The sequence below is a fragment of the Plantibacter auratus genome (genome assembly GCF_050587365.1).
Taxonomy (GTDB): Bacteria; Actinomycetota; Actinomycetes; order Actinomycetales; family Microbacteriaceae; genus Plantibacter; species Plantibacter auratus.
Window position 1 is genome coordinate 1 of sequence record NZ_JBOBFV010000004.1, and the last position, 396,839, is coordinate 396,839.

Annotated in this window: 382 protein-coding genes, 3 tRNA genes, 1 pseudogene and 1 riboswitch; of the genes and pseudogenes, 189 read left to right on the forward strand and 197 right to left on the reverse strand. The window is 69.7% G+C overall.

Annotated elements, in window-relative coordinates; genetic code table 11:
* The first annotated feature begins 487 nt into the window (after positions 1-487).
* Positions 488-1,858 (forward strand): cryptochrome/photolyase family protein, encoded by a 1,371-nt coding sequence (locus tag ACQ3HE_RS15150; protein ID WP_430893308.1) that lies wholly within the window; start codon positions 488-490, stop codon positions 1,856-1,858.
* A gap of 160 nt (positions 1,859-2,018) precedes the next feature.
* On the opposite strand, the gene ACQ3HE_RS15155 is transcribed toward ACQ3HE_RS15150, so the two are convergent.
* Positions 2,019-2,675, reverse strand: coding sequence for a LuxR C-terminal-related transcriptional regulator (locus ACQ3HE_RS15155; RefSeq protein WP_430893309.1), 657 nt, complete (start codon positions 2,673-2,675; stop codon positions 2,019-2,021).
* On the reverse strand, positions 2,668-3,933 hold the full coding sequence (locus ACQ3HE_RS15160; protein WP_430893310.1) for a sensor histidine kinase: 1,266 nt from the start codon (positions 3,931-3,933) through the stop codon (positions 2,668-2,670). The genes ACQ3HE_RS15155 and ACQ3HE_RS15160 overlap by 8 nt, the downstream gene beginning before the upstream one ends.
* 176 nt (positions 3,934-4,109) lie before the next feature.
* Between ACQ3HE_RS15160 and ACQ3HE_RS15165 the strand changes: the two genes are divergently transcribed.
* The 3 genes from ACQ3HE_RS15165 to ACQ3HE_RS15175 all read left to right on the forward strand — a co-directional run bounded on the left by ACQ3HE_RS15165 (position 4,110) and on the right by ACQ3HE_RS15175 (position 6,414).
* Positions 4,110-5,195 (forward strand): ABC transporter permease, encoded by a 1,086-nt coding sequence (locus ACQ3HE_RS15165; RefSeq protein WP_430893311.1) that lies wholly within the window; start codon positions 4,110-4,112, stop codon positions 5,193-5,195.
* Positions 5,196-5,256: 61 nt separating this feature from the next.
* Positions 5,257-5,961: an ABC transporter ATP-binding protein gene (locus ACQ3HE_RS15170; RefSeq protein ID WP_430893312.1), complete on the forward strand. Its 705-nt coding sequence runs from the start codon at positions 5,257-5,259 to the stop codon at positions 5,959-5,961.
* A gap of 51 nt (positions 5,962-6,012) precedes the next feature.
* Positions 6,013-6,414 carry a hypothetical protein gene (locus ACQ3HE_RS15175; protein ID WP_430893313.1) on the forward strand — a complete coding sequence of 134 codons (402 nt, stop codon included), beginning with the start codon at positions 6,013-6,015 and terminating at the stop codon, positions 6,412-6,414.
* Positions 6,415-6,525: 111 nt separating this feature from the next.
* Here ACQ3HE_RS15175 and ppnP read toward each other — a convergent pair whose 3' ends face one another.
* Together ppnP and ACQ3HE_RS15185 are read right to left on the reverse strand one after the other, a co-directional pair.
* Positions 6,526-6,822, reverse strand: coding sequence for a pyrimidine/purine nucleoside phosphorylase (gene ppnP, locus ACQ3HE_RS15180; protein ID WP_430893314.1), 297 nt, complete (start codon positions 6,820-6,822; stop codon positions 6,526-6,528).
* Between the two features lie 47 nt (positions 6,823-6,869).
* Positions 6,870-7,004, reverse strand: coding sequence for a hypothetical protein (locus ACQ3HE_RS15185; RefSeq protein ID WP_430893315.1), 135 nt, complete (start codon positions 7,002-7,004; stop codon positions 6,870-6,872).
* 47 nt (positions 7,005-7,051) lie between these two features.
* Between ACQ3HE_RS15185 and ACQ3HE_RS15190 the strand changes: the two genes are divergently transcribed.
* Entirely contained in the window at positions 7,052-7,357 is a 306-nt protein-coding gene (locus ACQ3HE_RS15190) for a hypothetical protein (protein WP_430893316.1), read from the forward strand.
* Between the two features lie 215 nt (positions 7,358-7,572).
* Here ACQ3HE_RS15190 and ACQ3HE_RS15195 read toward each other — a convergent pair whose 3' ends face one another.
* The 3 genes from ACQ3HE_RS15195 to thiM all read right to left on the reverse strand — a co-directional run bounded on the left by ACQ3HE_RS15195 (position 7,573) and on the right by thiM (position 10,696).
* Positions 7,573-9,141, reverse strand: a complete 1,569-nt coding sequence (locus tag ACQ3HE_RS15195) for a bifunctional hydroxymethylpyrimidine kinase/phosphomethylpyrimidine kinase (RefSeq protein ID WP_430893317.1) — start codon at positions 9,139-9,141, stop codon at positions 7,573-7,575.
* Positions 9,138-9,848, reverse strand: coding sequence for a thiamine phosphate synthase (gene thiE / locus ACQ3HE_RS15200; RefSeq protein WP_430893318.1), 711 nt, complete (start codon positions 9,846-9,848; stop codon positions 9,138-9,140). The genes ACQ3HE_RS15195 and thiE overlap by 4 nt, the downstream gene beginning before the upstream one ends.
* Positions 9,845-10,696 (reverse strand): hydroxyethylthiazole kinase, encoded by an 852-nt coding sequence (gene thiM, locus ACQ3HE_RS15205; protein WP_430893319.1) that lies wholly within the window; start codon positions 10,694-10,696, stop codon positions 9,845-9,847. Before thiM ends, thiE begins: the two co-directional genes overlap by 4 nt.
* Positions 10,688-10,788: riboswitch (TPP riboswitch) on the reverse strand. (Overlaps the previous gene by 9 nt.)
* 60 nt (positions 10,789-10,848) lie before the next feature.
* Between thiM and ACQ3HE_RS15210 the strand changes: the two genes are divergently transcribed.
* Positions 10,849-11,358, forward strand: coding sequence for a DUF1622 domain-containing protein (locus ACQ3HE_RS15210; protein ID WP_430893320.1), 510 nt, complete (start codon positions 10,849-10,851; stop codon positions 11,356-11,358).
* A gap of 10 nt (positions 11,359-11,368) precedes the next feature.
* Here ACQ3HE_RS15210 and ACQ3HE_RS15215 read toward each other — a convergent pair whose 3' ends face one another.
* The 3 genes from ACQ3HE_RS15215 to ACQ3HE_RS15225 form a co-directional block, all read right to left on the reverse strand.
* Positions 11,369-12,052, reverse strand: coding sequence for an HAD family hydrolase (locus ACQ3HE_RS15215; RefSeq protein ID WP_430893321.1), 684 nt, complete (start codon positions 12,050-12,052; stop codon positions 11,369-11,371).
* An 80-nt stretch (positions 12,053-12,132) separates the two neighbouring features.
* Positions 12,133-13,410 carry a CDP-alcohol phosphatidyltransferase family protein gene (locus ACQ3HE_RS15220; protein ID WP_430893322.1) on the reverse strand — a complete coding sequence of 426 codons (1,278 nt, stop codon included), beginning with the start codon at positions 13,408-13,410 and terminating at the stop codon, positions 12,133-12,135.
* 104 nt (positions 13,411-13,514) lie between these two features.
* Entirely contained in the window at positions 13,515-15,758 is a 2,244-nt protein-coding gene (locus ACQ3HE_RS15225) for a carboxypeptidase regulatory-like domain-containing protein (protein ID WP_430893323.1), read from the reverse strand.
* A 261-nt stretch (positions 15,759-16,019) separates the two neighbouring features.
* Between ACQ3HE_RS15225 and ACQ3HE_RS15230 the strand changes: the two genes are divergently transcribed.
* The 3 genes from ACQ3HE_RS15230 (at position 16,020) to ACQ3HE_RS15240 (ending at position 18,194) form a co-directional block, all read left to right on the forward strand.
* Positions 16,020-16,469, forward strand: coding sequence for a stage II sporulation protein M (locus tag ACQ3HE_RS15230; RefSeq protein ID WP_430893324.1), 450 nt, complete (start codon positions 16,020-16,022; stop codon positions 16,467-16,469).
* A gap of 115 nt (positions 16,470-16,584) precedes the next feature.
* Positions 16,585-17,559 (forward strand): DMT family transporter, encoded by a 975-nt coding sequence (locus tag ACQ3HE_RS15235; protein WP_430893325.1) that lies wholly within the window; start codon positions 16,585-16,587, stop codon positions 17,557-17,559.
* Positions 17,556-18,194 carry a GntR family transcriptional regulator gene (locus ACQ3HE_RS15240; protein ID WP_430893326.1) on the forward strand — a complete coding sequence of 213 codons (639 nt, stop codon included), beginning with the start codon at positions 17,556-17,558 and terminating at the stop codon, positions 18,192-18,194. Before ACQ3HE_RS15235 ends, ACQ3HE_RS15240 begins: the two co-directional genes overlap by 4 nt.
* 227 nt (positions 18,195-18,421) lie before the next feature.
* Here ACQ3HE_RS15240 and ACQ3HE_RS15245 read toward each other — a convergent pair whose 3' ends face one another.
* Positions 18,422-19,969 carry a sensor histidine kinase gene (locus ACQ3HE_RS15245; protein WP_430893327.1) on the reverse strand — a complete coding sequence of 516 codons (1,548 nt, stop codon included), beginning with the start codon at positions 19,967-19,969 and terminating at the stop codon, positions 18,422-18,424.
* An 80-nt stretch (positions 19,970-20,049) separates the two neighbouring features.
* Positions 20,050-20,841, reverse strand: a complete 792-nt coding sequence (locus ACQ3HE_RS15250; RefSeq protein WP_064295688.1) for a response regulator transcription factor — start codon at positions 20,839-20,841, stop codon at positions 20,050-20,052.
* A gap of 111 nt (positions 20,842-20,952) precedes the next feature.
* Between ACQ3HE_RS15250 and ACQ3HE_RS15255 the strand changes: the two genes are divergently transcribed.
* The 5 genes from ACQ3HE_RS15255 to ACQ3HE_RS15275 all read left to right on the forward strand — a co-directional run bounded on the left by ACQ3HE_RS15255 (position 20,953) and on the right by ACQ3HE_RS15275 (position 25,893).
* The gene (locus tag ACQ3HE_RS15255; protein ID WP_430893328.1) at positions 20,953-21,717 is read left to right on the forward strand and encodes a GNAT family N-acetyltransferase; all 765 of its coding nucleotides are present in this window, start codon (positions 20,953-20,955) and stop codon (positions 21,715-21,717) included.
* Positions 21,718-22,003: 286 nt separating this feature from the next.
* The gene (locus ACQ3HE_RS15260) at positions 22,004-23,734 is read left to right on the forward strand and encodes a dihydroxyacetone kinase family protein (RefSeq protein WP_430893329.1); all 1,731 of its coding nucleotides are present in this window, start codon (positions 22,004-22,006) and stop codon (positions 23,732-23,734) included.
* Positions 23,735-23,812: 78 nt separating this feature from the next.
* The gene (locus ACQ3HE_RS15265; protein ID WP_071258616.1) at positions 23,813-24,274 is read left to right on the forward strand and encodes a ribose-5-phosphate isomerase; all 462 of its coding nucleotides are present in this window, start codon (positions 23,813-23,815) and stop codon (positions 24,272-24,274) included.
* Between the two features lie 26 nt (positions 24,275-24,300).
* Positions 24,301-25,077, forward strand: a complete 777-nt coding sequence (locus ACQ3HE_RS15270) for a triose-phosphate isomerase family protein (RefSeq protein ID WP_430893330.1) — start codon at positions 24,301-24,303, stop codon at positions 25,075-25,077.
* A gap of 102 nt (positions 25,078-25,179) precedes the next feature.
* A complete protein-coding gene (locus ACQ3HE_RS15275; protein WP_430893331.1) occupies positions 25,180-25,893 on the forward strand; it encodes a GntR family transcriptional regulator in 714 nt (237 codons plus the stop codon).
* Between the two features lie 239 nt (positions 25,894-26,132).
* On the opposite strand, the gene ACQ3HE_RS15280 is transcribed toward ACQ3HE_RS15275, so the two are convergent.
* The 6 genes from ACQ3HE_RS15280 to ACQ3HE_RS15305 form a co-directional block, all read right to left on the reverse strand.
* A complete protein-coding gene (locus ACQ3HE_RS15280; protein ID WP_430893332.1) occupies positions 26,133-27,506 on the reverse strand; it encodes an MFS transporter in 1,374 nt (457 codons plus the stop codon).
* 211 nt (positions 27,507-27,717) lie between these two features.
* Entirely contained in the window at positions 27,718-28,491 is a 774-nt protein-coding gene (locus tag ACQ3HE_RS15285) for an SDR family NAD(P)-dependent oxidoreductase (protein WP_079706603.1), read from the reverse strand.
* Between the two features lie 75 nt (positions 28,492-28,566).
* The gene (locus ACQ3HE_RS15290; RefSeq protein ID WP_079706602.1) at positions 28,567-29,520 is read right to left on the reverse strand and encodes a 3-hydroxyacyl-CoA dehydrogenase family protein; all 954 of its coding nucleotides are present in this window, start codon (positions 29,518-29,520) and stop codon (positions 28,567-28,569) included.
* 27 nt (positions 29,521-29,547) lie between these two features.
* Entirely contained in the window at positions 29,548-30,501 is a 954-nt protein-coding gene (locus ACQ3HE_RS15295; RefSeq protein ID WP_079706601.1) for a sugar phosphate isomerase/epimerase family protein, read from the reverse strand.
* A 237-nt stretch (positions 30,502-30,738) separates the two neighbouring features.
* Positions 30,739-31,434 (reverse strand): LON peptidase substrate-binding domain-containing protein, encoded by a 696-nt coding sequence (locus ACQ3HE_RS15300; RefSeq protein ID WP_430893333.1) that lies wholly within the window; start codon positions 31,432-31,434, stop codon positions 30,739-30,741.
* A gap of 99 nt (positions 31,435-31,533) precedes the next feature.
* Complete coding sequence (locus tag ACQ3HE_RS15305; RefSeq protein ID WP_079706600.1) at positions 31,534-31,755, reverse strand: hypothetical protein; 222 nt, start codon at positions 31,753-31,755, stop codon at positions 31,534-31,536.
* A gap of 211 nt (positions 31,756-31,966) precedes the next feature.
* Here ACQ3HE_RS15305 and ACQ3HE_RS15310 point away from each other — a divergent pair, with 211 nt between their 5' ends.
* Entirely contained in the window at positions 31,967-32,185 is a 219-nt protein-coding gene (locus ACQ3HE_RS15310; RefSeq protein WP_064295678.1) for a hypothetical protein, read from the forward strand.
* Positions 32,186-32,246: 61 nt separating this feature from the next.
* Here the strand turns inward: ACQ3HE_RS15310 and msrA are convergent, their stop codons facing one another.
* From msrA to ACQ3HE_RS15325, 3 genes are all read right to left on the reverse strand, one after another.
* Positions 32,247-32,795 (reverse strand): peptide-methionine (S)-S-oxide reductase MsrA, encoded by a 549-nt coding sequence (msrA, locus tag ACQ3HE_RS15315; protein WP_079706599.1) that lies wholly within the window; start codon positions 32,793-32,795, stop codon positions 32,247-32,249.
* A gap of 150 nt (positions 32,796-32,945) precedes the next feature.
* Complete coding sequence (locus tag ACQ3HE_RS15320) at positions 32,946-33,593, reverse strand: MOSC domain-containing protein (RefSeq protein ID WP_430893334.1); 648 nt, start codon at positions 33,591-33,593, stop codon at positions 32,946-32,948.
* 96 nt (positions 33,594-33,689) lie between these two features.
* Complete coding sequence (locus tag ACQ3HE_RS15325; RefSeq protein WP_430893335.1) at positions 33,690-34,796, reverse strand: LacI family DNA-binding transcriptional regulator; 1,107 nt, start codon at positions 34,794-34,796, stop codon at positions 33,690-33,692.
* Positions 34,797-34,892: 96 nt separating this feature from the next.
* Between ACQ3HE_RS15325 and ACQ3HE_RS15330 the strand changes: the two genes are divergently transcribed.
* The gene (locus ACQ3HE_RS15330; RefSeq protein WP_430893336.1) at positions 34,893-36,884 is read left to right on the forward strand and encodes an aldo/keto reductase; all 1,992 of its coding nucleotides are present in this window, start codon (positions 34,893-34,895) and stop codon (positions 36,882-36,884) included.
* A gap of 136 nt (positions 36,885-37,020) precedes the next feature.
* On the opposite strand, the gene ACQ3HE_RS15335 is transcribed toward ACQ3HE_RS15330, so the two are convergent.
* The 4 genes from ACQ3HE_RS15335 to ACQ3HE_RS15350 are packed head-to-tail and all read right to left on the reverse strand — an operon-like array spanning position 37,021 to position 41,883.
* A complete protein-coding gene (locus ACQ3HE_RS15335; protein WP_430893337.1) occupies positions 37,021-38,112 on the reverse strand; it encodes an ABC transporter permease in 1,092 nt (363 codons plus the stop codon).
* Entirely contained in the window at positions 38,109-39,137 is a 1,029-nt protein-coding gene (locus ACQ3HE_RS15340) for an ABC transporter permease (RefSeq protein WP_430893338.1), read from the reverse strand. Before ACQ3HE_RS15340 ends, ACQ3HE_RS15335 begins: the two co-directional genes overlap by 4 nt.
* Positions 39,134-40,852: a sugar ABC transporter ATP-binding protein gene (locus ACQ3HE_RS15345; RefSeq protein WP_430893339.1), complete on the reverse strand. Its 1,719-nt coding sequence runs from the start codon at positions 40,850-40,852 to the stop codon at positions 39,134-39,136. Before ACQ3HE_RS15345 ends, ACQ3HE_RS15340 begins: the two co-directional genes overlap by 4 nt.
* Positions 40,849-41,883: a sugar ABC transporter substrate-binding protein gene (locus ACQ3HE_RS15350; protein WP_430893340.1), complete on the reverse strand. Its 1,035-nt coding sequence runs from the start codon at positions 41,881-41,883 to the stop codon at positions 40,849-40,851. Before ACQ3HE_RS15350 ends, ACQ3HE_RS15345 begins: the two co-directional genes overlap by 4 nt.
* A 280-nt stretch (positions 41,884-42,163) precedes the next feature.
* Here ACQ3HE_RS15350 and ACQ3HE_RS15355 point away from each other — a divergent pair, with 280 nt between their 5' ends.
* From ACQ3HE_RS15355 to ACQ3HE_RS15365, 3 genes are all read left to right on the forward strand, one after another.
* Positions 42,164-42,835 (forward strand): FadR/GntR family transcriptional regulator, encoded by a 672-nt coding sequence (locus tag ACQ3HE_RS15355; RefSeq protein WP_064295672.1) that lies wholly within the window; start codon positions 42,164-42,166, stop codon positions 42,833-42,835.
* 95 nt (positions 42,836-42,930) lie between these two features.
* The gene (locus ACQ3HE_RS15360; RefSeq protein WP_430893341.1) at positions 42,931-43,998 is read left to right on the forward strand and encodes a hypothetical protein; all 1,068 of its coding nucleotides are present in this window, start codon (positions 42,931-42,933) and stop codon (positions 43,996-43,998) included.
* Between the two features lie 184 nt (positions 43,999-44,182).
* Positions 44,183-44,635, forward strand: coding sequence for a hypothetical protein (locus ACQ3HE_RS15365; RefSeq protein ID WP_274500310.1), 453 nt, complete (start codon positions 44,183-44,185; stop codon positions 44,633-44,635).
* Positions 44,636-44,714: 79 nt separating this feature from the next.
* Here ACQ3HE_RS15365 and ACQ3HE_RS15370 read toward each other — a convergent pair whose 3' ends face one another.
* Together ACQ3HE_RS15370 and ACQ3HE_RS15375 are read right to left on the reverse strand one after the other, a co-directional pair.
* The gene (locus ACQ3HE_RS15370) at positions 44,715-45,869 is read right to left on the reverse strand and encodes a sensor histidine kinase (RefSeq protein ID WP_430893342.1); all 1,155 of its coding nucleotides are present in this window, start codon (positions 45,867-45,869) and stop codon (positions 44,715-44,717) included.
* Entirely contained in the window at positions 45,866-46,591 is a 726-nt protein-coding gene (locus tag ACQ3HE_RS15375; RefSeq protein ID WP_430893343.1) for a response regulator transcription factor, read from the reverse strand. The genes ACQ3HE_RS15370 and ACQ3HE_RS15375 overlap by 4 nt, the downstream gene beginning before the upstream one ends.
* Before the next feature lie 196 nt (positions 46,592-46,787).
* Here ACQ3HE_RS15375 and ACQ3HE_RS15380 point away from each other — a divergent pair, with 196 nt between their 5' ends.
* Complete coding sequence (locus ACQ3HE_RS15380; RefSeq protein WP_430893344.1) at positions 46,788-47,468, forward strand: M15 family metallopeptidase; 681 nt, start codon at positions 46,788-46,790, stop codon at positions 47,466-47,468.
* A gap of 42 nt (positions 47,469-47,510) precedes the next feature.
* On the opposite strand, the gene ACQ3HE_RS15385 is transcribed toward ACQ3HE_RS15380, so the two are convergent.
* Positions 47,511-48,176, reverse strand: a complete 666-nt coding sequence (locus ACQ3HE_RS15385; RefSeq protein ID WP_342450882.1) for a metalloregulator ArsR/SmtB family transcription factor — start codon at positions 48,174-48,176, stop codon at positions 47,511-47,513.
* Positions 48,177-48,290: 114 nt separating this feature from the next.
* Here ACQ3HE_RS15385 and ACQ3HE_RS15390 point away from each other — a divergent pair, with 114 nt between their 5' ends.
* Genes ACQ3HE_RS15390 through ACQ3HE_RS15405 form a run of 4 tightly spaced genes read left to right on the forward strand, consistent with a single transcriptional unit; the run spans position 48,291 to position 50,828 of the window.
* Positions 48,291-48,551, forward strand: coding sequence for a DUF6458 family protein (locus ACQ3HE_RS15390; RefSeq protein WP_064295666.1), 261 nt, complete (start codon positions 48,291-48,293; stop codon positions 48,549-48,551).
* Between the two features lie 23 nt (positions 48,552-48,574).
* A complete protein-coding gene (locus ACQ3HE_RS15395) occupies positions 48,575-49,810 on the forward strand; it encodes a serine/threonine-protein kinase (protein ID WP_430893345.1) in 1,236 nt (411 codons plus the stop codon).
* On the forward strand, positions 49,807-50,268 hold the full coding sequence (locus ACQ3HE_RS15400; RefSeq protein ID WP_430893346.1) for a hypothetical protein: 462 nt from the start codon (positions 49,807-49,809) through the stop codon (positions 50,266-50,268). The genes ACQ3HE_RS15395 and ACQ3HE_RS15400 overlap by 4 nt, the downstream gene beginning before the upstream one ends.
* Positions 50,265-50,828 carry an SRPBCC family protein gene (locus ACQ3HE_RS15405; RefSeq protein WP_430893347.1) on the forward strand — a complete coding sequence of 188 codons (564 nt, stop codon included), beginning with the start codon at positions 50,265-50,267 and terminating at the stop codon, positions 50,826-50,828. The genes ACQ3HE_RS15400 and ACQ3HE_RS15405 overlap by 4 nt, the downstream gene beginning before the upstream one ends.
* A gap of 17 nt (positions 50,829-50,845) precedes the next feature.
* On the opposite strand, the gene ACQ3HE_RS15410 is transcribed toward ACQ3HE_RS15405, so the two are convergent.
* From ACQ3HE_RS15410 to ACQ3HE_RS15420, 3 genes are all read right to left on the reverse strand, one after another.
* Positions 50,846-51,640: an SDR family NAD(P)-dependent oxidoreductase gene (locus ACQ3HE_RS15410; RefSeq protein WP_430893348.1), complete on the reverse strand. Its 795-nt coding sequence runs from the start codon at positions 51,638-51,640 to the stop codon at positions 50,846-50,848.
* A gap of 156 nt (positions 51,641-51,796) precedes the next feature.
* Complete coding sequence (locus ACQ3HE_RS15415) at positions 51,797-53,461, reverse strand: MDR family MFS transporter (RefSeq protein ID WP_124770019.1); 1,665 nt, start codon at positions 53,459-53,461, stop codon at positions 51,797-51,799.
* Positions 53,462-53,493: 32 nt separating this feature from the next.
* Positions 53,494-54,210, reverse strand: a complete 717-nt coding sequence (locus ACQ3HE_RS15420; protein ID WP_430893349.1) for a TetR/AcrR family transcriptional regulator — start codon at positions 54,208-54,210, stop codon at positions 53,494-53,496.
* Positions 54,211-54,293: 83 nt separating this feature from the next.
* Here ACQ3HE_RS15420 and ACQ3HE_RS15425 point away from each other — a divergent pair, with 83 nt between their 5' ends.
* The 3 genes from ACQ3HE_RS15425 to ACQ3HE_RS15435 all read left to right on the forward strand — a co-directional run bounded on the left by ACQ3HE_RS15425 (position 54,294) and on the right by ACQ3HE_RS15435 (position 56,514).
* The gene (locus ACQ3HE_RS15425) at positions 54,294-54,884 is read left to right on the forward strand and encodes a TetR/AcrR family transcriptional regulator (RefSeq protein ID WP_079706583.1); all 591 of its coding nucleotides are present in this window, start codon (positions 54,294-54,296) and stop codon (positions 54,882-54,884) included.
* A gap of 227 nt (positions 54,885-55,111) precedes the next feature.
* The gene (locus tag ACQ3HE_RS15430; RefSeq protein WP_430893350.1) at positions 55,112-55,678 is read left to right on the forward strand and encodes a hypothetical protein; all 567 of its coding nucleotides are present in this window, start codon (positions 55,112-55,114) and stop codon (positions 55,676-55,678) included.
* A complete protein-coding gene (locus ACQ3HE_RS15435; RefSeq protein ID WP_430893351.1) occupies positions 55,669-56,514 on the forward strand; it encodes a hypothetical protein in 846 nt (281 codons plus the stop codon). The genes ACQ3HE_RS15430 and ACQ3HE_RS15435 overlap by 10 nt, the downstream gene beginning before the upstream one ends.
* A 153-nt stretch (positions 56,515-56,667) precedes the next feature.
* Here ACQ3HE_RS15435 and ACQ3HE_RS15440 read toward each other — a convergent pair whose 3' ends face one another.
* From ACQ3HE_RS15440 to ACQ3HE_RS15470, 7 genes are all read right to left on the reverse strand, one after another.
* The gene (locus tag ACQ3HE_RS15440; RefSeq protein WP_430893352.1) at positions 56,668-58,122 is read right to left on the reverse strand and encodes an alpha-L-fucosidase; all 1,455 of its coding nucleotides are present in this window, start codon (positions 58,120-58,122) and stop codon (positions 56,668-56,670) included.
* Positions 58,119-58,289: a DUF6903 family protein gene (locus ACQ3HE_RS15445; protein ID WP_167620520.1), complete on the reverse strand. Its 171-nt coding sequence runs from the start codon at positions 58,287-58,289 to the stop codon at positions 58,119-58,121. Before ACQ3HE_RS15445 ends, ACQ3HE_RS15440 begins: the two co-directional genes overlap by 4 nt.
* Positions 58,286-59,236, reverse strand: a complete 951-nt coding sequence (locus ACQ3HE_RS15450) for a carbohydrate ABC transporter permease (RefSeq protein WP_430893353.1) — start codon at positions 59,234-59,236, stop codon at positions 58,286-58,288. The genes ACQ3HE_RS15445 and ACQ3HE_RS15450 overlap by 4 nt, the downstream gene beginning before the upstream one ends.
* Positions 59,236-60,144 (reverse strand): carbohydrate ABC transporter permease, encoded by a 909-nt coding sequence (locus tag ACQ3HE_RS15455; protein ID WP_430893354.1) that lies wholly within the window; start codon positions 60,142-60,144, stop codon positions 59,236-59,238. Before ACQ3HE_RS15455 ends, ACQ3HE_RS15450 begins: the two co-directional genes overlap by 1 nt.
* Positions 60,145-60,214: 70 nt before the next feature.
* A complete protein-coding gene (locus tag ACQ3HE_RS15460; RefSeq protein WP_430893355.1) occupies positions 60,215-61,543 on the reverse strand; it encodes a carbohydrate ABC transporter substrate-binding protein in 1,329 nt (442 codons plus the stop codon).
* An 88-nt stretch (positions 61,544-61,631) separates the two neighbouring features.
* Entirely contained in the window at positions 61,632-64,790 is a 3,159-nt protein-coding gene (locus tag ACQ3HE_RS15465; RefSeq protein ID WP_430893356.1) for a discoidin domain-containing protein, read from the reverse strand.
* Entirely contained in the window at positions 64,790-65,878 is a 1,089-nt protein-coding gene (locus tag ACQ3HE_RS15470) for a peptidylprolyl isomerase (protein WP_430893357.1), read from the reverse strand. The genes ACQ3HE_RS15465 and ACQ3HE_RS15470 overlap by 1 nt, the downstream gene beginning before the upstream one ends.
* Positions 65,879-66,075: 197 nt before the next feature.
* On the opposite strand from ACQ3HE_RS15470, the gene ACQ3HE_RS15475 reads away from it, so the two are divergent.
* Positions 66,076-67,929 carry a glycoside hydrolase family 35 protein gene (locus ACQ3HE_RS15475; RefSeq protein WP_430893358.1) on the forward strand — a complete coding sequence of 618 codons (1,854 nt, stop codon included), beginning with the start codon at positions 66,076-66,078 and terminating at the stop codon, positions 67,927-67,929.
* A 15-nt stretch (positions 67,930-67,944) separates the two neighbouring features.
* On the opposite strand, the gene ACQ3HE_RS15480 is transcribed toward ACQ3HE_RS15475, so the two are convergent.
* From ACQ3HE_RS15480 to ACQ3HE_RS15500, 5 genes are all read right to left on the reverse strand, one after another.
* Positions 67,945-69,033: a LacI family DNA-binding transcriptional regulator gene (locus tag ACQ3HE_RS15480; RefSeq protein ID WP_228498501.1), complete on the reverse strand. Its 1,089-nt coding sequence runs from the start codon at positions 69,031-69,033 to the stop codon at positions 67,945-67,947.
* Positions 69,034-69,248: 215 nt separating this feature from the next.
* On the reverse strand, positions 69,249-70,298 hold the full coding sequence (locus ACQ3HE_RS15485) for an aldo/keto reductase (protein ID WP_430893359.1): 1,050 nt from the start codon (positions 70,296-70,298) through the stop codon (positions 69,249-69,251).
* A 58-nt stretch (positions 70,299-70,356) separates the two neighbouring features.
* Entirely contained in the window at positions 70,357-71,352 is a 996-nt protein-coding gene (locus ACQ3HE_RS15490) for a hypothetical protein (RefSeq protein ID WP_430893360.1), read from the reverse strand.
* Positions 71,353-71,432: 80 nt separating this feature from the next.
* Positions 71,433-71,780, reverse strand: a complete 348-nt coding sequence (locus ACQ3HE_RS15495; RefSeq protein ID WP_124767458.1) for a GntR family transcriptional regulator — start codon at positions 71,778-71,780, stop codon at positions 71,433-71,435.
* 211 nt (positions 71,781-71,991) lie between these two features.
* Positions 71,992-72,807, reverse strand: a complete 816-nt coding sequence (locus ACQ3HE_RS15500) for a DeoR/GlpR family DNA-binding transcription regulator (protein WP_430893361.1) — start codon at positions 72,805-72,807, stop codon at positions 71,992-71,994.
* 110 nt (positions 72,808-72,917) lie between these two features.
* Here ACQ3HE_RS15500 and melA point away from each other — a divergent pair, with 110 nt between their 5' ends.
* From melA to ACQ3HE_RS15535, 7 genes are all read left to right on the forward strand, one after another.
* Positions 72,918-74,234 (forward strand): alpha-glucosidase/alpha-galactosidase, encoded by a 1,317-nt coding sequence (gene melA, locus ACQ3HE_RS15505; RefSeq protein ID WP_430893362.1) that lies wholly within the window; start codon positions 72,918-72,920, stop codon positions 74,232-74,234.
* 62 nt (positions 74,235-74,296) lie between these two features.
* Positions 74,297-75,652 carry an ABC transporter substrate-binding protein gene (locus ACQ3HE_RS15510; protein ID WP_194645056.1) on the forward strand — a complete coding sequence of 452 codons (1,356 nt, stop codon included), beginning with the start codon at positions 74,297-74,299 and terminating at the stop codon, positions 75,650-75,652.
* Positions 75,652-76,611: a carbohydrate ABC transporter permease gene (locus ACQ3HE_RS15515; protein WP_430893363.1), complete on the forward strand. Its 960-nt coding sequence runs from the start codon at positions 75,652-75,654 to the stop codon at positions 76,609-76,611. Before ACQ3HE_RS15510 ends, ACQ3HE_RS15515 begins: the two co-directional genes overlap by 1 nt.
* A complete protein-coding gene (locus ACQ3HE_RS15520) occupies positions 76,611-77,507 on the forward strand; it encodes a carbohydrate ABC transporter permease (protein ID WP_159875851.1) in 897 nt (298 codons plus the stop codon). Before ACQ3HE_RS15515 ends, ACQ3HE_RS15520 begins: the two co-directional genes overlap by 1 nt.
* A 116-nt stretch (positions 77,508-77,623) precedes the next feature.
* Complete coding sequence (locus ACQ3HE_RS15525; protein WP_430893364.1) at positions 77,624-78,796, forward strand: SIS domain-containing protein; 1,173 nt, start codon at positions 77,624-77,626, stop codon at positions 78,794-78,796.
* Between the two features lie 2 nt (positions 78,797-78,798).
* On the forward strand, positions 78,799-79,764 hold the full coding sequence (locus tag ACQ3HE_RS15530; RefSeq protein ID WP_430893365.1) for an N-acetylglucosamine kinase: 966 nt from the start codon (positions 78,799-78,801) through the stop codon (positions 79,762-79,764).
* 234 nt (positions 79,765-79,998) lie between these two features.
* Positions 79,999-80,883: a DUF2268 domain-containing putative Zn-dependent protease gene (locus ACQ3HE_RS15535; protein WP_430893366.1), complete on the forward strand. Its 885-nt coding sequence runs from the start codon at positions 79,999-80,001 to the stop codon at positions 80,881-80,883.
* Positions 80,884-80,895: 12 nt separating this feature from the next.
* On the opposite strand, the gene ACQ3HE_RS15540 is transcribed toward ACQ3HE_RS15535, so the two are convergent.
* Together ACQ3HE_RS15540 and ACQ3HE_RS15545 are read right to left on the reverse strand one after the other, a co-directional pair.
* Positions 80,896-81,702, reverse strand: coding sequence for a MerR family transcriptional regulator (locus ACQ3HE_RS15540; RefSeq protein WP_430893367.1), 807 nt, complete (start codon positions 81,700-81,702; stop codon positions 80,896-80,898).
* Between the two features lie 425 nt (positions 81,703-82,127).
* Positions 82,128-85,220, reverse strand: coding sequence for a lamin tail domain-containing protein (locus ACQ3HE_RS15545; RefSeq protein ID WP_430893368.1), 3,093 nt, complete (start codon positions 85,218-85,220; stop codon positions 82,128-82,130).
* 166 nt (positions 85,221-85,386) lie between these two features.
* On the opposite strand from ACQ3HE_RS15545, the gene ACQ3HE_RS15550 reads away from it, so the two are divergent.
* Both ACQ3HE_RS15550 and ACQ3HE_RS15555 read left to right on the forward strand, forming a co-directional pair.
* Positions 85,387-86,223, forward strand: coding sequence for a dienelactone hydrolase family protein (locus tag ACQ3HE_RS15550; RefSeq protein ID WP_430893369.1), 837 nt, complete (start codon positions 85,387-85,389; stop codon positions 86,221-86,223).
* A 38-nt stretch (positions 86,224-86,261) separates the two neighbouring features.
* The gene (locus tag ACQ3HE_RS15555; RefSeq protein ID WP_430893370.1) at positions 86,262-86,639 is read left to right on the forward strand and encodes a bleomycin resistance protein; all 378 of its coding nucleotides are present in this window, start codon (positions 86,262-86,264) and stop codon (positions 86,637-86,639) included.
* A gap of 35 nt (positions 86,640-86,674) precedes the next feature.
* Here the strand turns inward: ACQ3HE_RS15555 and ACQ3HE_RS15560 are convergent, their stop codons facing one another.
* Together ACQ3HE_RS15560 and ACQ3HE_RS15565 are read right to left on the reverse strand one after the other, a co-directional pair.
* Positions 86,675-87,997: a GNAT family N-acetyltransferase gene (locus tag ACQ3HE_RS15560; protein WP_430893371.1), complete on the reverse strand. Its 1,323-nt coding sequence runs from the start codon at positions 87,995-87,997 to the stop codon at positions 86,675-86,677.
* Between the two features lie 59 nt (positions 87,998-88,056).
* Positions 88,057-88,866: a MerR family DNA-binding transcriptional regulator gene (locus ACQ3HE_RS15565; RefSeq protein WP_430893372.1), complete on the reverse strand. Its 810-nt coding sequence runs from the start codon at positions 88,864-88,866 to the stop codon at positions 88,057-88,059.
* A 153-nt stretch (positions 88,867-89,019) separates the two neighbouring features.
* Here ACQ3HE_RS15565 and ACQ3HE_RS15570 point away from each other — a divergent pair, with 153 nt between their 5' ends.
* A complete protein-coding gene (locus ACQ3HE_RS15570; RefSeq protein ID WP_430893373.1) occupies positions 89,020-90,198 on the forward strand; it encodes a Fic family protein in 1,179 nt (392 codons plus the stop codon).
* Positions 90,198-90,743, forward strand: a complete 546-nt coding sequence (locus tag ACQ3HE_RS15575; RefSeq protein WP_430893374.1) for a GNAT family N-acetyltransferase — start codon at positions 90,198-90,200, stop codon at positions 90,741-90,743. The genes ACQ3HE_RS15570 and ACQ3HE_RS15575 overlap by 1 nt, the downstream gene beginning before the upstream one ends.
* A 9-nt stretch (positions 90,744-90,752) precedes the next feature.
* Here the strand turns inward: ACQ3HE_RS15575 and ACQ3HE_RS15580 are convergent, their stop codons facing one another.
* Positions 90,753-91,922 carry a glycine C-acetyltransferase gene (locus tag ACQ3HE_RS15580; protein ID WP_430893375.1) on the reverse strand — a complete coding sequence of 390 codons (1,170 nt, stop codon included), beginning with the start codon at positions 91,920-91,922 and terminating at the stop codon, positions 90,753-90,755.
* 49 nt (positions 91,923-91,971) lie between these two features.
* Positions 91,972-93,084, reverse strand: a complete 1,113-nt coding sequence (gene tdh / locus ACQ3HE_RS15585) for an L-threonine 3-dehydrogenase (protein ID WP_430893571.1) — start codon at positions 93,082-93,084, stop codon at positions 91,972-91,974.
* Between the two features lie 160 nt (positions 93,085-93,244).
* Between tdh and ACQ3HE_RS15590 the strand changes: the two are divergent.
* Together ACQ3HE_RS15590 and ACQ3HE_RS15595 are read left to right on the forward strand one after the other, a co-directional pair.
* A pseudogene (locus tag ACQ3HE_RS15590) lies at positions 93,245-94,090 on the forward strand (LysR family transcriptional regulator); the annotation flags it as partial.
* 24 nt (positions 94,091-94,114) lie between these two features.
* A complete protein-coding gene (locus ACQ3HE_RS15595) occupies positions 94,115-94,591 on the forward strand; it encodes a VOC family protein (protein ID WP_430893572.1) in 477 nt (158 codons plus the stop codon).
* Between the two features lie 87 nt (positions 94,592-94,678).
* Here the strand turns inward: ACQ3HE_RS15595 and ACQ3HE_RS15600 are convergent, their stop codons facing one another.
* Positions 94,679-95,194 carry a hypothetical protein gene (locus ACQ3HE_RS15600; protein WP_430893376.1) on the reverse strand — a complete coding sequence of 172 codons (516 nt, stop codon included), beginning with the start codon at positions 95,192-95,194 and terminating at the stop codon, positions 94,679-94,681.
* Between the two features lie 238 nt (positions 95,195-95,432).
* Here ACQ3HE_RS15600 and ACQ3HE_RS15605 point away from each other — a divergent pair, with 238 nt between their 5' ends.
* Entirely contained in the window at positions 95,433-96,230 is a 798-nt protein-coding gene (locus tag ACQ3HE_RS15605; protein ID WP_430893377.1) for a DUF2510 domain-containing protein, read from the forward strand.
* Between the two features lie 56 nt (positions 96,231-96,286).
* Positions 96,287-98,146: an alpha/beta hydrolase family protein gene (locus ACQ3HE_RS15610; protein ID WP_430893378.1), complete on the forward strand. Its 1,860-nt coding sequence runs from the start codon at positions 96,287-96,289 to the stop codon at positions 98,144-98,146.
* 133 nt (positions 98,147-98,279) lie between these two features.
* Here the strand turns inward: ACQ3HE_RS15610 and proA are convergent, their stop codons facing one another.
* On the reverse strand, positions 98,280-104,762 hold the full coding sequence (gene proA, locus ACQ3HE_RS15615; RefSeq protein ID WP_430893379.1) for an anti-phage protein ProA: 6,483 nt from the start codon (positions 104,760-104,762) through the stop codon (positions 98,280-98,282).
* Positions 104,763-105,233: 471 nt separating this feature from the next.
* On the opposite strand from proA, the gene ACQ3HE_RS15620 reads away from it, so the two are divergent.
* From ACQ3HE_RS15620 to ACQ3HE_RS15630, 3 genes are read left to right on the forward strand one after another with little or no spacing between them, the layout of a single operon-like run.
* The gene (locus tag ACQ3HE_RS15620) at positions 105,234-108,167 is read left to right on the forward strand and encodes an SNF2-related protein (protein WP_430893380.1); all 2,934 of its coding nucleotides are present in this window, start codon (positions 105,234-105,236) and stop codon (positions 108,165-108,167) included.
* Positions 108,168-108,212: 45 nt separating this feature from the next.
* Positions 108,213-110,129 carry a site-specific DNA-methyltransferase gene (locus ACQ3HE_RS15625; protein WP_430893381.1) on the forward strand — a complete coding sequence of 639 codons (1,917 nt, stop codon included), beginning with the start codon at positions 108,213-108,215 and terminating at the stop codon, positions 110,127-110,129.
* Positions 110,129-113,113 carry a restriction endonuclease gene (locus ACQ3HE_RS15630; protein ID WP_430893382.1) on the forward strand — a complete coding sequence of 995 codons (2,985 nt, stop codon included), beginning with the start codon at positions 110,129-110,131 and terminating at the stop codon, positions 113,111-113,113. Before ACQ3HE_RS15625 ends, ACQ3HE_RS15630 begins: the two co-directional genes overlap by 1 nt.
* Positions 113,114-113,346: 233 nt before the next feature.
* On the opposite strand, the gene ACQ3HE_RS15635 is transcribed toward ACQ3HE_RS15630, so the two are convergent.
* Positions 113,347-113,907 (reverse strand): suppressor of fused domain protein, encoded by a 561-nt coding sequence (locus tag ACQ3HE_RS15635; RefSeq protein WP_430893383.1) that lies wholly within the window; start codon positions 113,905-113,907, stop codon positions 113,347-113,349.
* Positions 113,908-113,989: 82 nt separating this feature from the next.
* Positions 113,990-114,484, reverse strand: coding sequence for a MarR family winged helix-turn-helix transcriptional regulator (locus ACQ3HE_RS15640; RefSeq protein WP_430893384.1), 495 nt, complete (start codon positions 114,482-114,484; stop codon positions 113,990-113,992).
* A gap of 164 nt (positions 114,485-114,648) precedes the next feature.
* Between ACQ3HE_RS15640 and ACQ3HE_RS15645 the strand changes: the two genes are divergently transcribed.
* From ACQ3HE_RS15645 to ACQ3HE_RS15665, 5 genes are all read left to right on the forward strand, one after another.
* Entirely contained in the window at positions 114,649-115,455 is an 807-nt protein-coding gene (locus ACQ3HE_RS15645; protein ID WP_430893385.1) for an MBL fold metallo-hydrolase, read from the forward strand.
* A complete protein-coding gene (locus ACQ3HE_RS15650) occupies positions 115,446-115,868 on the forward strand; it encodes a nuclear transport factor 2 family protein (protein ID WP_192019798.1) in 423 nt (140 codons plus the stop codon). The genes ACQ3HE_RS15645 and ACQ3HE_RS15650 overlap by 10 nt, the downstream gene beginning before the upstream one ends.
* A 143-nt stretch (positions 115,869-116,011) precedes the next feature.
* The gene (locus ACQ3HE_RS15655) at positions 116,012-116,719 is read left to right on the forward strand and encodes an MmpS family transport accessory protein (protein WP_430893386.1); all 708 of its coding nucleotides are present in this window, start codon (positions 116,012-116,014) and stop codon (positions 116,717-116,719) included.
* Positions 116,720-117,429: 710 nt separating this feature from the next.
* Positions 117,430-117,930, forward strand: coding sequence for a DUF2510 domain-containing protein (locus ACQ3HE_RS15660; RefSeq protein WP_430893387.1), 501 nt, complete (start codon positions 117,430-117,432; stop codon positions 117,928-117,930).
* Positions 117,931-118,049: 119 nt separating this feature from the next.
* On the forward strand, positions 118,050-118,808 hold the full coding sequence (locus ACQ3HE_RS15665; protein WP_159875912.1) for an MmpS family transport accessory protein: 759 nt from the start codon (positions 118,050-118,052) through the stop codon (positions 118,806-118,808).
* A gap of 97 nt (positions 118,809-118,905) precedes the next feature.
* On the opposite strand, the gene ACQ3HE_RS15670 is transcribed toward ACQ3HE_RS15665, so the two are convergent.
* From ACQ3HE_RS15670 to ACQ3HE_RS15685, 4 genes are all read right to left on the reverse strand, one after another.
* Complete coding sequence (locus ACQ3HE_RS15670; protein WP_430893388.1) at positions 118,906-119,463, reverse strand: OsmC family protein; 558 nt, start codon at positions 119,461-119,463, stop codon at positions 118,906-118,908.
* Positions 119,464-119,583: 120 nt separating this feature from the next.
* Entirely contained in the window at positions 119,584-119,925 is a 342-nt protein-coding gene (locus tag ACQ3HE_RS15675) for a hypothetical protein (protein WP_430893389.1), read from the reverse strand.
* 106 nt (positions 119,926-120,031) lie between these two features.
* Positions 120,032-120,559, reverse strand: coding sequence for a cytochrome C5 (locus ACQ3HE_RS15680; RefSeq protein WP_430893390.1), 528 nt, complete (start codon positions 120,557-120,559; stop codon positions 120,032-120,034).
* Between the two features lie 55 nt (positions 120,560-120,614).
* Complete coding sequence (locus ACQ3HE_RS15685) at positions 120,615-121,439, reverse strand: class I SAM-dependent methyltransferase (RefSeq protein ID WP_430893391.1); 825 nt, start codon at positions 121,437-121,439, stop codon at positions 120,615-120,617.
* Positions 121,440-121,717: 278 nt separating this feature from the next.
* On the opposite strand from ACQ3HE_RS15685, the gene ACQ3HE_RS15690 reads away from it, so the two are divergent.
* The 4 genes from ACQ3HE_RS15690 to ACQ3HE_RS15705 all read left to right on the forward strand — a co-directional run bounded on the left by ACQ3HE_RS15690 (position 121,718) and on the right by ACQ3HE_RS15705 (position 125,280).
* Entirely contained in the window at positions 121,718-122,827 is a 1,110-nt protein-coding gene (locus tag ACQ3HE_RS15690) for a DNA alkylation repair protein (protein WP_430893392.1), read from the forward strand.
* Positions 122,828-123,128: 301 nt separating this feature from the next.
* Complete coding sequence (locus ACQ3HE_RS15695) at positions 123,129-123,944, forward strand: CPBP family intramembrane glutamic endopeptidase (protein WP_430893393.1); 816 nt, start codon at positions 123,129-123,131, stop codon at positions 123,942-123,944.
* Between the two features lie 4 nt (positions 123,945-123,948).
* A complete protein-coding gene (locus ACQ3HE_RS15700) occupies positions 123,949-124,536 on the forward strand; it encodes a TetR/AcrR family transcriptional regulator (protein ID WP_430893394.1) in 588 nt (195 codons plus the stop codon).
* A gap of 96 nt (positions 124,537-124,632) precedes the next feature.
* On the forward strand, positions 124,633-125,280 hold the full coding sequence (locus ACQ3HE_RS15705; RefSeq protein WP_430893395.1) for an NADPH-dependent F420 reductase: 648 nt from the start codon (positions 124,633-124,635) through the stop codon (positions 125,278-125,280).
* 75 nt (positions 125,281-125,355) lie between these two features.
* On the opposite strand, the gene ACQ3HE_RS15710 is transcribed toward ACQ3HE_RS15705, so the two are convergent.
* Together ACQ3HE_RS15710 and ACQ3HE_RS15715 are read right to left on the reverse strand one after the other, a co-directional pair.
* Positions 125,356-125,832 carry a GNAT family N-acetyltransferase gene (locus ACQ3HE_RS15710; RefSeq protein ID WP_430893396.1) on the reverse strand — a complete coding sequence of 159 codons (477 nt, stop codon included), beginning with the start codon at positions 125,830-125,832 and terminating at the stop codon, positions 125,356-125,358.
* 436 nt (positions 125,833-126,268) lie between these two features.
* Positions 126,269-127,225, reverse strand: coding sequence for an alpha/beta fold hydrolase (locus ACQ3HE_RS15715; protein ID WP_430893397.1), 957 nt, complete (start codon positions 127,223-127,225; stop codon positions 126,269-126,271).
* A gap of 84 nt (positions 127,226-127,309) precedes the next feature.
* Here ACQ3HE_RS15715 and ACQ3HE_RS15720 point away from each other — a divergent pair, with 84 nt between their 5' ends.
* Positions 127,310-127,450 (forward strand): hypothetical protein, encoded by a 141-nt coding sequence (locus tag ACQ3HE_RS15720; protein WP_430893398.1) that lies wholly within the window; start codon positions 127,310-127,312, stop codon positions 127,448-127,450.
* Positions 127,451-127,481: 31 nt separating this feature from the next.
* A complete protein-coding gene (locus tag ACQ3HE_RS15725; RefSeq protein ID WP_430893399.1) occupies positions 127,482-127,940 on the forward strand; it encodes a hypothetical protein in 459 nt (152 codons plus the stop codon).
* A 257-nt stretch (positions 127,941-128,197) separates the two neighbouring features.
* On the opposite strand, the gene ACQ3HE_RS15730 is transcribed toward ACQ3HE_RS15725, so the two are convergent.
* Complete coding sequence (locus tag ACQ3HE_RS15730) at positions 128,198-128,494, reverse strand: helix-turn-helix domain-containing protein (protein WP_430893400.1); 297 nt, start codon at positions 128,492-128,494, stop codon at positions 128,198-128,200.
* A gap of 111 nt (positions 128,495-128,605) precedes the next feature.
* On the opposite strand from ACQ3HE_RS15730, the gene map reads away from it, so the two are divergent.
* Positions 128,606-129,382 (forward strand): type I methionyl aminopeptidase, encoded by a 777-nt coding sequence (gene map / locus ACQ3HE_RS15735; protein WP_079706538.1) that lies wholly within the window; start codon positions 128,606-128,608, stop codon positions 129,380-129,382.
* Positions 129,383-129,443: 61 nt separating this feature from the next.
* On the forward strand, positions 129,444-129,944 hold the full coding sequence (locus ACQ3HE_RS15740; RefSeq protein ID WP_430893401.1) for a hypothetical protein: 501 nt from the start codon (positions 129,444-129,446) through the stop codon (positions 129,942-129,944).
* A 3-nt stretch (positions 129,945-129,947) separates the two neighbouring features.
* Here the strand turns inward: ACQ3HE_RS15740 and ACQ3HE_RS15745 are convergent, their stop codons facing one another.
* Positions 129,948-130,700: an SDR family oxidoreductase gene (locus tag ACQ3HE_RS15745; protein ID WP_430893402.1), complete on the reverse strand. Its 753-nt coding sequence runs from the start codon at positions 130,698-130,700 to the stop codon at positions 129,948-129,950.
* Positions 130,701-130,727: 27 nt separating this feature from the next.
* Positions 130,728-131,372 carry a hypothetical protein gene (locus tag ACQ3HE_RS15750; RefSeq protein ID WP_430893403.1) on the reverse strand — a complete coding sequence of 215 codons (645 nt, stop codon included), beginning with the start codon at positions 131,370-131,372 and terminating at the stop codon, positions 130,728-130,730.
* Positions 131,373-131,681: 309 nt separating this feature from the next.
* Here ACQ3HE_RS15750 and ACQ3HE_RS15755 point away from each other — a divergent pair, with 309 nt between their 5' ends.
* Positions 131,682-131,927, forward strand: a complete 246-nt coding sequence (locus ACQ3HE_RS15755) for a hypothetical protein (protein WP_430893404.1) — start codon at positions 131,682-131,684, stop codon at positions 131,925-131,927.
* Between the two features lie 37 nt (positions 131,928-131,964).
* Here the strand turns inward: ACQ3HE_RS15755 and ACQ3HE_RS15760 are convergent, their stop codons facing one another.
* The 4 genes from ACQ3HE_RS15760 to ACQ3HE_RS15775 all read right to left on the reverse strand — a co-directional run bounded on the left by ACQ3HE_RS15760 (position 131,965) and on the right by ACQ3HE_RS15775 (position 135,998).
* A complete protein-coding gene (locus ACQ3HE_RS15760; RefSeq protein WP_430893405.1) occupies positions 131,965-133,227 on the reverse strand; it encodes a GNAT family N-acetyltransferase in 1,263 nt (420 codons plus the stop codon).
* A 264-nt stretch (positions 133,228-133,491) separates the two neighbouring features.
* The gene (locus tag ACQ3HE_RS15765) at positions 133,492-133,842 is read right to left on the reverse strand and encodes a cupin domain-containing protein (protein WP_430893406.1); all 351 of its coding nucleotides are present in this window, start codon (positions 133,840-133,842) and stop codon (positions 133,492-133,494) included.
* Positions 133,843-133,896: 54 nt separating this feature from the next.
* The gene (locus tag ACQ3HE_RS15770; protein WP_056013555.1) at positions 133,897-134,349 is read right to left on the reverse strand and encodes an Lrp/AsnC family transcriptional regulator; all 453 of its coding nucleotides are present in this window, start codon (positions 134,347-134,349) and stop codon (positions 133,897-133,899) included.
* Between the two features lie 191 nt (positions 134,350-134,540).
* Entirely contained in the window at positions 134,541-135,998 is a 1,458-nt protein-coding gene (locus ACQ3HE_RS15775) for an aldehyde dehydrogenase family protein (protein ID WP_430893407.1), read from the reverse strand.
* A 243-nt stretch (positions 135,999-136,241) separates the two neighbouring features.
* On the opposite strand from ACQ3HE_RS15775, the gene ACQ3HE_RS15780 reads away from it, so the two are divergent.
* From ACQ3HE_RS15780 to ACQ3HE_RS15800, 5 genes are all read left to right on the forward strand, one after another.
* Positions 136,242-137,717, forward strand: coding sequence for an APC family permease (locus ACQ3HE_RS15780; RefSeq protein ID WP_137244075.1), 1,476 nt, complete (start codon positions 136,242-136,244; stop codon positions 137,715-137,717).
* 48 nt (positions 137,718-137,765) lie between these two features.
* On the forward strand, positions 137,766-139,199 hold the full coding sequence (locus tag ACQ3HE_RS15785) for an NAD(P)/FAD-dependent oxidoreductase (RefSeq protein ID WP_430893408.1): 1,434 nt from the start codon (positions 137,766-137,768) through the stop codon (positions 139,197-139,199).
* A gap of 163 nt (positions 139,200-139,362) precedes the next feature.
* Positions 139,363-140,742 carry an NAD-dependent succinate-semialdehyde dehydrogenase gene (locus ACQ3HE_RS15790; protein ID WP_274500246.1) on the forward strand — a complete coding sequence of 460 codons (1,380 nt, stop codon included), beginning with the start codon at positions 139,363-139,365 and terminating at the stop codon, positions 140,740-140,742.
* 284 nt (positions 140,743-141,026) lie between these two features.
* Positions 141,027-141,206: a type II toxin-antitoxin system HicA family toxin gene (locus ACQ3HE_RS15795; RefSeq protein ID WP_430893409.1), complete on the forward strand. Its 180-nt coding sequence runs from the start codon at positions 141,027-141,029 to the stop codon at positions 141,204-141,206.
* Between the two features lie 48 nt (positions 141,207-141,254).
* Positions 141,255-141,674, forward strand: a complete 420-nt coding sequence (locus tag ACQ3HE_RS15800; protein WP_079706527.1) for a helix-turn-helix domain-containing protein — start codon at positions 141,255-141,257, stop codon at positions 141,672-141,674.
* Positions 141,675-142,087: 413 nt separating this feature from the next.
* Here the strand turns inward: ACQ3HE_RS15800 and ACQ3HE_RS15805 are convergent, their stop codons facing one another.
* Positions 142,088-143,650 carry a PucR family transcriptional regulator gene (locus ACQ3HE_RS15805; protein WP_430893410.1) on the reverse strand — a complete coding sequence of 521 codons (1,563 nt, stop codon included), beginning with the start codon at positions 143,648-143,650 and terminating at the stop codon, positions 142,088-142,090.
* A 26-nt stretch (positions 143,651-143,676) separates the two neighbouring features.
* On the opposite strand from ACQ3HE_RS15805, the gene ACQ3HE_RS15810 reads away from it, so the two are divergent.
* The 3 genes from ACQ3HE_RS15810 to ACQ3HE_RS15820 all read left to right on the forward strand — a co-directional run bounded on the left by ACQ3HE_RS15810 (position 143,677) and on the right by ACQ3HE_RS15820 (position 147,156).
* A complete protein-coding gene (locus ACQ3HE_RS15810; protein ID WP_430893411.1) occupies positions 143,677-145,035 on the forward strand; it encodes an aspartate aminotransferase family protein in 1,359 nt (452 codons plus the stop codon).
* A 109-nt stretch (positions 145,036-145,144) separates the two neighbouring features.
* Positions 145,145-146,680, forward strand: coding sequence for a CoA-acylating methylmalonate-semialdehyde dehydrogenase (locus ACQ3HE_RS15815; RefSeq protein WP_430893412.1), 1,536 nt, complete (start codon positions 145,145-145,147; stop codon positions 146,678-146,680).
* Between the two features lie 185 nt (positions 146,681-146,865).
* Positions 146,866-147,156 (forward strand): DUF1905 domain-containing protein, encoded by a 291-nt coding sequence (locus ACQ3HE_RS15820; RefSeq protein ID WP_430893413.1) that lies wholly within the window; start codon positions 146,866-146,868, stop codon positions 147,154-147,156.
* 71 nt (positions 147,157-147,227) lie between these two features.
* Here ACQ3HE_RS15820 and ACQ3HE_RS15825 read toward each other — a convergent pair whose 3' ends face one another.
* The 9 genes from ACQ3HE_RS15825 to fdhA form a co-directional block, all read right to left on the reverse strand.
* Complete coding sequence (locus ACQ3HE_RS15825; protein WP_430893414.1) at positions 147,228-147,641, reverse strand: hypothetical protein; 414 nt, start codon at positions 147,639-147,641, stop codon at positions 147,228-147,230.
* A 1-nt stretch (position 147,642) separates the two neighbouring features.
* Positions 147,643-148,986: an Asp23/Gls24 family envelope stress response protein gene (locus ACQ3HE_RS15830; protein WP_430893415.1), complete on the reverse strand. Its 1,344-nt coding sequence runs from the start codon at positions 148,984-148,986 to the stop codon at positions 147,643-147,645.
* An 84-nt stretch (positions 148,987-149,070) separates the two neighbouring features.
* Positions 149,071-149,673, reverse strand: coding sequence for a hypothetical protein (locus ACQ3HE_RS15835; protein WP_430893416.1), 603 nt, complete (start codon positions 149,671-149,673; stop codon positions 149,071-149,073).
* Positions 149,673-150,248: a hypothetical protein gene (locus ACQ3HE_RS15840; RefSeq protein ID WP_430893417.1), complete on the reverse strand. Its 576-nt coding sequence runs from the start codon at positions 150,246-150,248 to the stop codon at positions 149,673-149,675. The genes ACQ3HE_RS15835 and ACQ3HE_RS15840 overlap by 1 nt, the downstream gene beginning before the upstream one ends.
* A complete protein-coding gene (locus ACQ3HE_RS15845; RefSeq protein WP_064296820.1) occupies positions 150,245-150,598 on the reverse strand; it encodes a hypothetical protein in 354 nt (117 codons plus the stop codon). Before ACQ3HE_RS15845 ends, ACQ3HE_RS15840 begins: the two co-directional genes overlap by 4 nt.
* Positions 150,595-150,783 carry a DUF2273 domain-containing protein gene (locus tag ACQ3HE_RS15850; RefSeq protein WP_430893418.1) on the reverse strand — a complete coding sequence of 63 codons (189 nt, stop codon included), beginning with the start codon at positions 150,781-150,783 and terminating at the stop codon, positions 150,595-150,597. The genes ACQ3HE_RS15845 and ACQ3HE_RS15850 overlap by 4 nt, the downstream gene beginning before the upstream one ends.
* Positions 150,780-151,199 (reverse strand): Asp23/Gls24 family envelope stress response protein, encoded by a 420-nt coding sequence (locus tag ACQ3HE_RS15855; RefSeq protein ID WP_085513765.1) that lies wholly within the window; start codon positions 151,197-151,199, stop codon positions 150,780-150,782. The genes ACQ3HE_RS15850 and ACQ3HE_RS15855 overlap by 4 nt, the downstream gene beginning before the upstream one ends.
* 168 nt (positions 151,200-151,367) lie before the next feature.
* Complete coding sequence (locus ACQ3HE_RS15860; RefSeq protein ID WP_430893419.1) at positions 151,368-152,402, reverse strand: helix-turn-helix transcriptional regulator; 1,035 nt, start codon at positions 152,400-152,402, stop codon at positions 151,368-151,370.
* A 322-nt stretch (positions 152,403-152,724) separates the two neighbouring features.
* Entirely contained in the window at positions 152,725-153,945 is a 1,221-nt protein-coding gene (fdhA, locus tag ACQ3HE_RS15865) for a formaldehyde dehydrogenase, glutathione-independent (protein WP_079706515.1), read from the reverse strand.
* Positions 153,946-154,242: 297 nt separating this feature from the next.
* Between fdhA and ACQ3HE_RS15870 the strand changes: the two genes are divergently transcribed.
* The 3 genes from ACQ3HE_RS15870 to ACQ3HE_RS15880 all read left to right on the forward strand — a co-directional run bounded on the left by ACQ3HE_RS15870 (position 154,243) and on the right by ACQ3HE_RS15880 (position 155,593).
* Positions 154,243-154,491, forward strand: coding sequence for a type II toxin-antitoxin system Phd/YefM family antitoxin (locus ACQ3HE_RS15870; protein WP_064296825.1), 249 nt, complete (start codon positions 154,243-154,245; stop codon positions 154,489-154,491).
* The gene (locus ACQ3HE_RS15875; RefSeq protein WP_430893420.1) at positions 154,488-154,748 is read left to right on the forward strand and encodes a type II toxin-antitoxin system RelE family toxin; all 261 of its coding nucleotides are present in this window, start codon (positions 154,488-154,490) and stop codon (positions 154,746-154,748) included. Before ACQ3HE_RS15870 ends, ACQ3HE_RS15875 begins: the two co-directional genes overlap by 4 nt.
* 68 nt (positions 154,749-154,816) lie before the next feature.
* Positions 154,817-155,593 (forward strand): HNH endonuclease family protein, encoded by a 777-nt coding sequence (locus tag ACQ3HE_RS15880; RefSeq protein WP_430893421.1) that lies wholly within the window; start codon positions 154,817-154,819, stop codon positions 155,591-155,593.
* A 136-nt stretch (positions 155,594-155,729) separates the two neighbouring features.
* Here the strand turns inward: ACQ3HE_RS15880 and ACQ3HE_RS15885 are convergent.
* Positions 155,730-155,802 (reverse strand) — tRNA-Arg (locus tag ACQ3HE_RS15885).
* A gap of 396 nt (positions 155,803-156,198) precedes the next feature.
* Between ACQ3HE_RS15885 and ACQ3HE_RS15890 the strand changes: the two genes are divergently transcribed.
* Positions 156,199-157,899: a hypothetical protein gene (locus tag ACQ3HE_RS15890; protein ID WP_430893422.1), complete on the forward strand. Its 1,701-nt coding sequence runs from the start codon at positions 156,199-156,201 to the stop codon at positions 157,897-157,899.
* A 108-nt stretch (positions 157,900-158,007) separates the two neighbouring features.
* On the opposite strand, the gene ACQ3HE_RS15895 is transcribed toward ACQ3HE_RS15890, so the two are convergent.
* The 6 genes from ACQ3HE_RS15895 to ACQ3HE_RS15920 all read right to left on the reverse strand — a co-directional run bounded on the left by ACQ3HE_RS15895 (position 158,008) and on the right by ACQ3HE_RS15920 (position 161,224).
* Entirely contained in the window at positions 158,008-158,547 is a 540-nt protein-coding gene (locus tag ACQ3HE_RS15895) for an AAA family ATPase (protein ID WP_430893423.1), read from the reverse strand.
* A gap of 96 nt (positions 158,548-158,643) precedes the next feature.
* A complete protein-coding gene (locus ACQ3HE_RS15900) occupies positions 158,644-159,162 on the reverse strand; it encodes a hypothetical protein (protein WP_430893424.1) in 519 nt (172 codons plus the stop codon).
* 107 nt (positions 159,163-159,269) lie between these two features.
* Entirely contained in the window at positions 159,270-159,956 is a 687-nt protein-coding gene (locus ACQ3HE_RS15905) for a GNAT family N-acetyltransferase (protein WP_430893425.1), read from the reverse strand.
* A 49-nt stretch (positions 159,957-160,005) separates the two neighbouring features.
* Positions 160,006-160,332 carry a DMT family transporter gene (locus ACQ3HE_RS15910; RefSeq protein WP_071260538.1) on the reverse strand — a complete coding sequence of 109 codons (327 nt, stop codon included), beginning with the start codon at positions 160,330-160,332 and terminating at the stop codon, positions 160,006-160,008.
* Positions 160,329-160,691, reverse strand: coding sequence for a DMT family transporter (locus tag ACQ3HE_RS15915; RefSeq protein ID WP_086475329.1), 363 nt, complete (start codon positions 160,689-160,691; stop codon positions 160,329-160,331). Before ACQ3HE_RS15915 ends, ACQ3HE_RS15910 begins: the two co-directional genes overlap by 4 nt.
* Complete coding sequence (locus tag ACQ3HE_RS15920; protein WP_430893426.1) at positions 160,688-161,224, reverse strand: TetR/AcrR family transcriptional regulator; 537 nt, start codon at positions 161,222-161,224, stop codon at positions 160,688-160,690. Before ACQ3HE_RS15920 ends, ACQ3HE_RS15915 begins: the two co-directional genes overlap by 4 nt.
* 191 nt (positions 161,225-161,415) lie before the next feature.
* Here ACQ3HE_RS15920 and ACQ3HE_RS15925 point away from each other — a divergent pair, with 191 nt between their 5' ends.
* The 3 genes from ACQ3HE_RS15925 (at position 161,416) to ACQ3HE_RS15935 (ending at position 165,590) form a co-directional block, all read left to right on the forward strand.
* A complete protein-coding gene (locus tag ACQ3HE_RS15925) occupies positions 161,416-162,885 on the forward strand; it encodes an NtaA/DmoA family FMN-dependent monooxygenase (protein WP_191941931.1) in 1,470 nt (489 codons plus the stop codon).
* Positions 162,882-164,144 (forward strand): acyl-CoA dehydrogenase family protein, encoded by a 1,263-nt coding sequence (locus tag ACQ3HE_RS15930; protein ID WP_430893427.1) that lies wholly within the window; start codon positions 162,882-162,884, stop codon positions 164,142-164,144. Before ACQ3HE_RS15925 ends, ACQ3HE_RS15930 begins: the two co-directional genes overlap by 4 nt.
* A 207-nt stretch (positions 164,145-164,351) precedes the next feature.
* Positions 164,352-165,590, forward strand: a complete 1,239-nt coding sequence (locus tag ACQ3HE_RS15935; RefSeq protein ID WP_430893428.1) for an acyl-CoA dehydrogenase family protein — start codon at positions 164,352-164,354, stop codon at positions 165,588-165,590.
* A gap of 101 nt (positions 165,591-165,691) precedes the next feature.
* Here ACQ3HE_RS15935 and ACQ3HE_RS15940 read toward each other — a convergent pair whose 3' ends face one another.
* The 4 genes from ACQ3HE_RS15940 to ACQ3HE_RS15955 form a co-directional block, all read right to left on the reverse strand.
* Positions 165,692-167,074, reverse strand: a complete 1,383-nt coding sequence (locus tag ACQ3HE_RS15940; protein ID WP_430893429.1) for an LLM class flavin-dependent oxidoreductase — start codon at positions 167,072-167,074, stop codon at positions 165,692-165,694.
* Between the two features lie 23 nt (positions 167,075-167,097).
* Positions 167,098-168,636, reverse strand: a complete 1,539-nt coding sequence (locus ACQ3HE_RS15945) for a hypothetical protein (RefSeq protein ID WP_430893430.1) — start codon at positions 168,634-168,636, stop codon at positions 167,098-167,100.
* 95 nt (positions 168,637-168,731) lie between these two features.
* Complete coding sequence (locus ACQ3HE_RS15950; RefSeq protein WP_430893431.1) at positions 168,732-169,133, reverse strand: MmcQ/YjbR family DNA-binding protein; 402 nt, start codon at positions 169,131-169,133, stop codon at positions 168,732-168,734.
* A gap of 39 nt (positions 169,134-169,172) precedes the next feature.
* Entirely contained in the window at positions 169,173-169,586 is a 414-nt protein-coding gene (locus tag ACQ3HE_RS15955; RefSeq protein WP_079706497.1) for a winged helix-turn-helix transcriptional regulator, read from the reverse strand.
* Positions 169,587-169,665: 79 nt separating this feature from the next.
* Here ACQ3HE_RS15955 and ACQ3HE_RS15960 point away from each other — a divergent pair, with 79 nt between their 5' ends.
* A complete protein-coding gene (locus ACQ3HE_RS15960) occupies positions 169,666-170,469 on the forward strand; it encodes an NAD(P)H-binding protein (RefSeq protein WP_430893432.1) in 804 nt (267 codons plus the stop codon).
* 58 nt (positions 170,470-170,527) lie between these two features.
* Here the strand turns inward: ACQ3HE_RS15960 and ACQ3HE_RS15965 are convergent, their stop codons facing one another.
* Together ACQ3HE_RS15965 and ACQ3HE_RS15970 are read right to left on the reverse strand one after the other, a co-directional pair.
* Positions 170,528-171,565, reverse strand: coding sequence for a DUF418 domain-containing protein (locus ACQ3HE_RS15965; RefSeq protein ID WP_430893433.1), 1,038 nt, complete (start codon positions 171,563-171,565; stop codon positions 170,528-170,530).
* A 79-nt stretch (positions 171,566-171,644) separates the two neighbouring features.
* On the reverse strand, positions 171,645-171,887 hold the full coding sequence (locus ACQ3HE_RS15970) for a hypothetical protein (RefSeq protein WP_064296841.1): 243 nt from the start codon (positions 171,885-171,887) through the stop codon (positions 171,645-171,647).
* Between the two features lie 38 nt (positions 171,888-171,925).
* Here ACQ3HE_RS15970 and ACQ3HE_RS15975 point away from each other — a divergent pair, with 38 nt between their 5' ends.
* Positions 171,926-172,417 (forward strand): MarR family winged helix-turn-helix transcriptional regulator, encoded by a 492-nt coding sequence (locus ACQ3HE_RS15975; RefSeq protein ID WP_191941939.1) that lies wholly within the window; start codon positions 171,926-171,928, stop codon positions 172,415-172,417.
* 27 nt (positions 172,418-172,444) lie between these two features.
* Here ACQ3HE_RS15975 and ACQ3HE_RS15980 read toward each other — a convergent pair whose 3' ends face one another.
* A complete protein-coding gene (locus ACQ3HE_RS15980) occupies positions 172,445-173,827 on the reverse strand; it encodes an MFS transporter (protein ID WP_430893434.1) in 1,383 nt (460 codons plus the stop codon).
* A 142-nt stretch (positions 173,828-173,969) separates the two neighbouring features.
* Here ACQ3HE_RS15980 and ACQ3HE_RS15985 point away from each other — a divergent pair, with 142 nt between their 5' ends.
* From ACQ3HE_RS15985 to ACQ3HE_RS16015, 7 genes are all read left to right on the forward strand, one after another.
* The gene (locus ACQ3HE_RS15985) at positions 173,970-175,241 is read left to right on the forward strand and encodes a coiled-coil domain-containing protein (protein WP_430893435.1); all 1,272 of its coding nucleotides are present in this window, start codon (positions 173,970-173,972) and stop codon (positions 175,239-175,241) included.
* Positions 175,242-175,363: 122 nt separating this feature from the next.
* Complete coding sequence (locus tag ACQ3HE_RS15990; protein WP_430893436.1) at positions 175,364-175,591, forward strand: hypothetical protein; 228 nt, start codon at positions 175,364-175,366, stop codon at positions 175,589-175,591.
* A gap of 373 nt (positions 175,592-175,964) precedes the next feature.
* Positions 175,965-176,945, forward strand: coding sequence for a MetQ/NlpA family ABC transporter substrate-binding protein (locus ACQ3HE_RS15995; RefSeq protein ID WP_159876028.1), 981 nt, complete (start codon positions 175,965-175,967; stop codon positions 176,943-176,945).
* A gap of 98 nt (positions 176,946-177,043) precedes the next feature.
* A complete protein-coding gene (locus tag ACQ3HE_RS16000; RefSeq protein ID WP_430893437.1) occupies positions 177,044-178,192 on the forward strand; it encodes a methionine ABC transporter ATP-binding protein in 1,149 nt (382 codons plus the stop codon).
* Entirely contained in the window at positions 178,185-178,850 is a 666-nt protein-coding gene (locus tag ACQ3HE_RS16005; protein ID WP_079706489.1) for a methionine ABC transporter permease, read from the forward strand. Before ACQ3HE_RS16000 ends, ACQ3HE_RS16005 begins: the two co-directional genes overlap by 8 nt.
* Positions 178,847-180,028, forward strand: a complete 1,182-nt coding sequence (locus tag ACQ3HE_RS16010) for an acyl-CoA dehydrogenase family protein (protein ID WP_159876032.1) — start codon at positions 178,847-178,849, stop codon at positions 180,026-180,028. The genes ACQ3HE_RS16005 and ACQ3HE_RS16010 overlap by 4 nt, the downstream gene beginning before the upstream one ends.
* Positions 180,025-181,224 carry an acyl-CoA dehydrogenase family protein gene (locus ACQ3HE_RS16015; protein ID WP_430893438.1) on the forward strand — a complete coding sequence of 400 codons (1,200 nt, stop codon included), beginning with the start codon at positions 180,025-180,027 and terminating at the stop codon, positions 181,222-181,224. Before ACQ3HE_RS16010 ends, ACQ3HE_RS16015 begins: the two co-directional genes overlap by 4 nt.
* Before the next feature lie 98 nt (positions 181,225-181,322).
* Here the strand turns inward: ACQ3HE_RS16015 and ACQ3HE_RS16020 are convergent, their stop codons facing one another.
* The 5 genes from ACQ3HE_RS16020 to ACQ3HE_RS16040 form a co-directional block, all read right to left on the reverse strand.
* Complete coding sequence (locus ACQ3HE_RS16020) at positions 181,323-182,252, reverse strand: carbohydrate ABC transporter permease (RefSeq protein ID WP_430893439.1); 930 nt, start codon at positions 182,250-182,252, stop codon at positions 181,323-181,325.
* On the reverse strand, positions 182,245-183,189 hold the full coding sequence (locus tag ACQ3HE_RS16025; RefSeq protein WP_430893440.1) for a carbohydrate ABC transporter permease: 945 nt from the start codon (positions 183,187-183,189) through the stop codon (positions 182,245-182,247). Before ACQ3HE_RS16025 ends, ACQ3HE_RS16020 begins: the two co-directional genes overlap by 8 nt.
* Complete coding sequence (locus ACQ3HE_RS16030; protein ID WP_430893441.1) at positions 183,186-184,520, reverse strand: ABC transporter substrate-binding protein; 1,335 nt, start codon at positions 184,518-184,520, stop codon at positions 183,186-183,188. The genes ACQ3HE_RS16025 and ACQ3HE_RS16030 overlap by 4 nt, the downstream gene beginning before the upstream one ends.
* A 23-nt stretch (positions 184,521-184,543) precedes the next feature.
* Positions 184,544-185,776: a Gfo/Idh/MocA family protein gene (locus tag ACQ3HE_RS16035; protein ID WP_430893442.1), complete on the reverse strand. Its 1,233-nt coding sequence runs from the start codon at positions 185,774-185,776 to the stop codon at positions 184,544-184,546.
* Positions 185,777-186,043: 267 nt separating this feature from the next.
* A complete protein-coding gene (locus ACQ3HE_RS16040) occupies positions 186,044-186,832 on the reverse strand; it encodes a DeoR/GlpR family DNA-binding transcription regulator (RefSeq protein WP_079706484.1) in 789 nt (262 codons plus the stop codon).
* A 176-nt stretch (positions 186,833-187,008) separates the two neighbouring features.
* Here ACQ3HE_RS16040 and ACQ3HE_RS16045 point away from each other — a divergent pair, with 176 nt between their 5' ends.
* The 7 genes from ACQ3HE_RS16045 to ACQ3HE_RS16075 all read left to right on the forward strand — a co-directional run bounded on the left by ACQ3HE_RS16045 (position 187,009) and on the right by ACQ3HE_RS16075 (position 194,121).
* On the forward strand, positions 187,009-187,893 hold the full coding sequence (locus ACQ3HE_RS16045; protein ID WP_430893443.1) for an SIS domain-containing protein: 885 nt from the start codon (positions 187,009-187,011) through the stop codon (positions 187,891-187,893).
* Positions 187,890-188,768 (forward strand): ROK family protein, encoded by an 879-nt coding sequence (locus tag ACQ3HE_RS16050; protein WP_430893444.1) that lies wholly within the window; start codon positions 187,890-187,892, stop codon positions 188,766-188,768. Before ACQ3HE_RS16045 ends, ACQ3HE_RS16050 begins: the two co-directional genes overlap by 4 nt.
* The gene (locus ACQ3HE_RS16055; RefSeq protein WP_430893445.1) at positions 188,765-189,715 is read left to right on the forward strand and encodes a 1-phosphofructokinase family hexose kinase; all 951 of its coding nucleotides are present in this window, start codon (positions 188,765-188,767) and stop codon (positions 189,713-189,715) included. Before ACQ3HE_RS16050 ends, ACQ3HE_RS16055 begins: the two co-directional genes overlap by 4 nt.
* A complete protein-coding gene (locus ACQ3HE_RS16060) occupies positions 189,712-190,551 on the forward strand; it encodes a class II fructose-bisphosphate aldolase (protein ID WP_430893446.1) in 840 nt (279 codons plus the stop codon). The genes ACQ3HE_RS16055 and ACQ3HE_RS16060 overlap by 4 nt, the downstream gene beginning before the upstream one ends.
* A 571-nt stretch (positions 190,552-191,122) precedes the next feature.
* Positions 191,123-191,293, forward strand: a complete 171-nt coding sequence (locus ACQ3HE_RS16065; RefSeq protein WP_430893447.1) for a hypothetical protein — start codon at positions 191,123-191,125, stop codon at positions 191,291-191,293.
* 145 nt (positions 191,294-191,438) lie between these two features.
* On the forward strand, positions 191,439-193,019 hold the full coding sequence (locus ACQ3HE_RS16070; RefSeq protein WP_064296856.1) for a cation:proton antiporter: 1,581 nt from the start codon (positions 191,439-191,441) through the stop codon (positions 193,017-193,019).
* 73 nt (positions 193,020-193,092) lie between these two features.
* A complete protein-coding gene (locus ACQ3HE_RS16075) occupies positions 193,093-194,121 on the forward strand; it encodes a YdcF family protein (protein WP_430893448.1) in 1,029 nt (342 codons plus the stop codon).
* A gap of 95 nt (positions 194,122-194,216) precedes the next feature.
* On the opposite strand, the gene ACQ3HE_RS16080 is transcribed toward ACQ3HE_RS16075, so the two are convergent.
* Positions 194,217-194,591, reverse strand: coding sequence for a hypothetical protein (locus ACQ3HE_RS16080; protein ID WP_430893449.1), 375 nt, complete (start codon positions 194,589-194,591; stop codon positions 194,217-194,219).
* 126 nt (positions 194,592-194,717) lie between these two features.
* Between ACQ3HE_RS16080 and ACQ3HE_RS16085 the strand changes: the two genes are divergently transcribed.
* On the forward strand, positions 194,718-195,608 hold the full coding sequence (locus ACQ3HE_RS16085; protein WP_202939419.1) for an alanyl-tRNA editing protein: 891 nt from the start codon (positions 194,718-194,720) through the stop codon (positions 195,606-195,608).
* Positions 195,609-195,634: 26 nt separating this feature from the next.
* On the opposite strand, the gene ACQ3HE_RS16090 is transcribed toward ACQ3HE_RS16085, so the two are convergent.
* Entirely contained in the window at positions 195,635-196,147 is a 513-nt protein-coding gene (locus ACQ3HE_RS16090; protein WP_430893450.1) for a DUF4190 domain-containing protein, read from the reverse strand.
* 180 nt (positions 196,148-196,327) lie between these two features.
* Between ACQ3HE_RS16090 and ACQ3HE_RS16095 the strand changes: the two genes are divergently transcribed.
* On the forward strand, positions 196,328-198,565 hold the full coding sequence (locus ACQ3HE_RS16095) for a HelD family protein (protein ID WP_430893451.1): 2,238 nt from the start codon (positions 196,328-196,330) through the stop codon (positions 198,563-198,565).
* A 102-nt stretch (positions 198,566-198,667) separates the two neighbouring features.
* Positions 198,668-199,378: an endonuclease/exonuclease/phosphatase family protein gene (locus ACQ3HE_RS16100; protein WP_079706474.1), complete on the forward strand. Its 711-nt coding sequence runs from the start codon at positions 198,668-198,670 to the stop codon at positions 199,376-199,378.
* A 132-nt stretch (positions 199,379-199,510) separates the two neighbouring features.
* Here ACQ3HE_RS16100 and ACQ3HE_RS16105 read toward each other — a convergent pair whose 3' ends face one another.
* The 3 genes from ACQ3HE_RS16105 to ACQ3HE_RS16115 form a co-directional block, all read right to left on the reverse strand.
* Complete coding sequence (locus ACQ3HE_RS16105) at positions 199,511-200,254, reverse strand: RNase H family protein (RefSeq protein ID WP_430893452.1); 744 nt, start codon at positions 200,252-200,254, stop codon at positions 199,511-199,513.
* Between the two features lie 92 nt (positions 200,255-200,346).
* On the reverse strand, positions 200,347-201,315 hold the full coding sequence (locus ACQ3HE_RS16110) for a putative RNA methyltransferase (RefSeq protein ID WP_430893453.1): 969 nt from the start codon (positions 201,313-201,315) through the stop codon (positions 200,347-200,349).
* A gap of 105 nt (positions 201,316-201,420) precedes the next feature.
* Positions 201,421-202,326, reverse strand: a complete 906-nt coding sequence (locus ACQ3HE_RS16115; protein ID WP_430893454.1) for a hypothetical protein — start codon at positions 202,324-202,326, stop codon at positions 201,421-201,423.
* Between the two features lie 102 nt (positions 202,327-202,428).
* On the opposite strand from ACQ3HE_RS16115, the gene ACQ3HE_RS16120 reads away from it, so the two are divergent.
* Positions 202,429-202,677 carry a DUF2795 domain-containing protein gene (locus tag ACQ3HE_RS16120; RefSeq protein WP_430893455.1) on the forward strand — a complete coding sequence of 83 codons (249 nt, stop codon included), beginning with the start codon at positions 202,429-202,431 and terminating at the stop codon, positions 202,675-202,677.
* A 203-nt stretch (positions 202,678-202,880) separates the two neighbouring features.
* Here ACQ3HE_RS16120 and ACQ3HE_RS16125 read toward each other — a convergent pair.
* The 6 genes from ACQ3HE_RS16125 to serS form a co-directional block, all read right to left on the reverse strand.
* Positions 202,881-202,969, reverse strand: a tRNA-Ser gene (locus tag ACQ3HE_RS16125).
* A 174-nt stretch (positions 202,970-203,143) separates the two neighbouring features.
* On the reverse strand, positions 203,144-204,484 hold the full coding sequence (locus ACQ3HE_RS16130; RefSeq protein WP_430893456.1) for an LCP family protein: 1,341 nt from the start codon (positions 204,482-204,484) through the stop codon (positions 203,144-203,146).
* Positions 204,485-204,651: 167 nt separating this feature from the next.
* Positions 204,652-204,736: transfer RNA gene (locus ACQ3HE_RS16135), tRNA-Ser, on the reverse strand.
* A 96-nt stretch (positions 204,737-204,832) separates the two neighbouring features.
* The gene (locus ACQ3HE_RS16140; protein WP_079706469.1) at positions 204,833-206,080 is read right to left on the reverse strand and encodes an LCP family protein; all 1,248 of its coding nucleotides are present in this window, start codon (positions 206,078-206,080) and stop codon (positions 204,833-204,835) included.
* Positions 206,081-206,225: 145 nt separating this feature from the next.
* Positions 206,226-207,050, reverse strand: coding sequence for an HAD family hydrolase (locus ACQ3HE_RS16145; RefSeq protein ID WP_202939425.1), 825 nt, complete (start codon positions 207,048-207,050; stop codon positions 206,226-206,228).
* Positions 207,047-208,312 carry a serine--tRNA ligase gene (gene serS, locus ACQ3HE_RS16150; protein ID WP_426737357.1) on the reverse strand — a complete coding sequence of 422 codons (1,266 nt, stop codon included), beginning with the start codon at positions 208,310-208,312 and terminating at the stop codon, positions 207,047-207,049. The genes ACQ3HE_RS16145 and serS overlap by 4 nt, the downstream gene beginning before the upstream one ends.
* Before the next feature lie 57 nt (positions 208,313-208,369).
* Here serS and ACQ3HE_RS16155 point away from each other — a divergent pair, with 57 nt between their 5' ends.
* The 6 genes from ACQ3HE_RS16155 to ACQ3HE_RS16180 all read left to right on the forward strand — a co-directional run bounded on the left by ACQ3HE_RS16155 (position 208,370) and on the right by ACQ3HE_RS16180 (position 215,774).
* Positions 208,370-209,338 (forward strand): diacylglycerol/lipid kinase family protein, encoded by a 969-nt coding sequence (locus tag ACQ3HE_RS16155; protein ID WP_159876072.1) that lies wholly within the window; start codon positions 208,370-208,372, stop codon positions 209,336-209,338.
* Positions 209,339-209,607: 269 nt separating this feature from the next.
* Positions 209,608-211,278: a urocanate hydratase gene (gene hutU, locus ACQ3HE_RS16160; protein WP_430893457.1), complete on the forward strand. Its 1,671-nt coding sequence runs from the start codon at positions 209,608-209,610 to the stop codon at positions 211,276-211,278.
* Complete coding sequence (locus tag ACQ3HE_RS16165; RefSeq protein ID WP_430893458.1) at positions 211,275-212,492, forward strand: allantoate amidohydrolase; 1,218 nt, start codon at positions 211,275-211,277, stop codon at positions 212,490-212,492. The genes hutU and ACQ3HE_RS16165 overlap by 4 nt, the downstream gene beginning before the upstream one ends.
* Positions 212,489-213,958, forward strand: coding sequence for a formimidoylglutamate deiminase (locus ACQ3HE_RS16170; RefSeq protein ID WP_430893459.1), 1,470 nt, complete (start codon positions 212,489-212,491; stop codon positions 213,956-213,958). Before ACQ3HE_RS16165 ends, ACQ3HE_RS16170 begins: the two co-directional genes overlap by 4 nt.
* The gene (gene hutI / locus ACQ3HE_RS16175; RefSeq protein ID WP_430893460.1) at positions 213,955-215,151 is read left to right on the forward strand and encodes an imidazolonepropionase; all 1,197 of its coding nucleotides are present in this window, start codon (positions 213,955-213,957) and stop codon (positions 215,149-215,151) included. The genes ACQ3HE_RS16170 and hutI overlap by 4 nt, the downstream gene beginning before the upstream one ends.
* Positions 215,148-215,774, forward strand: coding sequence for a HutD/Ves family protein (locus ACQ3HE_RS16180; RefSeq protein WP_430893461.1), 627 nt, complete (start codon positions 215,148-215,150; stop codon positions 215,772-215,774). The genes hutI and ACQ3HE_RS16180 overlap by 4 nt, the downstream gene beginning before the upstream one ends.
* A 301-nt stretch (positions 215,775-216,075) precedes the next feature.
* On the opposite strand, the gene ACQ3HE_RS16185 is transcribed toward ACQ3HE_RS16180, so the two are convergent.
* The 5 genes from ACQ3HE_RS16185 to ACQ3HE_RS16205 form a co-directional block, all read right to left on the reverse strand.
* The gene (locus tag ACQ3HE_RS16185; protein ID WP_430893462.1) at positions 216,076-217,650 is read right to left on the reverse strand and encodes an ABC transporter substrate-binding protein; all 1,575 of its coding nucleotides are present in this window, start codon (positions 217,648-217,650) and stop codon (positions 216,076-216,078) included.
* Complete coding sequence (locus ACQ3HE_RS16190; protein ID WP_430893463.1) at positions 217,647-218,879, reverse strand: FAD-dependent oxidoreductase; 1,233 nt, start codon at positions 218,877-218,879, stop codon at positions 217,647-217,649. The genes ACQ3HE_RS16185 and ACQ3HE_RS16190 overlap by 4 nt, the downstream gene beginning before the upstream one ends.
* Positions 218,876-220,168, reverse strand: coding sequence for an NAD(P)/FAD-dependent oxidoreductase (locus tag ACQ3HE_RS16195; RefSeq protein WP_430893464.1), 1,293 nt, complete (start codon positions 220,166-220,168; stop codon positions 218,876-218,878). Before ACQ3HE_RS16195 ends, ACQ3HE_RS16190 begins: the two co-directional genes overlap by 4 nt.
* A 172-nt stretch (positions 220,169-220,340) precedes the next feature.
* Positions 220,341-221,696 (reverse strand): NADP-specific glutamate dehydrogenase, encoded by a 1,356-nt coding sequence (gdhA, locus tag ACQ3HE_RS16200; protein WP_064296885.1) that lies wholly within the window; start codon positions 221,694-221,696, stop codon positions 220,341-220,343.
* A 188-nt stretch (positions 221,697-221,884) separates the two neighbouring features.
* Entirely contained in the window at positions 221,885-223,174 is a 1,290-nt protein-coding gene (locus tag ACQ3HE_RS16205) for an MFS transporter (protein ID WP_370582655.1), read from the reverse strand.
* A 93-nt stretch (positions 223,175-223,267) separates the two neighbouring features.
* Between ACQ3HE_RS16205 and ACQ3HE_RS16210 the strand changes: the two genes are divergently transcribed.
* Positions 223,268-223,936, forward strand: coding sequence for a GntR family transcriptional regulator (locus ACQ3HE_RS16210; protein ID WP_064296886.1), 669 nt, complete (start codon positions 223,268-223,270; stop codon positions 223,934-223,936).
* Between the two features lie 120 nt (positions 223,937-224,056).
* On the opposite strand, the gene pheA is transcribed toward ACQ3HE_RS16210, so the two are convergent.
* Positions 224,057-225,019: a prephenate dehydratase gene (gene pheA, locus ACQ3HE_RS16215; RefSeq protein WP_159876096.1), complete on the reverse strand. Its 963-nt coding sequence runs from the start codon at positions 225,017-225,019 to the stop codon at positions 224,057-224,059.
* Positions 225,020-225,308: 289 nt separating this feature from the next.
* Between pheA and ACQ3HE_RS16220 the strand changes: the two genes are divergently transcribed.
* The 4 genes from ACQ3HE_RS16220 (at position 225,309) to pgm (ending at position 229,330) form a co-directional block, all read left to right on the forward strand.
* Positions 225,309-226,871 carry an alpha/beta hydrolase gene (locus ACQ3HE_RS16220; protein ID WP_430893465.1) on the forward strand — a complete coding sequence of 521 codons (1,563 nt, stop codon included), beginning with the start codon at positions 225,309-225,311 and terminating at the stop codon, positions 226,869-226,871.
* A 125-nt stretch (positions 226,872-226,996) separates the two neighbouring features.
* On the forward strand, positions 226,997-227,239 hold the full coding sequence (locus ACQ3HE_RS16225; protein WP_124767583.1) for a ribbon-helix-helix protein, CopG family: 243 nt from the start codon (positions 226,997-226,999) through the stop codon (positions 227,237-227,239).
* Between the two features lie 2 nt (positions 227,240-227,241).
* Positions 227,242-227,682, forward strand: coding sequence for a type II toxin-antitoxin system VapC family toxin (locus ACQ3HE_RS16230; RefSeq protein ID WP_430893466.1), 441 nt, complete (start codon positions 227,242-227,244; stop codon positions 227,680-227,682).
* 28 nt (positions 227,683-227,710) lie between these two features.
* Positions 227,711-229,330, forward strand: coding sequence for a phosphoglucomutase (alpha-D-glucose-1,6-bisphosphate-dependent) (gene pgm, locus ACQ3HE_RS16235; RefSeq protein WP_430893467.1), 1,620 nt, complete (start codon positions 227,711-227,713; stop codon positions 229,328-229,330).
* Between the two features lie 156 nt (positions 229,331-229,486).
* On the opposite strand, the gene ACQ3HE_RS16240 is transcribed toward pgm, so the two are convergent.
* The gene (locus ACQ3HE_RS16240; RefSeq protein WP_430893468.1) at positions 229,487-230,338 is read right to left on the reverse strand and encodes a M15 family metallopeptidase; all 852 of its coding nucleotides are present in this window, start codon (positions 230,336-230,338) and stop codon (positions 229,487-229,489) included.
* Between the two features lie 81 nt (positions 230,339-230,419).
* On the opposite strand from ACQ3HE_RS16240, the gene ACQ3HE_RS16245 reads away from it, so the two are divergent.
* The 4 genes from ACQ3HE_RS16245 (at position 230,420) to ACQ3HE_RS16260 (ending at position 236,324) form a co-directional block, all read left to right on the forward strand.
* Positions 230,420-231,514, forward strand: coding sequence for an alpha/beta hydrolase (locus tag ACQ3HE_RS16245; RefSeq protein ID WP_430893469.1), 1,095 nt, complete (start codon positions 230,420-230,422; stop codon positions 231,512-231,514).
* A gap of 109 nt (positions 231,515-231,623) precedes the next feature.
* Positions 231,624-233,420: an MDR family MFS transporter gene (locus tag ACQ3HE_RS16250; protein ID WP_079706445.1), complete on the forward strand. Its 1,797-nt coding sequence runs from the start codon at positions 231,624-231,626 to the stop codon at positions 233,418-233,420.
* A gap of 304 nt (positions 233,421-233,724) precedes the next feature.
* Positions 233,725-235,173: a GH1 family beta-glucosidase gene (locus tag ACQ3HE_RS16255; RefSeq protein ID WP_430893470.1), complete on the forward strand. Its 1,449-nt coding sequence runs from the start codon at positions 233,725-233,727 to the stop codon at positions 235,171-235,173.
* A gap of 137 nt (positions 235,174-235,310) precedes the next feature.
* Positions 235,311-236,324, forward strand: a complete 1,014-nt coding sequence (locus ACQ3HE_RS16260) for a LacI family DNA-binding transcriptional regulator (RefSeq protein ID WP_430893471.1) — start codon at positions 235,311-235,313, stop codon at positions 236,322-236,324.
* 78 nt (positions 236,325-236,402) lie between these two features.
* Here ACQ3HE_RS16260 and ACQ3HE_RS16265 read toward each other — a convergent pair whose 3' ends face one another.
* The gene (locus ACQ3HE_RS16265; protein ID WP_079706442.1) at positions 236,403-237,269 is read right to left on the reverse strand and encodes a DNA-methyltransferase; all 867 of its coding nucleotides are present in this window, start codon (positions 237,267-237,269) and stop codon (positions 236,403-236,405) included.
* A 70-nt stretch (positions 237,270-237,339) separates the two neighbouring features.
* On the opposite strand from ACQ3HE_RS16265, the gene ACQ3HE_RS16270 reads away from it, so the two are divergent.
* The 3 genes from ACQ3HE_RS16270 to ACQ3HE_RS16280 are packed head-to-tail and all read left to right on the forward strand — an operon-like array spanning position 237,340 to position 239,154.
* Positions 237,340-237,633 (forward strand): GNAT family N-acetyltransferase, encoded by a 294-nt coding sequence (locus ACQ3HE_RS16270; protein WP_430893472.1) that lies wholly within the window; start codon positions 237,340-237,342, stop codon positions 237,631-237,633.
* Between the two features lie 60 nt (positions 237,634-237,693).
* Positions 237,694-238,614, forward strand: coding sequence for a polyphosphate kinase 2 (gene ppk2 / locus ACQ3HE_RS16275; protein WP_085513630.1), 921 nt, complete (start codon positions 237,694-237,696; stop codon positions 238,612-238,614).
* A 39-nt stretch (positions 238,615-238,653) separates the two neighbouring features.
* Positions 238,654-239,154 (forward strand): hypothetical protein, encoded by a 501-nt coding sequence (locus ACQ3HE_RS16280; RefSeq protein ID WP_079706439.1) that lies wholly within the window; start codon positions 238,654-238,656, stop codon positions 239,152-239,154.
* Between the two features lie 72 nt (positions 239,155-239,226).
* Here ACQ3HE_RS16280 and ACQ3HE_RS16285 read toward each other — a convergent pair whose 3' ends face one another.
* The 4 genes from ACQ3HE_RS16285 to ACQ3HE_RS16300 all read right to left on the reverse strand — a co-directional run bounded on the left by ACQ3HE_RS16285 (position 239,227) and on the right by ACQ3HE_RS16300 (position 243,466).
* Entirely contained in the window at positions 239,227-239,772 is a 546-nt protein-coding gene (locus tag ACQ3HE_RS16285; RefSeq protein ID WP_079706438.1) for a HEAT repeat domain-containing protein, read from the reverse strand.
* A 91-nt stretch (positions 239,773-239,863) separates the two neighbouring features.
* Entirely contained in the window at positions 239,864-240,913 is a 1,050-nt protein-coding gene (gene lplAB / locus ACQ3HE_RS16290) for a lipoate-protein ligase LplAB (protein WP_079706437.1), read from the reverse strand.
* A gap of 57 nt (positions 240,914-240,970) precedes the next feature.
* Positions 240,971-242,389, reverse strand: a complete 1,419-nt coding sequence (locus ACQ3HE_RS16295) for an NAD(P)/FAD-dependent oxidoreductase (protein WP_430893473.1) — start codon at positions 242,387-242,389, stop codon at positions 240,971-240,973.
* 192 nt (positions 242,390-242,581) lie between these two features.
* Positions 242,582-243,466 carry an alpha/beta hydrolase gene (locus ACQ3HE_RS16300; RefSeq protein WP_191941973.1) on the reverse strand — a complete coding sequence of 295 codons (885 nt, stop codon included), beginning with the start codon at positions 243,464-243,466 and terminating at the stop codon, positions 242,582-242,584.
* 309 nt (positions 243,467-243,775) lie between these two features.
* Between ACQ3HE_RS16300 and ACQ3HE_RS16305 the strand changes: the two genes are divergently transcribed.
* The 3 genes from ACQ3HE_RS16305 to ACQ3HE_RS16315 all read left to right on the forward strand — a co-directional run bounded on the left by ACQ3HE_RS16305 (position 243,776) and on the right by ACQ3HE_RS16315 (position 246,834).
* Positions 243,776-244,834, forward strand: coding sequence for a magnesium and cobalt transport protein CorA (locus ACQ3HE_RS16305; protein ID WP_064295772.1), 1,059 nt, complete (start codon positions 243,776-243,778; stop codon positions 244,832-244,834).
* Positions 244,835-244,948: 114 nt separating this feature from the next.
* A complete protein-coding gene (locus ACQ3HE_RS16310) occupies positions 244,949-245,401 on the forward strand; it encodes a MarR family winged helix-turn-helix transcriptional regulator (protein WP_229939713.1) in 453 nt (150 codons plus the stop codon).
* 5 nt (positions 245,402-245,406) lie between these two features.
* A complete protein-coding gene (locus ACQ3HE_RS16315) occupies positions 245,407-246,834 on the forward strand; it encodes an MFS transporter (RefSeq protein WP_430893474.1) in 1,428 nt (475 codons plus the stop codon).
* A gap of 115 nt (positions 246,835-246,949) precedes the next feature.
* Here ACQ3HE_RS16315 and ACQ3HE_RS16320 read toward each other — a convergent pair whose 3' ends face one another.
* Positions 246,950-247,879: a methyltransferase family protein gene (locus ACQ3HE_RS16320; protein ID WP_430893475.1), complete on the reverse strand. Its 930-nt coding sequence runs from the start codon at positions 247,877-247,879 to the stop codon at positions 246,950-246,952.
* Between the two features lie 28 nt (positions 247,880-247,907).
* Positions 247,908-248,288: a DUF3054 domain-containing protein gene (locus tag ACQ3HE_RS16325; RefSeq protein WP_064295756.1), complete on the reverse strand. Its 381-nt coding sequence runs from the start codon at positions 248,286-248,288 to the stop codon at positions 247,908-247,910.
* A gap of 127 nt (positions 248,289-248,415) precedes the next feature.
* Here ACQ3HE_RS16325 and ACQ3HE_RS16330 point away from each other — a divergent pair, with 127 nt between their 5' ends.
* Positions 248,416-248,709: a DUF4287 domain-containing protein gene (locus ACQ3HE_RS16330; RefSeq protein WP_430893476.1), complete on the forward strand. Its 294-nt coding sequence runs from the start codon at positions 248,416-248,418 to the stop codon at positions 248,707-248,709.
* Positions 248,710-248,908: 199 nt separating this feature from the next.
* Here the strand turns inward: ACQ3HE_RS16330 and ACQ3HE_RS16335 are convergent, their stop codons facing one another.
* From ACQ3HE_RS16335 to ACQ3HE_RS16355, 5 genes are all read right to left on the reverse strand, one after another.
* Entirely contained in the window at positions 248,909-249,721 is an 813-nt protein-coding gene (locus ACQ3HE_RS16335; protein WP_430893477.1) for a CPBP family intramembrane glutamic endopeptidase, read from the reverse strand.
* A 200-nt stretch (positions 249,722-249,921) separates the two neighbouring features.
* Complete coding sequence (locus tag ACQ3HE_RS16340) at positions 249,922-250,767, reverse strand: transglutaminase family protein (RefSeq protein ID WP_079706431.1); 846 nt, start codon at positions 250,765-250,767, stop codon at positions 249,922-249,924.
* Entirely contained in the window at positions 250,764-251,693 is a 930-nt protein-coding gene (locus tag ACQ3HE_RS16345; RefSeq protein ID WP_064295753.1) for an alpha-E domain-containing protein, read from the reverse strand. The genes ACQ3HE_RS16340 and ACQ3HE_RS16345 overlap by 4 nt, the downstream gene beginning before the upstream one ends.
* Positions 251,687-253,399 carry a circularly permuted type 2 ATP-grasp protein gene (locus ACQ3HE_RS16350; protein ID WP_430893478.1) on the reverse strand — a complete coding sequence of 571 codons (1,713 nt, stop codon included), beginning with the start codon at positions 253,397-253,399 and terminating at the stop codon, positions 251,687-251,689. Before ACQ3HE_RS16350 ends, ACQ3HE_RS16345 begins: the two co-directional genes overlap by 7 nt.
* Positions 253,400-253,670: 271 nt before the next feature.
* The gene (locus tag ACQ3HE_RS16355; RefSeq protein ID WP_430893479.1) at positions 253,671-254,612 is read right to left on the reverse strand and encodes an aldo/keto reductase; all 942 of its coding nucleotides are present in this window, start codon (positions 254,610-254,612) and stop codon (positions 253,671-253,673) included.
* Positions 254,613-254,770: 158 nt separating this feature from the next.
* Here ACQ3HE_RS16355 and ACQ3HE_RS16360 point away from each other — a divergent pair, with 158 nt between their 5' ends.
* From ACQ3HE_RS16360 to ACQ3HE_RS16370, 3 genes are all read left to right on the forward strand, one after another.
* Positions 254,771-255,211: a GNAT family N-acetyltransferase gene (locus tag ACQ3HE_RS16360; protein ID WP_430893480.1), complete on the forward strand. Its 441-nt coding sequence runs from the start codon at positions 254,771-254,773 to the stop codon at positions 255,209-255,211.
* 91 nt (positions 255,212-255,302) lie between these two features.
* On the forward strand, positions 255,303-255,734 hold the full coding sequence (locus ACQ3HE_RS16365) for a hypothetical protein (protein ID WP_191941981.1): 432 nt from the start codon (positions 255,303-255,305) through the stop codon (positions 255,732-255,734).
* Positions 255,735-255,763: 29 nt separating this feature from the next.
* A complete protein-coding gene (locus ACQ3HE_RS16370; RefSeq protein ID WP_430893481.1) occupies positions 255,764-256,687 on the forward strand; it encodes an SMP-30/gluconolactonase/LRE family protein in 924 nt (307 codons plus the stop codon).
* Positions 256,688-256,731: 44 nt separating this feature from the next.
* Here the strand turns inward: ACQ3HE_RS16370 and ACQ3HE_RS16375 are convergent, their stop codons facing one another.
* Together ACQ3HE_RS16375 and ACQ3HE_RS16380 are read right to left on the reverse strand one after the other, a co-directional pair.
* Positions 256,732-257,988, reverse strand: coding sequence for an NAD(P)/FAD-dependent oxidoreductase (locus tag ACQ3HE_RS16375; RefSeq protein ID WP_430893482.1), 1,257 nt, complete (start codon positions 257,986-257,988; stop codon positions 256,732-256,734).
* A gap of 14 nt (positions 257,989-258,002) precedes the next feature.
* Complete coding sequence (locus tag ACQ3HE_RS16380; RefSeq protein ID WP_426738796.1) at positions 258,003-258,308, reverse strand: DUF3072 domain-containing protein; 306 nt, start codon at positions 258,306-258,308, stop codon at positions 258,003-258,005.
* Between the two features lie 136 nt (positions 258,309-258,444).
* On the opposite strand from ACQ3HE_RS16380, the gene ACQ3HE_RS16385 reads away from it, so the two are divergent.
* Entirely contained in the window at positions 258,445-259,152 is a 708-nt protein-coding gene (locus ACQ3HE_RS16385; protein ID WP_430893483.1) for an NADPH-dependent F420 reductase, read from the forward strand.
* Here ACQ3HE_RS16385 and ACQ3HE_RS16390 read toward each other — a convergent pair.
* Positions 259,149-259,934: an alpha/beta fold hydrolase gene (locus ACQ3HE_RS16390; RefSeq protein ID WP_430893484.1), complete on the reverse strand. Its 786-nt coding sequence runs from the start codon at positions 259,932-259,934 to the stop codon at positions 259,149-259,151. The two genes, ACQ3HE_RS16385 and ACQ3HE_RS16390, sit on opposite strands and share 4 nt — an antisense overlap.
* Positions 259,935-260,007: 73 nt before the next feature.
* Here ACQ3HE_RS16390 and ACQ3HE_RS16395 point away from each other — a divergent pair, with 73 nt between their 5' ends.
* Both ACQ3HE_RS16395 and ACQ3HE_RS16400 read left to right on the forward strand, forming a co-directional pair.
* Entirely contained in the window at positions 260,008-260,706 is a 699-nt protein-coding gene (locus tag ACQ3HE_RS16395) for a helix-turn-helix transcriptional regulator (protein ID WP_430893485.1), read from the forward strand.
* A 52-nt stretch (positions 260,707-260,758) separates the two neighbouring features.
* Positions 260,759-261,772 carry an LLM class flavin-dependent oxidoreductase gene (locus ACQ3HE_RS16400; RefSeq protein ID WP_430893486.1) on the forward strand — a complete coding sequence of 338 codons (1,014 nt, stop codon included), beginning with the start codon at positions 260,759-260,761 and terminating at the stop codon, positions 261,770-261,772.
* A gap of 110 nt (positions 261,773-261,882) precedes the next feature.
* Here ACQ3HE_RS16400 and ACQ3HE_RS16405 read toward each other — a convergent pair whose 3' ends face one another.
* Positions 261,883-262,248: a DUF952 domain-containing protein gene (locus tag ACQ3HE_RS16405; protein ID WP_430893487.1), complete on the reverse strand. Its 366-nt coding sequence runs from the start codon at positions 262,246-262,248 to the stop codon at positions 261,883-261,885.
* 44 nt (positions 262,249-262,292) lie between these two features.
* On the opposite strand from ACQ3HE_RS16405, the gene ACQ3HE_RS16410 reads away from it, so the two are divergent.
* Positions 262,293-262,853, forward strand: a complete 561-nt coding sequence (locus ACQ3HE_RS16410) for a TetR/AcrR family transcriptional regulator (protein ID WP_430893488.1) — start codon at positions 262,293-262,295, stop codon at positions 262,851-262,853.
* A 75-nt stretch (positions 262,854-262,928) separates the two neighbouring features.
* A complete protein-coding gene (locus tag ACQ3HE_RS16415; RefSeq protein ID WP_430893489.1) occupies positions 262,929-263,465 on the forward strand; it encodes a hypothetical protein in 537 nt (178 codons plus the stop codon).
* 15 nt (positions 263,466-263,480) lie between these two features.
* On the opposite strand, the gene ACQ3HE_RS16420 is transcribed toward ACQ3HE_RS16415, so the two are convergent.
* Positions 263,481-264,827 carry a carboxylesterase family protein gene (locus ACQ3HE_RS16420; protein ID WP_430893490.1) on the reverse strand — a complete coding sequence of 449 codons (1,347 nt, stop codon included), beginning with the start codon at positions 264,825-264,827 and terminating at the stop codon, positions 263,481-263,483.
* 92 nt (positions 264,828-264,919) lie between these two features.
* The gene (locus ACQ3HE_RS16425; RefSeq protein WP_430893491.1) at positions 264,920-265,849 is read right to left on the reverse strand and encodes a C40 family peptidase; all 930 of its coding nucleotides are present in this window, start codon (positions 265,847-265,849) and stop codon (positions 264,920-264,922) included.
* Between the two features lie 262 nt (positions 265,850-266,111).
* On the opposite strand from ACQ3HE_RS16425, the gene ACQ3HE_RS16430 reads away from it, so the two are divergent.
* Together ACQ3HE_RS16430 and ACQ3HE_RS16435 are read left to right on the forward strand one after the other, a co-directional pair.
* Positions 266,112-266,438: a FitA-like ribbon-helix-helix domain-containing protein gene (locus ACQ3HE_RS16430; protein WP_426738810.1), complete on the forward strand. Its 327-nt coding sequence runs from the start codon at positions 266,112-266,114 to the stop codon at positions 266,436-266,438.
* The gene (locus ACQ3HE_RS16435) at positions 266,435-266,866 is read left to right on the forward strand and encodes a type II toxin-antitoxin system VapC family toxin (RefSeq protein ID WP_430893492.1); all 432 of its coding nucleotides are present in this window, start codon (positions 266,435-266,437) and stop codon (positions 266,864-266,866) included. The genes ACQ3HE_RS16430 and ACQ3HE_RS16435 overlap by 4 nt, the downstream gene beginning before the upstream one ends.
* Positions 266,867-266,884: 18 nt before the next feature.
* On the opposite strand, the gene ACQ3HE_RS16440 is transcribed toward ACQ3HE_RS16435, so the two are convergent.
* From ACQ3HE_RS16440 to ACQ3HE_RS16450, 3 genes are all read right to left on the reverse strand, one after another.
* Positions 266,885-267,916: a LacI family DNA-binding transcriptional regulator gene (locus ACQ3HE_RS16440; RefSeq protein WP_430893493.1), complete on the reverse strand. Its 1,032-nt coding sequence runs from the start codon at positions 267,914-267,916 to the stop codon at positions 266,885-266,887.
* A 280-nt stretch (positions 267,917-268,196) separates the two neighbouring features.
* On the reverse strand, positions 268,197-269,630 hold the full coding sequence (locus ACQ3HE_RS16445) for a sensor histidine kinase (protein ID WP_430893494.1): 1,434 nt from the start codon (positions 269,628-269,630) through the stop codon (positions 268,197-268,199).
* Positions 269,631-269,634: 4 nt separating this feature from the next.
* The gene (locus tag ACQ3HE_RS16450) at positions 269,635-270,339 is read right to left on the reverse strand and encodes a response regulator transcription factor (protein ID WP_430893495.1); all 705 of its coding nucleotides are present in this window, start codon (positions 270,337-270,339) and stop codon (positions 269,635-269,637) included.
* Between the two features lie 197 nt (positions 270,340-270,536).
* On the opposite strand from ACQ3HE_RS16450, the gene ACQ3HE_RS16455 reads away from it, so the two are divergent.
* The 4 genes from ACQ3HE_RS16455 to rhaS all read left to right on the forward strand — a co-directional run bounded on the left by ACQ3HE_RS16455 (position 270,537) and on the right by rhaS (position 275,364).
* Positions 270,537-272,090 carry a sugar ABC transporter ATP-binding protein gene (locus tag ACQ3HE_RS16455; RefSeq protein ID WP_430893496.1) on the forward strand — a complete coding sequence of 518 codons (1,554 nt, stop codon included), beginning with the start codon at positions 270,537-270,539 and terminating at the stop codon, positions 272,088-272,090.
* Positions 272,087-273,139 (forward strand): ABC transporter permease, encoded by a 1,053-nt coding sequence (locus ACQ3HE_RS16460; protein WP_079706409.1) that lies wholly within the window; start codon positions 272,087-272,089, stop codon positions 273,137-273,139. Before ACQ3HE_RS16455 ends, ACQ3HE_RS16460 begins: the two co-directional genes overlap by 4 nt.
* Complete coding sequence (locus ACQ3HE_RS16465) at positions 273,132-274,232, forward strand: ABC transporter permease (RefSeq protein WP_430893497.1); 1,101 nt, start codon at positions 273,132-273,134, stop codon at positions 274,230-274,232. The genes ACQ3HE_RS16460 and ACQ3HE_RS16465 overlap by 8 nt, the downstream gene beginning before the upstream one ends.
* Positions 274,233-274,302: 70 nt before the next feature.
* Positions 274,303-275,364, forward strand: a complete 1,062-nt coding sequence (gene rhaS, locus ACQ3HE_RS16470; RefSeq protein ID WP_085514253.1) for a rhamnose ABC transporter substrate-binding protein — start codon at positions 274,303-274,305, stop codon at positions 275,362-275,364.
* Between the two features lie 105 nt (positions 275,365-275,469).
* Here rhaS and ACQ3HE_RS16475 read toward each other — a convergent pair whose 3' ends face one another.
* Positions 275,470-275,916, reverse strand: a complete 447-nt coding sequence (locus ACQ3HE_RS16475; protein WP_430893498.1) for a PLD nuclease N-terminal domain-containing protein — start codon at positions 275,914-275,916, stop codon at positions 275,470-275,472.
* A gap of 48 nt (positions 275,917-275,964) precedes the next feature.
* Here ACQ3HE_RS16475 and ACQ3HE_RS16480 point away from each other — a divergent pair, with 48 nt between their 5' ends.
* From ACQ3HE_RS16480 to ACQ3HE_RS16490, 3 genes are all read left to right on the forward strand, one after another.
* Positions 275,965-276,894, forward strand: a complete 930-nt coding sequence (locus ACQ3HE_RS16480; protein ID WP_430893499.1) for an aldo/keto reductase — start codon at positions 275,965-275,967, stop codon at positions 276,892-276,894.
* A gap of 130 nt (positions 276,895-277,024) precedes the next feature.
* Positions 277,025-278,059, forward strand: coding sequence for a LacI family DNA-binding transcriptional regulator (locus tag ACQ3HE_RS16485; RefSeq protein WP_430893500.1), 1,035 nt, complete (start codon positions 277,025-277,027; stop codon positions 278,057-278,059).
* A 101-nt stretch (positions 278,060-278,160) separates the two neighbouring features.
* A complete protein-coding gene (locus ACQ3HE_RS16490; protein ID WP_430893501.1) occupies positions 278,161-279,603 on the forward strand; it encodes an arabinose isomerase in 1,443 nt (480 codons plus the stop codon).
* Positions 279,604-279,705: 102 nt separating this feature from the next.
* On the opposite strand, the gene ACQ3HE_RS16495 is transcribed toward ACQ3HE_RS16490, so the two are convergent.
* Positions 279,706-280,314: a DNA alkylation repair protein gene (locus tag ACQ3HE_RS16495; RefSeq protein ID WP_430893502.1), complete on the reverse strand. Its 609-nt coding sequence runs from the start codon at positions 280,312-280,314 to the stop codon at positions 279,706-279,708.
* Positions 280,315-280,353: 39 nt separating this feature from the next.
* On the opposite strand from ACQ3HE_RS16495, the gene ACQ3HE_RS16500 reads away from it, so the two are divergent.
* Positions 280,354-281,223, forward strand: coding sequence for an NAD-dependent epimerase/dehydratase family protein (locus tag ACQ3HE_RS16500; RefSeq protein ID WP_430893503.1), 870 nt, complete (start codon positions 280,354-280,356; stop codon positions 281,221-281,223).
* Positions 281,224-281,241: 18 nt separating this feature from the next.
* On the opposite strand, the gene ACQ3HE_RS16505 is transcribed toward ACQ3HE_RS16500, so the two are convergent.
* Both ACQ3HE_RS16505 and ACQ3HE_RS16510 read right to left on the reverse strand, forming a co-directional pair.
* Positions 281,242-282,534 carry an MFS transporter gene (locus ACQ3HE_RS16505; protein WP_430893504.1) on the reverse strand — a complete coding sequence of 431 codons (1,293 nt, stop codon included), beginning with the start codon at positions 282,532-282,534 and terminating at the stop codon, positions 281,242-281,244.
* Between the two features lie 117 nt (positions 282,535-282,651).
* A complete protein-coding gene (locus ACQ3HE_RS16510; protein ID WP_201299327.1) occupies positions 282,652-283,005 on the reverse strand; it encodes a hypothetical protein in 354 nt (117 codons plus the stop codon).
* A 332-nt stretch (positions 283,006-283,337) separates the two neighbouring features.
* On the opposite strand from ACQ3HE_RS16510, the gene ACQ3HE_RS16515 reads away from it, so the two are divergent.
* Together ACQ3HE_RS16515 and rhaI are read left to right on the forward strand one after the other, a co-directional pair.
* Complete coding sequence (locus ACQ3HE_RS16515; RefSeq protein ID WP_201299328.1) at positions 283,338-283,697, forward strand: L-rhamnose mutarotase; 360 nt, start codon at positions 283,338-283,340, stop codon at positions 283,695-283,697.
* Between the two features lie 81 nt (positions 283,698-283,778).
* Positions 283,779-284,945, forward strand: coding sequence for an L-rhamnose isomerase (gene rhaI, locus ACQ3HE_RS16520; RefSeq protein WP_201299329.1), 1,167 nt, complete (start codon positions 283,779-283,781; stop codon positions 284,943-284,945).
* Between the two features lie 330 nt (positions 284,946-285,275).
* Here the strand turns inward: rhaI and ACQ3HE_RS16525 are convergent, their stop codons facing one another.
* Positions 285,276-286,109 carry an alpha/beta fold hydrolase gene (locus tag ACQ3HE_RS16525; protein ID WP_430893505.1) on the reverse strand — a complete coding sequence of 278 codons (834 nt, stop codon included), beginning with the start codon at positions 286,107-286,109 and terminating at the stop codon, positions 285,276-285,278.
* A 148-nt stretch (positions 286,110-286,257) separates the two neighbouring features.
* Here ACQ3HE_RS16525 and ACQ3HE_RS16530 point away from each other — a divergent pair, with 148 nt between their 5' ends.
* On the forward strand, positions 286,258-286,848 hold the full coding sequence (locus tag ACQ3HE_RS16530; RefSeq protein WP_430893573.1) for a TetR/AcrR family transcriptional regulator: 591 nt from the start codon (positions 286,258-286,260) through the stop codon (positions 286,846-286,848).
* 153 nt (positions 286,849-287,001) lie between these two features.
* Positions 287,002-288,327: an MFS transporter gene (locus ACQ3HE_RS16535; protein ID WP_430893506.1), complete on the forward strand. Its 1,326-nt coding sequence runs from the start codon at positions 287,002-287,004 to the stop codon at positions 288,325-288,327.
* 76 nt (positions 288,328-288,403) lie between these two features.
* Here ACQ3HE_RS16535 and ACQ3HE_RS16540 read toward each other — a convergent pair whose 3' ends face one another.
* Positions 288,404-289,195, reverse strand: coding sequence for an SDR family NAD(P)-dependent oxidoreductase (locus tag ACQ3HE_RS16540; RefSeq protein WP_430893507.1), 792 nt, complete (start codon positions 289,193-289,195; stop codon positions 288,404-288,406).
* Positions 289,196-289,406: 211 nt separating this feature from the next.
* On the opposite strand from ACQ3HE_RS16540, the gene ACQ3HE_RS16545 reads away from it, so the two are divergent.
* From ACQ3HE_RS16545 to ACQ3HE_RS16575, 7 genes are all read left to right on the forward strand, one after another.
* On the forward strand, positions 289,407-290,165 hold the full coding sequence (locus tag ACQ3HE_RS16545) for a DeoR/GlpR family DNA-binding transcription regulator (RefSeq protein WP_430893508.1): 759 nt from the start codon (positions 289,407-289,409) through the stop codon (positions 290,163-290,165).
* Positions 290,166-290,343: 178 nt separating this feature from the next.
* Complete coding sequence (locus ACQ3HE_RS16550; protein ID WP_430893509.1) at positions 290,344-292,383, forward strand: bifunctional aldolase/short-chain dehydrogenase; 2,040 nt, start codon at positions 290,344-290,346, stop codon at positions 292,381-292,383.
* The gene (locus ACQ3HE_RS16555; RefSeq protein WP_430893510.1) at positions 292,380-293,843 is read left to right on the forward strand and encodes a rhamnulokinase; all 1,464 of its coding nucleotides are present in this window, start codon (positions 292,380-292,382) and stop codon (positions 293,841-293,843) included. Before ACQ3HE_RS16550 ends, ACQ3HE_RS16555 begins: the two co-directional genes overlap by 4 nt.
* Before the next feature lie 9 nt (positions 293,844-293,852).
* Positions 293,853-294,785, forward strand: coding sequence for a 2-hydroxyacid dehydrogenase (locus ACQ3HE_RS16560; protein ID WP_430893511.1), 933 nt, complete (start codon positions 293,853-293,855; stop codon positions 294,783-294,785).
* 121 nt (positions 294,786-294,906) lie between these two features.
* Complete coding sequence (locus ACQ3HE_RS16565) at positions 294,907-295,734, forward strand: FadR/GntR family transcriptional regulator (RefSeq protein WP_430893512.1); 828 nt, start codon at positions 294,907-294,909, stop codon at positions 295,732-295,734.
* Positions 295,727-297,067 (forward strand): alpha-hydroxy acid oxidase, encoded by a 1,341-nt coding sequence (locus ACQ3HE_RS16570; protein ID WP_192006353.1) that lies wholly within the window; start codon positions 295,727-295,729, stop codon positions 297,065-297,067. The genes ACQ3HE_RS16565 and ACQ3HE_RS16570 overlap by 8 nt, the downstream gene beginning before the upstream one ends.
* A gap of 141 nt (positions 297,068-297,208) precedes the next feature.
* The gene (locus ACQ3HE_RS16575) at positions 297,209-297,877 is read left to right on the forward strand and encodes an NAD(P)-dependent oxidoreductase (RefSeq protein ID WP_430893513.1); all 669 of its coding nucleotides are present in this window, start codon (positions 297,209-297,211) and stop codon (positions 297,875-297,877) included.
* Between the two features lie 31 nt (positions 297,878-297,908).
* Here ACQ3HE_RS16575 and ACQ3HE_RS16580 read toward each other — a convergent pair whose 3' ends face one another.
* The 3 genes from ACQ3HE_RS16580 to ddaH form a co-directional block, all read right to left on the reverse strand.
* Positions 297,909-298,667: a polyprenol monophosphomannose synthase gene (locus ACQ3HE_RS16580; protein ID WP_138945531.1), complete on the reverse strand. Its 759-nt coding sequence runs from the start codon at positions 298,665-298,667 to the stop codon at positions 297,909-297,911.
* Between the two features lie 114 nt (positions 298,668-298,781).
* Entirely contained in the window at positions 298,782-299,015 is a 234-nt protein-coding gene (locus ACQ3HE_RS16585) for a hypothetical protein (RefSeq protein ID WP_079706387.1), read from the reverse strand.
* 144 nt (positions 299,016-299,159) lie between these two features.
* Entirely contained in the window at positions 299,160-300,041 is an 882-nt protein-coding gene (gene ddaH, locus ACQ3HE_RS16590) for a dimethylargininase (protein WP_371416527.1), read from the reverse strand.
* A gap of 162 nt (positions 300,042-300,203) precedes the next feature.
* Between ddaH and ACQ3HE_RS16595 the strand changes: the two genes are divergently transcribed.
* A complete protein-coding gene (locus ACQ3HE_RS16595; protein ID WP_079706386.1) occupies positions 300,204-300,641 on the forward strand; it encodes an Lrp/AsnC family transcriptional regulator in 438 nt (145 codons plus the stop codon).
* 88 nt (positions 300,642-300,729) lie between these two features.
* Positions 300,730-301,080, forward strand: a complete 351-nt coding sequence (locus tag ACQ3HE_RS16600; protein ID WP_079003587.1) for a GntR family transcriptional regulator — start codon at positions 300,730-300,732, stop codon at positions 301,078-301,080.
* A 10-nt stretch (positions 301,081-301,090) separates the two neighbouring features.
* On the opposite strand, the gene ACQ3HE_RS16605 is transcribed toward ACQ3HE_RS16600, so the two are convergent.
* On the reverse strand, positions 301,091-304,852 hold the full coding sequence (locus tag ACQ3HE_RS16605) for a proline dehydrogenase family protein (RefSeq protein ID WP_430893514.1): 3,762 nt from the start codon (positions 304,850-304,852) through the stop codon (positions 301,091-301,093).
* 240 nt (positions 304,853-305,092) lie between these two features.
* On the opposite strand from ACQ3HE_RS16605, the gene ACQ3HE_RS16610 reads away from it, so the two are divergent.
* Positions 305,093-306,880, forward strand: coding sequence for a phytoene desaturase family protein (locus ACQ3HE_RS16610; RefSeq protein WP_430893515.1), 1,788 nt, complete (start codon positions 305,093-305,095; stop codon positions 306,878-306,880).
* A gap of 29 nt (positions 306,881-306,909) precedes the next feature.
* On the opposite strand, the gene ACQ3HE_RS16615 is transcribed toward ACQ3HE_RS16610, so the two are convergent.
* From ACQ3HE_RS16615 to ACQ3HE_RS16650, 8 genes are all read right to left on the reverse strand, one after another.
* Positions 306,910-307,905, reverse strand: a complete 996-nt coding sequence (locus ACQ3HE_RS16615) for a DNA-3-methyladenine glycosylase family protein (protein WP_430893516.1) — start codon at positions 307,903-307,905, stop codon at positions 306,910-306,912.
* Positions 307,906-307,993: 88 nt separating this feature from the next.
* Complete coding sequence (locus ACQ3HE_RS16620; RefSeq protein WP_430893517.1) at positions 307,994-309,943, reverse strand: hypothetical protein; 1,950 nt, start codon at positions 309,941-309,943, stop codon at positions 307,994-307,996.
* 148 nt (positions 309,944-310,091) lie between these two features.
* Entirely contained in the window at positions 310,092-310,643 is a 552-nt protein-coding gene (locus ACQ3HE_RS16625) for an acyl-CoA thioesterase (RefSeq protein WP_430893518.1), read from the reverse strand.
* A gap of 124 nt (positions 310,644-310,767) precedes the next feature.
* Positions 310,768-311,202, reverse strand: coding sequence for a hypothetical protein (locus ACQ3HE_RS16630; RefSeq protein ID WP_430893519.1), 435 nt, complete (start codon positions 311,200-311,202; stop codon positions 310,768-310,770).
* A gap of 84 nt (positions 311,203-311,286) precedes the next feature.
* Positions 311,287-313,113, reverse strand: coding sequence for an Ig-like domain-containing protein (locus ACQ3HE_RS16635; RefSeq protein WP_430893520.1), 1,827 nt, complete (start codon positions 313,111-313,113; stop codon positions 311,287-311,289).
* 68 nt (positions 313,114-313,181) lie between these two features.
* Positions 313,182-314,306: a bifunctional 2-methylcitrate synthase/citrate synthase gene (locus tag ACQ3HE_RS16640; protein WP_430893521.1), complete on the reverse strand. Its 1,125-nt coding sequence runs from the start codon at positions 314,304-314,306 to the stop codon at positions 313,182-313,184.
* 124 nt (positions 314,307-314,430) lie between these two features.
* Entirely contained in the window at positions 314,431-315,330 is a 900-nt protein-coding gene (gene prpB, locus ACQ3HE_RS16645; protein ID WP_064294892.1) for a methylisocitrate lyase, read from the reverse strand.
* A gap of 31 nt (positions 315,331-315,361) precedes the next feature.
* Positions 315,362-316,885 carry an MmgE/PrpD family protein gene (locus ACQ3HE_RS16650; protein WP_430893522.1) on the reverse strand — a complete coding sequence of 508 codons (1,524 nt, stop codon included), beginning with the start codon at positions 316,883-316,885 and terminating at the stop codon, positions 315,362-315,364.
* 270 nt (positions 316,886-317,155) lie between these two features.
* Here ACQ3HE_RS16650 and ACQ3HE_RS16655 point away from each other — a divergent pair, with 270 nt between their 5' ends.
* Positions 317,156-317,617, forward strand: coding sequence for a hypothetical protein (locus ACQ3HE_RS16655; protein WP_430893523.1), 462 nt, complete (start codon positions 317,156-317,158; stop codon positions 317,615-317,617).
* A gap of 85 nt (positions 317,618-317,702) precedes the next feature.
* On the opposite strand, the gene ACQ3HE_RS16660 is transcribed toward ACQ3HE_RS16655, so the two are convergent.
* The 5 genes from ACQ3HE_RS16660 to ACQ3HE_RS16680 all read right to left on the reverse strand — a co-directional run bounded on the left by ACQ3HE_RS16660 (position 317,703) and on the right by ACQ3HE_RS16680 (position 321,843).
* Positions 317,703-318,035: a helix-turn-helix domain-containing protein gene (locus ACQ3HE_RS16660; protein WP_159876209.1), complete on the reverse strand. Its 333-nt coding sequence runs from the start codon at positions 318,033-318,035 to the stop codon at positions 317,703-317,705.
* 118 nt (positions 318,036-318,153) lie between these two features.
* Positions 318,154-318,978, reverse strand: coding sequence for an SDR family oxidoreductase (locus ACQ3HE_RS16665; RefSeq protein WP_064294896.1), 825 nt, complete (start codon positions 318,976-318,978; stop codon positions 318,154-318,156).
* Positions 318,975-319,799, reverse strand: coding sequence for an enoyl-CoA hydratase/isomerase family protein (locus ACQ3HE_RS16670; RefSeq protein ID WP_430893524.1), 825 nt, complete (start codon positions 319,797-319,799; stop codon positions 318,975-318,977). Before ACQ3HE_RS16670 ends, ACQ3HE_RS16665 begins: the two co-directional genes overlap by 4 nt.
* A 49-nt stretch (positions 319,800-319,848) precedes the next feature.
* Complete coding sequence (locus ACQ3HE_RS16675) at positions 319,849-320,628, reverse strand: 3-hydroxyacyl-CoA dehydrogenase (RefSeq protein WP_411557125.1); 780 nt, start codon at positions 320,626-320,628, stop codon at positions 319,849-319,851.
* 33 nt (positions 320,629-320,661) lie between these two features.
* Complete coding sequence (locus ACQ3HE_RS16680; protein WP_430893525.1) at positions 320,662-321,843, reverse strand: thiolase family protein; 1,182 nt, start codon at positions 321,841-321,843, stop codon at positions 320,662-320,664.
* A gap of 150 nt (positions 321,844-321,993) precedes the next feature.
* Between ACQ3HE_RS16680 and ACQ3HE_RS16685 the strand changes: the two genes are divergently transcribed.
* From ACQ3HE_RS16685 to ACQ3HE_RS16710, 6 genes are all read left to right on the forward strand, one after another.
* Entirely contained in the window at positions 321,994-322,977 is a 984-nt protein-coding gene (locus tag ACQ3HE_RS16685) for a tRNA uridine(34) hydroxylase (RefSeq protein ID WP_430893526.1), read from the forward strand.
* A 12-nt stretch (positions 322,978-322,989) separates the two neighbouring features.
* On the forward strand, positions 322,990-323,463 hold the full coding sequence (locus ACQ3HE_RS16690; RefSeq protein WP_430893527.1) for an SRPBCC family protein: 474 nt from the start codon (positions 322,990-322,992) through the stop codon (positions 323,461-323,463).
* 183 nt (positions 323,464-323,646) lie between these two features.
* Complete coding sequence (locus ACQ3HE_RS16695; RefSeq protein ID WP_430893528.1) at positions 323,647-324,600, forward strand: L-lactate dehydrogenase; 954 nt, start codon at positions 323,647-323,649, stop codon at positions 324,598-324,600.
* Positions 324,601-324,814: 214 nt separating this feature from the next.
* Complete coding sequence (locus tag ACQ3HE_RS16700; RefSeq protein ID WP_086475196.1) at positions 324,815-325,720, forward strand: ATP-binding cassette domain-containing protein; 906 nt, start codon at positions 324,815-324,817, stop codon at positions 325,718-325,720.
* Positions 325,717-326,541, forward strand: a complete 825-nt coding sequence (locus tag ACQ3HE_RS16705) for an ABC transporter permease subunit (protein ID WP_079706366.1) — start codon at positions 325,717-325,719, stop codon at positions 326,539-326,541. Before ACQ3HE_RS16700 ends, ACQ3HE_RS16705 begins: the two co-directional genes overlap by 4 nt.
* 102 nt (positions 326,542-326,643) lie before the next feature.
* The gene (locus ACQ3HE_RS16710; protein ID WP_430893529.1) at positions 326,644-327,660 is read left to right on the forward strand and encodes an MDR family oxidoreductase; all 1,017 of its coding nucleotides are present in this window, start codon (positions 326,644-326,646) and stop codon (positions 327,658-327,660) included.
* 451 nt (positions 327,661-328,111) lie between these two features.
* Here ACQ3HE_RS16710 and ACQ3HE_RS16715 read toward each other — a convergent pair whose 3' ends face one another.
* The 9 genes from ACQ3HE_RS16715 to hemQ all read right to left on the reverse strand — a co-directional run bounded on the left by ACQ3HE_RS16715 (position 328,112) and on the right by hemQ (position 335,791).
* Complete coding sequence (locus ACQ3HE_RS16715; RefSeq protein WP_086475193.1) at positions 328,112-328,402, reverse strand: hypothetical protein; 291 nt, start codon at positions 328,400-328,402, stop codon at positions 328,112-328,114.
* Between the two features lie 111 nt (positions 328,403-328,513).
* Positions 328,514-328,924, reverse strand: coding sequence for a DUF4190 domain-containing protein (locus tag ACQ3HE_RS16720; RefSeq protein ID WP_430893530.1), 411 nt, complete (start codon positions 328,922-328,924; stop codon positions 328,514-328,516).
* Between the two features lie 192 nt (positions 328,925-329,116).
* Positions 329,117-329,464 (reverse strand): hypothetical protein, encoded by a 348-nt coding sequence (locus ACQ3HE_RS16725; RefSeq protein ID WP_064294907.1) that lies wholly within the window; start codon positions 329,462-329,464, stop codon positions 329,117-329,119.
* 108 nt (positions 329,465-329,572) lie between these two features.
* The gene (gene hemL / locus ACQ3HE_RS16730; RefSeq protein ID WP_430893531.1) at positions 329,573-330,988 is read right to left on the reverse strand and encodes a glutamate-1-semialdehyde 2,1-aminomutase; all 1,416 of its coding nucleotides are present in this window, start codon (positions 330,986-330,988) and stop codon (positions 329,573-329,575) included.
* The gene (gene hemB / locus ACQ3HE_RS16735; protein WP_194644879.1) at positions 330,985-331,992 is read right to left on the reverse strand and encodes a porphobilinogen synthase; all 1,008 of its coding nucleotides are present in this window, start codon (positions 331,990-331,992) and stop codon (positions 330,985-330,987) included. Before hemB ends, hemL begins: the two co-directional genes overlap by 4 nt.
* 61 nt (positions 331,993-332,053) lie before the next feature.
* Positions 332,054-332,878 carry a uroporphyrinogen-III synthase gene (locus ACQ3HE_RS16740; protein ID WP_137244240.1) on the reverse strand — a complete coding sequence of 275 codons (825 nt, stop codon included), beginning with the start codon at positions 332,876-332,878 and terminating at the stop codon, positions 332,054-332,056.
* A complete protein-coding gene (hemC, locus tag ACQ3HE_RS16745) occupies positions 332,875-333,822 on the reverse strand; it encodes a hydroxymethylbilane synthase (RefSeq protein WP_064294911.1) in 948 nt (315 codons plus the stop codon). The genes ACQ3HE_RS16740 and hemC overlap by 4 nt, the downstream gene beginning before the upstream one ends.
* Positions 333,819-335,069, reverse strand: a complete 1,251-nt coding sequence (locus ACQ3HE_RS16750; RefSeq protein ID WP_430893532.1) for a ferrochelatase — start codon at positions 335,067-335,069, stop codon at positions 333,819-333,821. Before ACQ3HE_RS16750 ends, hemC begins: the two co-directional genes overlap by 4 nt.
* Positions 335,069-335,791, reverse strand: a complete 723-nt coding sequence (gene hemQ, locus ACQ3HE_RS16755; RefSeq protein ID WP_064294913.1) for a hydrogen peroxide-dependent heme synthase — start codon at positions 335,789-335,791, stop codon at positions 335,069-335,071. Before hemQ ends, ACQ3HE_RS16750 begins: the two co-directional genes overlap by 1 nt.
* 91 nt (positions 335,792-335,882) lie before the next feature.
* Here hemQ and ACQ3HE_RS16760 point away from each other — a divergent pair, with 91 nt between their 5' ends.
* The gene (locus ACQ3HE_RS16760; RefSeq protein ID WP_430893533.1) at positions 335,883-336,344 is read left to right on the forward strand and encodes a GNAT family N-acetyltransferase; all 462 of its coding nucleotides are present in this window, start codon (positions 335,883-335,885) and stop codon (positions 336,342-336,344) included.
* 16 nt (positions 336,345-336,360) lie between these two features.
* On the opposite strand, the gene ACQ3HE_RS16765 is transcribed toward ACQ3HE_RS16760, so the two are convergent.
* From ACQ3HE_RS16765 to ACQ3HE_RS16790, 6 genes are all read right to left on the reverse strand, one after another.
* Positions 336,361-336,612, reverse strand: a complete 252-nt coding sequence (locus ACQ3HE_RS16765) for a DUF3618 domain-containing protein (protein WP_079003603.1) — start codon at positions 336,610-336,612, stop codon at positions 336,361-336,363.
* On the reverse strand, positions 336,602-337,024 hold the full coding sequence (locus ACQ3HE_RS16770) for a phage holin family protein (RefSeq protein ID WP_064294953.1): 423 nt from the start codon (positions 337,022-337,024) through the stop codon (positions 336,602-336,604). Before ACQ3HE_RS16770 ends, ACQ3HE_RS16765 begins: the two co-directional genes overlap by 11 nt.
* Positions 337,025-337,041: 17 nt before the next feature.
* Positions 337,042-337,488 (reverse strand): hypothetical protein, encoded by a 447-nt coding sequence (locus ACQ3HE_RS16775; RefSeq protein WP_079706357.1) that lies wholly within the window; start codon positions 337,486-337,488, stop codon positions 337,042-337,044.
* 132 nt (positions 337,489-337,620) lie between these two features.
* On the reverse strand, positions 337,621-339,165 hold the full coding sequence (locus ACQ3HE_RS16780; protein WP_430893534.1) for a protoporphyrinogen/coproporphyrinogen oxidase: 1,545 nt from the start codon (positions 339,163-339,165) through the stop codon (positions 337,621-337,623).
* Entirely contained in the window at positions 339,162-340,289 is a 1,128-nt protein-coding gene (gene hemE / locus ACQ3HE_RS16785; protein WP_430893535.1) for a uroporphyrinogen decarboxylase, read from the reverse strand. The genes ACQ3HE_RS16780 and hemE overlap by 4 nt, the downstream gene beginning before the upstream one ends.
* Before the next feature lie 76 nt (positions 340,290-340,365).
* On the reverse strand, positions 340,366-340,839 hold the full coding sequence (locus ACQ3HE_RS16790; protein ID WP_430893536.1) for a hypothetical protein: 474 nt from the start codon (positions 340,837-340,839) through the stop codon (positions 340,366-340,368).
* A gap of 154 nt (positions 340,840-340,993) precedes the next feature.
* Here ACQ3HE_RS16790 and ACQ3HE_RS16795 point away from each other — a divergent pair, with 154 nt between their 5' ends.
* Entirely contained in the window at positions 340,994-342,454 is a 1,461-nt protein-coding gene (locus tag ACQ3HE_RS16795; RefSeq protein WP_430893537.1) for a glutamyl-tRNA reductase, read from the forward strand.
* A 316-nt stretch (positions 342,455-342,770) separates the two neighbouring features.
* Here the strand turns inward: ACQ3HE_RS16795 and ACQ3HE_RS16800 are convergent, their stop codons facing one another.
* On the reverse strand, positions 342,771-343,370 hold the full coding sequence (locus tag ACQ3HE_RS16800; protein WP_430893538.1) for a DUF4190 domain-containing protein: 600 nt from the start codon (positions 343,368-343,370) through the stop codon (positions 342,771-342,773).
* Between the two features lie 136 nt (positions 343,371-343,506).
* Here ACQ3HE_RS16800 and ACQ3HE_RS16805 point away from each other — a divergent pair, with 136 nt between their 5' ends.
* Positions 343,507-344,325 carry an esterase/lipase family protein gene (locus ACQ3HE_RS16805; RefSeq protein WP_430893539.1) on the forward strand — a complete coding sequence of 273 codons (819 nt, stop codon included), beginning with the start codon at positions 343,507-343,509 and terminating at the stop codon, positions 344,323-344,325.
* Complete coding sequence (locus ACQ3HE_RS16810) at positions 344,322-344,753, forward strand: NUDIX hydrolase (protein ID WP_430893540.1); 432 nt, start codon at positions 344,322-344,324, stop codon at positions 344,751-344,753. Before ACQ3HE_RS16805 ends, ACQ3HE_RS16810 begins: the two co-directional genes overlap by 4 nt.
* Positions 344,754-344,970: 217 nt before the next feature.
* Here ACQ3HE_RS16810 and ACQ3HE_RS16815 read toward each other — a convergent pair whose 3' ends face one another.
* Together ACQ3HE_RS16815 and ACQ3HE_RS16820 are read right to left on the reverse strand one after the other, a co-directional pair.
* Positions 344,971-345,876, reverse strand: coding sequence for a serine hydrolase (locus ACQ3HE_RS16815; protein ID WP_064294922.1), 906 nt, complete (start codon positions 345,874-345,876; stop codon positions 344,971-344,973).
* A gap of 269 nt (positions 345,877-346,145) precedes the next feature.
* Positions 346,146-346,916, reverse strand: coding sequence for an SDR family NAD(P)-dependent oxidoreductase (locus ACQ3HE_RS16820; protein WP_159876237.1), 771 nt, complete (start codon positions 346,914-346,916; stop codon positions 346,146-346,148).
* A 116-nt stretch (positions 346,917-347,032) separates the two neighbouring features.
* On the opposite strand from ACQ3HE_RS16820, the gene ACQ3HE_RS16825 reads away from it, so the two are divergent.
* The 9 genes from ACQ3HE_RS16825 to ACQ3HE_RS16865 all read left to right on the forward strand — a co-directional run bounded on the left by ACQ3HE_RS16825 (position 347,033) and on the right by ACQ3HE_RS16865 (position 356,273).
* Positions 347,033-347,761, forward strand: a complete 729-nt coding sequence (locus ACQ3HE_RS16825; RefSeq protein WP_430893541.1) for an SDR family oxidoreductase — start codon at positions 347,033-347,035, stop codon at positions 347,759-347,761.
* Positions 347,758-348,435 carry a FadR/GntR family transcriptional regulator gene (locus ACQ3HE_RS16830; RefSeq protein ID WP_159876241.1) on the forward strand — a complete coding sequence of 226 codons (678 nt, stop codon included), beginning with the start codon at positions 347,758-347,760 and terminating at the stop codon, positions 348,433-348,435. Before ACQ3HE_RS16825 ends, ACQ3HE_RS16830 begins: the two co-directional genes overlap by 4 nt.
* Positions 348,436-348,675: 240 nt before the next feature.
* Positions 348,676-349,962, forward strand: a complete 1,287-nt coding sequence (locus tag ACQ3HE_RS16835; protein ID WP_064294926.1) for a sugar ABC transporter substrate-binding protein — start codon at positions 348,676-348,678, stop codon at positions 349,960-349,962.
* 6 nt (positions 349,963-349,968) lie between these two features.
* On the forward strand, positions 349,969-350,940 hold the full coding sequence (locus tag ACQ3HE_RS16840; protein WP_370282131.1) for a carbohydrate ABC transporter permease: 972 nt from the start codon (positions 349,969-349,971) through the stop codon (positions 350,938-350,940).
* An 83-nt stretch (positions 350,941-351,023) separates the two neighbouring features.
* Positions 351,024-351,866, forward strand: coding sequence for a carbohydrate ABC transporter permease (locus tag ACQ3HE_RS16845; RefSeq protein ID WP_079706980.1), 843 nt, complete (start codon positions 351,024-351,026; stop codon positions 351,864-351,866).
* Complete coding sequence (locus ACQ3HE_RS16850) at positions 351,863-353,455, forward strand: glycoside hydrolase family 3 protein (protein WP_430893542.1); 1,593 nt, start codon at positions 351,863-351,865, stop codon at positions 353,453-353,455. Before ACQ3HE_RS16845 ends, ACQ3HE_RS16850 begins: the two co-directional genes overlap by 4 nt.
* Complete coding sequence (locus ACQ3HE_RS16855; RefSeq protein WP_430893543.1) at positions 353,452-354,393, forward strand: N-acetylglucosamine kinase; 942 nt, start codon at positions 353,452-353,454, stop codon at positions 354,391-354,393. Before ACQ3HE_RS16850 ends, ACQ3HE_RS16855 begins: the two co-directional genes overlap by 4 nt.
* A complete protein-coding gene (gene murQ, locus ACQ3HE_RS16860; protein WP_430893544.1) occupies positions 354,377-355,414 on the forward strand; it encodes an N-acetylmuramic acid 6-phosphate etherase in 1,038 nt (345 codons plus the stop codon). The genes ACQ3HE_RS16855 and murQ overlap by 17 nt, the downstream gene beginning before the upstream one ends.
* Positions 355,404-356,273: a MurR/RpiR family transcriptional regulator gene (locus ACQ3HE_RS16865; RefSeq protein ID WP_085514317.1), complete on the forward strand. Its 870-nt coding sequence runs from the start codon at positions 355,404-355,406 to the stop codon at positions 356,271-356,273. Before murQ ends, ACQ3HE_RS16865 begins: the two co-directional genes overlap by 11 nt.
* A gap of 9 nt (positions 356,274-356,282) precedes the next feature.
* Here the strand turns inward: ACQ3HE_RS16865 and ACQ3HE_RS16870 are convergent, their stop codons facing one another.
* Both ACQ3HE_RS16870 and ACQ3HE_RS16875 read right to left on the reverse strand, forming a co-directional pair.
* The gene (locus ACQ3HE_RS16870) at positions 356,283-357,005 is read right to left on the reverse strand and encodes an SDR family NAD(P)-dependent oxidoreductase (protein WP_430893545.1); all 723 of its coding nucleotides are present in this window, start codon (positions 357,003-357,005) and stop codon (positions 356,283-356,285) included.
* Complete coding sequence (locus ACQ3HE_RS16875) at positions 357,005-357,937, reverse strand: helix-turn-helix domain-containing protein (RefSeq protein ID WP_191942060.1); 933 nt, start codon at positions 357,935-357,937, stop codon at positions 357,005-357,007. Before ACQ3HE_RS16875 ends, ACQ3HE_RS16870 begins: the two co-directional genes overlap by 1 nt.
* A gap of 128 nt (positions 357,938-358,065) precedes the next feature.
* On the opposite strand from ACQ3HE_RS16875, the gene ACQ3HE_RS16880 reads away from it, so the two are divergent.
* The 6 genes from ACQ3HE_RS16880 to ACQ3HE_RS16905 all read left to right on the forward strand — a co-directional run bounded on the left by ACQ3HE_RS16880 (position 358,066) and on the right by ACQ3HE_RS16905 (position 365,340).
* Positions 358,066-359,091, forward strand: a complete 1,026-nt coding sequence (locus ACQ3HE_RS16880) for a zinc-dependent alcohol dehydrogenase family protein (RefSeq protein WP_430893546.1) — start codon at positions 358,066-358,068, stop codon at positions 359,089-359,091.
* Complete coding sequence (locus ACQ3HE_RS16885) at positions 359,088-360,314, forward strand: MFS transporter (RefSeq protein ID WP_430893547.1); 1,227 nt, start codon at positions 359,088-359,090, stop codon at positions 360,312-360,314. The genes ACQ3HE_RS16880 and ACQ3HE_RS16885 overlap by 4 nt, the downstream gene beginning before the upstream one ends.
* Before the next feature lie 54 nt (positions 360,315-360,368).
* Positions 360,369-361,349 (forward strand): hypothetical protein, encoded by a 981-nt coding sequence (locus ACQ3HE_RS16890; protein WP_159876253.1) that lies wholly within the window; start codon positions 360,369-360,371, stop codon positions 361,347-361,349.
* 39 nt (positions 361,350-361,388) lie between these two features.
* Positions 361,389-361,883 carry an NUDIX domain-containing protein gene (locus ACQ3HE_RS16895; protein ID WP_430893548.1) on the forward strand — a complete coding sequence of 165 codons (495 nt, stop codon included), beginning with the start codon at positions 361,389-361,391 and terminating at the stop codon, positions 361,881-361,883.
* 162 nt (positions 361,884-362,045) lie between these two features.
* Positions 362,046-364,046 carry an ABC1 kinase family protein gene (locus ACQ3HE_RS16900; RefSeq protein ID WP_430893549.1) on the forward strand — a complete coding sequence of 667 codons (2,001 nt, stop codon included), beginning with the start codon at positions 362,046-362,048 and terminating at the stop codon, positions 364,044-364,046.
* 43 nt (positions 364,047-364,089) lie between these two features.
* On the forward strand, positions 364,090-365,340 hold the full coding sequence (locus ACQ3HE_RS16905) for an APC family permease (protein WP_430893550.1): 1,251 nt from the start codon (positions 364,090-364,092) through the stop codon (positions 365,338-365,340).
* A 78-nt stretch (positions 365,341-365,418) separates the two neighbouring features.
* On the opposite strand, the gene ACQ3HE_RS16910 is transcribed toward ACQ3HE_RS16905, so the two are convergent.
* The 3 genes from ACQ3HE_RS16910 to ACQ3HE_RS16920 all read right to left on the reverse strand — a co-directional run bounded on the left by ACQ3HE_RS16910 (position 365,419) and on the right by ACQ3HE_RS16920 (position 367,284).
* Positions 365,419-366,069, reverse strand: a complete 651-nt coding sequence (locus ACQ3HE_RS16910) for a GntR family transcriptional regulator (RefSeq protein WP_124767670.1) — start codon at positions 366,067-366,069, stop codon at positions 365,419-365,421.
* A 142-nt stretch (positions 366,070-366,211) separates the two neighbouring features.
* Positions 366,212-366,814 (reverse strand): hypothetical protein, encoded by a 603-nt coding sequence (locus ACQ3HE_RS16915; protein WP_430893551.1) that lies wholly within the window; start codon positions 366,812-366,814, stop codon positions 366,212-366,214.
* A 134-nt stretch (positions 366,815-366,948) separates the two neighbouring features.
* Complete coding sequence (locus ACQ3HE_RS16920; protein ID WP_430893552.1) at positions 366,949-367,284, reverse strand: nuclear transport factor 2 family protein; 336 nt, start codon at positions 367,282-367,284, stop codon at positions 366,949-366,951.
* A gap of 288 nt (positions 367,285-367,572) precedes the next feature.
* Between ACQ3HE_RS16920 and ACQ3HE_RS16925 the strand changes: the two genes are divergently transcribed.
* Positions 367,573-369,063, forward strand: a complete 1,491-nt coding sequence (locus tag ACQ3HE_RS16925; protein WP_430893553.1) for an HNH endonuclease signature motif containing protein — start codon at positions 367,573-367,575, stop codon at positions 369,061-369,063.
* Between the two features lie 300 nt (positions 369,064-369,363).
* On the opposite strand, the gene ACQ3HE_RS16930 is transcribed toward ACQ3HE_RS16925, so the two are convergent.
* Positions 369,364-370,431, reverse strand: coding sequence for a LacI family DNA-binding transcriptional regulator (locus ACQ3HE_RS16930; RefSeq protein ID WP_430893554.1), 1,068 nt, complete (start codon positions 370,429-370,431; stop codon positions 369,364-369,366).
* A gap of 242 nt (positions 370,432-370,673) precedes the next feature.
* Here ACQ3HE_RS16930 and ACQ3HE_RS16935 point away from each other — a divergent pair, with 242 nt between their 5' ends.
* On the forward strand, positions 370,674-371,093 hold the full coding sequence (locus ACQ3HE_RS16935; protein ID WP_064294781.1) for a hypothetical protein: 420 nt from the start codon (positions 370,674-370,676) through the stop codon (positions 371,091-371,093).
* A 3-nt stretch (positions 371,094-371,096) separates the two neighbouring features.
* Here the strand turns inward: ACQ3HE_RS16935 and ykgO are convergent, their stop codons facing one another.
* Entirely contained in the window at positions 371,097-371,219 is a 123-nt protein-coding gene (ykgO, locus tag ACQ3HE_RS16940; protein WP_079707423.1) for a type B 50S ribosomal protein L36, read from the reverse strand.
* A 93-nt stretch (positions 371,220-371,312) separates the two neighbouring features.
* Between ykgO and ACQ3HE_RS16945 the strand changes: the two genes are divergently transcribed.
* Together ACQ3HE_RS16945 and ACQ3HE_RS16950 are read left to right on the forward strand one after the other, a co-directional pair.
* Positions 371,313-372,398, forward strand: a complete 1,086-nt coding sequence (locus ACQ3HE_RS16945) for a GTP-binding protein (protein WP_430893555.1) — start codon at positions 371,313-371,315, stop codon at positions 372,396-372,398.
* 46 nt (positions 372,399-372,444) lie between these two features.
* Positions 372,445-372,861 carry a hypothetical protein gene (locus ACQ3HE_RS16950; RefSeq protein WP_430893556.1) on the forward strand — a complete coding sequence of 139 codons (417 nt, stop codon included), beginning with the start codon at positions 372,445-372,447 and terminating at the stop codon, positions 372,859-372,861.
* Between the two features lie 51 nt (positions 372,862-372,912).
* Here the strand turns inward: ACQ3HE_RS16950 and ACQ3HE_RS16955 are convergent, their stop codons facing one another.
* Complete coding sequence (locus ACQ3HE_RS16955) at positions 372,913-373,794, reverse strand: LysR family transcriptional regulator (protein WP_079707425.1); 882 nt, start codon at positions 373,792-373,794, stop codon at positions 372,913-372,915.
* Between the two features lie 82 nt (positions 373,795-373,876).
* Between ACQ3HE_RS16955 and ACQ3HE_RS16960 the strand changes: the two genes are divergently transcribed.
* The gene (locus ACQ3HE_RS16960; protein ID WP_430893557.1) at positions 373,877-374,785 is read left to right on the forward strand and encodes an EamA family transporter; all 909 of its coding nucleotides are present in this window, start codon (positions 373,877-373,879) and stop codon (positions 374,783-374,785) included.
* An 8-nt stretch (positions 374,786-374,793) separates the two neighbouring features.
* On the opposite strand, the gene ACQ3HE_RS16965 is transcribed toward ACQ3HE_RS16960, so the two are convergent.
* Entirely contained in the window at positions 374,794-375,459 is a 666-nt protein-coding gene (locus ACQ3HE_RS16965; RefSeq protein ID WP_430893558.1) for an SIMPL domain-containing protein, read from the reverse strand.
* Between the two features lie 41 nt (positions 375,460-375,500).
* Between ACQ3HE_RS16965 and ACQ3HE_RS16970 the strand changes: the two genes are divergently transcribed.
* Positions 375,501-376,073 carry a hypothetical protein gene (locus ACQ3HE_RS16970; RefSeq protein ID WP_430893559.1) on the forward strand — a complete coding sequence of 191 codons (573 nt, stop codon included), beginning with the start codon at positions 375,501-375,503 and terminating at the stop codon, positions 376,071-376,073.
* A 63-nt stretch (positions 376,074-376,136) separates the two neighbouring features.
* Positions 376,137-377,300, forward strand: coding sequence for an FAD-dependent oxidoreductase (locus tag ACQ3HE_RS16975; RefSeq protein ID WP_430893560.1), 1,164 nt, complete (start codon positions 376,137-376,139; stop codon positions 377,298-377,300).
* A gap of 5 nt (positions 377,301-377,305) precedes the next feature.
* Here ACQ3HE_RS16975 and ACQ3HE_RS16980 read toward each other — a convergent pair whose 3' ends face one another.
* Positions 377,306-378,241, reverse strand: coding sequence for an EamA family transporter (locus ACQ3HE_RS16980; protein WP_430893561.1), 936 nt, complete (start codon positions 378,239-378,241; stop codon positions 377,306-377,308).
* A 90-nt stretch (positions 378,242-378,331) separates the two neighbouring features.
* Here ACQ3HE_RS16980 and ACQ3HE_RS16985 point away from each other — a divergent pair, with 90 nt between their 5' ends.
* Positions 378,332-378,895 carry a CGNR zinc finger domain-containing protein gene (locus ACQ3HE_RS16985; RefSeq protein ID WP_430893562.1) on the forward strand — a complete coding sequence of 188 codons (564 nt, stop codon included), beginning with the start codon at positions 378,332-378,334 and terminating at the stop codon, positions 378,893-378,895.
* Positions 378,896-378,921: 26 nt separating this feature from the next.
* Here ACQ3HE_RS16985 and ACQ3HE_RS16990 read toward each other — a convergent pair whose 3' ends face one another.
* Positions 378,922-379,473: a DinB family protein gene (locus tag ACQ3HE_RS16990; RefSeq protein ID WP_430893563.1), complete on the reverse strand. Its 552-nt coding sequence runs from the start codon at positions 379,471-379,473 to the stop codon at positions 378,922-378,924.
* A 107-nt stretch (positions 379,474-379,580) separates the two neighbouring features.
* Entirely contained in the window at positions 379,581-380,879 is a 1,299-nt protein-coding gene (locus tag ACQ3HE_RS16995; protein WP_159876281.1) for a serine hydrolase domain-containing protein, read from the reverse strand.
* Between the two features lie 146 nt (positions 380,880-381,025).
* Here ACQ3HE_RS16995 and ACQ3HE_RS17000 point away from each other — a divergent pair, with 146 nt between their 5' ends.
* The 5 genes from ACQ3HE_RS17000 to ACQ3HE_RS17020 all read left to right on the forward strand — a co-directional run bounded on the left by ACQ3HE_RS17000 (position 381,026) and on the right by ACQ3HE_RS17020 (position 384,035).
* Positions 381,026-381,334 (forward strand): DUF2470 domain-containing protein, encoded by a 309-nt coding sequence (locus tag ACQ3HE_RS17000; RefSeq protein ID WP_430893564.1) that lies wholly within the window; start codon positions 381,026-381,028, stop codon positions 381,332-381,334.
* A gap of 128 nt (positions 381,335-381,462) precedes the next feature.
* Positions 381,463-381,873, forward strand: coding sequence for a DUF4383 domain-containing protein (locus ACQ3HE_RS17005; protein WP_079707434.1), 411 nt, complete (start codon positions 381,463-381,465; stop codon positions 381,871-381,873).
* 1 nt (position 381,874) lies between these two features.
* The gene (locus ACQ3HE_RS17010) at positions 381,875-382,489 is read left to right on the forward strand and encodes a DUF1129 domain-containing protein (protein ID WP_430893565.1); all 615 of its coding nucleotides are present in this window, start codon (positions 381,875-381,877) and stop codon (positions 382,487-382,489) included.
* Between the two features lie 94 nt (positions 382,490-382,583).
* Entirely contained in the window at positions 382,584-383,243 is a 660-nt protein-coding gene (locus tag ACQ3HE_RS17015; protein WP_411557166.1) for a biliverdin-producing heme oxygenase, read from the forward strand.
* Positions 383,244-383,330: 87 nt separating this feature from the next.
* Positions 383,331-384,035 (forward strand): alpha/beta fold hydrolase, encoded by a 705-nt coding sequence (locus ACQ3HE_RS17020; protein WP_430893566.1) that lies wholly within the window; start codon positions 383,331-383,333, stop codon positions 384,033-384,035.
* 52 nt (positions 384,036-384,087) lie between these two features.
* On the opposite strand, the gene ACQ3HE_RS17025 is transcribed toward ACQ3HE_RS17020, so the two are convergent.
* Both ACQ3HE_RS17025 and ACQ3HE_RS17030 read right to left on the reverse strand, forming a co-directional pair.
* Entirely contained in the window at positions 384,088-384,522 is a 435-nt protein-coding gene (locus ACQ3HE_RS17025) for a hypothetical protein (protein WP_086475145.1), read from the reverse strand.
* Between the two features lie 164 nt (positions 384,523-384,686).
* The gene (locus ACQ3HE_RS17030; RefSeq protein WP_079003639.1) at positions 384,687-385,946 is read right to left on the reverse strand and encodes an ATP-dependent DNA helicase; all 1,260 of its coding nucleotides are present in this window, start codon (positions 385,944-385,946) and stop codon (positions 384,687-384,689) included.
* A 66-nt stretch (positions 385,947-386,012) separates the two neighbouring features.
* On the opposite strand from ACQ3HE_RS17030, the gene ACQ3HE_RS17035 reads away from it, so the two are divergent.
* Entirely contained in the window at positions 386,013-387,080 is a 1,068-nt protein-coding gene (locus tag ACQ3HE_RS17035) for a hypothetical protein (RefSeq protein WP_430893567.1), read from the forward strand.
* A gap of 68 nt (positions 387,081-387,148) precedes the next feature.
* On the opposite strand, the gene ACQ3HE_RS17040 is transcribed toward ACQ3HE_RS17035, so the two are convergent.
* The 8 genes from ACQ3HE_RS17040 to rpmB all read right to left on the reverse strand — a co-directional run bounded on the left by ACQ3HE_RS17040 (position 387,149) and on the right by rpmB (position 396,523).
* Complete coding sequence (locus ACQ3HE_RS17040) at positions 387,149-389,143, reverse strand: bifunctional copper resistance protein CopD/cytochrome c oxidase assembly protein (protein ID WP_430893568.1); 1,995 nt, start codon at positions 389,141-389,143, stop codon at positions 387,149-387,151.
* Between the two features lie 108 nt (positions 389,144-389,251).
* Positions 389,252-392,464, reverse strand: coding sequence for an AAA family ATPase (locus tag ACQ3HE_RS17045; RefSeq protein WP_430893569.1), 3,213 nt, complete (start codon positions 392,462-392,464; stop codon positions 389,252-389,254).
* Positions 392,464-393,633 carry an exonuclease SbcCD subunit D gene (locus ACQ3HE_RS17050; protein ID WP_430893570.1) on the reverse strand — a complete coding sequence of 390 codons (1,170 nt, stop codon included), beginning with the start codon at positions 393,631-393,633 and terminating at the stop codon, positions 392,464-392,466. Before ACQ3HE_RS17050 ends, ACQ3HE_RS17045 begins: the two co-directional genes overlap by 1 nt.
* Before the next feature lie 160 nt (positions 393,634-393,793).
* On the reverse strand, positions 393,794-394,075 hold the full coding sequence (locus ACQ3HE_RS17055; RefSeq protein WP_064294762.1) for an HU family DNA-binding protein: 282 nt from the start codon (positions 394,073-394,075) through the stop codon (positions 393,794-393,796).
* A 203-nt stretch (positions 394,076-394,278) separates the two neighbouring features.
* Complete coding sequence (locus ACQ3HE_RS17060) at positions 394,279-395,697, reverse strand: DHA2 family efflux MFS transporter permease subunit (RefSeq protein WP_430893574.1); 1,419 nt, start codon at positions 395,695-395,697, stop codon at positions 394,279-394,281.
* A 114-nt stretch (positions 395,698-395,811) separates the two neighbouring features.
* Positions 395,812-396,117 (reverse strand): 30S ribosomal protein S14, encoded by a 306-nt coding sequence (rpsN, locus tag ACQ3HE_RS17065; protein WP_064294760.1) that lies wholly within the window; start codon positions 396,115-396,117, stop codon positions 395,812-395,814.
* Between the two features lie 2 nt (positions 396,118-396,119).
* On the reverse strand, positions 396,120-396,287 hold the full coding sequence (rpmG, locus tag ACQ3HE_RS17070; protein ID WP_056010525.1) for a 50S ribosomal protein L33: 168 nt from the start codon (positions 396,285-396,287) through the stop codon (positions 396,120-396,122).
* Complete coding sequence (rpmB, locus tag ACQ3HE_RS17075; RefSeq protein WP_056010522.1) at positions 396,287-396,523, reverse strand: 50S ribosomal protein L28; 237 nt, start codon at positions 396,521-396,523, stop codon at positions 396,287-396,289. The genes rpmG and rpmB overlap by 1 nt, the downstream gene beginning before the upstream one ends.
* Between the last annotated feature and the right edge of the window lie 316 nt (positions 396,524-396,839).

Below are 396,839 nucleotides of genomic sequence, written 5' to 3' on the forward strand. Positions count from 1 at the left end.
GGGAGGTGGCACAGTGACCGGAAGATGGCACAGTGACCGAAAGAGGAGACACCGGAGCACGCGGGCACCCATCCACGGTCCCTGAGCCTGTCGAAGGGCGGGGCTTCCCCGTGGGCACTTCGACAAGCTCAGTGACCGAGGATGGCACAGTGACCGGGAGGTGGCACAGTGACCGGAAGATGGCACAGTGACCGAAAGAGGAGACACCGGAGCACGCGGGCACCCATCCACGGTCCCTGAGCCTGTCGAAGGGCGGGGCTTCCCCGCGGGCACTTCGACAAGCTCAGTGACCGGAGAAGGAGACAGCGGAGCACGAGGGCACCCGTCCAGACCGGGAGAACCCGCCCACGGTCCCTGAGCCTGTCGAAGGGCGGCGCCTCCCCGCGGGCACTTCGACGGGCTCAGTGACCGGAAGAGTTCAATGACCGGAACGGGCGGGTCCGGTCAACCCTGCGGAGCGAACAGATCGTCCGCGTAGGCTGACGGGATGGCTGCTGCCCCGACGATCGTATGGTTCCGCGACGACCTCCGCCTGGCCGACAACCCCGCGCTGCACGCCGCGGTCGAGCTCGACGCGCCGATCCTCTGCCTGTTCGTCCTCGACGACAGCGAAGCGCTGCGATCGCTCGGCGGCGCGTCCCGCTGGTGGTTGCACCACAGCCTCGAGGCGCTCGGCGACGACATCCGCGGTCTCGGCGGCACGCTCCTCCTCCGATCCGGGAGCGCCGCGACCATCGTGCCCGAACTCGCCCACTCGGTCGGTGCCGGCGCCGTCCTGTGGAACCGTCGCTACGGCGCGGCCGAGCGGGAGATCGACGCCGGGATCAAGTCGGAGCTGAAGGAGGCCGGGCTCGACGCTCGCAGCTTCGCCGCGAACCTCCTCGCTGAGCCGTGGGAGATCGTCACCGGACAGGGGCAGCCGTATTCGGTGTTCACCCCGTTCTGGAAGGCCTCGCTGCAGCGGCACGCGGCGAACCCGCCGAGACACCCCCTCCCCGCGCCGACCGCACTGACCGCCATGGCCGAACCGCCCTCGGGCGACGAGCTCGGCTCCTGGAACCTGCTCCCGACGAAGCCGGACTGGGCGGCCGGACTCCGGGAGCAGTGGACGCCCGGTGAGGCCGGTGCCGACGCGCGGCTCGCCGAGTTCCTCGACGACGGCGTCACGGGCTACGCGGAGGACCGAGACTTCCCAGCCCAGCCGTCGACCTCCGGGCTCTCCCCGCACCTCCGGTTCGGCGAGATCAGCTCGCCGCAGATCTGGCACGCCGCCCGCGACGGCCGCCGGCACCTCGGCGACGACGGCGCCACCTTCCTCAAAGAACTCGGCTGGCGCGACTTCGCCTACCATTGCCTCTTCGCCTTCCCCGACCTCGCGACGCGCAACTGGCGTCAGGCCTTCGACCGGTTCCCCTGGCCGGACGTCGACCAGGACGCCTTCGACGCCTGGACCGCCGGGAGGACCGGAATCCCGCTCGTCGACGCCGGCATGCGGGAGCTCTGGGCGACGGGCACCATGCACAACCGGATCCGAATGGTGACGGCATCGTTCCTCACCAAGAACCTGCTCATCCACTGGAAGCTCGGCGAGGACTGGTTCTGGGACACGCTCGTCGACGCCGACCCGGCGTCCAACCCCTTCAACTGGCAGTGGGTGGCCGGCAGCGGCTTCGATGCCTCGCCCTACTTCCGGATCTTCAACCCGGAACGGCAGCGCGAACGCTTCGACGCCGACGACGCGTACATCAAGCGGTGGGTGCCCGAGTTCGGCACGCCCGACTACCCCGAGCCGATCGTCGACCTCGGCGAGACGAGACAGGCTGCGCTCGCGGCGTACGAGCAGGTCAAGGGGGCGTAGCTCCGGGCCGTCGTTCTTCGACCCTTCGACAGGCTCAGTGACCGGGACTCGGCTCAGGGACCGCGTGGATCGGACCGTGAGTCAGTCGACCCTTCGACAAGCTCAGGGACCGGGGTGGACGCTCAGGGACCGGGGTGGCGCTCAGGGACCGGGGTGGTGCTCAGCGGGTGCGGAAGAGACCGGCACGCTGGGCCGCGGCGATCGCGGCAGAGCGGTTCGACACGTCGAGCTTCGTGTAGATGTGGGCGAGATGCGACTTCACGGTCGTCTCCCCGACGTGCAGTCGCCCGGCGATCTCCAGGTTGGTGAGCCCCTCGGCCGCCCGCGCGAGCACCTCGATCTCGCGCGCGCTCAGCGCCTGTTGCGGTGCGCTCACCCGAGCGACCAGCCGGGTCGCCACGGCCGGCCCGAGCACCGAATTCCCGCCGGCCGCCGAGCGGATGCCGTCGATCAGGTCCTCCGGGGCGGCGTCCTTCAACAGATACCCCGCGGCTCCGGCTTCGATCGCGCCGAGGATGTCGGCGTCGGAGTCGTAGTTCGTCAGCACGAGGACCGACGGACCGCCCGGCGGCGACGAGATCTCCCTCGTCGCATCGATCCCCGTCGGACCGTCGCCGAAGCTCAGGTCCATGAGAACGAGGTCGGCGCCGGGTGCGGCGGCGACGGCCTCGGCTGCGGTCGACGCGGTCCCGACCACCTCAATGTCGGCGATCGGCGCGAGCACCGCGAGGAGTCCGGCTCGGACGATCGGGTGGTCGTCCGCCACCACGACCCGGATGACCGGCGGCTCCCCGGCGACCGTCGCCTCGTCATGCATGGACGTCCCCCTCCGCTCCTGGTGCTGCGAACCGCACGGTGATGGTCGTGCCGGCGCCCGGCGCGCTGCGCACCTCGACCTCGCCACCCAGTTCGGTGATGCGACGGCGCATGGACATCATGCCGAACGAACCGCCCGCAGTGCGCTCGGCGACGCTCGCCGCATCGAACCCCACCCCGTCGTCGTCGATGTCGAGGATGACCTCCTCGTCGAGGTAGGTGAGGGTGACGTCCGCCCGGCTCGCCCCGGCATGCCGGACGACGTTCGCGAGACTGCTCTGCGCGGCCCTGAGGAGCGCGGTCGTCAACGGCGTGCCGAGGACGAACGCATCGCCGGTGACCGTCGTGGAGACCGGCGTGCCGCTTTCGGCGGTCGTCGTCTCGGCGAGCCGACCGAGCGCGTCCGCGATCGTCGCCCCGACCAACGCCGGCGGGCTCAGCTCGTCGACGAGGCTGCGCGTCTCGGCGAGGGCCGTCGCCGCGGCGTCCCGCGCCAGACCGATGTGCGAACGCAGCTGCTCGGTGCCGGGCTGCTCGACGGCAGAGCGCTCGGCCGCGTGCAGGAGCAGTTGGATGCTCGACAGGGCCTGGGCGACCGTGTCGTGGAGGTCGGCGGCGAGGCGCTCGCGCTCCGCCAGCTTGCCCGCCTGCCGACCGCGCTCGGCGAGTTCCTCGCGTGCTGCGACGAGCTCGGCGATGAGTCGCTCCCGCTCGGCCGCCTCCCGGGCCAGCGCCTCGTAGCCGAGTCCGATCGCGACGGCCACGGCCGCACCGACGAGCGGGCCGACGACTCCCCCGACGCTGAAGCCGGCGTGCAGACCGATCGCCACGACCGCGGCGATGGTGGCGGTCACGACGGCGGGCACCGCGACGGCCCTGGGGAGGAGGTGCAGATAGAGGAAGAACAACGGGAAGACCAGGTAGGCGGCATCCGGGCTGAGGAGCACGAGGACCACCCACTCGACGCTGAGCAGCACCAGCCAGACGAGGACGGACACCCGGCCTCGACGCACGCCGACAGGATCAGCGTCGCGATCGGTGGTGCCGCTGACGGCCACCGCACGGCGGACCCAACCGCCGAGGATCGCGCCAGCGGCGTAGGTGAGCAGCATGACGACCGCGAGGACGATCGCCGCGAGGCCCGCTTGGCCACCGACCGAGACGGATCGCGCGATCACGAGCACGATGAGTGCGGTGACGAGGCCGTGGAGGCCGAGCTGCAGGCCGGTGAACACGGGGCTGAGTGCCGAGTGCTTCATCCGCCCAGCGTACGGCGGGGATCGTCCTCGCGAATCATCAGAAAGGTGGAACGTCGCCTCCACCTGACCGCGCCGGAGGACCGTCCCGTCCGACGATGCCCGGCGTCGGCGACGCGGCGAGGCTGGAATCCTGCCGCACCACGGAGACGCCGTCGGGCGGCGGACAAGGAGTCCCCATGTTCGTCGCCTGGCGCGACATGCGCTTCGCCACCGGTCGCTTCGTGCTGATCGGGGCGGTCGTCGCCCTCATCACCCTGCTCGTCGGATTCCTCAGCGGCCTCACCGCAGGGCTGGCGAACCAGAACATCTCGGCGATCACCGGGCTGGGTGCGTCGAGCATCGTCCTCGCGGCCCCGTCCGACGGCGAGCAGGCGACGTTCGCGGACTCCGCGATCGACGCGGACGCGGCCACCACGTGGGCTGCGGTCCCCGGGGTGGACGGTGTCCAGGAGCTCGGCATCAGCCAGACGCGGATGACCACGGACGATGCGCGCACCTCCGTGGCGCTGTTCGGGATCAGCGGTGACGCCGTCGCGGGTCGCGCTGCCGAGGTGCCGGCCGACGGGACCGCCCGCCTGAGTCGGGCCGCCGCGATGGCCCTCCACGTCTCCCGAGGCGACACCGTCTCGATCGGTGGCAGCGAACTCGAGGTCGGATCGGTCGTCGACGACCAGTGGTACAGCCACACGCCGGTCGTCTGGACGAGCCTGTCGGAGTGGCGGTCGCTACAGGCCGCGCAAGGGTCCCCCGGCGACGGGGTGACCGCGCTCGCCATCACCGGGAACCCGAGCGCCGATGCGGTGGCGGGAGCGGAGCAGGCCACCGGCACGGTGTCGAAGGACGTCCTGTCGTCCCTGCTCGCGATCGGCTCGTTCCGCTCCGAGATCGGATCGCTCCTCCTCATGGTCGCCATGCTGTTCGGGATCTCCGCGCTCGTCATCGGAGCCTTCTTCACGGTGTGGACAATGCAGCGCGCGGGCGACGTGGCGATCCTCAAAGCGCTGGGCGCGACGACCCGTCGGCTGTCGCTCGATGCGCTCGGCCAGGCGCTCGTCCTCCTCGTCCTCGGCGTCGGACTCGGCATCGGTATCACCGCCGCACTCGGTTCCGCGGCTGGCACGGCGCTGCCGTTCGTCCTCAGCCCACTGACGACGCTCGTGCCCGGGGTGATCATGATCGCCCTCGGCCTGATCGGCGCGGCGTTCGCCCTACGGTCGATCCTCTCGGCCGACCCGCTGACCGCGCTCGGCGGCAACCGGTGACCGCGCACGCCCTCCCCGCATCCTTCCTCGCACCCACCCTCGTCACCATCGGAGTCACCGCATGATCTCGCTCACCGACGTCACCCTCACCTTCCCCGACGGCGACCACCGCGTCACCGCCGTCGACCACGCGACCCTCACCGTCCCGGCCGGGACCGTCACTGCGCTCACCGGGCCCTCGGGCTCCGGGAAGTCGAGTGTGCTCGCCGTCGCGGCCGGTCTCATCCGGCCCGACAGCGGCCTCGTGGAGGTGGCCGGGGTCGACGTCACCTCCCTCGACCGCCGTACGGCCACCGACTTCCGCCGCACGAGGCTCGGCATCGTGTTCCAGCAGGCCAACCTGCTGCCGTCGCTCACGGCCCTCGAGCAGCTGTGCGTCCTCGGGACGCTCGGTGGCCGCGCGTCGCGGGCCGACCGGACGCGCATCCGCGAGCGGGCCGCGATGCTGCTCGCCGCCGTCGGGCTCGCCGACCAGGCGGGCAAGCGGCCGCATCAGCTCTCCGGCGGTCAGCGGCAGCGGGTGAACATCGCGCGCGCCCTCATGAACGAGCCCGACGCCCTCGTCGTGGATGAGCCGACCAGTGCGCTCGACCACGAGCGCGGGTCCGCGATCATCGAGCTCATCCTCGAACTCACGGCGACCTCGGGCGCCGCGACGCTGCTGGTCACCCACGATCGGAGCCACCTCGACCGCATGGACCAGGTGCTCGTCATGGAGGACGGTCGGCTCAGCGCCGCCGCCGACGCGCTGGCCCTGCGGTCCTGAGGTCCACCGTCGCCCGGCGGTAGGGTGAGGTCACGTCGAGAGAGGACCGCCATGCGCCGTGCGACCCGTGGGCTGACCGTGATCGCGATCGTCGGCGCCGTGCTCGGCACGAGTGCCTGCACCAGTGGCGCGGACTCGCCCTCCGGTCAGAGCTCCGCGAGCGAGGCCGGCGTGATCGCACCCGTCATCGTGCAGCTCGTCGATCAGGACGGCCGCACCGTGACCGTCGGCCTCGACAACGTGGTGGACCTCGTCGCCGTCGATCCGACCGTGTGGTCCGCGGAGGTCGAGGATCCGTCGATCGCGGAGTACGTGCCGGGTGGATCCCGCGGCGGCGCGTCGTTCAACCCCGGTCTGCAGCCGCTCGAGGTCGGGAGCACGACGGTGACGCTGACGAACAGCTCCGACGATTCGACCGTCGTCCTCACGCTCGAGGTCGTCGACCGGTCCTGAGCCGGGGACGCTCCAACCGGTCCCTGAGCCTGTCGAAGGGCGCTCTCCAACCGGTCCCTGAGCCCGCCGAAGGGCGCACCCACCCCGGTCCCTGAGCCTGTCGAAGGGCGCTCAGATGTTGAGGTAGCGGCAGAGGTACGCCGTGGTGACCTCGACCTCGACCTGGAAGCTGCTGCTCCCCGGAACACTGAACTGCGCGTCGGGCCCGAAGTCCTGCCACGCACTCGTGTTCGGCAGCAGCACGCGGAGCTTGCCGGAGATCACGGACATCTCCTCGGCCTTGCCCGTGGTGAAGGTGTACTCCCCCGGCTCCATCACTCCGACGCTGGCCGACTCCGCACCGGGCTCGTTCGTGGTGAAGCCGATCGACTTCACGTTGCCGTCGAAGTACTCATTGCACGTCAGCATCAGGGGCCTCTCGTCGTGGTCCGGGACCGCGGCGGCGGATCCGGCCTTCATCGTATCGGCTCGGCGAAGAAGGCCTCCTCGTGCGCGGCCGAGGCCAGGAACGCCCGTCGCATCGTCTCCCGGCCGGCCTCGTCCGCACGAGCTGCGTCCGCGGCGAGGATCTCGAAACCAACCAGCGACACGGAGCCCGGGGGAACTAGAGTTTCACATACGAGACGGGAGAACACGAATGCCGAAACCCATCACACTTCTCGACGACCGTGATCGAGAGCTCGCAACGCACCTTCGGGCCGTTCTCATAGTCAGCGACGGCATGACTGAGAGCTGGGATCTGGAAGTCCTCGCTGACGGTCCCGACGTGATACTGGCTGCGGATTCATACTCGTTCCATCCTCCGTCCGAGAAGGGTCAGCTCCAAGCCTTGCTTTCCCACGTACTGTCTTCCGTGGGCCTGCAGACGAGTCCCTCATGGGTGGCGGACGCCTCGGTCAGTCCGACGGACTTCACGCTATCCGTTTCGAAGCTCGAGAAGTGAAGTACTCGACATCAACCGGCACGGAGCTTTCCGCGGTTGCGGGGGCCCCGTACTCACGACTGAAATGATCTGTTCCAGCGGCTCACCACGGACAGCATCACCTGGAAGTGGTAACAGGGGCTGGGGGGGGGCTGTCCCTCGGAAATGACAGCCTGCTGCCCCCGAGTAGAGACGCGAAGTCGGCTGGTCCGGGACCGCGGCGGCGGATCCGGCCTTCATCGTATCGGCTCGGCGAAGAACGCCTCCTCGTGCGCGGCCGAGGCCAGGAACGCCCGTCGCATCGTCTCCCGGCCGGCCTCGTCCGCACGAGCTGCCGCCCCGGCGACGATCTCGATCGCCCGGGCGTTCGCCGTCGCGAATGCGGGGTCGGCGTACGTGTCGAGCCACGCCGCGAACGGATGCTCCGCGTGCGATGCGCCGACGAGCCGCTCGCCGAGATCCTGATAGATCCAGTAGCAGGGCAACACGGCGGCGACCACCCGACCGTAGTCGCCGTCGACGGTCGCCGCGTGCAGGTGGTCGAGGTAGGCCGTGGTCGTCGCCGACGGCTCCACATCCATACCGCCGACGGCATACGTGCTGAGCCAGGTGCGATGCAGCTCCATCTCGGCCTCGATGGAGCCCGCCGCGCCGGTCGCCCAGAACACCTGTTCCTCGGCCGTCGGCGCCAGTGCACTCGCTCGCGCAAGGACCCGCGAATAGGCCCGCAGGTAGATCGCGTCCTGCTGCAGGTACCAGGCGAACCGGGCTGGATCGAGGGTGCCGTCCGCGAGCGTCGTCACGAACGGCAGGTGGTCGATCCGGTCCCGCAGCTCGGCGATGTCCTCCCACCAGCCCGTGAGGATGTCGGCACCGTCCTGGCGGCCCGAGGTCATCCCGGCCGACGCCCAGAGCTCGGCGAAGTGGCTGATCGGGCCGTTGCCCGAGCCGACCGCGAGCGCGTCCGCGTGCCGGAGGCTCGACGTGAGCCAGGACTTCGCCTCGCCCAGTGCCTCGGTCCACGTCCCCGACCGGGCGACGAGGGTGGCCATCGCGCTCGACAGGGAGCATCCGGTTCCGTGAGTGTTCCCTGTGTCGACTCGAAGACCGTCGAACTCGACGAGTGATCGGTCGTCGCCCAGACCACCGGCGACGTCGACGAGCGCATCCGGACACGCGCTCATCCCCGTCAGGTGCCCGCCCTTCACGAGCACGATCACGCCCGCCCGCGCCGAGACCCGTTCCGCCTGGGCGAGTGCGTCGGCCCAGCTCGTCGCCACCGGTTCGTCAGCCAACACGCCGAGCTCCGGCAGGTTCGGGGTCACGAGGTCGACGTGCGGCAGGAGCGCGCGCATGGCCGCCTCAGCGTCGCGGTGGAGGAGGCGGTCGCCGCTTGTCGCCACCATCACCGGGTCGAGGACGACGGGTCCGGTCACCGTCTCCTGCAGCCAGGTCGACACGGTGTCGATGATCGCGACGTCGCCCAGCATCCCGATCTTGACCGCGTCGATCACCACGTCGTCCGCGACCGCGTCCAACTGCTCGCGGAGGAACCCGACGGGCGGGGTGTGCACGGATCGGACGCCCCGGGTGTTCTGCGCGACGAGCGCGGTGACGACCGCCATGCCGTATCCGCCGTTCGCGGCGATGCTCTTGAGGTCGGCCTGGATCCCGGCACCACCGGTCGGGTCGGTCCCAGCGATGCTCAGCACCCGGGGTGTGTCGCGGATCGTGACGGGTCGTCGACCGTGCACCCGGTTCACGCTCGCCGACGTCGGCGTCCTCGTCTGTTCCACGGCGCTCATGCCGAGACCTCGGTCCAGGCCGTGCGGAACGCCCGGGAGGCGGCCGCCGGATCGTCGGCGGCGCAGATGGCGGAGACGACGGCGAGACCAGCAGCGCCCGAGGCGTAGAGCTCGGCCGTGTCCGCCAGCGAGACACCGCCGATCGCGACGCACGGGAGCGTGGTCGCGGCGGCGATCGCGGCGAACCCCTCCACGCCGAGCGGTGCCGGGTGGTCCGGCTTGGTCGTCGTCGGGCGGATGACGCCGACGCCCAGGTAGTCGACGGTCCCGGGAGGCAGCGCTGCGACCGCGTCGAGGTGCGCCGGGGTGTTCGCCGTCAGTCCCACGACGGCGGCCTGCCCCACGATACGACGCACGGCGTCGACCGGGAGATCGCTCTGACCCACGTGGAGGCCGTGGACGACGGCACCGGCGGAACGGGCGGCGAGGAAGACATCGACCCGGTCGTCGACGAGGAGCAGCGCCCGTCCGGCGACGACCTCCGCAGCACGAAGGGTCAGGTCGAACAGCTCTCGCGCCGACGCGGCCTTCTCCCGCAGCTGGACCGCGGTCACCCCGCCGTCGACGGCTCGGCGCACGACGTCGAGGACACCGCGATCCCCGCTGGCCGAAGCATCCGTGACGAGGTAGGTGGCGATGCCGCGGCGCACGAGCTCGGCGTGCGAGCGGGCCGCGAGGACCCGGTCCGCGGTGGTCGAGGCGCTCACGCGATCACCGCCAGGCTGCGGACGGTGTCGGCATCGAGGAGGTGGAGGTGGTCGAGGAAGGCGGGAGCGAAAGAGCCGGGGCCGCGGCTCTCCGCAGCCGCCAGCTGCGCGGCGACCGTGTACGCGGTGGTCGCCGCGACCGTCGTCAGCAGCCGGTCGTCGTCGAGTGAGGCGAAGGCGGCGAGCACCGCGCCGAGGGCACAGCCACCGCCCGTCACGAGGGTGAGCCAGGCATGCCCGTTCGAGCAGCGGACGATGCGCTCACCGTCGGTGATGACGTCCGTCGGGCCGGAGATCGCGACGACGGCACCCGAGGTGCGGGCGATCGCGGTGGCCGCCTCGATCGCACTGTCGACAGAGTCGGTGCTGTCGACCCCGCGACCGCCGGCGCCCAGTCCGGCGAGCGCGATGATCTCGCTGGCGTTGCCGCGCACGATTGTCGGCCGGAGGGCGAGGAGTTCGGCGGCGAGCGCCGTCCGCACCGGCAGGAAGCCGACGGCGACGGGGTCGAGCACCCACGGGGTGCCGGCGTCGTTCGCGGCGGTGGCGGCCTCGACCATGGCCTCGCGCTGCTCAGCCTGCGGCGTCCCGAGGTTGAGGAGCACGCCGGAGGCGATGCGGGCGAACGGCCCGGCCTCGGTCGGGATGTCGGTCATCGCCGGGGCGGCGCCGACGGCGAGCAGGACGTTCGCGGTGAAGTTCGTCACCACGGCGTTCGTGATCGATTGGACGAGCGGCGTGCGCTCGCGCAGGCGGTCGAGGAGGTCCCCGGACGCGCTCGCGAACTCGTCGACGGACGGCTCGTCGGTGGACGGGTGGGCAGACTGCTGCGGTGTGCGAATGCTCATTCGCGACATCCCTTCGCTCGGACTAACGAGATCAGGTTCGACGGGTGTGTTCTCAGCCGATCGTCGTGGGATCGGCACCCCGTGTCACTCGCGACCACCCTAGCGGGTCGGCCCGGCTTCCGGTCCAGCGGGCGGGCGAGGATGATGGAGGGATGGACTTCTTCGAGCTGGTCACCATCGTCTTCGAGGTCGCCGGTGTCGGGGCGATGGTCGTGGGCTTCGTGATCGCCGTGACCCTCTCGGCCCGCCTGTGGTGGAGCACGCGCGACGGCGCACGGGCTTTCCGGATGCTGCGGGAGACGATCGGCTCGGTCATCCTGCTCGGGCTGGAGATCCTCGTGGCCGCCGACCTCGTGAAGACGGTCACGTCGACGCCCTCGCTGACCGACGCACTCGTCCTCGCGATCATCGTCGTCATCCGCACCCTGCTGAGCTTCTCCCTGCAGATCGAGATCGAGGGCACCCTCCCCTGGAAGCGCCTGGCGACGACCGGCCCACAGCTGTTCGACCGTGCCGTCAAGCGCGGTGGCGAACGCACGCGGCGTCGCGCCGAGGAGCAGGACGTGTCGACGTCAGCCGATCCGGAAGCGGCGCCGACGGTCGCGGCGCAGGCCGTCCCTGACGATGAGGACGGCTTCCCCGAGCTCCGCAGTCGCAGCTAGTGCGGCGCGGCTAGCGCGCCGCGGAGGTCGCCCAGGTGTCGCGGATGAGGTCGGGCAGCAAGCGCATGTCGTCGAAGACGTGGGTGCCGTCGCCGATGAGGCGCTCGGCGGGCGTCATGCCGCCGGCGTAGGCGTAGACCGTCATGCCGGCCGCGCGGGCAGCGAGGACGCCGACGACGCTGTCCTCGATGACCGCGCACCGCTCGGGGGCCGTGTCGAAGTCGGCGGCGGCATGAAGGAAGAGGTCGGGTGCGGGCTTGCCGACGGCGACGTCGGTCGCGCTGAAGATGCGCCCATCGAAGCGGTCGTGGATGCCCACCTGCCCGAGGTTGCGGACGACGTCGTGCAGCATCCCGTTCGAGGCGACGCACAGCGGCACCCCGGTCGCAGCGATGCCGTCGAGGGCGTCGACGACCCCGTCGACCGCCTCGAGCTCGCGTTCGCAGATGCCGCGGAACATGTCGCTCCAGCGCTGGATCCAGTCGGCCTCGAGCGGCTTCCCGAGGCGCTGCTCGACGAGCATCGCGTAGGTCTCGAGCGAGGCGCCGACGAAGAGCTCCCGCACCTCGGCCTCGGTGTAGTCGCCGCCGACCTCGTTGAGCAGCTGGAGGTTCACCCGGACGGAGATGCGTTCCGTGTCGACGAGCGTGCCGTCGCAGTCGAAGATGACGAGGTCCGGATAGTCGACTGGCATGCTCCGAGCCTAAACGACACCGCCTGCGCTGACGCCGTGCGCCATCCGGTGGTGGGCTCCGACGACGGCCGGCGCGGCGGTCAGCGGGCCGCGCGGACGCCCTGTCGCTGCCAGGTGACGACCATGCGTCGCGCATACTGGGTCGCCGCGACGAAGTGCCCGAGGAGTCCGAGGAGGATCGCCACGAAGCCGACCCCGCCGAAGACCCGGTAGGGCGCCGACGCCGGATCCCCGCCGCCGAGCGCGAGGCCGGTGAGCAGCGCGAAGAAGCCGACGAAGAGGAACACCGTCCGGATCTTGCCGGCGATACTCACCGGCACCTCGGGCGTCCCTCGGAACGCGACGACGGCAACGAACGCGAGCAGGAGGTCGGGGACGATCATGACCACGAACACCTGCAATGGGATGATCTGCGCGATGGCGAACGACGCGGCGACCACGACCACGGTCAGCCGGTCTGCGACCCCGTCGAGCCAGGTGCCGAGCGCGGAGACCGTGCCCATGCGGCGCGCGATCTGCCCGTCGGCGACGTCGCTCAGGAACACCACCGCACCGACGACGAGCGCAGCCCAGTAGGAGCCGGTGATCACGAGGGCGGCGAAGACCGGGAGCAGGACGATGCGTCCTGCCGTGATCGCGTTCGGCAGGTTCTTCCAGTCGTCGTCGGAGAACAGCTGCGTGCGGAGGCGCGCGAGCGGCGTCTTCTCGTGCAGGGTCACCGGGATCATCGCCTCGTCGCCGGGGATCGCGGCACCACGGCGGAATCGGGCGATCGCGACCACCGTGACCACCACGACGAGCGCGAACAGCAGCACCCAGCCGGTGGCACCGAGGTACTGGCGAACCGTGTCGAGTGTGGCGCGGACGAGGGAGCCGACCCCGACGTAGACGGCGGACCAGAGGAGGGAGCCCAGCAGCGATGCCGCGAGGAACGACCGGTAGGGCACGCGGGCGACCCCGGCGGCGGTCGGTGTCAGGCACCGGAGCACGGGGACGAGCCTCGTGAGGAAGACGGCCTGGGCCCCGCGTCGCTCGAGCGCCTCGACCGCGCGGTCCCAGCCGTCGACGCCGAGACGCCGGACGATGGCCGAGTCACGGAGGCGACCACCGGAACGACGACCGACGAGGTAGCCGAGCTGGTCCCCGAGCGACCCGCCGAGGGCGACCGCGAGGAACAGCACGAGGGCACCGGGGGCGGAGTCGAGCATGGCCGCGAGGAGGAGCACCACCGGTTCACCGGGGACGACGAGGCCGAGCAACAGGCCGGACTCGGCGGTCGAGAACAGGAGCCCGAGGAGCCAGATCAGCGGATCGGGCAGCGCCGTCGCGGCGTCGTTCACCCACCCGATGATGTCCACGGATCCCCGTTCAGCAGTGCGATCCGCACTCCTGGGTGGGGCGCGGCTCGCCCAAGTCTACGGACGAGCCGCGCCCTCCCATCCCCGAGGGGTCGTTCAAACGGTCATTCGCCGGACAGCTCGTCCCGATTCGCGCGTCGACGACGCAGGACGGCCGCGGTGACGACACCTGCGGCACCGAGCACGAAGAGCGCTCCGGCAGCGACGATCCACGGCATCGCGTCCGCACCGGTCGACGGCAGACGACCCGAGTTGCTCGGAACCGCGGGGTCGCTCGGGTCCGCCGACGGCACGGGGACGACGGCGTCGGGAACGAGGACGAAGGCCGGTACCGAGACCACGGAACCGTCTGCGGCGACGACCGCGGTGGCCGTCGTGGCACCCTCGGCGGTGTAGCCCGCCGGGACCGCCACTGACACGTCGTAGGAGCCGGGCGCGAGGCCGTCGAGGTCGTAGGTGCCGTCGGCGTCCGTCGTGACGTCGACCGGGCCGGCCAGAGTCTCGACGGTCACGGTCACGTCCGCGATCGGAGCACCGGCGTCCGTCTCGACCGTTCCGGTGAGCCCACCGAGGACGGCGTCGGCGACGAGCACGAAGGTGGGCACCGTCTGGACCGCACCGTCCGTGCCGACGACGACGGTGGCGGTCGTGGCGCCACCCGCGGGCACCGAATACCCGGCCGGGACGGTCAGCGTGACCTCGTAGCTGCCCGGCGCCAGGTCGGCGAGCCCGTAGGAGCCCTCGGCCGTCGTGATCAGGGCGACCGGGCCGCCCGGCGTCGTCACCGTGACCGTCGCTGCGGGCACCGGGGCGTCAGTGTTCGTCCTGACGTCGCCGATGACGGTCCCGAGGCGGGCGAGTTCGAAGTCGACCGCGTCGAGATCGGTGCCGGCGAGCTCCTCCTCCCGGGTGGCCGCTCCGGAGACGACGTATCCCTCCGGGGCGACGATCGAGACCTCGTAGGAGCCAGCGGGCAGGAGTGGGAAGCGGTAGGAACCGTCGGCGGCCGTGACGGTGCTCTCGACCCCGTTCGGACCGTCGACGCTCACGGTGACGCCGGCCACACCGACGCCGCCGGACGTGATCACCCCACCGAGACTGGGGTTCGCGACGAGCACGAAGTCCTGCTCGGTGATGGGTGTCTCGCTCCCGGCCGGCACGGTGAACGATGCCGGTGCGGTCTGCACCGCGTAGCCCGCGGGCGGCGTGATGACGACCGTGTGGTCGCCGACCGGCACGGTGTCGAAGAGGTAGTTCCCGTCGGTGTCGGTGGTGACGCTGCCCGCGCCGTCGATCGTGACCGTGGCTCCGACGATCGGCACACCGTCCGTGTCGAGCGCGGTGCCGGACACCGCGACGGGCACGATGTCCCGGACGGTGAAGTCCGCGACGGCATCGCCGGTCGTGAGGTCGGCACCGACTCGTGAGGCGGTCACCGCGATCTTCCCGGTCGGCGGGACGAGCTGCACGGTGTAGCCGTCGGTCGCGAAGTAGCCGGCGAACGTGTAGGCGCCGCCTCCGGCGGTCGTGGTCGACGCCACCACCCGACCGTCGCGGTCGATGAGGCGGACGCCGACGCCGTCCAGCGGGCCCGTGGTCTGGTCGGTCACCGTGCCGGTCACGTCACGTGCGAGCGACGCGAACCAGGCCTGGTACACGGGAGAACCCAGGCGCTGCTGGAAGGAGAAGGTGAGGCTGGAGATCGGGGCGGAGGGCTCGAACCACCCCGCTGCACCGACGGTGTCCTGGGCGGCGTCGTTGCCGCGCAGCACCTGCGTCGCCGGGTCCCAGGTGGGTACGTCCGTCGCGGAACCGGTGCAGGACGGCTTGCCGACCAGACCGGGAGCGCAGTAGTTGAAGCCACCGTTGAACCCGAGCTCGTCGGGGGTGAGCGCCGTGCCGTCGGGGCCGATCGCCGTAACGGTGACCTGGTCGGCGTCGATGTCGCCGAGGACGAACGTCCAACCGGACGGAGGCGTGGGTGTCGCGAAGGAGTAGGTGGTTGTCGAGGGCGACGCCGCGTTGTTCGCCTTGGGCTTGAGGTTCAGGTACGGCCGATCACGGCTGCTCCCGTACTTGGCGCCGACCGGGGTCGACGCCGCCAGCCAGGTCGTTGCACCGGAGACGACACCCACGCCGCCGAGCGAGTCGCTCGTGAGCGCGGCGGTCAGGGCCGGCTGCCCGGCCAGGGTCATCGTGCCCTGGTACGACCCCGATGCACCGGAGAGCTCGGACCACGTCGCCCAGCTCGAGGTGGTCGCGGCGGAGGCCGCCGGGACGGCTGCGGTGAGGGCGAGCGCGGAGGCTCCGAGCAGGGCGAGCACAGCGGCTCCGATGCGGCGGGTCATGGGCGTCAGGATAAACACACATCGGTCGCCCGCGGAAGCCCGGTGTCCCTTTTCCGAGGCTCAGCCGAAACGGTGGTATCGACGGCGGCGGCACCGCAGACCCATGGACCGGACGCGCAGGATCATCCCGCGGGAGGACGGGGGATCGGGCGCGCGGGCGACGCGCCCCGGCGGCGATCCGAGGAGGCTGGAACCATCAACCGATCAGCTCCGCACCTCGCGGAGGAAGCTCCGCCACCGCGGAGGAAGGAACCCCACCTCATGTCCGCCTCAGCCACCACCGAGTCCACCACGATCTCGCCCGCCGAGGACGTGACCCTGGCAGACGCCCCGACCGAAGCGTTCGGCCCCGAGCCCCTCACCCAGGCCACGCGCGCGCAGGAGGTCGCCCCGACACAGCCGACGACCCCCGTGCCCCTCGCACCCGTATCTGCCCCGACGGCCGCCGACCGCGAGAGCTCGACCCAGACGCTGTCGATCATCGCGTTCGCCCTGTCGATCGCCGCGGTCGTCGCGCCGTCGTTCGTGCTCCTGCCGATCGCCTCGCTCGTGCTCGGCATCATCGCGCTCGCCCGCAAGCCGAAGTCGAAGGGCTTCGCCCTCGCCGCCGTCATCATCTCCGGCACCATGCTGGCGCTCGCCCTGATCGTCGCCGCCGGTGCAGCCCTGCTGCTCGGGGTGTCGGTGATCAGCAGCGGCTACGCCGGCTGACTCGGTCTCCCACCCGACGCCCGTCCGCTCCTCGAGCGGACGGGCGTCGTGGCGTGTCCCCCGGACATCTCGGCCAGCCGTTGATTGTTACACAATCCTGCGGCAAGCTGTCCCCATGACTCGTTCGCCGACGGAGACCCCGTCGACCGCCGACAACACCGCCGCCGGGCGCCTGCCCGTCGCCGCCGCGATCCTCGCCGCCGTGTGCTTCGGGACGACCGGGACCGCTCACGCGCTCCTGCCGATCGAGGTGGGCTCGGTCGCGTTCGGCGCCGCTCGCATCGTCTTCGGTGGAGCGCTCCTCGGCCTCGTGTGGGCGGCCTTCGCCCGTCGCTCGGGGTCAACGCGGCCGCCACGGACCCGCGCGGCGGAACTCGGGAGGGCCGCCTTGGTCGTCGCCGTCGTCCTCGGCACGATCGGCGTCACCGCGTACCAGCCGTTCTTCTTCCTTGGCGTGGAACGCAACGGTGTCGCGATCGGGACCCTCACGGCGCTCGGCTCCGCACCCGCGATCACCGGCCTCCTCGAATGGGCGATCCACCGCCGACGCCCGAGCTACCGCTGGTTCCTGGCCACGATCGTCGCCGCAGCCGGTGTCGCCGTCCTGTCCGGGGTGACGGGCGGCGGGACCGGGACCGTCTCGGTGGACGGGCTGCTCGCGTCCGTCGGCGCCGGAGCGTCTTACGCCCTGTACACGCTCTGCAGCAAGGCACTCATCGAGCACGGGTGGACGCCGCTCGGCACCATGGCGGCGCTTTTCGGCGGAGCGGCGCTCGTCTCGGTGCCGATCCTCCTCACCACCGAGACCGCCTGGATCCTCACCGCACCCGGCGCCCTCGCGGTCGCGTGGCTCGCGCTCGTGAACACGGTGGCGGGGTACCTGCTGTTCGGCTACGCACTCGGCGGGCTGCCCGCGTCCCGGGTCGCGACGCTCACGCTCTTCGAACCGCTGACGGCGACGCTCCTCGGCATCCTGCTCCTCGGCGAGTCCTTCGGGCCGTCGACCGTCCTCGGCGGCGCGCTGCTCGTGATCGGACTCGCGATCCTCGTCGTGCCGACGCGCACCGACCGTCGCGAGGTCGCCCGATGACCGCGGTCGACGCCGTCGCGGACGCGCTGCGGGACGACATCCTCGACGGACGGCTCGGCGCGGACGAGCCGTTGCGGGAGACCGCCCTCACCGCCCGGTTCGGCGTCAACCGGCACACCGTCCGAGCGGCGCTCCAGGCGCTCGCGGCGGAGCGCCTGGTCACGTTCGAGGCCTACCGCGGTGCCCGGGTGCGGTCGTTCAGCGATGCCGACGTGCTCGCCCTCATGGAGTATCGGACAGCGATCGAGGCCGAGGCGGTCCGGCTGCTGCGAACACGTCCGGACCCGTCGTCGCGCCCACCGGCCTCGATCATGGCGGCGAACGACAGCCTCCGACGCATCTGCATCGAACGACCCTGCGATCACCGTGCCATCGAGGTCGCGCACGCCGAGCTGCACCACGCGATCGTCGCCGCGGCCCGGAGCCCCCGACTGAGCGAGGCGCACGCTGGACTGCTCGCCGAGCTCGGCCTGTTCATGGTGCAGCTCCGGAGCGTCCTCCCACCCGAGGAACTCATCGACCAGCACGATCGCCTCGTCCACGCGCTCAGCGGCGACCAGGGCGAGGCGGAGCTCCGAGCGCACCTCGCGCACTCGGCGGAGCAGCTCATCGCGCTCCGCCGGTCGGCCCCCTGAGCTCGGCCCCTGAGCCTGACGAAGGGCACCTCGACAGGTCCCTGGGTCGCCCCGTCGGCTCCGGTCCCTGAGCCACCCCGTCCGGTCCCTGAGCCTGTCGAAGGGCACCTCGACAAGCTCGGTGACCGGGTGGCGCTCGGTGACCGGGTGGCGCTCGGTGACCGGGCGGCACGCGGTGACCCGGTGCGGCTCGGTCACCGGGTGCGGCTCGACGACAGGACGGGCCGTCAGCCTCGCGACGAGGTGACCGCCTCCGGTCGCGTCCCGGTGGCGTCGGCCGCCGGCCGGACCGCGGGGTGCTCCTCGGACGGGCCCGACCACGGCAGCGTCACGGTGAACGTGGTGCCGGCGGACGACGAGGCGACCTCGATCGAGCCTTCGTGGCCCTCGGCGATGGACAGCGCGATCGCCAGCCCGAGACCCGTGCTGCCGGCGGCACGCGAGCGCGACGAGTCGGCCCGGGCGAAGCGGTCGAAGAGCTCGGGAAGGAAGGCCTCGTCGATGCCGGGTCCGTCGTCGGCGATCGTCAGCGCGGCGCGCTGCGGCTCGCCGGGACTCTTCGGTGCGCTGATGCGGGTGACCACGGAGGTGCCGGCAGGGGTGTGCACGGCGGCGTTCGACAGCAGGTTCACGACGAGCTGGTGGAGGCGCTCGCGGTCGCCGCGCACGATGATCGCGCGCTCCGGCACGTCGACCGACCAGTGGTGCGCCGGTGCCGAGACGGCCGCGTCGCTCACGGCGGCGGCGACGAGGTCGCTCAGGTCGACGTCGTCGAGGTGCAGGTCCTGGCCCTCGTCGAGACGCGCCAACAGGAGCAACTCACTGACGAGCGAACTCATCCGGGTCGCCTCCGACTCGATGCGGGCGAGCGCGTGCTCCGTCATGGGCGGGAGGTTCTCGCTGTCCTGACGGGTGAGCTCGGCGTAGCCCTGGATCGCGGCGAGCGGCGTCCGGAGTTCGTGGCTCGCATCGGTGACGAACCGACGCATGCGCTTGTCGGTCGCGGCACGGACGGCGAGTGCGCGGTCGACGTGGTCGATGAGGCCGTTGAGCGCCTCGCCGACCTTGCCGATCTCCGTCCGGGGATCGGTGTCGGCCTGATCGACCCGCACGTCGATCCCGGTGTCGCCACGCTCGAGTTGCAGCGTGGACACCTCCTCGGCGGCGGCGGCCACGCGCGACAACGGTCGGAGCCCGAGGCGAACGACGATGATCGCCCCGACGATGGTGACCGCGAGCGCGAGCACGGCGAGGATCGCGATGACGATCGCCTCCTGCTGGACGGCTGCCCGCGGGGTGGCGAGCGAGACGCCGGCCACGAGGGTCTCGCCGTCGCCGTGGTCGAGGAACTCGAGTCGGTATCCGCCGAGCGACCCCAGCTCGATGTTCTGTCGCTCGGAGCTGTCGGCCGCGACGGCCTCCTCGATGAGCGCCTTCGTCCGCACGTCGAGCGCTGTCGCGTTGGACTGGGTGAAGCGCGCGGAGTCGACGACCCCACCGTCCGCGACGAGCGCGATGAGCGTGCCGGGACCATGGCCGACGTAGTCCACGAACGGCTTGACGTAGCCGGGCTCGCCGCGCGTGGCATCGGGGTCGACCACGGCTCCCCCACCGGCCTGCTGATCGTGGAACTTCACCACGGAGTGCTCGAAGGCCTCCATCGATCCGGTGAGCTGGGTGTCGACGACGGCGGTGACCGACCCTTCGACCGTGACGATCGTCAGGATGCCCGACACCGCGAGGACCGCTGCGATGACCGCAGCGATGCCCGTCACCAGCCGTCGCTGGAGCGTCCACGGGTGCCGCCGGTTCACCCGAGGCGTCGGCACGCCCGCAGTCGGAACCGATGCGGTGCTCATTCGACCGGCCGCAGCACGTATCCGACACCGCGGACGGTGTGGATCATCGGCGCACGGTCGGCGTCGATCTTCTTGCGGAGGTAGGAGACGTAGAGGTCGACGATGCTGGCCTTGCCGGCGAAGTCGTAGTTCCACACGCGGTCGAGGATCTGGGCACGACTCAGCACGCGCTTCGGATTGCGCATGAAGTAGCGCAGCAGTTCGAACTCGGTCGTGGTGAGCGCCACCGGCTCGCCGTCGCGACTGACCTCGTAGCTGCGCTCGTCGAGGAAGAGCCCGCCGATCGTGATGCGGGAGTCGTCGTCGGACACGACGTGCGCGGTGCGGCGGAGGAGACCGCGGAGACGGGCCACGAGCTCCTCCAGCGAGAACGGCTTCGTCATGTAGTCGTCGCCGCCGGCGGTGAGTCCCATGATGCGGTCGTCCACCGAGTCGCGAGCGGTGAGGAACAGGGTCGGGGTGCCCGATTCCGGCTCCCCCTGCGAGAAGCTGCGGAGCTGGCGCAGGACGCTCAGCCCGTCCATGTCGGGCAGCATGATGTCGAGGACCACGACGTCCGGACGTTCCGTGCGGTAGCGCTGGACGGCCTCGCGACCGTTGGTGGCGACGTCCACGACCCACCCCTCGTAGCCGAGGGCCAGGCTCACGAGGTCGGTCAGGACCGCTTCGTCGTCGACGAGGAGGACGCGGATGGGTGAACCGTCGGCCCGGTACATCCGCGGTAGCTTGGCGAGGACCGCCCGGCGGCGCCCCGAGTCGACGATCTGCGTTGGCAGGTCGGAGGGCATGGGTCGATTATCCGTCGTCGAGCTGCGAGGCGCGGGGAGCGACGGGCGATTCATAGAGGCCTCATATCTTTTCAGGCCGAGCCCATGGGTGCGGTGCCTACCGTGGAGGGCATGACCCGAGCAGAGCCCCTGGGCACGTCGTTCGCCCCCCGCCGTCGTCGGACGGCCGGAGCGACGGCCGAGCCTGCGGACCGGATCCGGAGCGGCCTCGCCGCCGCCGTCCGTGCTCTGCGTCCCCTGTTCCCGGCAGGTGTCTCACGTCCTCGATTCCTCCGCGGGCCGCGGATCGAGGCTCCCGTCGACGCGCACCCGATCAGCACCGACCGTCTCGTCCTGCGTCGCCACCGGTTGGAGGACGCCGAGGCCTGGTACCGCATCCAGTCCACACCGGCGGTCGTCGAGCACCTGCCGTGGCCGGTCCGCGACCGCGAGGCGTCCCGTGAGCACCTGCGGCACCGCGTCGGGCACCACCGCCTCTGGCAGTCGGGCGACTTCCTCGCCTTGGCCGTCGAGCACGACGGGCAGCTCGTCGGAGACGTCTCCCTGCACCTCCGCGACGTCCAGCCCGCTGAGCGCTCGGTCGAGATCGGATGGGTCCTCGACCCCGCCGTCGGTGGACGCGGTCTCGCGAGCGAGGCTTCGGAGGCGATGATCGACCTGGCCTTCCGCGAGCTCGGGGCGAAGACCGTCACAGCCGTCATCGAGCCGGAGAACACCAGGTCCATCGCCCTCGCCGAGCGGCTCGGCTTCCTGCGGGCGACCGCGCCGCGCCGGTCGTCGAGCATCACCTTCGCGATCACGCCCTCACTCCTCGCCGCACGTCGTGCAGAACGCGTCGAAGCCACGCACACGGGGTCCACCGTCACGCGCCCCTGATCGCCGGCGTCCCGATCGCCGAACCTGCCGGGGCTGAGTCTCCCCCACTCCAGCCTCGGCAGGTTCAGCCGTCGGGACGCCGGCGACGTGCGTCCCTCGTGTCACACGTTCACAACTCAGGTGCCCCCGGCGCGTCGTCTCCGGCTGCCGCCCGACGGCGCCGACTTGCCTGCGGCCTCCTGAGTTGTGCGCAGCCCAGGGTTCCGGTCGGTTCCAATATCCTATAGGATTATTGTGATGTGCCGGCTTACGCCGGATCGACGGACTCGATGACGAGGAGATGCAGATGACCAGGCTCTGGAACCGACCGGCCGACTTCGCGGATGAGATGGTGGACGGCTTCGTCCGAGCCAACGGACGCTGGGTACGCAAGGTCTCCGGCGGGGTGTCGCGCTCCACGAAGTCCGCGGAACCGGAGGTCGCCCTCGTGATCGGTGGCGGATCCGGTCACTACCCTGCCTTCGCCGGCCTCGTCGGCCCGGGACTCGCCCACGGTGCGGCCATGGGCAACCTCTTCGCGTCGCCGTCCGCACACCAGGTGGAGAGCGTCGTCCGCGCGAGCGAACAGGGTCGGGGCGTCCTCCTCAGCTACGGCAACTACGCCGGCGACGTGTTGCACTTCACCGCCGCCCAGGACGCCGTGCGGGCCGACGGCATCGACTGCCGCACGGTCACCGTGACTGACGACATCTTCAGCGCCCCGCCCACCGAGCTCGAGAAGCGGCGCGGGATCGCGGGCGACCTCACCGTCTTCAAGGTCGCGGGCGGCGCGGCCTCTGGTGGGTACTCCATCGACGACGTCGAGCGCGTGGCGATCCTGGCCAACACCCGGACCCGTTCGATGGGCGTCGCGTTCTCCGGGTGCACGCTGCCCGGTGCCGACGAACCGTTGTTCTCCGTGCCGGAGGGACGCATGGCCGTCGGGCTCGGTATCCACGGCGAGCCCGGTATCGACGAGACCGACATCCCCTCCGCGGACGGACTGGCGGAGCTGTTCGTGCACCACCTCCTGAACGAGGCCGAGATCCCGGAGGGCGTCACGCCGAACGGCGCACGCGTCGTCCCGATCCTCAACGGCCTCGGCTCCGTGAAGTCGGAGGAACTGTTCGTCGTCTACGACCGCATCGCCTCCCTGCTGGAGGACGCCGGGATCACCCTCGTCGACCCGCAGGTCGGTGAGTTCTGCACGAGCTTCGACATGGCCGGCGTCTCACTCACCCTGCTCTGGGTGGACGAGGAGCTGGAGCGACTGTGGAGCGCTGCCGCGGACACGCCCGCGTTCCGCACGGGCGCCGTCGACTCCGGCGCACTCGAGACCGTCGCCGCCGACGACACCGAGGACGTCGCCTTCGTCGTGCCGGACGCCTCGCCCGAGTCGCAGGAGTCGGCAGCCGTCGTGGCCGACGCGATCTCCGCGATCCAGGAGCTCCTCGCGGAGCACGCGGACGAGCTGGGACGCCTCGACGCCATCGTCGGCGACGGCGACCACGGCATCGGCATGGACCGCGGGGCGACCGCTGCCGCCGCCGAGGCCAAGCGCCTGCGTGAGGCCGGTGCCGGCGTCGCGACGCTGCTCGACCGCTCGGGCGACGCCTGGTCCGACCGCGCCGGTGGCACCTCGGGCGCTCTGTGGGGCGTCATGCTCCGCACGCTCGGCGAGCGCCTCGGCGACGCCGAACGCCCGACCGCCACCGCCGTGAGCGAGGGCGTGACCGCAGCGAAGGACGCCGTCATGCGCTACGGCAGGGCCTCCGTCGGCGACAAGACGCTCGTCGACGCCCTCGTCCCCTTCGCCGACACGCTCGTAGAACGCGTCACCGCCGGCGACGACCTCTCCACCGCCTGGACCACCGCGGCGGCGGCGGCAACCGCTGCGGCACACGACACGGCCGGTCTCATGCCCGGCATGGGCCGAGCCCGCTCGCACGGCTCGAAGGCCGTCGGCGTCGAGGACCCCGGGGCCGTCTCCCTCGCCCTCATCGTCGAGCGCGTCGGCACCCTCCTCGCCGAGCACTGAACGTCCGATCCACCGAAGCGACACCCCGGTCCCTGAGCTTGTCGAAGGGCCACCCGCTCCAGCAACGAAAGGCACACCATGACCCGCACCTGGCGAATCGTCATCGGCTCCGATGACGCCGGCTACGACTACAAGGAGATCCTCAAGCGCGACCTCGAGGCGAGCGACCTGGTCGCCTCAGTGGTCGACGTCGGGGTCGACGCCGACGGCCACACCAACTACCCGACCGTCGCGGTGACCGCGGCCGAGATCGTCGCCCGCGGCGAGGCCGACCGCGCACTGCTCATCTGCGGCACGGGCCTCGGCGTCGCGATCGCGGCCAACAAGGTCCAGGGCATCCGAGCCGTCACCGCGCACGACGGCTTCTCCGTCGAACGCGGGGTGCTCTCGAACGACGCCCAAGTGCTCTGCATGGGCCAGCGGGTCGTCGGCATCGAACTCGCCCGCCGCAACGTGCGCGAGTGGCTGACCTACGAGTTCGACGCCTCGAGCGCGTCGAACGACAAGGTGCAGGAGATCAGCGCGTACGAAGCGTCCTGATGTCAGGACGTCCCAGACTCGTCGGCGTGAGCCTGAAGATGTACTTCGGGCACGCGCAGACGCTCGACTGGTGCTCGGTCGTCGCGGGGGTGTCGGCCGAGCACCACGCACTCCGATCCGGCGCGGCGGAGCTGTTCGTCATCCCCGGATACCTCTCGGTGACCGGCGCGGTCGAGCGGCTCCGCGGCGTCGCAGCCGTGGGCGCTCAGGACCTCGCGACCGAGGACACCGGGGCGTTCACCGGCGAGGTGAGCGGCGCCGAGCTCCGCGAGGTCGGCTGCGAGGTCGTCGAGGTCGGGCACGCCGAGCGGCGCCGACTGTTCGGTGAGACGCCCGACGTCGTCCGCGCGAAGACGACCGCCGCGCTCCGCAACGGTCTCGCGCCGGTGCTGTGCATCGGCGAGGCCGAGCACGGACACGCCGAGGTAGCGGCCGCGGAGTGCGTCGCACAGCTCGACGACGCCCTGGCAGGGGCGGTCGCCGCCGGGATCGTGGGCCGCGTCATCGTCGCCTACGAACCGCACTGGGCCATCGGTGCCACCGAGGCCGCGAGTCCAGCCCACATCCGCACGGTGTGCCTCCGGCTGCGCGGCCACCTCGACGCGCTCGCCGCGGCCGGGCACATCGACACCTCCTCAGCCGTCATCTACGGCGGGAGCGCCGGACCCGGTCTGCTGACCACGATCGGCGAGGCGGTCGACGGGGTCTTCCTCGGCCGCTTCGCCCACGATCCGGCAGCCCTCTCGCTGGTGCTCGACGAGGTGGCCGGCCTCGACCGCGCGGGCTCCGACCTGCCGCGATGACGCCTGGAGGCCCCGTAAACTGGTCCTCGACGATCATCGCGGCCGCTCGACCGGAGGTTCCCCTCCGTGACGACGCCTCGAGCACACCCTTCGGAGGCTGCCGTGGTTGATGCCGTCTTCCCGCTCGGCGCCTCCTCCTCGCTAGAACGCCGCGGTCTGCGCGACCGCGTCTACGAGCTGGTGCTCGACATGCTCCTGAGCTCCGGTATCGAACCGGGTGCCCGCCTGTCGATCGACGCCATCGCCCGCGACCTCGACGTCTCGCCGACGCCGGTCCGCGAGGCGCTCGTCCAGCTGGAGCGCACCGGGCTCGTCACCCGGGTCACCCACAAGGGCTACCGGGTGGCACCGCCGCTCGCCGACGACCAGCTCGAGTCGCTGTTCGACGCCCGCATCGTGCTCGAGAGCGGCGCCACCGCGCTGGCCGCCGCCCACGCCGACGAGCTCGTCCCAGCCCTCGATGTCGCCCTCGCACAGCACGTCGAGATGACCGCCAGGGTGCGCGCCGCGGCGTCGGCCGGCGAGATCCCCGTCGCACTCCTCCGCGAGTACTTCGCGGTCGACTGGAACTTCCACCACCTCATCTTCGAGGGCACCCGCAATCCCTTCCTCCTCGACATGTCCGAGGGCATCTCCACCCGCGTGCACCGCATGCGCCAGACGGTCGAGACGGGCGTCACCGACGCCGACCAAGCCGTCGTCGAGCACCGCGCCATCCTCGACGCGTTCGCCGACGGCCCCGAGACCGCCGCGGCGGCCATGCGCTCGCACATCGAGCTCGTGCGCACCCGCGCCCGCAGCGACGCCGAGCACTGAGCCGCCCTTCGACAGACTCAGGGACCGGGATCTGACAGCCGCAGGGCCGGGCACACACCCTTCGACAGGCTCAGGGACCAGGGTCTGACAACCGCAGGACCGGGCACACACCCTTCGACAGGCTCAGGGACCGAGTCCTCCGGCCCCCGAGCCGCCCTCCTCCGGTCCCTGAGCCTGTCGAAGGGCAGAACGGGGCCGACCGCCTGAGCGATCGACCCCGTCCGGGTGTTGCGGTGAGACTAGTGCGCCGTGCGGTTCGCCGTCGTCTCGAGCAGCTCGTCCGCCTTCGCCCCACGGAAGAACCGGGTGCAGTAGAGCATGGTGGCCGCGAGGAAGGCGAACACCCCGAGCGAGACCACACCCCACACACCGCTGTCGGTCGGCACGCTCTCGTTGATCCCGGTGCGCATGATCGGTGCCACGAAGCCGCCGAGGTTACCGAGCGAGTTGATGAGGCCGATGCCCGCCGCTGCAGCCGTTCCGGTGAGGAACGCCGTCGGGTAGGCCCACGTGATCGGCCCGACCGAGAGGAAGCTCGCCACCGCGATGGTGATGAACAGGATGCCGAGGATCGGCTGGTTGTTCGCGCCAGCCCAGGCCGAGGCCAGGATGAACACGCCGGTGGAGATGTAGAACATCGTTCCCCAGGTGCGACGACGGACGACCGTGTTCGCGTTCCGGCCCACGTAGTAGCAGGCGAACAGACCCACGAGCCACGGGATGGCCGCCACGAGACCGACCTGCCAGCCGACGTCCTGACCGATGAGGTTCGCCACCTGCTGCGGGAGGTAGAACGTCGTGCCGTACACCGCGATCTGCAGGCAGAAGTAGATGATGGTGAAGTACCACACCTTCCAACTCGTCATCGCCTTCGCGATACCGGTCGGGCCGTCCGACTGCCGCACGGTGTCCTCGCGTTCCATCGCGGCCGTCAACGAGTCCTTCTCCTGTTGGTCCAGCCACTTCGCCTGTTGTGGCGAGTTGGTGAGGAAGTAGAGCGCTGCAAAGCCGGCAAGGACCGCGAGCATGCCCTCGGCGAAGAACATCACCTGCCAGCCGTGCCACGGGGTCAGGGCGTCACCGAAGCTGATGAGGCCACCACTCAGCGGGGCGCCGAGCATCTGCGAGAACGGCTGCGCCAGGTAGAAGATCGAGAACATCTGGACGCGGACCTTGTTCGGGAACCACTCCGACAGGAACATGATGACACCGGGGAAGAGCCCGGCCTCGGTCACGCCGAGCAGGAACCGCAGGACGATGAACATCGTGTCGTTCGTGGTGAAGGCGAACAGGGCGGCGACGATGCCCCAGGTCACCGCGATGCGGGCGAGCCAGAACCGGGCGCCGAACTTCTTCAGCAGCAGGTTGCTCGGGATCTCGAAGATCGCGTAGCCGATGAAGAAGATGCCGGCGCCGAGGGCGAAGGCGCCGTTCGAGATGCCGCGGTCGACGCTGAGCGCCTCCTCGGCGAAGCCGACGTTCGTGCGGTCAAGGAACGCGACGAAGTACAGGATGACGAGCATCGGCATGAGGTGCTTCGACGCCTTGCGGATCGCCGACTTCAACGCCGGATCGTTGGTCGATCCGATCGCCGGCGGATTGGGTGTGGACAAGACACTCTCCTTTGAGATGACTGGTGCGGGTGGGTGCTGCTGGCGCTGCTGCTGCTGCTGCTGGTCAGGAGACCATCGAGGGGACGATCATCCAGAGGCCGATGCCGACGAAGACGACGCCGAGACCGAGGAAGATCAACCGGGATTTGGTCCACTGACCGGTGAGGTGCTGCATGGTGCTGCTCCGTTCGCTCGTGGTGCGTGTGGTGGATCAGTGCATGTAGAGGCCGCCGTCGACGTTCAGCGTCTGACCGGTGACGAAGCCGGCGTCCTCACTGATGAGGTAGGCGATGGCGGCGGCGATGTCGCGTGGGGTGCCGATGCGCGGCAGGACGCCGTCGGCGGCCATGGCCGTCTTGCGCTCCTCGGTGAGGGTGCCGCCCATGATGTCGGTGTCGATGGGTCCGGGCGAGATGGCGTTGACCGTGATGCCGTCGTGGCCGAGCTCGCGGGCGACGCTGCGGGTGAAGCCGATCACGCCGGCCTTCGCCGCCGAGTAGGCCGTCTTGCTGAAGGTGCCGCCGCCACGCTGGGCGGAGACGGACGACAGGCTGACGACCCGACCGACGCCGTTCGACACCATCGACTCCACCGCACGGCGGGTCGTGTAGTGGACGCCGTTGAGGTTGATGTCGATGACGCGCTTCCACTCGTCGGCGCTCACCTCGAGGTAGGGCACCGGTGAGGCGACCCCCGCGAGGTTCACGAGGGCGACGAGCTGTGGGAGGGCGGCCTCGAGTGCGTCGAACGCGGCACGCACCTGCGCCTCGTCGGCGACGTTCGCGCCGGCGCCGGCCGCCTGCACCCCGTGCTGCTCCGCGATCTCGGCGGCGACCGCCTGCGCCGCAGCCTCGTCGAGGTCGATGATCCCGATGTTCCAGCCGAGTCCGGCGAGGTGGTGGGCGGAGGCGCGACCGATGCCGCGCGGGGAGGCTGCACCGGTGAGGACGACGGTCTTGGATTCGGGGAAGCTGGTGGCGGTCATGGCCGGCCTTTCTGCGTGGGAGTGGTGAAGTCGGTGTCCGATCGAGCCGGACGGTGCGCTCGGTCGGCGCCGCGCTCAGTTGATGGGCGCGGGGCCGAGCTCGTCCATGAGCTGCTTGATCGCGACGTAGGCCTTGTTGCGGTAGGCGATCAGCTCGGGCGTGCGGTCGGCCGGGACGTCGAGGTAGCCGGCACCCGACTTGGTGCCGAACTTGCCGGCGTCGACGAGCTCCTTGAGGGAGTCCGGCGTGGCGAACCGCTCGGGCCACCGGGTCTGGAGCGAGGCGTAGCAGAACGAGTACACGTCGAGTCCGGCCATGTCGGCGATCGCGAAGGGACCGAAGACGGGGAGCCGGAAGCCGAAGGTGGTGCGGACGATCGTGTCGATGTCCTCGGGCGTCGCGACGCCCTCCTCGACGAGCTGCGTCGCCTCGTGGAACAGCGCGTACTGCAGGCGGTTGAGCACGAAGCCCGTCGCGTCCTTGACGCGGGCGGTCTCCTTGCCGGTCGCTGCGACGATCTCCTCGACGGTGGCGATCGCCGCATCGGCGGTGGTCTCGTGCGGGATGAGTTCGACGCCGGGGATGAACGGGGCCGGGTTCGAGAAGTGGACGCCGAGGAACCGCTCCGGGTTGGTGACGGCCTCAGCGAGCGAACCGATGAGGATGGTCGAGGTGTTCGAGCCGATGATGGCGTCGGGCGAGGCCGCGGCGCTGATGCGACGGAGGGTCTCGTGCTTGATCTCGATCTTCTCGGGGACGGCCTCCTCGATGAAGTCGGCTCCGGTGACGGCCTCCTCGATCGACGCTGCGGGCGAGACATTGGCGCGGATCCGCTCCACGGCGTCGGCAGGGAAGAGTCCGTCGGCGACGAACTGCTCGGCCTCGGCGATGAGGCGGTCGTAGTTCTTGCGCGCGATCTCCTCGGAGATGTCGGCGATGCGGACGGTGGCGCCGGACAGCGCGAGCACCTGGGCGATGCCGCCGCCCATGTACCCCGATCCGACGACGGCGATGGTGTGTGTGGTCATGATGAAGCTCTCCTGTGGTCGTCTGGATCAGGCCTGCGGCAGCAGGGTCCTGATGTACTTCTGGTTGGTGGAGCACATGCCGAGGCTGTCGCCGCCGTAGTGCTCGGCCAGGATGATGCCGTTGAAGCCGAGCTCGACGGCGTCGCGGAAGACCTGGCGGTAGTTGATGAGCCCGGCCTCCATGGTGGAGGGCACGGACGTCGCCCAGGTGCCGTCGGCCGCCTCGTCGCGGGTGTAGTTCTTCACGTGCATGTAGTTGGCGTATGGCAGGGTCTTGGCGAACAGCTCGCGCCAGTCCTCCACCGGGCGGTGCAGGCGGATGAGGTTCGCGACGTCGGGGTTCAGTCCGACGTTGTCGAGCCCGACCTCCTCCACGAACCGCACCGCGCTGTCGGCGGTGCCGAGGTAGGTGTCCTCGTAGAGTTCGAGGGCGAGTGGCAGCCCGACGTCGGCCGCGTGCTTGCCGAGCTCGCGGATGCGGCTGACGGCGGCGTTCCAGACCTCGGGGTCGTCGGGGTCCTTCGGGCCCTGGGCGGTCCAGAACCAGAGCGCCTTGCGCTGGGCCTCGCTGAAGGGCTGGTGCAGGCCGGTGGAGAAGACCTGCATCCCCCACTCGGCGGCGGCGTCGATCGTGCGGTGCGCGTACTCGAGGTTGCGCTCCTCGTGGCCCGGCATGATCACGCTCTGCCGCTGCAGGTGGACGGACGGGACGCCGACGCCGTGCGACTTCGCGATGGCGAGGAACTCGTCGCGACGGGACGGTTCGAGGTCGGCGGGCCGGACGTGGCTGTCGGGCAGTTCGGCGAGGGTGAACCCGACGCCGGCGACCTGCGCGAAGAGGTCGTCCCAGGCTTCGGGTTCCGCGTCGTGCAGGGAGACGCCGTTGCGGTCGACGGGTGGGATGCCGTGCAGGCAGGTGGCGATGGGCCAGGTGTCGGCGGTCCATCGGGGGGTCGACGCGGTCGCGGTCGTATCCGTCATGATGCTCCATTGCGCTCAGGGACTGCTCGGGGCTGGTGCTCCCGGTCAAAAAAGATCCTATAGGAAATAGTAAAGCGTTTCCACGAATGCGCAAGGGCACTTCGACAGGCTCAGTGACCGGCGGCGGGGAGGCTCAATGACCGGCGGCGGGGAGGCTCGGTGACCGGTGGGGCGGGAGGCGAGCTTCCGGGGCGAATCCAACCGGTCACCGAGCCTGTCGAGGTGCGAAGACGGGGCTCAGCCGCCGAGGATGTCCCAGTCCTCGTCGTCCGCGTCGGCGATGCCGCCCGTGATGAACGCTTCGCCGGCCTCGGTGGCGCGATCGCGCACACCGACCAACAGCTCTTCCAGCGAACCGGCCGAGAGGAACCGCATCTGGTCGAGCTCGCTCACCGGGGCGATGCCCGCGAGCTGCCACGACGACTCCAGCGGGTCGTCGGCGAGCTCCACGACCGAGGCCCACTGCTGCTCGCTGAACTCGCTGGCCACGGCCAGCGAACGCCGCACCGCCGCCTCGGTCTCGTCCCGCAGCTGCTCCCAGCGCTCGTCCCACTCCAAGTCGTCGAGCGTGCGGATCTCGGCGCGTGGGTACGGGTCGTCCGGCAGCCAGTCGGTCACCTCGAAGCGCTGACCGCCCTCGGCGATCACCGCCACGAAGCCCTCGCCGCCGTCGACCTCGACGATCTCCGCCACGGTCCCCGTCCGGAAGCGGTGCTCACCGCCTCCCGTCTCGCGCCCGCGCTCGATGAGCACCACGCCGAACGCCGGGTCCTCGGCCTCGAGCAGGTGGGCGAGCATGGTCAGGTAGCGCTCCTCGAAGAGCCGCAGGGCGAGCGGCATGTGCGGGAACAGCACAGAGCCGAGCGGGAACATCGGCAGCTCGAGGACCGGGAGGCCGGACGCCCAGGACTCGGCACTGAAGGAGTCGGTCATGTCACTCTCCCTCCGTCTCGCAGGTCCGACCGGGTGCCGCCCGGCGAACCGCCCACCCGAACCGTGCTGCGATCATAGTCGCCGGACACCGGAGGCGACTCAGTCGCCGAGGACCGCTCGCAGGGCCTGGTCGAACCGGATCGCCCGATCGATTTCGACCGCCGTCTCGTAGTCGGCCCCGCGGAGGGCGACGTGTAGCGGCCAGTCCACGTCGATGAACCCGATTCGCCGATCCCCCACGAAGACGCCGAAGCGGTCGGCCGTGAGCTGCTCCACCCAGGCTCGGCGGAGTTCAGACGTCTCGCTGCCGGCGGAGCCCATGGAACGACCTCTCTCGGCAGGTGCAGTGACCGGGTCCGGACAACCCTTCGAAGTATCTCGATTGTCTAGCTATCTCCGCCGTGCTTCATCATGACAGCACCGACGGCCGATGGACAACTCCGTATCCATCAGACGAAACGAGCACGCCTCGACGCCATCGTTGCGAGATCGTGGCGCGATGGTCCGCGGATCTTCAGGAACCGTCCGTAGGATGCTGATCGTGGGGTGGAAGTGGCCGTGGGGACGCAAGCGCATCGTCGATGCGCCGGTCGATGCCGGGTCCGACCCCTACCTCCAGTACCTCGAGTGGGTCCGCCTCGGGAAACCGTCACTGGCATCACCCGACGATCCACCGCTGCAGTTCGACCCGCGGTTCGCGCCACGACTGGCCTCCGACGCCGTCAACTCCTCGCGCGCCGACGGCGTCTGAGCCTGCCGGTCCACACACAGCACAGCGCCCGACACCGAGGTGCCGGGCGCTGTGGACGTGCTTACGCGGTGGCCTGCTCCGCGACCTCTGCGCGGCGCGGGAGCTTCCAGCCCGGGCGCACGAAGTGGCAGGTGTAGCCCCACGGGATGCGCTCCAGGTAGTCCTGGTGCTCCGGCTCGGCCTCCCAGAACTCGGACACCGGCTCGACCTCGGTGACGACCTTGCCTGGCCAGAGCCCTGAGGCGTCGACGTCCGCGATCGTGTCGCGTGCGACGCGCTCCTGCTCGGGCGAGGTGTAGAAGATCGCCGAGCGGTAGCTCAGGCCGACGTCGTTGCCCTGGCGGTTCTTCGTCGACGGGTCGTGGATCTGGAAGAAGAACTCCAGGAGCTCGCGGAAGGACAGCTTGCTCGGGTCGAAGACGACCTCGAGGGCCTCCGCGTGGGTGCCGTGGTTGCGGTAGGTGGCGTTGGCGACGTCGCCACCGCTGTAGCCCACGCGGGTCGACTTCACGCCCGGCATCTTCCGGACGAGGTCTTCCATGCCCCAGAAGCATCCGCCGGCCAGCACCGCGCGCTCGGTCGTCGTGCTCTGCTCGTCTGCTGCACTCATCGTGACTCCTCCTTCGTGCCGAGCACCGTGCGGGGTCCCCGCGTGCTCCGGTCTTCGGCTCCATGGTATGCAACAGCGTCCGCTTCCGGACTGTTCCGGCCGGGGCTTGCACTCAGCGGTCGCACAGGTGTGCGGACGCGACGGCAGGGCTCAGACGGTCCGCTTGCGGCGGAGCTGCTTGATCGACTCGTGGATCTCGGGCGCCAGCACCACGGCGCCGGACTGCTCCGACTGCTCGAGGATGACGGCCTGCGCCTCGTCCGCCGCGGCGAACCAGGAGGCGATGGTGACGCCATGGCCGGGCTGTCGGACGATCTCGATCGGGTCGCCCGCCTGCACCGTCCCGCTCTTGACCACCTTGAGGTAGGCACCGGGCCGCGCGGCGTCGGCGAAGCGCTTCACCCACCGAGGCTCGCCCAGGCGCCGCTGGAAGGTGCCGCACGGGGTCCGCGGGCAGGTCACCTCGACGACGAGGGTGTCGCCGATCCGCCAGCGTTCACCGATCTCGGCACCGTTCACGTCGAGCCCCTGCGTGCGGAGGTTCTCGCCGAACAGCCCCGGCGTGATCTCCCGACCGAGCTCGCCCTGCCAGAACCGCGCGTCCTCCTCGGCGTAGGCGTAGAGCGCCTTCGTCAGACCGCCGTGGTGTTTGCGATCGGCCTGCACGTCGCCGTACAGCCCCATCGGCCGCACGTGCAGCGGCTCGTCGACCGGGCGCTTGTCGATCGCGGTGACACCGATCGACCCGTCGTCCACCTGGAGGGCTTCGACGCGACAGAGGGCGAGGAGTTCAGACATGGGACCAGTCTGCCGTGTCCTCCGCGCCCGTCCGGACGACGGGGCCGGTGCGGCCCGGGCGGAATGGGCTCGGCGAAGCGGCTCAGGCGGAGCGGGTCAGGCGGACTCGCGGATGACGAGTGAGACACCCACCGAGCGTCGGACGGACGGCCCCGAGAGCGGGAGCGTGCCGGACATCATGCCGTCGAGCAGTTCGAGACTGTGCCGTGCGATGTCACCCTTGTCGACGGCCACGCTCGTGAGCTCAGGGGTGACGAAGCGACCGAGGTCGAGTCCGTCGATGCCGATGACGGCGACGTCCTCCGGCACGCCGACCCCGGCACGGGCGAGTCCCTTGAGCACGCCGACGGCCATGACGTCGTTGAAGACGAGCACGGCATCGACGTCGGGCATCGCGGCCCGGCACCGCAGGGCGGCCGACACCCCGCCCTGGTGGGTGTCCTCCGCCCAGGTCTCCGACGCCTCCGACCACGGCAAGCCGCGCTCCTCAAGGAACGCTCGGTACGCGAGACGTCGTCCGGACGGCTCCGCCGAGGCGTCGATCATCGCGATGGAACGGCGCCCGGTCGCGACGAAATGGGCGAGCGCCTGTCGGATGCCGTCCTCGAAGTCGATGTCGACGCCCGCCACCTGCAGCGTCGGCTCGGCGCCGGACGGGTTCGATCCTGCCTCGGACTCGTCTGACCGGTGGTCGCCGAGGGAGACGAACGGGATGGTGGCGAAGGCGCCCTGGAGTGCTCCGTGGTCGGCGCCGTTGCGCCCGACGACCGCATCGACCTGCCGCGCGAGTTCGGCGAGCTGCGCACGTTCCGCGTCGGGGAGGTCCGGTCCGCGATCCGCGGCGGCGGGTCGGTCGCCCGATGCGTTCGCCGCTCCCCCGACCTCGGCGACCAACACGGTCCATCCGCGCTCTGCCGCCTGCTGCACGAGGGCGGCCGCGAGCTCCGGGTAGTAGGGGTTCCGCAGGTCGTCGACGACCAGTCCGAGCGTCGTGGTCCGGCCGCTCACCAGGTGCTGCGCGGCGCGGTTCGGCCGGTAGTTGAGCGAAGCCGCGACCTCGACGACCCGTTGCCTGGTGGCGTCGCTGACGTCGCGCATCCCGTTGAGTGCGCGGGTCACGGTCTGGCGCGAGACACCGGCGACCCGGGCGACGTCGATGATCGTCGCTCGCGCCGGAGCGCGATCGTCGCGGGGCCTGGTCATGGTCACATCGTACTGATACGCTCACACCGTGAACGTTCACGGTGACGTTCACCACAGACCATCGCACCGCCGATCAACGTTGAGGAGCACCACCATATGGAACACGTCGCTTGGGGAATCATCGGCCCAGGAACGATCGCCGAACGGTTCGCGACCGAGCTGCACGCCAGTCGCACCGGTCGACTCGCCGCCGTCGCCAGTCGTGACGCGTCGCGTGCCGAAGAGTTCGGCGCGCGCTTCGGCGACGGCACGGCTCCCGTCCGCGGATACGGCTCGGTCGCCGAGTTGCTGGCCGACCCCGACGTCGACGCGGTCTACATCGCGACCCCGCACACGGAGCACGTCCGGCTGGTGATCGAAGCGGCGGAAGCCGGCAAGCACATCGTCAGCGAGAAGCCGCTCTCGGTGAACCGCGCCGGTGCGATGCTCGCGATCGAGGCCGCCCGCCGTGCCGGCGTGTACCTCGCCGAGGCGTTCATGTACCGCTTCCACCCGCAGACCGCGAAGCTCGTCGAGCTCGTGTCGTCGGGTGCCATCGGCGACGTCCAGCACATCGAGGCGTCGTTCGCGTTCGCCGCAGACCTGCCCGCCGAGCACCGACTCATGAACCCGGAGCTGGCGGGCGGCGGCATCCTCGACGTCGGCGGCTACCCCGTCTCCATCTCGCGGCTCATCGCCGGTGCCGCCGTGGGTGCACCGTTCGCCGACCCGACGGAGGTCACCGGGAACGGCACCATCGGTTCCACCGGCGTCGACGAGTGGGCCAGCGCGTCGCTCGTCTTCCCCTCGGGCATCACGGCGCACGTCACGAGCGGCGTGCGCGTGCAGGACGACAACCGCGTCGTCGTAACGGGCTCGACGGGCCAGATCATCGTGTCCGACCCGTGGCTGCCGTCGGTCGAGGATGGCTCGACGATCGAGGTGCGCACCATCTCGGGCACGGAGTCGATCCACATCCCCGGGGCACCGCAGTACGCGATCCAGGCCGACGCGGTCGCTGCGTTCGCCGACGCCGGTCAGGCACCGCAGATGCGCTGGGCGGACTCGCTCGGCAACGCGGCGACCCTCGACCGCTGGCGCGAGGCGGTCGGCCTCGAGTACCCGTTCGAGTCGATCGACACCGACATCCCGACCGGTTCCGGCCGGCCGCTCGCCGTGCGCGCCGAGCTCCCGATGCCGACCGGTCGCATCGCCGGCATCGACCACGACATCTCGCGGCTCGTGATGGGTGTCGACAACCAGCAGACCCTGTCGCACGCGTCGGCGATGTTCGACGACTTCTTCGAGCGCGGCGGCAACGCCTTCGACACGGCCTGGCTGTACGGCGACGGGCTCCAGGAGCAGCTGCTCGGACGCTGGCTCGCCAACCGGGGTCTCCGCGACGACGTCGTGGTGATCGGCAAGGGTGCGCACACACCGTTCTGCGACCCGGAGTCGATCTCCCGGCAGCTGTTCGAGAGCCTCGACCGTCTCGGCACCGACCACCTCGACCTGTACCTCATGCACCGCGACAACGCGGAGGTGCCGGTGGGCGAGTTCGTCGACGTGCTGAACGAGCACGCCGAGGCCGGTCGCATCCGTGCGTTCGGTGGCTCCAACTGGACGATCGACCGGTTCGAGGAGGCGAACGCCTATGCGGCGGCCAACGGGAAGCGGGGGTTCGCGGCGCTGAGCAACCACTTCGGTCTCGCCCGCGCGCTCGACGTGCCGTGGGCCGGGTGTGTGGAGGTGACGGATCCGACGAGCAGGGCGTGGCTCGAGGAGACGAAGACGCCGCTGCTGCCGTGGTCGTCGCAAGCGCGCGGCTTCTTCACCGGGCGTGCCGAGCCCGAGGACCTGTCGGACCCGGACCTCGTGCGCTGCTACTACAGCGACGACAACTTCGAGCGGCTGGCCCGTGCGCGTCAGCTCGGCTCGGAGCTGGGGGTCGCGCCGACGGCGATCGCCCTGGCGTACGTCCTGGCGCAGGACTTCCCGACCTTCGCCCTCATCGGGCCGCGGTCCATCGAGGAGACCCGTTCGTCGACCGACGCCCTCTCCCTGAAGCTGACCGCGGAGCAGGTCGCCTGGCTCGACCTCCGGGTCTGATCCGTTCCCTCGGGTGACGCCAGCGCGGTGCGCTGGCGTGACCTCGGGTCATGCACGTGGGCGCGGGTCTCCAGAGGCCCGCGCCCACGCGTGTGGGGCGCGCTCGCGCAACCGCACCACCAGACTCGGATGAACGTCAGGTGAGGGGTTTGCGGGCGCGGTCGCGCGCCAGGAGGACACCGAGCAGCAGGATCAGGATGAGCACGACACCGCGGGCGAGACCCTGCCAGTAGAAGGACAGCCCGATGAGGTTCATCCCGTTCGTCAGCAGCGCGAAGATGAGCACGCCGACGAGCGTCCCGAAGAGGTTCGGCCGCCCCGTCCGACTCAGCGTCGTCCCGATGAACACCGCACCGATGGAGTCGAGCACGTAGAGCTGCCCGCTGTTCGCGACGAAGCCCTGGCTCCGCGAGGCCAGGATCAGCCCGGCGATGGCCGCGATCCCGGCAGCAAAGATGAAGGCGGTCGCCATCGACGTCCCCGCCAGCCGACCGGAGATCCGGGTCGCCGTCGGCTGCTCACCTGCCGCGGTCAGCACCCGACCCCAGCGACTCCGTTCGAGCGCAGCCCAGACGATGATCAGCACGAGCACGGTGACGACGATCGGCGCCGCGACACCGAGTACGGTTCCGGCACCCAGCCACGCGAACTCGTCCGGCACACTGCTCCGCGACAGGTAGATGGGCGACCCGCCGTCGGTCGCGACCTGCTGCACGCCACCACCGATGAACCAGACGCTCAGCGTCGCGAGGAACGGTCGGATGCGCAGCACCACGATGAGGAACGCGTTCACGGCCCCGACGAGCAGGCCGACGACCAGACCGCCGACGATCGCCACCCAGGCCACGTAGTCGTCGGCCAGGAGCGCCGACGCGGTGAGCGCAGCGAGGTCGATGGCGACACCGATCGAGAGGTCGATACCGCCTGCGCGGACGACGACCGTCATCGCGACGGCCGCGAGCAGGAGGAGCGCGTTCTGGTTGAGCACCCCGAGCAGGTTGTCGGCGGTCAGGAACGACGGCGACAGCACCGCGAACACGATGAGCAGCACGGCCAGCACGGTGGGGGCGAGCGCCTGCGGGACCGCGGCACCGAGGCCACGGACCGTCAGCCTCGAGAGCGGGCCGCCGGGACGCTGGTCATCGCCGCCTCCTGTTCCAGCCGACCCGGCCTTCGGGACGGAGACGCCGGTGGTGGCGGAGGACTGCGTGCGCGTGTCGACACTCATCGCTTGACGCTCCGTTCGCGGATCGCGGCGACCGCGAGGACCAGCAGGATCAACACACCCTTGGTGATGCCGATCCACTGGCTCGGGACGCCGAGCTGACTGAAGCCATTGGTGAGGATCGCGACGAACACGGCACTGAACAGGGTCCCCGTGATCGTGACGACGAGCCGACGGGAGAACGCGATGGACAGGAACGTCGCGAGGAGGATGTCGATGAGCGACTGCTCGCCGATCCCCGGCAGGGCAGCGGACAACCGACTGGTCATGAGGACGCCCGCGATCCCGGCGAGGGCCGCCGCGAGGACGTAGCTGACGACGATGTGGCGGTTGACGGCGATCCCGGCCACCCGGGCGGCCGTCGGATTCTGCCCGACCGCGGCGTTCTTCACGCCCCAGCTGGTGCGCCCGGTGGCGAAGGCGGCGACCGCGAAGACGAGGAGCAGCACGACGACCGCCGCAGGGACACCGACGACGTGTCCACTCCGCAACCAGACCAGCCCGGCGTCGGAGACCGGCACCTTCACGTTGTTCGTGATCACGATCGTGAGACTCGTGACGATGCTCATCATCGCGAGGGTGACGAGGAGCGGGCGGATCCCGGCGACGACGACGAGACCGTTCACGAGCCCGATGACCGCCGCGGCTCCGAGCCCGATGAGCAGCGCGAGCGGCAGACCGAGCTCGGCCTGCAGGAGCACCGCGACGAGGGCACCGGAGAAGCCGAGGACGGCGCCGATGGAGAGGTCGATGCCGCCGCGGACGACGTCCTCACCGCCCGTGACGACGACGATGGACAGTCCGAAGGCCGCGATCGCGTAGACCGCCGACTGGGTGAGGATCGTCGCGAGGTTGGCCGGGTCGAGGAAGCCGGGCGAGGCGACCGCGAAGACGACGACCTCGATGACGACGATCGCGTAGCCGATGAGTCCCAGCCGGGAGACCGGGCGACGACGTTTGGTCGCGGACTCGGCTGCGGCCGACGGCGCCTGGCCGGGCGCGACGGGTGGAGCGGAGAGGGCGGTCATGCGGAAGCTCCTCGGGTGGGCAGTGTGCCGCCTCCAGGGTCTGCCGACGGGGCAGACCTCGGGGGATCAGCCTGCGTCGACGACGTGGGCCCTTCGACAAGCTCAGGGACCGGCGGGACCGAGGGGGCCGGCGGCGTTGACGCGACCTCGGCGGCGCCCGTCGACCAGGCGAGGATCGTGTCGGCGGTCGCCTGCGATCGGGGCAGCTCGGTCCGGATCGTCCCGCGGTACAGCACGAGGACGCGGTCGGCGAGGCCGATCAGTTCCTCGAGGTCGACGCTCACGAGCAGGACGCCGGCGCCCTGCGCGACGAGCGCGTCGATCTCCGCGTAGATCTGTTGACGCGACCCGATGTCGACGCCGGAGGTCGGCTGGTCGAGTACGAACACCGTCGATCCGGCCGCGAGCCATCGACCGAGCACGACCTTCTGCTGATTGCCGCCGGAGAGGCTTCCGGCCACCGCGGTGTCGTTCGCGGGCCGGACGTCGAGTCTCGTGACGAGGTCTGCGGCGATCTCCCGCTCGCGTCGACCACGCAGGATCCCACCGAGCCCGGTGATGCGGTCGAGCGCGGCGAGGGTGAGGTTCTCGCGGACGGACTGACGGTTCAGGATGCCGTCCCGGTGGCGGTTCGCCGGCACGTACGCCCCACCCGCCCGGACGAAGGCCCGCGGCGAGCGGATCGTCGCCCGGCCGAGCCGCACGGTCCCGCCGTGCGCCCGGAGCCCGGTGACCGCGTCGGCCAGTTCCTCGAGGCCCGAGCCGACGAGACCCGTGACGCCCACGATCTCGCCCGGACGGACGGCGATCGAGACGCCGTGCAGCCGTTCCGCGACCGTCAGGCCGTCGATCGCGAGGACCGGTTCGGCGACGGCGTCGGCAACGGTCCGTTCCCGGTCGCCGAACTCCTCGACGCTCCGCCCCACCATGAGCTGGACGATGGCGTCGAGGGTCGCGTCGGGATCGGCGAGGTCGAGGGCACCGACGCGTTCACCGTTCCGGAGGACCACGACGCGGGACGCGATGTCGCGCACCTCCTGCAGGTAGTGGGAGATGTAGATGACGGCGACACCCTGGCTCTGCAGGGTCCGGACGGTGCGAAACAGCCGCTCGACGTCGCCGGCGGCGAGCGGTGCGGTGGGTTCGTCGAGCACGAGGACCCGTGGGCGCGTGATCGTCGCGATCGCGAGCTGCAGGAGTTGCTGCTCGGCGACACTCAGCTCGTCGACGAGGGTCTTGCCCGGCACGTCCAGCCCGACGAGGTCGAGTAGCTCCCGCTCGGCGCGCCGGTCGAGCTGCCGGCCGGTGAGGAACGCGGAGCGCGAGCCGAGGAACAGCTGCTCCGCGACCGTGAGGCGACCGGCCAGGTGGCGGTCCTGGTGGATGACGCGGACACCGAGGCGTTCGGCGTCGCCCGGGTTGCGGATGACGACCGGTTCGCCGTCGATCTCGATGGCGCCCTCGCTCGCCGTGTAGAGGCCGGTGAGGATCTTGATGAGCGTCGACTTGCCCGCGCCGTTCTCGCCGACGAGCGCGACGACCTCGCCGGGGTGCACCTCGAGGTCGACGTCGTCCAGCACCCGGACGCCGCCGAAGTCCTTCGCGATGCCGCGCATGCTCACGGCGGGAGCCGAGGCTTCGGCCGTGGCGGCACCGGGCCGACCGCCCAGCGAGCGCTGGGCGGCCTGACCGTCGATCGAGGTGTCGTGCGTCATTCCAGGCCGAGTCGCTTGCGCTCGTCGGCGACGTTCGCCTTGTCGATGAACACGGCGTCGAGGTAGGTGCTCAGCGGCACCTCGTCCTGCTTGCCGCCGAGGTACAGGGCGACGTTGTTCGCGCTCGTCGTCCCGAACAGGGTCGGCTGCTGCGCGACCGTGAACTGGTACACCGAGTCGGGGTCCTGGATGAGGTCGAGCGCTCCGGGCTCGGCGTCGACGCCGTAGACCTTGATCTCGTTGCGGCCCGCCGCGTCGATGGCCTGGGAGGCACCGATCGCCGGGAGGTCCCAGCACGACCACACGGCCGAGATCTCGCCCTTGGGGTAGCGGGTGAGCGCATCGTTCGTCTTCTGCTTGGCGTCCTCGATGGTGCCCTCGTAGATGTCCTGCAGCTCGGGCTCGATGATCTCGATGTTCGGGTAGTTCTTCAGCACGAGCTTGAACTCGTCGTAGCGGATCTGGCAGGGGGTGACGTCGTAGAAGCCGTTGAAGACCAGCACCTTGCCCTTCCCGCCGATGTCCTCGGCGAGGGTGCGGGCGAGGGTGGAGCCGATCTGCCAGTTGTCGGAACCGATGTTGTTCACCGAGTTCTCGCTGGCGTGGTCGATCGTGAAGACCGGGATGCCGGCGTCCTTCGCCTGCTGCAGCGCCGGGGCGAGCGTGGTCGCGTCGCCGAGGATGACGACGATCGCGTCGACCTTCTGTGAGACGAGGTTCTCGACGTTGGCCAGGTGCTTGTCGTCCTGTGCGTCGGCCTGGGTGGCGACGACCTTGGCGCCGAGCTCCTCCAGACGGTCCTGCACACCCTGGTAGGTGAGGCGGCCGAAGTCGCGGACGACGTCCTTGGCGGCGACGCCGACGGTCTTGCCCTTGAGCGAGGGGACGTCCACGTCGGAGGCGGCCGAGCTGGCAGCGGCGCCGCTCGTCGACTCGCTGGACGAGGACTGCTTGAGCGAACAACCGGTGGCAAGGCCGGCCACGACGGCCAGGGTGACAAGAGACAGCGCGAGGCGCGATCGACGACGCATGGGGACTCCAGATGACGGTGGGGTGCGGGACGGTGCAGGGGGTGGTGGAGCGTGCCGACATCCGCTGTCGGAGCGGTCGGGGCGCACCGGGACGTCGGGTTGCAGCAACAGTAGGGAGTGATCGGACGGGCCGCGAGAGGGCGCTCAACCTGACGTAACACAAGGTGCCCGATGTCGGCGGTGCGTGGAGCCTGGTCGGGGTGCGGCCCGTGGAAACGTCGGATGTATCATGGCGCGAGGCGGTGTTCCACGTGACCGTCTCGCTCGAGCAGGGGGTCGCATGGCAGTCACGGACGAGGCGATCGCGCGGATCCAGGCGATGATCGTCGCCGGCGACCTCACACCCGGCCAGCGCCTCCCTCCAGAGAAGGAGCTCAGCGAGACCCTGGGGCTCTCCCGCAGTTCCCTCCGCGAGGCGGTGAAGGCGCTGGAGCTCATCCGCGTGCTCGACGTCCGTCGCGGCGACGGCACCTACGTCACGACGCTGGAACCGAGCCTGCTGCACGAGGCGATGTCGTTCGTCATCGACATGCACGCCGACGCCTCCCTCATCGAGATGTTCGAGGTGCGCCGCATCCTCGAACCCTCCGCGTCGGTGATGGCGATCCAGCACCTCGACGACGAGCGGATCGCCGAGCTGCGCAGCATGGTCGATGAGGTCGACGAGTCCACGACGGTCGAGGACCTCGTCGCGCACGACCTGCAGTTCCACGCCCGCGTGATCGAGCTGAGCGGCAACGCCTACCTCGCGAGTCTGCTCGCCGCGCTCGGCAGCAAGACGGTCCGGGCCCGCATCTGGCGCGGCCTCACCGAGGAGAAGGCCGTCGCCCGCACCCTGCAGGAGCACCACGCGATCGTCGACGCCCTCGAGAAGCGCGACACCGAACTCACCCGCGCGCTGGTCACGGTCCATGTCTCCGGTGTCGAAAGCTGGCTCCGCCGTTCGATGTAAGCCCTCCCCCCCTGCCCGCGAACTGTCACTTGCTGCTAGTCCTGGCCGCTCCAACTAGCAGTTGGTGACAGTTCGCGGGCAGGTAGCGTGAGGGGATGGACGGCACGATCGACACCCGAGCGCTCATCGACCCCATCGACCGTGACGCCATGGCGAAGGCGCCCTCGTACCATCGCGCGCCGTCCGCCCGGCTGTTCGTCGGCCTGATCGCGGGGATCGTCGTGGTCGCCGTCGGCGGGTTCGTCCTGTTGGGGACGCTGCCCTCGCCCTCACGGGGCGGATCCGGCCCGACACCGCTGCTCGGAATCGGGCTCCTCGCGGCGGCCGCCGTCGCGGTGTTCGCGGTCCTCTCCTGGCGGACGAGACGCATCAAGCGCTTCCGCCTCTCCCAGTTCGCAGCGGCCAACGGGATGACCTACACCGCAGACCTCAGCCACCCTCCGTTCCCCGGCATGATCTTCGGGATCGGATCGTCGCGGCAGTCGACCGACGTGCTGCGGGGTGGTCGTGCCCGCGCCGTGGAGTTCGGCAACTACCGGTACACGGTCCGTCACGGGAAGCGTTCGACGACCCACCACTGGGGATACGTCGCGGTGAAGCTCGACGTCCCCCTGCCGAACATCGTGCTCGATGCGATCGGCAACAACGGGTTCGGCTCGAACCTCCCGGCAGCGTTCCAACGGGCCCAGCGGCTCTCCCTGGAAGGGGACTTCGACCGGCACTTCACGCTCTACTGCCCCGAAGGCTACGAACGCGACGCGCTCTACCTGTTCACGCCGGACATCATGGCGAGGTTCATCGACCACGCCGCCGAGCTCGACGTGGAGATCATCGACGACTGGCTGTTCCTCTACACGAAACGGGAGGTGTCGACCCTCGACCCCGACACCTGGGCCTGGCTGTTCAGCATCGTCGACGCGCTGATGACGAAATTGGACCAGTGGGCTCGGTGGCGGGACGACCGCTTGCAGCCGCAGACGTCCGGAGCTCCGGAGCACCCGCTGGCACCCGGCGCTCAGGCCGGCCCACCCGCGATCGGACTGCTCACCCCGCCGCCGGGCGTCGCTCCGCCCGGACGCAGGTTGCGACGATCCGGCACATGGATCCCCGTCGCCTTCATCGTCGGAACGCTGATCGTCTGGATCGTCACACGCATGAACTGACCCTCCCCTGCCCGCGAACTGTCACTTGCTGCTAGTCCGGAGGGGCGGGACTAGCGGTTTGTGACAGTTCGCGGGCAGGGGAGGGTGTTGGGAACGTCTGGTGATCGGGAGACGAGGACGGAACAGGCCGGTTGATGGGATGGCTGGGTGACCGACACCGGTCGCCCGTCAGAAAGGACCACCCATGCGCCGACCCACAGCCATCGGCTTCGCCGTCCCCGTCCTCGCCCTCATGCTGGGGCTCACCGCCTGCTCCGGATCCGCGGAGTCGCCGTCGAGCGGTGGATCGCCGTCGAGCGCCGACTCCTACGCCGAGGCGTTCGACGACTACACGATCTCCCTCGCGGGCTGTCTGCGCGACCAGGGGTTCGACGTCGAGGACCCGGAACCCGGCACCGCGATCACCCTCGACGGTGGCGAAGCGATGAACACGGCCTACGACGCCTGCGCCGACGAACTCGGCCCGCCGCCCGCGAACCCCGATCAGCCCAGCAAGGCCGAGATCTCCGACGAGCTCCGGCTCCGCGCCCAGTGCCTGCGCGACCAGGGGTTCGACGTCCCGGACCCGGATGCGAACGGGGTGTGGGACCTGCCGGAGGACCTGTTCGATGAGGCCAGGGCCTGCGCCGTGCAGTGACCTCCGCACCAGCCGGAACGGCCGACCGATCCTGTGATCGGTCGGCCGTTCCGGCGTTCCGTGTCCTGTCGTTCCGCGGTCAGGCTCCGGCCGGGTCGGCGTCGTGAGCCGGCAACAGCACCGTCACTTCGAGTCCACCCGCCGGCAGCGGGGCGAGCCGCAGCGACCCGCCGTTCAGCTCCACGATCCGGGCCCCCAGGGTCAGCCCGAGACCGTTCCCCCGATCAGGACCGGCAGCCCGCGCCATCCGGGCGTCCCGCCGGTCGAACGGCTCCACGAACCGCGCCACCTCAGCCTCCTCGAGCAGCGGCCCCGAGTTGCTGACCACGACGACGGCGCGTCCCGGTGCCTGCGGGTCGGGTCCGACCCACACCGAGACCCAACCGTCCGCGCCGCTGTTGTAGCGCACGGCGTTCGACAGCAGGTTCGTCACCAGTTGCTGGAGGAGCACGCGGTTGCCGCGCACGGATGCGCTCCGGAGCGTCGAGGAGATCGTGACCCCGGCGTCCGCGGCCTCCGGCGAGATGAGCTGCGACGCGTCGCGAGCCACCGCCGCCAGGTCGACGGGCGAGGGCTCGAGCGGTCGGCGATCGAGCTGGTTCAGCTGCAGGAGCGCCTCGACGATCGCGATCCCCCGCTCGTTCGTCCCGTGCAGCCGTCGCAACGCGCGGTCGACGTCGCGGCCCTCCGGGTCGGCTTGGGCGACTTCGATGAGCATCTTCATCGTCGCGAGCGGTGTCCGCAGTTCGTGCGAGGCGTTGGCCGCGAACCGCTTCTGCGTCAGGAAGGACTGCTCGAGGCGCGCGAGCATGTCGTCGAAGCGGTCGGCGAGCTCGCGGAACTCGTCGCGGCGACCGGTCATCGCGATGCGGTGGTCGAGCGAGCCCTCCGCCGCCGCGCGCACGGCCGCGTTAAGGTCCCGCAGCGGCCGCAGGACCCGTCCGGCGACGATCCAGCCGACGCCGGTGCCGATCACGGCCATCGCGATGAGCGCGAGCATCGAGTAGTTGATGAGCGAATCGCGGATCTCGCCGCGGGTGATGGCGGAGATCTGTCGACTGTCGGCGGCGGGCGCGAGCGGATAGCTGGGGAACCGCCAGATGATGACGTTGATGACGATCAGCGCGATGAGTCCCGTCACGACGGTGAAGGCGGCATAGGTCGCGGTGAGTTTGACGCGAGCGGTCATCCACGTCGGCCGGACGATGTCACCGACGGCCGGAGCGGCGGTCATGCGCCCGCCTCGTCGTCCTCGTCGTCGGCGTCCGCGCCGCTCGTCTCGGCGGGAGCCTCACCTGGCGGCAGGACCCGGTAGCCGACGGCCGGCACGGTGTGGATGATCCACGGCTCGCCGAGCACCTTCCGGAGCGTGGACATCGTCACCCGCACGGCGTTCGTGAACGGGTCGGCGTGCTCGTCCCAGGCGCGCTCGAGGAGCTCTTCGGCACTCACGACGCCACCCTTGGCCGCGAGCAGGATCTCCAGCACCGCGAACTGCTTCTTCGCCAGACGCACGTACCGGCCGTTGCGGTACACCTCGCGGCGGAACGGGTCGAGCCGCACACCGGCGTACTCGAGGACGGGTGGGAGCGACGCTTTGGGTCGACGCGCCAGTGAACGGAGCCGGAGGACGAGCTCGCGCAGCTCGAACGGCTTGGTCAGGTAGTCGTCGGCGCCGATCTCGAAGCCGCTCTCCTTGTCGTCGAGGTCGGCGGCCGCGGTGAGCATGAGCACCCGGCAGGGCAGTTCCTGGGCGATCATCCAGCGACAGACGTCGTCGCCGTGCGTGCCAGGGAGGTCGCGGTCGAGCACCACGACGTCGTAGGCGTTGACGGCGAGCCGCTCGAGCGCGGTGTCGCCGTCGAACACGAGGTCGGCGGCGAGCCCCTCGTGCTGCAGGCCCTCGAGGATGCTCTCGGCGAGGTACTGCTCGTCCTCGGCGATCAGGACACGCATGGGACCTCCGGTGTTCGGGACGGATGACGCGTCGAAGGCGTCGCTCCAGCGCCCGCGATGGGCGTCGTGTCGATCGTAGGCGGCACCGTGTTTCGGAACCGTCTGGTGATCGTCCGACGCCCGCGCAACCGCCGTCGAGCTGGACTGGGGCCTGGTCGTCGCGTGCCGAACACCGACGACCGACCGAGGAGGAACCATGCAGCACGGCATCCAGCACCAGCAGCAGCCGCACCGGCACCCGGGCCGACGGAGCACTGTCGCCCGCAGAGGCTCCAACCGAGCCGTCGTCATCCTCGCCGCCACGGCCGTCGCCCTCACCGCCGCGATCGCCCTGGTCGCGTGCACGGGCGTCGCGCCGACCATCACCCGCGGGATCACCGCGCTAACCGAGCGACCGTCCGGAGACGGGAGTGCCGGAACCACGACCACGACGGATGGCGCGTTCGGAACCGACGACGGCGTGTTGGAGGAGAACCGGTACTCGGCCTACGACACCGATCTCCCGGCCATCGCGAACCTCGATGCGGACCTCTTGGAGGCCGTCCAGCAGGCGACCGACGCAGCAGCGCAGGACGACATCGCGCTGTACGTGAGCTCCGGATGGCGGAGCACGGCGTACCAGCAGCACCTGCTCGACGAGGCGATCCTCCAGTACGGCAGTGAGGCGGCCGCGCGGCAGTACGTCGCGACGCCCGACGGCTCCTCGCACACGCGCGGGGCGGCCGTCGACATCGGTGCGACGGACGCCGACTACTGGCTCATCGAGCACGGCGCCGACTACGGCCTCTGCCAGACCTACGCGAACGAGATCTGGCACTTCGAGTTGGCCACTGTCCCCGGCGGCGAGTGCCCGGAACTCCTGCCCGACGCCGGATGAGGTCGGTGCCGCGACCAGCTGCCACCGCCGGGCGCCCCGGTCCTATCCGGCGACCGGTGCCAGCCGGCTGACGAACTCGTCGACGCGCAGTCGGATGTCCCGGAACGCTTCGTCGAACGCCTCGTCGGTCGCAGGCGCGGCGGGGTCGGGGATCGACCAGTGCAGGTCGTCCAGCCCGCCGAGCTCCTCGTGCGCCCGGTTGCACACGGTGATGACGAAGTCGCCGTGCCGGAGGACCTCCGCCGTTGCGCGTGGAACGCTCGGGCGGATCCGGACGCCATGGCGTGCCGCCGCCCGGACGGCGCCCGGGTTGACCTCGCTCGCCGGCCGGCTGCCCGCGGATGCGACGGGGACATCGCTGCGGTCCTGCCAGAGCGCCTCCGCCATCTGCGACCGCGCCGAGTTCGCCGTGCAGACGAAGACGACCCGCGCCGGGGCGCTGATCGGTTCGGGCGCGAGGCGGTCGAACGCCCCCGGGACGAGCCGCACGTAGTTGCGGCGTCCATCGGACTCGGATCGCGACCGCGAGAGGATCCCCGCTCGCTGGAGGACGCTCAGGTGATGGGAGACGAGGTTCGACCCCATCCCGAGGGCGAGCTGGATCTCGGTCGGTGAGAGGTCACCGAGCGCCAGAAGGTCCACGATGCGCAGCCGTGCCGGCTCCGCGAGCGCGGCGAACTTGGACGCCCTTACCGCCAGCGACTCCACCGACACAACCCCCGTTGACTCAACCGTGATTGACTCAATAATAGGCTGAGTCGTCCGTGAACACCCCTTGAGCGATCCGCTCGAACTCACGGTCGTCCAGAAGAGGAGCTACTCATGGGTCTCGGAACCGGAATCGCCCTGATCGTCATCGGCGCTATCCTCGCCTTCGCCGTGAACGTCGACGTCCCCGCTGTGGACCTCACGCTCATCGGGTACATCCTCATGGCCGCCGGCGCCGTGGTGTTCCTCATCTCGCTCGTGCTCGTGCTCCGCCGTCGACAGGTCTCCTCGACCACGCGCTCCGCAGTGGACCCCGGTAGCGGCGAACGCGTCACCCGCCGCAGCACGACCGACAACGACGGCCCCGTCCTCTGACGACCGGACCGGCCGCACCACCCATGACCGAACCCGCTACCGCGCCGTCCCAGAGCGGCGAACTGCTGGACGGTCGGTACCGACTCGAGCGACCGATCGGTGCCGGTGGGATGGCGACCGTCCATCTGGCTACCGACGAGGTGCTCGGGCGCAAGGTGGCGGTCAAGCTGTTCCGCCCGGGAACGACCGATGCGACCGACGGCGCCAGGACCGCCTCGGAGACGCGTCTGCTCGCGTCCCTGAACCACCCGGCCCTCGTCACCCTGTTTGACGCCAGGCTCGTGGCCGGCGACGGCTCCTACCTCGTCATGGAGCACGTCGACGGCCCGACGCTGTCCCAGCGCATCGCTCGGTCGCCGCTTCCGTCGTCCGAGGTCGCCGCGATGGCCGTCGACCTCGCGGAGGCACTCCACACGGTGCACGCGGCGAGAGTCGTCCATCGCGACATCAAGCCGTCCAACGTGCTGCTGCGACCGACGATCCTGCCCCACCAGGAGTACCGCGCGAAGCTCGCCGACTTCGGCATCGCCTACCTCATCGACAGCACCCGGATGACCGCGCCCGGCTCGTTGATGGGCACGGTCGCCTACCTCAGTCCTGAGCTCGTCCGTGGTGCGGATCCGGCCCCTCCGGCCGACGTGTACGCCCTCGGACTCGTCCTCCTCGAAGCCCTGACCGGTCGCCGCGCCTACCCGCAGACCACCACGCACGAGTCGCTCATGGCACGCCTCAACGCGTCGCCGACGATCCCCGGCGAGCTCGGCTACCAGTGGAAGTCGCTGCTCACCGCGATGACCGCCGCCGATCCGGCGCAACGCCCCACCGCCCTCGACGTCGCGACGACCGTCCGCGCGATGGACCCCGTGCTCGACCCGGCGGATGTGACCGTGGCGACCTCGGCACCTGCGATGACGACGACCGGCGACCCGGCACCGACGGCAGCGACCGAGCAGCTCGTCTCGACGACGCCGTTCGAGCCGATGACAGGCGCGCGCGCCGAGACCGGCCCGACCGCGGTGCTCGACGGCACTCGCCGCTCGGAGCGACGTCTCGACGGTGGCGCACGGCGACCGGCCGCAGCGCACCAGCCGCGGCGCCTTCGACGCTGGCTGATCCTCGCGGCCGTGCTGCTGGTGATCGCGGTCGCCGTCGTCTGGCTCATCGTGTCCCAGGCACAGTCGCCCGCCCCGACGCTGCCCACCCTGCCCGAACCGTTGTCGACGCATCTGGATGAACTCCTGCGGGAGGTGACGCCATGAGGAACTCCTGGAACCGAGGGCTCCGGCTGCTCGCAGCACCGGTGATCGTCGTCGCCCTGCTGAGTGGCTGCGCCGGACCCGCTGCAGACCTCGACGCGAGCACCGGCCGCGACTTGCAGAGTCGTGTACTCGTGGTCGCGAACGCAGCCGCCGACGGCGACACTGCGGGTGCGCTCGCGGCTCTCGACGCGCTCGAGGCGCAGCTGGCCGCTGCTGAGGCGGCTGGGACCGTTTCGGCGACCCGAGCCGCGGACATCCGTGCGGCGATCGCGCTCGTCCGCGCCGACCTCTCCCCCGCGGTCGAGACCCCGACGCCGACCCCGGAACCCAGTTCGGTCGCGCCGGCCGAACCCGCTGCACCGGTCGAAGACGACGGAGGCGGGGACGATTCCGGGAACAAGGGGAACAACGGCAACAACGGCAACAACGGCAAGAACAAGGACAAGAAGGACAAATGAAGCGACGAGGAAGCACCGACTCCGCCCCCGACGACCGATCGTTCGAGCCCGGGGACGAAGAGACGGCGAAGCGAACCCGTACGGCGGAGGGCGGGGTCTCGACCGTCCAACACAGCATCATCGTCGACCTCCCCATCGCCGCCGTCTACAAGCAGTGGGTCGACTTCGAGTCGTACCCGGAGTTCTTGCCGGCGGTGCGCGAGGTGAAGCTGACCGGCGAGGTCTACAGTCGCTGGACCGTCGCGATCAGCAAGCTCTCGCGGCAGTTCCTCGTCGAGATCCTGGAGCAGCTCCCCGAGGAGCGTCTGGTCTGGCGCACCATCGAGGGCGACGTCTGGTTCAGTGGCGACGCCACCTTCGACGCGATCGACAAGCAGCAGACCCGCGTGGACGTCACGGTGCACTGGAAGCCGGTGTCCGCGGTGGAGCGGACCGCTGCGGCGCTCGGGCTCGCCGGACGGGTCGTCCGTGGGGCGCTCGAGGCGTTCAAGACCCACATCGAGTCGACCGGCGGCCCCTCGGGTCACTCCCGCATCAAGGTCGTCTCCCCGAAGGGCTAGCCGTCGGCCCCACCTGATCAGCTCATGAACGGTCGCAGGTCCGGATAGCCGGTGGTCTGCCAGGCACCGTCGACGACGAGATTGTCGCCCGAGATGTACGACGCGTCGTCGCTCGCGAGGAACAGGGCGGCTGCGGCGATCTCCTCCGGCGCAGCGGAACGTCGGAGCGGGATGCGCTCGTCGTACGCGGCCTGCACACCGGGGATGTCGGTCAGCGACTTCGTCAACGGCGTCGCGACGAGACCCGGCGACACGGCGTTCACCCGGATGCCATGCTCACCGAGCTCGAGCGCCGCCTGCTTGGTCAACATGACCGCGCCGGCCTTCGACGCCGTGTAGCCGACACCGAAGTGCATGGGGACGAGCGAGTTGAGCGAAGCGATGTTGACGATCGACCCGGCCTTGCCCTCGGCGAGGAACTGACGGGCGGCGAGCCGAGTGCCGTTGAAGGCGCTGTAGAGGTTCAGTCGGACCGTGAAGTCCCAGTCCTCGAAGGAGATGTCGGTGATCGTCCCGGCGCGCGATCCACCGGCGACGTTGAAGAGCGTGTCGAGCGTGCCGAAGCGTTCGACGGTCTCGGCGACCAGCGCGGAGAAGTCAGCCTCGTCGGTCACGTCGGTGCGCCGACCCCACACGCGATCGCCGAAGGTCTCGGCGGCACGCGCGATGAGCTCGGCATTGATGTCCGCGACGACGACCGAGGCGCCCTCGGCGACCAGCCGTTCGGTGATCTTCGCCCCGATGCCGGACACGCCCCCGGTGACGATCGCGACCTTGCCGGCGAACCGGCCCTGGATTGATGCATTCGACATGATGCCGCTCCGTTCTGCTCACCGGCTCTCTGGCGAGCACCCCCCAGCATACGCATCTATCAGTCACATGTCAGATAGTTTCAGGCAGCCCTCAGCATGACGACGCCGGCCCCGGGACGACGTGTCCCAGGGCCGGCGTCAGGCAGCGGCCGAGTCCTACCGCGGCGACTGCTCGCGATCAGCGTCCGCCAGTTCACCGTCGCCACCCGAGGCCCGGTCGAACGCGGGTGCCCCGGTGGTCGAAGCAGGCACCTTGCCGCGCGCTGCGGCCTCGAGCGACTCCGCCTCGTCCCCGCCGACCGCCTCGCCGCGGGCGACGAGCCCGGCGACGTCGGACAGCGGGATCTGCTTGAGGAACAACGACAGCAGGAAGGCCGCGCCGATGAACGGCAGCAGGTACCAGAACACCGGGGCGAGAGCGTCGGCATAGGCGGTCACGACACCGTCGCGGATGCCCGGCGGAAGCTGGCTGAGCGTCTGCGGGTCGATCGTCGCCGCCGCATTGGAAGCGTCCCCCGCGCTGGCACCCGAACTCGCGAACACGTCCTTCAGGTTGGCCGTGAGGCGCGTGGTGAAGATCGTGCCGAACACGGCGACACCGAGCGACGCACCGACCTCGCGGAAGTAGTTGTTCGTGCTGGTCGCGGTTCCGACCATCGACGCGTCCACCGAGTTCTGGGCGACGAGCACGACGACCTGCATGATCAGGCCGAGACCGGCGCCGAAGAAGAACAGGAAGACGCAGATCAGCCAGATCGGGGTGTCCGCCGTGAGCGTCGTGAACGCGACCATCGAGGCGGCGGTGACGAGCGTGCCGATGACCGGGAACATCCGGTAGCGACCGGTCCTGGTGATCAGGTTCCCCGAGACGATCGAGGTACCGATGAGGCCGACCATCATCGGGATCATGAGCAGGCCCGATGCGGCTGCCGAGGTGCCGGACGACATCTGGAGGAACGTCGGCACGAAGCCGATCGCCGAGAACATGCCGAGGCCGAGCGTGAGGCCGATCGCGGTCGCGTTGATGAACGTCGGGTTCTTGAAGAGCGACAGCGGGATGATCGGGTCCTTGGCGCGCGCCTCGGTGATGACGAAGAGCAGCGCGGCGAGCAGCATGCCGATGCCGAACATCCAGGTCTCGATGGCACCCCAACCGTGCGCAGCGTCGCCACCGAAGTCGGTGAAGAAGATGAGGCAGGTGGTGAACGCCGAGAGGAAGATCACGCCGAGGAGGTCGATCGGCGCGGTCGCCTTCTTGTTCGGCAGCTTCAGCGTGAAGAACGCGATCGCGAAGGCGGCGATGCCGACCGGGATGTTGATGTAGAACGCCCACTGCCAGGTGAGGTGGTCGACGAAGAAGCCACCGAGGAGCGGTCCACCGACGGCGGAGAGACCGAAGACGGCGCCGAGCGGGCCGAGGTACTTGCCGCGCTCGGAGGCGGGCACGATGTCGGCGATGATCGCCTGCGACAGGATCATGAGGCCACCGCCACCGAGGCCCTGGACGGCACGCCAGACGATGAGCTGCGTGAAGTCACCCGCGAACGCACAGCCGACGGAGGCGATCGTGAACAGGGCGATCGCGACGAGGAAGAGGCGACGACGACCGAGGACGTCACCGAACTTGCCGTAGACGGGCATGACGATCGTGGTCGCCAGGAGGTAGGCGGTGGTGAGCCAGACCTGGTGGTCGACGCCGCCCAGCTGTCCGACGATCGTCGGCATGGCGGTGGAGACGATCGTCTGGTCGAGGCTGGAGAGCAGCATGCCCGCGATGAGGGCGGCGAAGATGATCCAGATGCGGCGCTTGGTGAGCAGCATCGGGCCCTCGGCGGGTGCGGCGGTGGCGGCGGTCACTGGAGGTCCTTTCGAGGAGTGGGGTTCGTGTGGGGGATCTGGGGTGCGGCGGCGGTGGGTCCGGCGGCGGCGGATTCAGGGTCGGCGGGCTCGAGGATGGTGCGATACGTCGCGAGGCAGTCGCGGATGGAGCCGACGATGTCGAACTCCCCGCCCTGGCCGATGTCGGCGACGCCGCTGCCGAAGACACGCGCCATCGTCGTCTTGATCGCCATCCCGAAGAGGTCGGCGCAGGCGCGGGCACGCGGGTCGTCTGCCGGGACGCCTTCCCGCGCGGCGATGAGCTCGACGAGCAGTTGCTCGCGCTCACGGTTGAGGCCCATGAACCGGACCAGCAACTTGGGTTCGCGCTCGAGGGCGGCGTGGAAGTCGACGTGCTCGGCCAGACCGAACCCGGACCGCTCCGCGTGGCCGGCCGCGATGAGCATGAAGTCGTCGAGCACGGCGCGCCACCCCCGCGAGCCGAGGGCGAGGAACTCGGTGGCGAACCGCTCGGTCTCCTCGGTCTCGTCGATGCCGAGGACGGCGTCCTCCTTGCTCGGGAAATAGTTGAAGAAGGTGCGACGCGAGACGCCGACCTCCTCGCAGAGTTCCTCGATCGTGAAGCCGTTGAGCCCCTGTGCGGCCGTGAGTCGACGCGACACGGTCGTCAGGCGCGCGGCGGTGGCGGCCATCCGGTCGGACAGCCGATTCGTCGAAGTTGCACTCTGCATCACGAAGTGCAGTATTGCACTCTCCGAGTCGGGGTGCAACTTACGGCACGAGCCACCCAGTCGGGCCTCACTAGAGTGAACGCATGGACCCTCGTCAGGCGCGAACCCGCAGTGCCCTCCGCGACGCGATCCACACCCTCGCGGCGGCGAAGCGCATCGATCAGGTGACCGTGGCGGAGGTGTCCCGGGTGGCGGGGATCACCCGCGACACTTTCTACCGTCACGCCGCGACGCCCGTCCACCTGCTCGCCGACGTGCTCGGCGAGGAACTGGATGAGACGCTCCAGGCGCACGCCGATCTGCCGGCGCACAGCGACTCGACGCTGAGCGTCTTCGACGAGTCCGAGCGCGACCTCCTGCGTCACGTCGCCGAGCACGCGACGATCTACCGCAACGCCATGCACCCCCGGCTCATCGGACCCCTGCGTGACGCGCTCACCGAGCGGATCGAGCAGGCGCTCGCGCACCACCTCGACCGACACCCGCACATCGCCCCTCCCCGCGAGGACGGCATCACGCCCGAGCGACACGTGCGCATGCTCGTGGCCTACGCCGGCGCCGGCACCGTCGCGGCGATCGAGGAGTGGCTGCGATCCGGCGACCTCGACGACATCGACGCCGCGGCCCGCACCGTCATCGCAGCCTCCCCCGCCTGGTGGCTCGGCCGCGCCTGACCTCGGCGCCTGGGCATGGGCCTGACGCCAGCGCGGTGCGCTGACGCGAGCGCGGGTCACCGACGTGAGCGCGCCCCTCCGGAGCCCCGCGCTCACGTCCTCCGGGGTGCGCTCACGCCAGCGCACCGCGCTGGCACACGGGCCAGTTGTGCGACGTATGTCCGTGTAGGCATATCTGCTCTGTGGATAACCCTGGGCGGGAGTCTGGGTGCGCTTAGCGTCGAGGGATGCCAAAGACCTCGATGCCTCGAACCGTTTCCACGCTGGCGATCGTGTCAGGACTCCTGGGCCTTGTGGCCTGCACCGGCCCGGCACCAGCCCCGCCACCGACGAGCACGCCTCCGGTCTTCGGGAACGAGCAGGAGGCTCTTGCAGCGGTGACAGAGAGCTATCAGCAGTTCCTCGACATCTCGAACACGATCCTCCATGAGGGAGGCGTCAATCCGGAGCGCATCGACGTGATCGCGTCCGCCGACGTTGCGGCGATCGAATACGAGGCCTACTCCCGAATGCGCGATGGCGGCTACAGCACCCGAGGAGATATAGCTCTGTCCGGTGTCCAGATTCGCGAGTTCTACAACTCGCCCGACTCAGTCGGAGTCGTCGCTCGAGCGTTCGCATGCGAGATCATCGGATCCGTCGAGATCTTGGATGCGAACGGTCAACCCCAACCGCAACCTGCCCGCCCGCCCGCCATCGGATTCGAGATATCCCTCGGCGTTGACCCGGCAAGCTCCGGCCGCTTCCTCATCACGTCGAAGGATGCGGAAGAAGGTGCTTCATCATGCGTGTGAAGACGGCAATTGCAATGCTCGCCATGGCTCTCGTCGCGGGAGTGACGATCACAATGGCCGCTCCTGGACCGGCGAGGGCCGCGAGTTGCGGGTCCGCGGATGCGATCTGGGGATGCGCTGGCAACGGCTCGGTCGACATCGGCGGCAGCGTCGAACGCCCTGGCACCGGCGGTGGTTCCGGCGGCGGGACAGGCGGAGGCGGCGGTGGCGGCGGCTCGGCCGAGTTGCCACCCGGGGTGACCGACGGGCCCAACGGTGAGCGGACGGTCTGCAGCCTCATGCGGCCGGACGAGTGTTACACCTTCACCCCCGGCGACCTCGGCACCGACCTCGAAGCAGCACCGGCGGCCCCCGTCACGATCCGCGACGTCGCCAGCTTCGCCCCCGCCGCCCCCACCGTCACCACCGAACCCGCCGCCTGGGGTGTCCGCGGGCTCCACACCAACGTCATCGCAGCTGCTTCCGGCCACACTCGCACCGGCACGCTGTTGGGCCAGGTCGCGGAGGTGAACTTCATCCCCGTCGGATTCACCTTCGACTACGGCGACGGCGACACGACCACCACCCGGACCGGTGGATCCACGTGGGCGTCGCTCGGACTCGCGGAGTTCTCCAAGACCCCGACCAGCCACCGCTACACGACGGTCGGGACCAAGACCATCACCGTCGAAGTCGAGTACGCCGCCGAATACCGCATCGGCGACAGCGGGTGGCTTCCCGTCGTCGGCACCCTGTCGATCCCGACCGAAGAACCCCACACGGTCCAGATCGTGCGGAACTTGACCGTCGGCGTCGACAAGCCCTGCCGCCCCGGCAAACCCGCCATCGGCTGCTGACACCGGCACGCATCCACCCTGTCAGCGCGCCCCGCAGGCGTGAGCGCACCCCTCCGGAGACCCGCGCTCACGTCACCGGGGCGCGCCCACGCCCACAAACCCGCGCTCACGCCAGCGCACCGCGCTGACGCACACCCGAACCGGAGGAGATCGTCAGGAGGTCGTGAAGACCGCAAGCCGCGCAATCTGCGGCTGGGCTCGCGATACGGTGATCGTCACGCGCAGCTCGGTCGTCTCGACGGTTTCGAACCGGAGGATCCGCTGAGCGCCCACCGTCGCTGCCGAGGCGAGCACCCGCGGCACACCGGCGGCGTCCACCACCGAGACCTCGACCCCCTCGATCACTTGACCGTGCGCGATCGCCTCGCGCACGCTCACCCCGGACACCAGATGGGGTCGATCCCAGCGGAGCCGCAGGGTCGGCAGCGGATCGTCGTCGGCCGGACGCCAGGACACCAAGTCCAGCTGCGAACCCGTACCCGTGATCGACGCGGTCGGCACCGGCGTGCTCGACATCGTGAGCAGAGCGGCATCCGCGACGTCGAGCCGCTCCAGGTCGTCGATGAGTCGGCCGAGACCGGTAAGGCTCTCGAGGTCGGGATCCGCGATCAAGCCCTCCCTGGTGGGCGGCAGGTTGAGCAGGAACGTCGCGTTCCCACCGACACTGCGCTCGTAGATGTCGAAGAGCTCCTCGGCCGAGCGGACCATCCCGTCCTCGGAGGGATGGTGGAACCACCCCGGACGGATCGAGGTGTTGACCTCCGCCGGGTACCAGACGAGCGGCTCCGTGGTCGCGAGGATCGCAGCGCGGCTACCGAGGTCGTCCTCGTCGGACTGGACGGCCCGGGAGAACAGCCCGTCGTCGACCTGCTGCGAGCGGTCCGCGGTGCGCTCGGCATCTCGCAGCGACGCAGGGACCACACTCCACTCGTCAGCCCTCGTGGACCCGGCCTCGTTCCCGCACCAGCGCACGTCCGGCCCGCACACGCTGATCGCCGCGTTCGGCTGCAGCTCGCGCACGACCGCGTAGTAGCGGTCCCAGTCGTACAGCTGCTTCTTGCCGTTCGGCCCTTCGCCGTTCGCGCCGTCGAACCAGACCGAGAACAGCTCACCGTATCCGGTGAGGAGCTCGGTCAGCTGCGCGACGAAGAAGTCGTCGTAGGCGTCACCCGAGCCGTAGCTCGGTTCGGCGCGGTCCCACGGCGACAGGTAGACGCCGAACGCCAGACCCGCCGCGCGACACGCTTCCGCGACCTCTGCCACGAGGTCGCCTCCACCGTCGCGCCACGGACTCGACGCCACCGAGTGGTCGCTGACGGCCGTCGGCCACAGCGCGAAGCCGTCGTGATGCTTGCAGGTGAGGATGAGCCCGCGCATGCCGGCGCTCTTCGCCGCCGCGGCCCACTGCGCCGCATCGACGCCAGCCGGGTCGAACACGGCGGGCGACTCGGTGCCGTCGCCCCACTCCCGATCGGTCATGGTGTTGACCCCGAAGTGGATGAAGCCGTAGAACTCCATCCGCTGCCACGCGAGCTGCCGGGGCGACGGCACGACGGCGACCGCTTCAGCCAACCGCGCGGCGACCGTCTCCGCCGAGCCGCCGCTCATCGGAACTTCCGGTTGTAGAGGGCGAGCAGCGTGATCAACCCGGCGAGTCCGAGCAGCATCACCCCGAGGTTCAGCCACCCGACGGACTGGTTGGCGATGATCACCGCTGCCACGCAGATCACGAAGACGACCGCCGCGACGACGGCCCCCACACGTTCCTTGGTCATTCCTTCAGCCCTCCGGCTCCGACGTTCTGCAACAAGCGTTTCTGGATGATGATGTAGAGGATCACGACCGGGATGATGACGATCACCATGCCCGCATACAACCGCCCGTAGTCGGCTGCCGCACGCTGTGCCTGGAACAGGTTGAGCAGTCCCACCTGCAGCGTCTTGTTCTCGCCTGGGATGAGCGACAGGGAGATGATGTAGTCGTTCCAGTAGCTCAGGAAGTTGAACAGGATCGCCGTGCTGATCGCCGGCATCGCCATGGGCAACATGACCGTCCGCATCGTGCGGAACCGGGACGCACCGTCGAGCGTGGCGGCCTCCTCATAGGACACCGGGATGGTGCGGAAGTAGGCGAGCAGCAGGTAGATCGTGAACGGCAGCGACGTCGCCGCGTAGACGAGCCCCAGCACGAACAGGTTGTCGATGAAGAAGCCGCTCGGCATGAAGGTCCGCAGGGCCTTGTCCCACCCGAGCAGCATGAGGAAGATCGGGATCACGATGTAGTTCACGTTGATGAACAGACCGGCGAGGAGCAGTGTCTCGAGGATCGACTTGCCGCGGAACTCGAACCGCGCCAGCGCATAGGCGGCCGGCACGGCGATGATCAGCACGAAGCAGAGGCCGACAACCGTGACGAGCAGGGAGTTGAGCAGATACGGGCCCATGTTGGCGTCGACGAACGCGTCCGCGAAGTTCTGCCAGTGCAGGCCCTCCGGGAGCGCCCAGGGGTTGCCGTAGAACTCGCCCTTGGTCTTGACCGATGCCATGACGACCCAGAGCACGGGCACCAGGATCATGAGCGAGATGAGGATCAGAACGAGGTTCGAGATCCACGACACCGGCCGACGACGACGGACGCGCTGACGGGAGGTCGGACCAGGCGGGACCGACAAAGACGGCGGCGTGACGATCGGGGGAACTGGGGCTGAGGTGGTCGTGGTCATCAGAACTGGAGGACCTCTCGCTTGGTCGCGCGGCTGATGATGAGCGCCGCGAGGAATGAGAACAGGAAGATCGCTGTCCCGATGGCCATGCCGTAGCCGTAACTCGAGTTCGTGTACGCCTGCTTGTACATGTAGTCGAGCAGCACCTCGGAGGAGCCGTCCGGGCCGCCGCCGGTCAATGCTCGGACGAGCACGAACGCGAGGTTGATCGAGCTGATGATGAAGAAGATGAGGGACGTGCGGAGCGTCTCCCAGACGAGCGGCAGCGTGATGTCGAAGAACTGCCGGAACGGGCCGGCACCGTCGAGCGCCGACGCCTCGTAGATCTCCGCGGGGATGTTCGACATGCCCGACATGTAGAGCACGAGGTAGTAGCCGAGCGACTGCCAGACCATCGCAAAGGCGATGCTGTACATGATGATCTTCTGGTCGCCGAGCCAGACCTGCGACAACGAATCGAGGCCGAGGAAGTTCAACGAACCGTTGATGAGGCCGTTCTGCTGGTCGTACACGGCGGAGAAGATCGCGGCGACGACGACGATCGACAACACGCTCGGCAGATAGAGCACGAACCGGTACAGGTTGCTCGCCCGCACTTTGCCCTGGGTCATGACCCCGGCGAGCACGAGCCCGCCGGCCATCGTCACGATGGAGACGACGACGAGCAGGAAGACGGTGTTCTGGAACGCCCGGACGAACTGCATGTCACCGGCGAGGGCGACGAAGTTGTCGAAGCCGGCGAACGTGGGGGTGCCGCCGACGCCGGTCCAGTTGTAGAGCGACATCCGGAAGACGTCGAAGGTCGGGACGACCATGAAGAGCACGTAGAGGATGATCGCGGGCGCGACGCACAGCAGCACGAAGCGGTTCTTCCCACGGGTGTTGAGGGAGACGGGGCGTCTGGCCACAGCGCGTCCTTTCTGCGAGGAGGGTGGTGCGCCCGTCCGACCAGGGATCGGACGGGCGCACCGGTTCGGATCAGCCCGCGAGCTGGTCGGTGAGCTTGTTGCTCGCCTCGTTGACCTGGTTCTGCCAGTCCTCGAGGGTCATGGTGCCGGAGAGGACGCTGTTGGCCGCGTCGAAGAGCGTGGCCTTCAGGTCGACGCCGGGGACCGGCTTGGTCGCGGCGAAGGCACCGACGACGGCCTCGACGCCGGGCTCGCTGTAGACGGCGTAGAAGTCCTTCGCCTCACCGGTCAGGCGCTCGGGGAGCCCCTGAATCGGCTGGATGGCGTTCGCCTTCGCGAAGATGTCGGCGGCTTCGTCCGAGTACAGGTACGCGATGAAGTCCTTCGCCGCGTCCTTGTGCGCCGCCTCCTTCGGAACCCACGCCGACTCGACGAACGTCGTCAGGTAGCGCGTGCCGTCGGCCTCGGGAGCGGGGACCGGGGTGAGGCCCCACTGGAAGCCGTCGGTGCGCGGGGCGTCCTTCATCTCGTTCGCGATCCAGGAGCCGTTCGGCATGAAGAGCGTCGTGCCGTCGAGGATGGTCTGCTGGTTCTTCGTGAAGTCCTGTCCGTTCGCGTAGCCGACCGTGGTCGGGGCCGCGTAGCTGAGGAGCTTCGTCGTGAGCTCGAGCGCCTGGGTCGCGTCGTCCGACTTCCACACGTCCTGCTTGTAGGTGAGGACGTCGTTCAGGAACTCCGGTCCGCCCACTGCCGACAGCAGCGAGAAGAAGTAGGAGTCGAGGTAGCCCGCCGTCGGGTAGGTGAAGAGCGAGATACCCTCGGCCTTCGCGGTGTCGCCGAGCTCGAACATCTCGTCCCAGGTGGTGGGGACGGTCCAGCCGTTGTCGGCGAACAGCTTCTGGTTGTACACGAGGCCGGTCGGCGACGCGTACATCGGCATCAGGTAGACCTTGTCGTCGCCGTAGGGGTTGGTGTTGAGGTTGCCGACGATGCCGGGGGTCAGCTTGTCGCCGACCGTGACGTCCTCACCGGGGATCTTCTCGTCGAGGACACCGGTGAGGTCTTCCAGGTTGTTGTCGCGGACGAAGGACTCGGTGAAGCCCTCCTTCGCACCGAGACCGAGGAAGACGAGGTCCGGGTAGTCACCGGCGGCGACTTGCGGGGTGAGTTCGTCGGCGAGGGTCTTGCTCGTGGTGAGCTCGATCTTCACGTCGGGGTTGAGCTTCTCGTAGGCCGCGACGACCTCCTTGTACATCTCGGCGCCGTAGCCGCCTTCGAATGCGGCGATCTTCAGGGTGTCGGCGTCGTCGCCGCCCGTTCCGGAGTTGCCCGCGCAGCCGGCGAGCATGCCGATCGTCGCGACGGCGGCGATGACGCCGAGGGTTCTGGTGCGCTTCATGACAGGGGTCCTTCCCAGTGCTGGTGGGTGGTGCAGGGGGTGGTGGGGTGTGCTGTGGTGCGGGGGTGGGCGAGGGTGCTGGGGTCCGTCATCGGTTCATGGCCGATGCGCGACGGGCCCGCAGGGTGAGTGCTGCTGCTCCGGCCAGCAGGAGGAGGATCCCTGCGGCTGCCGGCACGAGGCCGTCGACTCCGGTGCTCGCAAGCGAACCGCCGTTGGAACCGGTACCGGTGGCGCCAGATCCACCGGTACCGGGGCTTCCTGCGCTGGGCGTGCCGGGCGTACCCGGTCCACCCGGCGTGACCGGGGTGCCGCCACCGGGCTCGAAGGCCTCGATCGCGGCGTTCAGCGCGACGACCGCAGCTTGCACGTCGGCGTTCGTCACGGCGGTGTTGCCGGTCGCGACGGTGTCGCGGTTGACGAGGGCCAGGACCGCCTCGGCCGAGGCGACCGCCGCGGTCAACGTCTCGGCACCGTCCGCCGCCGGAGCAGCGGCGCGCGCCGACTGAGCCGCGGCCGCCGTCGGGACGAGGAGGGCCTTCGCCGTGCCGATCGACGCCGCGAGTTCGGTCGTGTCGACGATCTCGACCGTGACCCGCTTGGTCGCGTTCGAGCCGAACTCGAAGACGACCCCGGAGGTACCGAGCTCCTTGTCGGCGGCGAACGCGTTCGTGAGGGTGATCGTCGCGCCGTCCGCGGTGTCGGTGCGGGCATAGTCGGCACTGTCGAGGCTGCCGACGATCGCGCCGGAGGGCTGGACGTACCGGAGACCGGTGAGCGTGTCTCCGTCGAGGTCGACCGTGAACGTCGGCAGGTTGTCGGGGTCCTCCGCCATCGCGGCGTTCTTGTCCATGACCGCTGCCGTCGGGGTCACCGTGGGGTCGGTTGCGGCGACCGCACTGTTGAAGACGCTGATGGTGGTCAGGGTCGGCGCGTAGATCTGGCCTGGCAGGAGACTCTCGAACGACACGCGGAGCTTGGAGCTGGTGACGGACTCGAAGTCCTTCACGACCTTGCTCGCGCCGATCCCGGTCTGGGAGGAGAACGTCACCCAGGCCCCGGCCGCCGCGTCCCATCGCTGCAGGGAGAAGGCGTTGACGCGAGGATCGGTGCCCGAGTCGGTGAACTCCGAGAGGTCGACCTCGTCGAAGGTCGTGTCGGCACCGAAGTCGATGTCGATCGTCAGCGGATAGGTGGCGTCGTCCGCGCCGGCCCAGCGCGTCGCCGGGTCGCCGTCGACGAGCTTGCCCGCGTTGAACTCGAAGTCGTTGTGCGGGTGGGTGCTGCTCGCGACGATCGGCTTGCCCTTCGCGAGGTCGACACGGGTGTCGACGCCCTCGTTCTCGATCGGGTCGGTGTCGACCGGGTTCTCGACCTTCGCACCGACGGCGCCTTCGTACAGGCCGATGTCGACGCCGTCGCCGTAGTAGAGCTCGGTGCCGAAGAAGTCGTCGGAGCCGATGCGCTCGTTGTAGCGACCGGCATCGATCAACGGTGAGGTCTCCTGCAGCTTGAACAGGGACGCGGAGTCGCGGATGGCGTCGACGCCGCCGTCCTTGGCGTAGTCGGCAGGGTTCCCGACGAACTGCGGGTCGCCGATGACGGCACGCTTGTCCACCGGCTGGTTGGCCGACTGCGTGCCGCTCGCCTCGAAGTAGGCGTTGTTCGAGAACACGCCCTTATCGAGGCCGCCGGCCTTCCGAGCCCAGTTCGTGGAGGTGGTCGTCGAGGTGTTGTAGAAGATGTTGTTCGCGAAGTAGACGCGGTCCTTCAACACCTCGTCGTGGAAGCTCTCCAGCTCCGCGCCGTCGTAGACGAACACGTTGTTGAGGATGTAGGTGGGCGAGTAGTTCGACGACAGCATGTTCTTGAAGATCACGCCGTTATCGTTGACGCTCAGGTTGTACCGGGCGACCGAGTTGGAGCTGTTGCCCATGTAGGACATCCAGCCGCCCTGGTTGTCGTGCGAGTAGTTGTGCTCGTAGACGACGTTGAAGTTGGTGAACTCGAGGTCCCAGGGCGTCGCGTCGTACTCGTTGGCGGGGCCGCCGTAGATCTCGTTGAAGCGCATCACGCTGTCGGCACCGGCCCACAGGTAGAGGCCTGCGGAGACCTGGTTGTAGCGTTCGAGCCAGCCGTTGGCCTCGTTGTACTCGGCGGTCAGACGCTGGGTGTTCGCGAATTGGAACGGACCCTGGCCGGTGCTCTCGGCGTAGTTGTGGCTGATCGTCACGTCGCGGCTGTAGAGGTCGCGGTCGCGGACCCAGAGCTGTTCCCAACCCTCGTGGTACTTGCCGGACGCGTCCGTCTGGCCCTGCTGGTCGCCGAACCAGTTGAACGCGAACTGCACCGCGTGCAGCTCGACCTTCTCGAAGGTGTTGTCCTGGATGCTGATGTCCTCGAAATGGTGGCCACCTGTCGGGTACGCCGTGTACTGCTGCGAACCGAACACCTGGAAGTTGACCCCGGCGTAGTGGATCTTCTGCCAGGAGCTCGGGCCGTCGATGTCGTGGGCGAAGACGTTCGAGATCGAGATCCCGCGCATGATCGAATCGGCGCCGGCCTCGAGCTTGTCGGCGTTGATCGAGACGGAGATGCCGTCGCGCACGTAGCTGCCCGTGGTGATGTCGGTGGCGAAGTCGTCGTCGTTCGACACCTCGAGGTTCGCGATGTGGACGTACTGCTGGTTGCGGAGGATCACTGCGCCGGTCAGTCCGACGGTCTCGGGGTTCTTGACACCGGGACTCGTGAAGGGGCTGGGGACCTGTCCGTTCGTCGCGATGTAGGGACGGCGCGCACCGGCGTCACCGTACGCGTCGATCACGATGGGCGCGGTCTCGGTGCCGGAACCCTTCGGCCACAGGGAGGTGTTCGACCAGGTCTCGCCGGCCTTCAGGAGGACGCGGTCGCCCGGCGCGAAGGTCTTCGCGTTGACCGGGGTGAAGCTCTTCCAGGCGGTGGCCGCCGACGTGCCGGTGGCCGCGTCGTCCCCGGCGGTGGCGTCGACGAAGTAGTCCGTGCCACCCGTCGTGTTCGGGGTGTCACCGGCCCAGCCTGTCGGAGCGGCAGCCGCCTGGACGGCGGTCTCCGGGGTGGTCGATGCCGCGGACGCCGCCGGAGCGAAGGCCGTGGCGAAGAGGGCGGTGAGCCCGAGGACGGCGAGTCCTCGGAGGGCGGGGTGCTGGGCTGACCGGTTCCGACGTCTGCGTCGGGGTTCCGGGATCGCCGCGGGGGTGGCGGTGTTCATCAGTGCGTGTCCTCCATCGTGAGTTGGTGCAGGGCGTTGCTGTTCATCTGGCGTACTTGAACCGCGACGCGTTCGGCGATGAGCGCGTCGAGGGCGGTGTTCTCGAGCTGGGCTCGGATCCGGTCGGCGTAGGCGGTGAAGGCGGCGTCCCGGTCGACGGTGACGGCGTCCACGCGGTAGACGACGTGCTCACCCAGCTCCACCACGGGCGAGCTGAGCGCGCCGGCTGGCAGGGTCGCGACCTCGGCGACGAGGCGTGGGTCCGGTGTGCGGGAGCCGCCGTCGAGGAGACCGGTCGCGCCGTCGAGGGTGGACGCGGAGACGGTGGTGCCCGGGTCGGTGCTGGAGACGGCGTCGACGCCCTCCGCGGCGAGTCGTGCCGCGAACTGCTCGGCGGTGGTCGAGGCGAGGGGCACCGCGATCCTGGTGAGCTGGTAGGTGGAGGCGTTCAGGGTCCAGTCCTCGGCGTGCGCGTCGAAGGCGCCCCGGACCTCCTCGTCGGAGACGTCGATGACCGGGTCCGAGCCCGAGCTCAGCGCAGAGACGAGCCTGGTGCGGAGATCGGCGATCGTCCGGCCGTAGAACTCCTGCGCGCGGAAGGAGGTGAGTCCGTAGACGACCTCGCCGTCGTCGAGCTGCGCCGCGCGGGCGGTGTTGGTGTCGGCGAGGGCCTGTTCGAATCCGGCGAAGTCCGAGAACGGGACGAGTCCGCGCTCGTGCCCGAGGTCGAGCACCACGCGGTCGGCCGCGAGCTCGTCGAGGGCCGCCGTCCGGAGTCGGTCGATGGCGGTCGTGTCGCCGAGCGGTGCTTCCCAGTCGACGGAACCGGATCCGGTCTCGACGAGGACCTCGTTCTCGATGGTGGGTCGGACGCGCTCCATGTGGAAGAGCAGCTCGTCGCGGGTGACCGGGGCTCCGTCGATCGTCCCCAGCTCGGCGGGTACCGCACCCGCTCCGCTGACGGCGACACCGACGACGACCGTTCCCGTGAGCACCAGGGCTCCGGCGGCGAGCAGCAGCCGCGAGCGGCGCCGACCACGTGAGATCGCACCACGGAGGCCGTGGGCGGGAGCGTCGGTGCTGGTCATCGGTGCGGCCTTTCCGTGGGAGTGGAGCGGGGTCGGCGGTGCTTGGCAGTCATGCTGGCAGAAAATGCTACGGATAACAATCGCTGACTCGAAAGCGTTACAAATGGGCCGAAATAGGCCAAATGGAGGGTTGGCATCCATAACATGCATGGCTCATAGTGGAAGTCTGCACGCCGATCCGAGGAGACGACCGCACCATGACGAAGTTCGCCGACACCGTCGGTCCCGCCGTTCCGTTCGTGATCGACGACGCCGTGGGGCAGGCTCCGTCCGCACTGCACTGGCGGGACGGCCGGCTCCTCCGCGATGGGGCGCCGCACTCCGTGCGGTCCGGATCGCTGCACTACTTCCGCGTCGTGCCGGACCAGTGGCGCGATCGGATGCTGCGCTTCGTCGACCTCGGGCTCAACTCGATCGACACCTACATCCCGTGGAACTTCCACCAGCCACGCGCGGACGCGGCACCGAGCTTCTCCGGTTGGCGTGACGTCGGCCGGTTCATGGAGACGGCCGCCGACCTAGGGCTCGACGTCCTGCTGCGACCCGGCCCGTACATCTGCGCGGAGTGGTCGAACGGCGGCCTGCCCGCTTGGCTCACCGCCCGCGACATCGCGCTCCGCAGCTCGGACCCCGGGTACCAGCGGCCGGTCGAGACGTGGTTCGAGGAGCTCATCCCCCGGCTCACGCCGTACCAGGCGATCCACGGCGGCCCGGTCGTCGCCGTGCAGGTGGAGAACGAGTACGGCAGCTACGGCGACGACGCACAGCACCCCGGGTGGCTCGCCGCGCTGCTGCGTCGCCTCGGCGTGCAGGAGCTGCTGTACACCGCGGACGGGCCCACCGACGTGATGATCGACGGCGGTTCCATCCCCGGGATCATGATGGCGGCGACCCTCGGCTCGAAGCCGGACGAGGCGCGCGCCCTCCTGCGGAGTCGGCGCCCGGACGAGCCGTTCTTCGTCGCCGAGTTCTGGAACGGGTGGTTCGACCACTGGGGGCGGCCGCACCACGTGCGGGACGCGCGGAACGCCGCAGCGGTGGCCCGCGACATCCTGGCCGACGGCGGGAGCATCAGCATCTACATGGCGCACGGCGGCACGAACTTCGGGCTCTGGTCCGGAGCCAACATCGTCGAGGGCGAGCTGCGCCCGACCATCACGAGCTACGACTCCGACGCGCCGATCGCCGAGGACGGCCGGTTCACGGACAAGTTCTTCGCCCTGCGGGAGGTCCTCGGCGTCGGAGACGAGCCGCTGCGGTCCCTCGAGGTGCGGTTCCTGCCGGAGGGCAGCGTGCCCCTCCAGCGCGGCATTGGGCTCCTGGACGCACTCGCTGAGCTCGGCGACCCCGTGAGTCCGCGGTCGTCAGCGCCGCGGTCGTTCGAGGACCTCGGCGTCGACGGCGGTCTCGTCGTCTACGAGGCGGACGTCCTGCTCCCCGATCGACCGGTCGACCTCGTGTTCGACGGCGTCGCAGACCGCGCCCTCGTCTTCCTCGACGCGGCGTTCCAGGCCACGATCACCGGCTCGGGCACGGTCACCGTGACCGGTTCCGGCCTGGTGTCGAAGCTGACCGTGGTCGTCGAGAACCTCGGCCGCGTGAACTACGGTCCGCAGCTGGGCGCCGAAAAGGGCCTGCTGGGGCCCGTCCTCGTCGAACGCCGTCTCGTGCACAGCTGGCGGGCGCGGCCGGTGGCCCTCGACCAGCTGGACCCGCTCCATCTCCGAGCGGTCGTCGACCGGACCGGCGACCCGACGACCGCCGCGAGCGGTGGGGGCTGCCTGTCGAGCGCGACCTTCGTCGTCGACGAGCCGCTCGACACGCACCTCCGACTGCCCGGCTCCACGAAGGGCTTCGTCTGGGTCAACGGGGCGCTCCTCGGTCGCTACTGGAACATCGGCCCGCAGCAGACGCTCTACGTGCCGGGGCCCCTCCTGCGGGCGGGCACGAACCGTATCGTCGTCCTCGAGCTCCACGAGGCCGGGTCGACCGTCGAGTTCGTCGACCGCCCGGAACTCGGACCGACCGAGGAGTACGTCGAGGAGTTCTGAGCTGCGCTGCGCGGGCTAGGCGCGTGTCGTCGGTGCCGCGGTGCTCTCGCGCACGATCAGCTCGGGCAGCATGACCACCGTCTCCCGCTCCGCGGCCGGCTCCTCGATGAGCGTGAGCAGGTGCTCGACCGCCACTCGACCCATCTCGCTGAACGGTTGCCGGATGGTCGTCAGTGGCGGTGAGGCGTATCGCGCCAGCGCGATGTCGTCCATGCCGATCACCGAGACGTCGCCGGGTACGCTCCGACCGAGTTCGTCCAGGGCACGCAGGACGCCGAACGCCATCTCGTCACTCGAGACGAAGATCGCCGTCACGTCGGGCATGCGCCCGAGCAGCAGACCGTTGCGGTAGCCGGACTCCGGGCTCCAGTCCCCGTAGAGCACGGGCGGTTCGTCGATGCCACGGTCGCGCAACGCCGCCTGCCAGCCGGTCGTCCGGCCTCCCGCGTCCTTCCAGGCCGTCGGCCCGCTCAGGTGCCAGACGGTCTCGTGTCCGAGGTCCAGCAGGTGCTCCGTCGCCATGCGACCCGCGGCTTCCTGGTCCACGCGCACGATCTCGTCGGCGAAGGACTCGAGGCCGTCGATCACCACGGTCGGCAGGTCGGCCGTGACCCGGAGCAGGGAGACCTCGTCCCAGATCGGGACGGCGATGACGAGGCCGTCGACACCCTGGTTACGGAGCCGGTCGATGGCGTCGGTGATGGACGCGGCGGACAGCGACGTCGTGCCGGCGGCGCTCACGAAGTAGTCGTGCTGGTGCGTCGCCCGCTGGATACCGAGCATCATGGAGGAGCGGGCGTAGTAGTCGGTCTCGTGGGTGAGGACCCCGATGGTGCGGCTGCGGCCGGTCACGAGCGCGCGAGCGAGGCCGGTGCGCCGGTAGCCCGTCTGCTCGACGGCCGCCTCGACCTGGAGGCGGGTGACCTCGGTCACGTTGTCGAGGCCCCGGAGCACGCGGGAGACGGTCTGCGGGGAGACGCCGGCGATCGCGGCGACATCGGCCATCGTGGGCATCCGCGTCCGCTTCTCGCGACGCGATCGGCCCCCGCCGTTCGCCGTCGATGTGGGCGCGTCGAGCGCGGTCGGTCCCCCGGGTGACGTCATTCCCACATGTTAGTCAATGGCACGGATAACACCTGCACCTCCACGCCGGTGTGCGCCGCGGCCGGCGCGGTGCGCTGACGCGAGCGCGCTCGAATCGGCGTGACCGCGCCCCACAGCCGTGAGCGCGCCCCTCCGGAGACCCGCGCTGGCGTCACAGATCCGCGCTGACGTCAGCGCACCGCGCTGGCGTCGAGGAGACGACCCACGCGATGGCGTCAGATGAGCCCCTCGCGACCGCCCGACACCCAGCTCGGGTCGGCGGCCCGCGGACCGCTCACCTGGTCGGCGTAGGTGTCGATCTCGGCTCGGATCTCGTCCGTCAGCTCAACCTGGAACGCCTCGAGGTTCGCGTGCAGGTGCGCGACGCTCCGGGTGCCGGGGATCGAGACGACCCGTGCGCCGAGCTGTTGTCCTCGGTCGTGCACCCAGGCGAGCGCGAGCGCCTCCGCGGTCGTCCCGATGCGGTGAGCGAGGGTGCGGAAGCGGGCCGCCAGTTCGAGGTTCGCCGCGAGGTGCTCGGGTTGGAAGCGCGGGAAGTTCGCTCGCGTCCCCCCGAGCGGCACCGTCTCGGCCGTGAAGTCCTCGGTGAACAGCCCGCGCGACAGCGTCGAGAACGCGACGACCGTCACGCCGAGCTCCGCCGCCGTCGGGACGACGTAGGTCTCGATGTCGCGACTCACGATGCTCCACTCGGACTGGATCGCGGCGATCGGGTGCACGGCGTGCGCGCGGCGGAGTTCGTCGCCCGTCGCCTCGGACAGACCGACGCGGAGCACCTTGCCGGCGGCGACCAGTTCGGCGAGCGCCCCCACCGTCTCTTCGATCGGGATGTCGGGGTCGACGCGGTGCTGGTAGTAGAGGTCGAGGTGGTCGGTGCCGAGGCGGGTGAGCGTCCCGTCGATCTGCTCGTGGAGGTGGGCGCGGTCGCCACGGATCCCTCGTTTGCCGATGCCGCCGCCGGTGACGATGCCCACCTTGGACGCCAAGAAGACGTCGTCGCGGCGCCCGGTCAGATACCGGCCGAGGAGTTCCTCGCTCCGACCGTCGCCGTAGACGTTCGCGGTGTCGATGAGGTTCACCCCACTCGCCAGGGTGGCGTCGAGGATCGTGGTCACATCGGCGTCGGCGATCGCCCCATAGGTGCCGGCGATGGACATCGCGCCGTACCCGATGGCGCCGACCTGCGCGGCGGTGTCGCCGACCCCGATCGTGGTCGAGGGCAGCGCGGTCGTGGTCGGCTCCGTGGCCAGGGGTGCTTCGCTCATGGATTCACCGTACGGCGTCAGGACAGGTTGGACACCCGGTTCGTCACGCGGTGCAACGTCAGACGCGCGAGCCGGCGCGGGCGGCGAGTGCCTGCAAGAGCGCGGCGGGTTCCTCGGGGTCGTCGATCGTGATCGCGAACTGCTTGCCCGAGGTGCTCGTGACGACGAGTCCGGGGCCGGAGCGCAGCACGACGGCCGAGCGGCCGGGCATGATCCGGTACCCCCAGCCGCCCCAGTCCATCGGGCGGATGTCGGTGGCCTCGACGACGTCGACCTGGCCGAGGGGGATGCGCTTCATCGGGATGCCGAAGAGCGAGACGACGCGGAGGCCGCGCCAGTCGACGCTCACGCGGAGCCGGATGAACGAGGCGCAGAGGAGGGTCGCGAGGGCGAGGATCGACAGACCGAACATCGCGACGCCCGACTCGCCGCCCAGCAGGATCGGCGTGTAGGCGACGGCGCCGATCGCGACGAGGGCGAGGGTGAGCCAGAGGAACAGCAGGGCTGTGACACTCCGACTCCAGGCACCGACCTCGGTCTCGCCGAGGTCCATCGGCGCCGGTCGTGCAGCTGCACCGGCGAGCAGCGGCTGAGCCGGCAGGATCACGGCGGGGATCACGCCCCAGAGCGAACACGCGGCGAGCGGGACGACCCACCAACCGAGGACGGCACCGTCGACCGATCCCGCCTGCACAGTGAGCCAGGTGGGGATGATCCACACGGACGCGGCCGACCCGGCGGCGATGCCGATGAAGAGGATGATCATGCGCTTGGTGCGCATGTCCGGCTTCGGCAGGGCGAGCAGGATGATGGCTGCGAACGCGGCGACGGACGCGATGATCAGCGTCACGAGGAAGACGCCCGCGGCCGGCAGGGAGTCGTCCGGTGCCCCGGTGCCCGACCAATGCGATGCGACGTCGACGGGGATCGCATCGCCCCAGACGAGCCGGGTGAGTGCGATCGCGATCGCTGGGACGGCCATGGCGAAGCCGGCCAGGACGATTCGTCCGCGCGCTGGTGCCGCCGGTGGCGGTGAGGTGGTGGTTTCGTGCATGTGCTCCCCCTGAGCTGCTGAGGTGGTCTGATCATCGGCGTCGTCGACCGACGGGGTCGTGAGGTGGGCGCCGGAACCCGTCAGGTGCGTTCGATCATCCGGCTGAGGTCCTTCGGCGAGATCCCGAACTTGCGTGCCTCGGTGACGAGCTGGGCGACGAGTTCGTTGACCCGGACGAGGCCCGGTGCTGCATCCTCGTTCACCCATGCTCCGCGGCCCTGTCGCATCCCGATGAGTCCGTCGTCGCGGAGCTCTCCGTAGGCGCGGAGGACCGTGTGCATGTTGATCTGCAGTGCTCGAGCGAGGTCGCGGGCAGGCGGGAGGCGCTCCCCCGGTGCCAGCGCGCCCGTCGCGATGCCGGAGCGCACCTGCACCGCGATCTGCTCGGCGAGCGAGACCGCGGAGGTGGGATCGACGCGGAACAACATGTTTGCAATCGTACTAGAACAATGCCGTCCGTGCCCGCGACATTTGTGGGATTGAGGTCGGCGCGGTGCGCTGACGCGAGCGTGTGCCACTCGGCGCGGGCGCACCCCACAACCGTGAGCGCGCCCCTCCGGAGACCCGCGCTCACGCGGCAGACCCGCGCTCACGTCAGCGCACCGCGCTGGCACAAGCCACAGCGGAGGGAGGGACCGGTCAGAGGGCGACGACGTGCACGGCGATGTCCGCGGCCGCCAGGCGCTCGAGCTCGTCGGGGTCGGCGGAGGAGTCGGTCACGAGGTCGTGGATCTGCCCCAACTCGGCCATGCGCGCGAGCGTGACCCGCCCGACCTTCGAACCGTCGGCGACCACGATGACCCGCTGCGCGTGTAGCACCATCGCCAGGTTCGTCCGCGCCTCACGCTCGTCGTGCGTCGTCGCACCGCCCTGCGCACTGATGCCGTCGGTCCCGAGGATCGCGGTACCCACGTTGATCGCGCTGAAGGTGTTCTCGGCGAGCGCCCCCACCGCCTCGAACGAGGAGGAGCGCACCAGTCCTCCCGTCATGATCACCTGCAGGTTCGGCCGGGAGGCGATCTCGGTCGCCGTGCTGAGCGAGTTCGTCACGATCGTCAGTTCCGCCCGGTTGCTCAACTCCTTGGCGACCGCAGCCGTGGTGGTGCCACCGCTCAGGGCGATCGCGTACGGTCCCGCGGGGATCATCTCCGCCGCGCGCAAGGCGATCCGACGCTTGGCCTCACGGAACTGCGTGTCGCGGAACCGCACGGGCACTTCGTCGCGCGACTCCACCGCACGAGCGCCACCGTGCGTCCGGAGGACGAGGCCCAGGTCGTCGAGGTCGGCGAGGTCGCGCCGGATCGTCGGGGCCGACACGTCGAGCCGGGTCGTGAGGTCGTCGATCGAGACGACGGCGTCCTCCGCCGCGAGGAGCGCGAGGATGGCGCGCATCCGCTGACTGCGTTTCCCGGACGGAGCATGTCGCGAGAGCTCGGCTGCGGTCGGTCCTCCCACGGCGAACCCTTCCCTCGTCGCCGACGGCTCTGCTCAGCGAAAGTGATCATTTCAATCGATTTCCGATCAAGTTCTTGCTCGGTTCGATCACTGTAGTCGATGATCACTCCATGACACGAGTGACTTTCATCGGGGCGGGCAGCGTCGTCTTCACCCGCCAACTCATCGCCGACCTCCTCCGCTACCGCGACCTCGCCGGCCTCGAGATCGTCCTGCACGACATCGACCCCGAACGCCTCGCGGTGGCCGAGGGCACCGCCCGCCACGTCGACGAGCGTCTCGACGGCCGGGCGACGATCTCAGCGGAGTCCGACCGTCGTCGCGCCCTCGCCGGCGCGGACTTCGTGATCAACATGGTCCAGGTCGGCGGCATCCGCGCGACCGTCTCCGACCTCGAGATCCCAGCGGCCCGCGGTCTCCTGCAGACCATCGGCGACACCACCGGCGTCGGCGGCGTCTTCCGTGCCCTCCGCACCTTCCCGTTGCTCTCGGCGCTGACAGCCGACATGCGGGAGATCTGCCCCGACGCCCACCTCCTGAACTACACCAACCCGATGGCGATGAACATCTGGTGGGCGTCGGTCGTCGCCCCCGACATCAGCGCGATCGGCCTCTGCCACAGCGTGTTCTGGACGGTCAACGACCTCTGCGAGCTCGTCGGCGTGCCGATCGAGGGCACGAGCTACCGAGCCGCCGGCGTCAACCACCAGTCGTGGTTGCTCGAGTGGACCCACGAGGGCCGCGACCTCTACCCGGCCCTGCGGGACCGCATCCGCGAGGACCCGGAGCTCAGCCGCCGCGTGCGCGTCGAGATGTTCCGCCGCATCGGCTACTACCCCACCGAGACGAGCGAGCACTCCTCCGAGTACCTGTCGTGGTTCCTCCGCTCCCCCGAGCAGGTCGAGCGTTTCCGCCTCCAGCCGCTCGAGTACCTCGGCATCAGCGAGGAGAACGTCGCGGAGTTCGAGGCGACGAAGGCCGCCCTCGCGGCCGGGACCCCGCTGACGCTCGAGGACGAGGCGAGCGAGTACGCCCCGCAGCTCATCCACTCGCTCGTGTCCGACACCCCACGACTCATCCACGGGAACGTCGTCAACCGCGGCCTCATCGACAACCTGCCGCAGGGCGCCGTCGTCGAGGTCCCGGTCCAGGTCGACGGGAACGGCATCGCTCCGCAGCCCATGGGCGCCCTGCCCGTGCAGTGCGCCGCGCTCAACCGCCCGTACGTCTCCGTCGCGGAACTCACGATCGAGGCGGCCCGCACCGGCAACCCGACCCTCATCCGGCAGGCGGTCCTCATGGACCCGAACGCCTCGTCCACCCTTACGCCCGAGCAGATCTGGGAGCTGTGCAACGACCTCGTCGCCGCGCACGGCGAGCTGCTGCCGGAGCCGCTGCGGGAGATCATCCCCGCCGACCGCATCTGACCGACCCGAAGCACCGCCGACCCGCACCGTTCCCGAACGATCGACACAGGAGACGACCACCGATGTTCCCACCCCGTTCCACGATCCACGCTTCCACCTCCCCGCACGCCCGCCGGGCACGTCGCCTCATCACCGCGACCGCCGTCCTCGCCGCCGGAGCGCTCGCGCTCTCCGGGTGCGCCGGCGGATCCTCCGGTGCCACGACGCTCGACAAGGACGCGAAGGTGAAGCTCACCTTCTGGACCGGGCAGGCCGACGCCGCCCAGCAGATCCTCACCGGTCTCGTCGACGACTTCGAGAAGCTGCACCCCAACGTGACCATCGACGTCTCCTCGGGCGCGCCGTCCACGGAGGACCTCCTGCAGAAGCTCTCCGCGAGCTTCGCGGGCGGCAACTACCCCGACGTCTCGTACGCCTTCGGATCCTGGGCGAGCCGACTCGAGGCGTCCGGCCGCACCCTCGACATCACCGACCAGGTGGCCGAGCCCGACGTGAAGTGGGACGAGTTCTCCGAGGCGGCCCGCAAGACGGTGCAGCCGACCGGTGAGAAGACGATCGGCTTCCCCGCCGTGGTCGACAACATCTCGCTCCTCTACAACACGACCGTCTTCGACGCGGCCGGGGTCGACTATCCCACGGCCGACTGGACCTGGGACGACTTCCGCGAGGCGTCGAAGCAGCTCACCGACCCGGCGACGAACACCTACGGCTACGCGTACTCGGTGTCGGGCAGCGAGGAGACGACCTGGCAGTTCTGGCCGCACCTCTGGCAGAACGGCGGCTCGATCATCTCCGACGACGCCAAGACGGCCGAGTTCGCCTCGGACGCGGGCGTCGACGCATTGACCTTCCTCCGCGACATGGCGGTCGACGACAAGAGCGTCTACCTCGACCAGACCGACACGAAGTTCGGCGACCTCTTCGCCAGCGACCGCATCGGCATGATCACCTCTGGCCCGTGGCAGCTGTCGACCCTGCAGACGAAGGGCACGAAGTACGGCGTCACCGTCCTTCCCGGCACCGACGGCGACCACCAGACCGTCTCCGGCCCGGACGTCTGGGCGCTGTTCGACCACAAGGACAAGAACCGCGAGTACTGGGCGTACGAGTTCACGAAGTGGCTCACCGACTCGGAGCAGGACCTCAAGTGGAACGTCGCCTACGGCAACCTCCCGCTGCGCTCGAGCGAGATCGACACCCCCGAGTTCCAGGCGCAGGTGGCTCAGCTGCCCGGCCTCGACGTGATGGCCGAGAACGGCGTCAACGCCAAGCAGGCCCGTCCGACGGTGCCCGGCTACGTCGGCCTGTCGGAGGCGATCGGCAAGGCGATCTCCTCGGTGCTGCAGGGCCAGGGCGATCCGAAGCAGGCCCTCGAGGACGCCGCGAAGACCGCCGACGACGCTCTGGCGGAGGACTGATGTCCACGGTTGCCGGACGCGACACGACCCCCAGGACGGAGCCGGAGCGACCCGAACGCCTCCCGGCTCCGCCCCGGCGAGCCAAGAACCGACTCCGCGACAACCTCACCGGGTGGGGATTCGTCGCCCCGGCCATGCTCATCGTGCTGGGCCTGTCGATCTTCCCCGCGATCTGGGCGTTCTTCCTGTCGCTCCAGAAGTGGGACGGGTTCAGCGAGCCGGAGCAGGTCGGGCTGGAGAACTACGCCAGCATGATCGGCAACGACGAGCTGCAGGCGGCCGTCATCCACACGGTCGTCTACACGCTGCTGTTCGTCCCCGCCTCGCTCGGGCTCGGACTCTTCCTCGCCGTCGCGCTCAACCGCCGGATCCGCTTCATCGGCGTCTACCGCACGGCGATCTTCGTCCCCTTCGTCGCCTCCGCCGCCGCGACCGGCATCCTCACGACCTACCTCTTCAACCCGCAGTTCGGGCTCCTCAACACCGTGTTCCGGTTCCTCGGACTCCCGGCGCAGGGCTGGCTCGAAGACCAGGGGCAGGCGATGGTCGTCATCACGATCATGTCGCTCTGGGGGCAGGCAGCCTTCACGACCGTCATCTACCTGGCGGCGCTGCAGGACATCCCCTCCGAACTGCTCGAGGCCGCGCGGATCGACGGTGCGAACGCCTGGCAGTCGTTCTGGCGCATCACCTTCCCGCAGCTCGGGCCGGTCACCGTGTTCGTCGCCATCTGGCAGTTCATCCAGGCGATCCAGCTGTTCGACCTCGTGTACACCACCACCAGGGGCGGCCCGCTCGGTGCCACCCAGACGATCGTGTTCTACCTCTGGGACGCGGCGTTCAAGCAGTTGCAGTTCGGGTACGGCTCCGCGGTCGCCTACGGGCTGTTTGTGGTGACACTCATCGCCACGATCGGTGTCGTCCTGTACTCCCGCCGTTCCAACGTGGAGGCATTCTGATGACCGTCCTGACCACCCCACCACGCGGCGACGCCGCCACCGGCAAGCCGTCCCTGACCGCTCCGCCCGCCGGACGACGCACGCGTCGGCGGTTCAGCCCCTGGCATCTCGTGCTCGCCCCGATCGCGATCATCTTCGCCATCCCGTTCGTGCAGATGTTCATCACCTCGGTGACGCCGGAGTCGGAGATCAACACCTATCCGCCCCGCATCCTCCCCTCGCACATCACCTTCGACGGGTTCGCGAAGCTCTTCTCCGAGTCGAACATCCTGCTCTGGCTCGGCAACACGGTCGTCGTGTCGACGGTAGCGGTCCTGTCCCACCTCGTGCTCTGCTCGCTCGCCGGCTACGGGTTCGCGCGTCTGAAGTTCCGGGGCAAGACGATGGGCTTCCTCATGATCGTCGCGACGATCATGATCCCGACGCAGCTGCTCATGATCCCGACCTACATCCTGTTCTCCCGGATCGGGCTCATCGACAGCCTCGGGGCGGCGATCGTGCCGTGGCTGGCGTCCGCGTTCGGCATCTTCCTCATGCGGCAGTTCTTCCTGTCACTCCCGGCGGAGCTCGAAGAGGCCGCGCTCATCGACGGCTGCACCCGACTGCAGGTGTTCTTCCGGGTGATCCTGCCGCTCGCGAAGCCGGCGCTGGCGACGCTCGCGATCTTCACGCTGCTGGGCTCGTGGAACGACCTCGTCTGGCCGCTCATCGCGATCAACAACGACCAGGCCTTCACCCTGCAGCTCGGCATCACGAACTTCCAGGGCGCGCGCCGCACCGACTGGGCGCTCCTCATGGCCGGCAACGTCGTCGCCACGCTCCCGCTGATCGTGTTCTTCCTCTTCGCCCAGAAGCAGTTCGTGGCGACCATGACCTTCTCAGGCCTCAAGGGGTAGGCACCGATCCCGGCGTGGCAGGATCACGTCCATCGCCGCGCGCGCGTCGAACGCTCAACCAACATCGATACCTCGCAACTCCCCCTCATCACCTCGACCCACCCCAGGAGCAACCCGTGTCCATCACCACCATCGTCGGTTCGGAAGCCACCGTCCGCGAGATCACCCAGCAGCCCGACGTCTGGCTCGAGGCGTCGACGGGGATCGCCGCCCGCCGCGAGGAGATCGACGCGTTCCTCGCACCGCTCCTGGCACGACCCGAGCTGCGCATCGTCCTGACCGGGGCGGGGACCTCGGCCTTCATCGGCGAGATCGCGGCACCGGCTCTGACCCGGACGCTCCGTCGCCGGATCGACGCGGTCGCGACCACCGAGATCGTCTCCAACCCGCAGGAGTCGTTCGCCGAGGACGTCCCGCTGCTCCTCGTGTCGTTCGCGCGCTCCGGCAACAGCCCGGAGAGCGTGGCCGCGACGGAACTCGCCGACCAGTCGCTCGCCGAGGTGCACCACCTGGTGATCACGTGCGACGAGACCGGCGAGCTGTACCGACGCCACCACGACCGCGCCTCGTCGCTCACCGTCCTCATGCCCCTGCGGTCGAACGACGAGGGCTTCGCGATGACGTCGAGCTTCAGCTCGATGCTGCTCTCGGTCCTCCTCATCCTCGGCGGCGCGGACGACTCCGCCGTACAGGCGCTCGCGGCCGGAGCGACGACGATCCTCGACCAGCGCGAGGTGGACATCCGCGCCCTGGCCAACGAGGGGTGCGAACGCGTCGTCTACATCGGCAGCGGCCCGCTCACCGGACTGGCACGCGAGTCGGCGCTCAAGCTGCTCGAGCTGACCGCCGGACGGATCGTCACCTACTACGACTCGGCGCTCGGATTCCGTCACGGACCGAAGGCGGTCGTCGACGACAGCACGCTCGTCGTCGTCTACCTGTCCTCCGATCCGTACACGCGGCGGTACGACCTCGACATCGTCGCCGAACTGCGCGCGACGCTGTCGCCGGAACGCGTGATCGCGATCTCCTCCGAGCCGGTCGCCGACGCCACGGCGTACGACTGGGTGCTGCCCGAGCTCGCCGGCCTCGACGACGCGCAGCTCGCGATCGGCTACGTGCTCGTCGCCCAGCTGCTCGGCCTGTCGTACTCGCTCCAGCTCGGCGCGACCCCGGACAACCCGTTCCCGAGCGGCACGGTGAACCGCGTCGTGCAGGGGGTCCGGATCCACGAGTTCGACGGCGTCGACGACGCTCGGAGTGTCGCCGCTCAGCTGCAGGAGCAGTAGTCGTGGCGCGGTACCTCGGCGTCGACGGTGGCGGGTCGAAGACGGCCTTCATGCTGCTCGACGACGCCGGACGGGTGCTCGCGGAAGCGAGGACGGCGAGCTGCTACTACTTCGACGAGGGGATCGAGCTGGTCGGTCGCATCCTCACCGAGGGCGTCTCGGAGGTGTGCCGGCAGGCGGGAGTCACGACCGCCGACATCGATCAGGCCTTCTTCGGTCTTCCCGGGTACGGCGAGGTGAGTTCCGACATCGCTCACCTCGATGCGCTGCCGCGCGACGTGCTCGGTCATGACCGGTTCTCCTGCGACAACGACATGGTGTGTGGGTGGGCCGGATCGCTCGGCGCCGTCGACGGCATCAACGTCATCAGCGGAACCGGCTCCATGACGTACGGCGAGCGCCGTGGCCGTGGGCACCGGGTCGGCGGGTGGAGCGAGCTGTTCGGCGACGAAGGGTCGGCGTACTGGATCGCCGCCCGGGGCTTGAACGCCTTCACGCGGATGAGCGATGGTCGCCTGCCGCGCGGTCCTCTCGTCGACCTCGTGCGGGCGAGGGTCGGGATCACGAGCGACCTCGATGTGATCGACGTCGTCATGAACCGCTGGAAGGGTCAGCGTGGCCGGATCGCGGATCTCGCGAAGACGGTCGTCGCTGCTGCCCAGCAGGGCGACGAGGTCGCGGGGCGGATCCTGGCCGACGCGAGCGGGGAGCTGGCGGAGATCGTCGAGGCGACCCGCGTGGAGCTCGGTTTCAGCGGCGACGAGGTCGTTCCGGTGTCGTACTCGGGCGGGGTGTTCTCCGCTGAGCCGGTGCGGTCGGGTTTCGAGCAGGCCATCGCGGCGCTGCCCGCCCGGTACGAACTCCGGACCCCGCTCTTGGGTCCGGCGATCGGCGCCGCGCTGTACGCCGCGAAGCGCGCCGGGTCACCGCTCTCGCCCCAGGCGCTCGAAGTGCTGCGCTCCCGGTAGCCCGCTCCTCCGCCCGCCGTCGCCATGGGCCAGCGCGGTGCGCTGACGCGACCGCGGGCCTGACGCGTGAGCGCGGGTCTCCGGAGGGTCGCGCTCACGCGCGCGGGGCGCGGTCACGCCGGTTGTGCAGCGGCCACGCCGGGTACACCACCCTGGCGTCAGCGCACCGCGCTGACAGCTTCCCGGGGTCGGGCACTTGACCCTCACGCGGCGTGAGGCTTTAGCGTCGTCACCATGACGATCACGATCCTCGACACCGCCAGCGGCATGCGTTCCGTCCTCGATGCACCGGAAGTCGAACGACCAGCGCGACTCCGCGCCATGCTCGAGCCCGTCGCCGACATGTACCGGTACTTCCCGGGCGAGGTCGACCTGCTCGCCATGCACGCGATGGGCTCGGGGTTCCCGATCGACCGGAGTCGGGATCGGGTCGTCGACGCCCTCGACCGACTCGTCGCGGCGGACGCGTGGGGACGGATCTCACGGGCGCTCCACGCGGCGGTCGCCACCCAGCTCGCGGCGGTCCCGACCCTCGTGGTCCCCGACATCACCGTCCTGCTCGTCCTCGGCGACCCCGACGACAGCTACTTCATGGAGTCGATCCGCGGGTTCATCGGCAACGGCAGCGCGACCGGGTTCATCTCCCTCATCCTCTGGCCGACGGAGGAGAACCTCGCGCGCCTCGAGGCGGCCGCCGTCCACGAACTCAACCACAACCTGCGATACGCGCCGGGTGGGGTGGTGTGGGATCCGGCGACCGTCGTGGTCGGTGAGCAGGTGGTGTCGGAGGGGCTCGCGGACGCGTTCGCCCGGCAGTTGCACGGGTCGTCCGGCTACACGCCGATCGGTGTCGCGCACCTCGACGACGACGCGGTGTTCGACCGGGTCGTCGAGGGTCTCCACGTCGGAGGGATGCAGCACTTCGTCTCGTGGGTGCACGGTGACGAAGCCGCGCTGCGATACGGGGGCGAGCCGGTCGGTCTGCCGATGGGTGCCGGGTATGCAGCGGGCAACCGTCTCGTCGACGCGTACCTGTCGGCGACGGGGACGACCGTCGCCGAAGCCCTGCACGTTCCGAGCGCGACGATCATCGAGGTGGCACTCCACGAGCTGGGCTGAGGCGGCTCCCCCTCACTCCCAGACGGCGGTGTCGGGGTCCACGCCGTGGTTGCGTGCGTTCGCGTCGATGACCAGTGAGAGCCACGCGGCGAGGCCCGGCTCGATCCGGTCGTAGGTGTCGGCCATGCCGGGCTCCGTGAGGGCGAGGCGGCCGATGATCACGTGCATGGACGGCGTGCAGTGGAAGTACTCGCTGAGGGCGGCGCGATGCCGTTCGGCGAGGGTGTTCGCCGTCTCGCTCCCGGCGACGACACCGGCGCGCTTGGCCTCGGCGAGTTCGTCGACCAGGTCGCGCATGGGTCCGACCAGCGCACGCCAGTCGTCCGACGTACGGGTCGCGGACCGTTCGGCGTACTCGGCCCACTGCGCGGAGTCGCCCCAGCGGGCGCGGGCGGTATCAGCCATCGTGGGGTTCCAGTCGTCGCCGAACACCGCTTCGCGCTCGTCCTCGGGGACGAGCACGCCGACCTCGTCGGCTTCGAGCAGGCGGTCGACGGACCGGGCGACGGCTTCGAGTCGTTCGATGGTGTCGCCGAGTTCGCGCCGACGCCGTGTGAGCTCCGCCCGTCGTTCGGCGGCCGGAGCGCTGAGGAGGGTGGGGATGCGAGCGAGCGGGACACCGAGGTCGCGGAGGAGCACGACGCGTCGGAGGCGGGCGATGTCGACGGGCAGGTACGAGCGGTAGCCGCTCCGGTTCCTTCCGGACGGTTTGGCGACCCCGAGCTCGTCCCAGTGGTGCAGCGTCCGCACGCTGACGCCGATCTCGGCCGCCGCCCGACCGACGGTCACGCCACCCTCGGTCCTCCCGTGCTCGTCCATCCACCCAGCATCGCACCCGGGCCCGACCTGCGTCCTCTGCCTGCTGCCAGCGCGGTGCGCTGACGCGAGTTCACCCGACCCGGCGTGGGCGCGGCCCACACCCGCGAGCGCACCCCTCCGGAGACCCGCGCCCACGCGCCAGACCCGCGCTCAGCCCCAGCGCACCGCGCTGACACCGGTACCGAACTCGCCAGCGCGGTGCGCCGGCGCGAGCGCGCCCCACTCGGCGCGAGCGTGCGCCTCCCGGCTCGGGCGCACCCCACACACGCGAGCGCACCCCTCCGGAGACCCGCGCCCACGCGCCAGACCCGCGCTCGCGTCACAGCACCGCGCTGGCACCACCACCACACACCGCTTGAGCCCGACCGGTGACGCGGACGGCCCCGGGAGCAGTGCGCTCCCGGGGCCGTCGGACCTTCAGTCGGTCAGGCCGCCCGACGACGCGCACGCATCGCGACGAGGACTCCACCGAGGAGGACCAGCAGGACCCCCGCGCCGATCGTGCCGAACGGCAGCTCGGCGCCGGTCGTCGCGAGCGACCCACCCGACGCCGCGGCGTCGACGCTCGTCCCGTCGGCCGCGACGATCCGCACCTCGGTCCAACCGATGAGCGAGCCGTCCGCCGCGTAGACCGCGACCCGGTGGTCGCCCAGCGTCGCGTCGGCCGGGATCGTCGCCAGCAGGTCACCGGCGGTGTTCGTCGTGCCGCTGGCAATCCGGGCCGGGGTCGAGTACAGCCACACCTCGACGGCCGTGGTCGCGAAGCGGTCCTCGAGACCGACCGTCACGGTCTCGCCCCGCCGCACGGTGTCCGCCAGCATGATCGCACCACGGTTGGCCTCGGTCAGGCTCGTCCCGGGCAGTGGCGTGACTCCGCCGGTCGGGGGCGTCACGGGCGGCGTGGTCGTTCCGGGCAGCGACCCCAGACGGAGAGCCTCCGAGGCGTAGCCGTCGGCGAACCAGTACACGGGACGCTCACCGTCGACCGACAGCGAGGCCGGCGCGGTCGCAAAGCCCTCGTTGTTGAGGTTGGGCAGGCCCGCCGGACGCTCGACCTGAGCGATCCCCGGCTGCTCGGTCCCGTTCAGCGTGATCTGCGCACCGGTGCCCGCGCAGCCGTCGTCGCACACGGCCCACAGCACGCCGAGCGTCGTGTCGTAGTCGAGCGCCATGACCGCCGGGAGGCCCGGGTCGATCGTCGAGATCAGCGTGGCCGAGCCGTCGGCGTTCAGTGCGAACGCGTAGACGTCGCCGGTGTCCTCGACGCCGACGAAGAACAGTCCGTCACCGTGGCCCGCGTAGTTCGCCGGGTCGTACGTCGCCTTCGTGTTGTCGTCGAAGAGCTTGCCGACGAGGTCGCCGTCGGCCACCCACTCGACGGCCTCGACACCGAGGTTCGCGCCGACCGTCGGCAGCAGGGCCGTGAGGTCCCACTCCTGGGAGGCGACGACGTCGGGGCCGGGCGCGTTCGGGTCGACCTTGAGCACGGCGTTGAGCGTCGTGCCCTTCACGCTGTTGTCGCGCTCGACGCCGACATAGACGGAACCTGCGCCGTCGACGGTGATGCCCTCGGTGTCGGGGCCGGCAGCGGACGGGTTCGACGCGTCCTTCTGGAAGCGGGCGCGCTTGCCGTTCTCCCAACCGTCGACGAACGAGACGGAACCGTCGGCGGCGATCGCGAGCTTCCAGAACGAGCCGGTGCCGTTGTCGACCGCCCAGAGGAACGCGCCGTCGGCGGTGACCTGGGTGTCGAGTCCTGAGCTGTCCTCGAGGAACATCGGCGTGGTGTCGAGCACCGTCACGTCGGGCGATCCGGGCCACGGACCGACCGGGATCTCACCGGCGCAGACGTTGACTGTACCCTTGGTGGCCTCGGCCGTCTCAGCGAAGGCGCCGGTCGCGTCGGGGCAGCGTCCCCAGGTGTTCGCCGGGTGTCCCTCGCCCCAGGTGGTCGAGTCGAGTAGTGCGTCGCCCTCGAACAGACGGACCGTGTCGCCGCCGCCGAGCCCGAAGCCGAGGGCTGCGCGCTCGATGACGAGGTAGCCGCCGGCCGCGATGCTCGTGCCGGTGGGAATGGCGTAGGCGTGGGTGTCGTCGTCGTCCTTCACGACGATGCCGGAGACGTCGAGCGCGGCGGTCGTCGGGTTGACGAGCTCGATCCAGTCGTCGGGCGAACCGCCGTCGGACTCGACCTCGTTGATGCGCACCGGGTTGCCGCAGGCGTTGCGCAGGCCCTTGGTGGAGACGGCGGTGTCGACGAACTCGCCCGTGCCGTCGGGGCAGCGCGCGAAGACGCCGTCCGCGTGGGCCGCGTAGGTGTACTCGGCGACCGTCGCGCCGGCGGCGTTCCGCACGGTGACGGTGTCGCCGTTGCCGAGCCCGAACGCGAAGTTCACATTCTGGTCGAAGACGAAGTAGGCGCCGGGCTCGAGGATCGTGCCCGCGGGCAGCGGGGTCGTGTCAGCGGCGTGGCTCACCGGGTCGTTGTCCATGAGCGTCCAGCCGGAGATGTCCAGCGCGGCCGCCTCGAGGTTGACGATCTCGACCCAGTCGGTCGTGTCCTTGTTCGACTCGACCTCGTTGATCGCGACGTTCGGGAGGACGCAGTCGTTCGCGGCACCCTTGGTGATGCGTGCGAGCGTGAAGTCGCCTTCACCGTCGGGGCAGCGGGCGAGCGTCGCGGCGATGAAGTCACCGTCGATGGCGGCGTGCCCGCTCCACGTTCCAGAACGGTCGATGAGCGTGCCGGTCGCGTCGAACAGGCGGATCTCGTCGGCGCTGCCGATGCCGATCGGGTCGCGGAACGCGCCCTGCGTCTCGGTGCCGCCGACCAGGCCGATCGTCGCTTCGTCGACCACGAGGAACTCGCCGGGAGCGATCGACGTGCCGGGCAGGAACTGCCAGCGGTGGTCGTCGGAGTTGTCGCGAATCTCGTAGCGCGAGATGTCGAGCGCCGTCGTGCCGGGGTTGAAGAACTCGACCCAGTCGGATGGCTGGGAGTCGATCTCGTTGATGCGGATCTCACCGTCGGTCTCGGGGACCTCGGGTGCGGTGAAGACGTTCGCGGCGCCCTTCGTCGACTCGGTGGTCTCGGCCCAGCCGGCGCGGTCGGCGGTGATGCCGTAGGTGACCGGCGCGTGTGCGGTCCACGAGTATTCGTCAGCGATCGCGGCGGTCGGGTCGAACAAGCGGACCGAGTCCTCCTTGCCGAGACCGAAGCCGAACTGGGTGTCGTCGATGACGAGGAACGCACCGGGCTCGACGACGGTGCCGGCCGGGAACGCGTAGGGCTTGTCGTCCTTGTTGTCCTTCACGACCCAGCCGTCGAGCGTGACCGCTGTCGTCGCGGTGTTGGTGAACTCGATCCAGTCTGAGGCTTGGCCGTCGGAGGACTCGATCTCGTTGATCTGGAGCCCCGGCGCTGGGGCGGCGATGGCGGCGGCGGGCGTCGCGATGAGGGCGGTTGCACCGATGGCGCACGCGGCGGTCATCGTCAACACACGGTTGAGGCGGGGCATGGGTCTCCAGGGCACGAAGGGACGGGGATCGTGTCCCATCCCATCGGCGTGGGGTGGCCGGGTGGAGGAGCGGCGGTGACCGGGAGGTGAACGACAGGTGGCTTCCCAGGCGGGACGTGCCACGATCCAGCAGATCGGACGCAGCGACCAGGACTACGCTCACCCCATGACCGACGATGCGACGACCGACACCGCTCCGCGCGCAGACCTCACCGGCTGGGTGCGGACCTCGTTCACCGGCGGCGGCGTCACGCACGACCGCTTCGAGAAGGGGTCCGGGCCGGGCGTCGTGCTCATTCCCGAGCTACCCGGGCTCACCCCCGAGGTCCTCGGGTTGGCGGAGCACCTCGTCGCGGAGGGGTTCACCGTCGCGATCCCGTCACCGTTCGGGACGCCTGGCCACGAAGGGACCATCGGCTACACGCTCGCGAGCGTCAGCAAAGTCTGCGTCTCCGCCGAGTTCAAGGCGTTCGCGACCGGTGCCCACCGGCCCGTCGCCGACCACGTCCGGGCACTGGCCGCCGACCTCGCGGGCCGCACGCCTGGTCCTGGCGTCGGCGTCATCGGTATGTGCTTCACCGGCGGTTTCGCGCTCGCGGCGGCCGTCGACGAGCACGTCCTCGCCTCCGTCATGAGCCAGCCGTCGACACCGTTCCCCGTCAGCCGGGCCCGCCGCGTCGACCCGGGGATGTCCGCCGCCGAGTTCGACGCCGTCGCAGCCCGTGCGGCTCAGGGCTCTGTCTGCGCACTCGGCCTCCGCTTCAGCGAGGACCGGGCTGTCCCGCGACAGCGCTTCGCCACCATCGCGGCCAAGCTCGGTGACGCGTTCGAGGTCATCGAACTCGACTCCTCCCCCGGTAACGCCACCGGCTTCTCGAAGACCGCGCACTCGGTCCTCACCGGCGAGGTCCGCGAGCGCGACGGCCACCCGGCGTTCGAGGCACGCAAGCGCGTGGTCGCCTTTCTCCGTGAACGACTGGCGACACCGACCGCGTCGGCCTGATCTTCCCAGCCGGCCGTCACGCTGCGATCATCGACTCCATGACCTCGACACGACACGACCGCGCGACACCGAACCTGCCGTCACGCAGCTTCGACGCGACGGAGACGTTCTATTCGGCGTTCGGCTTCGAGCGCGCGTTCCGCGACGAGGGCTGGCTGATCCTCGTCCGCGGTGGTCTGCAGCTCGAGTTCTTCCCGGCACCCGACCTCGACCCCGCGTCGAGCAACTTCATGTGTTGTCTGCGCGTGGCCGACGTCGACGAGCTCTACGACGCCATCCGACGTTCAGGAGTCGCCGAGGCGACCGTCGGCGCGCCTCGCCTGCACCCGGTCCGGATGCAGGATTGGGGACTCCGGGCCGGATTCCTCATCGACCCGGACGGCACGCAACTCACCCTCATCGAGCAGCGCGACTGATCCGCGACGGCGCGACGTCCGCCGTTCGGGAACGCCTAGAAGAAGGTGATCCCGTGCGGCGCACGCGGCGTCTGGAGCATCGATCGGAGCAGGAGCGGTGCAGCAGGGTCGGCCGCCTGCAGCACACCGGCTGCGGCGAGCGACACCGGGGAGACCGCGCCGAGCAGGAGCGAACCGAGGTCGGCGACGTCGAGCGCGAGGTCGGCGCCGGCAGCGTCGGTCTCGTCGCTCAGCTTCGTCGCCGTGCCGCGACCACCGGTCACCTCGAGGCGGAAGGTGCCCGCCGCGTAGCCGAGCGCGTCGGTGACGGCGATCGTCAACGAGCCGTCGACCGCGAACGGACGCGACGCGAGGACGGCCGGGAGGTCGAGGACGCGCAGCCACACGTGGTCCTCTTCGTGCTCGATGTCGTAGGCCCGGTTGTCGCCGAGGGCCGCCACGATCGGGTCGTCGAGGCGCGCGCGGTTGTACTTCACGACGTCGTTGAGGTCGATGGAGAGCAGGAACTCCCACAGCGACAGGTAGGCCGCGTCGGTCGCGTAGACGAGGTCGATGATCTCGATGCCGGTCTGTCCGCCGGGCTGCTCGACCATGCGCCACGTGACGTAGCCGTCGACCTCCTCGCCGTCGGCGGGACGGTGCACGGCAGCGCGGGTGTCCTTCGCCGGTTCGCCGTCGCGACCCAGCGTGCCGAGGACCAGCGGCCACGATCCGGTGTTGCGGACCATGGACCCGATCGAGCGCTCGTCGAAGCGGTCGAACACCTGTCGTGCGACGCCGTCGACCAGGTACTCGGGCGTGACGACGGACACGATGCCGCTCGTCGGCGCGAGGAACGGCAGTGCCTTCGCGCGCTTCACGACGACGTTGCGCTCACGGATCGCGGAGCCGAATCCGAACCGACGGTAGATCGTGCCCTCGCTGGCGGTGAGGGCCGCGATCGCATAGCCGTCGGCGACGCCGCGCTCGAGAGCCTGCGTCATCATGCGGCGCAGGATGCCGCGGCGTCGTTCGGTCGGGCGGACCGTGACGTCGGAGATCGCCTGCGTGTTGATGCTGGTGCCGTCGCCCCAGCTGAGCGCCTTCGGGAACCAGGAGAAGGTGCCCGCGGGCCAGGTCTCGTCGACCGAACCGGGCTGCGGCTTGCGGACGTAGGCGCCGAGTAGCACCGCTTCATCGGCGATCAACTCGTTCACCTTGCGCTTGCGCGCCTCCGGCTTCGGGGTGGACTCGTGGAAGCCGAATCCGATGGCGTCGAGGGCCGCCAGGCTCTCCGGGGTCGGTTCGCCGTCGGCCCCGTTCGCGAACGGGAACTCACGGAGCTCGTACCGGGTGTCGAAATCTTTGCTGTTGGCCACGACTCCAGCCTAACGACCCGGCCTGACACACCCCCGGGAAGCGCGATGGGACCGCGACCTCACGGCAGGGTGATCGACACCTCGACCGTGTACTCGTCGGCGGTTTGACCGAGCACCCGCTGCCGGAGCTCGGTGGTCGGCATCGTGATGCCGCGCTCCGCGATCGCGTCGAACAGGGCGACCACCGCGGGGTGGGTCGATCCCTCCGGGAGCTCGACGCCCGGTTCGGATCGCCAGACCGCGGCGAGCTCGGTCCGCTCGGGCAACACGTCGACCGTGGTCTCGTCACCACCCCACGTCGGTTCGAGCTGCGACGAGGTCGGCCAGCAGCAGACGATCTCGACCGCCCCCTGCTCACTCGGTCGGAGCGCGGTCCAGAACGTGCCCGTCGGACCGGCCCCTGCCTCCTGCAGGGCGACGTAGAGCTGCGAGAACTGCTCGTTCGCGTCGTCGTCCGTCACGGCGTCCTCGTCGCCGCGGGGCACGGTGAGCACCCGGCCGACGTAGGGCTGGGGCGGGAGTGCACGTTCGACGATCTCGACCGGTGCCGCGAGCGACGCGACGACCGAGCGGGCCTGCGCGAACGCGTGGTCCTCCTGCTCCCGCTGCTCCAGGACCAGGCGGTGGTGCACGTCGATCGCGGTCGACGGATCGGCGCCGGCGACGGAGAGGCCCACCGCGGCGAGGGGGACGCCGGCATCGCGAAGGGCCTTCACGATCACGCCCGCGCGCACCTGCTCCTCGCCGTAGCGGCGGTAGCCGGAGTCGGGATCGACCTCGGCTGGTACCAGCACGCCCTTCTCGTCGTAGTGGCGGAGCGCCTTCACGCTCAACCCGGTCATGCCTGCGAACTCTCCGATGTGCAACATGCTTCAAGCATCCCGTCTCCCCCTACGGGAGAGTCAAACCGCTGACATCGGCGTCCAAACTGCACCCCGAAGGTTCCTTAGTGAAGGATAAGTGCCTAAACTTCACTAACGGCTGTCGTAACTGCAACTTCGGCCGGGAAACAGGAGGGGACGATGACGACCGCTGTCACGTATGAACAGCGGCCCTGGCGGTCGCGTATCGCTCCCGACTCGTTGCCGAAGCGCGAGCGGCTGCTCCTCGCACAGCCATACGACGCCGCGGTCCCGCCACAGATCGCCGATCTCGACATCCGTCTGTCGGACGATCTCGTGGAGCTGCTGGGCGAAGCGCAGGAACGGATCATCCGTTTCGACAGCGAGGTCGGTCACGTCACCGCACCCTTCTCGTCGATCCTGCTGCGGAGCGAATCGGCGTCGAGCTCGCAGATCGAAAACCTGACGAGCAGCGCGAAGGCGATCGCCGAGGCCGAGTTGGACGAGCGCGACACCGGGAACGCGCCACTCATCGTCGCCAATGTCCGAGCTCTCGAGGCAGCACTCGCAGCATCGGACGAGCTCTCCAACACGACGATCATCGCCATGCAGGAGCAGCTCCTCGGCACATCGGCACCGGAGATCACCGGCCGATATCGCGACGAGCAGGTCTGGATCGGGGGCGGCAATTTCGGTCCGCATGAAGCAGACTTCGTTCCGCCGCACCATGACCGTGTCGCAGCGGCGATGGACGACTTCATCGCCTACTCCCTCCGACCGGCACCCCTCCCGCTCGCTGCGATCGCCGTCGCTCACGCGCAGTTCGAGACCATCCACCCGTTCCCTGACGGCAACGGGCGCACCGGTCGAGCGCTGGTGCAGGCCGCCCTCCGGCGGGTCGGACTGACCAGCGGGGTCACTGTGCCCATCTCAGCCGGCATCCTGCAGCAGCGTGATGACTACTTCGCTGCACTCACCAGCTATCGGCAGGGCGACGTCGAGCCGATCGTCCGCGTCTTCGCCGACGGTGCGTTCCTCGCGATCGCCAACGGACGGACGTTGGTGGAGGAGATCGAGACCATCCGGGCCGCATGGCAGCAGGCCTTGCGCGACATCCGCGCCGATTCGGCCGCGCATCGCATCACGGCACTGGCACTGGAACATCCGGTGATGAACAGTCGGCTCGTGCGCGAACACCTCGACGCCTCAGATCGCACGGTCTTCAACACCCTCGACACCCTCGTCGACCGTGGCATCCTCACGGTCGGCTCGTCGCGACAGCGGAACCGTCTCTGGACTGCGCCTCCCGTTCTGGCAGCGCTCGACGGGTTCGCTGCGCGCAGCGTGCGGCGCGGCTGATGGCGCTCCCCCACGACACGGAGCACCTCCGTTTCCGGCGCATGACGCCGACGGACCTCGACGAGATGGCGAACCTCCTCGGCGATCCCGCGGTCATGCAGTTCTACCCGGCGCCGAAGACCCGCGAGCAGGCCGCGGCGTGGATCGCCTGGAACGAGGGCAACTACGCACAGTACGGCTTCGGACTGTGGATCATCGAGAACCACGACGGCGAATTCGTCGGTGACTGTGGCCTGACGTGGCAGCGGGTCAACGGCGAGCTGAAGCTCGAGGTCGGGTACCACGTGAGCCCCGCCTGGCAGGGTCGAGGGTTCGCGACCGAGGCCGCCGCCGCCAGTCGGGACTTCGCCCAGGAGCACACGGACTCGTCAGAGCTCGTCGCGATCGTCCACCCCGACAACCGGGCATCGTCGCGCGTGGCGGAGAAGATCGGCATGCGACGCGTGGACGACGACCGCGGCGCAGACGGGTCGGTGCGGCACGTGCTGAGCATGCGACTTCGATCGACGGCCGCCTCCAGCGACGCCGATCACCTCGCTGAGTAGCCGCCGCACCTACCCCCGCGCCGCCACGAACGCCGCGACGCAGTCCTTGATGTCCTGCTCGCTGTGGGCGGCACTGATCTGCACGCGGATGCGGGCCTCGCCGCGGGGCACCACGGGGAAGCTGAACGGGATCACGTAGATGCCCTGCTCCAACATCCGCGCCGCGACCTGCACCGCCTGCTGCTCGTCGTCGAACATCACCGGGATGATCGGGTGCGAGCCTTCCAGCAGCCGGAAGCCCTCCTCGGTCATGCGGGCACGGAACAGGTCCGCCTTGCGGAACAGTCCCTCGCGCAGCTCGTCACCCTCCGCCGCGAGCTCGACGGCCCGACGCGCCCCGGCGACGAGCGACGGCGCCAGGCTGTTCGAGAACAGGTACGGCCGGCCCGACTGCCGCAGCACGTCGACGATCTCCTGCTTCGCGCTCACATACCCGCCCGACGCACCACCGAGCGCCTTGCCCAAGGTGCCGGTGAGGATGTCGACGCGGTCCTGCACGCCGAACAACTCCGGCGTGCCGCGACCACCCGGGCCGACGAAGCCGACGGCGTGCGAGTCGTCGACGAGGACGAGCGCGCCGTAGCGGTCGGCGAGGTCGCAGATCTCATCCAAGGGCGCGTAGAAGCCGTCCATCGAGAACACGCCATCGGTGACGATGACGGTGCGACGCGCGTCGGCGGCGTTCATGAGCTGCTGCTCGAGGTCGGCCATGTTGCGGTTGCGGTAGCGCAGGCGGCGGGCCTTGCTCAGACGGATGCCGTCGATGAGCGACGCGTGGTTGAGTGCATCGGAGATGATCGCGTCGTGCTCGCCGAACAGCGCCCCGAAGACCGCTCCGTTCGCGTCGAAGCAGGAGGAGAACAGGATGGTGTCCTCCGTGCCGAGGAAGGCGCTCAGCTCCTGCTCGAGGTCGCGGTGGATCTGCTGGGTGCCGCAGATGAAGCGGACGCTCGCGAGCCCGTAGCCCCACTCGTCGAGCGCCAGCTTGGCGGCGTCGACGATCGACGGCTCGTTGGCGAGGCCGAGGTAGTTGTTGGCGCAGAAGTTCCGCACCTCGCGGCCGTCGATCGTCACGTGACTGCCCTGGCGGGACGTGATCGCGAACTCGCGCTTGGTGAGGTCGTCGGCCTCGATGCGGTCGAGCTGGTCGCGCAGCTGCGTCTTGATGGTGCCGTACATGTCGTCTCCTCGGGGTCGAGTGGGCGGTTGAGCTGAGTGTGGCGGTCGCTCAGGCGGCGGTCGCGGCGTGGGCGGCGACCGGCGCCTGTTCGTCGATGACGCCGGTGATGATGACGTCGCGGGTGTCGGTCCAGTCGATGAGCACCTTGCCCGCCGCTCCCCCGCGCGCGGTGTCGAAGGCGTCCTGCCACGAGGCGAGCGGGAAGCGTGCGGTGACGAGCGACTCGAGGGCGTTACGGAGCTCGGGGCTGTGGTCGACCATCGCGCTCGCGTGGTGCCAGGTGTCGAACATCTCGCGGCCGTAGATGCCCTTGATGGTGATCATGCGGGTGATGACCTTGGTCCAGTCGATCTCGATGTTCGTCGAGGGCAGACCGAGGAGCGCGACCTTGCCGCCGGTGTTGAGGTTCTCGATGAGCTCGCTGGCGGCGGCGGCCTGTCCGGACATCTCGAGGCCGATGTCGAAGCCCTCCAGCATGCCGAGCTCGGCCTGGGCGTCGGCGACCCGTTCCTTCGAGACGTCGACCACGCGGTCCGCCCCGACGGCGAGGGCCTTCTCGAGGCGGTCGGCGACGACGTCGGTCGCGACGATGTTGCGTGCCCCGGCGACCCGGCAGACGGCGATGGCCATGAGACCGATGGGGCCGCAGCCGGTGATGAGGACGTCTTCGCCGAGGATCGGGAAGCTGAGCGCCGTGTGGACGGCGTTGCCGAGGGGGTCGAAGAGGGCGCCGAGGTCGGGGGTGACCTGGTCGCCGTGGACCCAGACGTTGGTGGCCGGCAGGACGACGTACTCGGCGAAAGCGCCGTCGAGGTTGACGCCGAGGCCGCGGGTGTGGCGGCAGAGGTGGCGGCGGCCGGAGCGGCAGTTGCGGCACGTGCCGCAGACGAGGTGCCCCTCACCGGAGACCGCTGCGCCGACGGGGATCCCCTCGACGCGGCTGCCGACCTCGACGACCTCACCGGAGAACTCGTGGCCGGGGACGAGCGGGGCGTCGACCGCGCCGGCCGCCCACGGGTCCCACGACTCGATGTGGAGGTCGGTCCCGCAGATGCCGGTGCGGTGGACGCGGATGAGGACGTCGTCGGAACCCATTGCCGGCATCGCGCGCTCGACGAGTTCGAAACCGGCGGTGTCGGGTCGTTTCCAGAGGGCGAGCAACGGCGTTCCTTCCTGCGGGAGCGGCGGCGGCCGGTGGTGCCGGCTGTCGCGGACGGGCGTCGTTGCGCTGTCCTGGTGACCAACGTAGCCAGATCGATCCGTCACGAATATTGAGGGTTTCCACGCGACCAGTTAGCTTGAGCTGATGAATCTCTCTCAGATGCGGATCATGCGCGAACTGGCCGAGCGCGGGACGATCGCGGCGGTCGCGCGGCACTTGCATGTCACGGCGCCGGCGATCTCGCAGCAGCTGGCCGCGTTGCACCGCGAGCTCGGCGTCGCGCTGACGTATCGGGTGGGGCGGGAGATCCGTCTGACCGAGGCGGGTATGGCGCTGGCCGAGATGGCGGGGACGGTGCACACGCTGATCGACCGTGCGGCCGAGACGGTGCGCGAGTACGGCGGCGACACCGGCGCGCGGGTGCGGGTGGCGGCGTTCCAGAGTGCCGGACAGGCGTTGTTGCCGGGTTTGCTGGAGGACGCTGAGGGTGGACCGTCGCTGGTGTTCGGCGAGCATGATGTCGCGCAACCGGAGTTCGCCGAGCTCGTCGATCAGTACGACCTCGTCATCGCGCACCGGATGGACCATGACGAGCCGTGGCCGTCGGAGCAGCTGTCGGTGACGACGCTGTTGAGCGAGCCGTTCGATGTGGCGATGTCGGTGGACCATCCGCTCGCTGGCCGGTCGTCGGTGTCGGCGGTCGAGCTCGCGGACGAGTCGTGGATCGCCGCCCACGCGGGCTTCGCGCCTGATGTCGCGCTCGGGGTGGTCGAGGCGACGGCGGGCGTGCGGTTCCATCGCGCGCATCGGGTGAACGACTACCACCTGGCGGCGTCGCTCATCGTGGGCGGGGAGCTGCTGGCGTTGTTCCCGAGGTACACGGCACCGCGGGCCGACCCACGGCTGGTGTTGGTGCCGCTCGAGGACGTGCGGATCGCGCGCAACATCGACGTGCTCGCGCGTCCGCATGCGCTCGCGCGGGTCGCGGTGGCGGGGACGCTGGAGCGCCTGCAGGACGGAGCTGATGCGCTGCAGCGGGAGCGTCCGTCGGCGCCGGTCGGGCCCGGCTTGCATCACGTCGAGGTGTGGCTCGCGGACGTCGAGGCGGAGCAGGCGGGCTGGGCATGGCTGCTGTCTCGTGTCGGGTTCTCCCAGGAGAGCGAGTGGCCGGGCGGCGAGTCCTGGGAGGCCGGCGACACCTACGTCACGCTGACGGCGTCGCCGAACCTCAGTGCGGAGTCGCACGATCGGCGACGGCCGGGCGTGAACCATCTCGCGTTCCGCGGAGGCAGGCGGGATGCTGTCGACGCGATCATGGCGGCGGGCCCCGAACACGGCTGGCGACCGCTGTACCAGGATCGCTATCCGCACGCCGGTGGCCAGCAGCACTACGCGGGCTGGCTCGAGAACGAGGCGGGATTCAAGGTCGAGGTGGTCGCGGATCCTGTGGTCAACGCTCTGCACAGCCTCAACGCCGCCGCCCCACCGTCAGCGCCTGAATGCTAGGCTTCACTCACCACATCCCCCACGCCTCTCGTTGAAGCGCACTTGGGGGATTTTTTGTTCACTCGGGAGGACCATCGTTGCCTCCCGTCACCGCTTGCCGAGATAGATCTCACTGGCACAGAGCGCAGCGACCTCTGGAAAGGTGAGGCCCGATTCGGAGGAAGCGAGCTCTGGCACGCACAGCATGACCTCCATCGGCTCGATACCGAGCTTGTCGGTGACAGCGAGGACTGAACTCCAAGCTCTGGAGAAGTTGTCGCTCGTGACCGGCGTACCGGTTGCGACCAGCGCCGCGGCGGTCGCCTGCTGCATTCGCTCGGAGGAGTACGAGCCGCCAACCACCTCGCGTGCTTGTTCTATCGGATCATCTGCAGTCTGCAGCGAAGGAGCGTCAGCTGGCGGCGACTGCACCGACGACTGGCTGTTCGATTGCACGGCTGCTGGAGGACGCGATCCGCCGACCACAACGCTGACGACGACGATCGCACCGATCGCAGCGATGATCGAGAATGCCATCAGAAACCGCCCCGCCGTCGTTTGCGTGAACTTCAGCGGCGCGGGTGGGTTTCCCCCGGAATCCGTTTCAGGTGACGGTTCAGCCATGCGAAGGTCACTCTCCATCGGGTCAAGTCGGAGTGGTCGATGCTGGCCGGGAGATGCCAGGCTCGTCGATCCACCTGCGCTACCTTTCCACAACTCGGGCGCGTGACCCATTCTGGGACTGATGACCCCCGCCCCTCCCCCGCCAGACTGTGCTTGGCCCGGTTCGCGGGTCCGTCACCTGCCGTCGATGATCCGATGCCGCTGCGGGTCGCGTTGACCCGATGCAAGGACCGTTCCGATGAGCTCGACCACCCCACCCTCTGCCACGCCCGCCGGCTGGTACCCCGACTACGCGGACCCGACACAACAGCGCTACTGGGACGGTGCCTCATGGACCACCCACACCGCGCCCGCCGCGGTCGCACCTCCGCAGCAGGCGGCGACCGCTCTGCTCGCCAGCCAGCCGCTCCAGCTGCAAAAGTCCGCGCCGCCCGCGTTCGCCGCCGGAACGGTTCCGTCGCCGTACGCCGCACAGCCAGGCACCACATCCGGCATGAGCGGCAAAGCGAAGGGTTGGATCATCGCCGGCTCTGTCGTCGGTTCGCTCCTGCTCGTCGGTGGCGTCTCGAACGCGATCAACGGCGGACGGAGCGAGCCGGTCGCCGTCGCGCAGACTGCAACCCAGACGCCGACAGCAACTCCGACACCGTTTCCGACCGCGACTGTCGAGCCCATTGCCGAGCCCACTGCACCGGCCGTGGTCGATGTCGCCGCGTTCCAGGCGGGCGCGAACAAGCACACCGCCGACATCGACAAGGACCTCGACGACATGGTCACCACGCTGGCCGAGGGCGGCACCTGGCGGCTCCTCTCCAACACTGTTGAGATCAGCTTCAACCTCGGGCAGCTCCAGTCGCTCGACGTGCCATCGTCGGTCGCAGCCGAGTGGGCGCCGGCCCTCGTCGGGCTCGAGACGAGCGTCGACGCGCTGACGACCGCAGTCTCGGGAGGTGACCCGGCGACGATCCAGGGCGCAATGGACGGCGTTCGAGCGTCCTCCGCCGTGCTGCGCGACATCGGCGCCCGGGCGGTTTGATCTGCTCCGAGCCCGAAGCCCTCAGCCGTTCACATCTCAATCGTTTGGAGACATCCGTGTCGAACACCCCTACCTTGCTCCTCCTCCATGGAGTTGGCGCTGGCGACCTTCAAGGCAATTGGAAGACCTCGCTGAATGCGGCGCTGGCAAACATCGGTTACCCCGACCTGTCGGCCGTCAACGTCGTAGCTCCCCAGTACTCCCATGCGTTGAAGGGTTGGGATGACAAAGAACCGATGCCGGGCGAAAAGGTCAAGCAGCCCACCCGCGATGCCGCGAGGAAGAACCGGCGCGACTTCGAGCGCCGCATGGGAGCTCTCGAGTATCGACTCGGACGGCATCATCCCGGACACGTCACGCCAGAATTCGGGCACGTCGTCAACGCGGCCGTCAGTGCCGGGCTTGTCCTGCCATTCCTCGCGCAGGCCCGGCTGTATCTCTCTGACGCACAGATTCGCGCGCATATCCTGAACCGAATCCTCGCCCAGCTCCCGGACTCCGGGCCGATCGTCATCGTCGGCCACAGCCTCGGTTCCGTCATCGCCGCCGACCTTCTCCGTCGCCTGCCTCACGAGTTGGAGGTGGTCGGCATGGTGACGATCGGCAGCCCACTGGCGCATGGCGGATTCGACGTCGACAAGCTACGAGCATCACTCTCCGAGCCACCGGTGAACCTCGCCTGGTGGGTGAACTTCTGGAACTTCGGCGATCCGGTGGCCGCACATCGGGGACTCAGCTCGGTCTTCCCGTGGCTGATCGACCTGGGAATCAACACCGGACATCTCGGGGTCCCCGCGCACGACGCGACGGCCTACCTCGCCAACCCGACCGTCGCGGAGAGCATCGGCTACGCGGTCTTCGGGTCGAAGTCGCGCGAAGTGGATGTGTTCGACAACGCCCCGGCTATCCCGCTGGACTTCTCGGAGCAGCTTGCGCTTCTCGCGCTCCGGTACGCCCATCTCGTCACCCCGATGTTGAAGAACGATCAGGACAAGCAGAACCGTTACGAGGGGGCGCTGAGGCACGTACAGGCGGCGACCGTCGACCAGATTGCTCAGCGGAACGCGGGCGAGAATCGCCCCGTGCCAGCAGCGATCGCAAGACTCGCATTCGACCTCGCAGATGCTGAAGCGGCCATTCCGGAAGCTCGCCCGAGTTTTCAGATCCCGAAGGATGAGGCGGTCGTCCTCCTGACCGTCCTCGCGTCGGAGAATGTCATTCGACCATTCGAGATCGACATCTCGAGGGACCTTTGGAAGGCCGCGATGCGGGACCTCGCAGCCGAGATGGGCCTCGGAAGCCAGTTCGGCACTGCCGTGTTCGATGCCGGTCAACGGGCAAAGAGTGCACTCGGTGGGGCGCGCGGAGTGAATTGGCTCAAGTGGGGTGCGATCGGAGTCGGGGCAGCGGCGATCGTCGTCGCTACCGGAGGCATCGCTCTGGCGGCCGCTCCGGGTCTCGCCGGAGCCGCCGTCATCACCAGCGCGCTCGCCAGTTTCGGACCTGGCGGAATGGTCGGAGGGCTGTTGACCGCCGGCACCCTGGTGACTGCCGGCGGCGGCGGGATCGCCTTCGGGCTCGCGAGCCCAGGAACCTCGGCGGAGACGTTCGAAGCGGTGATCGAACGCCGCCTCGCGGCCGAGATCCTTCGCGAATTGCAGCACCTCGATTCGGACCCGACGACGTGGAGGGTGCTCGCCGAAACGGAGATCGAAGTCCGGCGGGAACATGAACGGCTCGACGAGTTCTCGGACGGGGATGCTCCCGGCTTGAAAGATCTCAAACGCAAGATCGAGTCCGTCGAGCGCGCGTTGAAGTACATGCGGGAACACGGACTTGAGCCAGGATATGTTCCCGACGTCTCTGAACCGCTCCTTGGAAGACTCACCAGCTTCGTGCGCGACGGTCGCCAGTAGCGCGGCCCTTCCGGGCAGAGATTCGTGGGGCGCTCACGACCGAGAGAGGCGAACCGCGCCGCTTCCCGAGGGCACGCCCGAGCCCTCGCGGCGCGCCTTGCAGGACGTGCCGCGAGAGCGGGCACGTGCCGCCTCAGGGGGTGTGGAGGGGGACGATCGTGTCCAGCCCGCTCCGCGCCAATCTCCCCGAGGCCAGCCCGAACTCGAGGGCCTCGTCGAGGCGGGCTCCGATCGCGGCGGTGACTCGCTTGCCACCGAAGATCGCGAGGGTCTCGCGGCGGAGTTCGTCGGGCGAGAGACCGGCGGATTCCTCCGCTGCGATCGCCATCGCGTTCGCGATCTCCACCAGGGAGATGTGCTCGATCGCTCGGGCCGCTTCGGCCGAGGACTGACGGGCTCCGCGCCAGGTGAGCGGGTCGATCGACGTCGGCCAGGCGAACGGCTCGTCGGAGCGGCCCAGCAACTCGGACGGGACCTTGTCGAGGATCGACTTCGCCCGCGAACCCACCACCCGGTCGAGACCGAACGCACCCGCGACCAGCTTGGCCAGACGCGTCACGTGGATCGGCCCCTCGGCCTCCACCGCAGCACGGATCGCACCCTGCACCGCGACGACCGACTGACGGCCCGGCAACCGGTCGAGCACTTCGATCCCACCCAGCGTGGGTGCGTCCCAGGGCTCGTACTCCGAGAGCTCCGGGTGGCGCGCGGACGTGTCCGCCTCCGGCACCGCCTCGACGGGCTGCGCCGAACCGACCTTGCGGTCGCGGAACTCCGACAGGGTCTCCAGCGACGCCAGCCGCTCCGACCACTCACGCACTCGAGCGCTGCGAACCGGCGCGGGCTCATCCGAGGCATCGGGAGCGACATCGGCATCATCGGCAACCGACGCATCAGTCGCCTCCGACTCCGCACCAGCCGACACCTCCGGCACCGCACTCCCCGCAGCAGCCCGCTCAGCCGCAGCCTCAACCGCCGCGACCAACCGGTCCAGCACATCCTCGCGGTGGTGCAACCACTCCGGCAACCACACACGCTCGACGCCCGGCCACCGCATCAAGCCGCTCAGCACCTCGACCGGCAGCCCGTCACGGTCCGCGACCGTCCGACGCTCACGCCATGACGCCCCGTCGAGGAGCACCGCCACCAACGGTCGGTCCGGCTCCGCTTCCGTAGCGATGCTGATGTCGACCCGGAAGTCCGACAAGCCGACATCCGTCCGCACGGCATGCCCGGCGTAGCGGAGCTCGTCGGCGATCTCGTCGCGGTGGCGGTCGATGATCGCCTGACGACGACCGTCCTCGCCGGCGGCCTCGCTCCCCCGCTGCGCCAGCTCCAGGTATGCCTTCAGGTGCTTGATGCCGATCGACGAGGTCTGCTCCGCCCGCAGCTCCGACGGGTCGAAGCTCGCGAACAACACCACCTGTCGCCGAGCCCGCGTCACCGCGACGTTCAACCGCCGCTCGCCACCTGCCCGCGTGAGCGGCCCGAAGTTCAACGGGATCACGCCCTTCTCGTTCGCACTGAACGCGATCGAGAACAGGATCGTGTCGCGCTCGTCACCCTGCACGTTCTCCAGGTTCTTGACGAAGAGACCGTCCTGCTCGTCGAGCGCCAGCGCGATCCTCGGGTCGGCACTGTCACGCAGCAGGTCTTCGATGAGCGTCCGCTGCTGCGCGTTGAAGGTGATGACCCCGAGCGATGGCGTCTCGTCCGGCGAGGCCTCGAAGCGGCGCGAGATCTCCTCGACGATCGCCTGCGCCTCCACCGGGTTCGTCCGCAGCGACTTGCCGCGGCCACCCCGCTCGAACTGCCCGTCGAGCCGCACGAACGCCAGCCCGTGACCCGCCACCCCACCGTCGCCCGCACCCGCGAACGGCGCCGGGAACGACGACAACTGGCTGTCGTAGTAGTGGTGGTTCGAGAACGCGATGAGCGACTCGTCCTGGCTGCGGTAGTGCCACGACAGCCACTTGCTCGGCACCCGAGCCTGCACACACTCGGAGAGGATCGATTCCTCGTCCTGCAGCACCTCGCTCGTGACGTCGGCGTCGTCGTCGATCGTCGCGCCGGCCTCGGCGAACGTCGTCGGCGGCATCTGCTTGCTGTCGCCAACGACGACGACCGAACGCGAACGCCCCATCGCCCCGATCGCGTCGGCGACCCGGATCTGCGACGCCTCGTCGAACACGACGATGTCGAACAGCTCGGCAGCGGCCGGGAAGAACCGCGCGACCGACTCGGGGCTCGCGAGCGTGCACGGCATGATCTGCGTGATGAGCTCGCCGAAGTTCTCGAGCAGCGCACGGACACTCATGCCGCCGCGCTGACGGTCGATCTGCCGACGCAGCCCGCCGACCTGACCGCTCTCCGACTGCGAACTGAACGTCCGCAGCCCGAGCACCGACGCCGGGATCGCGCGCGGCAGCTCCTCACGCACGGCCTTCACGCTCGTGGTGAAGCGGGTGACGCTGCGGTTGTGGGCGGTGGCGTCGAAGGCGTCGAGCGTGGTGGTGCGCTCGCGCTCGTCGATCGACGCCTGTGCGAGGCCCTTCTCGAAGGCGAGTGTCGCGTCCTCGGTCTCGATGCGACCGGCGAGGATTGCGGCACGGACGTCGTCGAGTCCGTGGGTGCGGAGCGGTTCGATGACCCGCACGAGGTCGAGCCAGCGTTCGAGGACGACCGGCTCGGCCGCGTCGAGACGGCGGGCGTCGCGCGTCGACCACCAGGCCTGCAGGAAGCCCTCGCCACCCGACCACGCCGACAGGCGCTCGGTGCTGACGGACGCGGTGCGCAGGAAGTCGCTCCAGGTGCTCGCGAGCGTCGTCAGCGCCTGGGCCGCCTGCTGCGACGGCTGGGTCGTGGCGTAGTGGTCGCGGACGGCGGTGATGAACGCGTCGTCGGGCGTGCCCGGGAGGCGGAAGCCCTCCGACAGCCAGCGGTACCAGCCGAGGAGTTCGCGGACGGGCTGGGTCGGCTCGATAAGCGGGTTCCAGCGGTCGCCGACGAGCGGGAGGGCGGTGGACCGGAGCGTGCCGCGCAGCTGGACGAGGCGATCCTGGGCCGCCTTCGCCTCGGTGAGCTGCGGGACGAGCTGCTTGACCTTGAATACGGTGGCATCGACGGCGAGGACGTCGCTCAGCTGCGCGAGCGCGGCCCGGAGCCGCTTCTTGCGACCGAAGAAGCTCGACGCCGCGGCCTGTTCGGCGGCGTGGAGCGGGCCGGCGATGTCGCGGTCGAGGATGGCGGGTGTGAAGGTCGAGCGCCACTCGGCCTGGGCGTCACGGAGCTGTTCGGCGGCCGCGAGGGCCTCGTCGAGCCGGGAGAAGTCCTCGGGCCTGGTTCCAGCCATCAGCGCGCCGATGGGCAGGCGCGGTGCGGCGACGGCGGTCGACCAGAGGCCGAGGAGGTCGGGTCGCGACGCGAGACGCAGGGCGTCCATCGGGAGGCCGTCGTCGAGCGTCGCTGCAAGGGCCGCGTCCAGCGCGCGTGCGGCCTGCTGCACGGTCGCGGCGTCCAGCCCGGGAGCCGAGGGGCCGTCGAGGAACGCCCACGGGTGCGTCGTGCTCGGCCGCGCGAGGTCGGAGCGCTCGGGGAGGTCGCGGAACACCTGCCGCAGCTCCTCGAACGCCTCGGACGTTCCGGCGGCGACGAGCGGCTCGGGAATCGCCATCGGGACGAGGTCGTGATCCATCGCGAGCAGGCGACTCCGCGCGGAGTAGAGGGAGAAGCCGGCGGCGTTGACCTCGTGGAGGCGATCGGCGTAGCGGGTGAGGGTGCGGAGGCCGGACTCGGACAGCTCGCGGTTGGTGCTCAGCGCGTCGATGTCGGCCTTGGTGCGGAGGTCGAGGCCGGTCTTGATCTGCGCACGGACGACGTTCGGCCTGGCGCCTTTGTCGTGGAGGTCGAGGGAGAACGCGCCGAGTCCGACGTCTTCGAGTCGCTGCTTCACGACGTTGAGCGCCGCACGCTTCTCGGCGACGAACAGGACCTTCTTGCCCTCGGCGAGCGAGCGGGCGAGCAGGTTGGTGATGGTCTGCGACTTGCCGGTTCCGGGAGGGCCTTCGAGCACGAAGGTGCGCCCGGCGACCGCCTCGGCGACGGCGTCGAGCTGGGAGGAATCGGCGGCGACCGGGCAGTCGAGGCCGAGGCGGTCGAGGTCGGTGTCGGTCTGTGCGGGCGTCGGGTCGGCGTAGGCCTCGAGCGGCGAGTTGATGAGGTGGTCGACGAGGCTGTTGGAGGCGAGGGTCTCCCAGTTCTCATCGAGGTCCTTCCACAGCCGGTACTTCGCGAACTGGAGGATCGACAGCGACGCCGTCTCCTCCACGCGGAACGGCAGGCCGGCGTCGAGGATCGCCTGGCGCACGGCGGTGAACGCGGCCGGGAGGTCGATGCCGGAGCCGTCCTCGACGGGGTTCGCGAGTCCGGGAATCTCGAGGCCGAAGCTCAGTCGAAGCTTCTCGAGCAGGCAGTAGTTGGGCGTGGAGGAGCCCGACTCGTCGAGGGTGAGACGGTAGGAGGAGCCGCGGCTCGTGGTCGTGAGCGTGACGGGCACGAGCACGAGGGGTGAGCGGAGATCGCGGTCGCCGAAGCGCCAGCTCAGCATGCCGAACGCGAGGTAGAGGTTGTTGGCGCCGGTCTCCTCGACGATCGTCTTGGCCTTGTAGGCGAGCGCGCGGAGCTTCGTCGGGTAGGCGGCCTCGGTGACGTCGATGAAGGCGCTCTTCTTGTCCTCCAGGAAGGTGATGCGGTCGCTCTCGTCGAGGTCGCGGCCGAAGCGGATGCCGCGCTGCTGGTCGATCGTCGCGACGGTGTCGGAGGCGACGAGGGTGAGCGGGGTGCCGTGGTTGATGCTGTCCTCGAGGCGGCCGAGCGCGGGGCCGGGGACGGCGAGCTCGAAGCCAGAACGGTCGGTGTAGTTGATGAGTTTGTTGCGGAGGCTGAGGTCGAGGAGGGCGTTCTTCCAGGTGGAGACGCGCTTCGGGACGTCGGGGCCGTGGCCGGCTGCGGTCGACTCGGCGGTGGCCGGGGCGTCCTGAGTGAGGGCGCGGGCTTCGGGTGCCTGGTAGAGGGTGACGACGGGTTCGCCCTCGGCGTTGATGCGGCGGCTGGGCAGCGGGTAGATCTTGCGGAGGCGGGCCTGGACGACGTCGGTGACGCCGATGAAGTCGTCGAGAGAGCCAGCAAGGTGGTCGGTGTGGGGCCGGCGGGAGGCCTCGGCGAAGGTGGCGGAGGTGCCGGTGAGCATGGTGGTCTCGACGACGCCGATGCGGCCGAGTTCAAGGGAGTTGACGGCTTCGGAGACGTCGGTGCTGGCGACGACGTCGAGGGTGGTCTGGACGCGCCAGTAGCCGAGGAAGATGTGGTCCTTGAGCAGCCAGAGGAGGGGGTGGATGCCGATGGCTTCGAGGACGGACGCGAGCAGGATCGTCGTGTCGAGGCAGGTGCCGAGGTGGCCGGTGAGGACTTCCTCGGGGGTGCGGACCTTCTGGCCGCTCTGGCCCCAGCTGGCGGGCGGTTCGGCGTAGCGGATGTCGCGGGCGCGGGCGGCGTCCCAGACGGCGGAGACGATGGCGTCGATGCGGGCGAGGTCGTCGAGTTGGTAGGTGGCGAGGGAGCTGTTGCCGGTCTGCTGGTCGAGGAGGTCGGAGACTTCGAGCATGAGCTCGCTGACGACGAGGGCGTTGGGCTGCACATGGGCGGCGAGGAGTTCGAGGCCGAGTTGCACGGGTGCGGCGATCCACTGGTTGGACGCGAGCACGGTGACGGGGCTCTCGACCGTGCCGAGCTGGGTGCCTGCGGCGTCGCGGACGGTGACGCGGATGACGCCGGGGCGCTGCTCTTCGACGAGGAGCATGCGGCGTGGGTCGAGGAGGACCTCGGGGCTGCGGAGGAGGGTGGTGCGGTCTTCGCCGAGGTCGGCGAAAAGCACCTTGGTGTCGGCGAGGGCGCCGTCGGCGGTGACGACGTCGATCTCGACGGACGCCGCCCGGCGTTCCCCGCCGTGGTTCTCGAGGACGATCTCGTCGATCACCGCGATGCTGCAGTGCGCCATCGCGTAGCTGAGCGTCGGCGTCGCGCTGACGCGGATGGAGACGGATGACGGGCCTGCGGCACCTTCGGCGGACAAGGAGCCTGCGGCGCTCTGCTCACTGGCTCCGTCGGTCCCTGAGCTTGTCGAAGGGCTCAACACCCGCCCCTTCAACTCCCCCACAACCGCAGCCTGCTCCGCGGCCCCGACGCTCTCCAACAACAACTGCATCGAGTCCAACGCCCGATAGGCCGACTGCTCCGTGAACCCCGCGTTATGGGCCCAGGCATTCCGAACCTCCCGAAGCTCACTCGCGTACCCACGAGCGCTCCGCGACAGCACGCGGTCGAACGGGTACCCCAGCTCCCCGATCCGCTCGGTCATCGCCCTGAGCATCAGCGACACGTCGGTCGCCGAGTACCGCCCGTGCCCGATCCCGGCCGTGCGGTCCTTCTCCTCGATGATCCGAGTCCACCCGACACCGGGCACCGCCTCGGCGAACGCACCCTCCACGACAGAGCTCAGCCCCAACCCAAGCTGCTCGAGCCCCTGGCCGACGGCGGAGTTGAGTTCAGAAGCGTCCACGTGTGCGGCCTTTCATTATGGTGAGGCTGATATGCCGTCGGCACTTGATCGGGCCACTGTTGCGTTCTCTAGCCCCCAGAACACCACTGTGCCCGCGCGGGGAGTCGATAAAGCGATTCGACCGGCCCAACGGCCGCTACGAGCCTACCTAGCAGAGGCGACGCTCGATCCTCCGGCGCATGGCCTGGAGAACGGCCACGGGTGCGAGCCGATGGAGTTATGCGCGGTGGAATCGCTGCGGCCCGCGGGGTCGATCAGTTCGCGCGCCGCTGGTGCTGACACGCAGAGTGGCTTCGAAGATGGAGATGACTCCGTCGAAGCTCGAGGTGCCCGGCGGGATCCGACGTAGGGGGTTTCCCTCACCTTTACCCGGTTCGCAGTCGATAGGGTTGCTGCTAGGGGAAGCAAAATCGTGCTGTGCTTCGTGACGGCAAATTCCGAGGACGGGTGTGGTGCGCGGTGAATGACCACGTGGGCGAACAAGCTCTTCATGCAGGAGGCCTAGCGCCACACCAGGCGAAGTACTTCGCACACGAGTTGCAGCGCAGCTACGCGAACGATCACGTCGGCAAACTTGCCGGACTGCTGTTCGACGCCCAGGTCGAGCCAAAGCCGCACCAGATCGATGCCGCGCTGTTCGCGCTGAAGACGCCGTTCCTCCGGGGCGTGATTCTCGCCGATGAAGTGGGCCTCGGGAAGACGATCGAAGCGGGAATCGTCATCTCGCAGTACTGGGCGGAGAGGCGTCGCGGCATCCTAGTCGTGACTCCGTCGAGCTTGCGTCAGCAGTGGCAGCAGGAGCTGTACGAGAAGTTCTTGATCCCGTCGTCCATCCTCGATCCGAAGTCGAAGGACTCGCTGCTTGCTGCTGCGGGTGGACGCTCGGCTCAGGTGTTGATCTGCTCCTACGAGTTCGCGCTCCGGCACGAGACCTCGCTGCTCAAGGCGTGGGACCTCGTGGTCGCGGACGAGGCGCACCGACTGCGGAACTTCTGGACGGGCAAGACGAAGGCCGCAGAGGCAGTCGCGCACATCGTTGGTGGCGCACACAAGACCGTACTGCTGACCGCCACGCCACTGCAGAACAAGCTCGAGGAGCTTTACGGGCTGGTGTCGATCTTCGACCCTGGCTACTTCCACTCCCTCGACGCGTTCCGCGAACGCTATGTCAAGAACCGCGACCTGGGTCGCGATGACGACCTAGTCGAGCGTGTCGCAACGGTCGCGAAGCGCACGCTGCGGCGTGACGCGGACAAGTACATCCACTTCACCAAGCGCCTGCCGCTGACGGTCGAGTTCACCCCGTCGCCGGACGAAGTACGTCTCTACGACCTGGTGAACGACTACCTGCAGCGCGACGAGCTATTCGCCTTCGCGGGGAGTCAGCGTCACCTCTCAGCCCTGATCATCCGCAAGCGTCTCGGTTCATCGACGTACGCTGTTGCGAGCACGCTGGAGAACATCGCGAACCGACTGGCGGAGGAAGTTGCTGCCGGCCAGCGCCGCGACGGCCGCGGTGGTCTGGTCGCCGCAGACTTCGCCAGTGACGACGAGATAACCAGCGAGGAGCTGGAGGAGGCAGAGGAAATCGATGGCGCGGGCACGGGCCCGCGTGCATCATCGACGCCGCTCGACGAGTCACTGTTGGAGGCGATGCGTGTCGAGGTCGCGGAGCTGCGCGAATACTCGGCCCTGGCCCGTTCGATCTCCGAGAACCAGAAGGCGGTCAAGCTCGGCGAGGCGCTCAATCTTGGGTTTGAGCGCTTGCGCGAGTTGGGTGCTCCGCAAAAGGCGATCATCTTCACCGACTCGACCAAGACGCAGGAGTACATTGCCCGCTCGCTGCGAGAGGCCGGTCGTGGTGAAGGACTCGTTCTGTTTAACGGCTCGAACACTGGGCCGGAGCCGACCGCGATCTACCAGGCCTGGCTCAAGGCCAACCAGGACGGCGACCTGATCACCGGTATCGCCGCCGTGGATCGCCGCAAGGCACTCGTGGATTACTTCCGCACCGAGGGCACGATCATGATCGCAACCGAGGCTGCAGCAGAGGGCATCAACCTGCAGTTCTGCTCGATGCTCGTCAACTACGACCTTCCCTGGAACCCACAGCGGGTCGAACAGCGCATCGGTCGTGTGCACCGTTTCGGGCAGAAGCACAACGTCGTCGTCGTGAACTTCTCGAACAAGGGCAACATCGCCGAGCAGCGGATCCTGGAACTACTGACGAATAAGTTCCAGCTGTTTTCTAGCGTCTTCGGTGCGAGCGACGAAGTGCTCGGCACGATCGAGGACGGTCTGGACTTCGAGAAGACGATCAGCAACATCCTCACCCGCTGCCGAACAGCCGACGAGCTGGACGCCGCGTTCCGCGAGCTCGAGGGGCAGTACGCGAGCGAGATCTCGCGAGAGATGGCGAGCGCGAAGGCGAAGGTCTTCGACAACCTCGACCCGCACGTCCAGGATCGCCTCAAGGCGTATGACGCACAGTCCGGTGAGATGCTCAACAAGTTTGAGCGCCTGCTGCTCGCTGTAACCCGACATGAGCTGGACGAATACGCCACCTTCGAGGGTGACGGACGTACATTCGTACTGAACCAGTCGCCCGTGGAGCAAGCGCCGACCGGGCCCTACTTCTTTAAGTCCCAGCCGCTGGAGAACGCCCACCAGTACCGGTACGCGAGCCCGCTGGCCCAGTACGTCGTCGAAACCTCAAAGACTCACGACACCCCGACACGCGAGCTGACATTCTCGCTGAGCCAGTCGGAGCGCGCCAGCAGCGCGATCCGCGCGCTGGAGTGCACTAGCGGTGAACTCACCGTCAGCGTTGCGACCTTCCGGATGAGGGCACGCGACGAGGATGTCTCCGAGTCCTACATACTCGCAGGCGCCCTGACTGACGATGGCCAGTGGCTCGATGAAGAGTACGTCGCAGACATCCTTGACCTCGCCTGCGTCGACGTTGGGATGCAGCCGGTGGTGATCGATGAGAGCCGCTTCGCGACACACCTAGATGCGCGGCGGGCTGAGTTAGAGAAGGAAGTCCAGGGTCGTAATTCGCGCTACTACGACCAGCAGGAGGAAATTCTCTACCGCAACCAGCAGGACCGCAAGGCTGAGCACGAGGCATCCATCCGTGAGTATCGCGCAAAGGAGAAGGAAGCTCGCAAGCTCTCCCGGCAGGCCGATGACCCGATGGAGCAACTGCGCCTCAAGAAGGAGGCTCGTAAGTGGGAGCAGCGGGCCGATGACGCGGACGAAGACTTCCGGCATATACGCAAGAAGCTCCGAACCGAGGCGGACAAGTACCTAGCGCTAATCGAGGAGTCACTCCGGGGAACGCGACACACTGAGCATCTTTTCACCATTCGCTGGCTGGTAGAGCCTCAAATCGCGAGCGCCTAGCAGACTATAGAACAACTATACATTTCATGAAAGAGATACCTTCGCATGGCTGACGAAGTAAGTGAGACACCGTCCGATACTCCAAACCTCCGAACTGAGCTAATGACACAGCTTGCACATCTAGTTCCCGAGGCCATCACCGACGGCAAGGTGGATCTCGAAAAGCTCAAGGAGCTACTCGGCGGCGAGGCAAGTAGCACTAGCGAGCGGTTCGGACTCACCTGGCCCGGCAAGAGGCGCGCCCTTCGTGCCGCCCAGGAACCGACTACGGCCACGCTACGTCCCGACTTCGAGAACTCGAAGAAGTGGGCCACGACCAAAAATGTTTTTATCGAGGGTGATAACCTCGAAGTATTGAAGATCCTTCAGAAGCACTACCACGCCAAGATCAAGATGATCTACATTGATCCTCCCTATAACACCGGTAAAGACTTCGTGTACCCGGACAACTACAAGGAGGGACTAGACACCTATCTCGAGTGGACTCGTCAGGTAAATGACGAAGGCAAGAGGCTCTCGACCAACCCCGATACCGAGGGGAGGTACCACTCCAACTGGCTGAGCATGATGTACCCGAGATTAAAGCTAGCGCGAAATCTATTGACCGATGATGGTGTGATTTTCATCTCCATCGATGAGAACGAGATCGCCCATCTGCGACAGATGCTCGATGAAGTTTTTGGGGAGTCGAACCTTGTCGCGCAGCTTGCTGTGTTGAACAATCCGCGTGGCCGGGCTCAGGATAAGCATTTCGCGACGAACCACGAATATGCGCTTGTCTACTCCAAACGAGAGCTTCCAAGCGGGGCGCTGTCGATCGCCAAACCTCGCGAGCAGTTGGAAGCTGAGTACCCACAGGAGGATGAGCGGGGAATGTACCGAGCGCTCAGCCTGCGCAACTCACATCGCGAATTCGGCCGCTTCAACCGACCGAACCTCTACTACCCGCTCTACGTAGATTCGGCCGGCAAAGTACATACCGAACCTTCCCCCGGCCGCACCGAGGTCCTTCCTCTCTGGAACGACAATTTTGAAGGTTGTTGGACCTGGGGGCTTCCAAAGGCCACAGCCGAGTTGGACTCGCTAGTCGGTCGCATGGCCGGTGGCCGTATGCAGATCTTCGTGAAGGAGTACGCCGAAGGTGCGCGACGGAAGCTGAAATCCCTGCTGGCGGAGAAGGAGCACACTACCGATTCTGGTCAGCGCGCGTTCAACGACCTGTTCGAAGGCACTGGAAAGATCTTCCAGGCACCCAAGTCGCCTTACCTACTCGCGGACTTTATTCAGGCAGGTAGCGATTCTGGCGACATTATCCTCGACTTTTTCGCCGGGTCCGGAAGCACGGCCCATGCGGCATGGCTGGCGCAACTTAGAGACGACGCTCCTCGCCAATGGATTGCGGTACAGCTTCCAGAGCCGACTCCGCACGAGTCCATCGCACGGGAATCCGGATACGAGACCATTGCGGATATATCTCGCGAGCGGCTACGGCGTGCGGGCGATGCAATCTCAGCCAGCCTGACCGCAGACCAATCCATCGACGCGGGCTTCAGGGCGTTCGTGCTTGCTGAATCCAACTTCTCGAAGTGGCTTGTCTCGAGCGATGTTGATCGAAACCAACTCGAGCAGCACCTCTTCGACCTGCGCGAGTCGAGTAACACTCAAGGCGCTTCGGCTGATGACCTTCTCTTCGAGATTCTCCTGAAGCAGGGTTACTCACTCACCGAGCAAATCAACCAGGTCAACGTGGGCGGCTTAGACCTGCGCTCTGTAGGCGACGGCATCGTGCTCGCGTACCTTGACGCGCACATTAAGCCCACACTTGAGCAGCTTCGCGCGGTAGGTGACGAGGATCCTGCTCGCCTAATTGTCGTCGAGGATGCGTTCCAGGGCGATGACGAGCTGAAAACCAATCTAGCCCAGCTCTGCAAGAGCAAGGGCATCGAGCTCTGGACGGCGTAATGAAAGACGGATTTAAGTTTGACGCCAATCAGCAATACCAGATTGACGCGATCAACGCGGTCATCGACCTGTTTGACGGGCAACCGAAGGATGCCGAGAAGCTGGAAACGACGCTTCGCGGGGAAATCGCGGCAATTGAAGCTACGGACGACACCGCGCTCGACCTTGACCTTAGGCAGGAGGTCGGCGCGGTCGGCAACCGCCTGGTGCTCGAGAACGATACCGTACTCGCCAACTTGCAGCGTGTACAAGATAAGAACGGCCTCCGCGTGACATCGAAGCTGTTCGAAGACTCAGCACTTGACTTCGATATCGAGATGGAGACAGGTACCGGCAAGACCTACGTTTACCTGCGCACCATCTTCGAGTTGGCCGAGCGGTACAACTTCTCGAAGTTCGTAATCCTCGTTCCGAGCGTGGCGGTCCGCGAAGGCGTTAACACGAGCATCCGCCTGATGCGCTCACACTTCGAGGACTTGTATAAGAAGCGCAACATCACTTTCGACTCATCGATTTACAGCGGCAGGGCAGCCGAAGAGGTGCAGGCTTTCGCTACATCGACCAACGTACAGATTATGGTCATGACGATTGACTCGATCCGCGGCAATGCGAACACCCGCATCATCCACCAGGCGCGCGATAAGCTGAATGGACTGCGACCGATCGACTACCTCAAAGCAACCCATCCTGTCGTGATTATGGACGAGCCCCAGAATATGGAGTCGCAGCTCTCGAAGTCGGCGATCGGTGAACTCGACCCCGTATTCACTCTGCGCTATAGCGCAACGCACAAGAAGCAGCGCAATGTCGTCTACCAGCTCGACCCGGTCGACGCGCACGATCTCGGCCTTGTGAAGCAGATTGTTGTGGCCGAAGTACAGCAGCAAGGTGCGGATGCGACGCCCTACATCAAGCTGATCGAGGTGCGACGTGAGCAATCATGGTCCGCCAGTCTCGAGCTGTCTTGTCGCAAGACCGACGGCTCGCTAGAGCGCCGCATCGTGAGGGTAAGGCTGCACCAAGAGCTGTCCGATTCGCGCGTGACCGATAACCCCATCTACGAAGGTTGGTGGATCAATGCGATGAGCGCTGAACCTGCCTACGTGGACCTCACCATGCACGGCTTCCTGCACGAGGGCGAAAGCGTCGGCGCGTCCAATGACGCGATTTATAAGGAGATGATTCGCGAGACCGTCCGCGAGCATCTGCGCAAGGAGTCAATTCTGCGAGCGAGGGGCATCAAGGTACTGAGCCTCTTCTTCGTGGACAAGGTCGCCAGCTACCTGGGTGACGGGATGAACAACGATGACGCCGATGGCCTCTTCGTGCAGTGGTTCGACGAGATCTTCGTTGAGGAACAGGCAAAGTCTGCGCTCTATCGGGAGCTTCTGCCTTACGCTCCAAGCGAGCTTCGCCGAGCCTACTTCTCCCAAATCACGCGCGGCAAGAAGGCTACCTTCCAGGATTCGTCCGGCACGACCAAGGCCGATGACGAGGCCTACGAACTGATCATGCGACAGAAGGAGCGGCTTCTCGACGAGAATGAGCCCGTTCGGTTCATATTCAGCCACTCCGCCCTGCGCGAGGGCTGGGATAACCCGAACGTCTTCCAGATCTGCACCTTGCGCGAAATGGGTGCAGAGACCGAGCGCCGCCAGACCCTCGGACGTGGACTACGCCTCCCCGTCGCAAAGACCGAAGACGGGTACACCCGCGTCGCCGACCGTGGCATCGCGACGCTTACGGTCATCGCGAACGAGTCATACACGAAGTTTGCGGATGCGCTGCAGCGTGAGTACAAGGACGCCGGGGTCGAGATTGGCCTGGTGCGCAGGGCTGAGTTCTCGAAGATCCCGCTACAGGACGAAAACGGTGCACTCACCGACGACCAGTTCGGCTACAAGCGCTCCGTCCTGGTCTGGGAGCACCTCAAGGACAAGGGCTTCATCGACAAAGACGGCGCGGTCACGTCGAAGTTTCAGCCGAACCAACTCGGCTTCGACCTCAGTCTGCCGGTCGACTTTGCCTGGGCGGAGACAATCATCATCGAGCTGATCGAGCGGGCCAACATCGGCAACTACATCAAGCCGGTCAGCAAGCGTCACCCGCGAGTGCTAAATAAGCAGCTCTACTCGACCCCAGAGTTCGAGGAGTTCTGGGAGGCGATCAGCCAGAAGACCACCTACCGCGTCAGAGTCGGTCGAGACCAGCTGATCGAGAACGCAATCCGGGCGATCCGAGAAGCGCCGAAGATTGATGCGCTGCGCATCCAGGTAACCCGAGCCGGAGTCAAGGTACTGCGAGGCGGTGCCCAGGGCGAGGAGCTCGGCACCCGCTCGGCGGTTCTCAAGGGCAGCTACGACCTGCCCGACGTCGTCACGGAGCTGCAGGAGGGAACTTCCCTTACCCGCAAGACCATCATCGAGATCCTGATCGGCAGCGGGCGGCTGAGCGAGTTCATCGGCAACCCGAACGACTTCATTGCTATGACCAAACGAGCCCTCCAGAGCGAGCTGGCGAAGATCGTGGTCGACGGCATCCAGTACGAGCGGATCGCGGGCTCGGTCTATGAGCTTCGCGACCTGCAGAGGGATGGTGAGGAGGAGAAGGAGCGCTTCCTCGACCAGATGTACAAGGTGCAGCACACTCAGAAGACCGACTTCGACTACGTCGTCTTCGACTCGGACGTCGAGCGCCAGTTCGCGGCGCTGCTCGACTCTCGCGAGGACATCAAGCTGTTCATGAAGCTGCCCGCCAAGTTCAAGGTCGATACCCCGGTCGGCCCATACAATCCAGACTGGGCGATCATCAAGCAGGAAGACGGGGAGGACAGGATCTACATGATCCGCGAGACGAAGAGCACGCTCGATGACTCGAAGCTACGACCGGCCGAGCTCGCCAAGATCAAGTCCGCTGCGCGCCACTTCAAAGCCATCGGCGTTGGCAACTATGCTCGGTCCGCACCGGGATCATGGGACTTATGAGCGGTAGTCGCACCCGGGCGGCGGTCGCCGCTATGGAAACACGCAGTTGGAGCCTGCACGGCACGCTCACTAAGAGAGCAGGGTCGGTAGACCGCGATAAGAAAGTAGAGAGGTCGTTCTCACGGGACTCTCCTTGCCGAGAGTCAATGCGTCGGCCGAATCTTCACGCCGCGTCGGTCACGAATCGGGCGAAGTGAGCGAACCGCGCCGTCGATGATCCGGCTGCGCAGCGCCTAGAACAGCTCCGCCCGCTCCACATCCAACAACGCGTCCACCGACCCCACCTCGGCAACGAGCGCATCCCACCCACGCTCCCCCGCAACCGCGGCCTCAGCGTCCGTGAGCAGCCGCAGCGTCCGCACGTGCCCGACCACCTGGCCGACTTCGTTCCGGATGTCGTCGAACGACGCTCCCCAGCGCGACGGCGCCACCAGAAGCGCGGAGATCGCCGTCCCATTGAGGAACGGCGTGCCGTTGCGCCACGGCGCGAGCACCGGTGGCACCCGTCGGTTGGTCGCGATCTCGTTGATCACGATGCGGAGCGCCACCATCGCGGCACCCTGCTGCCCGTCGACGACCTCCACGGCGAGCTCGATGCGCTCACCGGAGTCGGTCGCGAGCCGTGACACCCCGGAGGTGAGGATCGTCACCGGCCCGTTCTCGGGTCGCTTCTCGATCACCATCACCGACCCACCGATGCGGTCCTTGAACACCACCGGGTCCAAGCCGAGGGCGTCGAAGATGTGGAGCGGGAAGGCGTCTTCGCCCGGGACGAGAGGGACATCGCTACTCATGCGGCGAGCCTAGCCATACGGGTGCTCGGCGAGCCAGAGGGCAGGCACCGAAACCGACGGGTCGAACACGAGCCGACGCGTCCTACGGCATCACCGGCAGCGCCCACGAGGCGTGCTTGCTCAACGTCTTCACCGACTCCTCGAAGACCGCGCGGTTCTCAGCCGGCAGGACGGACAGCATCAGACGCTCGATGTTCCGAGCATGCAAACCAGCAGCCTCGACGACCGCCCGCTCGCCCTCCGCCGTCAGCTCGATGAGCTGCACCCGGCCATCCTCGGCAGAGGCCCGGCGACTCACCAGCCCCTGCTCGACGGCACGGTGCACGAGCCGCGTCGCCCCACCGGACGTCACGACCTTCGCCTGTGCGATGTCCCGCACCGACAGCCCACCAGCACCCGCCCGGCCGACGATCAGCAACAGCTCGAACAACGAATGGCTGAGGCCGGTCTGCTCCTCGAGCTCCTTGCCCAGCAGGTACTCGAGGCCGTTCGCCGCACCCAGCAGACGACCGAACACCAGGATGCGCGCATCACTCGCCGCATCCTTCGCCGAAGCGAACTCGTTCTCAGTCGTCACGTCTCCACAGTAGACGCCGGGGACAGGCCGCCGACCGGCCGGGAGATCTTCATCCAAGGACCGGGAATAGCTGACGAGTCAGCTTTTGTTGTACCGTCATGTGCGCCGCACCGCGGCATCGACTCGGGTGCACCGAGCCTCGTCCAACCGAAGGATCCACCACCATGACGCTCAACTTCGACGTCTTCGACCTCGACTTCCCCGCAGGTTCGAAGAACAAGTCCGCCGTCCTCGTGACCGGCGAAACCGAGGCGCTCCTCGTCGACGCCGGCTTCACCCGTGCCGACGGCCACCGCCTCGTCGCGGCCATCCTCGACTCCGGCAAGACGCTCACCACGGTGTTCGTCAGCCACGCCGACCCCGACTTCTATTTCGGCCTCGAGGTCGTCGCGGACACCTTCCCCGACGCAGCGATCGTCGCCACCCCCATCGTCATCGAGCACATCAACGCATCGTTCGACGGCAAGCTGACCGCCTGGGCCTCCCTCGGCGCGAACCTGCCCACCCGACTCGTCCCCCTCACCCCGCTCAGCGGCGACGCACTCGTCGTCGACGGCCAGCGCCTCGAACTCAAGGGCGCCTCAGCCGCCCTCCCGGACCGCCAGTACCTCTGGAACGCGGAGCACCGCGCCATCCTCGGTGGCGTCCTCCTCTTCCAGCAGGAGCACGTGTGGACGGCAGACACGGCGACGCCGGAACTCCGCGCAGCGTGGATCGAACTCCTCGACGAGATGCAGGCCCTCGACCCGCAGCTCGTGATCGCCGGCCACCGCCTCCCCGACACCGCGAACGACGCGACCGCCATCGACTACACGCGCTCGTATCTGCAGGCGTTCGAGACGATCGTCGCGGCGTCCGCCGATGGCGCTGCCGCGACGCAGGCGCTCGTCGAGCTGCACCCGTCCTCGGGCATGCTCATCGCCGCCCAGATCGGGCCAAAGGTCGCGAAGGGTGAGATGACATGGGGCTGAACGAGACCACCACGACCGAGCCGTCCTCGGCACCACGCGACGTCGTGCGGAGGCAGTACCTCGCCTCCGCCGCCGGCGACCTCGACGCACTGCGCGCGACCCTCGCCCCCGATGTCGAGTGGACCGAGATGGCCGGCTTCCCGCTCGCCGGAACGTACCGGACGCCGGAGGGCGTCACGAGCAACGTGATGGAACGACTCGGCGCGGACTGGGCCGACTGGACCGCGCACGACGACACCTATGTGGTCGACGGCGAGAACGTCGTGGTGCTCGCGCGGTACACGGCGACGCACCGCGGCACGGGCAAGGAGCTGAACGCCCGGGTGGCCCACCACTTCGTCGTCCGCGGCGGGCTCATCGTGCGCTTCGAGCAGTTCGTCGACACGGCACTCGTCCGCGACGCGAGCCGGTAGCGACGAGCGCTGGTCTACGAAGAGGTGGGGCGGACATGCCCCACCCCTTCGCTGTCGGCATGGACCGCGAACCGAAGACGGCAGTGATCCAGAGCGTCGACCTCGGTACGGTGGAACCAACGCAGCAGAGAGGCACCACGCGCATGTCCACTTCGAACCAGCCGCCCGCCCAGAACCAGCCCTACCCGCTGCCGGTGCCCGGCCCGGCTCCAGTGAAGACCGGCAAGCGCGGCAACGGACTCGGCATCGCCGCACTCATCGTCGGAGGGTTCGCGCTCATCGGGGCGTTCATCCCGATCCTGAACTACGTCGCCGGGTTCGTCGGCCTCGTCGGCCTCGTGCTCGGCATCATCGCGCTGTGCCTGAAGAACCGGAAGAAGGGCTTCGCTGTCGCCGGCACGATCGTCTCGGCCATCGCGATCGTCCTGAGCATCATCCTCGCGATCACATACACGGCCGGGTTCGCCGGACTCATCGGCGAGGCCGTCAAGACCGCCGAGGCGAAGTCTTCCGAGGCCGCCAACAAGGAGATCTCCGTCGTCTACGAGGTCAACGGCACTGCGACCGACGCCTCCATCACCTACTCCACGTACTCGGCCGGCAGCAGCAGCACCGAGCAGTCCTCCGGTCAGGCGCTCCCCTTCATCAAAGAGCTGACCGTCAAGGCCGGCGAGCAGTACGACTTCGCCTCCTACTCCCTCCAGGCGCAGAATGGCGCGGAGGACACCGGGTCCGTGAGCTGCAAGATCACCGTCGACGGCGACGTGGTCGCCGAGCAGACGTCGACGGGCGCGTACGCGACGGTGTCGTGCTCCGCGTCGGGTGCCGACGGTGTGACGGAGAACAAGTAGGAACCACTCGCGGAGCGGCCCCACGACCGTGGCGACAGCGCACGACTCATAATCGTGAGGTCTGAGACTCATCTCTGACCGAGCGCGTGGCGCGACTGCCGGCTATGAATTGGGCGTGAGTCGTTGGGTGCTGCTGAGACTGACCATCGCGACCCTCTCAGTACCGCGTGATGAACTTGCGCTCGCGCTTGTCCCAGTTGGCATCAGACCAGAAGAATGGAACGCCGACCGCTACGCCAGAGTGGGATCGAGAACCGGGTAGTGGACTTGATGTGTGGTCAGCTGGCTTGGTGCACTGGACATCGCGATACCGCTTCCGAAGGTGTATGGCGTCCGCCACTGATTCACACCGAGGCACTTCTTTCATCCTTACATTCTGACGCCACCGACCGACGTCCTGGCAACGACAACGCCTCACCATGGCCGCCCTCGAACAGCACAGCCCATCCGGCGACGGCAGCTCGCCGATTCTCGAGCAGCGCTGGACAGTTCGCTGTTTCCCAGGGCTGATCAGGTAGCTCTACACGCCCTGACCCACACCAGGGGATAACCCCCTCTTCGAAGTTGGTCGCATGCCCTACATTGGGACTGATGTCCCCCACAGTGCGGACATCAGACTGAACACACAGGGGGCCTCACGGCGTGAACCTGACTTCGCCGCCTGCCCGCTGAACCTCCCGCCGGCGCATGCCATCTCCGAAAGCACCTCGATGACGCTCGTCCCCCAGCAGCCCGGACACATCCCGGCAGGTTGGTACCCAAACCCGCAGCGACCCGGTCAGCAGCAGTACTGGGACGGCACCGCCTGGACCTCGGCCGTCGCACCGCTCGCTCCGACCGGTCCGACGCCGATGCTTCCCGCACCACCGCAGTACGGAGCACCCGCGGCTCCGGCCGCGCATGCGCCCATGCCCTACAACCACCAGCCCTACCCGGCACCGGTCCCGTACGCCCGTCCGCTCAAGGAGAGCGGAACCGGCTACCTGCTGGCGATCCTCCTCGGCGGCTTCGGTGCGCACCAGTTCTATCTGGGTAATGTCGGCGCCGGCATCGGCTTCATCGCACTCTGGTGGGGCGGTTGGGCACTGAGCCTGTTCGGCATCGGCTTCGTCGCGATCCTCGCCGCCTTCGTGTGGTGGATCATCGACCTCTGCACCATGCAGTCGCAGGTCGACACCGCCAACCGACGCCTCATCGCGTACCCCTACTGACCCGCCCGGCATCCTGGTCGCGCACGCAGCACTGACCAGGCGCCCTCACACTCGCTTCCCCGCACCACCGACCGACGACAGCACGTCGGCCGACCACACCGCAGAAAGGCACCACCACCATGTCCTACCCCGAGCAGCCTCCGTCACCGCAGGAACCCTACGGTCAGCAGCCATACGGCCAGGCACCCCAGGGCCAGCAGCCCTATGGCCAGGCACCCTACGGCCAGCCCGGTTTCGGCCAGCCGACGCCGCCGCCCGCGAAGACCGGCAACGGCCTCGGACTCGCCGCCCTCATCATCGGTGTCGTCGCGCTCATCGGCGCGTTCATCCCGTTCGTGAACTTCGTCTCCGGCTTCCTCGCCTTCGTCGGCCTGGTGCTCGGCATCATCGCCCTCTTCCTCAAGAACAAGTCGAAGGGCCTCGCCATCGCGGGCACGGTCCTGTCGCTCATCGCGATGATCCTCAGCATCATCCTCGCGATCACCTACACCGCCGGGTTCGCCGGCGCCGTGAGCGAGGGCATCAAGACCGCACAGGCCGAGTCGTCCGCTGAAGCCGACCGCGACGTCACCGTCGTCTACGAGGTCACCGGCACGTCCGCCGCATCGTCGATCACCTACATGACGTTCACCGACGGCAACAGCGGCACCGAGCAGGCCAACGACCAGGCGCTCCCCTTCACCAAGGAGTTCACCATCAAGGCCGGTGGCACCTTCGACTACAGCTCCTTCTACGTCATGGCGATGAACGGTGCCGACGACGCGGGCGACATCTCCTGCAAGATCACCGTCGACGGCAAGGTGCTCGCCGAGAACACCTCGACCGGCGCGTACGCCTCGGCGTCGTGCTCCGCCTCGAGCATGGACCTCAACGAGTAGTCACGTCGCCCGTCGTCGTTCAGGACCCCACCAACCCGCCCCGGCCGGTTCGTGGGGTCCTGTCGTCGAGTGACCGGGATGAGCCGTTCGGCCCCGATCACCCCTTCGAGACGGTGATCTCCACCGGCGTCGGGTTCTGGAACAAGTCGAGCACCGGGCAGTGGGCATCGACCGCGGCGCGCAGCTCCTGGTAGCGGTCCTCGGTCTCGGGGCCGGTGATGCTGATGTTCAGCCGGATCGTCGAGAACCCCGCGCGAACCTCGTCAGTGATACCGAAGAGGTTGCGCACGTCGAGGTCGCCCTCCGCATTGACACTGATGTCGTCGACTTGGATGCCCAACGCACTCGCGTAAAGGCGATAGACGACGATCTGGCAAGAGATGAGCGCTCCGAGCGCGAACTCGACCGGGCTCGCCGCCACATCGTCCCCGGCCAGCGCGGCAGGCTCGTCGACGATGAAGCGGTGCTTACCCGCGGCTATCGCACTCGCGACCGAGCCCTCGCCGGAGCCGGAGACGCGGTAAGTGAGCGCCGCGCTCGATGGCGCGGAGGCGATCCGCTCGGACCAGGAGGCGCCCGCGGCATCGAGGCGGTCCGCGCGCTCGGTCGCAGAGATGTTGGGGACGGTAGCGAGGTCGTTCGTGAGGAGAGTCATGCGGACAGTGTCGGCGGTGTGGGCGGCTCCTGGCCAGCGCCCGATGACACAACTCGTCACGAAGGCGACGGCACGAGCCTCAGGGGGCGGAAACGTCGCAACTGACGGGGCGGCTCGCAGTCAGTACCGCCACTCCCAAACGGGATTCGTCGACAGCTCGAAACCCAGGACCATGATGGCGACGACTCCGGCGCCGAGCGCAGCAAGCAGCGCTCCTCGCGCGACCGATCGCGGACGCACGGCGCAGATACCGGCGGCGACAGCGACGACCGCGAGGAGAAACACCGTGGTGAGCAAGCCCGGCGGGTCGAGTTCCAGGACCTGGCAGCTCCCCGGATAGGACTCGCGGCAGCCGCCGTCGAAGTTCGCGACGAACAGCAGGATGAGCGCGATGTAGAGGGCGGTCAGGCCGAGGCCCACCCAGAGGACGGGTTGTCGAACGATGCGTGTCACCGAGCCCATGTCAGCCCTTCGACAAGCTCAGGGACCGGGGATGTGCAGGTCACGGACACCCCTCCGACACGCTCACGGATCGGAGGAGACACTGGCCCAGCGACCGACGCCGCACTCACATCGAGAGGCGGCGCACGAGCTCCTCGACGGTCGAGAACTTGATCGACTCGACACCCTCTTCGTCGTCCTCGTCGGGCTCGACCTCGACGGCTTCGAACGCGAGGTCGGCGTCGAGCTGCACGAGCACTGAGCTGTCGGGGAACTGCTTCGGCGCGTCGAACGAGAGCAGCACGGCGTCGATGAAGACGATCACCGAGCGCAGCACGAGGTCGTCACGGAGGTCGGCGGTCTCGATGACTTCGTCCGACTCGACGGCCTCTTCGATCTCCGACGCCACGCGGTCGAGCAGCACCTTCCACTCCGCCGTCGGCGTCGACAGGATCCGCTGTGCCAAGTCGGCGAGCGCCGCCGGCTCCGGCTCGCCCTCCTGCTCCTCGGGCTCGGGGTCGACGTTGAGCATGACCTCGGCGTCGATCGCGTCAAAGCGGGCGAGCCCGTAGACGAAGGTGTCCTCGATCTCCGGTGAGGCGACGAGGCCCCGACGCGTGAGTTCTTCGGCCAGGGCAGTCAGCGATGCAGTCATGCGCGCCAGGCTATCGCGACCGGGTGAACGGAGGCGGAACATTGGTCGGCCGCCGCTACTCCTTAGTGGCGTAGATCCGGAACCGGCGCTGCGTCACGGTGATGGGGGCTGCGGCGTTCAACTCGGAGAGTCGCTGAGCATGCGCCTCCACGGTGAAGTCAGGAGCGTCCCACGGGACGAGGCCGATGTAGGTGACGAGAGCGACAGCATCCTTGAACTGCATCGATCCCTCCCAGTGGTCGACCTGGTCGATCCGCATCCCCACCTCCCGCAGGGCCTCCGCGTGGGCATCGACGGTGACATCGGGGTGGGCGTACTCACTCCCGAACCATTCATGGATCTGGGGCGCGTCGAAGCCGTCAACCTGTTGGGTCAGGAACCTGCCGCCGGGGGCCAAGACGCGGGCGACCTCGGCCGCGTCGTAGGACTCGTGCCGAGACATCACCAGGTCCTGGCTCTGGTCGGCGAGGTCGAGGACGTCGCCGGCATCCGAGTCGTACTGCAGGACCGCTACACACTGGGGCGCGAGTCGCGCTCGCGCGACCGGGACGTTGGGCTGCCATCCTTCAGTAGCGACGACCAGGGGCGGGCGTGCTGACTCCCGGGAGAGCGACTCCAGGAGCGCGGACAACCGCTCTCCGCCGCCTGTTCCCAGATCCACGGCTCCGATGCGTGAGTCACGCAGCGCGTGCAGGCAGTCGGCTTCGAAGTCCCACCATGGACTGTCAGAGATCAGCGCGTCGTCCAACCGCGAGAAGTCCCATCCGACCATCTGGGCTTCGGCATGTGCCGCGTTGAGTCGTTCGAGGAGGTCGTGATCAGCTCCGTGGAGCCCGCCGCTGAGCTGCGGGGAGTGCTGTTGTCGGTCGCCGATCGTCACGTTCCGAGTCTGACACTGGGCCGGTTGGGTGTCGAACCGACCTCGTTGATGGCGTCGGAAGTGCCGAGTGCCGCGGCGTCCAACCCCGCTGAGTTGCCTGAATGTGTTGCGAATCGGGCGAGTTTGGAACAGATTCGGGCGACTCAGCACAGGTGGCGACGCCCAAGCATCTTGAGTCGCCTGGATCTGTCGCAGATTGCGCGGATTCGGAACGCATTCGGGCGGCTCAGCACAGCCCGAGCCCTTCACCTGTCAGCGGCACAGGCCATGATCGCCGTATGCCCTTCGCAGACGAGCTCCTCGGCACCGCCGTCGCCCGCACCCTCACCCGCTCGCTCCAGGAGACCGCGCCGGGCAACCCGTTCGACACCACGGCCCACGCAGCCGAGCACCTCGACGGTCTCGCGCTCCGCGAGCGCGCCGACCTCCTGCGCGACGCCCTGCTCGAGGACGTTCCGGGCGACTACGCGACGCTCGCCGGCATCATCCGCACCGCCCACGCATCGAACCCCGCGTTCACCGGCTGGCTGATCTGGCCGGTGACGAGCGCCGTCGCAGCCCGTGCTGTCGACGAGGGCACCCCCGATGCCTTCGACGATGCCATGCGACTCCTCGCCGAACTCACCGAGCGCCTCAGCGCCGAGTTCGCCATCCGCACCCTCCTGCGCCACGATCTCGACCGCGCGCTCGCCATCATCCTCGACTGGACCGCCTCCGACAACGAGCACATCCGCCGCCTCGCCAGCGAAGGCACCCGCCCCTACCTGCCGTGGGCCGTGCGCGTGCGGGAGATCGTCGCAAACCCGGGCGTCACCGTCCCGATCCTCGACGCCCTCTACCGCGACCCGAGCGAATACGTTCGCCGGTCCGTCGCCAACCACCTCAACGACCTCAGCCGCGACGACCCCGACCTCGTCGTCGCAACTGCCGACCGTTGGCTCGCCGACCCCGACGCCAACACCCCGGCGCTCGTCCGCCACGCGCTCCGCACGCTCGTGAAGCGCGGCAACCCGGGTGCCCTCGCGGCCCTCGGCTTCGGCGCGGCGACGACGGAGGTCGAGGGCTTCGCGGTCGACAGCGCCCACATCCCGTTCGGCGGAACGGTCCGATTCGTCGCGACCGTCCGCAACACCGGCACCGAGACGGCCCGCCTCGCGATCGACTACGTCGTGCACCACCAGAAGGCGAACGGCTCGCAGACCACGAAGACGTTCAAGCTGACGACGACCGAGCTGGCCCCCGGCGAGCACATCCTCCTCACCCGGGAGCACTCGTTCCGCGCGATCACCACCCGCCGCTACCACCCGGGTGCGCACGGGATCGCGCTGCAGGTGAACGGGATCGCGACCGAACCGCTGGCGTTCGAGTTGCTGCCGCCGGTGGAGTGAGGCGAGCGTCACCACGGCCGAGCCCCGGTCCGTGAGCTTGTCGAAGGGCGTTTCGCGTCCGGCGCCCGCGCTTGTCCAGGAGCGCTCCTATCCCCGGTCCCTGAGCTTGTCGAAGGGCGCACTTCGACAGGCTCAATGACCGGCGGGGGCTCAGTGAGCGGAGGGCGCACTTCGACAAGCTCAGTGACCGAGGAGGGTGCTCAGAGACCGGAGGGAGCTCAGCGGCGGACTGGGCGGGCCGCTCCGCACCCGACCGCATCCGGCAGCCACGCCAATCGGAATACACATGTATTCTTTCCGCGTGCCCCCTCTCTCTTTTCCCGCCTCCGCACCCGATCTGATCAGCGACCACCCCGCCGCGAGCTGGCCCGTGCGCACACCGTGGCTCACCGCCATCGCCTTCGCACTCGTCCCCGTGGTGTTCACGGCCGGCGCGTCAGCAGCAGCGCAACTCTCCGGGGCGAGCGAGGCCGGGGCAGCCCTCGTCCTCGCCGCCGGAGCAGCCGTCTCCGCGATCCTCGGCCTGGTCGTCATGCGCCTGTCGCCGTCTCGAGTCCGCGACTACGGCTATCGGCGTCCGCGGCGAGCGCGCGCCGCACTCTGGTTCATCCCGGCGGCAGCCACCGTCCTGATCATCCTCGGCACCCAGGGCGTCCGCGTCGACGCACCGACCGTCGCGGCGTATGGGGTCCTCGTCGCCGCCGTCGCACTGAACGAAGAGACCTGGTTCCGCGGCATCGTGTTCGCGATCCTCCGCGCACGCAGCACCCGCGCGGCCCTCGTCGGCAGTTCCGTCCTCTTCGGCGTCCTGCACCTGGCGAACCTCGCTGGCGGCGCAGACGTCGGCTCATCCATCCTGCAGGTGGCGTTCGCAGCACTGTTCGGCCTCGTCGCCGCCCAGCTCCTCGTGCTCACCGGCAGCCTCTGGCCCGCGATCGCCTGGCACGCCGCTTGGAATTTCGTCAGCTTCATCGGCGGCGACGCGACCGACAGCCGGTCGCTCGTCGGACTCGGCGCGGCCTGCCTCGTCATGCTCGGCTATGCGGTGTTCCTCGGTCGGCGGACGCCATCAAGGCCAAGCGGGACAGCAGCGACCGGCTCCCCAGCCCTACCCTGAGAACGTGGACCTGACCGACCGCCAAACCCAACTCGCCGACGCGGCGCTGCGGATCGTCGCACGGTCCGGCCTGGGCGCCCTCTCCTTCCGCGCCGTCGCGAGTGAGGACGACTGCTCGCTCGGTTCCGTGCAGAAGGCGTTCCCGAGCAAGCAGCGGATGGTAGCGGCAGCGTTCACGCGACTCCGCGACACCTCCGCGCCCCTGCCACCCGGCGAACCGGGCCGCCCGAACCTGCGACAGTGGCTCGTCGACCTGTTCATCGGCGTCCTCCCGCTCGACGAACCACGCCGAGCCGCACACCGCCAGGGCGAGGTGTTCGCACAGGTTGCGCTCGTCGACCCGGACATCGCTGACGCCATCGCCGAGAGCGACACCCGACTCCGCGGCCTCATCGCCTCGCTCGTGGCACGCGGGCGCGCGGAGGGCGAGATCCCGACGTGGGTCGATCCCGACACCGCCGCTTGGGCCGTCTGGGCGCTCGCGGGCGGCGTCGCCTCCCAACTCGGCTACGACCCGGAACCCGAGAGCGAGGTCCGGAGCAGACTCGATGCGGCGATCGGCGCGCTCCTGGGCGTCGCTGCCACCGACTGACGACCGGACCACGCGACCGGACCGCCGCGGATGAACGTCCGCTGAGAATCGGCGAGCGCAGGAATGTCCCACCCCGCCGGAACCGTTCCCCTGAACATGACAACCATCGGAATCATCGGTTCAGGAAACATCGGCTCTCAGCTTGCACGCCTCACGGTGGCGCAGGGTCACGACGTCATCGTGTCCAACTCGCGCGGACCGGAGACGCTCACCGACCTCGTCTCGGAGCTCGGCGAGCACGCCACCGCCGGCACCGCCCTCGACGCGGCCGAGCGTGGCGACATCGTCATCGTCACCATCCCGTTGCACGCGATCGACACCGTCCCCGTCGCACCGCTCGCGGGCAAGGTCGTCATCGACACGAACAACTACTACCCCGAGCGCGACGGCCACATCGCCGAGCTCGACGAGGAGACCACCACCACGGCCGAGATGCTGCAGGCGCACCTCCCGGAGTCGCAGGTCGTGAAGGCGTTCAACCACATCTACGCAGCCGACCTCACCACCAAGGGCAAGCCGTCCGGCACCCCGAACCGCCGGGCCCTCGTCATCGCCGGTGACGACGCCGACGCGAAGGCCACCGTCGCCGCACTCATCGACTCCTTCGGGTTCGAGCCCCTCGACATCGGCGCGCTCTCCGAGGGATGGCGCATCCAGCGCGACACCCCCGGCTACGGTCCGGACGTCGACGCCGACAAGCTGCGCGAACTCGTCGCCGAGGCCAAGCGCTACCGCGACATGTAAGTCACGCCGCATCGCGAATCGCCCCGAGTGGTCGTCCAGGAGGTCCTGGTACGACCACTCGGGGCGATTCGTCGTTCAGTGGCCCGGTGGGTCGGCCCGCCATTCGAGGAGCAGCGGCGCTTCCTCGAACCCGGCGCGGCGGTAGACCGGCGCACCCGCGTCGTTCGAGCTGACGGAGACCCGGCCGATGTCGCGAGCTCGTGCGGCGTCGAGGAGTCCGTCGACGAGACGGCCGGCGATGCCGCGACCACGGAACCCCGGGCGGACGAAGACGCTCTGCACGTCGCCGGTCAGCCGGCGGAGGGCCCCGATGTTGGGTGCGCGGGAGAACACGACGAGCCATGCCATGCCGACGAGCTGATCGTCGACCTCGGCGATCAGGCACACCCGGGAGTCGGGGTCGACCGCGATCCACGAGACGAGGTCATGTGCGAACAGCGCCCGTTCCCAGTCGGCGAGCGGGGCGGCGGGCGGCGACATCATGAGCTTCAGCTCGGCGAGCCCGGTGGCATCGGCTGGCGTGGCGACGCGGATCACGACCTCGGGTTCCATGGGTCGAGTGTGCCACGGGCCGCTGTCATGGCTGGGAAGTGGTGAGTCCGGGGTGCCCTTCGACAGGCGGATCCTGAGCCTGTCGAAGGGCAGGGAGCGGAAAGGTGGCTCGAGCGGAGGGACCGCCGAGGCACCAGTGACCCGGAACCGAGTGACGGTCACTGAGCTTGTCGAAGTGCACACGAAGGGCGCCCGCCCGGACGAAAGCCTCCGCGCGGGAAAGCCGGACTCGTGGGCCCTTCGACAGGCTCAGGGAGCGGGATGGTGTCCGAGATGGAGGCCGCCGCCGCTAGCCGAGTGACCCGGGGCCGGGCTCCGTTCGCCGACCCTGCCGAGGTGCTCGAGGGCCCTTCGACAAGCTCAGGGACCGGTTAGGCGCGCAGGGTCCGGATAGACGCGCCGGGACCGGCTATGCGCTCAGCGAGCGGGGCTGGCCTCAGGGACCCAGCGCCGCGAAGCGGTCCAGCGCCGCACGCAGCACGGCGCTCTCCTCGGCGCCGCCGTGGCCCTCGGTCTCGACGATCGTCAGCTCACTCGCAGGCCACAGCTGATGGAGGCGCCAGGCGGTCGCGGCCGGTCCGCTGATGTCACGTCGGCCGTGGACCAGCGCTCCGGGGATGTGCGCGATGCGGTCCATCCGCGACAGCACCGCCCGGTCGCCCGCGAGGAAGCCGTCGTGACTCCAGTAGTGGGTGACGAGCGTCCCGAACGCCTCGCGCACGGTCGCGTCGGCGAACAGCTGGCCGACGCGTTCGGGGTGGTCGAGTGACACGTGCGCACTCTCCCAGCGGTCCCAGGCGGTCGCGGCGTGTGTGCGGTCCGTCGCGTCGCCCTCTCGAAGACGGCGCGCATAGGCCTCGACGACCCGCTCGCCGTCCCGCCGGTCGCTGTCAGCTTCGAATTGCGCCCACTCCTCGGGGAAGACGCGGCCGACGCCCTCGGTGATCCAGTCGACCTCGTCGCGGCTCGTGGTCGTCACCGCGACGAGCGCCAGCGCGATCACCCGATCGGGATGCTCCTGCGCGTAGGCCAGTGCGAGGGTCGTTCCCCACGAGACTCCGGCGACCACCCAGCGCTCCACACCCGAGGCGACTCGCACCGCCTCGATGTCGGCGATGAGTCGCTGCGTGGTGTGACCGGCGAGCTGGTCACGGGCGTCCACGATGTTCGGCAGGCTGCGGCCGCTCCCGCGCTGGTCGATGCCGATGAGGCGGTACCGCGACAGGTCGAAGTGCGAGAGGTACCAGCCGGAGCCGAGCGACCCGCCGGGGCCGCCGTGCAGCCAGAGCGCGGGAACACCGTCGGGGGTGCCGGACTCCTCGACGAAGATCGACGCACCGCCCTCCACGTCGACGAAACCGGTGGTGTGCAGGTCGGCTAGCTCCTCGGTCATCCGTGCCACGCTACACAGCTCGGGTCCTGCGTGCAGGCCCTTCGACAGGCTCAGGGACCGGGGAGAGGTGCGGCGGGTTCGAACGTGTCCCTCTTCATCCCGATCATCGTCATCCTCGACGGGTGGGTCCGTGTCGTCGGCCCCGTCTTCCTCGGGATCGTCGCCATCGCCCTCGCCAGCCGCGAGTCGGCCGTCGCGGCTGCCGTCCGGGGGCAGGAGTCGTAGGCTGTCGGGAATCGACATCGGGGGACGTCACATGCACCGACGCATCGCAGGAGGACTCATCGCACTCACACTCGCCGGCGGACTGAGCGCCTGCACCGGCGGAGTGACGAGCTACGCGGACCTCGAGCGCGACCAGGCCGACAAGGATCGGCTCCCGGCGAGCACCATCGGAGCCGGCAGCGACGACCCGTTCACGATCGACGCCGACTCGACCCGACTCGTCGCCGTCCAAGGCGACACGGAGATCTTCCTCGCGTCGGCGACCGAGCAGGGTCAATCTCGGATCTGCATCATCGTGTTCGCGGAGACCCAGCCGTTCCGAGCCTGCGGCAGCGGTGACCGCGTCGGCATGAGCGACAGCGTCAACGAATACACGGTGCTCTCCGACGCCGTCGTCGACACCGCGCTCGACCCCGCCGAGGACTGGACGAAGATCAGCGAGAACGTCTTCACCCGCCCGGTCCAACCGACGACGAGCGACACGCAGTAGCGATCGTCCTCCTGACAGCAGGAGTACCGCCCTGCAACAGGACACATGGGACGCGAGTGTCCTGCTGCCGCGCGGACGTCCGGTTCCCGCGCCCTTCGACAAGCTCAGGGACCGGCGTGGTGCGTCGAGCAGACACGGCCGCGCGATTGCGTGGGCCCTTCGACAGGCTCAGGGACCGGCGCGGCACGTCGGGCGGATACTGCCGCGGGATTGCATGGGCCCTTCGACAAGCTCAGGGAACGGGAGCGACCGGGGAGCTAGGAGACGAGTCGCTCGCGCAGGCGTTCGCCGGACGGGGCAGTGTCCCGCCGGGTCGGGCTGATCGTCGCCCAGAGCTCGTCGAGGGACAGGCCGAGCACCTCGGCGATCGCGGCGATCGTCGAGAACGCCGGCGTCGCCACCCGGCCCGACTCGATCTTCCGCAGCGTCTCCGGCGAGAGGCCGGCATCCAGGGCGATGTCGAGCATCGAACGCTCACCTCGGGCCTCGCGCAGGAGCGCACCGAGGCGCTGACCGCGTTCGACATCGGAGGGGGTGAGCGGGAGGCGGACCATGCGCCCAGTGTAGTACGGGATAGTTTGACCGGTATAGTTATTGGTCGAGCGCCGTTCGCGGCACGAACACCACCGCACCACGAACGCAGCACGCCGATGGAAGGGCCCCGCATGATCGAGATCTTCACCCCCACCGAGGTCGCGAAGGCACGTCGCACCGGCGAGCTCGTCGCGAACATCCTCCACACGCTCAAGCACCGCGTGACGGTCGGCACCAACCTCCTCGAGATCGACCGCTGGGCCAAGGCGATGATCCTCGAGGCCGGCGCCGTCTCCTGCTACGTCGACTACGCCCCCTCCTTCGGTCGCGGACCCTTCGGCCACTACATCTGCACCGCCGTGAACGACGCCGTCCTGCACGGCCTCCCCCGCGACTACACGCTGGCCGACGGCGACCTCCTCACCCTCGACCTCGCTGTCCTGCTCGACGGCATCGCCGCCGACTCGGCCATCAGCTTCGTCGTCGGCACGGCGACCCCCGAGGACCTCGCGCTCATCGAGACCACCCAGGAGGCCCTCGCCGCCGGCATCGCCGCCGCCAAGCCGGGTGCGAAGATCGGCGACATCTCCTTCGCGATCGGCACCGTGCTGCGTGGCGCCGGCTACCCGGTCAACATGGAGTTCGGCGGCCACGGCATCGGCACGACGATGCACCAGGACCCGCACGTCTCGAACGACGGACGCGCCGGCCGCGGCTACAAGTTGCGCCCGGGCCTGCTCCTCGCGATCGAGCCATGGGTCATGGCCGACACCGACAAACTCGTCACCGACGCCGACGGCTGGACCCTCCGCAGCGTGACCGGCAGCCGCACCGCCCACAGCGAGCACACCATCGCGATCACCGAGGACGGCGCCGAGATCATGACGCTGCCGACGGTCACATTCTGAGCACCTGAAGGTCTGTCGAGCGCACTCGACCGGCCCGGCACACCGTGTTTAGGCTGGTGACATGACCGACGATCGCCGCACGGTCCTCCGGGGCCGGTACCTGAGCCTCGGACTCGGCGAGCTGTTCGCCGCCGTCGTGTTCATCTGGGTCGCGTTCGTCTCGGCGCTGCCGTTGTTCGAACGATCAACCGATGCGCTCGCGTTCTGGTCGGCCCTCGCACCGCTGCTGGTGATCCTCGTGCAGGCCGGCGTCTACTGGCTGGCCGCCCGGCGGTGGGTCAAGCAGGGCACCATGCCTCCTGGACTGGCCGCCACCTACCGCGGGTTCCGCGTGCTCGACGCGGCCCTGCTGCTCGCCGGACTCGTCGGCATCATCGTCTGGTTCCCCGCCCACCCCTTCGCAGCCATCGGCATCCCGTTCGTCTGGCTCCTGGGTGTCATCGAGTACGTGAACTACTTCGTCGTCCGGCTCGCCTACCCACCGTCCGTGTGGTTCAAGCGGATCGGCGAGTGGCGTACGCCTCGACTCCTGCAGGACGTCCGGGCGGCTCAGCGGAGCTGACGCTCAGCGAGCGGCGCTGAGCCCGTCGATCCACTGCGCGAAGGTCTGCACACCGCGCTGCGCTTCTGGCCCGGCGAGGGTCGTGCCGTCGCGCATCGCCGTGCCGAAGCCGCCGGGCAGCGGGATCTGCACGACCGGGCCGCGGATGCCCGTGGCGGCGGTGTAGGCCTTGACCATCGCGGTCATCCGCAATTCCTCGGGGCCCGCGAGATCGGCCGGGCGCCCCTGCGGTTCGCCCTCGGCCAGCTCCACCAGGCGCTCGGCGACCTCGCGCGCGGCGACGGGCTGCGAGGTCATCGTCGGCACCATCGTGACGGGGCCGAAGCGGAAGCGCTCGACCATCTGCTGCGCGAACTCGTGGAACTGCGTCGCTCGGAGGATCGTCCACGGGATGCACCCGCCGGTGATCAGCTCCTCCTGCAGCGCCTTGCCGGCGTAGTAGCCGAAAGGGGCCCGGTCGCTTCCGACGATCGACAGCGCGACGTGGTGGGGCACGCCGGCAGTGCCCTCGGCCTCGAGCAGGTTGCGGGTGACCGCCCCGAAGAACTGGCGCGACTGCTGGGCGGACTGCGTGGCAGTCGACGTCACGTCGATGACGACGTCCGCGGCCTCCAGCCGCTGCGCGAGCCCGGCTCCGGTGGCGAGGTCGACGCCGGTGGCACGCGACAGCACGACCACCCGGTGTCCGCGCTCCTGGGCCACCGCGACGACGTGTCGCCCGACCATCCCGCTGCCTCCTGCGACGACGATCTTCATGCGACACTCCCTTCTGCTCGACGGATGTCACTCTATCGGCGGGAGGAAGCAGCCGTTCTCGACCGTGATCCGCAGCACGTCGGCATCGGGCCGGAGCTCCCGTTCGAAGATGATGGCGTCGTCGCGGAGCTGCGCCGACAGCTCCAGCTCGCCGGGTGAGGGCACGATGAGCTCCGACCGGAACTCGTCCGAGTCGGCCGCGAGTTCGAGCGGCGGCGCGTACCCGTTGATGAGGTCGACGAGCACGGCGCGACTCGTTCCGACCGGCAGCTCGACCTCGACGGCCATGCGCGCCAGCTTCGTGGCCCGACCGGACGGCGCCAGACTGCTGCAGGGTGCCTCCGAGGCCTGGGGCGAGAACGCGAACGGCTGCCCGCCCGTCGCCGTGTTGACCATCTGCCCGAGGAGGTCTGCAGCCACGGCGAACACCTCGTCTCGGGCGGGAAGCTCGTCGTCGCGCTGAGGAGCGCTCGGGTCGATCGCCGGCGTCTCGGGCACCGTCGAAGCACGATCACCCCGCGGCTCCCCGACCTGACCCGTGCAGGCGACGATCACCAGCGCGAACACACTCAGCTGGGCGACCACCGCGACGACGATCGCCATGATCGAGCGCCGCCCGAGCGACCGGGAACGGCGCCCTGGCGGCGCCTCCGCGCGCGCATCGGTGGTCATTTCGTCCGGGATCGTGTCCACGCATACTCCTGTCTGGCCGTGTGTCGCGACGATGGCCGTCGCGATGCTGCAGCGACGGTATCGATCGGGAGCCGGTCGACGGCTCGGCAGTTGGTGGGCATGACGCGGCGAGCGCGGATCGGGCGCCTGTGGAGCGGCGTCAAGCGTGTGCGCCGCCGACGAGTTGCAGGCACGTCTACCACGGTGTATAACAAATCTGCACTTCGAGATACAGATCCGGATCCGACCGATCAGCCGTTCCCGAAGCGCGCCTCCCATCCGAACCCGACCAGGAACCACCCGACCCCGATGACGACCCTGCAGCACCCAGCCACCACCGGCTCCATCCCCACCCCACGCCCGCAGCTCGCGGCACTTCCCCGCACCCTGCGTCGCAGCATCCCGGCCGAGCAACGCCAGCTGTTCCGCACCCTTGCCGCCACCATCGGCGGCTTCTGCCTGTTCACCGGCCTCGTCGGTGCGGCCATCACCGGCTGGATGGTGCTGCTCGGCCTTCCGGCCGCGGCGATCCTCCTCGGCGCAACCGCTCCCTGATCGATCGGCCGAGCTATCTCACCTTGGCGGGTAGCCCTTAGAAGTGCGTCCGCAGGAAGGGCGCCTGCTCCGTCGCGAAGGCGAGGTCGAGCGCTCGCACCGCCTCCGATGACCCGGTGATGAGCCCGGCCTCGGCGAGCGCCGACACACGCGGGCCGCCGAGGAGGACGGCCGACAGCTCGTTGATGGTGAGGCGCACAGCGTCGTCGGTCGACTCCGGCACGTCGCCCAGGCGTTCCGCGACCGCGGCACCGTGCTCGTCGATGCGGAGCGCGAACCGACCGCCTGCGAGTCCGAGGGCGTCCTCGACGTCGAGCAGGTGCTCGCGAGGTTCGGATGCCCCAGGGACGGTGAACCGGCGCGCACCGAGCACGGTCGGCACGTCGACGATGCGGAGCCAGAGCGAGTCGGCTCGCGCGGTGGTCTTGACGGCGCGGCGGTCGACGAGTCGCCACTGGATGGTTTCGACCGTCGGAGCCTGGTGGAAGGTGACCTTCGTGGTGAGGCTGATCCCGGTGAGGTGCCGCCAGAGCGCGTAGCGGGCCTCCGGGGTGGTGGCGACGAGGTCGTCGACGACGATCGTCCCCCACTCCTCGCCGACGCGGTAGAGCGCGTAGCCCTGCGGTTCGCCGTCGGCGTCGTCGTAGCGGAGGGCGAGCGTGTCACCCTCGCCGTGGCTGAAGTGGCGGATGGTCACCTCACGGAGGGCCTGCTTCCACCACGCGACCCCGCGGTCGATGTCACCGGTGCTGCGGGAGCGTTCGAACAGCCCGGGCGCGACGGTGGCGAGCGAGCGCGGGTCGAGCGTGTGGACGCGGCCGGCGGGCGGCGCACCCCGCCAAGCGACGCGCTTGGGGTCGACCTCGTGCGTGAACTCCCAGGTCGCCGGGGCGAAGCCGTAGCGACCGTAGATGGTCGCCTCGCTCGCGGTGAGCGCGACGACTGCGGCACCGGTGGCCTTCGCGTGGTGGAGTCGGTTCTCCATCAGTGACCGGGCGATCCCCCGACGTTCGTGCGAGGTGGAGACGGTCACCTCGGTGATGGCCAGGGCGCGGACGGAGCCACCGGGGATCGACAGGGCGGTCGGGAAGGAACCGAGCGTGCCGACGGGGACCAGTGGTTCGGCCGCGGTGTCGTCGTAGACCCCGAGGATGGAGCTGCCGACGAGGAGCTGACGCCGCTCGGCACGCACCGCCACGTCGGTATCGGGCTTCGAGAGGAAGCCGCGGGACGCTGCACCCCACCAGAGGTCGAGGGCGGCGTGGTCCGTGTGGTCGAGCTCGACGGTGCGCAGGTTCATGCGACAAGCCTATTGGGGCCGCGGTGACGGACCCGGTCGGAGAAGGAACCCCGGTCACTGAGCCTGTCGAAGTGCACACCGAGAACACCGCCCAAGAGAGGAGGTCACCCCGGAGCCCTTCGACAAGCTCAGGGACCGGATGAGGCTGAGCTCAGGGACCGGAGTGGCCGGAACGCAGGAGATCGGCGCGAGAGCAGGACGGGCGGGCACGAAGCGTCCTGCTGTCGGGCGGATGTCCTGCTGTCGCGCCGCGAGGCGCGCGACTCAGGCGACGTAGACCTTGCGGAGGGTCTCGCGGACGGTCCAGGTGGTGCGGGCGCCGGCGGCGAGTCGGCCGATGGAGCCGGCACGGAGCTCCAGCGACGGGGTGCCGTCGGCGAAGTCGACGGTCGCCTCACCGGAGAGGACCACGAACACCTCGTCGATCTCGGTGTCCTGCACGACGCCGACACCCAACTCCCAGACGCCGACCTCGGTGTCACCGACGGCCGTGAGGGACAGGATCCCGCTCCGCGGCGACCCCGAGACCACGTCCGCTGGCGCGAGCGGGTTGTCGGCGAGCGCCACGTCGGCACCCTGAAGCACCGTGTTGGGAGCGAGCAGGTGGTCGGTCATGAGGTACCTCTCTGAGCAAGAAGGAGACGAGCGGGTTCGGCGCAACCCGACGACCTACCCGACGCCCCAGCCGTAGGCGAGCTTGTGGGCCTCGAGGACGAAGAAGGTCTCGGTCGACCGCACCCCGGGCGTCGGCTGCAGGGTGTCGAGGAGGAACGTCTTGTAGTGGTCCATGTCGCGACACACTGCCTCGACCATCACGTCGAAGCCACCGCTCGTGAGCACCACGTAGCTCGTCTCCGCGTGCTTCGACAGCTCCTGGCACACCCCGCGCGCCATACCCGGCTCGCAGCGGATGCCGATGAGGGCAAGGTGGTCGAAGCCGATCGACAGCGGGTTCGCGATGCCGACGATCTGCAGGATCCCGGTGTCCTCGAGTCGCTGGATCCGGTAGCGGACGGACGACGCCGGCAGCCCGGTTTCGGTGGCGATCTCGGAGAACGCCTTCCGTCCGTCCTGCTGCAGGATCGCGATCAGCCGACGGTCGATGTCGTCAAGGTCGTTCATGTGGCTCCTCCGGCAGCGGGCGGATGGTCATCTGGCAAGCGTAGCGAGGGAAGCCGTGCGGCCCGGGTGCGGTGTCCGCCCCACCCGAGCCACGAGCCCCGGCCGACCGACCGACCCGAACGCGGGCGGTCGGCCGGGGCGACGCCGATCGAGCGGACCGAGGGAGGTCGCTGATCGGCGGATCGGTCCGACTAGCGGACGTGGATCGCGCCGGTGCGGAGGTCGGTCATGTCGTGCAGCGTGTACATGCCGCCGATCCGACCCCAGCCGGTGCCCTTGCCGCCCGCGCCACCGAAGGGCATGTTGATGTCCCACCAGCCGTTGGAGTCATTGACGATGACCTGACCGGTCTCGAGCTCCTCCATGAAGCGGTAGGCCTTCGACAGGCTCTCCGTGAACACCGCGGACTGCAGGCCGAGCGCGTCGGCGTTGGCGATGCGGAGGATGTCATCGTCGTCCTGAGCCGTGAGGATGGGGAGGACCGGACCGAACGACTCCTCGCGCGACAGCAGGCTGTCCTCGGAGACACCGTCGACGATCGTGAAGTCGTAGTAGAGGTCCGTCGGGTGGCCGGTGGCACGACCGCCGCCGAGCAGGATGTCGAAGCCGAGCGAACGGGCCTCGTCGAGGTGGCGGTCCATCTTCGCGGCGACGCCCTCGTTGTTGAGCGGGCCGAGGTTGATCCCCTCGTCGAAGGGGTTGCCGAGTCGCACGGTCGCCTTCGCGTAGGCCAGGGCCGCCTCGACGAAGGCGTCGTGGACGTTGTGGTGCACGATGAGCCGCTCGGTCGCGCAACAGACCTGCCCACCGCTGTAGAACGCGGAGTCGACGGCGGCCTTCGCGGCGCGTTCGATGTTCGCGTCCTCGAGGACGACGATCGGGCCGTTGCCGGAGCACTCCATGAGCGATCGCTTGAGGCCGGCGGTACGGACGATCTTCGCGCCGGTGGCGGACGAACCGATGAAGCCGATCGCGTCGATGCCGTCGTGGGAGACGAGCTCGGAACCGAACGCGCCGTCGCCGGGGAGGACGCTGACGAGCCCGGCCGGGACGCCCGCCTCGACGAGGCAGTCCATCGCCGCGAGGACCGCGAGGGGCGTGTTGCTCGGCGGCTTGACGATGCAGGCGTTACCGGTCGCGAGGCCCGGGGCGACGAACTCGCTGAACATGAGGAGCGGGAAGTTCCAGGGCGTGATGATGCCCCAGACGCCGACCGGCGCGCGCCAGGTGAACATGCGCTTGTCGATGTCGCTCGACGGCAGCGTCTCGCCGTAGAGGCGGAGGGCGTCCTCGGCGTGGAGGTGGAAGAGCTGCGCGGCCTCGGCGATGTCGGCGATCGACTCGGCGAGCGGCTTGCCCTGCTCCAGCGTCTGCAGGCGGGCGAGCTCTTCCACGCGGGCGTTGATCGCGTCGCCGACCCGGTGACAGATCTCCGCGCGCTTGAACACGCCGAGCTTCCGCCACTCCCGCTGCGCCTCGTGCGCACGTCGCACCGCCTCGTCGAGTTCGGCGGTGCCGGCCACGGGGATCGACGCGATGACGTCCCCGGTGACGGGGCTGATCACCTCCGAGCGCTCCGAGCTGGATCCGTCGGTGAACTCGCCGGCGATGAAGAGCTGGGTGCGAGTGGGTGTCGGCAACGTGGTCATTCCGGACCTCCTGGTGTCGTGGCTGGGCCGACGACGCCGAACAGCGTCGTGCGGATGTCGTCGGGAGAATGTGGGATCAGCCTAGGACCTTGCGATTCCTCGAACAAGCAGTATTGTTTCGTCAAAGTTACGATTACAACAACGAGACCGACGCAATCTTGTCGTCACAACAATTCTTCGGCACATTGAGTGCACCAGCAGCGAGACAGCGACGTCCCGTCCCCCACGAATCGAGAAGAGCCCATGTCGACCGAACACGTCACCAGCACCGACGAGACCACGCACCTGCCGAAACGGATGCGCTGGTTCGACGGCTTCGCCATGGCGATGACCATGCCAGCCGCGCTCATCGCCACCCTCGGCGCCTCCATCACCGGCCTCGGCGGCTGGGGGGCCGCCGTCCTGTGGGCGATCTCCATGATCCTCGCCATGGGCGTCAACTGGATCTACACCGAGCTCGCCACCATGTTCCCGAACTCCTCCGGCGGCATCGCGCACTACGCGGCCGAAGCGTGGAAGTCGCGTGCACCCTGGGTCGCGCCGATCACGGGCGTCGGCTACTGGCTCCCCTGGGGTACCAACCTGGCCACCTACGGCGCGGTCACCGGTGCGCTCATCCAGGCGCAGTGGTTCCCGAACGAGGACTGGGTGATCCAGCTCGGTCCGATCTCCATCACCTTCCCGATCCTCATCGGACTCGGCGTCATCGGCGTGATGTACCTCATCAACGTCATCGGCGTCCGCGTCACGATGGCGTTCGTCTACATCACGGCCGGCATCCTGCTCATCCCGCTGTTCGTGTTCATCGTCTTCCCGCTCTTCAGCGCCGACTGGGCACCGCTCGACCTCACCTGGAAGCTCGAGGGCATCGAGGGCCTGCACACCGCGATCGTCTGGCTGTACATCATGGCGTGGACCACCTTCGGCATCGAGGTCTGCGCGACCTTCGCCCCGGAGTACCGCGACTCGGTGAAGGACACGACCAAGGCGATCAAGGCCTCCGTCCTCTTCTGCCTCGGCGTCTTCTTCGTCATCCCGCTGACCCTCGGCGGCTACGCGGGTGAAGCGGCGATCGCCGACAACCCGGCGACCTTCTTCGTCGCGAGCTTCGCCTCGCTCGTCGGTGGCGCTGCGGACGTCATGGTGCTCTGCCTCATCGCCTCGCTGCTGCTCATCATGACCACCTCGGTGGCCGACGCCTCACGCGTGCTGTTCAACATGGGCAAGGAGCGCGTCACCGTCCCGTCGCTCGGCGTGCTCAACCGTCGCGGTGTGCCGTTCCGCTCGCTCAACGTGATGCTCGTGATGAACGTCGTGATCCTGGTGGTGCTGCAGAACCCGCTCGCGATCATCGTGACCGGCAACCTCGGCTACATCCTCACGCACTTCTTCGCCGTCTCCGGCTTCTTCCTGCTGCGCAAGGACCGCCCCGACGCCGTCCGCCCGATCCGCCTGCCGCGCTTCTTCGTGCCGCTGTCGGTCGTGCTGTCGGTGCTCCTCGCGATCATCCTCATCGTCGGTGCCACCGGGTTCTCCACCACGGGCTACGGCGGGTTCCTGGAGCTCGGCATCGCGCTCGGACTGCTCGCACTGGGCGTCGTGATCTGGCTGTTCGTGCAGCGGAGCACCAAGCGCGACGCGGGCCTCGGGAGCGGCGGGGCATCCGCCGGAACCCCACGTGCCGAGACCGAACGCACCGACGCCGCCCGCACCGACTGACCGCGCACCACGCGACCGCACCGAACCACGCACCACAGGGGACCCACCATGAGAACCACCTACGAACTGGCCGAAGAGCTCGCCGACACCACACGCCTGCGGGAGCAGCTGGCCTCGGCCGAACCGGAGCCGTACTGGCTCGACGACCCGGCACGGCCCGCTCCGCTCCCCCGCCTCGAGGCGGACGTCGAGACGGACCTGGCGATCGTCGGTGGTGGGTACTCGGGCCTGTGGACCGCCCTGCTCGCGAAGGAGCGCGACCCGGACCGCCGGGTCGTGCTCCTCGAGGGCCGGCGCATCGCGTGGGCCGCGTCCGGTCGCAACGGCGGGTTCTGCGAGCCGAGCCTCACCCACGGATCGTCGAACGGCAAGAGCCGCCTGCCGCACGAGTTCGACCGCCTGGAGGAGCTGGGGCGCGAGAACCTGCGCGAGATCGGCGAGACCATCGCCCGGTACGACATGGACTGCGACTGGGAGGAGACGGGGCTGCTGCAAGCGGCGACGGCCCCACACCACGTCGACTGGTTGCGGGAGAGTGCCGAGGAGCACGGCGCCCGGTTCCTCGACCGCGAGGCGATGCAGGCGGAGGTCCACTCGCCGATCTTCCAGGCCGGCCTGTTCGAGCCGACCGGTGCGGCGCTCGTCAACCCGGCCAAGCTGGCGTGGGAGCTGCGACGCGTCTGCCTCGACCTGGGTGTGGAGATCCACGAGTACACGCACGTCCGCTCGATCCGGTCGGACGCGACGTCGGTCACCCTCACGACGACGCACGGCTCGGTCGTCGCGAAGCACGTCGCCCTCGGCACCAACGTCTTCAAGGCCCTCATCCCGAGTGCCCGGAAGTACACGGTGCCGGTCTACGACTACGCGCTCATGACGAACCCGCTCTCCGCCGAACAGCTCGAAAGCCTGGGATGGAAGGGCCGTCAGGGCATCTCCGACCTCGACAACCGCTTCCACTACTCGCGGCTCACGACCGACGCGAACGGGTCGACCCGCATCCTCTACGGCGGCTATGACGCGGTGTACAACTACGGCGGGCGGGTCGAGCCGCGGTTCGACCAGCGCGAGGAGTCCTTCCTCAAGCTCGCCGCCCACTTCGCCCACACCTACCCGCAGCTCGCCGACCTCGGCTTCTCCCACAAGTGGGGCGGCGCGATCGACACCTGCGGGCGGTTCTTCTCCTTCTTCCAGACCGCGCACGGCGGCAAGGTCGCGCACGCGGCCGGGTTCACCGGCCTCGGCGTCGGCGCGACGCGATACGGCGCGAACGTCATGCTCGACCTCCTGAGCGGAACACCGACCGAGCGCACGACGATGGACTTCGTCCAGAAGAAGCCGACGCCGTTCCCGCCCGACCCGCTCGCGTTCATCGGCGCGCGCATCTCGCTGTCGGAGATGGCCCGGGCCGACCGCAACGAGGGCAAACGCGGGCTCTGGCTCCGCACGATGGACGCCGTCGGGCTGGGCTTCGACTCCTGAGCCCGGTTTCGACGCAGGAGCCGCAGTCCAACCCATGACAGGCGGAGCCTGGTTCGATACGGTGCAGGTGGTGGTCCCGCTCACGTCGAACCCGCACAGCTCGCGTCGGCCCGCAACGGACACCGCACCGCACCAGCAGCACCTCAGACAAAGGAGCACACCAGTGAGCGACTACGCCGTCGTCAACCCCGCGACCGGAGAGACTCTCCGCGACTACCCGACGATCACGGACGAGGAGCTGCAGCAGGCGATCACCGCCGCGTCCGCCGCCCACGAGGAGTGGTCGCGTCGCGCTCCCGTCGCCGACCGCGCTGCGCTCATCGCCCGCGTCGCCGCCCTCCACACGGAGCGCCGTGAGCAGCTGGCCGAGATCGCCGTCCGCGAGATGGGCAAGACGTACGAGCAGGCGCTCGGCGAGGTCGACTTCGCCGCCGCGATCTACCAGTACTACGCCGACAACGGCGAGGCCTTCTCCGCCGACGAGCCGATCGAGCTGTCCGACGGCACCGGCTCGGCGTTCATCCGTCGCGCGTCGCTCGGTGTGCTGCTCGGCATCATGCCGTGGAACTTCCCGTACTACCAGGTGGCGCGGTTCGTCGGCCCGAACGTCGTCAACGGCAACACGATCCTCCTCAAGCACGCCCCGCAGTGCCCCGAGTCGGCGCTGGCGATCGCGCAGATCTTCGACGACGCCGAAGCCGAGCTGGGCGCCCACGATTCCGTGTACGTGAACATCTTCGCCACGAACGACCAGATCGCGACGGTCATCGCCGACCCGCGCGTGCAGGGCGTCTCGGTCACCGGTTCGGAGCGCGCCGGTTCCGCCGTCGCCGAGCTGGCCGGCAAGCACCTCAAGAAGGTCGTGCTCGAGCTCGGTGGGTCCGACCCGTTCATCCTGCTGTCGACCGACGACCTCGACGCCGCCGTCCAGGACGCCGTCAACGCCCGCATCGACAACAACGGGCAGTCCTGCAACGCCGCCAAGCGGTTCATCATCATCGACGAACTGTTCGACGACTTCGCCGCGAAGTTCACCGAGGTCTTCACGGCGAACGCTCCGGCCGACCCGATGGCGGAGAGCACGCAGCTCGGCCCGCTGTCGTCGGCCGCAGCGACCGAGCGACTCGGCGAGCAGCTCGGCCGCGCGAAGGCACAGGGCGCGACGATCCTGGCATCGGGCGAGCCGTCGGGGAACTTCTTCCCGCCGGCCGTGCTCACCGACGTGACGCCCGAGATGGACGCGTTCCACGAGGAGTTCTTCGGACCCGTCGCGTCGCTGTACCGGGTCGCGTCCGAGGAGGAGGCCGTGCGCCTCGCGAACGACACCCCGTTCGGCCTCGGCTCCTACGTCTACACGACCGACCAGGAACAGGCGCTGCGGGTCGCGGACGGGATCGACGCCGGCATGGTGTGGATCAACCTCGTCCTCGGCGACGCGGCGGAGCTGCCCTTCGGCGGCGTGAAGCGCTCCGGCACCGGCCGCGAGATGGGCAAGCCCGCGATGGACGAGTTCGTCAACAAGAAGCTCATCCGCATCGCCTAGTTGCCGCTCACTGAGCTTGTCGAAGTGCCTCGTACGCACCTCGACAAGCTCAGTGGCCGAACGTCCCCCACAGGGCGTGCATCACTCCCCTTGTCCACAGGGCGTGCGCACCCGATCAGGTGCGATGACGTCGCGAGCTAGCTTTTCGAGGAGGGCGAGGCTCGTCAGTCCGGGGCACTGTCGAGTTGCGTCGGTGGCATCAAATCTCTAGGCCCCTCTTCATCTTGAAATCAATGGGGGGCTTGAGTAAGGTTTTGCCGAGGCCACAGAAGTACCTTGATGTGGTGAAGTTCCTCAGCTCGAAAGGCTGGGTGCTGCTCCGGCAGCAGAAGGGTTCTCACGAGAAATGGGGGAATCCGGAGAACGGGCGCGAGTATCTGACGATTCCACATCACGAGGTGTCGGCCGGAATCGTGAAGCAGCTCATCGAGATGTTCCCGGATGCGCCGAGCGGGTGGAAGTAGCGCACCGCACCGCTCGACCGCCCCGACAGACAATCAGGAGGCCCGTGAATGACCGCAGCAACCGTGACCCAGACGCTCGACGTCGTGACCTACCTCGACGGCAAATGGTGGACGTTCGAGATCCCCGCGCTCACCACCGACTCGCCCCGAGGCACGGGAAACCGGATCGTCGCCATGGGCTCAGCGAAGCGGTTCAAGGACATCGCGGCAGCGGCCCGCGACGTCGCGGCACTGTGGCTCGATCTCGATGACTACGACGGGGACGTCGTTGTGACGGTCCGGGATGAGGCGGTCGGCCTCTGGGGCGAATCCAACACCCTTGAAGAGCAGGCACGCCAGCAGGTGCGCGAGGCAGCGCGGAAGCGCCGCGAGGCCGTCCTGAGCCTCATCGCCAAGGGAGCCAGCCAGAGCGACGCCGCGGCCGTCTTCGGGGTGTCGGTGCAACGTGTGAGCCAGCTCGTGCATTGACGCTCGTCGATCGGCGGTCCCCTCCGAGACCCTCCCCGGCCGCTGAGCCCCATCCGGTCACTGAGCCTGTCGAAGTGCAGTCCCGCCATTAGGTCACCGCCCTTCGACAAGCTCAGGGACCGGGATGGTGCGGCTCAGGGACCGGGATGGTGCGGCTCAGGGACCGGGATGGTGCGGCTCAGGGACCGGGACGGCAGGGTGCGGCTTGGGGACCGGAACCCCGCTGGGCTTCCTCGGCAAGCGGCGGACACCCCGAGCCGCACACCTTCTCCGCTCCCTGAGCCTGTTGAAGGGCCCACGGTGGCACCTCGACCTGTCGAAGTGCAGTCCCGCCCCGATGACCACCGCCCTTCGACAAGCTCAGGGACCGGAGGGGCGACTCTGGGAACGAGGGTGCACGACGCGCGAATCCTTCAGCCGTCGGCGAGCTGGAGGGCGCTCCACAGCTCGGCGCGGTCGCCGAAGCGCGAGAGGTCGAGGTCGAGCAGCGACTCCAGCGTGGTGATGCGCGCGCGGAGGGTCTGCCGGTGGATCCCGAGTCGGCCAGCCGCCTGATCGGTCACGCAGTTCGCCTCCAACCACGCCCGAGCCGTCTCCACGTGGACCGCCCGAGCCTCGGCTCCGAGCCCGCCCAACGGCTCCAGCAGCCGATTCGCCAGCACCGATCCGCCCGACGCACTCAGCAATCCGAGCAACCCCTGCTCGGCGAGTGCCTCGTACCGCACGAGCCGCGGCGTCTCCCCGGCCGAAGCGCGCGCCCGCTCGGCCTCGGACAGCCCGTCCCGCAACCTCTCCCAGCTCGTCCTCGCCGACACCCCGCCCGACAGCCCGTGGCGGCGGACGACGGCGTCCCAGAGTCCGGTGTCCGCGTCGCTCGACACGATGACGATCCGCTCGTCCTGCTCGGCGAAGAACAGCTTGCCGCCGTGCGCCGCGGCCTGCACGTCGAGTTCCGAGAGGAAGCCCAGCTCACCCTCGGGGATGTCGACCACGGCGACGCGGATCGGGTCGGGCGGCAGCGGCCCCCAGAGCCGCTGGGCGGTGCGCTCGGCGACGGCGCGGTCCCCGGAGAGCAGCAGTTCAAGGAGCCCCGACCGCAGCTGCCGGCGTGCGAGGTCGAGGGCGCTGTGCTGCTCGAGGGCGATGCTCGCGAGGCCGATGACGCTGGAGACGAGGTCGTGCTCCGCGTGGTCGAGCGGCACGCTGGACCCGACGGCGAGGATGCCCCGCAGCTCGCCCCGGCGACCGAGCGTCAGCAGCGTCGCACCCTCGGCTCCGTCCGCGAGGTGCAGGCCGGCCCGCGACCCGCGGCGCAGCACCTCGGCGACGGCCGTCTCCACACCCTCCGGCACCGGCTCGCGCGTCCTCGTCGTGACCCGGTTGCCGAGCGCGTCGTACAGCGCGACCCAGCAGCCGAGCTGCTGCCCCAGCTCCGCGAGGATCGCCGTCAGGCCGTCGGGTCGGAGCGCCGCCCTCGCGACCGCACGCTGGGCGGCGAGCGACCATTCGAGCGACGCCACGCGCGCGGCTGCGACCGCGTCGGCGACGAACCGGATGATGCCGATGAACGGGGTCCGCTCGCCCACCTCGAGCAGGGTGAACCCGTGACGCTCGCATGCCTCGACGAGACGCTGCGGGATGTCGGCGTGGATGATCCCGGTGGCGAACCCGAGCGCGAGCACGCCCCGGGCGGAGAGGCGGCGGACGTACTCGTCGGCGCGGCGGTCGGCGAGCTCGTCGCTCATCTCGCCGGTGAACTGCATGCCGTCGGTGAGGAGCAGCTGGCCCGGTTCCAGCCAGGGCGTCGGGTCGCCGAGGTCCGAGCTGTGCACCCAGGCGATGTCGCGATCGAGGACGTCGGCGTCACCCGCGACGACGAGGCCGAGCTTGAAGACCGGCTCGGCCATGAGCGTGCGCAGGGACACGTTCGAGGACGCACGGCCGATCTCGCCAGCGATCACTGAAGTGGTGGACATGTGCCGAAGCTATCACCGATCCCGCCATGTACATCAGCCGCGTCGATTGCCAGGCTGCAGGAGTGATCAATGACTTCCTCTCCGGCCTCGACAACGCCGGCGTCCGCGACGCCGACACCCAGCGCGTCCTGCACTCCTGGTCCGCCCAGAGCACGCTCAAGCCGCTCCCCATCGCGGGCGGCCTCGGCAGCACCGTGTGGGACCACGACGGACGCCACTACCTCGACTTCTCCAGCCAGCTCGTCAACGTGAACCTCGGGTACCAGCACCCGAAGGTGGTCGCGGCGATCCAGGAGCAGGCGGCGCAGCTCACCACGATCGCGCCCGCCGCGGCGAATGCGACCCGTGCCGAGGCGGCTCGTCTCATCCTCGACCGCGCCCCCGAGGGCTTCGAGAAGGTCTTCTTCACCAACGGCGGCGCCGACGCGAACGAGAACGCGATCCGCATGGCGCGCATCGCCACCGGCCGCGACAAGGTCATCTCGACCTACCGCTCGTACCACGGCAACACGGGCGCGGCCATCGTCGCGACGGGCGACTGGCGCCGCATCCCCAACGAGTACGCCCGCGGCCACGTGCACGTGTTCGGCCCGTACCTCTACCGCACCGAGTTCTGGGCGACGACGCCGGAGGAGGAGTCGGAGCGCGCCCTCCGCCACCTCGAGCGCACCGTCCAGGCGGAAGGCCCCGGCTCGATCGCCGCGATCCTTCTCGAGACCGTGCCAGGCACCGCCGGCATCCTGACCCCGCCGCCCGGCTACCTCGCGGGTGTCCGCGCGATCGCCGACCGCTACGGCATCATGCTCATCCTCGACGAGGTCATGGCCGGCTTCGCCCGCACCGGCGAGTGGTTCGCGTTCGACGCGTTCGACGTGCGCCCCGACCTCATCACCTTCGCGAAGGGCGTCAACTCCGGTTACGTGCCGCTCGGTGGCGTCATCGTCTCCGAGCACATCGCCCGCGTCTTCGACGAGCAGGTGTTCCCCGGTGGGCTCACGTACTCCGGCCACCCGCTCGCCGCCGCGAGTGTCGTCGCGACGCTCACCGCGATGGCCGAGGAGGGCGTCGTCGAACACGCGAAGGCGATCGGCGCCGACCACATCGGGCCCGCGCTCCGCTCCCTCGCCGAGCGTCACGAGCTCATCGGCGAGGTCCGTGGCAGCGGCGTCTTCTGGGCGGTCGAGCTCGTCGAGGACCGCGACACCCGCGCACCGCTCGATGCGGCGGCGATGGGTCGGTTCAAGTCGTCCCTGCTCGAGGCCGGCCTCCTGCCGTTCATCAGCGAGAACCGCATCCACGTCGTCCCGCCTGCCGTCGTGACCGCCGACGAGGTCGCCTCGGGTATCGCGATCATCGACGCCGCTCTCGGAGAGCTGCGCGCATGAGCGGCGACCCGGACTCGTTCTGGGACTCGGTGTCGGGACTCCCGGCACCCGTCCCGGCACGACCAGCACCCAGCACCCCTGCACCCCACGACGCCCAGGAGCCTTCCGCATGACCACCACCGCCACGAGCACCACCCCCACCACCGACGCCGGTTCGCTGCCGGTCGTCCCGCACTGGATCGACGGAGCCGAGGCCCCGTCCACCTCGGGTCGCACCGCCCCGGTCTACGACCCGGCACTCGGTGTCGCGACGAAGCACGTCGCGCTCGCGAACCAGTCGGAGATCGACCGCGCCGTCGCATCCGCCGCCGCCGCCTTCCCGGCCTGGCGCGACCTGCCGCTGGCGAAACGTCAGCAGATCGTGTTCAAGTTCCGCGAGCTGCTCGAGGCGAAGAAGGGCGAGCTGGCGGAGATCATCACGGCGGAGCACGGCAAGGTCGTCTCCGACGCGCTCGGTGAGATCACCCGTGGGCAGGAGGTCGTGGAGTTCGCGACCGGTCTCGCGCACCACCTCAAGGGTGAGTTCTCCGAGCAGGTCTCGACCGGTGTGGACGTGTACTCCACGAAGCAGCCGCTCGGTGTCGTGGGGATCATCTCGCCGTTCAACTTCCCCGCGATGGTGCCGATGTGGTTCTTCCCGATCGCGATCGCGGCCGGGAACACGGTCGTGCTGAAGCCGAGCGAGAAGGACCCGTCCGCGGCAATCTGGCTCGCGAAGCTGTGGAAGGAAGCCGGCCTCCCCGACGGGGTGTTCACGGTGCTGAACGGTGACAAGGAGGCCGTCGACGGGCTCCTCACCCACCCCGACGTCCGCGCGATCTCCTTCGTGGGTTCCACTCCGATCGCGAAGTACGTCTACGAGACCGGCACCGCACACGGCAAGCGCGTCCAGGCGCTCGGCGGGGCGAAGAACCACATGCTCGTGCTGCCCGACGCCGATCTCGACCTCGTCGCCGACTCCGCGATCAACGCCGGTTTCGGTTCCGCCGGGGAGCGGTGCATGGCGATCAGCGTGGTCGTCGCTGTGGAGCCCGTCGCGGACGAGCTCATCGCCAAGATCGCCGAACGTGCGGCGACCCTGCGGATCGGTGACGGCCGCCGGAACTGCGACATGGGCCCGCTGGTGACGAAGGTGCACCGCGACAAGGTCGCGTCCTACCTCGACATCGCCGAACAGGACGGCGCCACGATCGTCGTCGACGGCCGCAACACGCCCATCGACGGCGACCCGAACGGGTTCTGGCTCGGCCCGACCCTCATCGACAACGTCCCGACGACGTCGAAGGTGTACACGGAGGAGATCTTCGGACCCGTCCTCGCCGTCGTCCGCGTCGCCTCCTATGAGGAGGGTGTCGCGCTCATCAACGGTGGTGCGTTCGGGAACGGGACCGCGATCTTCACCAACGACGGCGGCGCCGCCCGACGGTTCCAGAACGAGATCCAGGTCGGCATGATCGGCATCAACGTGCCCATCCCCGTGCCGGTCGCGACGTTCTCCTTCGGCGGGTGGAAGGACTCCCTCTTCGGCGACACCAAAGCCCACGGCGCAGAGGGCGTCCGGTTCTTCACCCAGCAGAAGGCCATCACCTCCCGCTGGCTCGACCCCTCCCACGGCGGCATCAACCTCGGCTTCCCCCAGAACTGAGGTTCCCGGCCCCTCGGCGGCGCTCCCCGCGAGCCTGCCGAGGGGCCGAGTGCTTCCGGGGCCCTTCGACAAGCGGTCCCTGAGCCTGTCGAAGGGCCGGACCAGGGATGGTCCCGTCCTTGCCACGGGTCGGACTCAGCCGCGACAATGGCCCCGCCGACCACGACCGATGAGGGGCGCCACCGATGGCCATCGAACCGACCGAGCTCGATCACCGCTTCACCGTGCCGATCGGCGTCGACGTGAAGGGCGACGTCTGGTCCTGCGTCGAGATGCCCGGCTCGGCCGAGTTCTTCGGCACCGGCAAGTCCGTCCGTGTCGACGCGACCGTCGACGGTGTCGAGCTCCCGAACGTCGGCCTCATGCCGACCGGCTCCGGTGGTCACATGCTGTCCATCAGCGCGAAGCTCCGGAAGCGTCTCGGCAAGGACATCGGCGACACCGTCGACGTCCACCTCACCCGCCGCCTGAGCTGAGCACAGGAGATCCGCGCTACAGCAGGAGATCCTGAGGGAGAACCTCCTGCTGCCGCGCGGATCTCCTGCGCTCAGCCGCCCGTGACCCGGCGGATGAGGTCCTGGATGAACGGGACGACGTCCGACGCCTGGTCGACGCCCGCGAAGGCGACCGCCAGCAGCGGCCACAGCGACACGAGGAGCGCCGAGATCACCGCGGCGACGGCGAGCACCCAGGAGAGTGCACCGTTGCGACTGCGGACGCATCCGAGCAGGAACAGCAGCGCGAGGACGTACCCGATGAGGAGCGCGACCACGATGCCACCGACGGGGACCCTGAGCGCACCGACCGTCGCGCCGTCGGCCGCACCGATGAGCCCGAGGATCGGGATGAGCACGCCGATGACGATGAGGACGAGCAGGACGACACCCGTGATCGCGGCGGCCCACACGGCACGCGGACGCGGACGGACGCCGTACGACGTGGTCCGGCTGAAGAGCGGCATGTCACTGCTCCTTCGTCGGCACAGCGGCTTGGACGGCCGTGGCCTCGGCGGGAGCGTCCGCCACCTCGTCGACGTCAGCGACCTTCGGGGCAGGCTGGTCGTGCGTGTCATCGTCGGCGGGCTCGAGCGCGCTCGGGGCTCCGTCGACGGTCTCTGCGGCGCCGCCGTTCTGGTCGGCATCCGAAGCCAGGTCGGCAGTCGGGTCTGCGTCAGCCGCCCCGGCGGGCTCAGCGTCGGCGAGGTTCGGGTCGGCGCCGTGCGTCACCTCCTCGGCGACGGTCGCGAGCGAGTCGGCCGCGGTGGCCAGCTGGCGGGCGGCCTCGGCGAGTTCCTCCGAAACGTCGTCGGAGGAATCCGACACCACCTCATCGATCGGTTCACCGGCGACGTCGCCGTCGGCCGTGAGCTCGTCGTCGGCACCCGCGACCACGACCGGCTGCTCGTTCTCCAGCGACCGGCCGTCGTCGCCCTCGGACCGGCCGGTCCGCTGCTCCACCGCGTCACCGGCGGCGTCGGCCAGGTCGGCCGCTCCGGCTCGCGCCGAGTCCACCGCGTCCGATGCAGCAGCCTTCGCCGTGCCGAGGGCATCCCCGGCGGCCTCCGCTGCATCGCCGATCGCGGCACCCGCCGCAGACGTCGCATTGCCGATGGCGGCCTTCGCGTCGTCGATCGCCTCGCCCGGATCGGGCTCGATCGGGTCGAACGGCCCGTGGATGTCGGTGACCGTGATGTCGATGTCGACCGGTCCGGGGTGGCGGGCTTCCAGCGCCGCCGCGACGTCGGCCCGGACGGTGTCCGCGACCTCGTCGATGCTGGCCGGGTACTCGGCAACCAGTGAGACCTCGACGTTCAGCACGTCGTCGTCGGCCAGGACGTTGACGCCGGGGACGGCGGTTCGGCCGAGCAGGCGGGTGCGGGCGCTGTCGATGGCGCGGGCCGTCGGGGAGCCGAGGGCGTGCACGCCGGGGACCGTCTCGGCCGTCGTGGCGATGACCTGGGCGAGCTCGTCGGCCTCCTGCTCACGCCGGCGGCCGGAGTCGAGCTCGACCACCGGTGCGTCTGCCGCTTCCGACGAAGCCACCGGCTCCGACACCGTCACGGTCGGCGTCTCGGCGGAGATCGAGTCGGCCACGGCCGGTTCAGCGGCCTCCGGACCAGCGACAGCCCCGTTCGCCGGCGCGACCACAGGAGCGGGCGCGGTCCCCGCGTGCTCGCCGTCGTGCGACTCGATGCGGCGGACCTCGTCATCGGGATGCGCGGGCACGAGCACCGTCGGGTGCTCAGCCCGGACCTCGGCCGGGGTGGGGATGTGGTGCTGGTCCGGGTGCTTCGTGTCGTCGCTCATGCGATCCTCCTCGCACCGCGTCGGCGGTGCATCGGTCCTACTGCTGTCGGTTCGGGTGCCGCAACGGCACCGCGGGGTGTCGGGTCAGACGACCCGGTTGGTGCTGGCGAGCCGCGTGCGCAGTCCGCTGACGATCTGGATGACCACCGGGGTGGACGTCCCGAGGACGCCGTCCCACTCGTGGATGGCCGCCTCGATGTCGCGCCGCAGTTGGACGGGCGAGGCGCCGCGACGAGCGTGCGCGGTGAGGCGCAGCGTGGACTGCTTGCGGATCCGGAAGCCGGTGACGTCGACGGCGACCACGTCGGGGTTGCGCCCGATCGCCTCCTCGAGGACCTGCTCGGCGACCTTCACGTCGAGCAGGACGCGACCACCGGTCGGGGTGTCCTTCGTCCGCTGCTCGTCGACCTGCAGCAGCGTTCCGGTGTGCCCGCGGCCCTGCCGGAACACGAACCAGAGGATGACCAGGATGAGCAGCAGGGCGACGACCGCCGCGACCCACAGGATCCACGGCTGGGCGTCGATGGTGTCGTTCGTCGGTCCGACGGCCCGCTCGGCGTTCTCGCTGATCGTGCGCTGCACATCAGGCAGGAGCGCGCCCACGGACAGGGCCGCGCCGGCCGCGAGGACGACGAGTCCCACGACGAAGATGAAGAACCGGTTGAGGAATCGATTCGTGGAGTTCATCAGGCCACCGTTCCCTTGCTGCTCACGCGGACCCTGGCGCGGAGCGCCGGTCGGTAGTCGTAGGACGCGACCTCCGCGTCCACGGCCTGCTGGATCTCGCGCTGGTCGACGCGTCGGCCGCTCGTCGGCGTGACGTCGACGCGGGCGCTCCTGGCGCCGACGCTGACGCTCACCTGCGAGGGATCGATATCGCCGGCGTACGAGGCGACGCGGGCGAGCGACTGCGCGATCACGCGGTCGTCCACGACGGCCGCGGTGCGGTCGGCGATCGACCCGCGACGCCCTTGGCGGGCGGGGGCCAGCGACAGGACGATCAGCACGAGGCCGATGATCGCCGCGACCGCGCCGATGGCGACGAGCAGCGGGGCCGGTGCGGTCGCCGCGGTCAGCACCGCGGTGACGATGTCCTTCGGTGCGACGAGGAGCGCCGGCTGCCCGATCGCGGCCAGGACCGATTCGGTGCCGAGCCAGGCGAGCACGAGCGCGAGGATGATCGCGATCGTGATTGCAAGCGTCGACCGCGGCGAGTGGGTCTCGCGACGCACCGCGCGGCGGTACAGGGCTGGGGTGCTCACAACACCCTCCTTCGTTCTTCGAGCTTCGCGCCCGTGATGTGGAGGTCGACGCGTCCGATCGTCGACCCGGTCAGGTCCAGGCACCGCTCACGGATGCTGGTCTGCGCGCGCGCCAGGCGTTCGAGGACGGTTCCCGAGGTCCGGGATCCGGCGCCGAGCGGCGACACGTGGATGGGCGTGCTCGCGGTGACCGTGAGGGCCCCCTGGGCGTCGGAGAGCTCGACCGAGACCTCCGACGCCCGCACACCGAGTTCCTCCGCGGTGACGGCAGACACGACGCGACGCACGGCGCGGGAGCTGATCGTGTTGCGACCATGCACGGCCTGTTCGGCCGTCACCGCCGCGGTCACGACGACCGCCGCCCGCGGAGCGCGTCGGCGACACCGCGCAGGTCGAGCTTGCCCTCGAACACGCGTCCGATGCCGAATCCGATCAGCATGAACAGCGCGACGAGGATCATGCTCCAGAACCCGAATGCGACGGCAGCCAGTGCCAGGACGGCACCGACGAGGATGCCGCGATCGGTCGTGGTCACTGGACGCGGCTCTCGTCAGCGTCGTTGTCGTCGTCCGACGGGATGTGGACGTCGGAGACGGTGACGTTGACCTCGGTGACGTCCATACCCACGACGTTCGAGATCGCGTCGGTGACGCTGCGACGGACGTCGTCCGCGACGCGCTGGAGGTCGACGGGGTACTCGGCGACGATCACGATGTCAGCGGCGACCTGCTTCTCGCCGACCTCGACCGAGACGCCCTGACCGCGGTCCTGGGCGTTGATGGCGTTGCGGATGGCGCCGATGGCGCGAGCTGCTCCGCCGCCGAGGTCGTGCACGCCGGGGACCTCGCGGGCTGCGATGCCGGCGACCTTCTGGACGACGCCGTCGGCGATGACGTTCTTGCCCGTGGAGGCGGTGGCTGCGTGGTTGGCGGTGTCGGTGGTGTTCGACATGGTGTTGCTCCTTCGGTGGCTGGTACTGCGGTTTCGCGGTCCGGGTGTCCGGTCGCGGTGCCCGTGTTCCGGGCGACATCTATGAGACTGCGCGTCACGCCCGATCATCACGGTCGATCTCGTTTTCGTCGCGAAGCACTCAGTTTCTGGATATTCGCGACTCGTCGATCAGGCGCGGAGGGTCTGGCTCGGGCCCTCGCCGAAGCGGTTCCGGTAGGCGGAGGCGAAGCGGCCGAGGTGGACGAATCCCCACCGCTTCGCGACCTCGCCGACCGTGGTCTCCTGCGGCGAGCTGTCGGCGAGCTCGCGCCGGGTGCGGTCGAGGCGGATGTCGCGCAGGTAGGCGGTGGGCGACATGCCGAGCTCGCGACGGCAGTGGAGCTGCAGCGTCCTCGTGTGCAGCCCGGCCGCCTTCGCCGCGTCGGCGGGCGTGATGGGCTCCGCCGCGTGGTGGTGCAGGTATTCGACCGCGAGGCGGGTGCGCGCCATCGAGGGCTCGCGGAGCGGCTCCGGCAGGTCGACCACCGCCCACGGTGCGAGCTGCAGCAGCGCGAGGGCGAGCGGTCGCTGGGCGTTCATGCGGAGCAGCGGAGGGGCCGTCTCGTCGGTGAGCACCGGGGTGGAGGCGTTCAGCGCCACGCGCCAGCGCTCGATCGCCTCGGGTGTCGGCGTCGCCTCGAGGTCGAAGGACACCGCTTGACTCGGGCCGGCGTGGATCTCGGTCGCGATGTCCTCGAGGTACGGTGCGGAGAACAGCACGGAGTTCTGCCGATGCGGGGCGAGGTGCACCGTGTACGGCCGGTGGAACGGGAGGACGAACGGGTGTCGCGGGATCTCCATCCGTTGGCCGTCGCGACGCACGATCCAGCCGCCGCCGGTCGTGACCCACGAGACCACGTAGTCGGTGAGGCCCGGGGTCTCGCCGGTGACGTGCCCGGTCATCGTCGCGGTGCGGAGCGAGACGCGGTCGTCGCCGATCGACACCCACTGGAACGAGAACGGCTCGGAACCGCGGGTGACGGTGAAGCGGCTGCCGTCGTAGGCGCGCTCGTAGTTCTGCCGGGCGACCGCCGGGTCGTCGCCGCTGACCGTGACCTTGCGGATCGGAACCGTCGACACCGAGCTACTCGTGCTGCCGAGCAGCGGGCCGGTGTCGGAGTCACTCTCCGGATCTGATTCGGATGCGAGGAAGGAGTGTTGCATGGTCGTCCTTGTGCGAGTGGGGGTCTCTTCGTCGCGGGACGGGCCCCATGGCCCCGTCGGTTTCCCGCGTCATTGAAGAGACGGACCGTAAGGAGGGAATCTCACGGTTCACTCAGCAGTTCGTCAGACAACGCCGTACCGGATGCCTCGCAGCACGCGTTTCGGTGAAAACTCAGTAGTCGGGACCTCCCGGTGAGGAGATGAATCCGTCCCCGGCGCCCGGTCCCTGAGCCTGTCGACGGGCAGCCGAAAGCGCCCGTTCCGTCGTCCTGAAGCTCTCCAGACGACGCAACGGGCGCTCTCGGTGATGTCGCAGTGCCGCCTACGCTGCGTCCAGATACCCGTTCGGGTTGAGGACGAACTTCTGCGCAGCCCCCGCATCGAACTCGGCGTACCCGCGCGGGGCGTCCTCGAGGGTGATCGCGGTGGCATTGACGTTCTTCGCGATGTGGACCTTGTCGTGCAGGATCGCCATCATCAGGCCGTGGTTGTACTTCATGACCGGGCACTGACCGGTGGTGAACGACAGCGACTTCGCCCAGCCGGTACCGAGGCTCAGCGACAGCGCGCCCTTCTTCGCGGCCTCGTCTATACCGCCCGGGTCACCCGTCACATAGAGCCCGGGGATGCCGAGCGCTCCGCCGGCCGCGGTGATGTCCATGAGCGAGTTGAGTACGGTCGCCGGGGCTTCGTGACCCGCGTCGCCGCCGTGACCACGAGCCTCGAACCCGACGGCGTCGACCGCGCAGTCGACCTCCGGGACACCGAGGATCTGTTCGATCTGCTCCGCCGGCTCGCCCTTGGTGAGGTCGACCGTCTCGCAGCCGAAGCTCCGCGCCTGGGCCAACCGGTCGGCGTTCATGTCGCCGACGATGACCGCAGCGGCGCCGAGGAGCATGGCCCCGGTCGCTGCGGCGAGTCCGACCGGTCCCGCACCTGCCACGTAGACGGTCGAGCCGACGCCGACGCCCGCCGTCACCGCACCGTGGAAGCCGGTCGGGAAGATGTCGGAGAGCATCGTGAGGTCCATGATCTTCTCGAGCGCCTGGTCGCGGTCCGGGAACTTCAGGAGGTTCCAGTCGGCGTAGGGCACGAGCACGTACTCGGCCTGACCGCCGACCCAGCCACCCATGTCGACGTAGCCGTAGGCACTGCCCGGGCGGTCGGGGTTCACGTTGAGGCAGATGCCGGTCTTGCGCTCCTTGCAGTTGCGACAGCGGCCGCAGGCGATGTTGAAGGGCACCGAGACGATGTCGCCGACCTTGATGAACTCGACGTCCGGTCCGACCTCGACGACTTCACCGGTGATCTCGTGTCCGAGGACGAGGTTCGGCGGTGCCGTGGTGCGGCCGCGGACCATGTGCTGGTCGGAGCCGCAGATGTTGGTCGCGACGGTCTTCAGGATGGCACCGTGGGGGACTTTCCGGCCGACGTTGGCCGGGTTCACCCCCGGTCCGTCCTTGAGTTCGAAGGTGGGGTAGTCGATGTCGATGACCTCGACGACACCCGCTGCTTTGTAGGCGACAGCTCTGTTACCTGACACGTGATCCTCCTTGATCGCGGGCGCCCGTTGTGGGGCACCCGGTGTCTGCTAGACCCTATCCCGCCCCTGCCGCGAGCGGCAGTCCCCCGGTCCCGCAGAACACCTCCGCCGGTCCCTGAGCGCGCCTCCGCCGGCTCCTGAGCGCACCTCCGCCGGTCCCTGAGCTTGTCGAAGGGCACCCCTGTGGAGAGCGCCGTCGGTCGTCCGCACACCTTGTCTAGGCTGCCTGGAGGCCGTTGTCCGAAGCCGCGGTCACCCCACATGTACAGACGGAGGCTCAAAACGTACACTTGCGATATGTCCCGGATCAACGTCACCGAAGCTCGTGCGAAGTTCTCCGAGCTCATCGCGCGGTCCCACACCGAAGCCGTCTTCGTGGAGCGTCGCGGGCGCGCGGAGGCCGTCATCATCAGTCCCGAACAGTACGACCGGATGATGGAGGCGCTCGAAGACGCCGAGGACGCCCGTGCCTTCGACGCGGCGATGGCCGAGGAGGGCGACAGCATCCCGTGGGCGCAGGCGAAGGCCGACCTCGGCTGGGAATGAGTCGATACGACATCGAGCTGCGGCCGGCCGCGATCAAGGCGCTCCGCAGGATCGACAATCAGGACCAGCGACGCATCCGGGCCGCGATCGCTCTGCTCGGGGAGAACCCACGCCCGCCGAGCGCCACGGCGTTGCAGGGGCGCCCCGGCTTCCGGGTCAGGGTGGGCAACTATCGGATCGTGTACACGATCGATGAGGGTGTGCTCCTCGTGGTCGTCATCACGCTCGGCCATCGGAGCGACGCCTACCGGGGCTGACGTCCGGCGACCTCGTGTCGGCGCCCGCCTCTACGCTGGTGGAGCAGACCCCGAGGAGAGCACCCAGCATGAAGAAGACTCCCTTGGCGTTGCTCGTCGCGCTCCTTGCAGCCGTCGTGGTGCTCGTCGCGACGCAGGTCGACGGCGGGATCGTGTTCGGCGAGCCGGGGTCACCAGCGCAAACGTCGCTCGCACCGACGCCCGCGGCGGTCAGCCCGAGCGCACGGGCATCGCTCGAGGCCGCCGGCTTCGCTGTCGTGGACGCGTTCGGGCAGTTGGTCGTCTCGGCCGCCGCAGTCGAAGACGCGCTGGCCGACGTCGACACCGCCACCCAGGTGGCCACCGGCTACGACCGGGACCGGTTCGGCCAGCGCTGGGCGGACATCGACCGCAACGGCTGCGACACCCGCAACGACGTGCTGGCTCGCGACCTCGTCGACGTCACGTTCAAGCCGGGGACCCGCGACTGCGTCGTGCTCACCGGCGTGCTGCACGACCTCTACACGGGGTCGACGATCGACTTCCAGCGCGGTGAGCGGTCGAGTCAGCTCGTGCAGATCGACCACGTCGTGCCGCTCGCGTGGGGTTGGCGTCACGGCGGGAACACGTGGACGGAGCAGCAGCGCGAGCAGTTCGCGAACGACCCGATCAACCTGCAGGCCGTCGACGGCGCGACGAACTCCTCGAAGTCGGACTCCGGCCCCGGCGATTGGATGCCGCCCTCGGCCGCCTCGCACTGCGAGTACGCGGCTCGGTTCGTGCTCGTGCTGATGGCGTACAACCTCACGGTCGACGACGCCGACCGCCAGGTGCTCACATCCACGCTGGACAGCTGCCGGGCGTAGCTCCCTCGGCACCACAGCAGGACAAACGCCCGAGAACCGGAGGTTTCCCGCGATTCCATCCTGTTCTCGCGCCGATATCCTGCTGTCAGGCGGGACGAAAAAAGCGGCCCACCGAAGTGGACCGCTTTTCGAAACGTGCGCCCGAAGGGATTCGAACCCCCAACCTTCTGATCCGTAGTCAGATGCTCTATCCGTTGAGCTACGGGCGCATTGCTTGCTGAGAGAAGAGAACTTCGGCTCGGCAGGCCGAAGTAGAGCCTACAACACGGAAGCCGAAGACGCGAATCGCCCTTCGACAAGCTCAGGGACCGGGCAGGGAGACTCAGCGGGCCGGGGAGGGTCACGCCCTTCGACAAGCCCAGAGACCACGGAGGGTGACGCCCTTCGACAGGCTCAGGGACCGGGGAAGGTGACGCCCTTCGACAGGCTCAGGGACCGGGGAAGGTGACGCCCTTCGACAGACTCAGGGACCGGAAGAGGTGGCTCAGGGACCGGAGGAGGTGACTCAGGGGCGAGTACGGCTCGGAGACCACGGAGGGGCTCCCCATCGACACGACGGGCGCCGACATGGAACAGTCGATGCGACCACCTGCCGAGAGGACGATGTGAGCGCAGCACCAGGACCGACGAACGACGGCTTCACCATGATCGGCCGCCATCCCGTCAGGGCGAACCTCGTCCTCATCCTGATCCTGTCGGGCATCCTCGCCACCGTCCTCGGCTGGATCACCGGAAGCGTCATCGACGGCATCTTCGACGTCGCACCCACGGCGCTCATCGTCATTCCGGTCTTCTTCATCCTCACCGCCGGCATCTGCCTGTCCTACCTCCGGACCGCCTTCCGCCCGGTCGGCGTCGACGCCGTTCGCGGCACCGCGCTCGTCCGGGGTGAGACGATCCCACTGCGCTCGATCGTGAGTGGCGAACTCCTCACCCGCAATCCCGCCGCGACCACGCCTGCCCTCAGCCTGCGACTCACGACCGACACCGGCGCACGCGCACGCATCATCGTGAACGGCGGCTGGCTTCGCAGTCTCCCCACCTCCGACCTCGTGCCACTCGTCGCACTCATCGCCAGCAGCGGCATCCCCGACGACACCGGCCAGGATCCACTCGACGTCGGCCGGGAACGCATCTCCCGCTCACTCGCCGGGAAGGGCTCGGATGTGATGATCGGTCGACGCGGGTTCATCGCCGACTGCATCGCCGCTGCGGAGTCCACCGGCGACGTGAAACTGCTCGAAGCGGTGGTCCAGGCCGCGGGGCCGCTCGGCCGGAGCATCCGGGACGAAGCGATGCGGGCCGCCCAGGGCGCAGTGGAGGACGTCGTGCGCGCGCATCAGGACATCGCTCCGGCGGCGCCTGATGCTCCGAACCCGACTCCCCTCGTGCCGCCTGCGCCGCAGTACGGGTCGATCATCGCCGACGAGGACACAGGGACGGCGGTCGACGACGACACGGACGACGACCGATTCCGTCGACCGGACGACCCGGCCCGGCTGGCCGCGGAGCAGATCGTCGACCGAGTGCACCTCGACAAGCTCGGTGACCGGAATGGGGCGCTCGGCAACCGGGATGCGGAGCGCGGCGATCGGGATGCAGAGCGCGGCGACCCGGACGACGGACGCGAGTTGCCGTCGTGGATTCCTCCACAGGATCAGGCGAGGGTCCGCTCCTGGCTCGCGGACGACGACGAGGTCGTCCACCTGCAACCGATCCCGGAGACGGTCGGCCCACGCACCCTCCGGAGGATCTGCGACCGGATCCTCATCGGTCTCGCCGGGATCGGCCTGCTCGCGATCTTCGGGGCAGCCATCGCCGAAGGGGTCATCGACAGCCTCCTGCCGTCCGACGCGAACGCGCTCGTCGCCGTCGCCGTGGTCGGCTCGGCACTGCTCGCGTTCGTCGCGTGGATCGTCGGCGGCATCGCGCGAGCGAGGGAGATCCACCTCGCCCAGCGGTTCTCCCTCGACTGGCTCGAGCGGCGCGGGCCGGAGCAACGCCGCCGCGGACTCCCGCCCGTGCTCCTGCAGCACTTCCTCGGCCCGATCCCCGCGTCGCGCCTGTTCGCGGCCGGAGCGTACTTCGGCACCTGCGTCGGTGGCGTCGGGGTCCTCGCGGGTGCCTTCCTGTCGGTCGACCCGGAGGAGCTGGGCGCGACCGGACCGGTCATGCTCGGCGTCAGCCTCGTCCTCACGGCCGTCGGGACGGTGCTCTTCATCGTGCGATGGCGACGGGTGAAGCGGCAGCGAGCGCTGGCGATCGAGCTCGGCGGCGAGCGCCTGGCCTACCTCGGGAACCTGTAGGCAGAGGGCGGTCGGCGGGCCCTTCGACAGGCTCAGGGACCGGAGGGAGGCTCAGGGACCGGAGGGAGGCTCAGTTACCAGACGAGGGCTCCCAGCCCTTCGACAAGCTCAGGGACCGGCGATGATTGCCGAGAGGATCTCTCGAGCGACCTCCCTGGGCCGTTTGTGAGTCGTGTCGATGCGCATGTCGTCGGTGAATCCGGCCCGCTCGAGGACGCCCACCAGTTCGGGGTGACGCCGCGTGTGCCAGCTGAGCGCCGCCTCGTCGTCACCGTGGCGTCCGGCCAGCCTCGAGCGCGCGACGTCCGGATCCAGGGTCAGGCGCACGTGCAGCGGCCTCGGGGAGCCGAGGGCGACGGTGGTGCGATGCAGCTGGTCGGGCGTCTCCATCACCGTGGCGACGACGACGACCGCCGCGCCGGCTCGCCGGAAGTTCGCGGTGATCGACTGCAGATTCTCGAGAGCGAGAGCGGTCCGGAACGGGTCGTCCTCGGGCGCAGGCCAGAACCGGCGCAACCAGTCGACATCGATGACCGCGCCTGGAACGCCGCATCGCTGCAACGCCTCACCGACTGCCTCGGCAGCGGAGGTCTTCCCGGTGCCCACGCTGCCATTGATCAGGACGGTGTCGAACCTCGCGGTGGGCATTGCCCGATGGTATCGGTCGCGGCCACGACGGTGCTGGTGCCTCCACCGCTCCTGCGGAGGGGTGAATGAGCGCCGCCGCGATTCAGGGGAGGTGACTCATCGAGCGACGACCTTGGCGAGCACCCAGCGCGCCTTGTCGAGGGTGTTCGCGGGTGCCGGCAGGTACTGGAACGCCCGAGCACCACGCTGCACCGGGACACCCTGCGCCTTCGCTGCCTCCTCCAGCTGCTTGGCGAAGCGCTGCCAGCCGTCGAGGCCCTGCGGGAAGCCGAGGTACTCGGTGAGCGACGTCACCACCACCTCGGAACCTGCGCCCGTCGAGTGGACCTCGATCGTGACGTCGTCTTTGGCGACGTAATCGATGCCCCACACGCCGGGCCGCAGCGACTTGGCCTTGCGCTTCGGCAGCTCCTCGATGAGCGCGGTCGCACCGGCGGGGTCCGTGCCGAGGACGACCGAGCGCCCGAACTCCTGCAGCATCTCCGGCACCTTGGTGGCGCGACGGTTCGTCGCCGTCTCGCGCAGCTTCCGGCGGCCGAGTCCCTTCAACACCCCCAGCCCGACGATGGCGAGCAGGACGAGAATGGCGATGATCGCGAGCACGTTGCTGTCCACAGGAGCCCCCCAAGGCTGTCGGTCACGAGCGGTATCGCCCAAGACGAGGATGCCGCAGACCCGACAGCCGTTCAATGGGTACAGCTCCCCACCCCGTCAGGCCACGGTCAGGCCGGCGACGGGAGTCCAGCGTCAACGGCCACCGATCCACGCCTGTCCGTCGACGCCGAGACGGTCGACGCAGGAGCGGACCGCGCGGCGTCCCGCCACATCGCAGCCGGCGTCACGCCCGGAATGCCCGTGATGGAGGCGATACTCCGGAATCCGCTTCGCCGATACAGCGCGCGATTGCGCTCGTTCGACGACTCCAGGTACACGGGGAGGCCGGCGGCGTCGATGGCGCGCAGGCGTGACTCGAGGAGCGCACCCCCGACACCGGCCCCGCGAGCGCCGTCGCCGACGCCGATCTGTGCGAGGTACCAGTGCGGTTCGGCCGGACGGTGCAGCGCGAGAGTCCGCTGCAGGCGCATGGCTCGCGGAAGTCCGCGCAGCCCCAGCGCACGGGCGAACCTCGGCAGCTGCCGCACCTGGTCGAGCACGGAGTGGCGGGCGTCCGGCGTCTCCCAGACGGCGACACCGAGGACGACACCGTCGGTGTCCCGGCGAGCGAGGTCGACGCGGCCACTCGATGCCGCACCCGAGCACAGCATCGCCTCGAAGAGGAGGGCGAGCCGGCGCTCACGGTCAGAACCGGAGACGAGCGTCGAGGTGACCGTGTCCTGTCGGAAGGCGGTCGCGAGCACGGCCGCGGCCTCCTCGAGGTCGGCGGGCGAGGCGGGAGCGATGGTGAACACGCGTTTCCTTTCGGGCGGAGAGTGAGTGTGGGGCGACGACCTGCGCGGGTCAGTGCGCCTGGGAACCGAGCTCGATGACGAGGACACCGACCGCGATCAGGCCGATGCCGACGATCATCTTCGGCGTCAGCTTCTCCTTGAAGAGCACGCGCGCACCGATGGCCGTGAGGGCGACCCCGCAGGCGGCCCAGATCCCGTAGGCGATCCCGACGGGCATCCCGTTCGCGAGTGCGATGGTCAGCAGTCCGAAGGCGGTCACGTAGAACACGGCGACGGGAGCGATCCACCGCTTCTTCCGCAGGCCTTCCGACGCGCGCAGGGAGAGCGTCGCGGCGACCTCGGTGACGATGGCGCCGGCCAGGAGCAACCAGGTCATGCGCCGACCTCCTCGTTGGTCGCGGCGGGCGTCGGCGACTCCGGCGCGTGGCCCGTCTCCACGAGCACGACGCCGGCGATCACGATCGCGATGCCGAGCCCGATCGTGAAGGTGAACTGCTCGCCGAACACGAGCGACGCCAGCACCGCGGTGAGTGCGACGCCGGCGGCCGCCCAGATCCCGTAGACCACCCCGATCGGCACCCCCATGCGGAGCAGGAGCGACAACGCGACGAACGCGCCCGCGTATCCGGCCACCGCGAGGATCGACCACCAGGGGTTCTCGATGGCGCCACGGAGCGAGAGGGTCGCCGTGACCTCCAACAGGATGGCGGCGGAGAGGATCAGCCACTTCTTCATCGGGCTTCACCTCCAGCGAGGGCCAGGAGTCGCGAGACGAGGTCGGCGCGCTGGTTGCGGCCGACGTCGAGGATGCCGGTCGCCTCGGCGATCCAGAGGCCGTTCGCCGCCAACCAGACGAGCAGGAGGGAGGTCGAATCGGTATCCTCACCGAACCCGAACCAGGTGCGGAGGTACTCGAGCCAGGGAGCGGCGAGTTCGGGACGCCTGACCGCCTCGGCGAAGACGACGAACTCGCCCTGGCTCGCCCCGCCCTCCCCGGCGAAGGCGACGAAGGCCCGCACACGCTCCTCGAGTGTCGACGTCTCGAGCGGCGCCCCCAACTCCTCCACGAGCTCGCGCTGCCAGCGAGCGACCACGTGCTCGATCACCGCGATCATCATCGCGTCCCGTGAGGGGAAGTGGTAGCGCAGGCCGGCCTTCGTCAGACCGACCTCCTGCGCCACCGCCTCGTAGGTGATGTCGGCCTCTCCGGAGGCGTCGACGACGCGGACGGCCGCATCGAGGATCTCGTTCCGTGCACTGGGTCTCATGGCAGTTACTTTACCTTACGTAAGGTAAAGTAACTCTGGGAAGGAACCGTGAGGAACGGACGCCCAGCGGCTCATGTGACGCTCTGTTTCGGGCCCCTCGCGAGCACCCGAGCCCCCGAGTACCGTCGTGCTGGACGGCGCCGTGATCGCCGTCGGACCCAGCCTCGACGAGACGACCCGGTGGTATCCCTGTGAGCAAGCGCATCATCCTCAACGCGTTCGACATGAGCTGCGTGACCCATCAGGCGCCCGGCCTGTGGAAGCACCCCGACAACCAGGCGCACCGCTACAACGACATCGACTACTGGATCGACCTCGCCAGACTCCTCGAGCGGGGCACCTTCGACGCCCTGTTCATCGCGGACGTCGTCGGCATCTACGACGTCTACCGTCACTCCTCCGCGCCCGCGCTCATCGACTCGGCGCAACTGCCCGTCGGCGACCCGATCATCCAGGTGTCGGCCATGGCGAAGGCGACCGAGCACCTCGGCTTCGGCGTCACCGTCGCGTCCACCTACGAGCTGCCGTACGCCCTCGCCCGCCGCTTCTCGACGCTCGACCACTTCACGAAGGGGCGCGTCGGCTGGAACGTCGTCACCTCCTACCTCGACTCCGCCGCCCGCAACCTCGGCCTCACCACCCAGATCAAGCACGACGACCGGTACGGCATCGGCGAGGAGTTCCTCGACGTCACCTACAAACTGTGGGAGGGCTCCTGGGAGGACGACGCGGTCGTCATCGACCGGGAGAACGGCGTCTACACCGACCCCACCAAGGTGCACCCCATCAACCACCGGGGCGAGCACTTCCAGGTCCCCGGCATCCACCTCTCGGAACCGTCGCCGCAGCGCACCCCCGTCATCTTCCAGGCCGGCGCCTCGGCCCGCGGTCGCCAGTTCGCGGCCACCCACGGCGAGGCGGTGTTCATCAACGGGCTCGTCCCGGAGCTGACCCGCAAGACGACCGACGACATCCGCGAACGCGCCGAGGCCCTCGGACGCCCGCGCGACAGCGTGAAGATCCTCACCCTCGCCACGGCGATCGTCGCCGAGACCGACGAGGAGGCGCAGGCCAAGTACGAGGAGTACCAGCAGTACATCTCGCTCGACGGCGCCCTCACCCTCTACGGCGGCTGGTCCGGCCTCGACCTCTCCTCCTTCGACCCCGACAAGCCGCTCAAGTACGTCGACACCGACGCCGCCCGCTCGGCGCTCGCGATCTTCACGCTCGCCGATCCGGAGCGCGAGTGGACGCCGCGCGACATCGCCCACTACATCGGCATCGGCGGCATCGGGCCGGTGTTCGTCGGCAGTGCCGCGACGGTCGCCGACGAGATCGAGCGGTGGATCGACGTCGCCGGAACCGACGGCTTCAACCTCGCCTACGTCATCACGCCCGGCACCTTCGAGGCCGTCGTCGACCTGCTCGTGCCCGAGCTGCGTCGCCGCGGCCGGGTCTGGGACGAGTACCCGGAGGGGACCCTCCGCGGCCGCCTGAACGGCACCGGCTCCCCCGTCGTGCCCGAGTGGCACCCGGCCCACCGGTACCGCGGCGCCTACGTCGGGCAGCCGTCCGCCGCCGACGACACCGCGCCTTCCCTCTTCGACACCGACAACGCCGACGAGACCAACGCCTACGCCCCAGAAGGAGCCTCAGCATGAGCATCGACACGATCAGCACTTCGACAGGCTCAGTGACCGGGCAGCCGGTCCCCGAAGGGCGTACGCACTGGTCCGGCACCGCCGACGACGCCGAGCTCGCGCACTGGGACGCCGTCGCCACCGAGGTCGCCACCAAGCTCGCGGTCGACGTCCTCGAACGCGACCGCGCGAACCTCGACCCCACCACCGAGCTCGACCTCCTCCGCGAATCGGGCCTCGTCAACCTGCTCGACCCCGCCGAGTTCGGCGGGGGTGGCGGACACTGGGAGAGCGCCTTCCGGGTCGTCCGCATCCTGTCGCGCGTGGACGCCTCCATCGGCCAGCTGCTCGCCTACCACTACATCAACGCCGGCAACATCGGCTTCACCGCCGACCCGGCCGCGCAGGCCGAGTGGCACCGGAAGACGGTGGAGGGCCGCTGGATCTGGGGCGACTCCGTCAACCCGACGGACCCCGACCTCTCGCTCACCCAGGACGGCGACGCGTTCCGCCTCAACGGACTCAAGCGGTTCTCGACGGGCGCCTCGGCCGGCGACGTCATCCTCGTCAACGCGGTCGTCCGCGGTGGTGACCACGACGGCACGATCTTCCAGTTCGTCCTCGACCACTACCGCGCGGGCATCGCCTACCTCGGCGACTGGGACGCGCTCGGCCAGCGGCTCTCCGCGTCGGGTTCCGTGCGGTTCGACGACGTGCTCGTCGAGCGGGCGGACATCCTCGGCACCGTCGGTGACGAACCGTTCTCCTCACTCGTGACGCCCGGCATCCAGCTCGCGTTCGGCAACCTCTACCTGGGCATCGCGGAGGGCGCGCTCGCGCAGGGCACGGAGCTCGTCCGGGCGCGGAAGAACGCCTGGTTCCTCAGCCACGCCGAGACCTACCGCGACGACCCGTTCGTCCAGCGCGTCGTCGGCGAGTTCGTGTCGTCGATCGCCGCCGTCGAGGCGCTCGCCGACCGCACGAATGCCCGCTTCGACCGCATCATCGAGCGGGGAGCGGCGGTGACCGCGGAGGACCGTGGTGCCATCGCCATCGAGATCGCCAAGCTCAAGGTCGTCTCCACCGAGCTCGGCATCGAGGTCGCGAACCGCATCTTCGAGGTCACCGGGTCCAGCTCGGCGAAGGCCTCCGTGGGACTCGACCTGTTCTGGCGGAACGTGCGCACGCACTCCCTCCACGACCCGGTCGACTACAAGAAGCTCGAAGTCGGCGCGAACCACCTGAACGGCGAGCTGCAGCCGATCTCGCTCTACACCTAGGCCTTCACGCCACTCCCCCCCCTTCGACAGGCTCAGGGACCGAACCCAGACTGCTCAACCCGGTCGCCGAGCACCTCCACCGGTCCCTGAGCACCTCCACCGGTCGCCGAGCACCTCCACCGGTCCCTGAGCACCTCCACCGGTCCCTGAGCCTGTCGAAGGGCCAACCACAAGACCGGCCCACCGCCGCCTCCGGAACGGAACCAGATGACCTCCGCCCCCTCCACCACTGCCCGCCCGGTCGGCTTCGCGGCCGCCCGGGAACTGCTCCTGCCGCTGTTCGCCGAGATCCAGGCCGGCACCGTGGAGCGCGAACTCGAGCACCGGCTCCCGCGCGAGGAGGTGCGGAAGCTCGCTGCCGCAGGCTTCGGCGCACTCAGGGTCCCCGCCGAGTTCGGCGGTTCGGGACTCACCTTCCCGGAGTTCACCGAGCTCCTGATCGAGCTCGCGGCGGCAGACTCGAACCTCCCGCAGATCTTCCGCGGCCACATCGCCCTCGTCGAGGACCAGCTGGTCGCGGCCCCGAGCGACCGACGCACCGCCTGGCTCGAGCGCTTCGTCGCCGGTGAGATCGTCGGCAACGCCTGGAGCGAGGTCGGCTCGGGCGCGCTCGGCGTCTCCGGAACGGTCGTCACCGAGCGCGACGGCCGCTACGTCGTGAACGGCCGTAAGTTCTACACGACGGGCAGCATCTACGCCGACTGGACGGACGCCACCGCGCGACTCGTCGTCGAGGGCCAGCCCGACACCGAGGTCACCGTGCTCGTCCGCACGAACCAGCTGGGCGTGACGATCGCCGACGACTGGGACGGCTTCGGACAGCAGCTCACCGGCACGGGGACGATCGTGTTCGAGGACGCCGTCGTCGACGCCGACCAGCTGCACCCCTTCACCGACCGGTTCCGATACCAGACCGCGCTCTACCAGCACGTGCTCATCGCCGTGCACGCGGGGATCGCGGCGGCGGTCGAGCGCGACGCCGGGGAGCAGATCCGCGCCCGCACCCGCGTCTACACGCACGGTCTCGCACCGCTCGTGAAGGACGACGGGCAGATCCAGGCGGTCGTCGGCGAGATCTCGTCGATCGCGTTCGTCGCGAAGCAGACCGTCCTCGGGGTCGCCGCGGCGATCGAGCAGGCGTCGGAGACCGCCGCCGACCGGGATTCCGCGGACGACCTGCAGGCGAACATCGAGGCCGAGATCCGTTCCGCCCAGGCGCAGGTGGTGCTCTCGGAGCTCGTCCCACGGTCCGCGACGCTGCTGTTCAACACGCTCGGCGCCTCAGCCGTCAGCCGCACGAGCGCCCTCGACCGCCACTGGCGCAACGCCCGCACGGTCGCGTCGCACAACCCCATCATCTACAAGACGCGCATCGTCGGCGACTGGTCCATCAACGGAACGCCGCCGCCCTTCGTCTGGGCCGTCGGTACGGCCAAGCCGGAGTAGCCCGCCGCGGCACGAGAACAGGACATCCGCCCGAGAGCAGGACATTCCGCGTCGAAACGTCCTGCTCTCGGGAGGATGTCCTGCTGCCGAGCGGGTGCGGGTCAGCGGTCGGCGAAGGCGCCGCGGTAGGCGCGCAACGGGTGTGTCTCCGGCAGGGTGGGCTCCGCACCGAAGAGCTTCTCGCGGAGCGTGCCCGGCGCGTACTCGCGCTGGGCGAGCCCACGCTCCTGCAGCACCGGCATGACCTCGTCGACGAAGACCTCGTAGGAGTGCGGGATCATCCAGTTGGCGACGTTGATCCCGTCGATCCCGGCCGCTCGCCACTCGGCCAGGTGGTCGGCGATCTGCTCCGGCGTGCCGACGACGCGACCCCGCAGCTTCGCGGTGAGCTTGGCGAGGTCGCGCACGGTCGGCTCCCGGTCCGGCGACAGGGCCTTCAGCGCCTCGAGCATGCTGTGCCCGCCCTGGGTCTCGACGTCCTTCAGCGGGGTGTCCGGGTCGATCGGCTTGCCGGTCGCCTGGTCGGTGCCGAGGTTCGAGTGAGCGAGGAACGCGTCGGCCGACAGGAGGTCGTCGTACTCGGCCTCGATGCGCTTCGCCTCCTCCTCGGTGCTGCCGACGATGAACGACATCGCCTGCCAGAACTTGACGTCGCGCGGGTCGCGGCCGGTCTCGGCGACGAGCGCGCGCGTCGACTCCGCGGACGCCCGAGCGGCCTCGATGCTGGGCGCCATCATGAACTGCACCTCGGCGTAGTTCGCGGCGAACGCCTTCCCCGCGCCGGACGACCCGGCCTGGAACAGGAGCGGCGAGCGCTGCGGTGACGGCGACGACAGGTGCGGGCCCTCCACGCGGTACCGTTCGCCGACGTGGTAGATGCGGTGCACCTTGGTGGGGTCGGCGAAGACGCCGCTGGCCTTGTCGGCGAGGAGTGCGCCGTCGTCCCACGACCCCTCCCAGAGCTTGCCGACGACCGCCACGTACTCCTCGGCCCACGCGTACCGCTCATCGTGCTCGACGAGGCGGTCGAGCCCGTAGTTGCGCGCCGCGTTCTCGAGGAAGCTCGTGACGATGTTCCAGCCGACCCGCCCACCGGACGCATGGTCGATCGTCGAGATCTTCCGGGCGAAGGTGAACGGGTGCTCCTGCAGGATCGACGAGGTGAACGCGAGGCCGAGGTGCTCGGTGCTGATCGCCAACGCCGACAGCAGCATCGACGGGTCGTTGCTCGGCAACTGCATGCCCTCGCGCGCGTTCACGTCGAAGGACGCTCCGGCACCGCCGTAGACCCCGACGACGTCGGCGAAGAAGATCGTGTCGAACCGACCCCGCTCGAGCGTCTTCGCGAGGTCGACCCAGAGGTTCACGTCGTCGAAGGTGTGCTGCTTCGCGTCCGGGTGGCGCCAGAGGCCGTGCTGCATGTGGGAGCCGGTGTTCATCACGAAGGCACCGAACTGGAGGCGGGAGGGCTGAGCGGCGGTCATCCCCTCACGCTACCGGCAGGGGCTCAACCGAAGGTGCCCTCCAGGTAGACGTCCCCCTCGGGGCCGGAGGTGTGGATCTGGTAGTCGGCGGGGTACCCCGATGGACTCGTTCCGGCGAGCGCCGGGTCCTGCAGGATGGCGACGATCGCTGCGGCCTCCTCCGGGGTTACGTCGTTCACGTAGAGCTTCGGTTGAGCGTTGACCTCGATCTCGACATCGGGGTAGGCCTCGACGACGGCGAGGATGGCGTCGACCATCGGCACGCTCAGCTCGGCCGGGTCGTCCGCCATGGAGAAGCGTTCCGGCACACGGTAGTGCGCGCCGTCCGGGTAGATCCCGCGGAGTTCCCGGACCGCCGCGGGAAGGGCGTCCATGGAGAAGACGGTGATGAGCGGTGCCCCCTCCGTGACGGCGATCGACACCTGCAGCCGCTCCGTCAGCATCAGCCGCTGCAGTTCGTCGGCGATCTCGTCGATGCTCTGATCGCTCGGCACGAGCTGCACCCGCCACGGTCCCCGTGGTGGATCCTGTTGCTGGGCGGCCGACGTCGGGTCCGGCTCGCGCTGGATGACGACGATCGCGATGCCCTCGAGGTCCTCCCCGGCACGCTTCGCCGCGTCCGCCGCGCCGAGCACCTGCCCGACGCCGGCATCGAGCGACATCGTCACCGTCGCGCCGTGACCGACGACCTCGATGTCGGCGATCCCGTCGATGTCCGCGAGCGCCCGAGTGAATCCGTCCTCGGCTTCGGACCGTTGCGCCGCGGCGACCTCACGCGCGGGCGGCGGGCGGAACGCACCGGTCGACGCCACGATGACGGCGACGACGATGAAACCAGCGAGCACCGCAGTGACGACCCGCACCCCTCGCCGGCCGATGGCGAAGGAGAGGAGCATGATGAGCGCGGCGACGATCAGCACGGGGGCTCCGTAGACGACGAGTCCGAAGACGAGTATCGCGAGTGCTGATCCGAGATTGCTCACCAGCCCACCAGCGGCTCCGCTGGCGATCAACCCCACGGGCGGTATCCCGAAGACCACCAGGACACCGAAGCCGATCCCGGCGACCATGACCGCCGTCAGGCCGCTCACGTAGGCGAGCCCGCGCGAGGGGGTCCTCCGACGGACGACCTCCATCACCGGTTGGACGATCACGAGCATGACGCCGACGGCGAGGAGGATCCACCCGCCGAGCGAGCCGAGCATCTGGTACCAGAGCTCCGCCCCCGACGGCCCGCCGAGCACGAGCGGCGCGTCGGGGCCGTACGACCCGGTCGTCTGATCGACGCGCATGGCGGTGCCGACGATGCCGAACAGCGTCGTGACGACGCCCCCGATGGCGATGATGAGGACGGCCGAGACGACGAGGTCGACGGAGCGGATGAGATACGCGATCAGGAACGCGACTCGGGGCGACCGGCGGGCAGGATCCTGAGGATCCGCGGATGCGTCGTCTGGGTCGGTCGAGGTCGCCACGGTCGAGGTCGCGTGGACGGATCCGGTGGCGCTGGCCTCGGCGTCATCGCGCTCAGGTGATGTCCCGGCTGCGCCCCGGTCGCTCATGGCTCCCCACTTCCGATGCGTCTCGATGACGCTCCCCCGCTCGTCAGTCTGGCACGACCCTTTCGAGATGCTGCCGCGACCGGGCCCGTCCCGGGTCAGCGCGCGTCGAGCGCCCGGAGCTGCCGCTGGAGGGCGACCTGCCGGTACGAGGTGTCGATCAACTCAGCGATGAGTGCCCAGTCGACGTCGTCGAGCGTGCGGCCGTCGTCGCCGTCGAGACCGGCGTCGAACGCGAGCTTGCCCGACGGGCCGTCGTACTTCGGCGACCAGAACCGGTCGTCCTCGAGCCAGGCGCCGCGCTCCTCCTCGGCCGGCGTGAACGTGATGCTGTGCGGGATGCGCATCTCCGACCCGACGGTCACGAACACGCGCTTGCCCGCCTTGAACCGCGGGCGTCCGTGGCCGAACGTCTCGACGGCCTCCGGATAGGCGAGGCAGATCCGCCTGACGCGTTCGACGAACGGATCGTCGGGATCATGCACGATCGGATGCTCCATGCGCCGACGCTACTCCGCGCGGGCGTCACGCGACAGTGCTCACCGGATGCGGTGCCCCGGGTGGGCGGCGTCGTACGCCGAACGCGACGCCGCGATCACCGGCCGCTGCTCGAGCGACCAGTCGGCGAGCGTCTTGATCAGGTGGGAGAGCCCAGCACCGGACGAGGTGAGCGCGTAGGACACCTGCGCGGGAACCGTCGGGTACACGGTCCGGTCGACGAGGCCGTCGCGTTCGAGTCTGCGGAGGGTCAGCGTCAGCATGCGTTGGGAGATCCCGTCGATCGCCCGCTGGAGCTCGCGGAACCGGCGGTCGCCCGACGCGAGCTCGACGACGACGAGGACCGACCAGGTGTCGCCGATGCGGTCGAGGACGTCCCGGATGCCGCAGTCCGGGTGGTCCTCCTTGCCGCAGGGTTCGAGGTCGGCGGTTACCGCGGTGTGCGTGAGTGACATGGAAGTGCCTTCTTGTGGGGCCGAAACAGGGGACGCAGACTCGTCCGAGTCATCAGTCCGAACACCGAAAGGCCCTGAAATGATCCTCGTCACCGGAACCACCGGCCAACTCGGCAGCGCGATCCTCGATGCGCTCACCACCCGTGGGGCCGCACCGCTCGCGAGCAACCGCAGCGGTCAGGACGGCGCGCAACGGATCGACTTCGACGACCCCGACACCGTCTCCTTCGTCGGGCTCGACACGCTCGTCCTGGTGTCGGCGGGTGAAGCCGAGGACGACGTCGTGATCGCCCGACACGAGACGGCGATCACCGCGGCCGAGCGGGACGGGGTGCAGCATGTCGTGTACACGAGCCTCACCTCGGCCGGAGACCACCTCGCGTTCGCGCTCGCGCACCGGTGGACCGAGCGTCGGCTGCAGCACAGCAGCCTGGCCTGGACGATCCTGCGGAACGGCCTGTACTCCGAGCTGTTCGGGTCGCTCCTGGCGTGGTCGGGCGGCTCGCTCGGTTCGGCGTTCGGCGACGGCGCGCTCGCCGCCGTCGCACGAGCCGACCTCGCCGAGGCCGCGGCCGTCGTCGCGACGTCACCGTCGGACCACGTCGGTCGCAGTTACGACCTCGTGGGCGAACCGATCACGGCCGCGCAGGTGGCCGATCGGCTGGGCGTCCCACTCCATTCCGTCTCCCTCGCCGAGCAGCGGTCGACGCTGGCTGAGGCCGCGCTCAAGCCGTTCCAGCCCGCCATGCTCATGTCGATCTTCACCGGCGTCCGGCACGGATTCCTCGACGGCACGGGTGACGACCTCCGAACCCTGCTCGGACGCGAACCAGCGGACACGGTCGCGGTCGCTGCCGCCACCGCCTCACTCCCGCCCCGCTGAGTCGCCCGGATCTGCACGAATCCGAGCCGAAATCGTGCAGATCCGGGCGACTCAGCGCTCAGGCGGCCGGCAGCGCAGCACCCCGCAGCGGGACGGCGCGACGCCAGGTGGCCATCCGCCAGACCCACTCGACCGGCCCGTAGCGGAAGTGCTGCAGCCAGAGGCGGCTGAGTACCGACTGCACCGCGATGAGCGCGACCGCTGCGACGCTCACCGCGGCCAGGTCGTCGATCTCCCGGAAGGGGACGACCAGCCCGACGACCGCGAACACGGCGCTCGCGGCGAGGTAGTTGGTGAGGGCCATGCGACCGAGAGGTTCGAAGACGGCCGCGAGCACCCGACGCACCGGCGTCTGCCAGAGCAGCGCGAATCCGGTGACGTACACGACGGCGAGGATCCCGCCCGCGATCCCTCCGGCGGTCGTGAACCGTGGGTCGCCGGGTTCGGTGGTCTGCCAGACGACGGCCGGGACGGCGAGGGCCGCCGCCACGAGGAAGGTGATCCACACGGGCCGCCGCCCGGCGTCGAGCACCTTCGGCAAGCCGTACGCCGCCGCCCCCGCACCGGCGAGGAACAGTCCGGGCAGGGTCGCGAGGCCACCGCCCGTGAGCGCGTAGGCGGCGATCGTGAGCACGACACCGGACCCGAGCAGCGCCCAGCGCGGCAACCACAGCATGAGGGGGAGCATGAGGATCCCGCAGATCGCGTACTCGCGGAGGATCTCGCCCGGGTAGAGGAACCCGTGCGCGACACCGATCAGGAGCAACGCTCCGAGACGCAGCAGCATCGGGACGAGCGCGCCGGTGCCGCGACGGCGGGCGCCCTGGATCACGAGCATCGCGCTCAGCCCGAAGAGGAAGGCGAAGATGGGGACGAACCGCGTCTGCACCGCGAACTCGAGCACGGTGTCCATGAGCGTGGACTGTCGCTGGTCGAACGGGATGTCGCTACCGAGCCGGGTGATGTCGGGGACGTTGACGAAGAGGATGCCGACGAGTGCGAACCCGCGGAGGGCGTCGATGAGGTGCCAGCGACGCGAGGTGGCGTCGCCGGTGGACGGGACCGGCGGCGTGGAAGAAATGTTGACCTGAGGCATATCACCAGTTCAGCAGGCGTGGCGGAAGCCCGCATGCACCTGGAGGATGACGTCCTGCCACCCGGGATGGAGATCGCCCTCAGGCAGCTGGCGCCTTCGGGCAGTGCAGCTGCGTGCGCGGGCCGGTCGTGCGGTCGACGATGTGCTCCGACATGGCGTGGCCGCAGATCGGGCACCCCGATTGCGCGGCCGGAGGCAACGGCTCCTCGTTGTACGGACCGAGGGGCGGCGGACCGAGCACCTTCCACATGCGGCCGTTCACCCAGCCGTACAGACCACCGGCCTCGCGCACGGACTCCCGGAAGGATCGTTTCTCGCTCATATTGATGAGTGTACTAATCATTTGGGTACGATGGGACCGTGACCGCCAACGAATCCACCACCGTCGCCACGGCCGACGACCTACTCCAGCTCGAGAACCAGGTCTGCTTCGCGCTCGCCGTCGCGTCGCGCAGCGTCATCTCGCTCTACAGGCCGATCCTCGAACCGCTCGGTCTCACCCATCCGCAGTACCTCGTGATGCTCGCCCTCTGGCAGCACAGCCCGCGCTCGGTCAAGGACCTCGGCGGAGCGCTGCAGCTCGAGCCGGCGACGTTGTCCCCGCTCCTCAAGCGCCTCGAGACCGCCGGGCTCGTCCGACGCGACCGCAGCCGACTCGACGAACGCGTGCTCGACGTCTCACTCACCACCGCCGGCCGTGAGCTGCGCACCCAGGCGGAGGCCATCCCGCACCGGGTCATGAACGAGCTCCGGATGGACGCCGAGCATCTCACCCAGCTCCGCGAGATGCTCCACGCGGTGATCGGGGCGGCCACCACCGCGCCCGCCGTCACCGGTGTCGACCCGCGCTGACCGAGGGCTCGCCGCCAGGCGACAGCGTCAGGCCGGCGACGAGGTCGTCGTCTCCGGCGCGGTCGCGGTCCGCGGATTCCGGATGCCGACGAACGACACCACACCGCCGACGAACATGAACACGGCGGTCGCCAGGACCACCCGTGGGAACCCGTCGACGCCGAGCTCGCCACCGGCGATGATGCCGACCAGAGCGATCGACACGAGGCCCGCGACGCGCGACACCGCGTTGTTGACCGCCGATCCGATGCCGGCATGGGCCGGATCGATCGATCCGAGGATGCCCGCGGTGAGCGGCGCGACCGTGATCGCGAGGCCGAGACCGACGAGCAGGATGCCCGGGAACAGCTGCACCCAGTAGTTCAGGTCCTGCTGCGCACCCATCATCAGCAGGAAGCCGACGCCGGCGACGATCGGTCCGATCGTCATGAACAGCCGCGGTCCGTGCTTGCCGGCCAGCTTGCCGAACCACGACGACAACGTGAGCATGACGAGCGTCGGCGGCAGCGTCGCGATGCCGGCCAGAGTGGCACTGAAGCCCGCCGTCTGCTGGACGAAGACCGCGATGGCGAAGAAGCCGAGCGAGAGGGCACCGTAGATGAAGACGGTCGCGATGTTGCCGTAGCCGAAGTTGCGCACGCGGAAGAGCGACAGCGGCAGCATCGGGTCGGGGTGACGGCGCTCCCACCAGAGGAATGCGACGAAGGACACGACCCCGCCGATGAGCGGCACGAGCAGCATCGGGCTCGACCAGCTGTAGCGCTCCTGCTCGATGAGCGCGAAGACAGGACCGCCGAGCCCGACGGCGCCGAGCACCGCGCCGACGACGTCGATACGCGGGCGGTGTTCGGGCTCGGGCACGCGGTCAGTGCGCATCATGAGCCACAGGGTGACGAGGATCGGGATGATGTTGATGGCGAAGATGAGGCGCCAGGACAGCGTGTCGACGAGCACCCCGCCGAGCAGCGGGCCGGTGATGCCCGCGGCCCCCGTCCATGCCGTCCAGGTGCCGATCGCCTTGCCCTGCGCGACGCCGCTGAACGTCGAGATGATGATGGCGAGCGAACTCGGCACGAGCAGCGCAGCCGCGCCACCCTGGAGCAGCCGGGCGATGATGAGCACCTCGGCGGTCGGCGCGACGGCGCACAGGATCGAGGTGACGCCGAAGCCGATGAGCCCGATGCGGAGGATGCGGATGCGCCCGAATGCGTCGGAGAGCGAGCCCGCGAGCAGGATGAGCGAACCGAGGGTGATCAGGTAGGCGTCGACCACCCACTGCTGCACGATGAGGCCGCCGCCGAGTTCCTTCGTCATCGCGGGGAGCGCGACGTTCACGACCGAGCCGTCGAGGAACGCCACGAACGAGGAGAGGATCGCGATCGTGAGCACGAGGCGCTGCTGGCGGGTCATGGGTTCAGGGTAGCCCCGCGGACCGACGCGTCGAACGCGATCCCGAGGAAGCTCGACAGGCGTCGAAACGCCGTCGACGACCGACACCCGGCGCCACGTCCTTCCCAGCCGACGCCCGTTCCGCGTTCGTAGACTGGAGCCCATGGACGACCTGTGGTGGCTCCCCTCGCTGATCGTGTTCGGGGGCGTCGGCATCATCGTCTGGTTACTCGTCACCCTGCTGCGTCGGCGCAATCCGAAGACCCCCGTCGCCTCCATCGACGACCTCCACCGCCGCGCGGGCATCGCCCTCGTCCGCACCGACGACGCAGTCCGCGAGGCCGAGGACGAGGTCGGATTCGCCGAAGCGGAGTTCGGGCGCGAAGCCGCCCGAGGATATGCCGCCGACGTCGCCTCGGCGCGCTCGGCGCTCGGGGAGGCGTTCCGGCTCCGCCAGTCGCTCGAGGACGAGATCGCTGACACGGAGGCGCAGCGTCGCACCTGGAACGAGCGGATCATCAGCGTCTGCGAGGACGTCGAGCGCACGCTGAGCGCGCGACTGCGCGGCTTCGACGAGCGGCGTGGAGCGGAGCGCTCGGCCCCCGACCTCCTCGACCAGCTCGAGCGACGCATCGACCGCGCGCGCGAACGACTCACCACCACCGGCCTCGCGATCGCCTCAGCTGCCGAGCGCTATGCGGCGAGCGCCGTCGAGGACGCCCGGGTGCTCCGCCGGGCCGCGCAGGACGCAGTCGACCAGGCGACGGCCGATGCGGCGAAGACGAAGGATCGGATCGGCACCGCCCAGCCGGCCGCCGCGTCACTGCACGCCCTGGGGCGCGAGCTGCAGCAGGCGGAGGACCGGCTGGACGCCGTCGAGCGTTCGCTCGCGGGCATCGCTGCAGCGGAGACCGAACTCGCCGCAGCGGGGCGGGAGCTCCGCACGGTGATCGCCGAAGCGGAGGCGTTGGGCGCGACGGTGGAACGCGCGGAGACGGCCGCCGTCATCGCGGCTGCCGTCGAGCGGGCGAACCGCGCGCTCCTGGAGGCGGAGTCGACCACGTCCACGGACGGCGACCGCGTCCTGCCCGATCCGATGCGACGCCTGGAGGCGGTTCGCGCCGCCGACATCGATCTCGACGCGGCCCTCGCGACCGCCCGGAGCGCACAGCAGCGCCTCGACAACGCACGCGAGGCGATGCGCGGGGCACTGTTCACCGCGGACAGCAACATCCGCGTCGCCGTCGACGTCATCTCCGCGCACCGAGGGAGGGTGGGTGCCGACGCGAGGACGCGCCTCGCCGAGGCACAGCGGCAGCTCGCGCTCGCGGAGGCGGCAGCGGTCGACGATCCGGTCGAGGCGCTCGACGCCGCCCGCCGGGCATCGCGGATCGCCCAGGACGCCGATGCATTGGCGCGATACGACGTCGGGTGACGGTGGCCACCTGACAGGTGGCGGCCGACACTCAGCATTCATGTTCTAGAATATGGGCACCGCTGTCGCGACGTACTCACCGTGATCGCGAAGCCCTCGCCGCCGACTCCCGAGAGGACCCCGTGCCCAGCTCGTCCGCGCGCCGGCCGCGCTCCGCGTCCCCGATCTTCACGACGCTCACCCACGGGTTCGACGCGCGGGCGGCGTCCTCTCCTCCGGAACAGACCCCTCTGGCCGGAGCACCGACCCACCACGGGTCGCCGATCCCCTCACCCGACTGCCCGATCTTCGATCAGCTCGCGGGCCGACGCCTCGCCCGCCGCCGGAGCAACGTCGTCCACCCCGCCTGACCCCGCCCTTCGACAGGCTCAGGGACCGGTAGAGGCGCGCGGGGCACCCCGCCGCTGAGCGCCGGATTCGGTCGCCGAGCCCCAGCTCCGGTCGTTGAGCCCCGGCCCCGGGCGTTGGGCCCCGGGCGTTAAGCACCAGCCCCGGTCACTGAGCCCCAGCCCCGGCCACTGAGCCTGTCGAAGCACCGCGGGAGGTGCGGAGCGCCGGTCGACGTGCCGCAGTGTAGGGACGATCGCCCGTCCGTGCTGCGCGTTTACGTTTCATCTCGAACGGTGACGGTCCGCGGTAACGCAACGGGCGTCCCTCCGCACGCCTGTGGAAACTGGCTCCGTGCACGCACCAGTGCACCCACAGACAGAGCCGAGGACCATCATGAGTGAGCACACGGGACCAGAACCGAGCGAATTGCGGGCGTCGATCGCCTCCGGCAAGCGGAAGCGTCGGAACCTGCTGATCGGCGGTGTCGCGGTGGTGGCCGTCGCCGCGATCGCCGTCGTCGTCTCGGTCGTCGTCGGTGGCCAGAACGGTGCCGCCGACGCGGCGACCGGTTCCGACGCACCCGCCGAGCGCCTCAGCGTGAAGATCGCGGTGTCGGAGGACACGCAGTTCCAGGACGCCGTCAAGGAGGTCGCCGCCGAGAAGGGCCTCGACGTCGAGTGGGTGAACGTGAAGGACTGGGTCCTCCCGAACACCGAACTCGTCGCCGGCACCGTCGACGCGAACGCCTTCCAGCACATCCTCTACCTCTCGGCCTTCAACGCGGAGAACGACGCCGACCTGACACCGGTGTTCTCGACCGTCATCACGCAGTGGGGCGTCTTCTCGAAGACGCTCACCGACGTCAAGGACCTCGCCGACGGCGCGCGCGTCGCGATCCCGGACGACCCGTCCAACGGCGGCCGTGCCCTGAACATCCTGGCCGCGGCCGGACTCATCGAGATCGCAGCGGACGCGGGGAACTTCCCGACCGTCGAGGACGTCACCGCGAACGACAAGAACCTCCAGTTCGTGCCACTGCCCGCGACGAGCATCCCGCAGCAGTTCGACGACCCGTCCCTCGCGGCCGTCGTCGTCGGGACCTCCTACTTCGACCCGAGCCAGGGCATCACGAAGGACGACGCGCTCTTCCTCGACGACTCGCTCTCCGAGAAGAACCTGCCCTACGTCAACGTCATCGCCACCCGCGCAGAGGACAAGGACAACCCGGCCTGGAAGATCCTCGAGGACACCTACGCCGACCCGCGCGTCGCCGAGGCGCTCGACGATGAGTTCGCCGGGAACTCGATCCTCGTGAAGGTCCCGGTGAAGGACCTCCGCGACAAGCTCGCCGAGCTCCAAGCCGAAGCCGAGTAGCACCACGGCGGCCGGTCATCGCCTCCCGATGACCGGCGGCCACCACGCAGTGGCCGTCCGGGGTCTCCCGGACGGCCCGCCCGCGAGAGGAGCAGGTGATGAACACAGCAATCGTCTTCGAGGACGTCAGCAAGACGTTCGAGGTGAAGGGCCGTGCCTTCGAGGCGCTGCGCCACGTCGACCTGACGGTCGAGCGGGGTGAGATCTTCGGCATCGTCGGATACTCCGGCGCCGGGAAGTCGACGCTCCTTCGCACCGTCAACGCCCTCGAGCGGCCGACGAGCGGGCGGGTCATCGTCGAGGGGCTCGAGATCTCCGCACTCGCCGGGCAGGCGCTCTACGCCGCCCGTCAGCGGATCGGCATGATCTTCCAGCAGTTCAACCTCCTGGAGTCCCGGACCGTCTACAAGAACATCGCCTACCCGCTCAAACTCGCGAAGGTGCCGGACGCCGAGATCCTCGACCGCGTCGAAGAGCTGCTCGCGTTCGTCGGGCTGAGCGACAAGGCCCTCGCCTACCCGTCGCAGCTCTCCGGCGGGCAGAAGCAGCGGGTCGGCATCGCCCGCGCCCTCGCCACCCGCCCCGAGATCCTCATCTCCGACGAGGCGACCAGCGCCCTCGACCCGCAGACGACCGGCGAGGTCCTCGAGCTCCTCCGGCGGGTGAACGAGGAGTACGGCGTCACGATCCTGCTCGTCACTCACGAGATCGACGTCATCCGCGAACTCGCCGACCGGGTCGCCGTCATGGAGAGTGGCGAGGTGGTGGAGCAGGGCAGTGTGTACGAGGTGTTCTCTGCACCACGCACCGCGACCGCGCGACGCTTCGTCTCGTCGGTGCTCCACCACATCCCCTCCGACGAGGTGCTCGCGAAGATCCGGGCGGTGCACCACGGGCGCCTGGTCCAGCTGCACGTCGAGGACCGCGACACCAACCACCCGTTCCTCTCGCGGGTCGCACGCGACAACGACATCGACTTCAACGTCGTGTTCGGCGGCGTCGACGAACTCCAGGGGCGGCTGTTCGGCAGTCTCACGGTCGAGCTGCTCGGACCGGACGACCGCGTGGACGCCGCCATCGCGGGGCTCCGCGCCACGGCGACCGTCACCGCGATCGACCCTGCGCCGACCTCGCGGGCCCCTGAGCCTGCGCCGGTCCCTGAGCCCACGCCGGTCCCTGAGCCTGTCGAAGGGCATGAACCGCTCGCCGAGGACCCCACCACGCTGAAGGAGCACACCCATGCGTGACTTCGATCCCGACGCGTTCTTCCCGCGTCTCCTCAAGGCCATCGGGGAGACCGGCCTCATGGTCTCCGTGTCCTTCGCCGTCGCGACGGTCATCGGGATCCTGCTGGGCCTCCTGCTCTACGCGAGCCGGCCCGGAAACCTCCTGCAGAACCGCGTCGTGTTCGGCGTTCTCAACTTCGTCATCAACGTCATCCGACCGGTGCCCTTCCTCATCGTCGCGATCGCGCTCATCCCGCTCACGCGGCTCGTGTTCGGCACCGGCCTCGGACCGCTTCCGGCGACGATCCCGCTCATCCTCGTCGCGAGCGTCGCCATCGGTCGCGTCTCCGAGTCGAACCTCGTCGCCGTCTCACCGGGTGCCATCGAGGCAGGCGCGGCCATGGGGGCGAGCCCCGTGCGGGTGCTGTTCACGATCGTCGTGCCCGAGGCGCTCGGCCCACTCATCCTCGGACTGACCTACATCCTCGTAGCCCTCGTCGATGCGACGGCCGTGGCAGGTGTGCTCGGCGGCGGCGGCCTCGGCGACCTCGCCATGACCTACGGTTACCAGCGGTTCGACTGGATCGTCGTCGGACTCGTGGTCGTCACGCTCGTCCTGCTCGTGCAGCTCGCCCAGTTGCTCGGCAACGTGTTGGCGAAGCGGGTGCTGCACCGATGAGCGCTGACGACTTCGACTCGTTCCTCTCCTCCATCCGCGGCGGCGCCGTGTCGCGCGAGACCGACCGGCGCCTCCTGTTCGACGAGGTCGCCGAGCTCAAGCACCTGGGCTTCGCCGCTGCCAGAGTCCCGGTCGCGTCCGGCGGCGGCGGGCTCACGCTCGAGCAGCTGTTCGCGCGGCTCATCACGCTCTCGGCGGCGGACTCGAGCCTCGGGCACGTCTGGCGGGGACACATCCTGTTCGTCGAGGCGCTGCTCGCCTCGCCCGACACCGCCTATCGGGAGCACTGGTTCGCCCGGCTGAGCGTCGGCGACCTCGTCGGGAACGCGCAGTCGGAGCGGCACGCGACCGCGCACCTCGAGACCGTCCTCGACCGCGACGGCGAACTCCTCACGGTGACCGGCACGAAGTACTACACGACCGGCAGCATCTACGCCGACTGGATCTACTTGTCCGCGCTCGACGGGACCGACCGCGTCGCCGTGACCGTCTCCGCGCACGATCCTGGCACCCGCTCGGTGGACGACTGGGACGGCTTCGGACAACCGTTGACCGGAAGCGGGACGACCACCTTCGACCGCGTACCGGTGGACCCGCGCGACCTCGTCGTCCACAGCGGCGACGCGGCGGGGTGGCACCGGACGGGCGCCCTCCAACAGCTCATCCTGCTCGGTGTGGTGGCGGGCATCGCGCAACGTGCCCTCGAGGACACCGTCGACTACGTGCGCTCCAGGCGACGGACCGTCGGCCACGCGGGCGAGCACCTGCCACGCGAGGATCCGCTCGTGCAGTCGATCGTGGGCCAGCTGAGCAGCGTCGTGCATACGGCCCGCGCGCTCGTCCTCGCGTCCGCTCGGACCCTGGATGAACCGACCTCCGATCCGGACGCCGCGCGCTCGGCACTCCTGGAGGTCTTCCGCGTCCAGCAGGTCGTCCTCCCGCTCGTCCTCGATGCCCTCAGCCGCCTGTTCGAGGTCGGTGGTGCCTCCGCCGTCGGCCGGTCGACCGCGCTGGACCGGCACTGGCGGAACGTCCGGACGATCGCCTCCCACAATCCCGCCGTGCAGCGTTCGGCGGCACTCGGGCAGTTCGAGCTCAACGGCACCCTGCCCGAGTGGCAGGCTCCGGGGGCGCGACACGAGACCGAGCCCGTTCCGGCGGATGGAGAGCAGGCATGAGCGAGACGGCGACGATCGACCGGGACCTGGCGCAGCGCTTCGCGCCGCTCTTCGACGAGCTCGGGCGGGACGCCGTCGAACGGGAGCGTGAGCGCCGCCTGCCGTATGCCGAGGTGGAGGCACTGCGGCAAGCAGGCTTCACCCGTGTGACGCTGCCGCGACGGTACGGCGGCGAGGAGGCCACGCACGGCGAGCTGTTCGAGCTGCTCGCCGAGCTGGCCAGACGCGACCCGAACCTCGCGCAACTGTTCCGCTCCCACTTCTCCTACATCGACCGCACGCTGCACGCGCCGGCGTCCGCGGACCGCGAGGCGCGCCTCGCCCGGCTGGCCGACGGAGCCATCGTCGGCAACGCCAGCCACGAGCGGTCGGCCGCGAAGGTGGGATCCCTCGCCACCCGACTCACCGAGACGCCGGGCGGTCTCCGACTGAACGGCACCAAGTTCTACAGCACGGGCACCCTGTTCGCCGACCTCGTCGGGGTCGCCGCCGAACAGGACGGCGAGTTCGTCTCGGTGCTGGTGGAGACGGACGCCACGGGTGTCGATCGGATCGACGATTGGACCGGGTTCGGACAACGACTGACGGGCAGCGGGACCACCGTCTTCACGGAGGTCGCCGTCGACGCGTCGGCGGTGACCCGGCGCGAGCCGGAACGCCCCTCGCACGGCGGCGCGTTCGTGCAGTTGGTCCTGCTGGCGGCGGTGACGGGCATCGGCCGCGCCATCGTCGACGACGCCGGTGTGTTCGTCCGGACGCGGACCAGGACCTACAGCCACGGTGCGGCGTCGACCGCCCAGGCCGACCCGATCGTGCAGGAGGTCGTGGGTGAGCTGTCGGCGAAGTCGTTCGCTGCCGACGCCGCACTGGCCGCCGCGACGACCGCGCTGGGGCGTTCGAGCGCGGCGATCCTCAGTGCCGACCCGGATCTCGTCCAGGAACGGATCGCCGCCGTCGAAATCGCGACGGCGCGCGCGCAGCTCGTGATCCTGCCCGCCGTGCTCGACGCCGCGACCGCCCTGTTCGACGTGGGCGGTGCGAGCGCCGTGGAGACGCACCGGGCGCTGGACCGGCACTGGCGGAACGCCCGCACGATCGCTTCGCACAACCCGTCCCGCTTCAAGGCCAGGGCGATCGGCGACCACGTCGTGAACGGGACGCCGGTCGCCTCCTGGTGGAGCACCGGCGAGGCCTGACGCCCCGCCGGTCACGCCCTTCGACAAGCTCAGGAACCGGGAGCAGCGCGGGGACCCGGTCACGCCCTTCGAACAGGCTCAGGGACCGGGGCGAAGTGCTACTTCAGCCCGGAGAACGCCAGCCCGTCGATCACCCGGCGCTGGAGCACGATGAACAGGATGAGTACCGGTGCCATGGCGAGGATCGACGCGGCCATCATCACCGGGTAGTCCGTCGTCTTGTCGCTCGAGAGCGTCGCGAGACCGGCGGCGAGCGGCATCGAGTTCGCGTACGTGGAGACCACGAGCGGCCAGAGCAGTTCGTTCCACGACCACAGCACGGTCGTGATCGCGAGGACGCTGATGCTGGGCCTCGCGAGCGGCAGCATGATCTTCCAGAAGATCTGGAACGGCCCGGCGCCGTCGATCCGCGCCGCCTCCTCGAGCTCCGTCGGCAGGTTCAGGAACGCCGTCCGCATGAGGAAGGTGCCGAACGCGCTGAACAGGCCGGGTGCGACGATGCCGAGCGTGGTGTTCAGCCAACCGAAGCCCTGCACGATCTGGTACTGCGAGATGAGGTACGCCTGCGACGGCACCATGAGGATCGACAGCGTCACGGCGAGCAGCACCGCGCGTCCGCGGAACCGCATCCGCGCGAACGCGTACCCCGCCATCGTGCAGAGGACGATCTGCGCGAGCGTCCTGATCACGGTGATGACGATCGACGTGCGCAGCTGGTCGAGGAACGGGAGGCGCTCGAACACCGCGGCGTAGTTCTGCCACTGCAGTTCGGCCGGCCAGAACGTGGGGACCACGCTCTGCACCTCCGCGTTCGTCGACAGCGACATGATGAGCTGCCAGATGAACGGGAACGCCATGATGAGGCCACCGACGCCGAGCACGATGTGGGCGACGACGTGCGACCCGCGCCGCTGGCCGGGCCGACCGGCGTCGCGGCGTCGCGCGGACGCGGCCGACGGACGACCCGAACCCGGAACGGTGACGGCACGGGTGGTGAGCGGTGCTGTGGCCGTGAGTTGCTCAGTCATTGTTGACCCATCGTTTCTGGAGCCGGAACTGGAGGAGCGTCACGAGTCCGATGATCAGGAAGATCACGATCGCGATCGCCGCCGCGTACCCCTTGTCGTTCTGGACGAAGCCCTGGTCGTAGAAGAAGTAGACGAGCGACATGCTCTTCGGGAGCACCGGGTTGGTGCTGCCGAGGATCGCGTACAGCAGGTCGAAGAGCTGGAAGCTCGAGATGACCGTGATGATCGTGACGAAGAAGATGCTCGGGGTGAGCAGCGGCACCGTGATCGAGCGGAACTGCCGCCACCGGGTGGCGCCGTCGAGCTCGGCCGCCTCGTAGAGCTCCGGTGCGATGTTCTTGAGTCCGGACGCCAGGATGATCATCGAGAAGCCGAGCGACGACCAGAGGCCGACGATCGCCACGGCGAACATCGCGGTGCCCGGCGTGCTGATCCAGTAGGGGCCGTCGACACCGACGAGCGACAGCGTGTAGTTGAGGATGCCGAAGTCACCGTTGAAGATGATGCGCCAGACGATGGCCACGGCGGTCGGCATCGCGACGTACGGCAGGAAGAAGAGCACCCGGTAGAAGCTCGCGAACCGCAGGCCGGGGAGGTTCAACAGGCTCGCGAGGTAGACGGCGATCGGGATGCCGAGGAGCACCACCGCCGTATAGATCAGCGTGTTGCCGAGGGAGGCGTAGAGCCGCGGGTCGGCGAACAACCGGACGTAGTTCTCGACGCCGGTGAAGGTGGTTCCGCCGAACACGCCCCACTCGGTGAACGAGTAGTAGGCGGTCTGGATCATCGGCCAGATGAAGAAGACGCCGATGCCGGTGAGGAGCGGGAGGACGAAGACCCACGGCCAGGCGCCGTCGCCGCGGGCGGCACCCCGCCGGGCCGCTCTCGGTGAGGAGAGCGGCGCCGACGGGGTGCGCAGCACGGTCTGACCGGTCACTTCTTGGCCAGCGCGGCGTTCATCTGCTCGGCGAGGTCCTTCGCCACGTCGGCCACCGGCTTGTCACCGCTGAACGCGTCGGGCAGGAGCTCGACCTCGAGTGCGTTCCACGCGGCGGTGTTCTCCGACACCGGCAGCGGCTTGGCGTAGTCGAGGGCGTCGAGGAAGACCTGCAGGTTCATCGTCGGGTAGGAGTCGACGAAGGACTGCTGCGTGCCGGTGAAGGCGGGGATGACGGCGCCGAGGTCGCCCTGCTGCTGCTGGGCCTCCTCGCTCGCCAGGAACACCTGCAGCGCCTGTGCGGCCTGCTTGTTCTTGCTCGCCGAAGCGACGACGTTCGAGACACCGTGGATGACCGTCGCCTGCTCCTTGCCGGTGGGCAGCGGGAAGGCCTGGGCGGTGGCGGCGACGTCGGACTCGCCGACGAGCGGACGCAGCCAGCTACCACCCCAGTACATGGCGAGCTTGCCGGAGGTGAACCACTGGTCGGCCGGCGTGTCCGTCAGCTGCTGGATGCTGGGCGAGGAGCCGTCCGCGATGAGGTCGGTCCAGAACTGGAGCCCCTCCTGGGCCTCGGGGCTGTCGTACTCGGACTCGGTCTGGTCGGCGTTGATGACCTCGCCGCCGGCCTGCAGGATCGTGTTGTAGTAGGTGGTCTGGCCGTCCATGCCGCCAGCGGCACCGTAGACACCCTGGTCCTTCAGCTTCGTCGAGATCTCCTGCGCGGCGGTGTCGAAGTCGTCCCAGGTCCAGCCGTCAGCGGGCAGCGCGACGCCGGCCTGCTCGAAGAGCGCCGTGTTGACCCAGACGCCGATCGTGTCGAAGTCCTTCGGCACGCCGTACTGGGTGTCGTCGAGCGAGTACAGCTCGTTCAGGGCCTCGGGGTAGTTCTTCGGGTCGATGTCGCCCGCCTTGACGGCGCCGGTGATCGGCTCGATCTTGCCGTTCGCCGCGTAGACCTGGAAGTTCGGGCCGTTCAACCAGAAGAGGTCGGGCAGGGTGTCGCTCGAGGCCTGCGTCTGGAGCTTCGACCAGTACGAGGCCCACGGCGTGACGTTCACGTTGACGGTGATGTCGGGGTAGACCTTGTTGAAGGCCTCGATGTTGGCGTCGATCGCCTCGACCTGGGCCTGATCCCAGACGCCGTAGGTGATCTCGGCCTTGAGGTCCTTCGGGGCGGCGGCGTACTCGCCACCGGTGGCGCCACCGCCACCGGTGCTGCAGCCGGCGGTGAGCGCGGCGGCGGCGAGGAGACCGACGGCACTGAGGACGGCACGGCGGCGGTTGCGACCACCGGGTGCGGCGTTGCGGTTCATGAACGGCGAAGGCATGACTGGAGTCCTTTCGAGGTGCGCTACCGGGCGGCGGCGGCGAGGGAGTGCGGTGCGGTGCTGGCGGTGAGGGAGGAGAAGTACTCGACGAGTGCGGGGTCGAGTGGCGGGACGTCGAGCGGGATCGAACCGTTGCGGAGCGAGTGGGCGGCGAGGGCACCGGCGGCGACGGCCTGGCGTGCGGCGACCGGCGACAGCGTGGTCGGGGTGCCGTCGGCGACGAAGGCGAGGAACTCGTTCATCGTGTCGAGATCGGCGTCGGCGTGCCCCTCCTCGACGCCCGCGATCGGGTACTCGACGTCACCCTCGGTGCTCCAGGTGCGACGACGGTTCCAGACCTTGACGGTGCCACCGGCGGTGTCGCCGATGTTCTCGAGCCGACCGTGCGTCCCGATGACGGTGTAGTTCCGCCAGTAGTCGGGCGTGAAGTGGCACTGCTCGTAACTAGCGGTGATCCCGTGCTCGAGGGTCATGAGCATCATCGAGACGTCCTCGACGTCGACCACGGGGTTCAGGCCGCGCTGCGCCTCGGGCGGCCAGTTGTCGTAGGAGAACCAGTCGGCCATGGTCTGGCCGCTGCGGTCCTCGTGATCGTCGATGTCGCCGTAGACCGCGAGGTCGCCCATCGCGACGACGCGCTGCGTGTACGCGCCGGCGAGGAAATGGACGACGTCGATGTCGTGGCTCGCCTTCTGCAGGAGCAGGGTGTTCACGCGCGAGCGGTCGGCGTGCCAGTCCTTGAAGTAGTAGTCGCCGCCGTTGCCGACGAAGTGACGCACCCAGACGGACTTGACCGCACCGATCTCGCCGCGCTCGATGACCTCGTGCATGAGCCGGACGACGGCCGCATGCCGGAAGTTGTGCCCGACGTAGAGCGGCGTCCGCGACTCGTAGGCGGTTTGGAGGACCGCGTCGGCGTCGTCGAGCGTGATCGCGAGCGGCTTCTCCAGGTAGACCGCGATGCCGGCGCGCAGCAGATCGACCGCGATCTCCTTGTGGGTCCAGTCGGGCGTCGTCACGATCGCCGCGTCGACACCGCCCTGCGCGATGAGCGCCTCGTGGGAGTCGAAGACCTCGATGTCGTCGCCGAACAGCTGCCGTGCCCGACCGCGACCGATCTCGGTGGTGTCGACCGCCGCGACGACCGATGCGGACGTGGGGCTCGTGGCGACGTGTTCGGCGATGTAGGCGCGCTGGCCGGTGCCGATGACGGCAACCCGGAGGCCTTCGGGGGTGGTGGCTGGTGCAGTGCTCACTCGATCACATCCGCTTCCTTGCGTGAAGTTGATTCATATGATGCCAAAACGATCATGAAATGACAATAGGCGATCACAGCGCTGACGCAAGTGCTGGGCGGCCGATGTGGAGAGGTTTTACCGCGCGGAAACATGGGGAGCGGGGTCGCACTTCGACAGGCTCAGTGACCGGGAGGGCGACTCAGTGACCGGGAGGGCGGCTCAGTGACCGGGAGGGGGCGGCTCAGTGACCAGGAGGGGGAGGCTCAGCGACCGGAAGGTGAGGACTCAGGCGGCGATGATGAGCTCGACGCCGGCCGCGGCCAGGGCGTCGGCAAGCGTCGGATCCACCGGCTGGTCGGTGACGAGCACGTCGATGCGGTCGAGCGGGCAGATGCGGGCGAAGGTCGCCTTCGTCATCTTGGTGCTGTCGGCGACCACGATGACCCGCTTCGCGACCTTGACGAACTCCTGGCTCACCGAGGCCTCACCCTCGTGGAGGGTGGTGGCGCCGAACTGCGCGCTCAAGCCGTCGACGCCCAGGATCGCGACGTCGAGGGCGATCTCGGCGAGCGCCCCCGCGACGAGCGATCCCACGAGTTCATAGGACTGGCGTCGTGCGACGCCACCCGTCACGACGATCTTCACGTGCGAGCGCACGGACAGTTCGAAGGCGATGTTGAGCGCGTTCGTCACGATCGTGACCGAGGCGTCGCCGTCCGAACGGACGAGGTGCTCACTCCGCCCGATCACGCGCGCGACCTCACTCGTGGTGGTACCGCCGTTGAGTCCGACGGCGTCGCCGACGTTGATCAGGGCGGCCGTGGCCTTCGCGATGGCCATCTTGGCGTCGGCCTGGCGGGCGATCTTGTACTGCAGCGGCAGCTCGTAGCCGGTGCCGAGGGCGGCGGCACCGCCGTGGGTCCGCGTGACGAGTCGCTGTTCGGCGAGCGCCGTCAGGTCGCGACGAGCGGTGGCCGCGGAGATGCCGAGCGCTTCGCCGATCTCGGCGATCGTCACGTTGCCGCGTTCGCTCACGAGCTCGAGCAGGGCGTTGAGTCGCTGTTGCTGCGTCATCTGTCCTGCTTTTCCGGTCGGGTCGGGCGTACTGTGACCATCATATGGGCGCTCAGCCAGCGCCTGTCTGATTGATTCTGACGATTTGCACTGGTATCGATCAGATTCAATCCGGTATGGTTGCGGCAACGTATTCGCCACGCTGCGATCGCGTCCCCTCACGTGAAAGGCACGTCATGCCCGAGACCTTCGTCGCCGCCGAACTGGCGTCGCAGCCCGAATCCTGGCGCACCGCCGCCGCCCTCGTGCCGGAGGCCGCCGCCGTGCTGCCGCAGCCGGGCGAGCGCGTCGCGGTGGTGGGGTGCGGCACCAGCTGGTTCATCGCGATGAGCTACGCCGTGTTGCGCGAACAGGCGGGGCTCGGCATCACGGACGCGTTCGCGGGCTCGGAGTTCCCCGGCATCCGCGACTACGACCGCATCGTCGCCATCTCACGCTCCGGCACGACCACGGAGATCGTGCACCTGCTGGAGGCGGTGGGCGACTCGGTCACCACCGTCCTCATCACCGCGGTCGACGACTCCCCCGCGACCGTTCCGGCGGCACACGTCATCGCCCTCCCCTTCGCCGACGAGCGTTCCGTGGTCCAGACCCGCTTCGCCACGACGACGCTCGCGCTCCTCCGCGGCTCGCTCGGACACGACGTCGAGGCACTCGCCATGGAAGCCGAGCGAGCGCTGCAGATCCCGATCGACGAGTACCTCGCCGCCGACCAGGTCTCCTTCATCGGACTCGGGCACGCCGTGGGCCTCACCTTCGAGGCCGCGCTCAAGACCCGCGAGGCGGCACAGTTCTGGGCGGAGTCCTACCCCGCCATGGACTACCGCCACGGTCCTATCGCGATCGCGCAGCCCGGCCGACTCGTCTGGTCCCTCGGCCCGACGCCCGCCGGCCTGCCGGAGGACGTCGCGGCCACCGGAGCGACCTTCGTGCAGCACGACCTCGACCCCATCGCCGGGCTCGTCGTCGCCCAGCGCTTCGCGGTCGCGTTGGCTGAGGCCCGCGGCCTCGACGCCGACCACCCCCGTTCGCTCACGCGCTCCGTCATCCTGACGCCGTGACCGAGCGGGCGGTCCTCGGCATCGACGTCGGCGGGACCGGGATCAAAGCCGCATTGACGGATGCCGACGGCACGGTCCTCGGGCGCTGGCGCGAGGCGACGCCTTCGGGGGACACCTCGGGTGTCCTGACTCGCGACATCGTCCTCGGACTCGTCGCCGCCGCGAGCCGCGTCGCAGCCCCAGCGGCCGTCGGGGTGGTCGTGCCCGGCGTCGTCGACGAGGAGCACGGCGTCTGCATCCACGCGGTCAACCTCGGTTGGCGCGACCTCGCCTTCCCCGAGCTCCTCCGTCCCGCGCTGGACGTCCCGCTGGCCTTCGGGCAGGACGTCCGCGCCGGGGCATTGGCGGAGGCGGTCTCGGGCGCTGCAGCCGACGTCACGGGCACGATCGCGTTCGTACCGGTCGGAACCGGTCTGGCCTCGGCGCTCGTCATCGACGGCATCCCTTTCGCCGGCGGCGGCTGGGCCGGCGAGATCGGCCAGCGCGTGATCCAGGACGGCCCGCACCGCGGGCTCCGGGTCGAGGAACTCGCCTCGGCGGGCGGCATCGCACGACGCGCGGGCGCCCGCGACGCGAAGACCGTCGCCGACGCCGTCGCTCGCGGGGACGCGGCCGCCATCGTCATCTGGAACGACGCCGTCGATGCTCTCGCCGAGGCCCTCGCCGGCATCACCGTCGTCGCCGCACCCACCGCCATCGTGATCGGCGGTGGGCTCGCCCTCGCCGGAGCCGCCCTCTTCGAGCCACTCGAGCACGGACTCCGCGAGCGGCTCGACGTGGTCCGCGTCCCGCAGCTCCTGCCCGCTCGTCACGGCGACGAGGCGGCCACGGTCGGTGCGGGGATCCTCGCTCGCCGACTGGTGGCAGCCCGATGACGACCACGCCCGCGCCGCGTCGCATCGTGGTCGTCACGCCGAACCCGGCCGTCGACATCACCTACACGGTCGCCGAGCAGCAGCTCGGGGTCACGCAACGCGTCCAGTCCGTCGTGCGGCGTGCCGGAGGGAAGGGCGTGAACGTCGCTCGCGTCCTCGAGTCGCTCAGGGTCCCGACGCTGCAGGTGCTCCCCCTCGGTGGCGCCTCAGGCACCTGGCTCGCGGACGCCCTCGCGGCCGACGACCTCCCCACCCGGGTCGTGGAGCTCCGCGCCGAGACACGCTCGACGGTCGCGGTCGTCGACGGCGTCCAGCATCCGACCCTCTTCGCCGAGGCCGGTCCGGTCGTGACACCCGAGGAGTGGACCACCCTGACGACCGAGCTCCGACGCGCCCTCCACGACGCGAGCGCACTCGTCATCTCGGGCTCGCTCCCGCCGGCCACGCCCGACGCCGTCGTCGAAGCCCTCGTCCGAACCGGGCACGACGCCGGCGTCCCGGTGATCGTCGACGTCAGCGGCACGGCGCTCCTCGCCGCGGCCCGTGCCGGTGCGACGATCCTCAAACCCAACCTCGACGAGGCCCTCGAGGCGACTGGCGCGGCCGACCTCGCAACCGCTCGCGCAGCACTCCTCGCGCTCGGGGCCCGCGCGGTCGTCATCTCCCGTGGGGCCGACGGCCTCACCGCCGGCGACGCCGACGGTGCCCACGAGGTCCCGGCCGTCCCCGGCGTCAGCGGCAACCCGACCGGCGCCGGCGATGCCGCCACGGCCGGCCTGGTCGCAGCACTCCGCGCGGGAGCCACACTTCCCGAGGCACTCCGCACGGCGGCGGTCGCAGGCGCGGCGGCCGTGCTCGAACCGATCGCCGGCGCGATCGACCTCGCCGCCTTCCACCGATTCCTCGACGCACCCGCCGCACCCGACCCCATTGGAGCAACCGAATGACCACCGCCCTCGAATTCACCACGCTCCTCGCCAACGCCTCGGCCTCGAACGCCGGCATCGCGGCGTGCAACGTGGTCCTCCTCGAGCACGCGGAGGCGATCGTCGCCGGCGCCGAGGAGGCCGGGCTGCCGGTCATCCTGCAGATCAGCGAGAACTGCGTGCGGTACCACGGGTCGCTCGCACCCATCACACTCGCCTCGCTGGCCATCGCGCGTGCCGCGACGGTGCCGGTCCTCGTCCACCTCGACCACGTGGAGTCGGCAGAGCTCGTGCACGAGGGCGTCGAGCTCGGCGTGGACAGCGTGATGTTCGACGCCTCGACCCTGCCGTACGACGAGAACGTCCGCGCGACGAAGGAGATCGTGGACTTCTGCCACGCACGGGGCGTGGCCGTCGAAGCGGAGCTCGGCGAGGTCGGCGGGAAGGACGGCGTCCACGCTCCGGGCGCGCGCACGGTGCCCGCAGAGGCCGTCGCGTTCGTCGCAGCGACCGGCGTCGACGCCCTGGCCGTGGCCGTCGGCACCTCGCACGCGATGACGAGCCGGGAGGCCGCCGTCGACCACGCGCTGATCGCGCAGCTCCGCCGCGAGGTGCCCGTCCCACTCGTGCTGCACGGCTCCTCCGGACTCCCCGACGACGAGCTCCGCGCGGCGGTCCGTTCCGGGATGACGAAGATCAACCTCTCGACGCACCTCAACGGCTTGTTCACCCGGGCGGTGCGCGACGTCCTCGACGAGCAGCCGAAGCTCGTCGACCCCCGCACCTACGTGCGGGCCGGGCGCAGCGCGGTCGCGGCCGAGACCGCGCGGATCTTGCGCCTCCTTGCGACGGACTGAGCACTCCCAGCAATCCCACAGCAACACGCAACGCTGAGCTGTTAATATATATTGTGTTGGAGTTCTTCCAACGCCTCCACCGGTAACCGATCGTCCCCCGCGATCACCCTCCGGCCTCCCGAGCCCGATATCCCTTCGGGTGCGCGGGAGATACGGCCACCCCTCCCCTAGGTGCGGTGGCCCGAAGCTCTGCGACACCGCCGGTCGATGCTCGGGTCCAATCTCGGGCATCGACCCGCGCGAGCACTGAAGCCTGGCATTCCCAGGTCGTTCTCAGCTTGGTCGCGTACGCTCGTTCCTCGAGTGCCGATGTCACAACCGGCTTCCGTGTGCAGAGTCCACACCTCCACGGATACGCCGATGCTCCCGACACGACACCACCAGCCGTCATCCAGAACGGCGAAGAACGATCCACCGGACGGCCCCAGCCGACCAGCGCAGCCGAATCTCGGCGCAGCTGCATACCGGACGGTCTCGTCGCTCCATCCATGCGACCAGCACCGATCGTCATCGCATTCCCCCTCTGGAACCGGCCCATCCATCATCCGCAACACCAGAATCGAGAACCACCATGTCCATCACTCAGACTCGGACCCCAGCGTCCTCCAACCGTTCCGCGGGCACCGCCGTCCACGGCCGCGGTCACTCCACCGAGAAGCTCACCTACCGCTTCGGTCTCCGCACCCGGGAGACCGGTGCGGAGCAGCGCGGCTCCAGCAGCACGGCCAACCGCCGCCGCTGAGCTCCCTCGCCGTTCCAACCGACGCCCCCGCACGGCTTGACCATGCGGGGGCGTCGTGCGTCCGGAACCGGCGCCGATCCCGGCCGCTCCGGAGTTCGGACGATCGTACGGACGACCACGGCCTCCCAGGTGGGAGAATCCCCACATGGATCCCGTCGCGCTCATCTCGTGGATCGTCGTGTTCGTCGTCGTCACCGTCATCGTCTCCGGCCTGTCCGGCCGAGCGGGCGTCTCCGCCCCGGTGGCCCTGGTGCTCGTCGGCGGCGTCGCGTCGTTCATCCCCGCCGTCCCGACCGTCGAGATCGAACCCGACCTGATCCTCTACGGACTGTTGCCGCCGCTGCTCTTCGCGTCGGCGATCCGGATCTCCCTCATCGACATCCGTGCCCGTAACGACGGCATCATCCTGCTCTCGGTGGGAGCGGTCGCGTTCACCGTCGTGTCGGTCGGGTTCGCCAGCTGGCTCCTCATCCCGTCGATCACCCTCGCGGCGGCGTTCGCGTTCGCAGCGGTCATCGCGCCGACCGACGCCGTCGCCGTGAGCGCGATCGCCGGACGACTCGGGCTCCCCCGGCGCGTGCTGACGATCCTCGAGGGCGAGAGCCTGCTCAACGACGCCACCGCACTCGTGGCACTCAACGCCTCGATCCTCGCCATCACGAGCGTCGTCAACCCGGTCATGATCGCCGGCGAGTTCGTCATCGAGGTCGTCGCCGGTGTCGGCGTCGGTCTCGCGGTCGGCTGGGTGCTGTCCGAGGTCCGCCGACGCCTGCGCGCCCCAGTCCTCGACACCTGCCTCTCCCTCATCACCCCGTTCCTCGCGTTCCTCCTGGCGCAGGCGATCCACGGTTCGGGCGTCCTCGCGGTGGTCACCGCCGGGCTACTGCTCGGCTACCGGGCGCCCATCGTGCAGTCGGCCGAGGCGCGCATCGCCGAGTCGCTCAACTGGCGCACCATCCAGTTCCTCCTCGAGAACGCCGTCTTCCTGTTCATCGGGCTCAACCTGGCCGGCATCCTCGAGGGGGCGATCCAGACCGGTCCGGGGCTCTGGCCGACCGTGTTCATCAGCATCGGGGTCCTCGCAGCGCTCATCGTCTCGCGGTTCGTGTGGGAGATGACGGTCACGGCGATCTACCGGCTCGGGCCGAGACGGCTCCGTGAGCGGAGCTGGTCGTGGGGCAACGGGATAGCCGTCTCCGCAGCCGGCGTCCGCGGCGTGGTGACCCTGGCGGCCGTGTTCCTGCTGCCCGAGGACACCCCGTCGCGCGAGTTCCTGCAGTTCCTGGCGTTCGTCGTCGTGGTCGGCACGCTCCTCTCGGGGCTCGCGCTCCCCCGGATCATCCGCGCACTGCACCTCCCGCCGCCGAACCACAGCCAGGAGCGCGTCGAACAACTGATGCTCATGGCGGAGGTCCAGACGGCCGGCCTGGACCGCCTCGACGAACTGACGACCGAGGCGGACGAGGAACAGGTGCTCAACCGTCTGCGGACCAATGCGAGCTTCGTGGCCAACGCCCTCGAGCAGTACACGGGTGACGGCTCCGAACTCCGCACGGTCGCGTTCGCCCGGCTCCGCCGCCAGATGATCGCAGCGGAACGCGAGGCGCTCCTCTCGGCGCGCGCCGAGGGTCGCTACCAGGAACCGGCGGTCGCCGCGGTCCTGGCGGCGATCGACGCCGAGGAGGCGACACTCAAGGCGATGACGCCGAAGCCGCCGCGGTCATAGCACCCCGGACGCGCTGCCCGCATGCCCCATCCGAACGACCGGTACAGGACGATCGGTCGGGCAGGATGAGGGCATGATCATGTTGTTCCCGGCCGCCGTCTTCGCGGTGCTCTACGTCGCGAGCCGACGCCGCGACGCCCGCCGCCTGCGCAACGGGGTCTTCCTGGTCTCCGCGATCGCCTGCGGGCTGGTGGCGCTCCTCTCGGAGGCGTCCCGCACGACGCCGTTCACCGTGCTCCTCGCCGCGTTCGGCACGGTCCTGCTGGTGGGCGTGCTCGGGGTCCTCCTCATCGGCAACGGCATCACGATGCTCCGGCTCGAAGGACGCAGCCTGGGCAACCTGCTCTCGCTGTTCGCCGGGGTCGCGATCCTCGTCCTGCCCGTGCTGGCCGTGCTGCTGGTCCTCGGAGCGCACCCGCAGTCCCTGCCCTCGTGGCTGACGATCGTCCTCGTCGCGCTGGGTCTCCTGCTCGGGTTCGCGTGCTTCTACGCGGCGGCGACCTTCGCGGCCTTCGGCGTCTACTCACTCGTCTACAGCCGCTACCGCCACACCCGGACGCCCGACGCCCTCGTCGTCCTCGGTTCCGGCCTCATCCACGGCGAGGTCCCGCCGTTACTGCGCAGTCGCCTGGACCTGGCACTCCGCATCTACCGGGCGACAGCACCGGGGACGACGCGACCGATCCTGATCCCGTCCGGCGGCCAGGGCGACGACGAACCGCGCCCGGAGGGGACGGCCATGGCCGAGTACCTCGTCGCGAACGGCGCGGACCCGACGGACGTGCTCCCGGAGACCGCGTCCACGAGCACGCGCGAGAACCTGTTGCTCTCCCGGGACCTGCAGCAGTCGGCCGGGCGGGACGGCGAGACGATCGTGGTGACGAACAACTACCACGTCCTCCGCGCGGCGCTCCTCGCACGTTCGATCGGGAGCGACGCGCAGGTCATCGGCTCCCCGACGGCGGCCTACTACGTGCCGAGCGCGTTCCTCCGCGAGTACGTCGCCATCATGGTCGAGCACCGCCTGCTGAACGCGCTGGCGATCGCGGGCGTCGTTGGCCTGATCGCCCTCGCGGTGGTCTGGTCGCTCCTGCCGATCTGAGCCGCCGTCTCCGCCCCAGCACGGTGTCCGGAGCGCACGACGGGCCGTCGTCCGAGTGGATCGGAGGACGGCCCGTCGGTCGTGTGGTGTCCGACTCAGTCGGGTGCGGTGTCGTAGACCTCGCGGGCGTCGTCGGTGGCCTCGGAGGCCGGCCCGGAGTCGGGCTGGTGGTCGGCCGAACCGTCGGCGTCGCCACCCTCGCCCTCGGCCAGCGGTGCGTCGAGCTCGGTCGAGGGCTCCGGGGTCTCGACGGCCTCCTCGGTCGCCTGCTCCTCGTCGGGAGCCGCGTCCTCCGAGCCGGCGCCGTCGACGGTCTGACTCGACCCGTCCGAGCCCGGTCCGGCGGTCGTCTGGTCGGAGCTCACGAGCTCTGCGGTGTCGATGTCGGCACCCTCCCAGGCTTCCTGGTCCGCTCCGGCCGCACCGGTCGCGAGGTCGTCGCTTGAACGCTGGTCCTGCTGATCCGTCATGATGCACTCCTCTCCGCGGAACGCGTCGCGCTCCGTGTCCTCGGACTCTACGTCGTGATCCTCCACGGTCTCCCGGGGTTGACAGCCGCCGACGGGCGTCCGGGCCGGTCGCGATAGCGTGGGGACATGAGCCTCCCCGTCACGGATACGCGCGTCACCTATCCCTCCGGAGCCCTCGTCTCGACGGGCACGGTGCTGCACGTCGAACCCGTCGGCGACCACCTCGCCGTCGTGCTCGACGAGACGGCCTGCCACCCGGTCGACGCCGCGTGGCCCGACCAGCCCGCCGACACGGCGACCATCACCTTCGGTGCGGGCACGAGTGCCGTGGAGGTCGCCGTGACCGACTGCGTCGTCGCCGCGACCGACGGCACTCAGTTGTACCTCGGCGCCGACATCCCCGTGAAGAAGGGCACCGAGGGGTGGGCCTTCCTCGTCGCCCATCTGGTCTCCGCCGAGGCGACCCCGAGCGCCGTCGAGGGCGAGACGGCCCGCGTCGAGGTGGACGCGTCCACCCGACACGCGCTCTCCGCCGGACACACCGGTTGCCACCTCGCATCACTCGCCCTGAACGCCGCGCTCGCCGACGCCTGGCGCAAGGAGGTCGTCCCCGACGCCCTCGGGGCTCCGGATTTCGACGCGCTCGCCTGCGAGTCGTCGCGGATCGCTCCGAACGCGTCGACCGACCGTTACCGCATCGGCAAGTCGCTTCGACGGAAGGGGTTCGACCCGGCCGCCCTCGACGACCTCGACGCGCTCGGGTCACGCATCCGGAACACCCTCGACGGTTGGTTGGACAGCGGCGCCGCCGTCCGGATCGATCGCGAGGGTGAGCTGCTCACCGATCGGCGCAGCTGGCACTGCGAGCTGCCGGGCGGCCCCGCGGTCATCGCCTGCGGCGGCACCCACGCGGCGTCGTTGGGCGAGTTCTCGAACATCGCCGTCTGGCTGGAACGTGAAGACGTCGACGGCGCCGTGGTGCTGTCGATGGTCAGCACGGTCGTCCCGGCCGGCTGACCGGCGCCTCGGCGGTTGACCGGCGACTAGGCGGCGATGCCGGTGGAGGCCGCGCTGCCGACGCCGGCGAGCAGGCCACCCATGACGAACACCCAGAGCACCACGAGCGCCGCCCAGCCGAGCAGGAACAGCCCGTTGAGCACGACGCCCGTGATGGCCATCGCGCGACCGGCGGGCTCGCGGCGGAGCCCCATGAGGCCGAGGACGAATCCGACGACCGGGAGCACGAAGGTGAACCCGAAGAACAGCGACACCAGGCCGATGACCATGCTGGAGATGCTGAGCCCCTTCGGCGGCGACGCCGGGTACGGGTACGGCGCGGGGTACACGGGCGCATACGGCTGCGCGTACGGCTGCATGCCGTACTGCGGCGGGTAGGGCTGCTGCTGCGGGTAGGGCGCCTGCTGGGCGTACGGCTGCACCCCGTACTGCTGCGGCTGGAGCTGCTGTTGCGGGTACGGCTGCGGCGGAACCGAATGCTGCGAGTACGCCTGCTGCGGCGCAGAGGGCTGCGGCTTGGATCCGTCCGGTGTGCTCATGCCCGTCAGCCTACCGACCAGCCCGCGCTCGATGCCCGACCCCTCGCCCCGACGGCAGCCTCCAGCTCTCTGGGAGCTCACGCTCAAGGGCGGTGAGGGGCCCGGAAAGCGACTACCGTATTCGTGCGGTCCTCGCAGTGAACCCGGAACACGGACCGCGCCACACCCAGAAGGAGCACCGTGCAGAACGACGCGATCGCCGAGGAACAGGACCATCTCGATCGGCTGCACGACGTGATCCGGTCGCAGTCGGACCTCGAGGAACGACGCTCCGAACTCGCCCTCCGCGCCTTCGACGGCGACGACGACTCGAGCTTCTCGGAACGCGACGCCCTGGTCGCCCACCACCGCCAGCGGATGGTCGAGCTGCGTTCGTCCAGCTACGGACTCCTCTTCGGCCTCCTCGAACGCGAGACCGACGAACGGCACCACATCGGGCGCATCGGCCTGCGCGACCCGGAGAGCGGCGACCAGCTCCTGTTGGACTGGCGCGCACCGGCCTCGCGCCCGTTCTACACGGCGACGCCACTCCGACCCGAAGGCCTCCGCCTACGCCGCCGCATCGGCACGGCCGGTCGCCGCGTCACGGAGGTGCACGACGAGGTCCTCGACTCGACCATGCTCAGCGACGACGAGCCGAGCGGCATCGGCGAGTCCGGTGCGCTGCTGGCGGCCCTCGGTCGCGCCCGGACCAAGCACATGGCGGACATCGTCGACACCATCCAGGCCGAGCAGGATGCGATCATCCGCGCGCCCCTCCCCGGCACGCTCCTCGTCCAGGGCGGTCCGGGCACCGGGAAGACCGCCGTCGCGCTGCACCGCGCCGCCTACCTCCTCTACGAGCACCGCGAGCGGCTCATGCGCAGTGTCGTGCTCATCGTCGGGCCGAACTCGACCTTCCTCGACTACATCAGCCGCGTGCTGCCGTCGCTCGGCGAGACCGCCGTCGTCCTCGTCACGCCCGCGACCCTCGTGCCCGGACTCGACGCACACGCGGAGGACTCGCTCGAGGCCGCCGAACTCAAGGGTCGACTGCGGATGGCCGACGTCGTCGCCCGGGCCGTCCGCGAGCGCCAGGTGCCGCTCGACGAGCCGGTCACGATCCGCATCGCCGGTGACGGCCCGCTCCGCGTCACGCCGGGCGTCCTGCGCCGGATCAAAGCCGGCATCGAGCGCTCGGGCACGCCGCACAACGAGGCGAAGCTGCGGTTCGACCGCGCCGTGCTGACGCACCTCATCGGGCTCGAGGCGAAGCGCGACGGCTTCGAGCCCCGCACGGGCGAGGACGCCGACGAGCGTCGACAGGAGCTGAGCGAGGAGCCCGAGGTCGAGGAGCTGCTCGACACGATGTGGCCGATCCTCGAGCCGGCCGAGATCATCGACCGCCTCTTCACCGATCCCGAGCTGCTGGCTCGCGTCGCGCCCGACCACACCGAGGAGGAGCGTCGCCTCCTGCTCCGCGAACCCGTCGCCGGAACGGACGGCGCAGGTGAGACCGACTGGGCGGCCCGGCTCACGCCCGGCGACATCGCCCTCGTCGACGAGGCCGCCGAGCTCATCGGCGAGGACCAGCGTCCCGAGCTGGAACGCCAGCGCCGCGCCGCCTACGAGCGCCGGCACGACGTCGAGTACGCGCGCAGTGTGCTCGAGATGATCGGTGACATCAGCATCGACGACGAGGCCCAGGACGACGACTACCTCCGTTCCGCCCAGGACCTCGCCGACCGCCAGACCGTGGAGGACGACCGCAGCCCCGCGGAACGCGCCGCGAGCGACCGCACCTGGGTCTACGGGCACGTCATCATCGACGAGGCGCAGGAGCTCACCCCCATGCTGCTGCGGGCCGTCCTGCGACGCGGTCCCAACCGCTCGATGACGCTCGTCGGCGACATCAACCAGCAGAGCACCTCCGCCACCCGCTCCAGCTGGCAGGAGCTGCTCGGCCCCCAGCTCCCGCGCTGGACCGAGGAGCTGCTCACCGTCAACTACCGGACGCCCGAGCAGATCATGGCGCTCGCCGATCCCGTCCGGCTCGAACTCGACCCGGACTCCCCGGCGCCCGTGTCGATCCGACGCGGCGAGGAGGAGCCCGTGCAGCTCACGGTCGAACCCGCCGCGCTGGCCCCGACGGCGGTCCGCGCCGCCGTCGACGCGATCACCGCACACGCCGGTATCGCGGGCGTCATCGCACCCCGCGCGCTCCTGGCGGAGATCGACACCCTCCTCGCCGACGCCGGAGCCGATCGCGCGCGGGTGTGGACCGGCACCGCGCGTGAGAGCAAGGGCCTCGAGTTCGACAGCGTCGTCCTCGTGCAGCCCGACGCGCTGGGCGGGACGGGCCACGCGGCCCTGTCACTCCGGTACGTCGCGCTCACCCGTGCCACCCAACGGCTCACGGTCGTCGACTCGTCGAGCTGATCGTGGGCAACCGGCGACGCACCGTCGTCCGGACCCCTCCAGAGCACCGGGCGACGGGAAGGACCGTAGGCTTGGGCTCTGCCAACAGAATGTGAGGCTGGGATGAAGGTCATCAGCTACAACCTCCGCAAGAACAAGGCCAGCGGCGAGCTCGTCGCACTCACCGAAGAGTTCGGCCCGGACGTCCTCGCGTTGCAGGAGGCCGACACCCTGCAGCTGCCCGCCGAGCTCGGCGGCCTGCACCTCGCCGACAGCACCCACCGCAACCGGCTCGGCCTCGCGATCTACTACCGCCGCGACCGGTTCACCGCCGAGTCGACGCAGACGTTCGCGCTGAAGAAGTCGCTGCACGACATGGTGCTCGCGCCGGCGCACGAGCGCCTCATCGGCACCCGCCTCACCGACGTCGAGGCCGGGCGCGAACTCATCGTCGCCTCGTTCCACGCGGCCCCGCTCACCGCGCTCAACTCACTGCGTCGGCACCAGATCAAGGCCGCGCACGAGCAGCTGCACGCGATGGGCGACGTCCCGACGCTCATGGTCGGCGACTACAACTACCCGCTCTTCCAGAAGGGTCTCGGCACCAAGATGCAGGAGAGCGGCTACGACCTGAGCCTCAGTGACCGCAGCACCTACACCCGCTACAAGATGTTCCGTGGGCACTTCGACTTCGCGACGTCCGTGGGTCTCAAGATCGACCGGGTGCAGACGCTCCGCCGCGGCATCTCGGACCACCTGCCGATCCTCGTGGACGCGAGCTACGGCTTCGCCGTGCCCGAGGACGACGACGCGCCGGAGTCCGCCGCCCGCTGACCCGGTCGCCTGCCCCTGTGCGCGCCCCGTCCGGTTCGCAATTCAGGATGCGCTCGGCGCGGCGACCTCCTGCCGCGGCGTGCCACGCGGGAAACGCCGCGCTCGTCCTGAGTTGTGAACTCGGAAGCGACGTCAAATGAGGCCGCGGAGGAACTCCTGGACGCTCGTGCCGGCCTCGCGGGCGCGACGGACCAGGCGCTCGTGCTCGTCGGACGTGAGGTCGAGGGTGAGCTGGTGCCACGTCAGTTCGACGTCGAGCGAGAACAGCGCGCCGTCGTCCTCCGCGTCGAACACGGGGGCGGTGCGTTCCTCCTCGACCTCGAGGTCGACGAACAGCTCCGGCTCGGTCGTCTCGGGAGCGTCTTCAGCATCGGCATCAGCCTCGGTGGTCGACGGGGTCTCCGCAGCTCCGGCGCCGGTCCAACCGGGTCCCTCCGGCACCGGCGTCTTGCGCTGGAAGGCCTCAGCCGCCGTGCGGGCGCGGATGTCGGCGGCCTCGTTGAGTCGGTGACCGACGTGACCCTTCACCCACTCGAACCGGTAGCGCCGCCCGGCGATGGCGGCGTCGATCTCCTGCATGAGCTCGAGGTTCATGACGGGCTTGCCGTCGCCCTTCTTCCAGCCCTTCTTCTTCCAGCCCGGCATCCACTTCGTGATCGAGTCGATGACGTATTTGCTGTCGCAGAGGATGTGGAGGTCCTCGTCGAGGTGCTCGGTGGCGCGGAAGAGTTCGAGGACGGCGCGCAGCTCGCCCATGTTGTTCGTGCCGTGCGGCCATCCCCCGGCTGCCCAGCAATCGTCGTCGACATACCAGGCCCAGCCGGCGGGTCCGGGGTTGCCGAGGGCGGAGCCGTCTGCGGCAGCGGTGATCGTCATGAGCGCCTTTCGATGAGTGCCCTCCATCGTATCGACGCACCGCCGACGCCCCGACGCCGGTCCCGTGGTGCCGGTGTCGGGCTGGCCCGGCGTCAGGCGGGCGCGAAGACGCTGAGCGTGACGGCGACCGTGACCGTCGTGTAGCCGGGCAGGTCGGCGATCGCCTGCTCGAAGACGTCGTCGTCGAGGTGGTGGGCGCTCGGCCCCATGCGGACCTCGTCGCGCACCTCTTCCGGCATCAACTCGACGGCATAGTCGAGCGTGTCGCGGGAGCGGAGCTCGAACCCGTCGAGCTGCGCGTCGAGGCGGGCGTCCTTGCGCTCGGCGATTCCGATCATGCCGAGCCGGTCGCGCAGTTCGGCGAGGTGACCGGGTTGCGGTGTCACGACGGTGAGCAGGCCGTCCGGGCGGAGCACCCGACGCATCTCGGGACCGTTGCGTGGGCCGAAGATGCTCAACAGGTGGTCGACCGAGGCGGTCCGGAGCGGGAAGGGTGCCCAGGCGTCGGCCGTGGCGGCTGCCGCTCTTCCGTGCGCGCGGGCGGCGCGACGTGCAGCGAGCGGCGACAGGTCGAAGCCGAACCCGCGCCAAGCCGGCCGGGCGTCGAGGATCCGGCCCAGGTAGTAGCCGGTCCCGCCGGCGATGTCCACGACGAGTGGGGCGCTGTCGTCGTCGACCGAGCCGTCCGGGAGGAAGCGCGCGAGCGGCAGGGTCGTGGCGACGTGGTCCGCGATCGGCTCGTAGTGCTCGGCCTCGAGGAACGCTGCGCGGGCCGCGACCATCTCCTGCGTGTCGCCGGTCTTCGGCGTCCGACCGCCGACGACGAGCGAGGCGTACCCCTGCCGGGCGATGTCGAAGCTGTGACCGGCGGGGCAGCGGAGCACGCGGTCGCCGAGCTCGAGGGTCGCGGTGCAGATCGTGCACGCGAGATCGGGGGCGACGAGGCTCAGCCGATCGTGCTGCGGGACGTCACCGAGGATCGGCATGCCTTCGAAACGCTCCGCTTCCAGCTGCTGTGTCCGTCGCCGCCGCGATGCTTCCGGTTGTCGCACTTCACCCACACGGTGAGTCTAGGCGCGTGCCGCATGGTGCGTGCGCCGGAACGTTCGAGCAGCGATCCGTCGCGGCGGGCTTCGGCACCGCGGTGACTCGATCGGCTCGGTGACTCAGTCCTCGAGCGCGCTCCGCAGACGCTCGACGTCCTCGTGTGCTGCGTCGCTCGCACGCTGCGCCCGGTCAGCCTCCCGCTGGCGTCGGGCCCACTCGCGATCGGCGTCGGCGATGTCCGCGTCGAGCTCCTCGAGCCGCCGTGCGAGGTCCTCGCGGTCACGCTGCAGTCCCGATCGCCGGACCGCCGACTCGTCCAGGAAGGCGGTCGCCTCCTCACTCGCGCTGGACGCTGCCTCCTCGTCGCGCTCGGCCGCCTCCAGCCGGGTCCGAAGGCGTCGGCGTCGGTCGTCGTCGTCGTCGTCGGAACGGTCGCCGTCTCCGTCGCCCCACGTCCCGAGGGAGCCGTCGGCGGTGGAGCGCCCACCGGGGGATCCTGGACCGCCGACCACACCACCCCACTCCGCTCCGCTCGAGGTCGGGGCGTCGGTCAGCCGCCCGGACGACACCTGCGCGGCGAGATCGGCGTCGGCACTCGCCGCCTGCAGACTCTGGCGGACGGTCTCGATCACCGCTCCGGAGAGGGACACCCCCTCCGCTGCTGCGGCCTCGACGGTGGCGGTGACGAGCGTCGCGATCAGCGAGCGACGTTCGGTGCCGAGCGTGCGGAGCGCAGTGGCGTCGCCGGAGCGTTGAGCGTCGCCGAGCGCGGAGCCGAGTTGTTCCAGTTCGCTGAGCAGGTCCGGGCGGTGCGCCGTCAACACGTTGAGCGCCCAGGCGGCGACCGACGGTTTGCGGAGCGCGAGGATCGCCGTCGCCAGGTCGTCGTCTCCGTCGTCGCGCGCTGCGACGGCCAGGCGTTTGCGCTCCGCCACGAAGCCGCTGAGGGGGACGCGCAGTAACTCGACGGCTGCGGACGCGAGGCCAGTCGGGGCCGGCGTTCCGGTGTCGCGGTCATCGGGCACGGTGCCGCTCCCTCGCATCATTTCACGTCAGGCTAGCGCCCTCTTGCGCCAGAACGGAGTCCGACTGTCGCCTTTTCGGGGGTCGATACCGACAATGTGGACATGGATGCCAGACCTTACCCCGCCACAGCGGAGCCGCCAGAAACAGCGGCCTGCACCGACTTGAAGACCCTCCTCAGGACCGTGGACTTCCCGATCTCACGCCGCGAACTGCAGTCGATCGCCGTCCGTTCCGGACTCGACCGCGGGACGCTCGCCGCGCTCAACACGCTCACCGAAGAGCACTACGCCGGCTCGTTCAGCATCCTCCGCGAACTCCGCCACCACGGCGAGCTCCGTCGCTCCGCCTGACCACCCCGTCCGACACCTGGTGGACTCCCCAGCGCGGTGCGCTGACGTGAGCGCGGGTCACAGCCCCGAGCGCGGGTCTCCGGAGGGGCGCGCTCACGCTTGCGGGGCGCGGTGACGTCAGCGCACCGCGCTGGCGATTCCGACAGACATCGTGCAACGCAGAAACCCCCGCCGAGGCGAGGGTTTCGAACTGAGATCCAGTGCGGAGACGGCGGGATTTGAACCCGCGGTCCCCTTACGGGGACTCCACCTTAGCAGGGTGGTGCACTAGGCCGAACTATGCGACGTCTCCATGTGCGCTCGCAAGCGGACGCACGACGACCAGCATAACCGGTGATGGGCGTGGTGACGAATCCCCGGGTCCGAACCCGGGTCCGAGACGCCCTTCGACACTTCGACAAGCTCAGTGCGGCGCAGCTCAGGGACCGAACCAGGTTGGGACCGGGCCGCTGACGGACCGGGACGCCTACTGGTTGTCGAGGGTACGACCGCGGGAGCAGGTGCGCTGGTCGGCGGTCTGGCCCGTCACGGACGACGGAAGGACCACTGCACCACCGGCGGAGGGGTCGGTCGCATCGGCAGGCGGGGCCGTCGCGGCAGGATCGCCACCGGCATCCGCACCCTCGGCGGGATCGACCGCGGTCGGGTCGGTCGGGTTCGCCACCGCACCGGCGCCCGTCGCGCCCGAGAGCTGGATGGGCTGGTCGTTGCCGAGCGCCTCGAACAGCGCGGCTGCCGCATCGTCGATCGGCTCGACGCCACCCTCGACGGCCGCGTTCGGATACTGCACGAACGCGATGTTCGCGAGGTCGACCTCACGCAGCGTCATGGCGATCGCGATCATCGTGTCGAGGCTCGTCAGGCTGTCGGACAGCTGCATGTTCTTCGCCGCCGCTTTGGCCAGGGAGTAGAGGATTCCAGGGTTGGTCAGCGTCTCGGCGCTCTTCACCTGCTGCATCATCGCCGACAGGAACACCTGCTGGTTGCTGATGCGACTGAGGTCGCTGCCGTCGCCGACACCGTGCCTGGTGCGGAGGAACTGCAGTGCCTCGTACCCCTCGAGCGTGTGCTCGCCAGCCGAGAGGAAGGTGTTCGTGTACTCGTCCTCGATCGGGTCGGCGACACACACCGTCACCCCACCGAGCGCGGTCGACATCGCCATCACGCCGCTGAACTGGACCTCTGCGGCGAACGGGATCTCGAGGCCGGTGAGCTGCGACACCGTCAACGCCGTGCAGGCGAGCCCCCCGTAGCTGAGCGAGGTGTTGATCTTCTGGCGGCTCATCGAGTCGAACGAGCCACCGGACGGGTCGGGGCAGGACGGGATCGGGACGAACATGTCGCGCGGGAAGCTGACGACGGTCGCGTTGCTGTGGTCTTCGGAGATGTGCACGAGCATCGTGACGTCGTTGAGGTTGCCCGTCTCCTCCTCGGCATCACCGAAGACGGGATCCTGACCGGCGCGCGAGTCGCTGCCGACGATCAGGAGGTTGACACCGCCGGGATACGCTCCGATCGCGGGCAGATCGGTGACCGCGTCACCCTGCGAGTCGACGAGCGCGACGCCGGGTTTCACGGTCGCGGCGACGTCCCAGAGGGCGATGCCGGCGACGATGCCACCGCTGACCAGTGCGACCGCGAGCGTCGAGGCGACGATCTTCAGGGCGGTCGCGATCGGGTTCGACCGCTTGAGTCGTCCGTGGCGGGCGATGGTCGCGAGCTTCTTCGGGCGGGGCCCACGAGCTGCCGCTCGGCGTGCCGCGGCGTCGCCGGCGGGCTCGTCGATGTCGGTCGAATGCGGGGGCATTCGTCGATTCAACCACGGGTTCATGTGAAGCGCACAGCCCGGAGCCGTGGGCTCCGAGGCGCGGGAGTCTCTCGGGGCGGTGAAAGCAGTGCGGAGGGCGTGGGATTCGAACCCCGCAACGCGCCAGCGTTGCGCCGCCAGGCCCAACCAGCCATCTCAAGAACCTGCGGAGGGCGTGGGATTCGAACCCACGAGACATTTCTGCCCACCAGTTTTCAAGACTGGCTCCATCGGCCGCTCGGACAGCCCTCCTGATGGTCGATCGCCCGCGATGACGCAGCTGACGACCAGGATCGAGTGTATCGGATGGGGCCAGCGACGAAGCGGCCCCATCCGATCACGCGGTGACTACTGGTCTTCCTCCGGACGACCCGCCGTGCAGGTGTTCTGCGCGGCGTTCTGGCCCGTGATCGTGTCGGGCAAGGCGACAGGGCCGGCGGCGGACGGGTCCGCGGGCGCTGCCGGGTCCGCCGTGGCAGCCGGATCGGCAGCCGCGTCGGTGGTCGCCGGGTCTGGCGTGACCGGCGCGTTCGGGTCGGTCACGACGTACTTGCCGGTGGCGGACAGGGCGACGGCCTGGTCGCTCTGCAGCGCCGTCCACAGGACGTCGGCATCGGACGTCGCCTCGACTCCGCCCTCGACCGTGGCCGTCGGCGTCTGGACGAACGCGACGCGGTCGAGCGGGATGTCCTTGAGCGCTGCGGCGATCGACACCATCGTGTCGATATTGTTCAGGCTGCTCGACAGGGTCACGTTCTTCAGCGCGGCGCGGGCGATCGAGTAGAGCTTGATCGGGTCGGAGAGCGTGTCGCTGCTCTTCAGCGTGCGGACGAGCGAGGAGAGGAAGACCTGCTGGTTCGAGATCCGCGAGAGGTCGCTGCCGTCGCCGACGCCGTGACGTGAGCGGAGGAAGGCGAGGGCGGACGCGCCCGAGAGGTCGTGGGTGCCGACGTCGAGGTTGATGCCGCTCCAGGCGTCGTTGAGGGGCTCGGTGACACACACCGGCACGCCGCCGACCGCGTTCGACATCGAGATGACGCCGTCGAAGCCGATCTGCGCGGCGAACGGGATGGAGAGGCCGGTGATGCCCTCGACCGTGGAGACCGCGCAGGCGAGCCCGCCGTCGGCCCCGCCGTACATGAGGGCGGTGTTCATCTTGTCGCGACCGTTGCCGCCGTCGGCGCAGTCGCCGATCTGCACGTACATGTCGCGCGGGAAGCTGACGACCGTGGCGCTCGAGTGGTCTGCCGAGATGTGCATGAGGATCGTGACGTCGTTGAGGTTCTCGTCTCGCTCGCCGTACGCCTGGTTGCCATCGCCCGAGTCGCTGCCGACGAGGAGCAGGTTGACGCCGCCCTCGATCGCGCCGATGTTGGGCGGCGGCGCACCCGGCGTCTCGTTGTCGAGGTGGGCGACGGGCTTGACGCTGTTGGCGAGGTCGAGCGCGGCCACACCGGCGACCGCGATGCCACTCACGCCGACGACGGCGGCCGTCGCGGCGACGATCTTCGCGACGGTGACGAACGGGTTCGACTTGCGGAGTCTGCCGTGACGGACGGCGGCGCGCGGTTTGGACGCGTCGGCGTTGCGGGTCATGGATCTCGCTCTCGTCTCAGGAACAGGGGTGGCCGGAACCCAGGAGACCGGGCTGCGGCGAGTCGTCCGGCGACACCTGGAGCAGGCGCGCACCGACGCCCGTGCCCACCGGAAACGGCGTATCGGCACGGAGCTTTGGACGATGCTAACCCGAAATGCTCCTCAGGAGCTGAGAGAGACCGTCGTCGGTGACCGTGCCGGTGACCTCCGACGCGACCGCGAGGACCTCCTCGGGCGCCTGGCCCATGGCGACACCGCGCCCTCCGGCTGCGGCCCAGCCGAGCATGTCGACGTCGTTGCGGCCGTCGCCGACGGCGACCATCTGCGAGCGCTCGAGCCCCAGCCACTCCCGGACACGCTCCAGCGCGGTCGCCTTGTTGACGCCCTTCGGCGCGATGTCGAGCCATGCCGTCCAGCCGATCGCGTAGCTCACCTGGCTGAGCCCGATCTTGTCGACGATGCGGAGGAACTCCTCCTCGTCGTGGCTCGGGGATACGACGACGACGCGTGTCACGGGGCTCGTGACGAGCTCCTCGAACGGCACCTCGATCGCGTTCTCGAGGTTCCAGTCCTCCATGCCGACCGTGTACTTGCGGAAGCCGTCGGGGTATTCGACCATGTAGCTGCCCTCGGAGAGGTGCGGCTGGATGAGCCCGAGGACCTCGGTCGGGTCGAAGGTCTCCATGAAGAAGCGCTCATAGGAGTCGGGCTTCGACTCGTCGCGCTTCATGATGAGCGCACCGTTCGCGCAGACGACGTACTGCGGCGTCAGCTCGAGCTCCTCGAGCACCGGGCGCGTGCTCTCCCAGCTGCGACCGGTGGCCAAGGTGACGATGTGGCCGAGCGAGACCACGCGGCGCACCTCGTCGGCGACCGACAGGCTGAGCGAACCGTCCTCGTGCAGCACGGTGCCGTCGATGTCGAGGGCGACGAGCAGCGGGGTCGCGGTGGTGGTCGTCTCGTCCGTCATCGGATCGGCCTCGCGACCTCGATGCCGCCCAGGTACGGACGCAGCACCTCGGGGATGACGACGCTGCCGTCCTCCTGCTGGTGCGTCTCGAGGATCGCGACGATCCAGCGGGTGGTCGCGAGCGTTCCGTTGAGCGTCGCGACCGGCGTGGTCTTGCCCGACTCCCCGCGGTACCGGGTGTCGAGGCGACGCGCCTGGTAGGTGGTGCAGTTCGAGGTGCTGGTGAGCTCGCGGTACGCGTCCTGCGTCGGCACCCAGGCCTCGACGTCGAACTTGCGTGCCGCGCTCGACCCGAGGTCGCCGGCGGCCGTGTCGATGACCCGGTAGCTGAGGCCGAGCGACTGCAGCATCGCCTCCTGGTACGACAGCAGGCGCTCGTGCTCGGCGGCGGCGTCCTCCGGCTTGGTGTAGACGAACATCTCGAGCTTGTTGAACTGGTGCACCCGGATGATGCCGCGGGTGTCGCGCCCGTAGGACCCGGCCTCCTTGCGGTAGCAGGTCGACCAGCCGGCGTAGCGGAGCGCGCCCTCCTCGAGGTCGAGGATCTCGTCGGAGTGGTACCCGGCGAGCGCCACCTCGCTCGTGCCGGTGAGGAAGAGGTCTTCACCGGCGATCTGGTAAACCTCGTCGGCGTGCTCGCCGAGGAAGCCGGTGCCCTTCATGATCTCGGGGCGCACGAGCGTCGGCGTGATGAGCGGGACGAAGCCGGCCTCGATCGCGCGGTCGAGCGCGAGGTTCATGAGGGCGATCTCGAGGCGGGCGCCGATGCCGCGGAGGAAGTAGAAGCGCGAGCCGCTGACCTTGGTGCCGCGCTGCATGTCGATGGCGCCGAGGAGTTCCCCGAGCTCGAGGTGGTCGCGCGGGGTGAAGTCGAACGAGGGGCGTTCGCCGACCTCGCGGAGCGTGATGAAGTCGGCCTCGCCGCCGGCGGGCACGCCCTCGAGGACCGGGTTCTGGATGCGACCGGCGACGTCGGCGAAGTAGGCCTCGGCCTCGGTCGCGACCTGCTGGGCCTCCTTGACGCGGGCGGCGAGCTGCTGCGCCTGGGCGACGAGTGCGGCCTTCTCCTCCTTGGGGGCCTTGGCGACCTGCTTGCCGAACGCGTTCTGCTCGGCACGGAGTTCCTCGAACCCGGTGATCGCAGCGCGGCGTGCGGTGTCGGCGTCGATCGCCTGGTCGACGAGGTCGACGGAGGACCCTCGCTTCTGCTGCGACGCTCGGAGGACTTCTGGCTGTTCGCGGAGGAGTACGGGATCGATCACCCGGCAAGTCTAGCGATCGAGGTCGGTGACGAGGCCCCGGGACAGTACCGTTGGGCCATGCCGACTCCCCCGCACGCCGCGCTCGTGTACAACCCGGTGAAGGTCGACGCCACCCGGCTGCGGAGCGCGTTGGAGGCGCGGTCGCAGGAGGCGGGATGGGCGGCTCCGCACCTGTACGAGACGAGCGTCGACGACCCCGGTGTCGGTCAGGCGAGGCGAGCGGTCCTCGACGGCGCCCGGGTGGTGCTCGTGGCCGGCGGCGACGGGACCGTGCGGGCCGTCGCCGAGGGGCTGCGCGGGAGCGGTGTGCCGCTGACCCTCATCCCCTCGGGGACCGGCAACCTGCTCGCGAGGAACCTGAAGCTGCCGCTCGGCGACCAGGTGGCCGCGATCGGGACGGCGTTCACGGGCGACACGCGCGCGATCGACATCGGCGTCGCCATGATCACCCGTGCCGACGGGTCGGAGGAGGAGCACGCGTTCGTCGTGATGGCCGGCATGGGCATCGACGCGATGATGATCGCCACCGCGAACCCCGACCTCAAGAAGTCGCTCGGCTGGCTCGCCTATGTCGAGTCCGGTCTCCGCTCGATCGCCACGGCCGCGCCGTTCCGCATCCACTACCAGTTGCGCGGGCACCGTCAGCATGCGGCGACCGTGAGCTCGGTGCTCGTCGGGAACTGCGGCACGCTGCAGGGCGGGGTGCAGCTCATGCCGGACGCCGAACTCGACGACGGGTTCCTCGACGTCGCGGTGCTGCAACCGAAGGGTGCCTTCGGCTGGCTGCTCGTGTGGCGGAAGGTGACGTGGGAGAACCGGGTCCTGCGGCGGACTGCCGTGGGGCGACGGATGATCCGTTTCACCGAGGGCCGGGGTGGGAACACCGTGACGAACCTGCGTGCTGAGGCCCTGACCGTGCGGGTCGACGAGGCCCAGGACCTCGAGCTCGACGGCGACGCGTTCGGCATGGCGACCATGGTCGCGTTCGACGCGCACCGCGGCGGGTTGCTCGTCAAGCTCCCGTAGCCATCTCGCGTCCCCTATCCCGACTCGGTTTGGGTGGGGTGCCAGCGCGGTGCGCTGGCGTGAGCGCGGGTCATCGACGTGAGCGCGGGGCTCCGGAGGGGCGCGCTCACACGCCTGACCCGCAGTGACGCCGATGCGTGCATGGTGACGTCAGCGCAGCGCGCTGACGGACGAACGGCGACACCGAAACATCCGGATGTCTGGCGGGCCAGACAGCCACAGCCCGGTCGCTCTCGCCGCGCGGGCCCCGGGAGGAGTGGACTGATCACATGACCGACATGCCGACCACCACCCGGACCATCCGTGCCGCTCGCGGCACCACCCTCACCGCCAAGAGCTGGCAGACCGAGGGCCCGCTCCGGATGCTCATGAACAACCTCGACCCCGAGGTCGCCGAGCACCCCGAGGACCTCGTCGTCTACGGCGGCACCGGGAAGGCCGCGCGCAACTGGGAGGCGTACGACGCGATCGTCCGCACGCTCGAAGGGCTGGAGGCCGACGAGACCCTGCTCGTGCAGTCCGGCAAGCCCGTCGGCGTCTTCCGCACGCACGAGTGGGCACCGCGCGTGCTCATCGCGAACTCCAACCTCGTCGGTGACTGGGCGACGTGGCCCGAGTTCCGCAAGCTCGAGGCCGAGGGTCTCACCATGTACGGGCAGATGACCGCCGGCTCGTGGATCTACATCGGCACGCAGGGCATCCTCCAGGGCACCTACGAGACCTTCGCCGCCATCGCCGACAAGCGGTTCGGTGGCACCCTCGCCGGGACGCTGACCCTCACCGGCGGCGCCGGCGGCATGGGCGGGGCACAGCCACTCGCCGTGACGCTCAACGAGGGCGTCGTGCTCATCGTCGACGTCGACCCGAGCCGACTGGAGCGACGCGTCGAGCACCGCTACCTCGACGAGATGACGGACGACCTCGACGACGCCGCCGAACGCGTGCTCGCCGCCAAGGCCGAACGGCGCCCGCTGTCGGTCGGTCTCGTCGGCAACGCCGCGACCGTCTTCCCCGAACTGCTGCGGCGCGGTGTCGCCATCGACATCGTCACCGACCAGACGAGCGCTCACGACCCGCTCGCCTACCTGCCCGAGGACACGGCGCTCGCCGACTGGCAGACCGAGGCGGCGGCCGACCCGGTCGACTTCACGCGCCGCTCGCGACTCGCCATGGCGAAGCAGGTGCAGGCGATGGTCGACTTCCAGGACGCCGGCGCCGAGGTCTTCGACTACGGCAACTCCATCCGCGCCGAGGCGAAACTCGGCGGTTGCGAGCGCGCCTTCGACTTCCCCGGCTTCGTGCCCGCCTACATCCGGCCGCTCTTCGCCGAGGGCAAGGGCCCGTTCCGCTGGGCGGCCCTGTCCGGCGACCCGGCGGACATCGCCGCGACCGACCGCGCCATCCTCGAACTGTTCCCCGAGGACGAGAAGCTGCGCCGCTGGATCACCTCGGCCGGCGAGAAGATCGCCTTCGAGGGGCTGCCCGCCCGCATCTGCTGGCTCGGCTACCAGGAGCGCCACCTCGCCGGCCTGAAGTTCAACGAGATGGTCGCCTCGGGCGAGCTGAGCGCGCCCGTGGTCATCGGCCGCGACCACCTCGACTCCGGTTCCGTCGCCTCGCCGTACCGCGAGACGGAGGCCATGGCCGACGGCTCCGACGCGATCGCCGACTGGCCGCTGCTCAACGCCCTGCTCAACACGGCGTCCGGCGCGACCTGGGTGTCGATCCACCACGGCGGCGGGGTCGGCATCGGCCGGTCCATCCACGCCGGTCAGGTGATCGTCGCCGACGGGACGCCGCTCGCCGCCGAGAAGATCGCGCGCGTGCTCGTCAACGACCCGGGCACCGGCGTCATGCGTCACGTCGACGCCGGCTATGAGCGGGCGGCCGAGGTCGCCCGCGAACGCGGCCTGCGGGTGCCGATGTGGGAGGGCGAGTGACCGACGGCCTGATCGCCCACGGTCGGCTCGCCGGGCTCGACGAGATCACCGGCGTCGGCGTCGATCCGGCACGCGGCGGGTACTCCCGGCACGTCTGGACGCCGGCCGAGTTCGAGCTGCGCGAGTGGTTCACCGCTCGCGCCGCCCGACTCGGGCTCGACGTCGAGACGGACCGGAACGGCAACCTGTGGGCGTGGTGGGGCGAGCCTGGGCCCGACGCGGTCGTCACCGGCAGCCACCTCGACTCCGTCCCGGGCGGCGGCGCCTTCGACGGGCCGCTCGGCGTCGTCTCAGCGCTGGACGCCGTCGCGCGTCTGCAGGCCACCGGGTTCCAGCCGTCGCGTCCCGTCGCCGTCGTGGTGTTCGCCGAGGAGGAGGGGTCCCGGTTCGGGGTCGCCTGCCTCGGATCCCGGCTCCTGTCCGGGGCCATCACCGCGGACGCCGCCCGAGCGCTGACCGACGCGGACGGGGTCACCGTGGCGGAGGCCGCAGCGGCCGCCGGGCTCGCTCCCGAGCACCTCGGCCGCGACGACGAGGCGCTCGGCCGCGTCGGACTCTTCATCGAGTTGCACGTGGAACAGGGTCGCGGCCTCATCGACCTCGGCTCGCCCACCGCCGTCGCCTCGTCGATCCTCGCCCACGGCCGCTGGCGACTCCGCGTGAGCGGTCAGGGGAACCATGCCGGCGCCACCGGCATGCGCGAGCGCCGTGATCCCGTGGTCGCCGCGGCACGGGCCGTCCTCGCGGTCGAGCAGGCAGCCCTCGCGACGGACGACGCCCGCGCCACCGTCGGCCGCATGCGCATCGTGCCGGGCGGCACCAACGTCATCGCCTCCGAGGTCGACGCCTGGGTGGACGCCCGCGCCGCCACCGACGCCGGCACGCGCGCCCTCGTCGCGGACATCGAGAGCCGGGTGCAAGAGGCCGTCGCCGGTTCCGGCTGTACAGCTGAGCTGGTCGAGGAGTCGTGGTCGGGCGTCGTCGAGTTCGACCCCGAGCTCGCCGCGCGGCTGGCGGGCACCCTCGGCGGGGTCCCCCTGCTGCCGACGGGTGCCGGTCACGACGCCGGTGTCCTGAACGGAGCCGTGCCGACGGCGATGGTCTTCGTGCGGAACCCGACGGGCGTCTCGCACTCGCCGGAGGAGTTCGCCGAGGCGGACGACTGCGTCGCCGGTGTCGAGGCGCTCGAGACCCTGCTCCGGAGCGTCCTGTGACGGTCGCGAGCGTCGACCTCGGCGCAGCGGACGTCCGGCCTCCCATCTGGGCCGCGACCGCGATCATCGACGGTCGCCCGATCCACCGCGTACGCTTCACGGCCGACGACTCCGGACGGATCACCGCCGTCGAGCGGGGCGTCGGGCCGCAGACGGGCGACCGACGCCTCGGAACGGTCATCCCGGGCATGGGGAACGCCCACTCCCACGCGTTCCACCGCCTCCTGCGGGGGCGCACCCACGCCGACGGCGGTGACTTCTGGCAGTGGCGCGAGGCGATGTACGCGGCGGCCGTGAGCCTCGACCCGGACCACTACGGCCGGGTGGCCCGCGCCGTCTTCGGCGAGATGCTCGTCAGCGGGTGGACCGCTGTCGGCGAATTCCACTACGTGCACCACCAGGCCGACGGCACCCCGTACCCGACCGCCCACGCGATGGAGCTGGCGGTCGCCGGAGCCGCCGCCGACGTCGGCATCCGGCTCACCCTCCTCGACACGGCTTACCTCGCGAGTGGCCTCGGACCCGCCGGAGGTCCCGCCGCTCCGCTGCTCACCGAACAGCTCGCGTTCGGCGACGGCGACGCGTCCGGCTGGCTCGCCCGCTGGCATCGACTGCGCGACGCGCTCTCCGGCTCGGTCGGCGCCACCGGGCTCGTCACGCTCGGTGCCGCGCTGCACTCCGTACGCGCCGTGCCCGTCGACGCCATGCGCACGATCCTCGCCGGCCTGCCCGACGACGTCCCGCTGCACGTCCACCTGTCGGAGCAACCGCAGGAGAACGTCGACACGCTCGCGAAGACGGGCAGGACGCCGACGGGCGTGCTCGCCGCGCTCGGTGCGCTCGCCCCACGCATCAGCCTCGTCCACGCGACGCACCTGACCGACGCGGACGTCACGGCGATCGGGCGGTCCGGCGCGACCGTCGTGATGTGCCCGACGACCGAAGCCGACCTCGGTGACGGCATCGGACCGGCCCGCCGCCTCGCGGACGCGGGTGCCCGGATCGCCGTCGGCTCCGACCAGAACGCCGTGGTCGACCCGCTGCTCGAACTGCGTGGACTCGAAGCCGGTGAGCGGCTCGCCTCCGGCAGACGCGGCCGGTTCTCGCCCGCCGAGCTCCTCGCGGCGGGCACCGACAACGGGTACCGTTCGCTCGGACTCGGGCGGCACACGCTGGATGTCGGCGACCCGCTCGACCTCGTCGAGGTGTCGACGTCGAGTCTGCGCACCACCGGCGCCGACCCGGCACAACTCGCCCTCGTCGCGACCGCGTCCGACGTCGAGCGGGTCGTCGTGGGCGGGCGGCTCGTGGCGGAGGGAGGCCGGCTGCTCGCGACGTCACGGGAGTCGACGCCGGAACAGCTCCTCGCGGTGGCCCTCGCGGAGCTGGCAGCATCGACGGAGACGCCCCGGACAGCCACCTCGTCCCCGACACCTGATCACCCCTCGCAGGAGATGCAGCCATGACCAGCGAACTCATCACCGGCATCGCCGAGCTCACGACCAACGCGGGCTCCGGGCCGGGCGACGTCGACGGCAACCGGATCACCGATGCGGCGCTCGTCATCGACGACGGCCGGATCGCGTGGCTCGGCGCAGCGGTCGACGCGCCCGACGCCGACGCGCGGACCGACGTGGGCGGGCGCGCCGTGCTCCCGGGTTGGGTCGACACGCACACGCATCTCGTGTTCGCGGGCGACCGCTCGGCGGAGTTCGAGGCGCGCATGGCCGGCGGCCGGTATGCGGCGGGCGGGATCGCGACGACCGTGGCGGCCACCCGGGCGGCTTCCGAGGAGCAGCTCGTCACGGGTGCGCGGCGGTTGCGGTCGGAGTCGCTCGCGCAGGGGACGACGTTCCTCGAGGCGAAGACCGGCTACGCGCTCGACGTGGAGGGCGAGGCGCGATCCGCTCGGGCGGCGGCCGAGGTCGCCGACGTCGTCACCTTCCTCGGAGCCCATCTCGTGCCGGCCGGTGTCGACCGCCGCGACTACCTCGACCTCGTGACCGGGCCGATGCTCGCGGCGGTGGCTCCGTTCGCGTCCTACATCGACGCGTTCTGCGAGGTCGGCGCCTTCGACGTCGAGGAGTCGCGCGAGGTGCTGCTCGCCGGTCGCGCCGCTGGCTTGGGTGTCCGGGTGCACGGGAACCAGCTCGGCGAGAGCGGCGGGGTGCCCCTCGCGGTCGAGTTGGAGGCGGCGAGTGTCGACCACTGCAACCACCTCTCTGACGCCGACGTCGACCTCCTGGCGGGTTCGTCGACGGTCGCCACCCTGCTGCCCGCCTGCGACCTGTCCACGCGCGAACCGTTCCCGCCGGCGCGCGCGCTCATCGACGCCGGTGCTTCGATCGCGCTCGCGACCAATTGCAACCCGGGCACCTCGTACACGACGTCGATGGCGTACTGCGTGGCGACCGCCGTGCTGCAGATGCGGCTGACGATCGCCGAGGCGGTGTGGGCGGCGACGCGAGGGGCCGCGGTGGCGGTCGGCCGCGAGCACGGTGTCGACGCCGTCGGATCGCTTCGCGTGGGTGGTCTCGCGGACCTGCAGGTGCTCGACGCGCCCTCGGTCTCGCACCTCGCCTACCGGCCCGGCGTGCCGTTGACGGTCGGCGTCCGGCAGCGCGGCGAGCGCGTCACGGCCGGGACGACGCAGCGGTGAGCGACGCGACGGAGGGTCACGCACTCATGCTGCTGCCGGCCGACCGGCATCGGAGCTACGGCTGGCGGAACGGACTGGGGACCGCGACGGAGATCGCCGTCGAGGCCGTCGGGCTTCGGACCGATGGTGGGCTCGGCGGCGGTGACGCGCCGGCCGCCCCGGGGTGGACGCTGAGCATCGCGACGGTCGAGTCGGATGTCGCCTTCTCGTCGTTCCCCGGCGTCGACCGTCAGCTGATGGCGTTGTCGTCGGGCGGACTCGGACTCGTGATCGACGGTGAGCGGGTCGAGTTGGACCGGTGGCAGGTCGCCGCCTTCGACGGGGCCTCAGCGGTGTCGTCGCGGGGCGTGGTCGGGCCGACGCTCGATCTCAACTTGATGGTGTCGCGGGATCGGTTCCGTGGATCGCTCGAGGTCGGCGTCGTCGATGGGTCGAGGCTCGTCACCACGCCGCCGGGAGCCACCACGTTCGTCGTGTTCCTCGATGGACTGCTGTCGGCGGAGGGGCCGGGTCTCAGCCCTGGTGCGCTCCAGCGGCACGACACCCTCCGGCTGGAGGCCGGCACCCTGTCCCTGACCGGCGACGCCACGATCGCGCTCGCCCAGGTCCTCCCCCACTTGTGATGGAGGCCAGCGCGGTGCGCTGACGCGAGCGCGCCCCGCAGCCGCGAGCGCGGGTCTCCAGAGGGGTGCGCTCACCTCCCAGACCCGCGCCCACGCCGATTCGGCAGGTCTCGCGCCAGCGCACCGCGCTGACCTGAGACCTCCCCACCGGGTGCCGGCGCGGTGCGCCCGCGTGAACGACGCACACCCGGCGTGAGCGCTCCCCGCGCACGCGAGCGCGGGTCTCCGGAAGGGCGCGCTCACGTCACAGACCCGCGCTCACGTCAGCGCACCGCGCTGACGCACACCCCAGCGGCGACGGCTACTTCGTGCGGTCGAGGACCGCGAAGCGGAAGGTGTAGGTGGCGTCGAGCGTGTCCTCGAGGCCCGTCACGTTCTTCTGGGCGAGGACCGTCTCGGTGCCCTGGAGCAGCGGGATGATCGGAGCCGCGGTCGCGGTCAGCGCCTGGATCTGCTCGATCGCCGCGATGCGCGCCGCCGGGTCGGTCGCCGTCGCCTCGGTGTCGATGAGCGCGTCGACGGCCGGGTCCGAGTATCCGTTGGCGACGGACGCGCCGGTCGTCGAGTACGCCGAACGCAGGAAGTTGTCGGGATCCGGGTAGTCCGGGAAGAACCCGAGCTGGTACGCCGGGTAACCCGACTCCGGGTTCAGCTCCTTCACGTAGCTCGTCCACTCCGTCGACTGCAGGTCGACGGTGAACAGGCCGGACGTCTCCAGCTGCGACTTGATGAGCGCGTACTCCTGGTCGGAGTCGGGGCCGTAGTGGTCGCTCGTGTACTGGATCGGCAGAGCGACCGGGGTGCTGACGCCCGCGGCCGCGAGGATCGCCGCGGCTTTCGCCGGGTCCGGCGCGTCACCGTACGCGGTCTGGAACGCGGGCGTCGCACCCGTCTGACCGTCGAGCACGACCGAGTAGGCCGGCGCGTAGGTGCCCTTGTAGACCTGGTCGGCGATCTCCTCACGATCGACGAGCGACGCGACCGCCTGCCGGATGGCGAGCTTCTGGGCGTCGTTCGCACCCGGCTGGGTGTTCAGGTTGAACGTGAGGAACCGCACCGAACCGCCCGGCCCGTCGACGACCTGCAGGTCGGAGTCGCTTCGGAGGTCGGCCACGTCCGTCGCGGTCAGCGAGCGGTAGGCGATGTCGACGTCGCCCTTCTCCAGGTCGAGCCGCAGGTTCGACGCCGTCGTGTACGGCTTGAGCACGACGTGCTGCGTCTTCGCGCGGGTCCCGGAGTAGCGCGAGTTCGCCTCGAGGGAGAGCAGCCCGCCCGCCTGGTAGCTGTCGACGGCGTAGGGGCCGGAGCCGATCACGTCGTCGTCGCTCAGCAGCTTGTCCGCCGGGAAGACCTCTTCGTCGACGATCGGCCCGGCCATGCTCGTGAGCACGTAGGGCCAGGTCTGGTCGTTCGGCACCGTGAGGTGGAAGACGACCTGGTTGTCGTCACCCTCCTCGACGCTGTCGAGGTTCGCGAGCAGCGGCGACGGGCCGTTGTCGGCGGCGATCTCACGGACGCGGGTGAAGGAGTAGACGACGTCCTCGGCCGTGAGCGCGTGGCCGTTGGAGAAGGTCAGCCCCTCCTTGACCGTGCAGACGTAGGTGGTCTCGTCGGCGAAGTCGCACGATTCCGCCGCGTCGGGGGCGGGGACGACGTCGCCCTCGTCGTAGCTGAGGAGGTGCTGGTAGATCTGGTTCTGCGGCGTGAAGGATCCACGATCCCAGGCACCGGCCGGGTCGAGCGAGACGATCTGATCGGTCGTACCGATGACGAGCGCGGTGGTCGTCGTGGTGCCGCCCTGGGCCGTGCAACCGGTGAGGGCGGCGACGACACCGAGGCCGATGGCGACCGTGGCGAATCTGGCGGATCGGTTCATGGAGCGGTTCCTTCGGGTGACTGCGGGAGTGCAAATGCTGATGCTGATGGCGCGACGGGGACCGCGTGGGCGGCGAGCGTGAACCTCGGGTGCGGTTCGGCTCCGTCGACGAGCTCGGCGATGAGGCGTCCCAGCACCGGGCCGAACTTGAACCCGTGACCGGAGAATCCCGTCGTGACGATGATGCTGTCGATCCGGTCGATCACGAAATCCTCGCTGGGGCTCAGATCGTAGAGGCAGCTGATGGTATGGGGTGCGGACGCGTCGACGCCGGGCACCCATTCGGCGACGTAGGCGGTGAGCCGCGCGAGTTCCTCGGGTTCGGCGAGGCCGTCGCGTTCGTCGGGGTGGACGTGGACGGCACCGCCGTGCAGCCCGACCTTGACCCCCTCGCCCGGCGTCAGCAGGCCGTACACGCTCGACCCCTCAGCGGGGTAGTGGACGAAACTCGGCCAGGCGTCGGCGGCCAGCTCGCTCGGGAAGTGGGCAGGCTGGACCTGCGTCACGACGATCTCGGGCAGCGGGCGACCGACGCTGCGAGCGAGGTCACCGACGAGGTCTGGTGTCCAGGAGCCGGCCGCGACGACCACGTGGTCCGCGACGACGTCGCCCAGCTCGGTGCGGACGACGGCGCCGCCGACACCTGCGGTCGGATCGTTCGACTCGGCCGGTTCGACGCCCGTCACCCGCACGTCGAAGCGCAGGGTCGCTCCGGCCACCTCGGCGAGGTCGAGCAGGGCTTCGATCGCCTCGGCGGAGTACAGTCGCCCGCCGGTCGCGTGGTGGAGGACCTCGCGGTCGAACCGCAGTCCGGGCCAGCGGTCGCTCGCCTGCTCCGGGGTGAGGCGCTCCGACGCGATCCCGCCTCGGGTCATCGCCGCCTCGATCGCCGAGAGCATCTCGGGTCGGCCGTGGTCGAGCGCGCCGGTGAGGTCGAGCAGCGTCCGTCCGCTCGCCGACTCGAGCGCCCGCCAGGCCGCGAGCGCCTCCGAGGTCAGGGAGACGTAGTCGTCGGCGTCGTAGCCCTGACGGAAGATGCGGGTCGCGCCATGTGAGGAGCCGTGCTCGTGACCGCGCGGGTACCGCTCGAGGAGCAGCACGTCCCGGCCCTGCTCGGCCAGCGAGCGCGCAGCCGCCGCACCGACGATCCCGGCACCGATGACCACGACCTCGGCGCGCGCCGGCAGCGCGGTCGGCGTCGCGTCCGCTGCCGGACCCGGCGCGGTCATCGGCCCGACTCCGCAGGCAGGCCCGACTCCGTGGTCGCGCGCGTCGCTGCGGTGGCGCGCGCGTCGACCGCACGACGAGCCGGCATCGCGGCGGCCACGGCGGCCTCGTCGGCGAACGGACGGGACGGGAATCGACCGGGCGCGTATCGCGACGCGTCGACGAAGGGGCTCTCACCCGTGACCATCAGTTCGGCGAGCATCCGGCCGAGTCCGGGGCCGTGCGTGACGCCGGACTCGTTGTCGCCGGCCACGACGTACAGCCCGTCGAGCTCCGGGACGGGCCCCGCGATGAAGCGGCGGTCCGCGGTGTACGACACGATCCCCTGCACGGCTTCGGCGTCGTCGACGACGGGCGCGGCGGCCGGGATGAGCTCGGAGATGATCGGCGACAGGTGCTCCCGCATCGCCTCGACGAGGTCGGGGCGATCCGGGCGACGGTCCGCCGGGCTGTCGTGCACCGCGAGCGCCTCGTAGCCGACACCGTTGCCATAGGTGAGACCGCCGAGGTGTTCCCGGATCCACAGTCCGTCGAGTTCCGGGATCATGAGGGTCGGCACCTCTCCGAGGCCGAACGGGGCGGTGGTCAGGCGGCTCGCGATCACGCGTGCGAACGGCAGCACGCGGTCCGTGGCGGCGAGGAGTTCGTTGGTCCAGGACCCTGCGGCGAGGACGACCTCGTCGCCGAGGACGCGCTCGCCGGTGGCGGTCAGCACGCCGACGGCTCGGCCGTCCTCGGCGAGGAAGTCGACGACGGGCGTGTGCTCGACGATCTCGACGCCCTCGGCCCGGGCGAGCGCCGCGAGCGCGAGTCCGGCGTCGGGCGCGCTGATCTGGATGCCGTCGGGATGGATGAACGCCCCGACGATGGCTTCGGGGTCGAGACCTGGAACGAGCTCGGCGGTCTCGACGGCGGTGAGCAGGCGGGCGTCCTCGGGTCGGAGCGGGTGCTCGGCGAACGGCAGCAGGTGGTCGAGCACGGCCTGCTCGGTGAGGGCGAGCCACACGTTGCCTGTGTTCCGCAGCCCGATGTCGTATCCGGCCGCGTCGAGCCCACGGTAGAAGTCGAGGCCCGCCTGCTCGAGGGCGTGTTCCGACTCGTCCCAGTACCAGGCGTAGCCTGCCGCCCACAGGCCGACGAAGCCCGCTCCCGCCGCGGTCGTCGCTCCGGCGGCGGTGCCCGACTCGAGGACCGTCACCCGTCGCCCGGCGCGGGCGAGGTGGACGGCGGTCGCCAGGCCGAAGAGGCCGGCACCGACGATGACGGTGGTTGCGGGGCGTGGGTCGGTCACCCTTCGAGGCTAGTCACTCGCCGTCCAGGAGCCGACCACCCCGTCGCAATCCGACACCCGCCGTGTCCTTCGCCGGCGCATTCCGCGTCCCCGACTCAGGAGGTGTGCGGCGCGCCGGGCCCGTCAGCGGTCGACGCGCCGGAGCACTCCTGAGTTGGGGACTGGGACGGAACTAGATGACGCCCTGGGCGAGCATCGCGTCCGCGACCTTCACGAACGCGGCGGTGTTCGCCCCGACGACGTAGTCGCCCGGCCGACCGTAGCGCTCGGCGGCCTCGTAGGCGGCACGGTGCACGCCGTGCATGATGCCGCGCAATTTCACCTCGCTGTCGTCGAAGGACCACCGCTGCCTGGCAGCGTTCTGGCTCATCTCGAGCGCCGAGGTCGCCACGCCACCGGCGTTCGCCGCCTTCCCCGGGCCGAAGAGGACGCCGGCCTGCTGGAACACCCGCACGGCCTCGGGCGTCGACGGCATGTTCGCGCCCTCCGCGACCGCGATGACGCCGTGCTTCACGAGGGCGATCGCGTCGCGTTCGTGCAGCTCGTTCTGCGTCGCGCTCGGCAGCGCGATCTCCCCCGGGACGTCCCACACACTGCCGCCGGCGACGAAGTGGGCGCCCTGACGGCGGGCGGCGTACTCGGAGATCCGGCCGCGCTCGACCTCCTTGATCTGCTTGAGGAGCTCGAGGTCGATGCCGGCGTCGTCGACCACGTACCCCGAGGAGTCCGATGCGGTGACGGCGGTACCACCGAGCTGGTGGACCTTCTCGATCGCGTACGTCGCGACGTTCCCGGAACCCGACACGATGACGCGCTTGCCCTCGACCCCGCGGCCGTCGACGGCGAGCATCTCGTCCACGAAGAACACCGTCCCGTACCCGGTCGCCTCGGTACGCACCTCGGCGCCGCCCCAGCCGACGCCCTTGCCGGTGAACATGCCCGACTCGTGACGGTTGGTGATCTTGCGGTACTGGCCGAAGAGGAAGCCGATCTCGCGTGCGCCGACGCCGATGTCGCCGGCCGGGACGTCGGTGTGCTCGCCGAGGTGCCGGTAGAGCTCGTTCATGAAGCTCTGGCAGAAGCGCATGATCTCGGCGTCCGACCGCCCGTGCGGGTCGAAGTCGCTGCCGCCCTTCGCGCCGCCGATGCCCTGCGCGGTGAGGGCGTTCTTGAAGATCTGCTCGAACCCGAGGAACTTCACGATCGACAGGTTCACGCTCGGGTGGAAGCGCAGCCCGCCCTTGTACGGGCCGAGCGCCGAGTTGAACTGGACGCGGAATCCGCGGTTCACCTGCACCCGGTTGCGGTCGTCGGTCCACGGCACGCGGAAGACGACCTGCCGCTCGGGTTCGACGAGACGTTCGAGGATGCCCGCCTCGAGGTACTCGGGGTGTTCGTCGAGCGCCGGGCGGATGGACTCGAGGACTTCGAGGAGCGCCTGGTGGAACTCGGGTTCGCCCGCGTTGCGCCGCAGGGCGGCCTCCGCGACGGCGTGGACGGGGTCGGTGGACGTGGTGGTGCCGGTCACTGTGGTGCTTTCTGATCGGCCGACCAGGCGTCTCCGGCTGTCGCTCGACGGTGGTCGGAGGCAGTGGAGCGCGACTCGCCGGCGGGGAGGTACACGGGCCGTCGTGGGGCCTCGGCAAGCCTGGCAGCCGCGATAGATATCCGTCAAACGTCGACTAGACGAGCCGACCTGACCCGTGGGACGACGGCCTAGAGGTGGTCGTGCTCCGCGGCCTCGCTCGGGATGATCGGGATCGCGAGGGCCGGGAGCACGGCGACCGCGAGGAAGGCGAGCGGATAGCCGACCAGCCCGATGAGCGCACCGACCGCCGGGCCGACGACGGACGCGGCGATGAACTGGCCGGTGTTCTGCGCTCCCAGCGCCCGCCCGGCCCAGGTGGGGCCGGCCATCTCCGCGACCGAGGTGAAGGCGAGCCCGTTGTCGGCGACCGTCACGGCACTGGCGACGACGAGCGCGACGGCGACCGCCACCGGCCACTGCAGCAGCCCGACACCGGCGAGGAGCAGCATGACGACGACCGCCGACACCGCCACCCAGCGCAGCGGTCGCACCCGGCTGCCGACGCGGTCGCTCAACACCCCGACGCCGATCCGGCCGATCGCTCCGACGAACTGCGCCACGCCGACGAGCACGCCCGCCGCGAGTGCGTTCCAGCCCTGATCGGTGACGAGCCACACCAGAGCGAAGGTCGTGAGGGTGAACTGTGGCACCACGAGCAGGATAGACACGGCGTGGATGCGCCAGAGGAAGCCGTCGCCTCGGTAGGGGTTGCGGGGTCGCGCGGCCACGGGGTTCGGCGTCGTCTCCGTCGGGACCGGCTTCGGCACGACGATCCGTGGCGGATTCCGGAGTCCGATGGTGCAGGCCACGGCGAGGACACCCGTCGCGACGAGCGAGATCACGAGGGCGGCGGAGATGCCCGACGCCGCCGCCACGGAAGGCACCGTCACAGCGGCCGCCGTGACGCCGAGGGGCTGCGACATCTGACGGATCCCCATCGCGAGACCGCGGCGGTCCTTCGGGAACCAGCCGACGACGATCCGGCCGCTCGCCGAGTTCGTGCTCGCGGAGGCGGCACCACCGAGGAGGAGCAGGATACCGAGCGGACCGTAGCCGAGCGAGGGGATGAGGCCGTCCGCGGCGATCGCCCCGGCAGCGGCCAACGCGGTGAGGGCGAGGCCGCCGGCGATGACGATGCGCTCGCCGACGCGGTCGGCCAGCCAGCCCCAGGCGATGAGCGTCAGCACCATGCCGAGTGTGGGGGCGGCGGCCAGGACGCCGGCCTCGGCGAGCGACATGCCCCGCTCGGCGTGGAGGAGCGGGATGAGGAACGCCGGGGTGCTGACGAAGAGCGTGCCGGCGGTCTGCGCGGCGACACCGAGCCCGAGGACGGTCCAGGCCCGACCGGCGTTCGGCATCGGCGGACGCGCCCCGCGCGCGGTCGCCGGGGCCACGGGGGCTGGTGTCGATCCGGTCATCGTGCCACTTCCTGCGCTGGGTGTCTCCCACTGCTAGCATGACGGTACACCATTTTGGTATACCAAGAGTCACCGGCCGGATCGGGAACACGGATGAGCACTCCGACGCAGACCACGCAGCTCTACGAGCGCCTCCGCGGGGCGATCCTGACCCTCGACCTCGCGCCCGGTCAGCCGCTCACCGAGCGGGGGCTCGAGCAACGTTTCGCGGCGTCACGGACACCCGTACGCGCCGCACTCACCCGGCTCGAGGCCGAGGGACTGGCGCGTCGGGACGGCCGCGGCTGGATCGTCGCGCCCATCGACCTCGAAGAGATCGGCCTCATCGCCGAGGTCCGTGAGGCGCTCGAGACCGCCGGCGTCCGGCTCGCCGCCGAACGCGCGACCGAAGCGCAGCTCGCCGCGATCCGCACCCTGCTCGACGAACCCCGCCCCGACGACGAGCACACGGTGCTCCGTGTCGGCGGCGACTTCCACGAGGAGCTCGCGGCACTGTCCGCGAACCACCTGCTCGCCGAAGGGGTGCGCGGCGCGATGGTCCGGCTCGCCCGTACCCGCTGGCTCGAGGTGCGGACGCCCGAGGCCCGAGAGCAGGCCGCCACGGAGCACCGCGCCATCCTCGACGCGGTCGCGGCGCGCGACCCCGAGCGCGCGGCGGACCTCGTCGCGCGCCACATCCGCGGGACGAACGAGCGGCTCATCGCCTCGCTCACGGCCGACCAGCGGCGCCTCCGCGGTCACGGTGTCGACATCGTCAGCTGAGGCACGGTTGACGCGCGGTCGGCGTCCACAACTCCTGCACCCCGCCGCGAATCCCGCTGACACGCCGTCCCCGAGCTCGGACGCGAACCGACAGCAGGAGTTCTGCGCGAGCGTGACAGCTCAGTCGTCGAGCGGCTCCGCCGACAGCAGCCCGCGCAACCAGTCACGGGCCTCGATGAACACCTCGTCGTTGTAGCGGGAGTGGTAGTCGACGGCGGTGCGATCGGCGCTCGGGTACGAGCCCAGGAAGATCACGTTCGGGCTGAAGCGTCGGAGCCCCAGCAGCGCGTCGGCCATCCGCTCGTCCTCGATGTGTCCGAGGGCGTCGATCACGAAGCGGTAGCGGCCGAGCGCGTCGCCGATGGGCCGGGACTCGATGAGGCTCAGGTTCACGCCTCGCGTGGAGAACTGCTCGAGCATGCCGAGCAGGGAGCCGGACTCGTCGTTCGGCAGCTCGACGATGAGGCTCGTCTTGTCGGCGCCCGTCCTGGCCGGGATCTCCCGTGAGCGACTGACGACGACGAAGCGGGTCACGGCGTTCGGATTGTCGCCGATGTTCTCCGCGAGGACGTCGAGGTCGTAGTGGTTCACGATGCCGGGCGGGGCGACCGCGGCGTCGGCGGTGGAGGTGCCGTCGAGGAGCGAGGCCGCGGCAGCGACGTTGCTCGACGCCGGGATGTGTCCGTGCGAGGGCAGCTTGGCGTCGAGCCAGAGGTGGCACTGCCCGTAGGCGACGGGGTGCGCGTTCACGACCGAGACGTCCTCGAGGCGGGTTCCGGGGCGGGCGACGAGCACGAAGTTCACCGGCACGAGCACCTCGCCGACGATGCGGAGACCGGGCATCGTGGCGAGTGCATCCTGCGCCACGGACACCCCTCCGTCGACCGAGTTCTCGATGGCGATGACCGCGGCCGAGCTGCGGCCCTCGAGGACGTCGCCGAGCGCCTCGCCGACGTTCGACACGGGCTTCCAGATCTGGCCCCTGGCCTCCTCGACCTGGCCGAGCGCCACCTCGGTGAAGGTCCCGCTCGGACCGAGGAAACTGTAGCTCCGGAGGGCATCGTCGGCGGGTGCGGCTGGCATGCCTCCGAGCGTACCGTGTGCTTCGCGACACGCTCTTGGAGGACCGTTGACTCCCATCCAGGTCACATTCGGGTGATTTCCAGGAAGATCGGGCCATTTCGGCCCCGATACCCCCCGTTTTGAGCTATTCAAATCACGCCAATACCCGCCACAATGGATACAAGGGTGTATTGAGCGCTGCCGCTCGTCTCGGGAAGCGAGTTCACGGCCGTTCGTCTCCCCGATCTCGATGCGTGATCCATGTCGCGCGAGGCTCCACCCGACGGGCTGAGACAGGAACAGGAGTGACGTGACGAGTGTCTTCACCGACGCCGCCTCGCGGTCCACTCCCCGACTGAACCTGGCGAGCGGCGGCGAGTCCGTGTTCAGCCTCGGCTCCTCCTGGAGCCTCCCGTCGTTGTCGCTGCCGGCCTGGGTGCACCGGCCGATCTCGGCCGCCCGCGCGACACTCGTCAAGTCGATCGTCATGACCGTCGCGATCGCCGCGATCCTGGCCGGCGTCGTCACGGTGACGCAGACCTCGACCGCCGGTGCGAGCGCAATCTCCGCCACCGACTTCGCACCGGCGGCCTCCTCCGTCCCGACGATGACGGCGGCCGCCTTCACCACCGCCTACGCCGGGGATCTCGGCGCGGCGGCGACGGCACTCACGACGATGTCCTCATCGCAGGTCGCGCAGCTCTGGACCGAGCTCGCCCCCGGGTACCGCGCACTGCTCATCACCGCCTACCCGGCGGTCATCGGCAACCTCGAGGGCGTCGCCTACACGGACCGGGCGACGGCCAACGTCTCCCGCCTCGCCGGCCTCCTCGCCGACACCGAGGCGAGCTACCGCTCGCTGACCGTGAGCAGCGACCAGGTCGACGGGCAGGCGGACTCGGCAGCCCTCGCCACGACCCTGTCGCGCCTGGACGCGATCAAGCTGCTCGTCGACCGGTACACACCGGACGCGATCGCCGCCCGACTCCAACCGGAGTACCTCATCACGTTGCAGGCGGGCGGCTCCGGACCCCCGCGGGTCGCGGTCGCCGTCGGAGACGTGGACACCGCCGCCTACGTCACGGTGTTCGTCCCCGGGATGAACAGCAGCGCCCTCGAACTCGACGACTACCTGCGCGGAGCGAAGCGCATCCAGACCGCCGCTGCAGACAGCGCGGTCATCCTCTGGATCGGCGGACACAGCCCGAGTGCGCTCGAGGTGCCGTCGAACGACCGGGCGGTCGAGGGAGCTCCACTGCTCGCCGGGGTGCTCGCCGGATACGACGCCGTCCGCTCCGCCCACGGCGTCGCCTCGCAGCTGAGCGTCGTGGCGCACTCCTACGGCACGGCGACCGCCTCGCTCGCGTTGGCGTCCGGCGACTACCACGTCGACAACTTCGTGATGCTCGGCTCGGCCGGTATCCCGACGGAGATCGGCATCGACGATCTGCACGTCCCGGCGAGCCGCGTGTACGCCTCCCAGGCGAGCGCCGACACCCTCGCCGGTCTCGGCCAGTTCCTGTCCGGTCGAGCCGATCCTGCGACGAGCTCCTGGGGCGCGACCACCTTCGGCTCCGACGGTCTGACGCTCGGCGACGGCGACCACCTCGGCGCCGTCGACGGACACAACGCGGTCGGGTCGAGCAACGCCGACGACCGGGGCAAGTACCTCGGGCCGGCCACCGAGAGCCTCTACGCCATCCAGCGCATCGTCACGGGTCAGGCCTACGCGGTCGCCGACCTGACGACACCCGGGTCGTCCCACCAGCGCACCTCCGTGCCGGACGCCGCGGGCGCTGGCGCGGGCGCATCCACGACGAGCGCCTCCACGACCGCCTCCGCCTCGGCCGCGGCGCTCCTCGCCACGCGCTAATCGACGGCCCTCCACAGGCACCCGGACCAGCGTCCTCCCCACAGATCCGCGTCGGCTCGCTCCTGCGCCGATGGAACCCGATAGCGTCGTTGACATACCGACATACGCCTTCGTAGGCTCGGCTCATGCGAACGACCATCCGACTCGCCGACGAGTTCTACGAGGCCGTCCGCGAGCACGCCTCGCAGGAGGGGAAGACCGTGACCGCCTACATCGAAGAGGCCCTGCGCGCGAAGCTGGCGGCCGCGGCCGCACCGCCCGAGCGGGAGCCCTACAAGGTCGTGCCGTACGGCGGAGGAGGACCCCGCCCAGGAATCGACCTCACGAACAACGCGCAACTCGAGGACATCATGGACGGTTTCGAGTGAAGGTGGTCGACACCAACGTCCTCATCGGCGCGTTCCGACCCGATTCACAACACCAACGCACGCTCGCAACCTGGTTGGAAGATGCCGTCCGATCGAGCGAACCCCTGGGTGTCAGCGAAGCCGTGCTCGCGGGGTACATCCGGATCGTGACCCAGCGTCGGATCTTCGTCGATCCCACTCCGATCTCCGTCGCGCTCGAGCAGATGCAGCGACTCCGCGACGAGCCCGGCGTTCAGGTGGTCCGCCCTGGCCCGTCGTTCTGGACGATCTTCACCTCGCTCTGTGCAGCGGTCGAGGCCCAAGGCAACCTCGTCTCGGACGCGGCCCACGCCGCACTCGCGATCGAACACCGGGCGACCTTCGTCACGCTCGATCGCGACTTCGCGCGCTTCCCCGACCTCCGCTGGGAATCGCCACTCGCCACGGGTCAAGCGCCTTCCTGACATCGGTCGTTCCTGCCAGACTGGTGCGATGAACGATCGCGCAGGTACCCCCGCCACCGAAGCAGATCTGATCGACGTCCCGTCGCTCATCGACGCGTACTACACGCTGAAGCCGGACGTCTCGATCCCCGAGCAGCGGGTGGTGTTCGGCACCTCCGGCCACCGCGGCTCCTCGCTGAACACCGCGTTCAACCAGGACCACATCGCCGCCACCACGCAAGCGATCGTCGAGTACCGCGCGAGCCAGGGGATCACCGGGCCGCTCTTCATCGGCTCCGACACCCACGCGCTCAGCGGGCCGGCGCAGACGACCGCCCTCGAGGTCCTGGTCGCCAACGGCGTGCGCGTCCTGGTCGACGAGTTCGACGACTTCGTTCCGACCCCGGCGCTCAGCCACGCGATCCTCAAGTACAACGCCGAGGGCAACGGCGACCAGGCGGACGGCATCGTCGTCACGCCCAGCCACAACCCGCCGGCCGACGGCGGCTTCAAGTACAACCCCCCGCACGGCGGACCTGCCGACTCCGACGCGACCTCCTGGATCGCGAACCGCGCCAACGAGCTCATCGCCGGTGGGCTGCACGACGTCAAGATGGCGGAACCGTCTGCCGTCGAGACGTACGACTTCCGCGGCAACTACGTCGACGACCTGAAGCACATCATCAACCTCGACGCCATCAAGCGCAGCGGGATCCGCATCGGTGCCGACCCGCTCGGCGGTGCGAGCGTCCACTACTGGCAGGCGATCGCCGACCGCTACGAGATCGACCTCACCGTCGTGAACCCGCACGTCGACCCGGCCTGGGCGTTCATGACGCTCGACTGGGACGGCAAGATCCGCATGGACCCGTCGTCGCCCTCCGCCATGGCGGCGCTCGTCGCACGACGCGACGAGTTCGACCTCCTCACCGGCAATGACGCCGACGCGGACCGCCACGGCATCGTCACGCCCGACGCCGGGCTCATGAACCCCAACCATTACCTCGCCGTCGCGATCGACTACCTCTACGCGAACCGGCCGGGTTGGCGCGACGACGCAGCCGTGGGCAAGACCCTCGTGTCGTCGTCGGTCGTCGACCGCGTGGCCGAGTCCCTCGGACGCCGCCTCTGGGAGGTCCCGGTCGGCTTCAAGTGGTTCGTTCCCGGTCTCGTCGACGGCTCGGTCGGCTTCGGTGGCGAGGAGAGCGCCGGCGCGAGCTTCCTCCGCTTCGACGGCTCGGTGTGGACCACCGACAAGGACGGCATCCTCCTCTGCCTGCTCGCCGCCGAGATCCTCGCCGTGACGGGCAAGACCCCTTCGGTGCTCTACCGGGAGCTGACCGAGCGCTTCGGCGACCCCGTGTACGAGCGCGTCGACGCCGCCGCTTCGAAGGAACAGAAGGCGCGGCTCGGCAAGCTCGACGGCGACACCATCACGGCGACCGAGCTCGCCGGCGACCCGATCGTCGCGAAGCTCAGTCACGCGCCGGGCAACGACGCGGCCATCGGCGGCGTCAAGGTCGTGACCGAGCACGCGTGGTTCGCCGCGCGTCCGTCCGGCACCGAGGACGTCTACAAGATCTACGCCGAGTCGTTCAAGGGCGCGGAGCACCTCAAGCTCGTCCAGGCGGAGGCGAAGCAGATCGTCGACGCCGCCCTCGGCGGCTAGGCAGCCGACGCCTCGACGGGCTCGGCGAGCGGACACACGCTCGCCGAGCCCGTCGCCTGCATCCGAGCCCGTCGCCTGCATCCGGGCCTGTCGAGGGACGTGCCGACCCCCGGTCCCTGAGCCCGCTCCGCCCCGGTCCCTGAGCCTGTCGAAGGGCTAGCTCAGGTACCCGGGAGCCGCCGGGAGTCCGAAGAACTCCTCGAGCGTCGTCACGCCAGTGTCGTGCATCTCGGTCGCGAGCGGCACGCCGATGTAGCGGTAGTGCCATGGCTCGAACGAGAAGCCGGTGACGTCGACCTTGTCGGCCGGGTACCGCAGGAGGAACCCGAAGCGGTAGGCGTTCGCGGCGAGCCACTGGCCCTCCGCCGTGTCGCCGAAGCAGGTGTTGAGCGAGCAGTTGCCGCTCTCCGCACCGATGTCCATCGTCCAGCCGGTCTGGTGCTCGCTGTAGCCGGGGCGCGCCGTCGTCGTGTCGTCGGGTTCACTGTTGTACACCGACACCTGGCTCGAGTAGCTGCGGTACGCGCTGTTCGAGGCGAGCGACAGGCCGGCCTCGGCGGAGGCGGTGTCGAACAGCTGCACGATCGCGGCGGCGGCCTCGGCACGCAACAGCGGGTCCCACGTGTGGGCGACGGGGACGGACACGAGGTCCGGTGGTGTGTAGTCGACCGGGTTCAGCGGCCGGGTCTTGTTGACGACCACCCACGGGCTCAGCGGGTCGTCGATCGAGTAGGCGGCCTTGTCGAACGCCGGCGGGGCGGGGGGCGCGACCGGAACCGTCTCCGTCGGCGTCGGCGTGGGGGTCGGCGTCGGGGTGACGGACGGGGTCGCGCTCGGCGTCTTCGTGGCGGCGGCCGGGGTGGGCGTGGCGCCGCCGGCGATGTTCACGACGAGCACCACGAGCAGGATCGCGAGCGCGGCGGCCAGGACGCTCAACGCGATCACGCGGTTGCGTCGGACGCGCCGCGAAACCGGGCGTCGGTGGGAGGGCTGGTGGGCTGCGGTCACACGTCGAGCCTAACCGCGACACGGCGCATGCGCCTCTGCCACACTGTCGACAGGCTTGCACACCGGACGAGGGGCCCGACCATGACCGCAGGGACGCCAGCACACCACGCGCCGACGCACCGGAAGCGCCCGCGATTCCGTCGGCTCCTGACCGCGGCCGCCGTCGTGATCGGTCTCGGCCTCGTCGTCGCGGTCATCGCGGCCATCACCCCGTGGCCGTCCGCGCTCCTCATCCGCTCGGTGTTCGAACGCGGCGGTGCTGCGACGGTCGCCGAGATGGAACCGTACGTCCCCGACACGAAGCTCACGGAGTTCCGCGACATCGCGTACGCGGCACCGAGCGGCGGCCGACCACAGGTGGACACCACCCTCGACGTCTTCACCCCAGCGGACGGCACCGAACCGCTGACCACGATCGTCTGGATCCACGGCGGCGCCTGGATCTCCGGCGAGAAGGGCAACGTCGAGCCTTACCTCCGCATCCTCGCAGCAGCGGGGTACACGACGATCGCGGTCAACTACACGATCGCTCCCGAGGCCGTCTATCCGACGGCCGTGAACCAACTCAACGACGCCCTCGCGTACATCTCGGAGCACGCCGCCGAGTGGAACGGGAACCCGGATCGCCTCGTGCTCGCGGGCGACTCAGCGGGATCGCAGCTCGCCAGCCAGCTCGCCGTCTTCACGACCAACCCCGACTACGCGACGCTGTCGGGCATGACCCCTGGTATCGACGCCGACCAGCTCGTCGGGACGATCCTCAACTGCGGGGTCTACGACCTGCCGTCGATGGCCGAGCTCGACGGCATCGGCGCCTGGGGCCTCCAGACCGCCCTCTGGGCCTACGCGGGTACGAAGGACTGGTCGGAGACGTCGACCGGCGCGCTCATGTCGACGATCGACTTCGTCACCGCCGACTTCCCGCCGACCTTCATCACCGGCGGGAACGGCGACGCGCTCACCTGGTTGCAGTCGGTCCCGATGAGCAGCGCCCTCGAGGACGCCGGCGTCGACGTCACGAAGCTGTTCTGGGCCGCGGACCACGAGCCGGCACTCCCCCACGAGTACCAGTTCCACCTCGACCTCGACGACGCCCACGTGGCACTCACGGCCACCCTGGACTACCTCGCGGCGCTCGACGCGAACCTCGACGCAGCGCCGACCACCACGCCCTGACCGAAGCGGTTGCCGCGGAACTTGCGCCGGGTGTAAGTTTGCACACTACGCAAAATCCCCAACGTCGGTGCGCCTGCAAACCGGCGCGCCCAGAGTCGAACGAGACCGCATGTCATCCAGTTCCCCCGCCTCGACCGAGCCGTCGGGATCCGCCCCCGTCCTCAGTCACCGGCAGATCCTCTTCATCATCTTCGGCCTCATGGCCGGTATGTTCCTCTCCGCACTCGACCAGACCATCGTCGGCACCTCGATGCGCACGATCGCCGACGACCTCGACGGCATGGCCCTCCAGGCGTGGGTCACCACCGCGTACCTGATCACCTCCACCGTCTCGACGCCGATCTACGGCAAGCTGTCCGACATCTTCGGCCGCCGCCCGCTGTTCATCATCGCGATCTCGATCTTCCTCATCGGCTCGCTCCTCGCCGGCATGTCCGGTTCGATGTACGAGTTGGCGATCTTCCGTGCCATCCAGGGCCTCGGCGCCGGCGGCCTGATGGCCCTGCCGCTGACGATCATGGGCGACATGCTGGCCCCGCGCGAGCGCGCCAAGTACCAGGGGTACTTCCTCGCGGTCTTCGGCGTCTCGAGCGTCATCGGCCCGCTCATCGGCGGCCTGTTCGCCGGAGCCCCCGAGCTGCTGTTCATCACCGGCTGGCGCTGGGTGTTCCTCATCAACCTGCCGATCGGTGTCATCGCGCTCGCGATCGTCCTCCGTTTCCTGCACATCCCGCACACGCGCCACAGCGTCCGCATCGACTGGTGGGGTGCCGCCACGGTCGTCCTCGCCGTCGTGCCGTTGCTGCTCGTCGCCGAGCAGGGCCGCATCTGGGGCTGGGCCTCGGCCGGGTCCATCGCCTGCTACGCCATCGGGGTCGCCGGCATCATCGGGTTCATCCTCGTCGAACGGGCCATGGGCGACGATGCGCTCATCCCGTTGAAGCTCTTCAAGAACTCGACCTTCCGGGTCGCCACCATCCTCGGCGTGCTCGTCGGGTTCGGCATGTTCGGCGCGATGATGACGGTGCCGCTGTTCCTGCAGCTCGTCGAGGGTGCGACGCCGACCGAGTCCGGTCTGCTGATGCTGCCGATGATCCTCGGCCTCATGATCTCGTCGATCGCGAGCGGCCAGATCATCGCGCGGACCGGCAAGTACAAGGCGTTCCCGATCGTCGGGACCTTCCTGCTCTTGAGCGGCTTCTTCTACTTCAGCTTCGCGACGGCCGACAAGCCCGTCTGGTGGATGATGGGCGGCATGCTGCTCGTCGGCCTCGGACTCGGCCAGCTGATGCAGACGCTGACGATCGCGAGCCAGAACGCCGTCGAGGCACGCGACATCGGGGTGGCGACGAGCTCGTCGACCTTCTTCCGTCAGATCGGTGGAACGCTGGGCACGGCCGTGATCTTCTCCGTGCTCTACACGCGGATCCCGACGACCATCGCGGCGGCGTTCGCCGACCCGACGCTCAGCGAGCGGGTCCGGGCTGCGGCGCAGGACCCGGCCGTGCTGTCGGACCCGGCGAACGAGGGCATCCTCAAGGTGCTGCAGCGGGCGCAGGAGAACAGCGGCTCGGCCGGTTCCGCGCTCGACGGCGACACCTCGTTCCTCGTCGGTGCGAACCACGACCTGGCCGCGCCGTTCCTCACGGGGTTCGCGGATGCGACCGTGACCGTGTTCTGGGTGAGCTTCGCGGTGGTCGCCGTCGCGTTCGTGCTGAGCTGGTTCCTCAAGGCGCCGCCGCTGCGGGCGAAGTCCGCGCTGCAGGAGCGCACCGACGCCCAGGCTGCGGAGGACGCTGAGGACGAGTTGTCGCTCGCCGCTCAGCGTGCCGCCGAGCTGGCGGGGTCGCAGCTGTCGCCCGACACCGCGAGCAACCGCGTCGTCGATCCCTCCGCCCGTCGCTGACCGTCGTTCGTCGGTTTGCCAGCGCACCGCGCTGACGTGAGCGCGGGGTGACCGCCGCCAGCGCACCGCGCTGACGGGGTTATCCGGGTGCCAGCGCACCGCGCTGACGTGACCGCTGTCGAATCGGCGTCACCGCGACCCCAGCGCGTGAGCGCGCCCCTCCGGAGGGGCGCGCTCACGCCGCAGACCCGCGCTCGCGTCAGCGCACCGCGCTGACGCCAAACCCCACCCACACACCAGACCAGCATGAGAGCGCTCTCAGCAGGCGATAGCATGGGCGTGCACCCAGCCACGAGGAGCTTCGATGACGCACGCCCCCCAGCCCACCACCCGTCCGGCCCTGATCCTGCCGCCGTTCCTCTGGGGTTCCGCCACCGCGGCCGCCCAGGTCGAGGGAGCAGCGCACGAGGACGGCAAGGAGGACTCCATCTGGGACGCCTTCGCCCGGGTGCCCGGCGCGATCGCCAACGGTGACGACCTCGAGGTCGCCGTCGACCACTACCACCGCACCGCCGGCGACGTCGCGATCATGTCCGAGCTGGGCCTCGACGCCTACCGCTTCTCCACGAGCTGGGCGCGCATCAAGCCGCGCGACCGCGACGTCAACCCCGCCGGCCTCGACTTCTACAGCCGTCTCGTCGACCAGCTCCTCGACGCCGGCATCCTCCCCTGGCTCACCCTGTACCACTGGGACCTCCCGCAGGCGCTCGAGGAGCAGGGAGGCTGGACGAACCGCGACACCGCCCTGCGCTTCGTCGACTACGCCGAGGCCACCTACGAGGCGCTCGGCGACCGCGTCCAGCACTGGACGACCTTCAACGAACCGTTCTGCTCCTCCCTGCTCGGCTACGCCGTCGGCGTGCACGCACCCGGCCGCCGCGACGAGGCCGCCGCGCTCGCCGCCATCCACCACCAGCACCTCGCCCACGGCCTCGCCACCACGCGCCTCCGCGAGCTCGGTGCCGAGCAGATCGGCATCACCCTCAACCTCACCAATGCGATCCCGGCGGACCCCACCGACCCGGCCGACGTCGACGCCGCCCGCCGCGTCGACGGGATCATGAACCGCATCTTCCTCGAACCGATCGTCCTCGGCGCGTACCCGGCCGACGTCGCCCACGACCTCGAGGGCCTCGGCCTCGACACGCTCGTCCATGACGGCGACCTCGAGACCATCTCCGCCCCGATCGACTTCCTCGGCGTCAACCACTATCACGACGACCTCGTGTCGGGTCACCCCGACGACTCCGGCGCCGACGGCGGCCACTCCGGTGCGACCGAGCGCGAGGCCGGTTCACCGTGGCTCGCCTCCCCCGACATCTCCTTCCCGAGCCGTGGACTCCCGCGCACCGCGATGGACTGGGAGGTGCACCCCGCCGGCCTCCGCACCCTGCTCGTCCGGCTCGGCCGCGAGTACCCGACGCTGCCGCCGCTGTACGTGACCGAGAACGGTGCGGCATACGACGACGTCGTCGCGGAGGACGGCCGCATCCACGACGTCGACCGCGACGCCTTCATCCAGGACCACGTCGACCAGGTGGAACTCGCGATCGCCGACGGCGCCGACGTGCGCGGCTACTTCGTCTGGTCGCTGCTCGACAACTTCGAGTGGGCGTACGGCTATGACAAGCGGTTCGGCATCGTGCGGGTCGATTACGACACGCAGGAGCGCACGATCAAGGACAGCGGACTCGCGTACGCGCGCCGCATCGCCGCCTCGCGTGTGGTGCCCGCCGTGGCGGAGCTTCCCTGACGCAGGAACACTCCGGCGTGTCGCGATCGAGGGGACGCGACACGCCGGTCACCTCCTGAGGAGCGGCACCGGCCACGGATGTCCAGACGCCCGGCGATACACTGCACTCGACACGCTCACCCGCTCGGAAGGGGACGATGATGCAGTCCGGTCAAGGAGCCCCCACGCTCGAGATGGTCGCGGCCCGCGCGGGCGTCTCCCGCGCGACCGTGTCGCGGGTCGTGAACGGCTCACCGAAGGTCACGGCCGAGGTCGTCGCCGTCGTGAACGAGGCCATCGCCGCACTCGACTACGTCCCGAACCGCGCCGCCCGGTCCCTGGCCTCCCGCCGGACCCAGGTCATCGCGCTCGTCGTCCCGGAGTCGACCGCCCGGGTGTTCTCGGACCCGTTCTTCGCGTCGGTCGTGCAGGGCGTCGCGCTCGAACTGGCGGAGACCGACTACACGCTCAACCTCCTCATCGCGAGTGAGGCGAACTCCGAGAAGACCCGTCGCTACCTGCTCGGCGGCAACGTCGACGGCGCGCTCGTCGTGTCGCACCACAGTGGCGACCACTCGTACACCCGACTCGGCCGGGAGCTCCCGATCGTGTTCGGCGGTCGCCCCATGGGTGCCGACGTCGTCGACAGCACGTACGTCGACGTCGACAACGTCGAGGGCGCGAGGACCGCGGCCCGCCACCTCATCGAGGCCGGCCGGACGCGGATCGCGACGATCGCGGGCCGTCAGGACATGCCGGGTGGGGTCGACCGACTCGCGGGGTGGCGTGCGGAGCTCGAGCTCGCGAGTCTTCCACACGACCTCGTCGAGGTGGGCGACTTCTCCCCGGCCGACGGCGCTGCCGCGATGCGGCGTCTCCTCGCCCGCGGCGTACCCATCGACGGGCTCTTCGCCGCGAACGACCAGATGGCCGCCGGCGCGTACTCCGTCATCCGCGAGGCCGGCCTGACGATCCCCGGCGACATCGCCGTCGTGGGCTACGACGACGACCGCTACGGCGAGACCGCCGCACCGCCGCTCACGACGATCGCGCAGTCGCCCGTCGACCTCGGCGCCGAGATGGCGAGGGTGCTGGTCCGTCGCCTCGCCGGCGAGCCGGTCGAGCGCGTCACGATGATGCCGACCCGCCTCGTCCCGCGCGCCTCCGTCTGACCCTCCCCGCCAGCCCGCGAACTGTCACCAGACGACAGTCCCGGGCGTAGCGACTGTGCTGAACTGACAGTTCGCGGGCTAGGAGAGGCGGGCGCGGATGATCTCGAGCGCCTGCGGGTTCTCGTCGACGAGGACGTAACGACGGCCGAGCGCCTTCGCGACCGCCCCCGTCGTGCCGCTGCCGGCGAAGAAGTCGAGCACCCAGTCGCCCTCGCGGGAGGACGCCTGCACGATGCGACGCAGGATGCCCTCCGGCTTCTGCGTCGGGTAGCCGGTCTTCTCGCGACCGGTCGGCGACACGATCGTGTGCCACCAGACGTCGGTGGGTAGCTTGCCGCGCGCCGCCTTCTCCGCGGTGACGAGCCCGGGCGCCATGTAGGGCTCGCGGTCGACGGTCGCGTTGTCGAAGTGGTACCCCTTCGGGTCCTTCACGTAGACGAGGATCGTGTCGTGCTTCGTCGGCCAGCGGCTCTGCGCCTTCGCGCCGTAGTCGTAGGCCCAGATGATCTCATTGAGGAAGCACTCCCGGCCGAAGAGGGCGTCGAGGAGCACCTTCGCGTAGTGCGCCTCGCGGTAGTCGAGGTGGAGGTAGAGGGTGCCGTCGGCGGCCAGGACCCGCCAGGCCTCGACGAGGCGCGGCTCCAGGAAGCCCCAGTAGTCGTCGAAGGCGTCGTCGAAGCGTCGGAGGTCGCCGCGGATGCGCTCGTACGCCTGCCCCTTGAATCCGGCGAAACGGTTCACCCCCGTCTCGGCCGTCCGCACCGAGGTCGAGGAGTGACGACGCTGCACGCGGCCGGTGTTGAACGGCGGGTCGAGATAGATGAGCGTGAACGACTCGTCGGGCAGCTGCGCCACGACGTCGAGGTTGTCGCCCTCGAGGACGAGGTCGGGGCCGTCCGGGGTCCATCGCAGCGGCACTTCATCGGCTGCTGCGGCGAGGGACATGTGCCTATTCTGGCAGCCAGCAGCCCGCACACCCGGGAAGGAACGATCGGCCCCGCGCGTTGTACCGCGTATGACCACGGAGTTCGCCAACGAGACCGATGCCCAGCGCTACACCATGCACGTCGACGGCCAGCTGGTGAGCGTCGTCGACTACCGGATCTCGGGCGACTCGATCTCGTTCCCCCGCACCTTCACCACGCCGCCCTTCCGCGGCAAGGGGTACGCGGGCGAACTCGTCGCCTACGCGGTCGACGACGTCGAGCGGCACAGCGACCGTCGGATCGTCCCGATGTGCTGGTACGTGGGCGAGTGGTTCGACGCGCACCCCGAGCGTCAGGACCTCCTCACCCGCTCAGCCGGCTAGCCACCAGCGCGTCACCCACCGGCCACCTGACGGTTACGCGCGGGGACTAGCGTCCCGACCATGCAGCAGCTCGTCTCGCACTACGCCCCGCCGCCCGCACTCGACCAGGTCGACGGCTACCAGGTGGTCGATGTCGACGACGACGACCCCATCCTGCTCGACGCCGCCGGCAGCCACATCGACACGTGGCGCGAGGGCTACCCGTACGCCGAGCGCATGTCGCGAGAGCAGTACGAGAGCGACAAGCGACTGCTCCAGATCGAGCTGCTGAAGCTGCAGAACTGGATCAAGGCGAACGACCGTCGGCTGGTCGTCGTGTTCGAGGGACGCGACGCGGCCGGCAAGGGCGGCACGATCAAGCGCTTCACGGAGCACCTCAACCCGCGCGGCGCCCGCGTCGTCGCGCTGGAGAAGCCCACCACCCGCGAGTCCACGCAGTGGTACTTCCAGCGCTACGTCCAACACCTGCCGGCCGCCGGCGAGATCGTGCTGTTCGACCGGTCCTGGTACAACCGCGCGGGCGTCGAACGCGTGATGGGGTTCTGCACCCCGGCGCAGTACGACGAGTTCATGCGCCAGGCCCCGCTGTTCGAGCAGATGCTCGTCGGCGACGGCGTCGACCTCGTGAAGTTCTGGTTCTCCGTCTCCGCCGACGAGCAGCGCACGCGATTCGCGATCCGCCAGGTCGACCCGGTCCGGCAGTGGAAGCTCTCCCCGATGGACCTCGCCTCACTCGACAAGTGGGGCGACTACACCCGCGCGAAGGAGGCGATGCTCGAGGCGACGGACACGGCCGACGCCCCGTGGACGATCGTCAAGAGCAACGACAAGAAGCGCGCCAGGGTCGAGGCGATGCGGCATGTGCTGCACCGCTTCGACTACGACAACAAGGACCACGAGGTCGTCGGCACGCCCGACACCAACATCGTCGGGCCAGCGGCCTCGGTCTACGAACGCGGCGAGCGCAACGTCGGCGACTGAACCGGACGCCGGGCCGCAGCGCCCGCTATCCTCTGGATCATGCAGCCGAAACCGTCACCGTTGCGACGCCTCACCTCGTCGAGCGCGATCTACGGCACCGTCGTCTACGCCGGCCTCGTCGGCGCGTCGAGCGTGTACGAGGAGGACGACGTCGAGCAGGTGCTCATCACCAGTGCGCTGACCCTCATCGTGTTCTGGCTCGCGCACGTCTACTCGGCCGCCCTCGCACACCACGGTGACGACCGTCACGAGGCGTTGGTGACGCTCGGCGCGTCGATCAGGCACGGGTTCCAGGAGTCGTCCGGGATGCTCCTGTCCGCCGTCCTTCCGACGATCCCGCTCGTGTTCGGCGTCGCCGGCGTGCTCAGCCATGAGCACGCCGTGATCCTGGCGTTGCAGGTGTCCACGCTGATGCTCTTCGTGCTCGGGTGCGCGGCGTTCGTGGTGCGCGGGTCACGCTGGTGGTGGTGTCTCCTCGGCGGTGTCGCGACGGCCCTGTTCGGGATCGTGATCATCCTGCTCGAGGCCGGCACCCACTAGTCCGGCCCGCGACGGGTCCCGAATGGCCGGTATCGAGCGTCCGGGCCCCACCGTTCGGGCCCCCTCGCGAGCTCAGCGGCGGGCGGCGAGCGCTTTCGCGGACTGCTGCGCGGCGCGACGGACTTCGCGGTCGGGGTCGCGGAGGAGCGCCTCGAGGAGCGGCTTGGCGTCCTCACCACCGACGACGGCGAGCGCCCGGGCTCCGGCTGCGCGCACGCGGGCGTGGTCGTCGCTCAGCAGTGGTGCGATCGCGGCGACGTCGCCGATGCGACGTTCGGCGCAGACGCGCGCGGCCATCTCGCGGACGCGCCACGCCTGGTTGCCGAGTGCTCCGACGACGGGCGCGGTCGCCGAGTCGTCCCACACGTGCAGCAGGGCGCGGGTGCCCCACAGCTCGGGCCAGTACAGCGCGGGTGCTCCGCCGAGGATGCCCTCGGCGTGGTGTCCGCCGACGACGCGGAGGAAGTCCTCACCCTCATAGCGACCGGCGAGGAGGGACACGCAGCGCTCGACGACCCGGGTCTCGCTCTCGGCGGCCACCGCGTCGGCGAGCCGTTGCTCGAGGGACGCCTGCGTGGCGGGGGTCGACGGGTCGGGTGTCTCGTTCTGCGCTGTCATCGTCCCCCCACCCTAGCCCGCGAGCTGTCACCAACGGTGGGTGATGCAGGCCCACACCCGCCACTGGTGACAGTTCGCGGGCTGCGGCAGGTTACGGGACGCGGGTGAGCCAGGCGTCGGTGGCGAACTTGTCGGTGACGAGCTGCTCGGCGGCGGCGCGCTCGGCATCCGTGACGTGGCCAGGGGTCGCGCCGGTGATCTCGACGAAGGTGTCCTTCATGCGATCGATGATCTCGGCCCGCGAGAGCCCGGTCTGGCTGCGGAGCGGGTCGACGCGTTTGGCGGCCGAGGTGGTGCCCTTGTCGCTGAGCTTCTCGCGCCCGATGCGGAGCACCTGGGTCATGAGCTCGCCGTCCATGTCGTAGCTCATCGTGACGTGGTGCAGCACGGCGCCGTTCCCGAGCCGCTTCTGCGCGGCACCGCCGATCTTGCCCGACGGGCTCGTGATGTCGTTGAGCGGCTGGTACGTCGCCTCGATGCCGAGCGAACGGAGGGCGACGAGCACCCAGTCGTCGAGGTAGGCGTAGGAGTCGGCGAACGTCATGCCGTTCACGAGCTCGGCCGGGACGTAGAGCGAGTAGGTGATGATGCCACCGCGCTGCATCATCATCGCGCCGCCGCCGGAGACGCGGCGGACGACCTCGAAGCCGTTCGCCTTCGCGTTGTCGAGGTCGACCTCGTTCTTGAGCGACTGGAAGCTGCCGATGACGACCGCCGACTGGTCCCACTCCCAGATGCGGAGCGTCGGACCGCGGCGGCCCTCGCCGACCTCGTTCGTCAGCACCTCGTCGAGCGCGAGGTGGAGTTGCGGCGACACCGAGCCCTCATGGATGAGCTGCCAGTCGTAGTCGCCCCAGCCCGTCGCCTTCGCGAGGGAGCGGCGAATGGCCGTCGCGACCGCCTCGGGCGTGAACCCGAGGAGCACGGCGTCCTCCGGCAGGGCGCCACGGATGGCGGCGGCGAGACCAGCGGCATCGGTCGTGGCCGGCAGGCCCGTGACCGCGCGGTCGATCAGCGCGAGCGCGTCGTCGGGTTCGAGGAAGAAGTCACCAGCGAGGCGGAAGTCCGCGATGCGGTCGTCGACCACCTCGAGATCGACGACGACGAGCTTGCCACCCGGGACCTTGTACTCACCATGCATGCCCCCAGCCTATTCCTGGACGGCGTCCGGATTCCCCGGAAGGGGCGTCGAACCAGGTCAGGAGTCGAAGCCGATGCCGAAGCGGTCCATGACCTTCAGGAGCAGGCCGTCGCGGCCCTCGTTCGCGTCGGAACGGGCGACCGCGCGGCGGACGGTCTGGATCGCGGGGTTCGCGATGGGCTCCGGCGGGATGGGGATCGGCTTGGACCGCACCATCTTCAGGCGGGTCAACTCGGTCGACTCACCACTCAGGAGATCGAGCATGACCTTCGCCCCGAAGCGCGTCGCGCCCACCCCGAGTCCGGTGAACCCGGCGCTGTAGGCGACGCGCCCGCCGAGTGCCGTGCCCTGGAACGCCGACAGCCGCGAACACATGTCGATCATGCCGCCCCACGCGTGGGTGAACCGGACGTCGAGTTGCGGGTAGGTCGTGAAGAAGTGGTCGGCGAGGGTCTCGAACGTCTCGCGGCGCTGATCGTGCTCCGGTCGGATCCTGCCACCCCGGTGGTAGACCGCGTCGAAGCCGCCGTAGAGGATGCGGTCGTCGGCTGACCGGCGGGAGTAGTGGAACTCACGACTCGAGTCGGCGATGCCGAAGCGGTCGGTCCACCCGATGCTCTCGAGCTGCTCCGGGGAGAGCGGCTCGGTCATGAGCACGTAGTCGTACACGGGGATCGTCAGGAGCTCCGTGCGCTTGAGGAGCGACGGGAAGCCGTTGGTGGCGAGCGCGACCTGCCGAGCCTGTACCCCGCCCTGCTTCGTGGTCACCGCGACGCCGTCGCCCGAGCGCCGCAGCTGGGTCGCCGGGGTGTGCTCGAAGACCCGCACGCCGAGCTCGATGCACGCGCGCTTCAGACCCCAGGCGAGCTTCGCCGGGTGGACGAGCGCGGTGCTCTTCCACTCGCGCTGACCAGCCAGGTACACCGGCGAATGCACGAGTGCCTGGACAGCCTCGCGATCGAGGAACACACCGTCCCCCGACACCTCGCGCAGCGCGTCCACCTGGTGCGGCTCGGTCGCGACGGTGAGCACACCCGTGTGCTCGAACTCGGCGTCGATCCCGAGGCGGTCGAGCGTGGCGACGAACTCGTCGAAGTTCTCGTCCGCCAGGCGATCGAGCTCCGGCAGTTCGTCGGCGAAGTGGCGCTCGCCGTTGACGACGCCGTGGGTGAGGCTCTCCTCGAAGAAGCCGCCGTTCCGGCCACTCGCCGCCCAGCCGACCTCCTTGCCCTCGATGAGCTCGACGTCACGCGAGGGGTCGGCCTCCTTGGCGATGAGCGCCGTCCAGAGTCCGGAATAGCCGCCACCGACGACCAGGAGATCCGCCGTGACCTGGCCGACGAGTCGAGGCTCCGGCGACGGCCGATCAGGGCTGTCGAGCCAGTACGGGACCGTGCTCGCTCCCGCGAGCGACCGCGCGATGCGCTCCGCCGAGTTCCGTCTGCGGTGGCTGTAGGTGGGTCCGTCCGAGGTCACCGGGTCTCCTCTGCGTCGAGTGTGGGTGCCGCGACTGTACCCCGCGGCCTCTGAGCTTGTCACCGGGTGGTGGCGTTCGCTGCCCTTCGACAGGCTCAGGGACCGGAGCGGGCGCTCACGGACCGGAGCGGGCGCTCACGGACCGGGGCGGGCGCTCACGGACCGGGGCGGGCGCTGCCGTGCCGGGGCGGCTCAGGTTCGCTTGTCGAGCCACTCCACGACGTCGCGCTCGACGTCCTCGCGGTTCAGCTCGTTGAAGATCTCGTGCCGAGCCTCGGGGTAGATGATGAGCGTCACATCCGTCAGCTTCGACCGCTTCACGTACGCGTCGCGGAGGAGGGTCAGGCCACGGACGCCACCGAGCGAGTCGTCGGACCCACCGAGGATGAGCACCGGAACCGCGCGCGGCAGGCGCTTCGGCGGGCGACCGAGGAAGGCGAACGCCTGGATCGGGTTCCACACCGGGGTGACGCCGATGTCGAAGTTGCGCTCGTCGGCGGCGAATGCGGCCCAGGCGGCCGGGTCGCGGTTGAGCCACTCGAGACCGGTCTTCCCGGTCTTCCGCCAGCGCTTGTTGAGGTCACCGGCGTTGATGACGCCGGGCATCGCGAGCGAGGTGCCCGAGAGGATGAGGAGCTCGTAGAGGTCGTGTTCGGCGACGACCTTCTGCGCCATGAGCGAGCCCCAGCTGTGCCCGAGCAGGGCGAGCCGCGACTCGGGGAAGCGGGTCCGCAGGTACCGGCCGACGGCGGCGACGGAGTCGATCGCGCCCCGGGTGGTCCGCGGGCCGAGCTTGCCGAGGCCGAGGTGCTCGAGCCCCGTGCGACCGTGGCCACGGTGGTCGTCGGCCGCGACCGTGTACCCGGCATCGTTGAGTCGTGCCGCGAGGCGCCCGTAGCGGAGGGCGTGCTCCCCCGCACCGTGGGCGATGTGCACGACGGCCCGCGGATTCGGCACCTCCCACAGGTAGACGTAGACCGTGACGCCGTCGTCGTCGACGATCGTCTCGGTCGCATACGGTCGCGGCTCGACGGGGCGGTTCGCGTCGTCGACGGGTGGCGGGGTCTGCTCGCTCATCCCGCCAGCGTAGGCCCTCGGCCCGGCGGCGTGGCGAGTCCGTTTGCAGTTCCCGGAGGGCAGGCGTACGGTGAACGAGGCCCGAACGGCGGGCCGGCAGGTTTCGACGGAAGCGAGGTGAGCGGCCATGGCTGGTGACAGTATCCGCGCCATCGCATCGACGAACCGCCTCGCCTCCCTCACCCGGTAGGCGCTGCCGCCGCCGGTGCCGAGGCGCCCTCACTCACACCTCCCCGGGTGCGATCCACCGCGATCGCCTGCACCCGCGCGGCTGCCGCACGTTCCCGTCGATCGATGGACGGAGACCTCATGGCACTCATCGACAACGGCATCTACGTGACCGGACGGCGCTCGGCGAGCCCGCGATCGCTCGACGCGACGTACGAGCTCCTCAACGAACAGCGCGGCATGGCCTGGATCGGCCTGTACCGCCCGGAACCGTCGGAGATCCGCTCCGTCGCTCAGGAGTTCGACCTGCATCCGCTCGCCGTCGAGGACGCCCTGAAGGGCCATCAGCGGGCGAAGCTCGAACGTTACGGCGACACGCTGTTCGTCGTCCTGCGTCCCGCCCGGTACCTGGACGAGGAGGAGCGGGTCGAGTTCGGTGAGGTACACCTGTTCGTCGGACCCGGATTCGTCGTCACGGTCCGCCACGCGGAGAAGCCCGACCTCGGCCAGGTCCGGCGGCGACTCGAAGCCCGGCCCGACATCCTCGCACTCGGTCCCGACGCCGTCCTGCACGCGGTGCTCGATCAGGTCGTCGACGGCTACGGTCCCGTCGTCGCGGGGCTCGAGAACGACATCGACGAGATCGAGGACGAGCTCTTCGGCGACGCTGCGGACGTCTCGCGTCGCATCTACGAGCTGCTGCGCCAGGTCATCGCGTTCCAGCGCGCGACCACGCCCCTGCGGGCCATGCTCCACGGCCTGCTGCAAGGCGCCGACAAGTACGGTCTCGACGAGGAGCTGCGCAACGGCTTCCGCGACGTCCTCGACCACACCCTCCGGATCGCGGAGCGCGTCGACTCCTTCCGTCACCTGCTCCGGAACGCGCTGACGGTGCACGCGACGCTCATGACGCAGCAGCAGAACGAGGAGATGCGACGCCTCTCGGAGGCGAGCCTCGCGCAGAACGAGGAGTCGCGTCGGATGAGCGAGACGGCGCTGGCGCAGAACGAGGAGATCAAGCGGATCTCCTCCTGGGCGGCGATCCTCTTCGCCCCGACACTCATCGGCACCGTCTACGGCATGAACTTCGACGACATGCCGGAGCTCCACTGGCAGTTCGGCTACCCGGTCGCGATCGGAGCGATGCTCGTCCTCTCCGGCACTCTCTACGCGATCTTCCGAGCGCGCCGCTGGCTCTGACCGCACCCCAGCCCGCGAACTGTCACCAACGGTCAGTCCTGCACCCCGTGCACTGTCGATTGGTGACCGTTCGCGGGTTTACTTAGGGTGGCTAATTTGCTAGGCTAATGAATCGTGGCAAGCGGAGCAGCGACGAAGACCAGGGCACTGACGATCGCCGAGCAGGCGTCCGAACTCCGGATGGGCACCTTCCGGCTCGCGAGACGACTGCGCGGGGAGAAGTCGGTCGACGACCTCAGCGATCCGCAGTTCTCCGTCCTCGGAGGGCTCTACAAAGAGGGCTCCGCAACCCTGCGGGCACTGGCCGAACGCGACCGCGTGTCCGCGCCATCCATGAATCGCACCGTCAACTGCCTCGAAGAGGCCGGGTACGTCACCCGAGAAACCGACGCGGCCGACCGCCGGAAGGTCACCATCGCCCTCACCGAAGCGGGCCATACCACCGTCACCGAGACCGTCCGGAAACGCGACGCGTGGATCACCCAGCAGCTGCGCGCGCTCACCCCGGACGAACGCGACACCCTCGCCCGCGCAGCCGAGATCATGAGGAGACTCGCCACCCAGTGAGTGCAATGTTCCGTTCCCTGTCCAGCGTCAACTACCGCATCTGGTTCATCGGCGCCCTTGTGTCGAACGTCGGCGCCTGGATGCAGGCCACCACCCAGAACTGGGTCGTGCTGACCGACCTCACCGACAACGACGCCGTGGCCGTCGGCGCCACCATGGCCCTGCAGTTCGGGCCGCAGCTCGTCCTCGTGCCGATCACCGGTCTCATCGCCGACCGCTTCGACAAGCGGAAGATCCTCATCCTCACCCAGTCGAGCCTCATGCTCCTGGCCGCAGCGCTCGGCGCCCTGCTCATCTTCGGTCACGCCGAGCTGTGGCACATGTACCTCTTCGCGCTGGCCCTCGGCATCATCAACGCCGTCGACGGCCCGGCCCGCCAGACCTTCGTCTCCGAGCTCGTCGACGAGCACAACATGTCGAACGCCGTCGCGCTCAACTCGGCGTCCTTCAACGCGGCGCGCATGGTCGGCCCCGCCATCGCCGGTCTCCTCATCGTCGCGATCGGCTCCGGGTGGGTGTTCGTCGTGAACGCCTTCACCTTCCTCGGCGTCATCGGCGCCCTGTTGGCCCTGCGCACCGGCAAGCTCCGCCGCGCGCCGCGCCCACCGCGGGCTCGAGGACAGTTCGTCGAGGGCTTCCGCTACGTCCGCGGCCGGCCGGACCTCATGGTCGTCTTCGTGATCGTGTTCATCATGGGCGCGTTCGGCATGAACTTCCCGATCTTCGCCTCGACCATGGCCGTCGAGTTCGGCAAGGGAGCTGGCGAGTACGGCATCCTCTCGTCGGTGCTCGCGATCGGTTCCCTGACCGGGGCGCTCCTCGCGGCGCGGCGGGCGAAGGCCCAGATGCGGATGATCGTCGGCGCGGCCGGGCTCTTCGGGGTCGCTGCCCTCACGGCCGCGTTCATGCCGAGCTACTGGTCGTTCGCCGCCGTGCTGATCCTCGTCGGCTTCTCGACGGTGACGCTCCTGACGACCGCGAACGGACTCGTGCAGACGACTACCGAGGCCGCCGTCCGTGGCCGGGTGATGGCGCTGTACATGGCGATCCTCATGGGTGGCACCCCGATCGGCGCGCCCATCGTCGGGTGGGTTGCGAACACCTTCGGGCCGCGCTGGGCGCTCGGCCTGGGCGCACTCGCCGGCTTCGCCGCCTGCGCCACCGGCCTGGCCTACGGGGTGTTCCGTCATCACCTCCGCCTGCGCGTCGCGCCCGACTCCCGCTGGCGCCTGCAGTTCACCCACGACGGCGTCGTCTCCCCGGTCACGCCGGAGGACTTCTCGGAGCAGATCGCGCTCACCTCGCCGATCCCGCTGCCGAAGCCGAAGTCGCGCGCGAAGGCGCCCGAGCCGCGTCCGGAGTCGCGTCCCGAGTCGCGTCCCGAGTCGTCGCCGGTCGACGAGTCGACGACCCTCACCGGCTCCCGCCGCTAGACGGTCCTCCGCTCCGACCCGCTCGGCGTTCACAACTCCTGCATCCTGCGACCGCCGGGGCTCGCGGGCGGGCGGGGCAGCGGGTGACGCGGCCGGTCGTCGCAGGCGGCAGGAGTTACGAACGAGCCGCCACCGGACGGAGGCTCGGGACCCAGCACCGCAGGTCCTCGCGGTAGCGGCGGTACGGCTCGCCGAAGCGCGCCTCGAGGTCGGCCTCTTCGACCGGCCGGACCAGGACGTTCCAGACGACGGCACCGAAGACCGCGTACACGACCACGATCCAGGACGACAGCAGGAGTCCGACGCCGACACCTTGGACGATGCTGCCGACGGCCATCGGATTGCGGACGAAGCGATACGGCCCGGCGATGACGAGTCGGTTCGGCATCGCGGCGGGCAGCGGCGTCCCACCCCCGGTCGTCGCCATGGCGGCTGCGGACCAGAGCCCGACGACGCTCCCGAGCACCAAGACGACGATGCCGGCGATGACGGCGAACTGCTCCGCACCCGGCGGCAGGGCGACCGCGACCCGCCATCGCAGCTCGAAGAAGCGCAGGACGGCGGGGATCACCGCGAGGAAGACGCCCCAGAACGCGACGATCTCGACGGCGGTCCTCGCGAGTTGTGAACCGGTCGACGCCGACGCATCGGCTGGGCGGAACGCGAACGGCCCGATGGCGATCCATGCTCTCGGGATCCCGCCGGTGAGGACGAGCGCGAGTGCCGTGACCGAGCCGACCGCGGCGCCGACCATCAGCAGGGCGCCGATCCCCGCCTCCTGGGTCACAGCCGCGAAGATCCCCAGTGACACGGTGACCAGCAGCGTCCATCCGGTCGCGAGGATCGCCGCACATCGGATGGCGCATGCGGCGAGCGCCGAGGCGACGACGAAGAGTGGGACGTCGAGCACGGCCATGACGACGGGGTCGAGGCTGCCGAGCGTCGCCGCACGGACGGGCGGGACGAGGAACACCGACACCCACCATGCCGCACCGGCGAGGGCCTGCACGGCGAAGTACCAGCGCCCCCAGCGCTCGGCGCTCATGTGATCGTCGGTGTCGGTATCGGCGGCGTCATCGGCGTCGGCGGGCGATGAGCCACGCGACGAAACGCCACCCCAGGAGGAGTGCGGCGAGGACGAGGACGGTCACGATGACGAAGCTGAGTTGGACGCCCTGGCCGGAGACCGCGCGCAGCACCATCCCGACGACGACGGTCGACACCCAGACCACGACGCCGGCCCAGCGGACGGAGCGGGTCTCGCGCTGACCGAGGACGAGCGCGAGGACGTGTCCGACGAGGAGCCCGACGGCGAACGGCCACAGCGTCACGAGGAGTCCGAGGATGCCTTCGCCGTGGCTAGCGCGGCCGATGAGGACGAACACGATGACGGCGAGGAGGTCGATGCCGACGGTCGCGGCGAATCCGGCGGGGGTCCTGCTGGGGCGGTCCATCCCCTCACCCTATTGGCGTCGCCGCCGCCCACCCTGGAGGGAGGCCGCATGGCGCGCTGCGGGGTCTGTCGCTCGGTGCCGTCGCTGGCTACGATGGCGCTGACACTCGATCGACGAAGGAGCCGTCATGTCGTTCCAGGCCTATCTCGATGCCGCCGAGGCGAAGACCGGTAAGACCCCGCGCGAGCTCGTCGACGAGGCGCACGACCGCGGCTTCGACGCGTCGACGAAGGCCGGTGAGATCCTCGAGTGGCTGAAGACGGACTACGAGCTCGGCCGGGGTCATGGGATGGCGCTCGTCCACGTCATCAAGAACGGACCGACGATCAGCGAGAAGCACGTCGGCACCGACGGGGTGCACCGCGACGAGTCGACCGAACTCTGGCTCGACGGAGCGGCGACGAAGCCCGCCGCCACCTGATCCCCGTCCGGGTTGCTGCCAGCGCGGTGCGCTCGCGTGAGCGCGGGTCTGTGGCGTGAGCGCGCCCCTCTGGAGACCCGCGGTCACCTGCCAGACCCGCGCTGAAGGCTGAACACCGCCGTTCGCGTCAGCGCACCGCACTGGGCCCGGGACACCGACCTTCACGTCAGCGCGGTGCGCTGGCGGGCGGACGCGCCGCTCAGTACCAGAAGATCGGGATCCAGTCGCGATGGTGCGCGTGCACGATCGCGAGGAAGACGATCGCGTCGAACAGGAGGTGCACCGCGAGGATGTATCCGAGCGACCGCGTCTTCGAGAACAGGTACCCCTGGAGGAGCGCGAACGGGAACGTCAGGAGCGGACCCCACGAGCGGTAACCGAGTTCCCACAGGAACGAGACGAAGATCACGGCCTGCAGCAGGTTGGCCTGCCAGACCGGGAAGTGCCGTCGCAGCAGGGCGAAGCAGGTGCAGATGAAGAACAGTTCATCCCACGTGCCGACCGCGTTGACGCCGACGAAGAACCGGCCGAGTTCCCCGGCGTCGCTGATCACCGGCCAGTTCTCGTAGGCGCCGGATCGGATGAAGTAGAACGGCAGGATCGCCCAACCGAGGAGCGGGACGGCGAACAGGTACGCGATCTCGCCCTTCGTCTTCTTCTCGCGACTCCGCCAGGGGAACGTGATCGCCTTCCGCCGGTACACCAAGCGGTCGATGAGGAACGGGACACCGACCGCCAGCAGCAGCACGGTGCCGATCCGGAAGAAGCTGGGCCAGGAGACGTCGGCCTCCACCGACGTGGTCGACACGATGCCGATCCCGATGGCGATGAGGAACAGGTCCTGTGCGAGGGCTCGGTCGATGAGGATCGCGGTCGCGAGCGCGGCGACGAGCAGCGGGTAGCCGGCGAGCGGCTGCATCAGGCCGAACAGACAGAACGCCGACGCGGCGAGCAGCACCGCGGGGATCAGCTTCATCGGGCGGCGGGCCGGGACGATCATCTCGGTCTGCATGCCGTCGATCCTACGGGTGCCGGCGCGGGGCGCCGACGCGAGCGCGGGCTTGTAGGCGTCGGCGCGGTGCGCTGACGCGAGAGCACCTGAACGGGCGCGATCGCGTAGCCGGCGCGTGAGCGCGCCCCTCCGGAGACCCGCGCTCACGCGCATGACCCGCGCTCACGTCAGCGCACCGCGCTGGCAGCACGGCCCATCGGTCAGGCCTCTCGGGTGATCTCGACCTTCACGAAGAGCTTCGAGCGGTAGGGGCCCGCGTACACACCACGGAGTGGGGAGACGTCACCGTAGTCACGACCCCGCCCGATGAGGACGTGACGCTCGCCCACGTCGACCATGTTGGTCGGGTCGAACCCACGCCAGTCACCGCAGAACCACTCGACCCACGCGTGCGACTCGCCCGTCACCGTCTCGCCGATCGCCGCGTGCGGCTTCGGATGCAGGTACCCCGACACGTAGCGGGCCGGGATCCCGACCGAACGCAGCGCCCCGAGGACGATGTGCGTGATGTCCTGACAGACGCCCTTGCGGTTCGCCCACGCCTCGGCAGCGGTCGAGTACACACTCGTGACGCCCTGCACGTAGTCCATCTGCTCGCCGATCTCCCGGCTGATGGCCATCGCGGCCTCGCACGGGCTCTCGTAGCGGTCGGCGATGGTCCGGGCGAGCTCGACGAGATCGTCCGGCGGGGTCGTGCGGCGGGTCTGTTCCAGGTGCTCCACCCGCGTCACGGCGGCCTGGGTCGCGATGTCGAGCTGCTCCCAGCCGGTCGGGTGCGGCTCGTGCTTGCGCGGCCGGACCTCGACGAGGCTCGTCGCCGTGAGCGAGAGCTCCTCGTGCGGCGTCAGCACCTCGAACGCCGAGACCTTCATGCCCCAGTAGTCGGTGTACGTCGACTGCGACGCCCCCGGCTGGATGTCGATGTGCGAGTACAGGACGTACTGGTCCTCGGTCGTCACCGGCAGCATGCGCGCCTCGTTGTACGAGGCGTTGACCTTGCCGCCGTAGGAGAAGCCCGTGCTGTGCTTGATGTGGAGCCGGGTCATGAGTTCTCTCCGATCCATGCGGGCACCGCATGAGTGGGGAAGTAGCGTTCGCGGATCGCCTCCGACACCTGGCTGGTGACGTTCTGCACGGCGTCCATCCGACCGGGGAGGTCGACGAGCGTGTCCTGGATGGGCCGGTACTCGAGGTCGCTGCGGATCTGACCGAGCAGGCGCTGGGCGGAATCAACCGTCCCGACGCGGCCTCGGCGCGGTTCGAGGTCGCGCATGCACTCCTCGGCCCGGCTGATGGAGAACATGACCGACCGGGGGAAGAGCTGGTCGAGCAGGAGGAACTCGGCCGCGTTCTTCGCGCTCGGCATGCCGCGGTACGTGCGCAGGTAGGCCTCGTAGGCGCCGCAGGAGCGGAGGATCGTCGTCCAGGACGGACCGCTCGCCTCGGTGAGCGACCGCGTCGCCAGGAGTCTGGCCGTCATGTCGGCGCGTTCGAGGCTGCGACCGAGGGTGAAGAAGCGCCAGGCGTCGTCACGACTCGTGGCGGAGTCGACGATGCCGACGGCGAGGGCCGAACGCTCGCGCACCCACCCGAAGAACTCGTGCACCTTGTCGCTCGCGACGCGACGCGGCATCCGGGCACGGGTCGTGTTGAGGCACTCCCAGAGCTCGGTCGACACGATCTCGCGGGCACGTCGGGCGTTCTCGCGGGCGGCGCCGAGCGAGTAGGCGATCGACGCCGGGTGCGTGCGGTCGACGGCGAGCTGCGCGAGGACGTCTTGGCGGGTGAGCTCCTGGTCGGCAGGCGCGTCGCTGCCCATGACGGACAGCAGCGACCGGCAGGCGGTGTCCTCGTCGATCCACGGGTCCTCGAGCAGCAGCTGCAGGTGGACGTCGAGGATGCGCGCGGTACCGTCACTGCGTTCGATGTAGCGGCCGATCCAGAAGAGGCTCTCGGCGATGCGGCTCAGCATGATGCGTCCTCCTGCGTCGACCCGTCGGCAGCGGGCTCGGCGAGCGTCTGCTGCTGCTGCTGCTCCTGCTGGTCCTGGTTGCCGGCCGGACGGTCCTGGGGCGAGTGCTCGGGGGTCGTGCCGTGGTCGTAGATGATCGGGATCGACGTCGTCTCGGTCGTGGCCTGCTCGGCGACGAGACCCTGGATGTCGTGCGAGGACGCCTCGGGCGCCGCGTTGGGATCGAACGGACGTCCGACGACCCAGGTGTCCTTCGAGCCGCCGCCCTGGCTGGAGTTCACGACCAGCTGCCCCTCCGGCAGGGCGACGCGCGTCAGGCCGCCTGGCAGCACCCAGACGTCGTTGCCGTCGTTCACCGCGAACGGACGCAGGTCGGCGTGGCGGGGACGCATGCCGTCCTCGACGAGCGTCGGGATGGTGGAGAGCATGACGACCGGCTGCGCGATCCAGCCGCGCGGGTCCTCCTGCAGCTTCGTCTTGAGGGTCGCGAGCTCCTCCTTCGACGCGTCCGGACCCACGACGAGGCCCTTGCCGCCGGAGCCGTCGACGGGCTTGATGACGAGCTCGTCCAGGCGGTCGAGCACTTCCTCGAGGGCGAGCGGGTCCTCGAGACGCCAGGTGTCGACGTTCGGGAGGATCGCGTCCTCGGCGAGGTAGTACTTGATGAGGTCGGGCAGGTACGTGTAGACGAGCTTGTCGTCGGCGACACCGTTCCCGACCGCGTTCGCGATGGTCACGTTGCCGAGGCGCGCGGCGAGCATGAGCCCGGGCGAACCGAGCATGGAGTCGGCGCGGAACGACAACGGGTCGAGGAACTCGTCGTCGACACGGCGGTAGATGACGTCGACGCGCGTGGGCCCGGCGGTCGTGCGCATGAAGACCTTGCCGCCGGAGCAGAAGAGGTCGCGGCCCTCGACGAGCTCGACGCCCATGAGCCGCGCGAGCAGCGTGTGCTCGAAGTACGCGGAGTTGTACACGCCGGGGGTGAGGACGACGACGTTCGGGTCCTCGACGCCGGGCGGGGCCGACGCACGCAGCGCCTGCAGGAGCTTGTTGGGGTAGTCGCCGACCGGACGGACGCGCATCGAGACGAACAGCTCGGGGAGCGTCTGCGCCATCACGCGACGGTTGGAGATGACGTAGCTGACGCCCGACGGCACCCGGACGTTGTCCTCGAGGACGCGCATCTGACCGTGCTCGTCGCGGATGAGGTCGATACCCGAGACCTGAATGCGGACGCCGTTCGCCGCCTGGATCCCGTAGGCCTGCCGGTGGAAGTGCGACGACGAGGAGATGAGCTTCGCGGGGATGACGCCGTCGCGTACGGCGAGCTGCGGGCCGTAGACGTCGGCGAGGAAGGCCTCGAGCGCCTTGACGCGCTGCTTGATGCCGGCCTCGACCTGCGTCCACTCCTGCTGCTCGATCACCCGCGGGACCGCGTCGAGCGGGAACGGACGCTCCTCGCCGGCGAAGTCGAAGGTCACGCCCTGCGCGAGGTAGGAGCTGGCGAGGGCGTCGGTGCGGCCTCGGAGCTCCTCCTGGGTCATCCTTGCGAGGGAGCTGTAGATCTCCTGATACGCCCGCCTGGCGGTCGCACCACCTGCGTGTTCCGCCGCCTCGCCGAACATCTCGTCGAACGCGGGAACACCGCCCGGAGTCTTGCGCGGGGCGAGCGTGCCGCCATAGCCGTTGAACAGGTCACCCATGGGCCGACTCTACCGGGACACATGTTGCCGGGGTGTTTCGGAGCGCGGAGAGGACGCCCCACCGGCCACCGAGCCACCCCACCGGCCACCGAGCCACCCCACCGGTCACCGGGCCACCCCACCGGCCACCGAGCTTGTCGAGGTGCGCCCTTCGACAAGCTCAGGGACCGAAGGAGGTCGCTCAGGGACCGAAGGAGGTCACTCAGGGGCCGAAGGAGGTCACTCAGGGACCGGCGGAGGTCGCTCAGGGACCGGCGGGGTGAAGCGAGCCCTACGCGACCGAGGCGGCGGTGAGGGCGGCCAGCTCGTCTGCGGAGAGCTCGAGCGTCGCGGAGGCGAGGAGGTCGGGCAGCTGCTCGACCGTGCGGGCACTCGCGATGGGAGCGGCGACCGTCGGCTGCGAGCGGAGCCACGCGAGCGAGACCGTCGCGACCGAGACGCCGTGGGCGGCGGCGACCTCGTCGAGGACCGGCAGGAGCGCGGCGTGGTCGGCCAGGTAGGCCTGGGCTCCCTCGGCGCGGACGCTGTCGATGCTCGACCCCTCGCGGTACTTGCCCGTCAGGAAGCCCTTGGCGAGCGAGAAGTACGGCAGCACGGCGAGCTGCTCGCGCTCGGCGATCGTGCGCAGCTCCCCCTCGAAGTCGCGTTCGACGAGGTTGTAGTGCGGCTGGAGGGCGATCGGGCGGTGGAGACCCTTCGCCTCGACGATCTCGAACCATTCGGCGATGCGCGCGGCGGAGTAGTTGGAGATCCCGAGGTAGCGGACCTTGCCGGCGTCGACGAGCGACGACAGCGCGGTCACGGTCTCCTCCAGCGGCACGGACTCGTCGTCGAAGTGCGCGTAGTAGAGGTCGATGTGGTCGGTGCGGAGGCGCTCGAGTGAGGCGTCGGCGGCCTTCAGGATGTTGTCGGCCGCGAGCCCCTGGAAGTCGGGGTGCTGGCTGACCTTGGTCGCGATGACGATGTCGTCGCGGTTCCCGCGCTGTTCCTGCCACTCGCCGATGAGTCGCTCGGAGTCACCGCCGGTGTTGCCGGGCACCCACGCGGAGTAGCCGTCGGCGGTGTCGATGAAGTTACCACCGCCCGCGACGTAGGCGTCGAGGATGTCGAACGAGGTCTGCCGGTCGGCGGTCCAACCGAACACGTTGCCGCCGAGGTTCAGCGGGAAGACGGACAGGTCGGACGTTCCGAGGGTGGTGCGGGCGTGAGTCATCTGATGATCCTCCAGAGGTTCGGTGCATCGCTGGTACTTCTCCTCACGCTAAGCCCGCAGACGGCTCGACTATTCCGTCGTGTCGCCCGATGACGAGCGGGCCGCCGAGGCCGGACTGGCTCTCCACGGCCCGGCGCAGCCCGTCCTACAGTGGGCCGATGGGCTACCGCATCGACGACTCGAAGGACCGCATCGACCGGGACGCCGTGTGGGCCCTGCTCCGTGAGGTCTACTGGGCCAAGTGGCGCAGCCGAGTCGACGTCGAGGCGCAGATCGACGACGCCTGGCGCGTGATCGGCGTGTACGAGGAGGAGACCGGCGCACAGGTCGGCTTCGCTCGGGCGGTGTCCGACGGACTCGGCTTCGGTTACCTCGCTGACGTCATCGTCCACGAAGCACACCGGGGCCACGGTCTCGGTAAGCGGATCGTGCAGGCCATGATCGACGACGGTCCCGGCGCGCACTTCCGGTGGACACTCTTCACGAGCGACGCGCACGGCCTCTACGAGCAGTTCGGGTTTACCGATCCCGGCCCGACGGCGCTCGTCCGTCCAGCCGCGCAGCTGCCCGTCCACCCGAGCCAGGTGCCGACCGCCTGAGATGCGGCGAATCGCCGTCCCACGGCGACTCGAACGACGAATCGACGCACCTCACCGCAGGCCTCCAGCCGCGACGGGCTAGCGTTGACGTATGTGGATCTCCGACGACGGCCGGTACAACATCGTCGACGTGCCCGCGGAAGCGTATCCGGGGCGCGCGTATCTCCTCGAACTCGTCGCCGGTCTCGAACCCGACGAACTCCAGACGCTCGTGACCCGCATGCAGGCGTTCGACGACGCGATGATCGACCGGCTCGAGGTCCTCGTCGACGACGACGCCCCCGAGGTCGCACCGGATCCGGAGCGTGAGGCACCGTACGTCGACGAGATGATCCCGCGACGCGTCCTCGACTCGATCGACTGGGACGCGATCCTCACGCCACCGTTCCGGATCGAGGCGATCGACGTCGCCGGTGACCGCTGGCGCATGGACGCGTGGGCCTTCCTGGAGTCGATCGTCGAGCCGCCCGTCACCCGACCGAGCGCCCGCAACCTCGGCTCCTCCCCCATCGACCAGGCGTAGACCGGCACCTGCCGAATAGGCTGGGCGTCATGACCGACGCCGATGTCACCATGCCCGCCTCATCCCCGTTGCTCGCCGAGGGCGCTGTCCTCGAGCACCTGTACACCGGCGCGATCTGGAGCGAGGGGCCGGCGTGGATCGCGGAGACCGGCCGCGTGCGCTGGAGCGACATCCCGAACGACCGCATCCTCGAGTTCGACACCGCGACCGGCGAGACGGCCGTGTTCCGCGACGGCGCCGAGTACACGAACGGCCGCACGATCGACCGCGAGGGCCGGGTCGTGCAGTGCAGTCACGGGCGCCGCGCGGTCGAGATCGAGGGGCCCGACGGCCCGAGCACGCTCGTCGACCACTGGGCCGGCGGCCGCTTCAACTCCCCGAACGACGTCGTCGTGCACTCCGACGGCTCGATCTGGTTCACCGACCCGCCCTACGGCATCGACGCCAGCGGAGAGGAAGGCCACCCCGGCGAGCAGGAGTACGGCGGGTGCTACGTCTTCCGACTCGAATTGGACACCGGGGCGATCGAGCCGGTCATCACGGCGATGGTGCACCCGAACGGGCTCGCGTTCTCACCCGACGAGTCGATCCTGTACGTGTCCGACACCGCCACCGCCGTCCGCCGGATCGCGGCCTACGACGTCGCAGCAGACGGCGTCTCGGTCGTCGCCGGCGACACCCCCGGTCGCACCTTCGCGAGCACCGCGGTTCCCGCGTCCGACGGCTTCCGGATCGACGTCGACGGCAACGTGTGGTCGTCGGCGGGTGACGGCGTCGAGGTGTTCGACCCGTCCGGCGCGACCATCCTGCGCATCCCGGTCCCGGAGCGCACCGCGAACGTCTGCTTCGGCGACCCCGATGGCCGCACCCTCTACATCACGGCCAGCACATCTCTCTACCGCATCCGAACCGCCACCCGCCAAAGCCCGCGAACTGTCACTCCAGCACAGTGACGGGGCGCTGGACGAGCGGTTGGTGACAGTTCGCGAGCTGGAGCTCACGCCCGCCCCTGCAGGATGAGGTTCCAGTACACCCAGGGCAGGACGTAGCGGTCGGCGATGAACGTGAACCGACGCTCCTTCGCGAGTCCGTTCCAGAACGGGATCGAGGGCTTCGGGCGGTAGCGGTCGTCGAACTCGGCGAACACCACCGTCCCGCGGGAGACCGTGAACGGGCACACCGAGTAGCCGTTGTAGACCGTGCCCGGCTCCTGGCCGGACCGCACGGCGACGAGGTTCTTCGCGAGGGTCTTCGTCTGTTGCCGGAGGGCACCGCCGGACTTCGAACTCATCACCGCGGCGGCGTCTCCGAGCGCCCAGACGTCGGGGAACCGCGGATGCCGCAGGGTCAGTGAGTCGACCTCGACGAACCCACCCGGGTTGCCGGGGTCGGCGAGCGCCGTGGCCGCGAGCCAGTCCGGTGCGGACTGCGGCGGCACGGCGTGGAGGACGTCGTAGGGGATCTCCTCCCGGAGTCCGCCCGTCACGCCGTCCTGCCCGCGATCCGGGCCGTCCTGCGGGTCGGTCTGCGCGATGGTCACCACGCTCCGCTCCGGATCCACCGCGACGAGCTCGCGCGAGAACCGCACGTCGATGCCGTACTCGGCGACCTTGCGGTCGAGTTCGGCGTCGATCATCGGCATGCCGAACATCGTGGGTGTGGGCACGACCAGCACCACACGGATGTCGTCGAGGACGCCCGTCTGCCGCCAGTAGTCGCACGCGAGGTACATCGGCTTCTGCGCGGCACCCGAGCAACTCGCGGGGCCGGCGGGCTGCGTGAACACGACGGTGCCGGAGCGGACCGACCGGAGCACGCGCGAGGCCTTCTGCGCGTACTCGAAGGTGTAGTTGGAGATCCCGACCGGCGACGCCATCGCCTCCGTCAGACCGGGCACGGCGTCCCAGTCCTGCTGGATGCCCGGAGCGACGATGAGCTGGTCGTACTCGACGGCGGTGCCGGATTCGAGCGTCACCGTCTTCGCGACCGGGTCGATGGACTGGACCCGGTCCTGGATCCAGGTCACGCCCTTCGGCGTCACGGCGTGCTGTGGCCTCGTGGCGACCGACGCGGACGCGGTCCCGCCCGCGACGTGCGAGAACATCGGCTGGTACCGGTGGTGCTCCCGCGGTTCGATGACCGCGACGTCATCGACGCCGTATCGCCGGAGCCTCCCGGCGACGGAGAGACCGGCGTTGCCGCCACCGATGACGACCACCTCGTGATGGAGCGGTGCCGTCCTGGGATCGGTCACGGTGGCGGCGGCGCTCAGGATCCGGACTGACCGCGACCGGTGGCGTTCTGCAGCCGGTCGATGTGTTCGGAGGCCTGCGCCTTCGTCAGGTCGGCGGGGAGCTCCTCGCCTGCCTCACGGGCCAGGGTGTCGAGGTAGCTGCGCTGCGGGCCGGTCATCGGCTCGTCGCCGGTGACCCAGTCCTCGGGGTCCTTGCTCGCGCTCGTCGAGCTGTCGTCGCCTCGTGCTCCGAGGGTCTCCTCGGTGGCGCCGATCATCTCGGGTGCACCGGAGGTCGTGGCGTCGGGGGTCGTTGCATCGGTCTGTTCTGCGTCAGTCATGCGGCAACGGTACGTCGAGCGGGCGATCGGGCAGGAGGGGTTGCGCGGCCCGAGCGATCGGTGTCGGAATAGCGACGGACGACCCCCGGTTGACCCAGGCGACCGCGTGCGGCCGCACCGTCCACGAAGGAGACCCATGTCCGACACCGCTTCCGGAACCGACCGATCCGCCGACGAGCCGACTCCGTCGCAGGGCATCACCATCGGCATCCTCGGCGCCGGCAAGGTCGGCACGGTCCTGGCACGACTCGCGGTCGCCGCCGGGTACCGGGTGCTCATCAGCGGCTCCCGCGACGCCGCCCGGATCGCCCTGACGATCGACGTCCTCGCACCGGGTGCCGTCGCCACGACCGCCGCCGACGCAGCGGCCCAGGCCGACATCGTGATCCTCGCGCTGCCCCTCGGCAAGCACCGCTCGGTGCCCGTCGACGAGCTGCGCGGCAAGCTCGTCACCGACGCCATGAACTACTGGTGGGAGGTCGACGGACACCGCGAGGACCTCAGCGCACCGGAGACGTCGACGAGCGAGCTGGTCGCCGCCTTCCTGCCGGAGTCGCGCGTCGTCAAGGCGTTCAACCACATGGGGTACCACGACCTCGACGGGGAGCCGCGTCCGGCCGGCACCCCGGGCCGCAAGGGCATCGCGATCGCCGGCGACGCCCCCGCGGACCGGGCAGCCGTCTCGGCCGTGGTGGACGCCCTCGGGTTCGACCCCGTCGAGATCGGGCCGCTGCGCGCGGGCGTCGTCCTCGAACCCGGACACGAGCTCTTCGGGGCGAACATCGGGGCCGACGAGATCCGCGAGGTCGCCGAGGTGCGGGCGTTGGCGGCGGACGTCCGCTAGCCGACCTGGCGGGTTCCAGCGTCGGATCGGTCTCGACCGTTCGGTCGCGGGGTGAGCGCCGCTGAGCGGATCACTTCCGCGAGCTCGCCGGCACGGCTCCACATCGGCCAGTGACCTGTCGGGAGGTCGACGACCTCGACGGTCGCGAGCCCCGCGACCTCGACGAACATGGGGTGTCCGCCTCGGGCCAGGTCCAGCACCTGCGCGCTGGGGATCGAGCAGCACACCAGGGTGGTCGGGACGGCGGCGCGGGCGTCGTTGGTCAGCTCGACAGCCTGTCGGAGGACGGGCGCCGGCTCGGGGACCGCCCGGGCGCGGAACCGGTCGAGGACCTCGGCGCTCAAGCCGTCGAGGCTCGCCTGCTGCGCGAGGACGTCGAACGCCGGGAGCGGAAGCTCGTCGACGTCGTCCGGCAGGTCCGGCGCGAAGACGGTTCCTGGCGCCACCGGACCTGAGTCGACCCACACCACCCGGCGGACGAGCTCCGGATGCCGGTCGAGGAGCAGGGCGACGGGAGCGTTGGCGCCGCTGTGCGCGACGACGACGGCCGGGTGGTCCGCGGAGACGTCCCGCCGGGCGAGTACCTCCGTGATCGCGGCCACTTGGTCGTCGAGGGTCCTGCTGGACCGGTCGGGATCGGCGCCGTCGAGGCCGGGCAGGGTGATCGCGACGGTGCGCGAGCGGTCGGGGTCGAGATGGTCGATGACGTCATCCCAGGCCCAGGCGCCCAGCCAGTGGCCGGCGATGAGGATGATGGTCGGGGTGTCGTTCTGTGTGTTCATGACTCCAGCCTGAAGCGCGCTCCAGGCAGGTGTGTGTCACTATTTCTGTCATGAATCTCGAACTCGTGAGCCGATGAAGCGGGCGGAGCGACTCCACGCCCTGTCCGAGGCACTGCGTCGGGGTGGATCGCGAGGAACCTCCGCCGTGCGGTTGGCGAGGGACTTCGGCGTCTCCGTGCGCACCGTGAAGCGGGATCTCCAGGCACTCGAGCGCAGCGGCGCGCCCATCTGGTCACGTCCGGGACCAGGCGGCGGATACGGGTTGGCCGTCGGGGCGACGCTGCCACCGGTCAGCCTGTCCCCGGTGCAGGCGGTGGCGCTCATGTCGGCGGTGTCCGCGGCACCCGACGCCCCGTACGCGGATCTGGCAGCCGCCGGAGTGCAGAAGATCATGGACGTCCTCGACCCCAGGACCCGCGCACGAGCCGACGCGCTGGCCGGTCGGATCTGGATCGATGCGCCCCCGACCGCTTCGCGCGTCGTCCGATCGGCGCTCGAGGAGGCGATGGCCGAGCAGCGGGTCGTCCGCATCCGGTACACCTCGCGGGCCGGGAGCACGACCACGCGCGACGTCGAGCCCGTGCTGTTCGCGTCGACGAACGGTCAGTGGTACCTCGTCGGATGGTGCCGGATGCGCGATGCGATGCGGTGGTTCACGGTCGCGCGCATCGAGCGGGCCAGCGTGACGAAGACGGCGTGCAGTGGCCACACGGTCGCCGAGGTTGGCGAGCCACCGGTGAATGCGACGCCGGTCCACGGCCGGGGACGGTGACCTTCGATCCATTCATAGGAATAGAACCACTTCGCGCGACGCTGTAGCCAGGGTGAAGAAGATCGGGTTCCTGTCCTTCGGACACTGGCAAGACGTTCCGGGCTCCAGCGTGCGCACCGGGCGTGACGCGCTCCTGCAGAGCATCGAGCTCGCGGTCGCGGCGGAGGAGGTCGGTGTCGACGGCGCGTACGTGCGCGTGCACCACTTCGCCCGGCAGCTCGCGTCACCGTTCCCGCTGCTGGCGGCGATGGCGGCGAAGACCTCGACGATCGAACTCGGCACCGGTGTCATCGACATGCGGTACGAGAACCCGCTCTACATGGCCGAGGAGGCGGCGGCCACCGACCTCATCAGCGACGGGCGACTGCAGCTCGGCGTGAGCCGGGGATCACCCGAGACGGCGCTCCGCGGGTCGGAGTCGTTCGGTTACGTGCCGGGCGACGATGAGACCGACGCGGACATCGCCCGCTCGCACACCGAGGTGTTCCGTGCGGCCATCGCGGGCGCGGGTGTGGCTCGCGCCAACCCGCAGATGACGGGGACCAACGGTCTGCTCGCGATCCAGCCGCAGTCCCCGGAGCTCGGTGAGCGCATCTGGTGGGGCGCCGGCTCGCGGTCCACGGCGGTGTGGACGGCGGAGCAGGGCATGAACCTCATGTCGTCGACGCTCCTCACCGAGGACACCGGGGTGCCGTTCGACGAACTGCAGGCCGAGCAGATCCAGATGTTCCGTGACGCCTGGACCGAAGCCGGTCACGAGTGGCAGCCGCGGGTCTCCGTGAGCCGCAGCATCCTGCCGCTCATCGACGACGAGACGCGCCGCTACTTCGGGCTGCGCGCCCAGGCCGACTCGAAGGACCAGGTCGGACACCTCGACGGCGGACTCGCGCGCTTCGGCCGCAGCTTCATCGGCGAGCCCGACGTCATCGCCGCAGAGCTCGCGAAGGACGCAGCCGTGCAGGCCGCCGACACCGTCCTCGTCACCGTCCCGAACCAACTCGGCGTCGAGTTCAACGCGCGCATCCTGGAGTCGATCGTCAAGGACATCAAGCCGGCGCTGGGGTAGCCGCAGGGATCACAACTCCCGCTGATCGCCCGTCTGCAGGTTGACATGCGCTCCAGGCGCTGCCCTCACGGTCGGCGGCGAACCGTCCGCAGGAGTTGTGATCGCCAGACTCAGCCCAACAGCTCGGCGAGCGCCGCGGGCACCTGCCACGTGCCGGCCGCATCGCGTTCGAGCGGGAGCTCAGCCGTGATCGCCGGGCCGGCGGTCGGGAGCGGGGCGATGACGCGCGGCGTCGGAGCCCAGGTGACCTGGAGGCCCGCCGCCTGCAGCTCCTCCACGTCGAGCACGATGAGCACGAGCGGCAGCTGAAGCGACCCGTACACCCGCTCGAGCACCTCGGGCAGTCGGTCAGCGGTCGTCGCGTGGACGAAGCCGGCGTCGACGAACGGCACGGCTCGAGTCGACACCTCGTACTCGCCGAACGGCCGACTGGCCTCCCAATCGTCGACGATCGCGACATGCAGGATCTTCGTCATCTCCACCCTCTCCCTTTAATGAGACGTTACCGTATCATTAGAGCATGGAATCGAGACGTGGTCGCCCGACGGCAGCCGAACGTGACCGACGGCGCGACGCGATCCTCGACGCCGCCATCCGCCGGTTCACCGGGCACGGGTACGGCGGGACGACGATCGAGGCGATCGCCGCCGACGCGGGCGTGACGAAGCGGACGATCTACACCTGGTTCGGCGATCTCGCCGGCATGCTGACGGCGGCGGTCGAACGGCAGCACGGGTATCTCCTCGCGGCAGACGAGCCAGGCTCCGAAGCCGAACCCCTCGAGGACGCGGCGACCCGACTCGTCATCGCGCTGCATTCGGACGTCTCGATCGCGCTGCACCGGCTCGTGATCGCGGAGTCTCCGCGCTTCCCCGAGGTCGCCGCCGGCTTCTACGCCGCCGGCCCGGCCCGCTCGATCGCGTTCCTCGCCGACCACGTCGGCGAGCGGGCGGAACAGCTCTACACCCTGCTCCTCGGCGAACCGCATCGACGCAGGCTGCTCGGCTTGTCCGCTGCACCGACGCCGGATGCAGCACGGGCGCACGCCCGCTCCTGCCTCGCACTGGTCGTCGACAAGTAGCCCACCTGTCGGAGGCCACGCAACCCGGGCCGGCCCCGATTCCGACCGTGTAAGTCGTCTGACACACTGACGATCATGAAGCGCTCCACCATCCCCGCCCTCGCCGTCATCCTCCTCACCCTCGCTGGCTGTTCGGCGGGCACCCCGGGGCAGACCTCGTCGCCCTCCGCGACCACCGCGGCGCCGACGGCCACACCCTCGGCGACCTCCGAGCCCATGAGCGACGCGACCTGCGAAACCGTCCTGACGGACGAGGAGTACGCGAGCCTCGCGGAGGACGGGCTGGTCCTGAACCCCGACATCTTCGTCCTCGACGACACGATGCAGTCGATCATCGACGCCGGCGGCCTCGGTTGCTACTGGACCCGCTCCGGCGGCGACATCCGCGTCTGGTACGCGCAGGGAGCCACGACCAGCGCCGAGTGGGACGCGCAGCAGCAGTCGCTCATCAGTGCCGGGTGGACCGAGATCGACACGCCGGTCGCCGACACAGTCCAGGCTCCCGACGTGAACGACCCCGACTACCTGCCCGTCGTGACCTACCGGGACGGCGTCATCTACTACGCCAGCTACGTGGAGCTGCTCCCCTCGGTGAAGGCCCTCCAGGAGTAGGCACCCGCCGCAGGCTCAGCGGTCGAGCGTGACCACGTCACTCAGGCCCGCGGTCGCGTCTGCGGCCAGAACCCCGTGACGCGCGAAATCGGCCCACATCTGACGCAGGAAGCGGCCACGACGGTCGACCTCGGCCCACGTCGCCGAGCCGATGAGCGCCGTCCGGCTCCACGACCGTTCGGTGCCGAGGAGCAGGGGCAGGTCCGTCACGTGCGACGCCCCGTAGGGACTGCCGGGCGGCGCCCAGCTGAGCTCGTACCGCGTGGCCCGACCGCCGGACGCCCGATGGCGTTCGACGAACTTCCGGGCGTCGCGCGTATAGGTCACGTGGGTGGTCGCGCCGACGAGCGCCCGCCGGATCGGATCACCGACGAGCGGCATCGAGGTCATACGGGCGAAAGCCGGGATGAGCGGCACGTACAGCCGGGTCTCCTCCGTCGTCGAGCCGATGAGCACGTCGATGCGCGAGGCGGCCTCCCGCCAGGCGGCGTCGCGGTCGGCCTCCGCCGGGAGCGGCGCGTGACCGTACTGGGTGCCGAACGCCATGCCGCCACGCAGTCCGAACCGTCGCGCCGCCCGCTCCACCTGCTCTTCGAGCGCGAGTAACTCGACCACCGGGGTGTCCCGCGTCGGGCTGCCGGCCGCCCGCATCATCGCGCTCGCCATCTTCGCCCGACCACTGCTGATGCCGAGCGGCGCGCTCTGGACGATGGCGCGCTGGAAGAGCCCCGCGGTGCCGTCGCTGATCATGAGGTGCGCGATCGCATCGCCGCCCGCCGACTGCCCGAAGAGCGTGACCGACCCCGGATCGCCACCGAACGCAGTGATGTGCTCGTGGACCCACCGGAGCGCGAGGACGAGGTCCAGCAGGCCGAGGTTCGCCGGCAGCGTCTCGCCGTCACCGAGGAAGCCGAGGATCCCGAGCCGGTACGTGACCGACACCACGATGACCCGCTGCTCGACGACCAGGCTGATCGGATCGTAGACGTCGAGGTCGCCGGCGCCAGTGACGTAGGCCCCGCCGTGGATCCACACCATCACCGGCAGCGACTCGTCCGGGCGCATGTCGGCAGGGACCGTGATCGAGAGCGCCTGACAGTCCTCCGAGTCGACCATCCCTTCACCGGCACCCTCGAGGACGGCCTCGAGCACCCGGGAGGAACGCTGCGGTGAGGCCGGCGCCCGCTCGAAGGCCCGGAATGGCACCGGATCGCCGTCGGCGCCGACGGGAAGACCGGTCGGCACCGGCACCTCGAAGCGTCCCGCGCGGGCGTACGGGATACCGCGAGCCCGAATCACCGCCCCGTCGACCCGACCGAGGATCGTGCCGAGGGAGGTCTCGAAGCTGCGTGTGTCACTCATCGCTCCACGGTATCCGCCGCTCCGGTTGAGTTGCCCGGAACCGTGCATATTTACGGTGAAAACGCACCGTTCCGGGCGACTCAGCGCTCGGCCTACGGGATGCGGATGTAGACCGGGTCACCCCAGATCGACAGACGGTGCTGCACGTAGCGACCCCAGTCGGGAGAGTCGTACATGCCGCCCGCGCCGTCGTAGATCGCGATGTGACCTTCCGGCCAGTAGAGCAGGTCACCGGCGACGGCCTCCGACGCCGAGATCTGCACGCCCGACGCGGCCTGCGCACCGGCGCCGCGGGGCAGTGACACACCGAACGCCCCGAAGACGTACTGCACGTAGCCGTCGCAGGCGAAGCTGTCGGACGGGTCGTTGCCGTTGCCATAGGGGACGACGCCGACGAACTGCGCCGCGTAGGCGAGGATCGCCTCGCCGGATCGGGCGACGGCTGGAGCCGCGTAGGTTCGTCCCGCCGAAGCCGACGCGGACGACGAGGAGGCGGCGGATGCACTCGCGGCCGCCTCGGCTGCGGCAGCTGCAGCGGCGGCCGAGGCGGCGTCGACCTCCTCCTGGCTGGTTGCGCCGTAGCCGTCGCGCACGAAGGGCACATCGGCTGCGGTCGACGGCACGGAGTACGACACCGACTGCATCGTCGCTGCAGACGGGATCGCGCCACCGGTCGCCGCATCGACGTCGACGCCCGCTGCGGCCGCCGGCAGTGACACCGACACGAAGAGCCCGGTGGCGAGCGTCATCACGCCGAACGTGGCGAACGGCTTGGCGCGCTTCGCGAACGAGCTCTTGGCGCGTGGGACCGAGCGCCGCTTGGTGGGCACGAGGTCGATGTGACGTCGCTCCTCCTCGGCGGAGGCGGTCCAGCTGGCGTCCTCGAGTCGAGCCGCACGACGGGCGGCTCGTGGGCTGAGGGCCACGTGGCGGCCGCCGGTCCGGGTGGGTGTCGAGGGGGTCACGGCCGGAGTGTTCGGGTCGCGGCGCTCGAGGGCGCGCGCAGGGGTGGTGCTGGTCATGTACGGGGTACCGTCCTGGGTCTCGGTCGCGTCGGGGGCGCGCTCGGTTCATGCTCGGTGGGTGCAGCATCGCCTCGGCAGAGCCGCCCCTCGATGACCGCGGTCGACCGGTTGCCCGATCCGAGGGAGGCGAAACGGCCACCCTACGTGGACGTCCCTGAGAGGATCCTCCGCTTGGCGCGGCCTGTGGAGGACCGATGAAGCACGGATCGCCGATTTGCTAGCATCGTGCTAGCACTCCACTCCCACGAGAGGTGACGACATGCCCACGGTGACCGTCCGGAATCTCGATGAGGACACGAAACGCGGTCTGCAACAGCTCGGCGCCTTGCACGGACGATCGATGGAGGCGGAGATCCGGGCGATCCTCGCTGCGGCCGTCAGGACGACGACGGCTGAGGATCTCCGCGCCGCCTCGGCCGCCGACAGCGACCGACCGGGGCTGGCGGAGCGTATCCATCAGCGCTTCGTCGACCTCCACCTCGACGGTGAACTCGTCATCGAACTGCCCGACCGCACCACGACCACCCGACCGAATCCGTTCGACGATGCCGCGAGCGCCGACGCGGACGACCCGGCCCCGAGGTGATCATCCTCGACACGAACGTCGTCTCCGAACTGTTCAGGCCACGGCCCGACCCCACGGTTGCCCGGTGGCTCGACCGGCAGGACGAGGCCGACCTCCACCTCACCGCGATGACCGCTGCCGAGCTCCTCGAAGGAGCCCTGCGCCTCCCTGCAGGCGCTCGCCGATCGGCGCTCGTCGGGGCCGTGGCGACCGTACTCGACGCCGACTTCGCAGGACGCGTCCTCCCCCTCTCTGCGGAAGCCGCGCTCGACTACGCGGAGCTCATGACGACGCGACGCCGCTCCGGCAACCCCATCGGACCTCAGGATGCGATCATCGCGGCCATCGCGAGATCCTCCGACGCCGCTCTCGCGACGCGGAACACGCGCGACTTCGCCGGTGTCGGCCTCCACCTCATCGACCCGTGGGTCCCCGACCACCTGGCATGACGCAGGGCGGCACCCGCCTCAGGACGGGTCGACGCCGACCGTCGACTGCCGGACGACGAGTTCCGGCTGGAAGACGATCTGCTCGGGCACGCGTCGAGCGCCCGCGTCCGCCTCACGGAGCAGGAGCTCGACGGCGGTGTGGCCGATGAGTGCGCTCGGCTGACGGATCGATGACAGCGGGACGACAGCCGCCGACGCGAAGTCGATGTCGTCGTACCCGATCAGGGCGATGTCGTCCGGCACGCGCACCGAACCGAGCATGCTGAACGCCTGCAGGACCCCCATCGCGAGGAGGTCGTTGGCCGCGAACACCCCGTCGGGCCACTGGTCGCGAGGACGGTTCCGGATGGCCTCGCCCGCGGAACGGCCCTGCAGCACCGTCAACGCGGTGGTCTCCACGACCTCGAGGGTGACCTCGGCACCACCGGCCGCGGCTGCGTCGACCGCCTGACGCGCCCCGGCGAGCCGGTCGACGACCTGCCGGAGCGATGACGGACCACCCACGACCGCGATACGACGCCGACCGAGTCCGATGAGGTGCTCGACCGCGAGCCGCCCGCCCGCGACGTCGTCGACGGCGACCGATGAGAAGCTCGTGTCATCGGTCTGCCGATCGACGAGGACCGTCGGCGTCCCGCGGTCGCGCAGCCGGCTGAGCCGGGTGAGGTCGTCGCCGAGCGGAGTGATGAGGACGCCGGCGACCCGCTGCTCCTCGAAGAGGTCGAGGTAGGCGCGCTCGCGGTCGATGCTCTCGTCGCTGTTTCCGAGCAGGACCGACCACCCCTCCGCATCGGCCCGGTCCTCGGCACCGCGGGCGACGTCGGTGAAGAACGGGTTGCCGACGTCGAGCACGACGAGGCCGACACTGCGGCTGCGGCCGGCCCGGAGCTGACGGGCCGCGTCGTTCCGCACGAAGCCGAGCTCGTCGATCGCCGCGTGGACGCGGTCGACGGTGACGGGCGAGACCTTCTCGGGGCGGTTCAGCACGTTGGAGACGGTCCCGACCGAGACGCCGGCTCTCGCCGCGACGTCCTTCACGCTCGCGCTCACAGCTCCCCTTCGCCTGTCAGACCCGCCAGACGACGCCGGACGGGCTGGCTCATTGTTGCATGCAGCGCCTTCGTGCGCCCGTGCAGCCCGCTGTCACCCGATCGTCTCCGTCCCCAACTCAGGACTCCCCCGGCGCGCCGCACCCACCCCAACCCGACACACCGGGCGACTCCTGAGAACGGGCCATCCACCCGCCGCCGTCCCCAACTCAGGAGTTCCCGGGCGCGGCGGCCCCGCCCGACCCCGACACACCGGGCGACTCCTGAGAACGGGGCGACGATCAGGCGGGATCGACCGGCAGGGCCGACGCGGCGGGCAGGGTGACGACGACCTCGAGACCGTGGCCGGGTCGGTTGTGCAGCACGATCGCCCCACCCGCGTTGCGCGCGATGGCGGCGACGATCGCGAGCCCGAGCCCGGAACCGTGCCCGGAGGACCGCGTCGCGTCCGACCGGCTGAACCGCTCGAGCGCCCGCGGTTCGAAGGCCGGGTCGAGTCCTCCGGCGTTGTCCGACACCCGGAGCGTGAGCTGACCGCCGTCGTCGTCGAGCATCACCGACACCCGGCGCGGAGCGCCCCCGCGCTCGGTGAAGGCCTGCAGCGCGTTCCCCGCGAGGTTGTCGACGACCCGACCGACATCGTCGGCGCGCACGGCGTACACCGCCGCACCCTCCCCCGGCCCGCTCTCAGCGATCGCGCTCACGTACTCGACCTCGATCCCGGCCAGCGCGTCGTCCGACGCGACCCGGAACCGCGCGCGCTCGACCGCCTCGAGCACGTCGGCCTCCAACCTGGCCGCGCTCGTCCGCTCCTCCGGCGTCGCCGCCTCGATGCGGGACAGCTCGAGCAGTGAGGTGACGAGCGCCGACAGCCGCGTCGCACTGCGCTCCGCCCCCTCGATGTCGGCGAGCAGTTGCTCACGCGACGAGTCCTCGAGGCGCGCGAGTTCGAGCTGGGTGCGGAGGATCGCGAGCGGCGTGCGGAGCTCGTGACTCGCGTCGGACACGAGCTGCCGTTCGCGGTCCGCCGAGGCCCGCAGCCGCTCGATCAGGTCGTTGAGGGTGATCGCGAGCTGTGCGATCTCGTCGTCCGCACGGCCGACCGGCAGCACCTCGTCCGTCGACCGTTCGCTGAGGCTCTGCGCGCTCACCCGGAGCCTGGTGACGGGCCGGAGCGACACCGTCGTCAGGATCCACCCGCCGGCCGCCACACCGAGGACGAGGAGCGCGAAGGACCCGACGAGGAGGAGGCGCATCTGGACGAGGACGGTCGTCTCCTCGGCCTCGTCGCGTCCGGCGATGACGTACCAGGTGTCGCCACCGACGGTCACGGGCTGTGACAACAGGATGTACGTGGCGGAACCGGCGTCGACGGTCGTGACGTCCCGCGTCGCGGCGAGCGCCGAAAGTTGCGCGGCGAGCGTCGTCGGCAGGCTGAAGACCGGGATGGAGCCGTCGGGGGCGATGACCGCGATACGGGTGCCGAGGCCGGGCCCCTGGAGCGGGTCGTCGGGTCTCGCCTGCAGCGCGAACACGTATTGTGCGCCGTCACTGCGGAGCGCCTGGACGGTGCCGTCGCGGACGATGCGCTCCAGCTGGGCGTTGATCGCGAGCCCGGCGAAGAGCGACACGACGACGGCGATGAGCAGACTGCCCCCGGCGATCCGCGTGCGGATGCCGTGGTGCCGCGTCGACCGGCGACGGTCCGACGACACGCCCTCAGCTCCCTGCGGCGACGAGCGAGAACCCCACGCCGCGGCTCGTCACGATGCGGACGCCCGCCTCCGCCAGGTCGAGTTTGCGACGGAGGCGGCTGATGTACTGGTCGACGACGTTCGGGTCGATGTTGTCGAAGGTCTCCCAGACCTCCCGCAGCATGGCCGCCCGCGAGACGACGACGCCCGGATCGGTCGCGAGCACCCGGAGGACGTCGAACTCGGTCCCGCTCAGCGGCACGTCGTGGTCACCGACGCGCGCGCGGTGCCGGTGCAGGTCGAGCGTCAACCCACCGACCTCCAAGCGGGGCTGCACGGTGAGCGCGTCCCGCCGCCGGACCGCGCGGATCCGGGCGGCGAGCTCGGCGAAGGCGAACGGCTTGATCATGTAGTCGTCGGCTCCGGCGTCGAGCCCACGGACCCGGTCGTCCACGGCGTCGCGCGCCGTGAGCAGGATCACCGCGAGCGTCGGGTCGAGGCCTTTGAGCTCGCGGCAGACGGCGAATCCGGAGAGCCCGGGGAGCATGACGTCGACCACCGCGACCTGGAAGCCCGCGTCGCCACCGGACACCGGCGCGATCGCCTGCCGCGCGAGGTCCAGCGCGGTCGGGCCGTCGAACGCCGTCGTCACGTCGTGGCCGTCCGACCCGAGACCGCGGGACAGGAGGCCAGCCATCTCGCGTTCGTCATCGACGACGAGGATCCGCACGGTCGTCCTCCTTCGCCATCGAGCATCCACAGCCTAGGCGAGCCGACCGGGGCGCCGTTTCTGAAGGTCCTGTCAGGAACGACCGCTTCGCCTTGCCGCCCGCGATCCGACGGCCATACAGTGCAGGTGCTCCCGACCCTGAATCGATTCACATCCCGCCGGGAGCGAGCCCCTCACCGTGGAGGAACGGACCCTCAATGACGATCGACCATCCAGCGCAACCGGCGCGCACCGAACCTGCCGGGCGCAGCGCCCAGCCGGCGCTCTCCCTCATCGGAGCCGCCAAGACCTTCGGCCCCGTCGTCGCCCTGGCCGACGGCACCATCCAGATCGAGGCCGGCGAGATCCACGCGCTCGTCGGCGAGAACGGCGCCGGGAAGTCCACGCTCGTGAAGATCCTCGCCGGGCTCTACACCCCAGATGCCGGCGACTTCGCCCTCGCCGGGAAGCCCGTCGCCTTCCGCGGTGTCGCCGACAGCAAGGCCGCGGGCATCTCCGTGATCTACCAGGAGCCGACCCTGTTCCCCGACCTCACCGTCGCCGAGAACATCTTCATCGGCCGCCAGCCGAAGAACGGCCTCGGACTCATCAGCACTGGCGCCATGCGGAAGGCCGCCCGCGCCCTGTTCGACCGCCTCGGCGTCCAGATCGACCCCGACCGCGTCGCCGAGGGCCTGTCGATCGCCGACCAGCAGATCATCGAGATCGCGAAGGCCATCTCGCTCGACGCCAAGGTCCTCATCATGGACGAACCGACCGCCGCGCTCTCCGGCGTCGAGGTCGACCGCCTCTTCCAGGTCGCCCGCTCCCTGCGCGACGCGGGCGCCGGCATCATGTTCATCTCCCACCGCTTCGAGGAGGTCTTCGCGCTGTGCGACCGCATCACGGTCATGCGCGACGGCCGCTACATCGCCACGCACGTCACGAACGAGACCTCCGTCGACGCGATCGTCCGGCAGATGGTCGGTCGCGACATCGCCGCCCTCTTCCCCAAGCAGGACGCCGAGATCGGCGACGCGGTCCTCACCGTCGACGGGCTGTCGCGCGCCGGCGTCTTCTCCGACATCTCGTTCACGGTGCGCTCGGGTGAGATCGTCGCCCTCGCGGGACTCGTCGGCGCCGGGCGCACCGAGGTCGCCCGCGCCGTCTTCGGCATCGACCCCTACGACACCGGACGCGTCACGCTCGACGGCAAGCCGGTGAAGGCCGGCGACCCGCAGGCCGCGATCGACGCCGGCATGGGCTTCGTCCCGGAGGACCGTCGCAAGCAGGGTCTCGTGATGGACCTGTCGGTCGCCCGCAACGCGACCCTCACCCTCCGCCACCGGCTCGCGCGGTTCGGGATCATCTCCGGCCGCCGCGAACGCGAGGCGGCCGAGGAGTGGTCGGCCCGCCTCCAGGTGAAGACCGGCTCCCAGGAGTACGCGGTCTCCACCCTCTCCGGCGGCAACCAGCAGAAGGTCGTCCTCGCGAAGTGGCTCGCCACCGAGCCGACCTTCCTCATCGTCGACGAGCCCACCCGCGGCATCGACGTCGGCACGAAGAGCGAGGTGCACCGCCTCATCTCCGAACTCGCCGGCCGCGGCATCGCGATCCTCATGATCTCCTCCGAACTGCCCGAGGTCCTCGGCATGGCCGACCGCGTCCTCGTCATGCACGAGGGCCGGATCACCGCCGAGCTCACCCGCGAAGAAGCGACCCCGGAGACCGTGATGCACGCGGCCACCGGTTCCCTGGAAGGCGCACGATGACCGACACCACCACCAAGCCGGGAGGCGGCGGCCCCGTCACCGTCGCGACCGAGCGCACGACGAACCCGATCGCGTCGATCGTGCGACTCCGGGAGCTCCCGGTCACCGTCGCCCTCGTCGTGCTCGTGCTCGTGACCTACCTCGCGAACCCGCTGTTCCTGTCGGCACAGGGGGTGAAGGACCTCCTCCTCAACGCGACGATCATGATCATCCTCGCCGTCGGTCAGGCGCTCGTCATCATCACCCGCAACGTCGATCTGTCCGTCGGCTCGATCCTGGGGCTCGTGGCCTTCGCGACCGGCACGATGTTCGCGACGATGCCGCAGCTGCCGATCATCGCGGTGTTCGCCATCGCGATGCTACTCGGTGCGGTGCTCGGCGCGATCAACGGTGCGCTCGTCACGATCGCGAAGGTCCCCGCCCTCGTCATCACCCTGGGCACGCTCTACATCTACCGAGGCCTGAACAACGCGTGGGCCGGTGGCACACAGTACTTCGCGGACGACCGACCCGACGCGTTCGGGAACCTGTCCGTCGACACCGTCCTCGGCTTCCCGGTCATCACCCTCATCGCGATCCTCGTCGTGGTCGTCGTCGCCGTCTACATGGCCGGCGCCCGTTCCGGCCGCGACCTCTACGCGATCGGGTCGGACCCCGACGCCGCGAAGCTGTTCGGCATCCCGGTCGGCCGCCGCGTCTTCCTCGCCTTCCTGGCGAACGGCCTGCTCGCCGGACTCGCCGGTGTGCTCTACGCCTCGCGCTTCAACTCGGTCGGCGCGACCACCGGGTCCGGTATGGAGCTCGACGTCGTCGCGGCGGCCGTGGTCGGTGGTGTCGCGATCTTCGGCGGCAGCGGCTCGGTCGCCGGGGCCGCGATCGGCGCGATCCTCCTCACCACCATCACGAGCGCCCTCACCGCCCTGCGCGTCGACAAGTTCTGGCAACAGGCGATCGTGGGCATCCTCATCCTGGCCGCGATCATCATCGACCGCGTCGCCAGCCTCCGTACGGCCAAGAAACTGCGAATGAGCGAGGCACGCGATGTCTGATCTGAAGACCCCGGCAGCCCCGAAGGCTCCGTTCACCAAGGGCTCCGGCCCGCTCGGCACCGACACCACCGGCGTGCTCGTGGCCGAACCGAAGGGCCGCACCGGTGCCTCGCGCATCCTCCTCGGTCGCGACGCGATCATGATCTACGCGCTGCTCGTCGTCGTCATCGGCGCCTGCCTGCTCATCCCGCGGTTCGCCTCCCCCGTCACCGTGGGCTTCCTCCTCCTCGACGTCATACCGATCCTCCTCATCGCGATGCCGATGACGCTCGTCATCATCACGGGCGAGATCGACCTGTCCGTCGCAAGCACCGCGGGCCTCACCAGCGCCGTCATCGGTGTGCTGTGGGCCGGCGGCGGGATGGACATCGGGGTCGTCCTCCTCATCGGGCTGCTCGTCGGAGTCGTCGCCGGCGCGTTCAACGGCTTCCTCATCGCGGTGGTCGGACTCCCGTCGCTCGCCGTGACGATCGGCACGCTCGCGCTGTTCCGCGGCCTCGCGCTCGTCGTCATCGGCGACAACGCGGTCGCCAACTTCCCGCCCGAGCTCACCGCGTTCTTCACGTCGAAGATCGGCTCGACCGGCATCCCCGTGGTCATGATCGGGGTCCTCGTCGTCGTGCTCGCCTTCGGGGTCGTCCTGCACCTGACCCCCTTCGGCCGCGGGCTGTACGCGCTCGGGTACAGCACGGAGGCCGCGAGCTTCGTCGGCATCAAGGTCGCCCGCTCGAAGTTCTGGCTCTACGTCGCGACCGGCGGTGTCTCCGCCCTCGCGGGGGTGTTCTGGACGCTCCGCTACTCGAGCGCCCGCAGCGACAACGCCTCCGGGCTCGAACTCGCCGTCATCGCGGCCGTGCTCCTCGGCGGCGTCTCGATCTTCGGCGGCAAGGGGTCCATCCCGGGTGTCGTCGCGGGTGTGCTGCTCATCGGCACCATCAACTACGCGCTCCGACTCGGCCGCGTCTCCGATGTCGTCCTCATCATCGTGACCGGGACCCTGCTGATCGCCTCGGTGGTCGGCCCCAGTATCTTCGAATCCGTCAAGCAGTGGAACCACCACCGACGGATCCGACGCAGCCTGCCCCAGCACTGATCTCCCGATCGGCGCAGCCCTCGGGGCACCCCACGCCACAGCACCAGGCGTATCCAGAAAGGAACAGACAATGCAGTCGATTCGAAACCGCGCAGCAGGCCGTTCGGCCCGTCGCGCAGCGGCCCTCATCGCCGCAGCAGCCTCCCTCGCACTCATCGCGACGGGGTGCGCCACCGGCGACTCCGCGGGATCAGGTGGTGGCGGCGGTGCCGCGGAGAGCATCACCTTCATCCCCAAGCAGCTCAACAACCCGTACACGGACGTCGTGCTCGGCGGCGGCAAGGACGGCGCGAAGGCGGCCGGCTTCAGCGCCACCGAGGTCGTCGGCCCGCTCGAGGCGAGCGCGTCCAGCCAGGTGTCGTTCATCAACGCCGAGACCCAGGCCGGCACGAACGTCATCGTCATCGCGGCGAACGACCCCGACGCCGTCTGCCCCGCCCTCAAGGAGGCCCGTGACGGCGGCGCGAAGATCGTCGCGTTCGACTCCGACACCAGCAAGGACTGCCGCGACGTCTTCATCTCCCAGGTCGTCGCCAAGGACGTCGCCCTGATCCAGACGAAGCTCATCTCGGAGCAGATCGGCGGCTCGGGCGAGATCGCGATCCTCTCGGCCACGGCCAACGCGACGAACCAGAACGAGTGGATCAAGTACATGGAGGAGGAGCTCGCCTCCAACCCGGACTACAAGGACATCAAGCTCGTCGCCAAGGTCTACGGTGACGACGACGACACGAAGTCGTTCCAGGAGGCCCAGGGCCTGCTCCAGGCGCACCCGAACCTCAAGGGCATCATCTCGCCCACGACGGTCGGCATCGCCGCGACCGCCCGCTACCTCTCCACCTCGGAGTACAAGGGCAAGGTCGCACTGACCGGCCTCGGCCTCCCGAACGAGATGCGTCCGTTCGTGAAGGACGGCACCGTCACCGCGTTCGCGCTGTGGGACCCGGCTCAGCTCGGCTACGTCGCAGCGTTCGCCGGCAAGGCACTGGCGGAGGGCACGATCACCGGCAAGGAGGGCGACACCTTCGAGGCCGGCGACCTCGGTGAGCGCGAGGTCGGCGCCGACGGCACCGTCATCGTCGGCCCGCCGACCACCTTCGACGCGTCGAACATCGACAAGTACGACTTCTGATCCGTTCACAATTCAGGACCGCCTCGGCGCGTCGCTCTCGGAATCTCGATTCCGTGGGCGACGCGCCGTTCGCGTCCTGAATTGTGAACGACGGCCGGGGTGTGGTCAGGAGCGATCTGTGCCGAGGCTGGGACCGTCGTCGGCGTCGGGATCGGCGCGCTTCATCTCCAGCTCGAGCTTGCGGATACGCTCGGCGTCCTCGGCGGCCTGGATCTCGCGCTCGAGGGCGGCGAGCTGCTCCTCCGTGCTGCTGACGGCGCGGTCGGGCTGCGACGGCGAGGGCGTCGCGGTCGACGAGGACCCTCGACCCGAACCCCACGAGCCGGACGTCCGCGACTGCTTCCGGCCCCGGCGTTCGGGGAGCTTGATCCGGCTCGTCGACCAGTCCTTGCCGAGCAGGAACCACAGGGCGACGCCGATGAGCGGGATGAAGACGATGAGCAGCACCCACACGATCTTGGGCAGGTTGCGCACGACGGGCTCGGGCTGCCCCACCACGTCGATGAGCGCGATGATCGTGAGGACGATGAGCAGCAACGACAACACGAACATGTCGTCAATCCTAGGCAGACCACCGGTGGGTTCGGCCAGGATGGTCGGATGAAGACCATCCCCCTGCCCCAGACCGACCTGACCGCGTCCAGCATCGTCCTCGGCCTCATGCGGATCGAGGCCCTCGACGACGAGGCCATCCGCACCCTGTTCCACACCGCACGCGACGCCGGCGTCACCGTGTTCGACCACGCCGACATCTACGGCTCGGAGCGTCACGGGTGCGAGCGTCGCTTCGGCGACGCCGTCACCCTCACCGCCGCCGAGCGCGAGCAGGTGCTCATCCAGTCGAAGGTCGGCATCCGCAAGGGCTTCTTCGACTTCTCGGAGGAGCACATCCTCCGCACCGTCGACGAGTCCCTCGCCGCCCTGAAGACGGACTACCTCGACCTCCTGCTCCTGCACCGCCCCGACAGCCTCGTCGAGCCGGAAGAGGTCGCGTCGGCGTTCGACACCCTGCAGGCCTCGGGCAAGGTCCGGAACTTCGGCGTCTCGAACCACACGCCGGCGCAGGTCGAGCTGCTGAAGGGCTCCGTCGAGCAGCCGCTCATCGTCAACCAGGTGCAGCTGAGCATCACCCACGCCCCGATCATCGCGTCGGGCGTCGCCGCGAACATGGCCGGCCTCGACCAGTCGATCGACCGCGACAACGGGATGCTCGACTACAGCCGCCTGACCGGCATGACCCTGCAGGCCTGGTCGCCGTTCCAGGCCGGCTTCTTCACGGGCGTCTTCATCGGCGACCGCGAGCACTACGCGGAGCTGAACGACGTGCTCGACGAGCTCGCAGCCGCACACGGCGTGACGCCCTCCGGTATCGCGACCGCGTGGATCACCCGTCACCCCGCGAACATCCAGGTCGTGCTCGGCACCACCAAGCCGTCGCGCGTCCAGGAAGCTGCCGCAGGTTCCGACGTGACGCTGTCGCGCGAGGAGTGGTACCGCCTCTTCACCGCCGCGGGCCACACCCTCCCGTAGCGGTCGCCTCCGTCCCGTTCTCAGGACTTCCGCGGCGTGTCGGGCGGAGATCGCCCCACCACACCGAAGGAGTCCTGAGAACGGGACGAGGGTCGCGCCGGGTACGCTCGGAGTGGAATCGGAGGGCAGCATGGCGAAGCACGACATCGGGTTCGCCGCCGTCGCCAGACTCGCCGGCGTCTCGAACGCGACCGTCTCCAACACGCTCAACCGCCCCGAGATCGTCGCCCCCGCCACCCGCGAGCGCGTGCTCGCCGCGATCGAGGAACTCGACTTCGTCCCCAACCGTGCCGCCGCCACCCTGCGGCAGGGCACCAACCGCCTCATCGGTCTCGTCATCCCCGACATCGCGAACCCGTTCTACTCGGCGATCGCCCGCGGGGTCACCGAGGCCGCGGCCGAACACGGCTACACGGTCGCGCTCTGCGTGAGCCACGACGACCCCGACCTCGAACTCCGACACTTCGAGATGCTCGCGGAGCACCGGGCGGCCGGTGCGCTCGTCGCTCCGCTGACGGCCGACGCCTCCCGACTGGCCCAGCTGCGACGGGTGGGTAGCCGCCTCGTGCTCATGGACCGCACCGCCCCCGAGGGCACCGGCTGCTCCGTCGCGATCGACGACGTGCACGGCGGGGAGCTGGCGGTCACCCACCTGCTCGCCAGTCCCACCCCGGCGCCCGACGGGTCGATCGTGCTCGTGAACGGCGACCTGGCGATCCCGCAGTGCGCCGACCGACGCGAGGGTGCCCGGAACGCGTTCATCGCGGCCGGCCTCGACCCCGACGACCTCCGCGAGGTCACCGTGGACGAGATGACCGTCGACTCGGGGCGTATCGCGGGCCGTCGGATCGCGGCAGAGACACCGCGTCCGACCGGCGTGTTCTGCACGAACGACCAGCTCGCGCTCGGCGTCATCAGGGGGCTGAACGACGGTGGTCTGGCGGTGCCCGACGAGGTGGCCGTGATCGGCTACGGCGATCTCGCGCTCGCGGCCGACGGGCGGGTGCCGCTCACCACGGTCGAGCAGCCGAAGGACGAACTCGGGCGTATGGCCGTCGAGATCCTCCTGGCCGAGCTGGGCGCCGACCGCGCGGCGCACGAGCACGTCACCCGGACGCTCGAGCCGCATCTCGTCGTCCGCGAGTCTGCTCCCCTGCCTGCCTGAGCAGCGGCGAGGCTGGACGCGGCGGTGACGCCCGGGTACAGTCGTCACCAGGATTTAATCGATTAAATACTCCCGTACCCGCACCCACCCAAGGATCGACGATGACCCACACTGCAGCAGCCGCCCACCCGCTCCTCACCCCGAAGGCACGGCGGAAGCCCCGCATCGGCCTCGTCGCCGGCGGTCTCGGCACCTACTGGCCGCAGTTCCCGGAGTTGCTCCCCCAGCTCCAGGCATCGGCCCGGTACGTCTCGGAACGCTTCCAGCAGATGGACGCCGAGGTCGTCGACGTCGGCTTCATCTCGGACGCGCAGGAGGGCGACGCCGCGGCGGAACAGCTCCGACAGGGCGACTGCGACCTCATCGTCCTGTTCCTCACCACCTACCTCACCTCCTCGATGGTCCTGCCGATCGCCCAGCGTGCGAACACCCCGGTCCTCGTCATCGACCTGCAGCCGACCGAGCGGATGGACCACGCGAGTTTCGACACCGGCGCCTGGCTCGCCTACTGCGGGCAGTGCCCGGTGCCCGAGGTCGGCAACGTCTTCCGTCGCGCGGGCATCCCGTTCCGCTCGGTGTCGGGCTGGCTGCGTCAGGAGTCGGCGTGGGACCGCATCTCGCAGTGGATCCGGGCGGCGCACGTCCGCGCAGCCCTCCGCCACGCACGCCACGGCCTCATGGGGCACGTCTACCCCGGCATGCTCGACGTCTCCACCGACCTCACCCTGCTGCCGACCACCTTCGGTTCGCACGTCGAGGTCCTGGAGTTCGACGACCTCCGCGTCCTCGTCGACGAGGTGACCGACGCCGAGGTCGCCGACCGCATGGCCCTCGCCAGGGAGATCTTCACCCTCGACGACACGGTGATCGAGGACGACTTCGCGTGGGGTGCGAAGGTGTCGGTCGGCCTCGACCGGCTCGTCGACGAGTTCGCACTCGACAGCCTCGCCTACTACCACCGCGGTCGCGACGGCGAACAGCACGAGCGACTCGGCGCCGGGATGATCCTCGGCGCGTCCCTCCTCACCGCTCGCGGCATCCCCACGACCGGCGAGTACGAGCTGCGGACCACGGTCGCACAGCTCGCGACCCAGGTCGTCGGCGCCGGTGGGTCGTTCTGCGAGATCCAGGCGCTGGACTTCGAGGACGAGGTCGTCGAGATGGGGCACGACGGTCCGGCGCACCTCGCCGTCAGCTCCCGCGACCCGCTGCTGCGCGGGCTCGGGGTCTACCACGGCAAGCGCGGCTGGGGTGTGAGCGTCGAGTTCGACGTGCGGCACGGGCCGGTCACGCTGCTGGGGTTGGGGCAGGACCGCGACGGCTCGCTCGCCTTCGTCGCGTCGGAGGGCGAGGTCGTCCCCGGCCCGCTGCTCGCGATCGGCAACACGACGAGCCGTGTCGACTTCGGGCGTGACCCGGGTGTCTGGGTGGACGAGTGGAGCGCGACCGGTATCGGTCACCACTGGTCGCTGTCGCTTGGACACCGGGCGGCGGACTACCGGGCTGCGGCGAGCCTGCTGGGGATCGACTTCCGCCAGGTGTGAGGCACCCGTCGGTCACTGAGCCGGCCGGCCCCTGAGCCGACCCTGGTCCCTGAGCCGAACCAGGTCCCTGAGCCTGTCGACGGGCAGTCGCGACCGGACGGATCAGAGCACTGCGCGAAGACGCTCCACCGCGGGCTCCACCACGGCGATCGGCGTCGGCCGCTGCAACCCGTCCAGGGCGACGGCCAGCCGACGGGTCGCGCGATCGACATCGCCACCACCCGCACCGAGCTCGCGGATCGGGGCGAGCAGAGCCGCCCGTCGCAACCAGGGCTCGTCCTGCATCCAGCGGTCGAGGACGGTCTCGGCTTTGGCTCGGGCCGTCCCGTCGAGGCGTTCCAGGAGCGGTCCGATGACGTCGGTGGCCAGTGGGTCGGCGAGCTCGGGCACCCGACCGGCGCGGACAAATCCTTCGATCCTCGTCAGATCGGTGTGCTTGAGCACCGGAACGCTCGACTGCAGGAGGACGATCGCGGCGAGCCGGCGCTCGAAGACCGGGACGGCCCACAGCTCCGAGGCGAGGGCTGCCAGCTCGTCGTGCTCCAGTCCGCGGAACTTCCGGAGGGCGTCGCGCACCGTGCCGCGCACGGCCCCGACCGAGGAACCGTAGGACCGGAGCCCGTCGCCGAGCCGCTCGGCGACGTCCGCTGCGCGGTAGCCGTCGCCCTCGTATTGGAGCGCCGCGTCGATGAACTCCCCCGCAGCACTCATCCCACCATTCTCACCCCTGGCGCCGGGTACGGTGGAGCGATGACCGTCGTGATCGTGGGACTCGGACAGCTCGGCTCGGACGTCGCCGGGAGGCTCTTGGCCCGAGGCGAGGACGTCGTCGGCGTGAAGCGCACGGCACCCGAGTCGACCCCGGCACCCGAGTCGACCCCGGTCCCCGAGCTCGTCGAGGGGCGCTTCACCCTCCAGCTCCGCGACGTCACGACCTCCGCCCCCGACCTTCCTGCGGACACGACGGCGATCGTGGTGGCCCTTGCGCCGCGGGCGCGCTCGGTCGAGGCCTATGACACCCTCTACCGCGACGGTGTCGGGCATATCGTGAGCGCGGTCGCCGCACTCCCCGGCACCCCGCCGCGCATCCTGTTCGTGTCGTCGACCGCGGTGTGGGGCGAGGACGGCGGGGAGACGATCGACGACACCACGCCGGCCGTCCCGACCACCGGCACCGCACGCGCCCTGCTCGCCGCGGAGGAGGCCGTCCTCGCCGCCGTGCCCGAGGCGAGCGCCATCCGCTTCGGCGGCCTCTACGGTCCGACGTCCACGATGTTCGTCGACCAGGTCCGCGACGGCCGTGTCACCCGGCCCTCCGGCTGGACCAATCGCATCCATCGTGACGACGCCGCTGCCGTGATCGTGCACTTGCTCGACCTGCCGGCGGCATCGCTCCCGCCGGTCGTGGCTGGCATCGACGAGGAGCCGGTCCTGCTGTCGACGGTCGCCGACTTCCTCGCCGATCGACTCGGCGTCGCTCACCCGACGCTCGACGACGCCGGTCGCACCCCGGAAGAACCGCACCGCGGCAAGCGCATCACGGCGGTCGCCCTCCGCGACACCGGATTCACCTACCGCTATCCCACCTACCGCGAGGGCTACTCGGCGCAGCTCCCCTGATCGGACGACCGGAGCGGATCATGGCTGCTTCGTCACCTCGGCCATCGCCCGTCGCCCGGACGGTACGAGCACGGCGACGGCGAGCACCACGAAGGTGAGCACACCGGCGACGACGAGGAGCAGTTCGACGGACACGACGTCGGCGAGCGGTCCGAACACGATCATCCCGAGGGGCATCGACACCGCCATGACGATGCCGACGAAGCCGAACACGCGACCCTGCCGCTCCGGTTGGACGCGCTCCTGCAGCAGGGTCATCGACGTCGTCGAGAAGAACGGCACAGCGATCCCGAGCAGGAACATGAAGCCGAAGAAGACCCAGAGGTTGGTCGAGAGTCCGAGCCCGATGGACAGCGCCCCGAACACCACCGAGGACCCGACGATGAGGAGCACGCGGTTCTTGGTGCCGCCCCAGATCGCGATGATCGCTCCGCCGCCGACCATGCCGACGCTGAAGGCGAGTTCGTTCACGGTGAGCATCCAGACCTCGTCGCCGAAGGTGCGGGCGATCATGAGCGGCGTGAGGTAGGACGGCGCGACGACCAGCAGGAACACGATCGCGAAGAGGATGAGCAGCCAGCGCACGAAGCCGTGGCGCCAGACGTAGCGCACGCCCTCGGTGAGGTCGGCGAAGTAGCCGGGGCGCTCGCCCGACCGCACGAGCGTCCGCACCGGTACGAGCAGCAGCAGCCCGATCCCGATGGCGGCCGTGACGACGTCGACGATGAAGATCGCGACGAGCGACGCACTTGCGTACAGCGCGCCGGCCGCAGCCGGGGCGACGAGCATCATGGCCGACTGGATGGATCCGTTGATGCCGTTGACCCGCATGAGCTTGTCGGTCGGCGTGATCTGCGGGATGAGCGCGGAGACGGCCGGCATCTGGATGCCCGCGCCGACCGAGCGGATCGCGAGCGTGAGGAAGATGAGCCAGAGGTCGGCGGCGCCGTTGATGAGGAAGATCGCGAGTGCGAGGGTCGTGATGGCGATCGAGCCGTCGGCCGCGATGATGAGCAGTTTGCGGTTCATGCGGTCGGCCCACACCCCGCCGAAGATCGACACGATCGCCTGCGGCAGGAACCCCGCGACGGCGGCGAACGCGAGCACGACTCCGGACTTCGTCTCGAGCGTGAGGTGCCACATGATCGCGTACTGCACGAGCATCGAGCCGAACAGCGAGACCGTCTGGCCGGACAGGAACACGGCGACGTCGCGACGCCAGCGCGGGCTCTCCGAGGCGACGGTCGTCTCCTCCGAACTGTCGGAACCGTCGATCGTGGGTGCATCGGGTGGCGCGTCATCGGCAGCCATGCGACCCACGCTAGGGAGTTCGCTCCAGGGTGTCCAGGGGCATCTGACGGCGGTACCGCTCCCCGCTCTCACAACCTGAGAGCTGGAATGAGACCCCGCTCAGCTTCCGAACGCGAGTCAGGCGCGGCCGCCTGGTTCGGGGTTGTACGGATCGAGCTGGTCGGCGTACGGCCGGTAGATCGCTCCGAAGCTCGCGAAGTACGGCTGCTCGACGGTGCCGCCAAGGTAGCAGTTAGCCGTGCCTGACTCCGCCAGGTCAGGAGTCGTCACGAGATTCGTGAAGTCGACGAGGACGAAGTACAGTCCGTCGTCACGAGCGATCACCGTGGAGTCTTCGATGGAACGGTACACAAACTGGTCCGGGGTTCCGCCCTGGGCCGTCGCATAGGTGTCTGCGACGGTCCGCGTGCAGATCTCGTAGGCGGTCTGGGCCGTCAGCGCCGTCGACTGGTCGACCGGAGGAGGCGACACCGCAGGCTCGACGGGCTCGTCACTCGCAGCCGCAGACGGCGACGGCGAAGGCGACGTGGACGTGGACGCAGAAGGCGATACAGACGGCGAGGGCGAAGGCTCCGCCTGAGTGCAACCGGTTAGCAGGAGGCCTGCCGCGATGAATGGAACTGGCAGCAGCGTGAATCTCATATCGTCCCCCGAATTCGTCCTCACCACGCTAGCAGGGACCATCCCGCCGAGACCGCCGGAGACACAGGAGAGGCGGAGATTGACCCGCCAGCGCCGTCACGGCTAGCCTGAATAGCAGTGGTGAATCGATTCAGATTTCCCGAACCGAAAGGTACGCCTCGATGACGAGTGCCCGACCCCTGCACCGCGTGTGCTTCCAGCTCCAGGTCAAACCCGAACGCCTTGCGGAGTACCGCGAACGCCATGCCGCCGTCTGGCCGGACATGCTGCAGGCCCTCGCCGACACGGGCTGGCACAACTACTCGCTCTTCGTCCGCGACGACGGCCTCCTCATCGGGTACTTCGAGACGGAATCGCTCGAGGCAGCCCAGGCCGGCATGGCCGAGACCGAGGTCAACGCGCGCTGGCAGGCCGAGATGGGTGAGTTCTTCGTCGACCTCGACCTCCCGCCGGACCAGGGCTTCCTCCAGCTCACCGAGGTGTTCCACCTCGAGGACCAGCTCGCGGCCCTCCACGAGTAGCGGCGTTGAAACGATTCACGTATGCTGCAAGCAGCGCCGTGACGCGCCCCAGACCACCGGAACCCGCACAGAGAAGTGACCATGACCAGTTTCGACACCATCACCCCGCTGCTCGAGAAGCAGGCCATCGAACTCCCCTCCTGGGCGTTCGGCAACTCCGGCACCCGCTTCAAGGTGTTCACGACGCCCGGCACCCCGCGGACGCCGGAGGAGAAGATCGCCGACGCCGCCAAGGTGCACGAGTTCACGGCCCTCGCGCCGAAGGTCGCACTCCACATCCCGTGGGACCTCGTGGACGACTTCAGCGCACTCCGTCGCTACGCCGAGGACCACGGCGTCGCGCTCGGCACGATCAACTCGAACACCTTCCAGGATGAGGACTACAAGTTCGGCAGCCTGACCCACAGCAACCCGGTGATCCGTCAGAAGGCGATCGACCACCACTTCGCCTGCATCGACGTCATGCACGCGACCGGCTCGCAGGACCTCAAGATCTGGCTCGCCGACGGCAGCAACTACCCGGGCCAGCAGGACATCCGCGGACGGCAGGACCGCCTGGCCGACTCGCTCCAGCAGATCTACGCCCGCCTCGGCGAGGAGCAGCGACTCGTGCTCGAGTACAAGTTCTTCGAGCCGGCGTTCTATCACACCGACGTCCCCGACTGGGGAACATCCTACGCCCAGGTGGCCCAGCTCGGCGACCAGGCCCTCGTCTGCCTCGACACCGGCCACCACGCGCCTGGCACGAACATCGAGTTCATCGTCGCCCAGCTCCTGCGCCTCGGGAAGCTCGGCTCGTTCGACTTCAACTCGCGCTTCTACGCCGACGACGACCTCATCGTGGGTGCAGCCGACCCGTTCCAGCTGTTCCGGATCCTCTACGAGGTCGTCCGCGGCGGCGGCCTCGACGACGACTCGCCGGTCGCGTTCATGCTCGACCAGTGCCACAACGTGGAGGACAAGATCCCCGGTCAGATCCGCTCGGTGCTGAACGTGCAGGAGATGACCGCGCGCGCACTGCTCGTCGACCGCGACGCACTGACCGCGGCGCAGGAGGCCGGTGACGTCCTCGGCGCGAACGGCATCCTCATGGACGCGTTCTACACCGACGTCCGCGGACCGCTCGCCGCCTGGCGCGAGAGCCGCGGCCTGCCGGCCGACCCGTTCGGCGCCTACCTGGCCTCGGGCTACCAGCAGCAGATCGCCGAGGAGCGCGTCGGCGGGACCCAGGCGAGCTGGGGCGCGTAAGCGAGAAGGCCGAGCCCCTCGACAGGCTCAGGGACCGGATATCGGTCACTGAGCCAGCTCCGGTCACTGAGCCAGCTCCGGTCACTGAGCCAGCCCCGGTCACTGAGCCAGCTCCGGCCACTGAGCCAGCCCCGGCCACTGAGCCAGCTCCGGTCACTGAGCTTGTCGAAGTGCACACGAGCACACCCGCCCTTCGACAGGCTCAGGGACCGGGGTAGCAGCCACTGAGCCAGCCCCGGTCACTGAGCTTGTCGAAGTGCACACGAGCACACCCACTCTTCGACAGGCTCACGGACCGGATATCGGTCACTGAGCCCATCGAAGTGGCGACTACTTCGCGAGGAAGGCGAGCAGCTGCTCGTTGACCTCGCGGTAGTGGGTCCAGAGCATGCCGTGCGGCGCGCCCTCGATCTCGACGTACTCGGCGGAGGGCAGCGCCTTCGCGAACACGCGACCGGTGGAGTCGATCGGCAGGACGCGGTCGCCGGTGCCGTGCACGATGAGCGACGGGACGTCGATCTTCGCGACGTCGGCGCGGAAGTCGGTCAGCCAGGTCGGCTGCGCAGCGACCGAGGCGTACGGCGACGCGTTGTAGGCGAGCTGCGTGTTGGCCCGCAGCGCCTCCTCGCTCAGGCGCGAGCCGAGGTTCTCGTCCGTGTTGAAGAAGTTCTCGAAGAAGCTCGTGAAGAACGCGTAGCGGTCGTCGGTGACGGCGGCGAGGAGCCCGTCGAACACGTCCTGCGGGACACCCGTCGGGTTGTCGTCGGTCTGGAGCAGGTAGGGCTCGAGCGATCCGAGGAAGACGGCCTTCGCGATGCGCTCCGAGCCGTAGGTGCCGAGGTAGCGGCCGACCTCGCCGGTGCCCATCGAGAAGCCGACGAGGACCGCGTCGTTGAGGTCGAGCCCGTCGACGACGGCCTTGAGGTCGGCGGCGAAGGTGTCGTAGTCGTAGCCCTCGGTGGGCTTGGAGGACTTGCCGAAGCCGCGGCGGTCGTAGGTGACGACGCGGTAGCCGGCGTCGAGGAGCGCCGCGGTCTGCTTCTCCCACGAGGAGCCGTCGAGGGGGTAGCCGTGGATGAGGACAACGGGGTGGCCGCTGCCGTGATCCTCGACGTAGAGCTCCACGGAGGTGCTGTTCTCGGTTCCGACGGTGATGAACGACATGGTTCGATTCCTTTCGTCTTCGGCGTCCGGACTCGTCGCCCGGTTCCACGCCCCGAATTGAGAACGATCGTTCTCTTCGGTGTCCATCAGCATAGGGAACGATCGTTCTCAATGCAAGTACACTGATGGAATGACCAGCGAACAGACGATGACGATCGCGTCGCCAAGCCCGGCGGCCGCACCCGCGACACCGGCCTCCGTGCGCGACATCATCATCGACGCCGCCGACCGCCTGTACTACGCGAAGGGCATCCAGTCCGTCGGCATGGACGAACTGCGCTCGGCGGCCGGCGTGTCGTTGAAGCGCCTGTACTCGGCGTTCCCGAGCAAGGAGGACATCGTCCTCGCGGTCATGGAGCGCCGGCACGAGCTCTGGACCACCGGCGTCAGCGCGCTCGTGGACGACGCCGAGACGCCCCGCGACCGACTCCTCGCGATCTACGACTACCTGGCCGGCTGGTTCAGTGACGACTCGTTCCGCGGCTGCGGGTTCATCAACACCTTCGGGGAGCTCGGGGGCGTCTCGCCGGCGGTCGCCACCATCACCCGCGAACACAAGGCGTCCTTCCAGGACTACGTCGCCGGCCTCGTCGCCGACGCCGGCGCTCCGGCATCGCTCGCCCCCCAGCTCGCGATCCTCGCCGAGGGCGCCCAGACCACCGCCGCCATCACCGGCTCCCCCGAAGCCGCGCTGCACGCTCGTCGCGCCGCCGAGACGCTCATCGACGCCGCCTCCTAGCGATTCGTTCGCCCATTTGTGGGCGAACGGGACCTCGTTCGCCCGACAATGGACGAACGGATGTGGTCAGGCCACATTCTGATATATTTTCTGCTCAGAACTCCCCCGGGTTCCACGCGCCGTCAACGCGTCCCACCTCAATGGAGAGAGAGCATGTCCTCACCAATCGGAACACCCGCGCCCAGCATCGGATCCCCCGGCACCCGACCGCCGAAGGCCTTCCTCGGCCTCTCCGGTCCGCTGCTCTGGGGGTACGTGGCGATCGCCTTCTTCATGACCGGCGACGGGCTCGAGCAGGCGTTCCTCTCGGACTTCCTCGTGACGAGCGAGGGCTTCAGCACCGACCAAGTGGGCTCGCTCTTCACCGTGTACGGCCTGATCGTCGCGATCGGCGCGTTCGCCTCCGGGGTGCTGGCCGAGTACTTCGGGCCGCGGCGCATCATGATCGCCGCCGCCGCGGGGTGGATCGTCTTCCACGCCGGCTTCGTGTACTTCGGCATCATGCAGCACGACTTCGCGATGATGATGGTGATGTACGCCATCCGCGCCGTCGCCTACCCGCTGTTCGTCTTCGGGTTCGTCGTGTGGATCTCCTACGCCGCCCCGCAGGACAAGCTCTCGTCCGCGATGGGCTGGTTCTGGTGCTCGTACTCGGTCGGCGTGGGCGTGTTCGGGTCCTATCTGCCGAGCTTCACCATCCCGGCGTTCGGAGCCGTCGAGACGATGTGGGGCGCGATCGCCTTCATCGCCGTGGGCGGCGTGCTCGCGGGCGTCCTCGTGCGCGGCAAGGGTCCGGAGACCTCCGAACCCCGAACCCTCCGGGGCCTCGGCGAGACCCTCGCGATCACGATCGCCCTCCCGTTCCGAAACGTCCAGCTCGCCTACGGCATGCTCCAGCGCGTCATCAACCAGATCTCGCTCTACGGGTTCATCGTCATGCTGCCGATCGTCTTCGTCCGCGACATCGGCTTCGAGCAGGGCACCTGGCTGCAGCTGTGGGGGCTGGTGTACATCGTGACGGTGTTCACGAACCTCCTCTGGGGCATCCTCGGCGACCGCATCGGCTGGATCCGCACCGTCCGCTGGTTCGGGAGCCTCGGCATGTTCGCGTCCACGCTCCTGCTCTACTTCATCCCGCTCGTCGTCGGGCCGAACCCCTGGCTCACGGGGATCGCCGTCGTCATGCTCGGGTTCGCGGTCGCGGCCTATGTCCCACTGTCGGCGCTCATGCCGGCGCTCGAGCCGAACCACCGCGGCGGCGCGGTCGCGCTCCTCAACCTCTCCGCCGGACTCTCCCAGTTCGTCGGGTCGCTGCTCGTCACCCTGCTCTGGACGTCCTTCGGCACCACGGCGACCGTCATCGCGCTCGCCTGCACCTATCTCGTCGGGTTCGCGGTGACGTTCCTGATGCGGGTCGACCAGGACGCTCTGGCGAAGGCGGAGACGACGCGGAGCATCCCGACGGTGCCCCAGCACTGAGTCAGGACGGCCCGACACGACAGCGGCCCGGTGCGCATCCCTCCGATGCACTCCGGGCCGTCGTCGTCATCGCCCGTCAGATGAGCGTGTAGCCGCCGTCGATCCGGAAGCTCTGCCCGACGACGTAGGAGGAGCGCTCTCCGGCGAGGTAGACGACGAGGTCGCCGAGCTCGTCCGGCTCACCCATCCGGCCGGCCGGGATCCGCGACACCCAGTCCTCGGCCATGTCAGGATTGGCGGCGACGAAGTCACGCGTCATGTCGCTCGCGAAGTAGCCCGGCGCGACGGCGTTGACCCGGATCCCCAGCGGCAGCCACTCGATCGCGAGACTGCTCGTGAGCATGGAGACGGCGGCCTTCGAGGCGTTGTATGCGGCCTGCGTCTGCGGCACGTTCACGGCGAAGGCGGACATCGAGGACATGTTCACGATGCTCGCCAGATGACCGGCGTCGCGGCGGTCGGCGACGAAGCGTCGCGCGAACTGCCGGGACACGAGGAAGGTCCCGGTGACGTTCACCCGGAAGAGTCGGTCCCAATCGGCCACCTCGGTGTCGATCGCGCGGGCGCCGTGCGTCATCCCGGCGCTGTTGACGAGGATGTCCGGCGTCCCGAGGACCTCCGCGACGTGGTCGAGCGCGGCGTTCACGGAGCCCTCGTCGGTGACGTCGACCGGGAGCCCGATCACCGCGGGCGAGACCTGGGCATCGAGGACCGACGCGGCGTCGGCCACCGTCTCCAAGCGGTCGAGGAGGGCGACCTGAGCGCCGGCTTCGGCGAGCGCCGTGGCCATCGCGAGCCCGAGCCCGCGGGCCCCTCCGGTGATGATCGCCGTGCGACCGGCGAGGACTGGTTCGTGTGTGGTTTCCATGGCGCCAGTCTAGAAGTTCCAGATGCTCATATATCTTTACTCGTCCGTAACTCAGGACGCTCGTGGCGCGCCGCGCACGCCACGCCGCGGCATGTCGGCGCCGCGCCGGGGTGCTCCTGAGTTGGGAACCGCTCGGCATCCTCCCTCGCTGTGACATCCTGTTGAGACGGACACGAACGGACACGTCCGACACCGATGGACAGGGAGCGACATGGCCACGACCGGCACGCTCGGCGCCGAGGAACGACGGACCCGACTGACGGCGATCCTCGAACGTGACGGCAGCATCCGCCTCGACGACGCGGCTACGGAGCTCGACGTGTCCTCGATGACCGTGCGACGCGACCTCGCCGACCTCGAGCAGCTCGGCCTGGTACGGCGCGTCCGGGGCGGGGCGATCCCGACCCTGCGACCGAGGACCTTCACCGAGCGGTCCGCGACGGGTGTCCGCGAGAAGGGCGCCATCGTCGAGAAGCTCCGGTCGCTCATCCCGACGGACGGCGCGATCGCGATCGACGCCTCCAGCACGGCCGGCGGCATCAGTCGACTGCTCGGCGAGTCGACCCTCACGGTGGCGACCAACTCCTACCCGAACTTCATCCTCGCCGGCGCGAACCGCGAGGTCACCGCGATCCTCGTCGGCGGCCAAGCCGAGTCGCGGACCGACAGCTTCATCGGCCCCATCGCCTGCCAAGCGGCGTCGTCGGTGCTCTACCGGCGCTTCTTCCTGTCGGCCGCCGCCATCGACCCGACCGTCGGCAGCTCGGAGGTCACCCTCGAAGAAGCGCAGGTCAAGCAGGCGTTCGCCCGCGCCTCCGACGAGACGATCCTCGTCGCCGCGTCCTCGAAGCTGGGGCAGCGCGCAATGGCGGTCGGCTTCGCCCTGGCGGACGTCGACCTCCTCGTCACGGAACTCGACCCCGCCGACCCTGCGCTCGACGCCTACCGCGACGCCGTCGAACTCCTCTGAGCACCAGGCCCCGCACGTCCCGTTCTCAGGAGTCACCGCGCGCGTCGATCCGCGCCAACCGCAACGCGCCGAGATTCTCCTGAGATCGGGACATCCGCCATTGCGACATCTGTGACTTCTTGTCATACTTAACACGATTGAACACTGGGCACGGACGTGCCCCGACGAAGGAGTGCGAATGTCCGTGAACCCAACCGCTGCCGAGCTCATCGCCCGCAGCAACCGCCTCGGGAGCGACCCGAAGAACACCAACTACGCCGGCGGCAACACCTCGGCCAAGGGCACCGAGATCGACCCCGTCACGGGCGAGCCGGTCGAGCTCCTCTGGGTCAAGGGCTCCGGCGGCGACCTCGGCACGCTGAAGCCCGAGGGTCTCGCGGTCCTCCGCCTCGACCGCATGCGCGCCCTGCAGGACGTCTACCCCGGCCTCGACCGCGAGGACGAGATGGTCGCCGCCTTCGACTACACCCTGCACGGCAAGGGTGGCGCGGCCCCGTCCATCGACACCGCCATGCACGGCCTCGTCGACGCGGCCCACGTCGACCACCTGCACCCCGACTCCGGCATCGCCATCGCGACCGCCGCCGACGGCCCCGAACTCACCGCGAAGATCTTCGGCGACAAGGTCGTGTGGGTTCCGTGGCGTCGTCCCGGCTTCCAGCTCGGGCTCGACATCGCGGCCATCAAGGCCGACAACCCGCAGGCGATCGGCACCATCCTCGGCGGGCACGGCATCACCGCCTGGGGAGACACCTCTGAGGAGGCCGAGGCGAACTCGCTGTGGATCATCGACACCGCGGCCGCCTACATCGAGGCGAACTCCCGCCCCGAGCCCTTCGGTCCGGCGCTCGACGGCTACGCAGCCCTGCCCGAGGCCGAGCGTCGTGCGAAGGCGGCAGCGCTCGCCCCCACCATCCGCGGGCTCGCCTCCGCCGACCGCCCCGTCGTCGGCCACTTCACCGACAGCCCCGAGCTCCTCGACTTCCTGGCCTCGGCTGAGCACCCGCGCCTCACCGCGCTGGGCACGAGCTGCCCCGACCACTTCCTCCGCACCAAGGTGAAGCCGCTCACCGTCGACCTGCCCGCCACGGCGAGCGTCGAGGAGGTCATCGAGCGCCTCGGCACGCTGCACGAGGCGTACCGCGAGGACTACCAGGCCTACTACGACCGCCACGCCACGGCCGACAGCCCGGCGATCCGCGGCGCCGACCCGCTCATCGTCCTCGTCCCCGGCGTCGGCATGTTCAGCTTCGGCAAGGACAAGCAGACCGCGCGTGTCGCCGGCGAGTTCTACGTCAACGCCATCAACGTGATGCGCGGCGCCGAGGGGCTCTCCACCTACGCGCCGATCGACGAGGCCGAGAAGTTCGCGATCGAGTACTGGGCGCTCGAGGAGGCGAAGCTGCAGCGGATGCCTGCGCCGAAGCCACTCGCGACCCGCATCGCGCTCGTCACCGGTGCCGCATCCGGCATCGGCAAGGCCATCGCCACGCGTCTCGTCGCGGAGGGCGCGGTCGTCGCGATCGCCGACCTCTCGCTGGAGAAGGCGCAGGCGGCGGCGGCCGAGCTCGGCAACACCGACGTCGCCATCGGGATCGCCGCCGACGTCTCGAACGAAGCCGCTGTCCAAGCCGCGATCGACGAGACCGTCATCGCCTTCGGTGGACTCGACCTCGTCGTCAACAACGCGGGCCTCTCGCTGTCGAAGTCGCTCCTCGAGACCACCGAGGCCGATTGGGACCTCCAGCACAACGTCATGGCGAAGGGCTCGTTCCTCGTCTCGAAGGCCGCCGCACGCGTGCTCATCGACCAGAAGCTGGGCGGCGACATCGTCTACATCTCGTCGAAGAACTCCGTGTTCGCGGGCCCGAACAACATCGCCTACTCCGCGACGAAGGCCGACCAGGCCCACCAGGTCCGCCTGCTCGCGGCAGAGCTCGGCGAGTACGGTGTGAAGGTGAACGGCATCAACCCCGACGGCGTCGTCCGCGGCTCCGGCATCTTCGCCTCAGGCTGGGGCGCGAACCGCGCGAAGACGTACGGCATCGACGAGCAGGACCTCGGCAAGTTCTACGCGCAGCGCACCATCCTCAAGCGCGAGGTCGTCCCCGAGAACGTCGCGAACGCGGTCTTCGCGATCTGCACGAGCGACTTCAGCCACACGACCGGACTGCACATCCCCGTCGACGCGGGCGTGGCCGCAGCCTTCCTGCGATGAGTGCGGCAGGCCGGAGCGGCACCGTCGCGGCGGTCGACCTCGGGGCCACGAGCGGGCGGGTCATGCTCGGCCACGTCGGCCCCGGCGAGCTGCGCCTCGTGCCGGTCGCCCGGTTCCCGAACACGCCCGTCCGCACGCCCGACGGCCTGCACTGGAATATCCTCGAGCTGTACCGCTCGATCATCGCGGGGCTGTCGGGCGCAGCGAAGCAGGAGCCACACCTCGCGAGCATCGGCATCGACTCGTGGGCGGTCGACTACGGCCTCCTCCGGCAGGGGCGCCTCCTCGGCGCACCGTTCCACTACCGCGACGAACGGACGGCGGCAGGTGTCGAGGCGGTCCACGGAACGGTCCCCTTCGCCGACCTCTACCGCGTGAACGGCCTGCAGTTCCTGCCGTTCAACACCGTCTACCAGCTCGCGACCGAGCGCGACGCCGGCATGCTCGACGTCGCCGACACCGCGCTCCTGGTGCCCGACCTCATCGCGCACTGGCTGACCGGTGCCCGCGTCGCCGAGGCCACCAACGCGTCGACCACCGGCCTCGTCCGCGCCGCCGAACCGACCAGGTGGGACGCCGGACTCCTCACCCGACTCGGCATCCCGGCGGCCGTCCTCCCGCCGATCGTCCAGCCGGGCGATCGCATCGGGACGCTCCTCGAAGCGGTCGCCACCGAGGTCGGCCTGTCCGCGTCCACGCCCGTCACCGCCATCGGTTCACACGACACGGCCTCGGCGGTCGTCGCCGTCCCGATGACGACCCCGGACGCCGCCTACATCTCGTGCGGCACCTGGGGACTCGTCGGGGTCGAGCTCGAACGCCCGGTCCTCACCGAGGCGAGTCGAGCGGCGAACTTCACGAACGAGGGCGGCGTCGACGGACGCACCCGCTTCCTGCACAACGTGATGGGACTCTGGCTCCTGAGCGAATCGGTGCGCACCTGGGAGCGTGGCGGCGAGACGATCGACCTCCCCGGGCTCATCGCCCAGGCCGCCGCGGTCGACACACCCGTCTCGGTGTTCGACGCGAACGACCCCCGGTTCCTCGCCCCCGGTGACCTGCCGGCGCGCATCGCCGGGTTCCTCACCGAGCACGGGCGGGCGGTCCCGCAGTCCCGTGCCGAGTTCGTCCGGTGCATCATCGAGAGCCTGGCGCAGGCGTTCGCGGATGCGGTCCACACGGCCTCCGAGCTGTCCGGGGTCCAGGTGCGCGCGATCCACGTCGTCGGCGGCGGATCCCAGAACACGCTCCTCTGCCAGCTGACGGCCGACCGTGCGGGGATCCCCGTCATCGCCGGCCCCGTCGAGGCGACGGCACTGGGGAACGTCCTCGTCCAGGCGAGGGCGGTGGGGATCATCGACGGCGACCTCGAGTCCCTGCGCGCCCTCGTCGCCCGTTCCTTCGAGCCGACCCGCTACGAGCCGCGCAAGCCTGCCGGCTCCACGACCGTCAGCCGGTAGCGTCGCAGCATGACCGCTTCTCCACTCATCGTCAGCCTGCCCGCCGGCCTGCGCGAGGAGGTGCTGTCGCAGGGCCCCCTCCCCGAGGGCGTCGAGTTCGTCGAATGGGATCTGCGCACCGAACCGCCGGTCGAGCACATCGACCTCGTCGTACCCGTGTACCTCGGCTCGAACAAACCGCTCGCGAACGTCGGCGCGGTGACGCCGAAGCTCGTCCAGGTGCAGTCGATCGGTTACGACGGCCTTGCGGACCTCCTCCCGGAGGGCATCACCCTCGCGAACGCTGCGACCGTCCACGAGGCCTCGACGGCGGAGCTCACGGTCGGGCTCATCCTCGCCTCGCAGCGCGGCATCCCCGACTTCGTGCGAGCCGAGCGGACGGGCGAATGGCTGCAGAGCCAGCGCCCGAGCCTCGCCGACCGCCGCGTGCTCCTCATCGGGTACGGCGGGGTCGGCGCGGCCATCGAGGAGCGCCTGCTTCCGTTCGAGGTCGAGGTCACTCGGGTGGCGTCGAGCGCGCGGGAGGACGAGCGGGGGCCGATCCACGGCATCGACGAACTGCCCGGACTCCTGCCGCACGCTGAGATCGTCATCGTCGTCGTCCCGCTCACCGACGGCACCCGCGGCTTGATCGGAGACGACTTCCTGGCGGCTCTGCCCGACGACGCCCTCGTCGTGAACGTCGCCCGCGGCCCGGTCGCCGACACCGACGCACTCGTGGAGCACGCGACGAGCGGTCGCATCCGACTCGCGCTCGACGTGACCGACCCTGAACCGCTGCCCGCCGACCACCCGCTGTGGTCTCTGCCGAACGTGCTCGTCTCCCCGCACATCGGCGGCGCGACGAGCGCCATGCTGCCGCGGATGGCGCGTCTCCTGCGTCGACAGATCGAACATCTGTTGGCCGATGAGGAGCCGGAGAACATCGTCCTCCGCACCTGAGACGGGCGTCGACGTCCGTCGATTTCGCTTCGCAGAAAAATCTACGGCGAGGGCTCGCGTTGAATCGGTTCAAGAGGTAGGGTTTGTGGTCTGACCACACCGCAGTGCCGAAGGAGGATCGATGAACGCACCAGCGACGGCCGCGCCGGCAGCGGCGCAGCCCGCCGCCGCAGCGGCGGAGCCCCGGGCCTGGGAGGTCGTGCTCGCCCGCATCGAGTCGGACCTCCTCAGCGGTGTCCTCACCCCCGGCGACCGCTTGCCCGGCGAACGACAGCTCGCGATCGACCTCGGCGTCGGTCGGTCCAGTGTCCGCGAGGCGATCCGCGTCCTCGAGGTCCTGGGACTCATCCGCACCCACACGGGGTCCGGCCCCACCGCCGGCGCGATCATCGTCGCCACGCCGTCCGGTGGCATGGCCACCCTCATGCGGCTTCAGGTCGCCGCGCAGGGCTTCGCCGTGCAGGACGTGGTCGACACGAGGCTCGTGATCGAGACCGCGGTCGTCCACAGTCTCGCCTCGCGCGCCGAAGCGGCCGTCCCCGATCTCACGCACCCCGAGTCCCTGCTCGACGCGATGGACCAGCCCACCCTCACGGAGGCCGAGTTCCTCGCCCTCGACGCGCAGTTCCACCTGTCGCTCGCCGAGGCGGAGGGCAACCAGGTCCTCGTCGCCACGATGTCGGGCCTCCGCGACTCCATCGAGCGCTACGTCCTGGCCGGTGTCCCACAACTGGCGTCGTGGTCAGCCACCGCCGACCGCCTGCGCACCGAGCACCGGGGCATCGTGGAGGCGATCCGCCGCGCCGACGCCGAGCTGGCCCGCCAGTCCGTCCGCTCCCACATCACCAACTACTACCAGGCTCGCGAACTGTCAGAAGACGACAGTCCGCACCCCTCAACACCCACCTCAAGCGACAGTTCGCGGAAAGAAGAGACAGACCATGGTTGAACGCCGCATCCCCAAGCCCCACGACCTCCTGCCGCTCATGCAGTTCAAGAAGCCGGAGTTCAACGCCCGTCGGCGACGCCTGGCGGCCGCCACAACCATCAGCGACCTGCGCACGATCGCGAAGAAGGTCACGCCGACGGCGCCCTTCGACTACACCGACGGCGCCGCCGAGGGCGAGATCTCGCTGGCCCGAGCACGGCAGGCGTTCCAGGACATCGAGTTCCACCCGGCCGTCCTGAAGAACGTCGCGAACGTCGACACCGGCTGGGACGTCCTCGGCGAGCGCGTCGCGTTCCCCTTCGGCATCGCTCCCACCGGCTTCACCCGCATGATGCAGACCGAGGGCGAGCGCGCTGGAGCATCCGCCGCAGCGGCCGCGGGCATCCCCTTCACCCTGTCGACCATGGGCACGACCTCGATCGAGGACGTCAAGGCGGCAGCGCCCGGTGGCCGCAACTGGTTCCAGCTCTACATGTGGAGTGAGCGCGAACGGTCGATGGCACTCGTCGACCGCGCGGCAGCGGCCGGCTACGACACCCTCGTCGTGACGGTCGACACCCCCGTCGGCGGCGCCCGCCTGCGCGACGTCCGCAACGGCATGACGATCCCGCCGTCGCTCACCCCGAAGACCATCGTCGACGCGCTCCCCCGCCCGGCATGGTGGATCAACTTCCTCACCACGGAGCCGTTGGCCTTCGCGAGCCTCGACCGCTGGTCGGGAACCGTCGCGGCGCTCATCGACACCATGTTCGACCCGACCGTCGGTCCTGACGAGGTCAAGTACATCCGCGAGCAGTGGAAGGGCAAGCTCATCGTCAAGGGCGTCCAGTCGGTCGCCGATGCGAAGCTCGCCGTCGACCTCGGTGCGGACGCCGTCCAGCTCTCCAACCACGGCGGCCGCCAGCTCGACCGCGCGCCGATCCCGTTCCACCTCCTGCCGAGCGTCGTGCGCGAGGTGGGCAAGGACGCCGAGGTGCACCTCGACACCGGCATCATGAACGGCGCCGACATCGTGGCGTCCGTCGCGCTCGGTGCGCGCTTCACCTTCATCGGCCGCGCGTACCTGTACGGACTCATGGCCGGCGGGCGCGAGGGCGTCGACCGCGCGATCCAGATCCTCTCGGGCGAGATCGTGCGCACGATGAAGCTGCTGGGTGTCGCGTCGCTCGAGGAGCTGCAGCCGCACCACGTGACCCAGCTGTCGCGGTTCACGACGCTGCAGCCGATGCCGGAGCAGTCGTCGCTGAGCGCCGGCCGGCCGGCCACTGCGAAGCCCGCGGCACCGACCGCTCGGAAGGCTCCGGCCCGGAAGCCGGCGGCCGCGAAGGCCTGACCGCCCGACTGAACCCCGTCACCACCGCACTCCACGGGTTGTCCCCGATGTCCTCCGTCGCTCCTTCGGGAACGATGGAACCGACCCGACGGTCGCAGCACCTGCGCCGTCGGGCCGGTGTTCGACGATCTGGAGGCGACGGTGGCACAGCTCCTCGTGATCGGTGGGAGCGGCCGCACCGGGCGACTCATCATCGGCGAGGCTCTTCGCCGCGGCCACTCGGTCACAGCCCTCGTCCACGACCCCGCAGCCGTCGTCCCCGGCGACCGGCTGACGGTCGTCCAGGGGTCTCCCCTGCGGAGTGAGGACGTCGAAGAGGCCATGCGTGGCGCGCAGGCCGTGATCATCGCCCTCAGCAACATCGGCTCGTCCGACTGGCCGTGGGCACGCCAGGTCAGCCCTCCCGACCTCATCTCGAACGCCGTCCGGGTCGTGGCGGATGCGATGCGCTCGCGTGGCCTCCGTCGAATCGTCCTCCTCTCCGCGCTCGGTGCCGGCGAGTCGGTCCGAAGCGTCCCCGCGGGCCTGCGGTGGGCGACGCACTTCCTCCGACTCGGCACCGTCTACGCCGATCACGAGCAGGCGGACGCGTTCCTCCGCCGCTCGGAGCTCGACTGGACCATCGTGCACCCGACCGTGCTCTCCGCCAGCGACGCCCGACGCCCGGTCGTGTCGTCACCGCCGGGAAGCTGGCCGAGCTCGCTCCGGATCCCTCGCTGCGACGTCGCCGCGTTCCTCGTCGACGCGGTCGACGACGAGGACCTCATCGGCTCGGCCCCGGTCATCTCCTCGGGTCCACGCCGCAGCTGACGGTGCGCCCGCCGACGGGCACTACCGCGACTCAGGAGCCGGCGGCCGCCCGTGACGCTGCAGGACGACGCCCGATGATGCGGTCCGTCAGTTCGCAGACGCCCCACCAGGTGACGCGGAGCATGGCTTCGACGACGATGCCGCTCGTCATCTTGGAGGCCCCGAGCGTCCGCTCGGTGAAGGTGATCGGCACTTCGACGATCCGCAGACCGGCGCGGTTCGCGTGCCAGAGCATGTCGACCTGGAAGCCGTAGCCGTGGCTGTGGACCTCGTCGAGCTGCAGCCGCCGCAGTGCGTCGGCGCTGAACACACGGTAGCCGCCGGTCACGTCGCGGGCGGGGAGCCGGAGCGCGAACCGGGCGTAGGCACTGCCGACCCGCGAGATGGCCTCGCGATGCTTGGGCCAGTTGACGACGGTGCCGCCCGGGACCCAGCGCGACCCGAGGACGACGTCCGCCTCCGCGGTGGCCGCGAGGAGTGCCGGCAACTGCTCGGGGGCATGGGATCCGTCGGCGTCCATCTCGACCACGTTGCCGAATCCGCGCCCGAGCGCCCAGGCGAAGCCGGCCTTGTAGGCGGCGCCGAGCCCTTCCTTGCCGGTGCGATGCAACACGTGCACCGCGTCGTCCTCGGCGGCGAGCCGGTCGGCGATCGCTCCGGTGCCGTCGGGTGAGTTGTCGTCGACCACGAGCACCTCGACGGATGGTGCGGCAACACGGACGCGCGCGACGATCCTCTCCAGGTTCTCGCGTTCGTTGTAGGTGGGAATGATGACCACCGTGGAATCCATGTGCCGTCCTCGTGTCTGCTCAGCCAGCGTAGCGCGCTGAACAGGACCGTATCGGCGGCCTCCGACCGGACGGCCGGACGCTCAGGAAACGGTCGGCGAACGTCCGGCTGGGGGTCAGTTGTTGCTGGCGAAGTGCGCCGGGATGAAGATGGCGAGCGCGATCATGAGGATGCCACCCATGAACCAGACGGCCTGCAGGACGTCCGTGCGGAACGCCTCGCCGAACGCCCACATGCCGCCGGCGAACAGGGCGAAGGCGATCACGACCCAGAACCCCGTCGCATCGCTCAGGGTGCCGGAGCGCCCTGCGTTGGCGCGTTCGTGGTCACGTCGTTCTCCGGCGTCCATGGGTGCCCTTCCTCAGGTTCAAGCGGTCAGTGCAGGTATACGCCGCCCCACTGGCACCCGCAACCCCTCGACACCGACCTCGGTCCCTGAGCCGCACCCGACCCCTGAGACCGAACCACCCCGGCCCCTGAGCTCGTCGAAGGGTTATCCGCGCAGCTCCAGCGTGCAGCACTTCACGCCGCCGCCGCCGAGGAGCAGCTCGGACAGGTCGACGCCGATCGGCGTGTAGCCTCGCTCGCGCAGTTGACGCTCGAACCCGACGGCCCGGGCGGCGATGACGACCTCACGACCGTTCGAGATTGAGTTGAGACCGAGGACGGCTGCGTCCTCGGTGCTCACGTGGATCGCGTCGGGGTAGCGCTGCTCGAGGATGCGGTTGCTCGCCTCGTCGAACGCGGTCGGCAGGTAGGCGATGTTCGCGGGTGAGCCGTCGGCGGGAGCCACCGGGTCGAGCACGGCGATCGCGGTGTCGAGGTGGTAGAAACTCGGGTTCACGAGGTTGAGGGTCACGACCTCGCGGTCGAAGATCCGACGCACCTCGTCGTGGCTGCGGGGATCGGTGCGGAAGCCGGTCCCGGCGAGGATGGTGTCGCCGACGAGCATGATGTCCCCCTCGCCCTCGTTCACGAACTCGGGGCGCTCGACGCGGAAGCCGTTCGCCTCGAACCAGTCCATGTAGGCCGGCCCCTCGGGGATGCGCTCCTCGTAGGTGAACTTCGCCCCGTAGGCGATACCGTCGAGCGTGAAGCCGCCGTTCGCCGCGAACACCATGTCCGGCAGGCCGTCGAGCGGGTCGATGAGCTCGATCCGGTGGCCGAGATCGAGGTAGGCCTGGTGCAGCTGTTCCCACTGCGACACCGCGAGTGAGGTGTCGGTCGGGTCGTCCGGGTTCATCCAGGGGTTGATCCGGTAGCTGACGGTGAAGCGGTCCGGCCGACACATGAGGTACCGGCGGCGGTTCGCGACGCGGGTGCCGGTCGTGGCGTCCTGCGTGGTGGGGGTGGGGTGGTTGAGCGTCGACGACACGTCGGCCTCCAAACGAGCGAGGGTCGGCGGACGAGGTCCAGGGGCCCGGGGGCACGCCACGTTCATCATTGCATGCGATTCGCAGCGTTTTCACGGAGTTTGGCGCAGGAATACTGCGAAGTGGCAGCTTTTCGCGCAATGATTGCGCTTACACTGAGTCCCATGGACAACCTCGACCGCGGCATCATCGACCTGCTCCGACAGAACTCACGCGCCGGCTACGGCGACATCGGCACGGTCGTGGGCTTGTCGGCCTCAGCGGTGAAGCGACGCGTCGACCGCCTCGTCGCCGACGGGGTCATCCAGTCGTTCACGATCCAGGTCGACCCCACGGTCGACGGCATGCAGACAGAAGCCTACGTCGAACTCTTCTGCCGCGGCACCGTGTCCCCCAACGAGCTGCTGCGGATCCTGTCGGGCGTCCCGGAGGTCGTCGACGCCGGCACCGTCACCGGGAGCGCCGACGCCATCGTGCACATGCGGGCCCGCAACATCCCAGCCCTCGAGGACGCCCTGGAGAAGGTGCGGATCGCGCCGAACGTCGACCACACCCGCAGCGCGATCGTCCTCACCCGCCTCATCCACCGCCACATCGACTGACCCCTCCCCGGCCCGCGAACTGTCACCAACGCACAGTGAGGCTCGTCCGAAGTCGCCATTCGTGACCGTTCGCGGGCAGGATGGGCGGATGGAGTGGACGATTCAGGCGGGGACCAGTGTGTTCGAGCAGCTGCGGACGCAGGTGATCGAGGCCGTCCGCGACGGACGACTGGCGACCGGGGCGAAGCTCCCGACGGTGCGCGGGCTGGCCGACGAGCTGGGGATCGCACCGAACACCGTCGCCAAGGCGTACCGGCTGCTCGAGACCGATGGGGTCATCGAGACCCGGGGGCGCGCGGGGACGTTCGTGTCAGCGCACGGCGACGCGATCGACCGGCAGGCGCAGCTGGCAGCGGCGGCCTACGCGGACCGCATCCGAGACCTCGGTGTCTCGCCGGAGGACGCCGTGGCGCTCGTGGAGGCCGCGCTCCGCGCCTGAGCCGCCGGGCTCAGATGACGCTCTGGGACCAGGGGTCGGGGTTGCCGAACCGGTGCGCCGTGATCGAGATCGCCTGTTCGCGGAGGAAGGGCAGCAGCTCCACCCGTCCGGCCTGCGTGACCGGTCCCGCCCAGATCGCGATCTCGGGGTCGCCGCCGAGCGCCTCTGCGAGTCGCTTCGCGAGCGGCTCAGGCTCGGAGGCCTCCGTTCCGGGTTCCGCTTCCGCGACCGTCTCGGGACGCGGACCGACGATCCGCACCCGGGTCGCGACCGGCGGCTCCTGGCCCAGCTCGCCCGTGTCGATCGACCCGCGGGCCGCCATCCGGGTCAGCCACTGCTCGTCGGTCTCCAGCGAGACGGGGATGCTCAGCTCGGACAACCAGTCGCGCACCTCGCGCGGCAGCCGCCCGCCGAGGCTGACGGTGAACCGCGACCGCGACCGCACCGCGGCGATGAGGACCCGCAGCGCATCGCCCAGGTCGGCCCCCGACGCGACGCGTACCGCGACCGGAACCGGCCGGTAGCGCAGGAGGTTCCGTTCCACGCCGAGCTGCGAGACGTCTTTCACCTCGCCGAACTCGTTCCCCCACGCGATCGCGTCACTGAGCGCCGACCGTCGCAGCACGTCGAAGGCTTCGTAGGTGAGCGACGGCTGGGCCGCCTCGATGAGCTTCACGATGCGGGTGTCGAGCCCGCGGAGGTGCAGGCTGCGGCTCGCCGATCCCGGATCCGGTCGCCACTCGCCGAGCCCGAACAGGTAGTTGGGGCCGCCGGCCTTCGTGCCGGTCCCGACCGACGAACGCTTCCACCCGCCGAAGGGCTGGCGCTGCACGATCGCACCGGTGATGCCCCGGTTGACGTACAGGTTGCCCGCCTCGACGGTGTCGAGCCACTCCCCGAGATCGACCGGGTCGAGGGTGTGCAGGCCCGCGGTCAGCCCGTAGGGGGTCGCGTTCTGCAGGGCGATCGCCTCGGTGAGGTTCGCGGCCTGCATAATGCCGAGGACCGGTCCGAAGTACTCGGTCACGTGGAAGGGCGAGCCCGGCTGGACACCGGTGCGCACCCCCGGCGACCAGAGGCGCTCGCTCGGCTGGCCGAAGTTGACCGAGGAGTCGTCGAGCAGTTTCGGCTCGACGAGCCACTTCTCGCCGAGGCGCAGCTCGGTCAACCCGGCGAGGAGCTTCTCCCCCGCAGGCTCGACGATCGGCCCCATCTGCGTCCGCGCATCGGACGGCCAGCCGACCCGGAGCGAGCGGACGGCGTCCTCGAGCTGTCGCAGGAAGCGGTCCGATCGTGCCACCGAACCGACGAGGATCACGAGCGACGCGGCCGAGCACTTCTGCCCGGCGTGCCCGAAGGCGCTCTTCACGATGTCGGCGACGGCGAGGTCGAGGTCGGCACTGGGCGTGACGATGATCGCGTTCTTCCCGCTCGTCTCCGCCAGCAGCGGCAGGTCGGCACGCCACCCACGGAACAACTGCGCCGTTTCGAAGGAGCCGGTCAGGATCACCCGGTCGACGGCCGGGTGGGACACGAGCCGACGTCCGAGGTCGCCCTCCGCCACATCGGCGAGCACGAGGAGGTCGCGCGGCACCCCGGCGTCCCACAGTGCCTCGACGATCACGGCTGCGCACCGCTTCGCCTGTGGAGCGGGCTTGATGATCACGCCGCTGCCGGCGGCGAGCGCCGCGAGGACGCCTCCGGCCGGGATGGCGACGGGGAAGTTCCAGGGCGGCGTCACGACCGTGAGCGCGGAGGGGACGAAGCTCGCGCCGTGCACACTCTCGAGCAGAGGCGCGTTGGCCGCGTAGTAGTGCGCGAAGTCGACGGCCTCGCTCACCTCGGGATCGGCCTCGGCGATCGTCTTGCCGGTCTCGCTCGCCATGACCTCGATGAGGTCCGCCCGACGGGAGGCGAGGACCCGAGCTGCAGCGTGCAGGACGGCGGCCCGTTCGGCGGCAGGGCGGGCTCCCCATCGCTCACCGGCGGCGTGGACCATCGTGATCGTGCGTTCGAGGACGCGTGGGTCGTCGATGGCCGCGGCCGCGACCGCTGCGCCACCGAGGGTCGACTGCGGGACGCGCGCCAGGATCGACGCTCCCCACGCCCGGTTCGCCGCGAGCGAGGGGTCGGTGTCGGCGGCGTTCTCGAAGCCCGGGGCGCCGTCGACGACACCACCGCGCTCCGAACGGGAGAAGACCGCCGTCTCGACGTACGCCGAGGACGGATCGGCGTGGAAGCGGTCCTCACCGCCGCTCGATCCGCGTTCCAGCCCGAGGACCTGCTGCGTGAGTCCGGCGTCCGGTGCCTGTGCGGGATCGCGGAAGCGGTCGTCCCCGTCGTTGTCGGGCAGCGGTGCCTCCGGGGCCTCCGCGGCGCGGTCCTGCGTCCGGTTGGGGGTCGGCACCTGCCCGGCGGTCTCTCCGAGGGCGTCGACCGACGCGAGGAACCGACGTCGCTCGCGTGCGAACAGGGTCGGCTTCTCGGCGAGCTCGAACACCGCCGACATGAAGTTCTCCTCGCTGGCGTTCTCCTCCAGACGGCGGACGAGGTAGGAGATCGCGACGTCGAACTCCTTCGGGTTCACGACGGGCGTGTACAGCAGCACCGTCCCGACGTCCCGCTTGATGGCCTCGACCTGACCGGTCGCCATCCCCAGCAGCATCTCGAAGTCCACACGCTCGCGAACACCGCGGTCGCCCGCGAGGAGCCACGCGTAGGCGATGTCGAAGAGGTTGTGCCCGGCGACCCCGACCCGCACGACGTCCGTGTGCGCCGGCGTGAGCGCCCAGTCGAGCACCCGCTTGTAGTTGGTGTCGGTCTCCCGCTTCGATCCGGTCGTCGCGAGCGGCCAACCGTGGATCGCCGCGTCGACCCGCTCCATCGCGAGGTTCGCGCCCTTCACCAGCCGCACCTTGATGGGCGCGCCACCGGCGGCCACGCGCTGCTTCGACCAGGCGGTGAGCTGCATCATCGCCTCGAGGGCGTCGGGCAGGTAGGCCTGGATGACGATGCCGGCCTGGTACTGCAGCAGCTGCGGCTGGTCGAGGAGTCGGGTGAAGACCGCGATGGTGAGGTCGAGGTCGCGGTACTCCTCCATGTCGAGGTTGATGAAGGTGCCGGTCGCGAGCCCCTCCTCGTAGAGCGGCACGAGGCGACGGACGATGCGGTCGATGACCTGCTCGAACGACCACATGGAGAGCTGGCTGGCGATCGACGAGACCTTGATGGACACGTAGTCGACGTCGGGGCGCTGCAGGAGCTCACGGGTGCCGGCGAGCCGTTTGGCCGCCTCACCCTCGCCGAGGACGGCCTCCCCGAGGAGGTTCAGGTTGAGTCGGGAACCGTCGGCGCGCAGCTTCGCGATCGCATTGCCGAGCTCACGAGGACGGCTGTCGACGATGAGGTGCCCGACCATGCCCCGGAGGACGCGGCGTGCGGCGGGGACGACGACCCAGGGCAGGACCGGGCCGACCAGACCGCCCGTGCGGACGGCGGCCTGCTCGTACCAGGGCAGGAACCGCGGCGTCCGACCGGCGAGGGCGGCGAGGGCGTTCCCGGCGACGAGCGGGTCCTCCGGGCGCATGACGCCGTCGACGAACCCGACGGTGAATTCGAGACCGTTGGGATCGCGCAGCACGCCGGCGAGCCGCTCGGCGGCGGGATCGGTCGGAGCTTCCGCCCCTTCGTCGACCCATTTCGACGCGAGGGCGATCGCACGATCCGCGAGTCCGACCGGTTCGGTGGGACCCTCGTTCGCAACGTTCGCCATGCTGCTCAGCCTATGCTCCGATCCGGTGATCCCAGCTGAGGCTCGCGAGTACACGCCTGGCGGCTGAGCACCCCGGTCGGTCACCGCCCTTCGACAAGCTCAGGGACCGGAGGGCCATGTCGCGGAGACCCCGCCCCGGCCGCCGCCCTTCGACAAGCTCAGGGACCGGTGCGCCACATCGCTGAGACCCCTCCCCGGTCACTGAGCCTGTCGAAGTGCGCCTGCGAATAGGGTGTGGTCATGCACTCCGTCGAGCAGTACGACGCCGTCATCGTCGGCGGCGGTCACAACGGCCTCACCGCCGCCGCCTACCTCGCACGCGCGGGCAAGCGCGTCCTCCTCCTCGAGCGCCTCGACCATACGGGTGGAGCAGCCGTCTCGGAACGTCCGTTCCCCGGCGTGGACGCACGCCTGTCCCGGTACTCGTACCTCGTCAGCCTGCTGCCCCAGCAGATCATCCACGAGCTCGGGCTCGACGTCCAGCTCGTCCGGCGCCGCTTCTCCTCGTACACGCCCGACCCCGCGAGCCCCGGTACGGGTCTCCTGATCGACAACCGTGACGACGACGCCACCGTCGCGTCGTTCGCGTCCATCGGGCATCCGGAGGACGCCGCGGGTGTCGCCGAACTGCACCGTCGGATCGGTCACCTGGCCTCGGTGCTCTGGCCGACGGTGCTCGAGCCGCTCCGCAGCCGTTCCGATGCGCGAGACGCGGCGATCGCCGCCGCCGCGGACCTCGGGGTACCGGCTGGGGAGGTCGCGTCGATCTGGTCGGCGGTGTTCGATGAGCCGATCGGCCGCGCCATCGAGGACGCCGCGCGTTCCGACCTCGTCCGCGGTGTCGTCTTCACGGATGCGCTCATCGGCACCTTCGCCCGCGCCGACGACCCGACCTTGCAGCAGAACATCTGCTTCCTCTACCACCTGATCGGCGGCGGGACGGGCGACTGGGATGTCCCGGTCGGCGGCATGGGCGCGGTCACGGACGCGCTGCGCCGCGCGGCCGAGGAGGCCGGTGCCGAGATCCGGACGCTCGCCGAGGTGACCTCCATCCAACCGGAGCACGGACTCGTCGCCTACGTGGACCTCGCCGCGGAGGCGGAGCTCGAGGCGACCGAACCGATGTCGACGCTGGACCGGTTCCGGCCTCGCCCCGGGGTCGTCGTCCGCGGCGAGTGGATCCTGTCGGGTGCGGCTCCGGCTGTGCTGGAGCGCCTCCTCGACCCGGCGGCGGAGCAACGGGCGGTCGCGGCCGCGTACGCCGCGTGGTCGGCAGCGCGGGGGACACCGGTGCAGTGGAGTGATGCCGACGCGATCCTCGGCACGGCGCCAGCGCCGGAGGACAGTGTCCCGCATCCCGAGGGCGCCCAGGTGAAGGTGAACCTGTTGCTGCGGAGGCTCCCCGAGCTCCTCGACCCGGCCGTCGATCCGTCGGCGGCGTTCGGCGGCACCTTCCACATCAACGAGGGCTGGGCCCAGCTGGAGCACGCCTACCTCGAGGCGGAGGCCGGCCGGATCCCCGACCCGCTACCCTGCGAGATCTACTGCCACACGCTGAGCGACCCCAGCATCCTGTCGCCGGAGCTGCAGGCCTCGGGGGCGCAGACGCTCACCGTGTTCGGGCTCCATGTGCCGCATCGGCTCGCGGTCGCTGCGGACGCGATCCCCGGCGGCCACGACGCCTTCCGTGACGCGCTGCAGGCCGCGGTACTGCGATCGTTGGACTCGGTGATCGCGGAACCCATCGAGGACCTGCTGCTGCTCGACGCCGAGGGGCGGCCCTGCATCGAGACGCGGACGACGCTCGACCTCGAGCGCTCGCTGGCGATGCCGGGCGGGAACATCTTCCACGGCCCGCTGTCGTGGCCGTTCCTGGAGGACGACGCCCCACGGACGACAGCGGCCGAGCGGTGGGGCGTCGCGACGGCGCACTCGCGCGTCCTGCTCTGCGGCGCCGGGGCCCGACGCGGTGGCGCGGTCAGCGGACTCGGCGGGCACAACGCCGCGATGGCCGTCCTGGACGCCTGACCTGCACGCCGCAGAACGCGTCGCCGCGCTCAGTGGTGGCGGTGGTCCTGGATGGTGATCTTCGGGCCACGACGTGGCTTGTGGATGCCACTCCGGCCGATGAGCCGTAGCACCCGCTGCCGGTGACCAGCCCAAGGAGCGAGCAGCTCGAGCATGCCGTCGTCGTCCACGGGTGAGCCGGTGAGCGCCTGACCCACCGAGGCCGCGAGGTGGTAGTCGCCGACACTCACGGCGTCGGGATCGCCGTGAGCTCGGAGCGTCACCTCGGCGGCCGTCCACACGCCGATGCCCGGCAGGCTCTGGAGGCGCCGCGACGCGTCGTCGGGGTGCTCGTCGATCGTCCGCTCGATCGCGGAGGCGAGCCGTGACGACCGCACGACCGTCTCCGACCGCTGCGGCCCGACACCCGCCGTATGCCACTCCCAGCTCGGGATCATCCGCCAGGTCTCGGCAGACGGCGCGACGACCATGCCCTCCGGGGCTGGACCAGGGGCGGCATCACCGTGCCGACGCACGAGCAACCGCCACGCACGCCACGCTTCGAGGGCGGTCACCTTCTGCTCGAGGATCGACGGCACGAGCATCTCGAACACGAGCCGGTTGCGGCTCAACCGCAGTCCCGGGTTCCGCCGGGACACCTCGGTGAGCAGCGGGCTCCGGCTTACGTCGAGTTCCGACCAGTCATCGTCCCGACCGAGCAGCTCCGGCACGCCGGCGATCATCCACTCGGCTCCCGGACCCCAGGCGGCCGCCTCGACCTCGCCGTCGCGGACCGTCGAGACGTACAGGGTCGCGCCGCCCTGTGGGGTGCGTGCCGTCAGCCAGATTCCGCCAGGCGTGCGGCGGTAGCAGGGGCCGTCGCCGCCCCGGGCGATGAGGCGCAGGGTGCTGTGGACGTCGAGTGGACCGCTCGGGCGGTACACCGTCCGCATCGGCTCCGCCTCGCGCGGCACCGGTCCGGTCGGCTGCAACGCGGCCTCGACGGACGACAGCGATGGAGCGGCGAACGATGCGGAGGCGGACATGGTGGTCACCCTACGTGGTGACCACCGACATCCGGCGACGCCGACGACGGCCGAGGATCGCGAAGACGCCCCGACCGCCGCCGATCCGCTATCGCACCAGGCGGAAGTCATACCCGGCCTGATCGATGAACGTTCCGTTCACGCGTTGCTCGACGCGTCCGCCCTGGTAGCGGCCTGGGAGGTAGTCCCGACTCCATTCGACGGTCCACGAGCCCGAGGAATCGGCCTTCGTCGTCCCGAGTCGGGTGCCCCAGGCTCCGATGATCTCGATGTCGGCCAGCGGTGTCGCCGTGCCGGTGAACACGGGCCGCGTACCGGTGAGGGTGTCGCCGATCCTCGGCGACGTCACCCTGAGCGGCGCTGCGACCGTGAAGTCGTACGCGCTGCGGTGCGTCTCGACACCGCCGACGATCTGTCGGACGGTGCCACCGGCGTACCGGGCGGGGAGCAGCGACTTGTTCCAGGTGATCGTCCAACGCCCACTCGCCGCCACGGCCTCGATGGTGCCGACGAGATCGCCCCAGGCGCTCCAGATCTCGAGCCTCGCGCCAGGCTGTGCCGTGCCGCTGAACTCGGGCACGGACGAACCGATGACGCCACCGGTCGCGGGCGATTCCAGGACGAGCGGGGCGACGACGGCGCGGGCTGCCACGGTGAAGTCGTACGGCGCGCGAGACTGCTCGACGCCGTCGATCTCCTGGCGCACGGAGCCACCGCTGTACCGACCCGGGGTCAGGCTCTTGTTGATCGGTGCCGCCCAACGATGGTCGTCTCCGACCTCGGCTGCAGCGATCTCCGTACCCCAGGCACCGATCACCCGGATGGTCGCGCCCGGCTCTCCACGACCGCTGAACACCGGGTCTGCGGTCTCGACGGTCTCCCCGATGGCGGGCGAGAGCAGGGTGACGTCCTCGACCGGGCCCGGCTCGGGCGTGGGCTCCCGATAGGTGAACCGGAGCGGTGCCGTGGTGCGCTGCTCCCCGAAGACCTGCGTCGCGGTCGCGGTGTACGCGCGCGGCTCGAGCGTCCGGAGTGACTGCTGACTCCAGGCGCCGGTGTCATCCACCTCGACATCGACCAGTGTCACACCCGTCGCGTCCTCGAGGACGGTCACCCGCGCGCCCGGTTCTCCGAGACCGGAGAACACCGGACGCGGATCGTCCACCGTGGCGTCGAGTGCGGGCGTTCTGACCGTCACCGCTGTGACGACGAGGTAGGTCAGCGACCAGTTCGCGGTCGAGTCGTCAGAGCGTTGACGAACGGTGCCGGACTGCGCTCCGGGCGCGAGATCGCGGGTCGGAACGGCAGACCAGGTGCCCTCTGCGGTGACGGTCGCCGCGGCGATTGGTCCGCCGGAGGAGTCGAGGACCTCGACGACCGCATCGGGCGTGCCTCGCCCGCTGAACATGGGACGTGGCTCCCGGACGACGGAACCGGGCGTCGGCGCTTCGAGGGTGACCGGGGTGGCGACGGGGACGGGATCGAGTCCCTCCGGGGTGACCCGGTCGGCATCCACGACCGAGCCGAACCCGCCCACGGCCAGCCTGCCGTCGAACTGACGGAGGAAGCCACCTGCTCCGCCGTTCGAGACGAGGCCGTATCCGCTGACACGGTCGTTCGCGAACTCCTCCCAGCCCCATTGCTGCGCGGTCGAGCCGGTGCAGACCGCCGGGTACACGTACTTGTAGGCCTGCGACGGATCAGGCTGGAGGCACCTCGTGACGCCTCCGACCGTGGTCGTGACCGGACCGGACGCATCCACCGACGGGAACGTCCAGCGGCCGGATGCGGCGAGCGCCTGGTCGAGCGTGGCGTGCAGCGTCACTCTGGCCGGGTTCAGGACGTCCGTCGAGCCACCGACCGCGAAGAAGGCGTCCGAGCCGGAGGGGAACGCCTGGCCGACGAACCTGCCCTCGACCGAGGACACCGCCGGGGTCGTGTCAGGCGCCGGCCCGGCGGCTCGGGCGGCCGGACCGGTGAGCAGACTCACCGTCATGCCGAGCAGACTCACGATGGCGATGGGGATGGGGAGTTTCATGGGCGATGGGCGACCTTTCGCAAGGGTGCGCCCGAGACGACCCGAGGGAGGGCCGTCCGGACGCACCGGCGGAGCGTTCGCGAACGAACGCGGTCAGCCTACAAGTATTCCAGTTGCTTAATCCAGTATGTCGACCGACTCTTCCGGTTCACCAGTCGCTCGGTGCCGGTGCCTTCGTAGGCGGCAGGGCGACATCCCTCGCCCACTGCGCCTGCCACGCGGGGAGCTCTGCTGGAGCCGGGCCGGTGAGCTCGAGGAGTTCCGCGAGCGGGACCACGCCGCCCGACCGCTTCAGGAAGCGCCCTCGGACGAGGGCCTGCGTGTAGATCTCGCCGCCGACGACGACGCGGTGTTCGATGAACACGCCCTTGTCGTCATAGCCCGTCACCCGGGTCTCGACGGTGAAGCGCTGCCAGGGCTGCAGCGACTTCCGGAACGTGATGCTCTCACTCGACACCACCGGGTACCAGCCCAGCTGCTTGAAGCGATCCCAGAGTCCGTTCCGGATCAGGAGGTCGAACCGGCCGAGGTCGAAGATCGACAGGTACACACCGTTGTTCATGTGGCCGAGGACGTCGAGATCGGTCGGCAGCACGCGCAGCCGGATCCGACCGACGTCCCAGGTGTCGAGGCGCTCGCCGCGGCGGGCTCGACGGCGGGACTGCAGGAACATGGCGATGGTGCGGAAGATGAGGTGCACGGATGCGACCGTATCCCGCCGGGGCGGCGTCGTGCACCACGGTTGTCTCGACTCGACAACACCCGGGTCCTGGGACGCCTGGTGACGTGTGGCGTCCGACACACCTGGGCCGGATCGCGAACGGTCAGTCAGCGCCGACGGTGTTGCCCTCCCCGCTGTCGGTGACCACCGGGGCCGACGAGGTCGCGACCTTGTTGCCGTTGGCTCCCTCGACGAACGTGACGTTGTCGACGGTCGAGACGTTCACGAGCGTGATGGAGCTGTTGAACGAGAGGTTCACGACGGCTCCCGTCACGGTCACGATGCTGTTGGAGGCCTCCACGACGACGTTCTCACAGTCGCCGTCGATGGTCACGTTCGAGCTGTCGTCGACGATGGTCGCCGTGCCGTCGACGCACTCACCCGTGACGTCGGGGATCGTGTACTCGGAACCGGTGGTGGAATCGGCGGCGACCGTCGGTGACGCGCTCGTCGTCGACGTCGCACCCGCGTCGGTGCATCCGGTGAGGGCGATGACGGCGAGGCCCGCGGCGGCGAGGAGGGTGGGTTGCTTGGACATGGGTGCTCCTTCGGAGGCTCGGTAGGGGAGGCAAGAGCCGCCGGCCCGGTGCAGCGACACCGGGCCGGCGGCCCCAAGGTCAGCTCACTGGGTGAGGGTGAAGTCGTACCCGGACGAGGCGATGACCTTGCCGCCGACGGTCTCGGTCACGGTGCCGCCGAAGTACCGCGCCGGGAGATAGTCACGCGGCCAGGTGATGGTCCACTCCCCGGTCCGTGGGTCGGCGATCGCGGAGCCGAGGTCGGTGCCCCACGCGCCCGTGATCCGCACCCGCGCCCCCGGGTTCGCCGTACCGGTGAACACCGGCCTGGTGCCGGTGAGGGTGTCGCCGACTCTCGGCGAGGTGACGACGAGTCGGGGCTGGACGATCGTGAAGTCGTAGACGAAGGTGTGCGTCGGTACCCCGTCCACGAACTGCTTCACGGTGCCTCCGGCATACCGGCTCGGCAAAAGGCTCTTGTTCCATGTGATCGACCACGCACCGCTCGCGTCGACCCGCTCCACTGAGCCGAGGACGTCGCCCCACGCGCCACGGATCTCGATGCGCGACCCCGGCTCGCCGGTCCCACTGAACACGGGGGTCGTCTCACTGATCGTCTCGCCGCGCCTCGGCGACTCGACCACCAAGGGGGCGATCGGCTCGTCCGGCGCCCGGACGATGTTCGCCGTGAAGTCGGCGATCGTGATGCGGGAGGAACCGTAGGTGACCTTGCCGCCCGTGGCCTCGCCGACGGGAGCGTCGTCGTTCGCCCGCAGCGTGAACCTCAGCGTGGTCGCGCCGACCGGCAAGACACCCCCGATGCCCAACGCGTCGAGTGTGAAGGCCGGGTGGTCGACCGCAGTGATCCGCGTGTTCGCCGGGTGGTAGACGTCGATGCGCTGACCACCGGCATCGGCGTTGAACGTCGCCTCCACCTCCACGGACTGACCGGGGGCGAGCGTCGGCGTGGGGATCGAGGCGCCGGGCGCGAGCGGCGCCGGGACCGTGAAGTCGAAACGCACCTGGACATCCGACCCGGTTCCGCTCTGGCTCGCGGTTCCCGTGTAGCGGCCGGGCTCGAGCCGGATCGACGGAACCGACCAGGACGTCGAGTCCAGGGGGACGCTCGTGCTCGCGAGCAAGACCTGGGCGTCGGTGCGGATCGAGACGGACGATCCGGGCTGCCCGATACCGCTGAACGTGGGGTTCGGTGTGTCCACCGTGGCACCGATCGACGGGCTACGCAGTTCGAACGGCTCGATCGGGGCCAGCTGCGACTCCACGACGACGTCGGTGAGCGCGTCCATCGTGAGCTCGACGAAGGTGTCGGTGTCGGTCCCGCCCAAGGAGTACGGACTCGACACCGGGTACAGGGCGTAGCCGGAGACCCACTTGTTCGAGACGTACCGCCACTCGAAGTCCTGCGACGGGGAACCGGTGCACGTCCGGGCTGCGACGAGCGCCCGGGAGCCGTCGCCCGCGGGCGTCAGGCAGAGCGCCGAAGAGGCTCCCGTGCCGGTGATCGGCCCGGCCGCACCGACGGCAGGGAGGGAATACGTCCCCGCGAGCGACGCTGCTCCGCCCACCGAGGACGAGTACAGCCGCTGGACGTTCCGACCCGACTCCGGCGCGGAGAGCCCGACGTACGCCGAGGATCCGGTGGAACGGTTCTGCAGGACGAGCTTGCCGATCACCCTCGACGTGCCTGCCGAAGGGGCCACGGCGCCCGACGCACCGGGGACGTCCCCGGTGCCGAACGCGTCACCGGGTGCGTCGTCGTGCTCCTGTGGGTCCGCGATGGACCCGACGGGCGGAGCGGCGGACGCCGGGACCGGGAGTCCCACCGCGGTGAGCAGGATGGTCGCAGCGACCACGGCCGAGAGTGTGGATCGCAGGAGCAGGGAGCGCGGAGCACGAATCAGAGCAGTCACGAGGACCGAGGCTACTCATCTGGAATATCGCCGTGGGGGCTGCCGCCGAATCTGTGGAGAACTCGTCCTCAGTCGGTCGGCACGTGCCGCTCGTCTGGCCCGACGTACTCGGACAGCGGACGGATGAGCGCGTTCGACGCCAGCTGCTCGGCGATGTGCGCCGTCCACCCGACGATCCGAGCGGCGACGAACAGCGGCGTGAACGTGGCCGTGTCGAACCCGATCAGGTTGTACGCCGGGCCCGAGGGGTAGTCGAGGTTCGGCTTGATGTTCTTCCGCGCGACCATGTCCGCTTCGAGCGTCGTGTACAGCTCGAGGATCTCGGGCTTGCCGTAGTGCTCCGCGAGCCGCTCGAGCGCCTTGAGCATCGTCGGCACGCGCGAGTCGCCGTTCTTGTAGACCCGGTGTCCGAAGCCCATGATCTTGCGCTTCTCGGCGAGCGCCGCGTCGAGCCAGGCGCTGGCCTGGTCAGCCGTCCCGATCTCGTCGAAGACGTGCATGACGGCCTCGTTCGCCCCACCGTGCAGGGCGCCCTTGAGCGCGCCGATCGCACCGGTGACCGCCGAGTACAGGTCGCTGAGGGTCGAGGTGATGACCCGGGCGGTGAACGTCGACGCGTTGAAGGAGTGCTCCGCGTAGAGGATCATCGAGACGTCGAACGCCTCGACGACGACCGGATCGGCCTCTTCGCCGAAGGTCATGAAGAGGAAGTTCGCGCTGTAGCCGAGGTCGTCGCGCGGCGGGACGAGCTCGAGGCCGCGGCGGCGGCGCTGGTCGTAGGCGACGATCGCGGGCAGCTTCGCGTACAGGCTCGCGGCCTTCACCGCGTTGGTCTCGGCGGTGTTGGTCTCGGCGGCCGGGTCGTTCGCGCCGATCACGCTGACGGCCGTGCGGAGGGCGTCCATCGGGTGGCTCGTCGTCGGGAGGAGGTCGATGGCCGCCTTGACGTTGTCGTCGAGCGCGCGCTGGCCCCGCTCCAACGCAGTGAACTCCGCGAGTTCGGCGTCCCTGGGCAGTTCGCCGTTCCAGAGCAGGTACGCGACCTGCTCGAAGCTGCAGTGCTCGGCGAGCTCCTGGACCGGATACCCGCGGTAGAGCAGCGAGTTCGTCTCCGGGTTCACCTTCGAGACGCTCGTCACGTCGACGACGACGCCGGCGAGACCCTTCTTGATGTCGCTGGTCGCTTCGGTCATGCGTTGCTCCTTTGCGTACTGCCTGCGCGCGTCCTACGCGCGTCGGTCGAGCTTGGCACCCGGCTCGCCCCTCGACAAGCTCGGGGAGCGGAGACCCAGGTGGTGTTCACCGGTGAGGGGACGCCTACCGGTCGATGGTGAAGTTGAAGACCGAAGTGTCGAAGCGGTTGTAGCCCTCGTAGTCGATCAGTTCGTAGAGGTCGGCACGGTGCTGCATCTCACCGAGCTTGCTCGTGAGCGAGCCCTCGTCGTTCAGCGTGTCGAGCGCACGACCCGCGGCGCCCATCGCGATGCGGAGGAGCGACACCGGCCAGATGACGAGGTTCACGCCCACATCGGCGAGCTGCTGACTCGTGAACAGCTCGCTCTTGCCGAACTCCGTCATGTTGGCGAGGATCGGCACGTCGACCGCGTCGCGGACGGCGGCGAACTCCTCGAGCGACCGCATCGCCTCGGGGAAGATCGCGTCGGCTCCGGCGTCGACGAGCTGCTTGGCCCGGTCGATCGCGGCGTCGAGCCCGTCGACGGCGGCGATGTCGGTGCGCGCCATGATGAGCAGGTTCGCATCGCGCCGGGCGTCGACGGCGGCACGGATCCGGCCGAGCGCGGTGGAGGTGTCGACGACCTGCTTGCCGTCGAGGTGGCCGCAGCGCTTCGGGTTGACCTGGTCCTCGATGTGGAGCCCGGCGAGCCCGGCGTCCTCGATCTCCTGGACGGTGCGCGCGACGTTCATCGGCTCCCCGAATCCGGTGTCGGCGTCGACGATCGCGGGCAGCTCGGTCATCCGGGCGATCTGCTTGGCGCGACCGGCGACCTCGGTGAGGGTCGTCAGTCCGATGTCGGGCAGCCCGAGGTCGGCGGAGAGCACCGCGCCGGAGATGTAGACGCCGTCGAAGCCCTTCTGCTCGATGAGCCTCGCCGAGAGCGGGTTGAACGCGCCCGGGAAGCGCAGCAGCTCACCGGTGGCGAGTCGCTCGCGGAACAGCCGGCGCTTCTCTGCAGGCGTGGTCTCGCTGTACAGCATCAGCACAGTCCCTTCTGGAGGTCGGCCGGCATCAGAACAGGCCGGTCGGGTGGGGTGCCGAGGCGAGGACCCCGGAGGCGGCCTGGATGCTCAGCTGCTTGACCTCGTCGGCGTCGAGCTCTGGGAGACGTTCGGCGAGCGCGAGGAAACGCTCGATCTCCTCCGCGTCGAGGACGTCGGCGGCGAGCGTGCGGAACTTGTGCACGTAGTCGGCGCGCGCGAACGGCCGGGCGCCGAGCGGGTGGGCGTCGGCGACGGCGATCTCGTCGACGATGGTCGACCCGTCCGTGAGCGTGATCTCGATGCGCCCGCCGAACGCCTGTTCCGCCGGGTCCAGCGAGTGGTAGCGGCGCGTCCACTCAGCGTCCTCCGCCGTCGAGATCCGGTGCCACAGCTCGACGGTGTCGGCGCGGGTGGCGCGCTCGGGACGGTAGGAGTCGACGTGGTGCCACGCGCCGTCCTGCAGCGCCACCGCGACGATGTAGGGGATGGAGTGGTCGAGCGTCTCGCGCGACGCCGTCGGGTCGTACTTCTGCGGGTCGTTCGCGCCGGAGCCGATGACGTAGTGCGTGTGGTGCGAGGTGTGGAGGACGATGCGGTCCACGGCTCCGGGGGCGAGGACTTCCGGGTGCTCGTGGTGCAGCTTGCGGGCGAGGTCGATCCACGCCTGCGCCTGGTACTCCGCCGAGTGCTCCTTCGTGAAGGAGTCGAGGATTGCGAGCTTCGGCTCACCGGCGCCGGGCAACGGGACGTCGTACGAGGCGTCGGGGCCGTCGAGCAGCCAGGCGACCACGCCGTCCTCGCCCTCGTAGATCGGCGACGGGCTGGTCTCGCCGCGCATCGCCCGGTCGACGGCCTCGACCGCCATCTTGCCGGCGAACGCGGGAGCGTGCGCCTTCCAGGTGGAGATCTCGCCCTTGCGCGACTGGCGGGTGGCCGTCGTGGTGTGGAGTGCCTGGCCGATCGCCTGGTGGATGGTGGCCTGATCGAGGCCGAGCATCGTGCCGATGCCGGCCGCGGCGCTCGGGCCGAGGTGTGCGACGTGGTCGATCTTGTGTCGGTGCAGGCTGATCGCCTTCGCGAGGTCGATCTGGATCTCGTAGCCGGTCGCGATCCCGCGGACGAGGTCGGCGCCCGTGCAGCCGACGTGCTGCGCCACCGCGACGATGGGCGGGATGTTGTCGCCCGGGTGCGAGTACTCGGCGGCGAGGAAGGTGTCGTGGAAGTCGAGCTCGCGCACGGCGACGCCGTTGGCCCAGGCCGCCCATTCCGGGGAGACGCGGCGGGCGAGGTCGGGCCCGAACACCGTGGCACCGTCGCCGCCGGTGCTGACGGGGTGGCTGAGCGCCTGGGCGCGAGCCGAGGAGACGGGCCGGCGCGTGAGCGAGGCGGCTGCGACGGCGGCGTTGTCGATCACCCGGTTGATGATCATGTCGACGACCTCGGGCGTCACCTCCACCGGATCGGTCGCGACGCGGGCGAGCTGCCAGGCGAGCTGTCCTTCGCGGGCGAGGTTCTCGTCACTGCGGTGGACGCGCAAGTGGTGCTGGATCACGGGTGTTCCTTTCGGGTGCGGCCCGTCCGAGTGTGCTGCGGGGCGTCGCGTCCTCCAGCCTACGCCCGCGGGTCCGTGGCGCCGCAGCAGGAGAACCGCCCGGGAACAGGACATTTCACGTGGAATGGTCCTGCTGTCGCGCTGTTCTCCTGGCACCGTGGAATACCAGCCTCGTTCTCCGCATCCACCCAGCCCGCGCACACCGCGCATACGGCGGCCGCGGCCAGAGTGACACGCATACCGACCGCTGACGAACCGAAGGAGACGACCGTGCCGATGCACACCCCTGGGGCACCACAGACCTTGCACCTGTTCGGCGACGTGGTCCGAGCCGAGGCGCTCCACTACACCGAACTGTTCGCGGAGAAGCCGTTCGTGCCGGCCCTGCTGCTCTACTGCTCGAACGGTGCGTACCGCATCCTGTCGCCGGGCGAGGACCACCCCGGCAGTTACGTCGCCGAAGGGCCGCTGTCCGCGGAGCGGGTGCGCGTGAACTTCATCTCGTGGCCGTCCGAGGACTGGAACCGGAACGTCGCCTTCCACGTGCTCGACTTCGACCGGACGACCGGAGGGTTCACCCAGCGACTGCGGCTCCCGGGCGATCCCGAGCCGAAGCACCAGGCCGGCCGCCACACCGAGGTCACCGACCTCGGTACCTGGGACGCGGACACGACGTGGGAGACGGCCGAGCCGCTCCTTCACGAGACCTTCGAGGCACTCGCCCGCGGCTGACGGAGCGAGCGGCGGGCCGAGCGAACGGCTGGCCGTCAGCGAACGGGACGAACCAGCGTGTCCGGACGATCGCCGACGGTCGGGGTCAGGCGGCGAGCAGCTGCGGGTCGGCCGCAGGGCGCAGCGGGGTGATCGTCGCGTCGGCGAGCGCGTCCTCGGCGAGGGGCAGCTCGACGACGACCGGAGCCGCCGCGGTCTCGAAGCGGTCCGCGATGTCGAACATGAGCGCGTCGAGGCGGGTGCGGAGCGCGTCGGCGATGGTCACGACCACCTCGGAGGAGGCGTCCTTGCGTCCGCGCTCGATCTCCGACAGGTAGGGCGTCGACACGGCTGCGGCGGTCGCCACGTCCTGCAGGGTGCGCCCCTGTGCCAGCCGACGCGTGCGCAGGGCCGCGCCGAGGGCTTCGCGGTACAACATGGCGACTCCTTCCGGCTGCGGGCGCGGGCTCCGTGACCGCGTGCTCTCACTGTAGGCGCGGCTCGGCCAGGCTCGGGGAGCCCGCGTTCTGCCGTCAGCGGACAGGGCGAGCCGTCCGCTACAGGAAGATGTCGGGGTAGAGCTCAGACTCGTCGACGCCCGGTGAGTACTTCGCGAGGTCGGTGACCCCGGCCTCCGCGAGGACGTCCTCCACGATGAGCGACCGACCCGTGAGCTCACGCGCCGACGCCGTCAGGACCTCGTAGGCCGCGTCGGCGTAGATCTCCGGGGTGCGACTCTTCGCCAGGAGGGCCTCGCCGCCGAGGATGTTGCCGACCGCCGCCGTCTTGATCGTCGTCTTCGGCCAGAGCGTGTTCGCGGCGATGCCGTCGCGTCCGAACTCGGCAGCGAGACCGAGCGTCACCATCGACATGCCGTACTTCGCGAGTGTGTAGCCGGTGTGCGCGCCGAGCCACTTCGGGTCGAGGTTGAGCGGCGGTGACAGCGACAGGATGTGCGGGTTCTCCGCGTCCTTCAGCATCGGGATGGCCGCCCGCGACAGCATGAACGTCCCACGCACGTTCACGTCCTGCATGAGGTCGTACCGCTTCGCGTCGAGGTCGAGGGTCCGAGCGAGGCTGATGACGCTCGCGTTGTTGACGACGATGTCGATGCCGCCGAACTCACCGGCCGTCTCGAACACGGCCCGCGTGATGTCGTCGTCGTTGCGGACGTCGCCGAGGATCGGGAGCGCCTGCCCACCGGCCTCGCGGATCGCGTCCGCTGCGGTGTGGATCGTCCCCTCGAGGCGGGGATCGGGGGTGTCGGTCTTGGCGAGGATCGCGACGTTCGCGCCGTCGCGGGCCGCACGCAGGGCGATCGCGAGGCCGATGCCGCGGCTGCCGCCCGACATGAGGATGGTCTTGCCGGCGAGGGTGGTCATGCGGTGGGCTCCTTCGGGGTGGTGGTGGCGGCGCGCTTCGCCGACGCGGCGGCGAACGCCGCGACGCGCGCGACCGACTCGGGCGTCTCGATCGCCGCGCCGATCGTGCGGGCTTCGTCGTCGAGGGCGTCCTGGTAGCCGCGGCCGACGCTCTCGCGCAGCAGCCGCCGCGCCTGACCGAACGCGGCCGTGGCTCCGGCCAACCAGAACGCGGCCACCTCGCGTGCGCGGGCGTCGAGCTGCTCGGCGGGGACCACCTCGGTCACGAGCCCCCAGTCGAGCGCCTCCTCGGCGCTCAGCATCCGCGGGCCGAGCGTGAGCTCGAGCGCCCGACGCATCCCGACCGCCTCGGGCAGCAGGGTGCTCACGCCGCAGTCCGGAGTGAGGCCGATGTCGGCGTACTTGCTGACGAACTTCGCCCGGTCGGACGCGATGATCACGTCGGCGACGAACATGAACCCCAGCCCACCGCCCGCGACAGCCCCCTGGACGGCGGCGACGATCGGCTTCGCGACCGACTGCAGCGTCCGGTGGCCCTCGTGGATGATGTCGGCGAGCTCGGTGACGAAGGCGCCCGTCGATCCCTCGCTGCCGTCACCCATCCGCGACATCGCGAGGACGTCGCCACCCGCGCAGAACGCCGGACCGTTGGCGTCGAACAGGACCGCCCGGACGTCGTCGCGCTCCGCGATCTCGAGGGCGAGGTCGCGCCACCGTCTGGCCGCACGGTCGTCGATCGCGTTGAGGCTCGCGGGCCGGTTGAGCGTGAGGTGCGCGAGGCCGTCGCTCACCTCGAAGAGGATGGTGTCGTCGCTGGTCACGGAGTGGCTCCCTGGTCGGTGGATGGGTTCGTCGGCATCGGAGAGCCGGTCATTTCGGCGCCATCCGGATCGCGCCGTCGAGGCGGATCGTCTCACCGTTGAGGTAGCCGTTCTCGACGATGTGCAGCGCGAGCGAGGCGTACTCGTCGGGGCGGCCGAGGCGGGCCGGGTACGGCACCTGGTGCCCGAGCGACTCCTGCGCCGCCTCGGGCAGTCCGGCGAGCATGGGTGTCTCCATGATGCCGGGCGCGATCGTCACGACCCGGATCCCGAAACGCGCCAGCTCGCGGGCGATCGGCAGCGTCATCGAGTGCACCGCGCCCTTGGACGCGGCGTAGGCGGGCTGGCCGATCTGTCCGTCGAAGGCGGCGACGGACGCGGTGTTGATGATGACGCCGCGGTCTCCTGCGCCGTCGACGGGATCACCGTCCGGATCGTTGTGCTGCATCGCGTCGGCGGTCAGCCGGATGACGTTGAAGGTGCCGAGGACGTTGACGCGCAGGACGCGTTCGAAGGCACCGAGGTCCGCCGGGCCGTCGCGGCCGAGCACCTTCGCCGGTGGTGCGATGCCGGCGCAGTTCACAACGACCCGCAGCGGTCCACGCGACACCGCCGCTTCGACCGCCGCCTGCACCTGCTCACCGTCGGTGACGTCGGCGGGCACGAAGGTCGCGAACCCGCCGAGCGCCTCGGCCCGCTCCGCCCCGGGTGAACCGGGGAGGTCGACGAGCACGACGCGCGCGCCGGCACCGGCCAGCCGCGTCGCGGTCGCGAATCCGAGTCCCGAGGCGCCGCCGGTGACGATCGCCGAACTGCCGGTCACATCCATGTGCTGGTTCCCTTCACGTGGTGGGCGCGCCCATCAGAGGCGCTCGATGATCGTCGCGTTGGCCATACCGCCGCCCTCGCACATCGTCTGCAGCCCGTAGCGGCCGCCGGTCGCCTCGAGCTGGCCGAGGAGGGTGGCGAGGAGCTTCGTCCCGGAGGCGCCGAGCGGGTGCCCGAGGGCGATCGCCCCACCCCGCGGATTGAGCCGGTCGTCGTCCACCCCGAACTCGCGTTGCCACGCGAGCGGGACGGACGCGAACGCCTCGTTGACCTCGAACGCGTCGATGTCGTCGATGTCGAGCCCGCTGCGCTCCAGGATGCGGCGGGTGGCGGGGAGGATGCCGGTGAGCATCTCGATCGGGTCGCTCCCGACCGCGGCGAAGGAGACGAAGCGCGCACGCGGCGTCAGCCCCAGCTCGAGCGCCCGGACCTCGCTCATGATGAGCGCGGCGGAGGCGCCGTCGGTGAGCGGTGAGGCGTTCCCCGGGGTGATCCGCCAGGCGATCTCGGGGAAGCGTGCCGCGAGCCGCTCGTCGCGGAAGACGGCGGGGAGTCCGGCGAGCGCCTCGGGGGTCGTCCCGGCACGGACCGTCTCGTCGGTCGTGACGACGGAACCGTCGGGGAGGGTGACGGCGACGACCTCGCCGTCGAACCCGCCGGACGCCCAGGTCGCGGCGGCGCGCTCGTGGGAGCGGGCGGCGAAGGCGTCGAGCTCCTCGCGGCTGAGGTTCCAGCGGGCGGCGATGAGTTCGGCGGAGACACCCTGGCCGACGAGGCCCTCGGGGAAGCGGGCTCGGAGGGCGGAGCCGAAGGGGTCTGCCCCCTGCACGTTGGAGCCCATCGGCGCCCGACTCATCGATTCGACACCGCAGGCGATGACGACGTCGTTGCCGGCCGACATGACGCTCTGCGCGGCGAAGGTGGTGGCCTGCTGGCTGGAGCCGCACTGCCGGTCGATGGTGGTGCCGGGCGTCTCCTGCGGGAGGCCTGCGGCGAGCGCCGCGTTCCGCGCGATGTTCTGCCCCTGCTCGCCGGACTGGGTGACGCAGCCGGCGTAGACGTCCTCGACGACCGCGGGATCGATGCCGGTCCGCTCCACGAGCGCACGGATCGTGCCGGCGAGGAGGTCCGTCGGGTGCACGGCGTTCAGCGCACCGCCCGGTTTGCCACGGCCGGACGGCGTCCGGATCGCGTCGACGATCACTGCAGTGCGCATAGCCATCTCCTTCGAGGTCTGCGTCCACCCTAGGCCTGGCGCCTGCGCCGACGGCGGCGGTTGTGGCCCTTCGACAAGCGAGGGGCCGGAACGTCCGTGTCCGCTGGACCGGCCCGACGATCCGCGGTCGGCGCCACGTACGATTGAGCGGTGGCTGACCCGAAGATCCTCCTGTACTACTCGTTCGCTCCCCTGGCGGACCCGGAGGCGATCCGGCTGTGGCAGCGCGACCTCTGCGAGTCACTCGGTCTCCGTGGTCGCATCCTCATCTCGAAGGACGGCATCAACGGCACCGTCGGCGGCGAGCTCGACGCCTGCAAGCTCTACGTCCGGAAGACGAAGGAGCACCCCGCGTTCCATGACCTCGACGTGAAATGGAGCGACGGCTCGGGCTTCGACGAGGACGACCGCGTGCGCACGGCCAGGCACCGTCCCGCGCCCTGGCGTCGGAGCAGCGACTTCCCGAAGCTCAGCGTGAAGGTGCGCGAGGAGATCGTGTCCTTCGGCGCCCCCGGTGAGCTCGTGGTGGACGAGCACGGCGTCACAGGCGGCGGGGTGCACCTGCAGCCGACGGAACTGCACGAGCTCGTCGCGGAGCGCGGCGACGACGTCGTGTTCTTCGACGGCCGGAACGCCTTCGAGGCCGAGATCGGGCGGTTCGCCGGTGCGGTCGTGCCCGACGTCGCGACCACCCGGGACTTCGTCGCCGAACTCGACAGCGGGAAGTACGACCACCTCAAGGACAAGCCGGTCGTCACCTACTGCACGGGCGGCATCCGCTGCGAGGTGCTCTCGGGACTCATGCGATCGCGAGGGTTCGGCGAGGTGTACCAGCTCGACGGCGGCATCGTCCGGTACGGCGAGCAGTTCGGTGACGACGGCCTCTGGCAGGGCTCCCTGTACGTGTTCGACAAACGGGGCTCGCTCGAGTTCAGCGATCATGCGGCCGTCATCGGTCACTGCGTCGTCTGCGACGCGTCGACGAAGCACCTGCAGAACTGCGCCGACCCCTCCTGCAAGACGCAGTTGGTCGTGTGCGAGGCGCACGCGGACGGACCCGACGGCGGCCCGCGATGCGCCGTGCACGCGGGGGCCGACGTCTCCCCCACCACTCGCACCGGCCAGTCCGCCTGAGCCGCCGACGCCATGACCGCCCACTTCATCCTCCGCACCGAACTCGACGGGACGATGGAGCAGGCCTTCGACCTCTCGCGGTCGATCGACGCCCACCTCGGCTCGATGGCCGACACGGGCGAACGGGCGGTCGGCGGGGTGACCTCCGGCCTGATCGGGCCGGGTGAGTCGGTCACCTGGCGCGCGCGGCACTTCGGCGTGCCGTGGACGATGACGAGTCGGATCACCGCGTTCGAGGAACCCCACCGGTTCACCGATGAACAGGTGTCCGGTCCGTTCCGGACGCTCCGCCACGTCCACCTCTTCGAACCGCTCGAGCGCCCGATGCGGACGGCGCGGACCATCATGCTCGACGACGTCACGTTCTCGGCGCCGTTCGGTCCGCTCGGGGTGGTGGCCGAACACGTCGCGCTCACCCGGCACCTGCGACGGCTCATCGAGTCGCGGAACCGGTGGTTGGCGGAGGCACTTCGACAAGCTCAGTGACCGATAGGTGCGGCTCAGTGACCGGAGGGTGCGGCGGTCCGGTCACTGAGCCTGTCGAAGTGTCGAAGGGCGGCGATTCGGTCCCTGAGCCTGTCGAAGGGCGGATACCTCGACATCGAGATAACCCGACACCCGTCGTGCCGCGCCCTGACCGCGCACATCCGCCCCTGCCAAGATGGAGCCATGGGTGCTCGCACGAAGTCGAAACTGGCCATCATCGGGGCGGGGAGCGTCGGTTCATCCCTCGCCTACGCCTCGCTCATCCGCGGCAGCGCCCGGCGGGTGGCGCTATACGACATCGACGGCAAGCGGGCCTCGGCCGAGGCCCTCGACCTCGCCCATGGGACGCAATTCACCGGGTCGAGCAGCATCACGGGCGGTGACGACATCTCGGTCGTCGCCGATGCGGACGTCGTCGTGATCACGGCCGGCGCGAAGCAGGAACCCGGCCAGACCCGACTCGACCTCGCTGGCACGAACATCCGCATCCTCGAGCAGCTGCTCCCGAAACTCGTCGAGCAGGCACCGGACGCCGTCTACATGATCGTCACGAACCCGTGCGACGTCCTCACCGTCGCCGCCCAGCAGATCACGGGGCTGCCGCGCGAACGCGTCTTCTCCTCCGGCACCGTCCTCGACACCTCCCGGCTGCGCTGGTTGCTGGCCGAGCGCGCGGGTGTCGCGACCTCGGCGGTGCACGCACTCATCGTCGGCGAGCACGGCGACAGCGAACTGCCGCTGTGGTCGCAGGCGACCATCGGCCCCGTCCCGATCCTCGACTGGGAGTTGCCCGACGGGTCGCGCTTCACGGAGCAGCAGCTCGACGAGATCGCGACCGACGTCCGGACGGCCGCCTATCGCGTCATCGAAGGCAAAGGCGCGACGAACTACGCGATCGGGCTCTCCGGGGCACGGATCGTCGAGGCCATCCTCGGCGACGAGCACGCGATCCTGCCGGTGAGCACCGTGCTCGACGGGTACCACGGCGTCAGCGGGGTCGCCCTGTCGGTGCCGAGCATCGTCGACCGCTCGGGCGTGCGGTCGGTGGTCGAGGTCGCGATGTCGCCCCGCGAGGAACAGCAGTTCGCCGACTCGGCCGCTGCAGTCCGCGCGTCGCTCGACTCGCTCGGGCTGTAGCAGCCGACCTCCTCCTCGGCTCCGCCGTCCCTGTCTCAGGAGAGGTGCGGCGCGCCGCCCCGATGCGCCCACGCCACGCCGGGGATCTCCTGAGACGGGGCCACCGGCGCCTTCACCGGGATCTCCCCCGAGCGGCCGATGCGCAACCGGTGTCGGCCCCGATAGCGTTGCAGGACGAGGCGCGGATCCGGCCGCGCCCCTGGGGAGGCACCGGATGACCGCTGGCGTGACGATCGAGTTCGATGGACTCTCGAAATCCTTCGGGGCGGTGCAGGCGGTCGACGACTTGACGTTCCACGTGGAACCGGGCAAGGTCACCGGCTTCCTCGGCCCGAACGGCGCCGGGAAGACGACGACCCTGCGCATGCTGCTCGGCCTCGTGCAACCGACGTCGGGGAGGGCGACCTTCGGCGGTGTCCCCTACGCCAAGCTGCCGGTCCCAGCAGCGACCGTCGGAGCAGCTCTCGAGGCGGCGAGCTTCGTCCCCGGCCGCACCGCCCGCAACCATCTGCGCGTGCACGCCTCGGCAGCGCGTCTGCCCGCGAGCCGGGTGGACGTCGTGCTCGCGCAGGTCGGGCTGCTCGAGGTCGCCGACCGACGCGTCGCAGGGTACTCACTCGGCATGCGACAACGGCTCGGCCTCGCGACCGCGCTCCTCGGCGACCCCGGCGTCCTCGTCCTCGACGAACCGATCAACGGGCTCGACCCCGAGGGGATCAAGTGGATCCGCGGCTTCCTCACCGCACTCGCGGCCGAGGGTCGGACCGTCCTCATCAGCTCGCACCTGCTCAGCGAGGTGCAGCAGTCCGTCGACGAGGTCGTGATCATCGCGAAGGGGCGGCTCGCGCACGTGGGCACCCTCGCGAGCCTCGACGCCGCCGACACCCTCCGCGTCGTCGTGAACTCCCCGGAGCACGAGCGGCTCGCCACGGCGCTGACCGCCGCGGGGTACACCTTCGACCAGGCCCGCGCGGGGCTCGTCGTGCACGATGTGGAGGCGATCGACATCGGCCGGGTCGCGCTCGCCGCCGGCATTCCGCTCAGTGCGTTGTCGCGGCATCGATCAGGGCTCGAGGATTCGTTCCTCGCGCTCGTCAGCGGTGGGGAGGACCACGCATGACCTCACTACTGGCAGCCATCCGCTCCGAGTTCCTCAAGGTGTTCACCACCCGCGTGTGGTGGGGCCTCGCGCTCATCCTGTTCGTGTACGTCGGGTTCGCCGCGGCCGGGGCGGCGCTCCTCTTCGCCAACATCCCGGGCGCGGCCGAGTCCAGCGGGGCCGGGGCGCAGGCGACGAGCGAGATGCTCACCCAACCCGGTCTCATCTACGGCTTCGCGACGAGCATCGGGTACGTCTTCCCCGTCCTGCTCGGTGCGCTCGCCACGACCGGCGAGTTCCGGCATCAGAGCCTGACGCCGACGTTCCTCGCCAACCCGAACCGCGGCCACGTCCTCGTCGGCAAGGTCCTGGCACTGACCGGGGTCGGCGCGCTGTACGGCGTGATCGCGCTGGTCGCGTCCGTCGGTCTCGGCGGCGGCGCCCTGGCCATCAGCGGCATCGATCCGATGCTGACCGACCCCGACACCTGGGCGCTCATCGGCCGTGCGGTACTCGCGATGGCCCTGTGGGGTGCGATCGGCGTCGGTCTCGGGGCGGTGCTGCCGAGCCAGGTGGGCGCGATCATCGTCGTGCTGGCCTTCACGCAGTTCGTCGAGCCGCTGCTGCGCCTGGCCTCCTCATTCTCCGAGGTCACCGCGTCCATCGGCCGGTTCCTGCCGGGTGCTGCGACGGACGCGCTCGTCGGACCGAGCTTCTACTCGATGATGTCCGCTCAGCAGGACGCGCTGACCTGGTGGCAGGGCGGACTCGTCCTCCTCGGCATCGGGGTCGTCGTCGCGCTCATCGGCTACGCCACGACCTGGCGCCGCGACGTCACCTAGGCACGGCGGGCGCGATGGCTCAAGCCAGCCAGCCTCTCGCCGGCGAGGCGTAGGCTCGACGGACAGCCACCGACCGGTCACCGCACCGGAGACAGGAGCACCATGGGCCGCGCATACCTCGTCGAGCAGGTCGAGCACGAGGGTGGCAAACCCACCCGGACGGTCGACCTCCGCGACCTCCCCGACGCCTCGCTGCCCGACGCCGCCGTCACCGTCGACGTCGAGTACTCGAGCATCAACTACAAGGACGCCCTCGTCGTCACCGGGAAGCCGGGCGTGGTGCGGTCGTTCCCGATGGTCGCGGGCATCGACCTCGTGGGCGTCGTCGCGGCGTCGAGTGATCCCGCTTGGAGCGCCGGCGACCGCGTGGCCCTGTTCGGCGACGGCCTGAGTGAGACCCGGTACGGCGGGCTCTCCGAGCGTGCGAAGGTGCGGTCCGACGCGCTCGTCCGCGTCCCCGACCACGTCTCGAGCGCACAGGCCGCCGCGATCGGCACCGCCGGGTACACCGCCGCCCTCGCTGTGCTCGCGCTCGAGCACGGCAGCGCGACCTCCGGCGCCGTGCGCGTCGCCGGGCTCCCCGTGGTCGTCACGGGAGCCGGCGGAGGGGTCGGAAGCATCGCGATCGCACTGCTGGCCGCCGCCGGCTTCGAGGTCGCCGCCTCGACCGGGCGGGTCGACGAGCTGGGTGACGCCCTGCGGCGGCTCGGAGCGACGTCGATCGTCGACCGTGCCGAGTTCGCCGAGACCGGCCGCCCACTCGGCAGCCAGCGCTGGGCGGGAGCCGTCGACTCCGTCGGCGGTCAGACGCTCGCGACGGTCCTGTCGCAGGTCGAGTACGGCGGGACGGTCGCCGCCTGTGGGCTCGCCGGCGGGTCCGACCTCCCGACGTCGGTCATGCCGTTCATCCTGCGCGGGGTCACGCTCGCGGGCGTGAACTCCGTCGAGGCACCGCTCCCCCTGCGGCAGGCCGCCTGGGAGCGCGCGACCACCGCGCTCGACCTCGACGTGCTCGACACCCTGACCGAGACGGTCTCCCTCACCGAGGCGACGGATGCGGCGGAGCGGGTCCTCGCAGGCTCGGTCCACGGTCGGATCGTCGTCGACGTCCGCGCCTGATCGGGCCCAAGGAACAGGCCCCGCCGTCCCTAACTCAGGAGAGTTGCGGCGCGGCGCACGCCCACCCGGGCGACCCACCGGCCGAGCCCTGAGACAGGGACATCACCCGACCCGCCGTCCCCAACTCAGGAGAGTTGCGGCGCGGCGCACGCTCACCCCCGCGACACACCGGCCGAGCCCTGAGACAGGGACATCACCCGACCCGCCGTCCCCAACTCAGGAGAGTTGCGGCGCGGCGCACGCCCACCCCCGCGACACACCGGCCGACTCCTGAGACAGGGACACTACCGAACCGGCACTACCGAACTCAGGAGAGTTGCGGCGCGGCGCGCACCCACCCCGGCGACACACCGGCCGAGCCCTGAGACAGGGACACCGCCCAGCGCTCCAGGAACGCGACAGCGGCCGGTGCCCGAAGGCGACCGGCCGCTGCCGACGGAACTGCTGAGACTCAGTAGCCGGCGGTCGACATGACCGAACCGAGCGCGACGGCGTAGAAGATGCCGCCGATGATGCCGAGCACGACGAGGATGATGCCGATGATGACACCGATCTTGGCGAGCTGGTTCGGGTAGCCGGCGTCCTTGGACTGCTTCTGCGCGACGAGGCTGATGATCAGGCCGACGAGCGGCACGACGATGGCGAGGATGAGGCCGACGAGGCCGAGCGTCTTGCCCGGGTAGTCGGCGGGCAGGGCCGCGCCGGGCTGCTTCGGGGCGTTGTACTGGGGTGCGTTGGTCATGATGGTTCCTCTCGAGGATGGTAGATGCGCCACGGGCGCGAGCCAACAGTAGTGGGTTAGGTACCCGACAGGCGATGGGGACAACTCCCCAATCGACCGGATGTCACGGCCTTACGGGCAGGTGATGGTGGTCGTGCCGTCGGTGTGGACACCGCTCCCGAGGGAGGCGCACGCCTCGTTGAACGCCGCAGCACCGATCGCGATACCCGCGATGGTCGCGATGATCGCCAGCACGATGAAGACGATCGACAGGATGAGACCGACCTTCGCCAGCGTGTTCTTGACACCCGCGTTCTTCGACTGCACCAGGGCGACGATGCTGAGGATGAGGCCGATCGGCGGGGCGAGGAACGCGAGGATCAGGCCGACGATGCCGAGCGTCTTGCCGGCGGTCGCGTCGCCGGAGGGAGCTGCGCCGCCGGAGTACGCGGGAGCCGCGCCGTACTGGTCCTTCGGGGGCTGCGGCGCCTGGGGAGCCTGCGGCGGCTGGCCGGGGTATTCACCGGGAGGAGGAGTCGACATGGCTGTGGTCCTTTCGAACAGGCGGATCTACGGAGGTTCGAGCGGGCCCAGAATACCGGTCAGACGTCGTTTTGTGCCCTGTTCGAGGCAAATGATTGCGTACGGCCCTGATCAGCGCCAGGATGCGCGGACACCGCGCCCTCGCCCACGATCCGGATCCGGCCGAGACCGCCGTGCGCCCGGCAGCTCGTCCTAGTGCAGGTCGAGGGCGGCGATGAGCTCGGCGCTGCGACGGGTCGTGATGATGAGCCGCGAGTACTCCGCGTCTTCGAGATCGATGACAACCGACGGTTTGGTGCCCTTGATCACCAGGAAGTCCATACCACCGTGGAACTTCCACTGGCCGATGGCGAGCGTCAACGGGATCGCGGTGCCCGGCGCACGGATGCCCCGGACCCAGATCCACGGGTCGTCGGTGATGGTGGCGGAACGGATGCTCGACCGTGGCACGACGACGTTGCTCCGACGCAGCGAGAGCGCCTTGTCGTACGCGGACAGCTCGATCTCCAGTCGGTCGGGGTGCAGACGCAAGGAGGCCATGCCTCTAGTCTGCCAACCCCCACCGACGTTCGCGTTGCCGGAAGTTCACAAAGCGGTAACGCATGCCCTGTGCAGCGTCCGACGTCGGCGGCGGGGCGACCGTCCGACTCAGCGGATGGCCGCCGCAGCCGCACGTGCCGCCGCGGGCAGGGCGTCGACGATGCGCCCGATCGCCTCGTCGTCGTGCGCCGCGGAGACGAACCAGGCCTCGTACACGCTCGGTGGGAGCGACACCCCCGCATCGAGCATGCGGTGGAAGAACGCCGGGTAGCGGAAGGCGTCCTGCCGCAGGACCGCGGCGTAATCGGTCGGTGCCGCCTCGCTGAAGGCGAAGGAGAACAGGTTCCCTGCGCGTTGCACGGTGTGCGCGACCCCGGCCTCCGTGAGCGCGCTCGAGGTCGCCTCGGACACGATCGCGGCCGCCGCGTCGACCCGACGGTAGACGTCCTGGTCGGCGAGGCGCAGCGTCTCGATGCCGGCGGCGAGGGCCACCGGGTTCCCCGAGAGCGTCCCGGCCTGGTAGACCGGGCCGGTCGGTGCGAGCAGGTCCATGAGCTCGGCGCGCCCACCCAGCGCAGCGAGGGGCATGCCGCCGCCGATGACCTTGCCGAAGGTGAAGAGGTCGGGCTGGTACACGCCGACGGGGATGCTGATGGCACCGGTCGAGTTCGCGACGGCGTGGTTGCCGGCCTCCCAGGCCTCGGCACCCGGGACGGGCTCCGTGCCGGGCGCGACGGCGGCGAGTCCGCGGTTGTCGAGCCCCCACCAACCGGCGGAGGAGACGCGGAACCCGGTGAGCACCTCGTCGATGATGACCAGCGCGCCGTACTCGTGCGCGAGCTTCACGACGCTCGCGTTGAACCCGGGAGCCGGCGGGACGACGCCCATGTTGGCGGAGGCCGCCTCCATGATGATCGCGGCGATGTCCTGGCCACGCTCGGCGAAGACCTCGCGGAGTGCCGACCGGTCGTTGTACGGGACGACGATCGTCTGGGCGGCCGTCTCGGCGGTGACCCCGGCGGACCCAGGCAGGGCGAGGGTCGCGACGCCCGATCCCGCTTCGGCGAGCAGGCCGTCGGAGTGGCCGTGGTAGTGCCCGGCGAACTTCACGATGAGACTGCGACCGGTGGCACCGCGCGCGAGGCGGATGGCCGTCATGGTCGCCTCGGTGCCGGTGGAGACCATGCGCAGCTTCTCGATCGGCGCGACACCGGACGCCTGGACGCGCTCCTTGACGAGCTCCGCGAGCTCGGTCTCGGCCGGGGTGGACGCGCCGAAGGAGAGGCCGCGGGCCGCAGCGGCCTGCACGGCCTCGACGACCTGCGGGTGCGCGTGTCCGAGGAGCGCGGGGCCCCACGCGCTCACGAGGTCGACGTACTGCACGCCCTCGGAGTCGGTGATGTAGGGGCCGGTCGCGGACACCATGAACCGCGGCGTGCCGCCGACGGAGCGGAAGGCACGGACGGGCGAGTTCACCCCACCGGGGATCGACCGCTGGGCTCTGGCGAATGCTGCGTCGTTCATCGGGTTCCTCCTGCACGCAGACCGCGCGCCTCATCCAACCAACCGGCGAGTTCGACGGCCCAGTAGCTCAGGACGGCCTCGGCTCCGGCGCGCTTGATGGACAGCACCGACTCCTCGATCGCGCGTCGGCGGTCGATCCAGCCCTGCCGGGCGGCGGCCTCGATCATCGCGTACTCGCCGGACACCTGGTACGCCCAGACCGGGATCGACACCGTGTCGGCCACGTCGGCAAGGACGTCGAGGAAGCTCCCTGCGGGCTTCACCATGACGATGTCGGCGCCCTCTGCCTCGTCGATGAGCGCCTCGCGCAGGCCTTCACGACGGTTGGCGGGGTCGAGTTGGTAGGTGCGGCGATCGCCCTGCAGCTGCGAGTCGACGGCCTCGCGGAAGGGGCCGTAGAGCGCGGACGCGAACTTCGCCGAGTAGGCGAGGATGATCGTGTCGTCGAACCCGGCGGCGTCGAGCGTCTCGCGCACGGCGGCGACCTGGCCGTCCATCATGCCCGAGAGGCCGAGGAGGGCCGAGCCGGACTCCGCCTGGGCCAGCGCCATGTCGCGGTAGCGGTCGAGCGTGCGGTCGTTGTCGACGCGCCCGCGGTCGTCGAGGACACCGCAGTGTCCGTGATCGGTGAACTCGTCGAGGCAGAGGTCGGTCTGCACGACCAGGGCATCGCCCACCTCGGCGACGAGCGCGCGGGTCGCGACGTTGAGGATGCCGTCGGGGTCGGTCGCGCCGGAACCCACGGCGTCGCGCTCGGCCGGGACGCCGAAGAGCATGACCCCACCGATGCCGGCCGCAGCCGCCTCAGCCGCGGCCCGCTTAGCGCTGTCGACGGTGTGCTGCCGGACACCCGGCATCGAGGAGATCTCGACCGGCTCGGCGACGCCCTCCCGCACGAACATGGGGAGCACCAGCTCCGCCGGGTCGAGTCTCGTCTCGCTGACGAGGCGACGGATGGCCGGCTGCTGCCGGAGACGACGGGGACGGGTCTCGGGAATGCTCACCCGTCCAGCCTACGCGCCGCTGCCGACGCGCCCTCCCGGTTCGCGCAGGGCGTGAAGCCGGTCAGCGGATCCCGTCGCCGGCGTCCTCGTCGCGGTTCTGGCTGAGCGCCACGGACACGATCGCCTCGATCAGCGAGTCGACCGTCTGCTGCTCCGCCACGACGTCGACCCGGAGCCCGTAGCCTCGGGCGTCACGAGCCGTGCGGGGTCCGATCGCGGCGATGACGGTGCTCTCGGGGATCTCGGGGAACTGCGAACGGACCTGCTCCGCCACGCTGCCCGAGGTGACGAGGATGGCACGCACCCGGCCGCTGGCGACGTCGGCGACGATCTTCTCTGCCACCGGGACACCGACCGTGCGGTAGGCCACGACGGACTGGACGTCGTGTCCGGCGGCGATCAGGCCCTCCGTGAGGAGCGGCTTGGCGATGGCCGAGCGGAGCGTGAGGATGCGCTTCGGGTGCGGTTCGAGCGCCGTGAGCTCCTGCACCATGCCCTTGGCGGAGTTGTCCTTCGCCGGCACGAGGTCGACGCTGTAGCCGACGGCGGTGAGCGCGGCAGCGGTCGTCTCGCCGACGGCGGCGACCCTCGTCGTCTCGGGGATCCGGATCCGCTGCGAGGACAGCACGTCGACCGTGGTCGCGCTCGTCACGGTCAGCCAGTCGAACTCGCCAGCCTCGAGCGCCGCGAGCGCGGCCCCGAGGGTCTCCGGGTCGTCGGTGCTGGCGAAGTTGATCATCGGGGCGACGACAGGCGACCCGCCCTTGCCACGGACCGTCCCGGCGACCGAGTCGCCCCACGGACCGCCGCGCGGCACGAGGACGCGCCACCCGCCGAGCGGCTTGGTGGCGGTGGGAACGGTGTTCGACTTCGTCCAGTCCTTCACGCAGCGCCTCCCAGCGGGGCGAGGTCGGCTGCGCCGGCCTCGATGAGCTCGTCCGCGAGCGAGACACCGAGCGCGTCGGCCGCTTGCAGCAGCTCCCGTCCGTGTCCGTCGCCGGAGAACCCCTCCGCGCGGCTCTCCCGGTGGATCATCTCGGTGCCGTCGAGCGAGTAGACGGCGGCCTGCAGCACGAGGTCCTCGTCGTCGAGCCAGGCTGCGGCACCGACGGGGGCCGAGCAACCGGCCTCGAGTCGACGGAGCACGGCCCGCTCCGCCGTCGCCTGCCAGCGGCTCGGCGCGTGGTCGAGCAACGCGATGGAACCGGCGATGGACGATTCGTCGTCGTCGAGGCACTCGATCGCGAGCGCCCCCTGCCCCGGCGCGGTCGGCCAGGTGTCGAGGTCGAAGAGCCCGGTGACGGCGTCGAGGCGTCCGAGGCGGGTGAGACCGGCGGCCGCGAGGACGACGGCGTCGAGGTCGTCGTCGATGCGGCGCAGGCGGGTGTCGATGTTGCCGCGGATGTCGACGACCTCGAGGTCGGGCCGGATACGCTTCAGCTGCGCGATCCGACGCGGTGAGCCGGTGCCGATCCTGGCACCCTGCGGCAGGTCGTCGAGCGAGCGGTCGTCGGAGGCGCACAGGGCGTCGCGCGGATCCTCACGCATGGGCATGGCGGCGATCGTGAAGCCCTCGGCCGGAGCCGTCGGCAGGTCCTTCAAGGAGTGCACGACGAGATCGCACGCGCCGTCGAGCAGGGCGTCGCGGAGCGCGTTGACGAACACACCCGTCCCGCCGATGGTGGAGAGCGACTCGCGACTCGTGTCGCCCTGCGTCGTGACGGTGACGATCTCGACGTCCTCACCGGTGGCCGCTGTGAGGGCGTCGGCCACATGACCGGTCTGCGCCAGCGCCAGGGCACTGCCGCGGGTTCCGATGCGAAGGGTCATGGGGCGATCCCCGAGAACGCCGGTTTGAAGCCCAGCCGGGCGTTCTCGCAGCACCCGGGGCGGCAGACGTCGTACCAGGGGCCGAGGTCGGTCATGTGCGGTCGTTCCTCGACGGGCGTGCCGTCGCGGCGCTCGAGGACGAGGTCGACGAGTCCCTTGACGTAGGCGGCGGCGGTGCCCGGCGTCGGGACGCGGACGGCGGCCAGGCCGTGCTCACCGGCCGTCTCGATGGCCTCGTTGTCGAGGTCCCACATGACCTCCATGTGGTCGCTCACGAAGCCGAGCGGCACGATGACGATCGCCTTGCGGCCGGCGGCGGGCAGCTCGGCGATCGCGTCGTTGATGTCGGGCTCGAGCCACGGCATGCTCGGCGGGCCGGAGCGCGACTGGTAGACGAGCTGCCACGGCACCGAAACGCCGCTGCCGACCGCGCCACCGAGGACACCGGCCTCACGGAGCTGGTCGATGGCGTTCGCCATGACGACCTCGGCCACCGCGAGGTGCTGGGCCTCGTACGCGCCGTGGTCGCCGAAGCCGCGGAAGTCGGGGCCGGAGCGCGCGGCGTCACCGGTGGGGATCGAGTGCGTCGCGAAGAGCACCTCGATCTCCGTCTCGGCGGAGAGCTCGGGCTGTTCGCGCAGGTACTCGGCGATCGCGTCACGGACACCGTCGATGAACGGGGTCACGAAGCCGGGGTGGTCGAAGAACTGACGCACCTTGTCGATCTGGATCTCGCCCTGGAGGTTCGTCTCGTCGACGGCGATCGCGAAGTCCTCGCGGTACTGCCGACAGCTCGAGTACGAGGAGTAGGCGCTCGTGGCGATCGCGATGAGCTTCGTGAAGCCGCGCTCGTGCGCCTCGGTCAGCGCGTCGCGCAGGTACGGGTCCCAGTTGCGGTTGCCCCAGAGGACCGGGAGGTCGATGCCACGGGAGGCGAGTTCGAGCTCCAGGGCCGCCTTGAGCGCACGGTTCTGGTCGTTGATGGGGCTGACGCCGCCGAAGTGGCGGTAGTGGTGCGCCACCTCTTCGAGACGCTCCTCGGGGATCCCGCGCCCGCGCGTGACGTTGCGGAGGAACGGGATCACGTCGTCCTGGCCCTCAGGCCCGCCGAAACCGGCGAGGAGGATGGCGTCGTAGTCCGTCGGCTCGGAGACGTGCTCAGGACCGGCCGCTGCGGCGTCGGTCGCGCCGCGGACGATGCGCTCGGGGGACTCGGCTCCGGTGCTCCCCAGGTTCATGGCTGCCATCAGCGCACCACCTCCAATGCCTCGGCGGGCGTGATACGGCGGCCCGTGAAGAACGGCACCTCTTCGCGCACGTGGCGGCGCGCTTCGGTGTTGCGCAGGTCGCGCATGAGGTCGACGAGTTCGACGACGTCGTCGGCCTCGAGCGGCAGGAGCCACTCGTAGTCGCCGAGGGCGAAGGAGGCGACGGTGTTGGCGAGCACACCCGTGAACGCCGCACCCTGGCGGCCGTGCTCGGCGAGCATCTTGCGACGCTCCTCCTCCGGCAGGAGGTACCACTCGTAGCTGCGCACGAAGGGGTACAGGCAGAGCCAGCCCTTCGGCTCGATGCCGCGGAGGAACCCGGGGACGTGCTGCCGGTTGAACTCGGCGTCGCGGTGGACGCCCATGGCGTTCCAGGTGGGCGCCAGCGAACCGAGGATGGCGGTGCGGCGCAGCTCGCGAAGGCCGGCCTGCAGGCCCTCGGCGGTGTCGCCGTGGAGCCACAGCATGAGGTCGGCGTCGGCGCGGAGGCCGGAGACGTCGTAGATGCCGCGCAGGGTCACGCCCTGGGCTTCGACGAGCGCGATGGATGCTTCGAGTTCGGAGACATGCTCTTCGCCGAGCGGCAGCGCACTCGCCGGCTCGCGGCGCAGGACAGCCCAGAGGGTGAATCCTGAGGGGCCAGTCGGGGTGGCTGAGTCGGTCGGGTGGTGCGATGCCTCGGCAGAGGCCGGGTGAGTCATAGTCCTATCCTCACCCAGTTCGGTCGATTGGGCAAAAGGGGCAGGTCACGATTGACACCGAGCCCAGCCTCACCGCCGATACAGTCGGGTGATGACCAGCGAGCAACCTCCCGTCGAGTACCACGTCGCCAGAGCGGCCGAGATGGATCCGGTCACGCTCTACCGCGTGCTGAAGATCCGCGTCGACGTCTTCGTCGTCGAGCAGACGGCGCTCTTCGCCGATCTCGACGGTCGCGACATCGAGGACGGAACCCTCATCGCCTGGGCGCAGGAGGGCGACGAGGTACTCGCGACGATCCGGATCCTGACCGAGGCCGAGCACTCGGAGATCGGACGGGTGGCCACCGCGTTCATCGCCCGCGGGCGGGGTCTCGCCGCGGAACTGATCCGCCGCGCCGTCGCCGACCACGGGCATCGGGAACTCCGCATGGGCGCCCAGAAACGCCTCGCCGACTGGTACGGCCGGTTCGGGTTCGAGATCAGCGGCCCCGACTACGTGGAGGACGACATCGTGCACGTCCCGATGACGCGCGTCGCCACGCCGAGCGGCTGACCGGCGGCGGGACGCGTCAGCGCGCGATGGCGCGGACGATGCCCCACACTGCCAGCCCGGCCGCACCGGCGAGGCCCGCGACGCCGGCGTAGAAGACCGCCGGGCGTTCGACCTTGACGGTCGCGATCTGCACGATGGCACGACGCTTGGCGCGGTGCACCTGCTTCGGGACGTTGAGCTTGTCCTCGATCGCGTTCAGCGTGGCGACGAGCTCGGCACGAGCCTGCTCGGGCGAGGGCGTCGCCCCCGGGAACTGGTCAACGGTCATACTCGCCGAGTCCCTTCACTGCCTTGATGTCTTCCTTCACGTTGTCCATCGGGCTCGGGTCCTCGTTGATCTTCTTGAAGTACCGCAGCGCGATCAGCACGAGGACCGCAGCGACGAGGACGAAGAGCACGAAGACGCAGAGCGCTGCCAGCCACGAGGGCATGACGAGCGCGAGCGCGAGGATCAGCACGGCGACGAGCACGCCGACCGCGAAGAAGAGGAACACCGCGGCACCGGCGACGAAGGCCGCGCCGATACCCGCGTACTTGCCCTTGTGGGCGAGCTGCGTCTTGAGGTTGGCGATCTCGGCCTTGACCAGGTTCGAGACGACCCCGGGCAGCTGGCCGACGAGGGTCAGGAGGGATTCGTCGCGCTTGTCGTAGCGCGGCTCCGAGCGGTTGCGGTCACTCATGAACGGCATCGTCGGTGCTACTCGCCGCTCTTGGGCTTCGGTGCCGTCGTCTTGGGCGCGGCAGGCTTGCGCACTGCGGGCTTCGAGGCCGACGACGTCGAGGTGCCGGAGGCCGTGCGGGCGTCCTTGACCGTCTCGGACACGTCCTGGACGGTGTCTTCGGTCTTCGACTCAGCCTTGCGGTGCACTGAGCCTGTCGAAGTGTCGAGCTTCTGGCCGGGCGTCGAACCCTGCTGGCTGACGACCTTCGCGACGGCGCTGACGCCGCTCCACAGAGCCGCGGGGACCTCGCTGATGCGTGCCTTGGCGAAGTCCTCGACCTTGCCGCGCTGCGCGCGCACCGGCTTCGCGTTCCACAGCTTGACCCACTGCGTCTTGATCTGCTCGTAGCGTTCGCGTCCGGCGCGGGTACCGAGCACGTAGCCCGTGAGCCCACCGACGACGAACATGACCTTGCCCTTCATGGCGCCTCCGTCTGTTCGAGTGGTGCTGTGATGCTGCATCCAACGGGACCAGCGTAGTCGGGTGTCACTCCGACGCCACCATCCGGTCGGGGGTTGACAGGAAAAGATGCCGGGTCGGGCATATGGGCGCGTCTACCGCTGCAGCGCCTGATGGCGGAGTCGTGCCGCCGCCTCGTGGGCGTCGGGGACCACCGAGGCGAGCCCCGTGCCCGACAACCAGGCACCCGTGACCGCGAGGTCGGGCACCTCGGCCACCGCTTCCCGGATGGCCGTCGAGCGTTCACGCTGGCCGCGCGCGGCGGTCGGCTGCGTCCCCGTCCAGGAGATGCGGTGGAAGCCGCGGACGCTGCCCGGGTCGAGCTGGACGCCGAGCATCGCCGACGCATCGTGCAACGCCGTCGAGAGCAGCTCCTCGTCGGTCAACGCGCTCGTCGCGTCGGCCTCGCCCTGACGGCCGAAGGACAGGCGGACGACGTGGCGGTGCTCGCCATGCTCCTTCGCGCGGTCGGCGAGCCAGGCCCACTTCGCCGTCGCGTGGGTGAGCGCCTTGGCGTGGAGCGTCGAGCCGGGTGCGACGAGCAGCCCGGAGCCACGCGGTGCGGCGTCGAGGGCCGGTTCGTCGAGCACGATCGTCACGAGCTCGATGGGCGCGGGCAGGACCGGGTCGCCCGCGTCGTCGCCGGCGGCGGGGAGGTCGCGGAGCGCCGGCCCGACGTCGGCCAGCAGGTTGCGGGCCGGCTGCTCGGGCGTCGCGATGAGGACGAGGTCGGCCTCGAGCACCCGGCCGTCGGTCAGGGCGACGTACCAGGGGGCTTTCGACCCGCCTGCAGCCGGGGGACGCTCGCTCATCCGCGGAAGGCCTGCGTCGCCGAGGCCGACACCCGGTCCGTCCACGTCGATGTCGAACGGGTTCCGGGAGATCGCCGTGACGGCGACGCCGGTGATGAGCGTCGACCCCCACCGCTCGAGCTCCGCGGTCAAGCCGTCGACGAGGACGGTCATGCCACCGTCGAGGCCACCGACCGCGGCACCGGCGGGCGCGTTCTCCCGGAGGGCGGCGACGGCGAGGGACAGCGCCCCGGTGCGGGTCAGCGCGGCGTTCAGCCCGGGAGCCGCGCGGTCGACGTCGAGGTCGTCCGGAGCGGCCGAGTAGACGCCCGAGGTGACCGGTGCGACGAGGAGGTCGTGGACGGCCGCGCCCATGCGCTTCCGGACGAGCGCACCGAGGTTGTGCTCGGTGCCGATCGTGAGCGGCGGGCGGATGCGGTCGAGGTAGGCGCGCAGTGCACCCTTCCAGCCGATGACCCGACGGACGTCGTCGGCGAGGGGGTTCGTCGGGATGCCCAGCAGCCCCGCCTTGGGGAGCGGGACACTCCGCTGCGGCTGTCCGGGCTTGGCGACGTGCAACCAGGCCCCGGCCCGGTTGGGACGCACGACGCGGTCGGTCAGGCCCAGCTGCTCGATGAGCTCGGCGACCGAACCACCGCGCGTCGCGAAGCTCTCGGCACCGACGTCGACGCGGAGACCCCCGACCTCGGCGGCCGCGAGCGCGCCACCGAACGACTCCTGCGCGTCGACGACCGTCACCGAGATGCCGACCTTGGCGCAGTCGACCGCACCGACGAGTCCGGCCACACCACCGCCGATGACGACGAGACGCTTCGGCTCGAGACTCATGCGGGCTGCCAATCGTGGGCGAGGGCGACGATACGGGTCAGGACGTCCGGGTCGGTCTCGGGCGGGACCCCGTGGCCCAGGTTGAGGACGTGCGACGGCGCCGCCGTCCCCCGCTGGAGGATGTCGAGGACGTGCGCCTCGAGGACCGGCCATGGCGCGGCCAGCAGTGCCGGGTCGATGTTGCCCTGCACGGGGACGCCGCCACCGAGACGTCGGATGCCCTCGTCGAGTGCCAGCCGGTAGTCGATCCCGACCACGTCGGCGCCGACCCGGTGCATCGCACCGAGCAGTTCACCGGTCCCGACGCCGAAGTGCACCTTCGGGACGGGGAGGTCGTCGACGTGCGCGAGCGCGGCCCGGGAGGCCGGGGCGACGTGACGCTCGTAGTCCTCGAGGGAGAGTGCCCCCGCCCACGAGTCGAAGAGCTGCGCGGCCGACGCACCGGCGAGCACCTGGGCGCGGAGGAAGCGACCGGTGACGTCCGCGCACCAGGCCATGAGCTTCGCCCACGACTCCGGGTCGGCGTGCATGAGGGTGCGGGCCGCGAGGTGGTCTTTCGACGGTCCGCCCTCGACGAGATAGGCGGCGAGCGTGAACGGCGCGCCCGCGAAGCCGATGAGCGGCGTGCGGCCGTCGCCGATCCCCGCAAGCCCGGCGACGGTGAGCGCGACGCCCTCGCGGATGGGCGCCAGCGTGTCGTCGAGGACGGCCGGGTCGAGCGCGACGAGCGCGTCGACCTCGGCGGCCGTCCGAACCGCGGAACCCATGACGGGACCACGGCCCGGCACGATCTCGACGGCGACCCCGGCCTGCTTCAGCGGCACCACGATGTCGCTGAAGAAGATGGCCGCGTCCGTCCGGTGCCGTCGGATGGGCTGGAGGGTGATCTCGCTCGCCATCGCCGGGTCGAGGCAGGCGTCGAGCATGGCCGTCCCGATCCGCAACTCGCGGTACTCGGGCAGCGACCGGCCGGCCTGACGCATGAACCAGACGGGCGTCCGCTCGGGACGGGTGCCGCGGTACGCGGTGATGAGCGGCGACGACTGGGTCACGCCGGTGACGAGGGGGTGTTCGGGTGGGAGACTCACCCCTCCATCCTCCCATTCCCGCCCTGAGCGCGGCATGGGCGATGCCCTGCGATGCGAGGCCAGGCCGGTGCGGACCGTCCGGCGACGGCCCGCACCGGGGTCCGACCGTGGTTCAGAGCCGGTGCGACACGCTGCACGAGTGGTCGTAGCCGACCGACTCGTCGAAGGTGAACTCCACCGTCGCCATCAGATCGTCGATGGACGGCGACGCGGAGAGGTCCTGCCAGATCCCGAGCGAGTGCCACTGGCCGTCCTGCTTCATCGAGTCGGGCGAGTGGATCCACCGCGTCGCCCCGCCGTTCTGCGACAGGCCGAGGTCGATGTTCGCCTTGTCGCCGTAGGGCGCACCGCCGGCGGTGATCCGGTACTCCTCCAGCGAGACGGTCGTCTTGCCCGAGGCGTCGCTCCCGTTCCAGACCAGGTGGACCTCGCCGGTCGCATGGAACAGACCACCCGTGTATGTGCAGGTGACCACGACATCTCCTCCCCGTGGGTACGAGGCAGGGGCCGGGGCCGCACCCATGAGCCCAGGCGTGACCATCGCTGCCGCGGCGGCGAGCGTGACGACTCTCCTGAAGTGCTGCATAACGTTCTCCTTCGATCGTTGTGTTCCGTTCGGTCGAACGGCTTGATTCGTAGTATTGCATCTGACATTTCATATGTCAGTACCCGACTGGTGGTGAGGGTGCCCTGGGCGACATCCCGGGAGCCCGACAGCGCCGCTCGGGTAGACTCATCGGGTGCTCATGTGTGTGACGGCGAGCCATAAGAACGCCACCTTCGACCTCCTCGAACGACTCTCAGTCGGTGCCGAGGGCGTTGCCGCGCGCCTGGTCGAGCATCACGAGTGCGTCTCGGGTGCCGTCGTCGTGGCCACCTGCAACCGGTTCGAGGCGTACATCGACCTCGACGAGCCCGTCACCGCCGCCGCATCCGTCGCCTTCGAGGCCGCTGCGGAGGCCGTCAGCGAGACCACCGGCATCCCCGCCGAGCAGCTGCGGGAGGTGTTCGACCTCAGCGTCGGCACCGCAGCAGCGGAGCACCTCTTCGCCGTGTCGGCCGGGCTCGAGTCCGTCGTCGTCGGCGAGGGCGAGATCGCCGGCCAGGTGCGGCGCTCCCTCGAGGCAGCTCGCGCGGGTGGCACCACCAGCTCCGAACTCGAGCGCCTGTTCCAGCGCGCGTCCCAGACCTCCCGCGGCATCAAGAACCGCACGCCGCTCGGGCGCGCCGGTCGCTCCATCGTGCGTCTCGCCCTCGACCTCGCGGAGAGCCGTATCGACGACTGGGCCACGCAACGCGTGTTGCTCGTCGGCACCGGCGCGTACGCCGGCGCGAGCCTCGCCGCCCTCCGCGACCGCGGCGTCACCGACGTCCTCGTGTACTCGCCCTCCGGCCGCGCCGAGAAGTTCGCGCGCTCGCACGAGATCGGCTGGATCGGACACGACGACCTCGCCCGCACCACCGGCGAGGTCGACATCATCGTGACCTGCACCACCGCCGAGGGCCACGTGGTCGACGCCGAACTGCTCCGCGCGGGTCGCACGGCCGTCGCCGCCGACCACCGTGCGCGAGCCGCGGCTGCCACGGACGCACCGACGCTCTCGCTGGTCACCGCGGCCGACGCACCGGCCGCACCCGAACCCACCGGGGTCTCCGCACTCGCCCACGACGTCATCACCGAAGCCGCCGCCGAGTGCCCGGTGCCGCACGCGTCGGCACAGCTCGTCATCGACCTCGGCCTGCCGCGCAACGTCGACCCCGACGTCTCCACCGTCTCCGGTGTCGTCCTGCTCGACCTCGAGACCATCCGCATCCACGCGCCGCTCGAGGAGCTGCAGGCCACCGAGGTCGCGCGCTCCATCGTCAGCCGCGCCGCGCAGAAGTTCGCCGCGGTCGGCGAGGAGCGCAGCCTCGAGCCCGCCGTCGTCGCCCTTCGCAGTCACGTGCACGCGCTCGTCGAGGCCGAAGTCGCCCGCGCGACCGCTCGTGGCGACGACGACGGCTCGACCGCCCGCGCACTGCGTCACCTCGCCGGAGTGCTGCTGCACGAACCGACGGTGCGCGCACGGAACCTCGCGCGCAACGGCGAGCAGGCCGCGTACACGACGGCGCTGCAGACGCTCTTCGGCATCGACGTCCCGCAGACACCGGCGGTCGTCGCGCCGGTCGCCGACACCGACTCGGCCGCCTCCGCCTCCTAGGCTTCCGACGGCACCGGGGCTCTCGCGTCGGGCGATTCCGGTCACCGAGCCGACCCCGGTCACCGAGCCTGTCGAGGTGCGCGAACACGCGACCCGACCATGGACGTTCCTCGTGTGCCCTTCGACACTTCGACAGGCTCAGTGCGGCGCAGCTCAGGGACCGGAGGAAGGTTACCGCTCAGGGACCGGAGGAGGGTTACCGCTCAGGGACCGAAGCCATCTGGTCCCTGAGCCTGTCGAAGGGCGCTGGAACGACGAACGGGCACCGGCGCGATGCCGATGCCCGTCGTGATCCGCCTGCGGAGCAGGCCGTGGATCAGTAGTCGTAGTTGTAGTCGTACGAGCTCGCGCCGGCGATCGCGCCGGCGACGATCAGGAAGTAGAAGATGATCACGATGATGCCGGCGAGGACCGACACGCCGCTCACGATGGTGCCGGCGAGGGCCAGGCCGCGGCCCTGCTCACCGGTCCGCTTGATCTGACCGAGCGCGATGATACCGAGCACGAGGCCCACGACGCCGAACCCGACGAACGGGGCGATGAGCGAGATGATCGCCATGACGTTCGTCTTCGGGCCAGTCGGCTGCGCGTAGCCGTACGGCGCCTGGGGCTGTCCGTACGGAGCGGCGGGCTGGCCGTAGGGGTTCTGCTGCTGCCCGTAGGGTGCCTGCGGCTGGCCGTAGGGGTTCTGCTGCTCGCCGTAGGGCGCCTGCGGCTGACCGTACTTCGGCTGCTCGCCGTACTGCGGAGCCTGCTGGCCCGACTGCTCACCGTAGGGCGAGGGCTGGCCGTACTGCGGAGCCTGTTCGCCGTACTGCGGAGCCGGCGGAACCTGCGATTCGCCGTAGGCCGGCTGCTGGGGGTTCTGGCTCTGACCGTATGGGTCGTTCGGCTGGCCGGAGTTCGGATCAGTCATGAAGGTGCACCTCGCGCATAGGGGTTCGACGAACGGACTCATGCTTGCAGCGCGCCGTCGCCTTGTCAACACAGGGTAACCCGCGATCCCTGATGTTCACTGGGCTCGCGCGGCGGGCACCGGAGGCGGTGGCAAGATGGACGAGGGGGTGCGGATGGACGAGGAGTCGGTGGCGGAAGCCGAGGACGTCACGCTCGCCGACGCCCCGCCGGTCGCCGAACGGCCGGGAGCGCTGACCATCGCCGGGATCGTCGCCGTCGACTGGGTCCACTCCGTCGTCTGGCACATGCGGGCCTTCTTCAGCGGCCGAATCCCGAGGGAGTACGCCCGTGGCGACGCGAGCCGACCGGTCGTCGTCCTCATCCCCGGCGTGTACGAGACGTGGGCGTTCCTGAAGCCGGTCGCAGACCGCCTGAACGCCGACGGCTACCGGATCCGCATCGCCCGCGGCCTCGGATACAACCGCAAACCCATCCGCGACACGGCGGCCCGCTTCGCCCGCGCGCTCGGGCGGTTGCCGAAGCCCGCCGCCGGGTGCGTCATCGTCGCGCACAGCAAGGGAGGGCTCGTCGGAAAGGAGCTGCTCCTCACCGAACGCGAGCGGCTGGGCCTGCTCGGGGTCGTCGCGATCTGCTCGCCGTTCTCCGGGTCGGTGCTCGCGAAGTACGTCGTCGACCCGAGCCTCCGCGCCTTCCTCCCGACGGACGAGACCATCGTGGCGCTCGGGGCGCCGCACGACGTCAACGCCGACATCGTCTCGATCTACAGCACCTTCGACCCGCACGTGCCGTCCAGCAGCGTGCTACCAGGAGCGACGAACGTGCTCCTCCCGGTGCCGGGTCACTTCGTGATCCTCAGCACGGACGAGCTCAAGGACGCCGTGGAACTCGCCGTCGACGGGTTCGCCGATCGGGTGCGACCCGCGCTCGACACCGAGCGCCCGGCCGAGCAGTGAGCCGTGCGCCAGAGGGCTCGAGCAGCCCGCTCCCCGACATCCTCGTGTCCGCGGTCGCGACCGTCCGCGGACGGCGAGTCCTCATGGTGACGGCTCGCGGCCGCGACGTCCTCTACATGCCCGGCGGGAAGATCGACGCGGGTGAGACGCCCGCCGAGGCCGCTATCCGGGAGGCACGCGAGGAGGTCGCGGTCGAGATCGATCCGGCGCGGGTGACGCCGTTGTTCACGGTGGTCACGCAGGCGCACGGCGAGCCCGACGGCCGGCTCGTGCGAATGCACGTCTTCGCGGCCGAGACGGACGAGACACCGACGCCCTCCGCCGAGGTGAGCGCGGTCCACTGGGTGGGCACGGAGTCACTCGACCGCTGCCCACCCGCGGGGCGCGACGTGCTCGAGCGCCTCGCGGCGGCGGGGCTCATCGACTGAGCGGCGTTCCTTCGACAGGCGGATCCTGCCCTTCGACAAGCTCAGGGACCGGCGGAAGTGAACCCTTCGACAAGCTCAGGGCCCGACGGAAGTGAACCCTTCGACACGGTCAGGGACCGACGGAAGTGAACCCTTCGACACGCTCAGGGCCGGCGGAGGTGAACCCTTCGACACGCTCAGGGACCGGCGGACCAGGGACCGGACGAGTGAGACCGGCTCAGTGCACGTACTCGAGGAGGTCCTGGCCGAGGATCCGAACGGCGTCGACCACCCCGAGGCGCGTGCCGAGCTCCGTGTCGTCGTAGCTCGTGCACACGGCGTAGCTCACGGCACCGTTCGGGCCGCGGAGGATACCCGCCTCGGCTCGCACGCCGACTCCGGAACCGGTCTTGTTGAAGAGCTGGATGCCGTGGTCGGGCTCACGGTGGGCCAACGGGTCGAGCCCGAAGCCCGAGGCGACGAGCGAGAGGTCGGTGTTGAGCGACAACCAGGCCAGGACTCGGCGGCTGGTGGTCGCGTCGACGATCTCGCCCGTCGCGAGTGCCTGGAACAGCCAGGCGAGTTCGCGGGCGGAACCGACGGAGAGCTGCGGTGCGTTGTCGGGGCCGCGGTGGTCGCGGACGATGTCGAGGAGGGCCGTGCGCTTCAGCCCGATCTCCTCGGCACGGTGGCGGACGGCGTCGAGACCGATGTGGCGGAGCAGGACGTTCGTGGCGAGGTTGTCGCTCGTCGCGCCGACGAGGGCTGCGAGGTCGGCGACCGGGAGGGACGGCGCCTGCAGGTGCTGCCAGATCCCGGAGTCGGCGACGGCGTCGAGTGGCTCGCGGTCGAGGATGGTGAGCCCGCTGAAGTCGGCGTCGCCCAGGCGGGCCGCGACCTCGATGAGGAGGAGGACCTTGCCGATCGAGGCAGTGGGCACGACGACGTGGTCGTCGGCCGACATGAGCATCTCGCCGGTGGTGATGTCGTTGATCCGGAGGCTGACCTGCGCACCCGACGCGGCCAGCTCACCGAGGGCGCTGAACCCGCGGGTGAAGGGTTCGATCTGGGCGGAGGCACGGTGGCGCCCTCGACGCGCATCGCGCGAACGGCGACGTTCCGACTCGTGCACTCGTGAAGCCACGGCTGACCGAACTCCTCTGCTCCAGATGGTGATCCCGACGATCCTGCGGGTGTGGACCTGCCCCGGTCAGCCCACTCGACGGCCGTCCGGCGACCCGCGCAGCGGGCCTCCGGATGTGCCGTCCACGGTATCGTAAGCGCCCTTCGCGCTGGCTGCGAATCTGGACCTGGGAAGGTCGTTCCCGGGCGCGTCGGTCCGACATCCGTCGCTTCCATCGCCCGCGAATCCGGTCGGTCCACCGCCCGGATCCCGTCGGGCCCAGAGCCTGATCAGGGGCGAGCGCGGGCTGGGAACTGGGTCGCGAACTTGCCGCCGCTGACGTCGATCAGCGCACCGGTGACGTAGCCCGCCTGGTCGCTCGCGAGGAACCGGACGACGTTCGCGACGTCCTCCGGTTCCTCCCATCGGCGCACCGAGAGCGTGTCGAGGAGTTCGTCCTGCTGCGCCGTCGGGAGCTCGGCGAAACCGTTCATCGCCGTCGGCACCATGCCGGGGGCGTAGGCGTTCACCGTGATGCCCCACGGCCCCAGCTCGCTCGCGAGGACCCTGGTGAGCTGCACCACCGCGGACTTCGACGCCGCGTAGGCCGCGCTGCCGACGCTCGGGATGACCGCGGCGAAGCTCGCGGCGTTGATGATGCGGCCGGAGCGCTGTTCCTTCAGATACGGGATGACCGCCTTCGACACCCGGAAGACGCCGCCGACGTTGACGTCGAAGCACCTCGTCCACGCGGCGTCGCTCGTCTCCTCGAGCAGCGACTGCACGTTGACCCCGGCGTTGTTCACGAGGACGTCGATCCCTCCGAGCCCGGCGGCAGCCGCCGCGACCGCGCTCGACACCGATTCCTCGGAACGGACGTCGCATGCGATGGCGACGAGGTCGCCGTGGTGGGACGCCACGAGCGCGTCCAGGGAGGAGACGTCGAGGTCGAGCACCGCGACGCGGGACCCCTCGGCGAGGAAGGACTCCACGAGGGCGAGCCCGATTCCGCGAGCACCTCCGGTCACGATCACCCGTCGATCCGTCAGGTCCAGCAGCATCGGTGTCTCCCGTCGTTTGAGCGCGTCCGTCGACGCGTCGACCCGATGTCGACGGCAGCGTGCGCACCAGGCGAGTAAAACATACTTATGATCGATCAGCTCGATACACTGGCGTCATGACGGATCGAGTGCTCTGGGTGACGGGTGGCGGCAGCGGCATGGGGCAGGCCGTGGCGGTATCTGCCGCTGAGGCGGGCTGGCGCGTCGCCGTGACGGGTCGACGCCGCGAGGCGCTCCTCGAGACCGTCGAAGCCGTCACCTCCGCCGGTGGTGTGGCCCTCGCCGCGGAGGCCGACGCGACGGACCCCGCTTCGCTCACCCGAGCCCACGAACGCATCGTCGCCGGACTCGGCCCGGTCGACGACCTCGTCACGGCGGCGGGGCTGAACGCACCACGGCGTCGGTGGGACGACCAGTCGATGACGGAGTTCGCTGCGATCGTCGACACCAACCTCACCTCGGTCGCCCGGACGATCGATCTCGCACTGCCCACCATCCGTGACGCCCAGGGACGGGTCGTCGTCATCTCCTCCTTCGCCGGTTGGCGCTTCTCGACGAAGGGTGGCGTCGCCTACAGCGCGAGCAAGACCGCACTCGCCTCGCTCTGCGCGACCCTCAACGAGGAGGAGGGGGCCCACGGCGTCGGCGCCACCCACCTCTGCCCGGGCGACGTCGACACCCCGTTCCTCTCCATGCGGCCGCAGGTGCCGGACGCTGCGGCGCGCGAGACGATGCTGACACCCGAGGACATCGGCCGCGCCGTGCGGTTCATCCTCGACGGCCCGCCACACGTGCGGATCGATGAGCTCGTGATCTCCCCCACCCGTCCGTCAGCACGGGCGTGAGCCGCGCACCGGGGACGTCGGCCTTCGAACGGACGCTCGACCGGATCGGTACCGACATCGTCGACGGCGGACTGCCCGCCGGCACGGTGTGCACGGTGGACGAGCTGGTCGACCGCTCTGGGCACTCGCGGTCCGTGGTCCGGGAGGCGACCCGCGTGCTCTCCGGCATGGGACTCCTCGCCAGCAAGGCGCACGTCGGCCACACCGTGCAGCCGTCGTCGAGCTGGGACTGGTTGCAGCCTCGGGTGCTCCGCTGGGCGTTGGCGAGCGGACGACGGGAGTCCACCCTCCTCGCGATCCGCGAACTCCGCACCGCGACCGAGCCGGAGTCGGCACGGCTCGCGGCCGAGCGACGCAGCGACGACGACGCCCGCGAGCTCCGCGTGACGAGTGAGGCGCTCCGCGCGGCCGCGGTTCGCCAGGATCCGATCGCGTTCCTCGAGGCCGACCTCCTGCTGCATCGCCTCATCCGGCGCGCGGCGGCGAACCCGATCCTCGACCGGGTCGGCGACGCCGTCGACGAGGCCCTCCGGGATCGTGTGGATCAGCTGCCCGGCGACGGCATCGACCACCACGACGCGGCGCTGCACACGGACCTCGCGTCGGCGATCGAAGCGCAGGACGGCGAGCGGGCCGCCGCGACGATGCGCGTGATCATCCTCCGCACGGCCTGACGACGGCGGCGCCCGACCACCGTCCTCACACACGGTTCTCGCAGCTTCGTGAAACACGTCCGTCACGCAGGTAACGACCGTGTTGCAGTGCTGGAAAATATTTGCAAGCTTCCTGTACTTATTGAATACTGTTTCCACACCCACTGAAAACAGCAGGGATCGACCGCGGTTTCCCGGTCACTCCGGATCCCGGGCCAACGACGGCCCGGACTCCCGATCCCAGAATCGAGGAGCAGCACCATGCGCAAGCGCACCCTTCCGCTGGCCGTCCTCGCCACCGCGGCACTCGGCCTCACCGCCTGTGCCGGTGGCGGTTCCGGCTCAGGCGACGTCTCGGCAGACGGCCAGACGCTCACCGTCTGGATCATGCAGGGCACCAACCCCGACTCCGAGGCCTTCTTCAAGGAGGTCGGCTCGGCCTTCAAGAAGGAGACCGGCGCCACCCTCAAGGTCGAGTACGTGCAGTGGGCCGACGCCCACGACCGCTTCGTGACGTCGATCGCCGGGAACACCACCCCCGACGTCGCCGAGACGGGCACCACCTGGACGGCCGAGTTCGCCGATGCCGGCGCCCTCGCCCCCATCGGCGACTACGTCGACAAGGCCGGCCTGAAGGACGACCTCGTCAAGGGCCTCGCCGACTCCGGTACGTACGACGGCGAGCTCTACGGCATGCCGTGGTACGCCGGCGTCCGCTCGATCGTCTACCGCACCGACGTCTTCGAGGAGCTCGGCCTCAAGGCGCCGACCACCTGGCAGGAGATCATCGACGCCGGCACCGCGATCAAGGCCGCCAAGCCCGACATGATCCCGTTCCCCGTCCCCGGTGACGCCGAGTTCACGGCGTACCCCTGGGTCTGGGGCGCCGGCGGCGAGGTCTCCGAGCTCGACGGCGACACCTGGAAGTCGGGGCTCGCGAGCGACGACTCACGCAAGGGCATCCAGTTCTGGACCGACCTGGCCACCAAGTACGACCTCTCCTCCTCAGGTGCCACCACCTGGAAGGAGACGGACGTCCTCGACAACTTCGTGCAGGACAAGGTCGCCATGGCGATCATGGGCTCCTGGACCCCGGCGACGATCGTCCAGAAGAACCCGGAGCTCGAGGGCAAGTTCGCCGCCATCCCGATCCCGGGTGAAGACGGCGGCATGTCGCCCTCCGTGCTCGGCGGTTCGCACCTCAGCATGTTCAACACCTCGAAGAACAAGGACCTCGCGTTCCAGTTCATCGAGATGATGACCACCGGCAAGTTCGCCTCCGAGTGGGCCGAGCAGACCGGCTACTTCCCCGGCCAGACCTCGCTCCTCAGTGACTCGACCGAGAGCGACGACCCGCTGGTGAAGCCCTTCGCCGAGCAGTTCGTCGACGGCGGCGCATCCCTCCCCGTGACCCCGAAGTTCGGTGCGGTGCAGGCGAAGAAGACCACCAACGCGATGATCCAGGCCATCCTCTCCGGAAGCAAGTCGGTCGACCAGGCGACGACCGATGCCGCCAAGGAGATGGACGACATCATGAACGGCAAGTAGCCGATCGTGTCGACCCTCACCCCGCCCACGGTCACCCGCGAAGCCCCCGCTTCGCGGGTGGCCGGGGGCCCCTCCCCCAAGCGGCTGCGCCTCCTGATGCGCACCCGCCCCTGGCTGCTGCTCGCGCCGGCACTCCTCATCCTCGCCGTGCTCCTCCTCTGGCCGCTCATCCGCGTCGTCCTGTTCTCCCTGCAGGACTACGGCCTGCGCGAGATCGTCAGCGGCGACACCAACTTCAACGGCGGCGCCAACTACGCCGAGGTCTTCGCCGACCCGACCCTCTGGACCGTCGTCCTCCCGAACACCGTCTTCTTCGCCGCGGCCGCCGTCATCGGTACGGTCGTCCTCGGCACCCTCGTCGCCCTGCTCATGGCGAACCTCGGCTCCTTCTGGCGCACCATCGTCGGCAGCGCCATCATGGTCGCCTGGGCGATGCCCGCCGTCACCGGCACCTACGTCTGGGTCTGGATCTTCGACGCCGACCGCGGCATCGTCAACCAGACGCTCATGGGGCTCGGGCTCATGGACGAGCCCTTCAACTGGTTCACGAACCAGTTCACGTTCTACGGCATCGCGCTGCTGAACGTGATCCACCACGGCTTCCCGTTCGTGGCCATCACCGTCCTCGCCGGCCTGCTCGGCGTGTCCAAGGAGATGCTGGAAGCCGCCGAGATGGACGGGGCGGGCGCGTTCCGTCGCTTCTTCCAGATCACCTTCCCGTCGCTGCGCCAGGTGTTCTCGGTCGTGATCATCCTGTCGACCATCTGGGACTTCAAGGTGTTCGCGCAGATCTACCTCATGCCGGGTGGTTCCGGCTCGAACCGCGAGGTGTTGAACCTCGGCGTGTGGTCGTACGTGGAGTCCTTCGGGCAGAACCGCTACGGCTTCGGCTCCGCGATCGCGGTGCTGTTGACGCTCGTCCTGCTCGGCATCACGATCGTCTACATCCGCGCCCTCATGAAGGAGGACGAACTGTGACCACCCACGCTCCCGCCCCCACCGCCGCCCGTCGACAGGCTCAAGGGCCGGGCACCGACCGGTCCACCAAGCCGCAGGTCCCGATGCACCGGAAGGCGAGCGGTCGGAAGATCCGCTCGAACACCGTCAAGGCGATCCTCGTCACCCTCCTGCTCGTGTTCACGCTGTTCCCGGCGTACTGGATGCTGTCGAGCGCCTTCGACGCGCAGGCGTCGAGCGGCGGCCAGTCCTTCTTCCCGAAGGAGTTGTCGTTCACGAACTTCGAGTCGGTGCTGACCGACGGCGGGTTCGCGGTCTTCCTCCGCAACTCCGCGATCGTCGCCGGTGCGACGGTGCTCATCTCCGCCGCCGTCGCGCTCCTGGCGTCGGTCGCGGTCGCCCGCTTCCGGTTCAAGTTCCGCACCGCGGTGCTGCTCATGATCCTCGTCGTGCAGATGGTACCGCTCGAGGCGCTCGTGATCCCGCTGTTCGTGCAGATCCGCGACCTGCAGCTGCTCAACACGCTGCTCGGGCTCATCATCGTGTACGTCGCGCTCGCACTGCCGTTCGGCATCTGGATGCTGCGCGGCTTCGTCGCGGCGGTGCCCGTGGAGCTCGAAGAGGCGGCGTTCCTCGACGGCGCCAGCTGGTGGCGCATGTTCCGCTCGATCATGCTCCCGCTCGTGGCCCCCGGCCTCGTCGCGACGAGTGTGTTCAGCTTCATCACGGCCTGGAACGAGTTCATCTTCGCGATGACCCTGCTCGGCGGCTCGACGGAGAACTACACGGTGGCCATCGGCCTCAAGCAGTTCTTCGGCCTGAACTCCAACGACTGGGGTTCGGTCATGGCGGCGTCGACCATCATCACGATCCCGGTCATGATCTTCTTCATCCTCGTGCAGCGCCGCCTCTCGGGCGGACTGGTGTCCGGAGCGGTGAAGGGATGATCGACCCCGACGTCGCGCGGCTCGTCCGGGGCGTCCTCTGGCCGGGCTTCCTCGGCCGGACCGCCCCGGACTGGCTGCTGCGCGAGCTGGACGGCGGCCTCGCGGGCGTCGTGTACTTCGGGCAGAACCTCTCCTCGGACCCCGCGGAGGTCGCGGCGCTGTCGGCCGAACTCCGCGACCACCGGCCCGAGATCCTCATCGGCGTCGACGAGGAGGGCGGCAACGTCTCCCGCCTCGAGGCGCAGACGGGCTCCACCCTGCCCGGGCATGCGCAGCTCGGTGCACTCGATGACGTCGAGACGACGCGCGCGGTGGGTCAGGCACTCGCCGAGCGGCTCCACGCCGCCGGGGCGAACGTCGCCCTCGCGCCCGTCGCCGATGTGAACACCAACCCCGCGAACCCGGTCATCGGGGTGCGCTCGTTCGGCCCCACCGCCGAGCTCGTCTCCCGCCACGTGTCCGCGATGGTCGACGGATTGCAGGCCGGCGGGGTCGCCGCGTGTGTCAAGCACTACCCCGGCCACGGCGACACGGCGAGCGACTCGCACCTGGATCTGCCCCGCATCGACCTGGACCTGGCGAAGCTCGAAGCCGAGCACCTGCCACCGTTCGACGCGGCGATCGCCGCCGGCGTCGCGAGTGTCATGACCGCCCACATCGTCGTCCCGGCGTTCGGTGACGCCCCGGCGACGCTCAACCCGATCCCCCTCCGTCGGCTGCGCGAAAGCGGCTTCGACGGCGTGATCATCTCCGACGCGCTCGACATGGCCGCCATCCGGTCCACCACCGGCTCAGGACGCGGCGCTGTCCTCGCCCTCGAGGCCGGCGTCGACCTGCTCTGCATCGGCAACCCGTCCAACCTCGGGCCGAAGCAGGGCGCGACGACCGACGAGGACGACTACCTCGAGGTGTTCGAGGCGGTCTGCGCCGCCATCGCCGACGGCGAGCTCGATCGAGCGATCGTCGCGCGCGCGGCCGCCCGGGTGGCGTGGCTCGCGCGGTCCGTCAGCCCTTCGACAGGCTCAGGGACCGGGGAATCAGTCCCTGAGCTTGTCGAAGGGCGCTTCGCCGACGCAATCCGCCGGATCGTCCGCGTCCGGGGCGAGATCGCCACCGCAGCCTCGTCGATCACCCTCGTCGACCTCCGCGACCGACCGACGTTCGCCGTCGCCTCGGCCCACGATCCGTTCGCCGAGTCACTCGCCGAACGGTTCGACGTCACCCGGCTCGCTGCCGGCCCGAGCCTCCGGACACCGGATCCGCAGGCCGAGGCGCCCGCCTCCGATGAGCTGACCCTCCTGCTCGCGACGATCCCCGCCGACGACGGGATCGTCCTCCTCGCGGACCGCCTCGGCGAGGACACCCCGCAGCGTCTCGCCGTAGACCGCGTCGCGCTGGTCCGCCCGGACGCCGTCGTCGTGAGCGTCGGACTGCCGCTCGCCGATGACGCTGTCCTCCCCCTGCCGGTGATCGACACGCTCGCGGCCTCCCGGGCATCCGCCGACCGGGTCACCGAACTCCTCGCCGCGGCCTCCATCGCGGCGCCGACGCACCATCTGCACGACCAGCACCACCGGAACGGATCATGAACCACCTCGCAGCACCCGTCCTCGCCATCGATCTCGGGAAGACCTCCTGCCGCGCCCGTATCACGAGCGGATCCGACGACGACCTGACCGTCTTCGCGGAGGCCCGCGGCCACGGGGCACCGGGGCTCGCCGACCACGAGGGTGCGGAGCTGTCGGCCCGCGCAGTCCTCGAGACGGTCGCGCACCTCCCGGCCGACCTCCTCGCCGCGGTGCAGCACGTCGGGATCGGCGCCGCCGGGGTGGAGGCGGCACCGCACGAGGTCGCCGCGTTCACCGCCGAACTGCGTCTGGCGCTCGGAGCGACGATCGCCGTCGTGAACGACGCCCTGGCAGCCCACGCCGGCGCCTTCGCCGGTGGTCCCGGCACGGTACTCATCGCCGGCACCGGATCCGTCGTGTTCGACGTCGACGCCGACGGCTCCGTGAAGCAGATCGACGGGTGGGGTCCCTGGCTCGGAGACGAGGGCAGCGGTCGATGGATCGGGCAGCAGGGCCTCGAGGCGTGCATGCGTGCCTTCGACGGGCGCGGCCCCGCGACCACGTTGCTCGCCGACGCCGAGGCGCTCATCGGGTCGATCCCCGCGCTCCCCCGCTGGGTCTCCAGCACCGGAGCACCTGCCCGCCAACTCGGCACCTTCGCGCCCACGGTCATCATCCGAGCCGAGGAGGGCGACGCCGTCGCCGCGGACATCGTCGACACCGCCTGCGCCCACCTCGCCGTGAGCGCCGCCGCCGCCGGCACGGGCGCCGTGTGCGTCGTCGGCGGGATCGCCTCCCACCCCTACGTCGCCGCACATCTCGCGACGGCCATGCACGAGGTCGGCGTCGACCTCGTCGCACCCCGCGGTGACGCGCTCGACGGAGCCAGACTCGTCGCTCTCGACACCGCGATCTCCTACGACGGAAGGGTCGTGCGCGACGATGTCCACGCAGCCTGAGAGCGCCTCACCACCGGTCCCTGAGCCTGTCGACGGGCCTGGGCCGATCACCGCAGGGCTGACCTCCGACCGCGACACCATCCGCGCGGAGCTCGCCACCCTCTCGACGGAGCAGGTGAACGAGCGACACCCCGACCTCGACGCCCTCTCCACGCGGGAACTCGTCGCCGCGATGAACGAGGACAACCGTTCCGTCCCCGACGCCATCGCGGCCGTCGAACCCGAGATCGCCGAGGCCGTCGAAGCGATCGTCGAGCGCCTCCGCCGGGGCGGACGACTCGTCTACCTGGGCGCCGGGACCGCCGGACGGATGGGCATCCTCGACGCGAGCGAGGCGCCACCCACGTTCGGGACCGACCCGGGCCTCATCGTCGGACTCATCGCGGGTGGTCCGGGCGCCATCCAGCAAGCGGTGGAGAACGCCGAGGACCGCGACGACCTCGGTCGGGCGGATCTGGAGTCGCTGTCGATCACCGCGGACGACGCCGTCGTGGGTGTCTCCGCATCCGGTCGCACGCCCTACGTCCTGGGCGCCCTCGAGTACGCGCGCTCGATCGGTGCGATCACCATCGGCCTGTCGTGCAACGCCGGCTCCCCACTCGCCCGGGACGCGGACATCGGCATCGAGGCGGTCGTCGGTCCGGAGCTCCTCACCGGATCGACCCGGCTGAAGGCGGGGACGGCGCAGAAGCTCGTGCTCAACATGCTGTCGACGATCACGATGGTGCGGCTCGGGAAGACGTACCGGAACCTCATGGTCGACCTCCTCACGACGAACGAGAAGCTGCGAGCGCGGGCGGAACGCACGGTCATGCTGGCGACCGACGTCGACGCCGCCACGGCCGCGAAGACGCTCGCATCCGTGGACGGCTGGGTGAAGGCCGCTATCCTCGTCCTCGTGACCGGCATCGCCGCAGATGAAGCAGTCGCCCGCCTCCGTGGTGGCGACGGCTCCCTCAGCGCGGCCATCGCAGCGCACACCGTCGAAGACCCGACGGGGGCCGCACCGGATGTCCACTGACGCGCTGCTCGTGCTCCGCCAGGCGATCCCTCGTCTGAGCGCCGCCGAGACGCGCGTCGCCGAGACCATCATCGGTACGCCCTCGCTCGTCGTCGAGTTGACCATCACCGAACTCGCGAAGGCGTGCGGCACCTCGCAGGCGACCGTCGCGCGGTTCTGCCAGACCATCGGATACACCGGCTACCGGGAGTTCCGGGTGGCCGTCGCGACCTCCACGAGTCGCGAGCAGGCGGAGCGTGACCGGTTCGAGGTCGACGACGCCGACATCGACCCGGACGACTCGGTGGAGACGGTCGTCGCGAAGGTCGCGTACCAGGAGGTGCAGGCGATCGAGCTCACCGCCCGCTCGCTCGACCGCGACGCCCTGGACGCGGTCGTCGACGCCCTCCTCGTCGCCCCACGGATCGACATCATCGGCTTCGGGTCCTCGAACCTCACGGCGCAGGACCTCCACCAGAAGCTCTACCGGATCGGCATGCCGGCCAACACCTTCGTCGACGCCCACCTCGCACTGCCCTCGGCCGCCCTCCTCGGGCCCGGTGGGGTCGCCATCGGCATCTCGCACTCCGGGCTCACGGTCGAGACCGAGCAGGCGATGCAGCTCGCGCGGGCCGCCGGCGCGACGACCGTGTGCATCACGAACTTCCCCGACTCCCCCATCGCCAGCCGGTGCGACCTCGTCCTCGCGACGCAGGCGAGGGAGAGCCGATACCGCTCGGGTGCGATGTCCTCGCGCATCGCCCAGCTCGCGCTCGTCGACCTGCTCTTCATCCGCGTCGCCCAGCGTCGCTACGACGCCGCGGCGGAGTCGCTCCGCGTCACCTACGAGTCGATCCAGGACCACCGCATCGACACCTGAGTTCGGAGATCAGGGCAGTAGTGAGACGCCCGTGTGCTCGGCGAGGGCGAGCAGCAGCCCATCTTGGAACGCCTCGTCGCGGACCGCGCGGTGCGGCTCCTCGCGTCGCTGGTGGTGCCAGTAGCCGGAGGTGTCGGCACCACGCCCTTCGGCGAGCGCCACCTGGGTCCGGTGCCCGAGTTCCAGGTCGTCGGGCGCGTTCGGTCCGCCCATGCGTGTCGGCACCCACCCCGGGTCGACCGCGTTGCTGAACACCCCGGGACGCACCCGCGCGATGGCCGCCGCGAGGACGGTCACGAGGAGTTTGCTGTCGGAGTAGCTCGCCGTCCTCGTGGAACCCGACCAGTCGAGACCGTCGAGCGTCGCGGTACCGCCGCGGTGCATGCTGCTGCTGAGGAACACGAGTCGTCGCGCGGGGATGAGCGCGCTCAGCAGGTAGGGCGCGACCACGTTGACCGGTAGGACGGCCGCTCCGTCGAGGACGCCGGCGTTGTGGATGATCGCGTCCACGGGACCGGCAGCTGCGACCTGCTCCGCGAGCTCCTGGACGCCGTCGAGGGTGGCGAGGTCACCGGTGACGAGGTGCGCGGAGGGCTCGTCGAGCAGCCGGACCTCGTCGGCTCGGGCGAAACTCCGGGCGTGGAAGAGCACCTCGTGCCCGTGCTCGACCAGCTCGGTCGCCGCACCGAGCCCCAGGCCGACGGCGGCACCGGTCACGAGGATGCGCGCCATCAGCGACCCCCTGCCCGTCCGGCCTCGCTGGTGTCGGGCTCGTTCGTGACCGCCGCAGCGTCACGCTGCTCCGCCTCCCGCTGGGACGCCGCCCAGTTCGCGAGCAACTGCAGACGCTCGGCGGACGGTGAGCCGGGCTCCGCCGTGTAGACGAGCACGACGTGGCCTGGGTCGGCCGTGATCGCGAGCTCCTCGTAGGCGAAGGTCATCTCGCCGACGATCGGGTGGTTGAACCGCTTCGTTCCCGTGCCGTGGGTGCGCACGTTGTGCGCTCCCCAGAGGGTGCGGAAGGCATCGCTCCGGGTCGACAGCTCACCGACGAGGTCGTGCAGTCCCTTGTCGTGCGGGTCCCGGCCGGCCTCGGCACGCATGACCGACACACACATCTCGGCGAAGACGTCCCAGTCGGGGTAGAAGTCCCGGGAGGCCGGGTCGAGGAACTGGAACCGGGCGAGGTTCGGGGTGCGCCCGCCGTCGCCGATGACGGGCGAGTAGAACGCGCGCCCGAGCTCGTTGGTCGCGAGCAGGTCCTGGTGGGTGTTGCGGACGAAGGCGATGCCGTCGGTGATCGCGTCGAGCATCCAGTGCAGGCTCGGCCGGGTCGCGGGGTTCTTGGCCGCCCGGCGACGCGGCCGACCGGAGAGCGGGACACCGTCGGCCGCGCGGGCCAGGTCGAACAGGTGGGTGCGTTCCGCCTCGTCGAGCTGGAGCGCCCGGGCGATGGCGTCGAGGACGGTCGACGACGCTCCGGCGATCGCCCCACGCTCCAGTTTCGCGTAGTACTCGACACTGACCCCGGCGAGCGCCGCCACCTCGGAACGCCGCAGTCCGGCCACCCGTCGGTTGGGGCCCGCGGTCAAGCCGGCGAGTTCCGGGGTCAGCCGTGCCCGACGCGTCATGAGGAACTCGCGTACGTCTGCTCGATCGTCCATGCCTCCGACGATACGTCCTCGAGGCGAGCCGACAGGTGCCCTCTCGGTACACCTCTCAGGCGGGACTCCCTCCCGGGTCGGGCGGGGCGTTGACTGGTCGCCTGCACCACCCGACAGAAGGAGCACACATGCGCGCAGTCGTCATGCACTCGCCCGGCGACGTCCGGGTCGAGGACCGACCGGACCCCACCATCGTCGACCCGACCGACGCCGTCATCCGGCTCACAGCGACCTGCATCTGCGGGTCCGACCTGTGGCCCTACCGCGGGGTCGAGCCCGTCGACCACACGAACATGGGGCACGAGTACGTCGGTGTCGTCGAGCAGGTCGGCGAGGACGTGCGGACGGTCGCCGTCGGCGACTTCGTCGTGGGCTCCTTCGTGACCTCCGACAACACCTGTGAGATCTGTCAGGCGGGGTACCAGTCGAAGTGCGTGCACGCCGAGTTCGTGTCGGTCGCCGCGGGCACGCAGGCTCAGCTCGCACGCATCCCCCACGCCGACGGCACACTCGTGGCGACCCCCGGGCAGCCGGACGCGGAGCTCATCCCCTCGCTGCTCGCCGCGTCCGACGTGCTCGGGACGGGCTGGTTCGCCGCGGTCGCCGCCGAGGTGGGGCCGGGGAAGACGGTCGTGGTCGTCGGTGACGGGGCCGTCGGGCTCATGGGCGTTCTCGCGGCCCGGGAGCTCGGGGCGGAACGCATCATCGCGATGTCACGTCACGCCGACCGGCAGGCGCTCGCCCGTGAGTTCGGTGCGACCGACATCGTCGAGGAGCGCGGTGCGGCGGGTGTCGCACGGATCAAGGAGCTGACCGGCGGTCTCGGCGCGCACAGCGTCATCGAGGCGGTCGGCACGGAGGAGTCCATGCTGCAGGCGATCCGCTCCACTCGCGGTGGCGGCCACGTCGGCTTCGTCGGCGTCGCCCACGAGGGTGTCTCGCTGCCGCTCGACGAGCTCTTCTTCGCCGAGGTGCACCTCCACGGTGGGCCGGCGCCGGTGCGACGGTTCCTCCCCGAGCTCATCCGGATGATCTGGGAGCGGAGGATCGACCCGGGGAAGGTCTTCGACCTCACGCTGCCACTCGAGGACGCCGCCGAGGGGTACCGGGCCATGGACGAGCGCCGTGCGATCAAGGTGCTGCTGACGCTGTGAGCCGCGCCGCACCGATCACCTCGACGCCCGACGCGCCGGTCGGGGCGTCGACCCTCCCCGTCGCCGGGACGCCCACCCGGATGCCCTGGTTCGCACTGGCGGCCCTCGCCGCGATGGGGTTCGTCCTCGTGGCCGCGGAGACGATGCCGGCCGGGCTCCTGCCGGTCATCGCCCGGGATCTCGACACGAGCGAGGGCCTGATCGGTCAGTTCATCAGTGTGTGGGCGCTCGGGACCGTCATCGTGACGATCCCGGCGCTCGCCCTCACCCGTGGCATGCGTCGCAAGCCGCTCCTCCTCGGCGCGATCGTCGGGCTCATCCTCGCGAACACCGTGACCGCGGTCGCGGGGGACGTCGTCGTCGCGCTGGTGTCGCGGTTCGTCGCCGGTGCGTTCTGCGGGGTGATCTGGGGCATGCTCGCCGCCTACGGGCGTCGCATCAGCCCGCCCGACCGTGGAGGCCTCGCACTGTCGATCGTGTCCGTCGGAGCGCCCGCCGGGCTGGCACTCGGGACACCGCTCGGCGCCTGGCTGGGCACCGCGTTCGACTGGCGCTGGGCGTTCGGAGGACTCACGGTGCTCGCGCTCGTCGTGCTCGTGTCCATCGCTGTGTTCGTACCCGACGCGGCAGGGCAGCCTCGCTCGGCACGGCTCCCGCTTCGGCGGGTGCTCGTCCTGCCCGGTGTCGCGATCGTCCTGGCGGTGATCGTCGTCTGGATGCTGGCTCACAACACCGTCTACACCTACATCGCACCGTTCCTTCGGGCCTCGGGCACGGGACTCGGGGCCGATCTCGTGCTGCTCGTCTACGGAGTCGCGTCCATCGCGGGCATCGCTCTCACGGCGGTGCTCATCGATCGGGCTCCGCGCGCGCTGCTCCACGGGAGCGTCGCGATGTTCGTCGCGGCGGGCGCGCTGCTCCTGCTCGGCCACGTCTCGATCGTCGCCGTCCTCATTGCGACTGTCCTATGGGGCCTGGCGTTCGGTGGCTCCTCCGCCCAGCTGCAGTCAGCGCTCACCCGATCGGGACGCGAGCACTCGGACGTCGCGAACTCCTTCCTGCCCGTCGCGTTCAACCTCGCGATCTTCGCTGGCGGTGTCCTCGGGGCTCTCCTCCTCGGCACCTTCGACGGGCTGATCCTCCCGGTGGTCATGATCGCCCTCGGACTCGCTGCGCTGCTGCTCACGATCGTGGGTCGCCGGTCGGCCTTCGCCGCGGGGTGACGCGGAGGCCGAGCCGGTGGCGGCGGTCGCGTGAGACCATCGGGCATGGCTTCCATGGATGATGCACCACGGGTCGGGGACCTCGAGGTCGACGGCGACGCACTCACCGGCGACGGCACGACACTCTCGGAGCTGGCGGACGAACTGGCTTGCGGCGTCGACGACGCCACCACCGCTGAGGCCCCGTCGGATGGTTGGCGGGTGCTCCGCCGGTTGGAGAGCGGTGCCGTGTATCTCGGTTCGCCGGTCGACGCGGACCACCGGACCTGGCGCGTCGCACAGGCGCATCCGGGAGAGCAGCCTCCGGTGGTGCGCGTGCACCCGGACACGTTGGTCGTGCGCCCGAGCCGGGCCGAGCGGCGACAGGGCTTGGTGCTCCGCTGGCCGCCGTTCGTGGAGGAGCAGCACGATCCGAGCGAGCTGGTGATCGACATCGTCAACGCAGGCACCATGAGATGGACGCCCGAGAACGAGGGATTCCGTGCCGTCGGTGCGCTCACCGCGCCAGGCGGAACCGAGTTCTCCTTCGGCTGGGTCAGTTCCGCAGCGGATCGTGCCGTCCCGCTCGACCCAGGGGAGTACGCCCGAGTCCCGGTGCAACTCCAGCTGCAGTCCGACCCCACCTCACTGGAGCCCGGCCCCTATGACCTCCACGTCGTGGTCGTCGAACTCGGGCTTCGTCTCGCCGAGCCGCTCCGGGTCGAGCTGACCGCTGACCTGGTGGCGCGTCAGGTAGCCAAGCAGAACCGCCACCGGGCCGACCCCGCGAGCGAGCGCCGAGCCTTCGAGCGACAGATCGAAGCAGAGCAGCTGCGAGTCGGCGCCCGCCGGTCCTGGCCCGAGATCGCCAAGGTGGTCGGAAGCGCGGTGTCGGACGACGAGGCGTTGGAGCGCATCGCAGCCGTCCTGGACTGTGAGCCGGAGCAAGCGACGTCCGTGTACAACTCTCCACTGCGCGCGATGGTCAGGGCGGACGCCGACCGCCGTGACGAGCAACTGCAGGAACTCATCCGACAACGCGACGCCCTCGGGTGATGCTTTGCCCGAGGACCTGAGCCACCGAGACTCCCGCGCATGGGCTATGTCGGAAGCGATCTCTGGGAGCTGCGGCAGCTCGTGGGGCATCGGCTCCTCGCGCTCCCGGGTGCGCAGGTGCTCGTGCTGGACGGCGAGGGCAACGCACTCTTCCAGCGGCGGGTCGACACCGGCCTGTGGGAGATCCCGGCCGGTAGCTGCGAGCCCGGGAGCAGCTTCGCGGAGACCGCAGTCATGGAACTCGCCGAAGAGACCGGCCTGACGGTGGACGAGCGCGACCTCGAGCCGTTCGCCTGTCTCTCAGCCGCCGAGCACCACGTCCTCGACTACCCGAACGGCGACCGGGTCCATGCGTTCGCGATGTGCTTCGTGGCACGCACGCGGGCTGGTTCGTTACGCGCCGAGGTGGACGAGGTCGTCGAGTTCTGCTGGGCTCCGCTCGACGACCCGCCCACCCCGATGCACGGTCCGACCGTGGAGGTCCTGCGCCTGTTCGACGCCTACACCGCGTCGGGAGCATTCCAGGCGGGATGACCTCGGCCGCCCGCCGAGAGCGCAGAAGATGCTCGCGGTGGGCTCGTTCGAGAGCGTCTTGTGCGCTCTCGGTGAGCGCATCAGCGCTCGCGCTCGCTCAGCCGGGCCGGATACGCTGGCGGGCGGGGCGAGACGACCGCTCGACCCACGAGGGGATGCCGGATGCTGACTGACGCACTCACCATCGTGCTGGCGGTCGTGTCGGCGCTGCTCCTCGGATTCGCCGCGCGGCGGGTGCTCGACGCCCCGGTCGGATGGCCGCGCAGCATCCTCGTCGGGCTCGTCGTGTTCGTCACCGGCCCACCATTCGTGAACTGGCTGCTGCAGCAGACCGGCCTGGTCCAGCCCGGTGAGGCCGGAGATGCTCGGGCGGCCTTCGCAGCGGTCGCCGTCGCCCTCCTCGCGATCGGTTGGATCTTCGCGCTCGGGCTCGGTGTCCTCGTGGCCATCGAGGTCATCATCCCGACCCGGCCGTTGATGAACCCGATCGACGTCGTCCGCTCCGCGATCAAACGACGACGACGGACGAGGCGATACCTGCAGATCCTCACCATCGCATCACGACACGGTGCCGGCTGGCTCGTGCACGGCCGGTCCCGCGTCCAGCTCGAACTCACCACGAGTGAGCAGCGCGCCAACGCGATCATCGCCACGATCAACGACTCCGGCGTCACCTTCGTGAAGCTCGGACAGGTGCTCTCGACGAGACGGGACCTGGTCCCCGAGCCGTACCTCAGCGCTCTGGCATCGCTGCAGTCGGAAGCGACCACCCTGCCCTGGCACGAAGTCCAGTTGGTCATCGAGGCGGAACTCGGTGCGCCGATCGACACCGTGTTCGCGTCGATCGACTCCGAACCGCTCGCCGCGGCGTCCGTCGCCCAGGTGCACACCGCCGAGCTGCTCGACGGCACCCCCGTGGTCGTGAAGGTCCAGCGACCGGCCGCCCGGGTGCAGGTCGAGGCCGACGCCGACATCGTCGTCCGCCTCGCCGAGCGCGCTGAGACGCACACCAAGTTCGGGCAGGACCTCCGCCTCGCCTCCGTCGCGCGGGCCTTCACCTCGACGCTGCTCGAAGAGCTCGACTACCGGATCGAAGCCCGCAACGTGGAGATGATCCGCAGCACCTTGAAGCGTCGCGAGGAGCGCGACGAAGGCGTCCGGATCACAGTGCCACGCGTCTACCCGGCGGCCTCCGGTGCCCGCCTGCTCACCATGGACCTCGTCGACGGGTTGCCGCTCAGTCGAGCACGGGACCGCATCGCGACCATCCCGAAGGAGGAACGCGAGACCCTCGCGACCGGCCTCATGGAGGTCGTGCTCGAACAGATCCTCGTGCACGGGGTCTTCCACGCCGACCTCCACCCGGGCAACGTCATCCTGCGAGAGGACGGATCGCTCGGGCTGATCGACTTCGGGGCCGTCGGCGTCATCGAGCGCAGCCAGCGGCAGCGACTCACCGCGGTCATGCTCGCGACCGTCAGCGAGGACGACATCGCGGCGACCGACGCCCTCCTGCTCATCGTCGACCTGCCTGAGGACGCCGACCTCGACGCCCTCCGCCACGACGTGGGCATCGTCATCACGACCGAGCGCCACCGCCCGGGTGGCGACGGCTCGATCTTCAGCCGACTCCTCGACGTCATCCGGCAGCACCACATCGCGCTCCCCGGCGACCTCGCCGCCGCGTTCCGCAGTTTCGCGACCCTCGAAGGGTGCCTCAAAGCGCTCGACCCCGAGTTCGACATGTTCGAACAGGCCCTGCCGATGGTCCCGCGTCTCCTCCGCCGCTCGCAGTCCATCCGGCAGACGGCGGTCACCCTGCAGGCGCAGGCCGCCGTCACCGCCGCCTTGGCCCGCAACCTCCCGCGCCGACTCGACTCCCTGCTGTCCGGACTCGAGGACGGGACCGTCGGCGTGACGCTGAAGGGCTTCGCCGACGAACCGGCGAAGGGACTCGTGGAGGGCGTGACCGCTGAGATCGTCGGAACCCTGATCTCGATCGCCGCCCTGGTGATCGCCGTGGTCCTCGTCGTCACCGGTGCCGGCCCGGTCCTCCCCGGCGGCCTACGGGTGTTCGACCTGATCGCAGCGTTCATCGGGTTCCTCGGCTTCCTCGGGCTGCTGCGTGTCCTCCGACAGACCGTCGTTCGTCGGGGTCGGTGACCGGAGCACCCCGCTGTTCACCTGACGGCACTACCGTGATCGGGTGAGCGATCCCCGACTGCAGCGACGCCTGGGCACGAGCGCCGCGGTGTTCATCGGCCTGGGCTCGATGATGGGCGCCGGCGTCTTCGCGGTGTTCCAGCCGGCGGCGCAGGTCGCCGGCGCGGGACTCCTGATCGGGCTCGTGATCGCCGCGGTCGTCGCCTGCTGCAACGCGATGTCCTCCGCGCAGCTCGCCGCACAACTCCCCTCGGCCGGCGGCACCTACCTCTACGGCCGCGAACTCATCGGGCCGTGGTGGGGCTTCGCCGCCGGATGGAGCTTCGTGGTGGGCAAGACCGCGAGCGCGGCAGCCATGGCGGTCGCCTTCGCAGCGTATGCGGCACCGGCCGAGTGGAGTCGTCCGGTCGCCGCGGTCGCGGTCGCCGCGGTGGTCGTGACCAACTGTCTCGGGGTCACCCGCACCGCGACCGCGACCCGGGTGATCGTGGTGGCCGTCCTCCTGGTGCTCGGCGTGGTCGTCGGTTCAGGCATCGTCGGGCCGGAGGCCGGTTCGACGGGGGTCGCGTCGCTCGGGTTCGACGCCAGCCCGCTCGCCGTGCTGCAGTCGGCGGGGCTGCTGTTCTTCGCCTTCGCCGGGTACGCGCGGATCGCGACCCTCGGCGAGGAGGTCCGCGATCCGGCCAAGACGATCCCGCGCGCAATCGGGATCGCCTTTGCCGTCGCCGTGGTCGTCTACGCGGCCGTCGCGGTCGTGTCGCTGCTCACGCTCGGCGCGGACGGCCTCGCGTCCAGTGCGCGACCGTTGGCCGCGGTGGTGGAGACGAACGGGTGGCCGTGGGCTGCGACGCTGGTGCGACTCGGTGCGGCGGCGGCTTGTCTCGGAGCACTGCTCGCCGTGTTCGCGGGCATCGGACGTACCGCCTTCGCGATGGCGAGGACCGGCGACCTGCCACAAGCGCTCGACGCGGTGCACCCGCGGTTCGCGACCCCCTACCGCGCGGAACTGCTCGTCGGGGCGGTCGTCATCGTCCTCGTCCTGCTTGTCGACCTCCGGAGCGCGATCGGGTTCTCCTCGTTCGGCGTGCTGCTCTACTACGTGGTCGCCAACGTCGCGGCGTTCCGCCAGACGCGCGAGCACCGACGGTACCCGCGCGCGGTCAGTATGTTCGGCGCCGTCGGTTGCGTCGTCCTCATGTTCACGCTGCCGCCGACGTCGGTCATCGTGGGCACGGTGGTCGTGCTCCTCGGGTTCGCCGGGCGGGCGATGCTGGCACCTCGACAGGCTCGGTGACCGGGGTCAGGCTCGGTGACCGAAATCGGTCCCTGCCCTTCGACACGCTCGGGATCCGCGTGTCGAAGGGCCGACCGGCTACAGCTGCGCGGAGAGGCGGAAGATGTTCTCAACGGCCAGTTCGGCGGCGATCGCGTCGCCGGCCTCGACAGCCTCGCGGAGCGCCGGGTAGCCCTGCTCCTTGGCAGCCCAGTCGGTGTTCTCCTCGGTGCGCGTCGCAGAGGACCGGTAGGTGAGGCCGTCGATGATGTCCTTCGTCGCCGCGACGAGCGTGGCGTTCGGGCAGGCGGCGATGAACGCGTCGAAGAGCTCCCAGCTGAGTCGCCCGTGCTCGGCGATGTCGCGCTGCTCGACGACCACGATCACCTGGTTGATCGAGCGGACGAGCGCCTTCTTCTGCGTCGCGCCGAGGCCGGGGACGGTGACGCGGACGACACCGCCGAGCATCGCGCCCAGCGTCTGCATGACCTCGGTGCGCTGCGCCGGGTCGGGCAGGGCGACGCGGGTGTACCGCTGTGCGGCCATCTCGATGAGGCCGACGCGGGCGAGGTCGTTGAGGGCCTCGCGGATCGGCGTGCGGGAGATCCCGAGCCAGGACTGCAGTTCGCCGTCGTTGAGGTGCTCGCCGGGCTCGAGGGTGCCGTCGAAGATGGCCGTGCGGATGCGCTCGACGGCGACCTCGCGGAGTGAACGACGCTCGACGGGCGGGTTGGCTGAGGGCACGGGCATGCGGGATCTCCTTCGTCGGCGAATGCTATGCCATCAGCGTACCGAATATCAGCGGATCCACCCGGGGTTGACGGGAGATTCGACGACACCTGACGGGCGGGGTCTCCGCGCGGACATCGCCGGGACGCCCTCCCGCAGGCAGCTAGTCCTGAGGGATCAGCGGGACGATGTCGCGGCTCGGCGGCACGACCTCGCCGCTCTTGCTGCCGCCGATGACCTTGCCCTCGGGGCGGTCGTAGACGAGGTCGAACTCGGTCTCATCGGTGCGCACCCACGCGCCGATCCAGCCGGTCGCCGTCTCACCGGCCGGTGTCGCCTGGAGGAGCGAGTAGCCGGCCGCAGCCATCGGCGCCTTCAGCTCTTCGGGCGTTCCGAGGCCGAGCGTCACGTAGTCGAGGTTGACGGCGCGGGTGGTGACGGAGACCCGGTAGGGGAAGACGCTGCCGCCGTACTCGTCGCCGGCTTCGAGTCGGACCTGGACGAGCATCGGACGCAGGCCATCGGTGGTGCCTGCAGGCGCGGGGAAGTCGTCGACGATCGCGAGGGCGGTCACCTTCGTACCGTCGACGTCATCCGTGAGCGTCTGCTCCTGCACCGGGGTGCTCGGCGGCTGGGAGACCGACGGCGTCGGCGAGGCGGAGGATCGATCCGCGTCCGACGAGGAGCCGGTGGAGCAACCAGTGAGGGCGATGGCAGCGACCGTGAGAGCCGCTGCCAGGGTCGTTCGACGAGAACTGATGCGCATGACTCAATTCTGTCAGACGCGCTCTGGTGAGATCCGTCGCCGGATGGCCGGTCGCGGGTGACGCGGTCGCACGGAGCGGCTATGCGGCGTCTTGGTACCGCGGGACCGGCGATGCGCACGTTCGCTCCGCCTCCTCAGACGGCGCCACCGAAGTAGACCTCGACCTCTCGGACGGTGCCGTCGACGACACGAGTCGCCTCCATATTGCGGTACGTCTTCCCGTGCACGACGTACTCGTAGCGGTGGAGGACGATGCCGGCGGCCTCGACGATCTGGAGCGTCGCGCCGGGGGTGTCGAAATGGTCGGCGCTCGGGAAGCAGCGTTCGAGCCAGGCAGCGCGGTCGAGGTGATCGTCCTGCGGGCTCGTGAAGACGAAGTCCGCGTGCATGAGCGCCTCGGCAGCAGCCCGATCCTGTTCTCGGAACGCACGCATGAACGCCAGAACCGTGTCGATCGCCGATGAACGCATGCGGTGATCCTACGCGCGGGCCTGGCGCTGCGGTCGGGGAAGGTGTTCGCGTGGGGCCCTTCCCGGACCGCACCTCGACGACTGCGGAGACTCGTTCCCTGAGCCTGTCGAAGGGCCCACGAACAACCTCCCCCTCCGCACCTCGACCGGCTCGGCGACCGCGTCACGGCCGGTCCCTGAGCTTGTCGAAGTGCCCCCGAGCAAAGCATCAACTGTCGGATAAATACCCAGATCAGGCGCTGATTCGGTGCGCGTTCGAATGTCAGTGGTCCGTGTTTGGATGGACCCATGACCAGCACCGCACCGAACCCCCTCGCCGCCGCCGCGGCCGGGTTCGATGCGGTGTGGCAGGGCGCGCTCGACGCGATCCGTCCGGGCTCCGGTGTCGCGGAGCAGCTCGAGAACATGAACGACGAGGCGGTCCTCCGGGTCCTCGACGAGCTCGGTGCCGTGCAGCACGCGGTCGAGGTCCTCGCCGCCCGCGTCGTCGGTGCGATCGCCCTGCGCCCGTCGCCCAGTGGCCGCGACGGCACCCTGGTGCGCGCTGCTGGTTACGCGAACCCGGGCGTCATGGTGTCCGAGCGGTGGCGGGTCTCCCGCGCCCGAGGCGCAGCGATCGCCGAGGTCGGTGCTGCCATCACACAGCCTCGCGGGCTGCTCGGCGAGCTGGAGGAATGTCCGTTCCCAGCGATCACCGCCGCCCTCGAACCGGCCGCCAGTCCCGAGTCATCGAACACCGACGCGGTCCCGGATGACACCCACCCGTCAAGCGATGGCGGCACACCCAGAGCACCCCTGAGCGTGGATGGTGCCGCGGTCATCGTCCGCGAGCTCCGCAACGCCGGCCGCATCTGCACCAGGGTCGAACTGGACGCAGCATCGGTCATCGCGGTCGAGCACGCCGGACACGCGCCCCTGCAGGACGTCACCCGCATCGCGAAACTCGTCCGCACCCGCCTCGACCAAGACGGCCGCGAACCCCGCGACGAACTCCTCCGCCGAGCAGAACGCTGCACCATCCACGAACTCCCCACCGGCATGACCCTCCTCCGCGCCGAACTCGCCCCCGAAAGCGCCGCCTTCATCCGCGCCGGCCTCGACGCCCTCATCGGCGCCACCCACCGCAAACCCCACTTCATCCACCCCGACACGGCCGACCGCGCCGACCAACCCGACGGGTCAGGTCACCCCATGCCCGACGGACCCACGCTCATCCCCATCGACCGGCGACGCGCCATCGCCCTCACCGAGACCTTCCGACACCTGGCCGGCTGCAACGCCGCCGCCACCGAACTCACCCCCGTCACCGTCATCATCCGCACCGACCACGACACCCTCGAAACCGGACTCGGCACCGCCACCATCGACGGCATCGACGAACCCATCGGAGCTGGCGCCCTCCGCCGCCTCGCCGCCGACGCCAACCTCATCCCCATGATCCTCAACGGACCATCCCAAGTCCTCGACCTCGGCACCAGCACCCGCCTGTTCACCCGCGGACAAAAACTCGCCCTCGCCGAACGCGACGGCGGCTGCGCCTGGACCGGCTGCACCCACCCACCATCCTTCACCGAAGCCCACCACATCACCTGGTGGTCACAAGGCGGACCCACCAACCTCGACAACGGCATACTCCTCTGCCCCTTCCACCACCACCGCATCCATGACGACCACTGGACCATCACCATCCAAAACGGCATCCCCTGGTTCATCCCACCCAGCCACATCGACCGACACCAAACCCCCATCCGAGGCGGACGCCTCCACCTCGCCGCCTAAACCCTGGCACCCGTCCGCCTCCGCACACGCCTGCCCTTCAACAAGCTCAGGGACCGACACGGGACCCCCCCCTTCGACAAGCTCAGGGACCGAGACAGGAACCACCCCTCGTCAGACTCAGGGACCGAGATGGGAACCGACGCGCTCCGGGAACGACGCTGTATCCGACAACCCGGCCGCCCCGGTCCCTGAGCCTGTCGAAGGGCACACGAGCGAACATCCGCCCTTCGACAAGCTCAGGGACCGGGGCGTCAGCTCAGGGACCGGGAGCGTCAGCTCGAGGAACGGGGAGACCTCAGCTCAGGCGCTCGGAGCCGCCGTCGACTCCCGCACGACGAGCTGCGGCACCGAACGCACCACGCCGACGGAGTCCGCATCACTCAGCACCTCGAGCAGCGTCGACATGATCGTCCGCCCGAGCGCCGGGAAGTCCTGCCGCATCGTCGTCAGCGGCGGCGCGAAGTGCTCAGCCTCCGGGATGTCATCGAACCCGACGACGCTCACGTCATCCGGCACCCGCAGGCCCCGCTCCGACAACGCGTGGATCACCCCGAGCGCCATCTGGTCGTTCGCCGCGAACACGGCCGTGAACAGCCCACCGACCCGTTCACCGGCCCGCCCGTCGTCATCGTCTCCGACTCCGAGGCCCGCCACGAGCTCCCGCCCGAGCCGGAACCCGCTCGCCGGCGTCCAGTCGCCCACCAACGGCTCCCGGGCGACGAGCCCGTGCTCGGACAGCGCGTCACGCCACCCCCGCACCCGCTCCAACGCGTCCACCGAATCCGCCGGCCCCGCGAGATGCGCGATACGGCGATGCCCCAACCCGACGAGGTGGTCGACGAGGATCCGCGCCCCCTGGTACTGGTCGATGGAGACACGGTGGAACCCGTCCCGACGACTCGACTCGACCGCGACGAGCGGCACCCCGAGCTCGATCCCGCGCACCGCGTCGAGCGCCCCACGATGCGCCGCGATGAGCACGATCGCCTCGACGTTCTGCCGCAGCAGCAACTCGACGGCCTGCCGCAGCGACGCCGGATCCGACTCCAGCATGCTCGCCATGCTCACGGCATACCGGGCATCCCGTGCAGCCTCGTTGAAGCCGAGCGCCGTGCTCGACGGCCCGTAGTCCGGCCCGCCGGTCGTGATGAGGCCGATCGTGCGTGAACGGCGGGTGACGAGTGACCGTGCGGCCTGCGAGGGCGTGTACCGCAGTTGGGCGATCGCCTGCTCGACCCGTTGCCGCGTCGCGGGGCGCACGTTCGGCAGATCATTGAGCACCCGCGAGACGGTCTGGTGTGAGACTCCGGCCAGACGCGCCACATCGAAGATCGTCGCGACCCGTGTCTTCTCGTCGTCGTTACCCACCAGCCCCACCGGCTCCCACCTGGCGACGTCCGCACGTCTCGCTCAGAGCAGCGTATCCGTCGATTCACGACGTGGTCGCGCTCTCCGTCGCACCTCCAGCGGTTCGTCAGGTCCGCCGCATGGGCACCGCTCCCCATCGCGGGTGGACAGCCGACCTCGGTACCGTGATGGACGAGCCGACGGTCGCGCGGGTGCCGCGTGATCAGCTGCGCGTCGCGACCGACACCCGAAGAGGAGCACACATGATCATCTGGACCCGTTGGGGCATCGTCGTCTTCCTGATCTTCGGGCTCTCCGTCGGCGCCGGCTTCCTCATCAAGGCGATCGTCTCGCCCGACGGCGGATCGGCGCAGTCCGGGGTGTTCGTCGGCATCGGATTCCTGCTCGGCGCCGTCGCGTGCTGGGCCTTCGGGAAGTTCGCGCTGGCGAAGCTTGATGCACCGCGGCCGGTCGTCGTGTGGCAGCAGCTCGCGCAGCCGTACGTCAACGAGCACGGCATCACCGTGAAGCAGGAGGCCGTCCCCGTGCGCCACCCGCAGACCGGCGAGCAGCTCTACAGTCGCCCGAGCTCCACACTCTTCTTCATCCCCGTCCGCTTCTGGGCGTACGTGATCGCCGCACTGGGTGTCGTCACGATTGTCGTGAACGTGGTGCGCGGCTGACGCTCAGCCCTGGCGACCCTTCCACCGCGGGTTCTGCTTGTTGATGACGAACACCCGGCCACGGCGGCGGACGATCTGCGACCCCGGCTTGTCCTTGAGCGACTTGAGTGATGCGCGGACCTTCATGGCGACCTCCTGGTGATCACGATGCGTGCTACCTTGTTGAGAACGATTCTCAACAGAATGCACTGTAGCACCCATCGACCAGGAGAACCCGCCGTGACCACGCCTCGCATCCCGCTGACCGTGACGCTCGTCCTCGGCACCTGTCCGCCGGAGCGTCGCACCGTCGCCCGACAGATCGCCGGACGGTCCGCGGCGCTCGTCACGATCGAGCGGCAAGACGACGCCGAGAGTGCCCACCCTGACATCGACGACGCGATCGACGCCGTCGCGCGACACCCGCTCGCTCCCCGGCACCTCGTCCTCGATTGCGGGAGCACGGTCCGCCCGGTCGACGCGGTCTCCGCCGTCCTCGGGCACCGCGACACGGCCGTCCTGGACGCCGTCGTGACCGTCGTCGACGCAGCCCATCTCCTGCACGACCTCCAGGACGACGAGTACGTCACCCACGACGAGGGCGGCGATACGGCGTACACCGCGCGGTCGATGATCACCGTCGAGCAGCTCGAGTACGCGGACACCATCGCCGTCGCCGGCCGACGTGGCGTCACTCACGAGCGGCTCGCGGTGCTCCTCGCGCTCCTCAGCCACCTGAACCCGACGGCGCTGACGCGGATGGTCGAACCGGTCGCAGCCCGACCGCGCGTCACGCCCGGCACTCCGGCGACCGCGAGCAACCGTGAGCCGCTCGCGCGCTACCGCGACTCCCCGTTCGAACTGGACCGCTTCAGCACGTCCCCCGGGTGGATCGCGATGCTGAACGGCGAGCACCGGCCGTGGGTGGATCACGAGCGCGTGACCACCCTGCGGTTCGACAGCCCCCGACCGATGCACCCGGAACGACTCCTCGCGTGCTTCGACGGACCGATCGAGGCGGGGCGGTTCGGCCAGGTCATCCGTACGGCGGGGTTCCTCGTCCTCGCGACGCGCGCCTCCCGCGTCGGCGTCCTGCAGCACATCGGCTCGATGATCGATCTTGAACCCACCTCGTTCGAGACGAACGACCCCGGCGCACCGCTCGGCCAGGAGCTCGTCGTCACCGGCATCGACCTCGACGAGATCGCCATCACCGCCGCCCTGCACGCCTGCACCCTCACGGATGAGGAACTCCTCGCCGGGCCGGCGGCGTGGGCGCACTACCCGGACGCCTTCACGCCATGGAGCACCACCCACGAGCACTGAGCCCGGGGTGCCCGCCCCCAGGGCGGCTCGTACCGAGGACCCGCCCGTGGGGCAGGATGGCCTGGTGCCTCTGAGGAATGCCGAGCCCCCGCCCGAGCCCGACCCCCGCCTCGACCGGTACCGTCGCGCTCTCGCGCGCGTTCTCGACGGCGATCGTCACGTCGGATACCTGGCAACGACCGTGGATGTCCGATGGACTCGGACGCGTCGACACTTCCGCGTCGCCCACGTCGATCCCTACGAATTCGTCATGTGGCAGTTCATGGTGATCGTGGACTTCGGTGGACTCCAGCAACACGGCTTCGACGACGGGTGGGAGGACACGACCGAAGTCCGCGATGAGCTCGACCGCGACGAGTTCGCGTACCCGTTCGGCGAACCCCTGAAACTCGCGTGGGCCGACACGACTGAGGTCGAACCCTGGGCGGCCTACTACCCCTTCGACGATGCAAGCGAGCACTGAGTCGCCTGAAACGGCTCGGATCCCGGTCGACTTCGTGCAGGTTTGGGCGACTCAGTGGATCCGCGCGCTCACCCACTCCTCGCGGACGAACCGCACGAACTGCTCGACGGCCGGCGACACCGCCCGGGCACGGCTGGTGGCGACACCGATCACCCGGACCGCCTCGTCGTCGAGCGGGACGAGCACGACGCCCTCCATACTCGTGGAATCGGGGAGGACCGCGATCCCGACCCCGGCGCGTACGAGACCACGGAGCGTCGACAGCTCGGACACCTCCATCGTCACCCGAGGCACGACGCCGTGCCTCGCGAAGTACGCGTCCGCGATCTGCCGGAGCCCCGAGTCCGTCGTCATCGCGAGGAACTCCGTCTGCTCGAGGTCGGACGCAGCCAACGACGTCCGATCGGCGAGCGCATGCCCGACCGGCACGCCGAGCGCGAGCCGCTCGGAGGTGAGCGGACGCCACTCGATGTCCGGATCCCGCGGTTCCGGGCTGAGGAAGGCGACGTCGGCCGAGCCGGAGCGGAGCGCGTCCAGCACGCTGTCGGCCTTCCCGCCGTCGAGGACGAACCTGATGTCCGGCAGCAGCTGGCGGTACTCGCTCACGATGCGCGGAATGAGCCAGCCACCGAGGGACGAGACGTAGGCGATGGACACGAGTCCGGCCGACGGGTCGCGGAGCTCGTCGATCCGCGACTGCGCGTTGTCGAGCTCGGTCTGCGCCCGGAGCGCGTGCACGAGGAGGATCTCGCCGTAGCGGTTGAGTTCGAGCCGGCTGCGGTGGCGATCGAACAACTCGACCCCGGCGTCCGCCTCGAGCCGACCGATCGCCCGCGTGAGCGTCGACTGGGAGATACCGAGCGCCTCAGCGGCGTACGGGACGTGACCGTCTTCGGCGAGCGCCCGAAGGTACGCGAGTTCGTCGATCCTCATGCCCTCATGATGCCGCACCGGCGAGCCCGGCTGGGGCGGCACCTCGACAAGCTCGGTGACCGGGGCGCGCTAGCGTGGTGCAGTGATCCGCAGACCGCGACCGAGCCAGGCGGCGACCGGCGCCCTCCTCGTCCTGGCCGGACTCGTCTGCCAGGAGCTCGGCGCGTCGATCGCGGTCACGCTGTTCCCGCAGGTCGGTCCGATCGGCATGGTGACGCTGCGGCTCGTGTTCGCCGCGCTCATCCTGCTGGCCGTCGCCCGCCCGGCCCTGGGCGGACACCCGAGCAGCGCCTGGGGATCGGCGGTCGGCTTCGGGCTCGTCCTCGCCGCGATGAACGTCTGCTTCTACCTGGCACTGGACCGCATCCCGCTCGGCCCGGCGGTGACCCTCGAGATCCTCGGCCCGCTCGCGCTCAGCGTCATCGCGGGTCGTCGATGGACGAGCGCGCTCTGGGCGGGCGTCGCCCTCGTCGGCGTCCTCCTCCTCGGCGGGGTGCTCCTCCACAGCGGACCGACGGCCGCACTCGATCCGATCGGCGTCGTCCTCGCACTCGCCGCCGGCGCCCTCTGGATCGGTTACATCCTGCTGTCGGCGCGAACGGGGACGGAGTTCCCCGGCCTGAACGGTCTGGCGATCGCCGCCGCCATCGGCGCCCTCGTGACCATCCCGCTCGCCGCGACGACCGCCGGCACCGCGCTGTTCGATCCCGTCATCCTCCTGCTCGGGCTGGGTGTCGCCGCACTCTCGTCGGCCGTGCCGTACGCGCTGGAGCTCGTCGCCCTCCGCCGACTCAGCGCCGCGACCTTCTCGATCCTGCTCGCGTCCGCGCCGGCCATCGCCGCGATCGCCGGGCTCCTCGTGCTCGGTCAGGAGCTCACGACACCGCAGTGGCTCGGCATCGCCTGCGTGGTCGGTGCCGGAATCGGCGCCGTGCTCTCAGCTCGGCGCGGTCGCGCACCCGAAGTGCAGCCGAGCATTGCGCCGAGCTGATCGTCAGGTCAGGACGCGGCGAAGCGGGCGTGCACCCGGGAGGACACGGTGATGTCCTCCGGCTTCAGGTCGAGGCCGGTGTCGCCGGCGGGTGCGGCGGCCCCGCGCATCATCGGCGCCGTGGTCTGGGTCCCCGAGGTGCGGGTCTCGTCACCCAGCATGCCGGGATCGGCCAGCGCAACAGGCCGCACGGTGCCCAGCCCGAGGCTCCGCGCGTAGGCGGTCGCGCGGTCAACGGCGTCGCGGACGGCGTTGTGCTGGGCCTCGGCCGTGATGCGGTGCTTCGTCACCTCGGTGAGCGCCCAGGTGACACCCGTCACCGTGACGCCGTCCTGGGTCGCGATCTCCTCGGCCCAGCGGGCCAGCGCCTGCAGGTCGGCGAACTTCACCTCGAGCGCGACCGACGCATGGTGCACGAGCGGCAACTGCTTCCCGTCCTTGTTCCACGGCCGCTCACTCCACACCCGCAAGCGATCGGCCGACCACCAGGTCACGGCCGACTGCGCGCGGAGCTGCTCCGCCGCCTGACTGAGCGCACGGTGCAGCGCGGTGGTGTGGGAGACGACGGGCTCACGTTCCGGCCCCTGGAACCCCGCCGAGATGAGGACGGTCCCACGCTCAGCCGGGTGGTGGTAGTCGAAGCGGCCCTCGACGGTGATGATCGTTTCACTCATACCCGGCACTCTATCCCGCGACGGCGGCTACGCTCTGGACCATGACGGACGGCGGAACCTGGGCGGATCGACGACATGGACGACGGGGGAATGAGTACGGTCCAGCCAGTCGGGGACTCCCGCCGGGCGATGTGGAGACCGTCGCGAAGTACCTCAAGGAGCGCGTCTACGCGACCTTCACCGGCCTCGCGATCGTCCTCGTGCTGGCGGCGAACGTGGAGCACCACGACGCGCCGGATGCGCTCTTCTCGCTCGTCATCGGCGTGGTCGGCATCACCCTCGCCGGCCTGGTCGCCGAGATGATCGCGCACCTCGCCGCCCACGGTGCGTTCCCCGACGAGCGCGGGTGGCACTCCATGCTCCGGATCGCGTGGGGCTCGCTCCTCACCGTCGCGACCCCCACCGTCCTGCTCGTGCTCGCCGTGTTCGACGTCATGGAACTCGAGACCTCCCTCCGCGTGTCCGCGATCGTCTACCTCGTCACTCTCGGGCTCAGCGGGTGGGTCGCCGTCCGGCGCGCCCGGCTGTCCGTCTGGCAACAGCTCATCGCGCTCGCGGCCCTCGTGCTCCTGGGTGTCCTCGTCATCGGCGTGCAGGTCCTGGCCCACGGCTGAATCGCGGACGCGAGCCCGGACCCCGTCGGAAATGCCGGAGCGGTCGACGACGTTGCAGAGCACGTGAGCACTCCGGAGACCGTCGACGTCGTCGTGATCGGCGCGGGTCAAGCCGGACTGTCGGCCGCGTACCACCTGCATCGCCGCGGATTCGTCCCGCTGGGCACCACCGAGGCCGCGACCGCAGCACGCACCTTCGTCGTCCTCGACGCGAACGACGCCCCGGGCGGCGCCTGGCAGCACCGATGGCGTTCGCTCACCATGTCGACCGTCAACGGGATCTACGACCTGCCCGGCATGCCGAAGCCCGAGCTCGATCCCGCCTCGCCGAGTGTCGACGTCATTCCGCCGTACTTCGCGGCGTTCGAAGAGCGTTTCGCCCTCGCAGTCCGCCGCCCGGTGCAGGTCCGCGCCGTCCGCCGCGAGGGCGACGACCCGCACGGTCGACTCCTCGTCGAGACCGCGGCGAGCGCCGACTCCTCGGGCGCTGACTCTTCTGGCACCGACTCCCCCGCCGCCGTGTTCCGGGCGCGGGCGGTCGTGAACGCGACGGGCACCTGGACGAAACCGTTCTGGCCCGCGTACCCGGGACGGGAACACTTCGCCGGACGCCAGCTGCACGTGGCCGACTACGTCTCCGCTGACGAGTTCCGCGGCCAACGCGTCGTCGTCGTCGGTGCCGGCATCTCGGCCATCCAGCTGCTCGAGGAGATCTCGCGGGTGGCGGAGACGGTGTGGATGACACGACGCGAACCGGAGTGGGTGGAGGACGACTTCGACACCGCCGCCCGGGTGGAGGCGATCAAGGGTGTCGAGGAACGCGTGCGCCAAGGCCTCCCACCGGGCAGCGTGATCTCCGTGACGGGGATGCACTGGACGCCGTGGGCGCGAGCGGCCGAGGCGCGCGGCGTCCTGGTGCGTCAGCCGATGTTCCGCCGCATCGAGGAGCACGGGGTCGTCCTCGCCGACGGCTCGTTCCTCCCGGTCGACGCCATCCTCTGGGCCACCGGGTTCCGAGCGGCGCTCGACCACCTCGCACCGCTCGGCATCCGACTGCCCGGGGGCGGTATCCGGATCGACGGCACCAGGGCGGCCGACGAGCCGCGGGTGCACCTCATCGGGTACGGCCCCTCAGCGTCGACGGTCGGCGCGAACCGGGCCGGGCGGGCGGCGGTCCTGGCGATCCTCGCCGACCTCGACGCCGCCGTCCCGGTCCCACACCGCTGACCCCGTCACTGCACCGCGACGGGGATCGGCACGGCGGGAGCCCGCTCGGAGCGCACGAAGCCGATCCCGAGCAGGATGCACACCCCGCCGAGGAGCTGCGCGAGCGACAGCTGCTCCCCCAGGAGGATCCAGGCGAACCCGGTCGCCGCGACCACCTCGAGGAGGCCCGCGAAGGAGGCCAGTCGGGAGCCGAGCATCTGACTCGCGGTGATGCTCGCCGCATAGGCGACGGCCGTCGACACCACCCCGACGAACAGGAGCGGCACCCACCACACGACGTCGGTGCCGAGCACCGTGACGTCGGCGTCGGAGGTCGTGAACGGCACGCCGACGAGCCCCGCGAGCCACAGACTGAGCGCCCCGATGAGCAGACCGATGGCGGCGAACGCCACCGGGGGCAGCCCCTTCGCCGGCCGCGCCGAGATGACGTAGTACGCGGCGCAGCCCACCATCGCGAGGATGGCGAACACCAGGCCGACCGGGTCGAGCGTCGAGCCACCGCTCGGAGCGACGACGAGCACGAGCCCGACGAGCGACACGACGGAGCCGACGAGCACGACCGTCGCGGGACGACGTCGGGTCAGCACCCATGCGACGGCGACGAGCAGCAGCGGTGCCATGTACTCGACGAGGATCGCGGTCCCGACGGCGATGGTCTGCAGCGCCGCGAAGTAGACGAGCTGCGTCGCCGCCACCCCGATGAGGCCCATGCCGAGCAGTCGCCAGCGTCCACGCCAGACCGCGTCCCAGCGACCGCGGAGCGCGATGAGGGCGAACGGGGCGAGTACCAGGCCGCCGATCAGGGCACGGACGGTGACCGCGGCAGCGGGGCTCCACCCCGATGCGAGCACCGGTTTGATGAACGCTCCGGAGGTGCCGAACGCGACCGCGGCGAGTACCGCGACGAGCAGACCGACCGTGGTCGAGGACGTGTGCTTCATGGGTGTCTCCAGCTGCCGCGAGTGGGGCCGGCAGAAGAGGTGGACGCCCGGCTGAGATGAAGCTACCCTCGGAGAGAGTAAGGAGTCAACTTGCATTTTGCCCCTGACACCGAGGATGCGCTGCTCTTCGCCGCGCTGCTCGTGAACACCCGCGCATCGGCGTCCCGGAGCGGACTCGACGAGCTCGCGACACCGCCACAACTCGTCGAGCTCCTGCGGGTCAGTCGGTACTCGGGTCGGGTCGACGGCGATGAGCCCGAGCGGGCCGCGGTGGCCAGGCTCCGGGAACGGATCCACGCACTCTGGGCCTCCGACGCGGACGCCCCGGACACCCGCGACCGCTCCGTCACCGAGATCAACGCGATGCTCCGGGAGTCCGCCGCGCTCCCCCAGCTGCGCCGCCACGACGGCTTCGACTGGCACCTCCACGCCACCGAGTTCGACGCACCGCTCGTCGACCGCGTCCAGACCGAGATCGCCATGGCACTCGTCGACGTCGTCCGGTCCGACGCCTGGGACCGCCTGCGGCTCTGCGGCGCCGACGATTGCGACGGCTTGCTCGTCGATCTGTCCCGCAACGGTTCGAAACGCTATTGCTCCGTCCGCTGCAGCAACCGGGTCAACACGATCGCGTTCCGCGCACGGGCGCAGTAGCGGCCGTCAGCAGGCACACACGACGCTCACGACCGCGCGCTCGTCACATCCCAGAGATGGTGCACCGGGTCGTGGATGAAGTAGCGGCCGAGGGTCTCGGTCGTGAAGCGCGCGCCGTCGCTCCGTCGACCCGTCCGCGTGAGCGCCTCGTCCGGTACCCGCTCGAACGCTGCGGCAAGCACCGTCGCGGCCTCGACCAGCTCCGCCGACACCCGGTTCGGGTCCTGCTCGCCGTAGCGCTCCTCGAGAGCCGTCGCGTCCTGGTCCCAGTTCTCGAACGCGGGATCGTCTTCGTCGAGGACGACCCGCAGCCGGACGTCGAAGATGCGGAACACGTCCCGCACGTGGGCCGCGTACTCGAGCGGCGACCAGGTCTGCGGGTCGGGCCGCTCCCGGACGTCGGCGCGCTCCAGCACGGTCGGCCACGCGGCGGCGTTCTCCAGGATCAACCCGGGGAGGTCCCGGAACCCGAACCGCGACGTGTCCATCCCGCACTCGGGACAGGCGCGCTCGAGGACCCAGGTCCAGTTCTTCGTGTCCGGGACGATGGTGTCGTCCTCGGGGGTGTTCGTCGTCATGGGTTCACTCTAGGAAGCGACACGGCCCAGCGACCCTCGCGAAAGTGTCATCGTGCCGCGATCCGCCGCCACGCTCACCCGCTGACGGCACCGTGCCGATGCCTCCGCTACCCGGCGGGGGCGACCGGCGGGGCGCAGACCATCGCCGAGGCGGCGAGCTGCTCCGCCATCTGCTGCCCGGACCACGGGAGTGCGATTTCGGGGGCCTTCTGGCCGCTCGCCGGTGCCGCCTTCGCACCGATCGAGGCGAGCTGCATCGCGAGCGTCTGCGCGAAGCCCGCACCGAGCGTCGAGTTGTTGAGCATGACGACGACCGTCAGTCCGGAGGTCGGGTCGGAGAAGGCCGCCGAGAGCGAGCCGGGGATCGCGCCAGCCTGCCCCCGGAGGGGACCGACCTGCAACCCGCCCACACCGAAGCTCTTCCAGGTCGGCTCAGCCTCGCCCAGCGAGACGGGGTCCTTCCACTGCTTCTTGAAGGTGCTGTCGTTCAGCAGCGAGCCGGACGCGAATGATTGGGTGAACTTCCGCAGATCGTCGACCGAGGAGACGACGCCACCGGCGGTCCACACCATCGAGGGCGACAGCTCGGTCTCGTCGGTCGGCGCGTCGCACTGGTAGGTGCCATCCGCGATGCGCGGCGTCAGGTACCCCTTGGGGTGCGCGCCCGGAAGTGCGACGGTGGAGGCGTCGGGGAAGCTGGACTTCGACATGCCGAGCGGTGAGAAGACGTAGTGGTCGTACAGGGACTGCCAGGACTGACCGGTCAGCTCCTCGAGCGCCATGCCGAGCAGGATGTACCCGGTGTCGCTCGAACCGAAGAGTGCCCCCGGAGCCGTCCGGGTCCCGCTCGCGAGGCCGTTCGCGAGGATCTCGGCCATCGACCAGTTGCGGGTCGGGTTGGTGGTGAACTGGGTGTTGAGCGCGGGCGTGTAGGTACCGAGCCCCGACGTGCCCTGGCACAGCTGCTGGTAGGTGATGCCCTCGATGCCCTGAACCTGCGGGAGCGTCTTGTGGACCTGGTCGGTGAGCTTGATCTTGCCCTCGTCGACGAGCTCGAGGAGCACGGTGCAGGTCATCGGGCGCGTGGTGTCGCCGATGCGGTAGACCATGGACGGGTCCATCTTGGTCTTGCCACCCGGCTCGGTCGTGCCGACGCCGGCCGTGAAGCTCCCGGCCCACGGCGCCCAGACGCCGACGATGGCGCCGGAGGATCCGGACTGGGCGACAGCGGCCTCGACCGCCGCCGTGATGGCGTCGGTCGTGTCGCTCGCGAGCGTGCCGCTGACCTGGTCGGGGAAGTCGGTGTCGGACACCGAGGGGCCCGAGCAGCCGACGAGCACCGTCGCGAGGGTCGCCGCGGTAAGGAGTGCGGCGAGACGCCGGCGCCTCGGAGCTGTTGCAGTCAAGTCATCCCCCTGATGAGCGGCCTGCGGAGCTGCAGACTGTTCCCGATTGTAACCGGGCGCGGCTGAGAGCTGCGGTCGCACGCCGCGTGCCGGTCACTCGGGCGGCGGACCTGGTGCGGGGCCCGTCGATGGTGTTCCCTGGAGAGGTGACCTCGAACGCCTTCCCCCAGACCACCGTCGACGCCGTCCTGGCACACATGAACGGCGACCACCCCGACGACAACGTGCTCATCGTGCGCGCCTTCCTGGAACCGGCAGCCGAAGCCGCCACCATGATCGCGCTGGACGGGACGGGTGGACAGTGGACCTGGACGGTCGACGGCACCGCCGCGGGTGGGCGGGTGCCCTGGCTCGCCGGCACCATCACCGAGCGCGGCGAGATCCGACGCGAGGTCGTCGCCCTCTACGACGCGGCGTGCGCCCGTCTGGGCGTGGAGCCACGCCCGCACGACTGAGCGACGGCCGCCCCTCGGCCGTCGACCGCGGATGACCATCTCAGGTGACCAAACCGTCGACGCCCGCACCTCCGAACTCCTCAACGCCCCGAGACGACTCGCGGCACGAAGGATCAGGAGGCATTCCCATGCGTCATTCACCCAACCGGCTCCTCGCCGCCGTCTTCGGCGCGGTCTACGTGGTCGTCGGACTCCTCGGCGGGATCGTCGCGGGCGGCCTGCCGTTCCTCACCACCGAGGGTGGTCTCCTGCTCGGGATCTTCGAGGTCAACCCGCTGCACAACATCGCGCACGTCCTCATCGGCGCGGCACTGCTCATCGCCGGGCTCTCGAACGTCGTCGCGGCCAAGACCGTCAACACGGTGGTCGGCGGGTTCTACCTCCTGCTCGGTGTCGTCGGGTTCTTCATCGTGGGCTCCGCGCTCAACATCCTCGCGCTCAACACGGCCGACCACTTCCTCCACCTCGCGAGCGCCGTGGTGCTGCTCGGTGCCGGACTGGCTGCGGACAAGCGAACGCAGCGGGTGGCGACGGCCTGACATGTCGGTCTCCGTCGAGCGTCAGGACGTCCGAGCGGGAGGCGACACCGCGGTCAGCACCGGTACGACGTCGATCTCGAACAGCCTGCTCGCGATGTGCGCGCTCGGCGCCGGTCTCGTGCTGATCGCGACCGGCGCCGGGTCCTCCCCCGTGGGCGCGATCCCGCTCGTCACCCTGGGCGTCGCCGCACTGCTGTGGTCCGTCGTGGTCCTCGTCCGCGACCGGGTGCCGGGTCTCCGAGCGTCCTTCGCCGGCACGGTGGGCACGGTCGTCATCTGGGTGGCGCTGTACGGACTCGCCTCCCTCGGCGTCACGACCGTGCCGCCGTTCCTGCCGACCCTCTCGTCCACGGTCCTGCTGCTCATCGTCGCCGGGGTGCTCGCACGGCGACTCCGGCGGGTCACTCTCGCGTCGACGGCGCCGGACGAACTCGAGCTCGACGCCCTGGTGACGCGAGCGAGCCGTCGGCCACGTCGCGAGCCGAGCACCGGACGGTACGTGCTCACCCTGCTCGCCGGGGCAGCGGTCGTGGCGGCGATCACCACACCGGCACTGGCCCAGACCAACGCCGGTGCGTTCGCGGTCCCGCACGGTTCCCTGCACAGCAGCCACTGATTCCCTCCACAGCGACAGATCCACCGTCCCGTTCACCAGCCCGGCCCGTTACACTTAGGCAACCCTTACCGAACCAGCCGACGCGGAGTCCGACATGAGCACTGTGATCCCCTTCTCCCAGGCCCTGCGCGAGCGCACATCCTCCGGCCACTCCTCCAGCGAGGGGGCGGACTTCATGAGCGACCTCATGACCGGGAAGGGTTCGAAGGAGGACTACATCGCCCTCGTGGCGCAGCACTTCTTCATCTACGAAGCGCTCGAGGCCGCAGCCGACCGCATGCGCGCCGATGCCGTCGCCGCTCCGTTCATCAGCGACAAGCTGACGCGGCTCCCCGCCATCGTGCAGGACCTCGAGTTCCTCATCGGTCCGGACTGGCGCGAACAGATCACCCCACTCCCCACCACTGCCCGGTACGTGGCACGGATCAACGAGGTCGGCGCCGTCTGGCCCGGCGGCTTCGTCGCGCACCACTACACCCGGTACCTCGGCGACCTCTCGGGCGGGCAGATCATCCGCACGCTCATGCAGCGTCAGTTCGGCTTCGACACCAACGGCGTCGGCTTCTACCTCTTCGGCGACATCGCGAAGCCGCGCGAGTTCAAGGACACCTACCGCGAGCAGCTCGACGCCGTCCCGTGGGACGACGAGGAGCAGGCCCGCGTGATCGACGAGGTCATGGTGGCGTACCGCTTCAACACCGACCTCTTCCGCGACCTCGCGACCGCGAAGGCCGCAGCGACCGACGTCGCCTGACCCGTCCGTCTCAGCCCTCGGCCGGGCGCCGTGCGGTCGGCGAAACGCCCCTCCCGCGTGTCGCTCGCGCGGCGTAGCATCTCGGGCATGGACGTCATCCTCGTACCCGGCTTCTGGCTCGACGCATCCTCGTGGAGTGCGGTCACACCCCCGCTCGAGGCAGCCGGTCACCGGGTCCGACCGCTCACCCTCCCCGGTCTCGAGAGCGTCAGTGCCGACCGCGCCGGCATCGGCCTGCGCGACCACGTCGACGCCGTAGTCGCCGAGATCGACTCCGGCACCGAGCCAGTCGTGCTCGTCGGGCATTCCGGCGGCGGCGCCATCATCTCCGCCGCGATCGACGCCCGCCCCGACCGCGTCGTCCGCGCCGTCTACGTCGACTCGGGCCCACTCGCCGACGGCACGTGCATCAACGAGGAACTCCCCTCGTCGGGCTCCGAGATCCCGCTACCCGACTGGACGGTGTTCGACGCGGAGGACCTCGTCGACCTGGACGACGAGCTCCGTGAACAGTTCCGCGCCAGAGCCGTCCCGCAACCGAAGGGCGTCGCCGTCGACCGACAGCAGCTCTCCGAGGACGACCGCCGCCTTTCCGTGCCGGCGACCGTGGTCGCGTGCGAGTTCTCCTCGGAGATGCTGCGCGGCCTGATGGAACAGGGCCACCCGTACGTCGCGGAACTGGCACGGCTGCGCGACGTCGAGTTCGTCGATCTGCCGACGGGCCACTGGCCGCAGTTCACGAAGCCGGCCGAGCTCGGTGCGATCCTGCTCCGGGCCGTCGACCGCACCTGAGGTCACACGACCCGGCGAACGACTCAGGGCAATGCGGGCGGCGGAGGTCCGATCAGGACATGGCGAGCGAGAGCGCCAGCACGCCGAACATGGCGACGAAGACCAGCGCGAGGACGGCGTACATCGCGATCTGCACGCCGCGTCCCTTGATGACCGCCTGACCTCTCGGTGCGAGCGAGCCTGAGACCCACTGCTGCGCCGGCGCGATGTAGTCGAGCGTCGGCGCCTCGCCGGGCTGCAGCAGGTAGTCGGCACGGCCGAACTCCCACAGCCAGGCCATCGAGCACGAGACCTGCACGGGACGGTCGGCTGGAACCGTGAACTGCGACGGTCCCCAGGTCGGTCGGTGCTCGAAGCCGTCGATGCGCACGACGAGTGGGATGAACCCCCAGTATCCGGCGAACGGCGGCTTGCTGGCGTTCAGCTCGAGCGTGCGCCAGGCGGTGATCGGACCGGGCTGCGGCCACTGAGCTTGTCCATAGGTCATGAGCGACAATCGTAGTTCTTCGGGTGCAGTCCCGCTCGCACAAACTCTGCCGATCCCTAAGCCCAACCCCGGTCCCTGAGCCTGTCGAAGGGCACGTGCGACCGTTGCAACGCCGCCCTTCGACAGGCTCAGGGACCGGACTGCTTCGGCCGAGACCGGAGACGCTACTGCCCCGACATGAACCGCTTCACGTCGGTGTCGACGATGATGTCGCTCGGGCGCAGCGGCCGGGAGAGGTAGAGACCGTCGAGCGTCGAGATGCGGCTGAGCGCCACGTAGCTCTGCCCCGGGCTGAACGCGCGGCTGCCGAGGTCGACGATCGCGCGGTCGTAGGTCTTGCCCTGCGACTTGTGGATGGTGACCGCCCACGCGAGCCGCAGCGGGAACTGCGTGAACTCGGCCACGATGTCGCGCTTCAGCTGCTTCGTCACCGAGGAGTAGGAGTACTTGTACTTCTCCCACGTCGCCGGCTCGACCTCGAACTGCTCGCCGTCGACCTCGACCCAGACGGTGGAGTCGATCTTCACCACGGTCCCGAGCGTGCCGTTCACCCAGCGACGCTCGCTGTCGTTGCGGAGGAACATGACCTGCGCACCGACCTTGAGGTCGAGCGCCTCGTCGGCGGGGAACGCCCGGCCGCCGAAGTCGCCCGAGACCTCCGCGTTGGCGGTGAGTGGCTTGCCGTCGAGCTTGGCGAGCGCCGCCTTGTTGATGCGGTCGACGGTGTCGTTGCGGCTCGCGAGGGTGATGACGCCGTCTTCGGGAGGAGTCCTGGCGCCCATGCCGTTCAGCCGGCCGGCCATCTCGGCGGTGACCTGGCCATGCCGGACGCCGTTGAGCAGGTACTTGAACTCGGCCTCGTGCTGGCGGTGGATCTCCGTGAGCTCGACGAGCTGCAGCGGAGTCTCGGACCACACCTTGGCGTCGAAGAACCAGAACGAGCGGTAGGTGTCGGCGATGTACGCCCGTTCCTCGAGGCTGCCGGGCACCGGAGCGAGCTGGTACGGGTCGCCGAAGAGCACGATCTGCACGCCACCGAACGGCTCGCGCGGCCGCTGCCGGGCCTGCCGGAGACTCCGGTCCATGGCGTCCATGAGGTCGGCGCTCACCATGGAGACCTCATCGACGACGAGGGTGTCGATGGAGTTGAGCAGCTTGCGGGTCTGATCGTTCTGGTCGATCGTGTGGTCGGCGATGAGCCCGATCGGCAGGCGGAACAACGAGTGGATCGTCTGGCCGCCGACGTTCAGCGCGGCGACACCCGTCGGGGCGCAGATGGCCAGCTGCTTCGAGGTGTTCCAGGCGAGGTGGTTGAGGAGCGTCGACTTCCCGGTGCCCGCTCGACCCGTCACGAACAGGTGCTCGCGGGTGCTCTCGATGCGGTCGAAGACGGCTTGCTGCTCGGCGGAGAGGGCTACGCTCATGATGCTTCGGTTCCCTCCCGTTTTCGCCCTCCAATCCTACGCGAGGTGCCCGCCTAGGATGTCAGGATGAGCCATGTCGCGACACGTGGGGAGCTGCGACGCCCGGGAACGGTGCGCGGTGCGCTCGTCCGCGCCGTCGTGCTGTGGCTCTGCATCGCGGCGCTGCTCGTCGCGGCCATCGTCTCCGCCTGGTCGGCCGTCGCCCGCGACGTCTACGGCGCCGGTTCCTTCGCGCGCGGCTACCTGGACGCCCTCGCAGACGACGACGCCGCGACCGCGCTCGCGTTGCCCGGAGTCGCCCTGAGCTCCGCCGAACTCGCCGACGCGGGCCTGCCGGCCGAGAGCTCGGACGCCCTGCTCCGGAGCGAGGCGCTCGGCACGATCGAGGACGTGCGCCTCGTCTCCGACGTCACGACGGGCTCGGGCGCCCACGAGGTCACCTTCTCGTACCGACTCGCTGGGCAGCCGCACAGCACGGTGTTCTCGATCACGAGCGGCGAGCGCACCTTCGGGCTGTTCCCGTCGTGGCGCTTCGAGACGAGCCCGTTGAGCGTCGTCCAGCTGACGGTCGCGCACACGACCGGGTTCCGGGCGAACGGCTTCGAGCTCGACACCCGCCGCGTCGCGGAAGGGACCGAGGGGGCCTTCACCTCCACCATCCCGCTCCTCACCTTCACGCCGGGCAGCGTCGACTTCGACGTCGACACCACCTACCTGGCGGCGTCGGTGGAGACGGCGACGACGACCGAGATCGCGAGCGTCGTCGACGCCGAGGTGACCGCGAGTGCCACCTCGGACTTCGTCGGGGAGGTCCAGACGCAGATCGACGGCTACCTCGACAACTGCGCCACGCAACAGGTCCTCCAGCCCACTGGGTGCCCGTTCGGCATGGTGATCCGCGATCGCGTGGACGACCTACCGGTGTGGTCCATCGCGGCCTACCCCGTGGTGGCGGTCCAGCCGGGCGACAGCGGTTGGCAGATGCCTGCGACGGCCGGAGCCGCGCACCTCGTCGTCGACGTGAAGTCGTTGTTCGACGGCACGGTCTCGACCCTCGACGAGGACGTCCCGTTCACGCTGTCGGCGTTCGTGACGATCCGCGACGACGGCTCCCTCTACATCGACCTCCGCTGAAGCCCGCGAACTGTCACTCCGACACAGTCCGACACCCCTCACACTGTTCCGGAGTGACAGTTCGCGGGCTAGGAGCGGGTGTCGTTGGCCGCCATGCGCGCGAGACGCTCGTTGTACTCGTTGAGCTCCGCGTCGTTCGTGCGGTCCGCGTTGCGATCGAGTCGCTTCTGGTCCTTCGCGTCGCTCTTGCTCCACGAGATCGCGACCGCGACGGCGAGCGCCAGGGTCGGGATCTCGCCGACGCTCCAGGCGATCCCGCCGCCCGTCTGCTGGTCGAGGAGCGGTGCCTGCCCCCACGTGCGTCCCATCGCCCCGAACCAGTCGGCGAGGAACAGCCCGGTCGAGGAGATGATCGCCAGCCCGAAGAACGCGTGGAACGCCATCGTCGCGAAGAGCAGCAGGAGCCGCATCGGGTACGGCAGGCGATACGGGACCGGGTCGATGCCGATGAGCGACTGCACGAAGAGGTAGCCGGTGATGAGGAAGTGCACGACCATCCACTCGTGGCCGATGTGGTCCTCCATCGACCAGCGGAACAGCGGCGTGTAGTAGAACACCCAGAGTGATCCGGCGAAGAGCACCGCGGTGACGATCGGGTTCGAGACGATCCCCGCGAACTTCGAGTGCACGGCCAGGAGCACCCACTCCCGACCCCCTCGGGAGTCGTCCGAGCGCTTCCGCACCGCCCGCGCGAGCAGTGTGACAGGCGCTCCGGGGACGAGGAGCACGGGGACGAGCATGGTGAGGCCCATGTGTCCGAGCATGTGCACGCTGAAGAGGTACGGCTGGTAGACGTTGATGCCGCCGCAGGTGAGGTAGAAGAGCACGAGCAGGCCGAGCACCCAGCTGACGGTGCGGAGGATCGGCCAGGAGTCGCCGCGGCGGTGGAGGCGGACGACACCCGCGATGTAGAAGAAGATGCCGAAGGCACAGGCGAGCAACCACAGCAGGTCGATGTTCCACTCGGTGAAGTACCGCGCGAAGGTCAGTTCCGGCGGCAATTCCTCCCCGGTGAGCAGCACCGCGGGTGTCGGCGCGGTCGGCACGGTCTGGTCGACCGGCGGGGCGGTCTTCGCCAGGGCCGCGGCGGCACCGGAGGCGATGCCCATGAACCCGAGCTCGAGGGCGACCAGCCACCAGAAGGTGCCGGTGCGGCCCGCCGGGGTGTCAGCTCGCGCAGCGGCGGAGCGCTCGATGCGGCCGATGAGCACCCGACGCTGCAGCGCGCCGAACAGGCCGAGCGCCAGCAGCGCGAAGACCTTGACGAGGACGAGGATGCCGTACGGGGTGCCCAGGCGGTCGAGCGAGCCGATGCGCAGCTCGGCGCTCACGTATCCGGAGACCGCCACGACGACGAAGGACACGAGTGCCACGGTCGAGTACCGCATGAGCACGGGGGCGAGCCGGCCGTCTTCGAGGGTCTTGCGGATGAAGACGAGCGTGAGCAGACCGCCGAGCCAGATGGCGGCGAACACGAGGTGCAGGCCGAGCGCGGTGACGGCGGCGTTGTGCCCGCTCGCCTCGGCGGAGTGGCCCTGCTGGGCCATCGGCAGCAGCGACACGAGGGACAGCCCGAAGACGAACACGAGCACCGTGTGGTTGCGGACGGCGAAGCAGAGCACCGTGACGGCCGCGGCGATGAGGGTCGTCTGCAGCCAGGCCTGACCCGACTCGATCCCGGTGAAGAAGAGGCTGAGCTTCGCGCCGAACGCGTCGTCGAAGGTGAGCGGCACCTGCGTGACGTTCAGGAAGGTGAAGAAGCCCGTCACGCCTGACGCGACGGTGAAGACCGCGGCGCCGGCTGCGGCGACGTCGAGCGCCGCCCCGTACTCGCGCCGGTCCGGGCTGAGCGCCCAGCAGGCCATGAGCAACGCACCGATGGTGACGGCGGCGCTCAGGTTGACGAGCAGTTGTGCGATCGGGAGCCCCCACCGCACCACGGCGCCGGGATCGCCCAGGAGTTGCGCATCCGCTCCACCGCCGAAGGCCAGACCCGCGAGGAGGGTCGCCACAGCCACGAGGAGCAGGAGGGCAGGACCCGCGAGGCGGACGACACGATTCACGCTGCAAGCCTACGCGGCGCTGCTGGGAACCCCGACCGCAGCGGGCTCAGCCGAAACACCGGTCCCTCAGCCGAACCACCGGTCCCTGAGCCTGTCGAAGGGCGCCGCTCACGCCCGGACGAGCAGGGTCGAGGAGCCGTCTTCCAGCCGCCGCACCTCGATGCGTTCGCCGATGCGCTGCTTCATCTCCTCGACGTGGCTGACGACGCCGACGACGCGGCCGCCAGCCGAGAGCCGACCGAGTTCGGCCATCACGGTGTCGAGCGTCTCGGGGTCGAGGCTGCCGAACCCTTCGTCGACGAAGAGCGTGCCGAGCTCGACACCGCCGGCCTCGCCCGTCACGACGTCCGCCAGCCCGAGTGCGAGGCAGAGCGAGGCGTAGAACGTCTCGCCACCGGACAGCGACTTCGGATCGCGACGCCGGTCGGTCCGGTGATCGTGGACCGTGAGCGACAACCCGACGCGCTGGCTGCGGGAGGGTCCTTCCTTGACATCGCTGCGGACGAGCTCGTAGCGCCCGCCTGACATCGACTCCAGGCGCGCGTTCGCCGCCGCCACGACATCCTCGAAGCGGCGCAGCAGCACGTAGGTGCCGAGGGTGACCTTCGTGCTGTTCTCGCTGCCCGTGGCAGACACCACGTCGGCGAGGCGGACGACGGCCGCGGCCTCGCGGACCGCGTCGGCGTTCTCGTCGGCCGCCTCGGCGAGCGCCGTGCAGGCCGCCGCCGCGTTGGTCGCTCGTCGTGCGGAGACGGCGGCCGCCGCGGTCGCGATGCCTGCCGCCGCTTCGGCGTCGGCCAGTCGTCGGGCCGTCGCTTCGACGTCGGGTGCGGCGGTACCGGCGACTCCCGCGATGGCCGGGCTCGCGAGTGCTTCGGCGTTCGCGGTCGTGTGACGCAGGTGGTCGGCCACCCGCGCCTCGGCGCTCGCCCGTTCGACCCCGTTCATGGCTGCGGCTTCCGCGGCCGCGCGGTCGGCGAACCCGGCCCGCTCGAGTGCCGCCTCCAGCTCGACCGCGCGCTCGGCGTCGCGCAGGCGCCGGTCAGCGACGGTCGCTCGTGCCGCCGCGAGCAGCGACAGCGAGGAGAGCTCGGCCTCGAGCATCGCGTCGAGCTCGGCAAGTGAAGCCGCTCGACCGGCGAGGACGCCGGCCACCTCGGCGCGGGCCTGCTCGTGGACGCGCTGCGCGGCGGCGAGCCGCTCGGTCAGTGTCGCCCGGGTGGCGGTGCGTTCCGACACCGCGACCACGCCGGCCAGGTGCTCCTCCGCGAGGCGTCCGGCCTCCGCGACCTCGGCGTCCGCCTCCTCGGCGATGACCACGGCCTCCGCGTGCTGCCGCTCGGCCTCCGCAGCGGCCGCATCGACGGCCGCCCGCGCAGCGACCGGGTCGAACCCGGCTGTCGCCGTCGTCGAAGCGTCGGTGGAGCCGGCCGCGGCAACGTCGCCCGGGTCGTCGGCCAGCGCGAGGAACTGCTCGACGAGGCGACGGCGCTCCGCCCGGGCGATGTCCCGGGCGCTCTGCGCCGACTGCATCCTCGCCTCGGCGTCGGCCCGCGCGACGGATGCCGCTTCGACCGCGTCCGCGTCGGGGTGGTCTCCGTCGAGCACCGCGGGCGCCGGATGGCTGAGCGAGCCGCAGACGCTGCACGGCTCGCCGTCCCGCAAGCCGGTGGCGAGTTCACCCGCCATGCCCTCGATCCTCCGGAGGCGCAGCGACGTCTCGACGTCGATCGCCGCCTTCGCAGCCGTGGCGGCCTCGGTGACCTCGTCGGCGAGCCCCGCGAGGCGTTCGTCGGCCGCGTCCACCCGATCCAGCACCGCACGGCGTTCAGCCGCGCGCTCGACGGACCGGGCGGCCCTGGCCGACTCGGTGGCCGCACGCGAGGCGCGCTCCGGTGCCGAGCTGAGCGCTGCCCGGCGGGCGTCCCGTCGCGTCTGTTCCGCTGCGAGCTCGGCGAGCCGTTCGTCGACGGTCGCGAGCTCCTCGGCGAGTGCTGCGAGCGCGAGTTCCCGGTCGGCGTCGGCGGCTTCGAGGACGAGCACGGCCGCCATCGACGCTCGCTCGACGGTGAGGGATTCGCGGCGCGCGGTGACGGACGCATCGTCGAGAGCGACGATCGCCTCGTCGGCCTGCTCCTCCATCGCGGCGAGCGACGCGATGGCATCCTGGAGCGCCGCCGATGCCGTGGCCGCTCCGGCGAGCGCGGACGCGACGGTGTCCGCCCGAGCCGCTGCCGCGATCCGTTCGGAGAGCCGCGCGACCGGTTCGTCGTCCACCGAGAGCAGCTCGCGCTCGGTCAGCAGCTCCGCGCGACGTTCGATGGACGCGAGCAGCGTCTGGGCCGCAGCGTGTTCGGTGCGAGCGCCCTCCAGGGCGACCCGCGCCTCCGAAGCGGTCGAGGCGTCGGCTGCGGCGTGGCGCTCGAGGACGGCGACGATGCGCGTGGCGTCACCGACGAGGTCTTCGGAATCGGGTTCGAGCGGGACCGCGAGAGTCGCGACGTCGGGGTCTGGGTCGGGCTCCGCAGCCGACGGATCTCCGGCAGTCGCGGGAGCACCTGACTCGGCATCGACCGCCGCTGGGACGTCCATCCCGGCCGGGGTGTCCGCTCCCTTGCCCGCGACGAGTTCCCGTGCGTCGTCGAGTTCGGCCGCTCCCGCGAACCGGGCGATCGCGCGGCCCAGCGCCTCTCGTGCGCCTTCGATGTCGCGTTGGGCCTGCCGACGTTGCTCGACGAGGTGCTTGGCGACCCGCTCGTAGTGCTCCGTCCCGAACAGGGACCGGAGCAGTTCGCTGCGCTCCTCACCGCCGGCGGCGAGGAACCTCGCGAACTCGCCCTGCGGGAGGACGATGGTCTGGACGAACTGTTCCCGGGTGAGACCGACGATCCGGCTGATCTCAGGACCGATCTCCTGCGCGCGGGTCGACAGGGTCTCTCCGGCCAGTGCGTCGGGATCGGTCAGGCGGACGAGGGTGGCGCTCGCCTGCTGCGGGGTGAAGCCGGCACCGCGCTGCTTCGGCCGCTGGTAGGCCGGCGTCCGCCGCACCCGGTACACGCCGGATCCGGTCTCGAAGACGAGTTCCACGAACGGTTCCGTCCCGGGCTGCGCGTGGTGCGAGTGGAGGCGGTCCTTGCTGGCCCCGGTACCGGCCAGTTCGCCGTACAGCCCGAACACGATGGCGTCGATGATCGTGGACTTGCCGGCGCCGGTCGGTCCCTCCAGGAGGAACAGACCAGCCCGCCCGAGTTCGACGAAGTCGATGGTGTGCTCACCGGCGTACGGCCCGATGGCCTGCAGCGTGAGTCGGTGCAGGCGCATCAGGCACTCACCTCCGCGGCGAGTGCTGCCTCGTTCGCCGCCGCGATGAGCTCCCGCTCGCGAGTGGTCGCCGGTGCACCCGTCGCGTACTCGATGAACTCGGCGGTGACCTCGACCGGGTCGGAGACCGCCGTGACGGCTGCGGCGCGAGCCTCCTCGGAGCGGTTCGCCGGCGCGTGCGACCAGACGAGCAGGTGCGGGAAGCGCCGGGTCAGCGTCGCGTACAGCTCCGGTGGCCGGACGTCGTCGGTGACCGTGGCCCGCACCCAGGCGTCGACGGCGTCGTCTCCCGTGGGGCCCTGCAGCTCTGCGAGGGTTCCGGTGACGTCGACGAGCCGACGGGGCACCGGCGCCGGCAGCAGCTCCAGGTGCACGGAACCGTCGGCGGCGAGGTCGACCAGCACGCTCGACTTCACCTGGTTGCGTTCGGAGAAGGAGTAGGCGAGCGGCGAGCCGGAGTACCGCATGCGTTCGACGCCCGTCGCGGCCCCGACGCGCTGCGCACCGTGGAGGTGGCCGAGCGCGACGTAGTCGAAGTCGTCGAACAGTTTGGCGGGCACCGCATCGACCCCGCCGATCCGGATGTCGCGTTCGCTGTCGCTCGCGAGACCACCGATGACGAAGGCGTGCGCGGCCACGACCGATCGGACCGTTCCGTGCTCGCGACGCTCCGCGAGATCGGTTCGGACGCGTTCGAGGGCTGCACCCATGACGGCGGCGTGCGACCGCGCGAGCGGCTGGTCGTCCGGGGCCAGCACCCCTCGTGCGGTGTCGGGGTCGAGGTAGGGCAGCGGGTAGAAGGCGACGGGCCCGTGTTCGTCGTCCACCAGGACCGGTTCGCCGACCCGCGCGAGGTCGGCTCTGATGTCGATCCCGTCGCGCAGCATGGCGGCGCCGAAACCGAGCCGGATGGCCGAATCATGGTTGCCCGGGGCGAGGATGACCCGGGTGCGGCCAGCAAGCCGCCCGAGCGACTCCGACAGGAGCGTCACCGCCTCGACCGGCGGGATGGCGCGGTCGTAGATGTCTCCGGCGACGAGGAGGACGTCGACCTGGTGGTCCACGACCGTCTGCTCGAGGTGCGCCAGGAAGTCGCGTTGGAAGGGGAGCAGGTCGACCCCGTGCAGCGAACGGCCGAGGTGCCAGTCCGAGGTGTGGAGGATCCGCATGACAGCAATGCTAGGCCGAGCCGCCGACACCTCGCCGCACCCCGGACGGCACCCGGACGAACGACAGCAGGGCGCCGCTCGCGCGACGCCCTGCTGTGTGGTCTGGACCGACGGAGTGTCTCCGTGGTCCGAGTCCGTGCGGGCTGACGCCCGCGACGACCTACTTGACGGAAGCCTTGAGCTTCGAGCCGGCGGTCACCTTGACGCGCTTGCCGGCCGGGATCTGGATCTCGGCGCCGGTCTGCGGGTTGCGGCCCGTGCGAGCGGCGGTGTCGGTCTGCTCGAAGGCGATCCAACCCGGGATCGAGACCTTGCCGCCCGTGGCGACGGTCTCAGCGACGGTGGTGAACAGCGCGTCGACAACGCTGCCGACGGTCGCCTGGCTCTGGCCGGTCGATGCGGCGATGGCGGCGACGAGTTCGGTCTTGTTCAAATTTGCCATTGTGAGGGTCCTCCTCGGACGTTGCTGCAACGTACAGCTGATGTGTTGGTAGCGAAGGTGTCGCTGATACGGCACCAACTGGTCGGTGTGACCGCCTCGAATGTAGCAGCAATCCGCGAGATTTCGCGGATTTCTGCGCTCTACGCGGACAATCGGGCCTGCGTGTCGGTCGTTTCCCAGCTGGGAGCCGTCGGTGCGAGCGCTCAGCGGACCCCGATGACGCTGTGCCCGGCAGCTCGCGACAGCAACCACGCCTCGATCGTCGGGAAGAGGGTCAGGACGGCGATCGCGAGGAACGCGAACTGATACGGCAGCAGCTGGCCGCCACCGACCCCGTCCTCGAGGGAGAATCCGGTCGTCAGCAGGATCGCCCCGACGGCGACACCGAAGCCGCTCGCGACCTGTTGCAGGGTCGAGTTGAGCGTGTTCGCCCGAGACATCGCAGCGGATTCGACGTCGGCGAACGTGATGGTGTTGTAAGCCGTGAAGCCGATCGACCGGGCGACCCCGCTGACGAAGAGCAGCATCGCCGTCAGCACGATCGACGTGTCAGCGGTGAGGAACGCCATCCCGGCCATGCACAGGACCCCGATCAGGTTCGACGACACGAGCACCAGACGGAATCCGAACCGCCGCAGCATCCAGGTCGTCGCCGGTTTGATCGCGAGGTTTCCGGCGAAGAGGAAGAGCACCATCGAACCGGTCTGCACGGGCGTCCAGCCGAAGGCGTCCTGGAACAGCAGCGGCAGGAGGAAGGGGACGGCACTGATCGTGAGCCGGTAAACGCTGCCGCCGGCGTTGGCCAGCCGGAAGGTCTCGATCCGCAGCGAGCGGAGGTCGACGAACGGGTGCGGGACACGGAAGAGGTGCCGGATCGCGAAAGCGAGCAGGACGACACCTGCTACGAGCGACCCGGCGAACCACCGTGCATCGAACCCGGCGCCGGACACCAGGGACGCCGCCACGAGGAGCGACGCGAGCCCGACGCAGGCGAGCGACAGGCCGAGCCAGTCGAGCGGAGGCACCTCGTCGGCGGCGAAGTCGGGGACGATGCGGAGCGCCACGATGAACGCGACGACACCAATCGGCACGTTGATGAGGAAGATCCAGTGCCAGGAGGCGTACTGGGTGATCACCCCACCGAGGAACGGCGCGATGATCGGGGCGGCGAGGGCCGGCCACGTCAGGAGGGCGATGGCCTGGATCAACCGCTCCTTGGGCGTCACCCGGAGCACGGCCAGGCGGCCGACCGGCACCATCAACGCCCCGCCGACACCCTGGAGCACCCGGAAGCCGACGAGCATCGGCAGGCTCGAGCTCAACGCACACAGCACGGAGGCGATCGTGAACACCGCGATCGCCAGTGCGAAGATGCGCTTGGCACCGAACCGGTCCGTCAGCCAACCGCTGACGGGGATGAGGACGGCCACCGTGAGCAGGAATGCGGTGACGGCGAGCCCGACGGCGGTCGACGAGGTACCGAGGTCCCGGGCGATACTCGGTGCGGCTGTGGTGAGGATGGTCCCGTCGAGGTTCTCCATGAAGAAGCAGCCGGCGACCAGGAGGGCGATGGCTCGTTGCGTGCGGACGTCCAGCAGCGCCTCCTCGGTGGGTGTGGGAATCGTTCGATCCTTGCAGTTGTCGCCGACAACGCGAAAGGGCCGCCCGCGATGCGGACGGCCCTTTCGGTGTTGCGATGCTGTGTCAGCGGAATGTGAGCTCCGACTGAGCGGGTGTTACCAGCTCGACTTGCGGACGCCGGGCAGTTCGCCCTTGTGCGCCATGTCGCGGAAGCGAACGCGGCTGATGCCGAACTTCGAGAGGTTGCCTCGCGGGCGACCGTCGATCGCGTCGCGGTTGCGGAGGCGAACCGGCGAAGCGTTGCGAGGAAGCTTCTGGAGGCCGAGGCGAGCTGCTTCACGCGACTCGTCGGTCCCGGCGGGGTCGACGAGGGCCTTCTTCAGCTCGGCGCGCTTCGTGGCGTAGCGGTCGACGATAACCTTGCGCTGCTCGTTACGGGCGATCTTGCTCTTCTTAGCCATGTTTAGCGCTCCTCTCGGAATTCAACGTGCTTGCGCACTACGGGGTCGTACTTCTTGAGCACGAGACGGTCTGGGTTGTTGCGACGGTTCTTCTTGGTCACGTACGTGTAACCGGTACCAGCCGTCGAACGGAGCTTGATGATTGGACGGACGTCCTGCTGCTTAGCCATTAGATCTTCACCCCACGAGCGAGAATGTCCTTGACGACGGATTCGATGCCACGGGCGTCGATCACCTTGATGCCCTTGGCGGACACCTTCAGGGTGACGTTACGACGCAGCGAGGGCACGTAGTAGGTCTTCTTCTGCACGTTCGGGTCGAAGCGGCGCTTCGTGCGACGGTGCGAGTGCGAGATGTTGTGACCGAAGCCGGGAACGGCTCCTGTCACCTGGCACACTGCTGCCATAGTAGTTTCTCCTTCATTACCGCAGGGCGACTGCCCTGCCCAAGATCTCTTGTCGGCGTGCGCGATCCCCGTCGGCGTGAGCGGTGAGGGATCGTGGACACGATGTGGACATGGAGCGTCCACACCAAGGGTCAAGCGTACGCTGTGACCAGGCGTTTTGCAAATTCGTGTTTCTACCACTGAACGCGCTGCGCGTTCACGCACTGCGTGTTAACGCAAAATGGCCACCCAAGAACCTTGGGTGGCCATTTCAACGAAGAAGTCCGGCGGTGTCCTACTCTCCCACAGGGTCCCCCCTGCAGTACCATCGGCGCAA

Coding starts and splice junctions, on each gene's coding strand:
- ACQ3HE_RS15150 (WP_430893308.1), top strand. CDS start 488: ATGGCTGCTGCCCCGACGATCGTATGGTTCCGCGACGACCTCCGCCTG.
- ACQ3HE_RS15155 (WP_430893309.1), bottom strand. CDS start 2,675: ATGCATGACGAGGCGACGGTCGCCGGGGAGCCGCCGGTCATCCGGGTC.
- ACQ3HE_RS15160 (WP_430893310.1), bottom strand. CDS start 3,933: ATGAAGCACTCGGCACTCAGCCCCGTGTTCACCGGCCTGCAGCTCGGC.
- ACQ3HE_RS15165 (WP_430893311.1), top strand. CDS start 4,110: ATGTTCGTCGCCTGGCGCGACATGCGCTTCGCCACCGGTCGCTTCGTG.
- ACQ3HE_RS15170 (WP_430893312.1), top strand. CDS start 5,257: ATGATCTCGCTCACCGACGTCACCCTCACCTTCCCCGACGGCGACCAC.
- ACQ3HE_RS15175 (WP_430893313.1), top strand. CDS start 6,013: ATGCGCCGTGCGACCCGTGGGCTGACCGTGATCGCGATCGTCGGCGCC.
- ppnP (WP_430893314.1), bottom strand. CDS start 6,822: ATGCTGACGTGCAATGAGTACTTCGACGGCAACGTGAAGTCGATCGGC.
- ACQ3HE_RS15190 (WP_430893316.1), top strand. CDS start 7,052: ATGCCGAAACCCATCACACTTCTCGACGACCGTGATCGAGAGCTCGCA.
- ACQ3HE_RS15195 (WP_430893317.1), bottom strand. CDS start 9,141: ATGAGCGCCGTGGAACAGACGAGGACGCCGACGTCGGCGAGCGTGAAC.
- thiM (WP_430893319.1), bottom strand. CDS start 10,696: ATGAGCATTCGCACACCGCAGCAGTCTGCCCACCCGTCCACCGACGAG.
- ACQ3HE_RS15210 (WP_430893320.1), top strand. CDS start 10,849: ATGGACTTCTTCGAGCTGGTCACCATCGTCTTCGAGGTCGCCGGTGTC.
- ACQ3HE_RS15215 (WP_430893321.1), bottom strand. CDS start 12,052: ATGCCAGTCGACTATCCGGACCTCGTCATCTTCGACTGCGACGGCACG.
- ACQ3HE_RS15225 (WP_430893323.1), bottom strand. CDS start 15,758: ATGACCCGCCGCATCGGAGCCGCTGTGCTCGCCCTGCTCGGAGCCTCC.
- ACQ3HE_RS15230 (WP_430893324.1), top strand. CDS start 16,020: ATGTCCGCCTCAGCCACCACCGAGTCCACCACGATCTCGCCCGCCGAG.
- ACQ3HE_RS15235 (WP_430893325.1), top strand. CDS start 16,585: ATGACTCGTTCGCCGACGGAGACCCCGTCGACCGCCGACAACACCGCC.
- ACQ3HE_RS15240 (WP_430893326.1), top strand. CDS start 17,556: ATGACCGCGGTCGACGCCGTCGCGGACGCGCTGCGGGACGACATCCTC.
- ACQ3HE_RS15250 (WP_064295688.1), bottom strand. CDS start 20,841: ATGCCCTCCGACCTGCCAACGCAGATCGTCGACTCGGGGCGCCGCCGG.
- ACQ3HE_RS15255 (WP_430893328.1), top strand. CDS start 20,953: ATGACCCGAGCAGAGCCCCTGGGCACGTCGTTCGCCCCCCGCCGTCGT.
- ACQ3HE_RS15260 (WP_430893329.1), top strand. CDS start 22,004: ATGACCAGGCTCTGGAACCGACCGGCCGACTTCGCGGATGAGATGGTG.
- ACQ3HE_RS15265 (WP_071258616.1), top strand. CDS start 23,813: ATGACCCGCACCTGGCGAATCGTCATCGGCTCCGATGACGCCGGCTAC.
- ACQ3HE_RS15285 (WP_079706603.1), bottom strand. CDS start 28,491: ATGACCGCCACCAGCTTCCCCGAATCCAAGACCGTCGTCCTCACCGGT.
- ACQ3HE_RS15290 (WP_079706602.1), bottom strand. CDS start 29,520: ATGACCACACACACCATCGCCGTCGTCGGATCGGGGTACATGGGCGGC.
- ACQ3HE_RS15295 (WP_079706601.1), bottom strand. CDS start 30,501: ATGACGGATACGACCGCGACCGCGTCGACCCCCCGATGGACCGCCGAC.
- ACQ3HE_RS15300 (WP_430893333.1), bottom strand. CDS start 31,434: ATGACCGACTCCTTCAGTGCCGAGTCCTGGGCGTCCGGCCTCCCGGTC.
- ACQ3HE_RS15305 (WP_079706600.1), bottom strand. CDS start 31,755: ATGGGCTCCGCCGGCAGCGAGACGTCTGAACTCCGCCGAGCCTGGGTG.
- ACQ3HE_RS15310 (WP_064295678.1), top strand. CDS start 31,967: ATGCTGATCGTGGGGTGGAAGTGGCCGTGGGGACGCAAGCGCATCGTC.
- msrA (WP_079706599.1), bottom strand. CDS start 32,795: ATGAGTGCAGCAGACGAGCAGAGCACGACGACCGAGCGCGCGGTGCTG.
- ACQ3HE_RS15320 (WP_430893334.1), bottom strand. CDS start 33,593: ATGTCTGAACTCCTCGCCCTCTGTCGCGTCGAAGCCCTCCAGGTGGAC.
- ACQ3HE_RS15325 (WP_430893335.1), bottom strand. CDS start 34,796: ATGACCAGGCCCCGCGACGATCGCGCTCCGGCGCGAGCGACGATCATC.
- ACQ3HE_RS15330 (WP_430893336.1), top strand. CDS start 34,893: ATGGAACACGTCGCTTGGGGAATCATCGGCCCAGGAACGATCGCCGAA.
- ACQ3HE_RS15335 (WP_430893337.1), bottom strand. CDS start 38,112: ATGAGTGTCGACACGCGCACGCAGTCCTCCGCCACCACCGGCGTCTCC.
- ACQ3HE_RS15340 (WP_430893338.1), bottom strand. CDS start 39,137: ATGACCGCCCTCTCCGCTCCACCCGTCGCGCCCGGCCAGGCGCCGTCG.
- ACQ3HE_RS15345 (WP_430893339.1), bottom strand. CDS start 40,852: ATGACGCACGACACCTCGATCGACGGTCAGGCCGCCCAGCGCTCGCTG.
- ACQ3HE_RS15350 (WP_430893340.1), bottom strand. CDS start 41,883: ATGCGTCGTCGATCGCGCCTCGCGCTGTCTCTTGTCACCCTGGCCGTC.
- ACQ3HE_RS15355 (WP_064295672.1), top strand. CDS start 42,164: ATGGCAGTCACGGACGAGGCGATCGCGCGGATCCAGGCGATGATCGTC.
- ACQ3HE_RS15360 (WP_430893341.1), top strand. CDS start 42,931: ATGGACGGCACGATCGACACCCGAGCGCTCATCGACCCCATCGACCGT.
- ACQ3HE_RS15365 (WP_274500310.1), top strand. CDS start 44,183: ATGCGCCGACCCACAGCCATCGGCTTCGCCGTCCCCGTCCTCGCCCTC.
- ACQ3HE_RS15370 (WP_430893342.1), bottom strand. CDS start 45,869: ATGACCGCCGCTCCGGCCGTCGGTGACATCGTCCGGCCGACGTGGATG.
- ACQ3HE_RS15375 (WP_430893343.1), bottom strand. CDS start 46,591: ATGCGTGTCCTGATCGCCGAGGACGAGCAGTACCTCGCCGAGAGCATC.
- ACQ3HE_RS15380 (WP_430893344.1), top strand. CDS start 46,788: ATGCAGCACGGCATCCAGCACCAGCAGCAGCCGCACCGGCACCCGGGC.
- ACQ3HE_RS15390 (WP_064295666.1), top strand. CDS start 48,291: ATGGGTCTCGGAACCGGAATCGCCCTGATCGTCATCGGCGCTATCCTC.
- ACQ3HE_RS15395 (WP_430893345.1), top strand. CDS start 48,575: ATGACCGAACCCGCTACCGCGCCGTCCCAGAGCGGCGAACTGCTGGAC.
- ACQ3HE_RS15400 (WP_430893346.1), top strand. CDS start 49,807: ATGAGGAACTCCTGGAACCGAGGGCTCCGGCTGCTCGCAGCACCGGTG.
- ACQ3HE_RS15405 (WP_430893347.1), top strand. CDS start 50,265: ATGAAGCGACGAGGAAGCACCGACTCCGCCCCCGACGACCGATCGTTC.
- ACQ3HE_RS15410 (WP_430893348.1), bottom strand. CDS start 51,640: ATGTCGAATGCATCAATCCAGGGCCGGTTCGCCGGCAAGGTCGCGATC.
- ACQ3HE_RS15415 (WP_124770019.1), bottom strand. CDS start 53,461: ATGCTGCTCACCAAGCGCCGCATCTGGATCATCTTCGCCGCCCTCATC.
- ACQ3HE_RS15420 (WP_430893349.1), bottom strand. CDS start 54,210: ATGCAGAGTGCAACTTCGACGAATCGGCTGTCCGACCGGATGGCCGCC.
- ACQ3HE_RS15425 (WP_079706583.1), top strand. CDS start 54,294: ATGGACCCTCGTCAGGCGCGAACCCGCAGTGCCCTCCGCGACGCGATC.
- ACQ3HE_RS15430 (WP_430893350.1), top strand. CDS start 55,112: ATGCCAAAGACCTCGATGCCTCGAACCGTTTCCACGCTGGCGATCGTG.
- ACQ3HE_RS15435 (WP_430893351.1), top strand. CDS start 55,669: ATGCGTGTGAAGACGGCAATTGCAATGCTCGCCATGGCTCTCGTCGCG.
- ACQ3HE_RS15440 (WP_430893352.1), bottom strand. CDS start 58,122: ATGAGCGGCGGCTCGGCGGAGACGGTCGCCGCGCGGTTGGCTGAAGCG.
- ACQ3HE_RS15445 (WP_167620520.1), bottom strand. CDS start 58,289: ATGACCAAGGAACGTGTGGGGGCCGTCGTCGCGGCGGTCGTCTTCGTG.
- ACQ3HE_RS15450 (WP_430893353.1), bottom strand. CDS start 59,236: ATGACCACGACCACCTCAGCCCCAGTTCCCCCGATCGTCACGCCGCCG.
- ACQ3HE_RS15460 (WP_430893355.1), bottom strand. CDS start 61,543: ATGAAGCGCACCAGAACCCTCGGCGTCATCGCCGCCGTCGCGACGATC.
- ACQ3HE_RS15465 (WP_430893356.1), bottom strand. CDS start 64,790: ATGAACACCGCCACCCCCGCGGCGATCCCGGAACCCCGACGCAGACGT.
- ACQ3HE_RS15470 (WP_430893357.1), bottom strand. CDS start 65,878: ATGACCAGCACCGACGCTCCCGCCCACGGCCTCCGTGGTGCGATCTCA.
- ACQ3HE_RS15475 (WP_430893358.1), top strand. CDS start 66,076: ATGACGAAGTTCGCCGACACCGTCGGTCCCGCCGTTCCGTTCGTGATC.
- ACQ3HE_RS15480 (WP_228498501.1), bottom strand. CDS start 69,033: ATGACGTCACCCGGGGGACCGACCGCGCTCGACGCGCCCACATCGACG.
- ACQ3HE_RS15485 (WP_430893359.1), bottom strand. CDS start 70,298: ATGAGCGAAGCACCCCTGGCCACGGAGCCGACCACGACCGCGCTGCCC.
- ACQ3HE_RS15490 (WP_430893360.1), bottom strand. CDS start 71,352: ATGCACGAAACCACCACCTCACCGCCACCGGCGGCACCAGCGCGCGGA.
- ACQ3HE_RS15495 (WP_124767458.1), bottom strand. CDS start 71,780: ATGTTGTTCCGCGTCGATCCCACCTCCGCGGTCTCGCTCGCCGAGCAG.
- melA (WP_430893362.1), top strand. CDS start 72,918: ATGACACGAGTGACTTTCATCGGGGCGGGCAGCGTCGTCTTCACCCGC.
- ACQ3HE_RS15510 (WP_194645056.1), top strand. CDS start 74,297: ATGTTCCCACCCCGTTCCACGATCCACGCTTCCACCTCCCCGCACGCC.
- ACQ3HE_RS15515 (WP_430893363.1), top strand. CDS start 75,652: ATGTCCACGGTTGCCGGACGCGACACGACCCCCAGGACGGAGCCGGAG.
- ACQ3HE_RS15520 (WP_159875851.1), top strand. CDS start 76,611: ATGACCGTCCTGACCACCCCACCACGCGGCGACGCCGCCACCGGCAAG.
- ACQ3HE_RS15535 (WP_430893366.1), top strand. CDS start 79,999: ATGACGATCACGATCCTCGACACCGCCAGCGGCATGCGTTCCGTCCTC.
- ACQ3HE_RS15540 (WP_430893367.1), bottom strand. CDS start 81,702: ATGGACGAGCACGGGAGGACCGAGGGTGGCGTGACCGTCGGTCGGGCG.
- ACQ3HE_RS15545 (WP_430893368.1), bottom strand. CDS start 85,220: ATGCCCCGCCTCAACCGTGTGTTGACGATGACCGCCGCGTGCGCCATC.
- ACQ3HE_RS15550 (WP_430893369.1), top strand. CDS start 85,387: ATGACCGACGATGCGACGACCGACACCGCTCCGCGCGCAGACCTCACC.
- ACQ3HE_RS15555 (WP_430893370.1), top strand. CDS start 86,262: ATGACCTCGACACGACACGACCGCGCGACACCGAACCTGCCGTCACGC.
- ACQ3HE_RS15565 (WP_430893372.1), bottom strand. CDS start 88,866: ATGTTGCACATCGGAGAGTTCGCAGGCATGACCGGGTTGAGCGTGAAG.
- ACQ3HE_RS15570 (WP_430893373.1), top strand. CDS start 89,020: ATGACGACCGCTGTCACGTATGAACAGCGGCCCTGGCGGTCGCGTATC.
- ACQ3HE_RS15575 (WP_430893374.1), top strand. CDS start 90,198: ATGGCGCTCCCCCACGACACGGAGCACCTCCGTTTCCGGCGCATGACG.
- ACQ3HE_RS15580 (WP_430893375.1), bottom strand. CDS start 91,922: ATGTACGGCACCATCAAGACGCAGCTGCGCGACCAGCTCGACCGCATC.
- ACQ3HE_RS15600 (WP_430893376.1), bottom strand. CDS start 95,194: ATGGCTGAACCGTCACCTGAAACGGATTCCGGGGGAAACCCACCCGCG.
- ACQ3HE_RS15605 (WP_430893377.1), top strand. CDS start 95,433: ATGAGCTCGACCACCCCACCCTCTGCCACGCCCGCCGGCTGGTACCCC.
- ACQ3HE_RS15625 (WP_430893381.1), top strand. CDS start 108,213: ATGGCTGACGAAGTAAGTGAGACACCGTCCGATACTCCAAACCTCCGA.
- ACQ3HE_RS15630 (WP_430893382.1), top strand. CDS start 110,129: ATGAAAGACGGATTTAAGTTTGACGCCAATCAGCAATACCAGATTGAC.
- ACQ3HE_RS15635 (WP_430893383.1), bottom strand. CDS start 113,907: ATGAGTAGCGATGTCCCTCTCGTCCCGGGCGAAGACGCCTTCCCGCTC.
- ACQ3HE_RS15645 (WP_430893385.1), top strand. CDS start 114,649: ATGACGCTCAACTTCGACGTCTTCGACCTCGACTTCCCCGCAGGTTCG.
- ACQ3HE_RS15650 (WP_192019798.1), top strand. CDS start 115,446: ATGGGGCTGAACGAGACCACCACGACCGAGCCGTCCTCGGCACCACGC.
- ACQ3HE_RS15655 (WP_430893386.1), top strand. CDS start 116,012: ATGTCCACTTCGAACCAGCCGCCCGCCCAGAACCAGCCCTACCCGCTG.
- ACQ3HE_RS15660 (WP_430893387.1), top strand. CDS start 117,430: ATGACGCTCGTCCCCCAGCAGCCCGGACACATCCCGGCAGGTTGGTAC.
- ACQ3HE_RS15665 (WP_159875912.1), top strand. CDS start 118,050: ATGTCCTACCCCGAGCAGCCTCCGTCACCGCAGGAACCCTACGGTCAG.
- ACQ3HE_RS15670 (WP_430893388.1), bottom strand. CDS start 119,463: ATGACTCTCCTCACGAACGACCTCGCTACCGTCCCCAACATCTCTGCG.
- ACQ3HE_RS15675 (WP_430893389.1), bottom strand. CDS start 119,925: ATGGGCTCGGTGACACGCATCGTTCGACAACCCGTCCTCTGGGTGGGC.
- ACQ3HE_RS15680 (WP_430893390.1), bottom strand. CDS start 120,559: ATGACTGCATCGCTGACTGCCCTGGCCGAAGAACTCACGCGTCGGGGC.
- ACQ3HE_RS15690 (WP_430893392.1), top strand. CDS start 121,718: ATGCCCTTCGCAGACGAGCTCCTCGGCACCGCCGTCGCCCGCACCCTC.
- ACQ3HE_RS15705 (WP_430893395.1), top strand. CDS start 124,633: ATGACAACCATCGGAATCATCGGTTCAGGAAACATCGGCTCTCAGCTT.
- ACQ3HE_RS15710 (WP_430893396.1), bottom strand. CDS start 125,832: ATGGAACCCGAGGTCGTGATCCGCGTCGCCACGCCAGCCGATGCCACC.
- ACQ3HE_RS15715 (WP_430893397.1), bottom strand. CDS start 127,225: ATGACCGAGGAGCTAGCCGACCTGCACACCACCGGTTTCGTCGACGTG.
- ACQ3HE_RS15725 (WP_430893399.1), top strand. CDS start 127,482: ATGCACCGACGCATCGCAGGAGGACTCATCGCACTCACACTCGCCGGC.
- ACQ3HE_RS15730 (WP_430893400.1), bottom strand. CDS start 128,494: ATGGTCCGCCTCCCGCTCACCCCCTCCGATGTCGAACGCGGTCAGCGC.
- map (WP_079706538.1), top strand. CDS start 128,606: ATGATCGAGATCTTCACCCCCACCGAGGTCGCGAAGGCACGTCGCACC.
- ACQ3HE_RS15740 (WP_430893401.1), top strand. CDS start 129,444: ATGACCGACGATCGCCGCACGGTCCTCCGGGGCCGGTACCTGAGCCTC.
- ACQ3HE_RS15745 (WP_430893402.1), bottom strand. CDS start 130,700: ATGAAGATCGTCGTCGCAGGAGGCAGCGGGATGGTCGGGCGACACGTC.
- ACQ3HE_RS15750 (WP_430893403.1), bottom strand. CDS start 131,372: ATGACCACCGATGCGCGCGCGGAGGCGCCGCCAGGGCGCCGTTCCCGG.
- ACQ3HE_RS15755 (WP_430893404.1), top strand. CDS start 131,682: ATGACGACCCTGCAGCACCCAGCCACCACCGGCTCCATCCCCACCCCA.
- ACQ3HE_RS15760 (WP_430893405.1), bottom strand. CDS start 133,227: ATGAACCTGCGCACCGTCGAGCTCGACCACACGGACCACGCCGCCCTC.
- ACQ3HE_RS15765 (WP_430893406.1), bottom strand. CDS start 133,842: ATGACCGACCACCTGCTCGCTCCCAACACGGTGCTTCAGGGTGCCGAC.
- ACQ3HE_RS15770 (WP_056013555.1), bottom strand. CDS start 134,349: ATGAACGACCTTGACGACATCGACCGTCGGCTGATCGCGATCCTGCAG.
- ACQ3HE_RS15775 (WP_430893407.1), bottom strand. CDS start 135,998: ATGACCACGTTGCCGACACCCACTCGCACCCAGCTCTTCATCGCCGGC.
- ACQ3HE_RS15780 (WP_137244075.1), top strand. CDS start 136,242: ATGTCGACCGAACACGTCACCAGCACCGACGAGACCACGCACCTGCCG.
- ACQ3HE_RS15785 (WP_430893408.1), top strand. CDS start 137,766: ATGAGAACCACCTACGAACTGGCCGAAGAGCTCGCCGACACCACACGC.
- ACQ3HE_RS15800 (WP_079706527.1), top strand. CDS start 141,255: ATGACCGCAGCAACCGTGACCCAGACGCTCGACGTCGTGACCTACCTC.
- ACQ3HE_RS15805 (WP_430893410.1), bottom strand. CDS start 143,650: ATGTCCACCACTTCAGTGATCGCTGGCGAGATCGGCCGTGCGTCCTCG.
- ACQ3HE_RS15810 (WP_430893411.1), top strand. CDS start 143,677: ATGTACATCAGCCGCGTCGATTGCCAGGCTGCAGGAGTGATCAATGAC.
- ACQ3HE_RS15815 (WP_430893412.1), top strand. CDS start 145,145: ATGACCACCACCGCCACGAGCACCACCCCCACCACCGACGCCGGTTCG.
- ACQ3HE_RS15820 (WP_430893413.1), top strand. CDS start 146,866: ATGGCCATCGAACCGACCGAGCTCGATCACCGCTTCACCGTGCCGATC.
- ACQ3HE_RS15825 (WP_430893414.1), bottom strand. CDS start 147,641: ATGCCGCTCTTCAGCCGGACCACGTCGTACGGCGTCCGTCCGCGTCCG.
- ACQ3HE_RS15830 (WP_430893415.1), bottom strand. CDS start 148,986: ATGAGCGACGACACGAAGCACCCGGACCAGCACCACATCCCCACCCCG.
- ACQ3HE_RS15835 (WP_430893416.1), bottom strand. CDS start 149,673: ATGAACTCCACGAATCGATTCCTCAACCGGTTCTTCATCTTCGTCGTG.
- ACQ3HE_RS15855 (WP_085513765.1), bottom strand. CDS start 151,199: ATGTCGAACACCACCGACACCGCCAACCACGCAGCCACCGCCTCCACG.
- ACQ3HE_RS15860 (WP_430893419.1), bottom strand. CDS start 152,402: ATGCAACACTCCTTCCTCGCATCCGAATCAGATCCGGAGAGTGACTCC.
- ACQ3HE_RS15870 (WP_064296825.1), top strand. CDS start 154,243: ATGTCCCGGATCAACGTCACCGAAGCTCGTGCGAAGTTCTCCGAGCTC.
- ACQ3HE_RS15875 (WP_430893420.1), top strand. CDS start 154,488: ATGAGTCGATACGACATCGAGCTGCGGCCGGCCGCGATCAAGGCGCTC.
- ACQ3HE_RS15880 (WP_430893421.1), top strand. CDS start 154,817: ATGAAGAAGACTCCCTTGGCGTTGCTCGTCGCGCTCCTTGCAGCCGTC.
- ACQ3HE_RS15895 (WP_430893423.1), bottom strand. CDS start 158,547: ATGCCCACCGCGAGGTTCGACACCGTCCTGATCAATGGCAGCGTGGGC.
- ACQ3HE_RS15910 (WP_071260538.1), bottom strand. CDS start 160,332: ATGACCTGGTTGCTCCTGGCCGGCGCCATCGTCACCGAGGTCGCCGCG.
- ACQ3HE_RS15915 (WP_086475329.1), bottom strand. CDS start 160,691: ATGAAGAAGTGGCTGATCCTCTCCGCCGCCATCCTGTTGGAGGTCACG.
- ACQ3HE_RS15920 (WP_430893426.1), bottom strand. CDS start 161,224: ATGAGACCCAGTGCACGGAACGAGATCCTCGATGCGGCCGTCCGCGTC.
- ACQ3HE_RS15930 (WP_430893427.1), top strand. CDS start 162,882: ATGAGCATCGACACGATCAGCACTTCGACAGGCTCAGTGACCGGGCAG.
- ACQ3HE_RS15935 (WP_430893428.1), top strand. CDS start 164,352: ATGACCTCCGCCCCCTCCACCACTGCCCGCCCGGTCGGCTTCGCGGCC.
- ACQ3HE_RS15940 (WP_430893429.1), bottom strand. CDS start 167,074: ATGACCGCCGCTCAGCCCTCCCGCCTCCAGTTCGGTGCCTTCGTGATG.
- ACQ3HE_RS15945 (WP_430893430.1), bottom strand. CDS start 168,636: ATGAGCGACCGGGGCGCAGCCGGGACATCACCTGAGCGCGATGACGCC.
- ACQ3HE_RS15950 (WP_430893431.1), bottom strand. CDS start 169,133: ATGGAGCATCCGATCGTGCATGATCCCGACGATCCGTTCGTCGAACGC.
- ACQ3HE_RS15955 (WP_079706497.1), bottom strand. CDS start 169,586: ATGTCACTCACGCACACCGCGGTAACCGCCGACCTCGAACCCTGCGGC.
- ACQ3HE_RS15960 (WP_430893432.1), top strand. CDS start 169,666: ATGATCCTCGTCACCGGAACCACCGGCCAACTCGGCAGCGCGATCCTC.
- ACQ3HE_RS15965 (WP_430893433.1), bottom strand. CDS start 171,565: ATGCCTCAGGTCAACATTTCTTCCACGCCGCCGGTCCCGTCCACCGGC.
- ACQ3HE_RS15970 (WP_064296841.1), bottom strand. CDS start 171,887: ATGAGCGAGAAACGATCCTTCCGGGAGTCCGTGCGCGAGGCCGGTGGT.
- ACQ3HE_RS15980 (WP_430893434.1), bottom strand. CDS start 173,827: ATGACCCGCCAGCAGCGCCTCGTGCTCACGATCGCGATCCTCTCCTCG.
- ACQ3HE_RS15985 (WP_430893435.1), top strand. CDS start 173,970: ATGGACGACCTGTGGTGGCTCCCCTCGCTGATCGTGTTCGGGGGCGTC.
- ACQ3HE_RS15995 (WP_159876028.1), top strand. CDS start 175,965: ATGAGTGAGCACACGGGACCAGAACCGAGCGAATTGCGGGCGTCGATC.
- ACQ3HE_RS16000 (WP_430893437.1), top strand. CDS start 177,044: ATGAACACAGCAATCGTCTTCGAGGACGTCAGCAAGACGTTCGAGGTG.
- ACQ3HE_RS16005 (WP_079706489.1), top strand. CDS start 178,185: ATGCGTGACTTCGATCCCGACGCGTTCTTCCCGCGTCTCCTCAAGGCC.
- ACQ3HE_RS16010 (WP_159876032.1), top strand. CDS start 178,847: ATGAGCGCTGACGACTTCGACTCGTTCCTCTCCTCCATCCGCGGCGGC.
- ACQ3HE_RS16015 (WP_430893438.1), top strand. CDS start 180,025: ATGAGCGAGACGGCGACGATCGACCGGGACCTGGCGCAGCGCTTCGCG.
- ACQ3HE_RS16020 (WP_430893439.1), bottom strand. CDS start 182,252: ATGACTGAGCAACTCACGGCCACAGCACCGCTCACCACCCGTGCCGTC.
- ACQ3HE_RS16030 (WP_430893441.1), bottom strand. CDS start 184,520: ATGCCTTCGCCGTTCATGAACCGCAACGCCGCACCCGGTGGTCGCAAC.
- ACQ3HE_RS16040 (WP_079706484.1), bottom strand. CDS start 186,832: ATGACGCAGCAACAGCGACTCAACGCCCTGCTCGAGCTCGTGAGCGAA.
- ACQ3HE_RS16045 (WP_430893443.1), top strand. CDS start 187,009: ATGCCCGAGACCTTCGTCGCCGCCGAACTGGCGTCGCAGCCCGAATCC.
- ACQ3HE_RS16055 (WP_430893445.1), top strand. CDS start 188,765: ATGACGACCACGCCCGCGCCGCGTCGCATCGTGGTCGTCACGCCGAAC.
- ACQ3HE_RS16060 (WP_430893446.1), top strand. CDS start 189,712: ATGACCACCGCCCTCGAATTCACCACGCTCCTCGCCAACGCCTCGGCC.
- ACQ3HE_RS16065 (WP_430893447.1), top strand. CDS start 191,123: ATGTCCATCACTCAGACTCGGACCCCAGCGTCCTCCAACCGTTCCGCG.
- ACQ3HE_RS16070 (WP_064296856.1), top strand. CDS start 191,439: ATGGATCCCGTCGCGCTCATCTCGTGGATCGTCGTGTTCGTCGTCGTC.
- ACQ3HE_RS16075 (WP_430893448.1), top strand. CDS start 193,093: ATGATCATGTTGTTCCCGGCCGCCGTCTTCGCGGTGCTCTACGTCGCG.
- ACQ3HE_RS16080 (WP_430893449.1), bottom strand. CDS start 194,591: ATGACGGATCAGCAGGACCAGCGTTCAAGCGACGACCTCGCGACCGGT.
- ACQ3HE_RS16085 (WP_202939419.1), top strand. CDS start 194,718: ATGAGCCTCCCCGTCACGGATACGCGCGTCACCTATCCCTCCGGAGCC.
- ACQ3HE_RS16090 (WP_430893450.1), bottom strand. CDS start 196,147: ATGAGCACACCGGACGGATCCAAGCCGCAGCCCTCTGCGCCGCAGCAG.
- ACQ3HE_RS16100 (WP_079706474.1), top strand. CDS start 198,668: ATGAAGGTCATCAGCTACAACCTCCGCAAGAACAAGGCCAGCGGCGAG.
- ACQ3HE_RS16105 (WP_430893452.1), bottom strand. CDS start 200,254: ATGACGATCACCGCTGCCGCAGACGGCTCCGCCCTCGGCAACCCCGGA.
- ACQ3HE_RS16120 (WP_430893455.1), top strand. CDS start 202,429: ATGGATGCCAGACCTTACCCCGCCACAGCGGAGCCGCCAGAAACAGCG.
- ACQ3HE_RS16130 (WP_430893456.1), bottom strand. CDS start 204,484: ATGCCCCCGCATTCGACCGACATCGACGAGCCCGCCGGCGACGCCGCG.
- ACQ3HE_RS16140 (WP_079706469.1), bottom strand. CDS start 206,080: ATGACCCGCAACGCCGACGCGTCCAAACCGCGCGCCGCCGTCCGTCAC.
- ACQ3HE_RS16145 (WP_202939425.1), bottom strand. CDS start 207,050: ATGACGGACGAGACGACCACCACCGCGACCCCGCTGCTCGTCGCCCTC.
- ACQ3HE_RS16155 (WP_159876072.1), top strand. CDS start 208,370: ATGCCGACTCCCCCGCACGCCGCGCTCGTGTACAACCCGGTGAAGGTC.
- hutU (WP_430893457.1), top strand. CDS start 209,608: ATGACCGACATGCCGACCACCACCCGGACCATCCGTGCCGCTCGCGGC.
- hutI (WP_430893460.1), top strand. CDS start 213,955: ATGACCAGCGAACTCATCACCGGCATCGCCGAGCTCACGACCAACGCG.
- ACQ3HE_RS16185 (WP_430893462.1), bottom strand. CDS start 217,650: ATGAACCGATCCGCCAGATTCGCCACGGTCGCCATCGGCCTCGGTGTC.
- ACQ3HE_RS16190 (WP_430893463.1), bottom strand. CDS start 218,879: ATGACCGCGCCGGGTCCGGCAGCGGACGCGACGCCGACCGCGCTGCCG.
- ACQ3HE_RS16205 (WP_370582655.1), bottom strand. CDS start 223,174: ATGACCGGATCGACACCAGCCCCCGTGGCCCCGGCGACCGCGCGCGGG.
- ACQ3HE_RS16210 (WP_064296886.1), top strand. CDS start 223,268: ATGAGCACTCCGACGCAGACCACGCAGCTCTACGAGCGCCTCCGCGGG.
- pheA (WP_159876096.1), bottom strand. CDS start 225,019: ATGCCAGCCGCACCCGCCGACGATGCCCTCCGGAGCTACAGTTTCCTC.
- ACQ3HE_RS16225 (WP_124767583.1), top strand. CDS start 226,997: ATGCGAACGACCATCCGACTCGCCGACGAGTTCTACGAGGCCGTCCGC.
- pgm (WP_430893467.1), top strand. CDS start 227,711: ATGAACGATCGCGCAGGTACCCCCGCCACCGAAGCAGATCTGATCGAC.
- ACQ3HE_RS16245 (WP_430893469.1), top strand. CDS start 230,420: ATGACCGCAGGGACGCCAGCACACCACGCGCCGACGCACCGGAAGCGC.
- ACQ3HE_RS16250 (WP_079706445.1), top strand. CDS start 231,624: ATGTCATCCAGTTCCCCCGCCTCGACCGAGCCGTCGGGATCCGCCCCC.
- ACQ3HE_RS16255 (WP_430893470.1), top strand. CDS start 233,725: ATGACGCACGCCCCCCAGCCCACCACCCGTCCGGCCCTGATCCTGCCG.
- ACQ3HE_RS16260 (WP_430893471.1), top strand. CDS start 235,311: ATGATGCAGTCCGGTCAAGGAGCCCCCACGCTCGAGATGGTCGCGGCC.
- ACQ3HE_RS16265 (WP_079706442.1), bottom strand. CDS start 237,269: ATGTCCCTCGCCGCAGCAGCCGATGAAGTGCCGCTGCGATGGACCCCG.
- ACQ3HE_RS16270 (WP_430893472.1), top strand. CDS start 237,340: ATGACCACGGAGTTCGCCAACGAGACCGATGCCCAGCGCTACACCATG.
- ppk2 (WP_085513630.1), top strand. CDS start 237,694: ATGCAGCAGCTCGTCTCGCACTACGCCCCGCCGCCCGCACTCGACCAG.
- ACQ3HE_RS16280 (WP_079706439.1), top strand. CDS start 238,654: ATGCAGCCGAAACCGTCACCGTTGCGACGCCTCACCTCGTCGAGCGCG.
- ACQ3HE_RS16285 (WP_079706438.1), bottom strand. CDS start 239,772: ATGACAGCGCAGAACGAGACACCCGACCCGTCGACCCCCGCCACGCAG.
- lplAB (WP_079706437.1), bottom strand. CDS start 240,913: ATGCATGGTGAGTACAAGGTCCCGGGTGGCAAGCTCGTCGTCGTCGAT.
- ACQ3HE_RS16300 (WP_191941973.1), bottom strand. CDS start 243,466: ATGAGCGAGCAGACCCCGCCACCCGTCGACGACGCGAACCGCCCCGTC.
- ACQ3HE_RS16305 (WP_064295772.1), top strand. CDS start 243,776: ATGGCACTCATCGACAACGGCATCTACGTGACCGGACGGCGCTCGGCG.
- ACQ3HE_RS16315 (WP_430893474.1), top strand. CDS start 245,407: ATGTTCCGTTCCCTGTCCAGCGTCAACTACCGCATCTGGTTCATCGGC.
- ACQ3HE_RS16320 (WP_430893475.1), bottom strand. CDS start 247,879: ATGAGCGCCGAGCGCTGGGGGCGCTGGTACTTCGCCGTGCAGGCCCTC.
- ACQ3HE_RS16325 (WP_064295756.1), bottom strand. CDS start 248,288: ATGGACCGCCCCAGCAGGACCCCCGCCGGATTCGCCGCGACCGTCGGC.
- ACQ3HE_RS16330 (WP_430893476.1), top strand. CDS start 248,416: ATGTCGTTCCAGGCCTATCTCGATGCCGCCGAGGCGAAGACCGGTAAG.
- ACQ3HE_RS16335 (WP_430893477.1), bottom strand. CDS start 249,721: ATGCAGACCGAGATGATCGTCCCGGCCCGCCGCCCGATGAAGCTGATC.
- ACQ3HE_RS16340 (WP_079706431.1), bottom strand. CDS start 250,767: ATGACCCGGCTCCACATCAAGCACAGCACGGGCTTCTCCTACGGCGGC.
- ACQ3HE_RS16345 (WP_064295753.1), bottom strand. CDS start 251,693: ATGCTGAGCCGCATCGCCGAGAGCCTCTTCTGGATCGGCCGCTACATC.
- ACQ3HE_RS16350 (WP_430893478.1), bottom strand. CDS start 253,399: ATGGGTGACCTGTTCAACGGCTATGGCGGCACGCTCGCCCCGCGCAAG.
- ACQ3HE_RS16355 (WP_430893479.1), bottom strand. CDS start 254,612: ATGACTCACGCCCGCACCACCCTCGGAACGTCCGACCTGTCCGTCTTC.
- ACQ3HE_RS16360 (WP_430893480.1), top strand. CDS start 254,771: ATGGGCTACCGCATCGACGACTCGAAGGACCGCATCGACCGGGACGCC.
- ACQ3HE_RS16365 (WP_191941981.1), top strand. CDS start 255,303: ATGTGGATCTCCGACGACGGCCGGTACAACATCGTCGACGTGCCCGCG.
- ACQ3HE_RS16370 (WP_430893481.1), top strand. CDS start 255,764: ATGACCGACGCCGATGTCACCATGCCCGCCTCATCCCCGTTGCTCGCC.
- ACQ3HE_RS16380 (WP_426738796.1), bottom strand. CDS start 258,308: ATGACTGACGCAGAACAGACCGATGCAACGACCCCCGACGCCACGACC.
- ACQ3HE_RS16385 (WP_430893483.1), top strand. CDS start 258,445: ATGTCCGACACCGCTTCCGGAACCGACCGATCCGCCGACGAGCCGACT.
- ACQ3HE_RS16390 (WP_430893484.1), bottom strand. CDS start 259,934: ATGAACACACAGAACGACACCCCGACCATCATCCTCATCGCCGGCCAC.
- ACQ3HE_RS16395 (WP_430893485.1), top strand. CDS start 260,008: ATGAAGCGGGCGGAGCGACTCCACGCCCTGTCCGAGGCACTGCGTCGG.
- ACQ3HE_RS16405 (WP_430893487.1), bottom strand. CDS start 262,248: ATGACGAAGATCCTGCATGTCGCGATCGTCGACGATTGGGAGGCCAGT.
- ACQ3HE_RS16410 (WP_430893488.1), top strand. CDS start 262,293: ATGGAATCGAGACGTGGTCGCCCGACGGCAGCCGAACGTGACCGACGG.
- ACQ3HE_RS16415 (WP_430893489.1), top strand. CDS start 262,929: ATGAAGCGCTCCACCATCCCCGCCCTCGCCGTCATCCTCCTCACCCTC.
- ACQ3HE_RS16420 (WP_430893490.1), bottom strand. CDS start 264,827: ATGAGTGACACACGCAGCTTCGAGACCTCCCTCGGCACGATCCTCGGT.
- ACQ3HE_RS16425 (WP_430893491.1), bottom strand. CDS start 265,849: ATGACCAGCACCACCCCTGCGCGCGCCCTCGAGCGCCGCGACCCGAAC.
- ACQ3HE_RS16430 (WP_426738810.1), top strand. CDS start 266,112: ATGCCCACGGTGACCGTCCGGAATCTCGATGAGGACACGAAACGCGGT.
- ACQ3HE_RS16455 (WP_430893496.1), top strand. CDS start 270,537: ATGACGATCGACCATCCAGCGCAACCGGCGCGCACCGAACCTGCCGGG.
- ACQ3HE_RS16460 (WP_079706409.1), top strand. CDS start 272,087: ATGACCGACACCACCACCAAGCCGGGAGGCGGCGGCCCCGTCACCGTC.
- ACQ3HE_RS16465 (WP_430893497.1), top strand. CDS start 273,132: ATGTCTGATCTGAAGACCCCGGCAGCCCCGAAGGCTCCGTTCACCAAG.
- rhaS (WP_085514253.1), top strand. CDS start 274,303: ATGCAGTCGATTCGAAACCGCGCAGCAGGCCGTTCGGCCCGTCGCGCA.
- ACQ3HE_RS16475 (WP_430893498.1), bottom strand. CDS start 275,916: ATGTTCGTGTTGTCGTTGCTGCTCATCGTCCTCACGATCATCGCGCTC.
- ACQ3HE_RS16480 (WP_430893499.1), top strand. CDS start 275,965: ATGAAGACCATCCCCCTGCCCCAGACCGACCTGACCGCGTCCAGCATC.
- ACQ3HE_RS16485 (WP_430893500.1), top strand. CDS start 277,025: ATGGCGAAGCACGACATCGGGTTCGCCGCCGTCGCCAGACTCGCCGGC.
- ACQ3HE_RS16490 (WP_430893501.1), top strand. CDS start 278,161: ATGACCCACACTGCAGCAGCCGCCCACCCGCTCCTCACCCCGAAGGCA.
- ACQ3HE_RS16495 (WP_430893502.1), bottom strand. CDS start 280,314: ATGAGTGCTGCGGGGGAGTTCATCGACGCGGCGCTCCAATACGAGGGC.
- ACQ3HE_RS16500 (WP_430893503.1), top strand. CDS start 280,354: ATGACCGTCGTGATCGTGGGACTCGGACAGCTCGGCTCGGACGTCGCC.
- ACQ3HE_RS16505 (WP_430893504.1), bottom strand. CDS start 282,534: ATGGCTGCCGATGACGCGCCACCCGATGCACCCACGATCGACGGTTCC.
- ACQ3HE_RS16515 (WP_201299328.1), top strand. CDS start 283,338: ATGACGAGTGCCCGACCCCTGCACCGCGTGTGCTTCCAGCTCCAGGTC.
- rhaI (WP_201299329.1), top strand. CDS start 283,779: ATGACCAGTTTCGACACCATCACCCCGCTGCTCGAGAAGCAGGCCATC.
- ACQ3HE_RS16525 (WP_430893505.1), bottom strand. CDS start 286,109: ATGTCGTTCATCACCGTCGGAACCGAGAACAGCACCTCCGTGGAGCTC.
- ACQ3HE_RS16530 (WP_430893573.1), top strand. CDS start 286,258: ATGACGATCGCGTCGCCAAGCCCGGCGGCCGCACCCGCGACACCGGCC.
- ACQ3HE_RS16535 (WP_430893506.1), top strand. CDS start 287,002: ATGTCCTCACCAATCGGAACACCCGCGCCCAGCATCGGATCCCCCGGC.
- ACQ3HE_RS16540 (WP_430893507.1), bottom strand. CDS start 289,195: ATGGAAACCACACACGAACCAGTCCTCGCCGGTCGCACGGCGATCATC.
- ACQ3HE_RS16545 (WP_430893508.1), top strand. CDS start 289,407: ATGGCCACGACCGGCACGCTCGGCGCCGAGGAACGACGGACCCGACTG.
- ACQ3HE_RS16550 (WP_430893509.1), top strand. CDS start 290,344: ATGTCCGTGAACCCAACCGCTGCCGAGCTCATCGCCCGCAGCAACCGC.
- ACQ3HE_RS16555 (WP_430893510.1), top strand. CDS start 292,380: ATGAGTGCGGCAGGCCGGAGCGGCACCGTCGCGGCGGTCGACCTCGGG.
- ACQ3HE_RS16560 (WP_430893511.1), top strand. CDS start 293,853: ATGACCGCTTCTCCACTCATCGTCAGCCTGCCCGCCGGCCTGCGCGAG.
- ACQ3HE_RS16565 (WP_430893512.1), top strand. CDS start 294,907: ATGAACGCACCAGCGACGGCCGCGCCGGCAGCGGCGCAGCCCGCCGCC.
- ACQ3HE_RS16570 (WP_192006353.1), top strand. CDS start 295,727: ATGGTTGAACGCCGCATCCCCAAGCCCCACGACCTCCTGCCGCTCATG.
- ACQ3HE_RS16580 (WP_138945531.1), bottom strand. CDS start 298,667: ATGGATTCCACGGTGGTCATCATTCCCACCTACAACGAACGCGAGAAC.
- ACQ3HE_RS16585 (WP_079706387.1), bottom strand. CDS start 299,015: ATGGACGCCGGAGAACGACGTGACCACGAACGCGCCAACGCAGGGCGC.
- ACQ3HE_RS16595 (WP_079706386.1), top strand. CDS start 300,204: ATGGACAACCTCGACCGCGGCATCATCGACCTGCTCCGACAGAACTCA.
- ACQ3HE_RS16600 (WP_079003587.1), top strand. CDS start 300,730: ATGGAGTGGACGATTCAGGCGGGGACCAGTGTGTTCGAGCAGCTGCGG.
- ACQ3HE_RS16605 (WP_430893514.1), bottom strand. CDS start 304,852: ATGGCGAACGTTGCGAACGAGGGTCCCACCGAACCGGTCGGACTCGCG.
- ACQ3HE_RS16610 (WP_430893515.1), top strand. CDS start 305,093: ATGCACTCCGTCGAGCAGTACGACGCCGTCATCGTCGGCGGCGGTCAC.
- ACQ3HE_RS16615 (WP_430893516.1), bottom strand. CDS start 307,905: ATGTCCGCCTCCGCATCGTTCGCCGCTCCATCGCTGTCGTCCGTCGAG.
- ACQ3HE_RS16620 (WP_430893517.1), bottom strand. CDS start 309,943: ATGAAACTCCCCATCCCCATCGCCATCGTGAGTCTGCTCGGCATGACG.
- ACQ3HE_RS16630 (WP_430893519.1), bottom strand. CDS start 311,202: ATGTCCAAGCAACCCACCCTCCTCGCCGCCGCGGGCCTCGCCGTCATC.
- ACQ3HE_RS16640 (WP_430893521.1), bottom strand. CDS start 314,306: ATGACCGAAGCGACCAGCGACATCAAGAAGGGTCTCGCCGGCGTCGTC.
- prpB (WP_064294892.1), bottom strand. CDS start 315,330: ATGCTGTACAGCGAGACCACGCCTGCAGAGAAGCGCCGGCTGTTCCGC.
- ACQ3HE_RS16660 (WP_159876209.1), bottom strand. CDS start 318,035: ATGTTGTACCGCGAAGCCCTCGGCGCGGCCCTGCGCACGCGTCGGCTG.
- ACQ3HE_RS16665 (WP_064294896.1), bottom strand. CDS start 318,978: ATGACCACCCTCGCCGGCAAGACCATCCTCATGTCGGGCGGCAGCCGC.
- ACQ3HE_RS16675 (WP_411557125.1), bottom strand. CDS start 320,628: ATGGATGTGACCGGCAGTTCGGCGATCGTCACCGGCGGCGCCTCGGGA.
- ACQ3HE_RS16680 (WP_430893525.1), bottom strand. CDS start 321,843: ATGCGCACTGCAGTGATCGTCGACGCGATCCGGACGCCGTCCGGCCGT.
- ACQ3HE_RS16690 (WP_430893527.1), top strand. CDS start 322,990: ATGACCGCCCACTTCATCCTCCGCACCGAACTCGACGGGACGATGGAG.
- ACQ3HE_RS16695 (WP_430893528.1), top strand. CDS start 323,647: ATGGGTGCTCGCACGAAGTCGAAACTGGCCATCATCGGGGCGGGGAGC.
- ACQ3HE_RS16700 (WP_086475196.1), top strand. CDS start 324,815: ATGACCGCTGGCGTGACGATCGAGTTCGATGGACTCTCGAAATCCTTC.
- ACQ3HE_RS16705 (WP_079706366.1), top strand. CDS start 325,717: ATGACCTCACTACTGGCAGCCATCCGCTCCGAGTTCCTCAAGGTGTTC.
- ACQ3HE_RS16710 (WP_430893529.1), top strand. CDS start 326,644: ATGGGCCGCGCATACCTCGTCGAGCAGGTCGAGCACGAGGGTGGCAAA.
- ACQ3HE_RS16715 (WP_086475193.1), bottom strand. CDS start 328,402: ATGACCAACGCACCCCAGTACAACGCCCCGAAGCAGCCCGGCGCGGCC.
- ACQ3HE_RS16720 (WP_430893530.1), bottom strand. CDS start 328,924: ATGTCGACTCCTCCTCCCGGTGAATACCCCGGCCAGCCGCCGCAGGCT.
- ACQ3HE_RS16725 (WP_064294907.1), bottom strand. CDS start 329,464: ATGGCCTCCTTGCGTCTGCACCCCGACCGACTGGAGATCGAGCTGTCC.
- hemL (WP_430893531.1), bottom strand. CDS start 330,988: ATGAACGACGCAGCATTCGCCAGAGCCCAGCGGTCGATCCCCGGTGGG.
- hemC (WP_064294911.1), bottom strand. CDS start 333,822: ATGACCCTTCGCATCGGAACCCGCGGCAGTGCCCTGGCGCTGGCGCAG.
- ACQ3HE_RS16750 (WP_430893532.1), bottom strand. CDS start 335,069: ATGGCAGCCATGAACCTGGGGAGCACCGGAGCCGAGTCCCCCGAGCGC.
- hemQ (WP_064294913.1), bottom strand. CDS start 335,791: ATGACTCACCCGGCCTCTGCCGAGGCATCGCACCACCCGACCGACTCA.
- ACQ3HE_RS16760 (WP_430893533.1), top strand. CDS start 335,883: ATGACCAGCGAGCAACCTCCCGTCGAGTACCACGTCGCCAGAGCGGCC.
- ACQ3HE_RS16765 (WP_079003603.1), bottom strand. CDS start 336,612: ATGACCGTTGACCAGTTCCCGGGGGCGACGCCCTCGCCCGAGCAGGCT.
- ACQ3HE_RS16770 (WP_064294953.1), bottom strand. CDS start 337,024: ATGAGTGACCGCAACCGCTCGGAGCCGCGCTACGACAAGCGCGACGAA.
- ACQ3HE_RS16775 (WP_079706357.1), bottom strand. CDS start 337,488: ATGAAGGGCAAGGTCATGTTCGTCGTCGGTGGGCTCACGGGCTACGTG.
- ACQ3HE_RS16780 (WP_430893534.1), bottom strand. CDS start 339,165: ATGAGTCTCGAGCCGAAGCGTCTCGTCGTCATCGGCGGTGGTGTGGCC.
- hemE (WP_430893535.1), bottom strand. CDS start 340,289: ATGCCGCGCTCAGGGCGGGAATGGGAGGATGGAGGGGTGAGTCTCCCA.
- ACQ3HE_RS16790 (WP_430893536.1), bottom strand. CDS start 340,839: ATGCAGCACTTCAGGAGAGTCGTCACGCTCGCCGCCGCGGCAGCGATG.
- ACQ3HE_RS16800 (WP_430893538.1), bottom strand. CDS start 343,370: ATGACTGATCCGAACTCCGGCCAGCCGAACGACCCATACGGTCAGAGC.
- ACQ3HE_RS16805 (WP_430893539.1), top strand. CDS start 343,507: ATGGACGAGGGGGTGCGGATGGACGAGGAGTCGGTGGCGGAAGCCGAG.
- ACQ3HE_RS16820 (WP_159876237.1), bottom strand. CDS start 346,916: ATGCTGCTGGACCTGACGGATCGACGGGTGATCGTGACCGGAGGTGCT.
- ACQ3HE_RS16825 (WP_430893541.1), top strand. CDS start 347,033: ATGACGGATCGAGTGCTCTGGGTGACGGGTGGCGGCAGCGGCATGGGG.
- ACQ3HE_RS16835 (WP_064294926.1), top strand. CDS start 348,676: ATGCGCAAGCGCACCCTTCCGCTGGCCGTCCTCGCCACCGCGGCACTC.
- ACQ3HE_RS16845 (WP_079706980.1), top strand. CDS start 351,024: ATGCACCGGAAGGCGAGCGGTCGGAAGATCCGCTCGAACACCGTCAAG.
- ACQ3HE_RS16850 (WP_430893542.1), top strand. CDS start 351,863: ATGATCGACCCCGACGTCGCGCGGCTCGTCCGGGGCGTCCTCTGGCCG.
- ACQ3HE_RS16855 (WP_430893543.1), top strand. CDS start 353,452: ATGAACCACCTCGCAGCACCCGTCCTCGCCATCGATCTCGGGAAGACC.
- murQ (WP_430893544.1), top strand. CDS start 354,377: ATGTCCACGCAGCCTGAGAGCGCCTCACCACCGGTCCCTGAGCCTGTC.
- ACQ3HE_RS16865 (WP_085514317.1), top strand. CDS start 355,404: ATGTCCACTGACGCGCTGCTCGTGCTCCGCCAGGCGATCCCTCGTCTG.
- ACQ3HE_RS16870 (WP_430893545.1), bottom strand. CDS start 357,005: ATGGCGCGCATCCTCGTGACCGGTGCCGCCGTCGGCCTGGGGCTCGGT.
- ACQ3HE_RS16875 (WP_191942060.1), bottom strand. CDS start 357,937: ATGGACGATCGAGCAGACGTACGCGAGTTCCTCATGACGCGTCGGGCA.
- ACQ3HE_RS16880 (WP_430893546.1), top strand. CDS start 358,066: ATGCGCGCAGTCGTCATGCACTCGCCCGGCGACGTCCGGGTCGAGGAC.
- ACQ3HE_RS16890 (WP_159876253.1), top strand. CDS start 360,369: ATGGATGATGCACCACGGGTCGGGGACCTCGAGGTCGACGGCGACGCA.
- ACQ3HE_RS16895 (WP_430893548.1), top strand. CDS start 361,389: ATGGGCTATGTCGGAAGCGATCTCTGGGAGCTGCGGCAGCTCGTGGGG.
- ACQ3HE_RS16900 (WP_430893549.1), top strand. CDS start 362,046: ATGCTGACTGACGCACTCACCATCGTGCTGGCGGTCGTGTCGGCGCTG.
- ACQ3HE_RS16910 (WP_124767670.1), bottom strand. CDS start 366,069: ATGCCCGTGCCCTCAGCCAACCCGCCCGTCGAGCGTCGTTCACTCCGC.
- ACQ3HE_RS16915 (WP_430893551.1), bottom strand. CDS start 366,814: ATGCGCATCAGTTCTCGTCGAACGACCCTGGCAGCGGCTCTCACGGTC.
- ACQ3HE_RS16920 (WP_430893552.1), bottom strand. CDS start 367,284: ATGCGTTCATCGGCGATCGACACGGTTCTGGCGTTCATGCGTGCGTTC.
- ACQ3HE_RS16925 (WP_430893553.1), top strand. CDS start 367,573: ATGACCAGCACCGCACCGAACCCCCTCGCCGCCGCCGCGGCCGGGTTC.
- ACQ3HE_RS16935 (WP_064294781.1), top strand. CDS start 370,674: ATGATCATCTGGACCCGTTGGGGCATCGTCGTCTTCCTGATCTTCGGG.
- ykgO (WP_079707423.1), bottom strand. CDS start 371,219: ATGAAGGTCCGCGCATCACTCAAGTCGCTCAAGGACAAGCCGGGGTCG.
- ACQ3HE_RS16955 (WP_079707425.1), bottom strand. CDS start 373,794: ATGAGGATCGACGAACTCGCGTACCTTCGGGCGCTCGCCGAAGACGGT.
- ACQ3HE_RS16965 (WP_430893558.1), bottom strand. CDS start 375,459: ATGAGTGAAACGATCATCACCGTCGAGGGCCGCTTCGACTACCACCAC.
- ACQ3HE_RS16970 (WP_430893559.1), top strand. CDS start 375,501: ATGACGGACGGCGGAACCTGGGCGGATCGACGACATGGACGACGGGGG.
- ACQ3HE_RS16980 (WP_430893561.1), bottom strand. CDS start 378,241: ATGAAGCACACGTCCTCGACCACGGTCGGTCTGCTCGTCGCGGTACTC.
- ACQ3HE_RS16990 (WP_430893563.1), bottom strand. CDS start 379,473: ATGACGACGAACACCCCCGAGGACGACACCATCGTCCCGGACACGAAG.
- ACQ3HE_RS17005 (WP_079707434.1), top strand. CDS start 381,463: ATGCGTCATTCACCCAACCGGCTCCTCGCCGCCGTCTTCGGCGCGGTC.
- ACQ3HE_RS17010 (WP_430893565.1), top strand. CDS start 381,875: ATGTCGGTCTCCGTCGAGCGTCAGGACGTCCGAGCGGGAGGCGACACC.
- ACQ3HE_RS17015 (WP_411557166.1), top strand. CDS start 382,584: ATGAGCACTGTGATCCCCTTCTCCCAGGCCCTGCGCGAGCGCACATCC.
- ACQ3HE_RS17020 (WP_430893566.1), top strand. CDS start 383,331: ATGGACGTCATCCTCGTACCCGGCTTCTGGCTCGACGCATCCTCGTGG.
- ACQ3HE_RS17025 (WP_086475145.1), bottom strand. CDS start 384,522: ATGACCTATGGACAAGCTCAGTGGCCGCAGCCCGGTCCGATCACCGCC.
- ACQ3HE_RS17030 (WP_079003639.1), bottom strand. CDS start 385,946: ATGAGCGTAGCCCTCTCCGCCGAGCAGCAAGCCGTCTTCGACCGCATC.
- ACQ3HE_RS17035 (WP_430893567.1), top strand. CDS start 386,013: ATGAGCCATGTCGCGACACGTGGGGAGCTGCGACGCCCGGGAACGGTG.
- ACQ3HE_RS17045 (WP_430893569.1), bottom strand. CDS start 392,464: ATGCGCCTGCACCGACTCACGCTGCAGGCCATCGGGCCGTACGCCGGT.
- ACQ3HE_RS17050 (WP_430893570.1), bottom strand. CDS start 393,633: ATGCGGATCCTCCACACCTCGGACTGGCACCTCGGCCGTTCGCTGCAC.
- ACQ3HE_RS17055 (WP_064294762.1), bottom strand. CDS start 394,075: ATGGCAAATTTGAACAAGACCGAACTCGTCGCCGCCATCGCCGCATCG.
- rpsN (WP_064294760.1), bottom strand. CDS start 396,117: ATGGCTAAGAAGAGCAAGATCGCCCGTAACGAGCAGCGCAAGGTTATC.
- rpmG (WP_056010525.1), bottom strand. CDS start 396,287: ATGGCTAAGCAGCAGGACGTCCGTCCAATCATCAAGCTCCGTTCGACG.
- rpmB (WP_056010522.1), bottom strand. CDS start 396,523: ATGGCAGCAGTGTGCCAGGTGACAGGAGCCGTTCCCGGCTTCGGTCAC.